The 457,226-nt window shown below is 58.5% G+C and carries 432 protein-coding genes, 7 tRNA genes, 4 pseudogenes and 1 riboswitch (2 of these 444 running past the window's edge); of the genes and pseudogenes, 196 read left to right on the forward strand and 247 right to left on the reverse strand.

Annotated features, from left to right (window positions below; all coding sequences use genetic code 11):
- Together rhtA and HU718_RS20955 are read left to right on the forward strand one after the other, a co-directional pair.
- Positions 1 to 91 carry the 3' end of a threonine/homoserine exporter RhtA gene (gene rhtA / locus HU718_RS20950; protein ID WP_150706396.1) on the forward strand. Its footprint begins 797 nt before the window's first position, so 91 of the gene's 888 nt are visible here — the last part of the coding sequence; its start codon lies off the left edge, out of view; the stop codon is at positions 89 to 91.
- A 168-nt stretch (positions 92 to 259) separates the two neighbouring features.
- Positions 260 to 541, forward strand: coding sequence for a hypothetical protein (locus HU718_RS20955; protein ID WP_095120409.1), 282 nt, complete (start codon positions 260 to 262; stop codon positions 539 to 541).
- Between the two features lies 1 nt (position 542).
- Here the strand turns inward: HU718_RS20955 and HU718_RS20960 are convergent, their stop codons facing one another.
- Positions 543 to 1,106 (reverse strand): TetR/AcrR family transcriptional regulator, encoded by a 564-nt coding sequence (locus tag HU718_RS20960; protein ID WP_110720979.1) that lies wholly within the window; start codon positions 1,104 to 1,106, stop codon positions 543 to 545.
- 93 nt (positions 1,107 to 1,199) lie between these two features.
- Here HU718_RS20960 and HU718_RS20965 point away from each other — a divergent pair, with 93 nt between their 5' ends.
- Positions 1,200 to 1,928, forward strand: coding sequence for an SDR family oxidoreductase (locus tag HU718_RS20965; RefSeq protein ID WP_186613960.1), 729 nt, complete (start codon positions 1,200 to 1,202; stop codon positions 1,926 to 1,928).
- Between the two features lie 36 nt (positions 1,929 to 1,964).
- The gene (locus HU718_RS20970) at positions 1,965 to 2,561 is read left to right on the forward strand and encodes a 2-hydroxychromene-2-carboxylate isomerase (RefSeq protein WP_186613958.1); all 597 of its coding nucleotides are present in this window, start codon (positions 1,965 to 1,967) and stop codon (positions 2,559 to 2,561) included.
- A 43-nt stretch (positions 2,562 to 2,604) separates the two neighbouring features.
- Here the strand turns inward: HU718_RS20970 and HU718_RS20975 are convergent, their stop codons facing one another.
- The 4 genes from HU718_RS20975 to HU718_RS20990 form a co-directional block, all read right to left on the reverse strand.
- Positions 2,605 to 4,413 (reverse strand): aminopeptidase P family protein, encoded by a 1,809-nt coding sequence (locus HU718_RS20975; RefSeq protein ID WP_186613956.1) that lies wholly within the window; start codon positions 4,411 to 4,413, stop codon positions 2,605 to 2,607.
- Positions 4,414 to 4,468: 55 nt separating this feature from the next.
- On the reverse strand, positions 4,469 to 5,635 hold the full coding sequence (locus HU718_RS20980) for an aminotransferase class V-fold PLP-dependent enzyme (protein ID WP_186613954.1): 1,167 nt from the start codon (positions 5,633 to 5,635) through the stop codon (positions 4,469 to 4,471).
- Positions 5,636 to 5,840: 205 nt separating this feature from the next.
- The gene (locus HU718_RS20985; protein WP_110720984.1) at positions 5,841 to 6,455 is read right to left on the reverse strand and encodes a LysE family translocator; all 615 of its coding nucleotides are present in this window, start codon (positions 6,453 to 6,455) and stop codon (positions 5,841 to 5,843) included.
- Positions 6,456 to 6,556: 101 nt separating this feature from the next.
- A complete protein-coding gene (locus HU718_RS20990) occupies positions 6,557 to 6,814 on the reverse strand; it encodes a hypothetical protein (RefSeq protein WP_186613952.1) in 258 nt (85 codons plus the stop codon).
- 389 nt (positions 6,815 to 7,203) lie between these two features.
- Here HU718_RS20990 and msuE point away from each other — a divergent pair, with 389 nt between their 5' ends.
- The 4 genes from msuE (at position 7,204) to HU718_RS21010 (ending at position 11,384) form a co-directional block, all read left to right on the forward strand.
- Entirely contained in the window at positions 7,204 to 7,767 is a 564-nt protein-coding gene (gene msuE / locus HU718_RS20995) for an FMN reductase (protein WP_016985421.1), read from the forward strand.
- A gap of 10 nt (positions 7,768 to 7,777) precedes the next feature.
- Positions 7,778 to 8,923, forward strand: coding sequence for an FMNH2-dependent alkanesulfonate monooxygenase (gene ssuD / locus HU718_RS21000; RefSeq protein WP_186613950.1), 1,146 nt, complete (start codon positions 7,778 to 7,780; stop codon positions 8,921 to 8,923).
- Positions 8,924 to 9,056: 133 nt separating this feature from the next.
- Positions 9,057 to 10,244, forward strand: coding sequence for an acyl-CoA dehydrogenase family protein (locus HU718_RS21005; protein WP_186613948.1), 1,188 nt, complete (start codon positions 9,057 to 9,059; stop codon positions 10,242 to 10,244).
- Between the two features lie 36 nt (positions 10,245 to 10,280).
- Complete coding sequence (locus HU718_RS21010) at positions 10,281 to 11,384, forward strand: sigma-54 interaction domain-containing protein (protein ID WP_186613946.1); 1,104 nt, start codon at positions 10,281 to 10,283, stop codon at positions 11,382 to 11,384.
- Here HU718_RS21010 and HU718_RS21015 read toward each other — a convergent pair.
- The gene (locus tag HU718_RS21015) at positions 11,381 to 11,734 is read right to left on the reverse strand and encodes an antibiotic biosynthesis monooxygenase (protein WP_137217724.1); all 354 of its coding nucleotides are present in this window, start codon (positions 11,732 to 11,734) and stop codon (positions 11,381 to 11,383) included. The two genes, HU718_RS21010 and HU718_RS21015, sit on opposite strands and share 4 nt — an antisense overlap.
- 93 nt (positions 11,735 to 11,827) lie before the next feature.
- Between HU718_RS21015 and soxR the strand changes: the two genes are divergently transcribed.
- The 4 genes from soxR (at position 11,828) to HU718_RS21035 (ending at position 14,942) form a co-directional block, all read left to right on the forward strand.
- The gene (soxR, locus tag HU718_RS21020; RefSeq protein WP_186613944.1) at positions 11,828 to 12,280 is read left to right on the forward strand and encodes a redox-sensitive transcriptional activator SoxR; all 453 of its coding nucleotides are present in this window, start codon (positions 11,828 to 11,830) and stop codon (positions 12,278 to 12,280) included.
- 103 nt (positions 12,281 to 12,383) lie between these two features.
- Complete coding sequence (locus tag HU718_RS21025) at positions 12,384 to 12,842, forward strand: VOC family protein (protein WP_077573872.1); 459 nt, start codon at positions 12,384 to 12,386, stop codon at positions 12,840 to 12,842.
- Positions 12,843 to 13,091: 249 nt separating this feature from the next.
- Positions 13,092 to 13,967, forward strand: coding sequence for an alpha/beta fold hydrolase (locus HU718_RS21030; RefSeq protein ID WP_186613942.1), 876 nt, complete (start codon positions 13,092 to 13,094; stop codon positions 13,965 to 13,967).
- Between the two features lie 24 nt (positions 13,968 to 13,991).
- A complete protein-coding gene (locus HU718_RS21035; protein WP_186613940.1) occupies positions 13,992 to 14,942 on the forward strand; it encodes a LysR substrate-binding domain-containing protein in 951 nt (316 codons plus the stop codon).
- A 126-nt stretch (positions 14,943 to 15,068) separates the two neighbouring features.
- On the opposite strand, the gene leuD is transcribed toward HU718_RS21035, so the two are convergent.
- Both leuD and leuC read right to left on the reverse strand, forming a co-directional pair.
- Positions 15,069 to 15,683, reverse strand: a complete 615-nt coding sequence (leuD, locus tag HU718_RS21040) for a 3-isopropylmalate dehydratase small subunit (protein ID WP_186613938.1) — start codon at positions 15,681 to 15,683, stop codon at positions 15,069 to 15,071.
- The gene (leuC, locus tag HU718_RS21045; RefSeq protein WP_186613936.1) at positions 15,680 to 17,098 is read right to left on the reverse strand and encodes a 3-isopropylmalate dehydratase large subunit; all 1,419 of its coding nucleotides are present in this window, start codon (positions 17,096 to 17,098) and stop codon (positions 15,680 to 15,682) included. Before leuC ends, leuD begins: the two co-directional genes overlap by 4 nt.
- 405 nt (positions 17,099 to 17,503) lie before the next feature.
- Between leuC and HU718_RS21050 the strand changes: the two genes are divergently transcribed.
- The 8 genes from HU718_RS21050 to HU718_RS21085 are packed head-to-tail and all read left to right on the forward strand — an operon-like array spanning position 17,504 to position 23,758.
- Positions 17,504 to 18,703: a PepSY-associated TM helix domain-containing protein gene (locus tag HU718_RS21050; RefSeq protein WP_150706413.1), complete on the forward strand. Its 1,200-nt coding sequence runs from the start codon at positions 17,504 to 17,506 to the stop codon at positions 18,701 to 18,703.
- Positions 18,700 to 19,242 carry a PA2404 family protein gene (locus tag HU718_RS21055; protein ID WP_150792945.1) on the forward strand — a complete coding sequence of 181 codons (543 nt, stop codon included), beginning with the start codon at positions 18,700 to 18,702 and terminating at the stop codon, positions 19,240 to 19,242. The genes HU718_RS21050 and HU718_RS21055 overlap by 4 nt, the downstream gene beginning before the upstream one ends.
- Entirely contained in the window at positions 19,239 to 19,571 is a 333-nt protein-coding gene (locus HU718_RS21060; protein ID WP_102900422.1) for a hypothetical protein, read from the forward strand. Before HU718_RS21055 ends, HU718_RS21060 begins: the two co-directional genes overlap by 4 nt.
- A complete protein-coding gene (locus tag HU718_RS21065; RefSeq protein ID WP_186613934.1) occupies positions 19,568 to 20,143 on the forward strand; it encodes a DUF6162 family protein in 576 nt (191 codons plus the stop codon). The genes HU718_RS21060 and HU718_RS21065 overlap by 4 nt, the downstream gene beginning before the upstream one ends.
- A 35-nt stretch (positions 20,144 to 20,178) precedes the next feature.
- Positions 20,179 to 21,108 carry a metal ABC transporter substrate-binding protein gene (locus HU718_RS21070; protein ID WP_034155183.1) on the forward strand — a complete coding sequence of 310 codons (930 nt, stop codon included), beginning with the start codon at positions 20,179 to 20,181 and terminating at the stop codon, positions 21,106 to 21,108.
- On the forward strand, positions 21,105 to 21,953 hold the full coding sequence (locus HU718_RS21075) for a metal ABC transporter ATP-binding protein (protein WP_225936816.1): 849 nt from the start codon (positions 21,105 to 21,107) through the stop codon (positions 21,951 to 21,953). Before HU718_RS21070 ends, HU718_RS21075 begins: the two co-directional genes overlap by 4 nt.
- Complete coding sequence (locus HU718_RS21080; RefSeq protein ID WP_007917717.1) at positions 21,953 to 22,852, forward strand: metal ABC transporter permease; 900 nt, start codon at positions 21,953 to 21,955, stop codon at positions 22,850 to 22,852. Before HU718_RS21075 ends, HU718_RS21080 begins: the two co-directional genes overlap by 1 nt.
- Positions 22,853 to 23,758, forward strand: coding sequence for a metal ABC transporter substrate-binding protein (locus HU718_RS21085; protein ID WP_186613932.1), 906 nt, complete (start codon positions 22,853 to 22,855; stop codon positions 23,756 to 23,758).
- A 185-nt stretch (positions 23,759 to 23,943) separates the two neighbouring features.
- Here the strand turns inward: HU718_RS21085 and HU718_RS21090 are convergent, their stop codons facing one another.
- The 5 genes from HU718_RS21090 to HU718_RS21110 all read right to left on the reverse strand — a co-directional run bounded on the left by HU718_RS21090 (position 23,944) and on the right by HU718_RS21110 (position 28,503).
- Positions 23,944 to 24,168: an MbtH family protein gene (locus HU718_RS21090; RefSeq protein ID WP_150706419.1), complete on the reverse strand. Its 225-nt coding sequence runs from the start codon at positions 24,166 to 24,168 to the stop codon at positions 23,944 to 23,946.
- Between the two features lie 83 nt (positions 24,169 to 24,251).
- Positions 24,252 to 25,664, reverse strand: coding sequence for an aspartate aminotransferase family protein (locus tag HU718_RS21095; RefSeq protein ID WP_110721002.1), 1,413 nt, complete (start codon positions 25,662 to 25,664; stop codon positions 24,252 to 24,254).
- Positions 25,665 to 25,806: 142 nt separating this feature from the next.
- Positions 25,807 to 26,292, reverse strand: a complete 486-nt coding sequence (locus tag HU718_RS21100) for a GNAT family N-acetyltransferase (RefSeq protein WP_150706420.1) — start codon at positions 26,290 to 26,292, stop codon at positions 25,807 to 25,809.
- A 208-nt stretch (positions 26,293 to 26,500) separates the two neighbouring features.
- Positions 26,501 to 27,823: an ATP-binding protein gene (locus HU718_RS21105; protein WP_150706421.1), complete on the reverse strand. Its 1,323-nt coding sequence runs from the start codon at positions 27,821 to 27,823 to the stop codon at positions 26,501 to 26,503.
- Positions 27,823 to 28,503, reverse strand: a complete 681-nt coding sequence (locus HU718_RS21110) for a response regulator (RefSeq protein WP_150706422.1) — start codon at positions 28,501 to 28,503, stop codon at positions 27,823 to 27,825. The genes HU718_RS21105 and HU718_RS21110 overlap by 1 nt, the downstream gene beginning before the upstream one ends.
- A 238-nt stretch (positions 28,504 to 28,741) precedes the next feature.
- Here HU718_RS21110 and HU718_RS21115 point away from each other — a divergent pair, with 238 nt between their 5' ends.
- The 4 genes from HU718_RS21115 (at position 28,742) to dsbG (ending at position 32,892) form a co-directional block, all read left to right on the forward strand.
- Positions 28,742 to 29,434, forward strand: coding sequence for a hypothetical protein (locus tag HU718_RS21115; protein WP_016985442.1), 693 nt, complete (start codon positions 28,742 to 28,744; stop codon positions 29,432 to 29,434).
- Positions 29,435 to 29,531: 97 nt separating this feature from the next.
- Positions 29,532 to 31,265 (forward strand): protein-disulfide reductase DsbD, encoded by a 1,734-nt coding sequence (dsbD, locus tag HU718_RS21120; protein WP_186613930.1) that lies wholly within the window; start codon positions 29,532 to 29,534, stop codon positions 31,263 to 31,265.
- On the forward strand, positions 31,265 to 32,146 hold the full coding sequence (locus tag HU718_RS21125) for a TlpA disulfide reductase family protein (RefSeq protein WP_186613928.1): 882 nt from the start codon (positions 31,265 to 31,267) through the stop codon (positions 32,144 to 32,146). Before dsbD ends, HU718_RS21125 begins: the two co-directional genes overlap by 1 nt.
- Positions 32,122 to 32,892 (forward strand): thiol:disulfide interchange protein DsbG, encoded by a 771-nt coding sequence (dsbG, locus tag HU718_RS21130; RefSeq protein ID WP_186613926.1) that lies wholly within the window; start codon positions 32,122 to 32,124, stop codon positions 32,890 to 32,892. Before HU718_RS21125 ends, dsbG begins: the two co-directional genes overlap by 25 nt.
- 168 nt (positions 32,893 to 33,060) lie before the next feature.
- Here dsbG and HU718_RS21135 read toward each other — a convergent pair whose 3' ends face one another.
- Entirely contained in the window at positions 33,061 to 33,876 is an 816-nt protein-coding gene (locus HU718_RS21135) for an alpha/beta fold hydrolase (protein WP_186613924.1), read from the reverse strand.
- A 194-nt stretch (positions 33,877 to 34,070) separates the two neighbouring features.
- Positions 34,071 to 47,069, reverse strand: coding sequence for a non-ribosomal peptide synthetase (locus HU718_RS21140; protein ID WP_186613922.1), 12,999 nt, complete (start codon positions 47,067 to 47,069; stop codon positions 34,071 to 34,073).
- A 368-nt stretch (positions 47,070 to 47,437) separates the two neighbouring features.
- Here HU718_RS21140 and HU718_RS21145 point away from each other — a divergent pair, with 368 nt between their 5' ends.
- Complete coding sequence (locus HU718_RS21145; RefSeq protein WP_064120208.1) at positions 47,438 to 47,992, forward strand: RNA polymerase factor sigma-70; 555 nt, start codon at positions 47,438 to 47,440, stop codon at positions 47,990 to 47,992.
- Between the two features lie 136 nt (positions 47,993 to 48,128).
- Here HU718_RS21145 and HU718_RS21150 read toward each other — a convergent pair whose 3' ends face one another.
- From HU718_RS21150 to HU718_RS21160, 3 genes are all read right to left on the reverse strand, one after another.
- Positions 48,129 to 49,142 carry a GNAT family N-acetyltransferase gene (locus tag HU718_RS21150; protein ID WP_150706429.1) on the reverse strand — a complete coding sequence of 338 codons (1,014 nt, stop codon included), beginning with the start codon at positions 49,140 to 49,142 and terminating at the stop codon, positions 48,129 to 48,131.
- Between the two features lie 86 nt (positions 49,143 to 49,228).
- The gene (locus tag HU718_RS21155) at positions 49,229 to 50,026 is read right to left on the reverse strand and encodes a substrate-binding periplasmic protein (protein ID WP_186613920.1); all 798 of its coding nucleotides are present in this window, start codon (positions 50,024 to 50,026) and stop codon (positions 49,229 to 49,231) included.
- A gap of 92 nt (positions 50,027 to 50,118) precedes the next feature.
- Complete coding sequence (locus HU718_RS21160) at positions 50,119 to 50,742, reverse strand: TetR/AcrR family transcriptional regulator (RefSeq protein WP_150729571.1); 624 nt, start codon at positions 50,740 to 50,742, stop codon at positions 50,119 to 50,121.
- A gap of 184 nt (positions 50,743 to 50,926) precedes the next feature.
- Here HU718_RS21160 and HU718_RS21165 point away from each other — a divergent pair, with 184 nt between their 5' ends.
- From HU718_RS21165 to ppnP, 8 genes are all read left to right on the forward strand, one after another.
- Complete coding sequence (locus tag HU718_RS21165) at positions 50,927 to 52,711, forward strand: acyclic terpene utilization AtuA family protein (RefSeq protein WP_186613918.1); 1,785 nt, start codon at positions 50,927 to 50,929, stop codon at positions 52,709 to 52,711.
- Between the two features lie 12 nt (positions 52,712 to 52,723).
- Positions 52,724 to 53,593, forward strand: a complete 870-nt coding sequence (locus HU718_RS21170; RefSeq protein WP_186613916.1) for an SDR family oxidoreductase — start codon at positions 52,724 to 52,726, stop codon at positions 53,591 to 53,593.
- Between the two features lie 3 nt (positions 53,594 to 53,596).
- Complete coding sequence (gene atuC / locus HU718_RS21175; protein WP_150729574.1) at positions 53,597 to 55,213, forward strand: geranyl-CoA carboxylase subunit beta; 1,617 nt, start codon at positions 53,597 to 53,599, stop codon at positions 55,211 to 55,213.
- A 30-nt stretch (positions 55,214 to 55,243) separates the two neighbouring features.
- A complete protein-coding gene (atuD, locus tag HU718_RS21180; protein ID WP_150729575.1) occupies positions 55,244 to 56,401 on the forward strand; it encodes a citronellyl-CoA dehydrogenase in 1,158 nt (385 codons plus the stop codon).
- Complete coding sequence (locus HU718_RS21185) at positions 56,398 to 57,195, forward strand: enoyl-CoA hydratase/isomerase family protein (RefSeq protein WP_150706435.1); 798 nt, start codon at positions 56,398 to 56,400, stop codon at positions 57,193 to 57,195. Before atuD ends, HU718_RS21185 begins: the two co-directional genes overlap by 4 nt.
- Before the next feature lie 117 nt (positions 57,196 to 57,312).
- Positions 57,313 to 59,274 (forward strand): acetyl/propionyl/methylcrotonyl-CoA carboxylase subunit alpha, encoded by a 1,962-nt coding sequence (locus tag HU718_RS21190; protein ID WP_186613914.1) that lies wholly within the window; start codon positions 57,313 to 57,315, stop codon positions 59,272 to 59,274.
- A gap of 70 nt (positions 59,275 to 59,344) precedes the next feature.
- The gene (locus HU718_RS21195; protein WP_150706437.1) at positions 59,345 to 59,887 is read left to right on the forward strand and encodes a 3'-5' exonuclease; all 543 of its coding nucleotides are present in this window, start codon (positions 59,345 to 59,347) and stop codon (positions 59,885 to 59,887) included.
- Positions 59,888 to 59,992: 105 nt separating this feature from the next.
- Entirely contained in the window at positions 59,993 to 60,277 is a 285-nt protein-coding gene (gene ppnP, locus HU718_RS21200; RefSeq protein WP_003226701.1) for a pyrimidine/purine nucleoside phosphorylase, read from the forward strand.
- Positions 60,278 to 60,349: 72 nt separating this feature from the next.
- Here ppnP and HU718_RS21205 read toward each other — a convergent pair whose 3' ends face one another.
- Positions 60,350 to 61,156 (reverse strand): MOSC domain-containing protein, encoded by an 807-nt coding sequence (locus tag HU718_RS21205; RefSeq protein WP_150706438.1) that lies wholly within the window; start codon positions 61,154 to 61,156, stop codon positions 60,350 to 60,352.
- A gap of 189 nt (positions 61,157 to 61,345) precedes the next feature.
- A complete protein-coding gene (locus HU718_RS21210) occupies positions 61,346 to 62,281 on the reverse strand; it encodes a chemotaxis protein CheV (protein WP_102900403.1) in 936 nt (311 codons plus the stop codon).
- Positions 62,282 to 62,735: 454 nt separating this feature from the next.
- Here HU718_RS21210 and HU718_RS21215 point away from each other — a divergent pair, with 454 nt between their 5' ends.
- From HU718_RS21215 to HU718_RS21225, 3 genes are all read left to right on the forward strand, one after another.
- A complete protein-coding gene (locus HU718_RS21215; RefSeq protein WP_150706439.1) occupies positions 62,736 to 63,206 on the forward strand; it encodes a hypothetical protein in 471 nt (156 codons plus the stop codon).
- A gap of 474 nt (positions 63,207 to 63,680) precedes the next feature.
- A complete protein-coding gene (locus HU718_RS21220; protein ID WP_095120450.1) occupies positions 63,681 to 64,574 on the forward strand; it encodes a sensor histidine kinase in 894 nt (297 codons plus the stop codon).
- A complete protein-coding gene (locus HU718_RS21225; RefSeq protein ID WP_016985462.1) occupies positions 64,571 to 65,230 on the forward strand; it encodes a response regulator in 660 nt (219 codons plus the stop codon). The genes HU718_RS21220 and HU718_RS21225 overlap by 4 nt, the downstream gene beginning before the upstream one ends.
- On the opposite strand, the gene yegS is transcribed toward HU718_RS21225, so the two are convergent.
- Positions 65,214 to 66,131, reverse strand: coding sequence for a lipid kinase YegS (yegS, locus tag HU718_RS21230; RefSeq protein WP_095120452.1), 918 nt, complete (start codon positions 66,129 to 66,131; stop codon positions 65,214 to 65,216). The genes HU718_RS21225 and yegS overlap by 17 nt on opposite strands.
- Positions 66,132 to 66,446: 315 nt before the next feature.
- On the opposite strand from yegS, the gene HU718_RS21235 reads away from it, so the two are divergent.
- Positions 66,447 to 66,755 (forward strand): hypothetical protein, encoded by a 309-nt coding sequence (locus HU718_RS21235; protein ID WP_176470082.1) that lies wholly within the window; start codon positions 66,447 to 66,449, stop codon positions 66,753 to 66,755.
- A gap of 59 nt (positions 66,756 to 66,814) precedes the next feature.
- Here HU718_RS21235 and HU718_RS21240 read toward each other — a convergent pair whose 3' ends face one another.
- Together HU718_RS21240 and moaB are read right to left on the reverse strand one after the other, a co-directional pair.
- Positions 66,815 to 68,041 (reverse strand): molybdopterin molybdotransferase MoeA, encoded by a 1,227-nt coding sequence (locus HU718_RS21240; RefSeq protein WP_016985465.1) that lies wholly within the window; start codon positions 68,039 to 68,041, stop codon positions 66,815 to 66,817.
- Positions 68,025 to 68,564: a molybdenum cofactor biosynthesis protein B gene (gene moaB, locus HU718_RS21245; RefSeq protein WP_095120454.1), complete on the reverse strand. Its 540-nt coding sequence runs from the start codon at positions 68,562 to 68,564 to the stop codon at positions 68,025 to 68,027. Before moaB ends, HU718_RS21240 begins: the two co-directional genes overlap by 17 nt.
- Before the next feature lie 81 nt (positions 68,565 to 68,645).
- Here moaB and mobA point away from each other — a divergent pair, with 81 nt between their 5' ends.
- Complete coding sequence (gene mobA, locus HU718_RS21250) at positions 68,646 to 69,248, forward strand: molybdenum cofactor guanylyltransferase MobA (RefSeq protein WP_150706441.1); 603 nt, start codon at positions 68,646 to 68,648, stop codon at positions 69,246 to 69,248.
- A gap of 78 nt (positions 69,249 to 69,326) precedes the next feature.
- Positions 69,327 to 69,548, forward strand: a complete 222-nt coding sequence (locus HU718_RS21255) for a YgdI/YgdR family lipoprotein (protein ID WP_007908660.1) — start codon at positions 69,327 to 69,329, stop codon at positions 69,546 to 69,548.
- A gap of 80 nt (positions 69,549 to 69,628) precedes the next feature.
- Here the strand turns inward: HU718_RS21255 and HU718_RS21260 are convergent, their stop codons facing one another.
- The 3 genes from HU718_RS21260 to HU718_RS21270 all read right to left on the reverse strand — a co-directional run bounded on the left by HU718_RS21260 (position 69,629) and on the right by HU718_RS21270 (position 71,255).
- Positions 69,629 to 70,519 (reverse strand): pseudouridine synthase, encoded by an 891-nt coding sequence (locus HU718_RS21260; RefSeq protein ID WP_102900399.1) that lies wholly within the window; start codon positions 70,517 to 70,519, stop codon positions 69,629 to 69,631.
- Between the two features lie 70 nt (positions 70,520 to 70,589).
- A complete protein-coding gene (locus HU718_RS21265) occupies positions 70,590 to 70,907 on the reverse strand; it encodes a transcriptional regulator (RefSeq protein WP_016985469.1) in 318 nt (105 codons plus the stop codon).
- A gap of 111 nt (positions 70,908 to 71,018) precedes the next feature.
- A complete protein-coding gene (locus HU718_RS21270; protein WP_095120457.1) occupies positions 71,019 to 71,255 on the reverse strand; it encodes a glutaredoxin family protein in 237 nt (78 codons plus the stop codon).
- Between the two features lie 208 nt (positions 71,256 to 71,463).
- On the opposite strand from HU718_RS21270, the gene HU718_RS21275 reads away from it, so the two are divergent.
- The gene (locus HU718_RS21275; protein ID WP_150706442.1) at positions 71,464 to 73,176 is read left to right on the forward strand and encodes a cation:proton antiporter; all 1,713 of its coding nucleotides are present in this window, start codon (positions 71,464 to 71,466) and stop codon (positions 73,174 to 73,176) included.
- Here HU718_RS21275 and HU718_RS21280 read toward each other — a convergent pair.
- Positions 73,173 to 74,381 carry an ammonium transporter gene (locus tag HU718_RS21280; RefSeq protein WP_016985472.1) on the reverse strand — a complete coding sequence of 403 codons (1,209 nt, stop codon included), beginning with the start codon at positions 74,379 to 74,381 and terminating at the stop codon, positions 73,173 to 73,175. The two genes, HU718_RS21275 and HU718_RS21280, sit on opposite strands and share 4 nt — an antisense overlap.
- A gap of 305 nt (positions 74,382 to 74,686) precedes the next feature.
- Here HU718_RS21280 and HU718_RS21285 point away from each other — a divergent pair, with 305 nt between their 5' ends.
- The 6 genes from HU718_RS21285 to HU718_RS21310 all read left to right on the forward strand — a co-directional run bounded on the left by HU718_RS21285 (position 74,687) and on the right by HU718_RS21310 (position 80,323).
- Positions 74,687 to 75,001: an ElaB/YgaM/YqjD family protein gene (locus HU718_RS21285; protein WP_095120459.1), complete on the forward strand. Its 315-nt coding sequence runs from the start codon at positions 74,687 to 74,689 to the stop codon at positions 74,999 to 75,001.
- Between the two features lie 2 nt (positions 75,002 to 75,003).
- The gene (locus tag HU718_RS21290; protein ID WP_016985474.1) at positions 75,004 to 75,390 is read left to right on the forward strand and encodes a phage holin family protein; all 387 of its coding nucleotides are present in this window, start codon (positions 75,004 to 75,006) and stop codon (positions 75,388 to 75,390) included.
- Positions 75,387 to 75,725, forward strand: a complete 339-nt coding sequence (locus HU718_RS21295) for a hypothetical protein (protein WP_016985475.1) — start codon at positions 75,387 to 75,389, stop codon at positions 75,723 to 75,725. The genes HU718_RS21290 and HU718_RS21295 overlap by 4 nt, the downstream gene beginning before the upstream one ends.
- 124 nt (positions 75,726 to 75,849) lie before the next feature.
- Positions 75,850 to 77,013: an EAL domain-containing protein gene (locus HU718_RS21300; protein ID WP_016985476.1), complete on the forward strand. Its 1,164-nt coding sequence runs from the start codon at positions 75,850 to 75,852 to the stop codon at positions 77,011 to 77,013.
- A 117-nt stretch (positions 77,014 to 77,130) separates the two neighbouring features.
- Positions 77,131 to 78,459 (forward strand): deoxyguanosinetriphosphate triphosphohydrolase, encoded by a 1,329-nt coding sequence (locus tag HU718_RS21305; protein ID WP_016985477.1) that lies wholly within the window; start codon positions 77,131 to 77,133, stop codon positions 78,457 to 78,459.
- A 562-nt stretch (positions 78,460 to 79,021) separates the two neighbouring features.
- Positions 79,022 to 80,323 (forward strand): tyrosine-type recombinase/integrase, encoded by a 1,302-nt coding sequence (locus tag HU718_RS21310; RefSeq protein WP_186613912.1) that lies wholly within the window; start codon positions 79,022 to 79,024, stop codon positions 80,321 to 80,323.
- A gap of 464 nt (positions 80,324 to 80,787) precedes the next feature.
- On the opposite strand, the gene HU718_RS21315 is transcribed toward HU718_RS21310, so the two are convergent.
- Positions 80,788 to 81,324, reverse strand: a complete 537-nt coding sequence (locus tag HU718_RS21315) for a recombinase family protein (protein WP_186613910.1) — start codon at positions 81,322 to 81,324, stop codon at positions 80,788 to 80,790.
- 209 nt (positions 81,325 to 81,533) lie between these two features.
- Here HU718_RS21315 and HU718_RS21320 point away from each other — a divergent pair, with 209 nt between their 5' ends.
- The 4 genes from HU718_RS21320 to HU718_RS21335 are packed head-to-tail and all read left to right on the forward strand — an operon-like array spanning position 81,534 to position 86,016.
- A complete protein-coding gene (locus HU718_RS21320; protein ID WP_010791757.1) occupies positions 81,534 to 83,216 on the forward strand; it encodes a TnsB C-terminal domain-containing protein in 1,683 nt (560 codons plus the stop codon).
- 2 nt (positions 83,217 to 83,218) lie between these two features.
- A complete protein-coding gene (locus HU718_RS21325; protein ID WP_000393453.1) occupies positions 83,219 to 84,127 on the forward strand; it encodes a TniB family NTP-binding protein in 909 nt (302 codons plus the stop codon).
- Between the two features lie 20 nt (positions 84,128 to 84,147).
- Positions 84,148 to 85,341, forward strand: coding sequence for a TniQ family protein (locus HU718_RS21330; protein WP_156867124.1), 1,194 nt, complete (start codon positions 84,148 to 84,150; stop codon positions 85,339 to 85,341).
- Between the two features lie 60 nt (positions 85,342 to 85,401).
- Positions 85,402 to 86,016 carry a recombinase family protein gene (locus HU718_RS21335; RefSeq protein WP_010981357.1) on the forward strand — a complete coding sequence of 205 codons (615 nt, stop codon included), beginning with the start codon at positions 85,402 to 85,404 and terminating at the stop codon, positions 86,014 to 86,016.
- Positions 86,017 to 86,054: 38 nt separating this feature from the next.
- Here the strand turns inward: HU718_RS21335 and HU718_RS21340 are convergent, their stop codons facing one another.
- The 5 genes and pseudogenes from HU718_RS21340 to HU718_RS29705 all read right to left on the reverse strand — a co-directional run.
- Positions 86,055 to 86,258: a DUF3330 domain-containing protein gene (locus HU718_RS21340; RefSeq protein WP_005413391.1), complete on the reverse strand. Its 204-nt coding sequence runs from the start codon at positions 86,256 to 86,258 to the stop codon at positions 86,055 to 86,057.
- A gap of 132 nt (positions 86,259 to 86,390) precedes the next feature.
- Entirely contained in the window at positions 86,391 to 86,627 is a 237-nt protein-coding gene (merE, locus tag HU718_RS21345) for a broad-spectrum mercury transporter MerE (protein WP_005413392.1), read from the reverse strand.
- Complete coding sequence (gene merD / locus HU718_RS21350; protein ID WP_000995361.1) at positions 86,624 to 86,989, reverse strand: mercury resistance co-regulator MerD; 366 nt, start codon at positions 86,987 to 86,989, stop codon at positions 86,624 to 86,626. The genes merE and merD (HU718_RS21350) overlap by 4 nt, the downstream gene beginning before the upstream one ends.
- A 111-nt stretch (positions 86,990 to 87,100) precedes the next feature.
- Positions 87,101 to 87,739 (reverse strand): organomercurial lyase MerB, encoded by a 639-nt coding sequence (gene merB, locus HU718_RS21355; RefSeq protein WP_000761850.1) that lies wholly within the window; start codon positions 87,737 to 87,739, stop codon positions 87,101 to 87,103.
- A 14-nt stretch (positions 87,740 to 87,753) separates the two neighbouring features.
- Positions 87,754 to 87,969, reverse strand: a pseudogene (locus HU718_RS29705) (oxidoreductase dimerization domain-containing protein); the annotation flags it as partial.
- A gap of 67 nt (positions 87,970 to 88,036) precedes the next feature.
- On the opposite strand from HU718_RS29705, the gene merR (HU718_RS21365) reads away from it, so the two are divergent.
- Entirely contained in the window at positions 88,037 to 88,471 is a 435-nt protein-coding gene (merR, locus tag HU718_RS21365; protein WP_010981353.1) for a mercury resistance transcriptional regulator MerR, read from the forward strand.
- Positions 88,472 to 88,555: 84 nt separating this feature from the next.
- Positions 88,556 to 89,014 carry a hypothetical protein gene (locus tag HU718_RS29710; protein WP_011405611.1) on the forward strand — a complete coding sequence of 153 codons (459 nt, stop codon included), beginning with the start codon at positions 88,556 to 88,558 and terminating at the stop codon, positions 89,012 to 89,014.
- A 90-nt stretch (positions 89,015 to 89,104) separates the two neighbouring features.
- On the opposite strand, the pseudogene merD (HU718_RS21375) reads toward HU718_RS29710, so the two are convergent.
- From merD (HU718_RS21375) to HU718_RS21400, 6 genes and pseudogenes are all read right to left on the reverse strand, one after another.
- Positions 89,105 to 89,452, reverse strand: a pseudogene (gene merD, locus HU718_RS21375) (mercuric resistance transcriptional repressor MerD).
- Positions 89,449 to 90,087 (reverse strand): organomercurial lyase MerB, encoded by a 639-nt coding sequence (gene merB, locus HU718_RS21380; RefSeq protein ID WP_011405610.1) that lies wholly within the window; start codon positions 90,085 to 90,087, stop codon positions 89,449 to 89,451. The pseudogene merD (HU718_RS21375) and the gene merB (HU718_RS21380) overlap by 4 nt, the downstream one beginning before the upstream one ends.
- 80 nt (positions 90,088 to 90,167) lie before the next feature.
- On the reverse strand, positions 90,168 to 90,821 hold the full coding sequence (gene merG, locus HU718_RS21385) for a phenylmercury resistance protein MerG (RefSeq protein WP_011405609.1): 654 nt from the start codon (positions 90,819 to 90,821) through the stop codon (positions 90,168 to 90,170).
- A gap of 35 nt (positions 90,822 to 90,856) precedes the next feature.
- A complete protein-coding gene (merA, locus tag HU718_RS21390) occupies positions 90,857 to 92,566 on the reverse strand; it encodes a mercury(II) reductase (RefSeq protein WP_011405608.1) in 1,710 nt (569 codons plus the stop codon).
- 187 nt (positions 92,567 to 92,753) lie between these two features.
- Entirely contained in the window at positions 92,754 to 93,029 is a 276-nt protein-coding gene (gene merP / locus HU718_RS21395; protein ID WP_011405607.1) for a mercury resistance system periplasmic binding protein MerP, read from the reverse strand.
- 13 nt (positions 93,030 to 93,042) lie between these two features.
- Complete coding sequence (locus HU718_RS21400; protein WP_001294663.1) at positions 93,043 to 93,393, reverse strand: mercuric transport protein MerT; 351 nt, start codon at positions 93,391 to 93,393, stop codon at positions 93,043 to 93,045.
- A 71-nt stretch (positions 93,394 to 93,464) separates the two neighbouring features.
- On the opposite strand from HU718_RS21400, the gene merR (HU718_RS21405) reads away from it, so the two are divergent.
- The 9 genes from merR (HU718_RS21405) (at position 93,465) to HU718_RS21445 (ending at position 101,589) form a co-directional block, all read left to right on the forward strand.
- Positions 93,465 to 93,899: a mercury resistance transcriptional regulator MerR gene (merR, locus tag HU718_RS21405; RefSeq protein ID WP_032490487.1), complete on the forward strand. Its 435-nt coding sequence runs from the start codon at positions 93,465 to 93,467 to the stop codon at positions 93,897 to 93,899.
- A 630-nt stretch (positions 93,900 to 94,529) separates the two neighbouring features.
- Positions 94,530 to 95,027, forward strand: a complete 498-nt coding sequence (locus HU718_RS21410; protein WP_186613908.1) for a hypothetical protein — start codon at positions 94,530 to 94,532, stop codon at positions 95,025 to 95,027.
- A complete protein-coding gene (locus tag HU718_RS21415; RefSeq protein WP_186613906.1) occupies positions 95,024 to 95,221 on the forward strand; it encodes a hypothetical protein in 198 nt (65 codons plus the stop codon). The genes HU718_RS21410 and HU718_RS21415 overlap by 4 nt, the downstream gene beginning before the upstream one ends.
- Before the next feature lie 44 nt (positions 95,222 to 95,265).
- Entirely contained in the window at positions 95,266 to 96,192 is a 927-nt protein-coding gene (locus tag HU718_RS21420; RefSeq protein WP_186613904.1) for an RAD23 family protein, read from the forward strand.
- Positions 96,193 to 96,195: 3 nt separating this feature from the next.
- On the forward strand, positions 96,196 to 99,546 hold the full coding sequence (locus tag HU718_RS21425) for a hypothetical protein (protein WP_186613902.1): 3,351 nt from the start codon (positions 96,196 to 96,198) through the stop codon (positions 99,544 to 99,546).
- On the forward strand, positions 99,543 to 99,797 hold the full coding sequence (locus HU718_RS21430) for a hypothetical protein (RefSeq protein ID WP_186613900.1): 255 nt from the start codon (positions 99,543 to 99,545) through the stop codon (positions 99,795 to 99,797). Before HU718_RS21425 ends, HU718_RS21430 begins: the two co-directional genes overlap by 4 nt.
- A complete protein-coding gene (locus HU718_RS21435) occupies positions 99,790 to 100,338 on the forward strand; it encodes a hypothetical protein (RefSeq protein WP_186613899.1) in 549 nt (182 codons plus the stop codon). The genes HU718_RS21430 and HU718_RS21435 overlap by 8 nt, the downstream gene beginning before the upstream one ends.
- Positions 100,335 to 101,276, forward strand: a complete 942-nt coding sequence (locus HU718_RS21440; RefSeq protein ID WP_186613897.1) for a hypothetical protein — start codon at positions 100,335 to 100,337, stop codon at positions 101,274 to 101,276. Before HU718_RS21435 ends, HU718_RS21440 begins: the two co-directional genes overlap by 4 nt.
- A 10-nt stretch (positions 101,277 to 101,286) precedes the next feature.
- Positions 101,287 to 101,589 (forward strand): hypothetical protein, encoded by a 303-nt coding sequence (locus tag HU718_RS21445; protein WP_186613895.1) that lies wholly within the window; start codon positions 101,287 to 101,289, stop codon positions 101,587 to 101,589.
- Between the two features lie 157 nt (positions 101,590 to 101,746).
- Here the strand turns inward: HU718_RS21445 and HU718_RS21450 are convergent, their stop codons facing one another.
- The 4 genes from HU718_RS21450 to HU718_RS21465 all read right to left on the reverse strand — a co-directional run bounded on the left by HU718_RS21450 (position 101,747) and on the right by HU718_RS21465 (position 105,628).
- A complete protein-coding gene (locus HU718_RS21450) occupies positions 101,747 to 102,517 on the reverse strand; it encodes a hypothetical protein (protein WP_186613893.1) in 771 nt (256 codons plus the stop codon).
- Between the two features lie 153 nt (positions 102,518 to 102,670).
- Positions 102,671 to 102,889, reverse strand: a complete 219-nt coding sequence (locus HU718_RS21455; RefSeq protein ID WP_186613891.1) for a hypothetical protein — start codon at positions 102,887 to 102,889, stop codon at positions 102,671 to 102,673.
- A 442-nt stretch (positions 102,890 to 103,331) separates the two neighbouring features.
- The gene (locus tag HU718_RS21460) at positions 103,332 to 105,278 is read right to left on the reverse strand and encodes a primase-helicase family protein (RefSeq protein ID WP_186613889.1); all 1,947 of its coding nucleotides are present in this window, start codon (positions 105,276 to 105,278) and stop codon (positions 103,332 to 103,334) included.
- Between the two features lie 65 nt (positions 105,279 to 105,343).
- Entirely contained in the window at positions 105,344 to 105,628 is a 285-nt protein-coding gene (locus HU718_RS21465) for a helix-turn-helix transcriptional regulator (protein ID WP_186613887.1), read from the reverse strand.
- A gap of 104 nt (positions 105,629 to 105,732) precedes the next feature.
- Between HU718_RS21465 and HU718_RS21470 the strand changes: the two genes are divergently transcribed.
- From HU718_RS21470 to HU718_RS21480, 3 genes are read left to right on the forward strand one after another with little or no spacing between them, the layout of a single operon-like run.
- Positions 105,733 to 106,359, forward strand: a complete 627-nt coding sequence (locus tag HU718_RS21470) for a response regulator transcription factor (protein ID WP_095120461.1) — start codon at positions 105,733 to 105,735, stop codon at positions 106,357 to 106,359.
- Between the two features lie 8 nt (positions 106,360 to 106,367).
- Positions 106,368 to 110,012: a transporter substrate-binding domain-containing protein gene (locus HU718_RS21475; RefSeq protein WP_186613885.1), complete on the forward strand. Its 3,645-nt coding sequence runs from the start codon at positions 106,368 to 106,370 to the stop codon at positions 110,010 to 110,012.
- 47 nt (positions 110,013 to 110,059) lie between these two features.
- On the forward strand, positions 110,060 to 113,005 hold the full coding sequence (locus HU718_RS21480) for an HD domain-containing phosphohydrolase (RefSeq protein ID WP_186613883.1): 2,946 nt from the start codon (positions 110,060 to 110,062) through the stop codon (positions 113,003 to 113,005).
- Here the strand turns inward: HU718_RS21480 and HU718_RS21485 are convergent, their stop codons facing one another.
- Together HU718_RS21485 and HU718_RS21490 are read right to left on the reverse strand one after the other, a co-directional pair.
- Positions 113,006 to 113,488 carry a GAF domain-containing protein gene (locus tag HU718_RS21485; RefSeq protein ID WP_150706445.1) on the reverse strand — a complete coding sequence of 161 codons (483 nt, stop codon included), beginning with the start codon at positions 113,486 to 113,488 and terminating at the stop codon, positions 113,006 to 113,008.
- Entirely contained in the window at positions 113,485 to 114,375 is an 891-nt protein-coding gene (locus tag HU718_RS21490; protein WP_007908631.1) for an ATP-binding protein, read from the reverse strand. The genes HU718_RS21485 and HU718_RS21490 overlap by 4 nt, the downstream gene beginning before the upstream one ends.
- Before the next feature lie 166 nt (positions 114,376 to 114,541).
- Here HU718_RS21490 and HU718_RS21495 point away from each other — a divergent pair, with 166 nt between their 5' ends.
- Positions 114,542 to 116,863, forward strand: a complete 2,322-nt coding sequence (locus HU718_RS21495) for a hybrid sensor histidine kinase/response regulator (protein ID WP_186613881.1) — start codon at positions 114,542 to 114,544, stop codon at positions 116,861 to 116,863.
- Here the strand turns inward: HU718_RS21495 and HU718_RS21500 are convergent.
- The 3 genes from HU718_RS21500 to msrB form a co-directional block, all read right to left on the reverse strand.
- Positions 116,847 to 117,308, reverse strand: coding sequence for a MarR family winged helix-turn-helix transcriptional regulator (locus HU718_RS21500; RefSeq protein WP_150706447.1), 462 nt, complete (start codon positions 117,306 to 117,308; stop codon positions 116,847 to 116,849). The two genes, HU718_RS21495 and HU718_RS21500, sit on opposite strands and share 17 nt — an antisense overlap.
- The gene (locus tag HU718_RS21505) at positions 117,305 to 117,790 is read right to left on the reverse strand and encodes a glutathione peroxidase (RefSeq protein ID WP_007908624.1); all 486 of its coding nucleotides are present in this window, start codon (positions 117,788 to 117,790) and stop codon (positions 117,305 to 117,307) included. The genes HU718_RS21500 and HU718_RS21505 overlap by 4 nt, the downstream gene beginning before the upstream one ends.
- 109 nt (positions 117,791 to 117,899) lie before the next feature.
- Positions 117,900 to 118,295, reverse strand: a complete 396-nt coding sequence (gene msrB, locus HU718_RS21510; RefSeq protein ID WP_150729583.1) for a peptide-methionine (R)-S-oxide reductase MsrB — start codon at positions 118,293 to 118,295, stop codon at positions 117,900 to 117,902.
- A 224-nt stretch (positions 118,296 to 118,519) separates the two neighbouring features.
- On the opposite strand from msrB, the gene HU718_RS21515 reads away from it, so the two are divergent.
- Positions 118,520 to 119,731, forward strand: a complete 1,212-nt coding sequence (locus HU718_RS21515) for a pyridoxal phosphate-dependent aminotransferase (protein WP_007908620.1) — start codon at positions 118,520 to 118,522, stop codon at positions 119,729 to 119,731.
- Positions 119,732 to 120,034: 303 nt separating this feature from the next.
- Positions 120,035 to 120,922, forward strand: a complete 888-nt coding sequence (htpX, locus tag HU718_RS21520) for a protease HtpX (protein WP_007908619.1) — start codon at positions 120,035 to 120,037, stop codon at positions 120,920 to 120,922.
- Positions 120,923 to 121,103: 181 nt separating this feature from the next.
- On the opposite strand, the gene HU718_RS21525 is transcribed toward htpX, so the two are convergent.
- Positions 121,104 to 121,751, reverse strand: a complete 648-nt coding sequence (locus tag HU718_RS21525) for a thiopurine S-methyltransferase (RefSeq protein ID WP_186613879.1) — start codon at positions 121,749 to 121,751, stop codon at positions 121,104 to 121,106.
- 103 nt (positions 121,752 to 121,854) lie between these two features.
- Between HU718_RS21525 and HU718_RS21530 the strand changes: the two genes are divergently transcribed.
- Positions 121,855 to 122,622: a DODA-type extradiol aromatic ring-opening family dioxygenase gene (locus tag HU718_RS21530; RefSeq protein WP_186613877.1), complete on the forward strand. Its 768-nt coding sequence runs from the start codon at positions 121,855 to 121,857 to the stop codon at positions 122,620 to 122,622.
- Positions 122,623 to 122,781: 159 nt separating this feature from the next.
- Here HU718_RS21530 and HU718_RS21535 read toward each other — a convergent pair whose 3' ends face one another.
- Positions 122,782 to 124,455 carry a DEAD/DEAH box helicase gene (locus HU718_RS21535; protein ID WP_008088238.1) on the reverse strand — a complete coding sequence of 558 codons (1,674 nt, stop codon included), beginning with the start codon at positions 124,453 to 124,455 and terminating at the stop codon, positions 122,782 to 122,784.
- 422 nt (positions 124,456 to 124,877) lie between these two features.
- On the opposite strand from HU718_RS21535, the gene HU718_RS21540 reads away from it, so the two are divergent.
- Complete coding sequence (locus HU718_RS21540) at positions 124,878 to 125,669, forward strand: crotonase/enoyl-CoA hydratase family protein (RefSeq protein ID WP_102900433.1); 792 nt, start codon at positions 124,878 to 124,880, stop codon at positions 125,667 to 125,669.
- Between the two features lie 106 nt (positions 125,670 to 125,775).
- Here HU718_RS21540 and HU718_RS21545 read toward each other — a convergent pair whose 3' ends face one another.
- Positions 125,776 to 126,531 (reverse strand): spermidine synthase, encoded by a 756-nt coding sequence (locus HU718_RS21545; RefSeq protein ID WP_186613875.1) that lies wholly within the window; start codon positions 126,529 to 126,531, stop codon positions 125,776 to 125,778.
- 153 nt (positions 126,532 to 126,684) lie between these two features.
- On the opposite strand from HU718_RS21545, the gene HU718_RS21550 reads away from it, so the two are divergent.
- Positions 126,685 to 128,031 (forward strand): class II 3-deoxy-7-phosphoheptulonate synthase, encoded by a 1,347-nt coding sequence (locus HU718_RS21550; protein WP_186613873.1) that lies wholly within the window; start codon positions 126,685 to 126,687, stop codon positions 128,029 to 128,031.
- Positions 128,032 to 128,129: 98 nt separating this feature from the next.
- Here HU718_RS21550 and HU718_RS21555 read toward each other — a convergent pair whose 3' ends face one another.
- Positions 128,130 to 129,356, reverse strand: coding sequence for a winged helix-turn-helix domain-containing protein (locus tag HU718_RS21555; RefSeq protein ID WP_186613871.1), 1,227 nt, complete (start codon positions 129,354 to 129,356; stop codon positions 128,130 to 128,132).
- An 80-nt stretch (positions 129,357 to 129,436) separates the two neighbouring features.
- Positions 129,437 to 129,658, reverse strand: a complete 222-nt coding sequence (locus HU718_RS21560) for a DUF1127 domain-containing protein (RefSeq protein ID WP_016985493.1) — start codon at positions 129,656 to 129,658, stop codon at positions 129,437 to 129,439.
- Between the two features lie 96 nt (positions 129,659 to 129,754).
- Between HU718_RS21560 and HU718_RS21565 the strand changes: the two genes are divergently transcribed.
- Positions 129,755 to 130,609: a LysR substrate-binding domain-containing protein gene (locus tag HU718_RS21565; RefSeq protein WP_186613964.1), complete on the forward strand. Its 855-nt coding sequence runs from the start codon at positions 129,755 to 129,757 to the stop codon at positions 130,607 to 130,609.
- Here HU718_RS21565 and HU718_RS21570 read toward each other — a convergent pair.
- Positions 130,599 to 131,348: a sulfite exporter TauE/SafE family protein gene (locus HU718_RS21570; RefSeq protein WP_186613869.1), complete on the reverse strand. Its 750-nt coding sequence runs from the start codon at positions 131,346 to 131,348 to the stop codon at positions 130,599 to 130,601. The two genes, HU718_RS21565 and HU718_RS21570, sit on opposite strands and share 11 nt — an antisense overlap.
- Before the next feature lie 111 nt (positions 131,349 to 131,459).
- Between HU718_RS21570 and HU718_RS21575 the strand changes: the two genes are divergently transcribed.
- From HU718_RS21575 to HU718_RS21590, 4 genes are all read left to right on the forward strand, one after another.
- Positions 131,460 to 132,416 carry a LysR family transcriptional regulator gene (locus tag HU718_RS21575; protein ID WP_150706452.1) on the forward strand — a complete coding sequence of 319 codons (957 nt, stop codon included), beginning with the start codon at positions 131,460 to 131,462 and terminating at the stop codon, positions 132,414 to 132,416.
- A 72-nt stretch (positions 132,417 to 132,488) separates the two neighbouring features.
- Positions 132,489 to 132,944 carry a MarR family winged helix-turn-helix transcriptional regulator gene (locus HU718_RS21580; protein WP_186613867.1) on the forward strand — a complete coding sequence of 152 codons (456 nt, stop codon included), beginning with the start codon at positions 132,489 to 132,491 and terminating at the stop codon, positions 132,942 to 132,944.
- A 328-nt stretch (positions 132,945 to 133,272) separates the two neighbouring features.
- On the forward strand, positions 133,273 to 133,692 hold the full coding sequence (locus HU718_RS21585) for an organic hydroperoxide resistance protein (RefSeq protein ID WP_007908600.1): 420 nt from the start codon (positions 133,273 to 133,275) through the stop codon (positions 133,690 to 133,692).
- A gap of 34 nt (positions 133,693 to 133,726) precedes the next feature.
- Positions 133,727 to 134,737 carry an alpha/beta hydrolase gene (locus tag HU718_RS21590; protein ID WP_186613865.1) on the forward strand — a complete coding sequence of 337 codons (1,011 nt, stop codon included), beginning with the start codon at positions 133,727 to 133,729 and terminating at the stop codon, positions 134,735 to 134,737.
- A gap of 183 nt (positions 134,738 to 134,920) precedes the next feature.
- On the opposite strand, the gene HU718_RS21595 is transcribed toward HU718_RS21590, so the two are convergent.
- The gene (locus tag HU718_RS21595; protein WP_007908599.1) at positions 134,921 to 135,490 is read right to left on the reverse strand and encodes an elongation factor P; all 570 of its coding nucleotides are present in this window, start codon (positions 135,488 to 135,490) and stop codon (positions 134,921 to 134,923) included.
- A gap of 48 nt (positions 135,491 to 135,538) precedes the next feature.
- Positions 135,539 to 136,681 carry an elongation factor P maturation arginine rhamnosyltransferase EarP gene (gene earP, locus HU718_RS21600; RefSeq protein WP_150729590.1) on the reverse strand — a complete coding sequence of 381 codons (1,143 nt, stop codon included), beginning with the start codon at positions 136,679 to 136,681 and terminating at the stop codon, positions 135,539 to 135,541.
- A gap of 124 nt (positions 136,682 to 136,805) precedes the next feature.
- On the opposite strand from earP, the gene HU718_RS21605 reads away from it, so the two are divergent.
- On the forward strand, positions 136,806 to 137,213 hold the full coding sequence (locus HU718_RS21605) for a hypothetical protein (protein ID WP_095120479.1): 408 nt from the start codon (positions 136,806 to 136,808) through the stop codon (positions 137,211 to 137,213).
- A gap of 2 nt (positions 137,214 to 137,215) precedes the next feature.
- Positions 137,216 to 137,698 carry a GreA/GreB family elongation factor gene (locus HU718_RS21610; protein ID WP_095120480.1) on the forward strand — a complete coding sequence of 161 codons (483 nt, stop codon included), beginning with the start codon at positions 137,216 to 137,218 and terminating at the stop codon, positions 137,696 to 137,698.
- Between the two features lie 9 nt (positions 137,699 to 137,707).
- On the opposite strand, the gene cysB is transcribed toward HU718_RS21610, so the two are convergent.
- The 5 genes from cysB to HU718_RS21635 all read right to left on the reverse strand — a co-directional run bounded on the left by cysB (position 137,708) and on the right by HU718_RS21635 (position 141,679).
- Complete coding sequence (gene cysB, locus HU718_RS21615; protein WP_008079948.1) at positions 137,708 to 138,682, reverse strand: HTH-type transcriptional regulator CysB; 975 nt, start codon at positions 138,680 to 138,682, stop codon at positions 137,708 to 137,710.
- Between the two features lie 113 nt (positions 138,683 to 138,795).
- Complete coding sequence (locus HU718_RS21620; protein ID WP_095120481.1) at positions 138,796 to 139,299, reverse strand: universal stress protein; 504 nt, start codon at positions 139,297 to 139,299, stop codon at positions 138,796 to 138,798.
- Positions 139,300 to 139,396: 97 nt separating this feature from the next.
- Positions 139,397 to 140,302 (reverse strand): 5'-nucleotidase, encoded by a 906-nt coding sequence (locus HU718_RS21625; protein ID WP_186613863.1) that lies wholly within the window; start codon positions 140,300 to 140,302, stop codon positions 139,397 to 139,399.
- Positions 140,303 to 140,324: 22 nt separating this feature from the next.
- Positions 140,325 to 141,296, reverse strand: a complete 972-nt coding sequence (locus tag HU718_RS21630) for a putative 2-dehydropantoate 2-reductase (protein WP_186613861.1) — start codon at positions 141,294 to 141,296, stop codon at positions 140,325 to 140,327.
- Positions 141,293 to 141,679 carry a thioredoxin family protein gene (locus HU718_RS21635; protein ID WP_150729592.1) on the reverse strand — a complete coding sequence of 129 codons (387 nt, stop codon included), beginning with the start codon at positions 141,677 to 141,679 and terminating at the stop codon, positions 141,293 to 141,295. The genes HU718_RS21630 and HU718_RS21635 overlap by 4 nt, the downstream gene beginning before the upstream one ends.
- Here HU718_RS21635 and HU718_RS21640 point away from each other — a divergent pair.
- A complete protein-coding gene (locus tag HU718_RS21640) occupies positions 141,678 to 142,121 on the forward strand; it encodes a PilZ domain-containing protein (RefSeq protein WP_186613857.1) in 444 nt (147 codons plus the stop codon). The genes HU718_RS21635 and HU718_RS21640 overlap by 2 nt on opposite strands.
- A 130-nt stretch (positions 142,122 to 142,251) precedes the next feature.
- Positions 142,252 to 143,328, forward strand: coding sequence for a 3-deoxy-7-phosphoheptulonate synthase (locus HU718_RS21645; RefSeq protein ID WP_102900377.1), 1,077 nt, complete (start codon positions 142,252 to 142,254; stop codon positions 143,326 to 143,328).
- A gap of 60 nt (positions 143,329 to 143,388) precedes the next feature.
- Here HU718_RS21645 and HU718_RS21650 read toward each other — a convergent pair whose 3' ends face one another.
- Positions 143,389 to 143,670 carry a GNAT family N-acetyltransferase gene (locus tag HU718_RS21650; RefSeq protein ID WP_102900376.1) on the reverse strand — a complete coding sequence of 94 codons (282 nt, stop codon included), beginning with the start codon at positions 143,668 to 143,670 and terminating at the stop codon, positions 143,389 to 143,391.
- Positions 143,671 to 144,308: 638 nt separating this feature from the next.
- Here HU718_RS21650 and oprI point away from each other — a divergent pair.
- Positions 144,309 to 144,560 carry an outer membrane lipoprotei OprI gene (gene oprI / locus HU718_RS21655; protein ID WP_003199355.1) on the forward strand — a complete coding sequence of 84 codons (252 nt, stop codon included), beginning with the start codon at positions 144,309 to 144,311 and terminating at the stop codon, positions 144,558 to 144,560.
- A gap of 126 nt (positions 144,561 to 144,686) precedes the next feature.
- Here the strand turns inward: oprI and HU718_RS21660 are convergent, their stop codons facing one another.
- The 3 genes from HU718_RS21660 to HU718_RS21670 all read right to left on the reverse strand — a co-directional run bounded on the left by HU718_RS21660 (position 144,687) and on the right by HU718_RS21670 (position 146,796).
- A complete protein-coding gene (locus tag HU718_RS21660; RefSeq protein WP_150706460.1) occupies positions 144,687 to 145,658 on the reverse strand; it encodes a L,D-transpeptidase family protein in 972 nt (323 codons plus the stop codon).
- Positions 145,659 to 145,839: 181 nt separating this feature from the next.
- A complete protein-coding gene (locus HU718_RS21665) occupies positions 145,840 to 146,133 on the reverse strand; it encodes a hypothetical protein (protein WP_007908575.1) in 294 nt (97 codons plus the stop codon).
- A 57-nt stretch (positions 146,134 to 146,190) separates the two neighbouring features.
- On the reverse strand, positions 146,191 to 146,796 hold the full coding sequence (locus HU718_RS21670) for an arylesterase (RefSeq protein ID WP_150706461.1): 606 nt from the start codon (positions 146,794 to 146,796) through the stop codon (positions 146,191 to 146,193).
- A gap of 10 nt (positions 146,797 to 146,806) precedes the next feature.
- Here HU718_RS21670 and HU718_RS21675 point away from each other — a divergent pair, with 10 nt between their 5' ends.
- Genes HU718_RS21675 through greB form a run of 3 tightly spaced genes read left to right on the forward strand, consistent with a single transcriptional unit; the run spans position 146,807 to position 150,526 of the window.
- Positions 146,807 to 147,490: an ABC transporter ATP-binding protein gene (locus tag HU718_RS21675; RefSeq protein ID WP_007908572.1), complete on the forward strand. Its 684-nt coding sequence runs from the start codon at positions 146,807 to 146,809 to the stop codon at positions 147,488 to 147,490.
- Positions 147,490 to 149,994: an ABC transporter permease gene (locus HU718_RS21680; protein ID WP_186613855.1), complete on the forward strand. Its 2,505-nt coding sequence runs from the start codon at positions 147,490 to 147,492 to the stop codon at positions 149,992 to 149,994. Before HU718_RS21675 ends, HU718_RS21680 begins: the two co-directional genes overlap by 1 nt.
- A gap of 34 nt (positions 149,995 to 150,028) precedes the next feature.
- Entirely contained in the window at positions 150,029 to 150,526 is a 498-nt protein-coding gene (gene greB, locus HU718_RS21685) for a transcription elongation factor GreB (protein ID WP_016985509.1), read from the forward strand.
- Between the two features lie 6 nt (positions 150,527 to 150,532).
- Here the strand turns inward: greB and HU718_RS21690 are convergent, their stop codons facing one another.
- The 3 genes from HU718_RS21690 to HU718_RS21700 all read right to left on the reverse strand — a co-directional run bounded on the left by HU718_RS21690 (position 150,533) and on the right by HU718_RS21700 (position 153,058).
- On the reverse strand, positions 150,533 to 150,841 hold the full coding sequence (locus HU718_RS21690) for a hypothetical protein (protein WP_016985510.1): 309 nt from the start codon (positions 150,839 to 150,841) through the stop codon (positions 150,533 to 150,535).
- A gap of 248 nt (positions 150,842 to 151,089) precedes the next feature.
- Positions 151,090 to 151,524 (reverse strand): DoxX family protein, encoded by a 435-nt coding sequence (locus HU718_RS21695; RefSeq protein ID WP_007908568.1) that lies wholly within the window; start codon positions 151,522 to 151,524, stop codon positions 151,090 to 151,092.
- Between the two features lie 112 nt (positions 151,525 to 151,636).
- Positions 151,637 to 153,058: an MltF family protein gene (locus tag HU718_RS21700; protein ID WP_102900372.1), complete on the reverse strand. Its 1,422-nt coding sequence runs from the start codon at positions 153,056 to 153,058 to the stop codon at positions 151,637 to 151,639.
- A 236-nt stretch (positions 153,059 to 153,294) separates the two neighbouring features.
- Between HU718_RS21700 and HU718_RS21705 the strand changes: the two genes are divergently transcribed.
- From HU718_RS21705 to HU718_RS21715, 3 genes are all read left to right on the forward strand, one after another.
- Entirely contained in the window at positions 153,295 to 154,101 is an 807-nt protein-coding gene (locus tag HU718_RS21705; protein WP_110720407.1) for a TatD family hydrolase, read from the forward strand.
- Positions 154,102 to 154,311: 210 nt separating this feature from the next.
- A complete protein-coding gene (locus HU718_RS21710) occupies positions 154,312 to 155,793 on the forward strand; it encodes a methyl-accepting chemotaxis protein (protein ID WP_186613853.1) in 1,482 nt (493 codons plus the stop codon).
- A 187-nt stretch (positions 155,794 to 155,980) separates the two neighbouring features.
- Positions 155,981 to 156,346: a DUF962 domain-containing protein gene (locus tag HU718_RS21715; protein ID WP_034155260.1), complete on the forward strand. Its 366-nt coding sequence runs from the start codon at positions 155,981 to 155,983 to the stop codon at positions 156,344 to 156,346.
- A 1-nt stretch (position 156,347) separates the two neighbouring features.
- Here the strand turns inward: HU718_RS21715 and HU718_RS21720 are convergent, their stop codons facing one another.
- The 3 genes from HU718_RS21720 to HU718_RS21730 form a co-directional block, all read right to left on the reverse strand.
- On the reverse strand, positions 156,348 to 157,142 hold the full coding sequence (locus tag HU718_RS21720) for an acyl-CoA thioesterase (protein ID WP_102900369.1): 795 nt from the start codon (positions 157,140 to 157,142) through the stop codon (positions 156,348 to 156,350).
- Positions 157,143 to 157,380: 238 nt separating this feature from the next.
- Positions 157,381 to 158,136: a CHAD domain-containing protein gene (locus HU718_RS21725; protein ID WP_150706467.1), complete on the reverse strand. Its 756-nt coding sequence runs from the start codon at positions 158,134 to 158,136 to the stop codon at positions 157,381 to 157,383.
- Between the two features lie 96 nt (positions 158,137 to 158,232).
- Positions 158,233 to 158,511 carry a hypothetical protein gene (locus tag HU718_RS21730; protein ID WP_016770894.1) on the reverse strand — a complete coding sequence of 93 codons (279 nt, stop codon included), beginning with the start codon at positions 158,509 to 158,511 and terminating at the stop codon, positions 158,233 to 158,235.
- Between the two features lie 216 nt (positions 158,512 to 158,727).
- On the opposite strand from HU718_RS21730, the gene HU718_RS21735 reads away from it, so the two are divergent.
- Positions 158,728 to 159,765: a patatin-like phospholipase family protein gene (locus HU718_RS21735; protein ID WP_016985518.1), complete on the forward strand. Its 1,038-nt coding sequence runs from the start codon at positions 158,728 to 158,730 to the stop codon at positions 159,763 to 159,765.
- 127 nt (positions 159,766 to 159,892) lie between these two features.
- Here the strand turns inward: HU718_RS21735 and HU718_RS21740 are convergent, their stop codons facing one another.
- From HU718_RS21740 to kdpF, 6 genes are all read right to left on the reverse strand, one after another.
- Positions 159,893 to 160,591, reverse strand: a complete 699-nt coding sequence (locus HU718_RS21740) for a response regulator (protein ID WP_110720402.1) — start codon at positions 160,589 to 160,591, stop codon at positions 159,893 to 159,895.
- 48 nt (positions 160,592 to 160,639) lie between these two features.
- Entirely contained in the window at positions 160,640 to 163,291 is a 2,652-nt protein-coding gene (locus HU718_RS21745; protein ID WP_150729600.1) for a DUF4118 domain-containing protein, read from the reverse strand.
- A 130-nt stretch (positions 163,292 to 163,421) separates the two neighbouring features.
- Positions 163,422 to 163,967, reverse strand: a complete 546-nt coding sequence (gene kdpC, locus HU718_RS21750; protein ID WP_186613851.1) for a potassium-transporting ATPase subunit KdpC — start codon at positions 163,965 to 163,967, stop codon at positions 163,422 to 163,424.
- A gap of 345 nt (positions 163,968 to 164,312) precedes the next feature.
- The gene (kdpB, locus tag HU718_RS21755) at positions 164,313 to 166,376 is read right to left on the reverse strand and encodes a potassium-transporting ATPase subunit KdpB (RefSeq protein ID WP_186613849.1); all 2,064 of its coding nucleotides are present in this window, start codon (positions 166,374 to 166,376) and stop codon (positions 164,313 to 164,315) included.
- Between the two features lie 10 nt (positions 166,377 to 166,386).
- Positions 166,387 to 168,081 (reverse strand): potassium-transporting ATPase subunit KdpA, encoded by a 1,695-nt coding sequence (gene kdpA / locus HU718_RS21760; RefSeq protein ID WP_127929263.1) that lies wholly within the window; start codon positions 168,079 to 168,081, stop codon positions 166,387 to 166,389.
- An 8-nt stretch (positions 168,082 to 168,089) separates the two neighbouring features.
- Positions 168,090 to 168,179 (reverse strand): K(+)-transporting ATPase subunit F, encoded by a 90-nt coding sequence (gene kdpF, locus HU718_RS21765; protein WP_007899818.1) that lies wholly within the window; start codon positions 168,177 to 168,179, stop codon positions 168,090 to 168,092.
- 416 nt (positions 168,180 to 168,595) lie between these two features.
- Here kdpF and eat point away from each other — a divergent pair, with 416 nt between their 5' ends.
- The 3 genes from eat to HU718_RS21780 all read left to right on the forward strand — a co-directional run bounded on the left by eat (position 168,596) and on the right by HU718_RS21780 (position 170,949).
- On the forward strand, positions 168,596 to 169,960 hold the full coding sequence (gene eat, locus HU718_RS21770; RefSeq protein ID WP_150706474.1) for an ethanolamine permease: 1,365 nt from the start codon (positions 168,596 to 168,598) through the stop codon (positions 169,958 to 169,960).
- A 129-nt stretch (positions 169,961 to 170,089) separates the two neighbouring features.
- On the forward strand, positions 170,090 to 170,257 hold the full coding sequence (locus tag HU718_RS21775) for a DUF2897 family protein (protein ID WP_095120497.1): 168 nt from the start codon (positions 170,090 to 170,092) through the stop codon (positions 170,255 to 170,257).
- A 137-nt stretch (positions 170,258 to 170,394) separates the two neighbouring features.
- On the forward strand, positions 170,395 to 170,949 hold the full coding sequence (locus HU718_RS21780; protein WP_150706475.1) for a TetR/AcrR family transcriptional regulator: 555 nt from the start codon (positions 170,395 to 170,397) through the stop codon (positions 170,947 to 170,949).
- Here the strand turns inward: HU718_RS21780 and fabF (HU718_RS21785) are convergent.
- From fabF (HU718_RS21785) to HU718_RS21810, 6 genes are all read right to left on the reverse strand, one after another.
- Positions 170,946 to 172,220, reverse strand: a complete 1,275-nt coding sequence (fabF, locus tag HU718_RS21785; protein ID WP_186613847.1) for a beta-ketoacyl-ACP synthase II — start codon at positions 172,218 to 172,220, stop codon at positions 170,946 to 170,948. The two genes, HU718_RS21780 and fabF (HU718_RS21785), sit on opposite strands and share 4 nt — an antisense overlap.
- A 22-nt stretch (positions 172,221 to 172,242) precedes the next feature.
- Entirely contained in the window at positions 172,243 to 173,046 is an 804-nt protein-coding gene (locus tag HU718_RS21790) for an SDR family NAD(P)-dependent oxidoreductase (RefSeq protein WP_150706477.1), read from the reverse strand.
- A 315-nt stretch (positions 173,047 to 173,361) separates the two neighbouring features.
- On the reverse strand, positions 173,362 to 173,697 hold the full coding sequence (locus HU718_RS21795; RefSeq protein ID WP_102899962.1) for a ComEA family DNA-binding protein: 336 nt from the start codon (positions 173,695 to 173,697) through the stop codon (positions 173,362 to 173,364).
- A gap of 114 nt (positions 173,698 to 173,811) precedes the next feature.
- Positions 173,812 to 175,806, reverse strand: coding sequence for a polysaccharide biosynthesis protein (locus HU718_RS21800; RefSeq protein ID WP_102900048.1), 1,995 nt, complete (start codon positions 175,804 to 175,806; stop codon positions 173,812 to 173,814).
- Positions 175,807 to 175,908: 102 nt separating this feature from the next.
- The gene (locus tag HU718_RS21805; RefSeq protein WP_186613845.1) at positions 175,909 to 176,937 is read right to left on the reverse strand and encodes an MraY family glycosyltransferase; all 1,029 of its coding nucleotides are present in this window, start codon (positions 176,935 to 176,937) and stop codon (positions 175,909 to 175,911) included.
- Positions 176,934 to 177,905 carry a UDP-glucose 4-epimerase family protein gene (locus HU718_RS21810; RefSeq protein WP_186613843.1) on the reverse strand — a complete coding sequence of 324 codons (972 nt, stop codon included), beginning with the start codon at positions 177,903 to 177,905 and terminating at the stop codon, positions 176,934 to 176,936. Before HU718_RS21810 ends, HU718_RS21805 begins: the two co-directional genes overlap by 4 nt.
- A gap of 543 nt (positions 177,906 to 178,448) precedes the next feature.
- Between HU718_RS21810 and HU718_RS21815 the strand changes: the two genes are divergently transcribed.
- From HU718_RS21815 to HU718_RS21880, 14 genes are all read left to right on the forward strand, one after another.
- Positions 178,449 to 179,351: a glycosyltransferase family 2 protein gene (locus HU718_RS21815; protein ID WP_186613841.1), complete on the forward strand. Its 903-nt coding sequence runs from the start codon at positions 178,449 to 178,451 to the stop codon at positions 179,349 to 179,351.
- Between the two features lie 176 nt (positions 179,352 to 179,527).
- A complete protein-coding gene (locus tag HU718_RS21820; RefSeq protein ID WP_412071112.1) occupies positions 179,528 to 180,361 on the forward strand; it encodes an ABC transporter permease in 834 nt (277 codons plus the stop codon).
- Positions 180,351 to 181,691 carry an ABC transporter ATP-binding protein gene (locus HU718_RS21825; RefSeq protein ID WP_186613840.1) on the forward strand — a complete coding sequence of 447 codons (1,341 nt, stop codon included), beginning with the start codon at positions 180,351 to 180,353 and terminating at the stop codon, positions 181,689 to 181,691. Before HU718_RS21820 ends, HU718_RS21825 begins: the two co-directional genes overlap by 11 nt.
- 4 nt (positions 181,692 to 181,695) lie before the next feature.
- Positions 181,696 to 185,325, forward strand: a complete 3,630-nt coding sequence (locus HU718_RS21830; protein ID WP_186613839.1) for a glycosyltransferase — start codon at positions 181,696 to 181,698, stop codon at positions 185,323 to 185,325.
- Entirely contained in the window at positions 185,322 to 186,668 is a 1,347-nt protein-coding gene (locus HU718_RS21835; protein ID WP_186613838.1) for a glycosyltransferase family 4 protein, read from the forward strand. The genes HU718_RS21830 and HU718_RS21835 overlap by 4 nt, the downstream gene beginning before the upstream one ends.
- 170 nt (positions 186,669 to 186,838) lie before the next feature.
- Positions 186,839 to 188,248: a glycosyltransferase gene (locus tag HU718_RS21840; RefSeq protein WP_186613837.1), complete on the forward strand. Its 1,410-nt coding sequence runs from the start codon at positions 186,839 to 186,841 to the stop codon at positions 188,246 to 188,248.
- A 16-nt stretch (positions 188,249 to 188,264) separates the two neighbouring features.
- On the forward strand, positions 188,265 to 189,203 hold the full coding sequence (locus HU718_RS21845; protein WP_186613836.1) for an NAD-dependent epimerase/dehydratase family protein: 939 nt from the start codon (positions 188,265 to 188,267) through the stop codon (positions 189,201 to 189,203).
- Between the two features lie 287 nt (positions 189,204 to 189,490).
- Positions 189,491 to 190,714: an acyltransferase family protein gene (locus HU718_RS21850; protein WP_186613835.1), complete on the forward strand. Its 1,224-nt coding sequence runs from the start codon at positions 189,491 to 189,493 to the stop codon at positions 190,712 to 190,714.
- A gap of 2 nt (positions 190,715 to 190,716) precedes the next feature.
- The gene (locus HU718_RS21855) at positions 190,717 to 191,178 is read left to right on the forward strand and encodes a hypothetical protein (RefSeq protein ID WP_110720387.1); all 462 of its coding nucleotides are present in this window, start codon (positions 190,717 to 190,719) and stop codon (positions 191,176 to 191,178) included.
- A gap of 359 nt (positions 191,179 to 191,537) precedes the next feature.
- Complete coding sequence (locus HU718_RS21860; RefSeq protein ID WP_437180882.1) at positions 191,538 to 192,995, forward strand: UbiA family prenyltransferase; 1,458 nt, start codon at positions 191,538 to 191,540, stop codon at positions 192,993 to 192,995.
- Positions 192,992 to 194,305, forward strand: coding sequence for an FAD-binding oxidoreductase (locus HU718_RS21865; RefSeq protein ID WP_186613833.1), 1,314 nt, complete (start codon positions 192,992 to 192,994; stop codon positions 194,303 to 194,305). Before HU718_RS21860 ends, HU718_RS21865 begins: the two co-directional genes overlap by 4 nt.
- Entirely contained in the window at positions 194,302 to 195,042 is a 741-nt protein-coding gene (locus HU718_RS21870) for an SDR family oxidoreductase (protein ID WP_186613832.1), read from the forward strand. The genes HU718_RS21865 and HU718_RS21870 overlap by 4 nt, the downstream gene beginning before the upstream one ends.
- Positions 195,039 to 196,004, forward strand: a complete 966-nt coding sequence (locus tag HU718_RS21875) for a lysylphosphatidylglycerol synthase transmembrane domain-containing protein (RefSeq protein ID WP_186613830.1) — start codon at positions 195,039 to 195,041, stop codon at positions 196,002 to 196,004. The genes HU718_RS21870 and HU718_RS21875 overlap by 4 nt, the downstream gene beginning before the upstream one ends.
- A 38-nt stretch (positions 196,005 to 196,042) precedes the next feature.
- Positions 196,043 to 198,001 carry a putative hexosyltransferase gene (locus HU718_RS21880; RefSeq protein WP_186613828.1) on the forward strand — a complete coding sequence of 653 codons (1,959 nt, stop codon included), beginning with the start codon at positions 196,043 to 196,045 and terminating at the stop codon, positions 197,999 to 198,001.
- A 452-nt stretch (positions 198,002 to 198,453) separates the two neighbouring features.
- On the opposite strand, the gene HU718_RS21885 is transcribed toward HU718_RS21880, so the two are convergent.
- The 15 genes from HU718_RS21885 to mtnA form a co-directional block, all read right to left on the reverse strand.
- Positions 198,454 to 199,428 (reverse strand): glycosyltransferase, encoded by a 975-nt coding sequence (locus HU718_RS21885; protein ID WP_186613826.1) that lies wholly within the window; start codon positions 199,426 to 199,428, stop codon positions 198,454 to 198,456.
- A gap of 29 nt (positions 199,429 to 199,457) precedes the next feature.
- The gene (gene rfbA, locus HU718_RS21890) at positions 199,458 to 200,348 is read right to left on the reverse strand and encodes a glucose-1-phosphate thymidylyltransferase RfbA (RefSeq protein ID WP_027612427.1); all 891 of its coding nucleotides are present in this window, start codon (positions 200,346 to 200,348) and stop codon (positions 199,458 to 199,460) included.
- Positions 200,345 to 201,238 carry a dTDP-4-dehydrorhamnose reductase gene (rfbD, locus tag HU718_RS21895; protein ID WP_186613824.1) on the reverse strand — a complete coding sequence of 298 codons (894 nt, stop codon included), beginning with the start codon at positions 201,236 to 201,238 and terminating at the stop codon, positions 200,345 to 200,347. The genes rfbA and rfbD overlap by 4 nt, the downstream gene beginning before the upstream one ends.
- Complete coding sequence (gene rfbB / locus HU718_RS21900) at positions 201,235 to 202,311, reverse strand: dTDP-glucose 4,6-dehydratase (RefSeq protein ID WP_102899976.1); 1,077 nt, start codon at positions 202,309 to 202,311, stop codon at positions 201,235 to 201,237. Before rfbB ends, rfbD begins: the two co-directional genes overlap by 4 nt.
- Positions 202,312 to 202,533: 222 nt before the next feature.
- Positions 202,534 to 202,773, reverse strand: coding sequence for a lipopolysaccharide assembly protein LapA domain-containing protein (locus HU718_RS21905; RefSeq protein ID WP_102899977.1), 240 nt, complete (start codon positions 202,771 to 202,773; stop codon positions 202,534 to 202,536).
- Between the two features lie 27 nt (positions 202,774 to 202,800).
- A complete protein-coding gene (gene ihfB / locus HU718_RS21910) occupies positions 202,801 to 203,097 on the reverse strand; it encodes an integration host factor subunit beta (protein ID WP_003189779.1) in 297 nt (98 codons plus the stop codon).
- 152 nt (positions 203,098 to 203,249) lie between these two features.
- Complete coding sequence (locus HU718_RS21915) at positions 203,250 to 203,528, reverse strand: hypothetical protein (protein ID WP_007908433.1); 279 nt, start codon at positions 203,526 to 203,528, stop codon at positions 203,250 to 203,252.
- 204 nt (positions 203,529 to 203,732) lie between these two features.
- Positions 203,733 to 205,415 carry a 30S ribosomal protein S1 gene (gene rpsA / locus HU718_RS21920; RefSeq protein WP_007908431.1) on the reverse strand — a complete coding sequence of 561 codons (1,683 nt, stop codon included), beginning with the start codon at positions 205,413 to 205,415 and terminating at the stop codon, positions 203,733 to 203,735.
- A 119-nt stretch (positions 205,416 to 205,534) separates the two neighbouring features.
- Entirely contained in the window at positions 205,535 to 206,224 is a 690-nt protein-coding gene (gene cmk / locus HU718_RS21925) for a (d)CMP kinase (protein WP_064391442.1), read from the reverse strand.
- Positions 206,221 to 208,428, reverse strand: a complete 2,208-nt coding sequence (locus HU718_RS21930) for a bifunctional prephenate dehydrogenase/3-phosphoshikimate 1-carboxyvinyltransferase (protein ID WP_263596896.1) — start codon at positions 208,426 to 208,428, stop codon at positions 206,221 to 206,223. The genes cmk and HU718_RS21930 overlap by 4 nt, the downstream gene beginning before the upstream one ends.
- Before the next feature lie 28 nt (positions 208,429 to 208,456).
- On the reverse strand, positions 208,457 to 209,569 hold the full coding sequence (hisC, locus tag HU718_RS21935) for a histidinol-phosphate transaminase (protein WP_186613822.1): 1,113 nt from the start codon (positions 209,567 to 209,569) through the stop codon (positions 208,457 to 208,459).
- Positions 209,570 to 209,582: 13 nt separating this feature from the next.
- Positions 209,583 to 210,677 (reverse strand): prephenate dehydratase, encoded by a 1,095-nt coding sequence (gene pheA, locus HU718_RS21940; protein WP_102899981.1) that lies wholly within the window; start codon positions 210,675 to 210,677, stop codon positions 209,583 to 209,585.
- Positions 210,677 to 211,762 (reverse strand): 3-phosphoserine/phosphohydroxythreonine transaminase, encoded by a 1,086-nt coding sequence (gene serC, locus HU718_RS21945; RefSeq protein WP_102899982.1) that lies wholly within the window; start codon positions 211,760 to 211,762, stop codon positions 210,677 to 210,679. Before serC ends, pheA begins: the two co-directional genes overlap by 1 nt.
- Before the next feature lie 231 nt (positions 211,763 to 211,993).
- A complete protein-coding gene (gene gyrA, locus HU718_RS21950; RefSeq protein ID WP_186613818.1) occupies positions 211,994 to 214,768 on the reverse strand; it encodes a DNA gyrase subunit A in 2,775 nt (924 codons plus the stop codon).
- A gap of 423 nt (positions 214,769 to 215,191) precedes the next feature.
- Positions 215,192 to 216,268: an S-methyl-5-thioribose-1-phosphate isomerase gene (mtnA, locus tag HU718_RS21955; protein ID WP_053122467.1), complete on the reverse strand. Its 1,077-nt coding sequence runs from the start codon at positions 216,266 to 216,268 to the stop codon at positions 215,192 to 215,194.
- Between the two features lie 108 nt (positions 216,269 to 216,376).
- Between mtnA and HU718_RS21960 the strand changes: the two genes are divergently transcribed.
- From HU718_RS21960 to HU718_RS21980, 5 genes are all read left to right on the forward strand, one after another.
- Positions 216,377 to 217,711, forward strand: coding sequence for a TRZ/ATZ family hydrolase (locus HU718_RS21960; protein WP_186613816.1), 1,335 nt, complete (start codon positions 216,377 to 216,379; stop codon positions 217,709 to 217,711).
- A gap of 56 nt (positions 217,712 to 217,767) precedes the next feature.
- A complete protein-coding gene (ubiG, locus tag HU718_RS21965) occupies positions 217,768 to 218,466 on the forward strand; it encodes a bifunctional 2-polyprenyl-6-hydroxyphenol methylase/3-demethylubiquinol 3-O-methyltransferase UbiG (protein WP_016986963.1) in 699 nt (232 codons plus the stop codon).
- A gap of 4 nt (positions 218,467 to 218,470) precedes the next feature.
- The gene (mupP, locus tag HU718_RS21970; RefSeq protein WP_038364376.1) at positions 218,471 to 219,142 is read left to right on the forward strand and encodes an N-acetylmuramic acid 6-phosphate phosphatase MupP; all 672 of its coding nucleotides are present in this window, start codon (positions 218,471 to 218,473) and stop codon (positions 219,140 to 219,142) included.
- Between the two features lie 108 nt (positions 219,143 to 219,250).
- On the forward strand, positions 219,251 to 219,991 hold the full coding sequence (locus HU718_RS21975) for a YciK family oxidoreductase (RefSeq protein ID WP_085710824.1): 741 nt from the start codon (positions 219,251 to 219,253) through the stop codon (positions 219,989 to 219,991).
- 361 nt (positions 219,992 to 220,352) lie between these two features.
- On the forward strand, positions 220,353 to 221,279 hold the full coding sequence (locus tag HU718_RS21980) for a GGDEF domain-containing protein (RefSeq protein WP_095120525.1): 927 nt from the start codon (positions 220,353 to 220,355) through the stop codon (positions 221,277 to 221,279).
- A gap of 132 nt (positions 221,280 to 221,411) precedes the next feature.
- Here the strand turns inward: HU718_RS21980 and HU718_RS21985 are convergent, their stop codons facing one another.
- The 7 genes from HU718_RS21985 to HU718_RS22015 all read right to left on the reverse strand — a co-directional run bounded on the left by HU718_RS21985 (position 221,412) and on the right by HU718_RS22015 (position 229,315).
- The gene (locus HU718_RS21985; protein WP_189683916.1) at positions 221,412 to 222,173 is read right to left on the reverse strand and encodes an iron-containing redox enzyme family protein; all 762 of its coding nucleotides are present in this window, start codon (positions 222,171 to 222,173) and stop codon (positions 221,412 to 221,414) included.
- A gap of 79 nt (positions 222,174 to 222,252) precedes the next feature.
- Positions 222,253 to 224,712: an EAL domain-containing protein gene (locus tag HU718_RS21990; RefSeq protein ID WP_186613814.1), complete on the reverse strand. Its 2,460-nt coding sequence runs from the start codon at positions 224,710 to 224,712 to the stop codon at positions 222,253 to 222,255.
- A gap of 201 nt (positions 224,713 to 224,913) precedes the next feature.
- The gene (locus tag HU718_RS21995) at positions 224,914 to 226,740 is read right to left on the reverse strand and encodes an ABC transporter ATP-binding protein (RefSeq protein ID WP_186613812.1); all 1,827 of its coding nucleotides are present in this window, start codon (positions 226,738 to 226,740) and stop codon (positions 224,914 to 224,916) included.
- Positions 226,733 to 227,335 (reverse strand): DsbA family protein, encoded by a 603-nt coding sequence (locus HU718_RS22000; protein WP_186613962.1) that lies wholly within the window; start codon positions 227,333 to 227,335, stop codon positions 226,733 to 226,735. Before HU718_RS22000 ends, HU718_RS21995 begins: the two co-directional genes overlap by 8 nt.
- A gap of 35 nt (positions 227,336 to 227,370) precedes the next feature.
- The gene (gene trhO / locus HU718_RS22005) at positions 227,371 to 228,312 is read right to left on the reverse strand and encodes an oxygen-dependent tRNA uridine(34) hydroxylase TrhO (protein ID WP_150706499.1); all 942 of its coding nucleotides are present in this window, start codon (positions 228,310 to 228,312) and stop codon (positions 227,371 to 227,373) included.
- Between the two features lie 163 nt (positions 228,313 to 228,475).
- Complete coding sequence (locus HU718_RS22010; protein WP_034155304.1) at positions 228,476 to 228,781, reverse strand: BolA family protein; 306 nt, start codon at positions 228,779 to 228,781, stop codon at positions 228,476 to 228,478.
- Between the two features lie 12 nt (positions 228,782 to 228,793).
- A complete protein-coding gene (locus HU718_RS22015) occupies positions 228,794 to 229,315 on the reverse strand; it encodes a DUF2059 domain-containing protein (RefSeq protein ID WP_186613810.1) in 522 nt (173 codons plus the stop codon).
- A 193-nt stretch (positions 229,316 to 229,508) separates the two neighbouring features.
- Here HU718_RS22015 and HU718_RS22020 point away from each other — a divergent pair, with 193 nt between their 5' ends.
- Complete coding sequence (locus HU718_RS22020) at positions 229,509 to 230,903, forward strand: class II fumarate hydratase (protein WP_007908383.1); 1,395 nt, start codon at positions 229,509 to 229,511, stop codon at positions 230,901 to 230,903.
- Positions 230,904 to 231,041: 138 nt separating this feature from the next.
- Here the strand turns inward: HU718_RS22020 and HU718_RS22025 are convergent, their stop codons facing one another.
- Positions 231,042 to 232,001 (reverse strand): DMT family transporter, encoded by a 960-nt coding sequence (locus HU718_RS22025; RefSeq protein ID WP_186613808.1) that lies wholly within the window; start codon positions 231,999 to 232,001, stop codon positions 231,042 to 231,044.
- A gap of 211 nt (positions 232,002 to 232,212) precedes the next feature.
- On the opposite strand from HU718_RS22025, the gene HU718_RS22030 reads away from it, so the two are divergent.
- Entirely contained in the window at positions 232,213 to 232,407 is a 195-nt protein-coding gene (locus tag HU718_RS22030; protein ID WP_150706502.1) for a DUF6316 family protein, read from the forward strand.
- Between the two features lie 139 nt (positions 232,408 to 232,546).
- Here HU718_RS22030 and HU718_RS22035 read toward each other — a convergent pair whose 3' ends face one another.
- Both HU718_RS22035 and pap read right to left on the reverse strand, forming a co-directional pair.
- The gene (locus tag HU718_RS22035) at positions 232,547 to 233,731 is read right to left on the reverse strand and encodes a thiolase family protein (RefSeq protein WP_186613805.1); all 1,185 of its coding nucleotides are present in this window, start codon (positions 233,729 to 233,731) and stop codon (positions 232,547 to 232,549) included.
- A gap of 103 nt (positions 233,732 to 233,834) precedes the next feature.
- Positions 233,835 to 235,349, reverse strand: coding sequence for a polyphosphate:AMP phosphotransferase (gene pap, locus HU718_RS22040; protein WP_186613803.1), 1,515 nt, complete (start codon positions 235,347 to 235,349; stop codon positions 233,835 to 233,837).
- 171 nt (positions 235,350 to 235,520) lie between these two features.
- On the opposite strand from pap, the gene mnmC reads away from it, so the two are divergent.
- On the forward strand, positions 235,521 to 237,500 hold the full coding sequence (gene mnmC / locus HU718_RS22045; protein WP_186613801.1) for a bifunctional tRNA (5-methylaminomethyl-2-thiouridine)(34)-methyltransferase MnmC2/FAD-dependent 5-carboxymethylaminomethyl-2-thiouridine(34) oxidoreductase MnmC1: 1,980 nt from the start codon (positions 235,521 to 235,523) through the stop codon (positions 237,498 to 237,500).
- Between the two features lie 4 nt (positions 237,501 to 237,504).
- Here the strand turns inward: mnmC and HU718_RS22050 are convergent, their stop codons facing one another.
- Complete coding sequence (locus HU718_RS22050; protein WP_186613799.1) at positions 237,505 to 242,340, reverse strand: NEL-type E3 ubiquitin ligase domain-containing protein; 4,836 nt, start codon at positions 242,338 to 242,340, stop codon at positions 237,505 to 237,507.
- A gap of 250 nt (positions 242,341 to 242,590) precedes the next feature.
- On the opposite strand from HU718_RS22050, the gene HU718_RS22055 reads away from it, so the two are divergent.
- From HU718_RS22055 to HU718_RS22075, 5 genes are all read left to right on the forward strand, one after another.
- Positions 242,591 to 243,931 (forward strand): dermonecrotic toxin domain-containing protein, encoded by a 1,341-nt coding sequence (locus tag HU718_RS22055; RefSeq protein WP_186613797.1) that lies wholly within the window; start codon positions 242,591 to 242,593, stop codon positions 243,929 to 243,931.
- Between the two features lie 109 nt (positions 243,932 to 244,040).
- Positions 244,041 to 245,813, forward strand: coding sequence for an N-acetylglutaminylglutamine amidotransferase (locus tag HU718_RS22060; protein ID WP_186613794.1), 1,773 nt, complete (start codon positions 244,041 to 244,043; stop codon positions 245,811 to 245,813).
- 3 nt (positions 245,814 to 245,816) lie between these two features.
- Entirely contained in the window at positions 245,817 to 247,562 is a 1,746-nt protein-coding gene (gene ngg / locus HU718_RS22065) for an N-acetylglutaminylglutamine synthetase (protein ID WP_150706509.1), read from the forward strand.
- A gap of 141 nt (positions 247,563 to 247,703) precedes the next feature.
- Positions 247,704 to 248,894: an osmoprotectant NAGGN system M42 family peptidase gene (locus HU718_RS22070; RefSeq protein ID WP_077574040.1), complete on the forward strand. Its 1,191-nt coding sequence runs from the start codon at positions 247,704 to 247,706 to the stop codon at positions 248,892 to 248,894.
- A gap of 185 nt (positions 248,895 to 249,079) precedes the next feature.
- A complete protein-coding gene (locus HU718_RS22075; RefSeq protein WP_003192759.1) occupies positions 249,080 to 249,307 on the forward strand; it encodes a YheU family protein in 228 nt (75 codons plus the stop codon).
- A 6-nt stretch (positions 249,308 to 249,313) separates the two neighbouring features.
- Here the strand turns inward: HU718_RS22075 and csrA are convergent, their stop codons facing one another.
- From csrA to HU718_RS22090, 3 genes are all read right to left on the reverse strand, one after another.
- Positions 249,314 to 249,499: a carbon storage regulator CsrA gene (gene csrA, locus HU718_RS22080; RefSeq protein WP_095120541.1), complete on the reverse strand. Its 186-nt coding sequence runs from the start codon at positions 249,497 to 249,499 to the stop codon at positions 249,314 to 249,316.
- A 135-nt stretch (positions 249,500 to 249,634) separates the two neighbouring features.
- Entirely contained in the window at positions 249,635 to 249,967 is a 333-nt protein-coding gene (locus HU718_RS22085) for a YnfA family protein (RefSeq protein ID WP_008088571.1), read from the reverse strand.
- Between the two features lie 63 nt (positions 249,968 to 250,030).
- A complete protein-coding gene (locus HU718_RS22090) occupies positions 250,031 to 250,846 on the reverse strand; it encodes an SDR family oxidoreductase (RefSeq protein ID WP_077574042.1) in 816 nt (271 codons plus the stop codon).
- Positions 250,847 to 251,169: 323 nt separating this feature from the next.
- On the opposite strand from HU718_RS22090, the gene HU718_RS22095 reads away from it, so the two are divergent.
- Positions 251,170 to 251,328 (forward strand): DUF3309 family protein, encoded by a 159-nt coding sequence (locus HU718_RS22095; RefSeq protein WP_169432680.1) that lies wholly within the window; start codon positions 251,170 to 251,172, stop codon positions 251,326 to 251,328.
- Between the two features lie 77 nt (positions 251,329 to 251,405).
- Here the strand turns inward: HU718_RS22095 and HU718_RS22100 are convergent, their stop codons facing one another.
- The 10 genes from HU718_RS22100 to HU718_RS22145 all read right to left on the reverse strand — a co-directional run bounded on the left by HU718_RS22100 (position 251,406) and on the right by HU718_RS22145 (position 260,827).
- Positions 251,406 to 253,499 (reverse strand): LTA synthase family protein, encoded by a 2,094-nt coding sequence (locus HU718_RS22100; protein WP_186613792.1) that lies wholly within the window; start codon positions 253,497 to 253,499, stop codon positions 251,406 to 251,408.
- 299 nt (positions 253,500 to 253,798) lie between these two features.
- Positions 253,799 to 254,404, reverse strand: coding sequence for an START domain-containing protein (locus tag HU718_RS22105; protein ID WP_186613790.1), 606 nt, complete (start codon positions 254,402 to 254,404; stop codon positions 253,799 to 253,801).
- Between the two features lie 41 nt (positions 254,405 to 254,445).
- On the reverse strand, positions 254,446 to 254,700 hold the full coding sequence (locus HU718_RS22110; RefSeq protein ID WP_186613788.1) for a YkgJ family cysteine cluster protein: 255 nt from the start codon (positions 254,698 to 254,700) through the stop codon (positions 254,446 to 254,448).
- 166 nt (positions 254,701 to 254,866) lie between these two features.
- Complete coding sequence (locus HU718_RS22115; RefSeq protein ID WP_186613786.1) at positions 254,867 to 255,337, reverse strand: translation initiation factor 2; 471 nt, start codon at positions 255,335 to 255,337, stop codon at positions 254,867 to 254,869.
- A gap of 78 nt (positions 255,338 to 255,415) precedes the next feature.
- The gene (locus HU718_RS22120; RefSeq protein WP_016985994.1) at positions 255,416 to 256,855 is read right to left on the reverse strand and encodes an aminotransferase-like domain-containing protein; all 1,440 of its coding nucleotides are present in this window, start codon (positions 256,853 to 256,855) and stop codon (positions 255,416 to 255,418) included.
- Between the two features lie 202 nt (positions 256,856 to 257,057).
- Complete coding sequence (locus tag HU718_RS22125; protein ID WP_095120547.1) at positions 257,058 to 257,870, reverse strand: OmpA family protein; 813 nt, start codon at positions 257,868 to 257,870, stop codon at positions 257,058 to 257,060.
- Positions 257,867 to 258,223, reverse strand: a complete 357-nt coding sequence (locus HU718_RS22130; protein WP_038364424.1) for a DUF4398 domain-containing protein — start codon at positions 258,221 to 258,223, stop codon at positions 257,867 to 257,869. The genes HU718_RS22125 and HU718_RS22130 overlap by 4 nt, the downstream gene beginning before the upstream one ends.
- A 9-nt stretch (positions 258,224 to 258,232) precedes the next feature.
- Positions 258,233 to 259,066, reverse strand: a complete 834-nt coding sequence (locus tag HU718_RS22135) for a substrate-binding periplasmic protein (protein WP_150729940.1) — start codon at positions 259,064 to 259,066, stop codon at positions 258,233 to 258,235.
- Positions 259,067 to 259,145: 79 nt separating this feature from the next.
- Positions 259,146 to 260,075 carry an electron transfer flavoprotein subunit alpha/FixB family protein gene (locus HU718_RS22140; protein ID WP_007908340.1) on the reverse strand — a complete coding sequence of 310 codons (930 nt, stop codon included), beginning with the start codon at positions 260,073 to 260,075 and terminating at the stop codon, positions 259,146 to 259,148.
- Positions 260,076 to 260,077: 2 nt separating this feature from the next.
- Positions 260,078 to 260,827 carry an electron transfer flavoprotein subunit beta/FixA family protein gene (locus HU718_RS22145; protein WP_007908338.1) on the reverse strand — a complete coding sequence of 250 codons (750 nt, stop codon included), beginning with the start codon at positions 260,825 to 260,827 and terminating at the stop codon, positions 260,078 to 260,080.
- Between the two features lie 551 nt (positions 260,828 to 261,378).
- Here HU718_RS22145 and HU718_RS22150 point away from each other — a divergent pair.
- On the forward strand, positions 261,379 to 263,043 hold the full coding sequence (locus tag HU718_RS22150; RefSeq protein ID WP_008085524.1) for an electron transfer flavoprotein-ubiquinone oxidoreductase: 1,665 nt from the start codon (positions 261,379 to 261,381) through the stop codon (positions 263,041 to 263,043).
- A gap of 184 nt (positions 263,044 to 263,227) precedes the next feature.
- Here HU718_RS22150 and HU718_RS22155 read toward each other — a convergent pair whose 3' ends face one another.
- Entirely contained in the window at positions 263,228 to 264,118 is an 891-nt protein-coding gene (locus HU718_RS22155; RefSeq protein WP_016985999.1) for an AraC family transcriptional regulator, read from the reverse strand.
- Between the two features lie 192 nt (positions 264,119 to 264,310).
- On the opposite strand from HU718_RS22155, the gene HU718_RS22160 reads away from it, so the two are divergent.
- The gene (locus tag HU718_RS22160; RefSeq protein WP_007908332.1) at positions 264,311 to 265,363 is read left to right on the forward strand and encodes an NAD(P)-dependent alcohol dehydrogenase; all 1,053 of its coding nucleotides are present in this window, start codon (positions 264,311 to 264,313) and stop codon (positions 265,361 to 265,363) included.
- Here HU718_RS22160 and HU718_RS22165 read toward each other — a convergent pair.
- From HU718_RS22165 to HU718_RS22225, 13 genes are all read right to left on the reverse strand, one after another.
- Positions 265,360 to 266,163 carry an IclR family transcriptional regulator gene (locus HU718_RS22165; protein WP_034155326.1) on the reverse strand — a complete coding sequence of 268 codons (804 nt, stop codon included), beginning with the start codon at positions 266,161 to 266,163 and terminating at the stop codon, positions 265,360 to 265,362. The genes HU718_RS22160 and HU718_RS22165 overlap by 4 nt on opposite strands.
- A gap of 62 nt (positions 266,164 to 266,225) precedes the next feature.
- Positions 266,226 to 267,536 (reverse strand): MFS transporter, encoded by a 1,311-nt coding sequence (locus HU718_RS22170; RefSeq protein ID WP_095048589.1) that lies wholly within the window; start codon positions 267,534 to 267,536, stop codon positions 266,226 to 266,228.
- 181 nt (positions 267,537 to 267,717) lie between these two features.
- Positions 267,718 to 268,866 (reverse strand): galactonate dehydratase, encoded by a 1,149-nt coding sequence (gene dgoD, locus HU718_RS22175; protein ID WP_007908327.1) that lies wholly within the window; start codon positions 268,864 to 268,866, stop codon positions 267,718 to 267,720.
- 46 nt (positions 268,867 to 268,912) lie between these two features.
- Positions 268,913 to 269,533: a 2-dehydro-3-deoxy-6-phosphogalactonate aldolase gene (locus tag HU718_RS22180; protein ID WP_150706517.1), complete on the reverse strand. Its 621-nt coding sequence runs from the start codon at positions 269,531 to 269,533 to the stop codon at positions 268,913 to 268,915.
- A 19-nt stretch (positions 269,534 to 269,552) separates the two neighbouring features.
- The gene (locus HU718_RS22185) at positions 269,553 to 270,542 is read right to left on the reverse strand and encodes a 2-dehydro-3-deoxygalactonokinase (protein ID WP_186613784.1); all 990 of its coding nucleotides are present in this window, start codon (positions 270,540 to 270,542) and stop codon (positions 269,553 to 269,555) included.
- Positions 270,543 to 271,403: 861 nt separating this feature from the next.
- Positions 271,404 to 272,144 carry an alpha/beta hydrolase gene (locus tag HU718_RS22190; protein ID WP_095120555.1) on the reverse strand — a complete coding sequence of 247 codons (741 nt, stop codon included), beginning with the start codon at positions 272,142 to 272,144 and terminating at the stop codon, positions 271,404 to 271,406.
- A gap of 6 nt (positions 272,145 to 272,150) precedes the next feature.
- Complete coding sequence (locus HU718_RS22195) at positions 272,151 to 272,645, reverse strand: PAAR domain-containing protein (protein WP_095120556.1); 495 nt, start codon at positions 272,643 to 272,645, stop codon at positions 272,151 to 272,153.
- Entirely contained in the window at positions 272,642 to 273,304 is a 663-nt protein-coding gene (locus HU718_RS22200; RefSeq protein WP_095120557.1) for a hypothetical protein, read from the reverse strand. Before HU718_RS22200 ends, HU718_RS22195 begins: the two co-directional genes overlap by 4 nt.
- 317 nt (positions 273,305 to 273,621) lie before the next feature.
- The gene (locus HU718_RS22205) at positions 273,622 to 274,464 is read right to left on the reverse strand and encodes a hypothetical protein (RefSeq protein ID WP_150811739.1); all 843 of its coding nucleotides are present in this window, start codon (positions 274,462 to 274,464) and stop codon (positions 273,622 to 273,624) included.
- A 62-nt stretch (positions 274,465 to 274,526) separates the two neighbouring features.
- On the reverse strand, positions 274,527 to 275,057 hold the full coding sequence (locus HU718_RS22210; protein WP_137217817.1) for a hypothetical protein: 531 nt from the start codon (positions 275,055 to 275,057) through the stop codon (positions 274,527 to 274,529).
- A gap of 58 nt (positions 275,058 to 275,115) precedes the next feature.
- Entirely contained in the window at positions 275,116 to 275,637 is a 522-nt protein-coding gene (locus HU718_RS22215) for a hypothetical protein (RefSeq protein WP_150729944.1), read from the reverse strand.
- A gap of 15 nt (positions 275,638 to 275,652) precedes the next feature.
- A complete protein-coding gene (locus HU718_RS22220; RefSeq protein ID WP_186613782.1) occupies positions 275,653 to 276,165 on the reverse strand; it encodes a hypothetical protein in 513 nt (170 codons plus the stop codon).
- Positions 276,166 to 276,324: 159 nt separating this feature from the next.
- Positions 276,325 to 276,804 (reverse strand): GNAT family N-acetyltransferase, encoded by a 480-nt coding sequence (locus HU718_RS22225; RefSeq protein WP_038364457.1) that lies wholly within the window; start codon positions 276,802 to 276,804, stop codon positions 276,325 to 276,327.
- Between the two features lie 231 nt (positions 276,805 to 277,035).
- Here HU718_RS22225 and HU718_RS22230 point away from each other — a divergent pair, with 231 nt between their 5' ends.
- The 4 genes from HU718_RS22230 (at position 277,036) to HU718_RS22245 (ending at position 279,722) form a co-directional block, all read left to right on the forward strand.
- On the forward strand, positions 277,036 to 277,689 hold the full coding sequence (locus HU718_RS22230; RefSeq protein WP_186613780.1) for an HD domain-containing protein: 654 nt from the start codon (positions 277,036 to 277,038) through the stop codon (positions 277,687 to 277,689).
- A 110-nt stretch (positions 277,690 to 277,799) separates the two neighbouring features.
- Positions 277,800 to 279,053, forward strand: a complete 1,254-nt coding sequence (locus HU718_RS22235; protein WP_186613778.1) for an MFS transporter — start codon at positions 277,800 to 277,802, stop codon at positions 279,051 to 279,053.
- Positions 279,054 to 279,078: 25 nt separating this feature from the next.
- Entirely contained in the window at positions 279,079 to 279,420 is a 342-nt protein-coding gene (locus HU718_RS22240; protein ID WP_008085503.1) for a hypothetical protein, read from the forward strand.
- Positions 279,421 to 279,464: 44 nt separating this feature from the next.
- Positions 279,465 to 279,722, forward strand: a complete 258-nt coding sequence (locus tag HU718_RS22245) for a hypothetical protein (RefSeq protein ID WP_016986009.1) — start codon at positions 279,465 to 279,467, stop codon at positions 279,720 to 279,722.
- Positions 279,723 to 279,878: 156 nt separating this feature from the next.
- Here HU718_RS22245 and HU718_RS22250 read toward each other — a convergent pair whose 3' ends face one another.
- The 27 genes from HU718_RS22250 to HU718_RS22380 form a co-directional block, all read right to left on the reverse strand.
- A complete protein-coding gene (locus tag HU718_RS22250) occupies positions 279,879 to 280,808 on the reverse strand; it encodes a PfkB family carbohydrate kinase (RefSeq protein ID WP_186613776.1) in 930 nt (309 codons plus the stop codon).
- Entirely contained in the window at positions 280,801 to 282,267 is a 1,467-nt protein-coding gene (locus tag HU718_RS22255; RefSeq protein ID WP_127929323.1) for a purine-cytosine permease family protein, read from the reverse strand. Before HU718_RS22255 ends, HU718_RS22250 begins: the two co-directional genes overlap by 8 nt.
- 202 nt (positions 282,268 to 282,469) lie before the next feature.
- Complete coding sequence (locus HU718_RS22260) at positions 282,470 to 283,468, reverse strand: ADP-ribosylglycohydrolase family protein (protein ID WP_186613774.1); 999 nt, start codon at positions 283,466 to 283,468, stop codon at positions 282,470 to 282,472.
- The gene (locus HU718_RS22265) at positions 283,465 to 284,178 is read right to left on the reverse strand and encodes a GntR family transcriptional regulator (protein ID WP_110720351.1); all 714 of its coding nucleotides are present in this window, start codon (positions 284,176 to 284,178) and stop codon (positions 283,465 to 283,467) included. Before HU718_RS22265 ends, HU718_RS22260 begins: the two co-directional genes overlap by 4 nt.
- Positions 284,179 to 284,613: 435 nt before the next feature.
- Positions 284,614 to 285,582: an L-arabinose ABC transporter permease AraH gene (araH, locus tag HU718_RS22270; protein WP_026000669.1), complete on the reverse strand. Its 969-nt coding sequence runs from the start codon at positions 285,580 to 285,582 to the stop codon at positions 284,614 to 284,616.
- A 12-nt stretch (positions 285,583 to 285,594) separates the two neighbouring features.
- Positions 285,595 to 287,139 carry an L-arabinose ABC transporter ATP-binding protein AraG gene (araG, locus tag HU718_RS22275; RefSeq protein ID WP_186613772.1) on the reverse strand — a complete coding sequence of 515 codons (1,545 nt, stop codon included), beginning with the start codon at positions 287,137 to 287,139 and terminating at the stop codon, positions 285,595 to 285,597.
- Between the two features lie 53 nt (positions 287,140 to 287,192).
- Complete coding sequence (locus HU718_RS22280) at positions 287,193 to 288,197, reverse strand: substrate-binding domain-containing protein (RefSeq protein WP_064120360.1); 1,005 nt, start codon at positions 288,195 to 288,197, stop codon at positions 287,193 to 287,195.
- 136 nt (positions 288,198 to 288,333) lie between these two features.
- Complete coding sequence (locus HU718_RS22285; RefSeq protein WP_150750644.1) at positions 288,334 to 289,152, reverse strand: SDR family oxidoreductase; 819 nt, start codon at positions 289,150 to 289,152, stop codon at positions 288,334 to 288,336.
- A gap of 271 nt (positions 289,153 to 289,423) precedes the next feature.
- Positions 289,424 to 290,299: an SMP-30/gluconolactonase/LRE family protein gene (locus HU718_RS22290; RefSeq protein ID WP_127929328.1), complete on the reverse strand. Its 876-nt coding sequence runs from the start codon at positions 290,297 to 290,299 to the stop codon at positions 289,424 to 289,426.
- A gap of 132 nt (positions 290,300 to 290,431) precedes the next feature.
- A complete protein-coding gene (locus tag HU718_RS22295; RefSeq protein WP_150750642.1) occupies positions 290,432 to 291,148 on the reverse strand; it encodes a FadR/GntR family transcriptional regulator in 717 nt (238 codons plus the stop codon).
- A gap of 137 nt (positions 291,149 to 291,285) precedes the next feature.
- Positions 291,286 to 291,846, reverse strand: coding sequence for a DUF1285 domain-containing protein (locus HU718_RS22300; RefSeq protein ID WP_095112887.1), 561 nt, complete (start codon positions 291,844 to 291,846; stop codon positions 291,286 to 291,288).
- A 15-nt stretch (positions 291,847 to 291,861) separates the two neighbouring features.
- A complete protein-coding gene (locus tag HU718_RS22305) occupies positions 291,862 to 292,467 on the reverse strand; it encodes a DUF4823 domain-containing protein (protein WP_007908280.1) in 606 nt (201 codons plus the stop codon).
- Between the two features lie 170 nt (positions 292,468 to 292,637).
- Positions 292,638 to 293,606 carry a GTP 3',8-cyclase MoaA gene (locus HU718_RS22310; protein ID WP_095120573.1) on the reverse strand — a complete coding sequence of 323 codons (969 nt, stop codon included), beginning with the start codon at positions 293,604 to 293,606 and terminating at the stop codon, positions 292,638 to 292,640.
- Positions 293,607 to 293,743: 137 nt separating this feature from the next.
- Positions 293,744 to 294,382 carry a TetR/AcrR family transcriptional regulator gene (locus HU718_RS22315; RefSeq protein ID WP_007908276.1) on the reverse strand — a complete coding sequence of 213 codons (639 nt, stop codon included), beginning with the start codon at positions 294,380 to 294,382 and terminating at the stop codon, positions 293,744 to 293,746.
- A 454-nt stretch (positions 294,383 to 294,836) separates the two neighbouring features.
- Positions 294,837 to 295,628, reverse strand: coding sequence for a TatD family hydrolase (locus HU718_RS22320; RefSeq protein ID WP_186613770.1), 792 nt, complete (start codon positions 295,626 to 295,628; stop codon positions 294,837 to 294,839).
- Between the two features lie 15 nt (positions 295,629 to 295,643).
- Entirely contained in the window at positions 295,644 to 296,000 is a 357-nt protein-coding gene (locus HU718_RS22325; RefSeq protein WP_095120575.1) for a PilZ domain-containing protein, read from the reverse strand.
- A gap of 42 nt (positions 296,001 to 296,042) precedes the next feature.
- A complete protein-coding gene (locus HU718_RS22330; protein ID WP_095120576.1) occupies positions 296,043 to 297,026 on the reverse strand; it encodes a DNA polymerase III subunit delta' in 984 nt (327 codons plus the stop codon).
- Positions 297,019 to 297,651 carry a dTMP kinase gene (tmk, locus tag HU718_RS22335; protein ID WP_110720344.1) on the reverse strand — a complete coding sequence of 211 codons (633 nt, stop codon included), beginning with the start codon at positions 297,649 to 297,651 and terminating at the stop codon, positions 297,019 to 297,021. The genes HU718_RS22330 and tmk overlap by 8 nt, the downstream gene beginning before the upstream one ends.
- 19 nt (positions 297,652 to 297,670) lie before the next feature.
- Positions 297,671 to 298,852: an endolytic transglycosylase MltG gene (gene mltG, locus HU718_RS22340; RefSeq protein ID WP_095120578.1), complete on the reverse strand. Its 1,182-nt coding sequence runs from the start codon at positions 298,850 to 298,852 to the stop codon at positions 297,671 to 297,673.
- 3 nt (positions 298,853 to 298,855) lie between these two features.
- Positions 298,856 to 299,671 carry an aminodeoxychorismate lyase gene (gene pabC, locus HU718_RS22345; RefSeq protein WP_150706535.1) on the reverse strand — a complete coding sequence of 272 codons (816 nt, stop codon included), beginning with the start codon at positions 299,669 to 299,671 and terminating at the stop codon, positions 298,856 to 298,858.
- On the reverse strand, positions 299,671 to 300,915 hold the full coding sequence (fabF, locus tag HU718_RS22350; RefSeq protein ID WP_122604995.1) for a beta-ketoacyl-ACP synthase II: 1,245 nt from the start codon (positions 300,913 to 300,915) through the stop codon (positions 299,671 to 299,673). The genes pabC and fabF (HU718_RS22350) overlap by 1 nt, the downstream gene beginning before the upstream one ends.
- A gap of 111 nt (positions 300,916 to 301,026) precedes the next feature.
- The gene (gene acpP, locus HU718_RS22355) at positions 301,027 to 301,263 is read right to left on the reverse strand and encodes an acyl carrier protein (protein WP_003175607.1); all 237 of its coding nucleotides are present in this window, start codon (positions 301,261 to 301,263) and stop codon (positions 301,027 to 301,029) included.
- Between the two features lie 196 nt (positions 301,264 to 301,459).
- Complete coding sequence (gene fabG, locus HU718_RS22360; protein WP_095120581.1) at positions 301,460 to 302,203, reverse strand: 3-oxoacyl-ACP reductase FabG; 744 nt, start codon at positions 302,201 to 302,203, stop codon at positions 301,460 to 301,462.
- A gap of 16 nt (positions 302,204 to 302,219) precedes the next feature.
- The gene (fabD, locus tag HU718_RS22365; protein ID WP_038364480.1) at positions 302,220 to 303,158 is read right to left on the reverse strand and encodes an ACP S-malonyltransferase; all 939 of its coding nucleotides are present in this window, start codon (positions 303,156 to 303,158) and stop codon (positions 302,220 to 302,222) included.
- Positions 303,159 to 303,282: 124 nt separating this feature from the next.
- Positions 303,283 to 304,293 carry a phosphate acyltransferase PlsX gene (gene plsX / locus HU718_RS22370; protein WP_095120583.1) on the reverse strand — a complete coding sequence of 337 codons (1,011 nt, stop codon included), beginning with the start codon at positions 304,291 to 304,293 and terminating at the stop codon, positions 303,283 to 303,285.
- Positions 304,294 to 304,297: 4 nt separating this feature from the next.
- Entirely contained in the window at positions 304,298 to 304,480 is a 183-nt protein-coding gene (gene rpmF, locus HU718_RS22375; RefSeq protein WP_003179396.1) for a 50S ribosomal protein L32, read from the reverse strand.
- A 13-nt stretch (positions 304,481 to 304,493) separates the two neighbouring features.
- Positions 304,494 to 305,021 carry a YceD family protein gene (locus HU718_RS22380; protein WP_038364482.1) on the reverse strand — a complete coding sequence of 176 codons (528 nt, stop codon included), beginning with the start codon at positions 305,019 to 305,021 and terminating at the stop codon, positions 304,494 to 304,496.
- 105 nt (positions 305,022 to 305,126) lie between these two features.
- On the opposite strand from HU718_RS22380, the gene HU718_RS22385 reads away from it, so the two are divergent.
- Positions 305,127 to 305,705, forward strand: a complete 579-nt coding sequence (locus tag HU718_RS22385) for a Maf family protein (protein WP_186613768.1) — start codon at positions 305,127 to 305,129, stop codon at positions 305,703 to 305,705.
- A 94-nt stretch (positions 305,706 to 305,799) separates the two neighbouring features.
- Here HU718_RS22385 and sppA read toward each other — a convergent pair whose 3' ends face one another.
- From sppA to rluC, 3 genes are read right to left on the reverse strand one after another with little or no spacing between them, the layout of a single operon-like run.
- The gene (sppA, locus tag HU718_RS22390) at positions 305,800 to 306,789 is read right to left on the reverse strand and encodes a signal peptide peptidase SppA (RefSeq protein ID WP_150729958.1); all 990 of its coding nucleotides are present in this window, start codon (positions 306,787 to 306,789) and stop codon (positions 305,800 to 305,802) included.
- A gap of 24 nt (positions 306,790 to 306,813) precedes the next feature.
- Positions 306,814 to 307,476, reverse strand: coding sequence for an HAD-IA family hydrolase (locus tag HU718_RS22395; RefSeq protein WP_095120585.1), 663 nt, complete (start codon positions 307,474 to 307,476; stop codon positions 306,814 to 306,816).
- Positions 307,463 to 308,422 (reverse strand): 23S rRNA pseudouridine(955/2504/2580) synthase RluC, encoded by a 960-nt coding sequence (gene rluC, locus HU718_RS22400; protein ID WP_150706538.1) that lies wholly within the window; start codon positions 308,420 to 308,422, stop codon positions 307,463 to 307,465. The genes HU718_RS22395 and rluC overlap by 14 nt, the downstream gene beginning before the upstream one ends.
- Positions 308,423 to 309,121: 699 nt before the next feature.
- On the opposite strand from rluC, the gene rne reads away from it, so the two are divergent.
- Positions 309,122 to 312,361: a ribonuclease E gene (rne, locus tag HU718_RS22405; RefSeq protein ID WP_186613767.1), complete on the forward strand. Its 3,240-nt coding sequence runs from the start codon at positions 309,122 to 309,124 to the stop codon at positions 312,359 to 312,361.
- Between the two features lie 269 nt (positions 312,362 to 312,630).
- On the opposite strand, the gene HU718_RS22410 is transcribed toward rne, so the two are convergent.
- From HU718_RS22410 to HU718_RS22465, 12 genes are all read right to left on the reverse strand, one after another.
- Positions 312,631 to 313,227 carry a nucleotidyltransferase family protein gene (locus HU718_RS22410; RefSeq protein ID WP_186613765.1) on the reverse strand — a complete coding sequence of 199 codons (597 nt, stop codon included), beginning with the start codon at positions 313,225 to 313,227 and terminating at the stop codon, positions 312,631 to 312,633.
- Entirely contained in the window at positions 313,224 to 314,204 is a 981-nt protein-coding gene (locus HU718_RS22415; RefSeq protein WP_186613763.1) for an XdhC family protein, read from the reverse strand. Before HU718_RS22415 ends, HU718_RS22410 begins: the two co-directional genes overlap by 4 nt.
- Positions 314,204 to 316,525, reverse strand: a complete 2,322-nt coding sequence (locus HU718_RS22420; RefSeq protein ID WP_186613760.1) for a xanthine dehydrogenase family protein molybdopterin-binding subunit — start codon at positions 316,523 to 316,525, stop codon at positions 314,204 to 314,206. Before HU718_RS22420 ends, HU718_RS22415 begins: the two co-directional genes overlap by 1 nt.
- Positions 316,522 to 316,992, reverse strand: coding sequence for a (2Fe-2S)-binding protein (locus tag HU718_RS22425; protein ID WP_186613759.1), 471 nt, complete (start codon positions 316,990 to 316,992; stop codon positions 316,522 to 316,524). Before HU718_RS22425 ends, HU718_RS22420 begins: the two co-directional genes overlap by 4 nt.
- A gap of 312 nt (positions 316,993 to 317,304) precedes the next feature.
- A complete protein-coding gene (murB, locus tag HU718_RS22430; RefSeq protein WP_186613756.1) occupies positions 317,305 to 318,324 on the reverse strand; it encodes a UDP-N-acetylmuramate dehydrogenase in 1,020 nt (339 codons plus the stop codon).
- Positions 318,321 to 318,785 (reverse strand): low molecular weight protein-tyrosine-phosphatase, encoded by a 465-nt coding sequence (locus HU718_RS22435; protein ID WP_186613754.1) that lies wholly within the window; start codon positions 318,783 to 318,785, stop codon positions 318,321 to 318,323. The genes murB and HU718_RS22435 overlap by 4 nt, the downstream gene beginning before the upstream one ends.
- The gene (gene kdsB / locus HU718_RS22440; protein WP_186613752.1) at positions 318,785 to 319,549 is read right to left on the reverse strand and encodes a 3-deoxy-manno-octulosonate cytidylyltransferase; all 765 of its coding nucleotides are present in this window, start codon (positions 319,547 to 319,549) and stop codon (positions 318,785 to 318,787) included. Before kdsB ends, HU718_RS22435 begins: the two co-directional genes overlap by 1 nt.
- Positions 319,546 to 319,731 carry a Trm112 family protein gene (locus tag HU718_RS22445; protein WP_003174668.1) on the reverse strand — a complete coding sequence of 62 codons (186 nt, stop codon included), beginning with the start codon at positions 319,729 to 319,731 and terminating at the stop codon, positions 319,546 to 319,548. Before HU718_RS22445 ends, kdsB begins: the two co-directional genes overlap by 4 nt.
- Before the next feature lie 21 nt (positions 319,732 to 319,752).
- A complete protein-coding gene (gene lpxK / locus HU718_RS22450; protein WP_186613750.1) occupies positions 319,753 to 320,763 on the reverse strand; it encodes a tetraacyldisaccharide 4'-kinase in 1,011 nt (336 codons plus the stop codon).
- Positions 320,763 to 321,191 (reverse strand): ExbD/TolR family protein, encoded by a 429-nt coding sequence (locus HU718_RS22455; protein WP_007908223.1) that lies wholly within the window; start codon positions 321,189 to 321,191, stop codon positions 320,763 to 320,765. The genes lpxK and HU718_RS22455 overlap by 1 nt, the downstream gene beginning before the upstream one ends.
- Positions 321,188 to 321,823 carry a MotA/TolQ/ExbB proton channel family protein gene (locus HU718_RS22460; RefSeq protein WP_038364506.1) on the reverse strand — a complete coding sequence of 212 codons (636 nt, stop codon included), beginning with the start codon at positions 321,821 to 321,823 and terminating at the stop codon, positions 321,188 to 321,190. The genes HU718_RS22455 and HU718_RS22460 overlap by 4 nt, the downstream gene beginning before the upstream one ends.
- A gap of 101 nt (positions 321,824 to 321,924) precedes the next feature.
- Positions 321,925 to 324,159 carry a DNA internalization-related competence protein ComEC/Rec2 gene (locus HU718_RS22465; protein ID WP_186613749.1) on the reverse strand — a complete coding sequence of 745 codons (2,235 nt, stop codon included), beginning with the start codon at positions 324,157 to 324,159 and terminating at the stop codon, positions 321,925 to 321,927.
- Positions 324,160 to 324,295: 136 nt separating this feature from the next.
- Here HU718_RS22465 and HU718_RS22470 point away from each other — a divergent pair, with 136 nt between their 5' ends.
- Positions 324,296 to 324,814: a DUF2062 domain-containing protein gene (locus tag HU718_RS22470; RefSeq protein WP_007908202.1), complete on the forward strand. Its 519-nt coding sequence runs from the start codon at positions 324,296 to 324,298 to the stop codon at positions 324,812 to 324,814.
- Between the two features lie 147 nt (positions 324,815 to 324,961).
- On the opposite strand, the gene HU718_RS22475 is transcribed toward HU718_RS22470, so the two are convergent.
- The 4 genes from HU718_RS22475 to HU718_RS22490 form a co-directional block, all read right to left on the reverse strand.
- The gene (locus tag HU718_RS22475) at positions 324,962 to 325,741 is read right to left on the reverse strand and encodes an ABC transporter permease (protein ID WP_007908200.1); all 780 of its coding nucleotides are present in this window, start codon (positions 325,739 to 325,741) and stop codon (positions 324,962 to 324,964) included.
- The gene (locus tag HU718_RS22480; RefSeq protein WP_150731190.1) at positions 325,738 to 326,670 is read right to left on the reverse strand and encodes an ABC transporter ATP-binding protein; all 933 of its coding nucleotides are present in this window, start codon (positions 326,668 to 326,670) and stop codon (positions 325,738 to 325,740) included. The genes HU718_RS22475 and HU718_RS22480 overlap by 4 nt, the downstream gene beginning before the upstream one ends.
- Before the next feature lie 123 nt (positions 326,671 to 326,793).
- On the reverse strand, positions 326,794 to 327,417 hold the full coding sequence (locus tag HU718_RS22485; RefSeq protein WP_186613747.1) for a glutathione S-transferase family protein: 624 nt from the start codon (positions 327,415 to 327,417) through the stop codon (positions 326,794 to 326,796).
- A gap of 43 nt (positions 327,418 to 327,460) precedes the next feature.
- A complete protein-coding gene (locus HU718_RS22490) occupies positions 327,461 to 328,120 on the reverse strand; it encodes a transglutaminase-like domain-containing protein (protein WP_186613745.1) in 660 nt (219 codons plus the stop codon).
- A 248-nt stretch (positions 328,121 to 328,368) separates the two neighbouring features.
- Here HU718_RS22490 and HU718_RS22495 point away from each other — a divergent pair, with 248 nt between their 5' ends.
- Together HU718_RS22495 and HU718_RS22500 are read left to right on the forward strand one after the other, a co-directional pair.
- The gene (locus HU718_RS22495; RefSeq protein ID WP_186613743.1) at positions 328,369 to 330,816 is read left to right on the forward strand and encodes an acyl-CoA dehydrogenase; all 2,448 of its coding nucleotides are present in this window, start codon (positions 328,369 to 328,371) and stop codon (positions 330,814 to 330,816) included.
- A 74-nt stretch (positions 330,817 to 330,890) separates the two neighbouring features.
- Positions 330,891 to 331,298: a PA2817 family protein gene (locus HU718_RS22500; protein ID WP_039760212.1), complete on the forward strand. Its 408-nt coding sequence runs from the start codon at positions 330,891 to 330,893 to the stop codon at positions 331,296 to 331,298.
- Between the two features lie 110 nt (positions 331,299 to 331,408).
- On the opposite strand, the gene HU718_RS22505 is transcribed toward HU718_RS22500, so the two are convergent.
- On the reverse strand, positions 331,409 to 332,407 hold the full coding sequence (locus tag HU718_RS22505; RefSeq protein WP_186613741.1) for a LysR family transcriptional regulator: 999 nt from the start codon (positions 332,405 to 332,407) through the stop codon (positions 331,409 to 331,411).
- Positions 332,408 to 332,497: 90 nt separating this feature from the next.
- On the opposite strand from HU718_RS22505, the gene HU718_RS22510 reads away from it, so the two are divergent.
- From HU718_RS22510 to HU718_RS22520, 3 genes are all read left to right on the forward strand, one after another.
- Positions 332,498 to 333,124 (forward strand): alanyl-tRNA editing protein, encoded by a 627-nt coding sequence (locus tag HU718_RS22510; RefSeq protein WP_186613739.1) that lies wholly within the window; start codon positions 332,498 to 332,500, stop codon positions 333,122 to 333,124.
- Positions 333,125 to 333,214: 90 nt separating this feature from the next.
- The gene (locus HU718_RS22515) at positions 333,215 to 333,985 is read left to right on the forward strand and encodes a 2OG-Fe(II) oxygenase (RefSeq protein ID WP_095120600.1); all 771 of its coding nucleotides are present in this window, start codon (positions 333,215 to 333,217) and stop codon (positions 333,983 to 333,985) included.
- A gap of 1 nt (position 333,986) precedes the next feature.
- A complete protein-coding gene (locus tag HU718_RS22520) occupies positions 333,987 to 334,625 on the forward strand; it encodes a LysE family translocator (protein WP_186613737.1) in 639 nt (212 codons plus the stop codon).
- Positions 334,626 to 334,753: 128 nt separating this feature from the next.
- On the opposite strand, the gene HU718_RS22525 is transcribed toward HU718_RS22520, so the two are convergent.
- The 6 genes from HU718_RS22525 to HU718_RS22550 form a co-directional block, all read right to left on the reverse strand.
- Positions 334,754 to 334,829 (reverse strand) — tRNA-Gly (locus tag HU718_RS22525).
- Positions 334,830 to 334,831: 2 nt separating this feature from the next.
- A tRNA-Glu gene (locus tag HU718_RS22530) sits at positions 334,832 to 334,907 on the reverse strand.
- A 57-nt stretch (positions 334,908 to 334,964) separates the two neighbouring features.
- Positions 334,965 to 335,040, reverse strand: a tRNA-Gly gene (locus tag HU718_RS22535).
- Positions 335,041 to 335,043: 3 nt separating this feature from the next.
- Positions 335,044 to 335,119 (reverse strand) — tRNA-Glu (locus HU718_RS22540).
- 104 nt (positions 335,120 to 335,223) lie between these two features.
- Positions 335,224 to 335,299: transfer RNA gene (locus tag HU718_RS22545), tRNA-Gly, on the reverse strand.
- A 2-nt stretch (positions 335,300 to 335,301) separates the two neighbouring features.
- Positions 335,302 to 335,377: transfer RNA gene (locus tag HU718_RS22550), tRNA-Glu, on the reverse strand.
- 384 nt (positions 335,378 to 335,761) lie between these two features.
- Here HU718_RS22550 and HU718_RS22555 point away from each other — a divergent pair.
- Complete coding sequence (locus HU718_RS22555) at positions 335,762 to 336,520, forward strand: hypothetical protein (protein ID WP_038364524.1); 759 nt, start codon at positions 335,762 to 335,764, stop codon at positions 336,518 to 336,520.
- Positions 336,521 to 337,341: 821 nt separating this feature from the next.
- Here the strand turns inward: HU718_RS22555 and HU718_RS30035 are convergent.
- The 4 genes and pseudogenes from HU718_RS30035 to HU718_RS22570 all read right to left on the reverse strand — a co-directional run bounded on the left by HU718_RS30035 (position 337,342) and on the right by HU718_RS22570 (position 341,771).
- Complete coding sequence (locus HU718_RS30035; protein ID WP_412071115.1) at positions 337,342 to 338,223, reverse strand: methyl-accepting chemotaxis protein; 882 nt, start codon at positions 338,221 to 338,223, stop codon at positions 337,342 to 337,344.
- Positions 338,203 to 339,360, reverse strand: a pseudogene (locus tag HU718_RS30040) (HAMP domain-containing protein); the annotation flags it as partial. The gene HU718_RS30035 and the pseudogene HU718_RS30040, both read right to left, overlap by 21 nt.
- A gap of 58 nt (positions 339,361 to 339,418) precedes the next feature.
- On the reverse strand, positions 339,419 to 340,819 hold the full coding sequence (locus HU718_RS22565) for an aminotransferase-like domain-containing protein (protein WP_150706551.1): 1,401 nt from the start codon (positions 340,817 to 340,819) through the stop codon (positions 339,419 to 339,421).
- A 190-nt stretch (positions 340,820 to 341,009) separates the two neighbouring features.
- Positions 341,010 to 341,771, reverse strand: coding sequence for an SDR family oxidoreductase (locus HU718_RS22570; protein WP_007917441.1), 762 nt, complete (start codon positions 341,769 to 341,771; stop codon positions 341,010 to 341,012).
- 95 nt (positions 341,772 to 341,866) lie between these two features.
- On the opposite strand from HU718_RS22570, the gene HU718_RS22575 reads away from it, so the two are divergent.
- Together HU718_RS22575 and HU718_RS22580 are read left to right on the forward strand one after the other, a co-directional pair.
- Complete coding sequence (locus tag HU718_RS22575) at positions 341,867 to 342,004, forward strand: hypothetical protein (protein ID WP_163004695.1); 138 nt, start codon at positions 341,867 to 341,869, stop codon at positions 342,002 to 342,004.
- Positions 342,001 to 343,005 carry an NADP-dependent oxidoreductase gene (locus HU718_RS22580; RefSeq protein ID WP_122604964.1) on the forward strand — a complete coding sequence of 335 codons (1,005 nt, stop codon included), beginning with the start codon at positions 342,001 to 342,003 and terminating at the stop codon, positions 343,003 to 343,005. The genes HU718_RS22575 and HU718_RS22580 overlap by 4 nt, the downstream gene beginning before the upstream one ends.
- A gap of 125 nt (positions 343,006 to 343,130) precedes the next feature.
- On the opposite strand, the gene pyrF is transcribed toward HU718_RS22580, so the two are convergent.
- Positions 343,131 to 343,829 carry an orotidine-5'-phosphate decarboxylase gene (gene pyrF, locus HU718_RS22585; protein ID WP_186614699.1) on the reverse strand — a complete coding sequence of 233 codons (699 nt, stop codon included), beginning with the start codon at positions 343,827 to 343,829 and terminating at the stop codon, positions 343,131 to 343,133.
- Between the two features lie 296 nt (positions 343,830 to 344,125).
- On the opposite strand from pyrF, the gene HU718_RS22590 reads away from it, so the two are divergent.
- From HU718_RS22590 to xopAW, 3 genes are all read left to right on the forward strand, one after another.
- Positions 344,126 to 344,875, forward strand: coding sequence for a response regulator (locus HU718_RS22590; protein WP_437180865.1), 750 nt, complete (start codon positions 344,126 to 344,128; stop codon positions 344,873 to 344,875).
- Entirely contained in the window at positions 344,875 to 345,924 is a 1,050-nt protein-coding gene (locus tag HU718_RS22595; protein ID WP_186614695.1) for a sensor histidine kinase, read from the forward strand. The genes HU718_RS22590 and HU718_RS22595 overlap by 1 nt, the downstream gene beginning before the upstream one ends.
- A gap of 235 nt (positions 345,925 to 346,159) precedes the next feature.
- Positions 346,160 to 347,011, forward strand: coding sequence for a XopAW family type III secretion system calcium-binding effector (gene xopAW, locus HU718_RS22600; RefSeq protein WP_186614693.1), 852 nt, complete (start codon positions 346,160 to 346,162; stop codon positions 347,009 to 347,011).
- 1,030 nt (positions 347,012 to 348,041) lie between these two features.
- Here xopAW and HU718_RS22605 read toward each other — a convergent pair.
- The 9 genes from HU718_RS22605 to HU718_RS22645 form a co-directional block, all read right to left on the reverse strand.
- Positions 348,042 to 349,094: an AI-2E family transporter gene (locus tag HU718_RS22605; RefSeq protein ID WP_150811828.1), complete on the reverse strand. Its 1,053-nt coding sequence runs from the start codon at positions 349,092 to 349,094 to the stop codon at positions 348,042 to 348,044.
- Between the two features lie 69 nt (positions 349,095 to 349,163).
- Positions 349,164 to 349,970: a DUF4892 domain-containing protein gene (locus HU718_RS22610; RefSeq protein WP_095120607.1), complete on the reverse strand. Its 807-nt coding sequence runs from the start codon at positions 349,968 to 349,970 to the stop codon at positions 349,164 to 349,166.
- Positions 349,971 to 350,085: 115 nt separating this feature from the next.
- Positions 350,086 to 350,940, reverse strand: a complete 855-nt coding sequence (locus HU718_RS22615) for an alpha/beta hydrolase (RefSeq protein ID WP_186614691.1) — start codon at positions 350,938 to 350,940, stop codon at positions 350,086 to 350,088.
- Positions 350,937 to 351,743, reverse strand: coding sequence for an alpha/beta fold hydrolase (locus HU718_RS22620; protein WP_150706557.1), 807 nt, complete (start codon positions 351,741 to 351,743; stop codon positions 350,937 to 350,939). Before HU718_RS22620 ends, HU718_RS22615 begins: the two co-directional genes overlap by 4 nt.
- A gap of 277 nt (positions 351,744 to 352,020) precedes the next feature.
- Entirely contained in the window at positions 352,021 to 352,464 is a 444-nt protein-coding gene (locus HU718_RS22625) for a hotdog fold thioesterase (RefSeq protein WP_095051070.1), read from the reverse strand.
- A 31-nt stretch (positions 352,465 to 352,495) separates the two neighbouring features.
- On the reverse strand, positions 352,496 to 354,151 hold the full coding sequence (locus HU718_RS22630) for an AMP-binding protein (RefSeq protein WP_150731336.1): 1,656 nt from the start codon (positions 354,149 to 354,151) through the stop codon (positions 352,496 to 352,498).
- Between the two features lie 203 nt (positions 354,152 to 354,354).
- Positions 354,355 to 354,807: a phosphohistidine phosphatase SixA gene (gene sixA, locus HU718_RS22635; protein WP_186614689.1), complete on the reverse strand. Its 453-nt coding sequence runs from the start codon at positions 354,805 to 354,807 to the stop codon at positions 354,355 to 354,357.
- Positions 354,804 to 355,151, reverse strand: coding sequence for a DUF4389 domain-containing protein (locus tag HU718_RS22640; protein ID WP_008087808.1), 348 nt, complete (start codon positions 355,149 to 355,151; stop codon positions 354,804 to 354,806). Before HU718_RS22640 ends, sixA begins: the two co-directional genes overlap by 4 nt.
- Positions 355,152 to 355,172: 21 nt before the next feature.
- Positions 355,173 to 356,198, reverse strand: coding sequence for an NAD(P)H-dependent glycerol-3-phosphate dehydrogenase (locus HU718_RS22645; RefSeq protein WP_077574109.1), 1,026 nt, complete (start codon positions 356,196 to 356,198; stop codon positions 355,173 to 355,175).
- 196 nt (positions 356,199 to 356,394) lie between these two features.
- Here HU718_RS22645 and HU718_RS22650 point away from each other — a divergent pair, with 196 nt between their 5' ends.
- The 6 genes from HU718_RS22650 (at position 356,395) to HU718_RS22675 (ending at position 363,928) form a co-directional block, all read left to right on the forward strand.
- Positions 356,395 to 358,518: a TonB-dependent receptor plug domain-containing protein gene (locus HU718_RS22650; RefSeq protein WP_186614687.1), complete on the forward strand. Its 2,124-nt coding sequence runs from the start codon at positions 356,395 to 356,397 to the stop codon at positions 358,516 to 358,518.
- Between the two features lies 1 nt (position 358,519).
- The gene (locus HU718_RS22655) at positions 358,520 to 359,452 is read left to right on the forward strand and encodes an ABC transporter substrate-binding protein (protein ID WP_186614685.1); all 933 of its coding nucleotides are present in this window, start codon (positions 358,520 to 358,522) and stop codon (positions 359,450 to 359,452) included.
- On the forward strand, positions 359,449 to 361,353 hold the full coding sequence (locus HU718_RS22660) for an ATP-binding protein (protein WP_186614683.1): 1,905 nt from the start codon (positions 359,449 to 359,451) through the stop codon (positions 361,351 to 361,353). Before HU718_RS22655 ends, HU718_RS22660 begins: the two co-directional genes overlap by 4 nt.
- Before the next feature lie 247 nt (positions 361,354 to 361,600).
- The gene (gene fabA, locus HU718_RS22665) at positions 361,601 to 362,116 is read left to right on the forward strand and encodes a 3-hydroxyacyl-[acyl-carrier-protein] dehydratase FabA (RefSeq protein WP_003227150.1); all 516 of its coding nucleotides are present in this window, start codon (positions 361,601 to 361,603) and stop codon (positions 362,114 to 362,116) included.
- 11 nt (positions 362,117 to 362,127) lie between these two features.
- Entirely contained in the window at positions 362,128 to 363,348 is a 1,221-nt protein-coding gene (fabB, locus tag HU718_RS22670; protein WP_034155815.1) for a beta-ketoacyl-ACP synthase I, read from the forward strand.
- Between the two features lie 391 nt (positions 363,349 to 363,739).
- A complete protein-coding gene (locus HU718_RS22675) occupies positions 363,740 to 363,928 on the forward strand; it encodes a hypothetical protein (protein ID WP_007917473.1) in 189 nt (62 codons plus the stop codon).
- A gap of 69 nt (positions 363,929 to 363,997) precedes the next feature.
- Here HU718_RS22675 and HU718_RS22680 read toward each other — a convergent pair whose 3' ends face one another.
- From HU718_RS22680 to HU718_RS22710, 7 genes are all read right to left on the reverse strand, one after another.
- Complete coding sequence (locus HU718_RS22680; RefSeq protein WP_016987455.1) at positions 363,998 to 364,540, reverse strand: DUF2058 domain-containing protein; 543 nt, start codon at positions 364,538 to 364,540, stop codon at positions 363,998 to 364,000.
- Positions 364,541 to 364,565: 25 nt separating this feature from the next.
- Entirely contained in the window at positions 364,566 to 365,399 is an 834-nt protein-coding gene (mazG, locus tag HU718_RS22685; RefSeq protein WP_150706572.1) for a nucleoside triphosphate pyrophosphohydrolase, read from the reverse strand.
- A gap of 127 nt (positions 365,400 to 365,526) precedes the next feature.
- The gene (gene relA / locus HU718_RS22690; protein WP_016987453.1) at positions 365,527 to 367,770 is read right to left on the reverse strand and encodes a GTP diphosphokinase; all 2,244 of its coding nucleotides are present in this window, start codon (positions 367,768 to 367,770) and stop codon (positions 365,527 to 365,529) included.
- 101 nt (positions 367,771 to 367,871) lie between these two features.
- Positions 367,872 to 369,248, reverse strand: coding sequence for a 23S rRNA (uracil(1939)-C(5))-methyltransferase RlmD (gene rlmD, locus HU718_RS22695; protein ID WP_150706564.1), 1,377 nt, complete (start codon positions 369,246 to 369,248; stop codon positions 367,872 to 367,874).
- Positions 369,248 to 370,150 carry a cysteine synthase CysM gene (gene cysM, locus HU718_RS22700; protein WP_163004698.1) on the reverse strand — a complete coding sequence of 301 codons (903 nt, stop codon included), beginning with the start codon at positions 370,148 to 370,150 and terminating at the stop codon, positions 369,248 to 369,250. Before cysM ends, rlmD begins: the two co-directional genes overlap by 1 nt.
- A 213-nt stretch (positions 370,151 to 370,363) precedes the next feature.
- Positions 370,364 to 371,788 carry a sensor histidine kinase gene (locus HU718_RS22705; RefSeq protein WP_186614681.1) on the reverse strand — a complete coding sequence of 475 codons (1,425 nt, stop codon included), beginning with the start codon at positions 371,786 to 371,788 and terminating at the stop codon, positions 370,364 to 370,366.
- Positions 371,775 to 372,497, reverse strand: a complete 723-nt coding sequence (locus HU718_RS22710) for a response regulator transcription factor (protein WP_186614679.1) — start codon at positions 372,495 to 372,497, stop codon at positions 371,775 to 371,777. The genes HU718_RS22705 and HU718_RS22710 overlap by 14 nt, the downstream gene beginning before the upstream one ends.
- 219 nt (positions 372,498 to 372,716) lie before the next feature.
- Between HU718_RS22710 and HU718_RS22715 the strand changes: the two genes are divergently transcribed.
- Both HU718_RS22715 and HU718_RS22720 read left to right on the forward strand, forming a co-directional pair.
- Positions 372,717 to 375,470, forward strand: coding sequence for a response regulator (locus tag HU718_RS22715; RefSeq protein ID WP_186614713.1), 2,754 nt, complete (start codon positions 372,717 to 372,719; stop codon positions 375,468 to 375,470).
- Positions 375,471 to 375,552: 82 nt separating this feature from the next.
- Positions 375,553 to 376,542 carry a 2-hydroxyacid dehydrogenase gene (locus HU718_RS22720; RefSeq protein WP_186614677.1) on the forward strand — a complete coding sequence of 330 codons (990 nt, stop codon included), beginning with the start codon at positions 375,553 to 375,555 and terminating at the stop codon, positions 376,540 to 376,542.
- Positions 376,543 to 376,555: 13 nt separating this feature from the next.
- On the opposite strand, the gene HU718_RS22725 is transcribed toward HU718_RS22720, so the two are convergent.
- Positions 376,556 to 377,008 carry a hypothetical protein gene (locus tag HU718_RS22725; RefSeq protein ID WP_095123034.1) on the reverse strand — a complete coding sequence of 151 codons (453 nt, stop codon included), beginning with the start codon at positions 377,006 to 377,008 and terminating at the stop codon, positions 376,556 to 376,558.
- 133 nt (positions 377,009 to 377,141) lie between these two features.
- Between HU718_RS22725 and HU718_RS22730 the strand changes: the two genes are divergently transcribed.
- Positions 377,142 to 377,576, forward strand: coding sequence for a hypothetical protein (locus tag HU718_RS22730; protein WP_038367468.1), 435 nt, complete (start codon positions 377,142 to 377,144; stop codon positions 377,574 to 377,576).
- A complete protein-coding gene (locus HU718_RS22735) occupies positions 377,576 to 377,980 on the forward strand; it encodes an META domain-containing protein (RefSeq protein WP_095123035.1) in 405 nt (134 codons plus the stop codon). The genes HU718_RS22730 and HU718_RS22735 overlap by 1 nt, the downstream gene beginning before the upstream one ends.
- A 381-nt stretch (positions 377,981 to 378,361) precedes the next feature.
- Here HU718_RS22735 and HU718_RS22740 read toward each other — a convergent pair whose 3' ends face one another.
- Positions 378,362 to 378,829: a TlpA disulfide reductase family protein gene (locus tag HU718_RS22740; protein WP_102901697.1), complete on the reverse strand. Its 468-nt coding sequence runs from the start codon at positions 378,827 to 378,829 to the stop codon at positions 378,362 to 378,364.
- Between the two features lie 113 nt (positions 378,830 to 378,942).
- Here HU718_RS22740 and arsC (HU718_RS22745) point away from each other — a divergent pair, with 113 nt between their 5' ends.
- The 3 genes from arsC (HU718_RS22745) to HU718_RS22755 are packed head-to-tail and all read left to right on the forward strand — an operon-like array spanning position 378,943 to position 380,316.
- Entirely contained in the window at positions 378,943 to 379,296 is a 354-nt protein-coding gene (gene arsC, locus HU718_RS22745) for an arsenate reductase (glutaredoxin) (RefSeq protein WP_150706567.1), read from the forward strand.
- On the forward strand, positions 379,293 to 379,889 hold the full coding sequence (gene wrbA, locus HU718_RS22750; RefSeq protein WP_127929376.1) for an NAD(P)H:quinone oxidoreductase: 597 nt from the start codon (positions 379,293 to 379,295) through the stop codon (positions 379,887 to 379,889). Before arsC (HU718_RS22745) ends, wrbA begins: the two co-directional genes overlap by 4 nt.
- Position 379,890: 1 nt before the next feature.
- Positions 379,891 to 380,316, forward strand: coding sequence for a DUF2069 domain-containing protein (locus HU718_RS22755; RefSeq protein ID WP_150706568.1), 426 nt, complete (start codon positions 379,891 to 379,893; stop codon positions 380,314 to 380,316).
- Positions 380,317 to 380,406: 90 nt separating this feature from the next.
- Here the strand turns inward: HU718_RS22755 and HU718_RS22760 are convergent, their stop codons facing one another.
- Both HU718_RS22760 and ttcA read right to left on the reverse strand, forming a co-directional pair.
- On the reverse strand, positions 380,407 to 381,081 hold the full coding sequence (locus HU718_RS22760; protein WP_034155801.1) for a DNA-3-methyladenine glycosylase I: 675 nt from the start codon (positions 381,079 to 381,081) through the stop codon (positions 380,407 to 380,409).
- Between the two features lie 134 nt (positions 381,082 to 381,215).
- The gene (gene ttcA / locus HU718_RS22765) at positions 381,216 to 382,040 is read right to left on the reverse strand and encodes a tRNA 2-thiocytidine(32) synthetase TtcA (RefSeq protein ID WP_038367448.1); all 825 of its coding nucleotides are present in this window, start codon (positions 382,038 to 382,040) and stop codon (positions 381,216 to 381,218) included.
- Between the two features lie 288 nt (positions 382,041 to 382,328).
- Here ttcA and HU718_RS22770 point away from each other — a divergent pair, with 288 nt between their 5' ends.
- Together HU718_RS22770 and HU718_RS22775 are read left to right on the forward strand one after the other, a co-directional pair.
- The gene (locus HU718_RS22770) at positions 382,329 to 382,931 is read left to right on the forward strand and encodes a Yip1 family protein (protein WP_016773629.1); all 603 of its coding nucleotides are present in this window, start codon (positions 382,329 to 382,331) and stop codon (positions 382,929 to 382,931) included.
- 127 nt (positions 382,932 to 383,058) lie between these two features.
- Complete coding sequence (locus tag HU718_RS22775) at positions 383,059 to 383,553, forward strand: SprT family zinc-dependent metalloprotease (RefSeq protein WP_186614675.1); 495 nt, start codon at positions 383,059 to 383,061, stop codon at positions 383,551 to 383,553.
- A 110-nt stretch (positions 383,554 to 383,663) separates the two neighbouring features.
- Here the strand turns inward: HU718_RS22775 and HU718_RS22780 are convergent, their stop codons facing one another.
- Positions 383,664 to 384,845 (reverse strand): CaiB/BaiF CoA transferase family protein, encoded by a 1,182-nt coding sequence (locus tag HU718_RS22780; RefSeq protein WP_150731641.1) that lies wholly within the window; start codon positions 384,843 to 384,845, stop codon positions 383,664 to 383,666.
- Between the two features lie 145 nt (positions 384,846 to 384,990).
- Positions 384,991 to 386,325 (reverse strand): dicarboxylate/amino acid:cation symporter, encoded by a 1,335-nt coding sequence (locus HU718_RS22785; RefSeq protein ID WP_095123044.1) that lies wholly within the window; start codon positions 386,323 to 386,325, stop codon positions 384,991 to 384,993.
- A 351-nt stretch (positions 386,326 to 386,676) separates the two neighbouring features.
- On the opposite strand from HU718_RS22785, the gene HU718_RS22790 reads away from it, so the two are divergent.
- The gene (locus HU718_RS22790) at positions 386,677 to 387,675 is read left to right on the forward strand and encodes an AraC family transcriptional regulator (protein WP_150795127.1); all 999 of its coding nucleotides are present in this window, start codon (positions 386,677 to 386,679) and stop codon (positions 387,673 to 387,675) included.
- Positions 387,676 to 388,005: 330 nt separating this feature from the next.
- Here HU718_RS22790 and HU718_RS22795 read toward each other — a convergent pair whose 3' ends face one another.
- The 3 genes from HU718_RS22795 to HU718_RS22805 form a co-directional block, all read right to left on the reverse strand.
- Complete coding sequence (locus HU718_RS22795; RefSeq protein ID WP_016987433.1) at positions 388,006 to 389,352, reverse strand: ATP-binding protein; 1,347 nt, start codon at positions 389,350 to 389,352, stop codon at positions 388,006 to 388,008.
- Positions 389,349 to 390,026 carry a response regulator transcription factor gene (locus HU718_RS22800; RefSeq protein ID WP_016987432.1) on the reverse strand — a complete coding sequence of 226 codons (678 nt, stop codon included), beginning with the start codon at positions 390,024 to 390,026 and terminating at the stop codon, positions 389,349 to 389,351. The genes HU718_RS22795 and HU718_RS22800 overlap by 4 nt, the downstream gene beginning before the upstream one ends.
- A 149-nt stretch (positions 390,027 to 390,175) precedes the next feature.
- Positions 390,176 to 390,778 carry a putative outer membrane beta-barrel protein gene (locus HU718_RS22805; protein ID WP_095051104.1) on the reverse strand — a complete coding sequence of 201 codons (603 nt, stop codon included), beginning with the start codon at positions 390,776 to 390,778 and terminating at the stop codon, positions 390,176 to 390,178.
- 143 nt (positions 390,779 to 390,921) lie between these two features.
- Here HU718_RS22805 and HU718_RS22810 point away from each other — a divergent pair, with 143 nt between their 5' ends.
- Together HU718_RS22810 and HU718_RS22815 are read left to right on the forward strand one after the other, a co-directional pair.
- The gene (locus tag HU718_RS22810; protein WP_150707448.1) at positions 390,922 to 391,713 is read left to right on the forward strand and encodes a dienelactone hydrolase family protein; all 792 of its coding nucleotides are present in this window, start codon (positions 390,922 to 390,924) and stop codon (positions 391,711 to 391,713) included.
- Between the two features lie 150 nt (positions 391,714 to 391,863).
- Positions 391,864 to 392,589 (forward strand): 4'-phosphopantetheinyl transferase family protein, encoded by a 726-nt coding sequence (locus HU718_RS22815; protein ID WP_186614673.1) that lies wholly within the window; start codon positions 391,864 to 391,866, stop codon positions 392,587 to 392,589.
- Positions 392,590 to 392,705: 116 nt separating this feature from the next.
- On the opposite strand, the gene HU718_RS22820 is transcribed toward HU718_RS22815, so the two are convergent.
- The gene (locus HU718_RS22820; protein ID WP_186614671.1) at positions 392,706 to 394,316 is read right to left on the reverse strand and encodes an ATP-binding protein; all 1,611 of its coding nucleotides are present in this window, start codon (positions 394,314 to 394,316) and stop codon (positions 392,706 to 392,708) included.
- Positions 394,313 to 395,035: a response regulator gene (locus HU718_RS22825; protein ID WP_186614669.1), complete on the reverse strand. Its 723-nt coding sequence runs from the start codon at positions 395,033 to 395,035 to the stop codon at positions 394,313 to 394,315. The genes HU718_RS22820 and HU718_RS22825 overlap by 4 nt, the downstream gene beginning before the upstream one ends.
- 874 nt (positions 395,036 to 395,909) lie before the next feature.
- Between HU718_RS22825 and HU718_RS22830 the strand changes: the two genes are divergently transcribed.
- The 6 genes from HU718_RS22830 to HU718_RS22855 all read left to right on the forward strand — a co-directional run bounded on the left by HU718_RS22830 (position 395,910) and on the right by HU718_RS22855 (position 404,869).
- Entirely contained in the window at positions 395,910 to 398,804 is a 2,895-nt protein-coding gene (locus HU718_RS22830; protein WP_186614667.1) for a ribonucleoside-diphosphate reductase subunit alpha, read from the forward strand.
- A 190-nt stretch (positions 398,805 to 398,994) separates the two neighbouring features.
- Positions 398,995 to 400,182 (forward strand): tyrosine-type recombinase/integrase, encoded by a 1,188-nt coding sequence (locus HU718_RS22835; RefSeq protein WP_186614665.1) that lies wholly within the window; start codon positions 398,995 to 398,997, stop codon positions 400,180 to 400,182.
- Positions 400,179 to 401,642 (forward strand): site-specific integrase, encoded by a 1,464-nt coding sequence (locus HU718_RS22840; protein WP_186614663.1) that lies wholly within the window; start codon positions 400,179 to 400,181, stop codon positions 401,640 to 401,642. Before HU718_RS22835 ends, HU718_RS22840 begins: the two co-directional genes overlap by 4 nt.
- 1 nt (position 401,643) lies before the next feature.
- On the forward strand, positions 401,644 to 403,761 hold the full coding sequence (locus HU718_RS22845; RefSeq protein WP_186614662.1) for a hypothetical protein: 2,118 nt from the start codon (positions 401,644 to 401,646) through the stop codon (positions 403,759 to 403,761).
- Complete coding sequence (locus HU718_RS22850) at positions 403,761 to 404,168, forward strand: hypothetical protein (RefSeq protein WP_186614661.1); 408 nt, start codon at positions 403,761 to 403,763, stop codon at positions 404,166 to 404,168. The genes HU718_RS22845 and HU718_RS22850 overlap by 1 nt, the downstream gene beginning before the upstream one ends.
- A 149-nt stretch (positions 404,169 to 404,317) precedes the next feature.
- Positions 404,318 to 404,869 carry a hypothetical protein gene (locus HU718_RS22855; RefSeq protein WP_186614660.1) on the forward strand — a complete coding sequence of 184 codons (552 nt, stop codon included), beginning with the start codon at positions 404,318 to 404,320 and terminating at the stop codon, positions 404,867 to 404,869.
- 281 nt (positions 404,870 to 405,150) lie between these two features.
- Here the strand turns inward: HU718_RS22855 and HU718_RS22860 are convergent, their stop codons facing one another.
- From HU718_RS22860 to HU718_RS22870, 3 genes are all read right to left on the reverse strand, one after another.
- The gene (locus HU718_RS22860) at positions 405,151 to 405,615 is read right to left on the reverse strand and encodes a 3'-5' exonuclease family protein (protein ID WP_186614659.1); all 465 of its coding nucleotides are present in this window, start codon (positions 405,613 to 405,615) and stop codon (positions 405,151 to 405,153) included.
- An 83-nt stretch (positions 405,616 to 405,698) separates the two neighbouring features.
- Positions 405,699 to 406,100 (reverse strand): hypothetical protein, encoded by a 402-nt coding sequence (locus HU718_RS22865; RefSeq protein ID WP_186614658.1) that lies wholly within the window; start codon positions 406,098 to 406,100, stop codon positions 405,699 to 405,701.
- Between the two features lie 943 nt (positions 406,101 to 407,043).
- Positions 407,044 to 407,601, reverse strand: a complete 558-nt coding sequence (locus tag HU718_RS22870; RefSeq protein ID WP_186614656.1) for a hypothetical protein — start codon at positions 407,599 to 407,601, stop codon at positions 407,044 to 407,046.
- 299 nt (positions 407,602 to 407,900) lie between these two features.
- Between HU718_RS22870 and HU718_RS22875 the strand changes: the two genes are divergently transcribed.
- The 5 genes and pseudogenes from HU718_RS22875 (at position 407,901) to HU718_RS30045 (ending at position 411,462) form a co-directional block, all read left to right on the forward strand.
- A complete protein-coding gene (locus tag HU718_RS22875; RefSeq protein WP_186614654.1) occupies positions 407,901 to 408,368 on the forward strand; it encodes a helix-turn-helix domain-containing protein in 468 nt (155 codons plus the stop codon).
- Positions 408,369 to 408,535: 167 nt separating this feature from the next.
- Positions 408,536 to 408,856 (forward strand): hypothetical protein, encoded by a 321-nt coding sequence (locus HU718_RS22880; protein WP_032900654.1) that lies wholly within the window; start codon positions 408,536 to 408,538, stop codon positions 408,854 to 408,856.
- Between the two features lie 384 nt (positions 408,857 to 409,240).
- The gene (locus tag HU718_RS22885; protein WP_186614652.1) at positions 409,241 to 410,242 is read left to right on the forward strand and encodes a metallophosphoesterase; all 1,002 of its coding nucleotides are present in this window, start codon (positions 409,241 to 409,243) and stop codon (positions 410,240 to 410,242) included.
- A gap of 68 nt (positions 410,243 to 410,310) precedes the next feature.
- Positions 410,311 to 410,919, forward strand: a pseudogene (locus tag HU718_RS29715) (histidine phosphatase family protein); the annotation flags it as partial.
- A gap of 156 nt (positions 410,920 to 411,075) precedes the next feature.
- On the forward strand, positions 411,076 to 411,462 hold the full coding sequence (locus HU718_RS30045; RefSeq protein WP_437180883.1) for a DUF7693 family protein: 387 nt from the start codon (positions 411,076 to 411,078) through the stop codon (positions 411,460 to 411,462).
- A 61-nt stretch (positions 411,463 to 411,523) separates the two neighbouring features.
- On the opposite strand, the gene HU718_RS22895 is transcribed toward HU718_RS30045, so the two are convergent.
- Positions 411,524 to 412,813, reverse strand: a complete 1,290-nt coding sequence (locus HU718_RS22895; RefSeq protein ID WP_186614648.1) for an RES family NAD+ phosphorylase — start codon at positions 412,811 to 412,813, stop codon at positions 411,524 to 411,526.
- Positions 412,814 to 412,951: 138 nt separating this feature from the next.
- On the opposite strand from HU718_RS22895, the gene HU718_RS22900 reads away from it, so the two are divergent.
- The 4 genes from HU718_RS22900 to HU718_RS22915 all read left to right on the forward strand — a co-directional run bounded on the left by HU718_RS22900 (position 412,952) and on the right by HU718_RS22915 (position 416,791).
- Positions 412,952 to 413,428 (forward strand): hypothetical protein, encoded by a 477-nt coding sequence (locus HU718_RS22900; protein WP_186614645.1) that lies wholly within the window; start codon positions 412,952 to 412,954, stop codon positions 413,426 to 413,428.
- Between the two features lie 127 nt (positions 413,429 to 413,555).
- Positions 413,556 to 414,026 carry an SH3 domain-containing protein gene (locus HU718_RS22905; protein ID WP_150749982.1) on the forward strand — a complete coding sequence of 157 codons (471 nt, stop codon included), beginning with the start codon at positions 413,556 to 413,558 and terminating at the stop codon, positions 414,024 to 414,026.
- A 183-nt stretch (positions 414,027 to 414,209) separates the two neighbouring features.
- Positions 414,210 to 415,772: an ATP-dependent nuclease gene (locus tag HU718_RS22910; protein ID WP_186614643.1), complete on the forward strand. Its 1,563-nt coding sequence runs from the start codon at positions 414,210 to 414,212 to the stop codon at positions 415,770 to 415,772.
- A complete protein-coding gene (locus HU718_RS22915) occupies positions 415,757 to 416,791 on the forward strand; it encodes an AAA family ATPase (protein ID WP_186614641.1) in 1,035 nt (344 codons plus the stop codon). The genes HU718_RS22910 and HU718_RS22915 overlap by 16 nt, the downstream gene beginning before the upstream one ends.
- A 94-nt stretch (positions 416,792 to 416,885) precedes the next feature.
- Here the strand turns inward: HU718_RS22915 and HU718_RS22920 are convergent, their stop codons facing one another.
- A complete protein-coding gene (locus HU718_RS22920) occupies positions 416,886 to 417,512 on the reverse strand; it encodes a hypothetical protein (protein WP_225936818.1) in 627 nt (208 codons plus the stop codon).
- Between the two features lie 253 nt (positions 417,513 to 417,765).
- On the opposite strand from HU718_RS22920, the gene HU718_RS22925 reads away from it, so the two are divergent.
- Entirely contained in the window at positions 417,766 to 418,464 is a 699-nt protein-coding gene (locus tag HU718_RS22925; protein ID WP_186614639.1) for a GIY-YIG nuclease family protein, read from the forward strand.
- Between the two features lie 12 nt (positions 418,465 to 418,476).
- Positions 418,477 to 419,199: a hypothetical protein gene (locus HU718_RS22930; protein WP_186614637.1), complete on the forward strand. Its 723-nt coding sequence runs from the start codon at positions 418,477 to 418,479 to the stop codon at positions 419,197 to 419,199.
- A 6-nt stretch (positions 419,200 to 419,205) separates the two neighbouring features.
- On the opposite strand, the gene HU718_RS29930 is transcribed toward HU718_RS22930, so the two are convergent.
- Positions 419,206 to 419,661: a helix-turn-helix domain-containing protein gene (locus HU718_RS29930; RefSeq protein WP_186614635.1), complete on the reverse strand. Its 456-nt coding sequence runs from the start codon at positions 419,659 to 419,661 to the stop codon at positions 419,206 to 419,208.
- Between the two features lie 157 nt (positions 419,662 to 419,818).
- On the opposite strand from HU718_RS29930, the gene HU718_RS22940 reads away from it, so the two are divergent.
- From HU718_RS22940 to HU718_RS22950, 3 genes are read left to right on the forward strand one after another with little or no spacing between them, the layout of a single operon-like run.
- On the forward strand, positions 419,819 to 420,214 hold the full coding sequence (locus HU718_RS22940; RefSeq protein ID WP_186614633.1) for a DUF6957 family protein: 396 nt from the start codon (positions 419,819 to 419,821) through the stop codon (positions 420,212 to 420,214).
- Positions 420,215 to 420,256: 42 nt separating this feature from the next.
- The gene (locus HU718_RS22945) at positions 420,257 to 420,727 is read left to right on the forward strand and encodes a hypothetical protein (protein ID WP_186614631.1); all 471 of its coding nucleotides are present in this window, start codon (positions 420,257 to 420,259) and stop codon (positions 420,725 to 420,727) included.
- 2 nt (positions 420,728 to 420,729) lie between these two features.
- Complete coding sequence (locus HU718_RS22950) at positions 420,730 to 421,119, forward strand: hypothetical protein (protein ID WP_054090284.1); 390 nt, start codon at positions 420,730 to 420,732, stop codon at positions 421,117 to 421,119.
- 197 nt (positions 421,120 to 421,316) lie between these two features.
- Here the strand turns inward: HU718_RS22950 and HU718_RS22955 are convergent, their stop codons facing one another.
- Together HU718_RS22955 and HU718_RS22960 are read right to left on the reverse strand one after the other, a co-directional pair.
- A complete protein-coding gene (locus tag HU718_RS22955) occupies positions 421,317 to 422,798 on the reverse strand; it encodes a Shedu immune nuclease family protein (RefSeq protein ID WP_186614629.1) in 1,482 nt (493 codons plus the stop codon).
- 158 nt (positions 422,799 to 422,956) lie between these two features.
- Positions 422,957 to 423,397, reverse strand: a complete 441-nt coding sequence (locus tag HU718_RS22960; protein WP_186614627.1) for a 3'-5' exoribonuclease — start codon at positions 423,395 to 423,397, stop codon at positions 422,957 to 422,959.
- A gap of 463 nt (positions 423,398 to 423,860) precedes the next feature.
- On the opposite strand from HU718_RS22960, the gene HU718_RS22965 reads away from it, so the two are divergent.
- The 7 genes from HU718_RS22965 (at position 423,861) to HU718_RS22995 (ending at position 429,514) form a co-directional block, all read left to right on the forward strand.
- Positions 423,861 to 424,196, forward strand: coding sequence for a hypothetical protein (locus HU718_RS22965; RefSeq protein WP_186614625.1), 336 nt, complete (start codon positions 423,861 to 423,863; stop codon positions 424,194 to 424,196).
- Positions 424,197 to 424,340: 144 nt separating this feature from the next.
- Positions 424,341 to 424,402, forward strand: a riboswitch (Fluoride riboswitch).
- A gap of 138 nt (positions 424,403 to 424,540) precedes the next feature.
- Complete coding sequence (crcB, locus tag HU718_RS22970) at positions 424,541 to 424,924, forward strand: fluoride efflux transporter CrcB (RefSeq protein WP_055135309.1); 384 nt, start codon at positions 424,541 to 424,543, stop codon at positions 424,922 to 424,924.
- Between the two features lie 10 nt (positions 424,925 to 424,934).
- The gene (locus HU718_RS22975; RefSeq protein WP_008438039.1) at positions 424,935 to 425,288 is read left to right on the forward strand and encodes a DUF190 domain-containing protein; all 354 of its coding nucleotides are present in this window, start codon (positions 424,935 to 424,937) and stop codon (positions 425,286 to 425,288) included.
- 2 nt (positions 425,289 to 425,290) lie between these two features.
- Positions 425,291 to 425,821, forward strand: coding sequence for an inorganic diphosphatase (gene ppa, locus HU718_RS22980; protein WP_055135310.1), 531 nt, complete (start codon positions 425,291 to 425,293; stop codon positions 425,819 to 425,821).
- A gap of 310 nt (positions 425,822 to 426,131) precedes the next feature.
- Positions 426,132 to 427,334, forward strand: a complete 1,203-nt coding sequence (gene nhaA, locus HU718_RS22985) for a Na+/H+ antiporter NhaA (RefSeq protein ID WP_186614623.1) — start codon at positions 426,132 to 426,134, stop codon at positions 427,332 to 427,334.
- Positions 427,335 to 427,575: 241 nt separating this feature from the next.
- Positions 427,576 to 428,745, forward strand: a complete 1,170-nt coding sequence (gene chrA / locus HU718_RS22990; protein WP_104911078.1) for a chromate efflux transporter — start codon at positions 427,576 to 427,578, stop codon at positions 428,743 to 428,745.
- Between the two features lie 223 nt (positions 428,746 to 428,968).
- On the forward strand, positions 428,969 to 429,514 hold the full coding sequence (locus tag HU718_RS22995) for an arsinothricin resistance N-acetyltransferase ArsN1 family B (RefSeq protein ID WP_055135313.1): 546 nt from the start codon (positions 428,969 to 428,971) through the stop codon (positions 429,512 to 429,514).
- A gap of 33 nt (positions 429,515 to 429,547) precedes the next feature.
- Here HU718_RS22995 and HU718_RS23000 read toward each other — a convergent pair whose 3' ends face one another.
- From HU718_RS23000 to HU718_RS23030, 7 genes are read right to left on the reverse strand one after another with little or no spacing between them, the layout of a single operon-like run.
- Positions 429,548 to 430,621, reverse strand: a complete 1,074-nt coding sequence (locus tag HU718_RS23000) for an ArsO family NAD(P)H-dependent flavin-containing monooxygenase (RefSeq protein WP_186614621.1) — start codon at positions 430,619 to 430,621, stop codon at positions 429,548 to 429,550.
- A 29-nt stretch (positions 430,622 to 430,650) separates the two neighbouring features.
- Complete coding sequence (arsC, locus tag HU718_RS23005; RefSeq protein WP_186614619.1) at positions 430,651 to 431,073, reverse strand: arsenate reductase (glutaredoxin); 423 nt, start codon at positions 431,071 to 431,073, stop codon at positions 430,651 to 430,653.
- A gap of 20 nt (positions 431,074 to 431,093) precedes the next feature.
- Positions 431,094 to 431,807, reverse strand: coding sequence for an arsenical resistance protein ArsH (gene arsH / locus HU718_RS23010; protein WP_055135316.1), 714 nt, complete (start codon positions 431,805 to 431,807; stop codon positions 431,094 to 431,096).
- 47 nt (positions 431,808 to 431,854) lie between these two features.
- Positions 431,855 to 432,325, reverse strand: a complete 471-nt coding sequence (locus HU718_RS23015) for an arsenate reductase ArsC (protein WP_186614617.1) — start codon at positions 432,323 to 432,325, stop codon at positions 431,855 to 431,857.
- Between the two features lie 16 nt (positions 432,326 to 432,341).
- Positions 432,342 to 433,625: an arsenic transporter gene (locus tag HU718_RS23020; protein ID WP_076564219.1), complete on the reverse strand. Its 1,284-nt coding sequence runs from the start codon at positions 433,623 to 433,625 to the stop codon at positions 432,342 to 432,344.
- 24 nt (positions 433,626 to 433,649) lie between these two features.
- Positions 433,650 to 434,006 carry a metalloregulator ArsR/SmtB family transcription factor gene (locus tag HU718_RS23025; RefSeq protein ID WP_186614615.1) on the reverse strand — a complete coding sequence of 119 codons (357 nt, stop codon included), beginning with the start codon at positions 434,004 to 434,006 and terminating at the stop codon, positions 433,650 to 433,652.
- On the reverse strand, positions 434,003 to 434,425 hold the full coding sequence (locus tag HU718_RS23030; protein ID WP_186614613.1) for an arsenate reductase ArsC: 423 nt from the start codon (positions 434,423 to 434,425) through the stop codon (positions 434,003 to 434,005). Before HU718_RS23030 ends, HU718_RS23025 begins: the two co-directional genes overlap by 4 nt.
- Before the next feature lie 129 nt (positions 434,426 to 434,554).
- Between HU718_RS23030 and arsN2 the strand changes: the two genes are divergently transcribed.
- The 7 genes from arsN2 to HU718_RS23065 all read left to right on the forward strand — a co-directional run bounded on the left by arsN2 (position 434,555) and on the right by HU718_RS23065 (position 440,662).
- Complete coding sequence (gene arsN2 / locus HU718_RS23035) at positions 434,555 to 435,019, forward strand: arsenic resistance N-acetyltransferase ArsN2 (RefSeq protein ID WP_177035183.1); 465 nt, start codon at positions 434,555 to 434,557, stop codon at positions 435,017 to 435,019.
- Between the two features lie 72 nt (positions 435,020 to 435,091).
- Entirely contained in the window at positions 435,092 to 435,460 is a 369-nt protein-coding gene (locus HU718_RS23040; protein WP_017337075.1) for a hypothetical protein, read from the forward strand.
- 61 nt (positions 435,461 to 435,521) lie between these two features.
- The gene (locus HU718_RS23045) at positions 435,522 to 436,694 is read left to right on the forward strand and encodes a DUF3800 domain-containing protein (RefSeq protein WP_186614602.1); all 1,173 of its coding nucleotides are present in this window, start codon (positions 435,522 to 435,524) and stop codon (positions 436,692 to 436,694) included.
- A complete protein-coding gene (locus HU718_RS23050; RefSeq protein ID WP_177035185.1) occupies positions 436,687 to 437,223 on the forward strand; it encodes a hypothetical protein in 537 nt (178 codons plus the stop codon). Before HU718_RS23045 ends, HU718_RS23050 begins: the two co-directional genes overlap by 8 nt.
- A 609-nt stretch (positions 437,224 to 437,832) precedes the next feature.
- Positions 437,833 to 438,873 carry a PD-(D/E)XK nuclease domain-containing protein gene (locus HU718_RS23055; protein ID WP_186614600.1) on the forward strand — a complete coding sequence of 347 codons (1,041 nt, stop codon included), beginning with the start codon at positions 437,833 to 437,835 and terminating at the stop codon, positions 438,871 to 438,873.
- A complete protein-coding gene (locus tag HU718_RS23060) occupies positions 438,870 to 439,973 on the forward strand; it encodes a hypothetical protein (protein WP_189683963.1) in 1,104 nt (367 codons plus the stop codon). Before HU718_RS23055 ends, HU718_RS23060 begins: the two co-directional genes overlap by 4 nt.
- Before the next feature lie 50 nt (positions 439,974 to 440,023).
- The gene (locus tag HU718_RS23065; protein ID WP_177035187.1) at positions 440,024 to 440,662 is read left to right on the forward strand and encodes a hypothetical protein; all 639 of its coding nucleotides are present in this window, start codon (positions 440,024 to 440,026) and stop codon (positions 440,660 to 440,662) included.
- A 1,251-nt stretch (positions 440,663 to 441,913) separates the two neighbouring features.
- Here the strand turns inward: HU718_RS23065 and flgE are convergent.
- The 6 genes from flgE to HU718_RS23095 all read right to left on the reverse strand — a co-directional run bounded on the left by flgE (position 441,914) and on the right by HU718_RS23095 (position 447,062).
- Entirely contained in the window at positions 441,914 to 443,260 is a 1,347-nt protein-coding gene (flgE, locus tag HU718_RS23070) for a flagellar hook protein FlgE (RefSeq protein ID WP_186614598.1), read from the reverse strand.
- A gap of 31 nt (positions 443,261 to 443,291) precedes the next feature.
- Positions 443,292 to 444,017, reverse strand: a complete 726-nt coding sequence (gene flgD / locus HU718_RS23075; RefSeq protein ID WP_038369493.1) for a flagellar hook assembly protein FlgD — start codon at positions 444,015 to 444,017, stop codon at positions 443,292 to 443,294.
- A 15-nt stretch (positions 444,018 to 444,032) separates the two neighbouring features.
- Positions 444,033 to 444,476: a flagellar basal body rod protein FlgC gene (gene flgC, locus HU718_RS23080; protein WP_053122816.1), complete on the reverse strand. Its 444-nt coding sequence runs from the start codon at positions 444,474 to 444,476 to the stop codon at positions 444,033 to 444,035.
- 3 nt (positions 444,477 to 444,479) lie between these two features.
- The gene (gene flgB / locus HU718_RS23085; protein WP_007917581.1) at positions 444,480 to 444,887 is read right to left on the reverse strand and encodes a flagellar basal body rod protein FlgB; all 408 of its coding nucleotides are present in this window, start codon (positions 444,885 to 444,887) and stop codon (positions 444,480 to 444,482) included.
- Positions 444,888 to 445,255: 368 nt separating this feature from the next.
- Positions 445,256 to 446,083: a protein-glutamate O-methyltransferase CheR gene (gene cheR, locus HU718_RS23090; protein WP_007917583.1), complete on the reverse strand. Its 828-nt coding sequence runs from the start codon at positions 446,081 to 446,083 to the stop codon at positions 445,256 to 445,258.
- Between the two features lie 46 nt (positions 446,084 to 446,129).
- The gene (locus HU718_RS23095; protein WP_007917585.1) at positions 446,130 to 447,062 is read right to left on the reverse strand and encodes a chemotaxis protein CheV; all 933 of its coding nucleotides are present in this window, start codon (positions 447,060 to 447,062) and stop codon (positions 446,130 to 446,132) included.
- An 82-nt stretch (positions 447,063 to 447,144) separates the two neighbouring features.
- On the opposite strand from HU718_RS23095, the gene flgA reads away from it, so the two are divergent.
- The 4 genes from flgA to HU718_RS23115 all read left to right on the forward strand — a co-directional run bounded on the left by flgA (position 447,145) and on the right by HU718_RS23115 (position 449,732).
- Entirely contained in the window at positions 447,145 to 447,906 is a 762-nt protein-coding gene (gene flgA, locus HU718_RS23100) for a flagellar basal body P-ring formation chaperone FlgA (RefSeq protein WP_095123060.1), read from the forward strand.
- A 148-nt stretch (positions 447,907 to 448,054) separates the two neighbouring features.
- A complete protein-coding gene (gene flgM, locus HU718_RS23105; protein ID WP_007960324.1) occupies positions 448,055 to 448,381 on the forward strand; it encodes a flagellar biosynthesis anti-sigma factor FlgM in 327 nt (108 codons plus the stop codon).
- Positions 448,382 to 448,429: 48 nt separating this feature from the next.
- Positions 448,430 to 448,897 carry a flagella synthesis protein FlgN gene (locus HU718_RS23110; protein ID WP_095123062.1) on the forward strand — a complete coding sequence of 156 codons (468 nt, stop codon included), beginning with the start codon at positions 448,430 to 448,432 and terminating at the stop codon, positions 448,895 to 448,897.
- An 88-nt stretch (positions 448,898 to 448,985) separates the two neighbouring features.
- Positions 448,986 to 449,732, forward strand: coding sequence for a flagellar brake protein (locus HU718_RS23115; protein ID WP_122604922.1), 747 nt, complete (start codon positions 448,986 to 448,988; stop codon positions 449,730 to 449,732).
- Positions 449,733 to 449,804: 72 nt separating this feature from the next.
- Here the strand turns inward: HU718_RS23115 and HU718_RS23120 are convergent, their stop codons facing one another.
- The 4 genes from HU718_RS23120 to HU718_RS23135 form a co-directional block, all read right to left on the reverse strand.
- The gene (locus tag HU718_RS23120) at positions 449,805 to 451,184 is read right to left on the reverse strand and encodes an MFS transporter (protein WP_110718737.1); all 1,380 of its coding nucleotides are present in this window, start codon (positions 451,182 to 451,184) and stop codon (positions 449,805 to 449,807) included.
- Between the two features lie 68 nt (positions 451,185 to 451,252).
- On the reverse strand, positions 451,253 to 452,494 hold the full coding sequence (locus HU718_RS23125) for a glutamine synthetase family protein (protein WP_186614709.1): 1,242 nt from the start codon (positions 452,492 to 452,494) through the stop codon (positions 451,253 to 451,255).
- Between the two features lie 200 nt (positions 452,495 to 452,694).
- A complete protein-coding gene (locus HU718_RS23130; RefSeq protein ID WP_186614596.1) occupies positions 452,695 to 453,387 on the reverse strand; it encodes a sensor histidine kinase in 693 nt (230 codons plus the stop codon).
- On the reverse strand, positions 453,384 to 454,988 hold the full coding sequence (locus HU718_RS23135; protein ID WP_186614593.1) for a tetratricopeptide repeat-containing response regulator: 1,605 nt from the start codon (positions 454,986 to 454,988) through the stop codon (positions 453,384 to 453,386). Before HU718_RS23135 ends, HU718_RS23130 begins: the two co-directional genes overlap by 4 nt.
- 210 nt (positions 454,989 to 455,198) lie before the next feature.
- Between HU718_RS23135 and HU718_RS23140 the strand changes: the two genes are divergently transcribed.
- Positions 455,199 to 456,560: a lysozyme inhibitor LprI family protein gene (locus HU718_RS23140; RefSeq protein ID WP_186614591.1), complete on the forward strand. Its 1,362-nt coding sequence runs from the start codon at positions 455,199 to 455,201 to the stop codon at positions 456,558 to 456,560.
- Between the two features lie 84 nt (positions 456,561 to 456,644).
- Here the strand turns inward: HU718_RS23140 and HU718_RS23145 are convergent.
- Positions 456,645 to 456,721: transfer RNA gene (locus HU718_RS23145), tRNA-Arg, on the reverse strand.
- Positions 456,722 to 457,017: 296 nt separating this feature from the next.
- Here HU718_RS23145 and HU718_RS23150 point away from each other — a divergent pair.
- Positions 457,018 to 457,226 carry the 5' portion of a hypothetical protein gene (locus HU718_RS23150; protein ID WP_095123075.1) on the forward strand. The gene runs 28 nt beyond the window's last position, so 209 of the gene's 237 nt are visible here — the first part of the coding sequence; the start codon lies at positions 457,018 to 457,020; its stop codon lies off the right edge, out of view.

Below are 457,226 nucleotides of genomic sequence, written 5' to 3' on the forward strand. Positions count from 1 at the left end.
ATGGATGGCGATCTTCTGCATTATTCTGGCATCCGTCGGCGCCACCATGACCATGGGTAGTGCTGCGAAACCCGCCATTGCGGCTGATTGAAAGAGGTTTTTACGAAGGTCTGGCAATTGGCGCGCATTTAGGCCATGTTTAGACCCGTAACCCAATGCCAGACATGGATTTTTTCGGACAGGGATTTCAAAACGCTTAAAGCGCAAGCGAACACAGGCAAACCCGAGCGTCAGACTCGTGGCCGCTATAAGGACGGTAATGAAACGAATTTTGATACTGATCGCCATACTGGCTGTTGCGGGTTGTGCGGCGACTTCGGAAACTCAGGTAAAACGCGGGAAAAAAGGGCTGCACATCAACTGCTCCGGGCTATCGTCCTCCTGGGACAAGTGCTACGCCAGTGCCGCCAGTGCCTGCTTGCCGAAAGGCTACAAGGTCATCGCCAAATCCGGTGACGCCGTGGAAGAACCCGGCGACTACCCGTTCGGTCTCAATCCTGCGGGCTACACCAGTCGCAGCATGATCGTTATCTGCAAATAGATCAGCGCTGCCCGGCAATCTGCCGGCCGATCTCTTCATGGCTGGACTTCAGCACAGCTTGCTGAACGTCCGGCGTAGCCAACATGCGCGCTACCACCAATGCCCCGACGCATTGCGACAATACCGACCACGCCAGGGTCTCGCTTTCCAGTATCTGCGCCCAACGCGCCTGAAGCCGACAAATCCACAGCTCGGCCTGTTCGCGCACCTGCACATCCGATCGGGCAATTTCTGCCCCCAGCGCCGGCAACGCGCAACCGGCCTCAGGCTGTTCTACGTGGGCCATGCTCAGATAGTGTTTGAGACAGCGCGCCAGTCGCTCACGATCCTGCGTGCCCTCGCCTCCCAGTCGCTCAAGGCTTTGACCCAACTCGCGCTCGACGATGGCGGTGAACAACGCATCCTTTGACGAAAAGTGACTGTAGAACGCCGCACCACTCAATCCGATAGCCTTCATCAAACCATCGACGCCCACCGTGGAAAACCCCGAGCGCTTTGCTGACAGCGCGCTGCTCTGCAAGAGTTTTTCCCGGGTTTCCAGTTTGTGACTGGCGGAGTAACGCATGTGTTTTTGCCCTCGAATCGACTGCCTTGACGTTGCCTGGATCCTAGCATAACGTTCGTTCACTTAACGATCGTTTAATAAAGGGATTCACCCATGAACAACAAGAAGGTCGTATTGGTTGTCGGCGCTGGCGACGCCACGGGCGGAGCGATTGCCAAACGTTTTGCCAGTGAGGGATTCGTCGCCTGCGTTACCCGGCGCAGCGCCGACAAATTGCAACCGCTGGTGGACGCAATCAAGGCTGAAGGCGGCGAAGCCCATGGTTTTGCCTGCGATGCGCGCAAGGAAGAAGACGTCATCGCCCTGATCGAAGACATCGAAACCCGTCTCGGGCCGATCGAAGCCTTTGTCTTCAATATCGGCGCCAACGTGCCATGCAGCATTCTTGAAGAAACCGCGCGCAAGTATTTCAAGATCTGGGAGATGGCCTGCTTCTCAGGCTTCCTCAATGCTCGTGAAGTAGCCAAACGCATGGTCTCTCGCCAGCGCGGCACGATTCTCTTCACCGGAGCCACCGCCGGACTGCGCGGCGCTTCCGGATTCGCCGCATTCGCCGGCGCCAAGCACGGCATCCGCGCACTGGCGCAAAGCATGGCGCGGGAACTGGGGCCAATGAACATCCACGTCGCCCATGTGGTGGTCGATGGTGCGATCGACACCGATTTCATTCGCAACAGTTTCCCCGAGAAGTACGCCACCAAAGATCAGGATGGCATCCTCAACCCCGAGCACATCGCCGAGAACTACTGGTATCTGCACAGTCAGCCACGGGATGCCTGGACGTTCGAGCTGGATCTGCGCCCCTGGAACGAACGCTGGTAAGACCCCCGCCATAACAATAACGACAGAGACGCGAAAATGACTAAAACCGTGGAGTTCTATTTCGACCTCGGCAGCCCTGCCACCTATCTGGCCTACACCCAGTTACCGAAGATTTGCGCCGAAACCAACAGTGAGCTGATCTACATCCCGATGCTGCTCGGTGGCGTGTTCAAGGCAACCGGCAACGCATCGCCGGCGATGATTCCGGCGAAGGGTCGGTACATGTTTGAGGATCTGGACCGCTACGCGAAACGCTACGGGGTGCCGCTGACATTCAATCCGCATTTCCCGATCAACACACTGATGTTGATGCGTGCGGTCACTGGCATCCAGTTGCGTCAGCCAGAACGCTTTCAGGCGTTTATCGATTGTCTGTTCACGGCGCTATGGGTTGAAGGACGCAGCCTCGACGAGCCAGCGACTGTCGCCGCTGTACTGAGCGAACACGGTTTCGATCCGCTTGAAGTGCTGGCACTGACTAACGACGAGTCCGTCAAAGCCATACTCAAGGACAACACCGAGACCGCGGTTAAACGCGGCGTGTTCGGCGCGCCGAGCATGTTCATCGGCAATCAACTGTTCTTCGGCCAGGATCGGCTCGATTTCGTTGAAGAAGCCTTGCGCCAAGGCTAGGCGATCATTCAGGCGCTGGTAACAGCGCCTGAATTCCACCTGATCAGATGGCGGCAGTGCGGCTGTTCAGCCATTCCAGCGCGGCACCATCAAGTAACGGGCTCAGGCGCTCACGCACTTGCGCGTGATAGTCGTTGAACCACTGCTTCTCTTCCTCAGTCAGCAGCGCCGGCAGCAGGCAACGCGTGTCGATCGGGCACAGCGTCAAGGTTTCGAACTTGAGGAACTCACCGAATTCGCTGCTACCCGCCTCGCGATTCATCGCCAAGTTCTCGATACGTACGCCCCAACGGCCCGGACGATAGGTGCCCGGCTCGATGGAAGTAATCATCCCCGGCTGCATGGCCGTCTGCGGTGCAGGCGCGGCCTGATAGGCGATCACCTGCGGACCTTCATGGACGTTGAGGAAATAGCCAACGCCGTGACCGGTACCGTGACCGTAATCGACGCTTTCGGCCCAGATCGGCGCACGGGCAATGGCATCGAGCAGCGGCGAGAGAATGCCTTTCGGGAACTGTGCTCGCGACAGGGCAATCACGCCCTTCAACACGCGCGTGCAATCGCGCTTCTGCTCTTCGCTCGGCGTACCGACCGGCACCATCCGCGTGATATCCGTGGTGCCGCCCAGGTATTGACCGCCCGAGTCGATCAGCAGCAAGCCATCACCCTCAATTACCGCGTGCTCTTCTTCAGTGGCGTGGTAATGCGGCATGGCGCCGTTGGCGTTGAACGCGGCGATGGTGTTGAAACTCAGCGATACATAATCCGGACGACGTTCGCGGGCAGCGGTGAGCTTTTCGTCGATGGTCAGTTCGGTAATGCGTTCGCGGCCCCAGGCCGATTCCAGCCAGGCGAAGAATTCGCACAGCGCCGCACCGTCCTGCTCCATCGCTTGGCGGATGTGCTGAGCATCGGCTTCACTTTTCTGCGACTTGGCCAACGTGGTCGGGTTCAAGCCTTCGACCAGCTTCACGCCGCTGTCGAGGTTATCCAGCAAACCACTGGTCACTCGCGCCGGATCAACCAACAGGCTCGCGCCACTCGGCACGTCACGCAGGGCATCAGCGACTTCTGTGTAATCACGCAGCGTTACACCATCCGTCTCCAGCACCGCGCGCAAATCTGCGTCGACCTTGCTCAGCGCTACGAACAACGTGGCCTGCTGCTGACCAATCAACGCAAACGAAACAAACACCGGGTTGAACGACACATCGCCGCCGCGCAGATTGAACAGCCAGGCAATGTCGTCAAGGGTAGCGATAAAGTGCCAGTCAGCGCCGCGCGCCTGCAAGGTTTCGCGCAGTTTTGCGAGTTTCTCGCCACGGCTGACGGTCGCTTGCGGTGGCAGATGCTGATAGATCGGTGCATTCGGCAGGCTCGGGCGATCGCTCCAGACTTCCTGCAGCAGATCGATGTCGGTACGCAGACGCGCACCGCGTGCTTCCAGCTTGCTGCTCAGGGTACGCGCCGACGCCACCGCCATCACCGCACCGTCAACCGCGACCACGCCACCTTCCGGTGTCTGCTCGGCGAGCCAGTCCAGCGGGCTCGGTTGACCCGGTTGCAACTTGACCAGCTCGATGCCGCTGCCCTTGAGCTCCTTGGTCGCCTGTTCCCAGTAACGACTGTCGGCCCAGACGCCGGCGAAATCAGCGGTGACAATCAACGTCCCGACCGAACCATGGAAGCCCGACAACCACTGCCGGCCCTGCCAGTAACCCGGCAGGTATTCCGACAAATGCGGGTCGGCGGATGGCACCAACAACGCATGAATGCCTTCGCGGCGCATTAGTTCACGGGTCTGCGCCAGGCGCTGGGGCACCGATCCTTCGGTCGAGGTCTGGGTACTCATCATGTCTCCTGCTAATCACTTCATCGTTATTGTTCGTAGCCGTGAGTCGGCTGGTTTAAAGCCCTGTCGCCCAGAATGCCGGAGCACTGGCGCAGGCGGTCTTGATCAGTTGCACAGCCTTCTCGATATCCTCGGCGGTGGTGAAGCGGCCGAGGCTCAAGCGAATGGTGCGACCGGCCAGATGCGCATCATGCCCCAGCGCCAACAGCACGTGGGATGGCGCGTTACTCGCCGAATTGCAGGCCGAAGTCGCAGAAAATGCGATCGAATGGCTCAACGCTGCGCTGTTGAATTCGCCTTCGCTGAAGGTCAGGCTCAAGGTGTGCGGAATACGTTGAGTGGCGCAGCCGTTCAAGCGTACGCCCGGCAAACTCAGCAGTTGTTCGAGCAAGCGTTCGCGCAGTGCGACGATGGTTTTTTTCTCGGCATCGAACGCCTCGGCGGCCAAGGCAAATGCTGCGCCCATCCCGGCAATCTGGTGCGTCGCCAAGGTTCCGGAGCGCAAACCACCTTCGTGACCGCCGCCGTGAATCTGCGCCTGCAACCGTTGCTGCGCCCGCGGGCCGACATACAGCGCGCCGATGCCTTTGGGGCCGTAAAGTTTGTGCGCGGAAAACGACATCAGATCCACCGGCCATTGCGCCAGATCGATGGCCACCTTGCCGGCGCCTTGCGCCGCATCGACGTGAAACAACGCCTCACGGCTACGCACGACTGCGCCGATCGCTTGAACATCGTTGACCGTGCCCAACTCGTTGTTGACCAGCATCAGCGACACCAGAAAGGTGTCCTCACGCATGGCTTCACTGACCGCTTGCGGCGTGATCAGGCCATCGGCGTCCGGCACCAGATAAGTCACGGCGATGCCGGCGTCCTGCAATTGGCGGGCGGTATCGAGGATGGCTTTGTGTTCGATCTGACTGGTAATGATGTGGCCGCCGGACACCCCGCGCGCCTGCGCCACGCCTTTGAGGGCGAGGTTGTTGGACTCGGTGGCACCGGAGGTCCAGACGATCTGTTCGGCATTGGCGCCGACCAGTTCGGCGACTTGCCGGCGGGCCTGCTCGACCGTCTGCCGGGCCTGTTGGCCGAACGCGTGGGAGCTGGAAGCCGGGTTACCAAAGTTACCGTGAAACCCCAGACACTCGATCATCACCTGGATGACCCGCTCGTCAACCGGGGTGGTGGCGGCGTAATCGAAATACAACGGACGTGTGTTCATAAAAGACTCGCAGAGCGTGTTCCGGGATCAGGAGGCTCGTGTCTGCAAACGGTACGGCGCAGCCTTGTGAGCTGCGCGTCGGTTCGAGAGCGTCATCAATACCTGATCGGATGCCGTTAAAGAAGAACAACTTCATTTAAAAGTGCGTAGGAACGCTCCTGAAGTCGAGCTTAACAGGCATCCGGCCTGCGGTTGAAGCGATGCGTCAGCTAAAGCTTTCGAGAAGTAACGGGTACAGCGAAATCACCAACAGCGCCGCCATGCCCCAGTTGAACACGCGCAACCAGCGCGGATCCTTCAGCACATTGCGCAACAACGTACCGCAGGCCGCCCAGACGCCGACGCTCGGCAGGTTGATGATGGCGAACACCGCAGCAATCACCACGACATTAGTGAAATAACCCTGCATCGGCGTGTAGGTGCTGATGGCCCCGATGGCCATGATCCACGCCTTGGGATTGACCCACTGAAACGCGGCGGCGCCAAGGTAGCTGATCGGCTTTGCCTCGCCTGCAGCGCTGTCACCGACAGGTCCCGAGTGAGCGATTTTCCACGCCAGATACAACAGATATGCCGCGCCGACATAGCGCAGAACCGTATAGAGAATCGGATAGTTCTGGAACACCGCGCCGAGGCCGAAGCCCACCGCGACAACAAGAACGAAGAAGCCACAGGTAATCCCGAGCATATGCGGGATGGTGCGGTTGAAGCCGAAATTCACCCCCGATGCCAGCAACATGGTGTTGTTCGGCCCCGGCGTAATCGAGGTGACAAGGGCAAACAGGGCAAAGCCCAACAGCAGGTCAAGCGAGAGGGTCATGGCAGGCAATCCATCAGGGTCATTCAGGTGTTGACCCTATCCCACACCGCCCGGCAAGCCCACGGACAGTTGGGGAAAACTTCTACCAGTACAGTTTGCTTTCAGCTAGGACGACCGTGCAGCTGTACGGCACGCTCGGCACTCATTTCAGCTTTTTTGTCGAACTGGGTCTGACCGAGCAATTGCGCTTTTTTCGCGTTGTATTCGTCGAAGGACAGGCCGCTGCGATTGAGCGCTTCCATCGCCAATTCGCGGGATTCTTCATCGGTGTAAGGGCGCAGCTCCGGCGAAACATGTCCGGCACAACCGGCGAGTACGGAGACAGCGAGCAACAGGGAAACAGTCAGTAAACGATTCATGGGAGTGTCCTGGCGAGCAATGAGGAGTCGATGGACAAAGGCTACGCCCCGGCACGCCCGCGCAGAAATCAACGCTCTCAATAGTGGCTATCAGAAAATCGACACGCGTCTGCGCATATCTCCTAACGATCTATAAATATCGATTAACGTTCTTTTACGGAATAACAAACAGCCTTTATAACTTCTTCCATGCGCTGACCACTGTTGCTCCAGCAACTGTTGCTCAGCCAACACCGATTCAACAAAGCGCCCCGCTACTCACAGGGGCGACCGCCACGCTAACGCTCAACGCCTTGTAAACCGGGGCTTCCAGGAATTGGTACAGCGCTTGCTCAGATCCGGTGACTCATTCACTGCTCGCTGAGCAACTGTTGAAAAAGGAACTGATCATGTCGCGTCCCCTGAAAGTCGTCGCCCTCTCCGGCGGCACCTGGCGTCCGTCCCGTACTTTGGTGCTGACCCAAGCCTTGCTCGCCGAACTGGCCGGGCACCTGACCATCGAAAGCCATTTGATCGAACTCGGTGATATCGCCCGCCCGCTCGGCGGCGCTCTGTCGCGCCAGGAACTCAGTGCCGAGGTTGAAGCCGAGTTGCAGGCCATTGAACAGGCCGATCTGTTGATCGTTGCCGCGCCGGTTTATCGCGGTTCCTACCCGGGTCTGCTCAAGCATCTGTTCGACCTGATCGACCTCAATGCACTGATCGACACGCCGGTGCTGCTCGCCGCAACCGGCGGTAGCGAACGTCATGCGCTGGTGCTCGATCACCAGTTGCGCCCGCTGTTCAGCTTCTTCCAGGCCATGACCTTGCCAATCGGCGTGTACGCCACCGAAGCCGATTTCGCCGATTACCAGATCACCAGCGAACTGTTGAAGGCGCGCATCCGCCTCGCGGCCGAACGCGCAGCGCCGCTGTTCGCCACCCAAATCAAACCTTTGCTGAAAATCGCCTGAGGAGCCGTTCATGGATGTTTTCTGGTTCCTGCCGACCCACGGTGATGGCCACTATCTGGGCACCACCCAAGGCGCGCGCCCGGTCACGCTCAACTATTTGAAACAAGTGGCGCAGGCCGCCGACAGCCTTGGTTACCACGGCGTGCTGATTCCCACCGGGCGTTCCTGCGAAGACTCGTGGGTGATCGCTTCGGCGCTGGTGCCGCTGACCGAACGCCTGCGGTATCTGGTGGCGATTCGTCCGGGGATTATTTCGCCAACAGTTTCGGCGCGGATGGCGGCGACCCTCGATCGACTGTCCAACGGGCGTTTGCTGATCAACGTGGTGACCGGCGGCGATCCGGACGAGAACCGTGGCGACGGCAGCTTCCTCAGTCACGCCGAGCGCTATGAAGTCACTGATGAATTCCTGAAAATCTGGCGCCGCGTGTTACAGGGCGAGGCCGTGGATTTCGACGGCAAGCATTTGAAGGTGCAGAACGCCAAAGCGCTGTATCCGCCTGTGCAAAAACCCTATCCGCCGCTGTACTTCGGCGGCTCTTCCGATGCCGCGCATGATCTGGCCGCCGAGCAAGTCGATGTCTATCTGACCTGGGGCGAACCACCGGCCGGTGTCGCGGAAAAACTCGCCGATGTGCGCGAACGCGCGGCGCGGCATGGGCGCAAGGTGAAATTCGGCATCCGCCTGCATGTGATCGTGCGCGAGACCGCCGAGGAGGCCTGGAAAGCCGCCGACAAACTGATCGAACACATCAGCGACGAGACCATTGAGGCGGCGCAGAAATCCTTCTCGCGCTTCGACTCCGAAGGTCAACGGCGTATGGCGGCGTTGCACGATGGCCGTCGCGATAACCTCGAAATTGCCCCGAATCTATGGGCCGGCGTCGGTCTGGTGCGCGGCGGCGCCGGGACGGCGCTGGTCGGCGACCCGCAGCAAGTCGCGGCGCGGATCAAGGAATACGCGGATCTGGGCATTGAGAGTTTCATCTTCTCCGGTTACCCGCATCTGGAAGAGGCTTACCGCTTTGCCGAGTTGGTGTTCCCGCTGCTTCCCGAGCCCTACGCGAGTCTGGCCGGGCGTGGCGTGACCAATCTGACCGGGCCATTTGGCGAAATGATTGCCAATGATGTGTTGCCGACAAAAGCCTCGGCATAAACCGGATCTCTTGTGTAGGAGCTGCCGCAGGCTCGGGCCGCGATCGGACGATCTTTTGATCTTAAAAACAACATCAAAAGATCGCAGCCTGCGGCAGCTCCTACATGGGCAGTTTGAATTCAGGAGTGTTGGTGTGACCGCCAAACCGCAAAGTACCTTGTTATCCCCATTGCAAACCGCCCGCCAACTGGCCGCCGAATTTGCCCTGACCGCCGTCGAGCGTGATGAACGTGGCGGCACACCGAAAGTCGAGCGCGATGCCCTGCGCGACAGCGGCCTGCTGGCCTTGAGTATTCCGACCCGCTACGGCGGCCTCGGCGCCAGCTGGAGTGAAACCCTGCAAGTGGTCCGCGAGTTCGCCAAGGTCGACAGTTCGATCGCCCACGTTTTCGGTTTTCATCATCTGATGCTCGCCACCGTGCGCCTGTTCTCGCGGCCGGAACAATGGCAGCCGTGGTTCGAACAGACCGCGCGGCAGAACTGGTTCTGGGGCAACGCACTCAACCCGCTCGACACCCGCACCGTGGTCAAGGATCTCGGTGGCTGGCGCGAATTTTCCGGGAAGAAAAGTTTCTGCTCCGGCGCCAGCGACTCACAGATGCTGATCGCTTCGGCCGTCGATGAAAGCGCCGGCGGCAAGTTGCTGATCGCGGCGATTCCCAGCGGACGCAGTGGCATCACCCTGCACAACGACTGGAACAACATCGGCCAGCGTCAGACCGACAGCGGCAGCGCCACGTTTGAACGGGTGCGGGTCGAAGAGTCGGAACTGCTGCTCGATCCCGGCCCGCTGAGCACGCCGTTCGCCTGCCTGCGGCCATTGATTGCGCAACTGACTTTCACGCATATGTTTCTCGGGATTGCCGAAGGCGCTTTCGAAGAGGCGCGGCAATACACCCTCAGTGAAACTCGGCTCTGGCACAAATCCGCGGCGCGCGATGTGCGTGAAGATCCCTACGTGCTCGCGCATTACGGCGAGTTCTGGGTGGCGCTGGAAGGCATTCGCCTGTTGGTCGAACGCGCGGCGACGTTGCTCGATGAAGCCTGGGCCAAAGGCGCGAACCTCAGCGCCGAAGAGCGCGGTCGTGTCGCCACCGCGATTGCCACCGCGAAAGTCGCCGCCAGCCGCCAGGGTCTGGAGATTTGCAGCCGTTTGTTCGAAGTGACCGGCGCGCGTTCGACCCACGCCTCCCTGCGCCTCGACCGCCACTGGCGCAACCTGCGCACACAAACCCTGCACGACCCGCTGGACTACAAACTCCATGAGTTGGGCGACTGGGCGCTGAATCAGTCGCTGCCGGTGCCGACCTTCTATTCCTGACCTGCCTGCATTTGAACTAAAAAGAAGGACGAGCCCATGCAACTGCTGACCCTACCGCCCTCTCCCGCGCTCGCCACGTCGATCCGCGCCACTGCGCAGGTCTTCGAGGATCCTAAATCCCAGGCCCTGCTCGCGCATTTGCAACAGGTCGCGCCGAGTGAAGCCAGTGTGCTGATCATCGGCGAGACCGGCACCGGCAAAGAATTGGTGGCGCGGCATATTCATAACCTCAGCAATCGCCGTCATCGGCCGTTTATCGCGGTCAATTGCGGGGCGTTTTCCGAATCGCTGGTAGAGGCGGAATTGTTCGGTCATGAAAAAGGCGCGTTCACCGGCGCGCTGAGCGCCAAGGCCGGGTGGTTCGAGGAAGCGGACGGCGGCACGTTGTTTCTCGATGAGATCGGCGATCTGCCGATGGCGATTCAGGTCAAGTTGCTGCGGGTGTTGCAGGAACGCGAAGTGGTGCGGCTTGGCTCGCGCAAAAGCATTCCTATCGATGTGCGGGTGCTGGCGGCGACCAATGTGCAACTGGAGAAAGCCATCAATGCCGGCCATTTCCGCGAGGATCTGTATTACCGCCTCAATGTGGTCAACCTGGAATTGAGTCCGTTGCGTGAGCGTCCCGGCGATATCCTCCCGCTCACGCGCCATTTCATCGAAGCCTACAGCCAACGCCTCGGTTATGGCCGGGTCAGCATCAGCCCCGGTGCCGAGCACAAACTGCGTGCCTACAGTTGGCCGGGCAACATTCGTGAACTGGAAAACGTTATCCACCACACCCTGCTGATCTGCCGCAACGGTGTGATCGAGCGCGATGATTTACGCCTGTCGAACCTGCGTATCGATCGCCCGGACGATCATCACAGCAGTGCCGATGATTCACCGGAGGCGTTGCTGGAACAGGCCTTTCAAAAACTCTTCGCGCAGCAGGCCGGCGCTTTGCACGAAAAAGTCGAAGACGCCTTGCTGCGCGCTGCGTATCGCTTTTGCCATTACAACCAGGTGCACACCGCCGCGCTGCTCGGTCTGAGCCGCAACGTCACCCGCACGCGGCTGATCAAGATCGGCGAACTGGCGGTGAACAAGCGGCGACTCTCGGAAAACCTGCAGGGCGAGCGCTTGATCCAGTTGTCGATCTAGCCAACCAGGTGGCAGTGCAGCGCATCGTCGTGACTGCGGGCGATGCTGCTCAGCACCTGAAATGAATTGAAGGTGACGGTTTTCGCCTGATGGGTGTGAATCAGTTGCCAGAAATCCTGCTCGCCGCTCTCGAAGCTGCGAAATGCCGCCTCCCCCGCCTCGCGGGACTGCCATTGCAGAAAACTCAGCACCCGGCGGCCGTCATCGCTGGCCTGCACACTGGCGCTGACAAAACCGTCGTAGCGCTGAGCCAGACGCTCGGTTTGCCTCGACAGTGCGGTGACCAGCGCAGGTTGTTGGCGTGGTTCGATTTCAAACTCGATCAATTGGGTAAAACTGCGGTTGTTCATGGAATGCCCCCACTCAGCGTAAGACGAGCCTTGCGACTCGAAGACCTGCAGGGTAAAACCTCCAGTTAAGTCAAGGTCAAGAGCTGTCTTCAAATGATCAGCAGAGAAAATGTGCACAAACAGTTAACGGTTGGCGAAGTCGCGGCGCGCAGTGGCGTGGCGGTCACCGCCCTGCACTTTTATGAATCCAAAGGTTTGATCAAGAGCCAGCGCAATGCCGGCAACCAGCGACGCTATCCCCGTGAAGTGCTGCGCCGGGTGGCGTTGATTAAAGTCGCGCAGCGGCTGGGGATTCCATTGGCGGAGATTGGCGAAGCACTGAAAATTCTCCCGGATGATCGTGCGCCCAGCGCGGCGGACTGGAAAATCCTTTCGCAGCAATGGCGCCGGGAACTGGATGAGCGAATCGAGCAACTGACGCTACTGCGCGATCGGCTCAATGGCTGCATCGGTTGCGGGTGTTTGTCGATGGAGGCCTGCCCGCTGCGCAATCAGGGTGATGTGCTGGGTGAACAGGGACCGGGGCCGCACTTTCCCGAAGACTGACGCTCGTCGGGCAAAAATCTGCATGGCGAAGACGGTTCTATAGTGAATCTTCCACAAATCCGGTGGAGCCACATCCCATAGAACAACAATCAGGGAGAACGTCATGAGCGTCAAACCCATTCCCGAGGGGTATCACAGCATTACCCCGTATCTCGGCATCCACAAAGCCGCCGAGGCCATCGATTTCTATAAAAAAGCCTTCGGCGCCACCGAAGTCATGCGCCTGGCCATGCCCGACGGCGGCATCGGCCACGCCGAACTGCGCATTGGCGACAGCGCGATCATGCTCGGTTCGCCGTGCGATCAGGGGCCATTGAGCAATCCGGATCAAGCAGTGTCGGTTGGTTTGCATCTGTATGTGACTGATGTCGACAAATCGTTTCAACGGGCGCTGGATGCCGGCGCGACGACGGTGTCCGAGGTCAAGGATCAGTTTTACGGTGATCGCAGCGGGACGTTGAAGGATCCGTATGGGCATCTGTGGTTTCTGGCCTCGCGCAAGGAGGATCTGACTGAAGAGCAGATCAAGCAGCGGGCGATGGAGATGTTTCAGCAGGGTTGAGCATTGCAGTGTCTGGACTGGCCTCTTCGCGAGCAGGCTCGCTCCCACAGGGTTTCGTTGGGTGGCATCGATTGTGGTCACACCGAAAATTCCTGTGGGAGCGAGCCTGCTCGCGAAGGGGCCGCTACAGACAACGCAGAACCTCATCAACACACTTCATGAACCTGCCCACCACGCTTTGCCCCTTGCCGCGAACGCCGGACAATTTCAGGATGCAGCCAACCAGAACCCTGAAAAAGGATCAGCCCGATGTTTGCCGGATTCCGCAAAGACCAGCGCCACGTCAACGGCGTCGACATCGCCTACCGCCTCGGCGGCAGTGGCCCCGGCCTGTTGCTGTTGCACGGCCACCCGCAGACCCATGTGATCTGGCACAAGATTGCCGAACAACTCGCCGAACACTTCACCGTGGTCGCCGCTGACCTGCGCGGTTACGGTGACAGCAGTCGCCCGGCGGCCGATGAGTTGCACATTAATTACTCGAAACGCGAAATGGCTCGCGACAATGTCGAGTTGATGCAGTCGCTGGGCTTCGAAGAATTTTCGATCCTTGCCCACGACCGCGGCGCACGGGTCGCCCATCGTCTGGCCCTCGACCACCGCGCCGCTGTGCAACGGATGATGCTGCTCGACATCGCGCCGACCCTGTCGATGTATGCGCAAACCAACGAAGCCTTCGCCCGCGCCTACTGGCACTGGTTCTTTCTGATCCGCCCGGCGCCGCTGCCGGAAACCTTGCTCGAAGCCGATCCCGAGAGTTATCTGCGCAGCGTGATGGGCAGCCGCAGCGCCGGGCTCAAGCCGTTTACCGATGCAGCCTTCAGCGAATACCTGCGCTGCCTGCAACAACCGGGCAGCGCGCGCGGCATCTGCGAAGACTATCGCGCCAGCGCCAGAATCGATCTGGAGCACGACCGCGCCGACATCGCTGCCGGTAATTATCTGAATCTGCCACTGCGCGTGTTGTGGGGCGCCGAAGGCACCGTCGGAAGCTGCTTCGAGCCGCTCAAGGAATGGCAGCAAGTGGCGACCAACGTCAGCGGCCAGGCCTTGCCCGCCGGCCATTACATTGCCGAAGAAATCCCCGAACCGTTGCTCGCCGAAGCACTGGCCTTTTTGCGCTGAGCCGAGCCGCTGGATCTCGGTGCTATGCTGGCGGCTTCTGCCGCCAGTGTTCGTTTTGACATGTCCCAGAAGAAAGACACCTTGCCCCTGCCCGAAGACCTGCGCGTGCTGCTCACCGTGATCCGCAAGAACGGCTTTGCCGCCGCCGCGGATGAACTGGGCCTCTCACCGGCCTATGTCAGCAAACGCATCCAGATTCTTGAAACCACCCTTGGCACTCGCCTGTTGCACCGCACCAGCCGTCGCGTCTCTCTGACCGAGGACGGCGAGCGCGTGCAACGCTGGGCGTTGCGCATTCTCGATGACTTTCAGCAACTGCACGACGAACTGTCCGACGCCCACGACAGCCCACGTGGGCGTTTGCACATTTGCAGCAGTTTCGGTTTCGGGCGTAATCATGTGGCGCCGGCGCTGTCATTGCTGGCCGAGCGCTATCCGCAACTGGAGATTCGCCTCGACCTGTTTGACCGGGTGGTGGACATCATCGATGAAGGCTTCGATCTGGAGATTCGAGTTGGCGATGACCTTCCAGGCCAGCACATCGGTCGGCGTCTGGTCAGCAATCGGCGCGTGCTGTGTGCCGCCCCCGGTTATCTGCAACGTCGCGGTACGCCGCAAACCCTGGACGAACTGCAGCAGCACGATTGCCTGGTGATCAAGGAGCGCGACAACGCCTTTGGTATCTGGAATCTGGATCGCGATGGCGGACAAGAGAGCGTGCGGGTCAGCGGGCCGTTGTCGTCAAACAACGGCGAGATTGTTTTGCAATGGGCGCTGGATGGGCGTGGGGTGTTGTTGCGCTCGCTGTGGGATGTGAAGCCGTTGCTGGAACAAGGACGGTTGGTGCAGGTGCTGGACGACTACAGCCAGAGCGCCAATGTCTGGGCGGTGTACCCGACACGGCTGGCGCATTCCGGGAAATTGCGCGCGTGTGTGGAGTTTTTGCAGGAGCATTTCAAAGGGCTTTCCGTTTAGCTGAAACACCCGATATCAAATGTGGGAGCGAGCCTGCTCGCGAATGCGTCCAGTCAGTCAACATTGATCTCGACTGAACGACCGCTTTCGCGAGCAGGCTCGCTCCCGCAGGGGATCAGTGGTGTGTCAGCAAAGCCAAGGGTTGTTGGCCAGGTGTTGGCGTTCGAAGGCTTTGATCTGTTCGCGGCGTTGCAAGGTACTGCCGATAGCGTCCAGACCGAGGAGCAACGCAGTCTTGCGTAGGGTATCGATCTTAAAGTCGATTACGCTGCCATCCGCCAGGCCAATGTGTTGGGCCTCCAGATCAATATTGACCCGCGCCGTTTCAGCCTGACCGACAAGCTGTCCGATGCGCTGCACCTGTGCCTCTTCCAGGGTGATCAGCAACACCCCGTTACGCTGGCAATTGTCGTAGAATATCCCGGCGAAACTGCTGCCGATCAACGCGCGGATGCCCATCTGCTGCAAGCCCCAGACCGCATGTTCACGGCTCGATCCGCAGCCGAAATTCGGCCCGACCACCAGAAAACTTGCGCCCTGCCATGCCGGTTTGTTCAACACGAAATTGGGGTCGGGGCTGCCATCGCGCAGAAACCGCAGATCGAAAAACAAGCCGCGATCGAGTCCCTGCCGGTCAATGCCTTTGAGGAATTGCTTGGGCATGATTACGTCAGTGTCGACATTGGCCGCCAGTAATGGCGCGGCTTGACCGCTGACTTGGGTGAAGGGTTGCAGGCTCATGAGCGTACTCCAAAGTGGCGGATATCGGTGAGTCGACCGCTGATTGCAGCGGCGGCGACCATCGCCGGGCTCATCAGATGAGTGCGCGCACCGGCACCCTGACGGCCTTCGAAATTGCGATTGGTGCTGGACGCGCAGCGGTCGCCGGGGGCGAGTACGTCGTCGTTCATCGCCAGGCACATCGAGCAGCCGGACTGCCGCCATTCGAAACCGGCGTCGATAAAGATCTGCGCCAGCCCTTCGGCCTCGGCCTGCGCGCGGACTTCGCTGGAGCCGGGGACGATCATCGCCCGTACATGCCCGGCCACGTGCTGACCGTTTACGACGCTGGCGGCATCGCGCAAGTCTTCGATTCGCGCATTGGTGCACGAACCGATAAAGGCGTGGCTGATGACGATATCGCTGAGCGCCATGCCCGCTTCCAGGCCCATGTAGTTGAGGGCGCGGCGCATGTCCTGACGCAGGATCGGGTCGCTGATCGCCTGTGGGTCCGGCACCCGTGCACCGATGGCGGCGGCCTGATCGGGACTGGTGCCCCAAGTGACCATCGGCTCCAGAATGCTGGCATCAAGGTGAATCTCACGATCAAACACCGCGCCGGGATCGCTGCGCAGCTCCCGCCATGTCTTCAGGCCTTGTTCCCACAGTGCACCAACGGGCACACGCGGCTTGCCCTTGAGATAGGCAAAGACCTTGTCATCCGGGGCCATGAATGCACCGCGCGCGCCGGCCTCGACCGCCATGTTGCAGATGGTCATGCGCGCTTCAACACTCAAGGCATCGATGGTCGAGCCGCTGAATTCAATGGCGTACCCGCTGGCCCCGGAAGCGCCGATGCGACCGATCAGGGCCATGATCACGTCTTTGGAGGTCAGGCCCGGCGCCAAATCGCCGTCGACAGTCACGCGCATGCTTTTCAGACATTTGTAGACCAGCGTCTGCGAAGCCAGCAAATGCTCGATCTCGGACGTGCCGATGCCGAAACCGAAGGCGCCGAGCGCGCCATAGGTGGTGGTATGACTGTCGCCAGCAGCGATGACCATGCCCGGCAGAATGAAACCCTGCTCCGGCGCGATCACATGTTCGATGCCCTGACGTTTATCGAGAATGTCCAGCAACTCGATGCCGAAATCGCGGCAGTTCTCCGCCAGATACGACACTTGCCGCGCGCCGCCCGCATCAGGCATTGCCGCGACGCGCACTGGCGTGGTCGGGTTGACGTGATCAACCACCGCCAGCGCCGTGCCCGGCCGCCAGACCTCGCGCTTGGCCGCGCGCAAACCGCTGAAGGCCTGCGGGCTGGTGTATTCGTTGATCACCTGGCGATCGATATACAGCAGGACATGGCCCTGATCGTCGAGGCGGCACACCGTGTGCGAATCGATGTGTTTGTCGTAGAGGGTTCTGGGGCTCATTCGGGCGCTCACTCAGGGAAATCAGGTGATTCCCATCATAGGGAGCGCGGACTGGCCATCAATTGCCTGCCAGTGATGGCGTAAACCATGAATCGTGTTTGATCCCTTTACGCAGCAAAACCCTGTGGGAGCGAGCCTGCTCGCGAAAGCGGTGGATCAGGCAACGGATGAAGTGACTGACCCGGCGCTTTCGCGAGCAGGCTTGCTCCCACAAGGGGATTCGTGGTGACCGGGGAATTGGGAAACATTTGCTTTCATATCACCTTTCGGGATTTACCTCGCTCATCCGTCCTATAGAGATGCAGGCCGTTCGCGTAGGCAAAAGCCACGTCCGGTCTTCCGGGGACTCCCGTGCTGCGAAGCCCGTAGCTACGCGCCCTTTCACCGCTATCAAGACGCGCAATCATGTCGAAGAAATCCCGCTCCAAACTGTGGTTCCTCGTTCATAGCTGGCTGGCATTACCGATCTGGTTCTTTGTCCTGATCGTCTGCGTCACCGGCACCCTGGCGGTGGTCAGCCAGGAGATCGTCTGGCTGGCCAACCCGCAGATGCGCGCCAGCCAGCCAGCGGACGATGCGCCGCGACTCGGTTATGAGGAAATCATAACGGCCATCAAAACCGCAGAACCGCTGGCACTGGTGCAACGCATCAGCCGCCCGGACGAATCCCATTTCGCTCTTGATGTCACGCTCAGCTATCCGGACGGGCGTTCGTTGGTGACCTACGTCAACCCGTATACGGGTGTTATTCAGGGTACGGCACCGCAATTCAATTTCCAGGCATTCACCCGCGCCCTGCATGGCTGGTGGCTGGTGCCTTTCACCAACGGTTATAGCTGGGGCTGGTATCTGGTATCGGCTCTGAGCTTTCCGCTGCTGGCATCGCTGATTACCGGGCTGGTGGTCTATAAACGGTTCTGGAAAGGCTTTTTCAGCCCCACGCTGCGTTTTCGTCACGGTGCGCGGATTTTCTGGGGTGATTTCCATCGCCTGAGCGGTATCTGGTCGATCTGGTTCATCGCGGTGATTTCCATCACCAGCACCTGGTTTCTGATTGAAGCGGTGCTGTCCGATAACCACATTTCCATTTCCAGCGAAGCGATCATTCCAGCCATGGCCCGTGACAGCGTGCCATTGACTGCCGATGGTCTGCCACCCGCCCGGATCAACCTGGATCGCGCCATCGAAATCGCCCAGCAAAAAATCCCCGGGCTGGAAGCCAGTGACATCAACATGCCGTTCAATGCCTACAGCCACCTCGATATCCGCGGTCGCGGCTGGTATCCCCTGATGTTCCAGAGTGCAACACTCAATCCCTACAGCGGCGATATGGCGTCTTCTCGAGTGCTGTCCGACCGCTCCTCGCTGGAATTTGTCACCGAATCCATGCGCCCGCTGCACACCGGTGATTTTGGTGGACTGTGGATCAAGCTGATCTGGTTCTTCTTCGGACTGATCCTGAGCATGATGGTGCTCAGTGGCTTGTTGATCTGGACCAAACGCACTGCCCTGGCCACCGCTAACGCGCTCAAGCGCGAGAACAAGAAGCAACGCGCCAATGCGCAACCACTCGTCAACCGTGAACCTTCGGAGGCCAGCCTGTGAGCAAGATCACCACCGCCCCTCAGCCTTCACGACTGAGCCTGTTCTGGCACAAATGGCGCTTTCACATCAACGTTCTGTTGCTGCTGATCCCGCTGGGGTTCATGCCCAAATACTTCTCCGACGCGGCGCTGTTTCGCGGTGACGCCGGCCTGGGCGAGCGCGAAATCGGTGAAATACAGGTCGGGCCGTGGAGCCTGCGCCTGGCCGAGCTGCGCAATGAAGCGCCACGTTCCGACGGTCCCGCCGGTTACCTGAAAGCCTTCAGCGCCGCGCTGTGCACCGCCTGCGTCGAGCCGGTCAAGGCAACTTACCTGCGTATCGGCAAACCGCGCAGCCTGCGCGCCGCCGGGGTGATTTTCTTCGGCACGCCTTACCGCATGGGCACGCAACTGCCGGTCCCGGTAAAAACCCCGGCCGACGCCGAACTGTGGATCACCATGGAAGGCTGGGACGGCAGCATGCATCAGGCTTCGATCCCTCTGAGTCAGGCCTCCCCCGCCACCATTGCCTGGTTGAACCAACAAGGAGCCAAACCATGACCCGCCCTTTCCGCCTGCGGCTGAGCGCCGTGCTGCTGGTGCTCGGCGCCGGCTTCAGTGCCAGTGCGCTGGCCCACAACCCGATGTGCGAATGCAAAGCCATCGACGCCGAGCAGATCAAATGCACGGGTGGTTTCTCTGACGGCAGCGGCGCGCCGGGCGTGACCCTTGATGTGATCGGCTATGACGAAACCATTCTGGTGCCGGGCAAGCTCGGCAGTGATTCGACCCTGACCTTCAAGAAACCCGGCGCCGAGTTCTACGTGCTGTTCGACGCAGGTCCGGGCCACGTGGTGGAAATCGACCAAGCGGATATTGAAGCCCCATGAGTACGCCAACCACACAAATCGTGCGTCCGGCCGGTGCCGGTCATGAAACCCTCAATGTGCTGCTGTTGTGCCTGTTGATTCTGGCAGTCGCCGGCTCGGTCGTCGCGTGGCGCGGGGTTTCCCATGAACCGGAGCCGGTGGCGACAAATCAACTCGACGCGCGCCGCGACCTCAGTGCCTCGGAACAAGGCATCTACGCCGACCTGCGGGTGACCCTCGATGAAATCCGCTTGCTGCGCGAAGAACAGCAAGCCCTGCCGACGCCGCAAACCCTGGCCGACGAAGGGTTTGCTCCGTTTGCCCGCGACGCAAGTTCGGTCAGCCGCGGGGGCCACGCCTGGCAGTTGCTGGGGAATACCGCCTATTTCGGCCATAGCCAAAGCACAGCCGTCGCCGGTTCGTTCGTGATGCTACTGAGCGCCGACGACAAGGCAGCGCCGGACATCTGGCTCAACCGCGATGCCAGCCTGCAAGCGCCCACCGAATTGACCGAAGCCGCGCTGTCCGCCGCCGGCTGGAAACAGATCGTCGCGCAATACGATGCCGGGGTTACCCGCGAACATCGCCATTGATTCCTCGCCCTCATCCGAGAGAAGACCGCTTGCCCATGTCTATTTCATCACCTCGCCGTCCATTGTTGCGTCTGTTCCTGCTCGGCCTCTGCGCCTGCCTCCTCAGTCCACTGGCCAGCGCCGATCAGGCCAAACGCCTGCGCATCGGCATCACCCTGCACCCTTATTACAGCTATGTGGCGAACATCGTTGGCGACAAGGCCGAGGTAGTGCCGCTGATTCCTGCCGGTTTCAACCCGCATGCCTACGAGCCGCGCGCCGAGGACATCAAACGCATCAGCGGGCTGGATGTGATCGTGCTCAACGGTGTCGGTCATGACGACTTCGCCGACCGCATGATCGCCGCCAGCGAAACGCCGAACATCAAGACCATCGAAGCCAACGAAAACGTACCGCTGCTGGCCGCCACCGGGGTTGCCGCACGCGGTGCCGGCAAAGTGGTGAACCCGCACACGTTCCTGTCGATCAGCGCCTCCATCGCTCAGGTCAACAACATCGCCCGCGAACTGGGCAAACTCGATCCGGACAACGCCAAGACCTACACCCAGAACGCCCGCGCCTACGGCAAACGCCTGCGCCAGATGCGCGCCGACGCCCTGGCAAAACTGACTCAAGCGCCGAACGCCGAACTGCGCGTGGCCACCGTGCACGCGGCTTACGACTATCTGCTGCGGGAGTTCGGCCTGGAAGTGACTGCTGTGGTCGAACCGGCGCACGGCATCGAGCCAAGCCCAAGCCAGTTGAAGAAGACCATCGACCAATTGCGTGAACTGGACGTGAAAGTGATCTTCTCGGAGATGGATTTCCCCTCCACTTACGTCGAAACGATTCAGCGTGAGTCCGGGGTGAAGCTCTACCCGCTGTCGCACATTTCCTACGGCGAATACACCGCCGACAAGTACGAAAAGGAAATGACCGGCAACCTCAACACCGTGGTGCGGGCGATTCAGGAGTCGGGCGCATGACTTCCAGAGAAAACCTGATTGCCGACAACACCGAAAACCCTGTGGGAGCGAGCCTGCTCGCGAAGGCGCCGAATCAGCCAACATATGTATTGAATGACACACCGCATTCGCGAGCAGGCTCGCTCCCACAAGGATTGGGACCGACTTTGGATTTTGCGGAAGTCTCTCTGACGCTGGGTCGAACGACAATTCTCGACAAAGTCACCTTCCAGGTGCAGCCCGGCAGCGTACACGCGCTGGTCGGCCCGAACGGTGGCGGCAAGAGTTCGCTGATCAAGACCCTGCTCGGGCAAATGCCGCATCAGGGCCGGCTCAGCCTGCAATGGCCCGGCGAACCCGGCACCATCGGTTACGTGCCGCAGGCGCTGGAGTTCGATCGCGGCCTGCCAATGACCGTCGACGATTTCATGGCCGCCATGTGCCAGCGTCGCCCGGCGTTCCTCGGTTTGAGCAAGCGTTACGCCGGTGCCATCGGTGACGCGCTGGAACGCGTCGGTATGCAGGACAAACGCAAGCGCCGCATGGGCGCGCTGTCCGGCGGGGAACGGCAGCGAGTGCTGCTCGCACAAGGCTTGATTCCGGCGCCGCAACTGCTGGTGCTGGATGAGCCGATGTCGGCCCTTGATGAAGCCGGGATTCAGGTATTTGAACGCCTGCTCAATGACTGGCGCGCGGCGGGCATCACCGCGCTGTGGATCGAGCACGATCTGGAAGCGGTCGGACGCCTGGCCGATCGGGTCACTGGCCTTAACCGTCGTGTGCTGTTCGACGCCACGCCACAACAGGCGCTGACCCCGGAACGTCTGCTGACGCTGTTTTCCACCCATCCTCGGAGCGCTGTCTGATGAGTTACGAAGCCTTTCGTTTGATGGTGCAAGGCTGGGCCTCGTCCGGTTATCTGCCGGAAGCGCTGGCCTACGGTTTCGTGGTCAATGCGTTGCTCGCCGGCCTGTTGATCGGCCCGGTGCTCGGCGGCCTCGGCACGCTGGTGGTGGTCAAGCGCTTCGCGTTTTTCTCCGAAGCGGTGGGCCACGCGGCGCTGACCGGTGTCGCCATCGGCATCCTGCTCGGCGAACCCTACACCGGGCCGTACGGCAGCCTGTTCGGTTACTGCCTGCTGTTCGGCATCCTGCTCAATTACCTGCGCAACCGCACCGGCCTGGCGCCGGACACCTTGATCGGCGTGTTTCTGTCGGTGTCGCTGGCACTCGGCGCGAGTCTGTTGTTGATCCTGGCGGGCAAGATCAATGTGCACATTCTCGAAAACGTGTTGTTCGGCTCAGTGCTGACGGTCAACGGTAACGATCTGGCGGTGCTGGCCATCGTCGGTTCGCTGGTCATGGCGTTGGCCCTGCCGCTGTACAACCGCATCATGCTCGCCAGTTTCAACCCGCAACTGGCGGCCGTGCGCGGGGTGGCAGTGAAAACCCTGGATTATCTGTTCGTGATTCTGGTGACGCTGATCACCGTGGCGGCGGTGAAAGTCATCGGTGCGATTCTGGTTGGCGCACTGCTGGTGATTCCAGCGGCAGCGGCGCGTTTGCTCAGCCAGTCGCTCAAGGGCTTCTTCTGGTGCTCGGTGCTGATCGCCACGGTCAGCACGCTGTGCGGGATTCTCGCGCCGATCGTGTTTGACCTGCCGATTCCATCCGGCGCCGCGATCATTCTGGTTGCCGGTATTGCCTTCGCCCTCGCCGCCATCGCGCGCGGGGTTGTCCCGAGTTTGAAAGGGAATCTTGGATAAATGACTTTTTCACTGCGAAAACTGACCTTGGCCATGACCCTGTGCGGCGTGATCTGCACGCCGTTGATGGCTGCCGAAAAAGCTAAGCCGCTGCAGGTACTGGCCTCATTGCCCATCACCTTTGGCTTGGCAGAAGCGCTGCTCAAGGGCACTGATGTCAACCTTGAACGTGCGGCACCGGCGAACCTGCCAGGCAGCCGTCAGACCGCCTATTTCACCGGTCGCGGCGCCCCGGCACTGAGCAAACTGGCGACTGGCGCCGATGCGGTGATTGGCGTGCGCTCGCTGTGGGCCGACGATCCGCTGTACCCGATCGCTCGCCGCAGCAACATCCGCATCGTTGAAGTCGATGCGGCGCGCCCGGTCGACGGCGCCCTGCCGGGCATTGCCGTGCAACCGGATCTGAAGGTCGACAGCTTGAACAGCCAACCATGGCTGGCCAGCAACAACATGGGACGCATGGCGGATGTGATGGCGGCGGATCTGGTGCGCCTGGCACCTAGCGCAAAGCCTGCGATCGAAGCGAATCTGGCGACGTTGAAGCAGCGTTTGTTGAAGCTCAGCGCCGATAGCGAAGCGCGTCTGGCCAACGCCGACAATCTGAGTGTGATGAGTCTCAGCGATCACTTTGGTTATCTGATCGGCAGCTTGAATCTGGAACTGATTGGCGAGGATCCACGACCTGATGCCGAGTGGACGCCGGAGGATCTGAAAAAACTCACGGCAACGCTCAAGGACAATGATGTCGCGGTGGTGCTGCATCATCGGCAGCCGTCGGAGCCGGTGAAAGCGGCAATTGCCGAGTCGGGTAGTCGTCTGGTGGTGTTGAGCACGGATGCGGCGGATCCGGTGGCAGAGCTGGAAGGCAATGTTGATTTGCTGCTAAAGGGTTTGAGCGGGGCTTAGTTTCAGCCGAAACCGCGCTATCGTTCTTCGCGAGCAGGCTCGCTCCCACAGGGTTTTGTGCACGACACAGATCTCATGTGGGAGCGAGCCTGCTCGCGAAGGGGCCAGCCCGGGCAACACAAATCCAAGGCAAAAAAAACCCGCTGACTGTGACCAGTCCAGCGGGTTTCTTTTTGCCCGGCCGCTTATTGCGCGGCGGCCTGCCCGTCCATCTTCTGACGCAGGCTCAGCGGACGCATGTCAGTCCAGGTTTCTTCAATGTAGGCCAGGCATTCCTTTTTCAGGCCGCTCTTACCCACAGTGCGCCAGCCTTCTGGCACGGCTTTGTAATCCGGCCAGATCGAGTATTGCTCTTCGTGGTTGACCACGACCTGAAAGAGGATGTCCTCGCGGTCGAATACTGACGTCATGCTGGTTCTCCATCGTTGTAAGGGTGGGCTGCACGAGGGGTGCAGCCGGGTATGTAGAAAGAACGTTCGGCGCGGCGAAAAATTTACAACGCCGCGGTGGCAGCGGCCAAAGCGCGACCGAAGATTTCCGCAACACGGTCGATTTCGGCAGCAGTAATCACCAGCGGCGGCAGGAAACGCACCACCGCGCCATGCCGGCCGCCCAGTTCCAGAATCAGCCCACGCTTGAGGCATTCGCGCTGGACCAGCGGCGCCAGTCGCGCAAACGCCGGCGGATGACCGAGCGCATCCAGTGGGCCGTTCGGCTCGACCAGTTCGACGCCGAGCATCAGGCCACGACCGCGAATATCGCCCAGTTGCGGGAAGTCGCGCTGCAGGATGCGCAGGTGCTCGCTGAGGCGCTCGCCCATGGCAGCAGCGTGTTCACAGACCTTGTGCTCAACCAGATAACGCATCACCGCAGAACCTGCCGCCATGGCCATCTGATTGCCACGGAACGTGCCGGCGTGCGCGCCCGGTTGCCAGGTGTCGAGCCAGTCGCGATAGACCACCACGGCCAACGGCAGGCTGCCGCCGATGGCTTTGGACAACACCACCACATCCGGGGTGATGCCGGCGTGTTCGAAGGCAAACATTTTGCCGGTGCGGGCGAAACCGCTCTGGATCTCGTCGACGATCAGCGCCACACCGGCCTTCTCGGTGATCCGGCGCAAGCCGCGCAACCACTCGATGTCCGCCGGAATCACCCCGCCCTCGCCCTGCACCGCTTCGACGATCACCGCTGCGGGCAATTGCACGCCGGCTTCGGGATCGTTGAGCAGGTTTTCCAGGTAACTCAGGTTAGCCTTCACGCCTGCTGCGCCACCGAGGCCGAACGGGCAGCGGTAGTCATACGGGAACGGCATGAACTGCACGCCATTGCTGAGCAAGGCGCCCAACGGTTTTTTCGGCCCCAGGCTGCCCATCAGGCTCAGCGCGCCTTGGCTCATGCCGTGGTAACCGCCGGAAAACGACAGTACGGTGCTGCGCCCGGTCGCCGTGCGCACCAGCTTCAACGCGGCTTCCACGGCATCGGTACCGGTCGGGCCGCAGAACTGGATTTTCGCTTGCGCCGCCAGGGCGGGCGGCAGCAGACCGAACAGATCCTGGACAAACTGATCCTTGACCGGCGTGGTCAGGTCGAGGGTGTGCAGTGGCAATTCATCGGCCAGTACCTGCTGGATCGCTTCGATCACCACCGGGTGGTTATGCCCCAGCGCCAGCGTGCCGGCACCGGCCAGACAGTCGATGAAGGTGCGCCCTTCGACGTCTTCGACGTACAGGCCTTTGGCGCGTTTCAGGGCCAGCGGAATACGTCGTGGATAACTGCGGGCGTTGGATTCCTGTTGAGCCTGACGGGCCAGCAATGGCGATTCACTGAACTGGTACAACGTTTCGGCCGGCGCCGAAGTAACCCGAGCCGACGACTCTTCGATAAGGCTGGTGGCGACTGACATCTCTCGACCCCTCAATTGGCTATGGATAGTGACCAAAACAGCACACCGGACAGGTGCGCATTCCGATCACGGGGCGCACTTGCAGGTTTTCCTGTTCTGGAAACGCTTAAGGGGCCCGAGGATTTAGCCCGTGATCGAGTTGTCAGACCGGCGATGCCAACGGCTTGTGCATGGGCAGGGTCTGCAAGCCTTGGTATTCGAAGGGCGGCGCAGACTCGCGATAACCCAGACGCCGATAAAAAGCACGGCCGGTGCGCGTGCTGTTGAGGTCAGCGTGAAGCACTCCGCGAACCCGCAACCAGCCCTCCAGATCCTGCATCAGCGCCCGCCCGACACCGCGCCGAAAGGATTCCGGCTGCACGTAACACAACGAAATGTCGCCACCGGCCTGGGCCATGCCGACACCGACCGGTTTGTCCGCCAGCAATGCGATACACAGATAGAAGTGCGGGTCGGCGAGCCGGGCACTGATGAAATCGGCGGACTGCTGGCCGATCCAGTCACTGACCAGTGACGGGTGGTTACGGTGATCGAGTGCACAACCGATGCGGATCGAACGTTCGATGATGCGGCTGATGATACCGGCGTCGGCCAGGATGGCCGGACGAATGCAGATGGGTGCTTCCATGGCGCAGTTCCCTCAATCCATTGAGTCAAAGCTGCGTTGACCTTACCCCCAGGCCAAGCGGATAGCGAACGCCGAGAGGTTACATTTGATGTGCCTGGCGCGATTTCCTGTAGGAGCTGCCGAAGGCTGCGATCTTTTGATCTTGATCCTGAAAAACAAAATCAAAAGATCGCAGCCTTCGGCAGCTCCTACACAGGCTGTGCTGGAATCAGACAGGCTGCAACGGCATGGTCAGTTCGACGCGCAGGCCATCCGGGCGGCTGTCGAAATGCAGCGCGCAGTCGCAACGCTGGACGATCGCCTGGACAATCGCCAGGCCAAGGCCGCAACCGGTGCTCTGACCGTTGCGCCAGAAGCGTTGCGTCAGGTGTTGCAGATCATCCGGCGCGATCCCCGGGCCATGGTCGCGCACAACAAACCGTACGCGGTTGCCAATGGTTTCCAGGCTCAGCTCAACCGCACAATCCTCGTCGGTATGACGCAGGGCGTTGTCGAGCAGATTGCGCAGCGCCGCAATCGACAGCACGGCTGGCATCTGTAGCGCTGCAGCGGAAAGCTCGGTCGGCAGTTGCAGTTTGATGCGCAGGCGCTCGCCACCCGTGGCGTCTTGAATCGCCAGGCGTGCCACTTGCTCGGCGCTGCATTGCGAACCGTCATCGAACGACAGACTGCCCTCGACCCGCGCCAGCAACAGTAATTGCTCGAGGGTGCGATGCAAGCGATCGGCACCCTCCTCGGCCCGCGCCAGCGACTGATCGCGGGCATTGCCGTCGGTCATGCGCGCAACTTGCAGGTGGGTCTTGATCGCTGTCAGCGGACTGCGCAGCTCATGCGCCGCGTCACCGGTCAAACGGCGCTCACGCTCAATGGTCTTGCCGATACGCTGGAACAACTGATTCTGCGTTTCGAGCAGCGGCTTCAATTCGCTGGGAAAGGTCTGGATCTGCAACGGCTCGAGCGAGTCGGCGTTGCGCCGCATCAGCGCCTCACGCAGACGGTTGAGCGGCGCCAGCCCCTGGCCGATGCCCAGCCACAACAGGCACAGGCAGCCGAGCAGCGCCACGCCCACCGGCACCGATGCCGCCAGCAGAATCGACATGTTCAGGGCTTCGCGCTCGATCTGCCGATCCGCGGTGGTAATCCGCACATCGCCGCGGGCCAGGGTGAAGCTGCGCCACGGTGCTCCGTCGATCATCTGGTCATGGAAGCCCATCTTCTCGGCTTCCAGCGCCTGTTCGGGATTGTTGTGGCTGCGCGCGAGAATTTCCCCGCGCAACGAACTGACCTGACAGGCCATGCCGCCGGGGATATTCAGTTGCTCGGCACTGAAGTGGGTGCCCTCGCCTTTGCTCGGCAGTGTCGGCAACTGTTCCAGCAGCCCGGCGACCATGCGCGCCGACGCCACCAGACGCTGGTCGAGGGAAAACATCATCTGATTGCGCAGGTCACTGAGCATCCAGGCCGCCGCCAACGCCCAGATCAGCGCAAACGCAGCGCCGAGGGTCAGGCTCAGGCGCAGTCGCAGGCTCATCACTTGTCTTGCTCTCCAGCGTCGGCCGGGCCGAGGCGATAGCCCAGACCGCGCACGGTTTCGACGATGCCTTTGCCCAGTTTGCTGCGCAGGTGATGGATGTGCACGTTCAGCGCGTTGCTTTCCAGTTCATCGTTGAAGCCGTAGACACTGTCCTTCAACTGCTCGGTGGACAGCACCCGGCCACGATTGTGCAGCAGCGCCTGCAACAGCGATTGCTCGCGGCGCGACAGGTCCACCGGTTGCCCGGCCAGCATGGTTTCACGACTGCTCGGGTCGTAGGTCAGCGCGCCGTGCTCGATCAGGTTGACGCTGCGCCCGGCAACCCGGCGCAACAGGGTTTGCAGACGGGCGAACAGTTCACGCAGATCGAACGGCTTGAGCAGGTAATCGTCGGCCCCGGCCTGCAAGCCATCGACACGGTCGGTCACCGAGTCGCGCGCGGTCAGGATCAGCACCGGAATTTCCAGGCCGCTCTGCCGCAATTGTTGCAGCAACTTGAGGCCATCTTCGTCGGGCAGGCCGAGATCGAGCACCATCACGTCGAATTCGGCGACCTTGAGCATCGCCCGCGCTTTCGATGCAGTGTTGACGTGCTCGACGGTCAAACCCTGAGCCGTAAGACCGGCAACGATGCCACTGGCAATCAGCTCATCGTCTTCGCAAACCAGTACGTGCATGGGTGCTCCGTGGATAAAAAAGGCGAGTGAAGCAGGCGAGGATTAAGCGGCAATTATGACCGTCACCGGTGTTTACGCAAAGCCGGGCAAAAACATCGGGGCGCCACCTGACGCTGGGACTCACTCGGCTCTGAAACTTTCCCACTAATAAAGAAACACTTTCTCCCTATGTAGTAACCCTTCGATCATTTAGTTTTCGACCGGTAAACACCAACAACTTTAAAGGGACTTAATAAACATGCCTAACCTAACAAACTTCGTCGCGATCGATTGGCGTTCCGGTCCTGATCGTATTTATTTCTTCTTCAAGGACAGCAACACCTATTCCCGATTCGATATCGGTGACAATAAGGTATCCGCCAACTACCCGGCATTGGTCGGCGGTAACTGGGACAGCTTTGGCCCCCATGCCAAAGACTTGCGTTTCGGACTGACAACCACTTCATTCGGCTGGAACACCTCGTCCGATGAAGATATTGCCTGGTTGTTCTTCTATCAGGGAACCACACCCGTGGTGTGTAAATACAACCAGGACGAGGACAAGGTCGATGCCTTCTATAAAGTTGCCGATTCGATCTGGAAGCCGATACTGCCCTACTTCGACAAGATCATCGCCGGTACCTGGTTCCAACTGACCGGTCAGCCGTTTCTGTTCAGGTTCATCCTGAACGACGGACACTATCTATCGTTTAACTACAAGGCAAAGACCCTGACTTACAAATCCTTCGGAGATTATCAACTTGGGGCTCTGAAACCGTACAAGGACCGCATCATCACGGCAGCGCAAAATGACCGGACTTTCGCCGACAGCTACTGGTACATTTTCCTGACCGACAACCAATACCTGACTTACAACATTCAGTCCGACCGTCTGGTCTCCGGCCCGCAAACCATCAATGACCAGAACTGGCCAGGACTGCTGCGCGGCTGATTGGCCGAAACCGGAGGGCCTTGTAGGATAGGGTTAATTATCGGTTAATCGCCGCCGCCCATTCTGCACCTCACTTGCACAGGGACAAGGCTCCTCCATGCGTCATTTTTTTCTCTTTTTTGCTCTGCTGATTTCCAGCCTGGCCCAGGCCGGGAACAATCCATTTGATACCAAACCGGAGTTTCTGCCGGTCGACAAGGCGTTCGTGCTCACCTCCGAACGTCTGGAATCCGGTGAAACCCAGTTGTTCTGGCAAATCACCGACGGCTATTACCTGTATCAGAAACGCTTGAAATTCGATGGACTGAGCGCGCAGCAGCAGCCCGAGCTGCCTGAAGGCGAGTCCCACAGCGACGAGTTCTTCGGTGAACAACCGGTCTATCGCCAGGGGCTGGAAGTGAAAATTCCGGCAACCGCCACAGGCCAGATCAAGGTCAGCTATCAGGGCTGTGCCGACGCGGGGCTGTGCTATCCGCCGCAAACCCGGGTGATTGACCTGGGCGGCAAGGCCGCGGTGGCCGCAGGTGCAGAAGCACCCGATCAGGCCTTGGCCAGCAGCCTGCAACAACGGGCGCTGGGCTGGAGCCTGCTGGTGTTTTTCGGCCTCGGGCTGTTGCTGGCCTTCACCCCATGCACATTGCCGATGTTGCCGATTCTGGCCGGCATGGTGGTCGGCAGTGGTGCCACCCCGCGTCGCGGTTTCGCGCTGGCCGGTAGTTATGTGATCTGCATGGCGCTGGTGTATGCGGCGATGGGTGTGATTGCGGCGCTACTCGGCGCGAATCTGCAGGCGTGGTTGCAGAATCCGTGGCTGCTCGGCACGTTTGCCGCGATCTTCGTGGTGCTGGCCTTGCCGATGTTCGGTTTCTTTGAACTGCAACTGCCGGTGGCCCTGCGTGATCGCCTGGAACACGCCTCGCGCAGTCGCAGCGGTGGCAGCCTGATCGGCGCCGGGGTGCTCGGTGCCTTGTCCGGTCTGCTGGTCGGCCCATGCATGACCGCGCCGCTGGCCGGTGCATTGCTGTATATCGCGCAGAGCGGCAACGCGCTGCACGGTGGCTTGATCCTGTTCTCGCTGGGCATCGGCATTGGTGTGCCGTTGCTGTTGCTGGTGACCGTGGGCAATCGCTTCCTGCCCAAACCCGGCGCCTGGATGAACCTGCTCAAAGGCGTGTTCGGTTTCCTCTTCCTCGCCACCGCGCTGTTGATGCTGCGTCCAGTGCTGGATGCTTCGTTGTGGCTGGGCCTGTGCGGTGCACTGTTATTGATCGCCGCGTTTTGCGCCTGGAAACAGTCCGAAGGTTTTGGCCGCGTTGCCCAGTTGTTCGGCGCCAGTTCGTTGTTGCTCGGGCTGTGGGGCAGTTTGCTGGTGATTGGTGCGGCAGGCGGCAGCGATGATCCGTATCAGCCTTTGCAGGTTTACAGCGCCGGCCGCGCCAGCGCAGCGCAGCCATTGGCGCATGACGCGTTCACCACGATCAAGGAGCCGGCGGCGCTGCAACGCGAACTCGATGCCGCCAAAGCTCAGGGTCAGTGGGTGCTGCTCGATTACTACGCCGACTGGTGCGTGTCGTGCAAGGTCATGGAGAAGCAGGTGTTCGGCAAGGACAAGGTCATGCAAACGTTGAGTGACGTACGCCTGCTGCGCCTCGATGTCACTGCCGACAATGCCGCCAGCCGTGAATTGCTCAGCCGCTACAAAGTGCCGGGGCCACCGAGCTTCGTCTGGATCGGCACGGATGGCGAAGAACGCCGCAGCCAGCGCATCACCGGCGAAGTCGATGCCGATACATTCCTGCAACGCTGGGCTACCACCCGGGAAGCTAATTAATGCTGACTTTGACCCTCGGCACATTCGCCATCGCCCTCAACCACCTGCTGCTGATCAGTGCCCTGGCGCTGGCGACCTTTGTCGGCTGGCGGGTGGCCAAACGTGGCGGCGATAACCCCGAGTCGGCATTGTTCAGTCTGTTTCTGCTGGGCATGCTCGCGGCGCGGATTGCCTTCGTGGTGCTGTACTGGTCGCACTATCGCAATGACCCGTGGCAGATCATTGATTTGCGTGACGGTGGTTTCCTCGCCTGGCCGGGCGTGATCGTGCTGCTGCTGGTGGCGCTGTATCGCGGCTGGCGCCGACCGGGCTTGCGTCGCCCGCTGGGTTTTGGTGTGGCCAGCGGTGTGGCGTTCTGGCTGTTGGCGACGCTGTCGCTGAATATCTATGAACAAGGCACCCGGCTGCCGGACATCTCCCTGCGCAATGCGGCGGGGGAAACCATCCAGCTCAGCGACTATCAGGGCGGCCCGCTGGTGATCAATCTGTGGGCGACCTGGTGCCCGCCATGCCGGCGCGAAATGCCAGTCCTGGAGAATGCCCAGCAACAACGTCCGGACTTGACCTTCCTGTTCGTCAATCAGGCCGAAAGCATGCAAAGCGTGGCGACATTTCTCGAAACCCAAGGCCTGAGCCTGAACAACGTGCTGTTCGACCGCAGCGGCCGGCTGGGTCAGGCCGTCGGTTCCATGGCCCTGCCGACTACGCTGTTCTACAGCCCTGACGGTAGGCTGCTGAGCAGTCACCTGGGCGAGTTATCCAACGCCAGCCTGGCGCGCGCCCTGGAAAACTTCGACACCCCGACACCGAATTCGAACCCGGCCACTGCTCCGGCCACCTCTGCAAGGAAACTGCCATGCCCCGCCTCCGCCACCTGCTGACGCTGACTCTGGGCAGCGCCCTGCTGCACTTGCCGTCAGTGCAGGCCGCTGAAGAATTGCCTGCGGCGATCAAGCAGATCGAAGCCAAAGGCGCGAAAATCGTCGGCCAGTTCGACGCCCCCGATGGTTTGCGTGGTTATGCGGCGCAGTATCAGAATCGCGGCATGGCGCTGTACCTGACCCCGGATGGCAAACACGTGATTCTCGGCAATATGTACGACGCCGACGGCAAAGACCTGAGCAGCGAGCCGCTGCAAAAAATGGTGTATGCGCCGATGGCCAAGGAAGTCTGGGCCAAGTTCGAGGCGAGCAACTGGATTCAGGACGGCAACAAGGATGCACCGCGCACCGTGTACCTGTTCAGCGATCCGAACTGCCCTTACTGCAACATGTTCTGGGAACAGGCGCGGCCGTGGGTGAAATCCGGCAAGGTGCAACTGCGGCACATCATGGTCGGCATCATTCGTGAAGACAGCCCGGGCAAATCGGCCGCGTTGCTCGCTGCGAAGGATCCGGCCAAGGCCCTGGAAGATCACGAAAAGGCTGGCAAGGGCAGCTCGCTCAAAGCCTTGAAAGAGATTCCGGTGGCCGTGCAGAGCAAACTGGCGGCGAACATGCAGTTGATGGAAGACCTGGAGTTGCAGGCCACACCGGCGATCTTCTACATGGATGACAAGGGTGAGTTGCAACAGCAGCAAGGCGCGCCTTCGCCGGACAAGTTGGTGAAGATTCTCGGGCCTAAGTAGCTTCGGGTTTTAAGTAGCTTCGGGGTTGTTGGCGCCTGAAATGACGCCTTCGCGAGCAGGCTCGCTCCCACAGGGATCGAATGTGTTCACAGTCTCTGTGTTCACTGCGGTCACTGTGGGAGCGAGCTTGTCTCCGGGCGGCGTTCCGACGAAGAACGGTCACCCGGTCTAACGGTTGCGCTCGTTCAGAAAGGCAAACAACGCCTCGGTGACAAACTGCGGATTCTCCAGATTGGAGATATGCCCCGCCTCCGGCACCAGCGCCCACGGGCAGCCAATCAACTCGGCCATTTCCTTTGCCTCTGATGGTGGCCGTGGTTTGTCCTGATCGCCACACATTACCAGCGTGCTCGCCGCATTCAATTCGCTCAGCCGTGGCAACAAATCATCCCGGCCAAAGGTGATACGTCCCATCGGCACAATGCTTTCGCGTAGCCGATCCGAGGAGTACGCCGCGAGTTTCGCGCGGAAATCCTGATACAGCGCCGACTGCGGATCGATACCCGGACGGAAGAAAATCGGCACGACGATGTCCAGTAATTGCTCGGAAATCTCGCCGGTTTCTTCGATCTGCTTGAACAGCGAGAAGTAGTACTGCCGGGTGGGTTCAGGTTCGACGCCGACGTAGGTGTCCATCAGCACCAGACCGTTGATGCACTGCGGTGCCGACAACGCCAGACGTACGCCCCACATGCCACCGACCGATAGGCCAACCAGCGTGACGCGGTCGATGTCCAGATGATCGAGCAAGGCCAGTGCCTGACGGGCTATGTCATCCAGTGATGCAGTGCCTTCAGGCAACCGGCCCGATTCGCCATGGCCCCACAGATCCAGCGCAATCACCCGATAGTGCGGCGACAAAGCGGCAATCTGCGGTGCCCACATGGCCTGATCCCACAGATAGCTGCCGGCCAGCAACACCGCCGGGCCTGAGCCTTGATCAATGTAATGCAGCGCTTGTCCGTCAACCGTGAAAAAAGGCATCGACCACCCCCGCGACAAAAAAAGAGAACCGGCAGACTGAGCTGCCGGTTGCTTGTCGTCAACCCTGCAAATGTAGGCGTTTGTACCGCCGCCATTCGCGAGCAGGCTCGCTCCCACAAGGGATTTTGTGAACGCCAATAATCCAGTGTGGGAGCGAGCCTGCTCGCGAAAGGGCCAGTGCAGCCACTAGAGAATCAAAGCCCCTCCAGCTCCGCCATCAGATCATTCAACCGATCAACCTTCTCCTCAGAGATATCACTCGCCGCCAGTCCATCGATGTACTCAGCCAATTCCTCCACCGTGCTGCACTCGAACATCGCACGCAGCGGCACGTCGCGCTGCAGGGTTTTCTGCACGCGCGAGGCGATCTGCGTGGCCAGCAACGAGTGCCCGCCCAGCTCGAAGAAGTTATCGCGGACACCGACCTGCTCAACCTTCAACACCTCGGCCCAAATGTCCGCCAATGTCTGCTCGAGATCATTGCGCGGCGCCAGATAATCCTGGCTCTGCAACTGACCGATCTCCAGCGCCGGCAAGGCTTTGCGGTCGAGTTTGCCGTTGGCATTCAGCGGCATCTGATCGAGCCACAACCAGTGCAGCGGCACCATGTATTCCGGCAGTTCGGCGCGCAGGCGCTGTTTGATCCGCTCCAGGCGTTCGCTCGGATTGAGCGCTGAATCAGCAGCCACCAGATAACCGACCAAGTGCTTGCCGTTGAGACCTTCCTGCACACCGACCGCGCCATCGCGTACTTCCGGTTGTTCGTGCAGACGCGCTTCGATCTCGCCCAGTTCGATGCGATAACCGCGAATCTTCACTTGATGGTCGACGCGGCCCACGTACTCCAACACTCCGTCGCTGCGACGCCGCGCCAGGTCTCCGGTGCGATACAGACGCTCGCCCGGCGCACCGAACGGGCTCGGCACAAATACCGGCGCAGTGCGCAGCGGATCGCTGACATAACCGCGACCGACGCCCGTCCCCGCCACACACAACTCACCCACCGCACCCAGCGGCACCAGCTCCAGCGCGCCATCGACCAGATAGAGCAAGTTGTTGTCGGTCGGCGTACCGATCGGCAAGTAACTGCCGCGCGTCGACGCAAGGTCGACACGGAAGAACGCCACGTCATCGGAACATTCCGCCGGGCCATAAGCGTTGACCAGACCGATGTCCGGGTAACGCAGTAGCCATTGGTGCGCCAGTTCCGGTGGCATCGCTTCACCGGTCGGCAGCATCCAGCGCAGGCCATCGAGGCTCAGGCGCTCCGAAGCGAGCATGCCCTGAATCAGCGACGGCACGCTCTCCAGCACGGTGATGCCCTGCGCCTGCACATGCACCAGCAACCCTTGCGGATCGTGGGCAATCGTATTCGGCACGATGTCCACGCGCGCGCCGAACAGCGGCGCGGCGAGGAACTGCCAGACCGAAATGTCGAAGCTTTGCGAAGCGGTCTGGGCGATCACGTCGGCGTCGCTCAGGTGCAGATACGGCACCTTGCTCAACTGGTTGTTGAGCATGCCGCGCTGCTCGACCATCACGCCTTTTGGCAGGCCGGTCGAACCTGAGGTGTAGATCACGTAGGCGAGGTTGTCCGGGCCGCTGTAAATGCCCAGGTTCTGCGCCGATGTCGCTGCCGCCTGAATCTCCTCCCACACCAGCAAGCGTGGGCGATTGGCGCAGCTGAATTCATCCAGCAACGTCTGCGCCTGTTCAAAGCAGGCTTTAGAGCAAACCAGCACCGGCGTGCGGCTCAGCTCGATGATGCGTTGCAGACGCTGGCTCGGCAGGCCCGGATCCAGCGGCAGATAACCCGCGCCAGTCTTGAAGCTGCCGATGATCATGCCGAGCAGATCAAGGTTACGTTCGGCGAGCAACGCCACCGGTTGATCCATCTGCACCCCGGCCGCGACCAGTGCATGGCCGAGACGGTTGGCATTCTGGTTCAGCTCGGCGTAGCTCTGTTGCTGATCAAGGCACGTCGCGGCGATGCGCTGCGGATGCGCCGTCACCTGCGCTTCGAACAGCGCCACATAGCTCTGCTCCAGCGGATAATCGTGGGCACTCTGGTTGCAACCGTGCAGCAGGAAGTCCTGTTCCTCGGTACCCAGCAGCGGCAGATCGGCCATGTCGCCATGGAAGCCCTCGACCAGCGCCAGCAGCAGACGCTTGAACTCGCCGAGCATGCGCTCGATGGTCGATTCGTCGAAATAACGCTGGTCATACGACAGGTGCAGACCGAGGTCATCGCCCGGGTAGCACACCGCTGTCAGCGGGAAGTTGGTGTGGGTACGACCGGAGTCCGAGGTCGCATTCAGGCTCTGCGCCCGATCGAGTACCGAGACTTCAACCGGCGCGTTTTCGAAGACAAACAGGCTGTCGAACAGCGGCTGGCCTTTCGGCAATTCGCTTTGTTCCTGGATGTTCACCAGCGGCAGGTATTCGTATTCGCGCAGTTGCATGTTGCTGTCGAGCAAACCACTGAGCCACTGACGCACGCTGCTGCGTTCATCATCAGCCGGCATCTGCACCCGCAGCGCGATACTGTTGATGAACAAACCAACGGTGCGCTGCATCTCCGGCATTTCCACCGGACGCCCCGCCACGGTCACGCCGAACAGCACATCACGATCACCGCTCATACGCCGCAGCACCAAGGCCCACGCTGCTTGAGCAAACGTGTTGATCGTCAGTTGATGGGCCTGCGCCAGTTCACGCAGACGCGCGCCGTCCTCGACATTGAGGCGGGTGTAGCGGTCGCCGACGATCATCCCGCCGCTTTCGCCAGCATGTTCACGCAGGAACGGACGATCGCTCGGGATCGGCGTAGTGCGCTCGAAGCCTTGCAGGTTCTGCTGCCACCACTGCCGCGCTTCGGCCAGACTCTGGCGTTGCAGCCAGCCGATGTAATCGCGATAACGCGGCGGCACGGCGAGTTGCGCTTCACGCCCCTCACCCAGCGCGGTGTAAATCTCGAAGAAATCGTTCATCAGTAGCGAACGGCACCAGGCATCGATGAGGATGTGGTGGTTGCTCATCATGAACCAGTAACGCGCTGCACCGACCTTGATCAGGCGCAGGTGGAACGGCGCCTGATTGAGCAGATCGAAACCGGCCTCGCGCTCATGTTTCAGCAGCGCTTGCAGCTTTGGTTCCTGCTCGGTTTCGGCGATGGCGCTCCAGTCCAGGTACTCGATCGGTGTGCGACCCGGTGTGTGAATCACTTGCAGCATGTCTTCGCCAACGTTCCAGCAGAACGACGCGCGCAACGCTTCGTGACGGGCGATCACCGCTTGCCAGGCCTGGGCGAAACGCTCGGCGTCGAGTTCGCTGTTGATGCGGTAGCGATCCTGCATGTAGTACAGACCGGTGCCCGGCTCGAGCAAGGTGTGCAGCAACATGCCTTCCTGCATCGGCGTCAGCGGATAAACGTCTTCGATGTGCGCGGCCGGCACCGGCAAGGCATCGAGTTGCGCCTGGGTCAGCCTGGCCAACGGGAAGTCCGACGGCGTCAGGCCGCCGGCCTCATCTTGCAGGCAGTGGGCGATCAGGCTCTGCAGCTCGCCGAGGTAGGCGTCGGCCAGATCGTTGATGGTTTGCGCGTCGTAACGCTCGGCGCTGAAAGTCCAGCGCAGCAGCAATTCACCACCGTAAACCTGGCTGTCGATGCTCAGCTCGTTCGGCAATGGCGCCTGCGGATCGTGGGCGGCACCGACCGGCTCATCCAGCGGACGGAACAGCGCATCGCTGCCGAAGCTCTGGTCGAACTGGCCGAGGTAGTTGAAGGTGACCGGCGCCTGCGGCAGCGCGGCCATGCTGCGCTGGCTGAGGTCATCGGCGAGATAACGCAGCACGCCGTAGCCCAGGCCTTTGTGCGGCACGGCGCGCAGTTGTTCCTTGATCGCCTTGATCGAAGCGCCCTGCCCGGCGGCTTCTTCGATGTTGTGCGGGGTCAGGCGCAGCGGGTAGGCGCTGGTGAACCAGCCGACGGTGCGGGTCAGATCGATCTCGTCGAACAGGGTTTCGCGACCGTGGCCTTCCAGTTGAATCAGCGCCGACGGTTGACCGCTCCAGCGGCACAACACGCGGGCCAGTGCGGTCAGCAACAGATCGTTGACCTGCGTACGGTAGGCACTAGGCGCCTGTTGCAGCAGTTGTTGGGTGTGCTCGACATCGAGACGCACACTAACGGTTTGTGCGTGACGATTCTGCTGGCCGCCCTGTGGATTTTCACAAGGCAGATCGGCATTCGGGCCGGCCAGTTGGGTCTGCCACCAGTTGAGTTCTTCGCGCAGGGACTCGCTGCCGGCGTAGGCCTGCAAACGCGCCGCCCAGTCTTTGAAGGCACTGGTTTTCGCCGGCAGTTTCACCGCTTGTTCGGCGTCGAGTTGGCGATACACCGTTTGCAGATCGTCGAGCAGAACGCGCCACGACACGCCGTCGACCACCAAGTGATGGATCGCGATAAACAGGCGTTGCTGACCTTCAGGGCCGTCGACCAGCAAGGCGCGAACCAGCGGACCGTTTTCCAGATCAAGGCTGCGCTGCGCATCAGCGAACAGCGCTTCGCACTTGTCCATCGAGGTCACGCGCACTTGCCACACCACGGCCGCTTCGGAGACGGCTTGGTGCGTCGCTTGCCACGCGCCGTTGACTTCGCTGAAGCGCAGACGCAAGGCGTCATGCTGCTCGATCACCGCCAACAACGCCTGCTCCAGACGATGCGGTTCGAGGGTCACGGTCGGCTCCAGCAACAACGCCTGGTTCCAGTGCTGACGCTCAGGAATTTCCGTGTCGAAGAACCAGTGCTGAATCGGCGTCAGGCGCGATTCACCCGACACCAGACCTTGCTCGGCCGTGACCTGCTCAGTGCGGCTGGCCACAGCGGCCAAAGTCTGCACAGTCTGATGCTGGAACAGATCGCGCGGGCTGAAATGAATGCCCTGCTGACGCGCGCGGCTGACCACTTGGATCGACAGAATCGAGTCGCCGCCGAGTTCAAAGAAGTTGTCGTTGAGGCCGACCTGTTCGACGTTAAGCACCTCGCACCATATCTGCGCCAGGGTCTGCTCCAGTTCGTTGCTCGGCGCGACGTAGTCCTGACGATTCAACTCAGGATCCGGCGCCGGCAACGCGCGGCGATCGAGTTTGCCGTTGGCGGTCAGCGGCATGCTCGCCAGCAGAATCAGATGCGTCGGCACCATGTAATCCGGCAGTTGCGCCTTGAGGTGCGACTTGAGGGCTTCGCGCAGCTCGGCCTGCTTGGCTTCGTTTTGCTCAGCGACATCGGTAACGAGGTAACCGACCAGTTGCTTGCCGCTTGGCGCATCGAGTGCGAGCACCACGGCTTCGCGGATCGAATCATGATCGAGCAGGCGTGTTTCGATTTCGCCGAGTTCGATACGGAATCCACGGATTTTTACCTGATGGTCGATCCGGCCCAGGTATTCCACCAAACCATCGGCGCGCTGGCGCACCAGGTCGCCGGTGCGGTACATGCGCCCGCCATCAGTGGCAAACGGGTCAGCGACAAAACGTTCGGCGGTAATGCCCGGACGGTCGTGATAAGCCTGCGCCAGACCGGCACCGCCGACGAACAACTCACCGGTCGCACCTTGTGGCACCAGCGCCAGATCGGCGTCGAGAATGTACGCGACACGCGCACCGATCACGCTGCCGATCGGCACACTGCCGGCGCCCTCCTCCAACACTTCCGGCGCCAGACTGGCCAGTGGCATGACCACGGTTTCGGTCGGGCCGTAGGCGTTGAAGAACATCGCCGGTTTGAACGCCGCGCGAATCCGTTGCAGGTGTTCACCGGTCAACGCTTCGCCACCGGTGATGATCATCCGCACCGGGAGGATTTCGTTTTGCGTCGAAAGGAACTGCGCCAACTGGCTGCCGTAACTCGGGGTGAAACCGAGCACGTTGATTTTATGCGTGCGGATCAAACCGCAGATTTCTTCCGCGTCCCACTGACCTTGCGCACGCAACACCACTTGCGCGCCGCTGAGCAACGGCACCAACAGACGCTCGGTTGCGGCGTCAAAGTTGATCGAATAGAAGTGCAGTTCGCAGTCGTCCGGGCGCATGCCAAACCGCTCGATCACGGCTTGGCAGTGCATGGCGATTTCGCCGTGGGAGACCACCACGCCTTTCGGTTTGCCGGTCGAGCCCGAGGTGTAAATCAGGTACGCCTGATGCTGCGGCAGGCTGATAAATGGCAGCTCAGTGGCCGGGTAAGCGGCGAGTGCCGCGCTGTCCTCTTCCAGGCACCAGCGCGCCACACTTAGCGGCAGATCGCCGAGGGCTTGGAACATCGCGCGATCACTGAGCAGCAAGCCGATGCGGCTGTCTTCGATCATGTAATGCAGACGGTCGAGCGGGTATTCCGGGTCCAGCGGCACATACGCACCGCCAGCCTTGAGAATCGCCAGCAGGCCGATGACCATTTCCAGCGAACGCTCCAGCGCCAGACCGACCCGCACTTGCGGGCCGACGCCACGCTCACGCAGGGCCCAGGCCAAGCGATTGGCGCGGGCATCGAGATCGGCGTAGCTCAGGGTCTGCCCGGCGAAGGTCAGGGCCGGGGCGTCTTTGCGCGCCAGCGCCTGTTCGGCGAACAGGTGATGAATGCACTGGTCGAGGCGATGCTCGCCCGGCTCGATGCCAAGGCTGTCGAGCAGATGCTGTTGCTCGGGCTGATCGAGCAGGGGCAATTCGCTGAGACGTTGTTGCGGATCGGCGATCAACGCTTCGAGCAGATTGCGCCAATGTTTGGCCATGCGTGCGATGGTCGGTTCGTCGAACAGATCGGTGCTGTAAGTCAGGCAGCAACCGAGGCGATGGTCGAGGTCGGTGACTTCCAGGTTGAGGTCGAACTTGGTCGCCCGCGCGTCGTTGGCCAGATATTCGACGGTCATCCCGGCGAGCATGCGGCTCTGCTGGAATTCCCAGCGCTGCACGTTGCACATCACCTGGAACAACGGGTTGTACGCAGCACTGCGCGGCGGTTGCAAGGCTTCAACCAGATGATCGAACGGCAGATCCTGATGCGACTGGCCTTCGATCACGGTGTGACGCACCTGCTCGAACAGTTCACCGACCGACATCATGCCGTCGAGCTGGCAACGCAGAACCTGAGTGTTGAGGAACGCCCCGATCAGCCCTTCGCTTTCCGGACGGATGCGGTTGGCTACCGGCGCGCCGATGCGCAGATCGGTCTGGCCGCTGTAGCGGTAAAGCAACGTGGCCAGTGCGGCGGTCATGGTCATGAACAGGGTCAGACCGTTTTGCGCATTGAACGCACGAACCCGCGCGGCGAGGTCGTCGCTGAGGTCGAAGCGGAACAGTTCGCCCTGATGGCTTTGCACCGGTGGGCGCGGACGGTCGCCGGGCAATTCCAACAGCGGATGTTCACGACCGAGTTGCGCGGTCCAGTAGTCGAGTTGACGCTGACGCTCGCCGGATTCCAGCCAGTTGCGCTGCCAGACGCTGTAATCGAGGTACTGAACCGGCAACGGTTGCAGCGGCGAATCGCGGTCGTCGACAAACGCTTCGTACAACGCACTGAGTTCGCGGGCGAAGATGTCCATCGCCCAGCCCTCGGTGACGATGTGGTGCAGGGTCAGGACGAAGTAATGCTCGTGCTCGGCAGTCTTCACCAGGCAGGCGCGCAGCAGCGGGCCGGTTTCCAGGTCGAACGGCAGATGCGCTTCGTCATCGGCGAATTGCTGAACCTTTTGCTCGCGCACATCAGCGGCGAACTTGGAGAAATCCTTCCAGCCCATGCGCACGCCGGTCTCGGCATGCACCTGCTGACGGGCGACGCCGTCGACGCTCGGGAACGTGGTGCGCAGGGTTTCGTGACGCAGGATCAACGCTTGCAACGCTGCCTCGAAACGCTCGACATGCAACACGCCACGCAGACGCGCCATGCCGCCGACGTTGTACGCCGGACTGTCCGGCTCCATCTGCCAGAGGAACCACATGCGCTGTTGCGAGTAGGACAGCGGCACCGGTTTGCTGCGATCAACCTTGTCGATGGGCGGCTGCTTGTTGGTGCGGCCGCTGGCCTGGATCAGGCGAATCTGTTCGGCAAAATCGCCGAGTTCGCTGTGTTCGAACAAGGCGCGCAACGGCAGTTCGACGTCACAGGCCTGACGGCTGCGCGAGATGATTTGCGTGGCCAGCAGCGAGTGACCGCCGAGGGCGAAGAAATCGTCGCACAGACCAATTTTCGTCAGGCCGAGCACTTCGCGCCAGATCGCCGCGATTTGCTGTTGCAGTGCAGTCACCGGTTCGACGTGTTCGCGCACTTGCCATTGCGGCTCGGGCAAGGCACGGCGGTCGAGTTTGCCACTCGGGCTTAGCGGCATTTCATCCAGACGCATCAGTTGCGCCGGGACCATGTATTCCGGCAGCTCGGCGGCCAGTGCGGTTTTCAGGCGAGTGATTTGTTCGTCGTGATCTGAGCGGTCATCGATCGCGGTGAAGTAGCCGATCAATTGCGCGCCGGCAGCAGTTTCGCGCACCAGCACCACGGCTTGGGCGACGCCGTCCTGTGCGAGCAAGCGTGCTTCGATTTCTTCCGGTTCGACACGGAAGCCACGCAGCTTGACCTGCTGATCGAGACGACCGAGGTATTCGATCACGCCATCGCAGGTCCAGCGCGCACGGTCGCCGGTACGGTACAAACGTGCGCCCTGCTCGCCCAGCGGATCGACGACAAAACGCTCTGCGGTCAGTGCAGGGCGACCGAGGTAACCGCGAGCCAGACCGATGCCACTGATGCACAACTCACCCGGCACACCGGCCGGCACTGGATTGAGATCGGCATCGAGAATGCGGCAGATCACATTGCCCAGCGGACGGCCAATCGGCGAGCGCTCGCCATCGGCCGCGGTGCAATGCCAATGGGTAACGTTGATTGCGGTTTCGGTCGGGCCGTAACGGTTGTGCAATTGCACTGCGGGCAGTTGCGCCAGCACGCGGTTACGCAGTTCGGCCGGCAGCGCTTCACCGCCGGAGAATACCCGGCGCAGGCTGGTGCATTCGGCGCTCAGCGGCTCGTCGATAAACAGCGAGAGCAGCGGCGGCACAAAGTGCAGCGTGGTCACGCCATATTCTCTAACGAGCTGGGCGATGCGATGCGGATCGCGGTGTTCACCGGGACCGGCGATCAACAGACGCGCACCGGTGATCAACGGCCAGAAGCATTCCCACACCGATACATCGAAACTGATCGGTGCCTTTTGCATCAGCACATCGGTGTCATTTAGCGCGTAAGCGTTCTGCATCCATTGCAGACGTTCGGCCAAAGCAGCGTGGGTGTTGCCGACGCCTTTCGGCTGGCCGGTGGAGCCCGAGGTGTAAATCACATAGGCGAGGTTGTCACCGTGCAGGTGTAGACCCGGTGCCTGGCTCGGCCAGTTTTCCAGGTGCAACGCGTCCATGGCGATCACGCTGACGCCATCGCTGGCCGGCAAACGCTCGAGCAATTCAGTCTGGGTCAGGAGCAATTCGACGCCGCTGTCGCTGAGCATGTAGGCCAGACGATCCGCCGGGTAATCCGGGTCCAGCGGCACGTAGGCGCCACCGGCCTTGATGATCGCCAGCAGGCCAATCAGCAGTTGCGGCGAACGCTCGGCGGCGATGGCCACGCAGACATCCGGGCCGACGCCTTTGTCGCGCAGGTAATGGGCGAGACGGTTGGCTTGTGTGTGCAGTTCAGCGAAGTCGAGGCTGCCGCCCTCCCACACCAGCGCGGTGCGTTCCGGGGTCTGACGCGCCTGTTCGTTGAGCAGTTCCGGCAGCCATTGTTGCGCCGGGGTGCACGGTGCGACGCCCCAGTTTTTTTGCTGATCGTGTTCGCCGCCGGTGAGAAATTGCAGGTCGCCGATGGCTTGCTCCGGACGTTCGCAGACGTCGCGCAACAGGTTGCTGAAATGCTCGGCCAGACGCTCGATAGTCGTGACGTCGAACAGTTCGCTGGCGTAGTCGAACGACAGCGTCAGACGACCGTTACGGTCTTCTTCGCTGTGCAGTTGCAGGTCGAACTTGGCTTCACGGCTGTGCCACGGCAGTTCTTCGGCGAGCACACCCGGCAGACGCTTGAGTGCGCTCAGATCGCGTTGCTGATGGTTGAACATGACCTGGAACAGGCCTTGTTCACGGGCTTGCGGAAACGCTTCGAGGAGTTGTTCGAACGGCAGATCCTGATTGGCTTGTGCACCGAGCGCGGCTTGGCGGGTCTGGGCCAGCAGTTCGATAAACGACAGGCGCGAATCGATCTCTGCACGCAGCACTTGGGTGTTGATGAAAAAGCCGATCAGGCCCTGGGTTTCCAGGCGTGGACGGTTGGCGTTCGGTACGCCGATGCGGATGTCGCGCTGACCGCTGTAGCGATGCAGCAGGCTCTGCAACGCCGAGAGCAGCAGCATGAACGGTGTCGATTGGTGAGCCTGAGCCGTCTGGCGGATCGCATCGCTGAGGCTCGCGCCCAGACGCACGGAATGACGCGCAGCGCTATGCGTTTGCTTGGCGGACCGTGGGTAATCGGTGGCCAATTCCAGCGCTGGATGCTCGTCGCCCAACTGCGCTTTCCAGTACGCCAGTTGCCGCTCGCCTTCACCTTGCGCCAGCCATTGGCGCTGCCAGCTGCCGTAGTCGGCGTACTGGGTTGGCAGTGGCGCAAGGCTGGCCGTCGCGCCTTGCGAAGCGGCGGCGTACAGCCGCGAGAACTCGTCGATCAATACGTTCAGCGACCAGCCGTCGGCGATGATGTGGTGCATGGTCACCAGCAACTGGTGATCTTCGTCGTCGAGACGCACCAGCGTCACCCACAGCAGCGGGCCTTTTTCCAAGTCGAACTGAGTACGCGCTTGGTCTTCGCGGATTTGTTGCGCACGGGCCTCGCGCTCATGGGCCGGCAGGTCGCTGATATCGATCAGTTGCAGGTTGAATTCGTAAGCGGTATCGACTTGCTGCAGGGCTACGCCGTCGCGTTCGAAGAAGCGTGTGCGCAGGGATTCGTGGCGCTCGATCAATTGCTGGAAGCTGGCGCGCAAGGCGTCTTCGTCCAGTTCGCCGCGTAAACGCAGGGCGCCGGGAATGTTGTAGGCGCTGCTCTGTGGGTCGAGTTGCCAGGTGATCCACAAACGGTTTTGTGCCAGCGATTGCGGCATCGGCTCGCTGCGCGACAACGCGGTGATTGCACCTTGGGCGCTGCCGCCGTCCTGCTGTTGTTGGGCCACGGCAGCGGCAAATGCAGACAAGGTCGGGGCTTCGAAGAGCAGGCGCAGGTTCAGCTCAAGAGCGAGTTCTTCGCGAACGCGGGCGATGACTTGCGTGGCGGCGATCGAGTTACCGCCAAGCAGGAAGAAATGATCGTCGGCATTGACCTGTTTGACGTTGAGTTGCTCGGCCCAGATCTTGCCGATCAAGGCTTCAAGTTCCGAGGCGCTGGTGATCGATTCTTGAGTTTCTGAAGCCGTCGACGGGAATACTGCGTAGCTGTCGAGGCTGCCATCGGCCAGACGATTGCGGCACGCCGAGCGCTGCAATTTGCCACTGGAAGTTTTCGGCAAGGCGCCGGGATTAAGCAGCACCACCACGCTCGGCGCTTCCTGATACGCCTCGGCCACGGCTTGGCGAATGGCTTTGATCAAGGCTTCCGGCGGCAGGATTTTCTGCACGCTGCGGCTGATTTCTGCGGCAATACCGATGCCCTCTTCGCCATTCTGGCTGACGGCAAATGCAGCGACGCGGCCCTTGCGCACCACTTCCACTTCGTTCTCGACGGTCTTCTCGATGTCCTGCGGATACAGGTTGTGGCCACGCACGATCAGCATGTCTTTCAGGCGACCGGTGATGAACAGTTCACCATCGCGCGTGAAACCCAAATCACCGGTGCGCAGCCAGGTGCGGCCGGCGTGCTGGACAAAGGTCTTGGCGCTGGCCTCGGGGTTGCGCCAGTAACCGTGAGCGATACTTGGGCCGGCAGCCCAGACTTCGCCGACGGCGTTGTCAGCCAGTTCTGCGAGGGAGTTTGGTTCGACGATCAGCACCGCATGCTCGGGTTGGCTGATGCCGCAACTCATGATCGGGCTGCCTTCGCCCGGCTCCGCGCGATTTTGCGCCAATGCCTGATCGTCCACGCGCAGCGCCGGGATGCCGGTGCCGCGCGGGGTGCCGGCGACGAACAATGTGGCTTCGGCCAGACCGTAGGAGGCCATGAAATTGTCTGCGCTGAAACCGCACGCGGTGAACTTCTCGGCGAAGCGTTCGAGGGTGTCGAGACGGATCGGCTCGGAGCCGGAATAGGCCACGCGCCAGCGGCTCAGATCGAGACGCTCAAGCGCCGATTCGCTGACCCGCTCGCTGCACAAGCGATAGGCGAAGTCCGGCCCGCCGCTGATGGTGCCGCCGTACTCGCTGATCGCTTCCAGCCAGCGCAATGGTCGGCCGAGGAAATACGCCGGTGACATCAGGATGCACGGCACGCCGCTGAAGATCGGCTGCAGCAGGCCACCGATCAAACCCATGTCGTGGTACAGCGGCAGCCAGCTGACGATGACGTCGTCGGGGTTCACGTCAATGCCGAAACCATGACGGATCAGCAGTTCATTGGCGACCAGATTGCCGTGGCTGACCTGCACGCCTTTGGGCAATGCGGTGGAGCCGGAAGTGTATTGCAGGAAGGCGATGTGATCTTGCGGCAGGTTTGGTTCGACCCAGTTTTCGGCTTGAGCGCTGTCGAGCGTGTCGACACACAACAGCGGCGGCGCGCCTTCGATCTGCTGCAAGGCGTCGCGCAGGTCGGCACTGGTCAGCAGCAGACGCGGCTCGGCGTCAGCGATGATCGACAGCAAACGCTCCTGATGGTGACGGCGTGCCGATTCTGGCGGATAGGCCGGCACCGCAATTACACCGGCGTACAGGCAACCAAAAAACGCCGCGACGTAGTCCGGGCCGCTGGGAAACAGCAGCACCGCGCGATCGCCGAATTCCGCTTGGGCCTGCAACGCCGCCGCTATCGTACGCGCGCGCTCATCCAGTTCGCGATAACTGAGTACCACAGCCTGCTCTTCGCTTTCGGCAAGAAAACGCAAAGCCAGTCGATCCGGCGTCAGGGCCGCGCGGCGCTGGAGGGCTTGGACCAGGGTGCTGGGGAGTTCGAACGCGTCGGTCATGAGGTTTCCTGCCTGAATTCGGCTTGCTAATGGAATCGGGTTGCTGCGTCACACCCTTCGAAGGGTATGCAGGGCGCGGTCTGTGCCGACCGCGCAAGGCATCGGAATGCTGTCTGGCCGGGGATGTGCACCCGGAACCATTCACCAATGAGAACGGATGACGTCTTGAAATAATTAGTCGGCGGGCGGGATCGCCAATGGGGCCGGGGTGTGGCGGCGTGTCGCAGTTCTCAGAACGCACCTCTGTAGCGCATTACTTCTCTTTCTCAATTGACAATCATTATCATTCAACATAATTTGTCGCTCGATGTGTAGGACGGCCCCCTCCCCAGGCGTCCCACTAACCTATTGGCAGCAAGGTGATTTCCATGACGGAACAAGTATCCACAAGCAGGTGCGATTCACCGCTACTTCAGGCATTCGTCGACAATCGACTGATTCTGGTCAAGATTGCAGCGCGCATTACCGGCTGCCGGTCGCGCGCCGAAGATGTGGTGCAGGATGCGTTTTTCCGACTGCAGTCGGCGCCACCGATCACGTCGTCGATCAAGGCCCAACTGAGTTATCTGTTCCAGATCGTGCGCAACCTCGCTATCGATCATTACCGCAAACAGGCGCTGGAACAGAAGTACTCCGGCCCTGAAGAGGAAGGGCTGAATGTGGTCATCCAGGGTGCTTCACCGGAAACCTCGCACATCAACTTTTCGACTCTGGAAAACATCGCCGACGCACTGACCGAGCTGCCCAGCCGCACTCGCTATGCGTTCGAGATGTACCGCCTGCACGGCGTGCCGCAAAAGGACATCGCCAAGGAACTCGGCGTTTCGCCAACCCTGGTCAACTTCATGATTCGTGATGCACTGGTGCACTGCCGCAAGGTCTCGGGCAGCCGTCGGGATGCGGTGGCTGTGGGTCGTCGCTAAGATTCAGATTTTGCGTCAAGCCATTCGCGAGCAGGCTCGCTCCCACATGGAATTTGTGAGTGCCACAAAACCCATGTGGGAGCGAGCCTGCTCGCGAAGGCGGCCTCAAGATCACAGAAATCCTGAAGCCAGATCATCACGCCAGCTTGCACCGATCAAAAAACCGCTCACGCCCCAGGATCATCAGCGCCGCACGCTTGTGCGGGAAGTCGAACTCTTTCTCACAGTGAAAGCACTGATTCTGCATATGGCCGATCATCTTCGCGTTGTCGGCCCGAGGCTCAGCGACCACACGCTGAGTGCGCGGATCATCGAGAAACAGGTAATGCACCAGCGCCGATAACCAGCTCGCCACTTTGTGCGGCCCACGGTGATCCTCTTCACCGACCAGCATGTGAATACCGCGATCGTAATTGTCGGCGTCATAAAACGGCGCAATGCGATCTTCCTTGGCCCAGTAGGCTTCGAAATAGGCAAACGGCTGATCATCGAAACAGCCGATCAGCGTCAACGTATGCGGATCGGCATCGAGCTTGCTCAGGTACTCGCGGTGCTTCTCGAGACTGCCCTCTTCCTGCCAGAAACTGGCAACGCGCGGACTGTTCTGCCAGCGATTGAAGCGCGGCAGGTCTTCTTCGATCTCGACCGTGCGCAGGGAAATCCACGCACCAAGACGCGCATCGAAACGCCGATACACTTCACCCCGCGGCTTCACCGGGCGCAGCGGATGACGCTTGCCCTGACTGATGACCATTTGCTGCGGATAGCTGCCCGTCAGCGAAGTGCCGAGCCACGGTTGCGGCAATTGCCAGAACAGCGTGCGTTCGCAGAGGTATTCACCCGCCACTTCGGTGTTCACCAGCAAGCCACTGAGCAAGGCTTCGGTCGGCGGCTGATCCAGTTGCCAGGTCAATTGCTGGCACGCCGGATCCCGGGCGAACAGCCAGTAGCAAGCCGCCCATAGCGCCTGGCCCGCCGGCAGCGCAAAACGTTCATCGAGCTGGATCGGCCCCTTGACCTCCCGATCAAGACGCAGGCGGATCAGCGGTTGTCCGTCCAGGCTAAGGCTCAGACGGCTTTCAGTTGCATCAGCGATCAGTTGACTGCCCGAAGGCAAGGCCAGGGCAGTCAGGTCATTCAGATTGGACATGGGTCGGGCTCACGATAATCGTCGACAGTTCAACGATGTGACGTGAGCCGAAAGGGGAAATTTAGGCTTTGCGGAAAATCAGTGCCTCAGCGATGAGGCACTGGCACCACCGCAATTTTGTAGGGATCGAAAATCTTCAGCATCTCGCCATTGTCGCGCAGGCCTTGCAGCAGTCGGGCAAACGCAGGGCCGGTAATGGGCGCCGTCGCGCGAAGAATGGCGTAATGGTGATAAACCTGATCGATGCGTTGCGACACCAGCAACTCGTCGCGCACCTTCTCGTTGCGCAGCAGGTAATCGCTCAGGTACGAGCGGGTCACCAGGGCAATATCCGCACGCGAGCGCAGCACCATCAGCAGGTTGCTGTCATGGGAATAGGTCAGCGTGGCGTTGAAATTCTGCGCGAGAAACTTTGGATCGGCATTGAAGTTGGCGAATTCGTAGTGATAACCGCTGAACAGCGCCAGACGCTTGCCGGTGAGGCTCGCAAAGTAACTTTGCTGACGACCGTCTTCGCGTTGCGCAACGAAAATCTCCGCATCCTCAAGGCCCATATCGACATCCGTGTGGGGAATTTCCTTCCAGCCCCAATCGGGATTCTCGAAAATCGCCATGTCGATCCGGCCCTGCTTGAAATCCCCGAATCGCCGCGGAATCGAGGTCGGTACCAGGACAAACTGATAGTCGCTTTGCAGGCGATTAAGGGCCTCGACCAGTTGCGGCAAGAGGCCTGTATCGGCACCGTTCTCCGGGCGAATGGTGTAGGGCGGAAAATGCGCCGCGCCCACCCGAACCAGTTGCGCTGCCTGAGCGGGCAATACCCATGATGCAGCCAGCGCTGCGAGCATCAGCCCCGCGGCCGTCCGGATTGGCAAAGACTTCAAAACACCCCACTCCCCGAAAAAATACCGATCAATGCATTCAAGCTAGGCGGTTTCGCCCAGTTAGCCAGTTTCCCGGCCGGATAGAAAGTCGCTCAACGCTCTTCGAGGACCAGAATCAGCGCCTCATCCGCCAACTGATCGAGGCTCAAACTGCCACCTGCACGGAACCAGGTGGTGGTCCAGGACAGTGCACCGGTGAGGAAACGTCGAGTAATAAATACATCACCGCGGATAAATCCGGCGTCCTTCGCTTCACCCAGCACTTGCAGCCATATGTCTTCGTAAACGTCACGCAAAGCGAGAACCTTGGCCTGGCCGTCTTCGGACAACGAACGCCACTCGTAGACCAGCACGGCCATCGCCTCGCCGCTGCCGCCCATGATCGATTGCAATTCGCAACGGATCAGCGCCAACACGCGATCACGCACATTGTTGGCATCGGCCAGTGCGGCGCGCATCAATGCAGTGTTGTAGCGGATGGTTTCTTCCATCACCGCACGGAGAATTTCATCCTTGCTTTTGAAGTGATGAAAAATACTCCCCGACTGGATGCCGACTGCGCCGGCCAGATCGCGCACCGTAGTGCGTTCGTAGCCTTTGTTGCGGAACAGGTGAGCGGCCACTTGCAGCAGTTTGCCGCGGGCGCTGTCCGGGTCGGTCAACTGGCCTTGATCGACCAATTCGCGCATGACCCTCAGGGCTTTTTGCTCGTCCACCCGTTCTCTCCTACAGTCGATCAGTCTGTTGCCCCCTGAAACCGCAGGGTTGCGCGCAATTTAAGCCGCCAACGACGACCAAGCAAGCGCTTGGGCAGAAGATAGTTTCAACTGTTTACAAACCAAGCGCTTGCTTGGTAGCCTCCAGACACTTCTGTCGCAGGTTGCTGAGTCGGAGATAAAAATGCCAACCACCGTTCGCATCGGATGCGCCAGCGCATTCTGGGGTGATACATCGACCGCCGCCGCGCAGTTAGTGGAGGGTGGCAAGCTGGATTACCTGGTGTTCGATTACCTCGCCGAGATCACCATGTCGCTCATGGCCGGCGCACGCATGAAGGATCCGCAGGCGGGGTTTGCCGGCGACTTCATCGAAGTGCTCACGCCCCTGTTGCCGCAGTTGGCCGAGCAGAACATCCGCGTCATCAGCAACGCCGGCGGAGTCAATCCACAAGCCTGCGCTGCCGCCCTGCAAGCGGCATGCGACAAGGCCGGTGTCCCGCTGAAAATTGCCGTGTTACTCGGCGATGACCTGCAACCCCAACTCAAACAACTCAGCGCCATCACCGAGATGTTCAGCGGCGCCCCGCTGCCGCCGATGTGCTTATCGACCAACGCCTACCTCGGTGCGCCGGGCATCGTCGAAGCGCTGCGCCTGGGCGCCGACATTGTCATCACCGGACGGGTGGTCGACAGCGCCGTGGTCAGCGCCGCACTGGTGCACGAATTCGGCTGGTCGTGGCATGACTACGACAAACTCGCTCAGGCCGCGCTGGCCGGGCACATCATCGAATGCGGCGCACAATGCACCGGCGGCAATTTCACCGATTGGCGTGACGTGCCGGATTACGAACACATCGGTTTTCCGATCGTTGAAGTCAGCGCTGACGGCCAGTTCATCGTCAGCAAACCCGAGGGTTCCGGTGGACTGGTCACACCGCTGACCGTCGGCGAGCAGATGTTGTATGAAATCGGCGATCCACAGGCCTATCTGTTGCCCGACGTGGTCTGCGATTTCAGCCAAGTCAAATTGCAGCAGCAAGGCAAAAACGCGGTACATGTGCACGGCGCCAAAGGCCTGCCGCCCAGTGACAAATACAAGGTCAGCGCCACGTACCCGGACGGTTTTCGCTGCACCGCGAGTTGCCTGATCGCCGGTATCGATGCGGTGGACAAGGCGCGGAGGGTCAGTCAGGCAATCATCGCCAAAACGGCGGAAATGTTCAGCCAGCGCGGTTGGCCGCCCTACAGCGAAACCGACATCGAATTGCTCGGCAGCGAAGCCACCTACGGCCCCCATGGCCAGCGCCACGACAGCCGTGAAGTGGTAATCAAACTCGCCGTGCGTCACCCGAATAAACAGGCACTGGTGCTGTTCTCCCGGGAAATCGCCCAGGCCGCCACCGGCATGGCACCAGGCCTGACCGGCATCGTCGGCGGACGGCCAACGGTGTACCCGCTGATTTGCCTGTTTTCATTCCTGATCGATAAAAGTGCCTGCACTTTGCAGATTGATCTGGCCGGCGTTCGCCATCCTTGCGCCCTGCCCTCATTGGCAGCGCTCGACAGTGAAGATTTGCCGATTCCCCAGCAACCGCCGAAACCTCAAGGCCGCGCCGATGCCAGTGTGGCGTTGGTGAAACTGGCCGTGGCGCGCTCCGGTGACAAAGGCAATCACAGCAACATCGGTGTGCTGCCGCGCAAGCCCGAATACCTGCCGTGGATCGCTGAAGCGCTGACCCCGGCCGTCATCGTCGACTGGATGAGTCATGTGCTCGACCCGATCCACGGCCGGGTCGAACGCTGGTATCTGCCCGGCACCCACAGCCTGAATTTTCTCTTGGAAAACGCTCTTGGCGGGGGTGGCGTGGCCAGTCTGCGCATCGACCCGCAAGGCAAAGCCTTCGCCCAACAACTGTTGGAAATCCAGATCCCGGTGCCGCAGAGCATCGCCGAACAGCTCGATTAGAGGATGGTTTGCATGGCTTACGCGTCGATTTTCAACGCCGATCTGTTCAGCGGCCAGACCATCATCGTCACCGGCGGCGGCAGCGGCATCGGCCGTTGCACCGCGCATGAACTGGCAGCGCTCGGTGCCAATGTGCTGCTGGTCGGGCGCAAACCGGAAAAACTGCAAAAGGTCGCTGCCGAAATCGCCGAGGACGGCGGCCGCGCACACTGGAAGGCTTGCGATATCCGCGATGAAGAAGCGGTGAAACAACTGGTCAAGGAGCTGATCACCGAGCACGGGCCGATTCACGGTCTGGTCAACAATGCCGGTGGCCAATACCCGTCGCCCTTGGCCTCGATCAATCAGAAAGGTTTCGAAACCGTACTGCGCACCAATCTGGTCGGCGGATTTCTGATGGCGCGGGAAGTGTTCAACCAGTCGATGAGCAAACACGGCGGCAACATCGTCAATATGCTCGCCGACATGTGGGGCGGCATGCCCGGCATGGGCCACTCCGGCGCGGCGCGCTCGGGCATGGACAACTTCACCAAAACTGCCGCGTTCGAATGGGGTTATGCCGGCGTGCGGGTCAACGCGGTCGCGCCGGGCTGGATCGCGTCGAGCGGCATGGACACTTACGAAGGCGCGTTCAAAGCGGTGATTCCCACCCTGCGTGAACATGTGCCGCTCAAGCGCATCGGCACCGAGTCAGAAGTCAGCGCCGCGATTGTGTTTCTGCTCAGCCCGGCGGCAGCGTTCATCAGCGGCAGCACCTTGAAAATCGATGGCGCAGCCAGCCTTGGCAGCCGTGCATGGCCACTGCACAAGGCCACTCACAGTGAGTCATTCAATGGCTTCCACCGGGCGTACCTTCCAGACGTGTTGAAGGACAAGGAGTAAGCCATGCCGCAGATCCAGTCCCTACTCGACCCGCACGGCGAAGCTTTCGCCCGCAACCGTGCGGCCATGCTCGCGGCCATCGCGCAAGTCCAGCAACTCGAACAGAACCTCCTGAACAAGGCTGCCGAAGCCAAGGCGAAATTCGACAAGCGCGGGCAATTACTGCCGCGCGAACGCCTGAACCTATTGCTCGATCCCGGCGCGCCGTTCCTCGAACTGGCCAGCCTCGCCGGCTACAAGTTGCACGACGACAAGGACGGCAGCTCCGCCGGTGGCGGGCTGATCGCCGGTATCGGTTACGTCTGCGGCATCCGCGCGATGATCGTGGCGAACAACAGCGCGATCAAGGGCGGCACGATCTCGCCCAGCGGCCTGAAAAAATCCCTGCGCCTGCAACAGATCGCTCAGGAAAACAAACTCCCGGTGATCACCCTCGCCGAAAGCGGTGGCGCCAATCTCAATTACGCCGCAGAGATTTTCGTCGAAGGCGCACGCAGTTTTGCCAATCAGGCGCGGATGTCGGCGCTGGGTTTGCCGCAGATCACCGTGGTGCATGGCTCGGCCACAGCGGGCGGCGCTTACCAGCCGGGACTGTCGGATTACGTGGTGGTGGTGCGCGGCAAGGCCAAGCTGTTTCTCGCCGGTCCGCCGTTGCTCAAAGCCGCGACCGGCGAAGTCGCCACCGATGAAGAACTGGGCGGCGCAGAGATGCACGCGCAGGTCGCCGGGACGGCTGAATACCTCGCGGAAAACGATGCCGATGGCGTGCGTCAGGTCCGCGAAATCCTGCGCATGCTGCCTTGGAATGAGCAACTGCCGTGGCTGCCGGAGCCGCAATACAAAGAACCGCTCTACCCGATCGATGAATTGCTCGGGCTGATCCCCGACGATCCGAAAAAGCCTTATGACGTACGCGAAATCATCGCGCGCATCGCCGACGAATCCTGCTTTCTCGAATTCAAGGGCGAGTTCGATCAACAAACCATCTGCGGCCAATTGAAGATTCAGGGCCGCGCCTGCGGATTCATCGGCAACAACGGCCCGATCACCCCGAACGGTGCAAGCAAGGCTGCGCAGTTCATTCAGTTATGCGATCAGAGCCAGACGCCGCTGCTGTTTTTCCACAACACCACCGGTTTCATGGTCGGCACCGAATCGGAGCAGCAAGGCGTGATCAAACACGGTTCGAAACTGATTCAAGCGGTGGCGAATGCGCGGGTGCCTAAACTGACCATCGTCGTCGGCGGCTCTTATGGCGCGGGCAACTATGCGATGTGCGGGCGCGGCCTCGATCCGCGCTTCATCTTCGCCTGGCCGAACAGCCGCACGGCGGTGATGGGCGGCGCGCAGGCCGGCAAAGTCTTGCGCATCGTTACCGAAGCCAAGCAGTTGAAGGACGGCCTGACGCCAGACCCGAAAATGCTCGACATGCTCGAACAGGTCACCGCGCAAAAACTCGACAGCCAGTCCACCGCGCTCTACGGCAGCGCCAATCTGTGGGATGACGGGCTGATCGATCCACGCGACACGCGCACCCTGCTCGGCTACTTGCTGGATATCTGCCACGAGGCCGACATTCGCACGTTGCAACCCAACAGCTTCGGCGTCAGCCGCTTCTGACCGCCACGGATTCTACGGAGAACAAGAACAATGATCTTCACCCCGGAACACGAAGCCCTGCGCCGCACCGTCCGCCAGTTCGTCGAGCACGAGATCAATCCGCACGTCGAAGAATGGGAAAAGGCCGGGCGCTTTCCCATCCACGAGATTTTCCGCAAGGCCGGCGACCTCGGTTTGCTGGGTATTTCCAAACCGGAGAAATTCGGCGGCATGGGTCTGGACTACAGCTATTCGATTGTCGCGGCCGAAGAGTTCGGCACCATTCATTGCGGCGGCATTCCGATGTCGATCGGCGTGCAGACCGACATGTGCACCCCCGCCCTCGCCCGCTTCGGTTCCGATGAATTGCGTGAAGAGTTCCTGCGTCCGGCGATCAGCGGCGAGCAGGTCGGCTGCATCGGTGTCTCCGAAGTCGGTGCCGGCTCGGATGTCGCCGGGCTGAAAACCACCGCGCGCAAGGACGGCGACGACTATGTGATCAACGGCAGCAAGATGTGGATCACCAACTCGCCGAGCGCTGACTTCATTTGTCTGCTGACCAACACCTCGGACGACAAACCGCACATCAACAAGTCGCTGATCATGGTGCCGATGAACACGCCGGGGATCAGCCTCAGTTCGCATCTGGACAAGCTCGGCATGCGCAGCTCGGAAACCGCCCAGGTGTTTTTCGACAACGTGCGCGTGCCGCAGCGCAATCGCATCGGCCACGAAGGCGCCGGGTTCATGATGCAGATGCTGCAGTTTCAGGAAGAACGCCTGTTCGGCGCGGCGAACATGATCAAAGGCCTAGAATATTGCGTCGACAGCACCATCGAGTACTGCAAGGAGCGCAAGACCTTCGGCAATGCGCTGATCGACAATCAGGTCATCCACTTCCGCCTCGCTGAATTGCAGACCGAAATCGAATGCCTGCGCGCGCTGGTCTATCAGGCTACCGAGCAATACGTGAAAGGCCAGGACGTCACGCGGCTGGCGTCAATGGCCAAGCTCAAGGCCGGGCGCCTCGGCCGCGAAGTCAGCGACAGCTGCCTGCAATATTGGGGCGGCATGGGCTTCATGTGGGACAACCCGGTGGCCCGTGCCTATCGTGATGTGCGGCTGGTATCGATTGGCGGCGGCGCCGACGAAATCATGCTGGGGATCATCTGCAAACTGATGGGCATCCTCCCGGGGAAAAAGAAATGAGCGGCCTGCCGGATTGCCAGACGCTGTTGCTGGAGCTGCATGGCGGCGTGCTGCACATCACCCTCCATCGACCGGACAGCCGCAATGCGATGAGCCTGCAGATGGTCAGCGAATTGCGCGCGGTGCTGACGGCTGTGCGCGATGACCGTGCGGTTCGGGCGTTGGTGCTCAGCGGTGCCGGTGGGCATTTCTGTGCCGGCGGCGATATCAAGGACATGGCCAGCGCTCGCGCTCAGGGCTCCGAGGCTTACCGCGATTTGAATCGCGCGTTCGGTGCCTTGCTGGAAGAAGCGCAGCACACGCCGCAAGTGCTGATCACGGTGCTGCAAGGCGCGGTGCTCGGCGGCGGTTTCGGGCTGGCCTGTGTCAGCGATATCGCGATTGCCGATCATCAGGCGCAATTCGGCCTGCCGGAAACCAGCCTCGGCTTGCTGCCGGCGCAGATTGCGCCGTTTGTGGTGCAGCGTATCGGCCTGACCGAAACCCGCCGACTGGCGCTGACCGCTGCGCGCTTTGACGGGCATCAGGCGCGGCGTCTGGGGCTGGTGCATTTTGTCGAGCAGGATGCGCAGGCGCTTGCCGAGCGGCTCGATGAGGTGTTGCAGCATGTGCTGTGTTGCGCGCCGGAGGCGAATGCGATGACCAAGAAATTGTTGTTGGCGAGTGCCGGGCAGCCTTCGAGTGAATTGCTTGATGAGGCCGCGCAGTGGTTCAGCGAAGCGGTGACTGGCGACGAAGGGATCGAGGGCACTATGGCTTTCGTGCAAAAGCGTAAACCGCGGTGGGCCAGCTAAAAGCTTCGCGAGCAGGCTCGTTCCCACAGGTTTTGTGAACGATGCAAACTCCTGTGGGAGCGAGCCTGCTCGCGAAGAGGCCAGCCAACCCACCGCCAAATACTCAGGAAGATCATCATGCCCGCCATCCACAAAATCCTGATCGCCAACCGCGGTGAAATCGCCTGCCGCATCCAGCGCACCGCGCAAGCGCTCGGCTATCGCACCGTCGCCGTCTTCAGCGACGCCGACGCCGAGGCGCTGCACGTACAAATGGCCGATCAAGCCGTACACATTGGCCCCGCCCCCGTGCAGCAGTCGTATCTGAATATCCCGGCGATCCTCGACGCCGCCCGCCGCAGCGGCGCCGACGCCATCCACCCCGGCTACGGTTTCCTCTCGGAAAACGCCGAGTTCGCTCGCGCCTGCGAGCAAGCCGGGATGATCTTCATCGGCCCCAGCGTCGAAGCCATCGAATTGATGGGCAGCAAACGCCGTTCGAAAATCGCCATGCTCGAAGCCGGCGTGCCCTGCATCGCCGGTTATCAAGGTACCGAACAGGACGATGCGACCCTGCTGCGTGAAGCGGAGCGCATTGGCTATCCGCTGATGATCAAGGCCAGTGCCGGCGGTGGCGGGCGCGGTATGCGCCTGCTGCACAGCGGCGCTGATTTGCCGGCGCAATTACGCACCGCGCGCTCCGAAGCACTGAACGGTTTCGGCAGCGACGAATTGATCCTCGAACAGGCCTTGATCGAACCACGGCACGTCGAAGTGCAGTTGTTCGGCGATCAGCACGGCAACCTGATCTATCTCGGCGAACGCGACTGTTCGATCCAGCGTCGCCACCAGAAAGTCATCGAAGAAGCGCCCTGCCCGGTGATGACCGCCGAACTGCGCCAAGCCATGGGTGAAGCGGCATTGAAGGCCGGGCGCACAGTGAACTATGTCGGCGCCGGCACCGTGGAGTTTCTGCTCGACGCGCGTGGGCAGTTCTACTTTCTGGAGATGAACACACGCCTGCAAGTCGAGCATCCGGTGACTGAGTTGATCACCGGGCTGGATCTGGTCGCGTGGCAATTGCTGGTCGCCGAGGGGCAGCCGTTGCCACTGACTCAGGACCAGGTGCAGCTCAACGGACATGCCCTGGAAGTGCGGCTTTACGCCGAAGATCCCGCGCAAGACTTCCTCCCGCAAACCGGTCGAGTAGAAGCCTGGGAGCCGGCGCTGCAGCAGGGTGCGCGAATCGATCATGGCTTGCTGGAAGGACAATCGATCAGCCCGTTCTACGACCCGATGCTGGGCAAACTCATCGCCTTTGGCGCCACTCGCGAAGAAGCCCGGCGCAAACTGTTGCGCGCGGTACAGGACACGGTGTTATTGGGCGTGCAAAGCAATCAACGCTTGCTGGCCAGCCTGTTGCAACATCCGCAGTTCATCAGCGGCGAATTCAGTACCGCGTTCATTGCCCGACACTTCAGCGAACACCCTTGTTTGCACCGTTACATTGCGAATGCCGAGGAACTGGCGATTGCAGCGATGCTTTTCTATCAATCAAGCGCCCTCGCCCACCGCGCGCCGCTCACCGGCTGGCGCAACAATGCCAGTGTGCCGCTGCATTATCGACTCGGGCTTGATGATCAGAACTGGACAGCGCAACTGCTCGCTCACGCGCAAGGCGCCTTCACCGTGCAGGTTGCCGAGCGCACGCTCGAGTTAACACTCATCGATCAGGACGCGCAGTCGCTTACACTGGAAATCGACGGTTTGCGCCAGCGTCACGCGTATCGACTGGTTAACGGGCACCTTTGGCTGTTCACCCACCCCGGCAGTCTGCGCCTGGAGGATCGAACTCACGCGGTAATCGACAGTCAGACCAGCGTCAACTCTGGCACCCTGAAAGCGCCGATGGACGGTGCCATCGTCGACGTTCTCGTCAGCGAAGGCAGCCCGGTCAGCAAAGGTCAGTTGCTGGTGGTACTGGAGGCAATGAAAATGGAGCACCCGCTCAAGGCCGGCATCGACGGCGTGCTCAAGCGGGTGCAGGTCAAGGTCGGCGATCAGGTAAAAAATCGTCAGGTTCTGTTGCAGGTCGAGTAGTCGCCCACACACGCATGCGGGTTTTGACTACGCTCTGAGTTATCAGAACGCGGAAATCAGGAACCCTGCGATGCCCCACTGGCTGGTCATAGATCTGGAAGCCACCACCGATGAGGGTGGCTGGCCGGTCACCGAAATGGAAATTATCGAGATCGGCGCCACCCTGGTCGATCGCGCCGGGCGCGAGCAGGATCACTTCCAGCGCTTCGTCAAACCGACACGACGGCCATTGCTGACGCCATTTTGTCGTGAACTGACGCACATCACCCAAGCCAATATCGACTCGGCGCAACCGTTGAACGAAGTCTGGCCGGCGTTCGAACGCTGGCTCGCGCAACATCAGACGCGCCTCGAAGGCTGGGCCAGTTGGGGCGATTACGACCGCAAGCAATTGCTCCAGGAATGGCAACGCCTGCAAATCGACAGCGCCTTGAGCCATGTGCCGCACATGAACCTCAAACAACGCTTCGCCAAGGCTCGACGCCTGGAGCGGCCCCTGGGTCTCAACGGCGCACTGCAACTGGCTGGCATGCAGTTCAGCGGTCAGCAGCACCGGGCGCTGGAGGATGCGCGCAACACCGCGCGACTGTTGCCACTGGTATTGCCACTCTAGGGTCAATTCGAGAACTCACTGGACAGACGTCGGGCAGGTGACGGCACCAAAAGCCTTGTGCATACTGGCCGCCTCCAATTTTCAGCCCTTTTCGAGGAATCGCCCATGTTTAAAGTCAACGAGTACTTCGACGGCACCGTCAAGTCGATCGCCTTTGGCACCGCTGAAGGTCCGGCGACCATCGGCGTCATGGCCCCGGGCGAATACGAATTCGGCACCGCTCAGCGTGAAATCATGCACGTGGTGTCTGGCGCACTGACCGTCAAACTGCCAGACAGCAGCGACTGGGAAACCTTCGCCGCTGGCAGCCAGTTCAACGTCCCGGCCAACAGCAAGTTCCAGCTGAAGGTTGCGGTCGACACCGCTTACCTGTGCGAATACCGCGGCTAAAGTAACGGTTTCACTGCACCAACAAAAATGCCCGCGTCCAAGGACACGGGCATTTTTCGTTTCAGGGGCGGTTTATTCGAGGATTTCCACCGGCATTCCGACTTCCAGCCGACCATTGCTGTCGTTCACCAGATTCTGGCCGAACATCGCGCCATCGGCTTCGGCACGATATTTCTGCAAGGTTGCCAGCGGCTCGCGATCGGCACTGCGCTCACCGGTTTGCGGGTCGATGGTGGTGAGAATGCAGCGCGAGCACGACTTGACCACGCGGAACTCGACGTCGCCAATGCGAATGCGCTTCCAGCCGTCCTCGGCGTATGCCTCGCTGCCCTCGATCACCAGGTTCGGCCGAAAGCGCAACATTTCCAGCGGGCGTCCAACCTTTTGCGAGAGATCCTGCAAAGAGGCTTCGCCGATCAACAGCAGAGGAAATCCGTCGGCGAACGCGACCTGATCATCTTCGTAGCCATAGCCAGCTTGCGTGGTGCGAGCGCGATCCAGCGGCACCTGCACCAGACGGGTCGGTTTTCCAATGAAATCGCTGACCCACCGGGCAGCCTCATCACCGGCATCCGGCACGCGCAAGGTGTCACGCCAGATCGTCACACCGCGTAGTTCGGCGTCACTGCCCGGCAAGGCGATGTCGATGGGAGAGTGTTCAGGTGCGTTCAAGGTCAGACCGCCTTGCGCATTCCACAGCGCCGACAACTGACTCATCTTCGCTTCGGCGCGCTGGGTCAGGAAACGGCCGCTGGCTTCGTCCACGAGCATCCAGCGTCGGTCGCCATCAAGCCCCAGCTTGTCGAGATCGGCGCTTTTTAGAACGTCGACTTTGCCGGATTTCAACGGGTAACGATAAAGCGCGCTCAGACGCAGCATGGCCAGCTCCCTGGAGAATAAAAACGCCACCCTATACGAGCTTTATCCGCGAATCAAAGGAGTTTGTGCGCTGCAAACCTTGTGGGAGCGAGCTTGCTCGCGAAAGCGGAAATTCATTCAACACATGTGTCGACTGGGAATCCGCCTTCGCGAGCAAGCTCGCTCCCACAGGAGGCTGAAGCGTTAGGATCAAGCCGGAACTTCGTCGAGCATCAGGCGCTGGCGCACCACGTCAACCAGTTTGTCCGGCTGGAACTTGGAGAGGAAGTTGTCGCAGCCGACCTTCTTCACCATCGAGTCGTTGAAACTGCCGGACAGCGAGGTGTGCAGCACCACGTACAGACCACGCAGACGCGGGTCGTTGCGGATTTCGGTGGTCAGGCGATAGCCGTCCATTTCCGGCATTTCCGCATCGGTGAAGATCATCAGCAGCTTATCGGTCATGTTCACGCCGGTATCAGCCCAGCCCTTGAGCATGTTCAACGCCTTCAGGCCATCGCTGGCAATGTGCATTTTCACGCCGAGCTGACCGAGGGTGTCACGCAGTTGCGAAAGTGCCACGTTGGAGTCGTCCACCAACAGCACTTCACGGCCACGGGCGCGCTCAAGCACCGGATCATCGAGCTTTTCACGCGAGACCTTGGCGTTGTACGGGACGATTTCAGCGAGGACTTTCTCGACGTCGATGATTTCCACCAGTTGATCGTCGACCTTGCTGATAGCGGTCAGATAATGCTGACGCCCGGCACTGGTCGGCGGCGGCAGAATGGCTTCCCAGTTCATGTTGACGATGCGATCCACGCCACCAACAAGGAAGGCCTGTACCGAGCGGTTGTACTCGGTGACGATGATCGTGCTGTTCGGACCCGGCACCAATGGACGCATGCCGATCGCCTGCGACAGATCGATCACCGGCAAGGTCTGACCGCGCAGATTGACCACTCCGCACACAAACGGGTGACGCTGCGGCATCAAGGTCAGCTTTGGCAGTTGCAGCACTTCCTGAACCTTGAACACGTTGATCGCGAACAACTGACGCCCGGCCAATCGAAACATGAGAATTTCCAGGCGATTCTCACCCACCAGTTGCGTGCGTTGGTCTACCGTGTCGAGAATGCCGGCCATCAATGACTCCTGGGCTTGTTCTGATGAATTCACTATGTGAGGTTATCGGCGGCAAATGGCGGTTCTTGATTGCCAAGCCAGACCCCGTCAAAAATGCCATGATCGGGCATTGATGTCACATTAACATCATGCTTTACTGGCGCAGTGATTTTCATCTGCTACATTCTCTGCGGCGCGACCTCGGTTTGCACGGTAGGTTCCCGCGCCTAAGGGATTCCCCTAGTAACAATCAGGCCCAACCTGATATTCGCAATATCCAATAGCCATTAATGTGACGCCATTCTCATTGCATGAACGGAGTCAGGCTATTGTGTGCGATCGCAATTCAGCGGAAACAAGCCCTCTGGAACCCCTCAGTCTGTGCACCTGCACGTCTGGGCGCGATCTCCCGACGATCCATGACCGTCGCCACAAATGGCATTCCCCCATCAGACATGACGTTGTGGAGATAAGCATGCCGATCGACCGTAAAGAGTGGGCGCAAAGGTTCCCCGAATTTCTTGTCGAGGCTGAAACGCTCCTGGCCAAGTCCGAAGAATGCCTCAGCCATTTGCAGTTGATCAGCAATGACAAGGACGCCATCGACTGCATGCTCAGCACCCTCCTCAAGCTCGCGAGCAGGGCTGAAGCACTGGCGCTTGAAGCCATTTGCGAGTTCTCCCTGCACATTTACAGCTTGCTCAATCTGGCGCAGGATCACGTCGATCTGCACGAACAAGCCCTGGATGCCTTGAAGGATTGCTTTACGTTGATGGCCTGGCAACTTGAATTGGTCGATCAGAGCACCGGACAGCTGAGCCTTGATGAAAGCGAGCAGATTTCGCTGATTGAAGCGTTCGCCTTCCAAGTCGGCCAGCCGCAATTTCAGCCAGCCCTTTCTCCCAAACGTTTGCATTTGCCCAGCTACGCAGAGCGACAAGCCTGACAGCGCGCCTCCCTGTCCCAGGAACTCGTCGCCTTACACAGCCCTGTCGTTATTGAATAGTTCATACCTGCCAGCGACAAATCGAATTAAATAATCACGCCTGACTCAAGCGGATATTTTTCGCCGGACTCAGGGTTTGCCTGTGTCTGAAGAGCACAACTTCAGGTAACGCCGATATCTTTTAATCGACTTCTCCATTATGGAACTCGCGTCCAACATGGCGTAATTCCTGACCCTTTGGACATATATAGCAAACGCGACCAACGGTATGTTAAGTGGTATTATGCCGCCCACTAGTTGCTTTCAAGTTAATGGCACAGTGACTTCAGAGACAGCCATCCAGCAAAGTTGGCGGCCCAATACATTCACTGAACCGCGTTGAAATCAATAACATAATTGACAGCATTTTCAGACAGAGATCCGCCAGCCACCGGCCGGTCTGCCCGCAGCGAACATCCATTGGCTCCATCCGCTATGTACGCCAGCCTCAAGTCAATCTCCACATGGCCACCCTCCCGGGAAAACGCACGCCGGTTCACGCTCATACTGTGTGTGGCAGCCACACTCGGGAGCCTGTTGACCTATGGTTTTTCCGCGCAACTTTGCCTGGGGCTGCTATTGCTGAACATCGCAGCCACCGCCTGCGTCTGGGTGCAATATCGGCTGTCACGCAAATCGATCAAATTTCAGCCACAGGAACTCGCTGATCGCCTCCTGGAAGTCCAGGAAAACGAACGTCACCGCCTCAGCCGAGAGTTGCACGACGATATAGGCCAACTGCTGACCGCCGCCAAACTGCAGAGTGACTGGCTCAAACGGCGCATGCCGGAAGACTTGCAGGAACAATGCACAGCGCTGTGCGACACGCTCGAAGAAACCCTCAACAAGGTGCGCGACGTTTCGGCCATTCTCAATCCACGCCAGTTGACCAGTCTGGGTCTTGAGGCGAGCCTGCGTGCGCATCTGCTCAAGACAATGGCCAATACCAGCGTGCACTGGAGCCTTGATTGCCAGCAACGCCTCAACGGCATTCCGGAAGAAATGGCCGTCGCCGCCTTTCGCATCACCCAGGAGGCAGTGACCAATATCCTGCGACATGCGCAAGCGAAGAATCTGGTGATACGCGTACAGCGCCTGCCGAAAGGCTTGACGCTGATGATCAGCGATGACGGTCTGGGGTTTGCCCCGGCGGCCAATCCTGGTCGTGAAGGACAGCGGGGCATGGCCGGGATGGCCGAACGGATCGAGCAATTGGGTGGCACCCTGAGCGTCGTCAGCGAGCCGGGCAAAGGCACTCGAATCGAAGCACTTTTCCCCTGGGCGCCCCGTGCACTCGAGCGGGCCAGTACGAATAAGGTTATGCGTTGACTTGCAACTTACTTCTGGTGGATGACCACTCGCTGATCAGGGCCGGCGTGCGTGCTCTGGTTATGGATATTCCCGGTTACGCGGTGATTGGCGAAGCCAATGACGGCTCGCAACTGCTCGAAATGGTCGAGCAACTGAGCCCCGATATCGTGCTCCTGGATATATCCATGAAAGAAACCGGCGGCCTTGAAGCCCTGCAACGGCTCAAGCGTGTGCGGCCGCAAAGCAAGGTGCTGATCCTGTCGATGCACACCGACCCGGCGTTGATCATGCAGGCGCTGGAGTCCGGCGCCTATGGCTACCTGCTGAAGGACACCACAGCCACTGAACTCGAACACGCACTGGAGGCCTTGCGCAACAACGAGCGCTATTTGAGTCCTGCCATCGCCCACACCGTGATCAACCAGGCATTGACCCGCAATCAGAAGCAGCAGCCGGAAACCGCCGACTCGCACAACCTGACCGCGCGACAACTGGAGATCCTGCGCCTGATCGTGCGTGGCAAATCCACCCGGGAAATCGCCAATGGACTGGGCCTGAGCATCAAAACCGTCGAGACCCACCGCTCGCAGATCATGAAGCGTCTGCAAATCTACGACGTGGCAGGCCTGGTGCTGTTCGCCGTACGCGAGCAGATCATCAGTCTTGATGACTGATTGACGATTTAATGGTCAATAGCGGCGAGTCCTTTGGCAGATGGACCTGCAGCGCCGCCGGACGCGCCTCGAAACGCATGCTGTCGCCTTCCAGCGGCTCACCATCAAGATTGATGTAAAGCCCTTCGGACATTTTGATTTCGACCCACGGCAATCGGGTTCGCACGAACATGTTGTCGATGCCGAAACCGTCGCTCAGCAGGTTCTTCAATGTACCGACAAGCTCCTGGGGCGCCGGCAGAATGCTGATATCCAGCAGTCCATCGTCGGCCAGCGCTTGTGGGCACAACACATGCCCGCCTCCGGCCTGACGGCCATTGCCGATGCCCAACGCCAGCAGCTCGCCGCTCCAGTGAAAATCAGGGCCTTGCAACTCGCCGTAAGCGGCATGCAGTTCGCTGAATCGTGACAAACCAGTGAACAGATATGCCGCTCCCCCGAGTACTTTTTTCAGATCCTCTGAAGTATTGGCGGTGACCTGACTGCCGAAACCACCGGTGGCCATGTTGAGGAAGATTTGCCCGCCCACCTGACCCAGATCAATATCACGCGGCGCCACCTCCAGAAGCTCGAGGGCCTCCGCCGGTTCCAGCGGAATGCCCGCGGCACGGGAAAAATCGTTGGCGGTTCCCAAAGGCAAAAGTACCAGGCTGGCTTTGTGCGGATGTGCCGCGAGTGCTTCGGCAATATCGCGCAACGTGCCGTCGCCACCCCCCGCAATAATCTGTGTGTAACCCTCCGCCAGTGCTTGCTCCACCCATCGCTGGGCATCCCCCGCCTCCCAGGTCAGGCGTACAGCCAGGTCCCAGCCTTGTTGGCGCTTGTTCTCGACCGCGGTGCGAACCGCCTCGTTGAGTGCCTGCTTGCCATGCAGGATCAACAGTGCCCGGCGTTCACTCATAGCGTCACTCCCTGAATTGACTTGGTTAGGTCATCTTGACCGCTGAAGCACGCAAAAGAGCCACCTGTGGCCTAATTAATTCAAGCTCGGCAGAGCGGCGTCCTACATAACCGGTATTTTTTCTTACAAAACATGAGGAATCGGCTCAATTGACCATGCATGGCCATTGGTTCACCGTGTGCTGGCGGTATCAATCATCAATCCAACAACACAAGGAAGTGCAGGTAATGAATGGATACGCCCCCAGGGCTCCGGACAATTCGATTCGTATAAACGTCGGCCAGCATGCATTTGAAGCAACCAGTGGATGTTTTTATGCCAAGCCATGAAGCCAGAATTCCAGTGAGCCCGGTCGCCCCTCTCGGCGAAAGTCGCGCGAATCAAAAGCCCAATTTCAAAAACAGCGCCAAGACCACCGGAGAAGTTCATATGGAACCTCGTGTGACCGAACTCGAAACCCATTTGAAATACATTCGACGGGACATGGACGAAGTCCGCAGTGACGTCAGAACAATCAAACACCGCCTGGCCTACTCCGCAGGCGCGACCGCGGTAGTGCTGGGTCTGTTGGGTTGGGTGGCGAATAGCCGATTCGACCAGCTTGTGACACTGGTCAGCAGCTGACCGAATTGCACACGCAGGTGTCGGCTGAGTCGTCCGGCACCTGCACACGCACAACGGGATCAGCCGAGAAGGTCACTCAGCGGAATAAATGCGACCTGGTCTCCTTCGCTCAGCGTGCGGCCCTCCAGGACCTCTACCAGACCGTCCGCCCAGGCTGCGCTGCGTAGCACACCGGAACTCTGATTGCGGTAGACAATCGCCCGCCCTTGCTCGAGACGTCCTCGCAGGTATTCACGGCGATTGCCCGCAACGGGCCAGGCAAAGCCCGCCGGCACCGGGAATTTCAAAGGCTCGACGCCCTGCACACCCTGACGACGCAACAGATAAGGCCGAGCCAGCAGCGCAAAGGTCACCAACGTAGATGCCGGGTTGCCCGGCAAGCCGATGACCGGCACATTGCGAAAATGTCCGAATGTCAGCGGTTTCCCGGGTTTGATGGCCAACTTCCAAAGGGCCAGCTCGCCCTCTTCCCGTAAGGCTATGCCGAGAAAATCAGCTTCACCCACCGATACACCACCAGTGGAAAGTATCAGGTCAACATCCTGCAGATCCGTCAAACGGGCACGGGTCAAGGACAGATCGTCCGGGAGAATTCCGGCATCGATCACTTCACAGCCCAAACGTTGTAACCAGCTGCACAGAACCACGCGATTGCTGTTGTATATCTGCCCAGGTCCCAGCGGCTGACCCGGCTCGACCAATTCGTCGCCGGTGGAAATCACCGCCACTCGAACCTTGCGTACCACCTTCACACCAGCGCAACCCAATGACGCGCAGAGGCCTTGCTCGATAGGACCGAGCCGGGTGCCAGCCGTCAGGATCAACTCGCCTGCGGTTGTTTCCTGGCCTTGCGGGCGAATGTTCTGCCCGACTGTCATCCGTTCGACGAAGCGCACGCAGCCATCGGCCTGAACCTCAGCGTTTTCCTGCATTTCTACACAATCGGCACCCGCTGGAACCGGTGCACCGGTGAAGATCCGCACACAAGTTCCAGGCTGCAAGGGTTCAGGAAATTGTCCGGCAAATACCTTTTGACTGACCGGCAGTGGGGTGCCCGTCCAGTCCGCCAGATTCAGGGCATAACCATCCATGGCGCTATTGGGCCAGGGCGGTAGATCCAGGGTTGAAACCAGATCTTCGGCCAGCACTCGACCCTCGACCCGAGCCAGCGGCAAAAACTCATGCTCGACAATGGGCGAGGCCTCGGCCATTTCCAGCAGGCGCGCCAGCGCTACCTCGACCGGCATCAACGAGCCCGTTTTGCCCGTTTTACCCGCGCGATTCACAAGGTGCCGCCTGTTTCAAATGAGGTACGAAATTGCATGGTCGATGGCGGGCGTCCAGTTGCTCACCCAGAATGCCATCCCACCCTGTACGCACAGCATTGGTCGAACCTGGCAGGCAGCAAACCAGCGTGCCATTGGCCAGACCGGCCAGCGCTCGGGATTGCACGGTCGAGGTACCGATATCAGCCACAGATATCTGCCGGAACAACTCGCCGAAACCATCCACTTGCTTGTCGAGCAGGCACGCCACGGCTTCCGGCGTGCTGTCGCGCCCGGTAAAACCGGTGCCACCGGTGATCAGCACAACTTGCACTACATCGTCGGCGATCCAGTTGGCGACTTGCGCGCGAATTTTATAGAGGTCATCTTTGAGCAGAACCCGCTCTGCCAGATGGTGACCGGCGGCCGCCAGGCGATCGACGAAGACTTGGCCTGAAGTGTCGGTTTCCAGGGTTCGGGTATCGCTGACAGTCAGCACCGCAATATTAAGCGGCACGAAAGGTACATCAGCCTTGGCTTTCATAGGCTCGTCCAGTTGTAGGAGAAACAGCCCGGTGTTATATCACAGCGCCCCATTTCTTTGCCGCCCCTCTGGAGAGCTGCCATGACTGTGAATTCGCAACTGCCGCCCTGCTCCATTCTGCTTCTGGCGGGCGGGCGCGGCCAACGTATGGGCGGTCAGGACAAAGGTCTGCTGCAGTGGCAGGGTGAACCGTTGATCGCGCACTTGCAGCGCCAGACTCGTCAGCTGACCGATGACTTGATCATCTCCTGCAATCGGAATCGCGAGCGTTATGCACCGTTTGCAGATCAATTGGTGGGAGATGACGAAGAAGATTTTCCAGGGCCCTTGGCTGGTATCCGCGCAGGCCTGAAAGCCGCGCGTCACCCCCACCTGCTGGTACTGCCCTGCGATGTCCCGAGGATCGATGCCACGTTGCTGCAGGACATGCGCGAAACCGCCAATCTGAATCATGACAAACCTTTAATGTTGCGCCATGACGGGCACTGGGAACCTCTGCTCTGCGTAATTCCGGTGGCCTTGTTGCCGGCCTTTGAGGCAGCGTGGAGTGCTGGGGAGCGCAGCCCCGGACGGGTAATGCGCAGTCTCGGCGCCACCGCGTTGCAATGTCCCGACAATGACCCGCGACTGGCCAACCTCAACACCCCCGAACTGTTAAATGCGCACAACACTGTGTCAGACTGACACCATTCAAGGAACTCTCACGCCTTGTATACGTCTCAAGCTCAGTAACCAAAAGAATTCCCATTCGGAGACACACCCATGACTCAACGGACCCTCGCCACTTTCATGCTCGCACTGGGCCTTGCCACCCTCGCCGGTTGCTCGTCGCCTACAGTGATCACCTTGAATGACGGTCGCGAAATCCAGGCCGTCGACACCCCGAAATACGATGACGATTCGGGCTTCTACGAGTTCAAACAGCTGGACGGCAAAGAAACTCGCATCAACAAGGATCAGGTTCGTACCGTTAAAGAGCTGTAAGCTCTGGGTCGATACCGGATACAGAAAAGCCCGCATTGATTGCGGGCTTTTTCATGGGCGCTCGAAAAACGGCTTCGACATCACCATTGCAACGTGATCCGGCTCTCGAACTCGCGCTCTGCGCCGGTAACCGGATCAATGAACCGCAACCCCTGCGCCAGCAGTTTCAGCGGATTGGCGTAGTCGTCCTCGACGTCCTTCAACACATCCGGATAAAACGGATCGTTGCAGATGCTCGCGCCCAACGCCGTCATGTGGACACGCAGTTGATGTTTTTTGCCCGTCACCGGAAACAAGCCGTAGCGCCACAGATCGCCATTCTTTTCTCTGACCTCCACCGCCGTTTCGGTATTGCTGGCACCGGCGCCTTCCTGCATGCGGAAAAACGGTTCGCCATCCACCAGGCGGCTCTTGTGCACCAAAGGGAACTTCAGATCAGGCAGCGCCGGGGCGATGGCTTCATAGCGCTTGTCGATCTGCCGCGTCGGGAACAACGACTGATAGGCTGATCGGGTTTGCGGATTGGCCGAGAAAATCACCAGTCCCGCCGTATGCCGGTCGATGCGGTGCAGAGGCACCAGGTGTGGATTGTCCAGGCGACGAATCAGCCTGCGCAACAAGGTTTGCTCAACGTATTCGCCGGCAGGCGTGACCGGCAGAAAATGCGGTTTGTCAGCCACTACCAGATGTTCGTCGGCATACAGGATCGACTCGACCACCGGGATCGGCTTCTCGTCCGGCACTTCACGAAAATAGTGAATCCGCAGACCTTCCTTGTAGGGCAAATCCACCGGGATCGGCTGGCCATGGCCGTCCAGCACACGTCCCCGAGCGATGCGGTCCAGCCACTGCTCACGGTCGATGGCGCTGAAATGCTCGCACAGGCAATCGAGTACGGTCAGCCATTTACCGGGCGGCAGATAAAGTGTGCTCGCCTGATTCTGAGCAGCAGAGAATGTAGATGTGGACATACGGAAATCGAACCCTCAATGCAGGGCGGCATTATCCAGCAGTGAGGGAAACGAACCTAGCGCAGAATGTTCAGGCCGGAATTGTTTTCAGCGCTGCGGCATCGGTGAATTCCTTGAGCCAGCGCAAGACATCGACTGCGTCCCAGCGTCCCGGATCGTATAAGGCGTAAAGCAACCCCTGATAACCGACCACATCCAGTTGCTTGTGGTAACCGGCACGCTGAAACAAGGCCTCGATCTCGGCAAAGCAGGTGTTGAAGTGCAGTTTGTTGAAGGGCGTCTTGCCTTCGGTGACCAACCCGTCCAGGCGCAATTCGAGAACGGCCTCGCGCACCACGTCAACCGACATCCGGTTCACGCTGTTCTTCAACTGTTCGACATTGACCACGGTTCATCCCTCTGACGCATTTACTGTATGAACATACAGTAACCGAACAATCCGCAAAATGCCAAGGAATGGATGGCAGCGGCGACCGGCGGGATGAACCACAAAAGCGGATTAACCCAGAAACGCGACGACTTCATCAGCACTGAATGGCCAGCCCAGTTCAGCCCCGGTGTCGACACGACGCAGCACCGGAATTCTCAGGCTGTATGCCGCATACCAAGACTCATCCTCAGCAATATCGACCAATTCAACCAGCAGGCCATGCTCGACAAGAGGCATCAGTTCGGCCTCGGCGACTTCACACAGATGGCATCCAAGGGTGCCAAACAGCTGACATTCAGGAGGCATGATTGCTCAACCAAAAAATGAGTGGGCCTATTCTAGGCCCCACCTGAAAACCCGTCGAGCCACCGCCGCCCAAAGGCTCCAGCGCCCCGACAAAGGTTCACAGGCAAAACCCTGACGCAAATCAGTCCGCAGAAAAACCTTTTACGCGATCCTCCCGGACTTTTTACCTCTACGCTTGAAAAGCCTGAATCTGACATCGGAGTGTCCAGTGTTTGCCAATCTGTTGATCATCCTCGCCTCGTCCCTTGTGGTGATTGCCCTGTTCCGTCGCCTGCGGTTGCCACCGGTTCTGGGTTATCTGTGCGTAGGATTGCTGGTCGGACCGAGTGCGTTCGACTGGGTCAACGAGAGCGAACACTTGCCCGACGTCGCGGAGTTGGGGGTGGTGTTTCTGTTGTTTTCACTGGGTCTGGAGTTCTCCCTGTCGAAGATGATCGCGCTGCGCCAGGTCGTGTTCCGTCTCGGCAGTCAGCAGGTGCTGGTCAGCACCGCGCTGCTCGGGCTGCTATTGATGCTATTGGGCATGCCGATCACACCGGCGCTGTTGCTCGGCGCCGGGCTTTCGCTGTCATCGACTGCGATTGTGACCAAAGAGTTGGGCAGCCTTGGCGAGGTGTTCAGCAGCCACGGCCAGAATGCCGTTGGTGTTTTACTGTTTCAGGACGTTGTCGCGGTATTGCTGCTGACATTGGTGCCCGTGTTCGCCGGCAGCAGCGAGCAAGCCTGGTACTGGGCGCTGCCGCTGACGCTGGCAAAAACCGTTGTGCTGTTTGTCGGGCTGCTACTGGCCAGTCGCTGGATACTGCCGAGGTTGTTCCATGAAGTGGCGGCGTCACGCTCGGCCGAGTTGTTCGTGCTGCTGGCACTGGTGATTGTGTTGTTGACCGCCTGGCTGACTCACCTGCTGGGCCTGTCCCCCGCCCTCGGTGCATTTCTGGCGGGGATGTTGCTCGGTGAAAGCCACTATCGTCACCAGATCGAGGCCGACATCCGGCCATTTCGCGACATCCTTCTAGGTGTGTTTTTCGTCAGCATCGGCATGCTGATCGACCTGCAACTGTTCGTCAGTCACAGCCTGCTGATTCTCGGACTTACCGTCGGTTTGATGGTGATCAAGGGCATCGTCGTCGCCTTGTTGGTGAAGTGGCGCGGCAGTGACAGCGAAACAGCGTGGCGCAGTGGTCTGGCGTTGGCCCAGGGAGGCGAGTTCTGCTTTGCCCTGATGGCGCAGATGCAACAAAACAGCATGATGCCCGAAGGGCTTGGCAACCTTCTGCTCGCGGCGACGTTCTGCTCGATGCTGCTGACGCCATTGTTGTTGCGCGCAGCACCCCGCGTCGCTGCAGGGCTGCACCGCAAACCCAATCAAGAGGCACAGATCGAAGAGATCAGTGCGCTCAACGCCGACCTCAACCAGCACGTGGTGATTTGCGGCTACGGCCGGGTCGGCCAATCCATCGGTCGTTTCCTGCGCAATGCCAAACAGCCTTATATCGCGCTGGACAATGACCCGGTACGGGTACAGGAAGCCGCCAGTGGGGAAAGTGACGTGCATTACGGCGACTCGTCGCGCGGCGAACTGCTGACTGCCGTTGGCCTGCTGCGCGCACGACTCTGTGTGATTGCCGTGGATCAAACCGACGTCGCCCTGCGCATTCTCAAGGAAGCACGCCGCCTCAATGATCAGGTGCCGATTCTGGTGCGCACCCGCGACGACAGCCAATTGGCGGAGCTCAAAGCCGCAGGCGCCACCGAAGTAGTGCCTGAGCTATTGGAATCCAGCCTCATGCTCGGCTCTCACGCCTTGATCATGCTCGGGTTGCCGGCGCGTCAGGTTCAGGAAAAAGTCGACCAGGTGCGAAGTGACCGTTATCGCCTGCTCCACGGCTTTTACCGTGGAGCCGACGATGAAGAGACCTAATCCTGGCTCACTGCGCCGATCTTGTGCAGCGACAGATCCGCGCCGTAATACTCTTGTTCCTGACTCAGGCGCAGCCCGTGCAACGCCTTGATCACGCCGTACACGACGAAGCCACCGATCAGCGCCACAGCGACACCGAGCGCGGTGCCGATCAACTGGCTGATCAGGCTGACGCCGCCAATACCGCCAAGCGCAGTCTGGCCGAAGATCCCGCAGGCAATCCCGCCCCAAACACCGCACAAGCCGTGCAATGGCCATACGCCCAACACATCATCTATGCGCCATTTCACCTGCGCGGCGGTAAAGCACCAGACGAACAGCGCGCCGGCAATTGCACCGGTCACCAGCGCCCCGACCGGATGCATCAGATCGGAGCCGGCACAGATTGCGACCAACCCGGCCAATGGGCCGTTGTGCAGAAAGCCCGGGTCATTGCGCCCGACGAGCAGCGCCGCCATGGTGCCGCCGACCATCGCCATCAACGAATTGACTGCTACCAGACCACTGACGCCCTGCAGCGTCTGCGCGCTCATCACGTTGAAGCCGAACCAGCCGACAATCAGAATCCACGAGCCCAATGCCAGAAAGGGAATGCTCGACGGTGCGAAGGCCACCAGGCGACCGTCGCGATAACGGCCATTGCGCGGCCCCAGCAACAGCACCGCCGCCAGCGCCAGCCAACCGCCCATGGCATGCACCACCACGGAACCGGCGAAATCATGGAAAGCGGCACCGAACTGCGCCGTCAGCCACGCTTGCAGACCGTAGTTGCCGTTCCAGATCATGCCTTCGAAAAACGGATAGATGAACGCAACGATCAACGCCGTGGCGCACAATTGCGGCACAAAACGCGCGCGCTCGGCGATACCGCCGGAAATGATCGCCGGGATCGCAGCGGCAAAGGTCAGCAGGAAGAAAAACTTCACCAGTCCATAACCGTGATCGGCACTCAACACCGCCGCCGGCTGCATGAAGGTCACACCATAGGAGATCCAATAGCCTATAAAGAAATAGGCCAAGGTCGAGACGGCGAAATCACTGAGAATCTTCGACAGCGCATTGACCTGGTTTTTCTGACGGACCGTACCAACCTCCAGAAAGGCGAAACCGGCGTGCATCGCCAGTACCATCACTGCACCGATCAGAATGAACAGGGTATTGGAGCTGTGAACCAGGGTGTCCACAGCGCTTTGCAGATTTTCCATAAGCAGGCAGACCTAAAGGCGAAAAAGGCACCAAAGCGGTTCATGCGCACATTTCATGCACCAAGTTGCGACCACGCAGTCATGGAACCGGATGTCCGGCGAACTGCTTTGGCGCACAAGGTCGATGTCCTGACACGAACCGGCATTGTTTGGGATAAGGTTTCTCAAGGCGCACGCCCGGCAACAGCGCACAACCGCAGGACGACGCACCACGACACAGCAAAAGTTGTACCAGTCATTTGTACTGAACCTTCGCGCAAGGCTCATACTCGAACGCTTCAGACGTCACTTACGGAGATCCACCCATGGCCAGCATCAAGGCAAAGACTGCTCAAGAAATTCTCATGAACGACTTCCAGACCCTGGTCGCCGACACCGAACGCTTGCTCGAGCACACCGCCACCCTGGCCGGCGATCAGGCTGATGAGCTGCGCGAGCAGATCCACGACAGCCTGCTGCGCGCCCGCGAAACCCTGAAACTGACCGAAGACACCCTGCGTGATCGCGGTCAGGCTGCGGTCACTGCCACTGAAGATTACGTGTCGGCCAACCCTTGGCAGGCCGTCGGCATTGCTGCCGGTGTCGGCTTCCTGATCGGCCTGCTGGCCACTCGGCGCTGATTATGTCGATCGGTGAATCCGGCCCGACTGCGGGCACCGCCTCTTCCACGCGGCGCTTGGGCGCCGCCGTTCTGGGTCTGCTGCACAGCCATGTCGAGTTGTTCGGCATCGAATTGCAGGAGCAGAAATCCCGGACCGTCAGCCTGTTGCTGTTTGCAGGTCTGGCCTTGGTCTTTGCCCTGTTGCTGCTGGTGGGTTTATCGACCTTGGTCATGATCGTGTTCTGGGACACTTATCGCCTGGCCGCGATCATCGGCCTGTGCGTTTTCTATACCTTGGCCTCGATCTTCTGCGGACTGCGCCTCAAGGCTGCAATCTTCGATGAGTCCTCGCCTTTCCACGGCACGCTCGAAGAGCTGGCCAACGACCGGGAGCGCCTGCTGCCATGAGCCTGCCTGAACTGCCACACAACAGCTCTCGCCGGGAAATGCGCAAGGCGCTGATCCGCCTGCGCATGGAAATGCATCGACAGGAAATTCGCCATGAAGCCGGGCAAGTCCTGCAACCACTGCAACGCATGCGCGGCATGACGCAAAACTTGCAGGGCGGTCTGGGGATCAAGCACGCGCCGTTATGGGGTGTGGCGGCTGTGACGCTGCTGGGTTTCATCACCGGCAAAGGTGCCAAAAGCGGCGGCGTGGGTGGTTTGACCCGATTGGTTCGTCTTGGCACAAGTCTTGGCCCGCTGATCAAAATGGTCATGCAAAACTCCGGCAAACGCTGAAGTACCGCATCTGGCCACATTCTTGCAACATTCCCGGGATGGACCTCTTTGACCAAGAGGTTCAATCCTGAACGCCTATCCGGTCGACAGGTTCAACCAGAACAAGAACGACTAAGGAGGCTCCGTGATCGACGGGCAACCGCTCGCCTGCTTTCAACCCTTCATCGATACCGCCACCGGCCGGATTGCCGGCGTCGAAGCACTGGGCCGGCTGCGCCAGGCCGATGGACAACTGGTGTCGGTCGGGCCGCTGTTCGCCGACCCGCGCACTCCCGCCATCGCCTTGCGCCGTCTCGACCGACAGATCCGCGACAATGCCTTGAGCCGCCTGCATGAAGCGCCCTCGGACTGGTTTCTCAGCCTCAACATGTCGCCGCGCTGGATCAGCCGCTTGCGCCCCGAACAAGCGCTGCCAAGTCTCAAGCAAATCGCGCGACACCTTGTCGATCCACAGCGCATCGTTTTCGAGATCACTGAACTGGGCGGCAACGGCCAACGTCTGGCCGAAGTGGTCGCGCGTTATCGCGAGGCCGGGGCACGAATCGCCATTGATGATTTTGGTGCAGGCTATTCACAACTGGATCGGGTACTGGCGCTGCAACCGGACATTCTCAAACTCGACATGCGCCTGTTTCAGGCCGCCGCACTCGGTGGGCCGAGCAGTGATGTGGTCAAGGCGTTGGCGCAGATGGCCGAAAAGACCGGTTGCTGGATTATCGCTGAAGGCGTCGAAACCGAGGCGCAGTTGAATTTCGCTCTGGAGTGCGGATCGCGGTACGTGCAGGGTTTTCTGTTCGCTCGGGCGCAGGAAGCTTTTTACCCCACAGACGCTTTTGTGCAACGCTTCGCCGAACTGCGTCAACGCTATGTCCGGCAGAAACTGGCAGAACGGGCCCGCTTGATGCAAATGCGTCAGCAACTGGGCGAATTGATGACCATTCTGCAGAACTGGGCGCAAGCTCACGCACCGCTGAGCGCATTGCCACAACTGGACGCCTTTCCATGGCTGCTGCGGTTCTATCAATGCGACCGCCACGGCACGCAACTGACACCTAATCTGGAATGGCGGCACAGTGGCTGGATCGCCGACAATCGCTATCTGGGGCACAACTGGTCATGGCGTCCGTACTTCTATCATTTACTCGCTGAAGGCTGGGAGGAGCGGCGCCTGACGCTGTCCAACACCTACCGCGATGCAACCAGCAACCAGTATTGCCTGACGGCCGGGCAGTTCTTCGACAATGGCGAACGTCTGCTGCTGATCGACATTGATGCTGCAGGGCTGTAGTTGCGCTTGCAGGCTCAGAGCCGAACCGGGAAGCTAGGGCGAGCGTTGCCCATTAAGTTTCCACACCACAACGGGGAAACTAATTGGCCCCCAGTCACCTGTCGGAGAGAATCAGCCTTGGATTGGCAAACCCTGCTCAACCGCGAACGTCTCGGAAAGCCCCTGCACAGCCCGCAAGAACTTGGCCGCAGTCCTTTTCACAAAGACCATGACCGCATCATCTTCTCCGGGGCCTTTCGGCGTCTGGGCCGAAAAACCCAAGTGCATCCGGTCACCAGTAACGACCACATTCACACACGCCTGACCCACTCGCTGGAGGTCAGTTGTGTCGGCCGCTCGCTGGGCATGCGCGTCGGCGAAACACTGCGCAGCGCCCTGCCACAATGGTGCGACCCCAGCGATCTGGGCATGGTGGTGCAATCGGCATGTCTGGCCCATGACATCGGCAACCCGCCGTTCGGTCACTCCGGCGAAGATGCCATTCGCCACTGGTTCCAACAGGCAGCCGGGCGTGGCTGGCTGGACGGCATGAGCGAAGCCGAGCGCGGCGACTTCCTCAATTTCGAAGGCAACGCCCAAGGCTTTCGCGTGCTCACTCAGCTTGAATACCATCAATTCGACGGCGGCACCCGCCTGACCTACGCCACCCTCGGCACCTATCTGAAATACCCGTGGACGGCCCGTCACGCCGACTCCCTCGGTTACAAGAAACACAAGTTCGGCTGTTATCAGAGCGAACTGCCGCTGCTGGAGCAAATCGCTCAGAAGCTGGGCCTGCCGCAACTGGAAGAGCAACGCTGGGCGCGCCATCCGCTGGTCTACCTGATGGAGGCGGCGGACGACATCTGCTACGCCTTGATCGACCTGGAAGACGGTCTTGAAATGGAGTTGCTGGAGTACGCTGAGGTCGAATCGCTGTTACTCGGATTGGTGGGCGATGATCTGCCGGAAACCTATCGTCAGCTAGGCCCGCAGGATTCACGACGACGCAAGCTCGCCATCCTGCGTGGCAAGGCCATCGAACATCTGACCAACGCAGCGGCGCGAGCGTTTGTCGAGCAACAGGACGCACTGCTCGCCGGCACGCTGCATGGCGATCTGGTCGAGCACATGCATGGCCCGGCCAAGCGCTGTGTGTTGAACGCCAAAGACATTGCCCGCAAGAAAATCTTTCAGGACAAGCGCAAGACCCTGCACGAAATCGGTGCCTACACGACGCTGGAGATTCTCCTCAACTCCTTCTGCGGCGCCGCGCTGGAGCAACACAACGGTCGCACGCCATCGTTCAAGAGTCGGCGCATCCTCGACTTGCTCGGTAATAACGCACCGGATCCGCAGGGTTCTTTGCATACGTCGTTTTTGCGCATGATCGATTTCATCGCCGGCATGACCGACAGCTACGCCAGCGACATGGCGCTGGAGATGACCGGTCGTTCCAGTCACTGACCCGAACGCATTCAACCTGCCGATAGCGTCGGCCGGTTGAATGCGCAATGATCACTTTCTTGACCGGGAACCTGGATTGACACTTGCCTATTTCGAATAATTCTGTGGCAGGATGCAGCGGCGAAAAATACAAACAACAAGCGACTGTCCCGACCATTTAAACATTGAACAAAAAGCCATTTACAGCCAGCACTTGCAAAACATTCACGACCAACTATAAGCCGATGAACACCCTGCACTTCCTTACGTCATACCTAGTTTGATCGTAGTCCCTTTCCTCATTAGCTGTAGGAACAATCCGATAACACGACTGGAGCCAAGTCAGCTCATGCGAGCGCTCATTCAACTGAGCTAAGGTGCGCGCTTTATTCGTGCTTGTATGGGACTTGATTATGAAGTCCATAGGCCACGCCAGATTTCAGCGACCACCATCATAAACCCCGTAATTGCTGGGATATTTTCGACTTCACGATCTCAAAATACCCCTTTTTTTCATTGTTCGCTAGAAAATTATGGGGTACTTTTGGGGTATCCATCGCCAGACAACCCCGCGGATACCCCAATGCAGAAACCACTTACACCAGTCATCCGGCGTCAGGCCGACAGCGATGAAAACATTGCACTTATAATCAAAGAACTGCAAAAGCCCGGCAAGTATTCCGAAGGAACTATCCGAGGCCTTTACTTGCAAGTTAGTGGCACTTCCCAACTTTGGAGATTCAAGTTTCTGCTGGACGGTAAAGAAGGTCTGTTCGCCATCGGTGCTTACCCGGACATATCGATCGCCAAAGCGCGAGAACTTGCACAGGAAGCGCGCACCGCAGTTGCCAATGGCATCGCACCGAAGCGCGCCCGAGCGATCAAGGAAGAAGCACAACGCATTCAGGAGGGCTGGATCTTTACCAAGATCGCCGAGCAATGGCTCGAATTCAACGCCGGCCTGGCACCGAAGACCCTTTCCGGCCACCGCGGTGTACTGAAGAACCACCTCTACCCCGTTGTAGGCAACATGCCGGTGGCCGACATCGCCGTCAGCCAGGTGAAGACCATCCTGGATCGCCTCGCCCACTCGCCGACCATGGCCCGCCATTCACTGACCTTGCTACGCATGATCCTCGACCACGCCATGAACCACGAACTGGTCGACAAGAACGTGGCCGTGGGGCGAGGCGGGCTGCTGAAGAAGCACAAGACGGTGCACCGCGCCGCTCTTGAATCCCCGGAAGACCTCACCGAGTTCCTGCGCCGGCTGAACAACTTCGTTGCGTACAACGACAGCGTGATTTCAGCGTTGTGGATGCTGGTCCTGCTGCCCGTGCGCCCCGCCGAACTCGCCGCGATGAAGTGGGAACAGATCGACCTCGACAAGGCCGAGTGGCGCTTCGTGGTGCCAAAGACCGGGCAACCCCTTATTGTTCCCTTACCATCGCAGGCTGTCGGGCAATTGCGTGCACTGCAAGAACACAGCCGGGCACTCAACAAGAAAGCAGTGCCCAACTCTTCACCTTTCGGCAATACCGCCGCGAGCGAACAAGTCGACCCGCCGACCTGGGTATTTCCTTCCGCAGCGAAGTTCGGCGTGCCCATCTCCGCCGATACGCTGCTGGTGCGTATGCGCACAGGGCTTGGCTATGAACGCGGCACCATCACCAGCCACGGCTTCCGCTCGACATTCCGCACCCTCGGACACGAGATTTTGAAACTCGACCCGATCGTCCTTGAGCTGTGCCTGGGCCACCGCATGCCCGGAGCACTGGGCGCCACCTATGCACGGGCACAGCTGCTAGATCAGCGACGCGAGGCGATGCAGAAGTGGGCGGACTATATCGAGGAACTATGGGCAGAGGTCACTGGTGTGGCTTGAGTGCCGTAAATGACAGGTACGTGAGGGTGAACGCGGAAAATCTGCCCTTAGAGTCAGGAAAAAAGCATAGCTTAGATCGATCTAAGAAATTAGCTCTTAGGACTTTTTAGCACAAGGGGCGGAATTTTATTACCTGAGGGCCGCCGATTATTAGGCTGCTGGCACAGGTGATAAAAACTTGGGAGGCCTGGAATAGAGGCTCTGGCACAGGGCAGATTATCCCTTTTATTACCTTTATTACTCTTAGTAGTAGTAGAAGTAAAAAGAAGTGAATGTACAGGTTTGTACAGGCTGTATATAGGCCGTAAAAGGCTAAAAGCGCTGGAATGCGTTTCAGGTAATAAAGGTAACAACGACTTTTGTGCTGACATCTCTATTCCGGTGCTTTCAGGCCATTATTAGCTCTGTATTACCCTAATACAGAGCTAATAGACCCTTCAGACTGTAAGAATAGACAGCCGCCGTCATTGCCTCATTGCTCGCTGTACTGTGCTGAGCGACACGCCCAAGCCCTTCGCTGCTTCTCGGTAAGACATTCCGTTCTCGATCGCCGAACGGATCGCACCATCATCTACGGACTTCGCCCTACCTTTGTAGGCGCCGGCTTCCTTGGCCTTGGCGATGCCTTCGCGCTGCCGCTCCCGGATCATGCTCCGCTCGAACTGTGCCACGCTGCCGAGCAAAGAGAGCATGAGCTGCTGCATCGGATTAGCTTCCCCGGCAAAAAGCAGCTGCTCCTTGTGGAACTGCACGGCGACACCCTTGGTGGTCAGCCCCTCGACCAGCGCCAGAAGATCCACCAGAGACCGCGCCAGGCGGTCGATACTGTGAACGTGCAGGGTATCGCCCTCTCGAGCAGATCGCAGCAGGGCCTGCAGCTCTGGCCTGTCCACCGTGCTGCCGCTGACTTTGTCAGTGAACACCTGATCCAGGTGCACACCATCCAGCTGCCTGACTGTGTTCTGGTCCGCCGAACTGACCCGAATGTAACCAATGTCCATCGCATCACCTGTATTCATTAGGTTCTAGACATAATCATTCTGGTGAGCAATGGACCGTAAAGCAAGTGTCATTTTCAGAAGACGACTGCACCAATTGACGGGGCGTAACGCCAGATGTGCAGGCGACTCCTGACAACGCAATATCAGAAGTCATCTGCACCAATCTCGACTATGCTCAATACTCGTGTGCACCAAAGCGAGGTGTGAGCATGGCGTCAGACACATCATTGATTGCCGAGCAAGGCGTGGCCACCCTGCCCGATGCGGCTTGGGCGCAGGCCCGGCAACGGGCGGAAATCATCGGGCCGCTGGCAGCGCTTGATGTGGTCGGGCATGAAGCCGCCGATGCCGCTGCTCACGCGCTTGGCCTGTCCAGGCGGCAGGTGTATGTCCTAATCCGCCGTGCCCGGCAAGGTGCTGGGCTTGTGACGGACCTGGCTCGCAGCCGATCCGGCGGCGGAAAAGGCAAGGGACGCTTGCCGGAATCAGTTGAGCGCATCATCCGCGAGTTGCTGCAAAAGCGCTTCCTGACCAAGCAGAAGCGTAGCCTGGCAGCGTTCCACCGCGAGGTCGCGCAGGCTTGCAAAGCGCAAAAGCTGCGGGCGCCGGCGCGCAACACCGTGGCTCTGCGGATCGCCGGCCTCGATCCGCTCAAGGCCACTCGCCGCCGGGAAGGTCAGGATGCGTCCCGCAGCCTGCAAGGTGTCGGTGGTGAGCCTCCCGCCGTGACCGCGCCACTGGAACAAGTGCAGATTGATCACACGGTCATCGACCTGATCGTGGTGGACGAGCGCGACCGGCAACCGATTGGCCGTCCGTATCTGACCATCGCCATCGACGTGTTTACCCGCTGCGTGCTCGGCATGGTCGTCACGCTGGAAGCGCCGTCATCTGTTTCGGTCGGCCTGTGCCTTGTGCATGTCGCCTGCGACAAGCGTCCCTGGCTGGAGGGTCTGAACATAGAAATGGAGTGGCCGATGAGCGGCAAGCCCAGGCTGCTCTACCTGGACAACGCGGCCGAGTTCAAGAGCGAAGCGCTACGCCGAGGCTGCGAGCAGCATGGCATCCGGCTTGACTATCGCCCGCTCGGGCAGCCGCACTACGGCGGCATCGTGGAACGGATCATCGGCACGGCGATGCAGATGATCCACGACGAATTGCCAGGGACGACCTTCTCCAACCCTGACCAGCGCGGCGACTACGATTCCGAAAACAAGGCCGCCCTGACGCTGCGTGAGCTGGAGCGCTGGCTCACATTGGCGGTCGGCACCTACCACGGCTCCGTGCACAACGGCCTGCTCCAGCCGCCGGCAGCGCGCTGGGCCGAAGCTATCGCGCGGACCGGCGTGCCAACCGTCATCACTCGCACCACGGCTTTTCTGGTCGATTTTCTGCCCATCATCCGCCGCACGCTGACCCGCACCGGCTTCGTCATCGACCACATCCATTACTACGCCGATGCGCTCAAGCCGTGGATAGCTCGGCGCGACCGCTTGCCTGCGTTCCTGATCCGGCGCGACCCGCGCGACATCAGCCGCATTTGGGTGCTGGAGCCGGAGGGGCAGCACTATCTGGAAATTCCATACCGCACCTTGTCGCACCCGGCTGTCACCCTCTGGGAACAACGACAGGCGCTGGCGAAATTGCGGCAGCAAGGGCGCGAACAGGTGGATGAGTCGGCGCTGTTTCGCATGATCGGCCAGATGCGCGAAATCGTGTCCACCGCGCAGAAAGCTACGCGCAAGGCGCGGCGCGACGCGGATCGACGCCAGCATCTCAAGGCAACGGCAGTTCTTTTCAAAACCACGCCACCACCGGACGCGGACATGGCTGACCCGCAGGCAGACAACCAGCCACCTGCCAAACCGTTCGACCAGATTGAGGAGTGGTAGCCGTGGAAGAATATCCCATCATCGACTTGTCCCACCTGATGCCGGTGGCCCAGGGCTTGGCCCGTCTTCCGGCGGACGAACGCATCCATCGCCTTCGCGCTGACCGCTGGATCGGCTATCCGCGAGCAGTCGAGGCGCTGAATCGGCTGGAAGCCCTGTATGCGTGGCCGAACAAACAACGCATGCCCAACCTGCTGTTGGTCGGTCCAACCAACAACGGCAAGTCGATGATCGTCGAGAAATTCCGCCGCACCCACCCGGCCAGCTCCGACGCCGACCAGGAGCACATTCCGGTACTGGTCGTGCAGATGCCATCCGAACCGTCGGTAATCCGCTTCTACGTCGCGCTACTTGCCGCGATGGGCGCGCCATTGCGCCCGCGCCCACGGCTGCCGGAAATGGAGCAATTGGCGCTGGCACTGCTACGCAAGGTCGGCGTGCGCATGCTGGTGATCGACGAATTGCACAACGTCCTGGCCGGCAACAGCGTCAACCGCCGGGAATTCCTCAACCTGCTGCGTTTCCTCGGCAACGAGCTGCGCATCCCGCTGGTCGGGGTCGGCACACGCGATGCCTACTTGGCGATCCGCTCGGACGACCAGTTGGAAAACCGCTTCGAGCCGATGATGCTGCCGGTGTGGGAGGCCAACGACGATTGCTGCTCACTGCTGGCCAGCTTCGCGGCTTCGCTCCCGCTGCGGCGACCCTCGTCGATTGCCACGCTGGATATGGCCCGCTACCTGCTCACGCGCAGCGAGGGCACCATCGGCGAGCTGGCGCACCTGTTGATGGCGGCGGCCGTCGCTGCCGTGGAGAGCGGTGAGGAAGCGATCAACCATCGCACGCTCAGCATGGCCGATTACACCGGTCCCAGCGAGCGGCGGCGGCAATTCGAGCGGGAACTGATGTGAAGCCAGCGCCACACTGGCCACTGCATCCGGCTCCCAGGGAAGGCGAAGCCTTGTCTTCGTGGCTCAACCGCGTGGCCCTTTGCTATCACATGGAGGTGTCCGAGCTGCTGGAGCACGATCTTGGTCACGGCCAGGTTGATGACCTGGACACCGCGCCACCACTGGCGCTGCTGGCGATGCTCTCCCAGCGGAGCGGCATCGAGCCGGACCGGCTGCGTTGCATGAGTTTCGCCGGCTGGGTGCCTTGGCTACTGGACAGCCTTGATGATCAGATTCCAGATGCATTGGAAACCTATGCGTTCCAGCTCTCGGTGCTGCTGCCGAAACTCCGCCGTAGGACGCGATCCATCACGAGCTGGCGTGCCTGGCTGCCCAGCCAGCCGATACATCGCGCCTGCCCGCTCTGTCTGAACGATCCGGAGAACCAAGCCGTACTGCTCGCGTGGAAGCTGCCCCTGATGCTGAGCTGCCCACTGCATGGCTGCTGGCTGGAATCCTATTGGGGCGTGCCAGGGCGGTTTCTCGGCTGGGAGAACGCCGACGCCGAACCGCGCACTGCCAGCGACGCGATTGCGGCGATGGACCAGCGTACCTGGCAGGCACTGACGACCGGCCACGTGGAGTTGCCGCGCCGACGCATCCACGCCGGATTGTGGTTTAGGCTGCTACGCACGCTGCTCGATGAGCTGAACACCCCGCTTTCGACGTGCGGCACCTACGCGGGGTATCTCCGCCAAATCTGGGAATGCTGCGGGCATCCGCTGCGTGCTGGGCAAAGTCTGTGGCGACCGTATGAAACCCTGAACCCGGCAGTACGGTTGCAGATGCTGGAGGCGGCGGCAACGGCAATCAGCTTGATTGAGGTGAGGGATATAAGCCCGCCAGGCGAGCACGCAAAGCTATTCTGGTCCGAGCCCCAAACCGGGTTCACCAGTGGCCTGCCGGCGAAAGCGCCGAAGCCCGAACCCGTCGATCACTGGCAGCGTGCAATCCAGGCCATTGATGAGGCCATCATTGAAGCACGACACAACCCCGAGACGGCACGCTCGCTGTTCGCGTTGGCTTCCTATGGTCGGCGCGACCCCGCTTCCTTGGAACAGTTGCGCGCCACCTTCGCGAAGGAAGGCATCCCCCCGGAATTTCTGTCACATTATGAGCCTAGCCTACCCTTTGCATGCCTTAGACAGAATGACGGGTTAAGTGACAAATTTTGACGTGCAGAGCTTCCCGATGCAAACTGTCACATAATCGAACGTATATGTGACAGGTACAAGATGCTGATTGGCTACATGCGAGTATCGAAGGCGGATGGCTCCCAGGCGACGGACTTGCAGCGCGATGCGCTGGTCGCGGCCGGTGTTGATCCGGCGCATCTCTATGAAGACCAAGCGTCCGGAAAACGCGAGGATCGTCCCGGTCTGGCGAGCTGTCTGAAGGCACTACGGCCAGGCGACACGTTGGTCGTTTGGAAACTGGATCGGCTCGGGCGCGACCTGCGCCATCTGATCAATACCGTCCATGACCTGACCGGACGCGGCATCGGCCTCAAGGTGCTGACCGGGCACGGCGCGGCCATTGACACCACGACCGCCGCCGGCAAGCTGGTCTTCGGTATCTTCGCCGCGCTGGCCGAGTTCGAGCGCGAGTTGATCGCCGAGCGCACCGTGGCGGGCCTGGCCTCAGCACGGGCACGCGGCCGGAAAGGCGGCCGGCCGTTCAAGATGACCGCCGCCAAGCTGCGGCTGGCGATGGCGGCAATGGGGCAGTCAGAGACCAAGGTCGGCGACCTGTGCCAGGAACTTGGCATCACGCGGCAGACCCTGTATCGGCATATTTCACCCAAGGGCGAGCTACGTCCAGATGGCGAGAAGCTACTCAGCCGAATTTGATGCCGACATGAGGCGACGTAGCGAAAGCGTGGTTTGTCTCAATTTGACGGCGGCGAACCGCAAGCGTTCGGTTCGCCGCTCGTTTCGGTCGCAGTGCTGGCCCGCGCCTGGAAACGTTGATAACACTCCAGCCCGCAGAAGTGCTCGACGTACTCCGCGCCTTCCGGTGTGAAGGCGGCATCGAGCGGAATTTCCTTGCAGCACACGCAGCAACTGGTGGCGGTCGGATCATTTGCATTCATGGTGGCACCCCTCCATTGACTGACGAAGACGGCGAATGCCGCCGCCGGCATCGGCTTTGCGAACAGAAAGCCTTGCCCGCGCTCGAACGCTTGGGCCCTCCGCCGTAGTCCATCCATCCGGCCGGGAAGCGCTCATGATCTTTCCCTGAATGCCCGCAACGCCCGCGCCAGTGACAGAAGAAACAGGCCGGTCAAACCGAGCGCCGTGATGACCCAATACTCGACAAGGAATGCACCGGCGGTTGTGCCGGCCAGCACGGCAGCGAGGATGGACAGGTGGCAGGGGCAAGTCAGCACGGCCAGCGTGCCCCACAGGTAGCCGGTGAACGGTTTGTGCGTCTCGGCCGGCATGCGCTCGGGGCTGTTCATGGCAAACTCTCCGCATGCTGTGCCGGCGCGGTCGGCATGGCGGCCAACTGCACTTCCAGATTGGCCAACGCTTCGCGCCGGCGTTCGACGAACTGACGCAGCACAGCAAGCTGCGCGGCAGTTTCATCGCAGTTCGCCGCATCCAGCGCCCGGCACAGCCGCGCCAATGCGCCGAGGCCGATGCCCGCCTCGAAGGCGGCCCGCACGAAGCACAGTCGCTGCAAGGCGGCGTCATCGAACAGGCCGTAGCCACCCGTGGTGCAGGCGACTGGCCGCAGCAATCCGCGCAGCAGGTAGTCGCGCACGATATGCACGCTCACCCCGGCATCAAGGGCCAGCCGGGACACCGTGTAGGCGTTCATCGAACACCTCCTTTTGGTCGGTTCACGGCAATGCATATACCGTTTCGCCGAGTTCAATCCGCGCGCTGCGAATCCGATGCCGGTGCCGTAGAACATTGGGTCGATATCCGATCACGGTGTCCTAGATGACATGGTCTGCAACAGATGTCGATTAAACTCCTGGCCCAAGCCGAAAGCCTCGTGGACACTGACGATCGCCAATCCTTCCAATCCTTGATGCTTGGAGGCCCAGTCTTCCGCCGTCGGGACAGATGCAAAGAAATGTACATGGCAACAGAAGGACTGACGAACGTCGGCTGCTTCCTGCGGCAATACCAAGGACACCGCCATGCCGGCAGGTTCGACAGCCTGTATCTCGCTGGGTGAAACCGTGAGTGAAACGGGTGCTCCGGTTGCAGCGCAATGCGATGAGACGCGAGCTGTACGGCCGATCAGCGCCGGAAATATCAAGGTGTCCAGCGCGCACCAGGCATACAGACGGCGGTCGTCAATTTCAAAGACATACGAAGTCTCGCGCAAGGTGAGGCCGTAGCCGATGATGTTCCCATCTTTGTCATATTCGGTACTGGTGGCCTGTTCGAGTACGGCGGCCACTCGCTCAGCGGGCCAGTCGAGAATCCCGGCAAGTGTCGTTCGTGAAACCGGACGCCCCTTGGCGAGTTCCCGCAGTAGCGGGACCAAGAGATCCGCAGTACCATTGGTACGATTGACCGAAGTGAGACGTTCTAAAATATATGGGGCGAGCTTCATGGTTCCATCTCCTTTCATCCTGCGCAGCAGGACAATTGTTTGACATCCTTGGTGAAGGTCTGCGCCGCGAGCTTCAGCCCCTCGACCATCGTCAGGTAGGGGAACAACTGGTCAGCCAGTTCCTGTACGGTCATGCGGTTACGGATCGCGAGCACCGCCGTCTGGATCAGCTCGCCCGCTTCCGGGGCCACTGCCTGTACCCCAATGAGTCGTCCGCTACCTTCCTCGGCTTGTCCTTTCGAATTTGAATTGGATAGCGTAACCTTACTTCCGTACTCATGTACGGAGTCAAGCGGTATGGAAAATAATTTGGAGAACCTGACCATTGGCGTTTTTGCCAAGGCAGCCGGCGTCAACGTGGAGACCATCCGGTTCTATCAGCGCAAGGGCTTGTTGCCCGAGCCGGACAAGCCCTATGGCAGCATTCGCCGCTATGGCGCGGCGGACGTGACACGGGTGCGATTCGTGAAATCGGCCCAGCGGTTGGGCTTCAGCCTGGATGAAATCGCCGAGTTGCTGCGGCTCGACGATGGCACCCACTGCGAGGAGGCCAGCAGCCTGGCCGAGCACAAGCTCCAAGACGTGCGCGAGAAGATGGCCGATTTGGCGCGCATGGAGGCTGTGCTGTCTGACCTGGTGTGCGCCTGCCATTCGCGGCAGGGGAATGTTTCGTGTCCGCTGATTGCGTCGTTGCAAGGTGGAACGAGCTTGGCAGGGGCTTCCACAGCTTAGCGTGCTTTATTTTCCGTTTTCTGAGGTGCCCCCTACCAGCAACGCACCGCCGAAGACCGGCAGCAGGAGCGCGAGCAATTCCAGATGGTTAACCGGGGCCTGAAAGACCAGATTCAAGACCTGCAAAACCGGCTCATCCAAGCCGAGTCAAGAGCGTCCGAGCTGATAGACACTAATGCGCAATTACAACGACAAACGCATGAGCTCGAACAGGCCAATGCGATGCACAAAAGCACCTTGGATAGGCAAGTGGCCGATATCCAGAACTTGGAGCATCAACTTAACGACGCCTCGGCAAAAAACCGGGAGCGGAAGCATGAAAGCAAACAATTGGCGGATAATATTGCCGCACTCGCAAGCCAGAAAGCAGATGCCGATAAGCAGGTGGCCGTACTATCCCAAGCATTAGAGGTCACCAAAACGGATCTGAAAGCCTCTCAGAATAGAGCGGAAGTTCTGTCCGATGAGAACAAGTTGATTCTTCAGGAAAAAGCGGTGATTCAGGGGCAGTTTAAGCAGCTTCAGGAGTCACTGTCGCGATAAAGGCTTTAGTCAAACATTCATCGAAAAAGCTATATTAATCAATATATTATATACGAAGTGGCTAATTCCAACGCTTTTACCGGCCGGACCTCAAGTAGCTGCACCGGCCGCCATTTCATTCAAAGAGGCCTCGACGACAGTCAAAACTGTTCGACGCACGTCGATCTTCCATCGCACGCGCTCGACGCATCGGTCCAGGCTTTCGCTATCGTCTGCGTCCAATGCTTTGCAAAGTCGCGCCAGTTCGTCGAGCCCAATTCCGGACTCGAAGGCTGCGCGGAGAAACCGCAGCCTTCCGAGTGTTTTGTCATCGAAAATGTTCTAGCCACTTTCGGTTCGCCGAGCAGGGTGCAACAAGCCGCGTATCATGTAGTCGCGCACGACATGCACGCTGACGCAAGCATCATCAGCCAGCTTCGATATCGAGTACGCATTCATACTGGGCTTTCCTCGCAGTCCTCTAGCAGCTTAAGCGCGACATCATGACCAAGGTCGAACGCACTCTCGACAGGCACGACCTCAATCCCTTGGTGGGTCGAAGCCCACGAATTTGCAATAGACGGAGACGCAAAGAAATGCACATGACAGCAAAACGAACAACGAATGTCGGGCGAAGTATCCGGAGTTCGCAGTGAAACCATTGCTTCTGCCGGTTCGACATGAAGCACTGCTTCTGGTGCAACGGTGAGAGTGATCGGCCTACCGGTGGCGGCGCAGCGGGAAGTGACACGGGCAATCTTGCCGGTCAAGGCGGGAAACATCAAGGTGTCCAGCGCACACCATGTGTACAAATGACGGCCATCCACCTCAAAAACGTGAGAGGTTTCACGTAGTGTCAGCCCCAGTCCAATGATATTGGCCTCGTCGTCATATTCCGTACCAGGTGCCTGCTCAAGTACCGTTGCAACTCTCGCTCCAGACCATCCGAGTGCGCCGGCGAGCTTTTCGCGTGATACAGGTCCCCCCATCGCTAGCTGTCGGAGCAGCGCGACAAAGAGCGTTGCGAACTCTTTAGGATGATTGCCAGATGAAAGGCTTTCGGCAATCTTTTTGGAATAAATAGTCTTGTCCATTTTCCACCTGTTATATCGGGCAGCGATCAACCGGGATAAACCTTACTCGGCGGTTACGTCCTGCGCTTAACAAAGACGAATTACTTTGTGCCTTGCCGGCGTTGCCATTCCTCGGCCAGCAGCTGGGCTTGCTGTAACTGTTCGGGCTTCATTTGAGCTGCATAGTCTGCAACGACTTTTGCTGCTGTCGGTTCTCCCGACGCTGCGGCCAGACTCATCCACTGGTATGCCTGCACCTGGTCGGGCGCGATGTCGGTAAGACCCTTTGCAAACAGCTGGGCCAGCCTGACTTGAGCCTGCGTGTGTCCCTGCTCGGCAGCGAGGCGGTACCACTTGAAAGCCTCTGCATCGTTGGCAGGAGCCGCACGCCCATTCTTATACATACCGTCGACTTCACTTCCGTAGAGGCGCCCGAGGTTGAACTGTGCATCGGCTTCACCCTGCTCGGCCGCCCTGCGGAACCACTGGATCGATGCCGCGTGGTTTTGCTTTACGCCCATACCGCATTTGTACGCAAGACCCATGATGTTCTGAGCCATGGCATCGCCAGCCCTGGCCTTCTTTTCCCAATCACTGACGGTCTCTGGCGACAATGTTTCAATCGCGGCGCCGAGCTTAGAAAAATCATAAGCCGCCAACGCTTGGTTTGGCATGCCTAACGTTGCGGTACTTGCCAGTACGATCGTCAAGCACGCGCGTACACGGCGTAATTTAAGTCTGATGTCACAAAACATAAAAACTCCTCTGTCCCTGTTTTGGTGCCCAAGGTTTAGCCGGCACAGCACGATAGCTGTGTCACATCCTTCGAAAAAGTCTGTGCCACCAGTTTGAGACCTTCAACCATGGTGAGGTAAGGGAAAAGCTGGTTAGCCAGATCCTGGACGGTCATGCGGGCCCGGATGGCAATCGCGGCAGTCTGGATGATTTCGCCTGCTTCCGGTGTCACAGCCTGGACTCCGAGAATGCGTCCGGACCCTGCCTCAGCAACAAGCTTGATAAAGCCGCGGGTATCGAAGTTGGCGAGTGCACGCGGCACATTGTCGAGCGTGAGCGTACGGCTTTCGGTTTGCAGACCAATGCGCTGGGCCTCTGCTTCACTGTAGCCTACCGTGGCAACTTGCGGATCGGTGAACACGACTGCCGGCATGGCGTCGAGATCGAGCTTTACGTCGCCGCCGGTCATATTAATGCCAGCCCGGGTACCAGCCGCGGCTGCAACGTAGACGTACTGAGGCTGGTCAGTGCAGTCGCCAGCTGCGTAAATGTTCGAAGCACTCGTGCGCATGCCTTGATCGATCAGGATGCGATGTTGCGAGTCAAACGTCACACCTGCGCGCTCGAGATTCAGGCTTGCGGTATTTGGCGTGCGGCCGGTGGCAACAAGCAATTGATCCACCTTTAACTCGCCCTGCGCGGTCGTCAGGATGAATTGGCGGTCGCAATAGGTCACGGCACTCGCCTGCGTCTGTGTCAGCACCGTGATGCCTTCCGCACGGAAAGCTGCAGTCACGGCCTCGCCAATGGCAGGGTCGTCACTGGCAAACAAGGTGCGCCGGGCCAGGACCGTCACCTCGCTGCCCAAGCGCGCAAACGCTTGTGCCAGTTCCAGTGCTACGACCGAGGCGCCAATTACTGCCAGCCGTTTAGGAATGGCTTCGCTAACCAGGGCTTCGGTGGACGTCCAATATGGCGTTCCTGCAAGACCAGGCAACGGCGGGATGGCAGCGCTTGCACCAGTGGCAATGAGACAGCGATCGAAGGCCACTTCGCGAGTGTCACCTTCTGCCGCTTCCACGATAAGCGTTTGGCCATCCTTGAATCGGGCGCTGCCTCGCACCAGATTGATCGACGGATTGCTTTCGAGGATGCTTTCATATTTAGCATGACGCAGCTCGTCCACACGGGCCTGCTGTTGCGCCAGCAGACGGTCACGCAGGACAACTGGGGGCGTTGCCGACAGTCCCACGTCAAAAGGACTTTCGCGTCGCAGATGAGCGATATGCGCTGCCCGAATCATGATCTTAGAAGGGACGCAGCCCACGTTGACGCAGGTGCCGCCGATAGTTCCCCGCTCGATCAGGGTGACACGGGCACCGTTTTCAGCTGCCTTCAGCGCTGCTGCCACAGCGGCGCCGCCAGTACCGATGATCGCCACATGCAGCTGACCTGCCGGTTTCTCCACCGCGCGCTCGCCGCTCAGCCACTGGGCGGCTTTGCCAAGGAGTCCTGGCTGTTCAACACTGCGCTCTTTGCTTTCAAATTCGTCTGTAGGCGTAGCACCGTAACCAAGGGCGCCCACTGCTGCTACGAGCGCGGACACGTCAAGCCTATTGCCTGTGACTTGCGCCTTGTTCGATGGATAATCGACAGCCGCTCGCGTTACGCCGGGGACCGCCAGCAGCGCGTCCTCAACGTGCCTTGTACAACTTGGGCAAGTCATTCCCGCCACGCTCAAACCAACTTCGTTTAACTCTTGCATTCCGCTCTCTCTTTTATCCGTTGTGCCCAAGCCAACTAGTACGACGCCTCGGTCACTGAATCGGTTGTGCGCTTCAGGGAACAGGCTCCGTGGGTCGTTTACAGGCTGCTCACGCGATGACGACCGGCAGAATCGCCTGAGCGGCATCTCTGCCGTGGTTCTAGCGATGCTGCCGTTATTTGTTGCCTTACTTCTTCAGCTCAGATGGGTAGCCTACATCCGTCGTCGCCTTGCTAAGCGCCTGGACGTTGGTCTTCGCATCGTCAAACGTTACGACGGCAAGCTTGGTTGAGAAGTCGACCTCGGTCTTGCTAACACCGTCGACCTTGCTCAAGGCCTTTTTAATGGTGATAGGACAAGTCGCGCAGGTCATGCCAGGAACGGCCAAGGTGACCGTCTGCGTGGCGGCCCACACCGGGGCAACAGCGGCGGCGAGGGCAAGGGAGGCAAACAGTTTCTTCATGATGAACTCCTGGTTAATAGAAAAATGGAACGACATAGGGAAATCCAAGCGCGACCAGGACCAGCACGGCCACGATCCAGAAAATCAGCTTGTAGGTGGCGCGCACCTGCGGAATCGCGCAGACCTCACCTGGCTTGCATGCCTGCACGGGCCGGTAAATCCGCTTCCAGGCGAAGAACAGCGCCACTAGCGCCGCGCCGATGAACAACGGTCGATAGGGTTCCAGCACCGTCAGGTTGCCGATCCAAGCACCGGAGAAGCCCAGGGCGACCAGTACTAGCGGCCCCAGGCAGCAGGTCGATGCAAGAATGGCGGCCAGCCCGCCGGCGAAGAGCGCACCGCGCCCGTTTTGTGGTTCAGACATACGTTGGCCCTTTTGAATTTGGATTGGATAGCGTAACCTTACTTCCGTACTCATGTACGGAGTCAAGCGATATGGAAAATAATTTGGAAAACCTGACCATTGGCGTTTTTGCCAAGGCGGCCGGGGTCAACGTGGAGACAATCCGCTTCTATCAGCGCAAGGGCCTGTTGCCGGAACCGGACAAGCCTTACGGCAGCATCCGCCGCTATGGGGAGGCGGACGTGGTTCGGGTGAAATTCGTGAAATCGGCACAGCGGCTGGGGTTCAGTCTGGACGAGATTGCCGAGCTGTTGCGGCTCGACGATGGCACCCACTGCGAGGAGGCCAGCAGCCTGGCCGAGCACAAGCTCCAAGACGTGCGCGAGAAGATGGCCGATTTGGCGCGCATGGAGGCTGTGCTGTCTGACCTGGTGTGCGCCTGCCATTCGCGGCAGGGGAATGTTTCGTGTCCGCTGATTGCGTCGTTGCAAGGTGGAACGAGCTTGGCAGGGGCTTCCACAGCTTAGCGTGCTTTATTTTCCGTTTTCTGAGACGACCACAGATCAGAAAAGACTGTGCAGCCGACTCTTGATATTCCGTGCAGTCACCTTCTGAAAATGACAGCAAGGCTGAAAGCCACGTAACTGTATTCATCCGACGCGCGGTCAATAGAGTGTACCCAATTGAATACGTCCCGAGCCTAGGAAATAAGACTGCGCCCAGGAAATCATTGTGCATCACACACAACAACTCGTTCGCTGATTGTCGATGCCGCCAATGCTGGCAGAAGGCACGGTTGCGGGGTGAGTGCCTGGAGGGAGGGACGGGTGAGATATCGAGGGGGCGGGTGTGGGGCGCTATCGTCCTTCTCGCGCCGCTCACTACACATAACAGCGGCTGAGATTTCAGATCTTCTTCCCCAGGATCGAAACCGTGAGAACTGAATTTTCCACCCCGAAAATTCCCCCGGATTTTCATAGGCTTAAGCCACTATTTTACTTCCCCCCAGCACGCCAATCGCAAGATCATTTATCACTCTTTCATAACAACGTCAATATAAATATGCGACCGCTCGTCTAATGACGCTATCGTGCCGCCATCGTCGTCGATAAAATTTAAAACATTGGAAAAAGTTCAACCAATCAGGGGGATTGGGAATGTTTAGCCAGCCGCCAGAAAAATCACAGACAGCAGCGATCACGCTGAGCCAGCTCGCGGCCATCACTGGGCGAGACCCCTCCTACTTCAGTCTCCACAAAGACGAGCTGCCCGAGCCTGTGCCGGTGCACGTGGGTACGCATGGACGGCCGCAGAACGCCTACTCGATCGAACAGCTCGCAGAGCTGGTCATCCAGCGCACCGGGCACCTTTCCGACTCAATCGTAAGGCTGCGCCTGGCTTTGTCCGGCCATCGTCCACCCGTCGAAAGGGATCGTAACGCCATGCTCAATCTGAAGAATCTGAGCCTGTTCAGCTTGTACGAAGTTGGTGATGAGCTGGTCGTTCTACCAAACGATCTCAGCGAGCTGTCGCCAAGCCTACAGACCACAGTCCGCGCCGCCCTCGCTCGAGAGCACGCCGATACCCGAGCACGTCGCACTGCACGCCGCCAACTTCGTACACGTTCCGTCAATACCGAAGGAGTAGAGCCATGACTTTCGCCGAGATGTTCTGCCATTACCCGAACGGTCTGCCTCCTACGGCAGATCCAGAGTTGTCAGCAGCCCTTTCTGCCGACTTGGCTGCTCAGACGCAATTGATCATCGACGCCGAAGATCGCGCTCAGGATCGTGCGTGGATAACAACCTGTGCCGCCCTCGACAAGGCTGCGCGTGAATCACGTAGTTAAAACTGCCGGCCGGTGCCGGGGGAGATACCGAAATGGCGACCATCATGGAAATGCTAAACCAAGGGATCGGCGGGCTGAATACGCCGCTCGGTCAGCTCGGTACGCAACTGCTCGCCCAGTCCGGGCCGCAGCAAGGCAACCCGAGCGGCGGTGCTCGACTCGGTCAGGCATTGGCCGGCATGTCAGAAATGCAGCGCGCTCAAGCCCTGCAGCAATATCGCGACCAAATGATCACGCAGCAACAGCAGGCAATGGCGCTGCGTCAGGTACAAGCCCAGGCGAAGCAGGAAGCGGCCCAGCGCCAACAGCAGGCGTTTGCAGACCCTGCGTTGCAAGCTCAGCTCGGGCCGATGGCCAAGCAGCTGGCATCGCTTGGCATCGATCCTGACACCATCCTGAAAGCGAACAGCAGCGACGCGCTGCAGGCCCATCGGGCGGCGCAGCTCCAGCAGCAGGCCAGCCAGTTTGCCCAGGCGCAAGCCACCCGCAGTGCCGGCGGTGGCAGTCAGTCGGCGGGACCGAAAGTCCCAACGCCGCGCCAGGTCCTCGAAGAGCCGTTAGAAAACGGCATGTTGCAGAAGCACATCTTCGACCCAACGACCAACACCTACAAGCCCTACGGCAAGCCTTACCGGCAGTACGCCCCAGGCAAGGCCGACCCGATGCAGGCACTGCTCGGCGACGTCGCGCCCGATGATAACGCTGGCGCGGGTCCTGCCGTACCTGGGCTGCCGGGTGCGACCGCGTCTGCGGCGCCGCTGCAGGGTGCTGATTTGCTCATGTATGGCAGCGGTTCCAGCCCGATGGCGAAGCCCGCAGCTCCTGCGCAAACCAGTCCTCGGGGCGGTATGAGTGCTGATCTGGCTGCTGCAAAAAGCGCCGTCCAGTCCGGCAAGTCTCGGGAGGCCGTGGTTAACCGCCTGATTCAGGGTGGGTACACCCCTCAGCAGATCCAGGCGGCGGGGATCTAAACCATGGCGCTTTCATTCGATGACCTCCCGGACGAAGCCCCGGCAGCTGTGCCAGCGGCGCAGGCCGGGCCAGTAGCGGGCGGGCTGAGTTTTGACGATCTTCCCGACGCAGCGCCCCGGGCAGATATCTCTGACCGTACTGCCGGCCAGTGGGTAACGGACATCGGCGGCAATGTCGGGCGCGGTGCTTACAACCTATTCGATAGCCTTGCAGGGCTGGGCGACATCGCCACGGGCGGCGAGGTTACACCGTGGCTCGCCCGGCATGGCTTGGACTCCAAGGCTGCACGTCAGGTACTGGATGACGAGATGTCGCCCCAAGCCAAAGCGCAACGTGATGAGGTCGTGAATGCGCAGGGGTTCGGCTCGACCATCGCCGCACTACTGCAAAACCCGGCGTACGCCGCGGGCCAGGTCGTCGAGTCGGTGCCGACAATGGTAGTCGGCGGTGCTGCAGGCAAAGGCGCGGCACTCGGCGCCAAGGCACTCGGAATGAATGCAGGTCGCGCTGCACTGGTCGGCGCTGGTACGGGCGAGGGACTCGCAACGGCGGGTCAGCAGGCTGCCAACACAGTCCAGCAAACCGGCGACCTCACGCTCGGCCAGACGGCTGCAGCACTCGGCGCAGGTGGACTCACGGGCCTGATTGGTGCCGGTTCCGCAGGGTTGGGCAATCGCCTCGGAGCGGCTGATATCGATGCCATGTTGGCAGGCGCATCTGGCCCAGCAGTTGGGCGCAACGTCCTGTCGCGCATGGGTATCGGCGCCGGGATGGAAGCGGGCGAAGAGACACTGCAATCCTCTCAAGAGCAGGCCATGCAGAACGCCGCACTCGGCAACCCGCTGACCCAAGGCATCGGAAACGCCGCCGGCCAAGGCGCGGTGCTGGGCGGGTTCATGGGGGCGGCAGGCGGACTGCGTCGCCCGACCATTGCTGATCCGCAGCCAGCCCCGGTGCCACAGCCCGTGCAACAACAGCAAGGCATGGCGCAACCACAACAAGCCGTCACCCCCACGTCAGAACCTGTCACGGAGGCGCCAAGCCCTGCGGCCGCGCCGACACCGTTCGCCAAATCGCAAGACATCAACCCGCTGATGGATAACCTCGGTGTGCAGGGAGATGCCCGCGCGCAGACGCTGGATCTGTTGCGCCCGGCGGAAGCAGATATTGAAGCCCGTCGACGCGGAGTCGTCACGCTCGAAGAACAGCGCCGGCTCGCTCGACTGATTGGCATTGATGGCTCTGACGGCAAGATCGACAACGTGTTCTCACGCAAGATCGGCAAAGCCTTCAACGCGGAAGAAATCATCGCGATGACGGATCACGTCAGCGACCGACTGAAGTCTGTGCTCGAACAACAAGCGCAGATCACCAGCGGGCAGGCCAACGATATTCAGCGGGCAGAATTCGTGCAGAGCGTGGCGGATCTGCAAAATACATTCGGTGCACTTGCAGGCGCCCGCGCGGAATCTGGCCGAGCGCTTGCGGCTCAGCGCCGTCAGGTATTCGACTATCGCCAGGCGCAACACATCCTCGAAGGCATAGGCGGTGTTCAAGGGGCTGATGATTTAGCGCTTGCCTTGAGCAAAGCCGTTCAGAGCGGCGGGGTCGCCAATGCGTCCAAGCTTATCGCCAACCGCAAGCCGGGGCTGTTCGATTACTACTACCGCGCAGCACTGCTGAGCGGCGTCCGCACCCACGCGGTGAACATCCTCAGTAACACGATGACGCTCGGTAACGAAATGATCGAGCGCGGTATCGCTGCCGGCGTCGGCGGAGCGAAGCGCCTGGCCACGGGCGGCAAGTCCGGTGAGACATTATTTGCGGAACCGCTGGACCTGCTGATCGGTTCGGCCAAAGGAATGAACAAGGCAGGCATCGCCGCATACGACGCTTTCAAGTCCGGTGAGTCGCCTATGCTGGGCGTCGGCAAAGCTGAATCCGGCGTGGGCATCAGGGCTGCGCAAGGCATCGCGGAGAAAGCGTTTTCGCTGCCATACCGTGCGCTGGGAGCCGAGGACGCCTGGTTTGCGACGCTCAACTATGAGGGCGAACTACGGTCACTTGCACGTCACCAAGCAATGGCAGACAGGAAGTCTGGCGCAATTCCTCAGGACACCAAACTCAGCCAACGCATTGAGCAGCTTGTGCAGAACCCTACGCCCGGGATGATCGAAAAAGCGGGAGAGCATGCTCGAACCAACACCTTCAACAACAAAGCCGGTGCGTTCGCCCAAGCGATCATGTCTGCAAAAGCCAAAGCGCCGTGGTTGAACATCATCGTGCCGTTTGTACGCACGCCCGCGAACATCGTGAAGTTCGGCCTGAAGCGTACGCCCCTCGCTCCAGCGTTCGCAGATGTCCGGGCTGACATCAAAGCCGGAGGCGCCAAACAGGAGCGCGCTATCGCTCGGGTACTCTGGGGCACCAGCGTGATGATCGGTGCCGGTGCACTGGCTCAGGCGGGATACATCACCGGTGCTGGCCCTGAAGACAAGCAAGAGAAGGCGGCGCTAATGGCCACAGGCTGGCGCCCGTACAGCATCAAGGTCGACGACACCTACCACGAATATTCCCGACTCGACCCATTTGCACAATGGCTCAGCATGGCTGCCGACTTGGCGACCACTGACTACCAGCACAAGGACGCTGGCGACATCGCCGCAGGTCTGCTCGGAAGCTTCGCGAACGCCACGATCAACAAGACCTACATGCAAGGCCTGTCGAACTTCAGCGAGTTCCTCAGCGACCCGAAACGCAACGGCGGTTGGTATCTCCGGCAGCAAGCCGGCACCCTGGCACAGCCGTTCACACTGCTCAGCAACATCGCCAGCGAAAACGACCCTTACGGCCGTGAAACGAACTCTGTGCTGGATGCGATCAAGTACCGGGTACCGGGCCTACGTCAGGACTTGCCGATCAAGCTTGACCACTTCGGCGCCCCTGTCGCGAACCGCACGTACCCTGGTGGCCCGCTCTCTATTGCCGCACCTATCGCACAGTCGAAAGAGACGGCCGACCCTGTACGCCTGGAAGCCGCCCGAATCGGTTGGGCGCCGGGCAAGACCCAGGACCATTTCACGATCAAGAAACAGCGCTACAACCTCAGCGACGAGCAGATGAGTGAGTTCAACGAGCTGGCCGGGAAACTGACCAGCAAGACGGTGCTGCGCGCCATGCGCTCGAAGGGTTGGGCTGCGTTGGACGACGACGAAAAGCGCGATTTTCTGGATGCCGAACTGAAGAAGGCCCGCACCGCTGTGCGTGTTGCGTTCGTCCCATACCTGGCCAACGGCAACCGCCGCGCCGTCGAAAACTTGCGCCGGCTGACCGGGCAACAGGAGGGTAAATGAGCACCAACCAACAAGCGATCGAGGCCGCTGCGGTCGTGACAAAGGCACGGGCCGACCTCGACGAACTGCTGCGTATCAAGCGACTGCTTGAAACCGAGCTACCCGCCGCCCGCGCTGCGCTTCAGGCAGCAGAAAAGAAGCTGCGCGAGGCCACTCGCCCAGACAAAAAAGCTGAGCGCGAAGCCGAGCTGAATCTGCTGCGCGCCAAGATCGTCAACGCTCGTCAACCCGAGGACTGCACCCATGTTTGACTTGAAACGGCTTGAACAGCTTCGCCACGAGGCAGAACTCAACAACATCGATTTTTCCCGTGGGCACATCCGTGAGTCCCAAGGCGGTGGCTACACGGTGACCTTCGATAAACCTTTGTTCGACTGCTCCCCAGTGCTTGCGCATGACGATGTGCCGACCGAGCGCGACGCACGTACCGCCGGCAATGCCGAAGGTGAGCTGCTGAGCGGACTGCTGCTGATCCAGCGAGCCGAGCGCCAGAAGCTGCGCATCGGCCGCTGCTTCGGACTGAGCGGCGACCAGATCAGCCGTCGGCCACTGACAGCTGCCGAGGTTGACGAGTACCTGGCCGACCTCGCTCACAGGAAGCAAGTCAGCAAGCTACAAAAAGAGCTGGCACAGGTGTTGGAATCCAACGCCGCGAGCGCCGCCAACACTGCCGGTGCCGACAGTTTGAAAGATCGATACGGGCTGTCTGGAAAGGCTGCTCCGAAGTCATCCAAATCATCCCCTAGCGCCAAGCCTCAACGTGCGCCGTCCCGTTCTGGAGTGAAGTCATGAGTGAAGAATTCGATATCAGCCAGACAATGGCCGCAGAACTCACAGGTACGGTAGGTGTGCCAGACGCTGCCGATTCAGGCGACGAACTCCCGGAAGGCCTCGCCAACGCTGTCGCCGAATTCGACCTGCACGCCGTCGAGAAGGATCTGTCGCTGCCGACTGACCTGGACGACACGCGCCAAGGCGAACTTGATCGCGAGGCTGAGCAAGATGCTGGCCGTCAAAGTAAGCGCAAAGTGCCACTTGCTGCGTTGCATGAAGAGCGCAGCAAACGTCAGGCGCTTGAGCTGCAGCTCCAGGCACAGGCGCAGCAGTTGCAGCAGCTTCAAGCTCAGTGGCAGGCCACGCAGCAGGCACAGCAACAAGCTGCCGAACAAGCGGCCATCCCGGACTTTGACGAAGATCCCCGTGGATACATCGAGGCGAAGGAGCGTCAGTTCGCGCAGGCGCTCGACCAACTGCAGAACGGCCCCTCTCAACAGCAGCAGGCAGCTCTGCAGCACCAGCAGGTAACAGCCGCCGTCGTCAATCTTGAACAGCAGTTCATGGCGGCGGTGCCGGACTACGAACAGGCGGTTGACCTGGTACAGCGAAACGCTGACGCACAAATACGGCAGCTGTACCCGCAGGCGACTGAGGAACAATTTCAGATGATCCGCTCGACTGCTCTGGGTGAGTTCGCCCGCCAGTGCTTGGCGAACGGGGCCAACCCGGCTGAAAAAATCTACGCGAAGGCACAAGCGTTAGGGTTCAAGACCTCCGGCCAGACCCCACGACGCGAGCCACCAACCAGCTTGGGCAGCCTCAGCGGCAGTGCACGCGCGCCTGATGAAAAAGGCGCTGTCAGTGCATCCGACATTGCGGGCATGAGCGAAGCCGAGTTCGACAAGTACTGGGCCGGGCTGAAGTCCGGCAGTGCAATCGGGCCGGCGTTCTAGGGGTGGCGCCATGGGCGAATCGAGCGAATACAAGACACGCAAGCGGCCCGTTACCACCGCGACGGCGCTTGAGGCACTGCTGCGTGACTTCCAGGCGGACGCTGAGGAACGTGGTAGCGAAGCCACGAAGCAACGCAGACGGTTGCTGCTGCGTGGATTCCGGGCTGGTTTGTGGGTGATGGCCGACCGGCCAGACCTTAATGAGGTTGCACAGGCACTGCGGGCTGAGTTGTTCGGGCATCGCTTGCCGGCAGTTGCTGACGAAGAAAACGAACTGTGCCAATCCGGCACCGAAGAAGAGGTGGTGAAATGATCGACAAACGCGAGGGTGTGAGCAAAAAACCGGTGAAGACGCAGGAGTACTTCCCGCAGTCGAACCCAGGCAAACCGCCGAAAGGCAAGGCCGAGAAAGGTAAGGGGAAGTGAAAGTAGGGGCAGAGAATGCCCCTACTTTAATACCAAGACGGAATTTAGGATTTGACCTTTACCCATGGATCGGCGGCGCGGATTGAGTAAACGAATTTCTCCTCTCGATCCTTGGCATCAGCGCCTTTGTAATTCAGTGTAATAAAACCCAAAACATCCTCAGACGGGTTTGCGAAGACCAGTGGTATTTTAAACTTTCGACTTTGAGTTATTTGCTCGGACTCGACTGATACTGTGCTTCCTATTGGCGGCTCAAATACAATACGGACGTCATAAGCGTTAGCACCAGAACAACCGATTTCCATACTTGTGTCCACCTTCGAACCCGGTACACCGCCGCCTCCTCGAACTCCGTGACTGAAAACAAAGTTTGCCCGGTTACCACGCTCGATCTCATCCAGCTGCAATTGCAGTGCGGCTCGTTGCGCGTCTATTTGCTGGGTCGCTGCAGCTGCCATAATTGACTGTTGCGCTACTGAATTCTTGAGTTCAAACGCCTGCAGTTTCAGCGCCTCGGTGCCTTGCCGCAGTTCATCGCCCTGCTGGAGGAAGCCGAATACCAGCCACAGAAATGCGACTGGCCCGAACGCACCGGCTAGAAAATCACCGACCTCGTTTAGCGGCATAGTCATGAGGGTATCTGCACGCCCCCAAATTACCACAACGACTATGACCAGGTACGTGAGAGTCAATGCGCCGCCGATCTCCCCTAGATGCTCGCGCAGGTGCCAGCCAGCAGGCTTGATCTTCTTCGCAGTGCACTTCAATGCTGCCGCGAAAGCGAAAGCTGCTACCAGTGCAGCGATGATGGTCACTGACAGCGGCCACCCCTCGTCCGGCACAGCTGGGGACACTCTCCAAAACACGCCGTTCACCGGCTCCCATAGACCCGCCATCACAGCCCCTCTCATGCCCCGCCGCGATCCATTCGTGGCAAATAGCCAGCGATGATAGCGGTGGCGTGCTGATCAGTCACCTCTGTGCTGGAGGACGAGCTTGGCGATGCCTTGTTTGATGTGCCCAGCGTTCTCCCCAATCGCGTAGAGGGCACCACGCACGTTCTCGCCGACCTCGGTATGGCCCTGCTGCTCGATGAGCAAAGTCAGCTCCATGATCGCGGCTTCAAGCGCCAATTGATTGGTGTAGATACGATCGAGGGTGTCGGGTAGGGAGTATTCGGTGGGCATCGATTCGATTCCGTTCGAGAAAACCGAAGCGTAGCACCGTACTTAACGCATTGTGCCGAATACACAGCTACGCTACTTCGGCATGGCGACGAGGCAGGCTATCTTCCATCCTTGGAGTAAGAACGCATGAAACGGACCCTCGTTTTAATAGGCCTGATTATGGTCCTCGGTGGTTGCGCCATCTCTTCTAAGACATACACACCTGACGGCCGCGAGGGGTTCAGCATCGATTGTTCAGGGAGTGCATTGAACTGGGGTAAATGCCTAGAAAAGGCCGGTGACTTATGTGGTGCGCGCGGGTACGAGGTTCTGGAAAGATCTGGCGACACAGGGAGCGTGGTCGGGGGTGGCCAGTACAGCCTGTACGGCGGATCGGTCATAACCAGAACCATGCTCATAGTCTGCAGGTAGGGATTCGGTGGTGTCCTAGCCATGACCCCTATCAACTTTCATCGCCTTCACCCTCGAACGGCGGCATGCCCTCGGGGGCGATGCCGTCTTTGATGTAGTCAGTCCAAACAGTGTCCGGCCGTTGATCCCACCAGTCAGCGTTATCAGAGCACCAGCACTTGCGGTTCGGGTTGGTGGAGGGTCTGCCCTCTTTGTCTGGCTTGAACAGCTGCTTAAACCCCAACTTGGACAGCATGCCTGGGAGCGTTTGGGGGCTGATCCCGTAGGCCTTCATGGTTGATTCGTAGGTGGGGATCGCCGCCAACTGAATGAAGATGCTCTGGCAGCGGACGATCTGTTTGGCGAACGGGCCTTCACGCCCCGCGACGCGCTCTTCAAGCCAGTTGATGCCATGCCCCCGCGCCGCCTTCTGCATGGCCCGCGCCGCTTCTGTCTGCGGCACTGGTGCATACGGGTCCCAATCCTTGGGAAACACCCATGTGGCCAGTACCTGTGCCAGCGCAGGTGCACCGGGGCCGTCAATCCAGTCAATCAGGTCTTTGTAGTACTGGTCGCTTTGGCGCTCGGCGAGGCAGCGCAGTACCGCGATCCGCCCGTCCTTCTCCATCAACGGCAGCGCGTCTGCGTGGTTGGACGTGATGATGTAGTGGGCGATGTTCTTGATTTCTTTCGACGCAACGCCCTTGCCTTCGAACTGCATGGTGGGTTCGGAGATCGTGTTCTTGAATTCCTCTACCGCATCCTTGTCCTTCGGCCCGATCCGTACCTCATTGATGAAGATGATTCGCTTGTGCAGGATGCTGTCGTTGAACTTCGACGTCAGGATCTTGCTGCTGCCGCTGGTCAGTACCAACGGGGCGCCGAACACCTTGGAAATGAGTCGGCCGAGCAGGTTTTTGCCCACCCTCCCCTGTTGCGAATACAGCAGCACAGCGGTCGGCATTTTGATCTCAGGTGTTTGGTACAGCTGCGCCAGCCAGCACAGAAAGAACGTCACGCCAACCACATCGCCGCCGGCCAGGTACATCAGGTGATTCGTCAGGATCGTGACGTCCTCCGCTGTAGCTGCCGGGTTTCGTTCAGCCATGGTGATTTTCAACTGGTGCCAGCGGTTGAACACGTCAGGGCAATCATCGGCATCCTGAAAAGCCGCCTTGCTGGTGGGCTCCATCACGATGCGGCGCACCACACGGCGATCCGGTTCGTTCCACTGCCACCAGACATCCCCTGCAGGCGCTTGCTTCCACGCCATGCTTCCATCCTTGTCGGCAGCCAGTATCTGAATGCTCCCGTAGTGCTTCGCGCAATGCTGACGCATGCCTTCCTTGCAGAACGTATCGCCGCTTTCGATGTGGTAGGCGACAACCTTGCCGCCGGAGGTGAGCAGCACAAAATCTTCGCTGATGTAGCGAAGAATTTCACGGGACTCAAGGTCGATATCTCCCGCCTTGGGTTGCCGATCGGAGGGTTGTGGCGTCACTTGCTGACTCTGGCCAACAGGCGCAACTAATAGGCTGGCGGCATTCGTGCCGAAAGGTGCCTCTACATTCGGCACGGGGCCTTCCTGGACATCATCCTCTGTCTGCTGGAGGCTGTCCTCGCGCGCGGTTCTGGCCTGCTTGGCTGCTGACTGGATCGATTGCACACAAACCTTATCGCCGCGGCGTTGTGCGTCCTCCATGGCCTGCTTGGCGTGTACCGCGAGCGCGTCCTGCTGTTCGCCGTCGTCGGTAGCCAGCGCCAGGTCAAAAGCAGAGAGCCACGCCTCGGCGTCCCACACGACGGCTTCGTTGGCTGCTGGCTGTGGATCCGCTGCGAAGGCAATGGCGGGCGTGGTAGCTGTGGCAGTGATTGATCGCTCGGTCATTGTCAGCACCGAGGGTGCGACGTTTCGCTTGGCCTGGAACTGCGCGGCGAGGTCGAAGATTGACGGCGGCAGTCGAAGACTTGCGGACGCAGTCGAGCTATAATTACTCATCAGGAAATACCCCTTAACCCCTTCGAGTTCGCGCTCCTTGGGGTTTTCTTTTGTCCGTAGAAAATTCAGGCAGGCTGATTGGCACCGTCGAACGCAGCCAGCGGATTGGGCACTGGTCGTGCCGCTGCGCGTGCGAGGATCCAGGCGTCCACCTCGCTCTTCAGCCAGGCCACACGGCCGGCATACCCGCCGGCGCGGGTCATGCCGATTTCCACGGGGGCGGGAAAATGCCCGGCTGCCACCCAGTTGTCCAGTGTGTTGCGACTGACACCGATCGCCCTCATCAGGTCATCCGGGTGCAGAAAGGTGTCGACGGTCTTGGCGATTTCTCTGGCTCTGGCTCTGCTCATGTCGGGGCGCTCCTGCCGGGGTAGCTTTCGGGGTAGATCATCGCGCGACCAGCAGTAGGAGCCTTGTTCTAGAGCGCCTTTTTGCACCTGTGCCGCAGTTGATTATGAACTCCGTTTTTATTGTCGACGATCACCCGGTCATCCGTCTCGCCGTTCGAATGCTGCTGGAACATGAAGGCTACAAGGTCGTCGGCGAAACCGACAACGGGGTCGATGCCATGCAAATGGTGCGCGAGTGCATGCCGGACCTGATCATTCTCGACATCAGCATTCCAAAACTTGATGGCCTGGAGGTACTTGCCCGCTTCAACGCCATGAGTTCGCCGCTCAAAACCCTGGTGCTGACTGCTCAATGTCCGACGTTATTCGGTATTCGTTGCATGCAGTCCGGTGCTTCCGGGTATGTCTGTAAACAGGAAGACTTGAGCGAACTGGTCAGTGCGATAAAAGCGGTGCTGTCCGGTTACAACTATTTCCCCAGTCAGGCGTTGAATCCGGTTCGCAGCGACGATACTCGTTATGCAGAACTGGAACTGTTCAAATCCGTCAATGATCGCGAATTAATGGTTTTGCAGTTATTTGCCCAAGGCCGTACCAACAAGGAAATAGCCAAGGGCATGTTTCTCAGCAATAAAACGGTCAGTACCTATAAAAAACGCTTGATGCAAAAACTCAAAGCCAAATCCCTTGTAGAACTTATCGAGATGGCCAAACGCAACGCACTCGTGTGAGACCCCGCATGCCCAGTCGTTTGAAAGACTATTTAATTGCATTGAGCACAGGTCTGTACCTGAGTGCCAATGTGTTTGCCATGCCCGTTGATTCACCGGACTATGCCTTGCTCAGCCGATCGGCAGGCGAGCCGGTGCCGGTTGTATTGGAACAGTCTCAACGACAGTGGCTGCAAACGCGCGACGAGTTGATACTCGGAACGTCCGCTCCTGACTATCCACCGTTCGACATGACCGTCAGCGGTCACGATTATGAAGGTCTCACCGCCGACTATGTCGGGCTTGTCGCTCAAGCCACCGGTTTGCCGGTCAAGGTCAAACGTTTTGCCTCCCGGGATGCTGCCATTCGCGCTCTGGTCGATGGCCAGATTGACCTGCTCGGGACAGCCAACGGCTATGAATCCGCCAATGCCAACCTTGCGCTGTCCGAACCGTATGCCAACGATCAACCTGTGCTCGTTACCCGCGAAGGCGAAACCCGCAGCCTGAGTAAAGGCCTGGCAGGATTGCGCCTGAGCATGGTCTACCACTATCTGCCTCTGCATGAGGTCAAGGCGCTGTATCCCAAAGCGCTCATCACCTGCTATCCCTCCTACCAGAATGCCATTAACGCCGTGGCCTTCGACCAGGCCGACGTGTTTCTCGGCGACACGATCTCCACCCACTACATGATCAACAAGGGCTACCTCAATAACGTGCGCATGGCCAATTTCGGCAAACAGGAAGCCCAGGGGTTCAGCTTCGCCGTACGTCGAAACAATCCGCAGTTATTGAATATCGTCGACGCCGTGCTTAAAGCGGTGCCGCGTAGCGAGCGCGAGAACATCGCCAAACGCTGGAGCGCCGGCAGCGACCTGCTGCTCACCGACCAGAAACTGCAACTGACCGAACGCGAAGAAACATGGCTGCAGCAGCATCCGGTAGTGAGCGTGGTGGTGAATGAGGCCTATGCGCCGCTGACCTTCTTCGATGACGCAGGCAATTTTCGCGGGATCAGCGCCGATCTTCTCGAACTGATTCGCCTGCGCACCGGCCTGCGCTTCGAGGTCCATCGCAGCCGCAACGACGCCGAGATGATCAAACAGATCGATGACCACCAGGCCGATCTCATCGCGGCCTTGCTGCCAACCGCCGAGCGAGAAAAAACTCTGAGTTTCAGTCGGCCCTATCTGGAAAACTCCTATGTGCTGCTGACGCGCAAGAGTGCCGACAGTCCGACTAACCTGGGTCAGCTCAAAGGCAAGCAACTGGCGATCGCCCAAGGCAATCCCCTGGTCGAGTACCTGCGACGCGAATTTCCACGGATCCAGTTGATCGAAACGGCAGATACCTTCAGCGCCGTCTCGCTGCTCGCCAAAGGCCATGTCGACGGTGCGGTGAATTCACTGGTGATCGCCAACTACTTCATTTCTTCGCGAATCTTCGAGCAGGCGCTGCAGATCACTACCACCATCGGCACCGGTCAGGCCGAGTTTTCTCTGGCAACCGCACGTGACAACACGGAACTGGGCTCGATCATCAACAAAGCGCTTCTGAGCATTTCCCCGGAAGAACTCGGCGTCATCAACGGGCGCTGGCGTGGATATTCCAGCGCCTCGCAAAACATCTGGCGCAATTACCAGCGCCTGTTCTATCAAGTGATCATCGGCGCCTGCCTGCTCCTGTTGCTCCTGCTTGCCTGGAACGCCTACATGCGACACCAGATCAAACAACGCCAGGCGGCTGAGCGGGCCCTGAACGATCAGTTCGAATTCATGCGCTCGCTGGTCAACGGTACGCCGCATCCGATCTACGTACGCGATCGCCAGGGTCTGCTGCAAAGCTGTAATGACAGCTATCTCGAAGTGTTCAATGCCAAGCGTGAGGACGTGATAGGCAAAAGCGTCATGCAGGGCACCCTGAGCAACGCTTTCGAGGCCCAGGCCTTTCATGCCGATTATCAGCGAGTGGTCGCCGAAGGCACTGCGCTGGTGCTCGACCGGCCTCTGCACATCGGCAAACGACGCCTGACGATCTATCACTGGATACTGCCGTACCGGGACTCCAGCGGCGACGTGAAAGGCATCATCGGTGGCTGGATCGACATCAGCGAACGCCGACAGCTGTTTGAGGAACTGCGTGCGGCCAAGGAACAGGCAGATGACGCCAACCGGGCGAAAAGTACATTCCTGGCCACCATGAGCCATGAAATCCGTACGCCCATGAATGCGGTGATCGGCATGCTTGAACTGACGCTCAAACGCATCGATCAACACCATCCGGATCGCTCTTCGATCGACACTGCCTACCACTCGGCCAAGGATCTGTTGGGTTTGATCGGCGACATCCTCGACATCGCACGGATCGAATCCGGACGCCTGAGTCTGTGCCCGGAACGGGTCAATCTGGTGGACACAGTAGCGTCTGTCGCAAGAATCTTCGACGGCCTGGCCCGGCAGAAGAATCTCGCTTTGCAAGTCATCTTCAATCCGCCGGATCTGGCGGTCGATGTATGCCTGGACCCACTGCGTTTCAAGCAAGTGCTATCCAATCTGATCAGCAACGCCATCAAATTCACTGAGCAAGGACACATCAGAATCAGCGTCGACCTCATGACCACTGATGTGCCTGGGCGGGCTCTGATGCAATTGACCGTACAAGACAGCGGTGCGGGTATCAGTGCAGAGGATCAGCAACGATTGTTCGAGCCCTTTGCCCAGGCAGAAAATAGCCCTCAGCAAGCCCGAAGTGGCGCAGGTCTGGGGCTGGTGATCAGTCGCAACCTGTGTGAAATGATGGGCGGCCAGTTGCAATTGAGCAGCCAGCCCGGCATCGGAACACAGGTCTGCGTTTCCCTGCCACTGGACAGCTTGCCGGCACAGGCGAGCGCGGCCAGGGATGAGCCAGCGATCAAGACCTCGCAGACACCGCTGCGCGTTCTGGTGGTGGATGATCATCCGGCCAATCGTTTGTTGATGTGTCAGCAACTGGAATTTCTCGGCCATCACTTCAGCATCGCCGAGAACGGCTGTAGCGGACTCGAACGCTGGAAAGAAGGCGCCTTCGATCTGGTGATTGTCGATTGCAACATGCCTTTGATGAACGGCTATGAACTGACGCGCGCCATTCGCCAGCATGAACTGCAGAACCGCCTCCCACCTTGCTCGGTGTTGGGTTTCACGGCGAATGCGCAACCTGAGGAAATCCAGCGTTGCAAACAGGCAGGCATGAACGATTGCCTGTTCAAGCCACTGAGCCTGAGTCTGCTCAGCCAATGGATCGACGGCATCGCAGCGGCGTCGCCCCCACCGGCATTCAACCTGCGAAGTCTGAACATGTTGACGGGCGGCAGCCCTGCCCAGGCCCGGCGCTTGCTGGTTGAACTGCTCAAGAGCAGCCGCCTCGACCGACAGGAACTGCTCGCGCTGTCGCCGCAGGATGATCGCGGAGCCTTGGCGGTGGTCGCTCACAAGATCAAGGGGGCCGCACGCATCGCTCAGGCATCACGGGTAATCGAATGCTGCGACGCCCTGGAGCTCGCCTGCACGCAAGACTTGGCGACAAACGAGATCGCTCGTCGTTGCGAGGCGATCAACCGGGCGATGCTCGAACTGGAGCAGGCCTTGCAGCAACAATTGGCATTGTCCGATCAAGGCACGATTAGCGTGCCTTAACTATGCTTGGCGCTGAGCAGTGAGTTAAACATCATGGAGAACCTGAAATGCCCAGCCCACTGCGCCCGGAACAGCGCCGGTTCCCGCTGCACGTGCACATCAGTGTCATGTTCACGTTTCTCCTGCTGCTCACCGGCGTGGTGCTGGGGTTGTTCAATTATCGCCAGACCACGCAGATCATCCTGTCGAGCAGCGACAAGCTGTTCAGCCGGATCGAACAGGACGTGCGGCTCGACCTGTCCGCCACCTATCAGCCGATCCGCCATTTATTGAGCCTGTTGGCGGTCAATCCCGCGACACAGGCCTTGGCCCTGGAACAACGATTGCCGCTGCTCAGGCCGTTCAGCCAGGCGCTCAGTGATAACCCGAATCTGGCCTCGCTGTATCTGGGTTACGCCAACGGTGATTTCTTCATGGTGCGCCCGCTTCGCACCTCGGCGATCAAGGCCCTGCTCAAGGCTCCAGAAGCGGCGGCTTATCAGGTGTGGAGCATCGAGCATGACCCGCAAGGGAAAGCGCGCTCGCAATCGCTGTTCTTCGATCAGGCCCTGACCCCGATCGGCCACCAGGAAAATACCGACGACCCTTATGATCCGCGCAACCGCGCCTGGTTCATCAATGCCCGCCAGCAAACCGAACAGATCACCACCGAACCCTATGTGTTTTTTTCAACCCACAATGTCGGCACCACACTGGCCCGGCGCAGTGGTGAAAACGCAGTGATCGGTGCCGACCTGACGCTGGCTGCACTGTCTGCGACCCTGAGCAAACATGTGGTCACGCCCTCCACTGACATTGCCCTGTTCGATGCCGACGGTAACGCCGTGGCATATCCCGACAGCAGCCGTCTGATCGTCGACGACAGCTCCACGCATCTGGCCAAAGCGACCGACCTGAGCCCGAGCCTGCACGCGTTACTGTCCGTAGAGCACACGGGCAAGCGACTGGAAGTCGATGGCCGGCAATGGATAGTCGCTCGCAGCAGCATTGAGGAAGGTGGCCCCAAAGGCTTGCAGTTGGCACTCCTGGTGCCGGAAGACGAATTGCTGGTCGATGCCTATCGCATGCGCTGGCAAGGCGCGTTGATTACCTTGGCCACCTTGCTGTTGTGCCTGCCACTGGGTTGGGTAATCTCGCGGATTCTGGTCAAACCGCTGCATGCGCTGGTCAAGGAAGCGGACGCGATCCGCAGCTTCGATTTCAACTTTCCGCTGACTCGACGCTCGCCGGTACTGGAAGTCGACCAGTTGAGCGTGTCGATGGCGCGGATGAAAGACACGTTGGCGAGTTTCTTCCGCATCACCGACACTTTGGGCGCCGAAACCCGATTCGCCCCATTGCTGCAACGGGTGCTGTTCGAAACGGTACAGATCGCCCAGGCGCAGGCAGGGTTGATCTATCTGCGTGAAAGCGACAGCAGCCGTATGGAGCCTTACGGGTTGGTGATCGATGGCACGCCTCAGGCACTGGAAGCGTTCGACATTCAGGGCCACGACCTGCAACAAAGCACAGGCCCGGTGTGGTTCGAACAATTGGTCAGCGCCAACAATGTCGTCAGCAATTTCGGCGTCGATCAGGCCGCCGATCTGCAGAAAGTCCTGTTGGTGATGCAATCGCCACGGGTTCATCTGATCGGCATCCGCCTGCACAATCGCCACGACGAAACTATCGGCCTGTTGATCCTGCTGGTCAACGACAGCGGCACGGCAGCCGACCTGGAAAAACTGCGCCCTGACCGTATCGCTTTCTTGCAGGCAGTGTCAGGCGCTGCCGCAGTGAGCATCGAGAGCCAGCGCCTGCAAGCCCGCCAGAAGCAGTTGCTCGACGCCTTTATTCAGTTACTTGCCGGCGCCATCGACGCCAAGAGTCCTTATACCGGCGGGCATTGTCAGCGCGTGCCAGAGCTGACGCTGATGCTCGCCCAGGCAGCGGCCGCCAGTCAGGCGCCGGCGTTCAGTGCCTATCAGCCAAGCGAGGATGAATGGGAAGCCTTGCACATTGCCGCATGGCTGCACGATTGCGGCAAGGTAACGACGCCGGAATACGTGGTCGACAAGGCGACCAAACTGGAAACCATCAGCGACCGCATTCATGAGATCCGCACCCGTTTCGAAGTGCTCAAGCGTGATGCCTGGATCAGCTTTTGGCAGGCGCGGGCCTTGGGCGGCGATGAGACAGCACTGGCGCAATTGCGCGACGCCACACTGACGGCGCTGGACGACGATTTTGCGTTCGTCGCGCGTTGTAATCTGGGCAGTGAGGCCATGGCTGAAGCGGATCTGCAACGTCTTGATCAACTGGCGCAACGCACCTGGATGCGCACCCTTGACGACCGACTGGGCGTGTCATGGGAGGAAAACCGGCGTCAGGCGCGCACGCCCCCACCGATCTTGCCGGTCAGTGAAAAACTTCTGGCAGACAAGCCCGAGCACTTGCTCGAACGTGACCCGAACGAGTTGATTCCCGAAGACAATCCATGGGGCTTCAAGCTGGATGTACCGCGCTACAAATACAATCGCGGCGAGCTGTATAACCTGAGCATCAGCCGCGGCACCCTGACCCGCGAAGAGCGCTATGTGATCAATCATCACATGGTGCAGACGATCATGATGCTCAGCCACCTGCCCTTCCCCGGCCACCTTGACAGCATCGCCGAGATCGCCGGCGGTCATCATGAAAAAATGGACGGCACCGGTTACCCGAAACGCCTGAAGCGTGAGGACATGAGCCTGCCGGCGCGAATGATGGCGATTGCCGATATCTTTGAGGCGCTGACCGCAGCCGACCGCCCGTACAAGAAAGCCAAAACCTTGAGTGAGGCGCTGGCCATCATGGCGACCATGTGCCGCGAAGCGCACATCGATGCCCAGCTGTTTGGATTGTTCATCAATGAAGGCGTGTACATGCAGTACGCCGTGCGTTTTCTCGATCCCGCGCAGATCGACAAAGTCGATCCGGCCAGCCTGTTGCACAAGGCTGGCCTCACCGCGTGATCAACAGTCGGTCAGACGCAGGAAAATTGCCGCCAGTTGCTCGATACCGGCCTGATCCTGCTCAGCAAAACGCGCCAGTTTCGGGCTGTCGAGGTCGAGTACACCGATCAGGCGACCGTCCTTGACCAGCGGCACGACCAGTTCACTGTTCGAAGCGCTGTCACAGGCGATATGGCCGGGGAATGCATGCACGTCTTCAACCCGCTGGGTTTGCAGAGTGGCCGCCGCCGCACCGCACACACCACGACCGAACGGAATACGCACACAGGCGATCTGCCCCTGGAACGGGCCGAGCACCAGCTCTTCGTTGCGATTGAGGTAAAAACCCGCCCAGTTCAGGTCATCGAGCTGGTTGAACAGAAACGCCGAAAACTGCGCGGCGTTGGCGATGAAGTCGCGCTCGTCCGCCAGCAGCGATTCCAGTTGTGCGGCCAACATGCCATAGCCTTCGAGGCCCTGGCCGCTTTGTTGCAAATCAATCATGCCTTGTGCTCCAACAATTTCAGTCCCACCCAGTAACGGGCGAATTGGTACGCGCAACGTCCGTTGCGATTACCGCGGCCGGTGGCCCAACGCACGGCGAGGATGTCCAGTTCTTCATCACGCTGCCAGCTCAGACCGGCCTTGGCGGCCAATTGGCCGATCCAGTGCTCGACGACGTTAAGGAAATGTTCTTGGGTAAACGGGTAGAACGACAGCCACAGACCGAAACGGTCCGACAGCGCAATCTTGTCTTCAACGGCCTCGCTGGGGTGCAGTTCGCCGTCGACGCGTTTCCAGTTTTCGTTGTCGCTTTCCTTCTCCGGCACCAGGTGGCGACGGTTGGAAGTGGCGTACAGCAAAACGTTGTCCGGCGCCTGTTCAAGCGAGCCGTCGAGCACGCTTTTGAGCACGCGATAATCACCCTCACCGGATTCGAACGACAAGTCATCGCAGAACAATACGAAACGTTGTGGCAATTTGCCGATCTGCTCGACCACGCGCGGCAGATCCGCCAGATGATCGCGCTCGATCTCGATCAGGCGCAGGCCGGCGGCGGCGTGTTCTGCCAACAACGCCCGCACCAGCGAGGACTTGCCAGTACCGCGCGAACCCCACAGCAGCGCATGGTTGGCCGGCATGCCATCGAGAAATTGCTGGGTGTTGCGCCCCAATTGTTCAAGCTGACGGTCAACACCGATCAGGTCGGACAGGCGCATGTCGAGGCTGACTTCCAGCGGCAACAAGTAGCCGCTGCGCCCGTCGCGCTGCCAGCGCGCCGCCAGACAAGTGCCCCAGTCGATCACCGGCCGAGGTGCCGGCAACAACGGTTCGATCCGCGCCAGAACCGACTCGGCGCGTTCAAGAAAAGCATTCAATCGGGAATCCACGTCTTCTCCTCGGGCACGTTCACAGTGATGATGACGATCCAGCGACGACGCACAGATCAGAATTCACCTACCAAGCCTTGTTACAAGGCGATTCGGGAACCTCGGTATCCATACATGATCGACTATGCTTGAGCAGCGAAGGGAAACGGAAGTGGTTCAACACCCCATGGATATCAAATTCACCCACCGGCTGTCTTACAAGCAAGCCAGGCTTACCGTGCTGGTCGGGTTCATTCTGGGCACGCTGCTCAGCCTGCTGCAAATCGGCATCGATTATGCCAGTGAAGACGCCTCCATCAACCGGGAAATCCTGTCTTTGCTGGAAATCAGCCATAACCCGGCCTCGCGGATCGCCTACAACATCGACGCCGAACTGGCGCAGGAACTGACCCTGGGGCTGTTGCGCTCGCCGGCGATCATTTCTGCGCAACTGATCGACAACAACAGTACGGTGCTGGCCAGCGTCAAACGCCCGGAGCTGCAAAGCGGCTATCGGGTGATCAGCGACTTTTTGTTCGGCGCCAAACGGCAGTTCGAGGATCGTCTGTATCTGGATCATCTGCCCAACGAATCGCTGGGGGTGTTGAGCCTCGAGGTCGACACCTATGCCTTTGGCAGCCGCTTCCTGCGCCGGGCCGAGGTCACCCTGCTCAATGGTTTCGCCCGCAGTCTGATTCTCACCGGCATTCTGTTGGCGCTGTTCTACGTGATGCTGACCAAACCGCTGGTGCGGGTGATCCGCGAACTCAGTGGACGCGACCCGCGCAGCGCCGAGCCGACCACACTGGAGTGCCCGTCCGGCCACGGCAACGATGAAATCGGTGTGCTGGTCAAAGTCGCCAATCAGCAATTCGAGAACATTGCCACCGAGATCCAGCAACGGCGCAACGCCGAAAACCGCCTGACCGACTACCTCGGGCAACTGGAAAACATCGTCTCGGCGCGCACCGCTGAACTCAAGGCGATCAACGCACGGCTGAGCCAGTCCAATCAGGAACTCGAAGTCGCTCGCAGCACCGCGCTGGAAATGGCCGAAGCCCGTTCGGCGTTTCTCGCCAATATGAGCCACGAGATCCGTACACCGCTCAACGGTCTGCTGGGGATGATCGCGCTGTCGCTCGACGGGCCGCTGAACGCCGAGCAGCAGCAACAACTGTCGATCGCCCACGACTCGGGCAAGGTCCTGGTTGAGCTGCTCAACGATATCCTCGACCTGTCCAAGTTCGATGCCGGCCAACTGGAACTCGAACACATTCCGTTCGATCTCGGCTCATTGATCGAAGACACCGCCAATCTGCTGTCGCAGAATGCCGCGCCGAGCGTCGAACTGACCTGCCTGATCGACCCGCACTTCCCGGCACTGGTGCTGGGCGATCCGACCCGCGTGCGGCAGATCGTCAGTAATCTGCTGTCCAACGCGCTGAAATTTACCCGCTTCGGCCGGGTGGATGTGCGCTTGTCGTCCTACAAGGATGGCGTGCGCGTCGAGGTCTGCGACACCGGCATCGGTATCGCCCAGGACGCGCAGCTGAAAATCTTCCAGCCGTTCACGCAGGCAGGCGCCGGCATCACTCGCCAGTATGGCGGCACCGGCCTGGGACTGGCGCTGACCTACAACCTCTGCGAAGCCATGCAGGGGCGCCTGACCATCAGTTCCGAGACCGGGTTTGGCAGTCAGTTCTGTGCCGAGCTACCTCTGCCCTGCCATACCCGCGCGCTGGCACCTGCGCCGCTGCACGGGAAAATCCTTGCCATCACCGCAGCCAGCAGCGGTCTGGCGGAACTGTTGCAGAGCCTGCTGCCAGTCTGGGGACTGGCGTATGAACAGCGCACCATTGATGACTCACTGCTGGGCCTGACCCCTGATGTGGTGATCACCGATTGCCCTGAGTGCCTGTTCGGCCTCCGCCCGACGCTCGTTGCGCCGATTTTGCTGGTGACCGCCTACGGCAGTTTCCTGCCGAGCGAAGAAGCGGCCGCGCTCACACCTCTGCAACAACAGGCTCGACCGTTGGCGCGCAACGCGCTCTACCAGAACCTGCGGCGCACGCTGCAACCGGACGTGGTTGCAATCAACGATGCGCAACTCGAAACCGCTCCCTCGGTGCTGCGCGGGCGGGTGTTGCTGGTCGAAGACAACCCGGTCAATCAACTGGTGGCCAAAGGCATGCTTGGCAAACTGGGCTGCGAAGTCATCGTCGCCGCCCACGGTGCCGAAGCGCTGGATCAGTTGGAGTATCATGAATTCGATCTGGTGCTGATGGACTGCAACATGCCGGTGATGGACGGCTACGAAGCCAGCCGGCAGATCCGCCAGAGCGGGCGCTGGCCAAACCTGCCTATTGTCGCCCTGACTGCCAACGCGATGTCCGAGGAGCGCGAGCGCTGCCGTGCGGCCGGTATGAGCGACTATCTGGCCAAGCCGTTCCGCCGAGAGGAACTGGCGGCACTGCTCGATCAGTGGATCCCGACTACGACAGCGCTTTGATCTGCCCCAACAAGTGATCGAGGCCGTCACGCAAGTCATTGAGGCGCTCCAGATCCACCCCGCTGTCGCACAGCAACCGGGCCTTGAGCGGCCCGACCTGCTCGCGCAAGGCTTGGCCGGCCGGTGTCAGGCTCAGGTGGACTTGCCGTTCATCACGCGTCGAACGCTGGCGCTGCACCCACTGCAACTGCTCCAGACGCTTGAGCAACGGCGTCAGCGTGCCCGAGTCGAGTGCCAGGCGCTCGCCCAAGGCCTTGACGGTCGGTTGCTCCGGCGCAGTTTCCTGCCATTCCCACAACACCAGCATCGCCAGATATTGCGGATACGTCAGGCCGAGCTGATCGAGCATCGGCTTGTAGGCGCGAATCACCGCCCGGGAAGCGGCGTACAACTTGAAGCACAACTGGCTGTCGAGCTTCAGCGAATCGACCGGCAGGCTGTTCATTTGAGCAGGGCTTCGATCTCGCCGCTCAGCTCCTGCGGCTTGGTGGTCGGGGCAAAACGCTTGACCAGTTTTCCGTCCTTGCCAATCAGGAACTTGGTGAAGTTCCACTTGATGCCCTGGGAGCCAAGCAGACCCGGCGCGCGTTTTTTCAGTTGCACGAATAGCGGATGCGCGTCGGCACCGTTAACGTCGATTTTCTTGAACAGAGGGAAGCTGACACCGAAGTTCAGCTCACAGAATTCACTGATCGCCCCTTCGTTACCCGGCTCCTGCTTGCCGAACTGATTGCACGGGAAGCCCAAGACCACCAGGCCCTGATCCTTGTAGGTCTGCCACAGCTCTTCGAGGCCTTTGTACTGTGGGGTGAAACCGCATTTGCTCGCAGTGTTGACCACTAAAACCGCCTTACCGGCGAAATCGGCCAGGGTCTTTTGTTCACCCTTGATGGTGGTGCAAGGGATATTCAGCAGGTTGTCGCTCATGGCATGGGGCTCCGCAGACAGTCGGGAAAGACCAAACATAGCGAGCAATTAAATTGTGTGCAATTTAATTATCGAATAACAAGGCGACCCAAGGGCCGCCTTCGATCGTTTATTCGCGCGGCTCGAGATTCAGGCACACCGAATTTATGCAATAACGCAGGCCGGTCGGCGGCGGGCCGTCGGGGAACACATGGCCCAGATGCGCATCACAGCGCGCGCACTTCACTTCCGTGCGGATCATGCCGTGCGTGGTATCACGGATTTCCGTCATCGCGCTTTCGCCGATCGGCGCATAGAAGCTCGGCCAGCCGCAGCCGGAATCGAATTTGGTCTTGGAATCGAACAGCGCTTCGTTGCAGCAAACGCAGTGGTAGACACCGTCGGTCTTGGTGTCGTTGTATTTGCCGGAGAACGGGCGCTCGGTCGCACTCAGACGACAAACGTTGTATTGCTCGGGGTCGAGCATCGCCCGCCATTCTTCCAGGGTTTTTTCCAACTTTTCCATCATCACACCTCAGCGGCTGAAAAAGCCCGATCTGTACCTTTTCCACGGATCGGGCGGCACGTATGATTGCGCCTCGTCACGCACCAGTCTGGCAGCCAGACCGGGCGCATTCAAACGGATTATGGGAGCCACGGCTCAAGACGTCCGCCTGTGTGAAAACACAGGAATCCCAGCACGGTTGTCCATTCGCCGCCTGGATCGTTCATTTTCGGGATCACATCGCCATGCAGTTCAGCAAATCGAACAAGCTCGCCAACGTCTGCTACGACATTCGCGGCCCGGTGCTCAAGCACGCCAAACGACTGGAAGAGGAAGGCCAGCGCATCCTCAAGCTGAACATCGGCAACCCGGCGCCGTTTGGTTTCGAAGCGCCGGACGAAATTCTTCAGGATGTGATCCGCAACCTGCCGACCGCGCAAGGCTACAGCGACTCCAAAGGCCTGTTCAGCGCGCGCAAAGCGGTGATGCAGTACTACCAGCAAAAGAATGTCGAAGGTGTCGGCATCGAAGACATCTACCTGGGCAACGGCGTGTCCGAGCTGATCGTGATGTCGCTGCAGGCGCTGCTCAACAATGGCGACGAAGTGCTGGTGCCAGCCCCGGACTATCCGCTGTGGACCGCCGCCGTCAGCCTCGCCGGCGGTAATGCCGTGCATTACCTGTGCGACGAAGGTGCCGACTGGTTCCCGGATCTGGCCGACATCAAGGCCAAGATCACCCCGAACACCAAAGCCATGGTGATCATCAATCCGAACAACCCGACCGGCGCGGTGTATTCGAAGGAAGTGTTGTTGGGCATGCTGGAAATCGCCCGTGCGCACAACCTGGTGGTGTTCTCCGACGAGATCTACGACAAGATTCTGTACGACGATGCCGTGCACATCTGCACCGCGTCGCTGGCGCCAGACCTGCTGTGCCTGACCTTCAACGGTTTGTCGAAGTCGTACCGCGTGGCCGGTTTCCGCTCTGGCTGGATCGCCATCTCCGGGCCGAAACACAATGCGCAGAGCTACATCGAAGGCATCGACATGCTGGCCAACATGCGCCTGTGTGCCAACGTGCCGAGCCAGCATGCGATCCAGACCGCATTGGGCGGCTACCAGAGCATCAATGATCTGGTGCTGCCACAGGGTCGCTTGCTGGAACAGCGCAACCGCACCTGGGAGTTGCTCAACGACATTCCGGGCGTGAGTTGCGTCAAGCCGATGGGCGCGCTGTACGCGTTCCCGAAAATCGACCCGAAGGTCTGCCCGATCCACAACGACGAGAAATTCGTCCTCGACCTGCTGCTCTCCGAGAAGCTGCTGGTGGTGCAGGGTACGGCCTTCAACTGGCCGTGGCCGGATCACTTCCGCGTGGTTACCCTGCCTCGCGTCGATGATCTGGAAATGGCCATCGGTCGTATCGGCAACTTCCTCAAGTCCTACCGCCAGTAACTGGCCAGTAGTGCGCAACGGGCAAACGTTGCGCACTGTCTGATTCAGCAACACTTCTGCGTTCCGCCTCTGCGCACGCCTTCTACACTTGCGATTCGTACCGTTTACCTGCGTCCAGCGTAATGGCGACGGGTCGCGGCTGGTCGTCATCCCTATCGGTATCTGTCGTGGGAAATGTGCCTGGCACCAAAGAAATCGCTGTAGGACACAGTTTGAAATAGTCACTCAGTTGAATAGCCCGGTGCAGCACCTTATATACCCCGCAGTACGCTACATCTTTAGCTTGAGGAGATTTCTACAACCATGATGCGCATCCTGCTGTTTTTGGCCACTAACCTGGCGGTCGTGCTGATAGCCAGCATCACCCTGAGCCTGTTCGGCTTCAACGGGTTCATGGCGGCCAACGGGGTTGATCTCGACCTTAGTCAGCTGCTGGTTTTCTGTGCGGTCTTTGGTTTTGCCGGCTCGCTGTTCTCGCTATTCATCTCCAAGTGGATGGCGAAGATGAGCACCGGTACCCAGATCATCAGCCAGCCACGTACCCGGCATGAGCAATGGCTGCTGCAAACCGTCGAGCAACTGTCCCGCGAAGCCGGGATCAAGATGCCCGAAGTCGGTATTTTCCCGGCCTATGAAGCGAACGCGTTCGCCACCGGCTGGAACAAGAACGACGCGCTGGTCGCGGTCAGCCAGGGCTTGCTCGAGCGTTTCTCACCCGATGAAGTGAAAGCCGTACTGGCCCACGAAATCGGTCACGTGGCCAATGGCGACATGGTTACGCTGGCGCTGATCCAGGGCGTGGTGAACACCTTCGTGATGTTCTTTGCGCGGATCATCGGCAACTTCGTCGACAAGGTCATCTTCAAGAACGAAGAAGGTCAGGGCATCGCTTACTACGTGGCGACCATTTTCGCCGAACTGGTACTGGGTATTCTGGCCAGTGCGATCGTCATGTGGTTCTCGCGCAAGCGCGAATTCCGTGCCGACGAAGCCGGCGCACGTCTGGCCGGCACCAGCGCGATGATCGGCGCACTGCAACGCCTGCGCGCCGAACAGGGCCTGCCGGTGCACATGCCGGACACCCTGAACGCCTTTGGCATCAACGGTGGCATCAAACAGGGCTTCGCCCGCATGTTCATGAGCCACCCGCCGCTGGAAGAGCGTATCGACGCGCTGCGTCGTCGCGGTTGATCTGACCGGTGTAAACATGAAGAAGGCCCGCAGTGATGCGGGCCTTTTTTGTTCCTGCCAATAATGGATTGTTGTTGATGGCCTCTTCGCGAGCAGGCTCGCTCCCACACGGGTCCTGCGAACCCCCATCCAATGTGGGAGCGAGCCTGCTCGCGAAGAGGCCGGCACAGTCAGCAAAAAACTATCGGGAAGAAACGCGGTAAACCCGCTCCTCCAGCCGCGTCACGCCAGCCTGCAAGAACTTCCCGCTCTCACTCAGCACATCCTGCTCTTCCAATACCTCCACCTGCCAGACACCCCCCAGCAACCGCTGCACTTCATCATCCCCCACCGCAAACGGCGGCCCGGGCATCTGCGCCTGATTGTAATCCAGCGTAATCAGCAACCCTTGCACACCCTGCGGGAGGATCTGCTGAAGATGTGCCGCATAGCGCTCACGCATTGGCGCCGGCAAGGCAATCAGTGCTGCGCGATCGTACAACGCGGTGCAATCGGCCACATCGCTCGCCGTCAGCGCAAAAAAGTCCCCGCACCACAACTCGAAGGCATCGCTGCGATAGACCTTGAACGCGCCTTTCTCGCTGATCTGCGGCTGCACCTGATGCTCACTGAAAAAGTTCTCGACGGCTTTTTCCGACAGTTCGATCCCGAGCACGCGATGACCGCGCCCGGCCAGCCACGCCAGATCCAGACTTTTCCCACACAAAGGCACAAGCACCCGCGCCGATGCCGGGGCCGCCCAGTGCCGCTGCAGATACGGGTTCACCTCGGGCAGATGAAAACCAATCTGCCCCGAAGCCCACTTCTTGTGCCAAAACTCAGGCTGCATGTATCACTCCCAATAATTCGATCAAAAAGCATCAAAACTTATATTAGATTTAGATCAGTGAACTGACTGAAGATGAGTTCATCTTAACGCTCAGGAACCCATCATGTTTCCCAGCCTGTTTATTTCCCATGGTTCGCCCATGCTGGCGCTGGAGCCCGGCGCCAGTGGCCCGGCGCTGGCGCGTCTGGCCGCCGAATTACCGAAACCCAAAGCCATCGTGATTGTTTCTGCGCATTGGGAAAGCCACGAACTGCTCGTCAGCAGCCATGCGCAACCGGAAACCTGGCACGACTTCGGTGGCTTTCCGCGTGCATTGTTTGAAGTGCAGTACCCGGCGCCGGGTGATCCGCAGTTGGCCGCTGAGGTGGCCGATCTGTTGACTGCCAATAATCTGCCAGCACGCCTCGATCCGCAGCGTCCGTTCGATCACGGTGTCTGGGTACCGTTGTCGCTGATGTACCCGCAAGCAGATATCCCGGTGGTGCAGGTCTCCCTGCCGAGTCGCGCTGGCCCGGCGCTGCAAACCCGGGTCGGCCGCGCGCTGGCGAGTCTGCGTGATCAGGGCATTTTGCTGATCGGCTCCGGCAGCATCACCCACAACCTGCGCGAACTGGACTGGCACGCCGGCCCCGAGAGCGTTGAGCCGTGGGCGCGGGATTTCCGTGACTGGGTGATCGAGAAGCTGGCGGCCGGCGATGAAGCAGCGCTGCATGATTATCGCCAGCAGGCACCAAATGCAGTGCGTAGCCATCCGAGTGATGAGCATTTGTTGCCGCTGTATTTTGCCCGGGGTGCGGGTGGTGAGTTCAGCGTGGAGCATAAAGGCTTCACGATGGGTGCGTTAGGGATGGACATCTATCGCTTTGGTTAAAAGCAAAAGATCGCAGCCTTCGGCAGCTCCTACATTTGGAATGCGTTCCCTCTGTAGGAGCTGCCGAAGGCTGCGATCTTTTTATCTTTCAGGCAGACAAAAAAAATCCCCGAACCAGTCGGGGATTTTTTATGTTCGATCAATCAGCCCAAGGGCGGATCAATCTTCGCGATAGCGACGCAGTTTCAGCTGCTTACCGGCAACGCGAGTGTCCTTCAGTTTGGTCAGGAGTTTGTCCAGACCATCTTCCGGCAGCTCGACGAGGCTGAAGCTGTCACGCACCTGGATGCGACCGATCGCTTCACGGGCCAGACCGCCTTCGTTGAGGATGGCGCCCAGCAGGTTTTTCGCAGCGATACCGTCACGCGCGCCCAGCGCGGTACGGCAACGAGCACGGCCTTCGCCCAGAGGCATTGGCGCGCGACGCTCGCGGTCACCACGATCAGGACGATCACCGGTGCGCTCAGGACGGTCGCCACGCGGTGCGTTGTTCGGCACCAGTGGACGTTCCTTCTCGATCGCCGCCAGGTTCAGCGCTTGACCGTTGGTGGCTTTGCGCAGCAGCGCAGCAGCCAGGGCACGCGGGGTGCAACCGATGTCTGCAGTCAGACGATCGAGCAGCTCACCGTGAGTCGACTCGGCATCAGCAACCAGCGGCGACAGGCTGTTGGTCAGTTTCTTGATGCGCGCATCGAGAACAGCTTGAGCGTCCGGCAGGCGTACTTCAGCAACTTTCTGACCGGTTACACGCTCGATCACTTGCAGCATGCGGCGCTCACGTGGAGTCACCAGCAGCAGTGCACGACCTTCGCGACCAGCACGGCCGGTACGGCCGATACGGTGAACGTAGGACTCTGGGTCGTACGGCATGTCAACGTTGAACACGTGAGTGATGCGCGGAACGTCCAGACCACGAGCGGCAACGTCGGTCGCAACAACGATGTCCAGACGGCCGTCTTTCAGCGAGTCGATGACGCGCTCACGCTGGTTCTGGGCGATGTCACCGTTCAGCGCCGCGGCTTTGTAGCCTTTGGCGTCGAGGGCGCTGGCCAGATCCAGGGTCGCTTGCTTGGTGCGCACGAACATGATCAGAGCGTCGAAGTCTTCCACTTCCAGCAAGCTGAGAACGGCCGAAGTCTTCTGGTCAGCGTGAACCAACAGGTGAGCCTGTTCGATCGCGGTAACGGTCTGGGTCTTGGTCTGGATCTTCACGTGTTGCGGATCGCGCAGATGGCGTTCGGCAATGGCGCGGATCGACTGCGGCAGGGTAGCCGAGAACAAAACGGTCTGACGGGTCGCTGGCAGAGCCTTGAAGATGACTTCCAGGTCATCCATGAAGCCCAGTTTCAACATTTCGTCAGCTTCGTCGAGAACCAGGTGGTTCACGGTCGACAGAACTTTTTCGTCACGACGCAGGTGGTCGCACAGACGGCCCGGAGTGGCGACAACGATCTGTGCGCCATTACGGATTGCTTTCAGCTGTGGGCCCATAGGCGCGCCGCCGTAAACGGCCACAACGGTAACGCCCGGCATTTGCTTGGCGTAGGTTTCGAAAGCGGTTGCTACTTGCAGCGCCAACTCACGAGTTGGCGCCAGGATCAGGGCTTGCGGTTCGCGCTTGGCAGGATCGATGCGGTGCAGGATAGGCAGTGCGAACGCGGCGGTTTTACCGGTACCGGTTTGCGCCTGGCCAATCATGTCCTGGCCGGCCATGATGATCGGGATCGATTGCTGCTGAATCGCCGAAGGCTCTTCGTAGCCGGTCGCTGCGACGGCTGCAAGAATATTCGGGTTAAGATTAAAAGCGGCGAATCCGCCGGTTTCCTGGGTCATGGGTCTGCCTCTAAGTGCATCCGCAAAGACCCATGCTCCAAAGCTGCGCATGCCGTGTTGAGACTCAAGAGTCGCCCTGGCAGCTTTGTCGGCGGGGATTTGCGAAAACGAATGAATGAAAAAAAGAATCGTCCGGGAAGAGCCCGCAATGCGGACGTGCAGCCGAAGCTGACTTCGGGAAATGCGCTACCTAAACGCGGCCCGGTTAAAGGCCGGCGCGCACTATACCGGATTTTGCCCAAAAAGGGAGCTTTTTTTATCGTCAAAATACCTGTGTCACCGCTGTGTAACGGGGTTTTGCGGATAATCGCGCCAAGGTCTATTTTTCAAAGGCCCGGCCCTGCGGGCGATGACGCTTAAACGATTCATCGATGTGCGGCATACCGCCGCTGCACCCGCCCTTCCCGCCTGAGGATTTCGCCATGAATCAGCCCTGCCCCGGCCGCGTCAGCCGTGAACGTCGTGGTCACGTCCATCTGATTGGCCTGGATCGAGCGGCCAAGCGCAATGCTTTCGACCTCGACCTGCTCAATGAACTCAGCCTGGCCTATGGCGAGTTCGAGGCCGACAGTGAAGCGCGGGTCGCGGTGGTGTTCGGCCATGGCGAGCACTTTACCGCTGGTCTGGATCTGGTCAGCGCCAGCGGCGCACTCGCTGAAGGCTGGCAGGTTCCGACCGGCGGATGCGACCCGTGGGGTGTTTTCGTCGGACCACGGGTGAGCAAACCGGTGATTGTCGCCGCGCAAGGTTATTGCCTGACCATTGGTATCGAGTTGATGCTGGCCGCCGACATTAACCTGTGCGCGAGCAATACCCGCTTCGCGCAAATGGAAGTGCAGCGTGGGATTTTTCCTTTTGGTGGCGCGACTTTACGTTTTCAGCAGATCGCCGGTTGGGGCAATGCGATGCGCTGGTTGCTGACCGGCGATGAGTTCGATGCGCACGAGGCGTTGCACTTGGGGTTGGTGCAGGAAGTGATGGCCAGTGAGGATTTGCTGCCACGGGCGATTGAGTTGGCCGAGCGGATTGCCCGGCAGGCGCCATTGGGGGTGCAGGCGACGTTGATGTCGGCGCGGCAGGCTCGGTATGAGGGTGAGACCGCGGCGGCGCAGGCGTTGCCAGCACTGGTGAAAAAGTTGTTGGCCAGTGAGGATGCCAAGGAGGGGGTGCGGTCGCTGGTGGAGCGGCGTCCTGGCATTTTCAAAGGGATCTGAAATTTTCACAGGTTATCGACCCTCTTCGCGAGCAGGCTCGCTCCCACAGGGAAATGCATTCCAATGTGGGAGCGAGCCTGCTCGCGAAGGGGCCATCACAGATGCCTCAGGTGGCCGGGCGAATACTGTTGATCAACGACTGCAACGAATACCCCAACCGCGGCGCCAGCGCTTCGGCCCGGGCAGTCAGCGCCTGCATGTCCAGCACCTGATCGAGATCCGCCGGGACAATCAGAATCACATTGCCCTCCTTCACCGGCAGCTCCCAGTAATGCCGGTGATAGAGCCCACGCAACAACGCCGCGCCCAACGGCTTGCCATCATCGGTGGCCCACTGGTTGATCACCAGCCAGCCACCCGGATTCAGACGTTTCTGGCAATCACCGAGAAAACTCCAGGCAAGATGCCCGACGCCCGGGCCGACATCGGTGTACAGGTCGACGAAAATCAGATCCGCAGGCTCTGCCGTTGGCAGCAATTCAAGCGCATCGCCGACGCGGATATACAACCGTGGATCATCGTCCAGCCCCAAGTACTCGATGGCCAGACGCGGCACGTCCGGGCGCAGTTCGATGGCTTCGACATCTTCCAGCGGCAGGAACTTGAGGCAGGCCTGAGTCAGCGTACCGGCGCCGAGCCCGAGAAACAGCGCACTCTCCGGCTGCTCATGGCACAACGCGCCGATCAGCATCGCCCGGGTGTAATCGTATTCGAGCCAGCTCGGGTCGGCGGTGAACACGCAGCTTTGCTCGATGGCATCGCCGAACTCGAGAAAGCGGTAATCGGCCACTTCCAGCACGCGAATCACGCCGAACTCATCCTGTACTTCGGCGAGCAGATGCTCGACGCGCTCCTCAGTCATTTCGTCTCCTGATGGTCACCGGGCGCGGTGACGCGATGGCACCGCTGTGGTGCCGTGGCAAAGCGGCGATTGTCGGTGATGGGGCGGGAGCAGGTCACGCACTAATTGCTGCTAACATGGGCTTCCCGTGCGTAGAACCAATTAGAGACCGTGATGAGCCAACCGTGGAGCCCTGACAGCTGGCGCGCCCTGCCGATCCAGCAACAACCGCAATACCCCGACGCCGCGCACCTGCGCCAGGTCGAGCAAACCCTGGCCAGTTATCCGCCGCTGGTGTTTGCCGGTGAGGCGCGCGAACTGCGCCGGCAGTTTGCCGAAGTCACCCAGGGCCGGGCATTCCTGCTGCAGGGCGGCGATTGTGCGGAAAGCTTCGCCGAGTTCTCTGCGGCGAAGATTCGCGACACCTTTAAAGTGTTGCTGCAAATGGCGATCGTCATGACCTTCGCCGCCGGTTGCCCGGTGGTCAAGGTCGGGCGCATGGCCGGTCAGTTCGCCAAGCCGCGTTCGGCCAACGACGAAACCATTGATAGCGTGACGCTGCCGGCTTATCGCGGCGACATCGTCAACGGCATCGGTTTCGACGAGAAAAGCCGCGTACCGGATCCAGAGCGTCTGCTGCAGTCCTACCACCAGTCCACCGCCACGCTGAATCTGCTGCGCGCGTTTGCCCAAGGCGGTTTTGCCGACCTGCATCAGGTGCACAAATGGAATCTGGATTTCATCGCCAACTCGGCGCTGGCCGAGAAGTACAGCCACTTGGCCGACCGCATCGATGAAACCCTGGCATTCATGCGCGCCTGCGGCATGGACAGCTCGCCGCAACTGCGCGAAACCAGCTTCTTCACCGCCCACGAAGCGTTGCTGCTGAACTACGAAGAAGCCTTCGTACGCCGCGACAGCCTGACCAACGATTACTACGACTGCTCGGCGCACATGCTGTGGATCGGTGACCGCACCCGTCAGCTCGACGGCGCGCACGTCGAATTCCTCCGTGGCGTGAACAATCCGATCGGCGTGAAAGTCGGCCCGAGCATGAACCCGGATGACCTGATCCGTCTGATCGACGTGCTCAACCCGGACAACGATCCGGGCCGTCTGAACCTGATTGCGCGGATGGGCGCGAACAAGGTCGGCGATCACCTGCCAGCGCTGATCCGCGCGGTGCAGCGTGAAGGCAAGCAAGTGCTGTGGAGCTCTGACCCGATGCACGGCAACACCATCAAGGCCAGCAGCGGCTACAAGACCCGCGACTTTGCGCAGATCCTTGGCGAGGTGAAGCAGTTCTTCCAGGTGCACGAAGCGGAAGGCAGTTATGCCGGCGGCATTCACATCGAGATGACCGGGCAGAATGTCACCGAGTGCATCGGTGGCGCGCGGCCGATTACTGAAGACGGGTTGTCGGATCGCTATCACACCCACTGTGATCCGCGGATGAATGCTGATCAGTCGCTGGAATTGGCGTTTTTGATTGCCGAAACCCTGAAGCAGGTTCGCCGCTAGACCGCGTCGCCTCTTTCGCGAGCAGGCTCGCTCCCACATGGGTTTTGTATACGACACAAATCCAGTGTGGGAGCGAGCCTGCTCGCGAAGGCGTCCGCTCAGACGCCCTCAATTTTCGCCAATGCCACCCGCAACCGCGCTGCACTCTCGCGCTGACAATTCAACTGCACCCGCGCAAGCCCCAACCAGTCCGCCATCTGCCGCAAATTAGCAGCCAGCGCCAACATCCCTTCTTCATCCAGTCCCGGCTCTTCCTCGTGCACCGCATGCACCGCCAACTGCCCCGCCGCCCGCTCGGCGCGCAAATCCACCCGCGCAGCAATCCGCTCGTTGTGCAAGAACGGCAACACGTAATAGCCGTAAACCCGTTTGTCCTGCGGCGTGTAAATCTCCAGCCGATAGCGAAAGTCGAACAAGCGCTCGGTGCGACTGCGCTCCCAGATCAACGAATCGAATGGCGACAACAGCGCACTGGCCGCCACCTTGCGCGGGACTTTCGGCTCCGCCAGGCAATAGGCGATCTGCCGCCAGCCGGCGACCTCGCACCTCTGCAATTGCCCAGCCTCGACCAGCTCCGCCAGACGTGGGCGCGCATCCGCCGGATTCAGACGAAAGTAATCGCGCAGGTCTTTTTCGGTGCCGACGCCCAAGGCCTGCGCCGCGTGCAGCAGCAACCCTCGCTGCGCCTCGGCTTCATCCGGCAACGCCTGTTGCAGGATCGATGACGGGATCACTCGCTCCGGCAAATCATACAAACGCTCGAAACCACGGCGGCCCGCTACCGTGACCTCGCCAGCCGCGAACAACCATTCCAGCGCATGCTTTTCCGCGCTCCAGTCCCACCACGGTCCGGCCTTGTCTTCGCGGGTCGACAAACTGCCGGCACCCAACGCGCCTTGCTCTTCCACCGAACTCAAGACCCGACGCACCACGTCCTGCTGCTCACGACCGAATTTCGCCAGTTGCTGATAGATATCCTCGCCGCGCCTGGCTCGCTGCATCCGCCAAGCCATCAACGGATACATCGACAGCGGCAACAATGACGCTTCATGTCCCCAGTATTCAAACAGCGTACGTCGTCGCCCCGAACTCCAGGCAGCCTGGTCGAGCAAATCGGAGGAATAGGAGCCGAGACGGGAGAACAGCGGCAGGTAATGCGAGCGCACCACCGCGTTGACGGAGTCGATTTGCAACAAACCCAGCCGTTCGATCAGCCGGTTGAGGTGTGGCGCCTTGACAGTCGGCGGCTGGCGCCCGTTGAAGCCTTGGGCCGCCAGCGCCAGACGTCGCGCCTGTTTGAGGGAAAAGGATACTGTTGCGGGCATGAGCATCTCCTTGTCTGCTCGCAACCTACCTCACTCGAAGTTGGTTTGTGTAGCGCTCTGCTGATCATTTATGCAGCGGGTCATTTATGCATCGGGTCATCCCAGAACGGCCGCACGGCTTCGTGTTCAACGTCGGCACGACTGACGCCGATGTCCTTCAACGCTTCGTCGCTCAGACTGGCGAGCAACTCGCGTTCACGGTGCAGTTCGTACCAGCGGCTAAACTTGTGCAGCAAGTCGGAAACGATATGGCCGTGGCCGGAAAATTTTGCTTCGTCTACATACTCTCTTTGACCTTTCATCGTGTTGCCTCCTTTGTGGATGGCTCAAGTCTCACGCCGGCGCTAAGATCAATCCAACGAATGTTTCTGATGGCATGCATCACGGAGATTCATCAATTGTCGGCCTACCCCAGTATCGATACCGATGTCCTGCGCACCTTTGTCGCGATTGCCGATCAGGGCGGCTTCACCCGCGCCGGCGAAATGGTCAACCGCACGCAATCGGCGGTGAGCATGCAGATGAAGCGCCTGGAAGAGGACGTGTTACAGCGGCAGTTGTTCGAGCGTGACGGCCGTCAGGTGCGCCTCACCGCTGAAGGCCAGGTGTTGCTCGGTTACGCGCGGCGCATCCTCAAATTGCACAGTGAAGTGTTCAACACCTTGCGCGAGCCGCACATGGTCGGCACGGTGCGCATCGGCACGCCTGACGATTACGTGATGCGCTTTCTGCCGGGGATTCTGTCGCGGTTCGCGCAGTTCTATCCGTTGATCCAGATCGAAGTGCATTGCGAGTCGACCAAACAACTGCTGCAACGCACCGACCTGGACTTGTCGATTGTCACCCGCGAACCGGGCAACGAGATCGGCCAGTTGTTGCGCAAGGAGCGTTTCGTCTGGGCCGAGGCGCAGAACTTCAGCGCCCACGAACAGACGCCGCTGCCCTTGGCGATGTTCAACAGTGATTGCTTCTGCCGCTTGTGGGCGTGCAATGCGCTGGATGCGATGGGCCGCGATTACCGCATCGCTTACAACAGCACCAGCCTTTCGGCATTGATGGCGGTGGTCAGTGCCGGTATGGCAATCACCGCGCAACTGGAAAGCCTGATCACCCCGGACATGCGCATCCTCGGCGCCGCCGAAGATTTGCCGCTGTTGCCCGAGGCCAGCATCATGCTGATCCGCAACCTGAACAATCCGTCGCCGATCACCGAGTGCCTGGCCGAGCACATCGTCGAAGGCTTCAAACTTTAAACGCGAGCATCACCGCACACAGCACCAGAAAACCGCAGAACAGCCCGCGCAGGAGTTTTTCCGGCATCGCGTGGGCGACTTTCACCCCCCAACTGATGCTCGCTAGGCCGCCGATGGCCAGTGGCAGACCGATCATCCAGTCGACTTCGTGGTGTACCGCGTAAGTCACCAGAGTCACGCCGGTGCTTGGCAACGCCAGCGCCAGCGACAGACCTTGAGCGACGACTTGCGTGGTGCCAAACAGGCTGGTCAGCACCGGCGTTGCCACCACTGCGCCACCGACACCGAACAAACCGCCCATGGTTCCGGACGCCGCGCCGAGTACGCCAAGCCACGGCCAGGAATAGCGCATCTCAGACGTCGCAGCGGGTGGCTTGCCGAACATCTTCAACAGGTTGTACGCCGAGAGCACCACCAGGAACGCGACAAAGCCGATGCGCATGGTTTGCGCATCAATGCCCACCGCCCAGATCGAACCGATCCACGCAAAGCAAAAGCCCATCACCGCCAAGGGCAGCGCGTGCCGCAGTTCGATGCGATTGCGCTGGTGATAACGCCACAGCGCCAGCATCACATTGGGTACAACCATGACCAGCGCCGTGCCTTGGGCGATCTGCTGGTCGAGGCCAAACCACACGCCAAGCAACGGAATGGCGATCAAACCGCCGCCGATGCCGAAAATGCCGCCAAGGGTGCCAAGCGCGGCGCCGAACAGCAGGTACAACAAAAACTCCATCACAGCCGAATTCCTCTTACGTCAGGCGATTCATCCTACGCAGTCGTGGCTGGCGGGGAAACGCACAGCAACGCACAATGGCTATGCCGATTTCGCACAAGCGTGAAGCTGACCATGAATCCCAATCAATTGACCGATCAACTCGGACTGTTTCTCGACGTGCTGGAAAGTGGCAGTTTTTCTGCTGCTTCGCGCCGCCATCCGCTGACTCCTTCGGCCGTCGCCCGACGGATCGACAACCTCGAAAGCGCTATCGGCAGTCAGTTGTTTGTCCGCAGTACGCATGCCGTGCGCGCAACGCCGGCGGGCCTGGCGTTTGCCGAACGCGCGCGACGGATTGTTGCCGAGTTGCAGCTGGCCCGCGCAGAAGCGGTGTCCTTGAGCAGTGCACCCGAGGGCTTGATCCGCATCGACGCCCCGGCGGCTTTCGGTCGGCGACATCTGGCACCGGTGATCGCCGACTTCCTCGTTTTGTACCCGGGACTGGATGTGCAACTGCACCTGATCGACAGCTTCGTCGACATGAGCGGCGCGAATCTGGGCAAAGTCGACCTGGTGCTGCGTGCCGGGCAAATGGCTGATACCCGCCTGGTGGCGACACCGTTGGCGAGCATGGTGCGCATTGCCTGCGCTAGTCCCGACTATCTCAAACGCCGAGGCGTGCCCGTCAATCCAGCCCAACTGAGCGAGCATGATGGCCTGGACTGGGAAGGCCTCGCCCCACCCTTCGCCTGGCGCTTCGAACAGGACGGGCAGATGCAATTGCACCGTCCGGCGCGCATCCGCATGAGCGCCAACAATGCCGAGGCCCTGGTCTGCGGCGCTCTGGCCGGCTTGGGCATCGCGCATCTGCCGACGTGGCTGGCCAGCGAATACCTGTTGCGCGGCGAATTGCTGCCGCTGTTCTGCGAAAACGGCCTGCCGAAACCGGAGTCCACCGGCATCTACGCGCTGCGCATGGAACAACAAACCAACTCGCGCAGCCGCTTGTTGCTTGAATATCTCAAGACCCGCTTCAGTCCGGTGCCGCCTTGGGATCTGGCGTTGCAGCGCGATCTGGGCAGACATTGAATCCGGAGAATTATCTGGCGCATTAAAGATTCGAGCGCTAGATTCATGCCCATCACCGATCAAGGCTTTGACATGACTTCCGAACGCGACACCTGCGACGACCTGCTCCTCGACAATCAGGCGTGCTTCGCCCTGCACTCCACTTCGCTGATGATGACCAAGGTCTACAAGCCGCTGCTGCAAGCCTTGAATCTGACCTACCCGCAGTACCTGGCGATGATGGTGCTGTGGGAGAAGGATGGTTTGACCGTCGGAGAAATCAGCTCGCGGTTGCTGACCGATCCCGGCTCGCTGACTCCGCTGCTCAAACGGCTGGAGGCTGAAGGCCTACTGAGTCGCACGCGCAGCCGTGAGGATGAGCGCGTGGTGATTGTCGAGTTGACCGAGCAAGGCCGCGCGTTGAAAGAAAAAGCCCAGACGGTCCCGCAGTGCATCCTCGGCGCCAGCGGCTTCTCTCTGGAACGCCTGCAACACCTGCAAGCAGAGTTGCAGGCGCTGCGTAGCCATCTACAGAACAGCCTGATCTAAAGCCAATACTGTCCCCCTGTGGGAGCGAGCCTGCTCGCGAATGCGGTCTGTCAGCCAACTTGTTTGTTGAATCAGAGATCCCATTCGCGAGCAGGCTCGCTCCCACATTGATTTCATCGCCAGCAAAATATTTTCCAACACCTGCCTCCCGCGCAATCCGCTCTAAATCAAGCCTTACAGCCCGCCTCCAATAACCATCTCTTCGTCGAAACGCAGATTTCTTAAAAATTTATCTTGCGCACTAAATATTCGCGCGATACATTCATCTCGCACTTACTTAGCGCGCAAACAATTAGCGCACACAAACACACTCAATGAGGCTCACACCATGCAAACTCTCTACACCGCAATCGCAACCTCCACTGGCGGCCGTGATGGTCGTGCGATCTCCAGCGACAACATCCTCGACGTCAAACTCGCCACCCCGAAAGAACTCGGCGGTGCCGGCGGCGCGGCGACCAACCCAGAGCAACTGTTCGCGGCTGGCTACTCGGCCTGCTTCATCGGCGCTCTGAAATTCGTCGCCAGCCAGACCAAACGCAAAATCCCTGACGACGCCTCGATCACCGCCCACGTCGGTATCGGCCAGATCCCTGGCGGCTTCGGTCTGGACATCGATCTGCACATCAGCCTGCCAGGTCTGGAACAGGCCGACGCACAAGCGCTGGTCGACGCTGCTCACCAGGTCTGCCCGTACTCCAACGCCACCCGTGGCAACGTCGATGTGCGTCTGCACGTCACCGTTTAACTGCTGATACCTCAGGCCCGAACAGGAAATGAACATGCACACTTTCAGCAAAGTCTTGACCGGTACCCTTCTCGCCCTGTCTATCCACAGCGCTTTCGCCGGTGATGTCGAACACAACACTCAGGCATTTCTCGATGTGCTGAATGCCGGCACCGGCAAACCGATGGAACAGCTGACGCCCAAAGATGCCCGCGCCGTGCTGGTCGGTGCGCAGTCCGGGGTCAAGTTGACGCTGCCCAAAGCGGACGTCAGCGAGAAGACCATCCAGGTCGATGGCCAACCGTTGAGCCTGACCATCGTCCGGCCGGCCGGGGTCAAGGGCGAGCTGCCAGTGTTCATGTTCTTCCACGGCGGTGGCTGGGTGCTGGGCGATTTCCCGACGCACGAGCGGCTGGTGCGGGATCTGGTGGTGGGTTCGGGAGCGGCGGCGGTGTTCGTCAATTACACGCCTTCCCCGGAGGCGCATTACCCGGTGGCGATCAACCAGGCTTACGCCGCAACGAAGTGGGTCGCCGAGCACGGCAAAGAGATCAATGTCGACGCCAAGCGTCTGGCCGTCGCTGGCAACAGTGTCGGCGGCAACATGGCGGCCGTGGTTGCACTGATGGCCAAAGACAAAGGCACTCCGGCGATCAAATTCCAGGTGCTGCTGTGGCCAGTGACGGACGCCAATTTCGATACCGGCTCCTACAATCAGTACGCCGAAGGGCATTTCCTCACGCGCAACATGATGAAGTGGTTCTGGGACAACTACACCACCGACGCCAAGCAGCGAAACGAGATCTACGCGTCGCCGCTGCGGGCCACCACTGCACAACTGAAGGGCCTGCCGCCAGCACTGGTGCAGACCGCCGGCGCCGATGTGTTGCGTGATGAAGGGGAAGCGTATGCGCGCAAACTCGATGAGGCCGGTGTGGCGGTGACGTCGGTGCGCTACAACGGCATGATTCACGATTACGGTTTGCTTAACGTGGTCAGTCAGGTACCGGCGGTGCGTTCGGCGATGTTGCAGGCTTCGCAGGAGCTGAAAGAACATCTGAAATAACCGCAGTCCCATTGTGGGAGCGAGCCTGCTCGCGAAGGCGTCCTGTCAGACAACACTTCATTGAATGACACACCGCTTTCGCGAGCAGGCTCGCTCCCACAGGGACAGGTGTGAAGCTCAAAACGCAGGCACAAAAAAGCCCGACTCAATGGTCGGGCTTTTTCTTTCCGCAAAAACCGATGCTTATTTAGCACGGCCTTTGTAGGAACCGCCTTCGCGGGTGTCGATTTCGATCTTGTCACCGATTTCGATGAAGTCAGCAACTTGCAGCTCGGTACCGTTAGCCAGCTTGGCTGGCTTCATGACTTTGCCGGAAGTGTCGCCGCGAGCCGAACCTTCGGTGTAGTCAACTACGCGCACGATGGTGGTCGGCAGCTCTACGGAAACCAGACGCTCTTCGAAGAAGATCGCTTCGCAAACATCGGTCATGCCTTCTTCAACGAAAGGCAGAACAGCTTCGATGTCTTCAGCGTTCAGCTCGTACATGGTGTAGTCAGTGGTGTCCATGAACGTGTAAGTGTCGCCGCTGATGAAGGACAGGGTCGCTTCTTTGCGGTCGAGGATTACGTCGTCCAGTTTGTCGTCAGCGCTGTAAACGATCTCGGTCTTGTAACCGGTCAGCAGGTTTTTCAGCTTGGTCTTCATGATCGCGCTGTTACGGCCCGACTTGGTGAATTCAGCTTTCTGAACCAGCCAAGGATCGTTCTCGAGACGGATCACGGTACCGGGTTTCAGTTCTTTACCAGTTTTCATTGCGAATATCCGAATTTGGATGGGATTTACAAAAATCTAGGCCGCGTATCATATCCAATTTAGGTAAAACTGTACCAGCGCTGCGGCAAGATCGGCCTGCAAGCCTTGTTCCAGACACCACGCCTCGGCATTTTCCTGCAGTTCTGGCCAATGATTACGGGCCGCGAGCCAGTGTTCACCGATTGGCCGGCCGGCGCTCCAGGCCTGCCAGAGACCGTTCATCGCCTCGGCAGCGGCCGGTGACAAGCCTTTTGTATAGAGCGCGAGGAAGGCGTCGAGCTTATCCAGATGGATGTCTTCGTCCTGTTGATAGATGTGCCAGAGCATCGGTCGCCCCGCCCATTGCGCGCGGACGAATGAGTCCTCACCGCGCACCGCGTTGAAATCGCAGCACCAGAGCACGTGATCATATTGATCCTGTCGGACGAACGGCAGCACTTGTACGGTGAGCGACTGACGCACATGAATCGCACCGACCGCCAGGGTTTCCACCTCGAGCCAGCGCGCCACATCACCCAGAATCCGCCCTTCCGGCACCAGCAGATGAGTCGGCGCGGTGTCCGCTGCCAACACGTCCAGCCAACTGGCCAGCCCGGCATTCTCGTAGGCAAACAGCGAAATCAGCTGGGCGTCAGGCGCACGATCGATCCCGAGGCCTTGCAGGAATTGGCGCTGAGCCTCGGCATCCTGCTGAAATTGCCGACGCTGCTCGAGCAATCCTCGCTCACGCAACAGCCCGCCAGTACCCGGTTGAAATCCCGGAAAGAAGAAGAACTTCTGCACCGATTTGTATTTGACCGACGGCAACCCGTGACAGCCGATTACCCAGTCTTCGGCACTGAGGTAGTCGAGGTTCATCCACAGCGGCGGCTGTTCACGCCCTGCCATCGCGTCCATGTAATCACTCGGTAACTGACAGGCAAACGCGGCGATCACCACATCCGCCGCATCCGTGTGCTCCCACTCAACCGGCCAATGCCGCACTTCGACGCCTTGTTGCGATTGCTGTGCGGCGTTTATATCGATCGCCGGGCAAATGCGCTCGAATGCGCGCAGATCATCGACCCACAAGCGCACCGCCAAACCATGCTCAGCCACCAATTGCCGAGCCAGACGCCAGGTCACGCCGATGTCGCCAAAGTTGTCGACCACGGTGCAGAAAATATCCCAGCGGGGTTTCAATTCAGGCATTCAAGACTCCCGTTGGCAAAAGCGCCGATTGTCCGCATAAATGACCTCGCGCAGAAGAGCCGACGGCGATTAATCTTCGTGCGACAATCGCCACTTGCCCGCAATCACCCGCCAGGAGGCAGCCATGCCCTACCGTCCCAACCCGCGCCGTCCTTTGCCTGTTCAGCTTAGCGCGCTGCATCTGACCGGCAGTATTGCCCTGGGCATGTGGCTGGGTTTTGTCGCCATTGCGCTGACCTGCTGGCTGCTGTCGCATTTGCTGTTCAAAGAACAACTGGCACCGGTTGCCCAGGCTGTGCAGCAACTGGCCAATCCACCGGCGGTGCAGGTGCAGCCGGATATCCCGCCGCAGAGCCCGCTGTTCCAACAGTACGAAGAAAACCTGCGCAAGAGCGAACAGCAAGTGCGCATGGATCAGGCTCGCAGCAGCATTCGTAATCAGTCGAATCCAAAGTGCCAGTTCTGGTTGCAACAGGATCAGACGGCTCCCAGCGAAAAATCCCGCGCCAACGTTTTGCAATTCTGCGATTGATCATGAACAAGCACATCGTCCACCAACTGATTCTCGACAAACTGCGCATCGACCTCGACATCGCTGAGCGCGCCGCGCAAACCGCTTACGAAACCGCGACCCACGAAGAAAACATCGCCGAGAACAAGTACGACACGCTTGGGCTTGAGGCGTCGTATCTGGCGGCTGGGCAAGCAAAAAGAGTCGAGGAAATCCGTCAATCACTGGCGCTGTGCCAGAACCTGACGCTGCGTGCCTACGATGAAAATCGAGGTATCGAAGTCGGCGCCTTGCTCGGCCTGGAAGACGAAAAGGGTCGCGAGCAGTGGCTGTTTCTGGCGCCCGATGCGGCAGGCCTGAAAGTCGATGTGGTCGGTCAGCCGATTACCGTCATCACCCCGCGCTCACCGCTGGGCAAAAGCCTGCTGGGCAAGTGCGAAGGCGATGAGGTGGAGATTCTGGTGGCGGGCACCCGGCAACAGTTCGCTGTCACCGAGGTGCTCTGAGGCAATTGCTTAGTGGACGGGCAGTTCGACGCCGTCGAACAGCTCTTCCAGTTCCTGCTTGTTGTGGCACTGGATGGCTTTGGCCATGACTTCGCGAGTCAGGTGCGGGGCGAACTTCTCGATGAAGTCGCACATGAAACCACGCAGGAAAGTGCCGCGACGGAAGCCGATCTTGGTGATGCTCGATTCGAACAATTCGCTGGCATCCAGCACCACCAGATCGCTATCGAGTTTGGTGTCGACCGCCATTTTAGCGACGATGCCCACACCCAGGCCCAGACGCACGTAGGTTTTGATCACGTCGGCGTCGGCCGCAGTGAACACCACTTTCGGCGTCAGGCCGCGATGACTGAAAGCTTCGTCGAGTTTCGAACGGCCAGTGAAGCCGAACACGTAAGTCACGATCGGGTATTCGGCCAGTGCTTCCAGCGTCAGCTTCGGCAGCTTGGTCAGCGGATGGCCCTGGGGCACGACCACGCAACGGTTCCAGCGATAGCACGGCATCATCACCAGATCGCCGAACAGCTCCAGCGCTTCGGTGGCAATGGCAAAATCGACGGTGCCGTCGGCAGCCATTTCGGCGATCTGCATCGGCGAACCCTGATGCATGTGCAGCGCCACGTCGGGGTATTGCTTGATGAAATTGCTGATCACCGGTGGCAGCGCATAACGTGCCTGAGTGTGAGTGGTGGCGATCGACAGGGTGCCTTTTTTCTCGTTGGAGAATTCCTGGGCGATCTGTTTGATGCTTTCGACCTTGCGCAGAATCTCACCGGCAGTGGTGATGATGCGCTCGCCGGCCGGGGTCACGCGGGTCAGGTGCTTGCCGCTGCGGGCAAACACTTCGACGCCGAGTTCGTCTTCCAGCAGGCGGATTTGTTTACTGATGCCCGGTTGCGAGGTGTAAAGGCTTTGGGCTGTAGCGGAAACGTTGAGGTCGTGGTGCGCCACTTCCCAGATGTAGCGCAATTGTTGAAGCTTCATATGTATCCCTCAAAGCAGGTAGACGCCACGGGCATCAGCGACGGTATATAACTATATTAATGGTTTGGAGAATAAATCTAGAACTTTTTTATCAAAGCGCCATTATTCCTGCTTCAGCGATCCTCCCGCCGCCGGCGCTCCACTAACGGCACCAGATAAACCGGCACCTTGGCCAATTGCAGGACCCGCGCCGCCGTGCGCCCCAACGGTGTTTCCGCGCCCACCCCATGACTGTGACTGCCTACGATCAGCAAATCGACAGAGAGTTTTTGCACCTGGTCGAGGATCACCTGTGACGGATCGCCCTGCACCACGCGCACCGCGCGAATGCGCTGCAGATCCTGCTCACCTTCATCCCCGAGTTCTTCGCGAAAACTATCCAGCACCCGCTGCTCGATATTGGCGATGACTGTTTTCAGACCCTGGCTGTGAAATTCGTTCAATGCCTGCTCGTCGAGATAACTCTGCAACACCGATTCGGCAAACAGCCCCATCGGCTCCACCGCGTGCACCACATACAAATCGGCATTGAACGTTCGCGCCAACGCCAGGGCATGCTGCATCACTAACGGGGCGTACAGACCGAGGTCAGTGGCATACAGCATCGAACGAATCATATGACCTCCTCGCGTGCCAACATGGCGGAGATTTGATTCAGCTTAGCAGTGCCTTGGCGACTGCGACGGGCGACGCAACGTCTTGAACCAAAGGGCTTTAGATCGACGGTTCGTTGCTGATGCCGTGCGGTACGTGGCCAGTGGCAACGACTTCGCGGGCGAGTTCGCAGTGGCCGGCCTGATCGTCGAAAAACACGTCAGCGGCAAACGCTTCGAGGAATGCCGATTTGGTCAGGCCGCCGAGGAACAGTGATTCGTCGAGGCGAATGTCCCACTCGCGCAAGGTGCGGATCACCCGCTCATGGGCCGGCGCCGAACGTGCAGTGACCAGCGCCGTGCGGATCGGGCAATCGTCATCGGGAAACTCGCGCTGCAACAGATTGAGTGCCGCCAGAAAGCCTTTGAACGGCCCGCCACGCAACGGCTCGCGCGCGGCTTCGCGCTCCTTGGCCTGAAACGCTTCCAGCCCGCCGGACTGATAGACGCGCTCCGATTCATCGGAAAAGATCACCGCATCGCCGTCGAAGGCGATGCGCAATTCATCGCTGGCCGCACGGCTCGCTCCGCCGGAAAGAATCGTCGCAGCGGCGAAACCGGCATCCAGCGCCGCGCGCACATCTTCGGCGTGGGTCGACAGAAACAGGTCACAACCAAAGGCTTTGAGATACGGATACGGACTGCGCCCACCGACAAACGCCGCGCGGGAAATCGCCAGACCGTAATGATGAATCGAGTTGAATACTCGCAGGCCAGTGTCAGCGCTGTTGCGCGAGACCAGAATCACCTCGACCCGTGCGCGGCCGAGGCGACTGTTGAGCGCCAAAAGTTTTTCCACCAGCGGGAAGGCATCGCCGGGTGCCAGAATTTCGTCTTCGTGCTCAATCTGATATTGCCGATAGGCTTCGACGCCGCCCGACAGATAGACCTTGTGGCTCTCGCTCAGGTCGAACAAGGCGCGCGACGAAATCGCCAGCACCAGTTTGTCATCGATGTTCTTGGCCATGCCTTCCCCCAGAGCGACCGGCTTAAACGTTGCGCCGGTCGATAAAACTTAAATTGCGATACAACGCTTCGATGCGCGGCAACTCACAACCCTCGGCTTTCGCTGCCGCCAATGGTCGAGCGTAGATCGCTTGCAGCTCCAGCGGCCGTTTATGTAGAAAGTCGTGGTACATGCTCGGCCAGTAGTCGGGCATTTTCTCGGTCATCATGAACAGATAGTCGGCGTATCCCGGCGGTATATCGTGGCCACAGGCCTTGGCGCCTTGCACCACTTCGGCCATCAACGCCTGGATCAACGCACGGCTGTCGGCATCGGCCATCAACGGCGTGGTGCCTGCACCGAGCAACACCGAGAGTCCGTTGTAGGGAATATTCCACACCAGTTTCTGCCAGCGCGCCTGTTGCAGATTGGGCATTGCCTGGGAATCGATTCCGGCAGCGCGGAACAACCCGCAGCCCTCCTCGACAATCACCATGCGCGCGCCATCATCCATGGCCGGGCCGCTGTGATAGCCAACGTTGACCGCGCCGAGCGCCTGATGGGTGACTTGTCCGGGACCTTCGCGGTGTACACAGATCAGGCACAAACCGCCCAGCAGGTGCAGGGAATCGGGGAGCAGTTCACGCAAACTGTCTTCGACGTCGAGGCCGTTTTGCAGCACCAGCACTTTCGCATCCGGCTTGGCCGCTTGAATGATTGAAGGCGCGAGACCGGCGTTGCTGGTGGTTTTTGCTCCCACCAACAGCCAGTCGCATTTGGGCATGTCTTCGGCCGACGAATAGGCCTGCGCCGGATGCAACGTCAGCGGGCCATGCACCGCGCTGTTGATTTGCAGACCGCGCTCAGCCACCGCCGAAAACTCGCTGCGCAACAGAAAGTGCACATCGAAACCGGCACGCGCCAGCATCAAACCGTAGAACCCACCAATCGCGCCGGTGCCGATAATCCCCACCTTCGGTTTATCAAAGCCTGGTTTGTTCACTGCCCCCATCATGGCAACTCCTCTGCAACTCGGACCAGTGCCTGCGCCAGCGCCGCGTTCAACGTATCGGCCGTCAGGCGCGTGTGCAATGCCCCAAAGAACTCACCGTCGCGCACCACAAACAGCGCCGGCAAATGAAAGACCTGATAGCGCTCGACCAACCCGCCGTTGTCGCCGGCATCGATCCAGCACAACTGATTGATGGCTAGATCAAGTCCCGGCAACACCTCGCGGGCATAACGGCAACTGGCGCAGCCGACACTGGTGAAAATCACCAGCGAAACGCCGCTCATCGCCAATAGCCGTTGATCGGCGTCGAAATCGGTCAGTTCGGATTCGACCACTATACTGGGGGAAACAATGTCAAATGACCGACACAGGGAGTCTGTGCTCATGGGACGTTTCATTCCTCATCCGGACGAGGTGCCGGTTGAATTAACCTTGCTCAAGCCTGAGTGTATTTCCAGGCAACAGCTGCACACTATCAGCCTCGGCGGCATTGCTTGCAATTACCACCGTGCCTGGCGTCATGGCACAGCGCTGCAAGTACGCATGCCGACACTCAACGCCGACATCTGTTATCCGGGCTATGTGGCGTGGTGCCTACGGCGTAAAAAAGGCTATCTGGTGGGCATCGCCTTCACCGATGAGCAGACGCTGTTCAGCGCGCGAATGGGTGAACAAGTGTGTCAGATCGAGCGCTACTGCCGCATGCACGAAACCCACGATGACCTGCAAGAAATTCAGGCGGTGGCCCTGCAATGGGTCGAGCAACATGCCGACGAGTTCTCCCACGACAACGTGCGCAAGGCTTTTGCGCAGCCAGCGCTGGACTAAAGCACCTTTTGCCCATTGTCGAGCAGGCGCTTTACGCGCTAAGGTTCCGCTCCCCGACGCGCTTAAATCTGCTGTGCTCCGCCGCGCGGGGATCGCTGGCGGCCGGCACCCGTGACCTGACGAGTAAACGATGGCTGATTTACCGATCAACGACCTAAACGTCGCCTCTAACGAGACCCTGATCACTCCCGATCAGCTCAAGCGTGATATCCCTCTGAGCGACGCTGCCCTACGCACCGTCACCAAGGGCCGCGAAGTCATTCGCAACATTCTTGATGGCACCGACCACCGTCTGTTCGTAGTGATCGGCCCGTGCTCGATCCACGACATCAAGGCTGCCCACGAATACGCCGATCGCCTCAAGGTGCTGGCGGAGGAAGTCTCCGACACCTTGTATCTGGTCATGCGCGTGTATTTCGAGAAGCCACGGACCACCGTTGGCTGGAAAGGCCTGATCAACGATCCGTACCTGGACGACTCGTTCAAGATCCAGGACGGTCTGCACATCGGTCGTCAGTTGCTGCTGGATCTGGCCGAAAAAGGCCTGCCAACCGCCACCGAAGCCCTAGACCCGATCTCCCCGCAGTATCTGCAGGACCTGATCAGCTGGTCGGCGATCGGTGCACGTACCACCGAATCGCAGACTCACCGGGAAATGGCTTCCGGTCTGTCCTCGGCCGTCGGCTTCAAGAACGGCACCGACGGCGGCCTGACTGTGGCGATCAACGCCTTGCAGTCGGTCTCCAGCCCGCACCGTTTCCTCGGCATCAACCAGGAAGGTGGCGTGTCGATCGTCACCACCAAAGGCAACGCCTACGGTCACGTGGTGCTGCGCGGCGGTAACGGCAAGCCGAATTACGATTCGGTCAGCGTTGCCCTGTGCGAGCAGGCGCTGGACAAGGCGAAGATCAAGCCGAACATCATGGTCGACTGCAGCCACGCCAACTCCAACAAGGATCCGGCCCTGCAACCGCTGGTGATGGAGAACGTCGCCAACCAGATCCTCGAAGGCAACCAGTCGATTATCGGTTTGATGGTCGAGAGTCATCTGAACTGGGGTTGCCAGGCGATTCCAAAAGACCTCGCCGACCTGCAATACGGCGTGTCGATCACCGATGCCTGCATCGACTGGTCCGCCACCGAGAACACCCTGCGCAGCATGCACGCCAAGCTCAAGGATGTTCTGCCGAAACGCCAGCGCAGCTGATCAGCGTTTTACAGGCATAAAAAAACGCCGGGCAATGCCCGGCGTTTTTGTGTGTGCGATTCAGATCTTGGCGGCGCGACGCTGATGGCGCTCCATGTAGCGCTCGACGTAAGAGCAGGACGGGATCACCGTGTAACCCATTTCTTCGGCGTACTGCAGCGCGCGCTCGGTCAGCGCTGCGGCAATGCCACGGCCACGCAGGGCGTTGGGCACGAAGGTGCGATAGATATCCAGGGTCTGTTTCCCCAGATCCATATAGGTCAGGTAGGCACGATGACCGTCCACATTGGTCTCGAACTGATGACCAGCCTGGTCATGGTGGATGGACAACGCCTCGCTCATCACTACTCCTCGCGGGTCTTGAATTCTGACCCCTACCTTACCGATGTTTTTCCGGCGAAGGAACATCTACGCCACCCCGTGCCTGACGGACACCGAGAAGAGCCACACCGATCTCGCGCAACCTGGCACCTGATAAATAGTAGGCACCATTGGCAAAAATGCTCAAGGTACGCTCGTCATCAAGCGAGTTGGCGTGGGTTGCTCCGATGGACGCAGGGTGGGCCTGGAAGAAGATCTTGCCAAACCGGTCACCTGAACATTGCCGGATGTTGAGACTTAAGACGTGCAGCCTTTTTTAAAGTCACCTCAACATGCACAAAGATAAGCGAAGCAGCACGCAAATTCGGAACAAAAGTGTCGACGTATTCATCTAGAAAGACTTTAGCCAAGACTGCAAAAACAGCACGTGGCAACGGGAACTTTTTCGCATTAACTCGCTCAGCTCGGGGCTTGCAGCTGTATATTTTTTAAACAGCGCAGTTAAAAGTTGCTCGAAAAAGAATCAACGCCTACAATTTTTTTTGCTTCTTGCCTTACGTCAGTTTACTTACTACAAGTAATGGGTAGTATGTACGCCGGCTATTTCCTCAATCGTGAGGAGACAGCCACTTAATTGAAAGTCCTTGAAGGGGAACACGATGAACAACGTTCTGAAATTCTCTGCTCTGGCTCTGGCCGCAGTTCTGGCTACCGGTTGCAGCAGCGCATCGAAAGAAACCGAAGCACGTCTGACCGCTACTGAAGACGCAGCTGCTCGCTCCCAGGCTCGTGCAGACGAAGCTTACCGTAAAGCTGATGAAGCTCTGGCTGCTGCTCAAAAAGCACAACAGACTGCTGACGAAGCTAACGAGCGTGCTCTGCGCATGCTGGACAAAGCTAGCCGCAAGTAATAATCCTTCGGGGTTGTTATCGAGCCGACCCGATTTTTCGGGTCGGCTTTTTTATGTCCGATGCTTTTCCCCGGGCAATAAAAAACCCGCCGACGCTGTACGCATCGACGGGCCTTTAACCTCGACTTACTGCTGCAAGTCGATCGGTGTACTCGACACCATCGGGGCCGAGGCACTCGGGGTGCCGATTTCCGTTGGCAGGCCATCTTCGGCCGCGACCACATCACGCACCACATCCCAGTTCACGCGCAGGTTGCTGGTGACGTCTTCACGCTTGAGCATCGCGTTGATCACCGCAGTGTGCTTGTCGACCACCGACGGGTTGCCCTTGTCGTCGATCGGCGTGTGCGCTTCCAGATAAACCTTGCCGCCACTGCTGCCGAACTTGTAGGCATCGTTGAGGATGCGCACCGACGTACCGACCGGGACCATGCCGGCCATTTCCAGCACGTTGTTGTTGAACATGCGGAAGCAGCCGTGACTGGTGCGCATGCCGATACCGAATTTCTTGTTCGAACCGTGGATCAGATAACCCGGGGTGCCCAGGGTGAACTTGAACGGACCCAATGGGTTGTCCGGGCCGGCCGGCACTACGTTCGGCAGCGGATCACCATCTGCGGCGTGCTCAGCCTTGATCGACGCTGGAGGCGTCCAGGTCGGGTTTGGCGTCTTGGCGGTGATCGAGGTGTGGGCGATTGGCGAACCCCAACCTTCACGACCGATACCCAGCGGGAACGTGTAAACCACATTCTTGCCTTTCGGGAAGTAGTAGAGGCGGTATTCGGCAAGGTTGATGACGATGCCTTCACGCGGGCCCGGCGGCAGAATGAAACGGGTCGGCAAAACGATCTCGGTGCCGGCACCCGGCAACCAGGCATCGACGCCCGGGTTGGCCGCGACCATCTCCGAGTAGCCCAGATCGTACTTCGTGCCCAGATCGGCGAAAGTGTCTTCGTACTTGGCTTTGATCACCTGCACCTGACCGATGATGTCTTCACCGGGTGGTGGCAGGGGAAACTCCAATGCAGCAACGGGACCGGCCACACACAGGGCGGCAAGTGACAGGCAGCGGGTGACGGCAGGAAAGCGCGGCAACATCCGGAAAATCCTTCGCATGATCAACAAGGGTATAAGAGCGCGATTGTACACCGCACTTTGAATATTGGGGGAGACAGCCCGATGGACCGCGTCAGGCCTTGAAAAGATCGCAGCCTGCGGCAGCTCCTACAGGTGTACGCCCTTCCTTGTAGGAGCTGCCGCAGGCTGCGATATTTCGACTTTAGAGCTCGAACCGCAATTCCGGCCAGATCGGCGAGGTGCCGCGCTTCTGCGACTCCAGAATCGCCCGGCACAGCGAGCACAGACGCTGATCCTGAAACACCCGGCGATCCACACTCGACCAGCGCGGCTGCGCCGGCAGCAGGCTGCCGCACAGGGTGCGATCGGCCGAGCCGCCGAGTTCGAGTTGCCGCGTCACCAGATGCACCCGCACTTCCTGGCAGGCGAACAGATCCAGCTGCTCGTCAGGCTCGATCAGTTGGTAGGCAAACAGGGACCAGGCAGAACGCGACATCGGGGGCTCCAAATAAGGGGGCGCCACATTAGCCGAAAGCCTGCCCTTAGAAAAGCCTCATAACAGCGGTTTTAGCGTCGGCCAGACATTTTCCAGCAACTTGCCCTGAGCCCCGGCTGCCGGGTGCAGTCCATCGGCCTGCATCAAGTCCGGATGACCACCTACGCCGTCGAGGAAAAACGGTACCAGCGGGATCTTTTTATCGTTGGCGAGTTTGCCGTAGACCTCGGCAAAAGCATCGGTGTAACGCTTTCCATAATTGGGCGGCAGTTGCATGCCGAGCAACAGCACCTTGGCCCCGCTCTGACGCGAGCTGTCGATCATCGAGGCAAGATTTTGTTGCAATTGAGTTGGCGGCATTCCGCGCAAGCCATCGTTGCCACCCAATTCGAGGATCACCAGTTCCGGCTTATGCTCTGCAAGCAGCGCGGGCAGGCGCGCCTGGCCTCCGGCACTGGTGTCGCCGCTGATGGAGGCATTGACCACTTTGTCGTCGAAACCCTCCTGTTTGAGCCGTTGTTCGAGCAACGACACCCACCCCAAGCGGGTATCCAGTCCGAAACCGGCGCTGATACTATCGCCAACGATCAGGACAGTACCCGCCGCTGCGTTCTGGGCCATGCACATCAAGGCCAGGCCAGCACTCAAAAACCACACACGCATCGGATTCTCCATGGGCGCAAGCATTCTCACCGCGAAGAACCTCAGCAAAGTGGTTCCCAGCGCGGAAGGTGAACTGACTATCCTGCACGAACTCAGCCTGGAACTGAACAAGGGCGACAGCCTGGCCATCGTCGGCGCGTCCGGTTCCGGTAAATCCACCCTCCTCGGCCTGCTCGCCGGCCTCGATCTGCCAAGCAGTGGCGAAGTTATCCTCGCCGGCCAGGGCCTGAGCAATCTGGATGAAGACCAGCGCGCACGCATTCGTGCCGAGCATGTCGGTTTCGTCTTCCAGTCGTTCCAGTTGCTCGACAGCCTCAATGCGCTGGAAAACGTCATGCTGCCGCTGGAACTTGATGGCCGCAAAGACGCCCGTGAACGGGCGACGGAGTTGCTCCAGCGCGTCGGCCTTGGCCAGCGTCTGACCCACTCGCCACGTCAACTCTCCGGTGGTGAGCAACAACGTGTGGCGATTGCCCGTGCGTTTGCTGCCGAGCCTGACGTACTGTTCGCCGACGAACCCACCGGCAACCTCGACAGCCACACCGGTGAGCGCATCAGCGATCTGCTTTTCGAATTGAACAAGGAGCGCGGCACCACCCTGGTGCTGGTGACCCACGACGAACGCCTGGCCCATCGCTGCCGGCGCCTGATCCGTCTTGAAGCCGGGCTGTTGGTCGCCCCTCTGGAGCCTTGATGGCACGTTTGCCGCTGTTGCGCCTGTTCAGTCTCGCCATACGCCAACTCATGCGCGATGCCCGCGCCGGTGAATTGCGCGTGTTGTTCTTTGCGCTGGTCGTGGCGGTGGCGGCGAGTACCGCCATCGGTTATTTCGGCGCCCGACTGAATGGCGCGATGATGCTGCGCGCGACTGAATTTCTCGGCGCCGATCTGGTTCTCGAAGGCAGTTCCCCGGCCCGTGAAGAACAGATCAGGAGTGGTACTGAGCTGCGCCTGAATCACGCGCAAGTGGTGGAGTTTTCCAGCGTCATTGCCACCGACAACGGCATCCAGCTGTCGAGCATCAAAGCCGTCGATCGCGCCTACCCGTTGCGTGGTGAACTGAAGAGCGCGCCCGCCCCGTTCGCTGCCGAAGAAACCGGCGGTGAACCGCAACCCGGCGAAGCCTGGGTCGAGGCACGCCTGTTGACCGCACTGGATCTGAAGATCGGCGACAGCATCGATGTCGGCATGAAGACATTGAAACTGGCGCGCGTACTGACGTATGAACCGGATCGCGCCGGCAACTTCTATAGCCTCACGCCCCGAGTGATGATCAACATTGATGACCTCGCCGCCACCGGCGTGGTGCAACCCGGCAGCCGCGTGAGTTACCGCGAACTGTGGCGCGGTGAACCGCAGGCGCTGGAAACCTATCGACAGCTGATCAAACCCGGGCTCGCTGCGAATCAGCGGATTCAGGACGCCCGCGATGGCAACCGACAGATTGGCGGAGCCCTCGGTAAGGCCGAGCGCTATCTGAACATGGCCAGTCTGGTCGCCGTGTTGTTGGCAGGTGTAGCTGTGGCGTTGTCGGCCAACCGTTTCGCCAGTCGCCGTTTCGACGCCAGTGCCTTGCTGCGCTGCCTCGGATTATCGCGCCGGGAAACCATGGTGCTGTTCAGTTTGCAGTTGACCGTGCTCGGCTTGCTCGCCGCGCTCAGCGGAGCGCTGCTCGGCTGGCTGGCACAACTGGGTTTGTTCGCGCTGCTGCATGATTTGTTGCCAAGCGATGTGCCACCGGGCGGTCTGTTTCCAGCCATTGCCGGAATCGGCACCGGGTTGGTGGCGTTGGCCGGTTTCGCCTTGCCGCCGCTGGCTGCGCTGGGCCGCGTGCCGCCGCTGCGTGTGCTGCGCCGGGACATGTTGCCCATCCCGTCGAGTACCTGGATGGTTTACGGCGCAGCCTTGGGTGCGCTCGGCCTGATCATGTGGCGCCTGAGCCTCGATCTGCTGCTGACGTTCGCCTTGCTCGGTGGTGGTGTAGTTGCCGCGTTGGTGTTGGGCGGTCTGCTGTTGTTACTGCTGCAAAGCCTGCGGCGGATGCTCGCCCGTGCTTCGCTGCCGTGGCGGTTAGGTCTGGGCCAGTTGCTGCGCCATCCCTTGGCAGCGGCTGGTCAGTCGCTGGCATTCGGCCTGATTCTGCTGTCGATGGCCTTGATCGCCCTGCTGCGTGGCGAACTGCTCGACACCTGGCAAAACCAGCTACCGAAAAACGCTCCCAACTATTTTGCCCTGAACATTCTGCCAGCAGACAAACAGGCCTTCACCGATCACCTGATCAAAGTGTCCGCGCAAGCGGCGCCACTGTATCCGGTGGTACCGGGACGGCTGATCAGCATCAACGGCGAAGCCGTGCAGCAAATCGTCAGCAAGGATTCGGCCGGCGACCGTGCCGTGCAGCGCGATTTGAGCCTGACCTGGGCGGCGGATTTGCCGGCGGGCAACAAGCTCACCGCCGGTGAGTGGTGGAAAGATCAGCCAACCGACGGCGTTCCCGGCGTATCGGTGGAAGGTAAAGTCGCCGAAAGCCTCAAGCTCAAACTCGGCGATCACATGGTGTTCAGCGTCGGCGGGGTCAATCGTGAAGCGAAGGTCACCAGCCTGCGTGAGATCAACTGGGACAACTTCCAGCCGAACTTCTTCATGATCTTTCAGCCCGGCACGCTGAAGGATCTGCCGGCGACTTACCTGACCAGCTTCTATCTGGCGCCAGGTCATGATCAGCAGATCGTCGAACTATCACGCACCTTCCCGGCGGTGACCATTCTTCAGGTCGAAGCGCTGCTGGAACAACTGCGCAGCATCCTCGCCCAAGTCACCCTGGCCGTGGAATATGTATTGTTGTTTGTCTTGGCGGCTGGAATGGCCGTGCTGTTTTCCGGCTTGCAGGCGACGCTCGATGAACGCATTCGCCAAGGCGCGCTGTTGCGTGCGCTGGGTGCGGAGCGGCAGTTGCTGATCAAGGCACGGCGTATCGAGTTCGGTTTGCTCGGTGCGGTCAGCGGATTGCTCGCGGCGATCGGCTCGGAAGTGGTGAGTCTGGTGTTGTATCGCTACGCGTTCGATCTGCCGTGGCACCCGCATCCATGGTTGTTGGTGCTGCCGTTGATTGGCGCCGCGCTGATTGGGGGGGCCGGCGTGTTCGGTACGCGCCGGGCACTCAACGCAAGTCCACTGACAGTGTTGCGTGAGGGTTGATAGACTCAGTCGGTCTTAATCACAAGAAGTTGCCATGAGCCGTTATCGCCCTCCACGCCCCGCCGGCACCGCGTTGATCACCCCTGAGGGTGAAGCGCGGATGCGCGCCGAATTCCATGAGTTGTGGCATGTGCGCCGCCCGCAAGTCACGCAATCGGTCAGCGAAGCGGCGGCGCAGGGTGATCGCTCGGAGAACGCTGAATACACCTACGGCAAGAAAATGCTGCGCGAGATCGACAGTCGCGTGCGCTTTCTCACCAAGCGCCTGGAAGCATTGAAAGTCGTCAGTGAAAAACCCAGTGACCCGAACAAGGTCTACTTCGGCGCATGGGTGACCATCGAAGACGAAGACGGCAAGCAATCGCGCTACCGCATCGTCGGCCCGGATGAACTGGATCTGAAACTGGGTCTGATCAGCATCGACTCGCCACTCGCCCGCGCCTTGATCGGCAAGGCGCTGGATGCAGAAGTCAGGGTGCAGACACCGACGGGTGAGCAGTTCGTTTACATCGTCGCCATCGACTATCCGTAAAGCCTGTCAGCGGCGAGTGATCAAACCCTGACGCGCAACGCGGACCAGTTGCTTGATCATCTCCGGCGCATCCTCAGCGCTCGGTGCCTGAATCACTGCCAGATCAAAACTGTCGCTGGCAAAACGCGCCAGCGACTCGCCGTCTTCGACGAACTGGATCAGGAACGCGGCAGGACCGCCGCTGCGACGTGGCCAGCCATCGAGATAACGCAACAGCGTCGGCTGATGTTTGCCGCCAAGGAGGATTTTCGGGTTGCGTTGAGTGATATGCGCAGTGATCGGCGCAGGACGTGCTGGAGGGCGTAGTGCATTCATCGTGTCGTGTCTCTGCCTCAAAAGTCTGCATGGCAGGTGAGAGGCAACACCGAACCAGCGCTTTAGCGGTATTTCGAAGCCCTGTTCCGGCTTCTGACGGCAACTGTTGAAGTCACCTGGCGCCCCGCAAGTAGCTGTTTAAATCGGCGCATGGGCAACATCCTAGAGAACGTGACCGATCAGTGTCAAGAATCAGCCGCAACAAAAAAGGCCCGCACAATGCGGGCCTTTTCCTTGAGCCAGAGCGCTTAACCGGCGATGGCGCGGTCCACCGAGAGCTTGCCGGCGCCTTCGATCAGCACGGCGAGGCTGCCACCGAGCAGGGCCAGCGCGAACTCGTAACCGTTGTTGGCCATAAACAGACCGTTACTGATGTGTACGGTGAAGATTGCCACCAGCGACAGGAAGGTCAGACCCAATGCCGCCGGGCGTACCAGCAGGCCGATGATCAAGGCCAGGCCAGCGAAGAACTCAGTACCGCCCGCCAGCGTCGCCATCAGGTAGCCCGGGTGCAGACCAATGCTGTCCATGTACTGCGCGGTGCCCGCCAGACCATAACCACCGAACAGACCGAAAAGTTTTTGCGAACCGTGAGCCGCGAAGATCACGCCGACAGCGATGCGCAGGATGGTCAGACCGTAGCCAGCGCGGGTGAACAGTACTTTGTTGATCAGAGAGCTCATGGGGCATTCCTTGTTTTTGCTAGAAGTTATGTGTGTTGGTTGGCCGCTATATTAATCAGTAAATTTCATGTTAAAAGCGCAAATATTCCGCCATAACAATCAGTTTATTAGATCATTTCCGTGAGACGACTTTTTGCGCCCCGGGCTCCAACGACTCCCGCTCCCGGTCGAACGCCAAGTAATACTTGTTCACGCTATTAACATAGCTGACCGGCCCCATTCCTACCTGCTCCATGGCGATGCGCTCGACCTGGAAGAACCACTGGTTAGGATTCAGCCCCCGGCGTCGGGCCTCAGCGCGCATGCCCTGCACGCGCTCGGGGCCGATGTTGTAGGCCGCCAAGGTAAAGGCCATGCGCTCGCGCTCATTGAGCTTGGGGCTGTTGAAGAACTTGCGGCGGATCATCGCCAGATATTTGGCCCCGGCCTGCACATTCGCATCAAGATTCTGAATGTTGCTCACGCCGACTCGCTGAGCGGCGGACGGGGTGATCTGCATCAGCCCGGTCGGGCCACTGCCGCTGCGGGCATTGGGTTGCAGGCGTGATTCCTTGAACGCCAGTGCGGCCAGATTGAGCCAGTCCATGTTCTGCGCCTGCGCGTGCTTTTGCAGGGTCGGGCGCAGTTTTTCCAGGCGTTGGCGGTCAGCCTTGGCCAATGGATAGTGGACTTGATAGAGACGGCGATAGATGCGCAGAAACGCGGCATCTTCGTTGGACGGTTTCTTGTAACCACCGAGGAAGCGATCAATGCTCGCACGCAACATCGCAGCATCGCGGCGTACAAACCAGTATTCCTCGCCCGGCTCGCTGATCATCAGTTGCCGGTCAAAGCGCAGTTTCGGCAGGATCTTGCCCCAGCGTTCGGCAATCGGCTGCTCAACGATGGTCAGGTGAAAAATCCCGCCCTGAACCATCTCCAGCACATCTTCGACCGCCAGCGTCGGATCAACCCATTCGATCTTGATCGGCGCCAGTTTGTGCAACGCCAGTTTCTGGTTGAGCTGACTGACCGCCTCCCCCGCCGCACTGCCGGTCGGCAACGCCAGGGTTTTGCCGGAAAGCTGCTCGACTTTGGTGTAGCGCCGCTCACCTTTGATCCCGACCAGCACCAGCGGTATGTTGCTGGCGATCGGTTCGCTGCTGGCCACGGCATAACCAGGTTGCAGATCGAGCAATTCACCCGGTGCGACCAGATCACCTTCGCCACGCTGCAAGGCGCCGAGCAGTTGATCCTTGGCTTTGGGAATGATTTTGAGGGTAAGTTGCTGGCCATCGCGGGCGTGGCCGTTGAGGTATTGCTCGAAGGCGCGCAGGCGATGGTATTCGACGCCGATGGCCTGACCCTGAACTTCACCGGAGCTGTTGCGGCTCTGATTGACCAGCACGCGCAACACGCGGCTGCTGCGAATCTCGGACAAGTCCCGCACCTTGGCCGCCGGAACGGCTTGCAGTGGCCCGGGCAGGCGCGCAACCGCCGTCATCGGCAGCAGTAACGATCCACACAACAGCAGCAAAACCGAGGGACGAACCATCCACTCTCCGGAAAGAATAGGGGGCGATTTCATCTTTAAAATGTCGAAATCACCGACGAAAACAGAGCGCCATGAGCGCTGGCAACGTGCGAGAGACTGGCACAGTAATGGCACTTCTACCAAACCGGTCTGCGTCGCGGCATCAACAGACAGCTATAACTTGTTGTAGTTCTTGGCTTTTCTTATGAATCTACAGCTCTGGTATGCTTTCCGGCCTTCGGCCCGAGGTAGCAACCATGCAACTCATCGATATCGGCGTCAACCTGACCAATCCCAGTTTCGCCGACAAACATCAGGCCGTGCTTGATCGCGCCTATGCCGCCGGGGTTTGCCAACTGGTGCTGACCGGCACCAGCGTCGAGGGCAGCGAACAGGCTCTGGAGCTGTGCCAGCAACTGGATGAGAGCGGTCAACGGCTGTTCGCCACCGCCGGTATTCATCCGCATTCGGCCAGTGACTGGAACGCTGACAGCGCCCGTCGTTTGCGAAGCCTGTTGCAAGAAAAAAATGTAGTCGCCGTGGGTGAATGCGGGCTGGATTTCAACCGTGATTTCTCGCCGCGCCCACAGCAGGAAAAAGTCCTCGAAGAACACTTGGCGCTGGCCGTTGAACTGCAATTGCCGGTGTTTCTGCATGAGCGTGATGCCAGCCAGCGTTTGCTGGAAATCCTCAAAGGCTTCCGCGATCAACTGCCCGCCGCGGTGGTGCATTGCTTCACCGGCGAGCAAAAAGCCTTGTTCAGCTATCTCGACCTGGATCTGCACATCGGCATCACAGGCTGGATCTGCGACGAACGCCGTGGCACGCATTTGCATCCGCTGGTGAAAGAGATCAAACGCGGGCGCTTGATGCTGGAAAGCGACGCGCCTTATCTGCTGCCGCGCACCCTGCGACCGAAACCGAAGAACGGCCGCAATGAACCGGCGTATCTGACCGAAGTGCTGCGTGAAGTGGCGTTGCATCGCGGCGAGACCGAGGAAGATCTGGCGGCGCACACCACTGCGTGTGCCCGCGCGTTCTACAACCTCCCCGCCCTCTCCTGACACACCGAAATTCCCCTGTGGGAGCGAGCCTGCTCGCGAAAGCGGTGGTTCAGATGGCAATGATGTTGGCTGACACGCCCTCTTCGCGAGCAGGCTCGCTCCCACAGGGGGCGATGTGTTCTTTTGATATGTATCAAGATCCGCGGATCTGCATAGCGGCACAATAATGGCACCTTGCCAAAACTGTTTCCGCTATCAGAGAAGACCTCCATGGGTGCCTGGCTTAGCAATATCTCGCTGAAATACAAATTCTGGGCGGTCAATGCGGTCGCCTTCGTTACTACCCTGCTGCTGGTGCTGTACGCCGTGCAGCTCGAACAACAGGCGCGCAGTCACGCGTCACAGGCCTCGGCGCAAGCCCAGGCACAACTGCTCAAAGCCTGGCCGGCCGGGCAACCGCTGCCGAAGACCGATCAGGTGCTGACCTTCAAGCGTGGCGAAGCACCGCGCCTGAATGATCAACCCTTGCTGGAAATAACTGAAAGCAACGGCTGGAACGAAATCAATCACCTACCGCTGTTCGGTGACAACCCATTGATGGGCGCCGAAGTGTTCAGCCGCGCCGATGGCCAGCAGGTCGCGGTGATTGCCTACGGCCCGAGCCTGAGTCAGGTGTTCAGCGAGCGTTTCGCCAATTACGCAGTGGCGGTGTTCATCCTGATGTTCGCCATGCTGTGTGCCTCGCAACTGTTGATCCGCTTCCTGCTCAGCCAGCTCAACACCTTGAAAGACGTGATGCTCCACGTCGAAAAAAGCGGTGATCTCTCGGCCCGAGTGCCATTGGCGGGCAAAGATGAAGTCGGGCAGATGGCCAATGCGTTCAACGCGATGCAGGCCGGTTATCAGCGCGTTGTCAGCACCGTGGCCAACACCGCACGGCAACTGGATGTCGGTGCGGCGCGGCTGGCCTCGAGCATGAACGAAGTGCGTAACGGCATGCTCGGCCAGCAGAGCGAAACCGATCAGGCCGCTACCGCGATCAATGAAATGACCGCCACGGTTTATCACATCGCCCAACACGCCGGCGCCACCCGCGACCTGTCGCAGACCGCCGATGGTCTCGCCGGCAGCGGTCAGCAAGTGGTCGCGCGAGTGCAGCACTCGATTGCCGGGCTCTCCAGCGGCGTACAGCAGACCGCCGAGATGATTCAACGGCTGGCCGAAGACAGCCAAAAAATTAATGGCGTGGTCAGCGTGATTCACAGCATTGCCGAGCAGACCAATCTATTGGCGTTGAACGCTGCGATCGAAGCGGCCCGCGCCGGTGAAATGGGCCGAGGGTTTGCCGTGGTCGCCGATGAAGTGCGCAATCTGGCCAAACGAGTACAGACTTCGACTGACGAGATCACCACCATGGTCTCGGCGTTGCAGGCCGGCACCCGCGACGCGGTGGATTTCATGCAGGAGAGTTCGTACAAGGCCGACGATTGCGTGCAGCAAGCACAAGAGGCCGGCGAGGCGCTGGCGGAGATCACCGGAGCGGTGGCGCAGATGCGTGAGAGCAACACGCAGATTGCCGTGGCGGCGGAGCAGCAAAGCCAGGTCGCCGAGGAGATGAACCGGGCGGTGGTAAGTATTCGCGATGTGACCGAGAACACCGTGCAGCAGACGGTGGATTCGGCGACCACGAGTAATGAATTGGCGACGTTGGCTGGGGAACTGAGCAAGGCCATAGGTCAGTTGAAACTCTGAAGATCAAAAGATCGCAGCCTTCGGCAGCTCCTACAGGTGTACGCATTTCAATGTAGGAGCTGCCGAAGGCTGCGATCTTTTTTGTCCATAATCCCTATGATGCCAATAGCCAACCTTGATTCGCCGCCCTCCGCGCCCGGGCCTATTCTTCAACCATGAGTTCAACATGGATCGAGGAGTAGAAAACATGGGTAAACGTCACCCCAACCTTCCCGCGTGGCAATGGCGCGCGTACCCGGGCAATCACCAGCACCCGACCAATCTGGTGTTGCACCTGATCGCCGTGCCGCTGTTCATCGTCGCGTTTCTGCTGATCGTCTCCGGGGTGTTCAGCCTGAGCTTGGCCAGTGTGGCCATCGGCGTGATCGGCATCATCGCGGCGCTGGGTTTGCAGCGTCATGGTCACAGCCTGGAGGCGCAAGCCTCCGAGCCGTTCAGTGATCGTAAAGATGCGGTGTCGCGGTTACTGGTCGAGCAGTTTCTGACTTTTCCGCGCTTCTTTCTCAGTGGCGGCTGGTGGCGCGCCTGGCGTGAGCGCCACCGTCGGCACTGAGTCAGGCGAAGATTGTGACGGTCTGACGACTCATCGCAATCAATTCACCTTCAGCGCTCCACAACTTGGCGGCGACATGGCCGTAGCCGTCGGCGGCGTACTCGATGTCGGCGAGGTATTGGCACCAGTCCAGCGTGCTCAAGTCGCGTAACGGCTGAACGAATTCGATGGTCCAGGTCAGCGTGCTGCCCGGCGCAGGCTTCTTCAGATACGGCAACAGCGCGGGCGGCCATGCGTCCACCAGGGCCAACAGATGCGCCTCATTGACCGGCTCTTCTTTGACATCCCCACGCAAGCGCACCCAGCCGCCCATCAGCCGCGATTGATTGCCGGTGAACGGCATCCCACCGACACTCCAGCGCATCGCCAGATGACGCATGAATTCCGGGGTCACGCCTTTGATGTAAGGCAGCTCCTGGCATTCGTCCCAGTGTTTCATTGCCGGCGCCGGATACGCTTCGACGGCAACCTCCGACGGCCGCGAGGCACCGAAGCTGCCTTGAATGATCGTTACCACCTGACCATTCTGCATCGCCCGGCCCATGACCTGGCTGACGGCTTTGCCTTCACGCAGCACATCCACTTCAAAGCTCACCGGGACTTCAGGCTCGACCGGGCCGACAAAAGTGATCGCCAATGAACGCACCGGGCGATCGGCCGGGACTTTCGCGCGCATGGCTTCGTATTGCAGCGCGGCAACCAGACCACCGAAACTGGCACGGCCCTGACCCCATTCGGCAGGAATCGTCAGTTCCGGTTGGCGGCGGACCGCATCGAGCAGATCGCTAAAGCGCATGGCAACCTCAGAAAACGAGAAAGGAATGCAGGGATCTTAACCAGAGCTGCAGAGCGCCGCAGCGTCTATTCCGGTCAAAGAGACTGACAGAAAGGCCTTACCAGGCTTCCTGACACACACAACACCCTGTGGGAGCGAGCCTGCTCGCGAAGAGGCCGTGTCAGTCGACATATTTGCCGTCTGAACCACCGCTTTCGCGAGCAGGCTCGCTCCCACAGGAATCGTTGTGAATGGAGAGTTATTTGAAACAGGCTGAACTGAGTTTTTCCAGCACGCGATCAGCCTTCGCTTCGGCGTTGATCATGGTCGCCTGCCAAGTGGCGACACAAGGCTGCAGATCCGCCTCCAGCTCAGCCTTCGCCAACCACTGCCAGCAATCGTGCCAGTCACCCAACGCGCCCTGGGCCGATTTCAATCGCGCCAGCGCCGCTTCGGGCAAGCGGTCCAGTTCGGGATAAGCTTCGATGCCGTACCGCACGCGCTTGATCAGCAAGCGCAAGCGATGACGGTCGTGAGCGGGATCGTGCAGTGCTTCGTCGAGTTTCTGCCATTGCTTGCCCAGGCGTTTTTCGATGCGCTTGTCCAAACCTTTGAGCAAGCCCTGACGTTGGGAAGCGCGCAGGAATCGCGGGAAAGCGTCGAGAATCATCAGCAGCGAAGCGACCTCGGCACTCGCCGCCAGCGCCGGATAGGCCTCAGCCATTTGCGCCATGCGCCGCTGCGCGGCTTGAGGCTGATCATGCTGAAGCAAGTACGCCGCCAGCACTTCACGATCACGCCATGGCGTGGTCAATTGGCCGACTGCCGAAGCGGCGTCTTCCAGTTGCTCGACGCCTGGCAAGCCGCGCAATGGCCGCAACAGGCTGCGCAAGCGCCGCACCGTGGTGCGCAGATCGTGCAGCGCCTCGGGGTCGGTGCGTGCCGTCAATCGCGCCTGACAGGCCAACAGACGCACCTCCAGACTCAGGACATGAGCCACCAACCGGTCAATCATGGGTTTACTCCGTAAACAGTTAGAAGCTGCAAGCTGCAAGCTCCAAGTGTGAGCGCCTACTACTTGTAGCTTGTAGCTGAGATCTTGCCGCTGCTTTTATCGGCCGGCGCGGGATTCGCGAATGTAGAAACGCGCTTTCTCGGCTTTCTTGCTGCAGCCTTCGAAACCCTCGAATTGTTGCTGGGTCTTGGCGGCGGTCAGCAGCGACAACGCTTTGGAGTAGCTGACGGTGCCGGCAAAGCCTTCGGCCTTGGCCAGATCCAGTTCATGCCAGGCCGCGTCGAGCTGGCTACCGCAGCTGTCGCGGTAAGCGGTTTTACCGGCGCAACCGGCCAATACCAGAGCCATCAACGGCACACAGATCCAGGCTTTCATCACTCACACCTCAGAATAGGTCAACAGTCGTGCAGGTAAGACGGCTTGGTTGCGAAAAAGTGCCTCGCCGGCGGGTGAAACCGCGCAACTGAGAAGGATAGCGCCGAAGGGTCATGCAGTATCGAAAAAACGACGTCACCGGCGCACTCAACGACCTCGGCGATTGAGCCAGCCCGACGATGGGTGCATTGTGCAACCTTGTCGGGAGGAAGTTTGATGAAAAAGCGTGTCGCACTGGTGCTGGGCTCCGGTGGCGCCCGGGGTTATGCCCATATCGGAGTCATTGAAGAGATCGAACGACGCGGTTACGACATCGCCTGCATTGCCGGGTGTTCGATGGGCGCCGTGGTCGGCGGGATCTACGCCGCCGGCAAGCTCGACGTCTACAAGAACTGGATCGAAAGTCTCGACTATCTGGATGTGCTGCGGCTGGTCGACGTGAGTTTTCGCCTCGGCGCGATTCGCGGCGAAAAGGTCTTCGGGCAGATCCGCAAGATCGTCGGCGAAATCAACATCGAAGACTTGCGCATCCCCTACACCGCCGTCGCCGCGGATCTCACCAATCAACAGGAAATCTGGTTTCAGGAAGGCTGCCTGCATCAGGCCATGCGCGCCTCGGCGGCGATTCCGAGTCTGTTCACGCCGGTGATGCAAGGCAATCGCATGCTGGTCGACGGCGGTATTCTCAACCCGCTGCCGATTGTGCCGGTGGTGTCGAGCCACTGTGATCTGATCATTGCGGTCAACCTCAACTCGACCAACCAGCGTCACTACAAACTGCCGGTGATCCAGCGCCCGGCCGCGTTTCGTTCGCGCTTCGACAGCCTGATCAGTTCGCTGGGGTCGAAGATGCCGTTCCGCCGAACACAGGCCGAGCAACTGTTACGGCTTGAGCAGGAAGCGCTGCGCGCCGAGGCGGCGGATATCAATCCATGGCTTGAAGGCGCCGAGCCGGAGAGCCAGCAACCCGCCGCCGCACCCGAACGTGAAGGCGCACCGAAATCGGCGACCGGTTCGTTCATCATCGATAACGTCGGGCCAGCCTCGCTGCTGGATTTGATCAACCAGAGTTTCGAGGTGATGCAGACCTCGCTGGCGCAGTACAAGATTGCCGGGTATCCGCCGGATATTCTGATTAACGTGCCGAAGCGGGTGTGCCGGTTTTTCGAGTTTTACAAGGCGCCGGAGTTGATCGCATTGGGACGGGAGATTGCGCGGGATACGCTGGATCGGTATGACAGTGAGCAGGGTTGATCGACTGAAAAATCTCGATTGAATGCAATGCCCTCATCGCGAGCAGGCTCACTCCTACAAGGGGAATGCATTCCAAATGTAGGAGTGAGCCTGCTCGCGATGAGGCCAGAAAAGACAACACAACTACCTACAGGCTGTTCTCACTCAACAACCGATAACCAACCCCGGCTTCAGTGACAATAAACCGCGGCCGCGTCGGATCATCCGCCAGCTTCTGCCGCAAATGCCCCACCACAATCCGCAGATAATGGCTGTCTTCGGTATGGGTCGGCCCCCAGATGTCCTTGAGCAATTGCTGCTGGGTAATCACTCGCCCCGGATGCCGCGCCAGTTGCGCCAGCACCGCGTATTCCTTGCGGGTCAGCGCCACTTCGACACCGTCGAGCAACACCCGCCGATAGGCCAGATCCACCGTCAACGGGCCGAAACTCAATGCCGCCTGCTGCGCCTCCCCCGCCGGCGCCTGACGTAACAACGCGCGGACCCGAGCAAGGAATTCCTGAATGCCGAACGGCTTGGTCACGTAGTCATTGGCGCCGCCATCCAGCGCCTGGACTTTCTGCCCTTCGCTGGCGCGCACCGACAGCACCAGCACCGGCGCAGTGGCCCACTCGCGAAACTCGCGCAGCACTTGCTGGCCGTCCATGTCCGGCAGGCCGAGGTCGAGCACCAGCAAGTCCGGTTTGTTCAGCGCGGCCTGCGCCAACCCCTCGGCACCGGTGCCGGCCTCGAGCACTTTGTAGCCCTGGGAAGCGAGGCTGATGCGCAGGAATTTGCGGATCTGCGGTTCGTCGTCGATGACCAAAATGGTCGCGGTCTGGCTCATGAATTCACATCAACACAAATGATTGGCAAGAGAGTAGCGCAGTCGGCTTCAGCCTTCATCGTCCATCCCCGGTTGCGTCTGCAACGGCAAGTGCAAGGTGATGCAAGTGCCGCGTCCGTCGATGCCGTCGGCGACACTGATACGACCGCCGTGCGCACCGACCATGCCCTGACAGATCGCCAGGCCCAGGCCGGTGCCCTGGCCGCCGCGATCACCCCGGGCAGCGGTGTAGAACATGTCGAAAATCTTCGCCCGCTCGTCCTCGGGAATCCCCGGCCCCTCGTCACTGACCGAGAAGAAAATCTCCTCGTCATTCGCTCCCGCGCTGAGTTGCAAACGACCGTGAACGGGTGAAAAGCGCGCGGCGTTTTCCATCACATTGACCAATGCCTGTTCGATCAACGCGGCATGCACGAACAACAGCGGCAACTCGCTCGGCACATCGGTGCTGACCTGCAACGGCGCGAGCACCGCGCGCAGACGATTGAGCGAACTGCCGACGATATCTGCCGGCGATACCCAGTCCCGCGCGAGCTTCAGCGCGCCGTGGCCGAGGCGGGTCATGTCGAGCAGATTCTGGATGTAGCGATCGAGGCGTTCGGCTTCATCGCGGGTGCCTTCGAGCAGTTCACGACGATCCTCCAGCGGGATCGCTTCGCCGAGGGCCAACAGACTGTCGATGCTACCGCGCATGGCGGTCAGCGGCGTGCGCAAGTCATGGGACACGGAGGCCAGCAAGGCACTGCGCAATTGTTCGGTCTCACCGTGCAGGCGCGCAGCTTCCAGATCATCGGCCAATTGCGCGCGCGCCAGCGCTTGGGCGAGCGGCTGACTCAATGCGGTGAGCAAGCGGCGACGCTGGCCACTCAAGGTCTGGCCTTCTTTGGCGCAGACACCGAGCAGCGCCAGCGGTCCGTCCTCGACCGATAACGGCCACCACCACCAGCGCCCGAACGGCAGCGTGCCGGTACCCATGCCCGCCGGTTGATCGTGCTGCCAGGCCCAGTCGGCGGCGGCACGCTCGGACTCGGTAAACTCCAACGGCCCGCCGGTCTCGACTTTCCAGCCGCCCTGGCCGTCGCGATTGAGCAGGCACAGTTGCAGATCGCTCCAGCCATTGAGGTGTTGCGCGGCTGCGCTGACCACCGCTTGGCGATCGGTCGCGGCGGTGAGTTTGCGCGACAGATCGAGCAGTTCGGTGGTTTCTTCCTGGGTGTCGCGCAACGCCTGCAATTGCCGACGCTGACGCGCCGCGAGGTTGCCCGTCAGTGCCGCCATCAACAGGAAAAACAGCAGGGTCAGCACGTCTTCTTCGCGCTGAATGCTGAAAGAAAAATTCGGCGGGATGAACAAAAAATCGTAGGTCAGAAACGACAGCGCCGCACAAGCCAGCGCCGGGCCGAGACTGCTGCGCACCGCCACCAGCAACACGGCCGCGAGAAACACCAGCGAGATATTCGGCAGCGGCAACACACTCGACACCGCCCACGCCAGAGCACTGGCCAACACGGTGGCGACCAGCGCCAGCGCATAGTCGAACCACACCAGTGTCAGCGGGTTTCGCGGGCGTGACTGCGGGTGTTCATGATCATTGTCGAGGACGTTGATTTCCAGCCCATGGGCTTGACGCAAGAGACGCGCCGCCAAGCCACCACCGAACAGTCGACGACGCCAACTCGGCCTGGACTGGCCGACCAGCACCAGACTCGCACGGCGCTCGGCGGCATGCTGGACCAAGGTTTTCGCGACTTCACCGGCGCGCAATAAAACCACTTCACCACCGAGGCGCTCCGCCAATTGCTGAGCGCTTTGCAGACGCAGGCGTGATTGCTCGTCGCGCACCGCACCGTTATCGACATGCACCAGACTCCACGGCAGATGCCGGCGCTGGGCGACGCGACTGGCATGGCGCACGAGGCGTTCGGCTTGCGCATCACCATCAACGCCGACCAGCAAGCGCCCACGTACCGCCGGCGCGGCCTGACCGAGCTGGCGATAGCCTTGGGCGAGATCGTTATCGACCTGCGCCGCGGCGGTTTGCATCGCCAGCTCACGCAACGCGGTGAGGTTGGTCTGGGTGAAAAACGCATCGATCGCCGCGCGCGCCTGCTCCGGCACGTAGACCTTGCCTTCACGCAAGCGCTCGAGCAATTCGCGCGGCGGCAGGTCGATCAGCAGCAGTTCGTAAGCTTCTTGCAGCACCCAGTCCGGCAGGGTTTCGCGCACTTGCACACCGGTGATGCCGCGCACCTGATCGTTGAGACTTTCCAGATGCTGGACGTTGACCGTGGTGAACACGTCGATGCCGGCGGCGAGCAGTTCCTGAATGTCTTGCCAGCGTTTCGCGTGGCGACTGCCGGGGGCATTGCTGTGTGCCAGTTCATCGACCAGCACCAACTTCGGCTTGGCCGCGAGCAGGCCGTCGAGGTCCATTTCTTCGAGCATCACGCCACGGTATTCCGAGCGTACCAACGGTTGCTGCGGCAGGCCGCCGAGCAGCGCTTCGGTTTCAGCGCGGCCGTGGGTTTCGACGACGCCCGCAATAACTTTCACGCCTTGGCGCAGCTGTGTGTGCGCAGCCTGAAGCATGGCGTAAGTCTTGCCGACACCGGGGGCGGCGCCGAGAAAAACCTTGAGCCGGCCACGGCCGTCACGGGGCAGGTCTGCTAACAGCGCGTCGGCGCGGCCGGAGTCGCTCATGCTTGATGTTCTCTCTTGCTGATAGTTATGCAGTGTTCTTTCGGCCCTCTTCGCGAGCAGGCTCGCTCCCACAAGGAGTATGCATTCCACTGTGGGAGCGAGCCTGCTCGCGAATGGCCGCGCCGCGGATTCAGAGCTTTTCCAGTGCCATGTTCAACTCAAGCACATTCACCACCGGCGGCCCCACCAACGGCTGCTCGATGTGCGCGTCGAGCAGTTGTTGCAAGGTCGACACCGGCACATTTCGCGCTGCCGAGACACGCGCCAGTTGATAGGCAATTGCTGCCGGTGGCAAGTGTGGATCGAGGCCACTGCCGGAAGTGGTCAGCAGCGCCAGCGGCACCGGCCCCTGGCCGGGAACCTGCAGTTTGTTGGCGTCGTCGATCACCCGCGTGGCGAGTGCCGGATTGCTCGGCGCCAGATTGCTCGCGCTGCTGGAAACCGTAGCAAACGCACCGGCGGAGGGACGTGGATGGAACCACGCATCGCCGACGAAATCCTGAGCAATCAGCGACGAGCCGCGGACTTTGCCGTCGGCGTCTCGCACCAGGCTGCCATTGGCTTGCGCGGGAAATGCGACTTGCGCAACGCCGGTTACCACCAGTGGATAGGCGACGCCGGTGACCAGGGTCATCAGCACCAGCAGGCTCAGGGCAGGACGTATCATTGTGGACATTGCAAGATCCTCGAATTCGTTGGGCAAACTTTGGTGGGGTGTCAGGGGGATCTTTTCCCCCTCACCCCAGCCCTCTCCCCCAAGGGGGCGAGGGGGAAAGGGAGCCGATCTTTGTGCAGTTCAAACCTGAGTTCGACTCGGGATTTCGGGTCGGTACAGCTTCCGTAAACACCTAGGTCAGTCCCCTCTCCTCCAAAGTCGCCAAGGGGATAGGGAGCCGATTTCTGTGCTTTTCAAAACCTGAGTTCAGCTCGGTATTTCAGCTCGGTGCAGCTCCCGTAATCACCCCGGTCGGTCCCCTCTCCCCCCGGGAGAGGGCTAGGGTGAGGGGCTGCGATATCAGCCTCACACCAGATGCATCGCCGTAAGCAACATGTCGATCGCCTTGATCCCCACGAACGGCACCAGAATCCCGCCCAATCCATAAATCAACAGATTGCGTCGCAACAACGCCGCCGCACTCGCCGCTTGCACGCGCACACCGCGCAGCGCCAGCGGAATCAGCACGACGATGATCAAGGCGTTGAAGACAATCGCCGAGAGAATCGCGCTCTGCGGACTGGTCAGTTGCATGATGTTCAGCACACCCAACTGCGGATAGATCGAAGCGAACAGCGCCGGCAAAATCGCGAAGTATTTGGCCACGTCGTTGGCGATGGAAAACGTCGTCAGCGCACCGCGAGTCACCAGCAATTCCTTGCCGATCTGCACCACGTCGAGCAGCTTGGTCGGATCGCTGTCGAGGTCGACCATGTTCGCCGCTTCGCGGGCAGCCTGGGTGCCGTCGTTCATTGCCATGCCGACGTCAGCCTGGGCCAGCGCCGGGGCATCGTTGGCACCGTCACCGCACATCGCAACCAGACGACCGTCGTTCTGCTCATGACGAATCCGTGCGAGTTTTTTCTCTGGCGTGGCTTCAGCGAGGACGTCATCGACCCCTGCTTCAGCGGCAATGGCGGCAGCGGTCAGCGGGTTGTCGCCGGTGACCATTACGGTGCGAATGCCGAGTTTGCGCAGTTCGGCAAAACGCTCGCGAATCCCCGGTTTGACCACGTCCTTGAGGTGAATCGCGCCGAGCAATTTACCGTCGGCGCAGACCAGCAATGGCGTGCCGCCGCTCTGCGCAATCTTGTCGATTTCCCGCGACAGTGCCGGGGCCAGGTCCGAGCGTTTCTGACCGAGGAAACTCAGCAGCGAATCCACCGCGCCTTTGCGGTAGACACGGCCCTGATAGTCGACACCGGACAGGCGGGTTTCAGCGCTGAACGGCACGGCGGTCAGGGTTTCCAGCGCCGGCTCAGGCTGCGGATGCAGACCGCGCAGGTATTCGACGATGGATTTACCTTCAGCGGTTTCATCGGCAAGCGAAGCAAACAACGCACCTTCAGCCAGCTCGCGACCACTCACACCCGGCGCGTCATACACCGCACTGCAACGACGGTTACCGAAGGTGATGGTGCCGGTCTTGTCCAGCAACAGCACATGCACGTCGCCCGCCGCTTCCACTGCGCGACCAGACTTGGCGATCACGTTGAGGCGAACCAGACGATCCATCCCGGCAATACCGATCGCCGACAGCAAACCGCCAATGGTGGTCGGGATCAGCGTGACCAGCAGCGCCACCAGAAACACCAGCGGCAGGCTGCCGTTGGCGAAGTGGGCGAACGGTTGCAGGGTCACGACCACCAGCAGAAAGATCAGGGTCAGGCCGATCAGCAGGATATCCAGCGCCACTTCGTTCGGGGTCTTCTGGCGTTTGGCGCCTTCGACCAGGGCGATCATGCGATCGAGAGTGGACTCACCGGGGTTGGCGGTGATCTGCACCAGCAGCCAGTCGGACACCAGCCGCGTGTTGCCGGTAACAGCGGAACGGTCACCACCGGACTCACGAATCACCGGCGCCGATTCACCGGTGATCGCCGCTTCGTTGACCGCTGCGATGCCTTCGATGACTTCGCCGTCACCGGGGATCATCTCCCCGGCTTCGACGCGCACCACATCGCCTTTGCGCAGGCTAGCGGCTGGCACCACTTGAAAGCTGCCATTGGCCTGTTTGCGCCGTGCGCTGAGGCCTTCACTGCCAGCCTTGAGGCTGTCGGCGCGGGCCTTGCCGCGACCTTCGGCCAAGGCTTCGGCGAAGTTGGCGAACAGCACGGTGAACCACAGCCACAGGGCGATTTGCGCGGCGACGAAGGTCGGCACGTCGGCATCGGGAATAAAGCACAGCACGGTGGTGAAAATTGCGGTCAGTTCGACCACCAGCATCACCGGCGAACGCTTCAGTTGCCGTGGGTCGAGCTTGACGAAAGCTTGCAGCAGCGCCGGCCGCCACAGGGCCGAGATCGCGGTTTTCGGTGCTTCTGCCGACTTGGTCGGCTCTGCAGGTTTTGCAGGAACGTGCATATTCATGATGGATTCCTTAGAAGCCCATACTTAAATGTTCGGCAATCGGGCCGAGCGCCAGAGTCGGCAGAAAGGTCAGGCCGCCCACCAGCAAAATGGTCACGGTCAACAGCGTCACGAACAGCGGGCCATGGGTCGGGAAGCTGTTCTGGCCGATCGGTGCGGTTTTCTTCATCGCCAGGCTGCCGGCCAAGGCCAGTACCGGAAGGATGTAACCGAAGCGGCCGATCAACATGCCCAGGCCCAGCATCAGGTTATGGAAAGGCGTGTTGGCGCTCAGACCACCGAACGCCGAGCCGTTGTTGGCGCTCGCCGAGGTGTAGGCATAAAGCAACTGGCTGAAACCGTGCGGGCCAGGGTTGCTGATGGTTGCCGCAGCACTGGGAACCGCGGCGGCAATCGCACCGAGCACCAGCACGCCAACCGGCATGACCAGCAAGGTCACCACCAGCAATTGCACTTCCCGCGCCTGGAGTTTCTTGCCGAGGTATTCCGGCGTACGCCCGATCATCAGACCGGCGAGGAACACCGCGATCAGCACGTTGAGCAACATTCCGTAGAGCCCCGCCCCGACGCCGCCGAAGATCACTTCGCCGACCATCATGTTGACCAGCGCAACCATGCCGCTTAGCGGGTTGAGGCTGTCGTGCATGCCGTTGACCGAGCCGTTCGAGGCCGCCGTTGTCGTCACCGACCACAGCACGGTGGCGGTGGTGCCGAAGCGTGCTTCCTTGCCTTCCAGCGGCGCAGTCTGTTCGACGGCAGCGTTGTTCAGGGTCGGGTTCGGCTGATATTCGGCCCACAGCGAGGTCGCGCCGCCGATCAGGAACAGCGCGAGCATGCAGGCGATGATCGCGCGGCTCTGGCGCAGGTCCTTGACGTAGTGACCGAAAGTGAACACCAGCGCCACCGGGATCAGAATGATCGAAGCGACTTCGAACAAGTTGCTCCACGCGGTCGGGTTCTCGAACGGGTGCGCCGAGTTGACGCCGAAGAAACCACCACCGTTGGTGCCCAGTTGCTTGATCGCAATCTGGCTGGCGGCCGGGCCGAGCGGGATCACTTGATCAACGCCCTGCATGGTCACTGCATTCACATACTGCGCGAAGGTTTGCGGCACGCCCTGCCAAACCAGGTACAGCGCCAACAGCAAGCACAATGGCAGCAAGCCGTAGAGGGTGGCGCGGGTCATGTCGACCCAGAAGTTGCCGAGGGTTTTCGTCGATTTGCGGCCGATGCCACGGCACAACGCAACCAGCACGGCGAGGCCAGTGGCGGCGCTGACGAAGTTCTGCACGGTGAGGCCGACCATCTGGCTCAGGTAGCTGAGGGTCGCTTCGCCGCTGTAGGACTGCCAGTTGGTGTTGGTCATGAAACTGACCGCGGTGTTGAACGCCTGGGTCCATTCCTGGCCCGGCAGATTTTGCGGGTTCAGCGGCAAGTGATCCTGAAACAACAGAATCGCGAACAACAGCAGGAAACCGGCAAGGTTGAACGCCAGCAGTGCCAGCGTGTATTTCTGCCAGCTCTGTTCAGCCTCGGGGTCGACCCCGGCGATGCGGTAGCAACCGCGCTCGACCGGGCCGAGAACCGGCGTCAGCCAGGTGCGCTGACCTTCCATCACTTTGTAGTAGAAGCGCCCGAGGAACGGCGCCGGCAACAGAACCACCGCAAAAAACGCGAGGATCAGCCAATAGTCATAACTGTGCATAGCCGCTCCTAGTTCCGATCCGCGCGCAACAGCGCAACCAACAGATAAATGAACAGCCCCACTGCCAATAGCAGTGACACCCCGTCCAGAACGCTCATGGAAGATCTCCGTGTTACGGCGTATTGCCGTGTGTGCAGGCATTGTCGGAAAGGAGGCTGTAAAGGAACGAGAGCGAGGGTGTTGGCTGTGCATAAAGAAAGCGTAAAGAGTGGGTTTATGCCGGCGTTACAGGTGGGTTTGCGCTGTATGGGCGGGCCTCTTCGCGAGCAGGCTCGCTCCCACAGGGGTCGGCGTTGTTCGGGCGAGCGCATTTCAAAAATGTGGGAGCGAGCTTGCTCGCGAAGACGGCATAACCGCCAACATCGCACCCAACTGGCGCACAAAAAGCAGCTATCCCACCGTGAACATCCCCGATACGACAGCTTTCAACTCATTACGACTTGTTTCAGCGTACTGGCACGCCCACTGCAAACGCCCTTCCCCGAGCTTTCCAAACCGTTCAGGGAGCAACCGCATGAACACACAACTCAAACCCACACTGGGCACTTTGCACCTGTGGGGCATCGCCGTAGGGCTGGTGATTTCCGGGGAATACTTCGGCTGGAGTTACGGCTGGGGCGTGGCCGGAACACTGGGTTTCCTGGTGACCTCGTTCATGGTCGCGACCATGTACACCTGCTTCATATTCAGCTTCACCGAACTGACCACCGCGATTCCCCATGCGGGTGGGCCGTTTGCCTACAGCCGTCGCGCCTTCGGTGAAAAAGGTGGATTGGTCGCAGGTCTGGCGACGCTGATCGAATTCGTCTTCGCGCCACCGGCCATTGCTCTGGCGATTGGCGCATACCTCAATGTGCAGTTTCCGGCACTCGATCCGAAACACGCAGCCGTCGGCGCCTACATTGTATTTATGGGACTGAACATTCTGGGCGTGAAACTGGCGGCGACGTTCGAGCTGATCGTCTGCGTGCTGGCCGTTGCCGAACTGCTGGTGTTCATGGGCGTCGTTGCGCCTGCGTTCAGCTTCAGCAACTTCGCTCTCAATGGCTGGGCGGGGTCGGATGTGTTTGGCGCACCGGCAATTGCCGGGATGTTCGCGGCCATTCCGTTTGCGATCTGGTTCTTCCTCGCCATTGAAGGCGCGGCGATGGCCGCCGAAGAAGCCAAGGATCCGAAGCGCACGATTCCCAAGGCCTACATCAGCGGCATCCTGACCCTGGTGTTGCTGGCGATGGGCGTGATGTTCTTTGCCGGCGGTGTCGGCGACTGGCGCACCCTGGCCAACATCAACGACCCGTTGCCGCAAGCGATGAAAACCGTGGTCGGCGACAACTCCGGCTGGTTGCACATGCTGGTGTGGATCGGCCTGTTCGGCCTGGTCGCCAGTTTCCACGGGATCATTCTGGGTTACTCGCGTCAGTTCTTTGCCCTCGCCCGCGCTGGTTATCTGCCGGCCTCGCTGGCGAAACTCTCGCGCTTCCAGACGCCGCATCGCGCCATCATTGTCGGCGGCATCATTGGCATCGCGGCGATTTACAGCGACGGTCTGATCAACCTCGGCGGCATGACCCTCACCGCGGCGATGATCACCATGGCCGTGTTCGGCGCCATCGTGATGTACATCATGAGCATGCTCAGCCTGTTCAAACTGCGTAAATCGGAACCCAATCTCGAGCGTACTTTCCGCGCGCCGTGCTATCCGTTGATTCCGCTGATTGCGTTGGTACTGGCGGTGGTGTGTCTGGTGGCGATGGCGTGGTTCAACGCGTTGATCGGCTTGATCTTCCTCGGCTTCATGGCAGTCGGTTTCGGCTATTTCCTGCTGACTGGGCAACTGCGTGCCAACGCACCGGCCGATGCGATGCTGACGGGCAATTGAGGGATTTCGGGTGTAGCGGGTACAAGCAGCCTAGAATGGAACCACTGCGAGTTCACTTCGCTCAAACGTGGTATGCAGCGTCGCACGGCGAAATCCTCGTCCGTCGATCTGCCATTAAGGAGAGCCGTTATGCCTTGGTATGCCTGGTTGATTCTGGTCGTTGCAATCGGCTCGATCGTCGGCGGATTGATGATGTTGCGCGATACCGCCAACAAGGTCGATCTGACCGATGAAGAACGCAAGCGCGTTGCCCAACGCAATGCCGAAGCTGATGCCAAAGATGCACAAGACCGTTGAACACAACCCCGCCTGATCGGCGGGGTTTGTGCTTTTTATAGCCATTGGACCTATCCGCACGCTTTTAAGAAGTAGAAGTACAGTCACCATCTAATTTTCCTTGGTTAAGATGGGGACATTGTTGCGGAGAGTTCCAGATGCGTTATTCGCAGGACCATAAAGCCCAGACCCATCAGCGCATCATCAAGGAGGCTTCAGCACGCTTTCGCAAGGACGGAATCGGCGCTACCGGTCTGCAACCCCTGATGAAAGCGCTGGGTCTGACCCATGGCGGTTTCTATTCACATTTCAAATCCAAGGACGAGTTGGTTGAGAAGGCCCTGCAAGAGGCCGGCAACCAGGTCGACGGGTTATGTGCCGAGATTTTTTCGCAGGATAATCCGCTTGATGCCTTTATCGAGACGTACCTGTCCGAATGGCATCAAACGTCGCCCCATGAAGGCTGCCCGTTGCTGACCATTTCTTCGGAGCTGGGCCTGCGCGGCCAACCGAGTCCCACCAGTGACGTGGTCCTCAATGCTCGGCTGGAGCAGATCGAGAACAGCCTCGAAGGTGAGAACAGCGCAGACCGCGCCATCGTCATCATGTCGACACTGGTCGGCGCGCTGCTGCTGTCACGCAGCGTCGCGGATGCCGGGTTTGCGCAACGCATTCTCGATGTCACCCGCGATCACCTGAAGAACCGCGACTAAGCCTGCCAGCGCTTGAACAGCACGCTGGCATTGACTCCACCAAACCCGAAACCATTGGACAGTGCATATTCGATCGACATCGGCCGCGCCTGGCCATGGACGACGTCCACCCCTGCGCTTGCCGGATCCGGATTGTCGAAATTCAAAGTCGGCGGTACCACCTGATCACGAATTGCCAAGAGCGTGAAGATCGCTTCAAGCCCGCCAGCGGCGCCGAGCAAATGACCGGTGGCTGACTTGGTCGAGCTCACGGCGATTTTATACTGCGTGCCGAACAACGCTTTGATCGCCGCCAACTCGCCGAGGTCGCCCACCGGGGTCGAGGTCGCATGAGCATTGAGGTGCTGCACCTGATCCGGCGTGATTCCCGCCTGCGCCAATGCCAGCGTCATCGCCCGCCGCGCGCCACTGCCATCTTCAGGCCCGGCCGTCAGGTGATAGGCGTCGGCGCTGGTGCCATAACCGACCAGTTCCGCCAGCGGCGTCGCGCCTCGGGCCAAGGCATGCTCCAGGGATTCGATCACCAGCAGCCCCGCGCCCTCGCCCATCACGAAACCGTCGCGACCGCTGTCGAACGGCCGCGAGGCGCGCTCCGGGGTGTCGTTGTAACCGCTCGAGAGTGCCCGTGCTGCCGCGAAACCGGCCAGACTGACGCGGTCTATGCAGGCTTCCGCGCCGCCACACACGGCAATATCCGCTTCGCCGGCGCGGATCAATCGCGCCGCATCGCCGATCGCTTGAACACCCGCAGCGCACGCCGTCACCGGTGCGCCCAAAGGACCTTTGAGGCCATGCTGAATGGACACGTGGCCTGCCGCGAGATTGACCAGAAACGACGGAATGGTAAATGGCGATAATCGCCGAGGACCGCGGCTGTCGGTCGTGCGAACAGCGTCGGCAATCGCGCCGAAACCGCCGACACCGGAGCCGATGATCGTCGCTGTACGTTCTTGGTGTTTGCTCTCTGACGGATGCCAGCCAGCCTGTTCCAGCGCCTGCCGGGCAGCCTCCATGGCGAACAGAATGAAGCGGTCCATCTTCTTCTGTTCCTTGGGTGGCGTGGCGCGATCCGGATCAAATCCTGCTTCAGCGTCCTCTTCCAGCGTCGGCACCGCGCCGCCGACTCGTGTCGGCAAATCAGCGACCGTTGCCTCAGGCAAGTTACGCAGACCAGAACGCCCGGCCAGCAAGCGCTGCCATACGACTTCAAGATCGCTGCCCAAGGGTGAAACCAGGCCCATGCCCGTGACGACTATTCGACGCGAATCCATACCGTGGTGACCTCTGATCATTTCAATTGCCGGACTTGTAGCGTTGGGCTGCCGCACTGCGGGAAAGGTTCGGCGCCATGACATGGCGAGCCGCTACAAATGCGTGCCATTCGCCTGCGTCAGGCAGCGAAGGAATGGTGATCAACTCGCCCTGATCCAACCCGGCCAGCGCCGCATCGACCATCTCGCCTGCATCCATGACCATTTCTGCCGGAATGCCGCTGGCATCGATACCGGAGCGTTCCCAGATTTCGGTGCGGGTTACACCCGGCAGCACGGCCTGGATCTGCACGCCGGTGCCTTCGAGTTCAGTGTTCAGCGACTGAGTCAGGCTCAGTACGTAAGCTTTGCTGGCGCTGTAGGTCGCATTGAAGCGCTCCGGAAACAACGCCACCACCGAGGCGATATTGATGATCGTGCCACGCCCGGCCTTGGCGAAACCGGCGGCGGCTGCCGACGCCAGGCGCGTGACGGCGGTGATGTTCAACTGAATCAGTTGCTCCAACTGGTCCATATCGGCGTTGGCCAGCAGTCCGTCCGCCGCCACACCGGCGTTATTGACCAGCAAGCTGAGGCTGGAATCGCTGCGCAAGCGTTGTTCGAGTTTGAGCACATCGTCCTTCTGGGTCAGATCTGCCTTGAGCACCTCAACCTGAACGCCATGGGCATCACGCAACTGGCTCGCAGCACTTTCCAGACGCTCCTTGTCACGGGCAACCAGCAACAGATCAAAACCACGTGCCGCCAAACGGTCAGCGTAAATTGCGCCGATACCGGACGATGCGCCAGTGACCAAAGCTGTACCTTGGGAATGGGCAGAATTCATGACGATGCTCCTGATGCGCTTAAAGGGAGATTGATCTTTGAATCGGAGACTCAAGCGAGACGCAAATTATTATAGGCATAATCCAGCAGAAATATGATAGTCGTAATTTTAACTCTTCCGAATGGCGCCCATTGGGCAGCCGTCGCCATGAGCACCGCAGAATATAAAAGGCCAGTCAGTGACCGGCCTCATGGTGTTGAACAGGTAGCTTAGTCGATAGCGCAGCGATCGCTGAGCAGCGAGACGGTTCTGCGCAGGTTCTGACGCCAATGAAAAAGCCGATCGAATGATCGGCTTTCTGAATCGAGAAGGGCCTTAATTGACTTCGAGTTTATCGCGATTCCGATCCAGGATCGCTTTACCGATACCCTTCACTTCCAGCAATTCGTCGACTGAAGCAAAAGGCCCATTGGTCTCACGGTAAACCACAATGGCCTTGGCTTTCGCCTCCCCCACACCCGCCAGTTCACGCTGCAAGGTCGCCACATCCGCGTCGTTCAAATTGACTTTACCATCCTGCGTCTTGGTCGCAACGTCCTGCGTCAGCGAGACATTGGCAGCCTCTGGGCTGGGCGCCGGCGCTGCGATAACCGCAATCGAGGCGCTGGTGAGCAGGGCAAAAACCAGAGAGTAGAAGTAACCAGTACGCATAAGTGACGCTCCATGACATCGATTGATTAGAAGCAGCTTTTCCTAAGCTGCCTCCCAACGTTAGGCGATGTGTGCGAGCTGTCAAAAATGTGTCAGTTACAGAATGTGAGGAGGTTACGGATCGAGCCGGCGCTGCTGATAAATCCAGTCCACGATATCGCCGGAGGGTACGTAACCACTCACGGTTTCTCGCAGCAGCTGACGCACGCGAGCGTAATCATCACACTCGACTGCCGCCAACAACTCGCTCAGACGCCCCTTCAGCACGTCCCACGCAATGTGATCCTCACTGGCCGTCATGATCATCGGATGCGAAGTCGCTGAAACATCGTCACCAATCAGCAACTCTTCGTACAGCTTTTCTCCAGGTCGCAACCCGGTGAACTCTATGGAAATATCACCTTGGGGATTGCGCTCCGAGCGAATGCTCAACCCAGACAGATGGATCATCTTTTCCGCCAGCTCGACGATCTTCACCGGCTCCCCCATGTCGAGGACGAAGACATCACCGCCCTGCCCCATCGACCCCGCCTGAATGACCAACTGCGCCGCTTCGGGAATGGTCATGAAGTAACGGGTGATTTTCGGATGGGTGACTGTAAGGGGGCCACCGGACTTGATCTGGCTATGGAACACCGGGATGACCGAACCCGACGACCCGAGGACATTGCCGAAACGCACCATAGTGAATCGGGTCTTGTTCACCCTCGACACATTGGCCTTGTCGCCGAACAGTACCGGAGCCACCTCACGGCTGAGGGCTTGCAGCGTCAGCTCGGCCAAGCGCTTGGTACTGCCCATTACATTGGTCGGACGTACGGCCTTGTCGGTCGAGATCAAAACGAAATTCGACACCCCTGACTGCAACGCCGCTTGAGCTGTATTAAGCGTGCCGATCACATTATTGAGCACGCCTTCAGCGATATTGTGCTCAACCATCGGTACATGCTTATAGGCTGCCGCATGATAGACCGTGTCTACTTTCCAGGATTTCATGACGTCGAGGAGTTTGTCCGGATGACGAATCGATCCAAGGATCGGCAGCAACCTGACGGATATCGACTTACGACTGCCACGCTGCTCCAGCTCCGACAAAATGCTGTACAGGTTGAACTCGCTATGGTCGAACAAAATCAGGGTAATCGGGCCCAAGGCAAATATTTGCCGACACAGCTCCGAACCGATAGAGCCGCCCGCGCCGGTGACCATGACCGTCTTGCCTTTGATGCAACGCTCGAGCAAATCAGGTTGCGCAGGCACTGAATCTCGCCCTAGCAAATCCGCGATATCCACTTCCTGAATATCTTCGACCTTGACCCGACCGCTGGCCAGATCGGTAAAGTTCGGGACGCTGCGGATATGAAGTGGAAAGCCCTCAAGCAAATTCAGGATCTCCCGGCGCCTGGCACGGGTAGACGATGGCAACGCAAGCAGAATTTCCTTCGCTCCGGTCACGTCGATCATCTGCTGAATATGCTTGGGCTTGTAAACCTGCAGGCCCGAGATGGAGCGATCAGAAATGCCCGGATCATCGTCGATGAACGCGACCGGGCGCATGACGCGCCCCATGCGCAGCGCCGCCACCAGTTGATTCCCGGCAACGCCCGCACCATAGATGGCGACTTTGGTCAGCCCATCATCTCGGTTGGTGAAGGGGACATGCTGTACCGCAGTAAACCAGTCCCCCATAAAATACTGGCGCATCAACAGACGCAGTCCGCCGATGATCACCATGCTCAACCACCAATAGTTGAAGATAATGGAGCGCGGCACAACCGTTTCATGGTTGCTGTACCAGTAAACAATCAACGCGAGGATCAACGATGAAAGACTGACAGCCTTGATAATTGCGACCAATGCGTCATTGCCAAAATAGCGCATGACAGCCCGGTACATGCCGAACCGGATAAACAGGGGAATCGCCACGAGAGGCGCGGAAGCGAACAACCACATATGGACCCGCAACGGGTTGTACATGTCATCGATGCCGAGGCGGACAATAAAGGCCAACCACAGCGCCAGCCAGACCAGTACGATATCGGTGGCGACCTGAATCAACCTTTTGCGACGCCGGGGCAATCCCAGCAGATACGCTCGAACCTTATCCATCATCCCGTCCACTACCTCAGCACGTTCCTTTCAACTGAATTACTGCGCCGAATCCTGTGATGCAGACGACGTTGACAGCACACTAAACAGTAACATTGTTTTTCAAATATTGGAGGTTCGACCTTCCAATTGTCCCGCCTTGTACTTGACTGCCAGCCATACCAGCGGCACATAGGCCAGGATCAGAGCCAGGGTGCCATCCCAATTGTAGAGGACCACTCCCAACGCAATGGGCAGTAGCCAAAGCAGGTTGATCAGACCAACGACAAGCGTGACAGGACGATGGCTGCCTTGCGAACGGGATGCAAACTGATAGGCATGGCTGCGATGCGCTTCGTAGACCTTGTCGCCGCGAAACAGGCGTCTGAACAGCGTGAACGTGGCATCAACAATGAACACGCCCAACAGAATCAGCCACCCCCACAACAAACCGGGTGAGACCCAGGCCGCTTGCAGGGACAGAAGCCCCAGCACGACGCCGAGAAAACCACTGCCTGCATCGCCCATGAAAATTTTTGCCGGCGGAAAATTCCAGCACAAGAATCCCACGACACATGCAGCCAGAAGCACAACGGGCCATGCAAGCTGCAGATTGCCACTGACCCCGTATAGAAGTGCCCCGCCGACGCACACGGTGATCGCTTCAAGGCTGGCAATACCGTCGATACCGTCCATGAAATTGTAGAGATTAAGCATCCACACCAGGTAAACCACAGCCAGAAGGTGCCCGATCCAACCTGCGTCGATGGCAAACCCAAGCACAGTAAACGGCGCCAGCCCGCCCAGCCAATAAGCCCCCCACGCTGCAGCGAAGAAATGCGCAAGCAACCGCCACCGCGCGGCAATATGCCCATGATCATCGAGAAAGCCGATCACAGCCGTGATGCCGCCCGCGCCGAGGAAAGCGATCAACACAGCAGAAGAAATCAGCCCCCAACCGAACAGCGCCACCAGAGCAGCGCTATAACTCAGGACGATTGCCACGCCTCCGCCACGCGGAGTCGGCACGGAGTGAGAACTGCGACCGTTTGGAACATCCAGCAGACTGCGCGCCAGCGCATAGCGTCGCAGACCGGCTGTAAGGGCAAATGAAACAGCCGCCAGCAGCGGAACAATCCAGTAAAGGTTCATGACTTGTGAGATTCCAGATAAGCCCGCACGGTAGCGCTCAGTCCTTGATCAAGACTCATTGGGGGGACCCACCCCAAGAGCCGTCCATTTTTGCTTATATCAACTTGAAGGGAGCCGAAAAGTCGCTGAGCAAGTGCTTCCTTACCCACAAGTCTCGCGCCCAGACGCATAAGCGGCACAGGAAAAGGCATCAACCTTGCGGGTTTGTTAAGCGCATGACCGATTCTGCGCAGTAACTCCGTTGTGGATACATCATCCCCATCACTGGCAAAGAACGTCTGATTGGCTGCTGCCGGATGGGAGAAACACGTCACGATCAGATCAATCAGGTTATCAATTCCCACCAGACTGCGCTTATTGTCGATCGCACCAAATGGCAATGGCACTCCTCGTTCCAGCCAGCGCATCATGCTGAGAAAGTTTGCTTTCACACCCGGACCGTACACCAGCACGGGCCTGACAATGACGACCTCCATCGGTGACGACGAAGAGAGTTGGCGCAATGCTTCTTCAGCCTCGCATTTGGAAATGCCATAGGGATCAGTGGGGGCAAAAGGATCGTCTGCCGTAAATGCTCGACCCGCAACAGTGGACTCGCCATTCACCTTGACCGAGCTGATGTAGATAAACCGTCGCACACCCGCTTTGACGGCCTGCCGTGCCAGATTCAGCGTGCCATCGACATTGATCAGGCGAAACTCGGCCAAGGGGTCCCCGGCCTGCTCGTCCATCACATGGACACGCGCAGCGGCATGCACGACAACGTCGACACCGGCCAAGGCATCCTGCCAATCCGCTGTTGCTGTCAGGTCCGGGACATTGAACTTGAGCACCGACGCTGGCAACGCCACGCTGTCGCGCCTTATGGCCGTGCGCAAGGAGTATTCACCGCGTTCGGCCAATTTCCTTAACAAGGCGCCGCCCAGAAAGCCCGATCCACCTGTTACTAAGAGGGTGCTAGCGCTCATCTATCTCATTCTTCAAAAGCAAAATCATTGTGAACAAGGCATTGGCCTTGTCCCTTAGCGCCTGAAACGCATTTATTGAAATGGCGATGCATCGTACTGGCCAACAAGCCACGTCACAAAATGCGTAATCGCACGGATTTGTTACACGGTTATCCAGAAAATCAAGCACGCATCACCGCGGGGCACCCTGTAAACCCGGGCTGCCGCTCTCAACAGTGAAAACTGATGCATGAACATGTTACCTGATTGAGCTCCGTCCGCCGGTCCATCTCCCTGCGCGCGGGCTGCTAAGCACTACTAGGGCAAAGGTATTTTCGCTACAATGCGCGTTTTGACTTTGGTCATTTAACATTAGTCAGAGGGCGCGTTTCGCAGTAATGCCTTCGACAAGGACTTTTCTGACCATCGAGTCATTTATTCGCAACGGAGTGCTAGGTGCATAGCCCCTCAACAACAGATTCCAAAGTGGATACTCACCAAGCAAATCAACTCGGGCAGACAAACTCCTTTAACCGCTTATCGTCCAGACGTGTCGCGGTACTCATGTGCACGTTCAACGGCCAGCGTTTTCTGTCCGAACAATTAGCTTCCATCGCCGCCCAGACCCACGAAAACTGGGACGTTGTGGTCTCCGACGATGGCTCCACCGATCAGACCCTGGACATTATCGCTACATTTTCCGCAAGCCAGAACAGAGCAGACCGTGTCCGCGTTTTCAATGGCCCGAAACGCGGTTTCGCCACCAATTTTCTGACCCTCACCTGTAACGAGGCTATTCAGGCAGATTTTTATGCCTGGTCTGATCAGGACGATATCTGGCTGAACAGCAAACTCGAGACGGCATTGACCTGGTTGCAAACGGTTCCCGCAGGCGTTCCCGCACTTTATTGCGGTCGAACCCGTGGGATGAATGCTCAGGGAAAACCCATGGAGTGCTCCCCTCTGTTCTCTCGCCCGCCGACGTTTGCCAATGCGCTGGTACAGAGCCTGGCGGGAGGCAATACGATGGTGTTCAACCAGGCGGCGCGTGACTTGATGCTCGATGCAGGCGGCCATCTGGATATCGTATCCCACGACTGGTGGGCCTATCTGCTGGTAACGGGTGCCGGAGGCCAGGTTGCCTACGACTCACAACCGTTCGTTCTGTATCGTCAACATGACGGCAATCTGGTAGGCGCCAACTCCGGATTGAAAGCCCGACTGTCAAGGCTTGGCATGATGTTCAAAGGACGATTTTCCAACTGGAACGACCAGAACATCCGCTGCCTGACCTCGGCACGCCGATTACTGACTGCCGAGAATCAGCAAAAGCTCGACTGCTTTCGACTGGCGCGAAAAAGCCACCTTCCAGGCCGTCTGCTTGGACTGCTGCGCGCCGGCGTTTACCGCCAGACACTGCCAGGCAACATCGGACTTTTCCTGGCTGCCATCGTGAAGGGCATTTGATCGATGACCGCCCATCAAACGTTTCGCAGCGGCGATTACAGTGTCTACGCACAGGCAGACTTCAGCCATGGCGCTGCGTCAACCGGACATTTCCAGTCGCCAGTTTCAGGCGATCCGACAAACGTCGCCCACACCCTCTTTCCACTTACCGAACGGCCGCCATTGGAGCTTTTGCCTTGAACATGCATGATTCATTTCCAACGTCGCCTTTGAGAATGCTGATCAGCGCAATCAAAAACCGTCAGCTGATCATGCAACTGACTAAGCGGGAGATTTCCTCTCGTTATCGCGGTTCCGTTGGAGGCGTAGCATGGTCGTTCATCAATCCATTGCTATTGCTAGCCATTTACACATTTGTTTTCTCGACCGTATTCAATGCACGTTGGGGTGGCGCTGCGGGCACAGGGTCAAAGGTCGACTTTGCATTGATTCTGTTTACCGGCCTGATCATTCATGCGTTTTGCGCCGAGTGCATCAACTCGGCACCGAAATTGATCACCAGTAACGTCAACTTCGTGAAGAAAGTCGTTTTCCCGATCGAAACCCTGGCCCCTACTTCAGTGCTGAACGCCTTGTTCCATCTGTGTGTCAGCCTGTCGGTATTGCTGGCCGCACAACTGGTGTTCAATCATTCAATACCTCTCACCGCGCTGCTATTCCCTTTCGTTCTGCTGCCTTTGATCCTGATGGTGATAGGCCTTTCCTGGATCCTGTCCGCACTCGGCGCCTACATTCGCGACATCGGCCAGGTCACGGGCATGGCAGCCACAGCGCTGCTGTTCCTTTCACCCGTTTTCTATCCAATCAGCGCCTTGCCTGAAGAGTATCGCGGCTGGCTGTATATCAACCCGCTGACCGCCATCATCGAAAACGGTCGTGCGACCATGCTTTTCGGTCAGGCTCCGGATCTGCACACATTGGGCACGAGCTATATCGTCGGCATCGTCATTTGCTGCCTCGGCTTTGCATTCTTTCAAAAAACACGCGCAGGCTTTGCTGATGTCCTCTAAAGATGTTGCCATTCACGTCAATGGCCTCTCTAAGCGTTTCAATATGTACGAGAAAGCACACGACCGCTTGCTCCAGATGATCCTGCCGTCGAAGAAACTTCACCATGAGTTCTGGGCACTCAAGGACATCAACTTTGAAGTGGCACGTGGCGAATCCGTTGGCATCATCGGCAAAAACGGCTCGGGCAAATCCACCCTCCTGCAGATTATCTGCGGCACGCTGACGCCGACCTCCGGCACGGTTAATGTCGATGGGCGCATTGCTGCGCTGCTTGAGCTTGGCTCAGGTTTCAATCCGGAATTCAGCGGGCGGGAAAACGTTTATCTCAACTGTGCGATTCACGGCTTGAGTCGCAGCAAGACCGATGAACTGATGGATGACATCCTGTCTTTTGCGGATATTGGCGAGTTCGTCGACCAACCCGTAAAGACTTATTCCAGCGGTATGTTTGTGAGGCTGGCTTTTTCTGTTCAGGCCAACCTGAAACCAGAAATCCTGATTGTCGACGAAGCCTTGGCGGTCGGCGATGCGCTGTTTCAGAAACGCTGCTACGAACGAATCGAAAAGCTCACCAGCAATGGCACCACCCTGCTGTTCGTCTCCCACGATGAAGAATCGGTGCGGACCCTGACGCAACGGGCGATCTTCCTGTCGAATGGGAAAATTGAAAGCATCGGGTCTTCGGCAGACGTCATCCTCGATTACCGCAGGAACCTGCACGAACAGGAAAGTCTTTACCTGCAACAGTTGACGAAAAACCTTTCCGACAAGGCTGCGCAACATCAGAAGGACGATAACAAGGCTGCCAGGACCGAATCGAAAACTGCCGACCGGTTCTCCTTCGGTAATCAGGATGCCGAGGTTCTGGATGTGCGCGTGTTGAACGCCGAGGGCGAAGAGACCCAGGTTTTCTATGCCACGCAGACGGCTGTCATTCGCGTGTCCTTCCGCTGCAACGTCGATCTTGAGCACCTGAATGTGAGCCTGCGTCTTCGCAACAAGGAAGGCGTCAAGATTTACTCCTGGGGCACGCTGAACCAGGACATGGCCATTGAGGCCAATCTGGCGACGGGCGAGACCTTCTGGACCAAGACATTCACTGCCGGCACCGAGTCATCGGTTGATTTTCAGTTTGAATGCAGTCTGGGCGCCAACCTTTACGAAATTCAGGCTGCCATATCCCAGGAAGGCAAACCTTACTACGCCGAACAACGCATTCTTCACTGGCGAGACGAGGCGGCATTTTTTACGGTGGCGACCAAGCCCCGCGAATACCATTTTGGCGGTGTCCTCGACCTCCGCATGAAAGCAATCGAAATCAAGGGCTGAGCCAATGACTATTTCCACCACAAACATTTGCTCGGCATCACTGACGGCAGGGGAACGCCAACAACTGGTCTCGCAGGTACTTTCAGCCTGTGGTAACGGCAAAGTGCTGCATATCGGCCTGCCTGATACAGAGCTGCTGCGGGCCTTCCTGCTGGCGGGTGTGCAGGCGTACAACGTCTTCCCGGGTGCTGAAACCGAGTGCGGCAATGCACAGCTTCCAGGACGTTTCATCGCATGGGACGGTGCTGACCTGCCATTGGACGACGAGAGTTTTTCGACGGTATTGATCACTCATGCCGACGACGCAGCTCTCTCCCTCAAGCGCTTGGCTGTCGAAGCGCCAAGAGTCTCGAAACGCAACATTTTCCTGTTTCTGGACACCAGTTCCGAACCCGACACGAAAGAAGCCCGCAAGGCATGGGAAATGCTGTTCTTCGAAAACGGCGTACGCAAACACCCTGCCTACTATCGCGTCAACGACTACCAGTCGCTGCAATATGAACAAGGCAAAATTGCCATTCCGCTTGAGAAGCTTCCCAAGGAAGCCGCCACCGTTTATCCATTGGAAGCGCTGAAAGACGAGCGCGACCTGCACATGGACATGACGCGCGAGCCTGGCAGTCGCTCCGATGGCCATATCATTCGCTATCTCCTGGCCAGTCGCTATGTGCGCAACGGCGACCGCATCCTCGACGCAGCCTGCGGACTGGGTTACGGCGCCTATACTTTGTTCAACTGCTCGGACGCCAGCTCGATCCTCGGCGTTGATGGCAGCAACTACGCAGTCAAATACGCTGAAAAAAACTTCTCTGCGGTCAATTCGCAACTCACCTTCAAAGAAGGCTGGCTGCCGGAAGCGCTGAACGATATTCCGGATAACTCGATCGACCTCATTACCTCGTTTGAAACCTTGGAACACGTACCGGATCCGGTTGGATTGCTGGCAGAGTTCTACCGGGTCCTGAGTCCGTCCGGGCGAATCGTACTTTCCGTTCCAAATGACTGGTCAGACGAAACCGGAGAAGATCCGAACGAATTCCACTTTCACGTCTACACGTGGGAGCGCATCGTTAAAGAACTGGAAAAAGACTTCATCGTCGAAGCGGCTTACGCCCAGACAGCGGATCAATACAAACCGAAAATCAACAACGCTTATGAGTGGGCAGTCGGTATTCGCGAGCTGTATGAAGTAGACCCCAAGACATTGATCGAAAAAGATCCGTCTTGTGAATGGTGCCTTCTGGTCGGCATGAAATCGCCGACACTGGGCGCAACCGTGCCTTACCGCGAAACCACCTACGATCTCTATCCGGAAAACCCGGGATGGAAGGTCACGCGTTTTGACGACTATGCCAACCCCTGGCTGGTGAAAGGCCTGGTCACGATCGGTCATCGCATCGAAGACAGTCAGAAGTTGCTCGAACTGTCCCGCGAAGTGGCCGCTCAAGCCTCGGCAACCTCACCGGACCTGGGGGCGGCACTGTGCATTCAGGCTTACCAACTGCTGCAGGCCCCCACACTGACGGTGAATCAGCTGGAAGTGTTTGCAAAAGATGCTGACGCTTACATGGATCAGGCGGATCATTCACCGCAGCAGTTGCGCTGGAAAGTATCGATATCGTTCGTTATGGCCCAACTCTGGCAAGCCGCAGGCGACACTGATCGCGCCATTGATCTGTATAAAACTTGTGTGGCCTATGACTGCACCCAATACAGCCCGACTCTGATTACCAAGCAAATCAGGTCGTACCTGAATCTGGGTTTGATCGAATCCGGCAAAGGCAACAATCAACAAGCTGCGTTGTATTGGCGTACAGGCGTAACCAGCGCAGAAAAGGCCCTCGCCATCGATTGGTGCGCCTCAATGGGCTCGCTCGAAAAACCGACCGACTTCGGTATGTCCGAACTGGGCGCCATTGTCGAACTCGCCTCCTCTTGCGCTTATGCCTTGCGATACGCTTCCAACACCGAGGATCGCACCCCGCAATGGTGGCACCAGCATCTTCGTGACCGCGACTCTCAACTGTCGAGAGTGCCAGGTATCGTGGCGGAAACCGCGCGGCTGAATCGGGTGATCATGCAAAAGGATGCGGCCAGCCAGTCTGCCCAGAGCGATTGGGAGCAGCAATTCAACACCGCTCTTTCCGAGAAAGAGCAAAGCTTGAGTCTGGCCCTTACAGCCGCAGAAGCCGACAAACAAGCCAACGAACAAACCATCGCCTCGCTGTATCGGCAACTGGAACACACTACCGCCTCGTTGAATCAGCAACTGGAACAAAAGAACACTATCGTGCAACTGCTTAATGCAGAAGTCGCACATCGCGAGCAACGACTACAAACCATCGGCCGGAGTCGACTGTTCCGTTTGAGCCAGGCATTTGCTGCACAACCCAGCGACCTGAAGAAATACTTGCGCGTAGCCTACGTACTCGCCTCCCTGGTGACCCCGGCCCCTGTTCGTCGCTTGATGAGCCCAACCGTTTCGGCCTTGAAGAAAAGCCTTAGAGGCCAGCAACCAACGGCGATTGCGTCGAATACCGACGTGCCCGACGACATCAATGAAGATACTTACATCGTCAAGCAACCAGCCAGGCTGAACGCGGTCCGGCCACGGGTGCTGCATGTCATCGCGAACTTCATGACCGGCGGCTCCTCACGCCTGGTGGTGGATATCTATGAATACCTGGGCGACCGGTTCGATCAAAGTATTCTGACCAGTTACGCACCGACACCTGCCGCGTATTCGGGCATCACCATCAAGGAAATCAAACTGTCTGCAGACGAGATGCCTTTTGTCGAGTACTTGCAAGCACTAAAACCAGAAGTCATTCACATGCACTACTGGGGCGATTGTGATGAACCCTGGTATGACCAGACCATGCGTGCCGCGCAACAATTGGGCATTCCTGTCATCCAGAACATCAACACTCCGGTTGCGCCTTACTTGTCGCCCGCCATCAAGCGTTACGTGTACGTCAGTGATTACGTTCGCAACGTTTTTGGACAAGCAGAAGCACCGAATGCAACGGTTTATCCCGGCTCCGACTTCTCGATGTTCAAAGCCGATGCGCCCAATCAGACTGCTACCGACACGATCGGCATGGTTTACCGACTGGAAACGGACAAGCTTAATGCTGACTCCATTACTCCGTTCATCAAAGCCGTACAGAAACGCCCGCAAACCCACGTATTGATTGTCGGTGGCGGAAGTCTGATGGAGACCTTCAAGGAAGCGGTGAACTCGGCAGGCGTATCAAACAACTTTGAGTTCACCGGTTATGTCGCCTACTCGCAACTGCCGGACTTGTACCGCCGCATGAAGCTGTTTGTTGCGCCGGTCTGGAAAGAAAGCTTCGGCCAGGTCAGTCCTTTTGCGATGCGCATGCATGTTCCGGTTGTCGGGTATGACATCGGTGCAATTGGCGAGATTGTCGATGACAGCAGCCTGCTCGCCCCTTACGGCGATGCGGACAAGCTCTCTGACATCATCGTAGATCTGCTGAATGACAGTGCTCGTCGCACCTACATTGCCGACCGTCACAGCGAAAGAGCCGAGGCTCACTTCTCGATCCAGGCGATGATTGAGAACTACGACCAGATCTATGCCGAAACCCTGGCGGAAACCAAACAATGAAGATCGTTTTTTTTGTGCACTGCTTCTTTCCGGATCATTTCTACGGAACAGAAACCTATACGCTGGAACTGGCCAAGAATTACCGCAAGTGGGGCCACGATGTAGTCATTGTCAGCGCCTTGTTTCAGGGCGAACCCGCGGCGGCGGAATTGATCACTCGATATGAGCATGAAGGCTTTGAAGTTGTCCTGGTCGACAAAAACAAAATCCCTCACGTCAATATCAAGGAAACGTACTACCAGGCGGAGATGCGGCCGGTCTTGACCGATATTCTCGCCGACTTGAAACCGGACATCGTTCACGTCACCCATTTGATCAACCACACCAGTGCCTTGCTCGAAGCGACCAAGGCCTTGGGCATTCCGACCTACGCAACCTTCACGGACTTCTTCGGTTTCTGCCTGACCAATAAACTGGAAGCAGCCGACGGTGCACTGTGCGCAGGCCCGTCCAGGACTCGCAGCAACTGCGTGGCCTGCTACTTGAAAGAGACTGCGCGCACGTCGAAAGAGGGCTGGATCAAATACGCGAACAATGGCACGTCAGCCAAGCTCATCGCGAGCGCCGTAACCGCTCTGCGCAAAATGCCGGGCGTGAAAAACAGTGTGTTCGATCAAACGATCGACTACATCGCGGAGCGCCCGGACATTCTTGGGGCTCTTTACAACGGCTCCTACGCCGGTGCCGTCGCGCCAACCACCTTTTTAAGGGAAGCCTATGTCAACAACGACATCAAGGTCCCCATGAAAACCTTGTGGTTCGGCATCGACGTCGACCGCACGCCGAAGCCGCAGCGAGACGCCGAACACATTCCAGTGATCGGTTTCATCGGCCAGATAGCACCGCACAAAGGTACAGATCTGCTGATTGATGCCTTCAATCGCCTGCCAAAAGGCAGTGCAAGATTGCTGATCTATGGTCCGACCGACCAGGATCCGGCGTACATGGAAGAATTGAAAGCCAAAAGCGCCGGCACGCAAATCGAGTTCCGTGGCGTTTTCGAGAGCAAGGATATGGTCAATATCCTGCGCGACATGGACACCCTGGTGATCCCGTCACGCTGGTATGAAAACAGCCCACTGGTGCTGTTGAACGCTCTGGCCACCCACACCCCTGCCCTGGTATCGGATGTGCGCGGCATGACCGAGTTTGTAGAGGCCGGGATAAACGGAGAGATATTTGATCGCGGCAGCGCCGAAGATCTTTATCGCAAGCTGTCGGCCTGGGTTGCCAACCCGCAAGCCCTTTACGATCTCGCGAAAACCACGAACTACGAGAGGACGCCGGAAATCATGGCCCGAGAGACATTTGCCATGTACTCAAAGGCAACTGAATCAGCCTGAGGATTGTCTACGAACGGCGTGGCCAGGGACGGCCACTACCGGATTTATCCCCAATACTGTTTTAGAGTCCACCCTCTCCCCGACTGACAGTTGCTGAACGACTCGAGCGCTCAACGCCCGTCGAATGGAAGTCTGTAAATCGGTCTGCACAATCGGAACCATCAAAATGCATGAAACAATTCATCACCATGCAATCTGATAAGCCATTGGCCATCGGCAAGCGCATCCTCTTATGCGTTCACCAGTTTTTTCCGTTTTTTTCTGCGGGAACAGAAGTCCTGACTCTATCGACCGCTCAAGCGCTAAGAGCACAGGGCCATCAAGTCGAAATCGTCACAGCAAAACTAGACGATATCGAGTCGCTAGAGCGTTCAACATACGTATACAAAGACTTTACTGTGCATCAATTCAACATTCCCTATGCACCGGGAAAGTTCTCCCGCACCCGAATGATCGACGAGTACCACAATGCTTCCATCTACCAGCCATTCAGAGTCCTTCTCGAACAACTCAAGCCGGATCTGGTGCATTTTTTTCATCTGAAGAACCTGACGATCGCAGCACTGAACGCTTGTTTTGACGAGAAAATACCGACGGTCTATACACCGACCGATTACTGGATAAGCTGTCGATCCTGCCAACTAGTAAAGCCATGGGGAAAGGCTGAATGCACAGGCCCGAACTTGCTGGCCGGAAACTGCTTAAAACATGTTGCCATCAACAACAAAAAGGGAACAACTCGTACCCTGCTGGCATTGACACCTCAATTAATGTTTTCATCTATTGCTCTGACCGCCTCAACCCTTATCAACACTCCACTGAAACGACTTGTTTCCCCCTTGGTTGATTTGAGCAATAGAAAAAAAGTTATTACAGAAGCGCTATTAAAAGTCGACAGAATATTGCCGCCGACATTATTTATAGAAAAATTATTGCTCCAGACGGGACTTCCACAAAGCAGAATCCAGCGCCTGAGGTACGGTATTCAACCACCACTGATTCACCCTAAAGAACCGGACCTTGCTACACCGACTAAAACAACTGCAACCTTTGGCTTCATCGGTACGCTGACGGAACATAAGGGCTGCCACATCTTCATGCAGGCGATCAAATCGCTGCCGCACGTCAATGCCCGTTTTTTAGTTTACGGTGACAAACAACAATATCCGGAATACTTCAACACGCTCGAATCCATTATCCAGGAAGATAAGCGCGTCCGATTCATGGGCACTTTCCCCCATGAAAATATTGGCAACATCTTGAGTTCTCTGGACGCGCTGGTCATACCCTCGACATGGAGAGAGAACGCACCGCTTGTGCTATTGAACGCATTGGCTTGCGGCACACCGGTCATTGCCAGTGATGTAACGGGCATAACGGAGTACTTGGGCAAGGACGATAACGTAGCTGTATTTGAGCCCGGTAACGCCCGACAACTGGCACAACGAATAGAGTCTCGTCTTGCAATGGTAAATGACCCGGCCCACAATCAGAGCCAGGGAAGGATGGCAGGTGAATCGCTAGATGCCTATGTGAATGTACTTTCAGGCGTTTATGCCGAACTCATCAAATCCTCATGAATAATTGGAATAAATCATGAAATACGTAATTTTTGGCGGTGGTGGGTTTATCGGTTCTGCGATCGCGGACAAACTGCTGGAAGAAGGGCACAGTCTACGAATTTTCGAACGCCCTCGCGTGCCGCCCTACAGAGCGTTCGAACCCCACGAAAACGTTGAATGGATCTCGGGAGATTTGCAGAGCAAACACGACCTTGAAGAAGCGATCACTGGCGTCGACGGCGTGCTCCATCTCGTTTCCACCACCCTGCCAAAATCTTCCAACGATGATCCCATTTATGACATTCAGACCAATGTCATCGCCACATTAAACATGCTTGACGTTATGGTTGAGCAGAACGTTCAGCAAATTGTTTTTATTTCATCAGGCGGAACCGTATACGGCAAACCTGTACAGTGCCCCTTGACTGAAGAGCACCCGACAGACCCTGAAGTCTCATACGGAATAAGCAAGCTGACCATTGAGAAATATCTCTATCTGTACAGCAAGCTTCATAAGATAAAGCCGGTCATTCTGCGTGTCGCCAACCCGTACGGTGAAAGACAAAGAATCGAAACTGCTCAAGGCGCGATAGCCGCTTTCGTCAGCCGCGCAACCGCCGGCCAATCAATCGATATCTGGGGCGACGGTTCGGTGACTCGCGACTATATATACATAAAAGATATCGCGAATGCATTTTCAAAAGCACTGAAGTATTCAGGGCCAAAAACCGTTTTCAACATTGGTTCTGGCGAAGGTACTGCACTCAGTACTCTAATAGAACTTATCGAAAAAATTACCGACACGCCTGTCGCGAGAAACTTTCTTCCAGCGAGACCATTTGACGTCCCCGTTAATGTGCTGGAATGCTCTCTTGCTGAACGGGAACTGGGCTGGAAAGCAGAGTTTAGCCTTCAGGAAGGCCTGAAGCGCACGATTGCCTGGTATATCGAAAGCAAGCGCTCAACAAAGTAACCGGGTAAATCCGCCTTCCATATCATGGGGGAGCGACAAGCTCATCAGGCTTGTCCTTTCCCAGTCCAAACCGATACGGGCCACTGGCGAAGTCAATGTCAGGGGCACGCTCAGCACAACTATTCAGAACGTGGGCAACGCGTGATGAGCTCATCCACTTGCTCGGCCGCTCCCACCGCGACCGCCAACACCAGTGATTTCTGAATCAGCACCCTCGCCCTGCGATCTTTAAAATGCCATGACATAGCGATACCATACGCCCCCCCTTTTTTATCCTGGTAGGAATTGTGAACGTTAAGCACAAATTGGACGCGCTGACGTCCCTGCGATTTTTCGCTGCTGCGATGATCGTGCTTACCCATGCGCACCCGATATTCGGGTCATTCGGGATTGCCGAGGCTGCTCCTCTGGGTCAGGGCGTTTCATTTTTCTTCGTGCTTAGCGGATTCATTCTGGCGTACAACTACAAAGACTTTTCAAAGGACGGGTCGATCAAGAGGTTTCTGGTTGCCCGGTTTGCCCGGGTCTGGCCGCTCCATTTAGTGACATGCATCATTTGGATAGGCCTGATTTTCCACTTTGACCGGTACACCTACTTTGGTGGCGAGACAGGCATGCTGCGCCTGATTTCAAACCTGACACTGGTCCAATCATGGATTCCACTGAAACTATGGGCCCTGTCATTCAATGGCGTGGCATGGAGCATTTCCAACGAAATGTTCTTCTACCTTCTGTTTCCGCTACTCATCGGGTTGTGGAGCAAACACTGGGCCAAGCTGTTTTTTGCTGCAACCCTGGTTGTCGTGGCATTTATCTGGGCCGGTAACGCCTTGGAGTTGAAGTCTACCGACAATTACAACGGCGTCAGTTTGCTCGGAACCCTCTATTTCAACCCGCTGGTCAGGGTATTTGAATTCATGTTTGGTATTTTCCTGGCCAAGGTTTTCATGACGCCAGCGATTCATGAGTTCAAAGCCAGTCAATTGGGCTGGCTGTATTTAGAGTTGATGGCACTTGGCTTGGTCGTCGCAGGCATGTTGCTGGCTGGCAACCCTACACGTATCGCCGATACATTTGGAACCGCCGCCGGTTACTACTTCCAGCGGGAGGGTATCTGGCTCATTTGGGGAACGTTGATCCTCGTCTTTGCACTGAGCAAAGGGCCGATCGGGGCACTGCTCTCGACCAGACCGCTGGTGTTTCTGGGGGAAATCAGCTTCTCCCTTTACCTCGTTCACGCGATTCTGATCACATTCATTGAGCCATACACCGCAGCGATCAAGCCGTACGGGCTGACTGGGTACGCAATATTCTGGATAGTAGCGCTCACATCATCGGCACTCCTCTATAAAGGCATTGAAGACCCTTGCAGGCATCTGATCATGAATGCCTGGGATCGCCGTCACGCCTCCGTGAAGGACAACCTCAGATCCAGTTATGGTCCAGTTGCGATCAGTTGCGTACTGGTGCTGATTGCCACTGTCGCAGCCTTCCACTTGAACAGGTTCTGAACATGAAAAAGTATTGGTTGCTCCCCGCCATAGCAATAATTGCCATCACCACCAGCATGGTTTACTCCATGGCAAGCATTGAAAAGTCAAAATCGGTCGATGGCAAAGTGATCTTCATCGACGGCACGACGATTTCCAATCTTAGCTATCAACCCACTGACACAGAGGACAAGCATAAGGTTGTATTTTTCAAGCTCGTCCCCGGAACGCAGGCTGGTCTGATTTTCGCCATTCACCTGAATGACTCGAATCAAAAAATACTCATCAACGCGGGTGATTTCCCCCTGGCAAAATATTGCCAGGGCGACAAAGTTCTCGAATGCAGATTCCCTATCCCTGATAAAGCACTTGAACAATCCGAGACGCTGGGCATTGCCGCCTATGCGATTCCCGGCCAATTGATTCAGATTCAGGAAGGCAGGGCGGACTGGGATGACCATCGCGCCATTTTCCCAACTCGCTAAAACAACGCGATGGCGTCCTGCCCATCCGACGCCTCGATCTTGCAAGCACCCGTTCCTGGACGGGTGCGCGCTTGATTAGATCACCGCAGGAGCTCCTGGTCACGCAATCAAGTCGTCCTGAATGGATTCGCGAGGAAGCTTCCCGCAATGGAAAACAGCAGAAAACGCACAAGCATTTACAGATGAGACCGAGCCCCGACGAAGGGCAGAAAAAAATCTGGAGTACCCTTCAACCCATGAAAAAAAGCTCTGTTCGTGCTATGTTCGCGCGCTTAATGAATACCCGCTGGCCTTACTGATTGATTGTCGCCCAGCGGCGCTGTTCTCCTCGACTCACTACGCTGGGACAAGCCTTAATGCTGGCCAGCACTCAGGGAAGAACCCTCGTGACCGGCTCAGCTCCACCCCTTGTCGTTGACCTCGACGGCACTCTGTTGCGCTCCGATCTGTTGCTCGAAACCGGTATGGCCTTCTTGCGCAGTCACCCACTGCAATTGCTCAAGCCATTCAAATGGTTGGCCAACGGCAAAGCCACGCTGAAATCAAGGCTGGCCAATGCGACTCATATCGATGTCAACGTTCTTCCATACAATCGGGAAGTTATCGCGCTGATCGAAACCGCCCGCAGTGCAGGTCGTTCGGTAGTGTTGGCGACTGCAAGCCATCACTCATTGGCCGAGCGCATTGCCGAGCATCTTGATTTGTTCGACAGCGTGCTGGCGTCCGACGAAAAGACCAATCTGTCGTCCCACCGCAAGCGAGATCTGCTGGTCGAGCATTATGGCGTGCAAGGCTTCGACTATATCGGCAACTCCCATGACGATATCTCCGTCTGGGCCGCGGCACGAATGGCCTACGTGGTCGATCCGGAGTCCGGCGTCGAGCGTCGAGCGCGAGCTCAGGGTAATGTCGAACAAGTCATTCGCACCGCACCGTCGGCCATCAAGGACTGGACCAAAGCACTGCGCCTGCATCAATGGATGAAGAACCTGTTGATTCTTGCTCCGATGCTGGCTGCGCATCAGTTGACCAATTTGAACATGCTCTGGCAGAGCCTTATAGCGTTCCTGCTTTTCGGTCTGTGCGCTTCCAGCGTTTACCTGCTCAACGACCTGCTGGACTTGGCGGACGACCGCCATCACCACTCCAAACGTCATCGCCCGTTCGCGTCGGGACGACTGTCCATAAAGTTCGGACTGTTCGCGTTTCCTCTTTTATTGATCACCGCGTTCACAGGTGCGGCGCTATTACTCCCCTGGGAGTTTTGTGGCGTACTGGCGGCCTATTACATACTCACGCTTGCGTACTCATTGTCACTGAAACGGCAAATGGCCATTGACGTCATTGCGCTGGCCTTGCTGTATACAATCCGGATTATTGCCGGCGCCGCGGCCCTGAACCTGGAACTGACCTTCTGGATGCTGGCGTTTTCGATGTTCATGTTCCTGAGCCTCGCGCTGGTCAAGCGTTATGCCGAGTTACGTGAAGCCCGACGCAAGGGGCATACGGAAAAAACCCGCGGCCGCGGTTATTACCCCGACGACCTGGAAATGATTTCATCCCTGGGCGCCGCATCCGGCTACCTCGCTGTGATGGTACTTGCGCTGTATATCCATGATCAGGGTACCGTCGCACTCTATGCCCGGCCCCAACTGATCTGGCTGGCATGCCCATTGTTGCTGTTCTGGATTACCCGGATCTGGATGCTCACCCATCGCGGACAAATGCACGATGACCCTGTTGTATTTGCCGTACGCGACCGAATCAGCCTGGTGGTAGGGGCGCTGTTCTGCCTCGTGTTCTGGGCAGCATCATGAGTTCACCGCTGTTTTCCTGGGGCCTCTATCCTGCGGCCCCACAGACCGCTCACGGCTGCACCTGGAAAAGCGAAGTACCTCAGCAACTGGACTGCCTGAATTCCGAGTTCGGTAGCACCCTGGCATACGGCAATGGCCGTAGCTATGGCGATAGCTGTCTGGCCGACAGCGATCACGTACTGCACATGCGGACCTTGAATCGCTTTATCGAAGTCGATTGGCAACGGGGTGTTGTGACAGCAGAAGCAGGCATCACGCTCGCCGAGATCCTCGCCGTTGCCATCCCGCGGGGCTGGTTTCTGCCAGTAACACCGGGCACTCAGTTCGCTACGCTGGGGGGCGCGATTGCCAATGACGTGCACGGCAAGAACCATCATGTGCGCGGCACCTTCGGCAATCATGTGCGACGTTTGGGTTTGCAACGTCATGATCAGGATCTGCTGACCTGTTCGCCGGTCGAAGCTCCTGAAATGTTCGCTGCCACCATCGCTGGCCTGGGTCTGACAGGGGTGATCATCTGGGCCGAGATCCAATTGATACCGATCAAGTCCTGTCAGATCGACAGCAGCGCGGTACGTTTTGACAATCTGGCGGATTTTTTCGCCTTGTCCACGGAACTGGACCACCAGCACGAGTACAGCGTCGCCTGGATTGACTGTCTGGCCAAAGGTGCGCAAGCCGGTCGTGGCGTATTTTTTGTGGGTGATCATGCGGAATATGGCGCTAAAACCGTCGAAGAGCGCAGCAAGTTGTTCGTGCCGATCACACCTCCGATTTCGTTGATCAACAAACTTTCATTACATACGTTCAATGAAGCGTACTGGCGAGTGCATCCCGCCACACAGACGCGCAAACGGGTGAATTACGAACCCTTCTTTTACCCGCTTGATCGAATTGATCACTGGAACCGGATCTATGGTCGTCGGGGCTTCCAGCAGTACCAATGCGTGATACCTCAGCCAGTGGCAGAGGTCGCCATTCGCGAACTTCTCAGCGCTATCGCACAATCAGGCCAAGGTTCCTTTCTGGCCGTGCTCAAGCGTTGCGGGGAAATCACTTCGCCAGGCTTGCTGTCCTTCCCGATCCCGGGAACCTCGCTCGCCCTGGACTTCCCTCAAAACAAACACTTGGCCGCCCTGTTCGCACGCCTCGATGCCATCGTGCACGAAGCGGGTGGACGACTCTATCCGGCCAAGGATGCGCATATGAGCGGGAAAGATTTTCGTCAAGCCTATCCCGCCTGGGAGCGACTGGAAGCCCTTCGCGATCCCTCCCTGATGTCCCGCTTCTGGAAACGAGTGACAAAATGAAACGAGTTTTGATTGTTGGAGCCACATCGGCCATTGCTACTGCGTGTGCCAGAATCTGGGCAGCCCAGGGCTGCGAGTTTTTCCTGGTCGCGCGCAACGAAGAAAAGCTGGAACAGACCCGTGCAGACCTGAGTGCTCGTGGTGCAAAATCCGTCACTATTCACATCATGGATGCCAACGACTTCAACGCGCATCCTGCGATGATCGACAGCTGCCTTGCTGCGCTGCACCAGATCGACATCTCCCTGATCGCCCATGGCACGCTGCCAGACCAGAAAGTCTGCGAGCAGGATGTCGATGTGGCGCTCAAGGAGTTTGCTAACAACGGCACATCCGTAATCGCTCTTTTGACCCTACTGGCCAATCAGTTTGAACGCCAACGCTGCGGTACGCTGGCTGTCATTTCTTCGGTTGCCGGTGATCGCGGACGTCCGTCCAACTATCTGTACGGTGCGGCCAAGGCTGCGGTCTCGAGTTTTTGCGAAGGCCTCAGAGCGCGCCTGTTCAAAGTTGGCGTACATCTGATCACCATCAAACCCGGCTTTGTGGATACCCCGATGACTCAAGGGTTACCGCTGCCTGCTGCGCTCGTAGCCAAACCCGAACAGGTGGCCAAGAGCATCGTCGCTGGTATCGAACGCAAGACTGCCGTCCTCTACACCCCCGGGTTCTGGGCACTGATCATGCTGATTATCCGATGCGTGCCTCAGGCAGTCTTCAAGAGGCTGAATCTTTGAGCGAGGGCATTTATCTATCAGGCTGGAGATACAGAGCAGTCGTTCTGTCGATCGTCGCATCAGCGCTGGGCTATCTGGGGTTTTCCTTGTGGGGCGGATGGGAGGCAGTCGTCAATGCCGTCGCCCAAGTCGGTTTAATGGGCGTCACCCTGGCGCTGTCGATGTCTTCGCTGAACTACGCCATAAGGTTTCTCAGGTGGCAGATTTACCTCAAGGCGCTCGGCCATCCGGTGCCCTGGCGTCCGAGCCTGAAAATCTACCTGTCCGGCTTTGCCCTGACCACGACCCCCGGGAAAGCGGGTGAAGCCATGCGTGGCGTACTGCTTAAACCTTTGGGCGTGCCCTATGCGAAGAGCTTTGCGGCATTCTTCAGTGAACGGCTCAACGACCTGTTTGCCGTAGTGCTGCTTGCACTGTTCGGCCTGACACTTTACCCACAAGCGCTTCCTTTGATTATCGCGGGGGTCGTACTGGTCGGTGTGGTCTTTACCGGCTTGTCGCAGCGCAAGCTCATTGTGTACATGGCACAAAAGCTGCCTCGCGAAGGCGGCAACCTTAAAGCAATGGCCCGTCACCTGCTCAATGTTCTGCTAGAGGCACAGTTGTGTCACCGACCACTGACGCTGCTGGTCGCCACTCTGCTGACCGTGATGGCCTGGGGCGCAGAAGCGTTTGCCTTCTATTGGATACTCAATGCAATGGGGGCGGAAATACCGCTGACTTTTGCCATATTCGTGTATTCGGTTTCCATGCTTGCCGGAGCCCTCAGCTTCATGCCTGGCGGTCTGGGAGGCGCTGAAGCAGTGATGGTCGCCTTGCTCGTGTGGAAGGGCATGCCCGGCTCCGATGCTGTCGCTGCAACAGTGCTCATTCGGCTAGCCACCTTGTGGTTCGCTGTGGGAGTCGGTGCATTATTCCTGACCACCAGGAATCGGACCGAACTTCCCACCCAAAAAACATAATTTATTAATTCAACGACTTCTTTCAGGAGCGATTCATCATGGGCGGTCAGGGGCAATTAGCGCGCAAAGGCCTTATTAGCGCGATCATAGTCATCGGACTATTGATCGCAATGGCGGTTGCGTACTACTTACGAAATCAGAATTACTCTGTCGATGACTCTTTCATTACCTATCGTTATGCCTTCCACCTGTCACAGGGTGACGGCCTGGCTTTTAACGTTGGGGAAAAGTACTACGGCACCACGGCAGCAGGTTACGCAATCGTTCTGGCTACATTCAACAAACTTGCGTCGACCCTTCATCTGGATTTGTCGACTCAAAACATTTCGGTCGCGATCTCTACCCTGGCGCTGCTCATCACGTCACTGTTCGCTTTTTGTATCTCTGCCAGACGCAGCTCGCCTGCCACGTCAGCACTAATGACGCTGGGGCTGGCAGTCTCCCTGTTCACCGCTTATTCGTTCAATGAGGTCGCAGGCCATGAAACCTATGCGTTCCTCGCGCTTGCTTTTGTAGGCGTTGTCCTCGCCAGCTATGAAAAAATGCTTGCGGCGGGAATCATTGTAGCCATTGCGACTACCTTCAGGCCCGATGCTGTGCTTTTCGCACCGATCATTTGCTGCGCCTACATGCTGTTCAACAATCTTGGCCTACGCCGCGCGCTCACCAACAAACAACTGATTCAGTTTGCGTGTGGCTTTTTCCTGATTGCAATTCCATGGTTGCTGTTCCTTTATAGTTACTACGGGCGCATATCACCGGGAACAATGGATGCAAAAAAAGCGCAAATACTTATTGGCGGTTTCCCGACCTACAACCTTAAAAGCATCCTTGGTTATGTATCCAGCAGTATCAGCTGGATCGCTGGTGTAGCGATTTCAGTAGGTGTTGTTCTTTTCGGAATAAACCTGTTCAGCTCGAAAAAACCGGCCCCAACGGCATTCATCGAGAAACAACATTCCTTTATCGGGACATGCTGGCTGGTATTTCTGGTCATCAGCATCGGTTTTTACATTTCAATCAACGTAACGTTCTGGAGATGGTATGGCATCCCGGCCGTTTTTTCGTTGATGATTATCGCTTTTTGCGGCTTCTGTGCACTGGCCGGCAAGAATAATGAAACCCAGACAACCAACGCCAAACCCGCCCTGTTCATTGCATTGTGCGCGGCAGTCCTGCTGGTGGCCAACATTGCGCATATCAAGTTCTGGCTAACCAGCGAGAACGTGAACCCACACACCAAAGCCTATTACGACATTGCGCAATACCTCAAAAAAGCAGAGCCCGATGGCACGGTTATCGAAATGGCCGAACCGGGCTCCTTTGGCATGCAACTGGGTCCAAAATTCACGGTTGTGGATGAACTTGGGCTTATTAGTCCTGGCGTCGCGACTGCATTGCTGAAAGGCGATAAAACTTATACAAATCGAACATACAATCCGAAATACATCGTATGTAGCTGGGGCAGTTCTTACAGCGCCTGCACCATCCCTGAAATCATCATGAATTATGACTTCGTGGGCGAGTTCGATGCCGATTTCTGGACGAAACTTCTCGGCCGCGGCGCTAAACTCTATCGCAAGAACACCTCGAACCTGCTGCCTATCGGGCAATATGTCAGTGACCCGGTGCTTGGAGACAAATACGGCATCGTCCGCCAAAACACCGAGCGCCAGACATTGTTCGTGCATCCTGGGGACACACCGACCTCCTTTAATCTGGAAGTGTCTAGCCTCATCACCAGCCCCGGCAAAACACTGCCAGTAGTGGTCGCCATCTCCAAAGGCGTTCCCGACAGCGCAGTGGCCAGTGGTGGAGCGACCGCCGGCGTAACGATCTATCTGGATGGCAAAATTTTCAAGGAAAGAAGCGTTATCAAAGTGGGGACTTCGCTGTCTGTCGACCTTCCTTACTCAAAGGGCCGACCTTACAGGTTCTCCGTAGATAACAACGGAATGTCCAACAACAACTGGGTTGATCTGTCGGCCAGCTATTAAAGAGACATCCAGAAATTCTCCGTTTTTTGAAACAGGATCAATTTCGGGTGTGAGTGGAAAAACACGCCATCGAGAGGTTATCAGTTGACCTGATAACCTCCGCTGCCAAAACAACGCTTTAAGGCACTGACAGCACGCTGCAGTGACCTCACTTCCCAAGAATCCTCGATAGGTGGAAATGCATCTATCGAGGATTTTTCATTCTGGGCAACCACAGTGTTTCGGTAGCAACCCACTTATCCTGGAAACGCATCAGGTCTTTCCTCGGCCGGGCACGCAGGCATGAGCCCATCATTGAACTGATGAGGTCGCATGCATTTTTATCGATAAATGAAGAGAAGGAGATAGCGCTTTCAGAGTACCAGGCCACTGATACATCCCAAGGCTTGAAAGACGTCGCTTCGCACCTGACAGACAGGCTCTCACTCACGCGAGAGACGCCTCGTAGAACCTTACTTTTTCGCAGCGGTGATAGTGCTATCAGCACATTGTAGAGGCTGCCACATTGCTGCATTGATCCAGCAAATACAGAAGAATAAAAACTTGTCACGCGCCCGCCGCCGACACTTCAAGGCACTCATTGAAAGCGATAGAAGTTGCAGCCTGCCCAACGCCCGCCATTGCAAAACAAAGGGGTGCACATCCAAACCAACCAGCGATGCGATGAGTTTGACTTGAGAGAACCACCATCCGTTGTTAATGCTTTTGTACCGCGAAACAAGCGACTTTATTCCGGTATTAGCGCCGACCTGATTCCTCTCATGCTGGCGATAACGCAACGTTGAGCGAGAGTCGATAAACCATTTATATCCCGCACTGCGCGCAAAGGCATAGACATACCAATCGTGCAGCGACACAGATTGAAGCCTCTCCCAAGTCTGAAGCATTAATGCCTTCAACGGGTCGGCGACCTTGCGGCTCATCAGATAAGTACAGCCGGGACCAGCGGCCTCAAATAGATAATCCCACTCCACCTGAGACTGCGCCTTGTCCAACAGAAGCGTTTTGCCACTTGGCCAGAATGCGGTGACATTACTGGAATACGCATCAACGCCATGACTCTGCAGCATCCGGACAGAATGCTCGAGCTTGTCTGTATCCCAGATATCATCCTGATCAGAGAACGCAACATAGTCATAACCGTCGAACGCGACGTCACGAATCAGGCGGAAAAAGTTGCGAGCAGCGCCTCCGAACACCTCGGAGACAGGCAGAAGAACTATGTCGGAGTACTTCGCAGCGCTCGCGGCGCACCACTGCTCGGTACCATCAGTGGATGGATCGACACTGATGTAAATCGTCAAATCCACCGCCGTCTGGCGGCGAATTGACTCAATCTGTTCTTCTAGCCAGTGCACACCATTGTAGGCCGCCAGCAAAACAGCGATTCGGGGTTTTACCGGCGTATGATTTTGGCGAGCACTCACGAAACATCCTTTGCATCAAATCGCCATTTTCAGCGATTAGTTGGCTCCAAGAGTTTCTGCAAGTACTGGCCATAACCAGTCTTCTTCAGCGCATCGGCTTGGGCACCGAGTTGCTCAGCAGTGATCCAGCCGTTGTGGTATGCGATCTCTTCCAGGCAAGCCACCTTGAGGCCCTGACGCTGTTCGATGGTGTGTACGAAGTGACTGGCCTCAAGCAGCGAATCGTGCGTGCCTGTATCGAGCCAGGCAAATCCACGACCGAGCATTTCAACACTCAGCGTCTTTCTTTCAAGGTACGCACGGTTGACGTCAGTAATTTCCAACTCACCACGCTCAGATGGCTTGATGCCCTTCGCGATCTCGACGACGTCGTTATCGTAGAAGTACAGCCCGGTCACGGCGTAGTTGGATTTTGGCTTGAGCGGTTTCTCTTCAATACTCAGAGCACGGCCCGTTTCGTCGAATTCGACAACACCGAAACGCTCTGGATCAGACACGTGATAACCGAAGACAGTAGCGCCTGTCTGCTGAGTGCTCGCAGAACGCAAATTGTCCGAGAAGTGCTGCCCGTAAAAGATATTGTCACCAAGAATCAGGCAGCAAGGATCTTTGCCAATGAACTCTTCACCGATGATGAATGCCTGGGCCAGACCGTCGGGACTAGGTTGTTCTGCATAGGTCAGCTTGATCCCGTAAACGCTTCCATCACCTAGCAATTTGCGAAAACAAGGCAAATCTTCCGGCGTGGAGATGATCAGGATTTCGCGCATCCCCGCCAGCATCAACACGGACAGCGGATAGAAGATCATCGGTTTGTCGTAGATCGGCAGCATCTGCTTGGAAACGCCAAGGGTCAGCGGGTGCAGGCGTGTACCCGAACCACCAGCGAGGATGATGCCTTTACGATTTGTCGTGGTCATTTGTTCAGAACTTCCCTAAGCATTCGGTTCACACCACTTTGCCAATCCGGCAAGTGTAGATAAAATTTGGCACGTAACTTCTGGGTATCAAGACGTGAGTTCAGGGGCCGTTGCGCAGGAGTCGGGTAAGCAGTCGTGTCGATTGGATTGACGGCCGTTACTGCAAGTTTTTCCCCATTGGCCTGAGCGAATGCAATGACATGAGCCGCATACCCATGCCAAGACACTTCGCCGCTGGCCGCCAAGTGATAAACACCTGAAAGCTCCGGCTGCTGCAACGCCTGGCGAATGGCCAAAGCGCTTACATCCGCTATCAGATCAGCCCCTGTCGGAGCTCCGATCTGGTCCGCGATAACATTCAGCGTTTCCCGGTCCTTTGCCAGCCGCAACATCGTCTTGGCGAAGTTGTTGCCGCGCGCTGCGTAGACCCAACTGGTCCGGAAGATCAGATGCTTGCAGCCCGACGCAATGATCGCCTGCTCGCCTGCCAGCTTACTCGCACCGTACTGATTCACCGGGCCGACAGCATCCGTCTCCAGCCATGGAACGGAACCAGTACCATTGAAGACATAATCGGTTGAATAATGAACCAGCCAGGCATTCAGAGCAGCTGCCTCTTCGGCCAAGACCTGCATCGCCTGGCCGTTCACAATGAAGGCCAGCTCAGCTTCTGATTCTGCCTTGTCGACTGCGGTGTACGCAGCGGCGTTGACGATGACATCGGGCTTGATCTGTCGGATCGTCGCACGCACGGCGGCCAGATCGGCGAGATCACCACACAGCCCATCGGCAGTCTGGCGATCCAGCGCAATCAACTGACCAAGCGGCTCGAGCGAGCGCTGCAGCTCCCAACCTACCTGACCGTTCTTACCCAGCAGAAGGATTTTCATGCCTTGTTCGAGCGATCCGCATAGTTCTGATCGATCCACTGCTGGTAGCTGCCGCTCTTCACGTGCTCAACCCACTCAGCGTTATTCAGATACCATTCGACAGTCTTGCGAATACCAGTCTCGAAAGTTTCTTCCGGCGTCCAACCCAGCTCACGCTGAATCTTGCTCGCATCGATTGCATAACGCACGTCATGACCTGGACGATCCTGAACATAAGTAACCAGGCTGGCATGAGGGCGGTGGGGCGAATCAGGACGCAACTCATCGAGCAACGCACACAGGGTATGCACCACTTCGATGTTTTGTTTCTCGTTATGACCACCGATATTGTAAGTCTCACCGATGACGCCTTCGGTCACGACTTTGTACAACGCGCGCGCGTGATCTTCGACATACAACCAGTCACGAACCTGATTACCTTTGCCATACACCGGCAGAGGTTTGCCTTCCAGTGCATTGAGAATGATCAGCGGGATCAGCTTCTCAGGGAAATGGCACGGGCCGTAGTTGTTCGAACAGTTGGTTACCAGAGTCGGAAGACCATAGGTACGAGCCCAAGCGCGAACAAGGTGATCAGAGCTGGCCTTGCTGGCCGAGTATGGCGAGCTTGGCTGGTAAGGCGTGGTTTCGGTGAAGAGGTCTTCCGGACCTTCGAGGTCTCCGTAAACTTCGTCAGTCGAAATGTGGTGGAAGCGGAAATTGGCTTTACGCGCATCATCCAGCGCAGCCCAGTAGTGGCGGGCAGCTTCAAGCAGCGTGTACGTGCCGATGATATTGGTCTGGATGAACTCGGACGGACCGGAGATCGAGCGATCAACGTGGGATTCAGCGGCCAGATGCATGATTGCATCTGGCTGGTGCTCGCGCAGGACACGGTCGATCTGATCACGATCACAGATATCGACTCGTTCAAATGCGTAGCGCGAATTCTGGCTGACTTCTGCCAAGGACTCCAGATTGCCGGCGTAAGTCAGTTTATCGACGTTAACGACAGCATCGGACGTGTTGGAAATGATGTGACGGATGACTGCCGAGCCAATAAAGCCGGCGCCGCCGGTAACTAGAATTTTCACGCGAACGATACCCTTGAGCTGCGGACAGCGCTGCCGATGAGCGCTGTCTAATCCATGAATGCAGAAGCCACTCGCAGTTGGCATCTGTCAGAGTCAGTCTGAATCGACATGCAATAAGGCAAGATCGAACAAGGGACGCATTTTACAGCTTAATGATGGTTTTACTAATGGATAAAGACAGGCAGAGGCGCAATTTCGACAGACGCCCCGCCCCTTGCCGCTTCAGACCAGTCGCTTGCGCGCAGCTCTGGACGAGCGTCCCAAAAACCAGCCCAGCACTGGACCAATCAACATGCCAATGAGCAACGCCAATACGACGACCAGCGAAACCGGCAACTGCGGCCCAGACAAACCTAGAAACAATAAAGACACCGATTGCTGATTCTCCAGCACAAACGCCAGAATCGCCAAGACCAGTAAAAGAATGAATACACCAAGAAATATGCGCTTAAGGTTACGCATGAGTAACCCCTTGAGAGATAGCGACTGTCAAACCCCCTCCTCCTCTTCTTCGTTCACGCGATCACGCAACTCCTTGCCCGGCTTGAAGTGCGGAACGAATTTACCGTCCAGACTGACCGATTGACCGGTCTTGGGATTACGACCAACGCGCGGTGCACGGTAGTGCAGAGAGAAACTGCCAAACCCACGGATCTCGATACGATCACCGGTAGCCAGACATTGGGACATTTGTTCAAGCATGGTCTTGATGGCCAACTCCACATCCTTGGATGAGAGCAGCCCTTGATGGGTGACAATTCGTTCGATCAACTCCGACTTCGTCATATTTTTCCCTTCTTTTTCAAGCAGCTAGATCAGCGCTTGAAAGGTTTTAGCACGCCCGGAAGATTTTGAACAGCCCAGGGATTGACATATCTTCCACCGCGTCGAAACGCCCGTTTTCAGGGCATCACAGCAACAAACAGGGCACAGCATGCTTAACGGCATATCACCAGCATGGTTCGCGTCACGTAGCCCGCCGGGTTGAAGCCAAAAGGAAACTCATCTTCATCCTTGGCATCATCTGATCTCGTGATCACTTTGTAGCCCGCGCCCTTGCACTCCTTCGCCGCGCGCTTCTGGCATTTCTCCCAGCCAGAGCCCAACCCGGAGCAGTCGACCTCTATACCACTGACACCACGCACGGCATGGGTCTTGGCACTCGTGGTACAGCCAGCCAGAACCAGTACAGCCATGAGGACAATAAACTTGTTCATCCACTTCCTTATGCCAGGCAACTGCCCGACGACTACACGCTTAAGACCAAGCTTAGACGTGAATAGACGATTGATCCGATTAAAGAAACAGACCGCCCGGAAGCCAGATTGGTTTCACCAAAACCATCATGCAAGCCGCGGACACTAAATCGCAGGCACAAAAAAGGGCGACCGAAGTCGCCCTTTTTCATGATCAAGCAGAACTTAGTTCTGTTTGGCCATTGCCTGGCGCAGCAGTGCCGCCATGGTGGTGTCGCCAGCAGGAGCTTCTTCAGCCTTCAGGCTTTGGATAGCTTCTTTCTCTTCAGCATCGTCTTTCGACTTGATGGAGAGCTGGATCACGCGGCTCTTGCGGTCAACGCTGATGATCTTGGCTTCTACTTCCTGGCCTTCTTTCAGAACGTTGCGCGCGTCTTCAACGCGGTCACGGCTGATTTCGGAGGCTTTCAGAGTCGCTTCGATATCGTCGGCCAGAACGATGATGGCGCCTTTGGCGTCAACTTCTTTCACAGTGCCTTTAACGATGGCGCCTTTGTCATTCTCTTGAACGTACTCGGAGAACGGATCGCTTTCCAGTTGCTTGATACCCAGGGAGATACGCTCGCGCTCTGGGTCAACCGACAGGATAACGGTGTCCAGCTCGTCGCCCTTCTTGAAACGACGTACGGCTTCTTCGCCCACTTCGTTCCAGGAGATGTCGGACAGGTGAACCAGACCGTCGATGCCGCCGTCCAGACCAATGAAGATACCGAAATCGGTGATCGACTTGATGGTGCCGGAGATTTTATCGCCCTTGTTGAACTGGCCAGAGAAATCTTCCCATGGGTTAGATTTGCACTGCTTGATGCCCAGGGAGATACGACGACGCTCTTCGTCGATGTCCAGAACCATAACTTCCACTTCGTCGCCGACTTGTACGACTTTCGAAGGGTGGATGTTCTTGTTGGTCCAGTCCATTTCCGAAACGTGTACCAGACCTTCAACGCCTTCTTCCAGCTCAGCGAAGCAGCCGTAGTCGGTCAGGTTGGTTACACGAGCGGTAACGCGAGTGCTTTCTGGGTAACGGGCTTTGATAGCAACCCATGGATCTTCGCCCAGTTGCTTCAGGCCCAGGGAAACACGGTTGCGTTCGCGATCGTATTTCAGAACCTTAACGTCGATTTCGTCACCAACGTTGACGATCTCGGAAGGATGCTTGATGCGCTTCCAGGCCATGTCGGTGATGTGCAGCAGGCCGTCCACGCCACCCAGATCGACGAATGCGCCGTAATCGGTGAGGTTTTTGACGATACCTTTGACTTGCTGGCCTTCCTGCAGGGATTCCAGCAGAGCTTCACGCTCGGCGGAGTTCTCGGCTTCCAGGACGCTGCGACGGGAAACGACAACGTTGTTGCGCTTCTGGTCCAGCTTGATGACCTTGAATTCCAGCTCTTTGCCTTCCAGGTGCGTGGTGTCGCGCACTGGACGGACGTCAACCAGGGAACCTGGCAGGAACGCACGGATGCCGTTAACGTCGACAGTGAAGCCGCCTTTAACCTTACCGTTGATAACGCCCTTGACCACTTCCTCAGCTGCGAAGGCTGCTTCCAGAACGATCCAGCACTCAGCGCGCTTGGCTTTTTCACGGGACAGCTTGGTTTCACCGAAACCGTCTTCAACCGAGTCCAGAGCAACGTGAACTTCGTCACCGACATTGATAGTCAGATCGCCAGCGTCGTTGTAGAACTGCTCAAGCGGGATGAGTGCTTCAGACTTCAGGCCAGCGTGAACGGTTACCCAGCGAGCCTGGTAATCGATATCAACGATAACACCGGTGATGATGGAGCCTGCCTGAAGGTTCAGGGTTTTTAGGCTTTCTTCAAAGAGTTCCGCAAAGCTTTCGCTCATTTTAATTCCTGTAAATGAGGGCGAAGGATACGCCCATCTCCACACCCCAGACGGTGTGGGTTAGTTTCATATAGAAGAAGCGCCGCAGGACTATGACTGGTCCCCTGCAACCTTCTTGGTCACCCGGCGATATCGCGAATGGCGATCTCGCTCATGATGCGTTCAAGCACCTGATCGATGGACAACTCCGTGGAATCCAGCTGTATGGCGTCAGCCGCCGGCTTAAGCGGGGCTACCGCTCGCTGGGTGTCACGCTCGTCGCGTGCACGGATCTCATCTAGCAGACTCGACAGACTAACACCCTCGACTTTGCCCTTCAACTGCAAATATCGACGGCGCGCCCGCTCCTCGGCACTGGCGGTCAGGAAAATCTTCAGCGGCGCATCAGGAAAAACCACGGTTCCCATGTCGCGACCATCGGCCACCAGCCCCGGCGCTTCCTGAAAAGCACGCTGGCGCTGCAGCAGCGCCTCGCGCACGGCGGGCAATGCAGCCACTTGCGAAGCACCGGAACCGACGCTTTCGGTGCGAATGACATCGCTGACTTCGTCACCTTCCAGGATGATCCGTTGCAGCTGACCTTCGGTCGCGGCAATGAACTGAACATCCAGATGAGCGGCGAGTTTCTTCAGCAGCTCTTCATTGGTCAGGTCGACACCATGATTGTGCGCAGCAAACGCCAGCAGGCGATAAAGCGCACCGGAATCCAGCAGATTCCAGCCCAGACGCTTGGCCAGAATCCCGGCGACCGTGCCCTTGCCCGAGCCGCTTGGCCCATCAATGGTGATGACCGGTGCAATGTTTTTCACGACTGAGCCTCTTGTGCCACACGAATACCGACCTGCCCGCACAGCGCGAGGAAGTTGGGGAACGACGTCGCGACGTTAGCGCAATCATGGATGCGGATCGGTGCAGTGGCGCGCAACGAGGCAACGCTGAACGCCATCGCAATACGGTGATCGCCGTGACCATGCACTTCGCCGCCGCCGATCTGGCCGCCATCGATGATAATGCCGTCTGGGGTTGGCTGGCATTTCACGCCCAGCGCCAACAGACCGTCCGCCATCACCTGGATACGATCCGATTCCTTGACCCGCAGCTCTTCAGCGCCAGTCAGCACGGTACGACCTTCCGCACAGGCAGCCGCCACGAACAGCACCGGGAATTCGTCGATGGCCAGCGGAACCAGCTCTTCGGGAATCTCGATACCTTTGAGTTTAGCTGCCCGCACGCGCAGGTCAGCCACCGGCTCGCCGCCGACTTCACGCTGGTTTTCCAGAGTGATGTCCGCGCCCATCAGACGCAGGATGTCGATCACGCCAGTACGGGTCGGATTGATGCCGACGTGCTCGAGCACCAGCTCCGAACCCTCGGCGATCGACGCTGCCACCAGGAAGAACGCCGACGAGGAGATATCGCCAGGCACTTCAATGTGAGTCGCGGTCAGCTTACCGCCAGACTCAACCGAAGCCGTCGCACCTTCAACGCTGACCGGATAACCGAAACCACGCAGCATGCGCTCGGTATGGTCGCGAGTCGGAGCCGGCTCGGTCACAGTGGTCTTGCCTTCAGCGTACAGACCGGCGAGCAGCAGGCAGGATTTCACCTGAGCACTGGCCATCGGCATGGTGTAGGTCAGGCCTTTGAGCTTGTGACCGCCACGAATGGTCATCGGTGGACGACCTTCAGCAGCAGTTTCAATCACCGCTCCCATTTCACGCAGTGGATTGGCTACGCGATTCATCGGGCGCTTCGAAAGCGACGCATCACCCGTCAAAACACTGTCGAAGTTCTGCGCGGCCAGCAAACCGGACAGCAGACGCATCGAGGTACCGGAGTTGCCCAGATAGATCGGGCCCGGCGCCGGTTTCAGACCGTGCAGGCCGACACCGTGAATGGTCACGCGGCCGTGATGCGGGCCTTCGATAACCACGCCCATGTCGCGGAATGCCTGCAAGGTCGCCAGGGCGTCTTCGCCCTCAAGGAAGCCTTCGACTTCGGTGACGCCTTCGGCAAGCGAGCCGAGCATGATCGAACGGTGGGAAATGGATTTGTCACCCGGTACGCGAATCCGACCGGACAGGCGGCCACCAGGTTGAGCCAGGAAGATCAGATCGTTGGAATTCATAGCGTCCACATAGGCCCTGCGGGCCAGGATTTTACTGAAATGCTCGCGGGCAACCCGGGCGCGCGTGAAAACGCCCAACAATTGGTGCCCATCCCCTGCATCGACCGCGTCGCGCAAGGCGTCGAGGTCGCTGCGAAATGTATCGAGTGTGCGCAGGACAGCCTCGCGGTTGGCGAGGAAGATGTCGTGCCACATCACCGGGTCGCTTCCGGCGATTCTTGTGAAATCGCGGAAACCGCCCGCAGCGTAACGGAAGATCTCAAGATTTTCATTGCGCTTGGCCAACGAATCGACCAGACCGAAGGCCAGCAGGTGCGGTAGATGACTGGTCGCGGCCAGCACCTCATCGTGACGCTCGACCTGCATATGCTCGACGTCAGCGCCCAATTCGCGCCACAGACGATCGACCACGGCCAGCGCCGCCGGATCGGTTTGCTCGAGCGGCGTGAGAATCACCTTGTGACGACGGAACAGCTCGGCATTGGAGGCTTCCACCCCGCTCTGCTCGGAACCGGCAATCGGATGCCCCGGCACGAAACGCGCCGGCATACCACCGAACGCCTCGGTCGCCGCGCGCACCACATTGCCTTTGGCGCTGCCGACATCGGTCAGAATCGCCTGCCCCAGATCCATGCTCGCCAGACGCGCGAGTACTTTTTCCATGGCCAGAATCGGCACCGCCAGCTGAATCACATCAGCGCCTTGGCATGCAGTTGCCAAGTCATCCTCACAACGATCAACCACACCCAACTCGACCGCCAGCTTGCGCGATTGCGGATCGAGATCGACCCCGACCACTTCGCGGCAGATACCGCTTTCACGCAAGCCTTTGGCAAACGAACCACCGATCAACCCCAGACCGACCACCACAAGGCGACCGATCATAGGTGCAGCAGATTGCAGTGCAGTGACATCACCCACGAGCCAGAACCTTGCGCAGCGCTTCAAGGAAGCGGCTGTTTTCCGCCGGCAGACCGATGGTCACCCGCAGGTGGTTCGGCATGCCGTAGTTGGCCACCGGACGCACGATCACGCCTTCGCGCAGCAAGCCCTGAAACACCGGGGCTGCGACTTGAGTGAGGTCGACGCAGATAAAGTTGCCTTTGGATTCGATCCAGCTCAGCCCCAACTCACGGAAACCGGCCTGCAACTGCTGCATGCCCGACTCGTTGAGCTGGCGGCTTTGCGCCAGATATTCCTCATCCTTCAGCGCCGCACAGGCTGCCGCGAGAGCCAGACTGTTAACGTTGAACGGCTGGCGAACACGGTTCAGCACGTCAGCGACAACCGGAGTCGACAGACCGTAGCCGACGCGCAATGCCGCCAGACCATAGGCCTTGGAGAACGTGCGCGACACCAGCAGATTCGGGTAAGCGGCAAGGAAATCCAGACCGTCCGGCAGATCGCTGCCTTCGGCGTACTCGATGTACGCCTCGTCGAGCACCACCAGCACATGCTCCGGAACATCCTGGAGGAATTCGTCCAGCGCTTCTGCGCCGAACCAGGTGCCGGTCGGATTGTTCGGGTTGGCGATAAACACCACGCGGGTGTTGGCATCGATTGCCGCCAGCATCGCAGGCAGGTCATGCCCCCAATCCTTGGCCGGTACCACTTTGGCCTGAGCACCGACCGCTTGAGTAGCAATTGGATACACCGCGAACGCGTGCTCACTGAACACAGCGTTCAGGCCCGGCGCCAGATAGGCGCGCGCGACCAGCTCAAGAATATCGTTGGAACCGTTACCCAGAGTGACCTGGTTCAGTTCGACACGGCATTGCTCCGCCAGCAGGGATTTCAGCGCGAAACCATTGCCGTCCGGGTAACGAGTCAACTCAGCCAGCTCTTCGCGGATCGCCGCCAAGGCTTTCGGGCTGGCACCCAACGGGTTTTCGTTGCTCGCCAGTTTGACGATTTTGGCCGGATCCAGATCCAGCTCGCGCGCCAGTTCGTCCACAGGCTTGCCCGGAACGTACGGCGAAAGTTGTTGCACGCCCGGCTGTGCCAGAGCGAGGAAGTTGCCACTCATTTGCTACCGCCCCTTAGAGAACTGCTTTCGGGTAGGAACCCAGCACTTTGAGTGCTACTGCTTCCTGACTGATCTTTTCCAGCACACCCTTGATCAACGGATCACGGTGGTGGCCGACAAAGTCGATGAAGAACACGTAGGTCCATTTGCCGCTGCGCGACGGACGGGTTTCGATACGGGTCAGGTCGATCCCGTTGTCATGGAACGGCACCAGCAGCTCGTGGAGCGCGCCGGGCTTGTTGCTCATCGACACGATGATCGAAGTCTTGTCGTCGCCGGTCGGCGGCACTTCCTGGTTACCAATCATCAGGAAGCGCGTCGAGTTATCCGGACGGTCTTCGATCTTCTCGGCCAGACGGGTCAGGCCATACAGCCCTGCCGCCATGTCGCCGGCAATCGCCGCCGAATTCCACTCACCTTTGACCCGCTTGGCCGCTTCGGCGTTGCTCGACACCGCCACGCGCTCGACATTCGGGTAATGCGCATCCAGCCACTTGCGGCACTGGGCCAGCGACTGCGCGTGGGAATAGATGCGGCTGATGCTGTCGGTCTTGGTACTTTCACCGACCAACAGGTGATGGTGAATGCGCAGCTCGACTTCGCCACAGATGACCATGTCGTGCTCGAGGAAGCTGTCCAGCGTGTGGTTGACCGCGCCTTCGGTGGAGTTTTCCACCGGGACCACGCCAAAATTCACCGCACCGGCCGCCACTTCACGGAACACTTCGTCGATCGCCGCCATCGGCTTGCTGATCACCGCGTGACCGAAGTGCTTCATTGCCGCCGCCTGGGTGAAGGTGCCTTCAGGGCCGAGGTAAGCCACTTTCAGCGGCTGCTCCAGCGCCAGGCACGACGACATGATTTCGCGGAACAACCGCGCCATCTCTTCGTTGCCCAGCGGCCCCTGATTGCGCTCCATGACACGCTTGAGCACCTGAGCTTCACGCTCAGGACGATAGAACACCGGCACTTCGCCTTCGGCCAGCGAGGCCATCTTTACTCGCGCGACTTCCTGGGCGCAACGCGCACGCTCACTGATCAGCTCCATGACTTTGGTGTCCAGAGCGTCAATGCGAACGCGCAGTGCCTTGAGTTCTTGCTCGGACATCAGCCGTGTTCCTTCTCGAATTCAGCCATGTATGCCACCAGCGCATTAACCGCGGTGATGTCGACGGCGTTGTAGATGGAGGCGCGCATGCCGCCCACGGAGCGGTGGCCCTTCAGATTGAGCAAACCGCGCTCTTCGGCACCGACCAGGAAAGGCTTGTCGAGACGATCATCAGCCAGACGGAACGGCACGTTCATCCACGAGCGGTCCGACTTGTTGATCGGGTTGCTGTAGAGGCCGCTGGCGTCGATGAAGTCATACAGCGTGCGTTGCTTGACGTCATTCAGTTTGGCGATGGCTTCAACGCCACCCTGCTCTTTCAGCCACTGGAACACCAGACCGGACAGGTACCAGGCCAGAGTCGGTGGGGTGTTGTACATCGAGCCGTTATCCGCCGCGACTTTGTAGTCGAGCATGGTCGGGCACAGCGCACGCGCCTTGCCCAGCAGGTCTTCGCGGATGATGTTGACGACGATACCGCTCGGGCCGATGTTTTTCTGCGCGCCGGCGTAGATCATGCCGAAACGCGAGATGTCGACCGGACGCGACAGAATATCCGAAGACATGTCAGCCACCAGCGGCACGTCACCGGTTTCCGGGATCCACTGGAATTCCAGACCGCCGATGGTTTCGTTCGGTGCGTAGTGAACGTAAGCGGCGTCTTTCGACAGGTTCCACTCGTTCTGGCCCGGGATGGCGAAATAGTCGTAAGGCTTGGCGGTAGCGGCAACGTTGACGTGACCGTAGCGCGAGGCTTCTTCGATGGCTTTCTGCGACCAGATACCGGTATCGATGTAGTCGGCCGAGCCGTTTTCCGGCAACAGGTTGAGCGGGATCTGCGCGAATTGCTGGCTGGCGCCACCTTGCAGAAACAGCACTTTATAGTTCGACGGGATATTCAGCAGGTCACGCAGATCCTGCTCGGCCTGGGTGGCGATGGACACGAACTCATCGCTGCGATGGCTCATTTCCATGACCGACAGACCCTTGCCGTGCCAATCAAGGAGTTCACCCTGGGCGCGCTGCAGGACAGCTTCGGGAAGCGCCGCAGGACCGGCGCAGAAGTTATAGGCTCGCTTGCTCACATCCAATCTCGCTCTGATTTGGTGGTATCACGCAATAAATCACACTACCGATCAACACGGCCCTGTGGGAGCGAGCCTGCTCGCGAATGCATCACCGCGGTGCGTCAGAGGTACCGCAGCGCCTGCATTCGCGAGCAGGCTCGCTCCCACAGGGGATCTCCATGATGTCGAAATTTCATACCGGACAAATAACAAGGGGGCGAATTCTCATCCGCCCCCTTATTTGTCCGCTTATTCTTGCGGCTCTTCGTCTGCTGCGGCGTCGAGTTGCTGGTCTTCACCGGCATCGTCGTTTACGACAGTGCCTTCGAATTCCTCGCTCTCTTCACCTTCGAGCTCTTCACCTTCAATTTCCGAAGGCTCCTGAACCCGCTCCAGCCCAACCAGGGTTTCATCCTTGGCCAGCTTGATCAGCGTCACACCTTGAGTGTTACGACCCAGGCTCGACACTTCGTCGACACGGGTACGTACCAGAGTGCCCTGATCGGAGATCAGCATGATTTCTTCGCCATCCTGCACCTGAACCGCGCCGACCAGTCGGCCATTACGCTCGTTGCTGACCATGGCGATTACGCCCTGACCGCCACGCTTGTATTCAGGGAACTCGGTGATCGCCGTGCGCTTGCCGTAGCCGCGCTCGGACGCCGTCAGGATTTCGCTGCCTTCTTCCGGAATCAGCATGGAGATCAACTTCTGCCCTTCCGGCAGACGCATACCACGCACACCGCGGGCGGTACGGCCCATGGCGCGAACTTCGGATTCCTTGAAGCGAGTCACTTTGCCGCCGTCGGAGAACAGCATGATTTCCTTCTCGCCATCGGTGATGGCGGCGGAGATCAGGATGTCGCCTTCGTCCAGCTCCAGCGCGATCAGACCGACGCTGCGCTGACGGCTGAAGGCCACCAGCGGAGTCTTCTTCACGGTACCGTTGGCAGTCGACATGAAGATGAACGGCGCTTTCTTGCGATCGGCAGCCCTGATGCGAGCGCGACGCTCTTCATCGGTTTCGTTGCTGTTTTCGATCTCTTCTACATCAGCCTCGACGCCTTCGGCTTCTTCTTCATCAGCCTGACGCTTCATGGCTTCGAGATCGACCGGCAGCATGGTGGTGATGTATTCGCCTTCGCTCAACGGCAGAAGGTTGACCAGCGGACGACCACGGGCAGCGCGGGACGCTTCCGGGATTTCGTAGGTCTTGAGCCAGTACACCTTGCCCTTGCTGGAGAACAGCAACAGCGTGGTGTGGCTGTTGGCAACCAGCAGGTGAGCGATGTAGTCCTCATCCTTGACGCCGGTGGCCGATTTGCCTTTACCGCCACGACGCTGAGCCTGGTACGCAGCCAATGGCTGGGTCTTGGCGTAGCCACCGTGGGAAATGGTCACGACGCGCTCTTCTTCCGGGATCATGTCACCCAGGGTCAGGTCGAGACGGGCATCGAGAATTTCGGTGCGACGCACGTCGCCGTATTCGGCACGAATCACTTCCAGCTCTTCGCGGATCACTTCCATCAAGCGCACAGCGCTGTTGAGGATGCGGATCAGCTCGCCGATCTGGTTGAGGATCTCTTGATACTCAGCCAGCAGTTTTTCGTGTTCCAGACCGGTCAGACGGTGCAGACGCAGTTCCAGAATGGCTTGCGCCTGTTCTGGCGACAGGAAGTACTTGCCTTCGCGCAGACCGTATTGCGGGTCGAGGTTTTCCGGACGGCACGAATCGGCACCGGCACGTTCAACCATCGCCACCACCGCCGAGGATTCCCACGGCGTGCTGATCAGCGCTTCTTTGGCTTCCGAAGGGGTCGGCGAGGCTTTGATCAGGGCGATGACCGGGTCGATGTTCGACAGGGCAACGGCCTGGCCTTCGAGAATGTGGCCACGCTCACGCGCCTTGCGCAGTTCGAACACGGTGCGACGGGTAACGACTTCGCGACGGTGACGGACGAAGGCTTCCAGCAGATCCTTGAGGTTCAGGATGCGTGGGCGGCCGTCGATCAGCGCAACGATGTTGATACCGAATACCGATTGCAGCTGGGTCTGGGCGTAGAGGTTGTTGAGGATCACCTCAGGCACTTCGCCGCGACGCAGCTCGATCACGACGCGCATACCGTCCTTGTCGGACTCGTCGCGCAGTTCAGTGATGCCTTCCAGCTTCTTCTCTTTGACCAGCTCGGCGATCTTCTCGATCAGACGCGCCTTGTTCAGCTGGTAGGGGAGTTCGGTGATGACGATCTGCTGACGGCCACCGACCTTGTCGATGTCCTCGATGATCGAGCGGGCGCGCATATAAATGCGCCCGCGACCGGTGCGGTAGGCTTCGATGATGCCGGCGCGACCATTGATGATCGCGGCGGTCGGGAAGTCCGGACCGGGGATGTACTGCATCAACTCGTCGACGGTCAGCTCAGGGTTGTCGATGAGTGCCAGGCAACCATCAATCACTTCACCGAGGTTGTGTGGCGGAATGTTGGTCGCCATGCCCACGGCGATACCGCTGGAGCCGTTGACCAGCAGGTTCGGGATACGGGTCGGCATGACCGCCGGGATCATTTCGGTGCCGTCGTAGTTCGGCACCCAGTCCACGGTTTCCTTGTGCAGGTCAGCCAGCAGTTCGTGCGCCAGTTTGGTCATGCGCACTTCGGTGTATCGCATGGCCGCAGCGTTGTCGCCGTCGACCGAACCGAAGTTGCCCTGACCGTCTACCAGCAGGTAGCGCAGGGAGAAAGGCTGAGCCATACGAACGATGGTGTCGTACACGGCAGTGTCACCGTGCGGGTGATACTTACCGATCACGTCGCCGACAACACGGGCAGATTTCTTGTACGGCTTGTTGAAGTCGTTGCCCAGCTCGCTCATCGCAAACAGTACGCGACGGTGCACGGGCTTGAGGCCATCGCGCGCATCCGGCAGTGCACGGCCGACGATCACGCTCATCGCGTAGTCGAGGTAGGACTGTTTCAGCTCGTCTTCGATATTGACCGGGAGGATTTCTTTGGCCAGTTCGCCCATGAGAAGCCTGATTCCTTTTTCTGGTGAAACTTCGTCATATCCATGTGGGAGCAACGAAGCTCGTCGGGGCCGGCCGAGTGCCATGCGCCGACTTACGACAAATCAACATTGGATCGCGGATTTGCGCAGTAAAGACAGCTCCGTGGAGCTGCCTCGGAAAACGCCGGATGTTATCACAAAGGCCGCCACGCACCTATCCCCCTGATGCGCATGGAGCATAGTTAGTTGACCGGTGACAGGCTTAACGGGGACGAGAGAGGCTCAGAGCTTCTTTGAATGCAGATTTGAGCTTCGGTTTAGCGATGTTTATTGACTTTTAGGGCCCTTTCGCGAGCAGGCTCGCTCCCACATTGCTTCGTGGCGATCACAAAACCTGTGGGAGCGAGCCTGCTCGCGAAGAGGACAACGCAGACATCAAGCCAATCAGTGCAGGCGCTTGCGGCACATCAACTGGGCCATTTTCGCGGTATCCGGACGCTCGACGATGCCTTTTTCGGTGACGATCGCGTCGATGAGATCCGCCGGCGTCACGTCAAACACCGGATTGAACGCTTCAACATCCGCACCGACACGCTTGCCGCCGACTTCCAGCAACTCGGCGCCGTCACGCTCTTCAATCGGAATGTCGTCACCGCTAGCCAGGTTCATGTCGATGGTCGAACTCGGCGCCACCACCATGAAACGCACGCCGTGGTGCATGGCGTTGACCGCCAGTTGATAGGTGCCGATCTTGTTCGCCACATCACCGTTGGCCGTGATGCGGTCGGCGCCGACGATCACCCAGGTCACGCCTTTGGTTTTCATGATGTGCGCAGCGGCGGAGTCGGCATTCAGAGTTACCGGAATGCCTTCGTTGGCCAGTTCCCACGCAGTCAGGCGCGAGCCCTGCAGCCATGGACGGGTTTCGTCGGCATAAACGCGCTCGACCATGCCTTCAATAAAGGCTGCACGAATCACTCCCAACGCCGTACCGAAACCACCGGTAGCCAGCGCGCCGGTATTGCAGTGGGTCAGAATCGCCTGGGCGTTGCCCTGATGTTTGCGGATCAGGTCGACGCCGAGCTGCGCCATGGTCAGATTGGCTTCGCGGTCGCTTTCATGGATAGCGATGGCTTCGGCTTCCAGTGCCGCCAGCGGATCGGCATTCTCTTTCAAGCGATCGAGGCGATCATGCATACGGCCGAGCGCCCAGAACAGATTGACCGCCGTCGGACGGGAGTCGGCCAGCAAGGCAAAATCCTCTTCCAGCGCCGCGTACCAATCGCCACCTTCAGCGATCCGCGCACGCGCCGCGAGGACGATGCCATAGGCCGCACTGATGCCGATGGCCGGCGCGCCACGCACCACCATCGAGCGAATCGCCTCGGCCACGCCGGCGGCACTGGTGTAGGCAATCCACGTTTCTTCGAACGGCAAAATACGCTGATCCAGCAGGTGCAGCGCGCCATCTCGCCAATCGATGGCCTTCACTTTCTCCGCAGCCAACAGTCGATCGCGCATCCCACACCCCGCACTCATGAACAAAAGCCGCCGATTATAGCGATCCCCCCGCGAAGACGCTCGGGTATACTTCGCCATCCTTTACAAAAGCACTGGAACCGACCCTCGATGCCGAAACCTGCCATTGCGCTCGACTTATTATTGCTGCCGACCTGGCTGGTACCCGTCGAACCTGCAGGCGTTGTGCTCAAAGAGCACGGCCTGGGCATCCGCGACGGTCGCATCGTGTTTATCGGCCCGCGCGCCGAAGCATTGAAGTGTAACGCCACTGAAGTTCGCGAACTGCCGGATGTGCTGCTCGCCCCCGGCCTGATCAATGCCCACGGCCACGCGGCGATGACATTGTTCCGTGGCCTGGCCGATGATCTGCCGCTGATGACATGGCTGGAAAACCACATCTGGCCGGCCGAAGCGAAATGGGTCAATGAAGATTTCGTCCGTGACGGCACCGATCTGGCCATTGCCGAGCAGATCAAGGGCGGCATCACTTGTTTCTCGGACATGTATTTCTTCCCGAAAGTCGCCAGCGAGCGCGTGCACAACAGCGGCATTCGCGCGCAGATCGCCATTCCGATCCTCGATTTCCCGATCCCGGGCGCCAGCAGCGCCGATGAAGCCATTCGTCAGGGCGTCGAACTGTTCGGCGATCTGAAGCATCACGAACGCATCAAGATCACCTTCGGCCCTCATGCACCGTACACCGTCGGCGACGAGAATCTCGAGAAAATCCGCGTGATTGCCGAGGAGTTGGACGCCTCGATCCACATGCATGTCCATGAAACCGCGTTCGAAGTTCAGCAGTCACTGGAGCAGCGCGGCGAACGTCCGCTGGCCCGCCTCGGTCGTCTTGGCCTGCTCGGCCCGCGCTTCCAGGCCGTGCACATGACCCAGATCAGCGATGACGACCTGGCGTTGCTGGTAGAAAGCAACACCAGCGTGATCCATTGCCCGGAATCCAACTTGAAACTGGCCAGCGGCTTCTGCCCGGTCGAGCGTTTGTGGCAGGCTGGGGTAAATGTCGCGGTCGGCACCGATGGCGCCGCCAGCAATAACGATCTCGATCTGCTCGGCGAAACCCGCACCGCCGCCCTGCTGGCCAAAGCCGTCGCCGGCTCCGCCACCGCGCTGGACGCCCATCGGGCGCTGCGCATGGCCACCCTGAATGGCGCGCGGGCGCTGGGGATCGAAACGCAAGTTGGCTCGCTGGAGATAGGCAAAGCTGCCGACATCGTCGCTTTCGACCTGTCCGGTCTGGCGCAGCAACCGGTGTATGACCCGGTTTCGCAGCTTATATACGCCACCGGCCGCGACTGCGTGAAGCATCTGTGGGTCGCTGGCAAACAACTGCTCGACGACCGTCGCCTGACGCGAATGGACGAAACACAACTGGGCGCCACCGCCCGGGCCTGGGGCCAACGCATCAGCGGCCATAAAGAATCGTAAAAACCCCGGAACACACTCCGGGGCTACAGCCTTTTTCAAGTTTCAGAGGATTTAACATGAGTAACGTCGACCACGCCGAAATCGCCAAATTCGAAGCCCTGGCCCATCGCTGGTGGGATCGTGAAAGCGAGTTCAAACCACTGCACGACATCAATCCGCTGCGGGTCAACTGGATTGACGAGCGGGTCAATCTGGCCGGCAAGAAAGTCCTCGACGTCGGTTGCGGCGGCGGCATTCTCAGCGAAGCCATGGCCCAGCGTGGCGCGACCGTGATGGGCATCGACATGGGCGAAGCGCCACTGGCGGTCGCGCAACTGCATCAGCTGGAATCCGGCGTCAACGTCGAATATCGCCAGATCACTGCCGAAGACCTCGCTGAAGAAATGCCTGAGCAGTTCGACGTAGTGACCTGCCTTGAGATGCTCGAACACGTGCCTGATCCATCGTCGGTGATTCGCGCATGCTTCCGCATGGTCAAACCGGGCGGCCAAGTGTTCTTCTCGACCATCAACCGCAACCCGAAGGCGTATCTGTTCGCCATCATCGGCGCTGAATACATCATGAAGCTGCTGCCGCGCGGCACCCACGACTTCAAGAAATTCATTCGCCCGTCCGAGCTCGGCGCATGGAGCCGCATGGCCGGCCTGACCGTCAAGGACATCATCGGCTTGACCTACAACCCGCTGACCAAGCACTACAAGCTGGCCAACGATGTTGACGTCAACTACATGATCCAGACCCTGCGCGAGGAGTAAGCCGATGGCCATCAGAGCAGTTCTCTTCGACATGGACGGCACCCTGCTCGACACGGCGCCGGACTTCATCGCCATCTGCCAGGCGATGCGCGCCGATCGCGGCTTGCCGCCGATCAACGACAAGCACATCCGCGACGAGATCTCCGGCGGCGCCAAGGCCATGGTTGCGGTGACGTTCTCGATGGACCCCGAGTCGCCGGGCTTCGAAGAACTGCGTCTGGAGTTCCTCGAGCGCTATCTGGTCGGTTGCGCCGTACACAGCAAGCTGTTCGACGGCATGGGTGAACTGCTCGCCGACATCGAGAAGGCCAATTTGATCTGGGGCGTGGTGACCAACAAGCCGTTGCGCTTTGCCGAGCCGATCATGCAGCAACTGGGGCTAGCCGAGCGCTCGGCGCTGCTGATCTGCCCGGATCACGTGAAGAACAGCAAACCGGATCCGGAGCCGTTGATCCTTGCGTGCAAGATGCTTGATCTGGATCCATCGACGGTGCTGTTTGTCGGCGATGATCTGCGCGATATCGAATCCGGCCGCGATGCCGGTACGAAGACGGCAGCGGTGACGTTCGGCTACATCCACCCGGACGACAACCCGCGGCATTGGGGGGCGGACGTGGTGGTGGATCATCCGTCGGAGCTGCGCAAGGTGCTCGATAGCGCGCTTTGCAGTTGCTGATCAAAGTCAAAAGATCGCAGCCTGCGGCAGCTCCTACAGGGCAGTGATTATCTGTAGGAGCTGCCGCAGGCTGCGGTCTTTTAGCTATTAATGGATTGTGAGGTTTTTATGTTTGATTACTCCGCTCGTCCCGAATTGCTCAAGGATCGGGTCATTCTGGTCACCGGTGCCGGTCGTGGCATTGGCGCGGCGGCCGCGAAAACCTACGCCGCTCATGGCGCTACGGTATTGCTGCTGGGCAAAACCGAAGCCAATCTGACCCAGGTCTACGACGAGATCGAAGCCGCCGGCCATCCGCAACCGGCAGTGATTCCGTTCAACCTCGAAACCGCTCTGCCCCATCAGTACGATGAGCTGGCCGCGATGATCGAGAGCGAATTCGGCCACCTCGACGGATTGCTGCACAACGCTTCGATCATCGGCCCGCGCACGCCGATCGAGCAGTTGTCCGGTGAAAACTTCATGCGCGTCATGCAGGTCAACGTCAACGCCATGTTCATGCTGACCAGCACTCTGCTGCCGCTGCTCAAGCTGTCGCAGGATGCATCGGTGGTGTTCACTTCCAGCAGCGTCGGGCGCAAGGGTCGGGCGTACTGGGGCGCCTATGGCGTGTCGAAGTTCGCTACCGAAGGCCTGATGCAAACCCTGGCCGATGAAGTCGACGGTGTGGCGCCAGTACGCTCGAACAGCATCAACCCCGGCGGTACGCGCACCAGCATGCGTGCTCAGGCCTATCCGGGGGAAAACCCGCTGAACAATCCGACGCCGGAAGAAATCATGCCGGTCTACCTGTACCTGATGGGCCCGGACAGCACCGGCATCAACGGCCAGGCATTCAACGCGCAATAACTGCCATACGTCGCATTTGTTGCCGCGGCAGATTCCTGTCGCGGCATGCATTTGCCGCTGATGACTGTCATATTTCAGTCAATTTTCCAGCGCATCCATCCCTCAACACCAGCCAACTCATTGATTCAAAACGGTTTAAATAAAACCGAACCGAATGGCACGACTTTCGCTCTAATTTCTCTCAAAACAAGCCACGTGAAGGCAATGGGGCGAGCCCGATTTCGATAGCTTACTAATCGTCATCCGGCAGACTAGACTTACGCCAAACGTCCTACGGGACTGATGGATCAGTACGACGCGCAGCCCATAGCCGCTCTCACCCAGCCTGTAAGACAGACTTACTGCTAAGGGTTCACGCCATATGAAATCACCCTCCCAGACCAATGCAATTGACTTTGACAGTGCCAAATTGCAACGCCTGGGCTTTGGTCAACTGCCGCCCCTTCTGGAGCGACCGGCCAATCTGGCGCAATTGCGTCAGCAAATGAGCCTGCAGCTGCAAACCAGTCTTGAGCCGCAACGCATCCTCGGCCTGTTTTTCCGCGAAGTTCAGCGCCTTGTACCGCTGGACGCGCTGAGCTACGTGCACCAGGGCAGCGATCTGCGCCTGGAATTCGGTACCCGCGGCCACCATTCGATCAGCTATAGCCTGAGCCACGAAGGCGAGCATATGGGCGAACTGGTGTTCCGTCGCAATCAGCGCTTCAACGAACAGGATCAGGGCAACCTTGAATCGCTGTTGTCGTCGCTGCTGTACCCGATGCGCAATGCCCTGCTCTACCGCGCCGCCACGCAGAGCGCCCTGCGTGATCCGCTGACCGGCGCCGGTAACCGCATCGCCATGGAGCAGACCTTGCAGCGCGAGATCGACATGTCGCGTCGGCATGTGCAGCCGCTCTCGGTGCTGATGCTCGACATCGATCACTTCAAACGGGTCAACGACAGCCATGGTCACAGCGCCGGCGATGACGTACTTAAAGCCATCGCCGCGACCATCAAGGCGCAGCTGCGCAATGTCGACATGGTATTTCGTTACGGTGGCGAAGAGTTTCTGGTGCTGCTGTCCAATACCGGCCGGGATGCGGCCGCAATGGTCGGCGAACGCCTGCGCTATGCGACGCAGGCGGCTGAATACTATGCGGACGGGCAGTTGATCGAATTGACTGTGAGCCTGGGATGTTCGACGTTGTTGCCGGGCGAATCGGCCGACAGCTTGCTGCGCCGCGCTGACAGTGCGCTGTACGTGGCCAAGCGTGAAGGGCGTAATCGCTTGGCCATGGCGGGCTGAGCTGTTCAACCAACACAAAACAGTGTGGGAGCGAGCCTGCTCGCGAATGCAATCTGACATTCAACCATGAGTTGACTGACGGACCGCTTTCGCGAGCAGGCTCGCTCCCACATTAGTTTCATGTAGCCGGAATCAGCTCTCGACTACCGCCCTGCGCTCTCGGTTGACCAACAAGCGTTCCGACGTCTCCAGTTGCATGCAACGCTCCAGAAACAGGTACATGTAGTCGTAGCTCTTGCACACTGCCTGACGCAGTTCTTCCTGCAAAGCCTTGGTCGGGTTCATCCCGGCCAGGGTGCAGATGATTTCCAGCGCCTCCCAAGGGTGAGCATCGTCATACTGGGCATGCATCTTCAGCCACTTCATTGCACGCTTGCGGTCTTCTTCAGGAAACGCCGCCGCGTAAACTCCCGTCGAACAAACCACAGCCGACCACTCCCCGGTCGCGCCCTCGATGGCGTAGTTGGTGGCGGCGATAGCCACGATCAGCGAATCGGCCGAACTGGTGTGCCAGCACCAGTGACTCAGGGCATGCAGTTCCGGTGGCACATGTTGGGCCTGGAGATCTTCAAGACTGACGCCATGGGCACGACTCCAATGCACCCAGTAATCAGCGTGATTGAGTTCAACGCGGATATTGCGCATCAGCCAGCGCCGCGCCATGTCTTCTCCGGGGTGGCGGGCAAACCGGGTTTTGGTGAGATTCTGCGCCATGTACAACGCGAACTGCTCAACCACTGGCCAGCCGCCAATCAGGTACTGACGCATGGTTCTGGCACTGAGCTTGTTATCCCGCATGCGCATATACAACTCATGTTCGACAACCCGGCGCTTGCTCTCGCTGCAATCCTCAATGAGCTGTTGCGCCCAGGCAGGATAACTTGCAGCTTCCATGAGTGGTCCGGTTCGGTTGAATGTGTCGATCACTGTTCGGCTCCTTTTGATTTGTGATTGTAAGGATCGGCGAGAGACTTCAACGGAACGTGCCAGGCGCTTTGAATAACAGCGGCTGCGGTCTGGCGGGCCGACTTTGCAAACTGTCACAGGTAAACAACTGTGGGCGTTCTATAACATAACCCTGAGCGTAGTCCACACCGATTTCAAGCAATGCCTGCTCGATCTGGGTTGTTTCAACAAACTCGGCAATTGTCTGCTTACCCATGACATGCCCGATGTGATTGATCACTTCGACCATTGCGCGGTTAATCGGGTCGTCCAGCATATCCTTTACGAAACTCCCGTCGATCTTCAGGAAGTCTACAGGCAAATGTTTCAGATAAGCGAATGAAGACATTCCGGCACAAAAGTCATCAAGTGAGAAGTAACAACCTAAGCCTTTGAGTTCATTAATAAATCTAATTGCACTCCCCAAGTTTGAAATTGCACTGGTCTCGGTAATTTCAAAACAAATCATTTCAGGCGGTATCGCATAGTTAACAAACTGCTCACGCAGAAAGTGCAAAAATGCGTCATCTCCTATAGTAATGCCTGACAGATTAATCGCACACATCGCTAATGGCCGTTTATGCTCTTGCGCAATACATTGAGCAATAACCTTAAATACGTTCTGAACTACCCAGCGATCCAGTTGACTCATCAAACCATAGCGTTCGGCGGCTGGAATGAAACTGTCCGGCAGAATCATCCGCCCGGCTTCATCATGCAGTCGCAGCAGAATCTCGATGTGCCCACCCTTGTTGTCGCCCGGCTTGAGCGGCGCGATTTCCTGGGCGTACAGACAAAAACGGTTTTCTTCCAGCGCCATGTGCAGACGCTGCACCCACGCCATTTCGCCAAAGCGCAGCGACAGCTCGGAATCGTCGGCGTGGTAGACCTGCACCCGGTTGCGGCCCTTCTCCTTGGCCATGTAACAGGCCATATCGGCCGCGCGCAATGAGGCTTCAAGGGTGGTCGGGGTCTGCGTAACATGCACCAGACCAATGCTCACCGTGGTCAGGAACGGCCGCCCTTTCCAGACAAAATGCAGATTCTGCACCGTCTGGCGCAACGCCTCGGCTATCTTTTCCGCCGCTTCCGGTGCGCAGTTCTCCAGCAAAATGCCGAATTCATCACCGCCAAGGCGCGCCAGCGTATCGCCTTCGCGCAGCCCCGATTGCAACAACGTGCAAATGTGCCGCAACAGCTCATCGCCGGCGGCGTGACCACAGGTGTCGTTGACCAGTTTGAATTGATCGAGGTCGAGGAACATCAGCGCATGCCGCCCGGAATGGCGCGTGAGGTTGTGCAGCGCCTGCTCCAGGCGATATTCAAACTCGCGGCGGTTGGCCAGCCCGGTCAACGCATCATGGGTCGCCTGCCACGACAGATTGGCGATGTATTGCCGCTCCTGAGTCATGTCGTGCAGCACCAGCACCGTGCCGCTGACCTTGCCGGCATTGCGGATCGGCGCGCCGACCAGCGTTACCGACAACGTTGTGCCATCGAGGCGCTGGATCAGTTTCGAATGCTCGCTACCGCCGCTGAGTTTGCCGCTGAGAATGTGTTCGATCAGCGTCAGGCCTTCGGCCTGAGCGTTGTCGTCGAGCAAATTGAACAGCGCGGCCAGCGGCAGGCCGGCCGCCTGCTCGGCCTTCCAGTGAGTCATGGATTCGGCGGCAGGGTTCATGTAATCGATGGCACCGCTGACATCGGTGGTGATGACGCCATCACCGATCGAATGCAAGGTGACGTGCGCCCGATCCTTCTCCAGTTGCAGCGCCTCGGCAAAGGCATGACGCTGCTTGAGCAGTTTGTGTGTGCGCCACAAGGCCAGCACGATCAACCCAAGTGCCGTGGCCAGGTTGGTGAACAGCAGCAGACGCATGATCATCCGCGAGCCTTCGCCCAAAGCATCGCTGAAGGCTTTCGCCGCCGGGGTGACGCCATCATTGATGGCGAAAATCCGCGCCTTCCAGCGCTGGACATCGGCACTGTTGGCGGTGTTCTGCGAGATGCTGCGGTGCATCTCCTGCGCCACATCATCCAGCTCGACCAGATAGGCGTCACCGACGGTCCAGCGATCAATGGCAGTTTCCAGATAACTGAAATGGCGGAAGTTGAGGTACAGCCAGATCAGGCTGGAGACGTCATCCGGGTGGTTGCCGCCCTTGAGAATACCTTCGCGCGCTGCGGCCAGATCCGGCGGTTGATGATCCAGCGCCAGGCGCAACTGATGCCCGCCTTGTGGCACGGCAATCGCGTTGCGGTATTTGAGGAAAATTGCCTCGTCGCGGCTATCGGCATACAGATTGAGGTAGTAGATCGCGTCTTTCTGGCCCTTGGACCAAAGGCTTTCGCCGGCGACGTAACCGCGAACGGCTGACAGCACGTAGAGACTCACGCCCCCCAATAACGCTTGAAACAACACGACGGCAATAAATGGCCAGACGATGCCCAACAACCGTGGCGTTCCGAGAGTCCGCTTTTGCTTCATGAGATCCCTTGCGCAAGCACTGCCAGATGAACACCGGAAAATCCCGCTCCTGACAGCTCAGCCTAGGCTAATTTTCGACAAGTCAAAGGGACAGCTCTGCCGTCCTCTAGGTCGATTGTGCAAATGGCTGGTCTGCTTGAACGTTCCGGTTGAGTTTACTCAATGCAATTCAAGCACTAAGCACAGAAACCGGAACGAAACTCAAGGGCGCTGGATCTGCTGCAGGTGACCATAGAGCTTGGCATACAGGCCACCGTCAGCGATCAACTGCTGATGATCGCCGTCTTCAGCGACCTGACCACCGTCGAACACCAGCACGCGATCAGCCTGCTTCACCGCCGACAGTCGGTGGGCAATGATCAGCGTGGTGCGGCCATTGAGAAAGCGCGCCATGGCCTGATGCAGGTTGTATTCGGTGGCGGCGTCTAGGGCCGAGGTGGCTTCGTCGAGAATGACAACTTTTGGCTCGGCGAGGATCATCCGCGCGATGGCCAGACGTTGCCGTTGCCCGCCGGACAGGCGCACACCGGAACGACCGACAATACTGTCCAGGCCATTGGGCAAGGCGCGGATGGTCGCTTCGAGCTGAGCGATTTCCAGCGCCTGCCAGCACGCTTCGTCACTGCGGGTGCGGCCCATGGTCAGGTTGGCGCGCACGGTATCGTTGAACAGCGCCGGGTGCTGCAGCACCACCGCGACGTTTTCCCGCACCGTGTCCAGGCCGATCTCCTGCTGGGTCGAACCGCCGAAACGGATGCTGCCGGACACTGGCGTATACAGCCCGAGCAGCAATTGCACGAGGGTACTTTTGCCACCGCCACTGGCGCCGACAATCGCGACTTTTTCACCGGGAGCTATCGACAGATTCAGCTGATCCAGCACCAGTTCATCACCGTAACCGAAGCTCAGGCCTTGCACCTGAATGCCGACGGTGTCGCGCCCCTTGAACGGATCGACGCCGCCGGGATATTGCGGCTCATCGGCGCGCGCCAGCAGTTCGTTGATCCGCGCCAGCGCCCCGCCCGCCGCGTAGTAGGCGTATTGCAGGTTGAGCAGTTGTTCGACCGGGCCGATCATGAACCACAGGTAGCTGAACACCGCGAGCATCTGGCCGATCGACAGGTCGGAGAACAACACCGTGAGCATCGCCGCCGCGCGGAAAATGTCGATGCCGAACTGAAACAACAAGCCGCTGGCGCGGTTGGAAGCGTCGGTTTTCCACTGCGAGTTGACCGCGTAGTTGCGCACTTCCTGCGCACGCAGACCGAGTCGCCCAAGGAAGAAGCCCTGACGGTTGCCGGCACGGATCTCCTGAATCGCATCGAGGGTTTCGCTCAGCGCCTGAGTGAAGCGTGAGGTGCTGTCGTTCTCGAGTTTCTTCAGGTGTTTGACGCGCTTGCCCAACTGCACCGTGGCGTAGATCACCAACGGGTTGAACAGCAGAATCAGCAGCGCCAGTTTCCAGTGCATCCACATCAGAATACTCGCGGTGCCAACCAGCGTCAGCATCGCCACCAGAAAACGGCTGAGGGTTTCGCCGACGAATTTGTCGAGGGTATCGAGGTCGGTGACCAGGTGCGTGGTCACGGTGCCGCTACCGAGGCTTTCGTATTCGCCGAGGGAAATGCGTTTGAGGCGTTCGATCAAGCGCACGCGAATGCGGTAAACGATGTCTTTGGCCAAGCGCGCAAACAGGCGCGACTGCAACACGCCAAAGCACAGCGAGCCGCATCGCAGAGTCAAGGTGACCAACAGCATCAGACCGATGTAGCCCGCCGCTTGCTGCCACATCGTCGGCAGCACATGGTTCATGACTTTCAGTGCCGCATCGCCGTGGCCGAGCAGGACTTCGTCCACCAGCAATGGCAGCAGCAATGGGATCGGCACGCTGCACAACGTCGCCAGCACAGCCACGCCGTTGGCGATCCACAGGGATTTTTTGTGTGTAAGTGCCAGTCGCCGGACTTCTGCCCAGCTCAGCCGGTCGACACGCTTTACGGCTGGCGTGTCATCGGCCCGATCAGACACAGGCCGCACGCTCCAGCCAACGGCCGAGCAATGGCGACAGCTCACTGAGCGGTTGATAGCCGTTGGTCAGCAGGGCCAGTTGGCCGTTGCGTTCGGCGAGCAGGGTCGGAAAACCGGCGATGCCGAGATCCTGCACCCAACTGAAATCGGCCTGAGTCGCTTTGTGCTGATCGGCATGATCGAACAACGCAGCGAATTCGATGCGCGGCACGCCGGCCTTTTCTGCCAACTCGACCAGCACGCTGGCCTGGGTGACATCGCGACCTTCAGCGTAAAACGCCTGCTGGATCAGCCCGACCAGGGTCCATGCGCAATCCGGTGCCAGGCTGCGCGCGGTGACGATTGCGCGGCAGGCCGGCTCGGTGTCGTAGACAAACCCGTCAGGCAACGCGCCGTCAAACTTGAACGGCTGGCCGGTGGCCTCGGTGACCGCTTGCCAATGCTCAAGAATGTAACGACGCGTGGTCGGCTCCAGCGCCGAACCGCTGCCGGTGCGCAAACCGCCGACCACCAGATGCAACTCCACCCCGGCTGCTTGCGCCTGCTCGACCAATGCCTTGGCCACCGGAGCAAATCCCCAGCACCACGAACACATCGGATCCATCACATAGAGCAGGCGTGCAGACATGATTAAGCCTCGGTGGATGCTTGCTTGTAGTTGTAGCCGATCGGGTGCGGCATGTTGCGCGCCTTGGCCAGTTCGATCTGCTTCTGCCGATCGATGGCGCTGCGGCGGGTTTTCTCGCTCAGTTTGTCCCAGCAATGCGGGCAACTGATGCCGGCGACGTAATGCTCGGAGGCGCGATCTTCAACACTGACCGGTGTGCGGCAGGCATGACATTGATCGTAGTCGCCTTCGCTGAGGTCGTGACGCACGGTCACGCGGTTGTCGAACACGAAGCAGTCGCCCTGCCACTTGGTTTCTTCCTGAGGCACCTCTTCAAGGTACTTCAGGATGCCGCCCTTGAGGTGGTAAACCTCTTCATAGCCCTCGCCGAGCATGTAGCTCGAGGCTTTCTCGCAGCGAATGCCACCGGTGCAGAACATCGCGACCTTCTTGTGCACGGCCGGATCGAAGTGTTCTTTGATGTAGTCAGGGAATTCACGAAAACTGGTGGTTTTCGGATCGATGGCGCCTTCGAAGGTGCCGATCGATACTTCGTAATCGTTGCGCGTGTCGATCAACAGCACTTCCGGGTCGCTGATCAATGCGTTCCAGTCTTGCGGATCAACGTAGGTGCCGACTTTTTTGTTCGGGTCGACGCCTTCGACACCGAGGGTGACGATCTCTTTCTTCAGTTTGACCTTGGTGCGATAGAACGGCTGCTCGTCGCAGTACGACTCTTTGTGATCGATATCGATCATGCGTGGGTCGTTCTTCAGCCAGGCGAGCAGGCCATCAATGCCTTCGCGGCTGCCGGACACCGTGCCGTTGATACCTTCTTCGGCGATCAGCAGGGTGCCTTTGATCTGGTTGTCGACCATCGCTTGCAGCAGGGGCTCGCGCAGGTTGACGTAATCTTCGAGGGTGACGAACTTATACAGTGCCGCCACGACAATCGGTTGTGTCATGGGTATTTCTCCAGGTGGCTACCCTCGCAAAGGGTGAACCGGATTCAAAAAAAAACGCGCCGGGTGAGCGGCGCGTTGCGGATTCTAGCAAAAAAGCAGCTTCAAGCGGCGAGCTTCAAGCGACAAGCCAAGAACACTCGCCTTTAACTTGCAGCTTGCCGCTTCAAGCTTGCGGCTGCCGTCCTCCGGCACAGGTCGGTGACGCCGGGGCGGCGCCGATCTCTGCCCATTCCTGCGGGGTGTAGGTGTGCAGCGCCAACGCATGGAACTCGCCCATCAGCTCGCCGAGCGTGCCGTAGACTTTCTGGTGGCGCTTGACCCGGTTCAGGCCGTCGAACTGCGCGCTGACCACCACAGCCTTGAAGTGGGTCTGCAACCCGCGACTGTGCATATGGCTTTCATCCAGCACTTGCAGATGCTCAGGCTGAAGCAGGGCCAGCGTCGATTCGATGCGTTGTTGCATGGTCATCACGAACTCCGCTTACTTCTTCTTGGCCGGCGCAGCAGCGCCTTTCGGGTCCAGCTCTTTGGTCATGTCGTCAAGCAGCTTGTTGACGACAGGTACGGCGCTTTCCAGTTTGGCCTGAGTCATCTGGGCCGATTGCTGAGTCAGCTGCGGCATTTTTTCCAGGACTTTCTTGCCCAGTGGCGACTGGTAGAACGCGACCAGGTCTTTCAGCTCGGATTCGCTGAAGTTAGTGGTGTAGAGCTTGACCATGTCAGGCTTGAGCTTGCTCCAGCCGATGGCCTGATCCAGCGCAGCGTTGGCTTTGGCCTGGTAGGTTTCCAGCACGGCTTTCTTGGCTTCCGGGGCTTTGGTCTGCTCAAAACGCTGAGCGAACATTTGCTGCACTTGCATGTACACCGGAGTGCCGAGCTTGTCAGCGTGGGCCAGGGTCAGGAAAGCTTCGGCACTGGCGTTGTGGCTGGCGGTATCGGCAAGCACCTGGCCGCTGGCGCAAACCAGTGCAACCGCGGTGCAGATGGCACGAAGACGAGTCATCGAGTTTCCTTTTAAGCAAAGCGAGGTCAAACCCCAAGGGCGACCATTCTGCGCCTAAAAAACCTCGTGGCTCAACCCCCGGGCCTTGCCGCGCTTGATTGGCCGGGTTTTACCGGTCAACAATCGGCTCGATGGAACCACCTGGGCCCGACCGGGCCTAAACTGCGCAAACAGACCAACAGGAGTGTGCACGATGAGCCGTATCGAAACCGACAGCCTGGGCCAGATCGAAGTCCCGGACGACGCCTACTGGGGTGCTCAGACGCAACGCTCGCTGATCAACTTCGCCATTGGTCAGGAACGCATGCCGCTGCCGGTACTGCACGCCTTGGCCCTGATCAAGAAAGCCGCCGCACGGGTCAACGACCGCAACGGCGACCTGCCCGCCGACATTGCCCGCCTGATCGAACAAGCCGCCGATGAAGTCCTCGACGGTCAGCACGACGACCAGTTTCCGCTGGTGGTCTGGCAGACCGGCAGCGGCACCCAAAGCAACATGAACGTCAACGAAGTCATCGCCGGTCGCGCCAACGAACTGGCCGGCAACCCGCGCGGCGGCAAGACGCCGGTGCACCCGAACGATCACGTCAACCGCTCGCAAAGCTCCAACGACTGCTTCCCCACTGCGATGAGCATCGCCACCGCGCAAGCCGTGCAGGAACAACTGCTGCCGGCGATTGCCGAGTTGTCCGGCGGCCTCGCTGAACTGGCGGCGCGGCACATGAAGCTGGTGAAAACCGGGCGTACGCACATGATGGACGCGACGCCGATCACCTTCGGTCAGGAATTGTCCGGTTTTATCGCGCAGCTGGATTACGCCGAACGCGCGATCCGCGCGGCGCTGCCAGCGGTGTGTGAACTGGCCCAGGGCGGCACCGCGGTCGGTACGGGGCTGAATTCGCCGCACGGCTTCGGTGAGGCGATTGCCGCAGAACTGGCGGCACTGTCCGGTCTGCCATTCGTCACTGCGCCGAACAAGTTTGCCGCCCTCGCCGGCCACGAACCGCTGACCAGCCTCTCCGGCGCGCTGAAAACCCTCGCCGTGGCGCTGATGAAAATCGCCAACGACCTGCGTCTGCTCGGCTCCGGCCCACGCGCCGGGTTTGCCGAAGTACGCCTGCCGGCGAATGAGCCGGGCAGCTCGATCATGCCGGGCAAGGTCAACCCGACGCAGTGCGAAGCGCTGTCGATGCTGGCCTGTCAGGTGCTGGGCAACGATGTGACGATCGGCATTGCCGCGAGTCAGGGTCACTTGCAGTTGAACGTGTTCAAACCGGTGATCATCCACAACCTGCTGCAATCGATTCGCTTGCTTGCCGACGGTTGCAGTAACTTCCAGCAGCACTGCATCGCAGGGCTTGAGCCGGACGCAGAAGTCATGGCCCGACACCTGGAACGTGGGCTGATGCTGGTGACGGCGTTGAATCCGCACATTGGTTATGACAAATCAGCGGAGATTGCCAAGAAGGCTTACAGCGAAGGGCTGACCTTGCGTGAGGCGGCGTTGGCGTTGGGCTATCTGACCGATGAAGAATTTGATGCGTGGGTACGGCCGGAGAATATGATCGAGGCTGGCGCCAAGGGCTGAGATTTGTAGCGCCTGAAAGCCCGTCTTCGCGAGCAGGTCGAATCGTCGCACCGTCGCTCCCACAGTGGACCGCATTCTCGTGTTGGAAATGCGTTCAAATGTGGGAGCGAGCCTGCTCGCGAATGGGAGCGGCGCGGTTCAACTGGCCGCCACCTTCATCCGCCGCGCCTTCAATCCGGCAATCAACGAAGGCCCCAACGCCACCAGGGCCGACCCCAGTACCACCAGCACCGCCCCGCCATAACCCAACCCATTGATCTGCTCGGCATGCACATATTCCGGCCAGATCCCGGCCGCAATCGCCACCGCGCCAAACGTCACCAACGGCGTAATCGCCAACGTCGCACTGACCCGCGACGCCTCCCAATGCGCCAGCGCCTCAGCGAATGCGCCATAGGCAATCAACGTGTTCATGCAGCACGCCAGCAACAGCCAGCCCTGCAGCGGACTCAGATTCAGCGCTTCGAGCGGATGCACCCACGGCGTCAGCAATATTGCGCAGAACAGATAGATCACCATCATCACCTGCAGCGAATTCCACACCGTCAGCAATTGCTTCTGGCCCAGCGCATAGAAGGTCCACACCGTCGACGCCAACAGCACCAGCAACACGCCTTCGGTGTAATCCGACAATGACGTCAACAACTCCGCCAGGCGCTGATTGAAGAACAGCACAAAACCGATCAATAGCACCGCCAAGCCAATGCCCTGACCGATACTGAAGCGTTCCTTGAACACAAACAGACTGGCGATCAGCAACATGATCGGACCCATTTGCACCACCAGTTGCGCGGTGCCGGGGCTGAGCAAATTGAGACCCATCAGGTACAACACATAGTTGCCGACCAGCCCGAGTACCGCCATCAACACCAGCCAGCCACCCTTGGGCCCAAGCACTTTGCGGCTGGGCAGGCGATTTACCGCCGCCAGATAGATGAACAGGCAGCCGCCGGACACCAGCAGACGAAACCAGGTCACCGTGATCGGGTCCATCACCAGCAAGACCTGTTTGAGTTTGATCGGCAGGATGCCCCATAGAAACGCGGTCAGCAGCGCCAGGAACAAGCCGTAAACCCAGCGACCGGATGAAATGTGCATGGAAACCCCAAAGCCTGCTGACAAGTGCGCTCATTCTAGGCGCGCCCTGGATCGGCACACAGGGACAGTTAAGGCCAGGACGCGAATGAAACTGTGCAGGTCGCAGCATTAAATTGACGCGGCGCCGTTGATCGGCTGGGCGGGCGAGCCAAGTGCTTCAGGCATAAGCTCATTGGATCCCCTTTCAGCGCTTCAGCCAAGGAGACCGCTCATGTTAGGAATGCGCGCCCGCGACAACGCCCCCGAAATGCACTTTCGCAGCGAGCGGGTGTGCCGGGTCAATGGCGAACTGTTTTTCAGCACTCGGGAAAATACCCTTGAAGGGCCTTTCGATAGTCATGAAATCGCTGAGCAGCAAATAAAGGCCTACATCGCGCGGATGCATCTGCTGGATTCCAACCGGTAGACCCGGTCGATCCCTTCGCGAGCAGGCTCGCTCCCACACTGGATCTCTGGTGTACCCAAAATAGGTGCTCACTGAAGATCCACTGTGGGAGCGAGCCTGCTCGCGAAAGCGGTAGATCAGACACCAAACAGGTCAGTGCTTAGCGAACGGCCTCAAACAACCCCGTCGCGCCCATTCCCCCGCCCACACACATCGTCACGATCCCATAACGCAAATTACGCCGCTGCAACTCCCGCACCAGATGCCCGACCTGCCGCGATCCGGTCATGCCAAACGGGTGACCAATCGAAATCGAGCCGCCGTTGACGTTGTACTTGTCGTTATCGATCTCCAGTCGATCCCGGCTGTACAGGCACTGCGAAGCAAACGCCTCGTTCAGCTCCCACAAGTCGATATCCGCCACCTGCAAACCTTTCGCCTTGAGCAGTTTCGGCACCGAGAACACCGGGCCGATGCCCATCTCGTCCGGTTCGCAACCGGCCACGGTGAAGCCGCGGAAAAACGCTTTCGGCTTGAGGCCCAGTTGCAGGGCTTTTTCCAGGCTCATCACCAAGGTCATCGAGGCACCGTCGGACAGTTGCGACGAGTTGCCCGCCGTTACCGAACCGTCCTCGGCGAACACCGGCTTCAGCCCGGCGAGGCTTTCATAAGTAGTGTCGGGGCGGTTGCAATCGTCGCGATCCACCACGCCATCGAGAATCTGCACTTCACCGGTGTTTTTGTCCTCGACGCGATACTTGACCGCCATCGGCACGATTTCATCATTGAACAACCCGGCGGCCTGAGCCTGCGCAGTGCGGATCTGGCTCTGCAATGAATAACGATCCTGCGCTTCACGGCTGACGCCATAACGTCGCGCGACCACTTCGGCGGTCTGGCCCATCGTGTAATAGATGCCTGGCGTCTGCTGTTTGAGCAGCGGGTTGATCAGGTGATCGGTGTTGACGCTTTTCATCGTCAGGCTGATCGACTCGACGCCGCCGGCAACGATGATATCGCTGCAACCCGAGGCGATCTGGTTGGCGGCAATCGCAATCGCCTGCAAGCCTGAGGAGCAAAAACGGTTGAGAGTCATGCCGGCAGTGCCGGTGCCCAGACGCGACAGCACCGCGACGTTACGGCCGATGTTGTAGCCCTGCGCGCCCTCGTTGGAGCCTGCACCAACGATGCAATCCTCGACGCTGGCCGGGTCGATGTCGTTGCGCTCAAGCAGGGCGTTGACGCAATGAGCCGCCATGTCATCGGGACGGGTCTGGTTGAACTTGCCGCGAAAGGATTTGGCCAGGCCAGTCCGCACGCTGTCGACGATCACCACTTCACGCATGGCATACCTCATTGTTGTGGTCAGTTGAGAGTGGACCTGAGCATAAGTCCACCGCATCAACCACCGCGACAATCATTCACCCCGCGTATGCGCGTGTATCGGTTCAGTCCTTGTGTTTCTTCGCACGCTTGTCGGATTTCTCGAAAGCGTCTTCGAGTGCGCGGTTGATCGTGCGCAGCACCTTGATCCGCGCCCAGCGCTTGTCATTGGCTTCGACCAGCGTCCATGGCGAGATCTCCGAGCTGGTGCGGTCGACCATATCGCCCACGGCGGCGCGATAGGCGTCCCACTTGTCGCGATTGCGCCAGTCGTCTTCGGTGATCTTGAAGCGCTTGAACGGGATCTCTTCGCGCGCCTGAAAACGCTCCATCTGCGTGTCTTTATCAATGGCCAGCCAGAACTTCACAACGATCACGCCGGCGTCAGCCAATTGCTCTTCGAAATCGTTGATCTCGCCATAGGCGCGCAGCCAGTCGGCCGGCGTGCAGAAGCCTTCGACCCGCTCGACCAAGACCCGGCCGTACCAGGAGCGGTCGAACACGGTGAACTTGCCACGCGCCGGAATGTGCCGCCAAAAACGCCACAAATACGGCTGGGCTCTTTCTTCTTCGGTCGGTGCGGCAATCGGCACGATGTTGTACTGGCGCGGATCGAGCGCCGCCGCGACCCGACGGATCGCCCCGCCCTTGCCTGCCGCGTCGTTGCCTTCGAATACCGCGATCAGTGCGTGGCGACGCATACGTTTGTCGCGCATCAACCCGGACAGGCGCGCCTGCTCGGTGATCAGTTGTTCTTCGTAGTCTTTCTTCTCCAGGCGCTGGGTCAGGTCGAGGCTGTCGAGCAGGTTCAACTGATCGACCGGCGTGCCCAGCGGCGCGGCGCTGACATCGTGGGGATGTACGTCCGGACGCTTCAGCGCATTTTGCAAACCTTCGAGGAGAATCTTGCCGACCGCCAGGCTGCGGTAGTTGGCGTCGGCGCCTTCGATCACATGCCACGGCGCGTAATCACGGCTGGTACGGCGCAGCACGCGCTCGCCGTATTTGACGAACTTGTCGTAGGTCTCCGACTGCTGCCAGTCCAGCGGGCTGATGCGCCAGCTGTGCAGCGGGTCATCGGCCAGCGCTTTGAGCCGGGCCTTCATCTGTTTCTTGGACAGGTGAAACCAGAATTTGAAGAGCAGCGCGCCTTCATCGCAGAGCATCTTTTCCAGACGCTCGGCGCCGGCAATCGCCTGATCCAGACGCGGATCCTTGAACAAGCCGTGCACCCTGCCCTGCAGCATCTGGCTGTACCAGTTGCCGAAGAAAATCCCCATGCGCCCCTTGGCCGGGAGCATCCGCCAATAGCGCCACGCCGGTGGCCGCGACAATTCCTCATCAGTCTGCTGATCGAAGGTGCGCACTTCGATCAGGCGTGGGTCCATCCACTCGTTGAGCAATTTTACCGTCTCGCCCTTGCCCGCACCCTCGATGCCGTTGATCAGAATGATCACCGGAAAACGCTTCTGCTGCTGCAATTCGAACTGGGCTTCGAGCAAGGCTTCACGCAATGCCGGGACGGCCGCCTCATAAGTGTCTTTGTCGATGGCGTGACCGATTTCAGCGGATTCAAACATAGGACGGCTCCTTCCAGGATTCAGCAAGACTAGCGGATTGGGCACAGCAGCGGCGCAGAAATTCCCGCGGGTGGCGGATTGTCCGCCAGTCTCGGCGACAAGCCTTGCCATGGATCAAGCAACGCCTGCGCGATCGGCTAGAATGGCCGCCTTGTCGTTGCCGAGCCTGCCATGAAAGCCGTATTGCCCCACGCCCAACTCGACTGGGATGACCAGGGACGCCCGCGTTCGCGGGTCTTCGATGACGTGTATTTTTCCGACAAATCAGGTCTGGATGAAACCCGTTATGTGTTCCTCGAACAAAACCGTCTGGCCGAGCGCTTTGCGGCGTTGCCGGCAAGCGGTCGGTTGGTTATTGGTGAAACCGGCTTCGGCACCGGGCTGAATTTTCTCTGTGCCTGGCAGTTGTTCGAGCAACACGCCGTCGCCGGTGCTCGGCTGCATTTTGTCAGCGTCGAAAAATACCCGCTGAGCCCGGCAGACTTGCAGCGGGCCTTGGCCTTGTGGCCGGAACTCAAGCCGCTGGCCGATCAGTTGCTGCGCCATTACGTGGCGATCCATGCCGGTTTTCAGCGCATCACTCTGGCCAACGGCCGCGTGACGCTGACGCTGTTGATCGGCGATGCACTGGAGCAACTGCCGCAGCTCGATGCGCAGATCGATGCGTGGTTTCTCGACGGCTTTGCTCCGGCGAAAAATCCCGACATGTGGACCGCCGAACTGTTCGTCGAACTGGCGCGACTGGCGGCACCCGGCTCGACCATCAGCACCTTCACCAGCACCGGTTGGGTGCGCCGCTTGCTCAACGCCGCCGGGTTCAAAATGAAACGCACGCCAGGCATCGGCCACAAGTGGGAAATCCTCCGGGGCGAGTTCCTCGGCTGGCCGGCGGAGGTGACGCCGCCGGCGCCGGAAAAACCCTGGTTCGCTCGGCCTGCACTGATCGCGGCTGAACGTAGAGCGCTGGTGATTGGCGCCGGTCTCGCCGGATGTGCTACGGCGTCCAGTCTGGCGGCTCGCGGCTGGCAGGTCACATTGCTCGAACGCCATGCAGCCGTGGCGCAAGAAGCCTCGGGCAATCCACAGGGCGTGCTGTACCTGAAACTGTCCGCCCATGGCACGGCGCTGTCGCAGCTGATTGTCAGCGGTTTCGGTTACACCCGACGCCTGCTGGAAACCCTGCAACGCGGCACCGACTGGGACGACTGCGGCGTGCTGCAACTGGCATTCAATGCCAAGGAAGCCGAGCGCCACGCGCAATTGGCGCAAGCCTTCCCGGAAGATCTGTTGCAATGGCTTGATCAGCCCGCGGCGCAGGCCCGCGCCGGTGTCGGTCTGGCCCATGGCGGCTTGTTCTACCCCGAAGGTGGCTGGGTGCATCCGCCCGCGCTCTGTCAGGCGCAAGCGGCGCAGCCAAACATCGAACTGCTCAGTCATCGCGAAGTGCTGGAAATACGCAAGGTCGATGATCAGTGGCAAGCCTTCGACGGCGAATGCCTACTCGCCAGTGCCCCCGTAGTCGTGTTGGCCGGTGCTGCCGAGATCAAGCGTTTTGCGCAAAGCGCCGAACTGCCACTCAAGCGCATTCGTGGGCAGATCACCCGTTTGGTGCAGACCGAACAGAGCCAGGGATTGGCTACAGTCGTCTGCGCTGAAGGCTACGTCGCCCCTGCACGATTGGGCGAACACACCCTCGGTGCCAGTTTCGACTTCAATAGTGATGACCTCACCCCGACCACCGCCGAACACCAGGGCAATCTGGCAATGCTTGCTGAGATCTCCGCTGATCTGGTCGCGCGCCTGACCATCAGCGAGCAGGATGTCGACAACCTTGAGGGGCGCGCCGCGTTCCGCTGCACCAGCCCGGACTACCTGCCGATCGTCGGTCCGCTGGCCGACCGCGGCGCTTTCATCCAGGCATACGCGGTATTGAGCAAGGATGCCCGGCAAGTGCCGGACATCGCCTGCCCCTGGCTCGACGGCTTATACGTCAACAGCGGTCATGGCTCGCGCGGTCTGATCACCGCGCCGCTGTCCGGCGAATTGCTCGCCGCCTGGCTGAACGATGAGCCGTTGCCCCTGCCCAGAAGCGTGGCCGAGGCCTGCCACCCCAACCGATTTGCGTTGCGTGAGTTGATACGCGGCCGATAAAACCTTACGCCTCGGGCATCACACAGATGCCCAGATCCATCAGGCGTAACGCGTCCTCGGTCAGGCGCTCGAGCACCGCTTCCTCTGCCTGCTCCCGCTCGAGTCTGATTGCCTCGGCCTGGCTGAGAAAATCGGCCGAGGTCAGGCTCTGCGCTTGTTCGTATGCTGCATTCATCCGATCCGGGAAGACTTCATTGATGCTGGCGAATTGTCGGGGGAACGTGCGCTGGAGGTAATCGCACCAGAACGGTTGACGCAGCATGAATCTCAGCCATTCGGATGACAGCTCAGCGGTGTCGACCATGTTCTTTGCCCGCTCCAGATCCGCCTGGCTCACTTTGGCCAGGACCGAAAACAGCATGTTGCGCGGTTGCCCCGGCAGGTCAAGCTGATCGGCAAGACCGATGCGAAAAGCGAGGTTGACTTCCAGTGGATCGACGGTCGGGTTCTTGCGCACGTGGTCTTGAGCGATCTGGTTCAGCTTGTCCAGCCTGAACAGGCCCCGACCGAGCTGGAGCAAAGGTCTGGCCGTGATAATGCGGCCACCCGCAAGGTTGGTCAGCTTGTCGACTTCCACCGCGACCTCGAGATGGCTGAAGTTGAGCGCCGCCGAATCTGTACAGTTTATCGGGTTGGCCGCCTGGTTCAGCACTTGCTCGCACAGGTCCGCATCGGACTCGGCGGCCTCGAGCACTGCCCACACCCGTCGGTGCATGTCGTGACTGACCTTCTCCGAATCCGCCGTGTTGCCGAGTTCGGACAACAACTGGAACAAACCCTCAGCCTTGGGCTCATCCTTGAAGGCTGTCCAGATGCGATTACGCCGCCCCCACTCGGCGCCGGCGCCTTCCTTGAACCACAGCGCACGCGCCTTCTGTTCGTCGAGACGGGCGATATCATTTTCCAGATAGCCCATACCGATGCCAACGTTGTTTCGATAATCGGCCAGGTGCGTGCTGCTTGCCAGCGACAAGGGATTACCTCGCAAGTTGACGGCGCGGCTGAAACCTCTGGAGGTCTTGAACAACCAGTCCGGCAAATCCCTGATGTTGTTATCACGCAGATCCACCCAGTCCAGAACGGGCAATCGCGCCAGGCCCTTGGGCAATTCGGTAGCCTGTGTCTCGCGCAGGGACAGCGTGCACAGATCCAGCATCTTGCTCACGTCCAGGGTCGCCCCCAACGGATTACCGTTCAGATTCAAGAGGTGCAGCGTGCGCAAGTTGCCCAACTTCGCCAGGGTGTGTTCGGTCAGCTTGATCTGGTTGCCCGCGAGGCTCAACCGGGACAGATGGGGCAGGTGCGACAATACCTCGGGCAAGCGGGTGAGTTTGTTGCTGTCGAGTTCCAGAGACTCGACTTGCTTGAATGACTTGAGGAAATAAACAAGATCGTCATCCTGGTCCATGTTCTTCAGCGACAAATGCTTTACATGGTCGAAGTTCAGCCCTGAAGGCAAAGTCGGCAATTTTCCCACACGCATCCCGTCAAGATTCAGCGCGTAGACGGATTTGCCACTTGCATCGTTCACCGTGAAAAGTCGTCGGAACCCATCCTCTATCTGCTCAGCCGTCGACTTGCGACTTTGCCGTACTTCTCGCAAATCGCCACCGAGCGCCTTCATCGCGACTCGATCCTCACTCCAGACGTCCAGTACGTCGCGCAGTTGCTCGCGTTCACGGCGCAACGCTTTTACCCGGATCGCGCGGGTCAGCGCGTCGGTGCCCAACCCATCGATGAATTCGCTGGCCTGTGCCTCGGAAAAGCGCGGATAGAGTTTTCTCACCTTGTGCAGTAGCGCCCGCGGATGAGCGGTCGCGGTCGATGCATGATCGGCTTGAATACACGCGACTTCGGCGGCCGGCGCCGCAAATTTGCCATCGGTCAATAGCCGGGCACTGGCCTCACGATCATCCAGCGCAACCTCCAGCAGTTGTTTGCGCAGCTGCGCACTGTCAGCGCTGACCGGATCGGCAAAACCGGCAGCGTTACGCTGGCGCGACGGGAGTGCCTTGAGGATGGCGGCATAGAGGTCGTCGGGACCCGCGGCCACGCGACCGAGGGATTTACCGTCGCCGGCGAACACTTCATAACCGCCACCGGACTTGACCAGCGTGCACGTATTCAACGGTGTCGCCGACTCACTGCCGATGGCCTCCAGCACTGGCCCGGTCAGGGTCTTGTCACGCAGCGCAAGACGCAGTCCCGTGTCCCAGCCACTCAATCCCTGTAGTAACCCGATAGTCAGTTTTTCGCTGTCGGCATTGGCGACCTGCGGCATGTGCAGCCCACTCAGCGCACGATCAAGACGCACCTGCGCAGTGGCGTTGCGGACTTTCTGTGCGAGGCGCAAAGGCACCCGCCCGGTCGAGCGCAAATGGATGCGCTCGACACTCGACGCCTGATCGATCAAACGCTGGGCATAGCGCGCAGGGATGTCGGCAAAGACGCTGCGCAACTTCTTCACCTCGTCAGTATCGCTTTGGTCATAACCTTGGTACATCTGCTCGAAAACCGAACGACGATCCGCTTTCAAAGCCGCACCCAGATTTCTCGCCAGCGCCTGCCTTTCGCTGTCGGCATTGGGCCTGGTCCCCAGCAACGTATCGACTTCTTCCTGATAGAGGCCATCGATCACCGTTTGAAGCAATTGACCGCTCTCCAACTGGTCCTGGCTGACAACCACACTGAGGGTGTCATCGGCAATGCGGGTGGCCGGATACCTGGCCGTGACGTTGGCGTCGTCATCGATGACCTCAATATAACGATCAGTCGGCCAGCCCGGCAGTTTCGGCAGACCGTGCAGTTGTTCCTGCAACGGCTGGCCAGAATGCGTTTCACCTTTTTCCAGCTCACGGATAAGTTGGCGCAGCTGGCGTCCGATGCGCAGCCGCTCCACGCTGTCGCGCAGCCGCACCGGCAGCGCCAGATTGTCGCTAAAGGCGCGGTATAACTCATCGTGGGTGACACCACTCAGTCGGCGCACAATGTCGATATCGCTGTCGACGAATTCACTCAGATGCGGGTCCATGCGCTTGAGGGTATAGGCCGCGCTGTTCCACTGTGCAGGATCTTCAGCGGCAAATCGCCAGCCGCCCTCGACATGTCGCTCAAGCTCGGGGACATAGGCTTGCAAGCGCTGGGGATGGGCCAGGCGCCAGCGATGGGTCTGCGTATCGATGGCCCCGGAAACGATTCGATGATCGACGCGGCCGACGATATTGCCGCTGATCTCGTATAACTCTTCGGAGTCAGCGGCCACCGTAAACCCCACAGGCAGCCGATGCTCATAGCTCGCAAGATCAGGCTTCCACAGCCGCGGTTTGCCAAGCGCATTGGTGACAGCACTGAACTGCCCGAAAAACTCCGGATGGCCACGAACCAGTTTGCGTCCAAGCGTCCCCACCACCTTCTGTCCGGCGCCAAAAGCCGCCATCAAGGCAATATTTTCCGCCACGCTCAACAGGTGAGAAAACGCCTGCTGGTGGTCGCCGCGACGCCAGTCCTCGACACCCTCGTATACCTCCGCCAACAGTTGTCCGACCGCGACGCCCATCATCAATTGCCCCACGACTGGCACAAAAAACCCGGCCACCGAGGCAATCGTCACGCCCATCTGAAGAAAATCGAGCAGGCGTTTCTGGCGCACGTCTTCATCGATGTCAGCGGTCGGCACCGCGAGTTTTCGGGCGTCGAGTTGCAGTTTGCCGACGTGGCTCTGCACCATGAATTCGAACAGTGGCACGGTGATCGGCAACTGCCTGATGTGCCCCAGATCCGCCGTATCGGCGAAGGTCTTGAAGAAGTCCGCCTTGTCATCTTCGTCGATGCTGTTGGCGAAATAGTCCTTGTAGCTTTTCACCTTCAATTGCTGCGTGAGGTACTGCTTGAACGCGGTAAAGGTTGGGTATTCATACAGGGGCCTTTCGGGCTCGTTGGCCATGTACACCAGGCACCATTGATCCGGATACAACTCGAACGAGCGAGCAGAAAACACCACCACGCCCCAGATACAGCTGTCGAGTATCTCGATGCCTTGCATGATCAACGGCCGTTGCTGGTATTGCAGGGTTTTCGCTGACACCACGCCATCAGCGGCAATCAGGCTTTGTATCGTCTGCACGCCTGCCGGTGTGATGTGTTGTCTGAGCCCGGCCAGATGCATGTCCAGTTGCAGCAGGTGTTTTTTCATCGTCGCGATGTCGCGGGTCATCGCGCTGGTCGCTACGACCTCGCCGGCACTGTCCTTGAGGCCGAACACTGCCTGGAAATGTTCCTGATAGCGCTTTCCCAGATCCAGTTCCCGACAGAACCTGGCAAACGACGCCGGGGTCAACCCAGGCACGCCTGCGGGCCTACTGGCCACGCGCACCAGGCTGCCGACGGGATAGTCGTCAGCTTCCTCGTCCTCACTGAAGTTCTGCATCGCCGCTTGCAATAACGTCTGGGTGGCATGCGGAACCGTTTCAATCGCCTCGCCATCGGTGGAAGTCGGCGGGCAACCGCAATCGGGGCCCGGCAGACTCAACAGGTCTTTCTCGACGTCGAATAGCGCTGACCACTTGCTGCTCAGCGCACGGGTCAACTCGGTTTTGCAGAACGTGTTCAAAGGCGTGAGCCGCAGCAGGTCCTTGTCGACCTGCAGTTGAGAGACGTGCAAGTCTCGCGCGGTTTGATCGAGCGCGACCAAGGTGGCGGCCGAACTCTTGAGCAGCAAGTCGGGCAGGCTCTTTTGCAATGCCTCGGCGCTGTCCAGATCGCCGGTGGCTTCGAGCAAGGCGCTGAAAATCCCGTTCTGAGTCAGCGCCGGCGCTACGGATTTTTTCTGTGTAGTGATCATCGGCAATAGTCCTTTATTGCAGGATTGAGGTTTAACCCTACCAATACAAAGTCAAATAAAACACTTTTAACTTATATTTTTCGTCCGTATCAAAACCGGCATATTTCGCCGTTGACAGTGCGGTATCCATTTATATCCGGCATTCAAAATACTGCTAAACCCGACCGGCAAACCATTGAATAATGGCGTTATTCCTGAGCAACACTTGCGCCTACCATGGAAGTTCAATTCAAGGAACGAGTTTACTGACATGCTCCCATCAGCAACGGATACACCCGTCAATATCAAACACCTGCACACTGCAAAAACAATTGAACATTACCTGTCGGAAAAACTGGCCAATGCAGATAAAAGGAAAATCACCGAGTATCGAGAAACCCTTGAACAGGCACATCCCTACCAGGTTTTTTTCGACAACTTGTTAGCCCCGCTTAAAACCCCGGAGGACTTCTGCAAGCAACGACTTCAGGAGGCATTGCAAAATAAATACAACAGTCAGCTCAATCCCCAGGACTTGATCAGGCTCCAGCCCCGGCATTCCGTGAGCAAGGCGATGCCTCTCTACACCTTGCTCGACGCTGCAATGTTGAACTTCACCGACATCGAAACAGCAGCGCATTATTTTTCCGACGATAGCGAGACACTCACTGACGCTCAAGACATACCAACCGAGGGCTCCACGAACACCAGGATTGGCGCCCGCCAATTCGCTGCATTGAGCCGCTCGCTAGATCTCGGCATGCAGTATCAAAACTACATATCGCGAACTTTCAACGTGTCTTCAGTCAAATTGAACGCTCAGCGTCTGGCAAAACTCAACATGAAGTTGGCGGCCTATAGCAAATACTTCAGCAATGACATCCATCAATCCCTGTGGTTCATGCTGAAAAACCTGAGCCGCGGATCGGCAGACATTGCCAACGGGGATAGTTTTAACAATTCACCCCTCCAGTTGTATTCGGTACAACTGTTTGGCAAGTATCTTGTAGACGCGGTTTTAATTACCTGTCGCCTGACAGATCAATCAACCCAGGACCGCTACCTGTTATATGTACCTAATGATACGGGCCCCGGTTTTTACCTCAACCCTGACGAAGACAACTGCAGAATCACCCTGGCGGTCAAGCTGCTCGGGCAATCCCCATTGCGCAAACTGTTCGCCTCCCGACTGCCCAAAACAGATCAGAATGGGTTTCTGACAAGTCACTTGTCTTCCATCTCGTTTATTGACGACATTACGTTTCAGCCGTTAAAACAGCGGTTGTTCGAATACATCGCCAGTCGGCATCTGGATACATTTCTCGCCGATGCCAGGCAGTGCGCCGTTCCCGTAGCGGACATCAGCAGCTCAAACCATCAACAGCGGCGAGAGCCCCCTGAGCTTCAACAACGCCGAATGCTCTGCGAATCACTGACTGACGATTTCAGCAAGCGTCTGCGCACCTGCGCAACGGATGCGCTTATAAGCGAAGTGTTTAGTGGCGTAGAAGGCTGGACGTCCGCTGAAAAGTTGCATGCGATCCATCAACTGTTGGATCTCAAGGAAAAGTCATCCTTGGCCGGTGATGTTGAGCCAACAGCAGCCTTATAACTTATCGTTCTAAAACTCCATTTCCCGAGGCGGGTCAGTTTCTGAGTACCCGCCATTTTGGCGAGGTAGCGTTTGACCCCTCCCCAACGGAAAAACCGGTAAGGACTTTATGTGCGGATTAGCTGGCGAGTTACGTTTTGATCAACAACCTGCAGACCTTGCAGCGATCGAGAGAATCACCCATCACCTGGCCCCTCGCGGCCCCGACGCGTGGGGCTTCCATGCCCAAGGGCCGATTGCCCTGGGTCATCGTCGCCTGAAAATCATGGACCTGTCGGATGGCTCGGCGCAGCCGATGATCGACAGCCAACTGGGCCTGTCGCTGGCCTTCAACGGCGCGATCTACAACTTCCCGGAACTGCGTACCGAACTCGAAGCGCTGGGCTACGCGTTCTATTCCGGTGGCGACACCGAGGTGCTGCTCAAGGGCTACCACGCCTGGGGCGAAGCGCTGCTGCCGAAACTCAACGGCATGTTCGCGTTTGCCATTTGGGAACGCGACGCGCAACGTCTGTTCATCGCCCGCGACCGTCTCGGCGTGAAGCCGTTGTACCTGTCGCGCACCGGCCAACGCTTGCGCTTTGCCTCGGCATTGCCAGCACTGCTCAAGGGCGGTGACATCAACCCGATCCTTGATCCGGTGGCGCTCAATCATTACCTGAATTTCCATGCCGTGGTCCCGGCGCCGCGCACCCTGCTGGCCGGCATCGAAAAACTGCCACCGGCGACATGGATGCGCGTTGAAGCCGATGGCACCACCGAGCAGAAAACCTGGTGGACCCTGCCCTACGGCCCGCACGAAGACGAGAAAAACCTGAAGCTGGAAGACTGGGTCGACCGCGTCCTCGACAGCACTCGCGAAGCGGTGGCGATTCGTCAACGTGCGGCGGTGGATGTCGGCGTACTGCTCTCCGGCGGCGTCGATTCGAGCATGCTCGTCGGCCTGTTGCGTGAAGTCGGTGTGGAAAACCTGTCGACCTTTTCCATCGGTTTCCAGGATGCCGGCGGTGAGCGCGGTGACGAGTTTCAGTATTCCGATCTGATCGCCAAACACTACGGCACGCAGCACCATCAGTTGCGCATCGACGAGAAAGAGATCATCGAGCAACTGCCCGCCGCATTCCGTGCGATGAGCGAACCGATGGTCAGCCATGACTGCATCGCTTTCTATCTGCTTTCCCGTGAAGTGGCCAAACACTGCAAGGTTGTGCAGAGCGGCCAGGGCGCTGATGAGCTGTTCGCCGGTTATCACTGGTACCCGCAAGTCGACGGCGCGGCCGATCCTTACGCGGCCTATCGCAACGCGTTTTTCGACCGCAGCTACGACGACTACGCCGCCACCGTGCAGCCGAAATGGCTGACCGCGCATGACGCTGCCGGCGACTTCGTCAAAGAACATTTCGCCCAGCCCGGCGCAGATGCTGCCGTCGACAAAGCTCTGCGTCTGGACAGCACGGTGATGCTGGTCGATGACCCGGTCAAACGTGTCGACAACATGACCATGGCCTGGGGCCTGGAGGCGCGCACGCCGTTTCTCGACTATCGACTGGTTGAACTCTCGGCGCGTGTGCCGGGCCAGTTCAAGCTGCCGGATGGCGGTAAACAAGTGCTCAAAGAAGCTGCACGCCGAGTCATCCCAAGTGAAGTAATCGACCGCAAAAAAGGCTACTTCCCGGTGCCCGGTCTCAAGCACTTGCAGGGCGATACGCTGAACTGGGTGCGCGAACTGCTGCTTGATCCGAGTCAGGATCGCGGTCTGTTCAACCCGGCCATGCTCGACAAATTGCTGACCGACCCGCAAGGCCAACTGACGCCTTTGCGCGGCTCGAAGCTGTGGCAACTGGCAGCTCTGAACCTGTGGCTCAGTGAACAAGGAATCTGATCGATGAAACCCCACGCCACGGCCATCAACCAACGGCTGCTACGCGGTCAGACACCGTCCTATGAACGCTTGCAGGCGCGTCTGGCCGAAGACGGCAGCACGCTGGCCGCCGACCCGATTGCGCTGCATTGCGGCTGGGGCCGCTTGCTCATCGGCCACACGTTTCCCGACCCGGCATCGCTGGCGCAGGAACTGCTCAAAGAGCAGCCCGGCGAACGCGACATCGCCTTGTACGTCGCCGCGCCGCAGCAGATTCTCGGACTTGAGCCGACGCAATTGTTCCTTGACCCATCCGACACCTTGCGCCTGTGGTTCAGCGATTACCGTCAGGCCACACGGGTGTTTCGCGGCTTTCGTATCCGCCGCGCACAGAGTGAAGCGGACTGGCAGGCGATCAATCAGTTGTATCAGGCGCGCGGCATGTTGCCGATCGATGCCACGCGATTGACTCCGCATCATCAGGGCGGCCCGGTGTACTGGCTGGCCGAGGACGAAGACAGCGGCGCGGTGATCGGCAGCGTCATGGGCCTGAACCATCAAAAAGCCTTCAACGACCCGGAAAACGGCAGCAGCCTGTGGTGCCTCGCGGTTGATCCGCAGTGCTCCCGACCGGGTGTCGGTGAGGTATTGGTGCGGCACCTGATCGAGCACTTCATGAGTCGCGGTTTGAGCTATCTGGATCTGTCGGTGTTGCACGACAATCGTCAGGCGAAAAACCTCTACGCCAAGCTCGGTTTTCGCAATCTGTCGACCTTCGCCATCAAACGCAAGAACGGCATCAATCAGCCGCTGTTTCTCGGCCCCGGCCCGGAGGCGCAGTTCAATCCGTATGCGCGGATCATCGTTGAAGAAGCCCATCGGCGCGGGATTGACGTGCAAGTGGATGACGCTGATGCCGGGCTGTTCACCCTCAGCCATGGCGGGCGCCGGGTGCGTTGCCGCGAATCGCTGAGCGACCTGACCAGCGCGATCAGCATGAGTTTGTGTCAGGACAAAAGCCTCACGCACAAAGTGCTGAAAGGTGCCGGGTTGAACCTGCCCTCGCAGCAATTGGCCGGCAATGCCGACGACAACCTGGCCTTTCTTGATGAGCATCAACGGGTGGTGGTCAAGCCGCTCGACGGTGAACAGGGCCAAGGCGTGGCCGTGGATTTGCAAAGCATCGAAGAGGTGCAGCAAGCCATCGAAACGGCGAAGCAATTTGATAGCCGCGTGCTGCTCGAAAGTTTCCATGAAGGGCTTGATCTGCGGATTCTGGTGATCGGTTTTGAAGTGGTGGCAGCGGCGATTCGCAAGCCGGCGGAAGTGGTTGGCGATGGTCAGCATTCGATCGGCGCATTGATCGAGGCGCAGAGCCGTCGGCGGCAAGCGGCCACCAGCGGCGAAAGCAAGATCCCGCTGGACCACGAGACCCAGCGCACCCTGCATGCGGCGGGTTATGACTACAGCAGCATCCTGCCGGCCGGTGAACATTTGTTTGTGCGGCGCACGGCGAATCTGCACACCGGCGGCACTCTGGAAGATGTCACGGCGATTCTGCATCCGACGCTGGTCGATGCCGCGGTGCGGGCGGCGCGGGCGCTGGATATTCCGATGGTTGGCCTCGACTTGATGGTGCCAGCGGCGGATCAGCCTGAGTACGTGTTTATCGAGGCCAACGAACGTGCCGGGTTGGCCAATCATGAACCGCAGCCGACGGCGGAGCGGTTTGTCGACTTGTTGTTTCCGCACAGTCAGCCGGCGATTTAACCCTTTCCTGATCGTTCCCACGCTCTGCGTGGGAACGCCTCACCGGACGCTCCGCGTCCACTCTTGGGACGCAGAGCGTCCCCGGCTGCATTCCCACGCAGAGCGTGGGAACGATCAGTGCTCAACCCATCAGGAGTTTCCATGACCACGCAAATCCCCGAACCGGATCTCAACTACCTGCAAAAAGTCCTGCTGGAAATGCTCGCCATTCCCAGCCCCACCGGCTTCACCGACACCATCGTGCGTTACGTCGCCGAGCGTCTGGAAGAACTTGGCATTCCCTTCGAAATGACCCGGCGCGGGACCATTCGCGCCACGCTCAAAGGCAAGAAAAACAGCCCCGACCGCGCCGTTTCCGCGCACCTGGACACGATCGGCGCCGCCGTTCGTGCGATCAAGGACAACGGGCGCCTGACCCTCGCCCCGGTCGGCTGCTGGTCGAGCCGTTTTGCCGAGGGCAGCCGCGTCAGCCTGTTTACCGACAACGGTGTGATTCGCGGCAGTGTCTTGCCGCTGATGGCCTCCGGGCACGCGTTCAACACTGCCGTCGATGAAATGCCGATCAGTTGGGACCACGTCGAACTGCGCCTGGACGCCTATTGCGCGACCAAGGCCGATTGCGATTCCCTGGGTATCAGCATCGGCGACGTGGTCGCGTTCGATCCGCTGCCGGAGTTCACCGAAAGCGGCCACATCAGCGCCCGTCACCTCGATGACAAGGCCGGGGTTGCGGCACTGCTCGCGGCACTTAAAGCCATCGTCGACAGCGGTCAGGAACTGATGATCGACTGCCATCCGCTGTTCACCATCACCGAGGAAACCGGCAGCGGCGCGGCGGCGGCATTGCCTTGGGACGTCAGTGAATTTGTCGGCATCGACATCGCGCCGGTCGCACCGGGGCAGCATTCCAGCGAACACGCGGTGAGTGTGGCGATGCAGGATTCCGGCGGCCCGTATGACTATCACCTGTCGCGACATTTGCTGCGTCTGGCCGGTGAAAACGAACTGCCGGTGCGCCGTGACCTGTTCCGCTATTACTTCAGCGATGCGCATTCAGCGGTGACGGCGGGCCACGATATCCGCACGGCCCTGCTGGCTTTTGGTTGTGATGCGACCCATGGTTATGAGCGTACGCACATCGACAGCCTGGCGGCACTCAGTCGCTTGCTCGGCGCTTATATTCTGAGCCCGCCGGTGTTTGCCAGCGATGCGGCGCCGGCCAATGCTTCGCTGGATCGCTTCAGTCATCAGATTGAACATGACACGCAGATGGAGAGCGATACGCGGGTGCCGTCGGTGGACAGTCTGGTGGGGCAGCGTTCCGACAGTTAAATCTTTGTTGGCAGAACCATCGCCTTCGCGAGCAGGTCGAATCGTCGCACCGTCGCTCCCACATTTGGAATGCGTTCCCCTGTAGGAGTGAGCCTGCTCGCGATGGCGTCAGTACAGGCAACACAAAACTGGCAGCCAACCAGCAATCGCCGTAGCATCCCGCCATTGATTCAGCCGAGGTGCCCATGCTCATTCCCTACGACGCTCTTGAAGTCGACACCCTCACCCGCCTCATCGAAGATTTCGTCACCCGCGACGGCACTGACAATGGCGATGACACGCCGCTGGAAACCCGTGTGCTGCGCGTACGTCAGGCACTGACCAAAGGCCAGGCGCTGATCGTCTTCGACCCGGAAAGCGAGCAGTGCCAGTTGATGCTCAAGCACGATGTGCCCAAGCATCTGTTCGACTGAAAATCCTCAGCGGAGCTTTTCGGTGGCCTGCTTGCGCTTGATCCGGTCATAGACCTCTGCGCGATGCACATTGACCTTCTGTGGCGCCTCGACGCCAAAACGCACGCTAGAACCGTTCACTGACAGAACGCGCAAGGTGATGTCGTCACCGATTGAAATCAACTCACCAACGACACGGCTGAGTACAAGCATGAGATTCGTCCTTCAGGGTTAGCGAACCCTGAAGATGCGCGGCTTACGGCAGCTCTACAATGCACGGCGAACAAATCAGTTTTGCCTTACACCCATACTCGCATCGAGCCGTCAGACGTTTCCGACAAATAGCCGTCAGGCCGCCGAAAAGCGCGGCCCGAACAGAATCACGCTGGCGCCGATTACGCACAACGCCACGCCGATCCAGTCAGATCCCAATGGGCGTACCCGCTCGACTACCATCAGCCAGCCAATCGACGCAACGATGTAGATCCCGCCATAAGCGGCGTAGGCACGACCGGCATAGTTGGCTTCAACACGGGTCAACAACAGTGCGAACAGGGTCAGGCTGAGCAGTGCAGGAATCACCCACAACGCACTTTTACCCTGACGCAGCCACATGAAGAAGGCGAAACAACCGGCGATTTCAAACAGCGCCGCGAGGAAAAACCACAAGTAATTGAGCATTGACGCGTCTCGACAGGGTGACCATTGCGGCCACCCTAACGACGCCGCCGACAACGGGCAAGGTCAGCCGTTGTTCTGTTTGGCTTTGGCGCGCATTTTTTCCGCCATGGAAGTCATTTCGTTGTAGAGCAGTTGCGGGTTCTTCTGCTTGATTGCCCAGGCCATGCGCCCTTGTTCGTGGGGCAGGATCATGAATTCGCCGGCCGCTACTTGCTGATAGATGTAGTCGGCGATATCCGCCGCGGTGATCGGCGAACTTTCCAGCAACTTGCCGACCTGCGCTTTCATCGCCGGCGTCGGGCCACGGAAAGAGTCGAGCAGATTGGTCTGGAAGAATGACGGACAAACCACATGCACGCCGACTTCCTGTTGTGCCAGTTCAATCAACAGACTTTCCGAAAGCGCCACCACGCCAGCCTTGGCCACGTTGTAATTACTCATCGCCGGGCCCTGCATCAGCGCGGCCATGGAGGCGATGTTGATGATCTTGCCTTTGCTTTGTTCAAGCAACGGCAGGAACGCCTTGCAACCCTTGACCACGCCCATCAGGTTGATCGCGATCTGCCAGTCCCAGTCTTCCAGCGACAGCTCGCTGAAGAAACCGCCCGACGCAACACCGGCGTTGTTGACGATGATGTCGATGCCACCGAGCTTCTCTTCGCAGGCTTGGGCGAATGCGGTGAGCTGGCTGTAATCACGCACATCGCAGCGCTGAACAAAACCGTCACCGCCCGCCTCGCGGACCATTTTCAAGGTTTCCTGCAGGCCGGGTTCGCTGACATCGGACAAGGCCAGTTGCCAGCCTTCACGCGCCCAGCGCAGCGCGATTTCGCGACCCAGGCCCGAGCCCGCACCAGTGATCATCATGCGATTTTGCATAGCACACAGCCTTGTTGTTCCGGGGAAGATGCGCCGAGTGTAGCGAAGGATCGGCGCGCGCCCACGCTCCATCAAGTTGCTGAATGCAAGATCAAAAGATCGCAGCCTTCGGCGGCTCCTACTTGGATTCGTGTAGGAGCTGTCGAGTGAAACGAGGCTGCGATGTTTTCGCTGCAAAGGAAATAATCGAGCAATCCAAATACATTAAAAAAACATTGAATTTTCTTTCACGCGCACCGGTCGGAATTTGTAAGCCGTCTGGAATTACTTAGTCTCCAGTCGCCCTTGAATACCAAGACTTCTCGAACACTATCAACAAGGAAATCGACATGGGCACAATTCTAATCATTATCCTGATCCTGTTGCTGATCGGTGGTCTGCCGGTCTTCCCGCACTCCAGAAGTTGGGGTTACGGTCCATCGGGCATTATCGGCGTGGTGTTGGTGGTGCTGTTGGTCCTGCTGTTACTCGGTCGGATATAACGCTTCAAGCGTAAAAAGAAAGAGGCCCTGTTCAGGGGCCTCTTTTTTATTGCGCGGATTTTATTGTCGGCAAGCGATCAATCCGGCTTGCCGTGAATCACGCCAGCGGTGTTATCCATCAGGCTTTTGGTCGCCGTTTGCAGGAACGCTTCCAGCTTGAGTTTCAACTCGGCGGTACGCGGTGCATTCGGCACCACTTCGGCGTGCGGATTGGCGCCCAACTGGTACTGCCAGATCTTCGGCCCCATGTCTTTGTCTCTCGGCAACACCAGAATCTGGTCGGCCGTGACGATAGCGGTGGTCTGCTCACTGCCCGACGGCTTGATCACACCGAAACCGGTGTCGCCTTCCGGCAGGTTGAGCAAGTCGCGACCCCAGCACTGATGACGCACTTCGCCACCGAGACGGCCCATGATGGTCGGCACAATGTCGATCTGCGTGCCGACAGTGTGGTCACGGGTACCGAATTTCTCCTGGATGCCCGGCGCAATCATCAGCATCGGCACGTTGAAGCGGCCCAGGTCCATTTCGGTAATCTGGCGCTCGTTGCCGAAACCGTGGTCGCCGACGATGACGAACAGGGTTTCCTTGAAGTACGGCTCTTTGCGCGCCTTCTCGAAGAACTGACCCAGCGCCCAGTCCGAGTAACGCATGGCGGTCAGGTGCTCGTTGAGCGAGCCACGATCGGTTACGCGCTCGACCGGCAACGGCGTTGGCAAGGCATACGGTGTGTGGTTGGACAGGGTTTGCAGCAGCGCGTAGAACGGCTTGCCGTTTTCCCGCGCCTTCAACTCCTGCAAACCACGGTCGAACATGTCCTGGTCGGACACGCCCCACGTCGGATCGGAGAACACCGGGTTGACGAAGTCGTTACGGCCAACGAAGTTGGTCATGCCCTGGTTGCTGAAGAAGCCCGACTGGTTGTCCCAGGCGAAGTCGCCGTTGTAGACGTACACGTCGTCGTAATCACGAGCGCTGAGCACCTGCGGCAGGCCGGACAGCTTGTGGCTGCCTTCCGGGGTCTGCATCAGGTATTCGAAACCTGGCAGATTGGGGAAGCAGGCCATGGTCGCGAACATGCCCTGGTGGGTGTGCGTACCGTTGGAGAAGAAGCGGTCGAACAACAGGCCTTCCTTGGACAGTTTGTCCAGGTACGGTGTGATGTTGCCCGGCGCGCCCAACGCACCGACCGAGTGACCGGCCATGCTTTCCATCAGGATCACCACGACGTTCTTGATCGGCAGGGTCTTGTCGGCCGGCGGCGTGTAATCACGGCGCACGGCGGCAATATCGGCATCGACCAGTTTGTCGTCAGGCATCAGCAGCATGTCACGCACGACTTTCTGCGCTTGCTCCTGCGGCAACGTCGCTTTCCAGATGTTGTCGCGATCTTCGCCCATGCGCGACTTGGCGGCCTCGATCAGCGACAGCGTGGCGTTGAGGCCGAGTTGGTTGGCGAAGTTGGAATCAGTGGTGTAGACGTCACCCCAACGCATTGGCGGGCCCTGACGCAGAGTGCCGCGAGCGGCGACCACGCAGATCAACAGGCAGACCACGAATACAGCCAGGCGGGTGTACCACGGCGCGACCTGGCGGCTGCTGACGCTGCCACCGCTGAAAGGCCCGCGCGGACGGGTGGCACGGTCGGCGCCTTTGAACGCCAGCGTCAGGATGACGGTGCCAATGGCCCACGCCAGCAAGTAGCGGACCACCGGAAAACCGTACCAGAGCATGCTCATCACGGTTTTCGGGTCTTCTTTCACGTACTGGAACACCAGACCATTGAGGCGCTGGTGGAACTCACGGTAGAAGTCCATCTCCATCAGGCCGAGGAACAGCGCAATGCTCGACGCGACCGTCAGCCACAGACGGAAGAAACCGCGCGCAGCCATGGCGCGCGCACTGAACAGTGCCAGCACCAACGGAATGCACAGGTAAACCACCAGGCGCAGGTCGAAACGCAGGCCGTTGGCGAAGGCTTCGAGGAAGGTCGAAGCCGGGGTGTCGAGGATCATCTCGCGGTTGTAGACCAGCAGCGCGAGGCGCAGCACGGAAAACATCACCATCATGACCAGTGCACACAGCAGCGTGTAGGCCAGATGCGATTTGACGGTCGGTTGCAGCAGGCGAGCGGAAGATCGCTGCTGATTCAGGGCGTCCGGGTTTGCCATGTCGTTTTAGGACCCATTGGAAGTTGAAGTTGCAAAAATACAGCGGCGCCAGGCCCTCTATTGGTCATTCCAGACCCCGGGGCTTGCGCAGTGCGCAAATGTTGCACGATCACCCGCACCATTGCCATTGATTACTGCCCCGCCGCCAGACACTTTCATTTGCAGCAGCGGGCAAACAGCGCGGGCGAATTGTCGGGAACACTTTGTGAAAATTTCGTGCAACGCATATCTGGAAACACAATATAGATACAAAACAAAACGCCCCGAATCGATCGGGGCGTTTGCCTGTACACGCGACTTTACTTCTCGGCGCGTTCTTTCAGAGCTTTCAAGGTATTGAACGGCGCATCGACGACAAACTTGTTGGCAACCATCGCCGGCACGCTGCCGCCTGGCTCGGTGTGCACTTGATAGGTCACTTCAACCTGGTCGCCCTTCGGTACGAACTTCCAGAAGCCTTTGACCTGCTGCACGCGGACAAAGCCTTTTTCTTCAGGAACGTACGTCGGCAGCCCCTTGAGGTTGCGGGTCAGGCTGCCGTCGGCGCCTTCGACGGTGGTGACTTCGATCACCGAGTCACGCGGAGTTACCGGCCAAGGCGTATTGAACTGGCTATAGGTCCAGCTCTTGTCGCCTTCGTGCTTGAGCAGTTTCTGGGTCTTGCACTCGTGAATCCAGGCGCACGCGCCGGAGACGTCTTCCTGCAGTGCGCGCAGTTTGGCAACGGTGGTTTTCATCAGCGCAACGCCCTGGTAGGACTTGTAGTCCGAACCCGGCACTTCACTGAGGGAAACCTTGATGCCGTCCTCGTTCTTGGCGACTTTCCAGTCTTCAGCATGAGCGACGGACGTGGCCAGCACAGCGGTCAAACCACACAACACAGCGATACGATGCAGCGAACCCATAGTCTTATTCCTTATTGTTGAAGTTCCGTTCGTTTGACACATCACGCCGCCGTCATCTGCTCCCACCAGCCGATCAGTTTGATCGCTTCTTCCGAGCTGCTACCACAGACTTCGACATCCGCCGCGAAGCCGGAACAGACCGGCGGGCGCTCCGGGCGGCCGAAAATGCTGCAGAGGTTTTCGACCGAGAGTTGCACGCAACGTTCGCCAGCAGGTTTGCCATCAGGCATGCCGGGAATCGGCGAACTGATGGAAGGGGCAATGCAGCAAGCGCCACAGCCTTCACGGCATTTCATGACGAACGTTTCCTCGCGACGGGCGATGTGTAAAAGGGACGCGGAACAGAGTAACCGCTAAAACGGCTGTTTTAAATTCCCTGAACCGGGGTTTTTGGCGATAACTGAATATGACTGACCAGTCTCCGACAAAGCGTCTGGTCTGCGGGTCACAGATGACCTGAATTTACTGCTTGAATTCGAAATCCAGCGCCGCACCTTCGACTTCGCGACGCTCTTCGTTGCGCAGTTGCAACTGCATTTCGTTGCTGAGCAAGCGGCCGTTGAGCTGGAATCCGTTGTTTTTCTCGCCAAACATCTGCGGCAGGATCGGCTCGCGCTTGGGCATTTCAACCGTGCCTTGGGGTTTCAATTCCTCGACCATGTCCTTGGGCAGGCTCAAATCGAGTTTGGCCGACGGCAACTTGGTTTTTACCACTTCACTGGCGGGTTTCGATTTCGAGGCAACTGGCTTGCGCTTCTTGATGACTTTTTGCTGAGGTTTCTTCGCGGGAGCTGCCTTCTGCGCAGCCGTGCCTTTTTTAGCGGGACTCGTCGCAGCCGGTTTTTCCTGAACTGCAGCGGCCACGACGCCAGGCGCATGACCGATCATCAGCAAACCCAGCAACACCCAAGCAGCAGGAAAAATCGCTTTCATGAACCCAACGACGCTAACGGCAGAGGGCCATATGCTCGCTTGTTGAACGCCACAAGACAAGCATCACCCACCGCTCGTTCAGAATCCGCCAGCGGTTTCCTGACACAGTTGCGTCGCCAACAGACCCAGAGTCATCAACGCCCGCTCCGCCTCGCGGTTCCACGGAATCCCGCAGTTCAGGCGGATACAGTGGTTGAACTGCTCGGTATTACTGAAGATCAGCCCCGGGGCAATGCTGATGCCCTGCTGCAACGCACGCACATGCAATTCTTGTGTATTGACCCTGCCCGGCAGACTCACCCAAAGGATGAAACCGCCCGTGGGCCGGGTCATTTGCGTGCCTTCGGGGAAGTACTGCTGCACCGCCAACTGGAAGGCGCTGAGGTTTTTCCGGTATTCCTGGCGGATGTACCGTAAATGCCGGTCATAACCACCGTTTTCCAGATAAGCGGCAATCGCCATCTGCGTCACGCTGCACGCCGAGTGGGTACTGAAGGTCTGCAAGCGCTGGATTTCCTGCTGATACTTGCCCGCGATCATCCAGCCGATGCGTACGCCGGGTGACAAGGTTTTGGAGAAGCTCGAACAGTAGATCACCCGATCCAGCCGGTCATAAGCCTTGAGCGCTTTGGTTTTGCCTTGCTCGAACATCAGTTCGCCATAGATATCATCTTCGACGATCTGGATATCGAAGTCCGAGGCCAGGCGCAGCAACTGTTTCTGCCGTTCTTCGGGCATGGTGCCGCCCAGCGGATTGCTCAGCCGCGTGGTCAGCACCAGCGCTTTGATCGACCATTGGTTGGCCGCCAGTTGCAGGGCTTCGAGGCTCATGCCGGTGGCGGGATCGCTGGGGATCTCGATGACTTTCAGGCCGAGCAGGTCAGCCAGTTGCAGCAGACCGTAATACGTCGGCGACTCAGCGGCGATCAGATCGCCCGGCCGGGTCAGCACACGCAACGACATCTGCAGGGCATCGACGCAACCGTGGGTGATCACCACTTCTGACGGATCGACCACCACACCAGCATCGCGCATACGGATCGCTACCTGCCGGCGCAGCGGTTCAAAGCCGGGGCTGAACATGTAGCTGAAGGCGCGTGGGCTATGGAAACGGGTGACCTTGGCCAGTTGCTGATGCAGTGCGCGCACCGGCAAGTAGTCGACACTGGGCACTGCGGCACCGAGCGGGAACACGCCTTCGCGGCGCGACTCGACCAGCACTTGCTGAATGATGCTGCTGCGAGTGACCAGACCGGGACGCTCGACCCGGGCAATGTCCGGCGTCGGCGCAGTCAGCGCAGGTGTCTGGTGCACGTAATAACCGGATTGCGGGCGCGCCCGAATCAAGCCCTGATCTTCGAGATTGGCGTAAGCCTGCAAGACCGTCGCATGGCTGACATTGAGCTGCGAACTCATCTTGCGCACCGAAGGCACGCGCTCCCCCGGTTGATAGACACCACGGCGGATGTCTTCGGCCAGTTGCTGAGCAATACGTTGGTAGAGCAAGAGATTGGTCATGACGCAGCACTCGATTTCACGGGCATTTTATTCTTGTGTGAAACAATACCGGAACAGTTTAGAAGTGTACTGGGACAGTTGCCACATTACTCGACCATACAGTGCGGTGTCTGCCCCTGACTGTACTGATTTGTGGGCCATTCGACAGACGTAAAAAAGCCCGGCACTGCATGACAGCCCGGGCTTTCCAGAGACGCAACCCTTAACGGGCGGCGCCGAGCTGGCCTTTTTCGTCGGAGAAGACGATTTCAACCCGACGGTTCTGTGCGCGCCCACGCTCGGAAGCGTTGGCGTCCACCGGGTATTCGTCGCCGTAGCCTTCGACCTGAATGCGTTTGTCGTCGATGCCCAGGTCCATCAGCACGTCCGCCACCGATTGTGCGCGATCGCGAGACAGTTTGAGGTTTTCCTGTTTGCCGCCGGTGCTGTCGGTGTAGCCCTCGATGCGCACCACGCGTTTCGGGTTCAGTTGCAGGAACTGCACAATCTTCAGCACCACGCGGTTGGCCGAGTTTTTCAGCTCTGCTTCACCGGTGTCGAACAGCACGTCGCCGAGGGTCATCACCAGACCACGGTCGGTCTGCGTGGTGGCCAGTGCGACGATCTGCTCTTCGAGCCATTTACCCTGCTGCTGCACGCTCAGCAATTTCGATTCACGCAGGGCCAGTTGCAGGCGCTGACGTTCCAGTTCGAGCTTGGCCGCGCGCTCTTCATTGAGCACTTGATTGGTGTGCTCGCGGGCGATTTCGCTGTAGCGCTGACTCAGGTAGGCGTAATGCACCACATCCGAACCGCTGCCCCAATAGGTCGACAGACGATCAGCGCGGGCCAGCGACTCACCGGCACGGATCACGTCTTTCGGCGCGATGCGCAGCACGTTGGAGTCTTCCTTGACCTTCTGGAAGTCGGCGCTGGCTTCTTGTAGAGCGGATTCGCTGTGCTGACCGGCGCAACCGTACAGGCTGGCACAACCGGCGAGAATCAAACCGCCGAGAACTTTCGACTTGAAGCTCATTGGGCATCTCCCAGTTGCTTGCGCAGTCGGACGATGCGGGTATTGAGCACATTCACCTGCTCTTCACTTTTTTGCGTCAGCACTTTGGCTTCGGCCAGACGTGCATCCAGTTCCGCCTGCTCGGAACGCATGCGCGCATTCCGGTAGGACTCGTCAGCCATGTTGCCTTTGGCGCGGTTGTATTTGGTTTCGGCCAGTTTCATTTCCGGCACTTCGTCGGCAGTAGCGCCAACAGCCTTGGCCTGGGTGATGGCTTGCTCGGTCAGGCGCATTTGTTCGATGGGTGCCGGATCGGTTGCGCAACCGGCCAGAGCCAGAACGGCCACAGCCGCGAAAAGAGGTCGAATACTCACTAAGAATCCCTACTGTTTTGGGGCACTGACAGGTGGTTGCGGCTGTTGCTGCTGCGCCTTCCAGCGCTCGATATTGCGTTGCAGCGCGGCTTCCGTCAGTCCGGACGCGGGCAATTCTGTCATCTTTTTGGCTAGCTGTCCGCGCAACCACGGATCGTTGCACGCCGAGTTATGCGAAACCGCGAGGAACAGCCCCGGGCGATCGATGGGTTGCTCGAACGCCAGCAAGTCATTGGCCATGCCCAACGCCTGCGCGGCGGCCATGCCCGAGTAGCGACCGGCAAGTACATATTCCACTTCACCGAGGAGCAGTTTCTGTAGCGCCTGGGTGAGGTTGGCTGTCTTGATCAGGGTCAGATTCTGCTCGGCGAAAACGCCGAATGCCTGGGTGATTCGAGACTTTTCCGACAGCGCACCTGCGTGGCCGTGCAGGTCTTTGGCTTCGCCGTAGACCAGGGTCGAGCCTTTGCGCGTCCACACCAGGTAGTCGTTTTCCAGCAGCGGTGGATAGATGTAGTCGAGGTTTTCCAGTTCGGTGAAAGTCAGCGGCGCGTCGGCGAGCATGTCCATGCGCCCGCTGCGCACTTCGTCGAGGGCTTGCGAGCGTTTGCCGGCGTAGAGCAATTCGACCTTGATGCCGAGATCCTTGGCCACTTGTTGCAACAGGTCGGCGCTGGCACCGATCAACTGCTTGGGATTCTGCGGGTCCTGCCACAGATACGGCGGTGCATCCGGGCTACCGGTGACGACGAGGCGCTCGCATTTGCCAGCGGCCATGGCCAAACCTGGCAGCAGGGCCAATCCCAGCAATACCGAGTAACGCAATCCGCAGCGCAGATCCATGGCAACACGCTCCCACTCAAATCCGAGACAAAAAAAGCCCGACCAAAAGGTCGGGCTCTTTATAAGTGAAGCCGCTGGATTAGACCAGCTTCTCCAGCTCAGGGACGGCTTCGAACAGATCCGCCACGAGACCGTAATCGGCCACCTGGAAGATCGGCGCTTCTTCGTCCTTGTTGATCGCAACGATCACTTTGGAGTCTTTCATACCGGCCAGGTGCTGGATCGCGCCGGAGATACCGACGGCGATGTATAGCTGTGGCGCAACGATCTTGCCGGTCTGACCGACCTGCATGTCGTTCGGTACGAAACCTGCGTCGACCGCGGCGCGCGAAGCACCGACGGCAGCGCCCAGCTTGTCGGCCAGGGCGTACAGGTGTTTGAAGTTGTCGCCGTTCTGCATGCCGCGGCCGCCGGAAACGACGATCTTGGCAGCGGTCAGCTCTGGACGGTCAGACTTGGCCAGCTCTTCGCCAACGAAGCTCGAAGTGCCCGCGTCGTGTGCAGCGCCGACTGCTTCAACAGCAGCCGAACCACCTTCAGCGGCAACCGGGTCGAAACCGGTAGCACGCACGGTGATCACTTTGATTGCAGCGGTCGACTGCACGGTAGCGATGGCGTTACCGGCGTAGATCGGACGCTTGAAGGTATCAGCGCTTTCAACCGAGATGATCTCGGAGATCTGGTCAACGTCCAGCTGCGCAGCAACGCGCGGCAGGATGTTTTTGCCGTTGGAGGTAGCGGCAGCCAGGATGTGGCTGTAGCCAGCGCCCAGCTCAGCTACCAGCGGAGCAACGTTTTCCGGCAGCTGATGCGCGTAAGCGGCGTTGTCAGCGTTGAGGACTTTGCTCACACCAGCGATTTTCGCAGCGGCTTCAGCCACGGCGCCAGCGCCTTGGCCGGCAACCAGAACGTGGATGTCGCCGCCGATTTTGGCAGCAGCAGCCACGGTGTTCAGTGTGGCCGGGGCCAGCACTTTATTGTCGTGTTCAGCGATTACCAAGATAGTCATGATCAGATTACCTTCGCTTCGTTTTTCAGTTTCTCGACCAGTTCAGCCACCGACTTGACCTTGATGCCTGCGCTGCGTGCAGCCGGCGCTTCGACTTTCAGGGTCTTGTTGGTGGAGGCGGTGGAAACGCCCAAAGCGTCCGGAGTCAGCACTTCGAGAGGCTTCTTCTTGGCTTTCATGATGTTTGGCAGGGACGCGTAGCGCGGCTCGTTCAAACGCAGGTCGGTGGTGACGATTGCCGGCAGTTTCAGGGAAACCGTCTGCGCGCCGCCGTCGATTTCGCGGGTCACGGCAACGCTGTCGCCCGAGACTTCGACTTTCGATGCGAACGTGCCCTGACCGTAGCCGCTCAATGCAGCGAGCATCTGGCCGGTCTGGTTGTTGTCGCTGTCGATGGCTTGTTTGCCAAGGATCACCAGCTGTGGCTGTTCCTTGTCGACAACAGCTTTCAGCAGCTTGGCAACGGCCAGGGAAGTCAGATCTTCGGCGGATTCGACGAGGATGGCACGGTCGGCACCCAGAGCCAGTGCGGTACGCAGCTGCTCCTGAGCGGTGGTCGGGCCGATGGAGACGACGACGATTTCAGTCGCAACGCCTTTCTCTTTCAGGCGTACGGCTTCTTCCACTGCGATTTCGCAGAACGGGTTCATCGACATCTTGACGTTGGCGAGATCGACGCCGGAATTGTCCGCCTTGACGCGAACCTTGACGTTGTAATCCACAACGCGTTTGACAGCTACAAGAACCTTCATGGATTCCTCGTTACTCTCCGGTGAAAAGAAAGTCGCCTAGGCGAACCTGGCGGTTGATGCTCATCAGGCTAAAAGGGCACCTCTAAAAACGCCGACCGGGGTGCGAAGTGATTCCACGATGTGAAGGGGGTGCGACCGTTCGTCAGTGGTGACCGACAAGTCATTGATCCTCACGCTGTGTAAACTGCGCGCCAGACTGCGCTGCGCATCACTCTCAACCGCCTGTGCCCTGTCTTTAGACGTGCTCTTGAAACCGCCAGTCTGCCTACGACGAGCGCAAAACCGCCCGTATCTTGACCGGAACGCCTATTCCGGTCAATACAGCAAAATGACCATTCATAAGCCGCGCTTCTTTGATTTCTCTGGGCTGGAGCCGATTCAAACAAACGTTTGTATTGGACGCTCGGAGTGGTGTAGATATAATGCGCCGCCTAGAGAGAAAGGTCTGTTCTCCAATATTCCCCTTGACGTTAACGTAAAGGAATAGCGGATGCGACATCAAACCTCCAAATTAGAAAAAAAACTGTTGAGCCTTGAGTAGGAGATAGCCTGTGGAACGCGAATACATGGAATTCGACGTGGTCATCGTCGGTGCCGGCCCCGCTGGCCTGTCCGCCGCCTGCCGTCTGAAGCAGAAGGCCGCCGAAGCCGGTAAGGAAATCAGCGTCTGCGTGGTCGAAAAAGGCTCCGAAGTCGGCGCACACATCCTCTCTGGTGCCGTGTTCGAACCACGCGCTCTGAACGAACTGTTCCCGGACTGGAAGGAACTCGGCGCCCCGCTGAACACGCCCGTCACCCGCGACGATATTTTCGTGCTGAAAAACGCCGAAAGCGCGCAAAAAATTCCAGACCTCTTTGTGCCCAAGACCATGCACAACGAAGGCAACTACATCATTTCCCTCGGCAACCTGTGCCGCTGGCTAGCCCAGCAGGCCGAAAACCTCGGCGTAGAAATCTACCCGGGCTTCGCCGCTCAGGAAGCGCTGATCGACGAGCAAGGCGTAGTGCGCGGGATCATCACCGGCGATCTGGGCGTCGACCGCGAAGGCAATCCGAAAGAAGGCCTGTACACACCGGGCATGGAACTGCGTGGCAAATACACGCTGTTCGCCGAAGGCTGCCGCGGCCACATCGGCAAGCAACTGATCAAACGCTACAACCTGGACAGCGATGCCGACGCCCAGCACTACGGCATAGGCCTGAAAGAAATCTGGGAAATCGACCCGGCCAAACACCAGCCAGGTCTGGTGGTGCACACCGCCGGCTGGCCGCTGGACATCATGGGCACCGAAAACACCGGCGGCTCGTTCCTCTATCACCTGGAAAACAACCAGGTGGTGGTCGGTCTGATCGTTGACCTGTCCTACAGCAACACTTACCTGTCGCCGTTCGACGAGTTCCAGCGCCTCAAGCATCACCCGGTGCTGGCGCAGTACCTGGAAGGCGGCAAGCGCATCAGCTACGGCGCCCGCGCGATCTGCAAAGGTGGCCTGAACTCGCTGCCGAAAATGGTCTTCAAGGGCGGCGCGCTGATCGGTTGCGACCTCGGCACCCTGAACTTCGCCAAGATCAAAGGCAGCCACACCGCGATGAAGTCCGGCATGCTCGCCGCTGAATCGGTGGCTGACGCGCTGTTCGCTGAAAAGGACGGCACTGAAGAACTGACCACTTATGTGGACGCGTTCAAGAAGAGCTGGCTCTACGACGAGCTGTTTGCCAGCCGTAACTTCGGCCCGGCGATTCACAAGTTCGGCGCTATCGTCGGCGGCGGTTTCAACTGGCTGGATCAGAACATCTTCGGCGGCAAACTGCCGTTCACTCTGCACGACACCAAGCCGGATTACGCTTGCCTCAAGCTCGCGGCCGACTGCAAGAAGATCGACTACCCGAAACCGGACGGCAAACTCAGCTTCGACAAGCTCAGCTCGGTGTTCATCTCCGGTACCAACCACGAAGAAGAACAACCTTGCCACTTGAAGTTGAAAGACCCGAGCATCCCAATCAGCAAGAACCTGCCGCTGTACGACGAACCGGCGCAGCGCTACTGCCCGGCAGGCGTATACGAAGTGATCACCAAGGAAGACGGCGAGAAGCGCTTCCAGATCAACGCCCAGAACTGCGTGCACTGCAAGACCTGTGACATCAAGGACCCCTCGCAGAACATCACCTGGGTCACGCCGGAAGGCGCTGGCGGCCCGACTTATCCGAACATGTAAGTCGAACCGCTGAACAACAAGGCTCCCGATTTGGGGGCCTTTTTGTTGCCCACAATTCCTGCAACACCACCGAACCAATGTAGGAGTGAGCCTGCTCGCGATAGCGGTGTGTCAGTTGACGATGATGCTGACTGACACACCGCTATCGCGAGCAGGCTCGCTCCCACAGGAGATTTTTGTCGGCTCAGGCAGCGCGCTCGTCACCCGGGCTGCGCTCGAAATAGCGTTTGTACTCACGACTGAACTGCGACGTACTCTGATACCCCACCCGATGCGCCACCTGCGCCACACCCAAGCCTTCGGCGACCAACAACGTCTGCGCCTTCAACAAGCGCAAACGCTTCAGATACTGCACCGGCGACAACAACGTGCTGCGCTTGAAATGCTCATGAAAGGTCGACACGCTCATGTTCGCGCAACCGGCCAGCGTCTCCACGTTCAATGGCTCGGTGTAATGCGCATGCAGATGACTGATCGACGCCGCCACCCGCGCGAATTGCCCCTGCTGCTCGACCAGCGCCCGCAACACATCGGCCTGCGGCCCGCGCAACGCGGTGAACAACAATTCACGCACCCGCGCCGGCCCGAGAATCTGGCATTCCAGCGGATCGTGCAGGCAACTCAGCAAGCGCTCGACACAGCCACGCATGTCATCGTCGAGCACCACCGAGGTCATCGACTCCGGCGTCTGCGCCGGAATATGCCGGCCCGGCGCCAGCCCCATGGCCAGCACCAGTTCACCGAGCAACACCCGATCAATCGCCACCGACACGCCGAGCAACGGCGCATCCGGCAAGGCGAAGGTCTCACATTCGAACGGCACCGGCAGCGCCTGAATCAGATAATGCCCGGCGCCGTATTCCATAGTGCGTGGCCCGAGAAACGCCAGTTTGCTGCCCTGGGCGATGATCATCAGGCTCGGTTCATAAATGTGCGGGCCACGGGCGACGTCGCAACTGGCGCGCAATACTTGCACACCGGGCAATCCGGTCGGCGAATAACCATCGCGAAGCGCCAGCGGTTCGATCAGCGAAACCAGCCGCGCATTGGCATCAAGATGACGGGTCAATTGCATCGAATTGTTCTTCACGAAAAATCACGAAAATAGGGGATGAAAGCATCATCGCAGATCCTTTTGCCAATGCGACCGATCAAACCCGTATGCCGGAGGATTAGGCATGAGACCCGGAGGAATCGTCATGGCCGACCGGTCAGTCGATGCCCAAAATGCGCCGCCTCACTTGTTCCAGCTTTTGCGAGGTTTCACATGTACACCGCTATCGGTTATGCCGCCCAATCGGCCACCACCCCCCTCGCCCCGATGAAGTTCGAACGTCGCAGCCCGCGCGCCGACGACGTTGCCATCGAGATTCTCTACTGTGGCGTCTGCCACTCCGATATCCACCAGGCGCGCAACGAATGGGGCATCGCCGTTTACCCGTTGATGCCGGGCCATGAGATCGTCGGAAAAGTCACCGCGATTGGTGCGAATGTCACCCAGCACAAAGTAGGCGATCTGGTCGGCGTCGGCTGCATGGTCGACTCGTGCCGCACTTGCGAAGCCTGCCAGTCGAACCTTGAGCAATATTGCCTCGAAGGTCCGACCATGACCTACGCGACTCCGGATCGGGTCGACGGCAGCAACACCATGGGCGGTTATTCCGACAGCATCGTCGTCAGCGAACACTTCGTCGTGCGCATCCCGGAAAAACTCGCACTGGCCAGCGCCGCACCGATTCTCTGTGCCGGCATCACCACCTACTCGCCGCTCAAGCACTACGGCGTCAAAGCTGGCGACAAGGTCGGGATTCTCGGCATGGGCGGTCTGGGCCACATGGGCATCAAGTTCGCCAAAGCCATGGGCGCCGAAGTCACGCTGTTCACCCGCTCGGCGAGCAAGGCAGAAGAAGGTCGTCGTCAGGGTGCCGATCACGTGATCGTGTCCACCGACGCCGAACAGATGAAAGCCGCGGCCGGTTACTTCGACTTCCTGCTCGACACCATTCCGGTGCAGCACGATCTCAACCCGTACCTCGACACCCTGCGCTTCGACGGCGTGCACATTCTGGTCGGTCTGATCGAGCCGATTGATCCACCGGTACACGCCGGCAAACTGGTGATGAGCCGTCGCGTATTGGCCGGTTCGTTGATCGGTGGCGTCGCTGAAACCCAGGAAGTGCTGGATTTCTGCGCCGAACACAACATCACTTGCGACATCGAAATGCTCGACATCCGCCAGATCAACGAAGCTTACGCGCGCATGATCGCCGGCGACGTTAAGTACCGTTTCGTGATCGACATGGCGACGCTCAAGGTTTAAACCTTCAGGCCTAGCTCTGCCGAGAGCCGGGCTGTGACCCCTTTGATCAGGGGAATCAGCTCGGCCATTTTTTCCAGCGGCATGTACGGCACGGTGCTGGCGATACTGATCGCCGCGACAATGCCCTTGCTCGCATCGCGAATCGGCGCCGCCACGCAGCGGATCGACGGTTCGTTGTCCTCCAGATCGAAGGCGTAGCCACCGGCAACGTATTCGGTCATGCGCTGCTCAAGCTGTTCCCACGACTGCTGGGGATGCTGCGGCCAGAACTGACTTTTCCCACCTGCGGGCAGACTGATGTCGTACAGACGTTGCCAATCTTTCGGCGAGTCATCGAGCATCAATGCCTTGCCAATCCCGGTGCGCGCCAGCGGCATGCGATGGCCGACCCGCGAACGCATTTCCGGGCCATTGCGTCCCGGATTCTTCAGCAGATACAGCACCTCGTCACCTTCACGAATGCCCAAATGCACGGTGTCGCCGGTCAGCGCCGACAACTCGTCCAGATACGGCCCGGCCAAGGTCACCAGCGGCAACTCTTCGCGGGCCTGAAAACCCAGTTCGATCAGCTTCGGCCCGAGCAGGTAACCGACTTGCGGCACCACGCGCAGGTAGCGCTCGTCGACCAGGCAACTGGCCAGACGATGGGTGGTGCTGCGCGTGGTGCCGATCAGCCGGGCAATCTCCTTGAGATCGCGGGCGCCACTGGCCACCGCTTGCACCACACCCAAGCCACGCAACAGCGTCTGCGTGCCGGTGGGCGCGGCGTCCTTGGTTTTTTCCGGGGCGTCTTCCTGCATATCCAGCCTTTTACCGTTTGAGCGAGGGAACGGGCGGCATTATGGTCGCCCGACGCAGACCACTACAACTCGATACGCTCGACCTTGCCGACCAGCAACACGTAGGACAAGGCACCGATCAATGCGAGAACCGCGATATAGGTGATTGCTGGCGCGAACGAATCGCCGCTGGCGAGGAAGCCGATGACGATCGGCGTGGCAATCGCCGACAGGTTGCCGATGAAGTTGAACACCCCGCCGGTCAGCCCCAACAACCGCGCTGGCGCTAACGTCGACACCAGCGACCAGGTGATCGAGGCCAGCCCGTTGCCGAAAAATGCCAGCGCCAGAAAGGCAATCACCAGCGGTGTCGACTCAACGAAGTTGGCGCCGATGATCGAGGTGGAAATAAGCAGACCGCCGATGATCGGCAACTTGCGCGCGAACCCGACGGTGTAGCCGCGACGAATCAAGAAGTCGGAAAAGAACCCCGAGCACAGCACGCCAATGAACGCGGCGAGAAACGGCAGCGACGCCAACAGGCCGGACTTGATGAAGTCCATGCCGCGATACTTCACCAGATAAGTCGGGAACCAGGTGAGGAAAAACCACAGCGTCGAGTTCAGGCAGAACTGGCCGAGGTAGATGCCCCACAACTTGCGCTTGGTGAGGACGATGCCCAGATCGGTCCAACTGAACTTGGCTTTGACCTTGGCCGACTCTTGCTGGATATCGACCAGACCACCGCCCTCGCGGATCAGGTCGATTTCCGCCTCGTTGGCACCTTTGAAATCCCGTGGCTCGCGATACACCGCGTACCAGATCGCCGCCCAAATGATGCCCACCGCGCCGGTCGCGACGAAGACCATGTGCCAGCCGAATTCGTGCTGCAGCCAGGCTAGAACCGGGGTCAGAAATGCCAGACCGACGAACTGCCCAGACGTGTAAAAACCAATTGCCGTCGCGCGTTCACGCTCGGGGAACCAAGTGGTCACCACACGGCTGTTGATCGGATAGGCCGGCGCTTCCAGCGCACCGACCGCCATGCGCAGCACGAACAGCGCAATGAAACTGGCCGCGAAACCGAGCATCACCGTAGCCACAGACCACAACAACAAAGCGACGCTGTAAAGAATGCGCGGCGGCACGCGATCGACCAGCCAGCCGCCGGGGATCTGCATGGCCGCGTAGGTCCAGCCGAACGCAGAGAAAATCAGGCCGACGTGAATCGGGTCGATGCCCAGCTCACTGGTCAGCGCCGGCGCGGCAATCGACAGGTTGCTGCGGTCGAGGTAGTTGATGACCACGGTGATAAACAGCAACACCATGATGAAAAACCGCTTGCGGCTGGGCGTGACTAAAGACGCCTGCCCGGTGAGGGTTTGCGGTTGCATGGGGAGAGCCTCTTTTTATGTTTATTGAGGTCGGCCTGAGGCCTTGCATCTGATCGTTCCCACGCTCCGCGTGGGAATGCTGCCCGGGACGCTCCGCGTCCCAAAAGCGAACGCAGAGCGTCCATTGAGGCATTCCCACGCAGAGCGTGGGAACGATCTCATCGGGTGTGTCAGGCAGTAATCACCACTCGGCAAAACTGCCATCGGCATGGCGCCAGATCGGGTTGCGCCAGCGATGCCCGACGGCCGCGCGCTCTATCACATATTCTTCGTTGATCTCGATGCCCAGGCCCGGGCCGTTGGGGATCTTCACGAAGCCTTTGTCATAATCGAAGACGCGTGGATCCTTCACGTAGTCGAGCAAGTCATTGCTCTCGTTGTAATGAATGCCCAGGCTCTGCTCCTGGATAAACGCGTTGTAACAAGCCGCGTCCAGTTGCAAACACGCCGCCAGCGCAATCGGCCCCAGCGGGCAGTGCAGCGCCAGCGCGACGTCGTAGGCCTCGGCCATGTTGGCGATCTTGCGGGTTTCGGTGATTCCGCCGGCATGGGAAGCATCCGGCTGGATGATGTCGACATAGCCTTCGCTCAACACGCGTTTAAAGTCCCAACGCGAGAACAGCCGCTCGCCGAGGGCAATCGGCGTGCTGGTCAGCGGCGCCAGCTCTTTCAGCGCTTCGTAGTTTTCGCTGAGCACCGGCTCTTCGATAAACATCAGTTTGTACGGATCGAGTTCCTTCATCAGCACCTTGGCCATCGGCTTGTGCACGCGGCCATGGAAGTCGACGCCGATGCCGACGTTCGGCCCGACCGCGTCACGCACGGCGGCGACGTTGGCCAGCGCCAGATCGACTTTCTCGAAGGTATCGAGGAATTGCAGTTCTTCGGTGCCGTTCATTTTCACCGCAGTAAAACCACGGCTCACCGCCTCTTTCGCCGCACGCGCGGTATCGGCCGGTCGGTCGCCGCCGATCCACGAATACACGCGAATCTTGTCGCGCACCTGGCCGCCGAGCAGATCACTCACCGACACCCCGAGGGCCTTGCCCTTGATGTCCCACAGTGCCTGATCGATACCGGCCAGCGCACTCATGTGAATCGCGCCGCCGCGGTAGAAGCCGCCGCGATACAGGACGGTCCAGATGTCTTCGATATTGCGTGGGTCTTTGCCGATCAAGTAGTCGGACAATTCTTCGACGGCAGCGGCAACGGTGTGTGCGCGGCCTTCGACCACAGGCTCGCCCCAACCGGTCACGCCCTCGTCGGTTTCGACCTTGAGAAAGCACCAGCGCGGCGGGACGATGAAGGTGGTGAGTTTGGTGATTTTCATCTTTTTGTCTCTCTTATAGATGCAGCGCACGCAGCGCCAAAAAGTCTTAGCGAAGGGCCTTCCACGCGGCCACGTAGGCCTTGGCATTCACCGCCACTTGCTCCGCCGTCATGCCCGGTTTGAACAGGCCGGAACCGAGACCGAAACCTTTCACGCCAGCGTCGATAAACGCCTGCATGTTGTCCGGGGTGATGCCGCCGACCGGCGCCAGCACCGTTCCCGCCGGCAACACCGCAAGCCAGGCTTTGACGACGGCCGGGCCCATCTGCTCGGCCGGGAAAAGCTTGAGAATGTCCGCGCCCTCCTCCAGCGCCGCGAAGGCTTCGGTGGGCGTGGCGACACCCGGCGACAGAAACAGCCCCGCCGCTTTTGCCGCGCGCAAGACCTTGGCGTCGCTGTGCGGCATGACGATCACTTGGCCGCCGGCCTCTTTCACCAACGCGACCTGTTCCGGGGTCAACACCGTGCCGGCACCGATCAGGCAATCGGCGGGCAAGGTCGTGCGCAGGATGCGGATACTTTCGTACGGCGAAGGGGAATTGAGCGGTACTTCGATGACGCGAAATCCGGCTGCATACAGGACTTCTCCGACAGCGGCAGCTTCCTGCGGATGCAGGCCACGCAGAATCGCGATCAGACCGTTTTGCGCCAATGCTTGCTTGAGCATGTCAGGCCTCCAGTCAGGGTTAACGGGATGAGGAATCGATCAGTCCGGCGGCCAGCGCCAGTTGCCACAGACCACGCTCGGTGGCCTGCTCGGCCAGCGTCACGTTGGCGAAGCCACAGGCGTCGAGGGCGCGGCTGTAACGCGCACAAAGTTGCGCGTTGCCGATGAGGATGATCGAAGGAAGATTCGGGGTGTTGCGGCGACGCCGCTGAACGATGGCGAGCGCGGCCGATTCATGGCCGATCATCAGGCCGGACAGATAATCCGCCTGCGCGGTCGGGCTGAGTTCGCCGGTCAGTCCCAAGGTACGGGCGCTGAATAAGGTCGACAGCACGCCAAGCTCACCGTCCGTCGACTGCGCAACCTGCACACCGCGGTCAAACGCCAGAGCATCGAACGTCGCGCCGTGCTTCAGGGTTCGGCCAAGAATGCTGTGTTCGCTGAGCACGGCGAACACTTCGCCGGTCATGAACGTGTCGAAATGCGTGATGCAGCCACCGACCACATCGACCCATTTCGAGTGACTGCCCGGCAGCCCGATCAACAGATCAGCACCCGCCTCAATCGGCAGATTCTGTAGCACGCCGAGCACTTGGGTTTCTTCGCCGCGCATCACGTTCGGCAAACGCGAACGCTGAATCACGCCCGGCACGATATGCACTCGCGTGCCGCGCAGACTGACAACTGTTTGTAGGGAGTTTCCGAGATTGGCGACGTTCGCCGGCGTCTCGCAGTAGGCCGCTTCACGCCAGCCCTGCGCACTGCCAACCATGCCGCAGGCAATCACCGGCAGATGAGGCTGCGCATCGAGCCAGTCGCCGCACGCCTCGTCGAACGCCAGTTCAAAACCATCGGCGCATTCGCGACCGTTGATGACTCGCGGAGTTTTCGGCAGTTGCATGATCCCGGACGACAGCGCGCGCTGCTCCAGCACCACACCACCCGCCGCGAGTTTGTAAGCACGTAATGAGGTCGTCCCCCAATCGAGCGCGATCAATTGCGCCAGCATCGCTTCACCTGTTTTGTTTTTGGCAGTGAGTGCGATGGACTATAGACCTCTCAGACGGTAAATCTCAATATGTAATTTTGCATCCCATATTTTGGGATAAGGCAGGTTAAAAATTCTTCCTCTGCAAACCGGAGGTTATGCATATTCGAGTCGGAGAAGCAGTGATGATCGTTATTTACCGAACAGATCAAAAAAATATCGTGGTGCGAGCTGCACTTCTTGAAGAAACTCGAAACCAATTTATTAAAAATACTGCGAGCCGTCTTATTATTACCCAATGGTCGTAAACCCATAATATGGGCACGAACAGGTCATGGTGGAAACGGCCTTCAAATTAGGCAAGGCCGATGAAATATGCGGCTATTCTGCAGTTCCTGGATTCATCAAATCGACACTCGGGACTTGCATGATCTTCGAGAAATACGTTTTGTAAGTAGTCGAATGAACTCTAAACACACAAGAAATGGAATCTCTGGATTTCAAAAACGGGACTAATGAATCTCCTTTGAGACGTCTTTCCTCACCCTTATCATCTACCTGTTCATCGAAAAGAACATCTGCCCTATAGAGCAGTGAATCAGTTGACACTCTTTCAATGAAACCGAAACCGGATTGCTTTATACGGTGCGCCTGTGAAAAATCTTGATCGTTCGTTAACGAACACACAAGCCCCTGACCAATAGACGACTTGAACAACTGAAGCAATTCTACATCTGACGAAAAATAAATTTTATAAATCCCGGTACTGCGAAGCCGATCAGTCTTTGAGTATTGTAAATTAGCGATAGGCCGACCATGATTCAAAGAACACGCAGAGACCATCAGAATCATAACTGCCAACGTTATAAATCTCACAAAACGTTACTCCTTGGTCCATTTCAAAATTGATTCCCTTACAATCTGTCGAGCTGACTTGCCACCAGGCAAAGGTCGCGCGTACATAAAGTTAGCATCCGCGTGATTGATGTCCAGCCGCCCCATTACATTCGGTCCAGCGGAAATTTCCCATTGTTCACCAAAATCTGCAACGACGTCCGATAAATTCCAATCAACTGCAGCAGCTCTGATATTTACCCAATATTCCGCTTTTGGCTGAGGAACCTGCCTATATATCTTTGAAATACCGTAGACAATTTTTCCGTGGCCTACAGGATCTAGGGTGACCAGCATCTTGACTTTAAATCCACGATCGGACAAAACAGCCGATAGGTGCGCGCCATTCCACCCACCCAGGCTATGACCGATAATGTAAACAGCGGTATTACAGTTTGAAATCTTACCAATTACATTCTTTTCCAGATCCTCTTCACTCATGAACGCGTTATAACCAAGAGGCAAGGTAGTGCAGTACTTCTTTATTTCTAGAGCTTCTATATCTGCATCAACCATTTCTCGAACGTAATCGACGTTGTGGTTAGGGCCATCAACATAATATCTTTCCTGATCGCCCGCTCCGCCAACAAGAAATACCATTACATCGCGCAATTTTACCGATGCTTGCTTAACAGACTGATCAGTCTTACAAGTGAGCGTATGGGTAACTGGATTCCTTCTAGCTACCGGCACTTCTGGAGTGTCTGCTGTCGCACTTCCTTCTGCCATTTATCATCACTCCACAAACAAATTTATAGTTTCAGCCAAATGCGAGCTGACGGTATGGGTGAATCCCAACGCATCCGTAATTCCCGGCTCCTCACTGCCATCGCCGCGCTGAATCGTGTAGGGGTGATAGGGCACCGGCTCTCCGGTGTCCTCATTCACCACTTGCAACCTGTCCGTAAAATGCACCGGCATCGGCAACAACCCGCTAAACGCCGCCCCACCGCCGCTCTGGCCAATAATCACCGTCCCTGAAGCACCGACCACGACATTGCCATGGCCTCCGGTGCTGTCGAGCGTGGCGGCATTCAGGCCGTTGATGAACACGGTGCCGGAAACGGCGCCGGTGATCGGGCTACCGCACGCCGATTTATCGGTCATGCGCGCAGCGGCGAGGCCGTCGAAGAAGACGTCGGGCGAGCCGGAAACAATCGGGTTGGTGCCATGCCCTGGCATTGGGCAGGCGGTCGGGTCGGTGACGCGTGCAGCGGGTTTACCACTCAATTCAAAGCTCCTTGCTTCAGGGGTTCCGGGTGCGGCTGATGAATATCGATGTCGGTCGCGGCGAAGCGCCAGCGGTTGTCGACGGGGTCGAACAGGGCGTGGCAATGCTCTCGGCTGTCGGGTGATGCGGTGGTTTGCAGGTGCCGCCAGGCTTCGTCGGTTTGCCAGGCCAGTTCGGCCGGCGTCGCATCGTCGAGTTCGTTGAGCCAGGCGTTGTAGTTGCGCAGGTGATTACGCTCGTAAGTCGATTGCAGCAGTTCGGCCATTTGTGCGCCGAAGTCGAGATGATGCTGGGCCGTCCACTGGCCGATCTCGGAATAGACGTACCAGCCCATCGGCATCAACCCGCCGTCCTTGAGCAGCGAATGCCCGGCAGGGGCGACAAAACCGCAACAGACATGCAGTGTCAGCCAGCCTTGATGGGCGTCGATAAACGCCGTCGGATCGAAAGTGCGCAGCGGTATCACGCGGTAATCGGCGAGCCCGGCACTGCGCGTCATCAACTCAGCATCGAGGCGTGACACGAACGCGCGAATGGCGCTGCCGCCCGTACGATTTGTCATGCACAGAATGTCGACCGGTTGGCGCTGGGGGTTGTCGCTCGAGCCTGAGTTTTTCACCAGGCCATACAGACGCATTGTCGCCCGTAGTCCGCTCATCGCCGGTCACTAATTGACGCAGCGAAGGCTCCACGGGCGTGGAGAAGTTGTGCCAGAGGCATTGCAGGTATCGTCCGTGAGCGCGCAAAAATGGCGCGTAGAATGCCGGACTAGAGTGCCGGAGACAATCGAAATAGCACTGGATTGCCATCATCGACTTCAGTCCTCGGCAAACTCGCGCAGGACCTTGCTATCCATGGGATAGCGCACTCATCCCTTTTCCGAGATTGCGCACTGCCGACCATGCCGAAGTAAACACCGGGAAAATCCTGCTGCGAATAGAGTCAGTCGCCGTCATATCAAGGGGCGACATCAATTCATTTCGTCGACCGATCAACGCTGGTCACGCCCTCTTCAGCTAAAACCTTCACGACTTCATAATCTCCTGCGCCGAGGTGATGAGTATGGCCATGTTCGTCAGAAATACCCGGTTCCTGGCGGCCATCCCCGCGCACTATGACGTATGCCGTCAGCGGTTTTGGCGTCAGATCCGACGAGGACACGATGCTCAGAGCCAATCGATACGGCGCAAACGAGGCAAGTAATCCTACGTAGGGCAGCTCATCGCAACGGCCAAGGCGATCGATTTCGTCATATGGCGTTGCGGCAACATGTCGCCACCGCGTGATGCAAATCGGGACCTGTGGCAACAACGTACGCATGCGATCCTCGGGCAGCAGCGAAACCCGTGGCGGTGCTACCCGTGGACTGCGCACTTGATCAATAAATCGTGAGGTCGGCAGGTACATGACTTTCGAGTAATACGCCACGAACGGAAACGCCGTGATCACCACCTTGCACGGTATGTATTGTTGCGGTTTGAGCATCCGCACCAGTTCAATCGGCCTGATGTCATTAAAACCTTCATTGATGCCGTGATTCTCAACCCTAATGTGCGCGAACATTTCATACCGCCGATCACCCTCGATCAGACGCATGGCGCTGACGCGTCCCGACGCCTCCATCTTGATTCGATGTTCGATGGAAAAATCCACATAACCATTCAGCGAACAATGAATCGTCGTACTGATCTGGCCTTGCCTACCGTAATCCTCATACAGATTGATAAGATTTCGATCAGAGGTGAAGCGCAGGTCGTAATAGGAAGAGTTGGCGCGCTCGATTGAAACAAACTCAAGTCTGGCGGGAGGAACGTTCAAGTGCATGCACGCCGTGCAGGATAGAAAACTGCCAATCAACGGCCATCTGAATAAACGCAGATTCAACGGTTGCCCCTCTGCTCTATCACGCGGACAAATTCGGAACTCGGGATACCGATAGGGTTGGACTCGTAGGGTCCGTAAAAATAGTCGGAGGCATGAAACCGGCAGGCCAGGGCATTGCGCGCTTTTAACAAGACCAGCAATTCTTGCGCATTGGGAAACGTATTCGAGCCGTACTCATGATCGGTGTACACCGCGATCAGACGCGTGAAATATTGATATTTGCCACGCGAACCCGGGCGATCCAGTTCCTCTACGGTACCGATCAGATAGTTCGACTCGCCGTGTCGCTCAGACAAATTTATTCGCGCGTCCAGATAACACGTAAAACCGTCACTGGCTTGATCCTTGCCCAAGTTACTCTGGAACATTCGCATCAAATCCGTATCGGAGGAAAACCGAACCTCAAACTGGCCATACCCGGGTACATCCGTCATGGATAGATATTCGATATCGGATGGAGCAAGCACCGGGCGCTTGGCGCAGGCACTGCATAAAACAACCAGACAAATCCCTATCAACTTTCTCACTAAAACATCCTGTCAATTAACAACAACCCGATCTTCGTGCACACAGCAGTCCAAACAATCAGCGTTCACCAACGGCTACAATCGCACCTTCTATCGCCCGAAATATATCCGCGACAGGAACGTACATCACGTTGGAAAAATAGGTTTCCATCATTGTTGCGCTGGCAAAGAACTTACAGGGCACCTGAGTTTTCCGGGCCAACATTTGCTTTATCTCCGCAGGTGTCAAATCTCGTTCAGTACTTCCATTCACTACTCTCTCGCTGAAGAGCATTGCGGCAATGAAGCCATATTTCGCCCCGGCGGGGTTTCGCTTGACACTGCCGGCCATCAGTCGCTTCATCGCGTATCGCTCCCTGAAGTCGGCATGATCCTCCAAGGCACAGACGAAACCGACGCCAATTAATGACCGATAAGGCCCCCAGATATCGATATCTGAAGAAAAATACACGTCATACATAACGGTTTGCCCTACCCGCTCTATCTTGGTGAACTGAAGATTGGCGGTAGTTTTGTTTTGCCGCAGTGAACACCCGGACATGACCAGCACGCACAAAACAAAAATCGCTCTCGATAACATGCTATTGCTCTACGCTCACGTGCCGAGCGCCCGTATAAAATCCATGGAAGGAATAGGCATAAAATCTGAAAAATAGGTTTCGTATTTCGTTGTATGCACTCTAAAAGCGCACACAACCACGTCGTTTACCTTTAAAGCCCTGCGCAATTCATCTCCCGCGAGAATACGTTCCTTACCCCGCACCGCTCCGGTCTCTCGAAAAATGACCCGGGCGATATAATTTCCTTTCGAAGAGTTGTCGCTTAACTCAACGATGCCGCTGCCGTAGCCTCGCTGGTAATGGCCAATCGAAAAATCCGCATCGCCTTCCAACGCACAGACCAGCTCTTCGCCGATCCTGGATTGGAACAAGGTCAAGAGATCCGTATCACTTGAAAATCGTACGAAAAACGAACTTGCGCTCGGCGTAATTGAAATACTTTCAAAATCAAGCTTCGCTATTGGCCTGCCGTGATTCGAAGCACATGAACAGCAAAGCAAAAAGGCGAGCGCCATATACCGGCGCATTGTCGCCCGTAGTCCGCTCATCGCCGGTCACTCATTGACGCAGCGAAGGCTCCACGGGCGTGGAGAAGTTGTGCCAGAGGCATTGCAGGTATCGTCCGTGAGCGCGCAAAAATGGCGCGTAGCATGCCGGACTAGAGCGCTGGCGACAATCGAATTACTGCCGGATTGCCATCATCGTGTTCAACCCTCGGCAAACTCACGCAGAACCTGGCCATCCATGCGGTAGCGCACCCACTCCTCCTGAGGTTGCGCGCCGAGGGATTTGTAGAATTCGATCGCCGGCGTGTTCCAGTCGAGGACGCTCCATTCGAAGCGGCCGCAGTCGTTGTCGCAGGCGATTTTTGCCAGGTGACGCAACAGGGTTTTGCCGGCACCGCCGCCGCGTTGCTCCGGGGTGATGTAGAGGTCTTCAAGGTACAGGCAATTGCTGCCGAGCCAGGTCGAATAGCTGAAGAAAAACACCGCGAAACCGATCGGCAGGCCATCGCGCAGGCAGATCAGACCGTGGGCGGTGGCGCCTTCGCCGAACAGGCTGCGTTCGATGTCGGCGACGCTGGCGATGACTTCGTGACGGGCCTTTTCGAAATCGGCGAGTTCAGTGATGAAGGCGAGAATTTGCGGAGCATCGCTGGGGGTCGCCGGGCGGATGTCGATCGTCATGGACGGGCCTTGTCGGAAAAAGGAAAACGCCATACTAAGGCGGTGAGCGGCGCTCGTCACATGGCAAAACACACACTACCCTGCGCACTGTTACAAACATTGCAGTTCCCTGTGGGAGCGAGCCTGCTCGCGAAGGCGTCCTTTCAGTCACCTGCATTGTTGATTGACAGACAGCATTCGCGAGCAGGCTCGCTCCCACACAGGGGACTTCGACAATCTGAAAGGATGCTTATGAACCGTGAGTTTTTTACACCCGTGGCGGCACTGGCAGCAGAGTTGCTGCCGCACGCATTGGAGCCGTCCGACGACGGCGCCCACGACCTCGCCCACTTGCAGCGCGTCTGGCACAACGTGCGTACGTTGCATGAAGAAGAAGGTGGATATCTTGAGGTGCTGTTGGCCGCCGTGCTCTTGCACGACTGTGTGGCCGTCGAGAAGAATTCGCCACTGCGCGCGCAGGCATCGCGATTAGCAGCGGACAAAGCGTCGGCAGTGCTCGCGGAGATGAACTGGCCCGAAGAAAAAATCACCGCCGTCGCCCACGCCATCGAAGCCCACAGCTTCTCCGCCAACATCACTCCGCGCAGCCTTGAAGCGAAAATCGTCCAGGACGCCGACCGCCTCGACTCACTCGGCATGCTCGGCGTCGCCCGTACCTTCTACATTGCCGGGCGCATGGGTTCAGCGCTGTACGACCCACAGGATCCCGAAGCGAAACAGCGCGACTACGACGACAAACGTTTTTGCCTCGATCACTTCCAGACCAAACTGCTGCACCTCGCCGACGGTTTCCAGACTGCCGCCGGCCAGCGTCTGGCGCAGATCCGCCATCAGCGTCTGAAGGGTTTCATGGAACAGTTCAAGGAAGAGATCGGCATCGCCTGATGCGTTACTCCGGCGCACAGCAATCCTGACTTCGCTAACCTCAGACCTAAGCCGCCTGCCTGACGTGTTAAACAGACGACGCTGAATTTTTCCGTTCAAGGAACCGCGTCATGTCGCCAGCAACACCCAAGGTTTCAGGCAAGCTGTTCGGCCTGTTCTGTCTCGCCAGTTATCTGCTGTCGCTGTCCTACGGCTCGACGTTTTTGCTGTCGCTGTTGATCGGTTCTCGCGGCGGCAATGAGCACGATGCCGGCAGTGTGATTTCGGCGGCGATGCTCAGTACATTTGTCGCGGTGCTGATGTCCGGGCATCTGTCGGACTGGCTCGGCGCGGCGCGCTCGATTGCAGTGTTCGGGCTGTTGCTGGTGGTGGCGAGTCTGGGTTTTGCGATGACGCCGGGGTTTGGGCATCTGCTGCTGTTTTTCGGTTTGCTGTTGGGATTGGGCTGGGGCGTTTTTTACACCTTGGGGCCGATTATCGTTGCCAGCCTGGTGACGCCGGCACAACGAGCGAAATACTTCGCGCTGTTGTCGGGCAGCATGATGACCGGGATCGGCAGCGGCCCGTTGCTCGGGCGTGCGGCGAGTGCAGTGGGTTTGCCAGTGACCTCGGCGTTTTATCTGGCGGCACTGGCGAGCCTGGTTGGCGTGCTGTTGTTCTGGCAAATCGGGGCTCGATTGAAAAGCACGCAAGTAACCTCGGCCGCGAGAATCACTTGGCGAGCGACCACCCAAGTGCTCGGCTCACGCGCGCTGTTCCCGATCATCATGGTCGGTCTCGGCGGTTGCGTGTTTGGTGGCTTGTCCAGCTTCCAGACCAGTTATGCCGAAGCCCGCGCTCTGGATTACTCGCTGTTCTTTCTCGGTTTCATGAGTGCGGCAATCAGCAGTCGGATGCTGATCGCAGGCTATGTGGTCAAGCGTGATCCGCTGCGCGCTTCTTGCCTGTTGTCGGGGCTAATGCTCGGCTCGATCGTGCTGTTCGCCTTCGGCGTACACAGTGGATTCACCTATTTGCTGGCGGCGTTGATGCTCGGCGTCGGGTATGGGCTGACGTATTCGGTGATCAACGGGCTTGCGGCTAACGAAGCGCCGACCGGCACCACGTCACAGGCATTGCTTCTGTTCAGCCTTGCCTACTTTATCGGCGTATTCGGTTTCCCCTTGCTGGCCGGGACAATCATCGTTGAAAAGGGCATGGCGACGCTGCTGCTCACGGTATTGGCTGTGGCACTTGTGAACTGGCTGATCACCGTGGGTCGTCTGCTCTGGCGTCGACTCAAGCTCAAACCGGCAACGGCGATGCAGACCGTTCGTCGTTCATCAGGCACCAATCCGATCACAGGGCAGACCAACGACAGGTAAGGATTCCAATCACTGGAGACGCCCTATGATCCCGTCAAGGTTGACCGCTTTCGTATTCAGCGCCCTGCTCTGCCCTGCGGTTTTCGCCGCATCCGCCACCGCAGCGGGCACTGGCCCTACCGACCCGACTCCGCCACGCGCCCCCGCCATCAACAGTGCCCCCGGCATGAATACCGATGGCTCCGGCGTGCCTTTGATCAATCAGCCTCCTGCGACCGGTACCGATCCGCGCACTCAGGGCAGTGATCCGGGCCGTCAGGGCGGCATGAACACCCCCGATGCCCCCGCCACGCCAGACAATGCTGGCCCTGGCATCGGCTCGAAAACCACCACCGGTGGCTCCGGTTCCGAAGGCTCCGGTCAGTAGTTCGCCGACGCGAGCGTCCTATTCAATCCAATGAAGAGGTAACCATGAACGTCGATAAAAACCTGGAAAAAGAAGTCCTCACCCGCCTGCTGCACGCCCACCCGAGTGGTCTGGGCAAGGAGGTGCTGGACAATTACCGGGGCGAGAAAGTCGTGGCCAGCGCCCTCGCCGCTTTGCAGGATCGTGGACTGATTCATCACGGGCATGTGACCTGCAACGAGGCTGGCGAACATTCGTTGAACCTGCCGATCAAGCTCAGTGCTGCTGGCGTTGAAGCAGCGCGCAAGCTGGATCTGCAGTAGTCCTGCGGCCGCTCGCTGCCGACGCGGCGAGCGGTATCCAACATTGAATTTTGTGATGAAGCTAATTGCCCTTTCGCGAGCAAGCTCGCTCCCACACTGAATTGATGTCGTTCACACATCCCCTGTGGGAGCGAGCCTGCTCGCGAAAGCGGTAGATCAGGCACCGCCGGAATCAAGGAAAAACGCATCCACCTCTGCCGCCCCCGGCGAGGTCGCCGGTCCCCAGCGCGTCACCGCAATAGCCGCTGCCGCATTCGCCCGCCGCGCCGCTTCATAGGCAGACAAGCCCTGCGCCAACCCGGCAACAAACACCCCGGCATGGGCGTCACCGGCACCATTGCTGTCTACCGCTTTCACCGCAAACCCGGGCACATGCCGACGCTCATCGCGCTGATGAATCCAGCAGCCTTGCGGCCCGTCACGCACAACCATCAGCACGTCGTTGGGCAGATGCTCAGCGAGACGATCAAGCGCCACCGCAATCTCTTCAGCCCCGGTAAACCGCAGCGCTTCAACACTGTTGCTGGTCCACACATCGATGCGCGGCAGCAGCGCTTGCATCATCGGTGAACCCGGCGACTCCACCAGTGGCCCCGGATCGAACACCACGTTGATCGTTGCCGGCAACGCCAGCGTCCAATCGAGCAATGCCTTTGCCTTGCCTTCGTGGAGCAGGCTGTAGCCGCTCAGATAAACGTAATCGCCCGCTTCAGCCGCGACGCTGTTCAGATCTTCTTCGGTCACCTCACCTTCAGCGCCGATATAGGAAATGAAACTGCGCTCGGCCGACGCATCGGTCAGCGCCACACATAAACCGGTGTCCTTCTGCGCAGGTTCGGTGATGCCGATGTGAATCCCCTCGGCGTTCATCGCCTGACGCGCCAGATCGCCGAAACGCCCACTGCCATGCCGACCGAGATACACCACCGGCAGGCCGTTACGCACCGCCGCCGCCATCACGTTGAAACCGCCGCCCGCTTCGAAACCGGCCGACTGCGCCAGCACGTCACCGCCAATCTGCGGCAGTTTATCCACGGCCATGACCAGGTCGATGATGACCTGGCCGGTGTGCAACATCTTAGGCATGAGCATTCTCGGTTTGCGCGGCGCGGCGATCTTTCGCCCCGCCCAGTACAAAGTAAATCCCACCAGCGACGACGAAGGTCACGATCCAGCCGAGGCCGTTGTGGCCCAGCCACGAGTCGGACAGGAAGCCCTTGAACCAGACGTTCTCGGCAGTGGTGCCGATGGTGGTGAAACTGAAGCCGAGGACAATGGCAATCGACCATGCACCAAACGCACGCCACTCGATACCGCCGCGATACCAGTAAGCACTGCTCGGGCTGACGTCGAGAAGGTCCTTCGGGCTGTAGTAGTGACGATGAATCAGGTCGACGACGAAGATCCCGACCCATGCGGTGATCGGCACGGCAAGCAGGGAAATGAAGGTAATGAACGGACCGTAGAAGCTGTCGGCGATCAGCATGAAGTAGATCGAGCCGGCGAAGATAGCGACGATATCGACCACCACCGCGTAGACGCGCTTGACCTTGAGGCCGAGGGTCAGCGTGGTCAAACCAGCGGAATACACCGACAGGTTGTTCGACAGCAGCAAGCCACCGAATGCGGTGATCAGGTACGGCACCGCCATCCAGGTTGGCAGCATGTCGCGAATTGCCACGATCGGGTCAGTCGCCGAGGCCAGGTCGTTGTTGCCCACCGACAGCAGACCGCCAAGAGTGATCAGCAGTACCAGCGGAATACCCGCACCAAACGCGGCAGACGCGACCAGACGCACAGCCTTGACGCTGCGATGCTGATAGCGCGACATGTCGGCGCCAGCGTTGGCCCAGCCGATGCCGGTGCCGGCGGCCATGGTGCCGATACCGATGATCATTGCGCTCATCGGCGCCGGTGTCGCGTTGAACACTGCGCTCCAGTCGATGGTCGCGCAGAGGAAGCCGCCAACGAGAATGTTCAGCGCGCCGAACACGTAGGTCGCCCACTTCTGGATGACCAACAACGTCGCGTGACCGAGGCCGGATACTGACAAGGTCAGCAGAACGAAAATCGCGATGAAGATCAGCGTCAATACCGGTGCGCTTTTCGCTTCGACCGGGGAGCCGAACAGGATCGAGCACAGCGACAGCAGCACGAATGCAGCGGTGGTGGTGTTGACCGTTTCCCAACCGAGACGCGACATCAGCGAGACCAGCGTCGGGCCGATATTGCCGCGCACGCCGAAGATCGCTCGTGACAAGGTCAGGCTCGGCGCACGACCACGTCGACCGGCAATCGAGATGATTCCGACCACCGCAAACGAACCGGCAGCGCCGATGATCGCGACGATGATCGCCTGCCAGATCGCCAGCCCGCGAAACGCCACCAGCGTGGCGCCCAGCGGCAAACCGAGGATGGAAATGTTGGCAGCGAACCAGACCCAGAACAGTTGCAGCGGATGACCGTTGCACTCGGCTTCCGGCACCGGTTCGATGCCGCGGGTTTCCAGTTGCCCGGCGCTTTGCCCGGCGTTTGATGAACTCATGAAGGTGCTCCTGTTTGCCTTTTTTGTGGTTGTGGCAATGATGCAAAACGACAAGACATCGCGGCCATCCTCGGCCTGTCTGCGCGATCCATTGCGGGTTAAATATTCGAATATGCGGTGCGGCCATCGCGAGCAGGCTCGCTCCCACAAGTACCGTGTAATCCATGTGGGAGCGAGCCTGCTCGCGAAGACGTCAGCCCAATCAGCGCAAAGCCAACAGCCCCTGCACCAACGGCTCAAGCTCCAGATGATTGACCGCTTTGACCGTGTCGATCATCGGCACCGGCCAGCTTTCAAGGCCCAGGCAGGCCCCCAACATCGCGCCGAGAATCGCCGCAATGGTGTCCGTGTCACCACCAAGGCTGGCGGCCATGCACAGCGCATCAAACGCGCTCATCTCACCGACCGCCACTTGCTGTGCCAGTGCAAACGACACCACCACCGATTCCTGTGACGCCACCGAAGTGCCGATCACGTCGTAGAGCAGATCCGCCAGTAAAGCCTTGTCGCTATCGACACTGATGGTGCGCGCCCAACTGATGCGCGAGGCAATACGCCCACCGGCGACCCAGTGCCCGTGCGCCTCGGCTTGCTGAGCGATTTGCTGACCAAGGTTCAACGCCTCGCCCAGGTCCATGCCGTTGATGCCGGCAGACACCACCGCCGCCACTGCTGCCGCACTGGAAATCCCCAGCGTGGTGTTGTGGGTGACCTGGCAGGCCTGGACCACCGCCACAATAAACCGTTCAGGGTCGACAACATCCGCCGCAATCCCCACCGGCGTAATGCGCATCGCTGCGCCGTTGGTAGTGCCGTAGCGCCCGGCTTCCTCCGGGGAATGGCCGGCGAGGATCATCTCGATTGCGCGTTTGGTCGACGGCCCAAGCAAATCCTGCGAGCCCTTGGCCTGCATCTCGGCTTCCCACTCGATCAAGCGTTGCGCGAGGATCGCCGGTTCGATGCGGCCCTTGCCTTCGACCAGCAACTCGCCGACCAGAATCGCCTGTTCGGTGTCGTCGGTGATCGAGCCTTTGGGCATGTTCGCGGCGATCGGCTGCAACGGACCTGCGTCCTGCAGATCGGTGATCTGGCCGAAGCGGGTCTTGATCGTTTCGCGGTTCAGCGATTGCGTCGGCATGCCCAGCGCATCACCGAGGGCCAGGCCATAGAAAGCGCCGAGGGCACGGTTGAGCGCGGTCATTTCGACTCTCCAAATTGCAGGTGCAGACGGAAATGCACCGGGTCGAGCAGGCTTTCGACCAGCTCCATGAAACGGTTCTGCCGGTCGTAGGTGGTGCGCAGCGCTTTGAGGAATACCGTGCCTACCGGGCGGCCGAGCAGTTCGGCGTCTTCGGCATTCAACGGTTCGGCGCCGATCCATTGATCGCCGCGTTCGCCGATGTAGCCGTAGGCGGCCAGAGTGATGGTCAGAGAGTTGTCGATCAGACCGACGCGCGGCAGGCTTTCCAGGCCGCCGGTGGCCGGCATCAAAGAGCGTTCGAGGGACACCAGCGTGCCTTCGCTGGAACGGCGACGACGGTCGAGGGTGATGAATTGGTCAGTGCCGAATCGCGACAGCAGGTCTGGCCGGGTCACGGCTTCCAGACGCAACACTTCGGTATTGATCATCGCCCCGCTGTCGGCCAAGGCCTGCGCCCAGCCGCTGCGTTGGTCGAGGGCGACACCGTCGAAAGTGACGATGGAGCCGACGCCGCTTTGCGTGGCGATGTAGTTACGCCGTTTCAGTTCGGCCAGCGCTTCGCGCAGCGTGCCCCGGCTGACTTGGAATTCTTGAGCCAACTGATGCTCGCCGGGCAACAGAAAGCCGTCCTCCATGAGGCCGCTTTCGATGCGTCGGACGAGTTCGTCGACCACCCGTTGTTTCTTGTCAAATCGTACCTGTCTAATCATGTACAAATTGATACCCGAAACTAGCGTGGGCGGGCAAGGGATATTTAGCGAGAGTGACGAAAGGCGGGAGAATCAAAAGCCCCTCACCCTAGCCCTCTCCCGAAGGGAGAGGGGACTGAATGGGGGATATTTGGGAGATACATCGACCTGAAAGTGCTTCACCGAATCCACAATCGACGACCCCTTTCAGGTCGACGGATCACCTCGGTCGGCCCTTCCCCTCACCCTAGCCCTCTCCCGAAGGGAGAGGGGACTGAATGGGGGATGCTCAGGAGGTTCGCCGACCTGAAAGTGCTTCGCCGAATCCACAATCCACCCGAAAGTGCTGTTCCGAATCCATAGTCAACGAGAGCTTTCAGGTCGACGGATTACGCAAGACACCTCGGTCGGCCCCCTCTCCCTCTGGGAGAGGGCTGGGGTGAGGGGCTCTTGATTCTAGCGTTGTTTCAGTCGGTCAATGACCACAGCCAGCAGCAGGATCGACCCACGAATCACATACTGATAAAACGTGTCGATATTCTTCAAATTCATCGCATTCTCGATGATCGCCAGAATCAACACCCCGGCAATCACATGCCGAATCATGCCAATCCCGCCACTCAACGACACCCCACCCAGCACGCAAGCCGAGATCACCGTCAGCTCGAAACCCTGGCCAATCATCGGCTGCCCCGAGGTCATCCGCGACGCCAGAATCACCCCCGCCAACGCACCGATCACCCCATGCACGGCAAAGATAATGATCTTGGTCCGGTCAACGTTCACCCCCGCGAGCAACGCCGCTTCCTGGTTGCCACCGATGGCCATGGTGTTGCGCCCGTAGGTGGTGTAATTCAGCAACCAGCCAAAAAACAGAAAGCAGACGATGGTGATCAGAATCGGCACCGGCACGCCGAACAGCTGGCCATTGCCGAAGACGAAGAACGATTCCTGCGACACACCCACCGCCTTGCCGTTGGCAAAGATGTAAGCCAGACCGCGAACAATCTGCATGGTCGCCAACGTCGTGATCAAGGCATTGACGCGCAACTTGGCAATCACAATCCCGTTGATCAACCCGACAATCAGGCCCATGACCAACGCCGCACTGACACCGAGAAATACGCTATTGGTGTCACGCATCACCACTGCCGCGACCACGCCGGCGCAGGCAATCACCGAGCCCACCGACAAGTCGAAATGCCCCGACGCCAGGCAGTACAACATCGTGCACGCGGCAATCCCGGTGGTAGAAATCGCCAGGCCCAGACCGCGCATGTTCAGCGGCGAAAGGAAGTTGTCGATCAGCAAGGTGCAGGCGACAAAAATGCCCACAGCCGCCAGCAACATGACCCAGTCGTCGAGGAAGCGGCGCATGTCCAGAGGTTTGCGCTCTTTGGGCAGGGTTTCGTTTTGGGTTGTCATCATAGTCACCTCTCAGTTCGCCACGCCGTCAGCGCGGTGGCGCGGCAAAGCCAGTTGCAGCAGGTTGGATTCATTGGCCTGGTCGCGGCTGATTTCGCCGCGCAGGGCGCCTTCGCAGAGCACCAGAATGCGGTCGGAAATACCCATCACTTCCATCAGGTCGCTGGACACCACGATCACCGAAATGCCGTCGGCGGCGAGGTTATGGATGATCTGGTAGATCTCCGCTTTCGCACCGATGTCGATGCCGCGTGTCGGCTCATCGAGCAGCAAAACTTTCATCGGCATCGACAGCCAGCGACCGAGAATGGCCTTCTGCTGATTGCCGCCGGAGAGGAATTTGATCTGCTGACCGGCGTGCGGGGTTTTCACTTTCAGCGCTTTGATCTGTTTGTCGGCATTGCCCTTTTCCCACAGACCGCGAATCAGGCAGCCGAGCCCTGAATGGGCACCACGTGCACTGATATTGATGTTCTCGGCGACGCTGGCCAGCGGGATGATGCCTTCCTTTTTGCGATCCTCCGGGCAGAGCAAAATCCCGGCGGCAATCGCGTCGCGCGGTGAGCGCAGTTTCAATTCATGACCGCGCAATTCGAGACGCCCGGCCGTGTGACGTTCGAGCCCGCTGAGTAAACGAAACAGCTCGGTGCGCCCTGCCCCGACCAGTCCGAACAGGCCAAGAATTTCACCTTTGTGCGCCTCGAAACTGATCGGCTCGCGCAGACCCGGACCGAGCAGGCCGGCGACCTTCAGCGCGACGGCGCCGCGTGGACGATGGCGATAATCGTAGATGTCCTGAATGTCGCGCCCGACCATGCAGGTCACCAGTTGATCGTGGTTCAACTGGCTCATGTCCTCGAAAGTGCGCACGTAGCGACCGTCCTTGAACACCGTCACCGCGTCGCAAATGCGGAACACTTCTTCCATGCGATGGGAAACATAGAGCACGACTTTGCCTTCGTCGCGCAGGCGGCCGATGATCGTCATCAAGCGGTCGATTTCGCGGGCCGAAAGGCTGCTGGTCGGTTCGTCGAAAGCGATGACGTGGGCACCACGCGACAGCGCCTTGGCGATTTCCACCAGTTGTCGCTGGCCGAGGGACAGGCGTCCGACTTTGGTCTGCGGGTCGATTTCATCGGCCAGGCCTTTGAGGCAATTCAACGCTTGCTGGCGTAACACACCGCGGTTGATCAAACCGAAACTGGCCGGCAGATGGCCGAGAAACAGGTTCTCGGCGACGGTCATTTCCGGCACCAGATGCAGCTCCTGGTGAATCACCGCGACGCCGCTGCCGATGCTGTCAGCCGTCGACTTGAACGCCATGGTCTGCTCGCCGATCTGCAACTCGCCGCTGCTCGGGATGTAAGCGCCGCCGAGGATTTTCAGCAGAGTCGATTTGCCGGCGCCGTTCTCGCCCATCAAGGCATGAACCTGCCCCGGATGCGCGACGAAGCTGATAGCGTCCAGCGCCTTCACCCCGGGAAAGGTTTTGCCGATCCCGTTGAAGCGCAGGCTGCCGCTGGCGCTGTGTTGTTGTGTTTGTACTTGCGCGTGCATAAAGCCACCTCTTCACACCAAAAAACGGCCCGGCTGCCCGGGCCGTCGCGGCATCAGTTCCACAGGCCGATTTTTTCCAGCTCTTGTTTGAAGTTCTCGCGGGTGATCAGGGTGACGTCGTCCATCGCGGTGTACTTCGGCGGCTCTTTGCCGGTGGTGACCCACTCGTACATCATCTCTGCAGTCTTGTAGCCTTCGATGTGCGGGCTAGGCAGCATCGAGCCGAAGAAACCGCTGTTAGGCTTTTTCAATTCGCCGATGGCGTCGGTGCCGTTGATGCCGATACCGATCACGTTGGCCGCGGCAAAACCGGCAGCTTCGGTGGCGCGCACGCCGCCAAGCACGGTGTTGTCGTTCATGCCGCCGATGATCAGGTTTTTCGCCGCGCTTGGCAGCTTCACCAACGCCGAGTTGGTGGCGTCCATGCTGCCCGGTACGTCGAGGGTTTTCAGCGCGGCAAACAGAATGTGATCCTTCGGCATACCGGCGTCTTCGAGGGATTTCACCGAGCCGTCGGTGCGTTTCTTGCCGGTGTCGAGTTCGTTGTAGGTGTTGACCACCGCGTAGGTGTCTTTCCAGTCCCAGTTGCGTTTTTTCGCCTCGGCGACCATGGCGTTACCCTGCTTCTGGCCGACTTCGAACGCGGCCATGCCGAGGTACGGCACGTCTTCCATGAATTTGCCGTTGGCGTCGACGAAGCGGTCGTCGACGGCAATCACCTTAAGGTCGTTGAGTTTGGCTTTGGCCATGATCGCCGGGCCGAGCGAGACATCCGGCGGGCAGATCACAAAGCCCTTGGCGCCATTGGCGGCGAGGCTGTCGATGGCCGAGAGGGTTTTCTCGCCGTCCGGCACGGCGATCTTGATCAGTTCGAAGCCCTTGTCCTTGGCGGCTTTCTCGGCGAAAGCCCACTCGGTCTGGAACCACGGCTCTTCCGCCTGCTTGACCAGGAAACCGATTTTCACGGTGTCGGCAGCGAGCAGCGCACTGCTCAGGCTGAACGCGGTGACCGCCAGGGCGGTACTGCACAGGGTACGAATCCCGAAACGACGTTTCATAAGCTGACTCCTTGTTATTTTTTTTGAGCAATGTTTGAAAAGCGTTAAAGCAATTTCCTGCAAAGCCTGTTGAAAATAGTCATATCGTATGATGATTGGATTTCAAACGGACCTGTCCGTGTGAAAAGCCCTTCGCTCAGTCGTGGTACATCACCGAGCGCCCACCATCGATGGTGATGCATGAAGCATTGATGAACGGCGCCTCATCACTGGCCAGAAATACCGCGGTCATCGCCACTTCAAGCGGCTGACCGATGCGCTTCGGCGGGTGCAGATCAAAAGCGCGCTGACGCTCGGCGTGCGGGTCGGCGAAACCGTTCCAGTAGTCGACGTTCAGTTGCGTTTCAATGTAGCCCGGTGCGATGGCGTTCACTCGAATGCCTTTCGCCGCGTATTCGATGCCGAGTGCGCGAGTCAGACCGAGCAAACCGTGTTTGGCCACCGGGTATGGGAAGCAGCCGGGAATGATGTGGCTGGAATGGGTCGAGGCGATGTTGATGATGCTGCCGACGCCCTGCTCGATCATCTGCGGCAACACCGCTTTGCAGCCGAACCACGCACCGTCCAGATCGATGGCGAAGCAGCGATGCCAGTCTTCTTCCGTCATTTGCAAAGGATCGCAGAACACGTTGACCCCGGCGCAATTGACCAGCACGTCGATGCGCCCGTGCAGCTCAACGGCGCGTTTGGCCATGGCGTGCAGATCGTGCTGACGCGAGACATCTGCCTTCAGCGCCTGCACATCAAAGCCCTGTTCACGCCAGTGCGCAGCAACCTGTTCGACCTTCTCGGCCTGGATATCACTGATGACCAGTTTCGCTTGCTGTGAGGCGAACGCCGCAACAATGGCTTCCCCGATGCCTTGCGCAGCACCGGTCAGCAGCACGACCTTGTTTTTCAGACGCTCGCCCTTCGGCGGCGCGGGCACCGGCGGCAGGGAAAGGGGTTCAGCCATGGATCAGGACTCCTGTTTCGCAGGCACAAAAAAACCGGGCATCTACCGATGTCCGGTCTGGAAGGCGATTTGAACGAAACAGGCAGGCGCGGCCGACGGCTTCGGGCCGTTGCGAGACGCGGACTCCACACGGGAGTGCGATAGACATTCGCTGCATCACTTCACCTGTTTTGTTCTTTTTAAGTGTGAGTGCGTGTTACTGCTGCAGCCGACTATAAACCCGACCGCCAAATAATCTCAATATATAATTTTGCATCCCATATTTTGGGATTTAATCCGCAAAGCGCGTACAGAGTTTTCCTGCAACCTCCACACGCATCGACAGCACCGCGCCATCCAGCGGGTGGTTGTGCGGGCTTTTGGCGCTGGTGATGAACAGGGTTTTCAGGTCTTCCCCACCGAACACACAACTGGTCGGGCGACTGACAGGCAGATCAATTTTGCGATCGACGTTGCCTTCAGGCGTTAATCGCAGCAGGCAACTGCCGTCCCAACGGGCATTCCAGATGTAGCCTTCGGCGTCCATTGCCGAGCCGTCCGGGCCACCCTGCTGATCGGGGCCGTACCAGACTTGTGCAACATCGAGATTGCCGTCGGTGTGGATGAAATAGCGATGGAGCGTGCTGTCGAGACTGTCGCCGAACAGCAGTGTGGTGCCGTCATCGCTCCACAGCAGCGTGTTGGGAATTCCCAGATTACGCAGTAAGGGGGTGACGCGTTTATCCGGATCGATCCGAAACAGGCCACCGGAACGACGGGTGATCGGCAGGTCTTCGCCCTGCTCGCCGATGTTGTTTTGCATAGTGCCGAGCCACAAACGACCCTGGCCATCGCAGCGCGCTTCGTTGGGGCGATTGCCGGGTTGCGGATCGGCGACGCAGAATAGCGTCAGGCGCGGTTCGAGACCGGGCGAGTCGAGATCGAGGCGATAGACGCCGCTGCTCAGGGTCACCAGTGCATCGCCGCTGGCGCAGGGGATGAACGCGGAGACATGCTCGGGCATTTGCCAGATCTGCACGTTCTGGCCGATCAGGCGCAGGGCCTGCTTGCCGGCAATGTCTACCCAGTACAGCGCCTGGGTCGGCGCGTCCCAGAACGGGCCTTCACCGAGTTGGGCGCGGTGTTGGGTCAGGGCGGTCCACGGCATATCAACTCCTCGGATCTTGTTGTTATTTAATGTGGGAGCGAGCCTGCTCGCGAAAGCGTCGTGTCAGTCGATGCATGAGTTGCCTGATACACCGCCTTCGCGAGCAGGCTCGCTCCCAAAGGGAAATTTGTATTAACCGGCTTTTTTTTCGGCCATGACTTTTGGGTAGAAACGTTTGATCGCCAGGTCGGCGTTATCGATCAGGGTCATGCACGCCCACACGCCGCGCGCAGAATCCCGGGCGGCGATGGCGTCGGCCATGTCCTTGTGAATCGGCAAAGTGCGGCGCAGTTCATCCGGGTCGGCCGCAGAAACTTCAAATGACACCGCGAGCAACGCACCGAGCGCCGGGACCATTTGTTCGATGAATTGATTGTGGCTGGCGGCGAGGATGCATTCGTGGAAGACCTGATCGGCGCGGTTGTAATCGGTGCCGCTGTCGACCGCACGCTCAAGGGCGTTGTAGGCCAGTTGCACCGCTTCAATCTGTTCCAGGGTCGCGCGCTCACAGGCCCAGCGCACCGCCATCGGTTCGATGGTGCGGCGCAGGTCGAGCAAGTCATCGACGAAATTTTCCGGCAGCCCGTTGCGCGACAGCCAACCGACCACTTGCGGATCGAACAGGTTCCAGCGCCGTACCGGCAGCACGCGGGTGCCGACCTTCGGCCCGACTTCGAGCATGCCTTTGGCGACGAGGGTTTTGATTGCCTCGCGGATGACCGTGCGGCTGACGCCGAGCTGTTCGCCCAGATCGGCCTCGACCTTGATGGTCTGCCCCGGTTTGACCTGGCCAGCGGCGATCCAGCTGCCCAGCCAGTCGACCGTGGATGCGTGAAAGCTGCTGGACATGAACACCTCAAAGCGGATCGCGATGGGTGATCAAGCTAATCATCATATGATTAAGTGTCAACGACAAAAAAAGATCGCAGCCTTCGGCAGCTCCTACAGGTGTACACCATGTAGGAGCTGCCGAAGGCTGCGATCTTTTAAGGTTCGAGGCCGATGCGGAAGAACTCGCCGCCGCTCCATACACCGAGCCAACGCTGCCCGTCGATTTCACGGCTCACCGCCAGTTCAACCAGTTGATAGAACACATTGCGATGAATCAGCGCTTCAAGGTTGGTGCGCACATGCACGTAAGGCGCGGGCTCTTGCGTCGTCGGATCAATCTCGACGCGGATCGGATGCTCCGGCCCGGCCTCGGCGGTTTCCTCGACGTTGGTGGTGAAGCGCAACAGCTGCGCCTCCCCCTCGCCTTCAACCTCGACGGCAATCGCCACGAACGGCGCATCGTCGACCTTGATCCCGACCTTCTCGACCGGAGTGATCAGGAAATAATCATCGCCATCGCGGCGCATGATCGTGGAGAACAATTTGACCATCGGCTTGCGCCCGATCGGCGTGCCCAGGTAATACCAGGTGCCGTCACGGGCGATGCGCATGTCGATGTCGCCGCAGAAGTCCGGGTTCCACAAGTGCACCGGCGGCAAGCCTTTGGTTTTCGGGATCTGTCCCAACAGGTCATTGGCTTTTTGCGGGCCACTCATGGCGTTCTCCTTGAATTATTGGTCGCCGACTCCCAACAGGCTGCGCGCGTACTGGGCCAGCGGCGGGCCGATCAGGTCTTCGGGCTTGCTGTCGTGGAACGTCAGTAAACCGCCACGACTCTTGATCCGTGCAGTATCAATCAAATACTGGGTGCTGGTCTCGATCAACATGATCTGAATCACGCCACCGTCGATGCCGAGGCGATCAACCGCTTCTTCATCGAGCCATTCGTCGGAGTTGCCAATGCGGTCATCAGCCTTGGCGAAACGGGTGTACAGCAGATAGTGCGCACCGGCATCGCGAGCTTCGCCCATCGCCTGATCGAGGCCTTCCGGCGCGCGGGCACGGCGGACCATCGGGAAGTATTCGACGAAGCCCTTGAAGGCCTCTTCAGCCACTACGTTCGGGCGCGGGTAGGAACCACCCGGCGGCGCAAAGGCGCCTTGGGCGATGTAGATAAATGAGTCCGGCTGAATGCGGAAGTTGTTCACGCGGCGGCTGTCGCTGTGATCGAGCAGGCCCGCGTCGCTCATCTGATAGCGAGTGCCTTCGGCCATATCGCTGACAGTCATACAGCCGCCAAGCGCCAAAACGGCCAGCAGCAAAACCAGGCTACGCATCCTATTCCTCCAGAGGCCGGTGACGGAAAACCGGCGAATGGCCGTTGGATGCAGCTTTTGCGCCAGCTCAAGAAATTTGTTGATGGTTAAATCGTATTCGCGAGCAGGCTCGCTCCCACAGGGGGAATACATTCCAAGGTGGGAGCGAGCCTGCTCGCGAAAGCGGTTGATCAGCCGCCGATAATTTTCATCACTGTCGCGCCACCGGAGAACGCCACTTCCTGCTTGTCGCCCAACGCTTTGACCAGCAAACGCTGGAGCGCCGGCAGTGCCTGATGGCGCGGCTTGTCGAGCAGATCGCCGACATAGTGACGGTTGCTCGACGACAGGCAGCCATGCAGCCAACCGGTCGACGACAAGCGCAACCGCGAGCACGTCCGGCAGAACGGCACGCTTTCGTTGGCGATCACACCAAAGTTGCCCAGACCGGGAATTGCGTAACGCACGGCGGTGGCGTCTACGGGCGCATCGGTTTGCGCGTATTCATAACGCTCGCCAATCAGCGCCAGCAGCTGTTGCAGGCTGACGAACTGTTGCAGGAACGCATTGTTGTCCTTGGCCAAGTGGCCCATGCGCATCAGCTCGATGAAGCGCAGTTCGTATCCGCGTTCCAGGCAGTAGTCGAGCAGCGGCATCACTTGATCAAGATTCTGCCCACGCAACGGCACCATGTTGACCTTGATCTTCATCCCCGCCGCTTTCGCCTGATCCATGCCATCGAGCACGGTGGCCAGATCGCCGCCACGGGCGATGCTGCGAAAAGCGCTGGCGTCGAGAGTATCAAGGGATACGTTGATCCGGCGCAGACCGGCTTCCACCAGCAGTGGCAGTTTTTTCGCGAGGAGTTGACCGTTGGTGGTCAGACTGATGTCGTCCAGGCCCATCTTGCCGACGGCGGTCATGAACGATTCGAGTTTGGGGCTGACCAGCGGCTCACCGCCAGTAATGCGCAAGCGCTCGATACCGGCGGCTTCGATCAAATACGCCACGCCGCGGGCCATGGCTTCGGCCGACAGTTCATCCTGCGCAGCCACCAACCGCTTGCCGTTGGGCACGCAGTAGGTACACGCGTAATTGCAGGCTGAAGTCAGACTGATCCGCAAATTGCGAAAACGCCTGCCTTGACGGTCAACGATCATGATCACTCCGGCGAAAGAATTTCGAGCCGCTAAAACTTGACTCACAAATCAAGTTTTAGCAAGCCCTATGCCTGAGTATATTCCTGCGGTACTGCGACATGTAGCGAAATCATGGCGCAATAAGGCAGCTGAATGGCTCAGCTGCTTGGCGTTTCCGGATCGCGCTTGCGCTTGTTGCCCATGCGCACGCCGATGTCCATCAGGAACTGGAAGAAACCTTCCTGATCTTCCAGCACATTGCTCCAGAACGGCGAGTGATACAGCGCCACAGCGCCGTGCACCAGCGCCCAGGACGCGCAGTAGTGGAAGTACGGCGGCACGTCTTCAAGCTTGCCTTCGCTGATGCGGCCCTTGATCAACAAGGTCAGGCGTTCGAAGTTCGAGGCACGGATCTTGTGCAGCTCCTCGACCATCTCCGGCACCTGATTGCCCTTGACCACCTTCTCTTCGAGGCGGTCGAACAGGCGATAACGCTGCGGGTCGCGCATGCGGAATTCGAAGTAGGCGCGAGACAGCGCTTCCTTGTCCTTGTCGACATCGGCCGAATGCAGCAGCTCGTTCAAATCGCGCTCGTAATCGAGCATCAGGCGCAGATAGATCTCGGCCTTGGATTTGAAGTGTTTGTAGATCGTGCCTTTGCCGATACCCACGGCATCAGCAATCATCTCGACGGTGACACTGTCTTCACCTTGGTCGAGGAACAGCTTGAGCGCGGTATCGAGAATTTCTTGCTCGCGGCGACGAAACTCACGGACCTTACGAGGTTCTTTGTGCATAAGAAAAGGTCTGAAGGGTCAAAATTCGAAGCCGCGTATTATGCCTAACTTGCGCAAAATTGCACGGATCATCCGACCATATCTGTGTTTCATGTTCGTTTTGAGAACGTTTTGGGCGCAATGAGAACTCAACTGAAGCAAACGTATTCCAAATTTGTTTAAAAACCCCGACCGGCTAACTGGACTGCACGCCAGACTGATCAATACTTGAACTGTCGGGCGACATCTCCCCCAAGTGTCGCGCCGGTAAAGGTACCAAGGGACCGCGTGCCTTTGTTTTACTCCTAATGGTCTTAACCCGGATTCACCCCCCAGAACCCGGGTTTTTTTTGCCTGCGATTTAACGCTTGGCCCAGCTACCTGCACATCACTACTGTAGGAGCTGCCGCAGGCTGCGATCTTTTGCCTTTGCCTGTCAAAATCAAGATCAAAAGATCGCAGCCTTCGGCAGCTCCTACACGGCAGATTTAACGGAGGCCAGCGGGAACAGCCGCTTGAAGTTCTCGGTGGTCTGTTCGGCAAAACGTTCGTAGTTCTCACCGCGCAGCATCGCCAGGAATTCCGCCACTTCGCGCACATACTGCGGCAGGTTGGGCTTGCCGCGATAAGGGATCGGTGCCAGATACGGTGAATCGGTTTCCACCAGCAGGCGATCCGCCGGGACTTTGCTCGCCACATCACGCAGAGCATCGGCATTACGAAAGGTGACGATGCCCGACAGGGAAATGTAATAACCCATGTCCAGCGCCGCTTTGGCCATGTCCCAGTCTTCGGTGAAACAATGCAGCACACCGGCCTGCGGCAAGGCAGCGTCGCGCAGCAACTCAAGGGTATCGGCACGGGCGCCACGGGTGTGGATGATCACCGGTTTGCCAGTCTGCTGCGCCGCCTGCAGGTGCAAGCGGAACGATTCCTGCTGCAGTTCGGCAGCTTCAGGCTCGTAGTGATAGTCGAGACCGGTTTCACCGATCGCCACCACTTTCGGATGGTTGAGTTCGTGTAACAGCCAGTCCAGCGCAGGTGCCGCGCCGGGTTGCACATCGAGCGGATGCACGCCGACCGAACAGTCGACATCGTCATAACGTTCAGCCAGAGCTTTGACGTCGGCGGCGTTGTCAGCACTCACGCCGATGCATAGAAAGTGCCCTACTCCGCGCTCACGGGCCGCATCGAGTGCAGCATCCAGCGAGCCGTCGTGGGCGGCGAGGTCGAGGCGATCAAGGTGACAATGGGAATCTACGAGCATAAAAAAGACGGCTACTTACATCGTATGAGTGGGACGGTCGGATTTAAGCGCTCCGGCCAGATGGGTTTCGATGCGACTGCGCGCCGTGTTGTCGCCCTCGTTGAACTGGACGCCGACACCGGCAGCGCGATTGCCTTGCGCCCCTTTCGGGGTGATCCAGGCAACCTTTCCAGCTACCGGGATCTTTTCGGCCTCGTCCATCAGGTTGAGCAGCATGAACACCTCATCGCCCAACCGGTAACTCTTGTTGGTCGGGATGAACAAGCCACCGTTCTTGATGAACGGCATGTAGGCGGCGTAGAGCACCGACTTGTCCTTGATGGTCAGGGACAAAATGCCGTTGCGCGGGCCAGGGCTGACGGATTCATTCATGTTGACCTCCACTGCTGATGCTCAGAGTCTAGGTACACATTGTTATCTTTGACCAGGCAATCCCGCCCATTGCACCAACAATGCTTCCAGCAGCAGGGCCGGATTGAGGTTGGCCTTGCTCATGACCTTCTGCCGCTGGGCGAGAATCCAGTCCTGAATCTCGAGGACTTTGCCTTGCGCACTTTTCTGCGCCAGGTACTGCACGACTTTGCGCATGTCGGTCAGGCCGAGACCTGCTTCATCCTGAGTCAATTGATAACGCAGGATCAGGCTCGACCAATCGCAGAACCAGTCAAACAGCCGCAGCATGGGAATGCTTTTCCACTCCTCGGCCAACTGCGTCGGCGATTGCTGCTGCTTGAGCAACTTCTTCACGCCTTCGACCACTTGCGCACGCTGCTCGCGCACGCCCTGAGACTGCAGACTGACTGCCATCAACGGCGAGCCAGCCGCCAACGTCAGCAATTCAACACGTTCGTCTTCGGAGCAATCGGGCAACGCTTGCGCCAGCCATTGCAGGCTCATTGCCTCGCCCGGCAGCGGACAGGCCTGCTGCACGCAACGGCTCTTGATCGTCGGCAACAAACGACTGGTCTGATGGCTGACCAACAGCAAAATCGTATCGCCGGAGGGTTCTTCAAGACTCTTGAGCAAGGCGTTGGCAGCGTTGATATTCATCGACTCGACCGGCTCGATCAGCACCACTTTGCGTCCGCCCATCTGCGCGGTCTGCACCACGAAACTGACGAGGTCGCGCACCTGATCGACCTTGATTGCCTTGTCGGCTTCTTCCGGTTCGAGAATGTAATTATCCGGGTGACTACCGGCCTTGAGCAGCAGGCAGGATTTGCACTCGCCACAAGCTTCCGGCGTCGGCCGCTGGCACAACAGACTGGCCATCAAACGCTCGGCCAGTGCGCGCTTGCCGATCCCGGCCGGGCCATGCAGCAGATAGGCGTGAGCGTGTTGCTTACGCCCGGCCAGTTGCTGCCAGAGGCTGTCTTGCCATGGATAGGCCTCAGCCACGAGCCAGCTCCAGCAGGTTCGGAATCAAGGTATCCAGCGATTGTTGAACCTTGGCCAGTGGCTGACCGGCATCGATGCGCACATAGCGCGCGGGATCGGCTTCGGCGCGCTTGAGGAACGCGCTGCGCACCGCCTCGAAAAACGCTCGCCCCTCCAGTTCGAAACGATCCAGACGCCCACGGGCACTGGCGCGGGCGAGACCGATTTCTACTGGCAGATCGAAAATCAACGTCAGATCCGGGCGCAGATCGCCCTGCACGAACGTTTCCAGGGTGGCAATACGCTCCAGCGACAGACCGCGCCCGCCACCCTGATAGGCGTAAGTGGAATCGGTGAAGCGATCGCACAACACCACAGCACCACGGCTCAGCGCCGGACGGATCACTTCAGCCAAATGCTGAGCACGCGCGGCGAATACCAGTAACAGCTCGGCGTCCGGGTTCATGACCTCGTCGGCGGGCGCCAGCAGCACATCGCGAATCCGTTCGGCCAATGGCGTACCACCCGGCTCGCGGGTCAGCACCACTTCGATACCGGCGGCGCGCAGGCGCTCGGCGAGGTATTCGCGGTTGGTGCTTTTACCGGCGCCTTCGGGGCCTTCCAGAGTAATAAACAAGCCAGTCACAGGCAGTCCTTAATCAAAGTCATTGCGTGTTTTGTGGGGCGGCGGCTTCCGGTGCCGGGTTCGGTGCCGGCTCCTGCGGTGCAACCTGCGGCAACGCTTGCGGCACAGTATCCGGTGATGCGCCTGGAATCGCTTGTTCCGCAGCCGGAGCCGCTTCAGGCGCTACCGCCGGCGCAGGGCTGGAACGGTAATCCGCACGGCGCTTGAGCTGGTACTCACGCACCGCATTGTTATGCGCATCGAGATCATCAGAGAAGACATGGCTACCATCGCCACGCGCGACGAAGTACAGGCTGGTGCCTTCCACCGGGTTCAACGCCGCATGAATCGCTTCACGCCCGACCATCGCAATCGGTGTCGGTGGCAGCCCGGGAATCACATAGGTGTTGTACGGCGTCGGTTCTTTCAAATGCGCGCGAGTCAGTTTGCCGTTGTAACGATCACCCAAACCGTAAATCACCGTCGGATCGGTCTGCAGTTGCATGCCCAAGGCCATGCGGCGCACGAAGACACCGGCAATCTGCCCGCGCTCTTGCGGCACACCGGTTTCCTTCTCGACCAGCGAAGCCATGATCAGCGCTTGATACGGTTCGGTATAAGGCACATCGGCAGCGCGACTCTGCCACTCTTTGGCCAATACTTCGTCGAGACGATCAAAGGCCTTTTTCAGCAGTTCAGCATCGGACATGCCGCGCACGAAGCGGTAGGTATCGGGGAAAAACCGTCCTTCCGGAAACAGTCCTTTATGGCCAATTTTCGCCATCACGTCGCTGTCGCTCAAACCGTTCAAGGTCTGCTCGACCTTGTCATCCTTGGCCAACGCCGCACGCACCTGATGGAAATTCCAGCCCTCGACCAGCGTCAGGCTGTACTGCACCACTTCGCCACGCTTCCACGAATCGATCAGACCATTGACGGTCATGCCCGGTTGCATGCGGTATTCACCGCTGTGGATCGGTGTGCCGGCGAGATTGAAACGCCAGTAAACCCGCAACCAGAACGCGTCCTTGATGACACCATCGGTTTCGAGTGAAAGGAAAGTACGGGTCGGCGTTGAGCCTTTCGGCACATCCAGCAGCTCTTCCTGCGTGATGTTCAGGGGCTGTTCCAGCGCGGAATGAATCTTCCAGGCGCTGGCGCCCATCAGCAGCCCTGCCAGAACCAGTCCGGTTTCCAGCAGCAGCAAAAGTTTACGTCTCACAAATCAGGCATCCAGTAGGGCGCGGGCAATGGTTTGCAGTTTACGGGTGAGCGGGCCAACCGGCCAGCTCAGAGCAGCACAGGCGCGTACCGGCCAGACGCCATACACGCTGTTGCAGACAAACACTTCATCGGCCCATTGCAGCTGTTCGAGGCTGATATCGGCGATTTGTGTGGGGATGGCCAATGACTCGGCCTGAAACAATATTTCGGCGCGCATCACACCGGCGACACCGCAACGCTTGAGGTCCGGCGTTATCAGCACACCGTCGCGCACAATGAAAAGGTTGCTGAACACCCCTTCAATGACGCGACCGGCCTGATCCAGCATCAAACCTTCGGCATGCTCGCTGTCCTGCCACTCGGCACGGGCGAGAACCTGCTCCAATCGATTGAGATGTTTGAGCCCCGCGAGAAGCGGCTGTTTCGACAGTCGCGTGTTGCATGGAAACAGGCGAACGCCTTGTTCAGCATGCACAGCAGGATAAGCCGCCGCAGGATTGCCTTGCAGAATACGTCGACCCGGTGCCGCCGGATCGGGAGCATAACCGCGCAAACCGTCGCCACGGGTGAGGATGAGCTTGAGCACGCCCTCGCGCATCGCTGCCGCATAGCTCAGCAGCTCATCGCGGATCAGCTCGATATCGGCCGCGATGGCCAGACGCGCACAGCCATCGGCCAGACGCGCCAGGTGCCGATCCAGCAGGATCGGCTGGCCACTACGCACGGCGATCGTCTCGAACAGACCATCACCGTAAGCCAGGCCGCGATCTTTCAGCGACAGACTGTCAGCCGGTTGACCGTCGACCCAGCAGTCCATCAGCCTGCAAACCGGCGGAATGCCAGGGTGCCGTTGGTGCCGCCAAAACCGAAGGAGTTGGACAGCACGACATCGATGTCCATGTTGCGCGCAGTGTGCGGCACGAAATCGAGATCGCAGCCTTCGTCCGGCTCATCGAGGTTGATGGTCGGCGGCGCTACCTGGCTGTTGATCGCCAGCACGCTGAAGATAGCTTCAACCGCGCCCGCCGCACCCAGCAGGTGACCGGTCATCGACTTGGTCGAGCTGACGGCGAGTTTGTAGGCGTGATCACCGAACACGGTCTTGATCGCATTGGCTTCGGCGAGGTCACCAGCCGGAGTCGAGGTACCGTGGGCGTTGATGTACTGCACTTGATCGACATTGATTTTCGCATCGCGCAGCGCGTTGGTGATGCAGCGTGCAGCACCAGCACCGTCGGCAGGAGGCGAGGTCATGTGGAACGCATCACCGCTGGTGCCGAAGCCGATCAGCTCAGCGTAGATAGTCGCGCCGCGCGCCTTGGCGTGCTCCAGTTCTTCAAGAACCAGTGCACCGGCACCGTCGGACAGCACGAAACCATCACGGCCCTTGTCCCACGGACGGCTGGCGCGAGTCGGCTCATCGTTGCGCGTCGACAGCGCACGGGACGCGCCGAAGCCGCCCATGCCCAGACCGCATGCAGCCATTTCGGCACCGCCGGCAATCATCACGTCGGCTTCGTCGTACATGATGTTGCGCGCCGCCATGCCAATGCAGTGCGTACCGGTGGTACATGCGGTGGCGATAGCGTAGTTAGGTCCCTGTGCACCCAGGTGGATGGACAGAAAACCGGAAATCATATTGATGATCGAGCCTGGCACGAAGAATGGCGAGATTCGACGCGGGCCCGTCTCATGCAGGGTACGGCTGGTTTCTTCGATGTTGGTCAGACCGCCGATACCCGAACCCATGGCCACGCCAATGCGTTCACGGTTGGCGTCGGTGACTTCCAGACCGGCATTGCGCACGGCTTGAAAGCCTGCAGCGAGACCGTACTGAATGAACAGGTCGAGCTTGCGCGCTTCCTTGACCGACAGGTATTCCTCGACATTGAAGCCCTTTACCGAGCCGCCAAAGCGGGTGGAATAGGCAGAAAGGTCGGTGTGTTCGATCAGACCAATGCCACTGCGGCCAGCCAGAATGCCCTGCCAACTGCTCGGCACATCCGTGCCCAGTGGCGACAACATACCCATACCGGTGACTACGACGCGTCTACGCGACACAGCACTCTCCTTTTTCAAATGACGACGACTTTGCATCAGGCCTAAAGAAAAAACCGCACGCCATGATGGCAGTGCGGTTTTTCCATGACAGCAAACAACGATTACAAACTATTACGCCTGGTGGCTAGTAACGTAGTCGATTGCAGCTTGTACAGTAGTGATCTTCTCAGCTTCTTCGTCAGGGATTTCGGTCTCGAATTCCTCTTCCAGAGCCATCACCAGCTCAACGGTGTCAAGGGAGTCGGCACCCAGGTCTTCTACGAAGGAAGCGGTGTTGACCACTTCTTCTTCTTTAACACCCAGTTGCTCGGCAACGATTTTCTTGACGCGCTCTTCGATGGTGCTCATACCTTGTTTTCACTCCTAATGGACAAATTCAGGCAGCTGGCCAGTGGGTAAGTGTATAGAAAGACTTTTCAGTTTTTCAACTGAAAGCTTCACTCCTCAAACCCTGCGACCCTCTGCCTATAAATAGATTGCAGCTTTATAACGGATTTTAGACAGCTCGTATGACATTTTTTTGAAGCAATCCGTCACATTTTACTTACATGTACATCCCACCGTTCACCGGGATTGTAGCCCCAGTGACGTATGCCGCACCGTCGGATGCAAGAAAAGCGACCACGGACGCGATCTCTTGAGCTTGTCCCAGACGACCCAGCGGAATCTGCGTCTGCAAGGCTTCACGCTGTGCTTCAGGCAGTTCGCGCGTCATGTCGGTGTCGATAAACCCTGGGGTTACCGAGTTCACCGTAATCGAACGCGAACCGACTTCACGCGCCATTGCACGGCTGAAACCTTCCAGACCGGCCTTGGCGGCTGCATAGTTTACTTGGCCAGCGTTGCCCATGGCACCCACCACCGAGCCAATACTGATAATTCGACCCCAACGCGCCTTGGTCATGCCGCGCAGAACGCCCTTGGACAGGCGGAACAGACTGTTCAGGTTGGTATCGATCACGTCGTACCACTCGTCGTCTTTCATGCGCATCATCAGGTTATCGCGGGTGATGCCGGCATTATTGACCAGGATCGCCACTGGCGCACCAAACTGCTCCTGAATGCTTGCCAGCACCGCGCTGACCGATTCGTCGCTGGTGACGTTGAGTTCGAAACCTGTGCCCTGAATACCATTTTCCTTCAGGGTCGCGGCAATGCGCTCAGCACCTGAAGCGGAAGTCGCGGTGCCAATGACGATGGCGCCCTGACGACCCAGTTCCAGCGCGATAGCCTGACCAATGCCACGGCTTGCACCGGTGACCAGTGCAACTTTACCTTGCAGACTCATGCAAGTTTCTCCTGATTCAGGCTTGCGCTGCGCGAGCGGCAGCGAAAGCGTCTGGGGTATTGAGGTTGGAAGTCGCCACGCCTTCAGCGCAGCGCTTGTTCAAGCCGGCCAGGACTTTGCCCGGGCCGCATTCGACCAGATTGGTCGCGCCCTTGGCGGCCAGAGTCTGTACCGACTCGACCCAGCGCACAGGCTTGTACAATTGTTCGAGCAGATCACGCTTGAGGGTTTCCAGATCGGCCGGCACTTGCGCGCTGACGTTCTGTACAACCGGGATCTGCGGCGCCTGCCAGTCGATGGCGGCGATGGATTCGGCAAAGCGCTCGGCCGCCGGACGCATCAGCTCGCAGTGCGACGGCACGCTCACCGGCAGCGGCATGGCGCGCTTGGCACCACGCGCCTTGCAACCTTCGATGGCGCGCTCGACAGCAGCCTTGGCACCGGCAATAACTACTTGGCCCGGCGAGTTGAAGTTAACAGCGCTGACCACTTCACCTTGCGCAGCTTCAGCGCAGGCTGCCAGCACGTCGGCATCCTCGAGACCGAGAATGGCAGCCATGCCGCCCTGCCCGGCCGGAACCGCTTCCTGCATCAGTTGACCACGGCGCTCAACGAGCTTGACCGCGTCAGCCAGCGTCAGGCTGCCAGCAGCAACCAGCGCGCTGTATTCGCCCAGGCTGTGACCGGCAACAAAGGCCGGACGCGCGCCACCTTCAGCCAGCCACAGACGCCACAGGGCGATCGAAGCGGTCAGAATGGCCGGTTGGGTTTTATCGGTTTGATTGAGCTGCTCTTCCGGGCCCTGCTGGGTCAGTGCCCACAGGTCATAACCCAGAGCCTCAGAGGCTTCTTTGAAAGTTTCGAGGATCAACGGATATTCCGCGCCCAGCTCGGCCAGCATGCCGAGGGACTGCGAACCTTGTCCTGGAAAGACGAATGCGAGGGAAGCAGACATGTAACAAGCCCCTAATGATCTTGTCGTCGGAAAATGACGCCCCACTGAGGGACGCAAGAAACTGACAGTTTGGATGGCCCTTTGAACCGGGCGGTCACATTTAAGCATTGTCCGACGAAAACGCCTAAGACAACAAATCCTCCAGACGACCGTGGAGGCGTTCGGGCAAGTTCTCCTGAATCTCGATCAGCGCGCGCTGAATAGCACTCTGAAAGCCCTGAACCCCGGCCGAACCGTGACTTTTCACGACGATGCCCTGCAAACCGAGAAAGCTTGCGCCGTTATGTCGCGCCGGCGCCAGATCGGCCTGCAAGCGCTTCATCAGCGGCAACGCCAAAGCCCCCACGGCACGGGAGGCGAGATTTCTTTTGAACAACGCTTCGATGCGCGCAGCAATCATCGTCGCCAGGCCTTCGCTGGACTTGAGCAGGATATTGCCGACGAAACCGTCACACACCACGACATCGGCCTCGCCACGGTACAAACCGTCGCCTTCGATAAAGCCGATGTAGTTGATACCACGGGCAGCCTGCAACAACGTTGCGGCCAGTTTGACCTGCTGATTGCCTTTGATGTCTTCGGTGCCGATGTTGAGCAGTGCGACGCGCGGACGATGGATGCCCAGCGTCTGCGCCGCCACCGACCCCATCACCGCAAACTGCAGCAGATGCTCGGCGCTGCAATCGACATTGGCACCCAGATCGAGCAACTGACAATAGCCGTTCTGCGTAGGAATCGCCGCCACCATTGCCGGGCGATCGATGCCCGGCAACGTCTTCAGCACGAATCGCGAGAGTGCCATCAACGCACCGGTATTGCCGGCACTGACACAGGCTTGAGCCTTGCCGTCACGCACCAGTTCCAGGGCGACACGCATCGACGAGTCCGGCTTGCCACGCAAGGCCTGGGTCGGTTTTTCGTCCATGGTGATGACTTCGCTGGCCGCAACAATTGTCAGGCGCGCGCGATCGGCAGCCGATTGGCCGTTGATCAATTCTTCAAGAAGGGAGGGTTGACCGACGAGGGTCAGGTGCAGCGAGGGCGTAGCAGAAAGGCAAGCAAGGCTGGCCTGAACAATGCTGCGGGGACCGAAGTCCCCGCCCATTGCGTCAATCGCGATGACTTGAGCGGACAAGTGATTACTCGTCAGCGCCCTTGTCGATCACTTTACGGCCACGGTATACGCCTTCTGGCGATACGTGGTGACGCAGGTGAACTTCACCAGTGGTTTTTTCTACAGACAGGGTGCTAGCCTCGAGAGCGTCGTGCGAACGGCGCATGTCACGGGCAGAGCGGGATTTTTTGTTCTGCTGAACAGCCATAATTGATTAACTCCTAAACGTTTGGGTCACGCTTTAACTGCGCCAATACACTGAACGGGTTGGACCGCGTTACCTCGTCCTCGCTCGGTTCGGGCTCATCTGCTCCCGCCGGCTGCTGGCATTCTTCCGGATGATGAGCAGGCACAATAGGCAAAGCGAGCAAAAGCTCTTCTTCGACCAGTGACTGCAGATCCAATGGATCTTCGCCCAGTTCCAGCACGTCATAACCTTTCGGTAACGACTGGGTATTCGCACCCTCCTTCACTACAGCGTAACTGCATTCGCTGTGGATCGGCAGGGTGACCAGCTCAAGACAACGCTGGCAAACCATTTTGACCTCGGTGTCGATAAAGCTGTGGATCACCACAGATTTACGTTCATCTCGTTCAAAAACGAATTTCGCCTGCACCGTACCGACATCGTCGGAAAGCGGGTCGCAGAGTCTCTTCAAATCGGCCAGCAGCAGTTCACCTTGAAGGGTGGTGCCACGGTCAGCCAATTTGCGCGGGTCAACGTGAGGTGGAATCGGGTCATTCAACATAGGCGCAGCATTATAGGGATGCACCCACCCATGTCAAAGGAAATTGTGCCCTGTCCGTCACTTGCGTGCCTCCGCTAGAATTCACATCTGCCTCAGGAGACGCGAATGCTGCCTTTATTACTCGCTTCAAGCTCGACCTATCGTCGCGAATTGCTCGCCCGCCTGCACCTGCCGTTCGTCTGCAGCTCGCCGGATATCGATGAAAGTCATCGCCCGGGCGAGTCAGCCAGCGAACTGGTCAAGCGCCTCGCCGAGCAAAAAGCCCGAGCACTGGCTGACAGCCACCCCGCTCATCTGATTATCGGCTCGGACCAGGTTGCCGTGCTCGGCGAGCAGATTATCGGTAAGCCGCACACCTTCGAGAAGGCTCGCGAACAATTGATGGCCGCGAGCGGCGCCAGCGTAACCTTTCTGACTGGCCTGGCACTGCTCAACAGCCAGACAGGCCAATGCCAGGTTGACTGCGTGCCGTTCACCGTACACATGCGCCAGCTCGATCAGGCGCGCATCGAGCGTTACCTGCGCATCGAGCAACCATATGACTGCGCAGGCAGCTTCAAGGCTGAAGGGCTGGGTGTGAGCCTGTTTCAATCCACCGAAGGCCCTGACGCCACCAGTCTGATAGGCCTGCCGCTGATTCGCCTGATCGACATGCTGCTGACTGAAGGCGTGCAGATCCCATAAAGCAAAAGATCGCAGCCTGCGGCAGCTCCTACAGGGGAATGTAAAACCCCGTAGGAGCTGCCGCAGGCTGCGATCTTTTGATCTTTACAACGAATCAGCGCAACGAAGGCCCGTGGAAACCCATCCACATCGCCAATTGCTCAGCCACGCTGGCACCCAGCTTCTTCGAGAAGCGATCGAACGGTGACTCCTGCACAGTGAAGTCGACCAGTTCTTTCTCGCCAATCACATCACGCGCGACCGAACTGGCATTGCCCAGACCATCGATCAAGCCCAGCGGCAACGCCTGCTCGCCCGACCAGACCAATCCAGAGAACAGTTCCGGATGATCCTTGTCTTTCAGACGATCACCACGCCCCTGCTTGACGCTATTGATGAACTGCTTGTGCGTGGTATCGAGCACGCTCTGCCAGAACGCCGTTTCTTCAGGCTTCTGCGGCTGGAACGGATCAAGGAACGATTTATGCTCACCCGAGGTGTACGTACGACGCTCGACACCCAGCTTTTCCATGGTACCGACAAAACCGTAACCGGCCGCCGTCACACCAATCGAACCAACCAGACTCGCCTTGTCGGCGTAAATCTGATCCGCCGCACTGGCGATGTAATAGGCACCGGACGCACCGAGGTCGGAAATGACCGCATACACCTTGATCTCCGGATGCAGGCCGCGCAGGCGCTTGATCTCGTCGTAGACGTAACCCGACTGCACCGGACTGCCGCCAGGGCTGTTGATGCGCAGAATGACGCCCTTGACCTTCTTGTCCTCGAACGCCGCCCGCAAGCTACCAACAATGTTGTCGGCGCTGGCCGGCTCTTTGTCGGCGATCATGCCGGTGACGTCGATCAGCGCGGTGTAGTTCGGACCGCGCGTGGCGCTCTTTTCCATGTCCATCAGCGGCGTAAACAGGATCAATGCCACGAACAGATAAACAAAGGTCAAGAGCTTGAAGAAAATCCCCCAACGCCGCGAACGACGCTGCTCTTGGACGCCCGCGAGGAGGGTCTTTTCCAATAGCTTCCAGCTTTTCTCGTCACCGCCCTCGGCACTTGCCTTGGCCGGTGCTTTCCATTCGTCGGTCATGCCATCCACCCCAGCAAAAACGTATTAAGCCTGCTTCTCCAGCCAGGCATGCAATTCGGAAAAACGGTCGATCGACAGGCGCGGCTCGAACTGCTGCAGCGATTCGATCGATTGCGCGCCATAACTGACCGCCACCGAGTCCATCCCCGCGTTACGCGCCATCAGCAGATCAAAGGACGAATCGCCGACCATCAGCGCCTGCTCCGCACGCACACCACAATGCGCAAGGATCTGCTCCAGCATCAGAGGGTGCGGCTTGCTGGCAGTTTCATCGGCAGCACGGGTGATATCGAAATAATCTTCCCAGCCATTGGCCTTGAGCACCCGATCAAGCCCGCGGCGATTCTTGCCGGTAGCGACGGCCAGGTGATAACCCTGCTCACGAAACGACGCCATCGACTCGACTACGCCTTCGAACAACGGCGAAGGCACTGCTTCTGCGGCGATGTAGTGATCGGCGTAATACTCGCGAAACAAGGTCATTTCGGCGTCGCTGATTTCGGGATACAGCGTGCGAATCGCCTCGGGCAGGCCCAAGCCGATGATGCCTTTGACAGCGAAATCATCACGCAACTCGAAACCGGAACGCCCGGACGCCGAGTGCATCGCCTCGACGATCCGATGGATGGAGTCGGCCAGGGTGCCGTCCCAATCGAAAATCAGCAGCTTGTAATCAGATGGGCGCACTCAATCGCTCCACGGTCTTGGCCCACATTTCATCGACCGGCGCCTGCAAGGTCAACTTGCCGCCATCAGGCAGCGGCACGGTCAGCATGTAAGCGTGCAGGAACAGGCGCTTGCCGCCCAGATCGCGGATTTCCTTGGTGAAATCCTCGTCGCCATACTTGCTGTCGCCAGCAATGCAATGGCCAGCATGCAAGGTATGCACGCGAATCTGGTGGGTGCGACCGGTCACCGGTTTAGCCTCGACCATGGTGGCAAAATCGCCGAAGCGGCGCAGCACTTTGAACAGGGTCAAGGCTTCTTTGCCTTCTTCGTTGACTTCAACCATGCGCTCGCCGGAACGCAGATTGCTCTTGAGCAATGGCGCGCTGACTTTCTTGATCGAAGTCGCCCAGTTGCCGCGCACCAGCGCCATGTAGCGCTTGTCGACGCCGTCGCCACGCAGTTGCTCGTGCAAGTGGCGCAACATGCTGCGTTTTTTGGCGATCATCAGCAGGCCGGAGGTGTCACGGTCGAGACGGTGCACCAGTTCCAGCTCCTTGGCATCGGGACGCAACTGACGAAAGGCTTCGATCACGCCGAAATTCAAGCCACTGCCACCGTGAACCGCAATGCCGGCGGGCTTATTGATCACGATCAGGGCTTTGTCTTCGAAGACAATCGAGGCTTCCAGACGCTGCAATAAACCCTGGGCCAATGGCACCGGCTCGTCGCGCTCAGGCACGCGAACGGGCGGCACGCGCACGATATCACCGGCCTGCAGCTTGTATTCTGGCTTGATCCGACCTTTGTTCACGCGCACTTCGCCTTTACGCAAAATGCGGTAAATCAAGGTCTTGGGCACGCCTTTGAGCCGGGCGAGGAGAAAATTGTCGATTCGTTGGCCGGCATACTCCGGCGAGACTTCAAGCAATTGAACGCCTGGAGTCGAAGGGGCAGTAGTTGTCATGCCGCGGATGATAACAATTTTTATGGAATTGAAGCACTTAATCATTGCTGCTATAGTCGCGAACGCCGCCAAAAGCGGCCTGGACAGAGGAACCACGGTCAAAAACCGGCCCTGACCAACGCAATTCACCAGGACGCGAGGCCGTCCTACGGGGCTTTCGCTACGTAACGGTGGAGTTTTCAGTTGTAACGAGCGCAGGTGACATGAGGCCTGAATTACGCCGCCGAGCAGAGTTTTAACTCGCCTGGCAGGCACACATTCAAGGCCAGTTCACAAAGTGCAGTCAGCTGCAGATGACCCCGAGCGAATGCTTCGGAAACAACGCCTGAATTAGCCATGATGCGTGACCTCCCCTTTCGGAGCTCACGGTAAATGCCAACCCGCTGCGGATTCTGCGCGCGGCAGCACCCGAATTATCAGGGATACGTGTAGGGTGGAGATGCACAACCGCTGGACTGTGTAGCAATAGGCTTTATCAAGACGCTTCATCTCGTCCACAGCCGCCGGTTGATTCCTCCTCCTGACTGAGTGCTTAAGTAGCCACAGCAAGCAGGACGCGTACGTCGCTGTATCGGCCCAATTGGCCGCATATCGCTGGACACGGGAATGGCCAACCACTCCCGACGCACCTGACACCGACCGTGAGAAGTCGTGTGTGCCGAACGCCGTTTCCGGCAGCCCGGAAACCGACGGTACTACATGAAAAGAATGCTGATTAACGCAACTCAACCCGAAGAGTTGCGTGTTGCACTGGTAGATGGCCAACGCCTCTACGACCTGGACATCGAATCCGGTGCACGCGAGCAGAAGAAGGCCAACATCTATAAAGGCCGCATCACTCGCATCGAACCAAGCCTTGAGGCTGCCTTTGTCGATTTCGGCTCCGAGCGCCACGGCTTCCTGCCCCTCAAAGAAATCTCCCGCGAATACTTCAAGAAAGCCCCTGAAGGCCGCGTCAACATCAAGGACGTTCTGAGCGAAGGCCAGGAAGTCATCGTTCAGGTCGAAAAAGAAGAACGTGGCAACAAGGGCGCAGCCCTGACCACCTTCATCAGCCTGGCCGGTCGTTACCTCGTGCTGATGCCGAACAACCCGCGTGCCGGCGGCATTTCCCGTCGCATCGAAGGCGAAGAGCGCAACGAACTGCGTGAAGCGCTGAACGGCCTGGTTGCACCGGCCGACATGGGTCTGATCGTGCGCACTGCCGGCCTTGGCCGCAGCAGCGAAGAAATGCAGTGGGACCTCGATTACCTGCTGCAACTGTGGACCGCCATCAAAGAAGCCTCGCTGGATCGCTCCGCGCCGTTCCTGATCTATCAGGAAAGCAACGTGATCATCCGCGCCATCCGCGATTACCTGCGCCAGGACATCGGCGAAGTGCTGATCGACAGCGTTGAAGCCCAGGACGAAGCCCTGACCTTCATCCGCCAGGTAATGCCGCAGTACGCCAGCAAGATCAAGCTGTACGAAGACAGCGTGCCGCTGTTCAACCGTTTCCAGATCGAAAGCCAGATCGAGACCGCTTTCCAGCGCGTCGTTGAACTGCCTTCCGGCGGCTCCATCGTCATCGATCCGACCGAAGCCCTGGTGTCCATCGACATCAACTCGGCGCGCGCCACCAAAGGCAGCGACATCGAAGAAACCGCTCTGCAGACCAACCTTGAAGCCGCCGAAGAAATCGCCCGTCAGTTGCGCCTGCGCGACATCGGCGGCCTGATCGTCATCGACTTCATCGACATGACCCCTGCCAAGAACCAGCGCGCCGTGGAAGAGAAAGTCCGCGAATGCCTGGAAGCCGACCGCGCCCGCGTGCAGATCGGCCGCATCTCGCGCTTCGGCCTGCTGGAAATGTCCCGTCAGCGCCTGCGTCCATCCCTGGGCGAAAGCAGCGGCATCGTCTGCCCGCGTTGCAACGGCACCGGCATCATCCGTGACGTTGAATCGCTGTCGCTGGCGATCCTGCGCCTGATCGAAGAAGAAGCCCTGAAAGACCGCACCGCAGAAGTCCGCGCCCAAGTGCCGATTCCGGTCGCAGCCTTCCTGCTCAACGAAAAACGCAACTCGATCACCAAGATCGAACTGCGCACCCGTGCCCGCATCATCATTCTGCCGAACGATCACCTCGAAACGCCGCACTTCGAAGTTCAGCGTCTGCGTGATGACAGCCCGGAAGCCGCGACCAACCAGTCCAGCTACGAAATCGCTGCTGCCGCTGCCGAAGTCGAAGAAGTCCAGCCAGCCGCCGCGACCCGCACCCTGGTTCGCCAGGAAGCCGCGGTCAAGACTGCTCCGGCCCGTGCCAACGCTCCGGTTCCGACCGAAGTCGCCGCACCTGCCGCTCCGGCACCGGCTCCAGTTGCTGCACCAGAGCCAAGCCTGTTCAAAGGCCTGGTGAAATCGCTGGTCAGCCTGTTCGCCACCAAAGAAGAGCCAGCCGCTCCGGTTGTGGTTGAAAAACCAGCCAGCGAACGTCCGGCCCGTAATGAAGAGCGTCGCAACGGTCGTCAGCAGAGCCGTAACCGTAACGGTCGCCGCGATGAAGAACGCAAGCCGCGCGAAGAACGTGCGCCACGTGAAGAACGCGCCCCGCGTGAGCCGCGTGAAGAGCGTGCTCCACGTGAAGCCCGTGAAGTTCGCGAGCCTCGTGAAGCCCGTACCGAAGCTGCACCGGCCGCTCGTGAAGAACGCGCGCCACGTGCACCGCGTGAAGAACGTGCACCGCGTGCTCCGCGTGAAGATCGCAAGCCACGTGGCGAGCGTGAAGAGCGTGTACGTGAACTGCGCGAGCCACTGGACGCCGCTCCAGTGACTGCAGACACCGCAGCCGTTACCGCTGAAGAGCGTCCGGCCCGTCAGCCACGTGAAGAGCGCGCACCGCGTCCGCCGCGTGAAGAGCGTCAACCGCGCGCCGAACAGGCCGCTGCTGCCGTCGCTGAAGAAGAAGTGAACAGCAACGAAGAGCAACTGCCGGAAGACGGTTCGGAGAACGCCGAAGGCGATCGTCCACGTCGTCGTTCGCGCGGTCAGCGTCGTCGCAGCAACCGTCGTGAGCGTCAGCGTGATGCCAACGGCAACGTGATCGAAGGTTCGGAAGAATCCGAAGCCGGCGAAAACGCTGAAGAGCCAAGCACTGCCGATCTGGCTGCTGGCCTGGCTGTCACCGCCGCTGTTGCCAGCAGCGTGATCAGCGCTCCGGCCGAAGCTCAAGCCCACGAGCAAGCAGAACGCGCAACCGCTGCTGTGCAGGAAACTGCGGCAGTGGAAGCGCCGGTTGTTGAAGCCACTACGCCAGTTGAAGTAGTTGCTGCTCCGGAAGTCGAGGTGGCTCCGGTTCAGGAAACGCTGCCTCAGGTTGAGCCTGCACCAGCCGTGGTTGCCGAGCCGGCTGTTGAAACCGTCGCTGAAACCGTGACCGAAACCGTGCGTGAAGTTCGCGAAGAGCAGACCGCTTTCAACTGGGTTGCCGAGCCGGCTGTTGCTGAAACACCAGCGCCAGTGGTTGAAGCACCGGTTGTTGAAAAGCCAGTGGTCGAAGCGCCTGCGGTAGAAGCTCCTGTGGTTGAAGAGAGCAAAGTTGCCGAGCCAGTGGTCGTTGCTGAACCAGCACCGGTTGTCGAAGCACCTGTCGTTGCCGAAGCGCCAGCTCCAGTGGTTGAAGCACCGGCTCCAGTCAGCGCCCTGACGCCAAGCGGCCGCGCGCCAAACGACCCGCGTGAAGTGCGTCGTCGCAAGCGTGAAGAAGAGCGTCTGCAGAAGGAAGCCGAACTGGCCGCCGCTGCTGCTCCTGTTGCTGAAGTGGTCGAGGCAGCGCCTGCCCCGGTCGCTGAAGAAGCGGTTGTCGAAGCGGTGATTGCTGAAGCACCACGCTCCGTTCAGGACGCGGTCGAGCAACACCAGGAGGCCGAGGAAAAAGAGCACGAGCCTAAACCACTCGTGTAATTTCCAAAGCCGTTAAAAAGCCCCGCCCGGTGAAAGCCTGGCGGGGCTTTTTTATGCATCGAATTTTTGTGGTGGATTCTAGATCCAACCCCCTCACCCCAGCCCTCTCCCCACGGGGCGAGGGGGAAAGGGAGCCGATCTCCGTGTGCTTCAAGGCCGGAGTTCGACTCGAAGTTTCAGGTCGGTGTACCTTGAAAGAACACCTCGGTCAGTCCCCTCTCCCTCTGGGAGAGGGTTAGGGTGAGGGCTTCTAAGGATTCACACAGATCTCAAGACGAGGCAAAAACCAAAGCCTCAGGCACATCGATATCCCACAGCACACCTGGGTCATCGACGGCAATCTCCACCACCCTACCCTGCTTGAACAAAGGCCGAGCCCCACGATCGCCGCTCAACCCCTGCAACCCCAAACCAAACGACCGCCCAAACCCCACCGGATGGCCAAACTCGCCATCCTGCACCGGCACGCTCACCGCATCATCTGCAATGGCCGCGACCACCCGCTCAATCGTCGACGACAGGATAAACGGCATGTCTCCAAGCACAATCAACCAGCCATCGGCGTCCGTACAAGCGGCGACACCAGCGGCAATGCTGTCACCCATCCCGGTCGACTCGATCGAGACCACGTCACAGCCATAAGCCTGCGCCATGCGCATCGCCTGTGGCCGCGCCTCAGTCGCCACCAACAGACGCTTATCAAGATCGGCCGGCAGATTCACCAACACCTGCTCGATCACCGAACGCACCGCGCCATCACGCCCGGTGCAGTCCGCCAGCAACTTGTCTTTGTCGGCACCTGCCACCTGGCGAAAGCGGCTGCCCTCGCCTGCAGCCAGCACAATTACCGCAATGGATCGACTCATGCGTCCTCCAGTGTTTTCTTCTGCTTCAGCTCGACACCGTTCTTGATCGCGACGATCTCTGCCAGCAAGGACAAGGCAATTTCCGCCGGCGAATGACTGCCAATGTGCAAACCGATCGGACCATGCAGCCGACCGATCGCCTGTACCGACAAGCCTAGCTGAGCGAGATTTTCCCGGCGCTTCTGGCTGTTGACTCGAGAGCCGAGAGCGCCGACATAGAAGGCCGGAGAATCAAGCGCCGTGAGCAGCGCCATGTCATCCAGACGCGGATCGTGAGTCAACGCGACAATTGCTGTGCGCTCATCGGTCTGGATGCTCAACACCGCGTCATCCGGCATGCCCGGGACGAAGCGACCGTGATGCTCTTCCCAGCCGTAGACAAACTCGGTACGCGGGTCGCAGATCAGCACTTCGAAATCCAGCAGTCGCGCCATGTCCGCGACGTAGCGCGACAACTGGCCTGCGCCGATCAACAGCAGACGCCAGCGCGGACCGTAAATGGCGCGCAGGGTTTTGCCATCGAATTCCAGCGCATCGCTTTTGCTCGCTGGTGACAGAAGCACTTCACCGGTGTCGATGTTCAATTCGCGAGCGACAATCTCGTGGGCCTCGCAACGGGCCAGCAATTCAGCGACCCACGCCGGATCGCCAACGCGCTCTTCGGTCAGGCGCAACGTACCGCCGCAAGGCAAGCCAAAGCGCGCCGCCTCCTCTCGCGTGACGCCATAAGTAATCAACTGCACCGGCGGCCCGTCGGTGGCGATGCGGCCGTCGTGCAGACGGGCGATCAAGTCATCCTCGACACACCCGCCCGACACCGAACCAATCACCACGCCATCCTCGCGCAACGCCAACATGGCGCCAGGCGCACGCGGCGCCGTGCCCCAGGTCTGCACCACGCTGAACAGCACCACCCGCTGTCCGGCGCGGCGCCACTCGAGGACACTGCGCAGGACGTTGAGGTCGACGCTGTCCATCAGGCCTCCGCCTTCTGCCAGCCCTGCAACTGATAGCGCACCGGCAGGTTGCGAATACGCTTGCCGGTGGCGGCGAAGATCGCGTTACACAAGGCCGGAGCAATCGGTGGCACGCCCGGTTCGCCGACACCGCCCAAGGGCACGTCGCCCGGTGGCGTCACCAGATGCACGGCGACTTCCTTCGGTGCCAGCGACATGCGCGCCACTTCGTACATGTGGAAATTGTCCTGCTGCACTTTGCCGTCCTTGAAGCTGATTTCCCCCAGCACGGCATTGCCCAGGCCCATCACACAAGCGCCTTCGAACTGCGAGCGAATGCGCTCGGGGTTGATCTGCGGCCCGCAATCGACGGCAATATCAGCCTTGTGGACGATCAGCGTGCCGTCGTCTTTGACCTCGACTTCAATCACCGCTGCCACATAGGTGACGAAGCTGTAGTGCACCGCCAGGCCAAGACCCCGACCCTTAGGCAGTTTGCGCCCCCAACCGGCAGCCTTGGCGGCAGTTTCCAGCACGGTGCGCATGCGTCCGGTGTCGATCGGGTACCGCTCGGGAGATTCACCGTAGTTCCACTCTTCGCTCAAGGTACGCGGGTCGATCTGCCGGTCCGCGCCGAGCAGTTTGATCTGGTACTTGAGCGGATCTTCGCCGGCCTTGTGTGCCAGCTCATCGACGAAACTCTGGATCGCGAAACCGTGGGGAATGTTCGACACCGAGCGATACCAGCCAACCCGCGTGTGCACGGACGCCTCGGGGTTTTCCAGGCGCACATTGGGAATCGCGTAGGCCATGTTGGTGAAACCCATGCCCAGCTCGAATGCTGCTTCATGGTTCATGCCCGGCGCGAACAACGCAGTGATGCTCGGTGCCACGGTCCGATGCAACCAGCCGGACGGCATGCCGTCCTTGCCGACGCCAGCCTTCAAATACTCGGCGGACACGGTGTGGAAATACGAGTTGTGGATGTCATCCTCACGCGTCCACTGCACCCGCACGGCTTTGCCGGGAAACTCTTTGGCGAGAATCGCTGCTTCAACGACGAAGTCCGGTTTCGATTTGCGGCCGAAACCACCGCCAAGCAAGGTGACGTTGAAGGTGACATTGTCGAACGGCAGCCCAAGACGCTCGGCAATGCGCTCGCGGGTGACTTGCGGCGCCTGACTCGGCGCCCACGCTTCGCAAACGCCGTCCTTGTAACGGGCGATGGCGACCATTGGCTCCATCGGCGACTGTGCCAGATGCGGCAGATAGTACGACGCTTCGAGCGTACTCGCGGCGCCGCTCAGGGCCTTGTCGATATCGCCGGTGTTGCGCACCACTTTGCCGGGTTTCAGCGAGGCGGCTTCCAGTTCCTTGCGATAAGCAATCGAGTCGTAACTGGCGTTCGGGCCGTCATCCCATTCGATTTTCAGCGCTTCGCGGCCCTTGATCGCCGCCCAGGTATTGCTGGCGACGACTGCCACGCCACCCAACGGCTGAAACTCCGAAGGCAGCGGCCGACTTTCGATCTGCAGCACTTTGAGCACGCCGGGGACTTTCAGTGCGGCGCTGTCATCCACTGATTTGACCTTGCCGCCGTAAACCGCCGGACGGGCGATGGTCGCGTACAACATGCCATCGAAATGCACATCGGCGCCAAACACCGCACGACCGTTGACGATGTCGGCGCCGTCGATGGCTTTGCTGCCTTCCTTGCCGATGTAGCGAAACTCCGACGGCTGCTTGAGGCGCAGACTGTCACGCGCTGGTACTGGCAACGCACTGGCTGCGGCGGCGAGTTCGCCATAGCCGAGCTCACGACCGGACGGTTTATGGATGACTTTGTGCAACTGCGCGTGGCATTCGCCGACCGGCACTTTCCACTGCGCGGCCGCCGCTTGTTCGAGCATCGTCCGCGCCGCCGCGCCGCAACGCCGCATCGGCTCGTACCAGTGACGCATGCTGCGCGAGCCGTCGGTATCCTGATTGCCGAAGCGAACTTCATCACCCGGCGCCTGCTGCACTTTGACCTGGGCCCAGTCGGCTTCCAGCTCATCGGCAACGACCATGGTCAGACTGGTGCGCACGCCCTGGCCCATCTCGGAACGGTTGCACACCACGGTGACCGTGCCGTCGGCGGCGATGCTGACGTAGACCTTCGGATCATCAATCCAGCCGTTGGGCATGCCGTCGGCGCCGAACTGTTTCGGTTTTTCTTCGGCCAACGCATCCTGCCAGCCCCAACTCGCCGCCAGCACCAGCGCACCGGTGGCGCCGACGCCCTTGAGGAAACCGCGACGACTCAAATTGCCAAGGGCGAAATCATTCGGAAGTCGGCTCATGCTTTCGCCTCCTTCAGATGCGTGGACGCCTGACGGATAGCGGTTTTGATCCGGTTATAGGTGCCGCAGCGGCAAATGTTGCCGACCATGGCTTCTTCGATCTGCTCGTCGCTCGGATTCGGATTGGTCTTGAGCAATGCAGTGGCCGACATGATTTGCCCGCCCTGACAGAAACCGCATTGCGCTACAGCCGTGTCGAGCCAGGCTTGCTGGACCACCTGGCCGACCGGGTCAGCGTGCAGGTTGTCGATGGTGGTGACGTTCTGGCCGACCACCGAACCGATCGGCGTGATGCAACTGCGCGCCGGCAAGCCATCGATATGAATGGTGCACGCGCCGCACAGACCCATGCCGCAGCCGAATTTGGTGCCGTTGTAACCGGCGACATCACGAATCGCCCACAACAGCGGCATGTCTTCAGTGACATCGAGGGGATGGTTTTGACCGTTGAGTTTCAGGGTAATCATGGGCACGCCCGCATATTTTTAGTGGTTATGGGGTCGAGCAATCTGCCGCCATTGAATCGGCGGTGGTTCACGCAGATCGACTCAGGCTAATCAGGCTCTCTTGTGCCGACGCGAACGTCTGCACCGGGCCTTTGGTGGAGCAAATAACGGTTATCGTTAGCTCGCTAAGTTAACCCAGCATTAACGAAAAAGCCCTGCTGAGACAGGGCTTTTCAGTTATGAGCTTTTAGCTACAAGCTGCAAGTAAATGCAGTAGCTGGCTCACCATCAAGATTGTAGCTTGCTGCTAGAAGCTTGAAGCTCGCCGCTGCTTCAATACCGATTGGGCTCCATTTCCAGCTCGACATTGAAACGTTCGGCAATGTCTTTCTGGATGCGTTGCGCCAGATCGAGCAATTGCAGACCGGTCGCGGCGCCGTAGTTGACCAACACCAGCGCCTGCAATTTATGCACGCCGGCATCGGCCTCACGGAAACCTTTCCAGCCGGCGCGCTCGATCAACCAGCCAGCAGCCAGTTTCATCTGCCCGTCCGGTTGCGCGTATGCCACCACGTCCGGGTGCTGCGTTTTGATTTGCGCGACGACGGCCGCCGATACCAGCGGATTCTTGAAGAAGCTGCCGGCATTGCCGAGCACCGTCGGGTCCGGCAGTTTTTCACTGCGGATGCTGCAAATCGCGCGACTGACATCGGTCGGCGTCGGCTGCTCGATGCCCTGCTCGGTCAGGCGCTGGCGCACCGGGCCGTATTCCAGATGCAGGTGCGCGACGCGATCCAGTTTGAAGCGCACGCGCAGAATCAACCAACGCCCAGGCTGCTGCTTGAACAGGCTGTCGCGGTAGGCGAAGTTGCATTCTTCGAGTGTAAAGTCGCGTAGTTCGCCGGTCTGGCGATCCAGCGCGGTGAGCCCGGCAAATACATCCTTGATCTCGACACCGTAGGCACCGATGTTCTGCATTGGCGCAGCGCCGACGGTGCCGGGAATCAGGCTGAGGTTTTCCAGTCCGGAAAAACCCTGCGCCAGCGTGTATTGCACAAACGGATGCCAAGGCTCGCCGGCTTCAGCTTCGATCACCACACGGTCGCCGTCATCGCTGATCACGCGGATGCCACGGGTGGCCATGCGCAGCACCAACGCCGCAATGTCGGCAGTCAGCAGCAAATTGCTGCCACCACCGATCACCAGCAACGGCACGTCGTGCTCGGTGGCATACGCCAGCGCTTCACGGACATCGGCATCGCTGTGAGCTTCGGCGAACAGTTGCGCGCGCACATCCACGCCAAAACTGTTGAACGGTTTCAGGGAAACCTGCGGTTGCACCTGCAAACTCATAACCGGCCCTTCACTTCGATCAACAATTGGTCGCAAGCCGCTTCGATCAGATCCAGCACCTGCTCGAAACCCTGATCGCCGTCGTAATACGGATCCGGCACTTCATCGACCAGCCCGGCATAGCGGCGCAGAAACAGGTCCAGCTCGGCTTTACCGGTGGACGGCTGCAACGCCTTGAGGTTGCGCAGGTTACTGTTGTCCATCGCCAAAATCAGGTCATAACTGGCGAAATCGGCACGGCTGACCTGCTGCGCGCGTTGCGCCGACAGGTCATAGCCGCGAACTCTGGCGGCGGCCTGGCTGCGTTTGTCCGGCGGGTTGCCGACATGCCAGTCACCGGTGCCGGCGGAGGCCACTTCGACCTGATCGGCCAGCCCCGCTTCACGCAGTTTGTGCCGCAACACGCCTTCAGCGGTGGGCGAACGGCAAATGTTGCCCAGGCACACAAACAGAACGCGCATCAGGCCCCCAGCAGGCGACGAACGCGCTCGAGGTCTTCGACGGTGTCGACGCCGGTTGGCGGTGCGATCAGCGCATCGGCGACATGAATCCGCACGCCATGCCACAGGGCACGCAGTTGTTCGAGCGATTCAGTGTTTTCCAGCCAGCACGGGCCCCAGCTGACGAAGTCCTGGAGGAAACCGGCGCGGTAGGCATAAATGCCGATGTGACGACGGTACGGCACACCTTCGGGCAATTGCTCACGGCTCTTGGCAAAGGCATCGCGCGCCCACGGCAAAGTGGCACGGCTGAAGGTCAGCGCCAGACCGTGGAGGTCGCTAACGACCTTGACCACGTTCGGGTTGAACAGGGTTTCCACGTCCTCAATCGGCTCGGCCAGCGTGGCCATGCGCGCTTCGGTGTGGGCGGCCAGATTGGCGGCAACCTGATCGATCACGCTCGGTGGGATCAGTGGCTCGTCGCCCTGCACGTTGACCACGATCGCGTCGGGCTCAAGACCCAATTTCGCCGCGACTTCGGCCAGACGATCGGTGCCGGAATTGTGGTCTTCACGGGTCAGCACCACTTCGGCGCCAAAGGCCTGGCAGGCCTCGACGATGCGCGCATCGTCAGTGGCAACCACCACACGAGTGGCGCTGCTTTTGCTCGCCTGTTCCCAGACGTGCTGGATCATCGGCTTGCCGGCGATATCCAGCAGCGGTTTGCCCGGCAAGCGGGTCGAGGCGTAACGCGACGGGATGACAACGGTGAAGGCAGTGGTCATTTATCCAGGCGCTCGTCGGTGGTCAGGGTGCGGGCTTCGCTTTCGAGCATCACCGGGATGCCGTCGCGGATCGGGTACGCCAGACCGGCGCCCTTGCTGATCAGTTCGGTCTTGTCGGCGCTGAGCTTGAGCGGGCCTTTGCAGATCGGGCACGCGAGGATGTCGAGCAATTTGGTGTCCATGAACTTTCCCTGATAAATGAGTTAAGGCAAAAGCCGATCGGGCAACAGGCGCATCAGCTGTGTGTCGAACCAGGCCACGAAGGCCGGCGACGGCACGGCATCGACCGCCAGATACCACCAGTCGGCAGCAGCGAAGGCACGGCACTTCACCGCGTCCTTTTCGGTCATCACCAATGGCAATGACGGTGTGAAATTCAAGGCCTGCATGCTGTATTCAGCGTGGTCGGCAAACGCATGGGGGACTGCGCGCCAGTCTAGCGCTTCGAGGGTATTGAAGAAACGTTGCGGATTGCCGATCCCGGCGACGGCGTGGACGCTCTGACCCGGCGGAAAATGCTCGAGCGATTTGCGCTCGCCACTGCGCAGATTGACCAGCGCGGTGGGTTGCAGACGAAAAGCGAAACCGTCGTCGCGATCTTCGGTGGCACCGTTGAACAGCACGCCGTCGACGCTTTGCAGGCGTTCGATCGGCTCGCGCAAAGGCCCGGCGGGCAGGCAACGCTTGTTGCCGAGGCCGCGAGCGGCGTCGATCAACACCAGCTCCAGATCCCGCGCCAGACGATAGTGCTGCATGCCGTCATCGGAGAGGATCAGATCCAGCGGTTCGCTGGCGAGCAAGGCTTTGACGGCGGCGCTGCGATCGGGGTCGATCATCAGCGGCACGCCGGTGCGCTGGACGATCAGCAGCGGTTCGTCGCCGGCGATATCGGCGGTTTGATCGGCCTCAACACGCCACGGCAGCTGTGGTGGTTTGGCACCGTAGCCACGGCTGACCACGCCGACACGCAAACCGCTGCGTCGGCAATGTTCGATCAACCAGAGAATCATCGGCGTCTTGCCGGTGCCTCCCACAGTGATATTGCCAACCACGATCAACGGCACCGGCGACTGATAAATCTCGCCTTCGCCATCGAGAAAGCGCTGGCGTTTACCCACCACCACGCGGCGATACAACATTTCCAGCGGCCGCAGCAGCGTCAGGGCCGGGTGCCCCTGATACCACGCGGCGAGCAAACGATCGGACAGGCTCATCAGGATTTGGGCGCCGCCTCGACCGTGGTCATGCGCAGATGGCTGAAACCGAGCTTGCCGGCCGCGTCCATGGCGGTGATCACGGATTGATGCTGCGTCTTGCCGTCAGCACTGATCGACAACGGCATGTTGGTATCGCCGTTGGACTCTTTCTGCATGGCTTCCATCAATGTCGCCAGATCGTTCTTCGGCAGAATCTTGTTGTTCACCGAAAACACGCCTTCGGCGCTGATGGCCACGTCGATCTGCTTGAGCTGCTGGTCTTCGGCCGGGGAGCCGCTGACCGCCTCCGGCAGGTCAACGCGCAACTGGGTTTCGCGAGTGAACGTGGTGGTCACGACAAAAAACAGCAGCAAAATGAACACCACGTCGATCAGCGACGCGAGGTTGATGTCGATGGTTTCCCGAGGCTTGCGACGGAATTTCACACCCGGCCCTCGGCCAGATCGACGTCACGGTCGCCCTGCACCACTTCAACCAGTTTGATCGCTTCCTGCTCCATGCCCACCACCAGTTCATCAATGCGGCGTTGCAGGAACCGGTGGAAGAACACTGCCGGGATACCGACCATCAGGCCTGCAGCGGTGGTGATCAGCGCTTTGGAAATACCACCGGCCAATACCGAGGCATTGGTGGTCATGCCGGAACCGGTGAAGGCGCTGAAAATGTCGATCATGCCTAACACGGTGCCCAGCAGACCGAGCAACGGCGACATGGCGGCAATCGTGCCCAGCGCGTTAACGTAGCGCTCGAGCTCGTGAATAACGCGGGCGGCGGCCTCTTCGATGCACTCTTTCATGATCTCGCGACCATGTTTGGAGTTGGCCAGGCCCGCCGCGAGGATTTCCCCCAGCGGCGAATTGGCGCGCAATTCCTTGAGTTTTTCTTTATTGAGCTGCTTGTCCTTGATCCAGACCCAGACCTGACCCAACAGATGCTCGGGGGTGACGCGACTGGCGCGCAGGGTCCACAGGCGCTCGGCGACGATCGCCATGGCCGCGATGGAGCTCAGAATAATCGGCAACATCATCCAGCCGCCGGATTTGACCAATTCCCACACAGTGACAGTCCCCTCGAAAAAGTGCGCCACTTTACCATACCGATCCGCGATTAAGACCCGCCGCCCCGACGACCGTGATGTGGCATCCATGCTGGCACCGATCAACGGGCGAGTGCCGGCGGATCGCGCCAGAAACGCCGCTGTTGACGCATCGTCCACGGCGGTTTGAAGCGGCCCAGTTGCAGATGAATGGCGCCCTGCTCGGCGCTGTCGTAAATGTGCAGGCCCAGTTTGCGGTAACGCGCCAGCACGGTTGGGTGGGGATGGCCAAAGGAGTTGCCATGGCCTCGCGAGATCAGCACAGACTCCGGCTTCAAGACTTTGAGCAGCGCCATCGACGATGAACTGCGGCTGCCATGATGAGGCGCTTGCAGCCATTGCGTCGGCACGGCCAGTGAACCGTCGAGCAGCACGCGTTCGGCATGGCTGTCGATGTCGCCGGTCAGCAGCAGTCGCTCACCATTGGCCTCGATCTGCAATACGCAGGAACGCTGATTGCTGTCGTGAGCGTCCGCCCACTGCCAGAGTTGAAAACGCACGCCGTCCCATTGCCATTGCTGCCCACTAGCGCAGGCTTCGGCACCCAACTGCGCAGGCAGTCCCGCCGGGTCACCGCTGATCACTTGATCGACGGTCAAACCACGAGTGATCGCCAAAGCGCCGCCAGCGTGATCGGCGTCCGCATGGCTGAGCAGCATCAAATCGAGTTTTTCCACATTGAGTTTGCGCAATGCGGGCAGCACCACCCGCTCGCCGAGATCGAAATCGCCAAAACGCGGCCCGGCGTCATACAGCAGCGCGTAATGACGGGTGCGGATCAGGATGGCCAGGCCTTGACCAACATCGAGTTGCCAGATATCGGCCACCCCTTCATCCAGGCGCTCGCGTGGCGGCACAACCAATAGCAACAGCAATGGCCAGCCCAGCGCACGCATCGGCACGCCGCGCGGCAACAGCAACAACACGGCACCGAGGCTGCCGAGCAACCAGACCCAGCCCGGCACGGCGGCGGCTGTCCATGCCGGCCACTGCCCGGCAATCACCGCCAAAGCGCGAAACAGCGCGTCGATCAAACCGCCGGCCAGCCACAAAAGACCTTCCCCGACATGCGGCACCGGTAACATCAGCGTGCCGAGCAGTGCCGGCGGCAACACCACGAGGCTGACCCAAGGCACCGCCAACAGATTTGCCAATGGCCCGCTCAGGCTGATCGGCAGATTCAGTGCCAGCAACACCGGGCACAGACCGATGGCTATCAACCATTGCGCCCGCGTCCAGGTTTGCCACCAACGCCACCCACCCAAGCGGCCACCAAAGGTAAAAATCAACACTGCTACGGCCGTAAAGGACAACCAGAAGCCGGGGCGCAGGCTGGCCAGGGGATCGAGCAAAAGCACCGCATTGAACGCCAGCAGCAACGGCCACCACGCACCGAGATGGCGAAAGCGCAGGCGCCACAACAGCACCAGCCCGACCATCACGCAGGCGCGCTGTACCGGTACGTCGAAACCGGCAAGGAGGCCATAACCGAGCGCAGCCGCTAATGCCAGGCCGCAGGCCCACGGCAGCCAGGGCCAGCGCAGCGGCCACAGGCCAAAGCGGGCCAAGCCGGCGACCAGCATGTACATCAACGCCGCCAGCAAGCCGATGTGCTGGCCGGAAATCACCAACAAGTGCACGGTGCCGGTGTCCTGCAGAATCTGCCAGTCCTCGCGACTGAGCCCCGAGCCATCGCCCAGCACCAGCGCCGCCAATGCCCCGGCCCGCCCCTGTGCGTCCACCTCGAGCAAACGCTGCCGAATACTGTCGCGCCAGGCCCAGCGTGCCTCGCTCAGGCGTTGGCCGTCCTTGATCGTGCCGGTCGCACCGATGCGTTGCGCCAGTAGCCACGCCTCGTAATCGAAAGCGTCTGGATTGAGCAAACCACCCGCACGCTTGAGCTTGACCGCCAGACGCCAGCGCTCGCCGCTGTTGACCGGCGGCCCGCCGTACCAGGCCAGGCGCATCAGCGGTGGCAGTTTTTCGTGACGGGAGAGCGCATCAGCCAATTCGAAACGCACCACGCCGTCGCTATTCTGCGGCAAGCCGATCACCCGCCCTTCAACCCACCGGGTTTCGCCATCCAGCCCGGCCGGCAAGCGATCATTCAACGCCCACTGCGCACCGACACTGGCCCACGTGAAGCCAAACAGCAAAAACGCCAACGGATAGCTGCGAAACGGCAGCAACATCAAAGCCACGACCGGCAATAACAGCATCAACCAGACCGGCGGTAATGCCGACATAAAAACCGGGGCCAGCAGACCGACTGCGAGCGCCATCATCCCTGTGCGCATAAGCCCGTCCTTGAGAGTCCTACGCTTAGGCATAGCGGGTGTCGGGCACGGGCGTCGTCAACAATTGTCACAAAGTCTGAATGGGCGCTTCGTAGAATCCAGACATACTTGCCGCCTTAACCGACCGAGAAGCCTTATGCCCCGGCGCTTATTCAAACGTTACATGCCCGACCCGACGAGCATCAGGGAACACAAATCCTTACGCTTTCTCGGCAAGTTGCTGCATGACCCGAACCTCTGGCACCTCAATCGTCACTCGGTCGCACGGGCGATGGCGGTCGGCCTGTTCGCCGCATTCCTGCCGATTCCGGCGCAGATGCTGGTGGCCGCCGCACTCGCCGTCATGGTGCGGGGGAACATGCCGATTGCAGTCAGCCTGGTGTGGCTGACCAATCCAATCACCATGCCGGCGGTGTTTTTCTGCACTTATCAGGCCGGGGCGTTTTTGATGGACGTGCCCGCCCGGCATCTTCCGGATGAGCTGACCTGGGAATGGATCAGCGGCGAATTGTCGACGTTGTGGCAGCCGTTTCTGCTCGGCTCGGTGGTGGTAGGGCTGGTGCTTGGCGCCCTCGCCTACTGTCTGGTGATGATGTATTGGCGCTGGTGGGTCGCGCGGCAATGGGCGCGGCGCAAGAAAAGCCGCATGCGCTGAATGCAAAACGGCCTCCGCAGTGGGAGGCCGTTTTGATTTGTGGCGTCTGTATTCGCGAGCAGGCTCGCTCCCACATTGGATCTTTGTTGTACCGAAGATCCCTTGTGGGAGCGAGCCTGCTCGCGAAGAAGTCGATGCGGTTCTGGATCAGGTACGCATCCCGCGCCCACTCACCAGCAACCGCGCACAACCGAGATACAACACCACCGTCGCCACCAGCATAAAGGTGATCGCGATGCCGATGCGGATATCCGAAACACCCAGAATGCCGTAACGGAAAGCGTTGACCATGTGCAGTACCGGGTTGGCCAGCGACACGGTCTGCCAGAACGGCGGCAGCAGCGTGATCGAGTAGAACACCCCGCCCAGGTACGTCAGCGGCGTCAGCACAAAAGTCGGGATGATCGAAATATCATCGAAGTTGCGCGCAAACACGGCGTTGATAAAGCCCAGCAGCGAGAAGATCGTCGCCGTCAGTACTACCACGAGGATGGTCACGCCGAGGTGATGCACCTGCAAATGGGTGAAGAACAGCGACAGAATCGTCACGATCACGCCGACCATCAGACCCCGCAACACGCCGCCAATGGTGAAGCCGATCAGAATCGTGTGCGGCGACACCGGCGAGACCATCAGCTCTTCGATGGAGCGCTGGAACTTGCTGCCGAAGAAACTCGAGACCACGTTGCCATAGGAGTTGGTGATCACCGACATCATGATCAGCCCCGGCACGATGTACTCCATGTAAGTGAAGCCACCCATGTCGCCTATCTGGCGACCGATCAGATTGCCGAAAATCACGAAGTACAGAACCATGGTGATCGCCGGCGGCAGCAGCGTTTGCGGCCAGATCCGCGTGAAGCGTTTGACCTCGCGGTAAACAATGGTCTGCAGGGCGACGAGGTTGGGACGGAATTCGGAACTCATACCGCCACCTTCGACAGATTTTTCTCGACCAGGGACACGAACAGCTCCTCGAGGCGATTGGTTTTGTTACGCAGGCTCAATACTTCGATGTTCTGCTGCGCCAACTGGGTGAACAACGCCGTGATGCCCATGGATTTGTCGACCTGGACTTCGAGAGTGTGCCCGTCGATCAACCGGGCCGGATAGCCGAGCAATTGCGGCGCGGCGTTCAAGTCGTTTTTCAGGTCCAGCAGGAAGGTTTCCACGTGCAACTGGCCCAGCAATTGTTTCATGCTGGTGTTCTCGACGATGGTGCCGTGGTCGATGATGCCGATGTTGCGGCACAACTGCTCAGCCTCCTCCAGATAGTGCGTGGTGAGGATGATGGTGATGCCTTTCTGGTTCAGCTCGGTGAGGAACGTCCACATCGAGCGGCGCAGCTCGATGTCGACGCCTGCGGTCGGTTCATCGAGGATCAAAAGACGCGGTTCATGCACCAGCGCACGGGCAATCATCAGACGCCGCTTCATACCACCGGACAACGAACGCGACGGCACATCGCGTTTGTCCCACAGGCCCAATTGCGTCAGGTACTGCTCGGCGCGTTCCTTGGCGATCTTCGCCGGAATGCCGTAGTAACCGGCCTGAGTGACGACGATGTCGAAGGTCTTTTCAAACTGGTTGAAGTTGAATTCCTGCGGCACCACGCCGATCGAGCGCTTGAGCTGCGCAGGATTCTTGTCCAGGTCATGACCGAAGATATTCACCGTGCCGCTGGTCTTGTTCACCAGGGTCGAGAGAATGCCGATGGTCGTGGATTTGCCGGCACCGTTGGGGCCGAGCAAGGCGAAAAAGTCACCTTCGGCGACGTCCAGATCGATACCACTCAAGGCCTGGAACCCGTTGCCGTAGGTTTTGGTTAGCTGCCGGATGGACAGAGCGGAACTCATATCTGATTTACGCACCATTGAAGGGAAAAAGGAGACGGCGGCGAAGGATCGAACCGCAGCGCAAGTGCGCAATGGTGCTTGCCGCCGCCGTACAAGTACAGTCAAGTGTGTCGATAGTAGGTATTAAGTCAACGCGGTCATGACGGCTTTCTGGTAGGCCGGACGCTGCTTCAGGCGCTCGTACCAGGCTTGCAGATGCGCTTGCGGGGCGCGTTCGATGGGCATCTCGAACCAGGCATAAATGAAACTGCCCAGTGGAATGTCGCCCATGCCGATTTCTTCACCAGACAGGTAAGGTTGGCTGGCGAGCGCCTGATCGGCCATGTTGAGCAGCTCGCTGCATTCCTTGATCGCTGCGTTGATGGCCGTCCAGTCCTGCTTGTCCGCCGGCGTGCGCAGGACACCCCAGAACACTGTGCGGAAGGGGCCGGCAAAACTCGACGTGGTCCAGTCCATCCATTTGTCGGCGATGGCGCGAGCTCGTGGATCGGCCGAATACCAGTTGCTGTCGGGCGCATGCCTGGCCAGCAGATAGCGAACGATGGCGTTGGATTCCCACAGCATAAAACCGTCGTCCTCGATCACCGGCACCCGGCCGTTCGGGTTCATCGCCCGGTACTCGGGTGTGTCGACGACGCCGAATGCGCCACCGGCATCAATCGCCTCGTAAGCCAGACCGAGTTCCTCGGCGGCCCACAATGGCTTCCTGACATTCGATGAGTTTTTCCGTCCCCAGATCTTCAGCATGACCGCCTCTTTTCAAATGAGTGGGCAGGCAGCATACGCCGGATCAGGTACGGCTCAAATCACTCTGCATATCGCCGAGCAATGCCGGCTGCAGATCAGTGAACAGATGCGGATAGCACTTTTGCAGATGCTCGAAGAAGAACGTTTCCGGCACATCGGCGAATTGACCGTGATCGACCAGATACTCCATCAACTGCGCCCCGTCACGGTTGAACGGATGAAAAACGCTGTCGTTGATGCCATCGAATTCCAACGGAGCGACGTTGAACAACTCACACAGTTGCTGATTGAACGCCGGTGTTGCCTTGACCCAGCGATCATTGAGGAACAGCTCGGTGTAACCGTGCATGGCGAACATGTCGCTCTTCAGCAGTTCAAGCAGGCGCGGGGTCGACAGGTGATTGCGCACATCGGCCAGACCGATCCGCGCCGGGATCCCGCAATGCCGCGCGCAGCCCGCCAGCAGCGTGGCTTTCGGTACGCAATAACTCTCCCCCGTCGCCAACGCATAGCTGCCGCGCAAGGTCTGCGGATCGCGGCTGAAGGTGTACGGGTTGTAACGCACCGCCTCACGCACGGCGTAATAAAGACTGATCGCCTGCTCGAGCGGATCGCGGCTAGCACCCCGATGTTGTTCGGCGAACTCCACCACCGCCGGGTGGTCACTATCGATGAAGCGGCCGGGACTCAGATACTCGTGCATGACGACAACCTCCTGGGTGAGCCCCGAGTCTAGCGACAGCTTCAGCACAGAGATAACGACGTTTCGGCCAAACTTGGACGCAAAGACGCGGGATCGGCGAACGATTTCCCACGCGTGTTGCCCACCGAACCTACGAAAACCATCCGGGGTTTCCCACGATTTCAATCACCTTGGTCTGACCACCCGCTTTTACAGATGCCGTCTAAGCTCTGGAGGGTCGATTTGCCTTGGTTCACGGAGGACTGAATATGCTGTTGTTGTGGATACTGGTTTTGATCGTCGGCGTGGCGTATCTCGCCCACCGGCGCATCGCCCCGCTGCCAGCGCTGGGCATCGTTGCCGTCTACCTGCTGGCGATGGGTATTTTCAGTCATGCGCCGGGCTGGTTATTGGCGGTGTTGTGGATCTTGCTGGCGGTGGTCGCCGCACCGTTGGTGCTGCCTGACCTGCGCCGCAAACATTTCACTGCGCCGCTGTTCAACTGGTTCCAGAAAACCCTGCCGCCGATGTCGCAGACCGAACGCGACGCGATCGATGCCGGTACCGTCTGGTGGGATGGCGAGCTGTTCAGCGGCCGTCCGGACTGGGACAAACTGCTGGCCTATCCGAAGGTGCAACTGAGCGAAGAAGAACAAGCGTTCATCGACGGCCCGACCGAAGAGCTTTGCGCAATGGTCACTGACTGGCAGATCGGCCAGTCGATGGACCTTCCCCCGGAAGCCTGGACGCACATCAAGGAACACGGTTTTTTTGCCCTGATCATTCCGAAAGAATTCGGCGGCAAAGGCTTTTCTGCTTACGCGCACTCGCAAGTGGCAATGAAACTGGCCACCCGCAGCGGTGACCTCGCCTCCACTGTCATGGTGCCGAACTCACTCGGCCCGGCCGAACTGCTGCTGCATTACGGCACCGACGAACAACGCAATCACTACCTGCCGCGTCTGGCCCGGGGCGATGACATTCCGTGCTTTGCCCTCACCGGCCCGCTCGCGGGTTCCGATGCCGGGGCGATGCCCGACACCGGGATCATCTGCAAAGGTCAGTGGGAAGGTCAGGAAGTCATCGGCCTGCGCCTGAACTGGGAAAAACGCTACATCACCCTCGGCCCGGTCGCTACCCTCCTCGGCCTGGCTTTCAAGGCCTACGACCCGGAACATCTGCTGGGCGACAAGGAAGACCTCGGCATCAGCCTGGCACTGATCCCGACCGATACCGCCGGTGTGGAAATCGGTCGTCGCCACCTGCCATTGGGCGCGGCATTCATGAACGGCCCGAATTCCGGCAAGGATGTGTTCATCCCGCTGGACTTCCTTATTGGCGGTCAGGAAATGCTCGGCAAGGGCTGGATGATGCTGATGAACTGCCTGTCGGTCGGCCGTTCGATTTCGTTGCCAGCCGTCGGTACCGGCGCGGCGAAATTCACCAGTCTGGTCACTGGCCAGTACGCGCAGATTCGTGAGCAATTCAACGTGCCGCTGTCGGCGTTCGAAGGTATTCAGGAGGCCATGGCGCGCATCGGCGGCAACGCGTGGATGATGGACGCGGCGCGGATGCTCACGGCTAACGCGGTGGATCTCGGCGAGAAACCCTCGGTGCTGTCGGCGATCCTCAAATACCACCTCACCGAACGCGGCCGTGAGTGCATCAGCCACGCCATGGATGTGCACGGCGGCAAGGCGATCATCATGGGCCCGAACAACTACCTCGGGCGCAGCTGGAACGGTGCGCCGATCTTCATCACCGTGGAGGGCGCGAACATCCTCTCGCGCAACCTGATGATCTTCGGTCAGGGCGCGATTCGCTGCCATCCATTTGTGCTCAAGGAAATGGCGCTGGCGGGGCGTGAGGACAAGGATCAGGCGCTGAAAGAGTTCGATGGCCTGCTGCTCAAACACATCGGTTTCGCCGTAAGCAACGCGGCCAGCACGCTGGTGCTGAACCTCGGTTTCGGTCACTTCGAACACGCGCCGGGCGACAAGATCAGTCAGGGATACTTCCGTGCACTCAATCGTCAGGCGGCGGCGTTCGCCATGCTCGCCGACTTCAGCATGATGCTGCTCGGCGGCGAACTGAAACGTCGTGAACGTCTGTCGGCACGTTTGGGTGATGTGTTGAGCAACCTGTATCTGGCCTCTGCCGCGCTCAAGCGTTATCACGATCTGGATTCGCCGGCCTACATGGAACCGCTATTCCGTTGGGCGATGGAAGAAAGCCTCGGCCAATCGGAGCGGGCACTGGATGAGTTGCTGCGCAACTTCCCGAACAAAGTGTTCGGTTGTCTGTTGCGAGCCATCGTCTTCCCGTTCGGTCGTCGTCACAAAGGCCCGTCGGACAAACTCGGCGCCGAAGTGGCTGGCATCATTGGTCGCGCCAAGGGTGATCCGGCGCTGGAAGAACTGCTTGCCGGTTGTTATCGCCCGCAGTCGGCAGACGATGCCGTCGGCGCGCTGCAACACGCCAGCGATCTGCTGAATGCCGCGCAGCCGTTGCACAAAAAACTGCACACCTCGCTGAAAAGCGGTCAGGTCAAACCGGTCGCGGGCGAACACGCCATCGATGCCGCGCTTGAAGCTGGAGTATTGCAACCGGTGGAAGCGCAGAGTCTGCGCGATGCCGAAGCGGCGCGACGCAAGGTGATCGATGTCGATGATTTCGACAAAGAGGAGTTGATGCTGGCAGAGGGCAAAGTCCGCTGATCCTGACAAGCATGTCCAAGAGGGCGCAGGAGCTTTATACTCCCGCGCCCGTTTTGCTCTTGAGGACTTATCTCGTGTCCAACGTCGTTGCCGATCATCTTGTTTTGCTCGACCACCTGCGCAGCATCCTGGTCGCCGTAGGTGAGGCCGAACAGGTTCCCGAAGAAAGCCATGCCCTGTTCCTGGAGCGCTTCGACGAACTGCTCGCATCGCTGCCGATCGATCCGATCGAAAGCCAGTACCTGGGCCAGGACATCCTGACTCAAGTGATTAGCCGTTACCCGCAGATCGCCCACCTGATCCCGCGCGATCTGCTGTGGTTCTTCGCCGGTGACTGCCTGCACTACCTGTCCGATGAAGAGATCGACCTGTATCAGGCCCTGGAAGAGCGCCGTTACGAAGCTGAACAGAACGACGAACCGTTCGACTGGAATCAGGAAAAACAGCTGCTGGCGATGTCCGCTCAGGACAGCAAGCACTGATTTAACTGTTTGGTTGAAAATCAAAAGATCGCAGCCTTCGGCAGCTCCTACAGTGGACTCACGCAATCCCCTGTAGGAGCTGCCGAAGGCTGCGATCTTTTGCTTCTGCGTTACAGCAATCCCTCGCTTTCCGGTAATTCATACGCCATGGCTGCGTTACTCGCACCACCTGACTTGCCCGGCTTGCTCAAGGTCGGCTCTTTCTGCAGACACTCCACCAGATAGTCGATAAACACGCGCAACTTGGGTGGCAGATAGCGCGTCGGCGAATGCAGCAACCACAGTCCGCCATGGTAGGACGCCAGAAAGGTCCAGTCCGGCAGCACCTGCACAATCAACTTCTGCTCAAGTGCGTAACGGGCAGTGAAATACGGCAGGCTGCCAATGCCGATGTGCTGCAACACCGCACCCAATCGCACACCGGTGTGATTGGCGGCATAGCGACCGCGCACACCCACCGTTACCGCTTTGCTGCCTTTCTTGAATTTCCAGCGTGCATCGCTGGGGGTTTCACCCAGATAAATACAGCTGTGATTGAGCAAATCATGAGGGTGAGTCGGGGTGCCGTACTCGGCCAGGTACTGCGGCGTGGCACAGAGCAAATGATCGATGGTCAGCAATTGCCGCCCGACCAACCCGGCCGGTGGTCGATCCGTAATACGAATGGCCAGATCGACATGGTCGTCGATCAAATCAACCTGGCGATCCTCCAGTAGCAACTCGACATCAACCTTGGGATAACGCCGCAGAAACTCTGGCATGTGCGGATGAATCACAAACCGCCCGACTGCTTTTGGCACGCTGACCCGCACCAGCCCTTCCGCGTCATGGGTGAACTGGCCACTGATTTCCATCACTGACTTGGCCGCGCTTACCATCTCCTGACAACGCTTGAATACCTCTTCGCCGCCATCACTCAAACGCAGCTTGCGCGTAGTGCGCTGCAACAGTCGCGTGGCCAAGGCTTTTTCCAGCCGCGAAATACTGCGACTGACCGCCGACGGCGATGAACCCAGTTGCCGAGCCGCTTCAGAAAAGCTGCCGGTTTCCACGACCTTGACGAAGATTGCCATCTCACCGAGCAGCGGGAGCGGAAGATTTATGCTCACAGCGCACAAGTCCTTTGATGTTTTAACGGATTATCACGTTATTACACGATTCATATAATAAAAATAGAAATTTAAATAAGGGCATGGAATATGACGCTTCGCCTCTTTTTCCATAGTGATGACCTCAAGGCTAATGTAGAAGTCCTCGACTGCACGCCCCACGAGAACGAATTTGCGGTGGTGCTGCGCGCCACCCTGTTCCATCCGCAAGGGGGTGGCCAGCCCTGCGATACCGGCTGGATCGATGAGAGCCAGGTATTACGCGTCGTACAGGAACCGGACCGGATCGTTCATTACGTCGACCGCCCCGTAAAGCTTGGCATGACCTGTATCCATGTCGATGGAGAACGCCGCAGCTTCAACACCCGTATGCATTCGGCCGGCCATCTGATCGGACATTTCGTTCAGGCCATGGGCTGGATGCCGATCAAGGCACACCACTGGCCGGATGAAGGTCGAGTGCAATTCAAACCCGGCGAAGCTGCGCAGGAAGTCGATACCGAGACCGTTCAAACCGGGATCGACCACTGGATCGAGCACGACCTGCCCCGCCTGACCTCGCTACGCGAAGGTGCGCGGGAAATCGGTTTTGGTGAACTGCCCGCCTATGGCTGCGGCGGCACCCATGTACGTAGCCTGAAGGATCTGGGCACAGTCACGATCGCGTCCCTTTCGCAGAAGAAAGGCACGTTGTCCGTCCACTACAGCGTGGATTGAGCATTTCGGGCGCTGCCTCACGCAGCGTCCGACGCCGGGGGAACCGCATTCGCCGGTTCCGTTGACTATCGATAGATGGACCTAAAAACAATGATGCTAGACGTCGAGCGTCTCGATGAGACGTGCATAAAAAAACTGGCCAACGAAGAAGTCCTCGCCATCCGCGTCAAAGGTTTTCTGCCTGAGCCGCTGGCCATTCAGATTGGCAACAAAATTCTTGCTCCAGGTTTTGAGGGTTACATCAACGCACCGAGCATCGGCCGCATCGGCATGGCTTTTTATGAGGCGGAAAACCAGCCGTTACTGATCGAAGACTACTTCGAACGCGCCACCAGCAACATCGCGGAATTGCGCAATCGCTGCGCCCCCTATTCGTCACCGATCGATACCTTGCGCTGCATGCTCGACGAATCCTGGCCGGCCGGCGCACACCTGGAAAATCTCTACGGCCGGAAAATGTATGTCGGCCTGTCGCGAGTAGTGAAACCCGGCGTGTGCTTCCTGGCCCATCACGACATCTTCGCCAAGGACGCCCCGGACAGTTTCCAGGCCCGCAGCCTGGAGGCGCAGTTCGCCTGCAACGTCTATCTGAACATGCCGACCGAGGGCGGTGCGCTGCAGATGTGGGACGACGACATCACCCCGGATCAGTTCGACGAGATGCGTGGCGACAGTTACGGCATCGAACCGGCGCTGCTCGGCCCACCCGCGCTGGAAGTCCGACCGCAACCCGGCGATTTCATCATGTTCAATTCGCGTCGCATGCACTCGGTGACCCCGGGCGTGGCAGATCCGCGCTTGAGCCTTTCCTTTTTTGTCGGCTATCGCGGCAATGCTTCACCCCTGACCTACTGGAGCTGAGATGTATTCGAATTATCTGGGCGAGTTTCTGGCGCTGGCTACTATTCACTTCCTGGCTGTGGTTGCTCCCGGCCCGGACTTCGCGGTGACTATTCGCCAAAGCGTACGCTTCGGCCGACTGGTGGGGATCTGCACGGCGCTGGGTATTGGCGCGGGGATTTCCGTACACGTGCTGTACACGCTACTGGGCGTGGGGGCATTGATGCACACGACCCCTTGGTTGTCGACCGTCGCCAAACTGATCGGCGGCGCTTACATCCTGTATTTGGGTATCAGTCTGCTGCGCAGTAAACCCAAATCGGCCCTTGAAGGTGAGAAAAACAGTGAGGAGCCGGTGGTTGCACAAACCTTGTTCAAAGCCTTCAGCACCGGTTTTCTGACCAACGCAACCAACCCCAAGGCCACGCTATTTTTCCTGGCCATCTTCACCACAATCATCAGCGCTGAAACACCTCTGCAAATCCAGGCGTTCTATGGTTTGTGGATGTGTTTTGTAAACGCGCTGTGGTTCGTGATCGTGGCGCTGTTTTTCTCGAGCAGCAAAGTACGCCTGCTGTTCATGCGCATGGGACATTGGTTCGAACGCACCATGGGCGTAGTGCTGATTCTGTTTGCCGGCCGCCTGATGCTGTCCTGGTAGGCAGACGCAAAACGCAAAAAGGCCCGCCGAATCGCTTCGACGGGCCTTTTTCTGCATGACCTGATGGCACAACCACAAATCCCGCGCATACAAAAACGCCGCTCTATTGAGCGGCGTTTTTGTGAATATGGAGCGGGAAACGAGACTCGAACTCGCGACCCCGACCTTGGCAAGGTCGTGCTCTACCAACTGAGCTATTCCCGCAATGGCGTCCCCTAGGGGACTCGAACCCCTGTTACCGCCGTGAAAGGGCGGTGTCCTAGGCCACTAGACGAAGGGGACACAGGCTACAACTTTCACTAATAAAAACGCCGCTCACGGAGCGGCGTTTCTAGAATTTGGAGCGGGAAACGAGACTCGAACTCGCGACCCCGACCTTGGCAAGGTCGTGCTCTACCAACTGAGCTATTCCCGCAAATGGCGTCCCCTAGGGGACTCGAACCCCTGTTACCGCCGTGAAAGGGCGGTGTCCTAGGCCACTAGACGAAGGGGACACGCTACCCGGAACACATGGTGTGTGTTTCGGTGTCCAGATCCGCATCCGAAGACTTGGTTCTGGTTTCACTCAGCACCGCCCGAAGGCACTGCTGTTTAAAATTGGAGCGGGAAACGAGACTCGAACTCGCGACCCCGACCTTGGCAAGGTCGTGCTCTACCAACTGAGCTATTCCCGCATTGGCGTCCCCTAGGGGACTCGAACCCCTGTTACCGCCGTGAAAGGGCGGTGTCCTAGGCCACTAGACGAAGGGGACACACTACAACATTCACTCCCTGCCGCGCTTCGCTGTGTGCTTTACGCTGCAAGTGGCGCGCATTCTATGGATGGATTGAGAGGTCGTCAACCCCTTGATATAAATTTATTTAAATCAATGACTTCGACCTGCTTTACGGCAGCAACCGGGCTTTTCCGTCGCCCGACGATTGACGCCTATATTCCGCCACTCGCCAAGACGTTATAGTCCACCGCACAGTGATGGCAATCTGCACCCGCAGCGCCAGCATTCATATAAGCAGCGTGCGGCCGATACAGATTGAACCTGCCGATCCAACCAGTCGAGCGGCGCTAGGCGGTTAAATGCCCAGCCACTACACTCGCATGCGAACCCTATAAAGAGGTCTTACCGGTGACACCACTCATGATCACCCTGCTAGTCATAGCCGGGATCGCAATTCTGATCGCCATTGGCTACATGAACCATGTGGTGGAAAACAACAAACTGGAGAAGGCCCGTACCAAGGTCGAACTCAACGACCGCCTGCGCCGCTGCGGCGAACTGACCGAGACCTTCCCGGGCCAGTTCATGACCCCCGCACTCAAGCTGCTGCTGACCCGTCTGGAACTGAACGTCTGTCAACGTCTGTTGAACCTGGAAAAAACCAGCGCCACCACCAAAGCGCGCATCACCGAACTGAGCGCACTGGTTGCCCAAGGCGAATCGATCCCGGTCAACAACCCTCCGGCGCCAATCCTGACCGAAGCCAAAGCCAAAGACGTACGCTTCCTGCTCGAAGCCCTTCACGGCCAAATCACCCGCGCCGCGCACGATGGCTTCCTGCCACCGAACGAAGCCAAACACTGGATCCGCGAAGTCCGCCACATCCTGGTGCTGCTGCATATCGAATTCTTCAACAACCTCGGCCAACAGTCCCTGCAACAAAACCAGCCCGGCCAGGCCCGCCTCGCCTTCGAACGCGGCGTGCAATACCTGCGCAAACAGCAGGATCCACAGGTGTATGCAGAACAACTGCAATACCTGGAAAAACTGCTGGCCCGCGCCAACGCCCAGGTCATGGACAAGATTGCACCGGTTGAGGGTGAAGAGAACCAACTGACCGCCGGCCTCAAAGATGCCGAGGCCGATGCCGACTGGAAGAAGAAAGTGATTTACGACTGATTGCAAATGTTGAAAAAGAAGCCACCGAGAGGTGGCTTTTTTGTAGGTTTGCGGGAGTGAACCTGATAGAAAACCGGTGAATGTGAGGCCGCTTTCGCGAGCAGGCTCGCTCCCACATGGTTTGAGTACATTCGGCAGAGATGGGTTGGCTGCCAGACCGCTTTCGCGAGCAGCCTCACTCCTACAAGGGGGCTGAGCACATCTGACAGAGATGGGTCGCCTGTCAGGCCGCTTTCGCGAGCAGGCTCGCTCCTACTAGGGGGCTGAGTACATCTGACAGAGGTTGGTCAACTATCCGGCCGCCATCGCGAGCAGGCTCACGCCTACATTGGGACTGAGTACATCCAATAGAGGATTGGTCGGCTGTCAGGCCGCCTTCGCGAGCAAGCTCACTCCCACAGAAAAGCAAAAGCAGCCCACCTCGCAACCGCATCAGCTCCTCACCACTCAACAGGATGAGCGTTAGCTCGGCTGAAGCTCTTGATCTTGATCTTGATCCACGGGCGACGTCGGAAGGCTGAGTGGAGGGATTGATCCGGGCGTGGGAGCGCAGCGACCGTTTGGCGCAGCCAAACACAGCGAGAGGAGGTGCAGCGAAGCAAACCGTAGGCGCTGCGCCCGGATCGATCCCGGAGCGAAGGAACCCCGAGCCCCAGCGAGCGGGCCGCACGTAGGAGCAAGCCTTTTTGGTTACTTTTTCGGCGTCTGGAAAAAGTGACCCGCCGTAAGGGCGGAACCCTAATCAGCAACACCCGCAGCAACGGATATTCCCCCAAAACCCCAAGAGCCTGGCCGGCCCAAAGGCCGCCAAGCCCAAAGCGTCAAAGCCGAAAATGCCCAACCATCCCACGCAACTCACTCCCCAACTGCGCCAGTTCAACACTCGAAGCCGCATTCCCGCGCATCGCGATCGACGACTGATCCGCACTCGCGCGAATACTCGTCACACTGCGATTGATCTCCTCCGCCACCGAACTCTGCTCCTCGGCCGCCGCCGCAATCTGCTGATTCATCTGCTGAATCAACGACACCGCCACCGCAATACTCCCCAGCGCACTCTCGGTCTGCAACGCATCACTCACCGCCAGCTTCACCAACTCCCCGCTGCTCTGAATCTGCTGCACCGACGAATGCGCCGCCGAGCGCAATGCACTCACCAGCCGTTCAATTTCCTCAGTCGATTGCTGCGTGCGCCGAGCCAGTGCGCGCACCTCATCGGCCACCACCGCAAAGCCCCTGCCCTGCTCCCCGGCCCGAGCCGCCTCGATCGCGGCATTCAGCGCCAGTAGATTGGTCTGCTCAGCGACGCTTTTGATCACCCCCAGCACCGTCCCGATATTCTGGATTTCCGCACTGAGGCTTTCGATGCTGGAACTGGCCGACGTCGCCGAATCAGCCAATTGCTCAATGCGCGCCATGCTCTGGCGCACCACCTGCTGACCACTCTCGACCTTGTCATCCGCCGTCTGCGCAGCCAACGCCGCCTCTTCGGCATTGCGCGCAACGTCATGCACGGTGGCGGTCATCTGGTTCATTGCCGTGGCCACCTGCTCGGTTTCTTCCTTCTGGCTGCTGACCTCAAGGTTGGTCTGCTCGGTGACCGCCGACAGCGATTGCGCCGAACTGGCCAGTTGCTCGATACCTGCCTGCAACCCGCTGACAATCGCACTCAGTCCCGCGCCCATCTGCTGCATCGCCAACATCAACTGGCCGATCTCGTCACGCCGGGTCACCTCCACGGTCGCACTCAAGTCACCGGCGGCAATCTGCTGGGCGACCTGAATCACGCTGCGCAATGGTGCGACGATCAGTCGAGTGATCAGCCACGCAGCCAACAATCCGACCAACAGCGCCAGCGCCGATGAACCAATGATCAGCAACGAGTTTTTCTTCAGTTCCGCCTGCATCGCGCCGTCTTCAGCGACATAAGCCTGATTCACCCGCTCGACCACTTGGTCGGCACGCTGGTGCAATTGCTCGTAGACGGTTTTTTCCTGCGCGAGCAATCCGGTGTACTCGGCCAGTTTGTCGTTGAAACCGGCGATATGCCCGGACACTTCATTGAGAACGGTCAGGTAACCCTCGTCCTTGACCGTGGTTTTCAGTTCTTCGGCTTGCGCCTGAGCCTGCGCGGCCTGTTCGATATTGCCCTTGCCGGCACTGTCGGCATCGCCCTTGCGGCTTTGATCGAGGCGAATCCGCGCTTCGTTCATCGCTTGCAGCATCAACCGCGACACCTGACTGACCTGGTTGGCCTGCTCAATGAACTGCGCTCCGTCCTTGCCCTCGGTGTCCTTCAAGGTATACGCACCGTCGTCGGCAAGTCCGGCCTGCAACACATCGAGGTTATTGGCCACACTGGACACCGACCAACTGGCCATTTCCAGTGCGAGGTCCTTGGCCTGGGTCAACGAAACAAACTCATCAAACGCTTTGCGATAAGCGCCGAGCGACTGCTGCACATCGTTCATGACCGGCACATTGGCCGCCGACTGCGCCTTCAACTGATCAGCCAGAGCAACCAGTTCGTCGACGCCCTTACGCAAGGCATCGGCGGTTTTCGGATCGCCGCGCAAGGCATATTCCTGCTCGAGCAGGCGCACCTTGAGCAAACTGCTGTTGAGCGAGGACATCTGTTTCAGCCCGTCGAAACGCTGACTGATGGTTTGCAGGGACCAGACGCCAATGGCTGCCACCAGCGCGGTCAGCAGCAAGACCAGCACAAACCCGATACCCAGTTTTTTTGCCATACCGAGGTTGGCAAAACGTCCTTGCATGGCCGAAATCATTGCGCGTAGTCCCCTGCCATTGTCAGTAGAGCGAAGAGTCGCAACGGCCATCCACCCGCACAAGTCTCTGGTGTCGGAATAATGGCAAAAAGCTACGCCCGCGTCGTTTTCAGAACGCTTGAGGTCGATCCGAACCGGTGTTGCGAAAAAACTGCCGAGCGCGTGGATCGCAGGCGTATGCGACGTTGATGCGCAACCAGTCGCCCGATTCGCCACAGGGACTGAACGCATCAGGCGCTGACAGCAACACGCCGCAATACTGCGCCTGCCGGCGTACCCGAACATGATCGGTCATGCGCGAGCGCGCCCAGATGAACAACCCACCCGCAGGCTTGCCGAAAACCTCCCAATCGGCGTCCTCCAGCGCCTGCAGCGCGGCGGCACGATCGGCATTCAAGCGTTGGCGCTGGCGCTGCACCAGTTTGCGGTAAGCGCCGCTGACCATCAGACTGGCCAGCACCGCCTCGGTAAACCTCGACGCCCCCAAGCCGCTGATCATCTTGACCTGAGCCAGTCGCCTGACCATTTCGGTTTCGGCGAAGACGAACCCGACCCGCAACGAACTGCTCAGTGTCTTGGAAAAACTGCCCACATAGATGACCCGCCCCTCATCATCCAGCGCCGCCAGTCGCGTACCGTTGCCCGTATGCAAATCCGCGTAGACATCGTCTTCGATCACGCGCAAATCATAGGCCTTGCTCAGTTGCAGGATGCGTTGGGCCACGCTAGCCGACAGGCAACTTCCGGTGGGATTGTGATGATGGCTGTTGATGAACAATGCGCCAGGCCGAAACTGTTGCAGCAAAGCCTCCAGCGCTTCGATATCCGGCCCGTTCGGGGTACGACGCACCTCGAGCATCCGCACGCCGTGCAGGCGCAGGAGATCGAACAGCGGCGCATACCCTGGTGTCTCGACCACCACGCAGTCTCCGGCCTTGAACAAGCTGCGCACGATCAGATCCAGCGCGTGGCTGGCGCCGCAGGTACTCAGCAACTGCGAACTGCGAGCCTCGATACCGAACAGCTTCAGACGTTTGACGATCTGCTCGCGCAACGCAGGAAGTCCCAAAGGCGTGCTGTAGTTGAACAGGCTGGCCATATCGGTGCGCGCCACCTCGCGCAGCGCATAGCTGAGGTCGTCAGGCTCGCGCCAGCTTTGCGGCAGACCACCGGCCCCCAGCTTCAACCCCCCGGCTGCCTCGCACACTGCATCACACCAGGCATAGCGGCCCTCGAATGGCGCCAATTCATCATCGGCGCCCAGTGTCGATGGCGAGGCGGCGACAATGAACCCGGAGCCTTGGCGGGCGCTAAGAACGCCCTGCGATACCAGCCGTTCACACGCCTCGACAACACACGACTGACTGAGCAGGTTATCCCGGGCGATTTGCCGCACGGAGGGCAAACGGGTGGCCGGCACTACGCCACTTTGCAGGATCCACTCGGTCAGTCCGTCAACAATCTGCTGCACGACCGGCACCATTGCCTGTCGATCAATTCTCAATTCCATGAGCAAGCAAACTCCTGTCCGTTTTGCTGGCGGCAGTAAATCACAGCCGCGCCGGACAGGCTGTGCGACAACGCCGCCAAAAGCGACCGTTCTAACCATTTGATACACATTGTTTAAGGAGCTTCACGGAACTGACCGTGATCCATAAAAAAGCCCGCAACGAATGCGGGCTGTTTTTATTGCGCGTTGTTCAGAATGCGGTGACGCCGCCGTCGACTGCCAGCGAGTGGCCGGTGGTGAAAGCCGCACCGTCGCTGCACAGATACAACACGGCACTGGCAATTTCCTCGACTTTACCGATGCGCCCGACCGGGTGCATGGCATTGGCGAATTCGCCCTTCTTCGGATCGGCCTCATAGGCGCGACGGAACATGTCGGTATCGATCACCGCCGGACACACAGCGTTGACGCGGATTTTCTTCTTGGCGTATTCGATGGCTGCCGATTTGGTCAAACCGATCACCGCATGCTTCGACGCCGCATAGATGCTCATCTTCGGTGCCGCGCCCAGCCCCGCGACTGAGGCGGTATTGACGATCGCCCCGCCGCCCTGAGCCAGCAATAGCGGCAGTTGATACTTCATGCACAGCCAGACGCCCTTGACGTTGACGCCCATGATCGCGTCGAACTCATCCATCGAGCCTTCGGCCAGTTTGCCTTTTTCGATTTCGATGCCGGCATTGTTGAAGGCATAGTCGAGACGGCCGTAGGTATTGATCACCTCGTCCATCAGATTTTTCACTTCGCTTTCGACGGTCACGTTGCAGCGCACGAAGGTCGCTTCGCCGCCGGCTGTACGAATAAGCGCTACCGTACCCTCGCCCCCTGCCGCATCCAGATCGGCCACCACCACTTTCAAACCTTCGGCGGCGAATGCCTGGGCGGTCGCCCGGCCGATGCCGTTGGCCGCGCCGGTGACTACGGCAACTTGACCGGAAAACGTCATGCTCATTGTTATGTCCTCAAAGGGATAGCTGCAGGTGATTTGCAGCATAGTCATTGAGGTATGCCGAGCGTCAGCACTATCCAATGGCTGTTTAGGTGCCCATGCGTCGCAGTGATAAAACCGTCCCGGTGATCATCACTGCACTGGATCGGCGTGCATTCGCCGCATCAGCCAACCTTGCGCCAATGCAGCCAAGCGTCTATCAACAAGACTTCATTCCGTTCGAGTGCCTGCCATGACCAACCAGACCAATCGCCAGTTCCTGCTCGCCAAGCGCCCGGTGGGTGCGGCCAACCGCGAGACCTTCACCTATCAGGAAGTGCCGGTCGGCGAACCGGCGGCGGGCCAGATTCTGGTCAAGAACGAATACCTGTCCCTCGACCCGGCCATGCGTGGCTGGATGAACGAAGGCAAGTCCTACATCCCGCCGGTGGGTATCGGTGAAGTCATGCGCGCGCTGGGCGTCGGCAAAGTCATCGCCTCGAACAACCCGGGCTTTGCGGTCGGGGACTACGTCAACGGCGCCATTGGCGTGCAGGATTATTTCCTCGGTGAGCCAAGAGGTTTCTACAAAGTCGATCCGAAACTGGCGCCGCTGCCGGTGTACCTGTCAGCGCTGGGCATGACCGGCATGACCGCCTACTTCGCCCTGCTGGATGTCGGCGCACCGAAGGCCGGTGACACCGTAGTGTTGTCCGGTGCAGCGGGCGCAGTGGGCAGCATTGCCGGACAGATTGCCAAGATCAAAGGCTGCCGCGTGGTCGGCATTGCCGGCGGTGCTGACAAATGCAAGTTCCTTATCGATGAGTTGGGCTTTGACGGCGCCATCGACTACAAGTCCGAAGATGTCGTGGCCGGGCTTAAACGCGAATGCCCGAAAGGCGTCGACGTGTATTTCGACAACGTCGGCGGCGACATCCTCGATGCGGTGTTGAGCCGCTTGAACATGAAGGCGCGGGTGGTGATCTGCGGCGCGATAAGCCAGTACAACAACAAGGAAGCGGTCAAAGGTCCGGCCAACTACCTGTCGCTGCTGGTCAACCGCGCGCGGATGGAAGGTTTTGTGGTGATGGATTACGCGGCGCAGTACGCCAGTGCCGCGCAGGAAATGGCCGGCTGGATGGCCAAGGGGCAGCTCAAGAGCAAGGAAGACATCGTCGAAGGTCTGGAGACCTTTCCTGAGACGCTGATGAAATTGTTCAGCGGTGAGAACTTTGGCAAGTTGGTGTTGAAGGTTTAAGCCCACCACAAAACAAATGTAGGAGTGAGCCTGCTCGCGATAGCGGTGTGTCAGTCAACATTAACGTTGTTTGACATACCGCTATCGCGAGCAGGCTCACTCCTACAGGTTTTTGCAGTGTTTGCTTAGGCGATTTCAGCTACAACCGACGCCAGCGCCTGTGCCGGATCCGCCGCCTGGCTGATCGGACGGCCAATCACCAGATAATCGGAACCGGCATCCAGCGCCTGACGCGGTGTCAGAATGCGGCGCTGATCGTCCTGCGCGCTGCCCGCCGGACGAATCCCCGGGGTCACCAGTTGCAGCGACGGATGCGCGGTTTTCAGTGCCGTGGCTTCCAGCGCAGAGCACACCAGACCGTCCATGCCAGCCTTCTCGGCCAGCGCGGCCAGACGCAGAACCTGCTCTTGCGGCTCGATATCCAGACCGATACCAGCGAGGTCTTCACGCTCCATGCTGGTCAGCACGGTCACGCCGATCAGCAGCGGTTGCGGCCCGCTACGCTTGTCCAGCTCTTCACGGCAGGCCGCCATCATGCGCATGCCACCGGAGCAATGCACGTTGACCATCCACACGCCCATCTCGGCGGCGGCTTTCACGGCCATCGCGGTGGTGTTGGGAATGTCGTGGAATTTCAGGTCGAGGAATACTTCAAAACCCTTGTCACGCAGGGTACCGACAATTTCTGCGGCGCAACTGGTGAACAGTTCCTTGCCCACTTTGACCCGGCACAGTTTCGGGTCCAACTGGTCGGCCAGCTTCAGTGCGGCGTCACGGGTGGGGAAATCCAGGGCGACGATGATAGGAGTCTGGCAGACGGACATGAATGGGCTCTCAGGCAGGTCGAAATCGGCGCGCATTGTAGCGGAACCGGCGGCGGCGCGGCACCCGATGATCGGTAAATCGTCGCGCCGACCGTGATCAGCATAGCGCTCGCTGCTATTGTGTCGACTCCGATACACAACCGACATGCCAGCAACAAGCACCCGCGCTAGCCTCGCCAGCCGCAACACGTCCTTACATCAGCACTTCCCGCCTCACGGCCGGACGCCTATGCTGAAACCACAACCTCGCAGCCTATCTTTTGTGGTTGGCGGCCTACTGGCAGATGAACAGCCTCATGCACAACACCCAAATGACCGCGACGGATGAGTCTAAAGACGACAAGCGCTGGAGCATTCGTGCGCTGATCGTCGACGATGACGTGCCGATCCGTGAGCTGATGATCGATTACCTCGCCCGTTTCAATATCCACGCCAGCGGCGTGACCGACGGTGCGGCGATGCGTCAAGCGCTGCTCGCCGAGCATTTTGACGTTGTCGTGCTGGACCTGATGCTGCCCGGCGAAGACGGCTTGTCGCTGTGCCGCTGGCTGCGCGCCGAATCGGACATCCCGATCCTGATGCTCACCGCCCGTTGCGAACCGACTGACCGCATCATCGGCCTGGAACTCGGCGCCGATGACTACATGGCCAAGCCGTTTGAACCGCGTGAACTGGTCGCGCGCATTCAGACCATCCTGCGCCGGGTGCGCGATGACCGTACCGAACAACGGGCCAACATTCGTTTCGACAACTGGCGCCTGAACAGCGTGCTGCGTCAGTTGATCGCTGACGATGGCTTGGTGGTGCCGCTGTCCAACGCCGAATTCCGCCTGCTGTGGGTTTTCATCGAGCGTCCGCGCCGGGTGCTCAGCCGCGAGCAATTGCTCGACGCGGCCCGGGGTCGTTCGATCGAAGCGTTCGACCGCAGCATTGATTTGCTGGTATCGCGCCTGCGGCAGAAACTCGGTGACGACCCGAAAGCTCCACAGTTGATCAAAACCGTGCGCGGTGAGGGTTACCTGTTCGACGCGCGGGACATCGGCTGATGCGGGCGCGCTTCGACACGCTGTTCGGCCGCCTGTTTGGCGTGCTGTTCGTGGCGATCGTCCTCGCGCACCTGCTGGCGTTCACCTGGTTCCGCCTCTACGGCCCGCCTCCGCCGCCGCCGCCGCCGGAATTCTCCCAAGGCGCCAACGGCCAACCAATGGCGCAAGACCCACGCTATCCGCCACGGCCACCGCGTCCGTGGTTCGGTGGCCCGATAGTACCGCTGACCTTTCAATTCATCACGCTGATGATCGCGGCATGGTACGGCGCCAAACTGCTCAGTCGCCCGATCCAGCGCCTGAGCGACGCCGCCGAACGCCTCAGCGAAGACCTCGACAGCCCGCCGCTCGACGAGTCCGGCCCGCGCGAAGCACGACAAGCGGCGCACACCTTCAACCTGATGCAACGGCGCATTCGCGAACAGGTGCAGCAGCGCGCGCGGATGCTCGGTGCCGTGTCCCATGATTTGCGCACACCGTTGTCACGCCTGAAACTGCGTCTGGAAAACATCAGCGATGAAAAGCTGCAAGGCCAGATGCGTCAGGATCTCGACGACATGATCGGCATGCTCGACGCCACCCTCACCTACCTGCACGAACAGCGCACCAGCGAAGCCTTGCAATTGATGGACGTGCAGGCGCTGGTCGAATCACTGTGCGAAAACGCTCAGGACCAAGGCGCCGACGTGCAGGTCAGCGGCCATTGCGCACCGTTGCCGGTGCAGCCGATGGCGCTGCGTTCGTGCATCAACAACCTCATGGACAATGCTCTGCGTTACGCCGGGCAGGCGCGGATTGAATTGCAGGATCAGCGCGAGCAACTGCTGATCCGCGTGATCGACCACGGCCCGGGGATTGCCGAGGACATGCGTGAAGCGGTGTTTGAACCGTTCTATCGCCTGGAAGGCTCGCGCAATCGCAACTCTGGCGGTGTGGGGTTGGGGATGACCATTGCCCGCGAGGCAGCGCAACGTCTGGGCGGACAACTCAACCTCGAAGAAACCCCCGGCGGTGGCCTCACTGCCGTCATTCGCCTGCCGCGCCCCTGAGAACACCACCGCCCCCTGTGGGAGCGAGCCTGCTCGCGAAGGCGTCAACTGATCCAAAATCTCTTTTGAATGTACCGCCCTCTTCGCGAGCAGGCTCGCTCCCACAGGGGTTCGGCGGTGTTCATTCTGCCGTGTGTACCGTCCGGTACAAATCCCACATACCCCGGACAACTTGCGCCCTGACGCTGCATAAGCCGGTACACCCACCGGTTTTCCATTCCAGGGAGTGAGTCCGATGATCGGTAGTGTCAGCAATTACACGAGCTATACCAGCACCAGCAGCACCTCCACGCAAAACGCCCGCAGCCAGCAACTGCAAAAAGAACTGTTCGCCAAACTCGACAGCAACGGCGACGGCGCGGTGGATCAGGACGAACTGAAAAGCGCCCTGTCGCAGAAGTCCGACGACGGCCTGCTGGTCAACCTGAGCAAACAGTTCGGCGATCTGGACAGCGACGCCAGCGGCAGCCTCAGCGCCGAAGAAATGACCGCCATGGCGCCCCCTCCGCCACCGCCACACGATCAAGCACCAGACACCGACCTCGCCGACGCCCTGATCAGCGCCCTCGACAGCGATGGCGACGGCGCCATCAGCAGCGACGAACTGAGCAGCGGCCTGACCAGCGCCGGCAGCACCGCCGACAGCAACGAACTCTTCTCCGCCCTCGACAAGAACAAGGACGGCACCGTCAGCCAGGACGAACTCACCGCCAGCCTGACCCCTCCGCCGCCTCCGCCACCAGCAATCAACAGCGACGAACTGTTCAGCCAGCTCGACGCCGATGGCGACGGCAGCGTGACCGCGACAGAACTCAGCAGCGCACTACAGACCAGCGACAGCGCGACTTCAACCACTGACACCAGTGCCGCGCTGCTAAAGGTTCTCGATAGCGACAGCAGTGGTGGCGTGAGCAGCGATGAGCTGAAAGCGGCGCTACAGGCTGGGAGAGAACGACCGGAGGAAGAGCAGACCGCTTCGACCCAGAGCACCACTGAAGCCCTGAACCGCATGATTGCCAATCTGAGCAAACAGTACTCGCTGGAGAAAACGGCGTCGGTGGGCAAGTATTTGAATGTGGCGACTTGAGTCGACGCCATTATTTGCCGCGGACAATCAAAAGCCCCTCACCCTAACCCTCTCCCAGAGGGAGAGGGGACTGATCGAGGTGTTTGGGAGAGCTACACCGACGTGAAATGCCGAGTCGAACTCAGATTCTGAAACAGATCAAAAGCCCCTCACCCTAGCCCTCTCCCAGAGGGAGAGGGGACTGACCGACGTGTTTGGGAGAGCTACACCGACGTGAAATACCGAGTTGAACTCAGATTCTGAAACAGATCAAAAGCCCCTCACCCTAGCCCTCTCCCAGAGGGAGAGGGGACTGATCGGGGTGTTTGGGAGAGCTACACCGACGTGAAATACCGAGTTGAACTCAGATTTTGAAACAGATCAAAAGCTCCTCACCCTAGCCCTCTCCCGGAGGGAGAGGGGACTGATCGAGGTGTTTGGACGAGTTACGCCGACGTGAAATACCGAGTTGAACTCAGATTCTGAAACAGATCAAAAGCCCCTCACCCTAGCCCTCTCCCGGGGAGAGAGGGGACTGATCGAGGTGTTTGGACGAGTTACACCGACGTGAAATACCGAGTTGAACTCAGATTCTGAAACAGATCAAAAGCCCTTTACCCTATCCCACAGGGAGAGGGAACTGATCGAGGTGTTTGGAAGAGGTACGCCGACATGCGACACCGCGTTGAACGCAAATCAAACGCCGAACACCCCACGCTCTTCACCACTCAATAGGCCGAGTGTCAGCTCGCCTGCTCTTGATCTTGATCCACGGGCGACGTCGGAAGGCTGAGTGGAGGGATTGATCCGGGCGTGGGAGCGCAGCGACCGTTTGGCGCAGCCAAACACAGCGAGAGGAGGTGCAGCGAAGCAAACCGTAGGCGCTGCGCCCGGATCGATCCCGCAGCGAAGGAACCCCGAGCCCCAGCGAGCGGGCCGCACGTAGGAGCAAGCCTTTTTGGTTACTTTTTCGGCGCCTGGAAAAAGTGACCCGCCGTAAGGGCGGAACCCTAAGCCGCCGTTACCGCAGCAACGGATATACCCACAAAAATCAGCGTCGCTCCTCAACCCGCCCCTGACTCTTACTCCAATCCGTCAACAAACTATAAGCCACCGCCAACAACGTCGGCCCGATAAACAACCCGATAAACCCAAACGCAATCAACCCGCCAAACACCCCAAGCAACACAATCACCAACGGCAAATTCCCCCCGCGACTGATCAGATACGGCTTGAGCACGTTGTCCACGCCACTGATGATGAACGTCCCCCAGATCCCGAGAAACACCGCCATCCCATACTCACCCTTCCAGGCCAGCCAGGCCGTGGCCGGCACCCACACCAACGGCGGCCCCATCGGAATCAGACTCAGCAGAAAGGTGACAATCCCGAGCACCAACGCCCCCGGCACCCCGGCAATCAAAAACCCGATCAACGCCAGAACCGCCTGCGCCGCGGCAGTGCCGATCACCCCGTTGACCACCCGCTGCACCGTGCCAGCGACCAATTCGATGTAATACCCGGCGCGATCACCGATCAAACGCTCCAGCAAACTGTGCACAAACGCCGCCAGCCGTGGCCCGTCACGATAGAAAAAGAACACAAAGACAATGCTCAACGTCAGCTCGAGAATCCCGCCGCCAATCTGCGCACTGCGCGCCAACAACCAGTTACCGACCTGCCCCAGATACGGTTTGACCGAGACCATCAGCGCCGCACCTTGCTGATCGATGCTGTTCCAGAGTCCGACCAGCCGCTCACCGACCAGCGGCAGCGTGCCCAGCCAGGCCGGCGCTTCCGGCAGACCGTCGACCTGCACATCCTTGATAAACGCCGTGGCATCGCGCACATGATCCGCCAGGTTAAACCCCAGCCACACCAGCGGCGCCGCCACCAGCAGCATCCAGCCCAACGTCAGAATCGCCGCAGCCAGCGATTCCCGGCCATCGAGCCAACGGGTCAACAGGCGCATCAGCGGCCAACTGGCAAACGCCAGCACCGCGCCCCAGAAAAGTGCCGACCAGAACGGCGCCATCACCCACAGGCTGGCCCCAAACAACACCAGCAGCAGGATCTGCACCAGCAGGCGATCGTTATTGAGCATGTAAGGTCTCGAAAAAGTCAGTCAGGCAAAGAGTAGGCGAACACGCGATTCGTGCTCGCCTGAAACAGCTTAACGCAACAGATCGATGCGCAGGCCAGAGCCTTCGACACTGCCGGTTTCCATGCGCGCCGCGCGCACGCCCTGATTGATCAGCGCCTCGCGCCAGGCTTCGGCCTTGGGCCCGGACACCGTGACCCGCAACGTCGTGTCGAGGTTCAGGCCACGGGAAATCAGCCGTAGCCAGGTATCATCCGGCTCATTCACGCGATCAGGGAAATCCAGCTCTCCGGTGCTTTTGAGCTGACGCAACAGCGTCGCCGAGGTCGGCAGCAGCTCACCCAACGGTGCCACTGCTTCGAACTGTTCGACATGCAGATAGGCTTTGCGATTGCCGCGAGTAATGCTGTAAAGCGCTACCAGCGTGTTGTCACGCGGTGCGGCCAGCCTCAACAGCAGATAGGCCTGTTGCTCGTCGGCGCCATACAGTTTGGCGTTACCGAACACTTCGTTGGCCCACAGACTGCTTTCGCCGCAATCACGCGCCTGACACCAGAACAGCAATTCAGCGTCCTGCTTTTGCAAGGCTTCGCGGGCGGCGGTGAAGGCTTCGGTGGCGGAATGTTCGGGTGGCAACTCGTAGGTCACCGAAGTGGTTTGGCCACGCGCGGTGACCTGGCCATCGAAACGCAGCTGGCCACTGATCTTGCGGATTGAACCCAGCGGATAGATCCGCTCAAGCTCCACGGGCGGGCGATAGTCGACGATTTGCGCGTCGGCCAGACGCGGCACGATCTGCAAGTCCTGACTGCCCGGCACATCGGCGGCGAACGAAACGGTACTGAAACAGCACAGTGCCAACAGACTGAGTGACCGCATAGTCAGCCTCATCGGATCGGCATGACTGGGTAATTCGAGGTCGCAGCGGTGTAGAAATCCATCGTGGTTGTCTCCCATTTCAACCCGACCAGCCTCGACAGTTGCCCGCAGCAAGTCAAGGAATGGCGAAGAACCGATTGAAACAGTCTGCGACAAGGTCGGCCCCGGCCTCATCGTTCAGGTGCAAATGGTGCCCGCCCGCCAACTGTTCCCGGCTAAAGGGTAGACGCTCCAGCAGCTCGGGATGTTTGGCCAGCATGCCGTCAGCCGCGACCACCAGATGCGCGGGGCAACTGACTCGAAGCGCGAACGACATTGCTTGTTCCTGAGTCAGGCGCAGCGGCGATGGCAAGGTCAGGCGATTGTCGGTGCGCCAGGTGTAGCCGCCGGGCACCGGCATCAGCCCGCGCTGAGCCAACAATTCAGCCGCCTCACGACTGACGGCGACCAGCCCCTTCATCCGCGCTTCGATAGCACGGTCGAGGGTGTTGTAGACAGGTTTGCGCTTCTCGCGCAGATCCAGTTGCGCTTGCAGAGCCATGCCCATGCGCTCGGCGGCGTTTTCGCCTTTGTCTGTAGGAGGAATGACGCCGTCGATCAGCGCCAGATGGCTAATGCGTTCCGGCAACGACCCCGCCAGCACCATCGAGACAATGGCGCCCATCGAATGCCCGAGCAGGCCGAAACGCTTCCAGCCCAATTGCTCGGCAACCTGCAGCACGTCATGGGCATAATCCCACAGCGCATAGCCGGCGCCATTCGGTCGGTGCCCGGAATGCCCGTGCCCGACCATGTCCAAAGCGATGATGCGCAAGCCTTTGAGCTTGGGCGCCAAACGGGCAAAGCTGTTGGCATTGTCGAGCCAGCCATGCAGTGCGATCACCGGCAAACCGTCCTCGGGGCCGAACAAATGCGCAGCCAACTCGATATGCGGCAGGCTCAGGCGCACTTCTTCGAAGGTCGGGCTCATGCGCAATCCTTGTCCTGGCGGTTTTCCCAGCGGGTGAACAGATTCTTCAACAACCGCGCTGTATCCTGCGGACGCTCAAGCGGAAACATGTGGCCACCGGGCATGCTCAGTGCCTCACCCTGGGCCAGACGCGAAACGAAACGGGTGTGATGGCGCATGACCACGCGGCTCTTGTGCCCGCGCACCACCGCCAGCGGCACCTGCAATTGCCGGGTACGGCCAGGGCTGGTGTGCGGCACGCCGCGATAGATGCTGATTTCGGTGGCGGGGTCGAAACGCAGGCGCAATTTGTCGCCGACCTGATGCAAACCGTACTGCAAGTAGGCATCGAAACATTCCGGATCGAAACCACGGAACAGTGTCTTGCCAGCAAAATAGCTGCGCGCACTGGCGAGATCGGCGAACTCTTCGCGCCGCCCCAACGTGCGCCCGGCCGGGGTCAGTTTGTCGATGAAGCCAAAACGTTTAGCGGCACGGATCACCCACTGATCAGTGCGGGTCAGCACGGGTGAATCAAGCATCACCACGCCGCGATACAGCTCAGGGCAACGCAGCGCCGCGTGCAAATGCAGTACACCGCCGAACGAATGGCCGACGCCCCACACCGGCTGATCCTGCTGCTGCAAATGGTGGATTAACTCGTCGACGAGGTTGTACCAGTTGTCGTCCGCCGGAAAACGCGGGTCATGGGCGTGCTGCTCCAGATGCGCAACCCGATACTCGGGCGCCAGCGCCGCGAACAACTTGCCATAGGTACCCGAAGGGAAGCCGTTGGCGTGGGCGAAAAAGATCGGTTGCGGCATGCTGGCAAATCCATGAGCGGGAAACGTGGCGTTGATTGTCCGTAAGACCGCGCCTTACAGCAATGACCGTAACTGCCAGGAATGATGACAGTCCGGTCAGGGCTATGGTGAGTCAGTCGGATCGCTACCCCCTCACCCCAGCCCTCTCCCCCAAGGGGGGCGAGGGGGAAAGGGAGCAGATCTGCATGAGTTTCAAAACCTGAGTTCGGCTCGATAACTCAGGTCGGCGCAACTCGAACATCCAGCCCGGTCAGTCCCCTCTCCCTCGGGGAGAGGGTTAGGGTGAGGGCGGCTGCTCACCCAACGGCACAACCGCCATGGTCAGCCGCGATACACAACTGGCCTTGCCTTCATCGCTAGTCAAACGGATATCCCACACATGAGTGGTGCGACCAATATGAATCGGCTTGGCCACCGCCGTCACCCGGCCACTGCGCAAGCCGCGCAGATGGTTGGCGTTGATCTCAAGCCCCACGCAATAAAACTTGCTGGCATCGATGCACAGGTAACTGGCCATCGAGCCGACGGTTTCCGCCAGCACCACCGACGCGCCGCCGTGCAGCAAACCGTACGGCTGATGGGTGCGATGGTCGATGACCATGCTCGCGGTCAGCGATTCTTCGTCGAACGCTTCGAAGCGGATGTCCAACACTTCGCCGATGGTGTTCTTCTGGATTGCGTTCAACTGCTCGATGTTCGGAGTGGTACGCCACAAGCTCATCGCAGACTTCCTTTGTTGTTTTAGTCGTCGCTCAATCCTGCCACAGCACCGCCTCGCTGCGCTCGCTCCATTCTTCGAAACGCGCGCCATAGGTGTCTTCGATGACATTGCGCTTGATCTTCAGCGTCGGCGTGAGAAAGCCGTTTTCCACCGCCCAACTGTCCTTGACCACCACCAATCGGCGCAGGCGCTCATGCTTGTCGAGCACGGCATTGACCTCCTCCAGGAGTTTTTCCAGGCTCGAATGCAGACTCGCCCGGCCCTCCTCCTGATTGACCGTCGACAGCACACACAACCCCAGCGGTGCACTCAAACCGTCACCGACCACGCAGACCTGTTCGATGCGCGAATGCACGGCCAGACGATTTTCGATCGGCGCCGGAGCGACGTATTTGCCCTTACTGGTCTTGAAGATTTCCTTGAGTCGGCCGGTCAGGCGCAGGCGCCCTTCAGCATCCTGCTCGCCCTTGTCGCCGGTGCGCAGAAAGCCGTCCTCGGTCAGGGTATCGGCGGTTTTCTGCGGTTCCTTGAAGTAACCGAGCATGTTCGCCTGACTGCGTACCTGCACCTCGCCCGACTCGTCGATACGCACTTCGACATCGGGGCACGGTTTGCCGATCCAGCCCTGCTTGTATTGCCCCGGCAGGCAGATATGCGAGTAGCCGCAGCTCTCGGTCATGCCGTAGACCTCCAATACATCGAGGCCGAGTTTCTGATACCAGGCGAGCAAGGTCTGCGGCACCGGCGCTGCACCGGACAGCGCCACGCGCAAGGCATCCAGCCCCAAGCCTGCCAATACTTTGTGCCCGACCCGCTTGCCAATGAATGGCAGACCGAGGAGAAAATCCAGCCGCTGCGCCGGGATCTTGCTGTACACGCCCATCTGAAATTTGGTCCAGATGCGCGGCACGCCGAACATTGCGGTCGGCCGCGCTCGCTGCAAGTCGATGATAAAGGTTTCCAGGCTCTCGGCGAAGAACACGGTCTGCCCGGTGTAGATCGACGCCAGTTCAACGAACATACGCTCGGCGACATGGCACAGCGGCAGGTACGACAGCAGTCGGTCGTTCTCGTTGAGGCCGAACAGTTGCGTGCCACGGGTCGTGGCAAAACCGAGATTGGCAAAACTGTGCATCACGCCTTTGGGCAGGCCGGTGGTGCCGGAGGTGTAGATGATCGTTGCCAGTTGTTCGGCCGCCGGGCGTGGATCGTCCTGAATCGGTGAAGTGCGCTGCAGGTCGGCCCAGGTGAAATCGAAATCCCCGGGCGGGTGCAGTGGCAGGCTGATGGTCGGCAGATCCGCTGGCACGCCTTTGGCCATGCCCGGCCAGTCGTCGAGCTTGCCGATGAAGGCCAGGACGCTTTCCGAGTGATTGAGTACTTGCGCGACGGAGTCGGCGGTGAGGTTGGGATACAGCGGAACGGAAACGTGCCCGGCCATCCAGATCGCCAGGTCGGCGATGATCCAGTGCGCGCAGTTTTTCGAGATCAGGGCGATGTGACTGCCTTGCGGCAACTCGCGGGCGCGCAACCAGTGCGCAGCGCAGCGAGCCTGATGGCCAACGTCAGCCCAGCTCAGCGTCTCGACCTGGCCGCCGCCAATGGGCTGCACCAGAAAGCGCTGGCGCGGGTGCCGCGCTTCACGTTCGTAAAACACGTCCAGCGGCAAACGGAATGCGGCAGACATGCGACTCGCTCCTGTTTTTCGGGTCTGGAGCAAGCGTAGTCAACCAAGCAAGTGCTTGGTTGGAAAATTCACACAAATAATTTCATGGGTTGGCAGAAACCAATGTGGGAGCGAGCCTGCTCGCGAATGCAGTGTGTCAGACACATAAAGGGTGAATGACACGCCGCTTTCGCGAGCAGGCTCGCTCCCACAAGGGATCAGCGTTACGGATGTTTGAGGCTGTTGAGGGTCATCGAGCCGATGAGCAACTCTGGGCTTTCCAGCTCGGCCAGGCCGGCCGTGCTGACCTTCTCCGGCGGATACCCGGCACCATGCTGCAAATAACTCAGCAGATTGCCCACCAACGGGTTGTGGCTGACCAGCAGCACATTGCTCACAGACACCAACTGATCGGTGACCTTGTCCGGATCAACCTCCGGCGTCAGCCACTCGACCGTGCGAATTTCCGGCTCGAACCCCAGCGACTCGCGAACAATCTGCGCGGTTTGCTGCGCACGCAGATAAGGGCTGGCGTAGATCGCCGTCAGCGGCTGGCCGATCAAACGCGCGGCGCTGCTCAAGGCTTCTTTGCGACCTACATCGGTCAGTTCCCGTTCGGAATCGGGGCACGAGCCATAAGGCACGGCTTCACCGTGACGCAATACCCAGAGTTTCATAGCTTGGGTTCCTCATCTCGAACCGGATGTGGCGCCGGGGCAACGGCGTGCGGTGCTTCACCTTCCGGGGTACGCGGCGTTGGCCAGTCGGCGAACGGCCAGGGTTTCTGGTCGCTGTGGAAGCTGCCGAAGCGGCCGATCTGCGCCAGAAACTGGCTCAGGCTGTCGCCAAAATTCATCAGGCTGGCGCTCGGTGCGCCATAGATCAAACGATAGATCAATTGCACCAGCACCACCGCACCGAGGATGAACTGCGCCACTTGCCAGACCAGCACGTAGACGATCATCCACAACACACGCAGGAGGATGGATTCGTACTTGGCTTCGGTTTTCGGATCGTTCATGGCTTGCTACTCCCGGCTCACTCAGTTGAAACCGCTTGTGGAAATAAAGTCGACGTCGGTTTTCGGCTCGGCTCGCATCAGTAGACCGATCACCTGCTCCAGCGTGCGTCCTTCGAACAGGATCGCGTGCAGCCCGGCGACCAGCGGCATGTACACGCCGACTTCCTGGGACTTGGCCTTGAGCACCTTCAAGGTGTTGACCCCTTCAGCGACTTCACCGAGGCGCGACACCGCTTCGTCGAGACTCAAACCCTGACCCAGCGCGAAACCGACTTGATAGTTGCGACTTTTTGGCGATGAGCAGGTCACGATCAGATCGCCAACACCGGCCAGACCAAGGAAGGTCATCGGGTTCGCGCCCTGATTCACCGCAAAGCGAGTCATCTCCGCCAATGCGCGAGTGATCAGCATGCTCTTGGTGTTCTCGCCCATCTCCAGCGCCACCGCCATGCCGGCGATGATCGCGTAGACGTTCTTCAACGCCCCGCCCAGCTCAACGCCGAAACGGTCGGCGCTGGCATACACGCGAAAGGTGCGACCGTGCAGCGCGGCTTGCACGGCTTTGCACAGTTCTTCGTCTTCACTGGCGACCACGGTGGCGGTCAGCGCGTGCTCGGCGATCTCGCGCGCCAGGTTCGGCCCGGACAACACGCCGATGCGCGCATTCGGGGCGATCTCTTCGAGAATCTGGCTCATCAGTTTGAAAGTCTGGGCTTCGATGCCTTTGGTCAGGCTGACCAGCATCTTGCCGCTCAACCGCTCGGCGTGGGCGGCGAGCACCGTGCGCAATGCGCTGGACGGCAGTGCGACGAAGCACAAATCACAGGCGTCGAGGGTTTCCTGCAGATCGGTGACGGCGGTCACCCCCGGCAGAATCTTGATGCCTTTGAGGTAACGCGGGTTTTCGCGATTGACCCGGATGGCCTCGGCCTGCTCGGGGTCACGCATCCACTGCCGGACTTGATGGCCGTTCTCGGCCAGTAGATTGGCCACGGCGGTACCAAAACTTCCGCCTCCCAGGACCGCAATCGGGCGCTGTTCAGTCATATGCAATCCGTTAATCCATACCAGTGGCGATGGCGGCATTATACGGGGCGCCCCGGTCGCGGCCAGCCCCCGCAACAATTACCGACACTTGTAGGAAGAAGACCAATAAAACCTAGGAAAATGCCTGCAACGTGACTGGAAAAGTCGCTGCCCTCGGTTAACATGCGCGCCAATTCTTCGCTATCAAGGTTGTGTCGTGTCTTTTGGCTCTGCGTCCCCGCGTTCGTCCGTCTTACTGGCGCTGCTGTTCAGCCCGCTAGTGCTGGCCGACGACCTGTTCATGGACAACGAAGCACTGCCGCAGGTGCTGACCGCCACGCGCCTGAAACAGACGCCAGCGGAAGTGCCGGGGAGCATGACCGTACTCGACAGCGAACTGATCAACGCCAGCGGTGCCCGCGACATCAGCGAACTGCTGCGCCTGGTGCCGGGGATGATGGTCGGCAACATCAGCGGCAATCAGGCGGCAGTCAATTACCACGGCACCAACGCCAGCGAAGCGCGGCGCATGCAAGTGCTGATCGACGGCCGTTCGGTGTACCGCGCCGGATTGTCCACGGTGGACTGGAGCGATATTCCGGTGGCCATGGAAGACATCGAACGCATCGAGGTTTTTCGCGGCCCGAACACCGTCAGTTATGGCGCCAACGCGCTGATGGCGGTGGTCAACATCATCACCCGCCACCCGGCGGACAGCCACGGCACGCGGTTGAAGTACACCCGTGGCCAGCGTGGCATCAATGATTTTTACGCCAGCCAAGGCACCGGCTGGAATGGCGGTGATCTGCGCCTGTCGTTATCCGGCCAGGAAGACGATGGCTTCGACAGCGATCGCAGCGGCGCCGATTACCGCGACAGCCGTCGCTTGAATCGCTTCAGTCTCGCGGTCAGCCACACCCTCAGCGATAACCAGAGCCTCGACTGGCAGGTCAACGCCAAGGATGGGACCAACCAGCGACCGTACACCTACCGCCCGGTGTTCTCCGGGATTACCGCCGCCGGGAACAATTCCGACGTGGTGGCCAAGGATTACGCCGGTTCGGTGCGCTGGAACCTCGACATCAATCCCGAACACAGCCTTTATATACAAGGTTCGGCGCAACACTGGGATCGCCAGCAAACCTGGCGCGCCTGCGATGCCGAGGTGTCATTCAGCCCCGAACTGACGCAACTGTGGCAACTCAACCCGAATTACACCGAACGCCTGGCGCGCAACATCACGCAGTTCACCGGCCCTGGCGCGGCGCCCGGCACGCCGCAGGAAATGGCCTTGGCCAATCAGGTGCTCGATCAGTGGCGCAACGGCGCCAGCCGAACCCTGTGCGGCGACATCGACCAGAGTGCCCGCGAATCGCGCTACGACCTCGAACTGCAGGACACCCTCAGCCTGTCCGACAGCCTGCGTCTGGTCAGCGGTATGAACTATCGTTACGACCGCGCCGACTCCGAGACCTACTTCAATGGCACGCTGGACGACACCACGTGGCGCGCGTTCGGCCAACTGGAATGGCGTGCCACTGAACACTGGCTGTTGCAGGGCGGTGCGATGTTTGAAAACACGCAACTGATCGGCAGTTCGCTGACCCCGCGATTTGCCGTCAATTACCTGATCAACCCGCGTCACGGCTTGCGCGCGGTGTACTCGGAGGCGATCCGCTCGCCGGACATGTTCGAGAACAATGTCAACTGGAGCTATCAGGTCAGCAACCTGCACCCTTCCGCATACGGCCAGTCTTCGGCGCGCTACTTCGTCAAGACCCGCGGCCCGGGCGACCTCGACCAGGAACACATGCGCTCGCGCGAGCTGGGCTACAACGGCTATTTCGCCGAGCTCGGTCTGGCCCTCGACGTGAAGCTGTTCTACGACGAAATCACCGGGATGATCAGCGAGCCGCTGCGCAACAACCAATACATTGCGAGCAACGCCAACAGCTCACGCTTTCGTGGCACCGAAACCCAGCTCGACTGGCGCGTGAGCCTCGCCGACCGCTTGCGTTTCACCTACGCGTTCGTCGATGCCGAAGCGAGTAATCCGCTGGATAAGCAATTCACCTCGCGTAACAGCGGTTCGGCCGGCTGGCTGCGCGATTGGGGCCATGGCTGGAACAGCGCCCTCTTCTATTACGGCGACAACGCGCTCAATGGCTACCGTTTCGAACGGGTCGATACGCGTATCGCCAAACGCATTGCGCTGGGTAAAGCCCAGCTGCAACTGGCCGGCGTGCTGCAACAGCGCCTCGACCATGAGCCGACCACCTTCGTCGACAACAATTACGACGAGCGTCGGGTGATGTATTTCAGCGCCGAGCTGGAGTTCTAGAATGCGCTACGGGCCGTCACGGAAGCTGCCAACCTTTGGCCACTGGCTGGCCGGGGTGTGTCTGTTTCTGACCGCATGGCTGCATGGCGTGGCGGTGCAGGCCGCCGATATTCTGTTGACCGGTGCCGAGGAAAGTCCCGGCGTCCAAGCGTTTGTGCAGGCACTCAGCGAACTGCGCCCGACCGACAACGTGCGTTTCCAGCCGCTGGCCAGTCTGCCGGCACCGGGCAAACTGCCCGCCAGTCTACGGCTGATTCTGCTCGATCTGCCGAGCCTCGACTGGCGTCTGCAAGAATCCCAAGGCCCGGCAACGCTGGTGCTGCGTATCAGCCGCCTGCAAGCCCGCCAGCGTCTCGGCAGCACGCAACCGGCACACCTGAGTTTGCTCTGGAGTGATCCGCCGCTGAGCCGCCAGTTGCAGTTGATCCGGCGCATTCTGCCTCAGGCACGGCGGATCGGCGTGCTGTTCGATGAACACAGCGAATTCCTCCTCAAGGAGCTGAATCTCGCCGCCGCGCCGCTGAATCTGCAAATCGTCAGTGAGCGTTGGGACAACACCCATGACAGCCGTCCTCTGCAAACCGTACTGAAGAACAGCGATGTGCTGCTGGGGCTCGACGACCCCGATCTGTATAACCCGAAAACCGCAAAAAACCTGCTGCTCAGCAGCTACTCACGGCAAGTCGCACTGGTCGGCCCCAACGTTGCGTTCGTCCGCGCTGGCAGCCTGGCCAGCAGTTACAGCGACCAGAACGACTGGCTGGCAATCCTCGATCAATTGCTCGACCAACCGCCGGCCAATTGGCCGCGGACCCTCTACCCCGCACGTTTTAAAGTCTCAAGTAATGCGCAGGTCGCTCGTTCACTCGGTATCGAACCGCTGAACGACGCATCTGTTGCCAGCGCACTGGCTGAAGGAGAACGCCGCCCATGAGTTTCCGTCGCCGTTGGGACATCAACACCCGCACGCAGTTGATCAGCCTGGGTCCGGCGCTGTTGCTGACCTTGCTATTGATCAGCTTCTTCACCTTCGTGCGCATTCAGGATTTGCGTCAGGAGCTGAACCACACCGGCCAATTGATCGCCAACCAACTGGCGCCCGCCACCGAATACGGGGTGATTTCCGGCAACAACGAAGTGCTGGAAAGCCTGCTCAAAGCCACACTGGCCACGCCCAACGTGCGTTTTCTTGAGGTGCAGGACAGCGCCAACCGGATTCTGGTGTACGTCGAACAACCCGCCGCTGCGCACAGCCGGCCACATCAGGTCGAGGTGTTCCAGGCACCGGTACGCTTGCAACGCATCGCCCTGCACAATGATTTCTTTCAGGACGGCAAAGTCAGCAATGGTGGGGCCAGTGAAGACTATCTGGGGCGGGTGATCGTCGGTCTGTCCAACGACGCGTTCAGCCAGCGCCAGCAGGAGATTCTGCTCAAGGCCGGGATTCTCGCGCTGTTCGCCCTGCTCTTTACCTTTGTTCTGGCGCGGCGCCTGGCCGGCAGCCTGTCGCAGCCGATTCGCGATATCGGCGACGCGGTCAAAGCCATTCAGGACGGCGACTATAAAACCCCGCTGCCGATCGTCGATGACACCGAACTGGGCGCGCTGTCGCAGCACATCAACAACCTCGCCCAGGCGCTGGAACAGGCCAGCCGCGAGCAGCACCAAGCCATGGCGCAACTGATCCAGACCCGCGAAGAGGCGGAAAAGGCCAACAACGCCAAATCCGACTTTCTGGCGATGATGAGCCATGAACTGCGCACGCCCATGAACGGCGTGCTGGGCATGCTGCAATTGCTGGAAACCACCGAGATGACCGAGGAACAGGTCGAATACGCCGCCCTCGCCTCGGAGTCCACCGAACACCTGCTGAAAGTCATCAACGACATTCTCGACTTCTCGCGCATCGAGCGTTCCGAACTGGAACTGGAGCACATCCCGTTCAACCTCGCCGAGCTGATCGGCGCCTGCGCCCAGTCGTTCCAGCACAGCGCGGTGCAGCGAGGGCTGGCGCTGAATCTGCGCATCCCGGACGACATGCGCGGTTTGCAGGTGCAGGGCGATCCGACGCGGATCCGGCAGATTCTGGTCAATCTGGTTGGCAACGCGCTGAAGTTCACCGAACAGGGTCGGGTCAGCATCGAGGCGCAGTGGCAGTCGTTGGATCACGAACTGCTGTGGTTCACCTGTTCGGTTCGCGACAGCGGCATCGGTATTTCGTCAGAAAGTCTGGAGTTGATGTTCAACGCTTTCCAGCAGGCCGACAGTTCGATCTCACGGCGCTACGGCGGCACCGGCCTCGGTCTGCCGATCGCCCGTACGCTGGCCGAACGTATGGGCGGCACCTTGCGTGCGCAAAGTGAGGAAGGTCGCGGCTCGGTGTTCACTCTCGAAATCCCGCTGGCACTCTATAAACAGACGCTGCCGCCATTGGCCGCGCCGCGTGCACTGAACGGCAAAGAGCATGGTGAAGGGCGCAATGTCTTGCTGGTCGAAGACAATCCAGTGAACCAGACAGTTATTGAAGCGATGCTGCGCAGTCTGGGCTTTACTGTCAGTGTCGCCACCGATGGCGCACAAGCGGTACGCAGTGCCGAGGGCAGCGACTTTGAAGTGATTCTGATGGATTGCCGGTTGCCGATTATCGATGGCTATGAGGCCACCCGGCAGATCCGTTGCCTGCCCGGACGCAGCGACGTGCCGATCATCGCGCTGACCGCCAACGCGTTGCAGGGTGACCGCGAAACCTGTCTGTCGGCGGGTATGAACGATTATCTGGCGAAGCCGTTCAAACGTAATGATCTGCAGCAGATTCTGCAGCGCTGGGTGTCGTAGTGTGGGCCTTTCGACCATCTGCGACTGGCGTGAAAAGCGAAAGTGCGGCAGTCTTAGGCACCCGAACGAGCCTCAAAAGGGGCTTGAATAAAAATTTCAGTGCACAAGTGTACATTCATGTCCTTGGTGCTGTGACTTTCACCACAACGCAATAGTCTATGAGTAGGCTGCCGGTTCGAGGCATGAACGCTTCGAACGGTCGGGAAGATTTGCCCCACCTGCCGCATGGGATTATTGAGGAGCTCGCATGACCAAACAAAACGCCTTTACTCGGGAAGATCTGCTGCGCTGCAGTCGCGGTGAGCTGTTCGGCCCAGGTAACGCGCAACTGCCCGCCCCGAACATGCTGATGGTCGATCGCATCACCCTGATCAGCGAAGAAGGTGGCAAGTACGGCAAAGGTGAATTGGTCGCCGAACTGGATATCAACCCTGACCTGTGGTTCTTCGCGTGCCACTTCGAAGGTGATCCGGTGATGCCGGGCTGCCTCGGTCTGGATGCCATGTGGCAACTGGTCGGTTTCTTCCTGGGCTGGCAAGGCCTGCCGGGCCGCGGCCGTGCGCTGGGTTCGGGCGAAGTGAAGTTCTTCGGTCAGGTCCTGCCGACCGCCAAGAAAGTCACCTACAACATTCATATCAAACGCGTCCTCAAGGGCAAGCTGAACCTGGCCATTGCCGATGGTTCGGTGACTGTCGACGGTCGCGAAATCTACACCGCCGAAGGCCTTCGCGTCGGCGTTTTCACCTCCACTGACAACTTCTAAGGGTTATTCGCATGCGCCGCGTCGTTATCACTGGTCTGGGCATCGTTTCGTGCCTGGGCAATGACAAAGAGACCGTCTCCGCTAACCTGCGTGCAAGCCGCCCTGGCATCCGGTTCAACCCGGAATATGCCGAAATGGGTCTGCGTAGCCAGGTTTCCGGCTCCATCGACCTCAACCTTGAAGAGCTGATCGATCGCAAGATCTATCGCTTCGTCGGCCACGCAGCGGCTTACGCCTACCTGGCCATGAAAGACGCCATCGCTGACTCCGGCCTGACCGAAGAGCAAGTGTCCAACCCGCGTACCGGCCTGGTCGCCGGTTCCGGTGGTGCTTCCACGCTGAACCAGATGGAAGCGCTGGACATCCTGCGCGAGAAAGGCGTGAAGCGCGTAGGCCCATACCGCGTAACGCGGACCATGAGCAGCACCGTTTCCGCTTGCCTGGCCACGCCATTCAAGATCAAGGGCCTGAACTACTCCATCGCTTCTGCCTGCGCCACCAGTGCTCACTGCATCGGTACCGCCATGGAACAGATCCAGATGGGCAAGCAGGACATCGTTTTCGCCGGTGGCGGCGAAGAAGAGCACTGGAGCCAGTCGTTCCTGTTCGACGCGATGGGCGCGCTGTCCAGCAAGCGTAACGACACCCCGGAACAAGCTTCCCGTGCCTACGACGCCGACCGTGACGGTTTCGTCATCGCTGGCGGTGGCGGCATGGTCGTGGTTGAAGAGCTGGAACACGCTCTGGCCCGTGGCGCCAAGATCTACGCGGAAATCGTTGGCTACGGCGCAACGTCCGACGGCTACGACATGGTTGCCCCGAGTGGCGAAGGCGCGATCCGCTGCATGCAGATGGCGATGTCCACCGTTGATACGCCGATCGACTACCTGAACACCCACGGCACTTCGACTCCGGTCGGTGACGTTGCGGAAATGAAAGGTGTGCGTGAAGTGTTCGGCGACAAGGCACCTGCGATCAGCTCGACCAAGAGCCTGTCCGGTCACTCCCTGGGCGCCGCCGGCGTTCACGAAGCGATCTACTGCATGCTGATGATGGAAGGCAACTTCATTGCCGGTTCCGCCAACATCGACGAGCTGGACCCAGAAGTGGCCGATCTGCCGGTGCTGACCAAGACCCGCGAAAACGCCACCATCAACACCGTGATGAGCAACAGCTTCGGCTTCGGCGGCACCAACGCCACGCTGGTACTGAAGCGCTGGGAAGGCAAGTAATTCCCCCCGCTTGAGCCACACATGAAAACGCCCCGACTGGTTCGGGGCGTTTTTTTTCGTCTGCAGAAAATAGCAGGTACACCGCAAAACCCTGTGGGAGCGAGCCTGCTCGCGAATGCGATATTCCAGTCACCCTATCGTCGTCTGACCCACCGAATTCGCGAGCAGGCTCGCTCCCACAATGGGTTTCGACGCTTGTGAAAATGAAACTTCTGTCATGAAACTTACCAGCCTGCGACCGAATGTCGCGGATTACGCGGGCTGCAGCACTGTTGCAAAAAACGCAATAACACCTTGCACAAATCAGCCGTTTACTTAGCAGGCTAACAAATTCTATAACAGAGTCCTGCACACGCCTTGCTGCAGATAACTTGAGATTTGGAGCTAGCAGATGACTGTAAAAGTAACTGAACGCGACGATTCACACATGTCCCACGAAGGCGTAGCCGCCGGTATCCGCATCTGGGATGTGCATCAACAAGACTTGCTGGTCGGCATGTTCCACAACGAGATCGACGCCCACAACTACAAGGCCGAACTGGAAGTGCAAGAACAGCAGCGGGATCTGAAATCCGCCTGATTCACCACAGCATTGAAAACGACAAACCCCGCCATGAGCGGGGTTTGTCGTTGTTACAGCTTTATCGATTTACCACATCAGATCATCTGGGATCTGATACGCCGCGTACGGATCGTCCTCGGTGCTGACCTCTTCGGTCTGCACGTTGAGCTGGACGATGCGCTGCGGGTCGCGCTCCTGGATCTTCAGGGCCGCTTCACGCGGGATCACTTCGTAGCCGCCGGCATGGTGGACGATCGCCAGCGAACCGCTGCTGAGCTTATTGCGCATCAGCGTGTTGACCGAGATGCGCTTGACCTTCTTGTCGTCGACGAAGTTGTAGTAGTCCTCGGTGGTCAGCTTGGGCAGACGCGAGACTTCGATCAACTGCTTGACCTGCGCTGCACGCGCCTTGGCCTCGGCTTTCTCTTTCTGCTGACGGTTCAGTTCCTGGTCGCGTTTGACCTTCTCGGCCATGGCTTCCTGAGCTGCACGTTGCTGCGAGTCATCCAGCTCGATCTGGCCTTTGTGCGCCAGACGCTGCTGCTTCTGCTTGTCCTTGCTGACCTGCTTGGCCTGCTTTTGGTTGACCAGGCCTGCTTTGAGCAACTGGTCGCGAAGGGAAATACTCATGGGACTTACTCACTTGGGCAGTTGCTCAGCCGCAGCCGGGCACATTCTTTTCCTGACGTTTGGCTTCACCCCACAGGGCGTCCAACTCTTCGAGGGTGCAATCTTCTATGGGACGGTGGGTGTCGCGCAATGCCTGTTCGATAAATCGGAAACGTCTTTCGAACTTGCCGTTGGCGCCACGCAGCGCGGTTTCCGGGTCGACCTTCAGATGCCGGGCCAGATTGACCACGGAAAACAGCAGATCGCCGATCTCGTCAGCCACGGCGACGGGATCGTTTTCCGACATAGCTTCGAGGACTTCATCGAGTTCTTCGCGCACCTTGTCGAGCACCGGCAAGGCATCCGGCCAGTCGAAACCGACCTGCCCTGCGCGCTTCTGCAACTTTGCCGAACGCGACAATGCCGGCAACGTCGCCGGCACGTCATCGAGCAGTGACAGTTGCTCGGGCGCGGCGGATTTCTCGGCGCGCTCTTCGGCCTTGATCTCTTCCCAGCGCTGCTTGACCTGTTCTTCGCTCAAGCGCGGCACATCCAGCGGTGCGTAGAGATCACCGGTGGGGAACACATGGGGATGACGACGGATCAGCTTGCGGGTAATGCTGTCGATCACCCCGGCGAATTCGAAGCGCCCTTCTTCCTTGGCCAACTGGCTGTAATACACCACCTGGAACAGCAGATCGCCCAACTCGCCCTGCAAATGATCGAAGTCGCCACGTTCGATGGCGTCGGCCACTTCGTAGGCTTCTTCGAGGGTGTGCGGAACGATGGTTGCGTAGGTTTGCTTGATGTCCCACGGGCAACCGAACTGCGGATCGCGCAGACGGTTCATCAGGTGGAGCAGGTCTTCAAGGCTGTAAATCATTTAGCTGTCTCACCACAAAACCACTGTGGGAGCGAGCCTGCTCGCGAAAGCGGTGTGTCTGCAACTATGTTGTCGACTGACACGCCCTCTTCGCGAGCAGGCTCGCTCCCACAGAGAAGCCACATCACGGCGTACGGTTACGCCGCGTTTCGATGATGTTCGGCAACTGCGAAATCCGCCCCAGCAACCGGCCCAACGCATCCAGCCCCGGGATCTCGATAGTCAGCGACATCAGCGCGGTGTTGTCTTCCTTGTTCGAGCGGGTGTTGACCGCCAGCACGTTGATACGCTCGTTGAGCAATACCTGCGAGACGTCACGCAGCAGCCCGGAACGGTCGTAGGCACGGATGACAATGTCCACCGGGTAGGTGAGCACCGGCACCGGGCCCCAACTGACCTGGATGATCCGCTCTGGCTCGCGCCCGCCCAGTTGCAGCACCGAGGCGCAGTCCTGACGGTGAATGCTCACGCCACGGCCCTGGGTGATGTAACCGACGATCGCATCGCCCGGCAGCGGCTGGCAGCAACCGGCCATCTGCGTCATCAAGTTGCCGACGCCCTGAATCTGAATGTCGCCGCGCTTGCCCGGTTTGTAACCGGTGGCTTTGCGTGGAATCAGTTCCAGTTGTTCGTTGCCGCGTTCCGGCTCGACCAGTTGCTGCGCGAGGTTGACCAGTTGCGCCAGACGCAGATCGCCGGCACCGAGGGCGGCGAACATGTCCTCGGCGGTTTTCATGTTGGCCTTGTCGGCCAGCTTGTCGAAATCCACCGCGGGCAGGCCGAGGCGTGTCAGTTCGCGTTCGATCAGGGTTTTACCGGCGGCGACGTTCTGGTCGCGCGCCTGCAATTTGAACCAGTGGACGATCTTCGCTCGCGCCCGCGAGGTGGTGACGTAACCGAGGTTGGAGTTCAGCCAGTCGCGGCTCGGCGTGCCGTGTTTGCTGGTGATGATCTCGACCTGCTCACCGGTCTGCAGGCTGTAGTTGAGCGGCACGATGCGCCCGTTGATCTTCGCGCCACGGCAGTTGTGACCGATTTCGGTGTGCACGCGGTAAGCGAAGTCCAGCGGCGTCGCGCCTTTCGGCAAGTCGATGGCGTGACCGTCGGGGGTGAAGATGTAGACCCGATCCGGCTCGATATCGACACGCAGCTGTTCCGCCAGACCACCGATGTCGCCCAGTTCTTCGTGCCACTCGAGCACCTGACGCAGCCAGGAAATTTTCTCTTCGTAGTGGTTCGAACCGGATTTGACGTCAGTGCCCTTGTAGCGCCAGTGCGCGCAGACGCCGAGTTCGGCTTCTTCGTGCATCGAATGCGTACGGATCTGCACTTCCAGCACTTTACCCTCAGGGCCGATCACCGCGGTGTGCAGCGAGCGGTAGCCGTTCTCTTTCGGGTTGGCGATGTAGTCGTCGAATTCTTTCGGGATGTGCCGCCACAAGGTGTGCACGATACCCAGCGCGGTGTAGCAGTCGCGCATTTCCGGGACCAGCACGCGTACGGCGCGCACGTCGTAGATCTGGCTGAATTCCAGACCCTTGCGCTGCATTTTGCGCCAGATCGAATAGATGTGTTTGGCCCGGCCGCTGATGTCGGCGTCGACGCCGGTGGCCTGCAATTCGTCCTTGAGCTGGGTCATCACGTCGGCGATGAAACGCTCGCGATCAAGCCGTCGCTCGTGGAGCAACTTGGCGATCTGTTTGTATTGATCCGGCTCGAGATAACGGAAGGACAAGTCCTCCAGTTCCCATTTGATATGACCGATGCCGAGGCGGTGCGCGAGCGGCGCATAAATGTCGAAGACTTCGCGGGCGACGCGGTTACGCTTTTCGTCGTCAGCGGTTTTCACCGCACGAATGGCGCAGGTACGTTCGGCCAGTTTGATCAGCGCGACGCGAACGTCGTCGACCATCGCCACGAGCATCTTGCGCAGGTTTTCCACCTGCCCTTGTGTGCCCATGACCATCGACTGACGCGGACTGAGACTGGCACTAATGGCCGCCATGCGCTGCACGCCGTCGATCAGCTTGGCCACCACCGGGCCAAAGCGCTGGCCGATGGCCGCGAGTTCGATCTGGCCTTCGCGCACGCCGCGATACAGGACCGCCGCGACCAGCGAATCCTGATCGAGCTTGAGGTCGGCGAGAATCTCGGCGATTTCCAGGCCCGTACTGAAACTGCCGGAGCCTTCGGCCCACAGATTCTTCTTGGCATTGGACTGTTGTTCGGCCTCGCGAGCGAACTCGCAGGCTTCTTTCAAGGCTTCGCGATCCAGTGCCAGATCGACACTGACCGCGTGATCGAGCCAAGCCTCGAGATTGATACTGCCGTCAGTGTTGATCGGCTGGTGTGCTCTCACCTGTACCATCTTGCTTTACCTTCCCTACGACGCAGATTCAATGCGTCAAATCGCTGATCCTTGTTGCCCGTTTGCGCTCGCGGGGCTGATGCGAGCGCTGCGCGGACAGATCAGACGGATTCAGACGAGCCATCCTGGCTCGCTTCAAATAACGCCATGGCCTCGACATGTGCCGTCTGAGGAAACATATCGAGAATCCCGGCACGTTTTAACCGGTAGCCCTGCTTGATCAATTCGACCGTGTCGCGCGCCAGAGTTGCAGGGTTGCACGACACATACACCAACCGTTTGGCACCCAGGGTCGCCAGCTTGCGAACCACCTCGAAAGCACCGTCACGCGGTGGGTCCAAGAGTACCGCAGAAAAGCCGTTTCCGATCCACTGGGCATCGGTCAAAGGCTGGGATAAATCGGCTTGAAAAAACTTTGTGTTATGCAAATTGTTACTGGCGGCGTTCGCTTCAGCGCGATCGACCATGGTTTGCACACCCTCGACCGCGACGACTTCGCGCACGGCTTTGGCCAGCGGCAAGGCGAAGTTGCCCAAGCCGCAGAACAGATCGAGCACGCGCTCGTCGCTGCCGGGTTTCAGCCATTCCAGCGCTTGCGCGACCATGGCTTCGTTGACGCCGGCATTGACCTGAATGAAGTCACCCGGTCGGTACGCCAGATCCAGATCCCACTGCTCCAGGCGATAACCCAGCGACTGGGTCGCATCGACCGGTTGCGGCTCACCTTCGCCATGCAACCACAATTGCGCTTCATGGAACTGGCAGAAGTCCTTGAGGATGGTCAGATCCGCTTCGGACAACGGCGCCATGTGCCGCAGCAACACCGCCAGAGACGAGCCGCTGAACAACTCGACATGGCCCAGCGCCTGCGGTTTGCTCAAACGACGGAGCATCTCCGGCAAACGGGTCATGATCGGTTGCAAGGGCTGTACCAGCACCGGGCATTCGCTGATCGCGACGATGTCCTGACTGCCAGCGGCACGAAAACCGACTTCGAGTTTCTTCGCCTTCATGTCCCAGCGCACGGCGATGCGGGCGCGACGGCGATAGCCGAATTCGGGACCGGTCAATGGCGCTGCCCACTCTTGCGGTTCGACACCGGCCACACGCGACAATTGCTCGGCGAGCATGCGCTGTTTCAGGGCAAGCTGTTCGCTGTGGGGCAAATGCTGCACGCTGCAACCGCCGCAACGGCCGGCGTGTTGACACGGTGCCGGGCGGCGCAGTTCGCTGGCCTTGAACACGCGCTCGGTGCGCGCTTCGACCACTTTGCCGTGGGCGCCAAGCACCCGCGCTTCGACCTCTTCACCGGCGAGGGCGCCGAGGACAAACCAGGTTTTGCCTTCGAAAAACGCGATACCGCGACCGTCATTGGCCAGGCGCTCGATGTTCAAGCGCTGCTTTTTACCGGTCGGAATTTGCGCGGCCTTGCTGCCGCCGGTGGGCTGGAAGCGCAGGCCTCTCTCGTGCTTGGCCATCAGTTGGGCGCGTCGAAAATGCCGGTCGACAGATAACGGTCGCCACGGTCGCAGATGATCGCGACGATCACCGCGTTTTCAACTTCTTTGGACAGGCGCAGCATCGCTGCCACCGCACCGCCCGAGGACACGCCGCAGAAGATGCCTTCTTCGCGGGCCAGACGCCGGGTGACGTCCTCGGCTTCGCTTTGCGCCATGTCGACGATGCGATCGACGCGATCCGCCTGATAAATCTTCGGCAGGTATTCCTGCGGCCAGCGGCGGATGCCCGGAATGGCCGAGCCTTCCATCGGCTGCAAACCGACGATCTGCACGCTGTCGCTCTGCTCTTTCAAATAGCGCGACACGCCCATGATGGTACCGGTGGTGCCCATCGAACTGACGAAATGGGTGATGGAGCCCTGGGTCTGACGCCAGATTTCCGGGCCGGTGGTGGTGTAGTGCGCTTCAGGGTTGTCGCCGTTGGCGAACTGATCGAGCACCTTGCCACGGCCCTCGGCTTCCATACGCTGGGCGAGATCGCGGGCGCCTTCCATGCCCTCTTCCTGGCTGACCAGAATCAGCTCGGCACCGTACGCGGTCATCGCCGCTTTACGCTCGGCGCTGGAGTTGTCCGGCATGATCAGGATCATCTTGTAACCCTTGATCGCAGCCGCCATGGCCAGCGCGATCCCGGTGTTACCCGAGGTCGCTTCGATCAGCGTATCGCCGGCGTGGATCTGCCCGCGCAACTCGGCGCGAGTGATCATCGACAACGCCGGACGGTCCTTGACCGAACCCGCCGGGTTATTCCCTTCGAGCTTGAGCAATAGGGTGTTGCTGGTAGCACCGGGCAGGCGCTGCAAACGCACCAGCGGCGTGTTGCCGACGCAATCGGCGATGGTTGGGTACTGCAGGGTCATGGCGTATTCGCAATCCAGACGTGCGGGGGCGCCTATCATACCGGCAAACCCGCGCAGGCCATATCACGCAAAGTGCGGTGCTTATGGTTTATGGGAATAAGGGATTGAAAGTCGCACCAGTGGTGCGACTTTTGCGGTGGGTCATCTTAATTGGCGGTGATGCGTATGGCCTCTTCGCGAGCAGGCTCGCTCCCACAGGGGAAACAGTGTTGTTCACACAATCTGCGGCGAACCGAGTTCCAATGTGAGAGCGAGCCTGCTCGCGAAGGCGTCAGTCGGCGCAACATCACCCTCAGCCAGCAACCTCAAATTCAACCGCAACCCCGCCCCGGCATTCTCCGCCCAAATACTCCCGCCCTGACGCTGCACGGCATTGCGCGCGATGCTCAGCCCCAAGCCAAATCCACCGTCTCCGGGCCGCGAGCCGTCGAGTCGGGTGAACGGCGAAAAGATCCGTTCCAGATCCCCTTCCGCTACGCCGCCACCCTGATCTTCCAGCCACAGGTGCCAATAATCGCCATCGCGCCGTCCATCGAGACGCACAATCCCGCCCTCGGGCGAATGCCGAATGGCGTTGCGCAAAATGTTCTCCAACGCCTGCGCCAGGGTATTCAAGTTGCCACGCACCCAGCACGACGCCTCGACCGAACACTGCAATTGCAGACTTGGCCAGCCGCTTTCATAACAGGCATTGTCGGTGAGCATTTCCCACAGGGCCTCAACCTGGATCGCCTCTTCGGGAAGTGGCGAGCGGTCAGTGTCGAGCCAGGCCAGTTGCAGGGTTTCCTCGACCAGTCGCTGCATACCGTCGACTTCGCGACCAATGCGCTCGCGCAGTTGCGGCAGGCCTTGCTCACTTTCGCTGGCCACGCGCAAGCGACTCAGCGGCGTGCGCAATTCATGGGACAAGTCGCGGAGCAACTGCTGTTGCAGGGCAACCATGGATTGCAGGCGCTCGGACATCGAGTCGAACGCCCGCGCCAGCTCACCCAGTTCATCCGGGCGCTGGGTAATCCCGCTCGACAGGCGCACATTCAATTGATCGGCGCGCCAGGCGTTGGCCTGTTCGCGCAGGTTGTTCAGGGGCACGACCAACAAACGGTACAGACCGACGCACAGCAATAACGTGAACAGACCGGGAATCACGCCGTTGGTGATGACGCGCCAGAACACCCGGTACTTGCCCGGAACAAATCGTTCGGGCAACTCGATCACCAGGCTGCCCGCAGACGGCTCTTTGGGGAAAGGAATGCGCAACCACGGCCGGCCTTTCTTGTGGATCGGCCAGTCGAGGCCGCGCAAGAAGGTCAGGTGCTGGATTTCCTGATCATTGAGCGGATCACTGCTCAGCGACTGCAGGTTGCCGCCGATGACGCCAACCCAACTGGCTTCGCGCAACTCCATGCTTTGCAGCCAGTCATCGACACCGCTGCGCCCGCCGTGTTGCCACGCCTGTTCCGCTTGCGCGGCATAACGGCTGAGGGTGCCGCGCGCTTCGTCGGAGAGGAACTGGTTGCGCTCCTCCATGTAACGGCCCCATGACCAGCTCAACCAGATCATCAGCAGACAAAATGCGACCAGTAGAAACGCCAGTTTCCAGAACAGCGAATGCCGCCCCGGCAGTTCAGAGCGTTTCATCGGCGGCGCTCAAAACGTAACCCTTGCCCCACACGGTGCGCACTTCACGCTCGGTGTAACCGATGGCTTTGAGTTTGCGGCGGATCTGGCTGATGTGCATGTCGAGGCTGCGGTCGTGCGCCGCGTAGCCGCGTTGCAAAACGTGCTGATAAAGGAAGGCTTTGCTCAGCACTTCTTCGTCATTGCGATTGAGGGTTTCCAGCAAACGGAATTCGCTGCGGGTCAGCCCGGCGGCTTGCTCGCGAAAAAACACATCGCATTGTTCATCGTCAAAACGCAGCGTGCCGGCCGCCACTGGCGCCGCCAGCGATGCCGGGCGCCGATCCAGCGCCACCCGACGCAGGATCGCTTCGATGCGCACATGCAACTCGGCCATGCTGAACGGCTTGGGCAAATAGTCGTCGGCGCCCAGACGAAAACCGCTGATGCGATCCGCCTCGGCGCCGAGGGCCGACATCAGCAGCACCGGCGTCGAATGGCTCTGGCGCAATTGCGTCAACACATTCAAACCGTCCATGCCCGGCAGCAGGATATCCATCAGCACCACGTCGAACGGCTGGCGCGTGGCGATGCTCAGGCCTTCCTGGCCATTCTGGCACCAGGTCACCTGAAAGCCGCTGCGGCCCAGATGTTCGTGAACATAGGCGCCGAGAACCGGATCGTCTTCGATGGAAAGAATGCGTGGCTGGCCAGCGGAAACAGGAGTCATGAGTATCTGCAAGTAATTCTCAGTTGAGAGCGATTATTCAAGATTGTCGGACAGCGGGCAACTCAAGGTTGACCCACCTGACCAACGAGCACCCGCGCCCTGCCCCATCGCGACAGCATTTTTCCGAAGATTGCCTGCGAGCAAATCGCTACACTGCGCCCATGTCGCGTGCCGGATGCACGCATGAGTCAACAGATCAGCGGGATGCAGGAGATAGGCGTGCTCAAGAAACTGGGAATCAAAGGTCGCGTGTTGTTGCTGACCTTGTTGCCGACCAGCCTGATGGCGCTGGTGCTGGGTGGTTATTTCACCTGGACGCAGCAGTCCGACTTGCAGAGCCAATTGATGCAACGCGGTGAAATGATCGCCGAGCAACTGGCGCCGCTGGTGGCCCCCGCCATGGGGCACGGCAACAGCGATCTGCTGGAACGCATCGCCACTCAGTCCCTTGAACAACCGGACGTGCGCGCGGTGACCTTCCTCGCCCCGGACCGCTCACCGCTGGCCCACGCCGGCCCGACCATGCTCAATCAGGCGCCGAGCGGCGACAGCGCGCATTTGCAACGGCGCAGCGGCAATGACGCGACGCGTTACCTGATGCCGGTGTTTGGCAAGCATCGCAACCTCGCTGGCGAACTGATCCCGCAAGAATCCGACCGTTTGCTCGGTTGGGTCGAACTGGAGCTATCGCACAACGGCATGCTGCTGCGCGGTTATCGCAGTCTGTTTGCCAGTCTGCTGCTGATTGCCGCCGGTCTGGCGGGCGCGGCGCTGCTGGCCTTGCGCATGGGCCGCACCATCAACCGTCCGCTGAGCCAGATCAAACAAGCCGTCGCGCAGCTCAAGGACGGTCATCTGGAAACGCGTCTGCCGCCGCTCGGCAGTCAGGAACTGGATGAATTGGCCTCCGGCATCAACCGCATGGCCGGTACCCTGCAAAACGCTCGCGAAGAACTGCAACACAGTGTCGATCAGGCCACCGAAGACGTCCGGCAGAACCTGGAAACCATCGAAATCCAGAACATCGAACTGGATCTGGCGCGCAAAGAGGCGCTGGAGGCCAGCCGGATCAAATCCGAATTTCTCGCCAACATGAGCCACGAGATCCGCACGCCGCTCAACGGCATTCTCGGCTTCACCCATCTGTTGCAAAAAAGCGAACTGACCCCGCGCCAGCTCGACTATCTGGGCACCATCGAAAAATCCGCCGACAGCCTGCTGGGGATCATCAACGAGATCCTCGACTTCTCGAAAATCGAGGCCGGCAAACTGGTGCTCGACCACATTCCGTTCAATCTGCGCGATCTGTTGCAGGACACCCTGACCATCCTCGCCCCCGCCGCGCACGCCAAGCAGCTGGAACTGGTCAGTCTGGTCTATCGCGACACGCCGCTGTCGCTGGTCGGTGACCCGCTGCGTCTGAAACAGATCCTCACCAATCTGGTCAGCAACGCCATCAAGTTCACCCGCGAAGGCACCATCGTCGCTAGAGCGATGCTGGAAGAAGAACACGAAGACAGTGTGCAACTGCGTATCAGCATTCAGGACACTGGCATTGGCTTGTCCACTCAGGACGTGCGTGCCCTGTTCCAGGCATTCAGTCAGGCGGACAACTCGCTGTCGCGCCAGCCGGGTGGCACCGGTCTGGGGCTGGTGATTTCCAAACGCCTGATCGAACAGATGGGCGGTGAAATCGGCGTCGACAGCACACCGGGCGAAGGCTCGGAGTTCTGGATCAGCCTGAGCCTGCCCAAGACCCGTGACGATGCCGAAGACTTGCCCTCGGCGCCGCTGCTCGGACGCCGGGTGGCAGTTCTGGAAAACCATGAACTGGCGCGTCAGGCCTTGCAGCATCAATTGGAAGACTGCGGCCTCATTGTCACGCCGTTCAATACCCTGGAAAGCCTGACCAATGGCGTTACTGGCGCGCATCAGACCGATCAGGCGATTGATCTGGCGGTGATCGGCATCACCAGCAACGACATGCTGCCCGAGCGCTTGAATCAGCATATCTGGGACCTCGAACACCTCGGCTGCAAAGTGCTGGTGCTGTGCCCGACCACCGAACAGACGCTGTTTCATCTGTCGGTGCCCAACCCGCACAGTCAGCTGCAAGCCAAACCGGCCTGTACGCGCAAATTGCGTCGGGCGTTATCCGATCTGGCCAATCCCCGCCAACCACGCAACGAGCCGGGCGAACCGTTGTCGAGCCGCGCGCCGAAAGTGCTGTGCGTCGACGACAACCCGGCCAACCTGCTGCTGGTGCAGACCCTGCTCGAAGACATGGGTGCCAAGGTGCTCGCAGTGGAAAGTGGTTACGCGGCGGTCAAAGCGGTGCAGAACGAATCCTTCGATCTGGTGTTGATGGACGTACAGATGCCGGGCATGGACGGTCGCCAGAGCACCGAAACCATTCGCCAATGGGAAAGCGAGCGACACTGCACGCCGCTGCCGATTGTCGCCCTCACCGCCCACGCCATGGCCAACGAAAAACGCGCGCTGCTGCAAAGCGGCATGGACGACTATCTGACCAAACCGATCAGCGAGCGGCAACTGGCGCAGGTGGTGCTGAAATGGACCGGTCTGGCCTTGCGCAATCAAGGGCCGGAGCGGACCAGCGAAAATTCCGCTGGCAACAATGAACTGCCGGTGCTCGATCACGAGGAAGGTTTGCGTCTGGCCGCCGGCAAGGCTGATCTCGCTGCGGACATGCTGGCCATGCTGCTCGCCTCACTGGAAGCCGACCGCGAAGCCATTCGTACGGCGTGCGAAAACCGCGACCAGAACGCCTTGATCGAGCGCGTCCATCGCCTCCACGGTGCCACCCGTTATTGCGGCGTACCGCAATTGCGCGCGGCCTGCCAGCGCAGCGAAACCCTGCTCAAGCAGGGCGACCCGAAGGCCGTGGCAGCGCTGGAAGAACTGGAGCGGGCGATCAACGGGCTCGCGGCGCAAGCGAAGATCAGCGCCTGATCCACGGCAATACCGGCCAACACCGGCAGCGCTAAAGTGGGGTCAGGTGATTCAATCCGTGTCGATGTTCCAGGAGGATTTCATGCGCACGCTCGTTTTCAGTAGCCAGACCTATGACCGCGACAGCTTCCTCGCCGCCGATTGCCCGGCGGGTATCGAGTTGCACTTTCAACCGGCCCGGCTCAGTCTCGATACGGCGGCGCTGGCCAACGAACATGAAGTGGTCTGCGCGTTTATCAATGACGACCTCAGCGCTGCGGTACTGGAGCGCCTGGCTGCGGGCGGCACGCGCCTGATTGCCCTGCGCTCGGCCGGTTACAACCATGTCGACCTGGCTGCGGCGAAACGCCTGGGACTGGCCGTGGTGCGAGTACCGGCCTACTCGCCACATGCGGTGGCCGAACACGCCGTGGCGCTGATCCTCGCCCTCAACCGTCGTCTGCACCGCGCCTATAACCGTACCCGTGAGGGCGACTTCAGCCTGCACGGTCTGACCGGTTTCGATCTGGTCGGCAAAACCGTGGGCATTGTCGGCACCGGGCAGATCGGCGCGACCTTCGCGAAAATCATGCGCGGTTTCGGTTGTGAGCTGCTCGCCTACGACCCCTTTCCCAACCCGGATGTTCTGGCATTGGGTGCGCGCTATCTGAGCCTGCCGGAACTGCTCGCGCAGTCGCGGATCATCAGCCTGCACTGCCCGCTCAACGAGCACAGCAAACACCTGATCAACCGCGATTCACTGGCGCACATGCAGGCGGGCGCGATGCTCATCAATACCGGTCGCGGCGGCCTGGTCGACACCCCGGCGCTGATTGACGCCTTGAAGGACGGCCAGCTCGGCTATCTCGGCCTGGATGTCTATGAAGAAGAGGCGCAACTGTTTTTCGAGGATCGCTCCGACCTGCCCTTGCAGGACGATGTGCTGGCGCGGTTGCTGACTTTTCCGAACGTGATCATCACCGCGCATCAGGCCTTTTTGACGCGTGAAGCATTGGGCGCAATTGCCGCGACGACCTTGCACAACATCGCGACCTGGGCGGCGGGAACGCCACAGAACCAGGTCGAGGGCTGAGATTTCTTTCAGCTTATTTCGGTGAAAGCGAAGACGCCAGAATCAGCAACGCCAGCCAGCCGAAGCCAAAAAAGCGCTGTTTCATCGAGTGGCCGTAGCGCAGCAGGAACCAGACGAAAACCATCGGCAGCAGGAAGATCATGATCTTCAGCCAGCCTTCCACCGGACGACTGCCGTCGGCATTGGCCTGCTCGGCAACAGGTTGCTCGGTTGGCTGCTGGCGCCGACGCCGCGCGGCGGCCGGCATGACTTTCGGTAAAGGTTGCGGTTCAGGCGCTGGCGCACTGACTTCGGGCACTGCCTTGTTACGCGGCAGACTGCCGAACGAAATTGTTGCAGCCTGTATGGGCGCGGCTGCGGTCTGCGCGTGTACTGCTTGCTCCGCCATTGGAGCCCCGCAATGAATGCACGCGTTGGCTTCGGAGCTGATGCTCTTCTTGCATTCATAACATTCGATCAGCGCCATGTTCCGTTCCTTCAGAGTCGAGGCCGGCAGTTTGCCATGAGCGTCGCTTCATTTGAACCGGATCGAAGGTCGCACGCGCGCATCATTCTGCAATCAAGCCCGTGCTAGCATGTCGCGCATATTTGGAGGACCCATGGTCGAACACGATTTCCGCTACACCCTGATGAACCCGCAACATACCCTCACCGAATGCCGCGCCCTCGTTCCAGGCCGCTATCAGGTCACCGGCAACGGTGGCTCGATCCGCATCGGTGACGCCCTGCTGGTCACCCTCAAAGGCAGCAAGGACTTGTCCATGCGCCTGACCGTTGAAACCGTCCGCCACCTGATCAACCCACCGGGCCAATGGACCGCGATGACCACGGGCCCAGTGTTCGGTGAACTGGCGATCCACACCTGGCAGGTCAACTGCGACAGCTGTGCCAAAGAGCTGAGCTTCGAATTCGCTGTAGACGCCAAACTCGGCAAAACCGCTGAGAAACCGGCTGCCACCGCACGTATCGCCGAGCTCGGCTGGAAAGCGGTCGGCGATAAACACCTGTGCCCGAAATGCCAGGAGCCTGCGTGATGAAACGCCTTGCCCTGACCGCGCTGGTGGGTGCCGGCCTGGTGGGTTGCGCCGCCGAACCCGTGCAACTGCAACAGAACCGCAGCTACATTCTGGAGTGGATCGGCGAGCGGCCGTTGATGGATTACAGCCATTTGACCGTGACCCTCGGCGATGATGGTCGCGCCTACGGCAACGGTGGCTGCAACCATTGGTTCGCGCCGTACACGCTGGAAGGTGACAAGCTGACCTTCGGCAAGATCGGCAAGACCCGCAAACTGTGCGCCCCGGCGCTGATGGAGCAGGAACAACGCTTTCTGCAGGCGCTGGAGCATGTCCAGCGCTGGGACATCTCGCCGATCGAGCAGATGCGCTTCTGGCCGGCTGAAGGCAAGCCGTTGCGCTGGTGGCTGGAAGAAGGCTAAAAAGCCCTCACCCTGACCCTCTCCCAGAGGGAGAGGGGACTGATTGGGGGATATTGGAGAGCTACGCCGACCTGAACGGCCTATGCAGAATCCATAATCGACTGGATCTTTTAGGTCGGTGAGTCTGCCAAAGCCCTCACCCTAGCCCTCTCCCAAAGGGAGAGGGGACTGATTGGGGGATATTGGGGAGCTACGCCGACCTGAACGGCCATCGCCGAATCCATAATCGATCGAATCCCGCTCTGGCGACTGCCTAATCGAGCGGATCTGGTTTTGGTGAATTCACAATCGACTCAATCTCTCAGGTCGATGTAACCCGTCAGACACCTCGGTCGGCCCCCTCTCCCTCCGGGAGAGGGCTGGGGTGAGGGGCTTTTGACGTTACTGGGTCGCCTGCAACGCCTCAAGCTTCGCCATCACCCCCGCCGCCGTCTGCTCCCCCATCAACTGCTCACGCACCTTGCCCTTGTTGTCGATGATGTACGTCACCGGCAGTGCCTCACTGCGCGGCAACTCGAACAACTCCGCCGGATCCTGCGCCAGCACGGTGAACTTGATGCCCAGCTTCTCGCTGGCGTCTTTCAGCTCCACACCCTGCACGTTGTCGAAGTTGACCCCGAAGACGCCAACGTTCTTGCTCTTCAATTCATCAGCCAGATGATTGAGTTCCGGAATTTCGGTCCGGCACGGGCCACACCATTCAGCCCAGTAGTTGAGCACTACCCACTGTTTGTCCAAGCGCTCGGACGCTACTTTCTGACCATTCTGGTCGATACCGTAATCATTGCCGCAGCCCCCCAGCATCAACGCCCCGATTATCGTCAATGCCGCTGCCAATCGCCGTGTCATGTCGTGTTCCTTGTGAAAATTTGAAGGCGCCTGCGACCCATTGCCTCCGAAGGTTCTGGATTGCGCGCTGCACAGTTAGAATAGCCGCCACTTTACGCCAGAAGCGACCCGCCATGACCGATCTGACGCTTTATCACAATCCGCGCTGCTCGAAATCCCGCGGCGCGCTGGAACTTCTTGAAGCCCGCGGCCTGACCCCGAACGTCGTGCGTTACCTCGAAACCCCTTTGAGCGCGGCGCAAATCAAGGCCCTGCTCAGCAAGCTCGGGATCAGCGCACGCCAATTGCTGCGCAGCGGGGAAGATGAATACAAAATGCTTCAGCTGGCGGACGAAAGCCTCAGCGAAGCGCAATTGATCGACGCAATCGCCCAGCATCCAAAACTGATGGAACGGCCGATTCTCGAAGCCGGCGACAAAGCCGTCATCGGTCGTCCACCGGAAAATATCCTGGAGTTGTTGCCGTGAGCGCGCCGTACATTCTGGTGCTGTATTACAGCCGCAACGGCTCGACCAACGAGATGGCCCGGCAGATTGCCCGTGGTGTCGAGCAGGCCGGTCTCGAAGCGCGTTTGCGCACCGTGCCGGCAATCTCTACCGAGTGCGAAGCCGTGGCCCCGGCCATACCGGACGAAGGCGCGCTGTATGCCACGCTCGATGACCTGAAGAACTGCGCCGGCCTGGCCCTCGGCAGCCCGACGCGTTTCGGCAACATGGCCGCGCCGCTGAAGTACTTTCTCGACGGCACCAGCAACCTGTGGCTGACCGGCGCGCTCGTCGGTAAACCGGCCGGCGTGTTCACCTCCACCGCCAGCCTGCACGGCGGTCAGGAAACCACGCTGCTGTCGATGATGCTGCCGCTGTTGCACCACGGCATGCTCATCACCGGTCTGCCGTACAGCGAGTCGGCGTTGCTGGAAACCCAGGGCGGCGGTACGCCTTACGGTGCCAGCCATCACGCCGGGGCTGACGGCAAAAGTGGTCTCGATCAGCATGAAGTGGCGCTGTGTCGCGCGCTGGGTCTGCGGCTGGCGAAAACCGCTCAGAAACTGGTGGGCTGAGATGGCGAAGAAGCCGAAGATTCTGCCGAGTGTCGAGTGGCTTGAGCCGCGCGTGAAAGCGATGCGGGTTGTCAGCCTGCTGAGCTTTTTCGCTTTGGCCGGATTGCTCGCTGCGTACTATCTGGTCTTCGCCGACCTGCATGGTGCACGGCCGTGGGTGATTCTGCTGGTCGAGTTGATCCCGTGGATTGTCCTTGCGCCGGCGATGATCATGGGCAGCGCCCGTGGGCATTCATGGATGTGTTTTGTGGTGAATCTGTATTTCATCAAGGGCGCACTGGCGGCGTATGACCCGAACCGGCAGTGGTTTGGCGTGCTGGAGATGGTTGCGAGCCTGGCGGTGTTCTGCTCGGCGCTGCTGTATGTGCGGTGGCGGTATCAGCTGAATCGCAAGTTGGCAGGTGAAGGCGAGATCTCCGTCGCCTAAACGGACGCCTTCGCGAGCAGGCTCGCTCCCACAGGGGAAAGCATTCCAAACTGTGGGAACGAGCCTGCTCGCGAATGGGGCGACGCGGTGTTAATGGTTAACGGTGTAAGCGAGCATCATCGAAATCTGGCTCATCGCCCGCCCGCCACTCTGTTCGTGCCACTGGTTGAACACATCCTGCACGATCGCCAGATCGCGCAGACTGGTCGGCACCTTGTCGACAATCTTCTGTGCATTCAGCGCCGCGACCACGTCGTAGCTCGGCACGAACGTGTCCTTGCCAACCATGCGCAAAAACCGCGGTGCCGACAGCCCGCCCAGTTGATGGCCGTGCTTTTTCAGGTACGTCCATAAACCGACGATATCGGTCACCGGCCAGTCGGCAATCAGCGCACCGAAACTGCCCTTCTCCTTCTCCACATCGAGAATGAACTGCGCATTGCGCGGCACGCTTTTCAGTTTGCCGAGATGGCGAATGATCCGCGCGTCCTGCATCAGACGCTCAAGGTGTTCGGCGCTCATCAGCACGACTTTTTCCGGGTCGAACTTGAAGAACACTTCTTCGAAGGCCGGCCACTTGGCGTCGACCAGGCTGTGCTTGAGGCCGGCACGGAACACGCGCAGGGCCATGGTCGAGAGGTAGCGGTCGTCGCTGATCTTGCGCAGTTGCGCCGGGGTTTTGGGAACGGGCAGATGGGCTTCCAGTTCAGCCGCCGAACCGAAGCGGTTCAGACAGTATTCGTGCAGCCACTTGTAATCGCGCATGCCCTCTCCTATTGAATGAAGCGAAGAAACCAACGTGGGAGCGAGCCTGCTCGCGAAGTGGGAGTCTCAGTCAACAAATCAGTTGAATGACACACCGCTTTCGCGAGCAGGCTCGCTCCCACATTTGAAGTTGTTTACAGGTTGACGACGTTAACGAAGCGCGAAGCCGCGGTCTCGTCGATCTTCAGGCTGGTGAAGTCGAACAGGTTGCGATCGGCCAGTTGCGACGGGATCACGTTCTGCAGACTGCGGAAGATGCTTTCAGTTCGACCGGGGGTCTTGCGCTCCCAGTCCAGAAGCATTTCCTTGACCACCTGACGTTGCAGGTTTTCCTGCGAACCGCAGAGGTTGCACGGGATGATCGGGAACTCCTTCAAATCCGAGTACGCCTGAATGTCTTTCTCGTTGCAGTACGCCAGTGGACGAATCACCACGTTGCGGCCGTCATCGGCGCGCAGCTTCGGCGGCATGGCTTTAAGCGAACCGTTGAAGAACATGTTGAGGAAGAACGTCTCGACGATGTCGTCGCGGTGATGACCGAGGGCCATTTTCGTCGCACCGATTTCATCGGCAAAGGTGTACAGCGTGCCGCGACGCAGGCGCGAACACAGCGAGCAGGTGGTCTTGCCTTCCGGGATCAGTTCCTTGACCACCGAATAGGTGTCTTTCTCGACGATGTGGTACTCGACGCCCAGCTCTTTCAGATAGGCCGGCAGCACATGCTCTGGGAACCCCGGCTGCTTCTGGTCCATGTTCACCGCGACGATCTCGAACTTGATCGGGGCAACCTTCTGCAGGTGCAGGAGCACGTCGAGCATGGTGTAGCTGTCCTTGCCCCCGGACAGGCAGACCATGACCTTGTCGCCGTCTTCAATCATGTTGAAGTCAGCAACCGCTTCGCCGGCCAGGCGGCGCAGGCGCTTTTGCAGTTTGTTCTGGTTGACCGTAAGAGTGCCCATGACGCGAAATCCGTGAGGTGTGACGAAAGGCCGGCATTTTACGCAAAAACCCCGGCGTTGTGGGCACAGGTTGTCGCGGTCAGCCGACAACGGGTTAACAGACCCCGAGGCGATTACCCGCCCTGTTTACAGCGCGATTTGCTCTAAGCCCCTAATACCTGTGCGGGTAAGACCTTTCTATACTGCGACATAAGGTCGCACACATCTGAAGACCTGTATTTGCTCGGCCACCTTGGCCCGTAGGCGCTCCGCTGGGGGGCGATGGCAATAACAAGAGGAGTGACTGGCATGATCCATCACGTAGTGGGACTTTTTACCCACCCCGATCAGGAATGGAAGGAAATCCGTGGCGACCAAGAGGAAAGCATCAGCCACATGTACCTCACCCACACGTTGATTCTGGCGGCGATCCCCGCTGTCTCGGCGTTTATCGGCACTACTCAGGTCGGCTGGGTGATCGGTAACCGCGCGCCGGTGATGCTGACCTTTGAAAGCGCACTGTGGATGACGATCATGTCGTACCTGGCCATGCTCGGCGGCGTCGCGGTCATGGGTGCCTTCGTGCACTGGATGGCGCGTACCTATGACGCCAACCCGAGTCTGGCCCGTTGTGTCGCATTTGCCACTTATACCGCGACACCGTTGTTCGTCGGCGGTCTGGCGGCGCTGTATCCGCATATGTGGCTGGGGATGATCGTCGGCACAGCGGCCATCTGCTACACGGTTTATCTGTTGTACGTTGGGCTGCCGACGTTCATGAATATTCCGTCGGACGAGGGCTTCCTGTTTTCCAGTTCGGTGCTGGCGGTGGGTCTGGTGGTGCTGGTCGCCATCATGGCATTCACCGTGATTGTCTGGGGGCTGGGCGTCGGGCCTGTGTATACGAACTGACTCGACAGGCTGATCACAGGCCGCCGCAAGGCGGCCTTGTCGTTTCAAGGATGACCATTCGGCAGCTCGGCGATTCGCAAGTCCACAGGGTTGCGGCATACTCGACGCCTCTGGAGATCCATCAAGCATGCCCGAGCAACTCAATACCCGCGTCGAAGACTGTTACCAACTCGCTGAATCCTTTTTCAAACGTTCTTTCCCACGCCCTGTCGTCAGCCTCAAGCTGCGCGGGCAAAAAGCCGGTGTCGCGCATCTGCACGAGAATCTGCTGCGCTTCAATCCGCAGCTGTACCGGGAAAACACCGAACACTTCCTCAAGCAGACCGTGGCCCACGAAGTCGCGCACCTGATCGCCCATCAGCTGTTCGGCGACCGTATCCAGCCGCATGGCGAGGAATGGCAATTGATCATGCGCGGCGTTTACGAACTGCCGCCGGATCGCTGCCACACCTATGCAATCAAACGCCGCAGCGTGACCCGCTATATCTACAAATGCCCGTGCGCGGACAGCGATTTTCCGTTTTCGGCGCAGCGCCATAGTCTGGTGCGGCAGGGGCGGCGGTATTTGTGTCGGCGCTGCCGGAATACCTTGGTGTTCAGTGGTGAGATGCGCGTCGAATAGCCCGGATTTGCGGTGCCTGTGCCGGCCCCTTCGCGAGCAGGCTCGCTCCCACATTTGGAATGCGGCCCACTGTGGGAGCGAGCCTGCTCGCGAAGGAGCCGGTACAGGCACTAGAGAATCACTTTGGAAGCACGCAATTCGGCAATCCGCTCAGCACTAAGCCCCAACTCCGCCAACACCTGATCCGTATGCTGCCCCAACACCGCGCCAACATGCCGCGGCGCCGGCAACGCTTTGGAAAACTTCAACGGACAGGCCATTTGCGCCTGCGTCGTGCCATCCCCGCGCGGCACCTGCGTCACCAGTTTCCGAGCCTGCAACTGCGGATGGCGCACCGCCTCACCCAGACTCAACACCGGCTCGACACACGCATCGATCCCGGCAAACATTTCGCACAGTTCGGCAAAGTCATGCTTTTCGAACTCCACCGTCAGCGCGTATTTCAACGCCCGCTGCTGCTCAGGCTTGGGCGACAAACCCTGCGCCGCCAAATCCGGCCGCCCCAGCGCCGTACACAGTTGCTGCATGAACCCCGGCTCCAGACTGCCTACCGACATCCAGCGGCCATCACGGGATCGGTAATAATCGTAAAAACTACCGCCATTGAGCATCTGATCCTCCCACGCTGGTTCTTCGCCGCAAGCCAGATAGCCGGAACCGGCCATGGCATTCAGGCTGAATGCGCAATCGGTCATGCTCACATCCAGATGCGTGCCCTGCCCGCTCTGCTGCCGCGCAATCACCGCCGCCAACAAGCCGATCACCCCATGCAGCGAACCACCGGCGACATCCGCCACTTGCATGCCCAGCGGCAACGGGCCGCTGTCGGCGCGCCCGGTGTAACTGGAAAGCCCGGCCAGCGCCAGATAGTTGATGTCATGCCCGGCGCGATCCTTGTACGGCCCGGTCTGGCCGTAACCGGTGATCGACACGTAGATCAGCTTCGGATTGATCGCCTTCAGCGCGTCATAACCCAGACCCAGACGTTCCATCACACCGGGGCGAAACTGTTCCAACACGATGTCGTAATCGCCCAGCAACTGCTTGACCACTTCCAGAGCTTCGGGCTGCTTCAAATCCAGCGCCAGGCTGCGCTTGTTGCGATTGAGGTAGGCGTGACTGGCCGAGACTCCGCCATCATGCGGCGGCAATACCCGCAGCAGGTCCATGCGCGTCGGCGATTCGATGCGCAGCACTTCAGCGCCCATGTCCGCCAGCAACAGCGAGGCGAATGGCCCGGGTAGCAATGTTGAGAAATCGAGGATTTTCAGTGAGGCCAGCGGTGCGGACATGGGCGAACTCCTTGGGCGATGCACTCAGCCTAGGCAGCGATACCGCCTACGGCAATCACCGGAAATGTCAGCGGGTGTGACCGTTACGCTCAAATCGCAGGCAAGAAAAAACCCGCCGAAGCGGGTTTTTCCAGGCAAGCAGTGCTTACTTCACATTGCTTGGGGTTGGGCCTTCAGCCACACCCAGATCATCTTCCGGACGGGTATCAGCGATACCGCGGCCGCCCGAGGCCAGCTCGGTTTGCAGCTGATCGGTATCCAGTTCCTTGACCCACTTGGCAACCACGATGGTGGCTACCGCGTTACCGACCAGGTTGGTCAGTGCGCGGGCTTCGGACATAAAGCGGTCGATACCGAGGATCAGCGCCAGACCGGCCACCGGCAGGTGACCTACCGCCGACAGGGTCGCGGCCAGCACGATGAAGCCCGAACCGGTCACGCCAGCCGCGCCTTTGGAGGACAGCAGCAATACCAGCAGCAGAGTGATCTGGTGGGTGATGTCCATGTGGGTGTCGGTCGCCTGAGCGATGAACACGGCCGCCATGGTCAGGTAGATCGAAGTACCGTCGAGGTTGAACGAGTAACCGGTCGGGATCACCAGACCCACGACGGATTTCTTCGCGCCCAGACGCTCCATCTTGATCAGCATGCGTGGCAGTGCCGATTCCGAGGAGGACGTGCCCAGTACGATCAACAGCTCTTCACGGATGTAACGCACCAGTTTAAACACGCTGAAACCGTGAGCACGGCAGATCGCACCCAGCACCACCACCACGAACAGGATGCAGGTGATGTAGAAGCAGATCATCAACTGGCCCAGTTGCACCAGCGAGCCGACGCCGTAGGCACCGATGGTGAAGGCCATCGCGCCGAAAGCACCCAGCGGCGCCAGTTTCATGATCATGTTGATGATGTTGAACATCACGTGGGCGAAGCGATCGATCATGTCCAGCAGCGGACGACCGTACGAACCCAAGCGATGCAGGGCGTAGCCGAAGATCACCGAGAACATCAGCACTTGCAGGATGTCACCGGTGGCGAACGCGCCGACGATGGTGTTCGGGATTACATTGAGGAGGAAACCGACAATGCTCTGGTCTTTACTGGCCGTCACATAAGTGGCGATTTTCGAGGCGTCCAGGGTGGTGACGTCGATGTGCATGCCGGCGCCCGGTTGCACAACGTTGACCACGATCAGACCGATCAGCAGGGCAATGGTGGAAACAATTTCGAAGTACAGCAGCGCGTAGCCGCCAGTCTTGCCCACGGATTTCATGTTCTGCATGCCGGCGATGCCGCTGACAACGGTACAGAAGATGATCGGGGCGATGACCATTTTGATCAGTTTGATGAACCCGTCACCCAGCGGCTTGAGGGCCACACCGGTCTGAGGGTAGAAGTGACCAAGCAGGATGCCGATGGCGATGGCAACGATCACCTGGAAATACAGGGATTTGTACAGTGGCTGACGAGTCGTCATTGCAGGTTTCCTCAAGCGTCCCGCGTGGCAACATCCATCTGTTGGCCGCGAAACCTTAATTGCGAACCCTCCTGCACTGGAGGGATTTGTTGTTGGAGCAGCGTTTTCCATCAGGGCCAAACGCACGCTTCTGTGGCTTGTATCGCAAACGTCGTGCCACTTTGGTGCGATTGCCTGCAAGCCTTTTGATATCAGGGATTACAGCTGCATGGATGTCACCATTCGGTGACTCAAGTGTGGCGGATTTCCGCCAACTCGCCGCTTCTCGTCCTACAATTTGGCGGAAATCCGCCTTGTAGGCGTGTCCAGCCGCCGGCTACCATCCGGCGCCTGAGGAAGGATCTGCCGTTTATGCGCGAACGCACCATTGCCAGTCATTTCGCCCGTGCCGCCCTCGGTGGCGCACGCCGCCAAGGGTTCGATTACTCCGGCCTGCTGTTGCAACTGGGCATCAGCCCGGAGCTGCTCGATGAGCCACGCGCGCGCATTGCCCCGGAACAATTCACCCGGTTGATTCAGGGCCTGTGGCTGGCGCTGGACGACGAATACCTGGGTTTTGGCAACGCACCAAGCAAACCCGGCAGTTTCGCCATGATGTGCCATGCCTCGATTCACTGCCGCAATCTGGAAAAAGCCCTGCAACGCGGCTTATTGTTTTATAGCCTATTCCCCGAAGCCCCGCGCCTGAGCCTGACGCGCGAAGACGAATGGGTGCGCCTGAGCCTCGACGATTCACAATTGTGGGATCCCGATCACTTTCTCACTGAGAGCCTGCTGGTGATCTGGCATCGCCTCGGCAGTTGGCTGATCGGCCAGCGGATTCGCCTCGAACAGGCGAGCTTCAGCTATCCGCGCCCCGAGCATGGTGCCGAATACGATCTGCTGTTTCCCTGCCCGCTGACCTTCGGCACCGAGCAAAGCAGCCTTTTATTCCACAGCCGCTATCTGTCTATGCCGCTGCTGCAGGACGAACGCACGCTCAAACACTTCCTCGAACGCTCCCCCGCCGACCTGCTCTCACGTCCGGACGACGGCGACAGTCTGAGCAGCCGTCTGCGCCGCTTGCTCAGCCGTGACACTGCAAATTGGCCGGATCTGGACGCGGTGGCGGCACACTTGCACATCAGCCCGCAGACCTTGCGCCGGCACTTGCGTGAGGAAGGCACGAGTTTTCAGGAGTTGAAGGATCAGTTGCGGCGGGATATCGCCATTTATCATTTGAGCCGGGCTGATCTGTCGTTGCAGCAGATTGCCGAGCAGCTCGGGTTTTCCGAGCCGTCGGCGTTTCACCGGGCGTTCAAGAAGTGGACGGGGCTGACGCCGGGGGCTTATCGGGCGCAGGAGCAATGAGGCTATAAATCAAAAGCCCCTCACCCTAACCCTCTCCCGGAGGGAGAGGGGACTGATTGGGGGATGTTCAAGATGTACGCCGACCTGAACGCTCTCTACTGAATCCAAAATCGACTGGCTATTTCAAGTCAATGTAAAACGCCAGACACCCTCAGGGAGAGGGGGCTAATTGAGGGATGCTCAAGAAGTACGCCGACCTGAAACATCGCTACTGAATCCATAATCGACTGGCTATTTCAGGTCGATGTATAACGCCAGACACCTCGGTCGACCCCCTCTCCCTCTGGGCGGTCCGACGCTTCGGGAGGGCTGGGGTGAGGGCACTCGCGATCACACCGCCGGAAAATGAATCCTGAACGCCGCCCCACCCATCGGCGAATCGCCCAAGGCCAACTTGGCGTTGTAGCTTTCGATAATGTCCTTGACCACCGCCAAGCCGATCCCCTGCCCCGGATGCTGGGCATCCAGTCGTTCACCACGTTCCAGAATCCGCGCCCGCTGATCCGGTGGTACGCCCGGGCCGTCATCTTCGACGCACAGTTCAATCCCGGCCAGAGTCTCACGCACGCTGATACGCACTTCGCCCAGACACAGGCGATAAGCGTTTTCCAGCAAGTTGCCCATCATCTCCAGCAAGGCACCCTGCTCGATCGGCACATAGCAGTGCTCAGGCAGATCAAAGGCCACGCGCACATGCTTGTCGCGGTACACCTTGTCGAGAGTGTCGCACAGGCTTTTGAGCACCGGTTGCAAGCGCACCTGGTGTCGCACCAGTCCGCTTTTGCGCAAACTGGCCCGTTGCAGTTGATAGCTGATCTGCTGGCTCATGCGTTCGATCTGGCTTTGCAGCACCCAGGCCTGATCGCGTTCTTCGGGACGTTGAGCCATGTCCTCGCTGACGCCTTGCAACACCGCCAACGGGGTTTTCAGGCTGTGCGCCAAGTCATCGAGAGAGTCGCGATAACGACTGCGCTGCTGACGCTCGCTGTGCAGCAAGCGGTTGAGCGAGCCGGTCAGACGCAGCAACTCGCGCGGATGTTGTTCAGTGAGACTTTCCCGGGTGCCGCCCTCGATTTCGTCGAGCTCCTGACTGAGCCGGCGCAGCGCTTTGAGACCCCAGGTCAGGCCGATCCATAGCAGTGCCAGCAGCACCAGCAACGCTGCACCGAAGCCCAGATAGAGATTTTCGCGCAGGCCTTCGAGAGTGGTTTCGTACTCGCGCACCGGTTGCAGGGCAACGATGCTGAACGCCGCGCTTTTGCCGCCGAGCAGTTTGACTTCGACGTCGTAGACAAAGAATTCCTGGCCGTTGGTTTCACGAATCCGCGCGAACTCATTGCCGAGGCCGTCATAACGCGGCTTGTAGTTGATCTGCTCTTCCTGGGTGGCTTTCGAGCGCCAGACCAGATGCCCTTCGCGATCGTAGATGTAGCCGAGCAAACGGAAATCGGTGAGATTGAAGCGCTCATCCGGCAACTGATTGGGCATCACTAGCCGACCGTTTTCGATGCGTGCGGCAGAGATCAGCGTGGTGACGTCCGAGGCCAGGCGTTGTTCGATCGAATCCTGCAACGCCAGGCTGAACGCGCCTTGCATGGCCGGGAGCAAGGCGAGCATGAACAACACCGCCAACGTGGTGGCGGCGAGCATCAAGCGAACGCGAAGAGAACGAATCAAGTGCAGCGCTCATTGAACAGGTAACCGAGGCCGCGCACGGTGTCGATCGGCTTGAACCCGGCCGGGCCTTCAAGTTTGCGGCGCAAGCGCCCGACCAGCACTTCGATGACATTCGGATCGCGCTCGTCGTCATCCGGATAGAGCTGCTCCATCAAGCGATCCTTGGGCACCACTTGCTGGTGATGACGCATCAGATATTCAAGGATGCGGTACTCGTAGGCGGTCAGTGCCAGCGGTTGCTCGTCGAGGGTCGCCTGTTTGCGATTGAGGTCGAGCAACAGCGGCCCGGCGACGATGGTCGACTGGGTGAAACCGCTGGAACGGCGCAGCAAGGCATTCAGGCGTGCGTCGAGTTCTTCGAACTGGAACGGCTTGACCACGTAATCGTCGGCACCGGCGGCGAGGCCTTCGACCTTGTCCTGCCAGTTGCCGCGCGCGGTGAGGATCAGGATCGGGAAGGTCTTGCCGCCCGCGCGCAACTGGCGAATCAGGTCGAGACCACCCATGCCCGGCAGGCCGAGATCGATCACCGCCAGGTCAAAGTTGAACTGTCCGGTCTGGTACAGCGCCTCTTCGGCATTGGCCACGGACTCGACCACGTGACCGCTCTCCGTCAGGCGGGTTTGCAGGTGATGGCGCAACAGCGCTTCATCTTCGACGACCAACAGTTTCATAACGCTCTCCCGGGTAAATCAGAATCTCCAGTCACACACCTGTGGGAGCGAGCCTGCTCGCGAAGGCGATGGTTCAGTCGACATCTCATCGACTGAACCGGCGCTTTCGCGAGCAGGCTCGCTCCCACATTGAACCTGCTGGCAACTCCTTAGAAATTGTAGTTAGCCGACAGGTAAGTCTGCGCGCTGCTGGTCAAATCCAGCGAGCCCTGCTTGCTGCCACCGCGCTCGCTCATCTCGGTGCTGGCGTTGCTGCGCAGGTAACGGTAACCGAGTTCGACCGAAGTGTTTTGCGATACTTGTTGCAACACACCCAACTGACCACCGACGGCATAACCGATATCACTGTCGCGGCTAAAGCCTGGCGACTCCTGAGTCAGTTTGGTCAGACCGGCCGTTGCACCGCCGAACAACTTGGTGCTGCCGCCCACTGGGTAGAACAGATCGTAGCTGCCCAACAGGTTTTCCTGACGCAGTTTAATGCCATTGTGCGAGCCCGACACGTTGTCGTAGGTGGCGTAGTAGCGACCCTGGCTGTTTTGCTGACCGAGGCGTACGCCGTAGGTGTTGTTGCCGTCGATCGCGCCAGTGGCGTTCGGGTGGTCGAGGTTGTTGTTCAGTGCGTGGGACTTGTCGATCTTGTCGCTGGTCTGGCCGAAGGACAGGCCGGCGAAGTTGGAAGTGGTGTCGGCCTGGGCCGCGATACTGGCGCTCATTACGGTCAATGCCAGCAACAGTTTGTTAAAAGTCATGGGTATTTCCTCTTTCACAGTGCTGTTTGGGTATGGCGCAAGGTTACTGACCTCCCCCTGTACCGCCCCTGAACCGTCTCTGAACCTGACCTGAACCAAATGAACTAGGCTGATCTGACCTTTTATTGTCAGGAGATCCGACCATGCGCCTGTTCCTTGCCCTCACCTTGCTGGCCGTCAGCAGCCTTACTCAGGCTGCGATCAAGACCGAGGAAATTCCCTACCAAAGTGCCGATGGCACAAAGTTGATCGGCTACTACGCCTATGACGACGCCATCAAAGGCAAGCGTCCGGGTGTCGTCGTGGTGCATGAATGGTGGGGCCTGAACGATTACGCCAAGCGCCGCGCGCGGAATTTGGCCGAACTCGGCTACAGCGCCCTGGCCATTGATATGTACGGCGAAGGCAAGAACACTGAGCACCCGAAAGACGCGATGGCGTTCATGCAGGCCGCGAGCCAGGATGCGGCGGCTTCCAGCAAGCGCTTCGAGGCCGGGCTGGATTTGTTGAAGAAGCAGCCGCAGACCGACGTGAATAAAATTGCCGCCATCGGTTACTGCTTCGGCGGTGCGGTGGTGCTGAACGCGGCGCGCCAAGGAGAGCCGCTGGCGGGCGTGGTGAGTTTCCACGGTGCGCTGGCAACCAAAACCCCGGCGACGCCCGGCAGTGTGAAAGCGAAGATTCTGGTCGAGCATGGCGCGCTGGACAGCATGGTTACGGCGGATAACGTCACGGCGTTCAAGGCGGAAATGGACAAGGCCGGGGCTGACTATAAATTTGTCAGCCTTGACGGTGCCAAGCATGGCTTCACCAATCCGGATGCCGATCGCTTGAGCCATGGCGAGCACGGTGGTCCGGACATCGGGTACAACAAGGCAGCGGATGAAAAATCCTGGGCGGACATGAAAGCGTTCTTGCAGAAAATCTTCAGCTGATCAGAGACACCGCGGCGCGGCCTTTGCGAGCAGGCTCGCTCCCACAGGGGATCTACTGGGCGGCATAGATCCAGTGTGGGAGCGAGCCTGCTCGCGAAAGCCGCACCACCGATCTCGACCTTGCCGCGACTAACCGGCAAAATGCCCGCCATGAATCTCACCCCCGCCCTCCCCGCCTGCTGCACCGCGCTCGACAGCCATTGGCCGTTGCCGACGGTGTTGCCTGATACCGTGCTGCTCAGTACTCACTTCGATCCGGCTCAATTGCTTGGCGATGACTTTCGCCGTAGTGCCATCGAGCCGCCGCCGAGCATTCAGCGTTCGGTGGCCAAGCGTCAGGCCGAGTTTCTCGCCGGGCGGATTTGTGCCCGTGCGGCGTTGCAGCAATTGGAAGGCAGCAGCGTGGTGCCGGCGATTGGCGAAGACCGCGCGCCGATATGGCCTGCGCATATCTGCGGCTCGATCACCCACAGCACCGGTCGTGCGGCGGCGATTGTTGCCAACAAGCAGCACTGGCGCGGTTTGGGCATGGATCTGGAAAACCTGCTCGACACTGAACGCGCCGAGCGACTTGCAGGTGAAATCCTTACGCCGGCAGAAATGCAGCGCATGACGGCCGCATCGCGGGATCAGCTGGCGTTGTGGGTGACGCTGACGTTTTCGGTGAAAGAGAGCCTGTTCAAGGCGCTGTATCCGATTGTGCAGCAGCGCTTTTATTTCGAGCATGCTGAAGTGCTGGAGTGGACTGAGGCGGGTGAGGTGCGCTTGCGGCTGCTGACGGATTTGTCGGCCGAGTGGCACAACGGCACTGAACTGGACGCGCAGTTCGGGGTGCAGGATGGGCAGTTGTTGAGTCTGGTCAGCATTCAGGCCTGAAGATTTGTGGTGCGGGCACTGACCCTATCGCGAGCAGGCTCACTCCTACATTTGGAATGCGTTCCCCTGTAGGAGTGAGCCTGCTCGCGATGAGGCCTGCCGAGCCAACACAATACTCAGCGGCGCTCCTGATTCCTCGGCCAACTCAGGCTGAAACAAGCCCCCCCCAGACTCTTGCTCTTGCCAATGATCGCCCGGCCGTCATGCCAGTGAATGATCCGCCGCACAATCGACAAGCCCAGACCATGCCCGCCCGATGCTCTTGTACGGCTGTCATCCAGGCGCAGAAACGGCGTGAAAATCCGCTCCCACGCGACCTCCGGTACACCCGGGCCGTCATCCTCGACGTCGACGCGACAGCGCAATTGCCCGACCTGATAACTCACCGTCACGCTAGAACGCGCATGACGCATGGCGTTGCTCACCAGATTCTGCAGCGCTCGATGCAGATAACGCGGCTCGGCTTCCACCCAGGCATCATCGTTATCAGCAGCAGACAAGCACAATCCCCGCTGCACGGTGACCTCGGCGCGCAACGGCGCCAGCTCCTCGATCACTTGATTGACCAAGGCATCCAGGTCGATGCGCTGGAAGGTCAGCGCCGGCGAACCTTGCTCCAGTCGCGCATAGGTGAGCATCTCGTCGACCAGCTTATCGAGGTCTTCGATGTCGTGATCCATGCCCTCGCGGTACTTTTCCAACGCTTGCGGCGTGGTCGCCGAGCCGATCATTTCCAGACCGAAACGCAGGCGCGCCACCGGCGTGCGCAATTCGTGGGACACCGCGCGCACCAGTTCGCGCTGGATCGCCAGCAACTGTTGCAAGTGCTCGGCCATACCGTTGAACGCCGACGCCAGACGTCCGACCGAATCGGCACCGCGCGCCGGCACACGGGTTTCCAGGCTGCCCTTGGCAATCCGCGTGGCCGCTGCTTCAAGGCCACGCAAACGCCGCTCGAGCTGACGCACCAACAGATAAACGATGAGGCCGATCAGGGTCAGGCCGAGCGCCGCAATCAGCACCAGCCATTCCGGCGGATACGGGTTCATCTGATACAACGGCCCGATTTCCAGTACCCATGGCGTGCCGACCATGCCGGCAAATACGCGGATCGAGTCGCCGCCCTTGCCCAATGCCATCACCGTGTCGCCTTCGGCCACGCGGCGACTCTGGTCTTCGTCCATGTCAGCGTCGTTCACCGTGACCAGGCGCAGATCGAAACCGAAGCCCTTCTCTTCCTTTATCTGTGCAAGGCGCTTGGGCTGCTCGCCGACCGGTACGCGCACCAGCTCATCGGCCAGCAGGTAAATGGTCGCGCGCGCCAGTTGCTCGCTGATCTGTTGTACTTCCCCAACCAGCACGAGCTGCTCTTTGTCGCTGACCATCCGGTAAACCTTCGCCGCGTGCGGTCCGGTCTGCTCGACCAGCGCCTGACCACGCTGCACGCGGGTGCGCTGGGACAGATCGAGATCGGTTTCGGCAAACTTCTTCAGCGCCAGCGGAATCCCCAGCAACCGCTCCCACACCAGCAACGCCCGATGCCGTTCGGTTTCGTTCATCGGTTGCAGGTTGCCGGCCATCAGCGAGAACGTGCCGTGGGCCAGACGTTCGCGGTACTGCTCGCTGCGCACCTGGTTGAGCAGGTTCAACGCGAGCACGCCGAGCACCGCCACCAGAATGATCGCTGCGCACATGCCGCCGTAGATGCGCAGGAAGATCGAGTTCACAGCGGCAGGTCTACGCAGGCTTCCGGGACGAACAGGTAGCCTTTGCTGCGGATGGTCTTGATCAGGCGTGGATGGTCGGGGTCGTCGCCGATTTTCGGGCGGATGCGCGAAATGCGCACATCGATCGAACGGTCCTGACCGTCGTAACCAATGCCGCGTAGTGCGGTGAAGATTTCTTCGCGGGACAGAATGCGCCCGGCGTTGGACACCAGCAGCCAGAGCAGATCGAATTCGGCGCTGGTCAGCTCGATGCCGTTGTCGCTCAGCCATGCCTCGCGCAAGGCGTCGTCGACCACCAACGGACCGAACTGCAGGCGACGGGATTTCTCTGCCACCGGTTCAGGTGTGTCGCTACGTCGCAGCAAGGCTTGAATGCGCGCCAGCAACAGACGTGGGCGCACCGGTTTGCACACGTAATCGTCGGCACCGAGGTCGAGGCCTTGGATCTGATCGGCATCGTCGGTGCGCGCGGTGAGCATCAGGATCGGCCCGTCGTATTGATTGCGCACCTTGCGGCAGATGCTCAAGCCGTCTTCACCGGGCAGCATCAGGTCGAGGATCACCAGGTCCGGCTGCTCGCCGATGATCCGCGCCGCTGCCAGCGCACCGTTGCCTTCGATGTCCACGCGCAGTCCATTGGCTTGCAAGTAGTCGCGCGTCAGTTCGGCCAGTCGCTGGTCATCCTCGACGATCAATACCTGAAAGGCTTGTTGCTCCACCGGTGACCTCTGCTTTCTATTGTTATTAATAAAAGGAAGGCGATTGCCCGGACACACAATCCCCTGTAGGAGCTGTCGAGTGAAACGAGGCTGCGATCTTTTGATCTTGCTTTTCAAGATCAGGATCAAAAGATCGCAGCCTTCGGCAGCTCCTACAGGGGTATGCGATATTTAGCGTGATCCTCCCGTCCTTTTGTCATGTTTCTGGAGGATAACAATGCCTGCACATGGGCCGATTGTATAAACGGCGTACAGCCAGAACACAAGTCGGTAAATGCGTTCGGACGAGGCGGTTTTTTGTGATAGGGTTCGCGCCCTTAAAAATCCGCTAAAGCGTTTTTCGCGGTGAAAAAACAGTGACAGACGGTCTAGCTCAGCAGGTTCGCGGCCTACACGCGAATTCCGGATTTCTTACACAATTTACGCACAGGTTTATCCACAGCTAGTACGTTGCAAGCACCCTTGAAACGCATTATCTTGTAGCACGGCGCAAGGAGAGACCCTACATATAGGGTTTTCCGCTCAAACGCCCAACCACATTTAGGGCCTGAAACTCAAGTGCTTTATTGCCAGTTTCCGGTTGAACCAAGCAAGTTTTTCAAAGCCCAAACCGCACTTGCGGATGGCACCGTTTTTTAGGCCGGAAACGACCGGAACGGTACGGGTGTTGCAGTCATTACTGTCACCCTGGAAGGAGTTTGGCTCGAGCCTTGGTTCGGCGCCAAAGACTTCGGCAAGGATGCGGCGTTACAAGCCTTTTTCCTACTGTTCCGAAGTTGTTACGCCGACGCTTGTCGGTTGCAGTGCTTCGGTACAGAACGGTGAGCACCATGACGGTGCCAAACAAACATAGAGAATGTGGAGACCACCCCCCATGCAAACCGACACAACTCGCGAGAACCCGCAGGGCACCTTGCCGCAGGCCGCTGATTCGAATTCGGATCTGGCAGCCACCGCGCCTGGTCAACTGCGCGTGATCAAGCGCAATGGCACTGTCGTTCCTTACACCGATGACAAGATCACCGTCGCTATCACCAAAGCGTTCCTCGCAGTTGAAGGCGGCACCGCTGCCGCTTCGTCGCGAATCCATGACACCGTTGCGCGTCTGACCGAACAGGTCACCGCAACCTTCAAGCGTCGCATGCCGTCGGGTGGCACCATCCACATCGAAGAAATCCAGGACCAGGTCGAACTGGCCCTGATGCGTGCCGGTGAGCAGAAAGTTGCTCGCGACTACGTGATCTACCGTGACGGTCGTTCGAAAGAACGCGCTGCCCACGCACCGGCCGAAGAAGCGGTCAACGCGCACCCGTCGATCCGCATCACCCGTGCCGACGGTAGCCTGGCGCCGCTGGACATGGGTCGTCTGAACACCATCGTCACCGAAGCGTGCGAAGGTCTGGAAGAAGTCGACGGCGACCTGATCCAGCGCGAAACCCTGAAAAACCTCTACGACGGCGTGGCCCTGACCGACGTCAACACCGCGCTGGTAATGACCGCGCGTACCCTGGTTGAGCGTGAGCCGAACTACTCGTTCGTGACCGCCCGCCTGCTGATGGACACCCTGCGTGCCGAAGGCCTGGGCTTCCTCGGTGTGGCCGAAAGCGCCACTCACCACGAAATGGCTGACCTGTACGCCAAGGCACTGCCGGCTTACATCGCCAAAGGTATCGAGTTCGAACTGCTGAACCCTGTGCTGGCCTCCTTCGACCTGGAAAAACTGGGCAAGGCGATCAACCACGAGCGTGATCAGCAATTCACCTACCTGGGCCTGCAAACCCTGTACGACCGTTACTTCATCCACAAGGATGGTATTCGTTTCGAACTGCCACAGATCTTCTTCATGCGCGTGGCCATGGGCCTGGCGATCGAAGAGAAGCAGAAAGAAGACCGTGCGATCGAGTTCTACAACCTGCTGTCGTCCTTCGACTACATGTCGTCGACCCCGACCCTGTTCAACGCCGGTACCCTGCGTCCACAACTGTCGAGCTGCTACCTGACTACCGTGCCGGATGACCTCTCGGGCATCTACCACGCGATCCACGACAACGCCATGTTGTCGAAATTCGCTGGCGGCCTGGGCAACGACTGGACGCCGGTGCGTGCACTGGGTTCGTACATCAAGGGCACCAACGGCAAGTCGCAAGGCGTGGTTCCGTTCCTCAAAGTAGTGAACGACACCGCCGTAGCCGTTAACCAGGGTGGCAAGCGCAAAGGCGCTGTGTGTGCCTACCTGGAAACCTGGCACATGGACATCGAAGAGTTCATCGAACTCCGCAAGAACACCGGTGATGATCGTCGTCGTACCCACGACATGAACACCGCCAACTGGATCCCTGACCTGTTCATGAAGCGTGTCTTCGATGACGGCAAGTGGACCCTGTTCTCGCCATCCGAAGTGCCGGACCTGCACGACCTGACCGGTAAAGCCTTCGAAGAGCGCTACGAGTACTACGAAGCCCTGACCGAATACCCAGGCAAGGTCAAACTGTTCAAGACCATCCAGGCCAAAGACCTGTGGCGCAAAATGCTCTCCATGCTGTTTGAAACCGGCCACCCATGGCTGACCTTCAAAGACCCGTGCAACCTGCGCAGCCCGCAGCAGCACGTCGGCGTGGTTCACAGCTCGAACCTGTGCACCGAGATCACCTTGAACACCAACAAGGACGAGATCGCCGTTTGCAACCTGGGTTCGATCAACCTGCCGAACCACATCGTGGATGGCAAGCTGGACACCGCCAAGCTGCAACGCACCGTGAACACCGCCGTGCGCATGCTCGATAACGTGATCGACATCAACTACTACTCGGTGCCGCAAGCGAAGAACTCCAACGTCAAGCACCGTCCGGTCGGTCTGGGCATCATGGGCTTCCAGGACGCTTTGTACCTGCAGCACATCCCTTACGGTTCCGACGCTGCCGTCGAGTTCGCCGACAAGTCGATGGAAGCGGTCAGCTACTACGCGATCCAGGCCTCCTGCGACCTGGCTGACGAGCGTGGCGCTTACGAGACGTTCCAGGGTTCGCTGTGGTCCAAAGGCATCCTGCCGCTGGATTCGCAACAGATCCTGATCGAGCAACGTGGCCAGAAGTACATCGATGTCGACCTGAACGAAACCCTCGACTGGGCACCGGTTCGCGCCCGTGTACAGAAAGGCATTCGTAACTCGAACATCATGGCCATCGCACCGACCGCGACCATCGCCAACATCACTGGCGTCTCGCAGTCGATCGAACCGACCTACCAGAACCTCTATGTGAAATCGAACCTGTCGGGCGAATTCACCGTGATCAACCCGTACCTGGTTCGCGACCTGAAAGCTCGCGGTCTGTGGGACTCGGTCATGATCAACGACCTGAAGTACTACGACGGTTCGGTTCAGCAGATCGAGCGCATCCCGCAAGAGCTCAAAGAGCTCTACGCGACCGCGTTCGAAGTGGACACCAAGTGGATCGTTGACGCGGCCAGCCGTCGTCAGAAGTGGATCGACCAGGCCCAGTCGCTGAACCTGTACATCGCCGGCGCATCGGGCAAGAAGCTCGACGTGACCTACCGCATGGCCTGGTACCGTGGTCTGAAAACCACTTACTACCTCCGTGCCCTGGCTGCGACCAGCACCGAGAAGTCGACCATCAGCACCAGCAAGCTGAACGCTGTTTCCAGCGGCGGCAACCACGGCGACGATTCGGTTCTGGCGGCTCCTGCCGGTCCTGCTCCAGTGCCAAAGGCTTGCGCGATCGACGAGCCGGATTGCGAAGCTTGCCAATGACAGCCAGGTACAAATAAACGTATACATTCATCTAGAACTATCCATCAACCCCCTGATTCTCAGGGGGTTTTTTTGTTTACAGAAAAATTTGCTCTCCCTATACTCCAAAGCCTGAAATCACAGGTTATGGAAAACGTATACATTGAAAGCTTTCCGACTAAGATCATTCACTGCTACAGATGGCCTGCCTATGGCTGTCTTGGTAGATGAGGATGGCTCTCCTCTCTTCCTTCCAAATGTGTACGCAACCATCAAATACCGTGATAGGGGTGCTGCTCTAACTACCACCGGAAAGGTATTGCGCACTATTGGTATGGCCTACCTATGGGCACGCGCCAGATCGATAGATCTTCACGCAGCGATGCTTTCAGAGACATTCCTCTCCCTCGAACAGTGCGAAGACTTGGCTAACTTCCTGAGGATGAGTCGGCAGGGGCAGGATTCTGAGGTACAAGTAGCGAACTCGGTAAAACCGCAGAAGATCACTCGATTGGAGAAGGTGCGTGGAAGGATGGCTGATACTAAGTCAAACACTCATGCATCGGCAGAGGACGGCGGCTATCGAATTCAAACGATTGCCAGATTCTTTGATCACTATCACGAGCGTTTGTGTAACCAAGCACTACCTAGCGGTCAGATCAATCTTAAACAAGCTCGTGAACAGGCGATCAAGAGGTTTCGAGCTCTAGCCCCTCGAACAGGGACTACGCCTCAAGGAGACCCCGTTGAGGGCTTGCCTGAAACGGTGATGATCAAGGTCGATGGTGCCTTCACTCCTGGCACAGCTGAGAACCCATTCAAGAAAGGGTTTATCCAGACGAGAAATTACCTGATGTACCGAATTTTCTCGGACAACGGAATGCGCCGTAACGAGCTGAGATATGTGCGCGTAGAAGACGTAGATTATGCCCGCAAGAGAGTGATGGTTCGGGTTTCAAAAACGCGTCCACGAAGCCTCGTCATTTCGCAGAAAACGGCTGATGTCTATCGTACCTTTGTGAAAGACCACTGGAGCAAAATCCCTGTCAGCAAGCGCTCTCACGGCTACTTGTTTATCACACGTACCGGAAATCAAATTTCCGAGTCTGCCATAAACCTGATGTTCCAAGTAGCCAGAGAAAGCTCCGCCGCAATACCAGACTACCTTGCACCTCATTCCATGCGTAGAACATGGAACGACAGGCTGAGCAGGAAAATCGACGCGATGCCGCCTGAGAAGCGTATTTCTGCCGAAGAGGAAAAGAAAATTCGTATTCACAACAATGGATGGTCGAATGAGTCCCAACTGGCCTCAAGGTATGCAGCGCGGTCGATTCGCGAGAAGGCAAACAAAATCGCTGAAGAGCTAGCGAACGAAATTGCAGGTAAGGCGACATGAGAACTATCACAACCGCTTTACCCCCGGAGAGCGGCTGCAGCACTGAAACCATCTATAACAAACGGATCGTATTACTTGACGGACGCACGGTGGAAGTATCATTGGGTGTAAAGCTCACTATCCATGATAGAGACAGGAAGTCATGCCCTATCCACTTTGACATTTTAAATTCGCGCAATGCTTTACACGTTAGCCTCTTTGCATGTTTATCAACAATTCTTTCAACACATAGCCTTAGCTACGTATCAACAACCAGCCAAGCATTGCGTGTTTGGCTGTCTCACGAAGAAAATTCAAGTTGCACTACCGTAACTCTGAAAGAAATCAGCAGCATCCTGAGTATCAAACCATCGTATAGGGCTTTTATTATTCCAACCCTTCGCCGAGTCAAAGAATACTCTTTGCTTGGGCTATCGGATGAAGTTGCCAACTTTTTAGAAAACGAGCATAAGTGGGAGCAGAAAGGTGGCGGTTCATACTACACACTGATTACGAACGATCCTGAAAAGGGCGCGCTGACCAATCAGGAGCTCCACAACATTCACCTCTGCCTAAATGAAGGTTACGCACGCAAAAAGGTCTCTGTATATGAATACACTGTCTGCTGGTTTTTCATTGGCACAGGTGTAAGGCCGGTACAGGCCGCACGGATGACCCGTGGGGACGTAATAATTCACGATAGAGCAGGAATGGAGGTCACTCTTCGAATACCGCTGGCCAAAGGAGAGGGGCTCATTTCCAGCGAATACTGGATCAGAAAGGCTCCCACAGTTTTGGCTGAGTGCTTGATCAGGTATTTGGATATCTATGCCAACTCTCAATCCACCGATACTGATCCGCTATTCGGCGGCACGCCAAACGAGTTGGGCATACTCGCTACCAGAACTCTCGCGATGCTTCCGACATATTCGGAGCGTCTTGAAGGCCCGATCCACATTACGGCCTACAGATTCCGTTATACCATGGCCACTCGCGCTTTGGCACAAGGTGCATCCGATGCGGAAGTAGCTAGGCTGCTCACTCACCGGAGCACCTCATGCATCAAGTTCTACAGAGCTTCAATGCCGCAACTTCAGAAGCCAATCAGGCAGGCGGTCGGTAAAGAGATGGATTACTTCGCCAGCGCCTTCCAGGGGCGTCTGATTGAGCATCTCGATGAGGCTAGCCGTGCAGGAGATGGCGAATGCGTTATTGCTGACTATCTACGGTTGACTGGCGAGACGCTGGGCGCTTGCGGAACTCGCGCTGAATGCCACCAGCACGCCCCTATCGCCTGCCTGTCATGCCCATATTTTGAACCCTTGATTAATGCTCCTTGGGAAACCCTGATGGTCACGTTGATTGAGGATCAAAAAGTTGAAACCGAGCCACGTATCCAGCAGATCAATCACAATGCTATGGCAGCTATTCAGCAAATTATTACAGTGCGGGATAGCAGGATGACTGAGGCAGTGTCTTGACATGGGCGAGCTAGTACATTTCGCAGGCAAGTCCGAATTGGCGGCAAGCGCCAACCTTGAAAACTTTATTCTTCATGCCAAAGCTAATATTCCGTTCACCAATGTGATTTGGGATGAAAATAGCTGGGATATTACCAGCTTCAATATTGGTAAAAACCAAGGACGAAGGAAAGATATCGCTCATTTTAAATGCATGAGAGACCCTTCAAAAAACAAGTCGATTGTCGAAATACCATTTGAGCGCCCATTTCTAGAGTTCGCAAAATCGGCTTTCAGTGAAATCATGCGACGCTTTCGGCTTAAAGAATTTAAGCGTTATCTCTACGCAATGCAGGCGATAGAGCAGGCCCTATTGAATGCTGGCAGGAATGCATGCATAACTGCGCTAGATGCGACTGTATTAGACGATGCGGCACAGTTGCTACGTGAGCGCTTCAAAGATGCTTGGAGTGTCGGGCGCTGCCTGGAGCGCCTGCTAACCCAAATCATTGCACCCGCCAAGCTAACACCAACGTTTATTGAGTGGGTTTCTCCGATACCTTACAAACAGCAAATCCGGACGGATCGTGTTGCTCCGAAAAATAACGATCAGGTTGTTGGTCGCCTGCCTAGCGTACAAACCATTCTCGATCTCGCAGATATTCACCATACGAGTGAGCATATCCCGGATCGAGTCGTGACAGCGTTTGTTACACTAGCAATGTTCGCCCCCAGCCGGGGATCTGAGATCCTGTCGCTCCCATTGAACTGCATACGTCATGTTCAGAGCGACGAAGGCACGATGATGGGACTGGCGTGGGATCCGGCGAAGAACGGGGTGCCGCTTACTAAGTTCGCGGCATCGGAGCAATTCGAAAGGCTGGCGACAGAAACTGTCGATTTCTTACTTGAGCTGGGAATACCCGCCAGAAAGGCTGCATTGTGGTACGCACAGAACCCTGGAAGGCTGTACCTACCACCCGAACTTGAAAACCTAAGGGGGAAGCCTATTACCCTTTACGAAGCGTCCAAAATCTTAGGCAAAAAAACTGAGATCCATTCCAGCCACGCTGTTAGGTACGGTTTGGTGAGGACGGGGGGAAAAACAAGCGACCCTTTACGTGTAAGCGATCTAAAGGCCCGTGGCGCTGCACTTTTCGAATTTTCGTCACTCGAAAGCTTTGTGCTCAAAAAACTTCCTGAGATCTTTCCCATCCTAGATGGATCGACTGGATTGAAATGGCAGGACGCGCTATTCGTACTACCAGAGAACGTGCTGAATCCTACCGCAGAGTCGCTTTTCAATGTTCCCGCAGTCTTCAGTATTAATCAGATAAACAACCAACTTGGCTCCAACCCAAACGGCGTTACCATTTTTTCTAGGAACGGGAAAACGAACCGTGACGGGAGTCCAATGACTATCACGACTCACGGTTTCCGACACCTACTGAACACCCTTGCGCAGAGCAAGCACCTAAGCCAATCGTTGATTGCCTTTTGGTCGGGACGCAGGGATGTCCGGCAGAATGCGTGGTACGACCATTTACCTCAAGAGGCATTCATCGAAGCCTATCTCAAACTCGGTGACAACGTCGGAGGCTTATCCTCAGGAGAAGCACTGGGCGATAAACTGCACGCTCTGATTGCCAGCCATGGGCTGACAGAACGGGAAGCGATGGGCATTGAGCTAGGCGCAATCAGCATGACGCGCTATGGCCTCTGTAAACATGACTATGCCTTGACTCCATGCCCTCTAGATAAAGACTGCGTAAATTGTTCCGAGCATGTATTCGTGAAGGGTGACAGTCGCCATAAGGCAGAGGCTGAGTTTCAATTCAAAATGCACAAAAACGCTGTCGCTGCTGCCTCAGCAGCGCTAGCAAACGGCGAACCGGGGGCCTCACGCTGGCTCAAGCAGAACCAACCAAGAATGGAGCGTTGGGCTTTGGTACTTGAGAAAATGAATGATCCGACTATCCCTGATGGAACCATGATCACGCTCCCTCCACCAGAGAATACCCAATCCAAAACCGGCCTGGCTCATGCCGTTCGAATGATCACAACAGACAGTAAACAGCAGCAGGAGCCTTATTCCGCCGACGAAGCTGAGGCCGCTCTGCTGTCTTTGGAGTTCTTTTAATGGGCGCGCCGAAGATGACCGATGCGATAATCAATCAATCGGTAAATATACTAGATGGATGGGCAGGAAAGCTCACTTGGGATTTATACTTAGAGACTTTGGCCGTAGATGTAGGTCATCGATACACCAAGGCAGCAATGCTGAGACATGATCGAATTAAAGACGCTTGGGATCATGCGAAAGAGCGGTGCAGGAGTTCAGATGAGGGTTCATCCAAGTCTCCCGAAATAGCACTCATGGAAACTCGGAACAAAGAACTGGAAGAACGCGTACAACGCCTCACGCGCGAAAACAACAGGCTGCTTGAGCAATTTGTACGCTGGGCTCATAACGCCACTCGACGGGGAATGAGCTTTGAGGATTTAGAGCGACCTTTGCCGTACGTCAAAACCAAAGATCTATCCTGAATACAGGTCTTCTGCGAGGAAAGCGTAGGCCACCGAAGACAGCTGTCTGCGTTTTTGGATGCCTCGATTCGCTAGCATTCGAGTTGGAAAGCTTTGAGTCAAATGCTCGGGAGATACTTCGGACATTACCGTACTGCTGGAGACACGAATTGAAGCTAATCTCGATTTTTTGGAATCTCATCAGCCCCGACCGTTGCCCCAGCCATGAGAAAGCTCGTGAGCGCGAGTTCATCAGGGCAGCGAACAGCCTCAAAACCCTCAGGGTGACACCGGAGGGCGGTATGTCCATAGATCCTGAAGAGCTTCGCGAACAGATCGTCGCGTCACGTGAGCAGCTGAAGCAGCTTGTCCACAGACCAGACGCGCCTAGCAAATCATTCAGCGCGGCGGAAGATGCCGAGGTGGAAGCGTTAGTGAGTCCCACCGTAGAGGCTCCGGTGAGCGCCATGGACTGTATCGAGGTGGTGGCTTGGCGTCGGTTGCAGACTGGCGCTGCTGTGCGCTACGTGTGCCTCCAGTGTACAGGTACGGGGCGATTCACTGTGGCGACAGCCAGTCTGTTCACAAGAGCCATAGAGAGCCTCCCGACTTGGGTCGACGGAAATACCAACAGACAAATCGCGAATGCTCTACAGCTCGGTGAGCTCGAGTGGTACGCGACTGTTAGCGAGGCTATGGATGCATGGGATGCGGAGCTCTGAGGGCTACACCAGGCCTGGTCTTGGTCTTATATTCCTACGACCTAATGTTGGGCCGTGCCCCTTTGGGGATGGGCTGTCGTAAACCGAGCTATGGCGCAAGCGCCAGCGTCTCGGCCCTTCGGGCTTCCATCCCACACGCCTGCGCGCTCCGCTTGCCATGCCTACCAGGCACGTGATCACCTGACTTCGGTTCGAGCGGTCGCACAAGCTGTGCTACATCCATACCTCAATGGACTCACCGCTTTCGCATAGCTGAGGGTAGGTATCCACCCCTCTGTAATTCAAGCTTCGAAAAAAGCACGGCAGGCGTTCATTAAAGCAATTGCGTCATTTGAAGCTCGGTGGTGCCTGGTTGTCGGCAGTAGGCGATAAATATCGCTGGCAGCCTGCCGACCCACGAACACCTCCAAAGGCTTCAACTCGAAGGTAGGTCTCAGATCTGCTGCCTCATAAAGGACGTCGAACCAAAACACGTCTTGAGGTGAGTCGCTGCAAAGCACCTGCCCTGAAAACAGCTGATTCATTCGTTCTGCCACGCTGTGGGGGGGATCACCTTCCTGAAGCAAATGATCCTGAGTGAGACCATGCATGTCTTGCGCGTCAAACGACCAGTGCGTCCAGTAACGTGCTGGCCTTATCAACGAACTGAACGAGGTCTCACTCGACACGACGGCGACCTCAATGGGATAGCTATCAGGAGCTATTCCAGAAGCTTCAAAATCAACAAAAAACGAAGCCCGTTCCACCTTGCTGCTCCTGTTTTACGGTGGATTTTCAGCGGCTACACCGACTGCTTGTGTGGTTGCGCCGCCATCGCTCGCCAGCCGTTCTAGCTGTTAGTAGCCTGTGCAACTCGGTGATTTTGCAGATGCTGCATCTCACGCTCCCATTCAACCAAAAATTTATCCCAGTCTGTGGCGTAGGGCCCATCAGGAACGCGGGTCGACCCGATGCTTGCCTGATGGAACCGCTCCCTCCACGGCTGCGGGATAGTCTGCTCCAAAATGATGCCAATTCCGGATTTATGGCGCATCACCGAGACAGAGTTACGAACCTCAGTGAGCTCGAGTAGCCTATCGCTATAGGGGGTGTCGTTTCGCTCTTGGTCGGAGAGATCATCGAGGATGGCCAGGAGGTCGGATGCGTTGGGATCACCAGGGTGGAAGGTGGCAAGCGCCCACAGAGCCCTTCGCCTAGTTCTCTCACGCTCGCGGAGTAAATCGCAGGTCATTTAAGCCTCCTTTTCACAAAACAGGGCGGTGGTTATGGCGTGCCGCCTTCGGCGGATGGCTGGCGTGAACCGAGCCGTGGCAAGCCACGTCTCGGCCCTCCGGGCTTTCATCCAACACGCCTGCGCGCTCCGCTTGCCCACAGGCCAAGATCCTTAGACTCGGGCCATAGTCATCCCTTTACTTTAGACAGCCAGTATCTCAACGATGAAAAAGCAAAGATGCCATATTTGGTCTGCCGAGCATTGAAACCTACAATTGCCGCGATCAATGGGCTTGAGTCTGTTCCTCCCCCTTGCATTCTGCCAGCGAGCGCATGCTTCCCTTCTGTATGCGACTAAGCTCCCAACAACCTTGTTGTCAGCGATCAATCGTGGAACGTGGCAACGATCTTCGAACCCAGCGCCCATCAATCCATGCGATCAGACAGCGTAGATCTGAGACATGTCTCCATTAGCCCAGTCTAGGAGAGCTAGCCAAAGTCCATGGGGAATAGTCGTGCGACTCTCATGTCGATTGCGATATGAGAGTATCCGCAGCAGCTCAGGAGCTCGCTCAATAATGACTTCGCATACGGAGCGTAGCGCCTCAAACGAGGCGGCGCTCATGCCAATGACCGAGCTGTGCTGCAGTTTACGTACAGATAGATAGGACTCCTCGATCTTGATCGGGTATTCGTGAGCGATCTGCAATGCCAGAACACAGAAGCGGTCGGCACCAAGCGTCGAGGCGAGGCGCTCGATGGCTTCGAGCTCATGCAGGTTGTGCCTCGTTAAGGCTATCAGATTCCGCACTCTTCCCCCGGTAGCTCCCACCACTGTTCACTAATTCGCTCTCCCACGGCCCACGACTCCATCTGCTAGTCATGCGGCATTGCCCAGCGAACCTGGATCTTGCCGCGCTGTGAAGCAAGTGGAGCAAGTACCCCACCCACCGACAGACGTGTTACTTATAAAACTTACTGAAGCGGCTCGAAAGAGTTGCTGGCTCAATGGTTTCCCAGCTTTCTGGATCCGCCGTAACGCTGAACATTAGCCAGGCCCGCCACAGGAAAAAAGCAGCGACCATACTCGCTTCAATTGTCGCAAATACAGTAGTGTTATACATGTAATTCGGATCATCTTTGCCAAAGAGCATCAGCACTGGAAGTATCGATGCAAACCACCCTGCAACGAATGTCAGGCAAAAAGCTATAGCTGCCGTAAATGCCATAAAAATAGGAACTTGATATCTATAGTGAGTTGCGAACATTTTTTCGCCGCTCTCTTTCTCAAGTCCATATATAAAGCCGTCGTTTTCTTCTTTTTTGCTTTTATTCTTAAAAACGCCATACAACGTCACATTTTCGCCAGCTTCCAGTTCTTCGTAAAACTTATTCGTCAGCTGTAATTTCGGTATCACGGCCCCATCAATACTGACATTAGCCTTATACCCTCCACTTATACGATCCGTATGTCGAACGTAATCGACTTTCCCAGAAAACTTCACGCAATCAAATTTCATTACTACCTATCCCTGCCTTCGCTTAAAAAAACGCATTCGGTTCATGCCAGGAAGCCTTCAATGATGGTTGCACGTAGGCACGCGGAGGCCATTCAATGCACGCTCTATGGAGTGGCTCGCGTCAATGCCACCGAGCCATGTCCCACCAGCCCGCTTTCCTGATCAAACCATCGCCCCTGACGCCGTGACGCCTTGATCGACCACCGCCTGACGAACCTAGTGCCACGATAATATCACTATGATCTGTTTATCGAAACATGCTCCCCGTGGCTCTATCCTCGCTTTTGGGGATCCGACTCATGAATCTGAAGGAAGCGCTGGCGGGAGCATTACGCGGAGCCCGTGCACACCAAGGGTTGAGTTACGAGGATCTGGCGGGTGCAACGCATAGAACGAATGTAGGGAAGCTTGAGCAGGCCAGGACGACGCCGACGCTGGAGAAACTGGATGAGATCGCTGACTACCTAGGCCTCGACCTTTTGACGATAGTGACTCTCGCCATTGCTGCGCAAGGTGACGAACTTCCATCCGAGGCTTTGCAACGTACTGTCTTGCGAATCAGGGAATTCGAGATGACTGGAGGGTGGCAGTTGGTAGAGGAGCAATTCAGTGACGGAAAGCTCATCAAGCGCTCCCAAGGCAAGCCAAAGCGGCCCGTTAATGCGAATTACATTCGAGCCCTGAAAGCGCAAGGTTTCGACAGGAAAACAATCGCCGAAAAGCTCGGCGTTGCGCGAAGCACTGTCCAAAAATATTGGAATACCTGAGCCGGCAGAACATCAGCGATCCTTGACTCACCCTGGCGTAACCATCCCACTCGACCAACCGTTTCTCCTGCATTCGCTCATGCAGTTTCTGACGCGGTTTTGAGTGGTTGCTCTAACTTCGCAGAGGTAAGGTCTGCCCTCAACTAAAGAAGAGAGCAGGTGTTTTGATGAAAAAAGTCTTAGGCGTAGCTTTGCTGCTAATTGTGGCGGATGCGCAGGCACAGACTGTGGAAGCGGAGATGACAAAGCTGAAGCAGCTTGCCGAAAGCTGTATCGCTTCACTTTCTACTCAGAGCTGCGGCGCAACCACTTCCTGTAATGTGTTCAAGAGCTACAGCAGAGAATTGATGCCGGATGGCCCTGCTGGCTATTACGAGTTGCATGGCCCGGATAAGTCAATGAACCCTCAAAATGGAAAGCTGGTTAGCGAGGCAGTGAAAGCCGCTTCCAAGGCAAATAAGGCCGGAGAAAAGTGCAATCCGACGTAGCTGCTTTTGGATCTGCAGGGCGCATTCCTATGCGATTCAGGTGGCCGATAGCAGTCTAGCGCCAGGCAGCTATCAGCCAGTTCCGTCCGTTTACGTAAAGCCCAGACGCTCGAGCGACTGCTGAAGACAATCTGAGCAAATCGCGGTTTATGGCGCGCCCTATCGGGTCGGCTGTCGTAAACCATGCTATGGCTGACGCCAAGTCATGGCCCTTTGGGCTTCCATCCTCGCGCCTCCGGCCTACTGGCCTGCGCGCTCCGCTTGCCCCAAAGCAATGGAGCGTAGTCATCTGCTTGGTCATATTTCTGTTGGAAGGTGCAGTTGTCGGGGGGACAATATGGTTTTGGTAGCCTGGTAGGTGGCCATTGAGGAAGGAACCCCCGCATGAGTCAGAAAGTCCTGAGGCTCCCCCGGAACGATGTCGGTCGCGATTTCGTCGTTGGTGACATTCACTTCAAGACGATTGATCTCCACAAAGGATTGTTGAAGCTAGGTTTCGACAAAGCTATCGACCGAGTCATCGGGGTGGGTGACCTCATAGATCGCGGGCCAGGAGTCCTCGACGGCCTTAAGCTTCTTGGTGAGCCGTGGTTCTTCACCGTCCAAGGTAACCATGAGCAGATGCTTATCAATGCTTACAGGGATAACCCCAGCGCTCGTTACGTAGCTCATGGCGCAAGCTGGTGGTCGACCATAGCTGACGAATCGAAAGAAATGATAATTGGAAAGCTTGAGAGCCTTCCATCCGTCATAGAAATCGAGTCGCCTCGCGGATTGGTTGGCGTTGTTCACGCGGACATACCTGCCGGAATGTCATGGGTCGAGTTCACTCGCGACATATCAATCCCTGCTGTCAAAGAAATCGCGCTGTGGGGGCGCGAGCGGATCAAAAAGCACCATCGAGAGGGTGTCAAAGGAGCTTGGCGCGTATGTACCGGGCACACTTGGATTCCAGCGCCTGTTCGACTAGGAAACGTTCTGGCACTCGATTGCACGGGAGGGGGTGAAGGGCCACTCGCTATTTATTGTGTTCAGGAGGATACGATTTATGTAGAGGGGCGCCGCGTGTCTCTTGACCAGTCGGATGTCGTTACCGAGCTGCTGGACGAACTTGAACGGACGGCGGGCCGTCTGAACGCAGCCGCCCATTCCAATAAGCTAATTGAGTCGCAAAGCTTGAGCCAAGAGGCCGACGAGTTGGCTCGTCGATTGAACACTACCTGGCTGACCTTACGTTCGGAAATTGGCGAGTCTCAGAAGTTACTTAACACGCTGCACGGACTCAGCCTGCTCACGGGCGAACGAAGGGCAGCTAAGCTCGAAGAGCTGAAATTCAAGCATGCAGGCACCCAGATAGAGGGATTGCTTTCGAGACTTCTTGATTGAAGGATGAGTAGCAGTAATCTTGGGGATCTAAGAGAAATGATGGCCGAATCTGTGCAAGTAGTTCGTAAATGAAGCATGTGAGACTAATACGACATGGAGAGAGCGCTGCGAACGCGGGCCAAGCCACTTTAGATCACTCGACCATTCCTCTGACTCCGAAAGGATTTGAGCAAGCGCACCTGGTGGCTCTGTCGTTCAACCATCCTCCGGCTCTGATCGTTGCCTCGCCTTTCACCCGAGCGCACTCAGCCGCTATGGCGACCGTAGCGGTGTTTCCTCATATCCCTTTTGAAACTTGGCCCATCCAAGAATTCACTTACCTTGAACCCGCGCGGTGCACTAGCACAACCGTCGCTGATCGGCGCGAATGGGTAGAGGCGTATTGGGCCAAGGCAGATCCTGGTTTCACGGATGGTGAAGGCGCTGAGTCATTTCTAGATTTCATAGCTAGAGCTCAGTCTTTCTTGGAGCGTCTTGCTGAACATCCCGCCCAAGGAATCGTTGCGTACTCTCATGGCCAGTTCATTAACGCTGTAGCCTGGCTGATTGAGCGCAAACCGCTCGGCATTGATAGCGGAGCTATGGTGGACTGGCGCGAGTATGAAATCGCGAACCACGTGCCCAACTGCGGTGAGTGCCTGCTTTCGAAAAAACCCGCCGAAGCCGATTGGAGAGTAAGCCGGTCAGCCCCTGAGGAGCCACGAACGGATAACACTTGGCGCGTGCCGGGCAGAGCCTACCAAAAGGTTCGCGATCCCGAGCGCCTACTCATTGAAGAACGCGCCGAAGCTCTATCCGCTGCCGGCTACCCGCTGCCAGCTGATGACCCGGCTATGTACGCTGAGCAAAGGCTGAAAGAGGCCAGAGCGGCAGCGCGTTCATCCCACGTAGGTAGCGTTAGCGAAAACACTGCGGCTGAGCTCTCCGCAAGAGAAGTATCCCAGGTACTAAGGGAGGCGATTTTCGGTCGAAGCGTCATGAATAAGGTTGGTCATGAATCATGGGGCGAGATTTATGCCGGCCACTTCCAGATCAATGTAGATGATTGGCAGATATCGATTTATAACGACTGCGATCAGTTGGATTACTGCGAAAAATGTATCAGCCCGGATGGGCGACACTGGTCGTTTGACTCCGGAGATCGCTTTGGCACAGACCCCATTGCACTGCTATCTGTATGGGAGCATCAGATGCTTGAGAACCTGCTGAAGGCTCTCTAGCGGTCGACTTTTAGTCGGCAACGACGACTGCCGCAACCGCGCATCTTCTAAAACATTGCCTTTAGTAATCATCCCAGTCGTCGTAATGCTCGTCGGACTCTGGCTGACCATCATCGCGCTGCAGGTCTTCAGTTATGAATTTGACACGACAAACCTTATGCCTTACCAGCGTGTCAGGCACGTACTCAATCGCAGGCGTCTGCGATGACGGGCTGCTAAGCAAATCATCCAAGTTCGTGAAAGCAGTTCTAGGCTCGAGTGAAGCCACCACGGCATGATTAAAAAGGGTCAGGTTTGTACCTTTCCGCACTTGAGCGGATTCGAACAGCACACCGTCGAGCGGCGGGTCGAATTGTGTCGCTAGGTACTCCGCCATGACTTGTGTAGCTAGGTATTCGTGTTCCTGATTCGGAAGCACCGGGACGGTAATTTTTGCGTGGAGTGTTTTCAAGAAGATGCGCCTACCCATTTGCTCTTCGTAGCTGGCTTCAAACGCAATCAACGGCCTCGCTTCGTAGGCTTCATCCAATGCAATGAAATCCAGGACGCGAACGGGTCTTGTGAGTTTGAATTCGCCGCTGACGACTCGTCCTCCAACTGGTGGGCGAAGCTCGGCAACACAGGTTTTTCGGTCAAAAGCTCCGTAAAAAGCGGCCAATCCTTTAGGGTTCATTCGGCCAGCCCCTGCGACCTCCTTGGGTGGCGGGCCAAGTTCTGCAGCAGGGTTGCTAATGATCGAGTCGTATTCTGAAGCGGAATCACAGCGCCTGGCACGAAAGATCTGATCGTCGACAAGCTCTTTGACAACGGACATTGATCCATTAGGGCTTTTGAAGGTTGAAAGCCCTCGAAACAGCCAGTCCAGAAAATCCTTGGCATGCTGACTAAAAAATCGATTTCCATGCTTCATTTCGTTCTGAAAATTCAGCCATCGAGCTTCTGCTTCTCTCGGTCGAATCACTCTCCACTCATAGTTTTCATCATCACTGTACCTCGCTTCACCTCCTTGCATGATGTCGTAATGGGAGCTTTCGTTGAGGTCGCAGAGAACACGCTCGGCGACCGGGTCGTCCTCATCTAAACCAAGTAATTCTGCGACATAGAAGATAAGGGGGTCGCCAGTCTGCTCTGTTTCAGAGCGCTTTCCATTGTCATCGTACTGGTCATATATCGCTCCAGGATGGCAATACTTCTGGAGGACATCGTCGACCATGCTGATCAGGTCTTCGAATGGGATAGCCTTACGCCTTTTTAAGCAGAACGAGCACTCCGCAGTCACGCCTGTTCGCCTGATCAACCCAATGAGATAGGCTTCGTTCAAGCATTGGTGGCAGATCAGGTCTTTGTCCATGGGGCTGTGCCTAGCAAAGTTCAGATGGCGGTGATTCTAAGTCACCTTAGACGCTGAGCCCGATGGAAACTTGCTGGGTCTTAGTCTTCAGGGCGTGTCCTGGCAATCAGGTAGCGCAGGTGCACAGAGGCATGTCACATGAAGCAACCGCTCTTCGATTTTGACCTCAAACGCGTTTCTCGCCGGCACTACATAACTGGTAAGGCCGCAATCAATTTCCCGCGCCTGGGGTGCAGCACCGGTGGCTGGCACTTCCTTTCGTACTTTGACCGAGAGGCAGGGGTCGTCAAAGTATCGCTTGCAGGGATTCACTACCCGGATACCGATGCGTTCTTCGGTGACACTGGCGTCACTGATGTGACCGAGCAGCTAGGGGAGCGTGGATGGCCCGTAGAGGACAGAAAGTTCTTCATGGCTGATCACTACAGAGCTGCAGCAGACATGATTGTGAAATGGGCGTTGAGCGATTCAAAACACTGCAACGTTGAAGTTGCCGAATGGTTCCCTTCCCCTGGGGCGAGAAGTCGGCTGCTTTGGGTACTGGATCTTGGCAAGCCCACGCTTTTGGTACTGAACAGGCTGCAAAAAGTGGAAGCTTGGCTAAGCTCGCAATAGGTGATGATGTCAGGTTGGTCAGGAGGACAGCCGTTGTCATACGTGACGAATGAGAGCAATGGATATGCGCAAGAAGTCCCAGTCATGGTTTGTCCCGCTCCTGATCCTTTTTGCCGTCCTGTGGGCAATGGGGAAGAAAGACACGCCTCCAGCCCCGGTACAGCCACATGCTCTTAGCACGCCGAATACGCTTGCGTCGATTTCCCCGGCCTCACCGCTAGCCCCGGCTCCTGATTCCGCAACTGAGCACTTCGTGAGTGCCGATAATCTCAATGTCAGGGATCAACCTGGTGGAAAGGTCATCTCCAAACTGAAGCGCGGGGAAAAGGTTCAGGTCTTCGAGACGAGGAATGAATGGGCGCGCATCAGCATTGATGGTCAATCTTCGAAATGGCTTTCGTCCAAGAGTCTATGCAGTGGGCCTGGCTGCTACGTTGTGCCGAAGCCCAGACCGTCGGCCCAGCTTCCACTGCCCGCTCGCCAACAGACTCCAGCTTACGGTTCCTCGTGCCCCTGTTCCTCTGGAAACGTGTGTATAGGGCCTAGGGGTGGTCGATACTGCATTACCTCTGGCGGTAACAAACGGTACGGCGTTTGAGCGATTATCTGATGGCGTCTTGCGGGGGATTACACTCTCGTAGGCGCTTTAGCCGGTAAACGAGCCGATCTCTTGACGAGGTTTCGTTGCAGATGGATATGTATTGGCTATGAATCCGTAACCACCTGACTCAACAACCATGTGGTTCAACTTCATTTTTGATTTTCCAGCTCAGGGCTAAACATGCACACCATACGGAAAGTGGTAATTCAGAATTTCAAAAAATTCAAAACGCTCACGCTCGATTTTGAGTCTGGGAAGAATGTGCTGATTGGCAACAATGAGGCAGGAAAAAGCAGCATTTTGCTCGCGCTAGACCTCGCGCTCGGCGGGAGTCGCAACCGCATTGAAGCTCTGGGTGCAGAAGCTCTGCTCAACAAGGATTCGGTTGACACTTTCCTCGCTGGGGAGAAGAGCCTGGAGAAACTACCTGAGCTGATAGTCGACGTTTTCCTAGAGGAAGGTGACGACGAAAGTCTCTATGGAACCAACAATGCCCACCAGCGCCCGACTGACGGCGTGCGCATGATCCTTGCGGTGATGGCCGAATATGGCGAAGCGGTGCAAGCCATCTTGGCTGATGATCAACCGAACTTCCCATTCGAGTATTACGCGGTGCGGTTTGAAACGTTCGCCGGCAGGCCCTATGCAGCTTTCAACCGCCCCATTAAGCACATGATGCTAGACGGTTCACGTATTGATGGCGATCACGCGTCTCGTGAATACACCCGAGCCGTTTACGCTTTCAACGCCCCCGTTGAAGACCGCTATAAACTTGAAAACCTGTACCGCCAAGGCAAGCAGGCTTTTACAGGACAACATCTCGCAGCGCTCAACGCTGACCTACCCGCGTATCAGTTTGGCGTACGGAGTAGCGTCCGGTCGAACCTGGAAACTGACCTAATCATCACGGAAGACAATATTCCGCTTGAGAACCACGGCAAAGGAAGGCAGTGCTTCATCAAGACAGAATTTGCGCTGAGCAAGCACAAGCAAGGCGGCTTGGATGTAATGCTCTTGGAGGAGCCTGAGAACCACCTCAGCCATTCCTCCATGAAAGCACTTGTCGCCAAGCTAGCGGAGAACGAGAGCACCCAGCTTTTCATTGCAACCCACAGCAGCCATATCTGCTCAAGGCTTGATCTTCGGCATGCCCTTTTGATCGGCCCGAATGCAGCTGCTGGCTCACTTAAAGCCCTATCACCTGACACCGCAGAATTCTTCATGAAGGCCCCGGACAACAACGTCCTGGAGTTCGCGCTCTCGAAGAAGGTGATATTGGTTGAAGGTGATGCTGAATTCATCCTGGTGGAAGAGTTCTATAAGCAATGTACAAATGGGCGTCTACCGCATGTCGATGACGTTCACATAATCTCTATTGGGGGCACCAGCTTCAAAAGGTACATGGAGCTAGCTAACCTGCTCGGAATTCGAGTCGCAGCCATACGAGACAATGACAAGGATTATCAGAAAAACTGCGTAGAAAACTACGTCGACTTCGCTTCGGATAATGCCAAAGTCTTTGCCGACAAAGACAATGACCGTTCAACCTTCGAAATAGGGTTGCACAACGACAACGAGGAAACCTGCAAGACCGTCTTCGGCCCAGGACGAAAAACCCTCTCCCCCTTGGAATACATGCTGGCAAACAAGGCAGAAGCCGCGTTTGAGCTGCTCAAGGGAAAGCCAGGCGAGCTCACCGTTCCTGCCTACATCGCGGAGGCAATCCAATGGATAAACGAGTGATGTTCGCCGTGGCAGGGTCAGGGAAGACCACCCTGCTAGTGAAGCGTCTGAGCCTAGAAAAGCGCGCACTAATAATCACCTACACGGAGAACAACTATCGCCATTTGCGCGATAGCATCATCAAACGGTTTGGCCATGTCCCAAAAAACATCAACCTGCTGAGTTATTTCACGTTCCTTTATAGCTTCTGCTATCGCCCTCTGCTGCAAGTGCATATGCAGACGCGGGGAATCAGCTTTCGAGCTCCGCACGCCCGTACGTTAAAGCTCAAACGGGACAATATGGCGTATTACGCCACAACAAGCGGCAGCGTTTACCACAACCGCCTCGCAAAGCTCCTAGAGACCGTTGATGCAATTCCTGACTTGATGGCTCGAATGGAGCGCTTTTACGATGAGTTTTATGTCGACGAAGTTCAAGACCTAGCAGGCCATGATTTCAACCTGCTAATGGCATTAGCGAAAGCCAAGGTTGAGATGCTGTTTGTAGGTGACTTCTACCAGCATACGTTCGACACCAGTCGTGATGGAAACGTGAACAGCTCGCTACACGCTGACATTGGGAAATATGAAAAACTCTTTCAAAAGGCGGGTGTGACTGTCGACAAGGAAACACTGAGCCGAAGCTGGAGGTGTGGCGTCACCGTATGTGATTTTATCCGTACACATCTCCAGATTGACATGCAGTCACAGCATACGTATGAAACCGAAATCATTCCTCTGTCCAATCAAGTGGATGCTAACGCCGTGCACGCGGATGGCAACGTGGTGAAGCTGTTCTACCAGGAGCATTACAAATACGGGTGTCTGTCTAACAACTGGGGCGCTAGTAAGGGTTTGGATCACTACAACGATGTGTGCGTAGTGCTGGGTACTACTCACTGGAAGATCTACCAGACATCCTCGCTTGCCGCGCTCCCTCCACAGACAAAAAACAAACTCTATGTTGCCTTCTCACGGACTCGCGGAAGGCTGTACCTAGCGCCCGAAAAACTTTTCAAACCATTTAAAACGGACTAGGTCGTAGCCATGGGTGGTGATGTCTGGCGTAAGACCTTGTCCAGAAAGTATGCTCAGTATGAAGGGGAACCGCTGGGCATGACACCTAGCGTGATCAGTCGAAAGACTGGCCCTGCTCCATCTCCCCAATCCAGCTGTATGTGCCGTTTAGCCAAACGAAGACGCTGTTGAGCACCTCGCGCAAGTGCCGGATGTTGATATGCGTAACGTCTGGGAGATGGTCTTTACCACTGTTGGTCGTCGCATACCGAAACGCCATCGAGTCTGGGTCGACGTTGTCCAACTGGCGAATGAATTCGTGAACAGCAGTAGCGTTGACGTCAGAGCGCTCTAGCCCCAAGTCCTTGAGCAGATGCCGCAACTCCGACCACAGAGGCATCAACGGATGCTTATCGTAGTTCTTGGGCTCTTTGCCTGTCAGAGCGCGAGCACTCTTTAGCATCAGCTTGAACTGCAGCTCCAAGGAATGGCGGTACAGAAAAAGCAAAGGATAAATGCCGCTGTCCAATGGCACCTGACGATTCGCCATGGCCTCCACAAGACCGTCGGCGGCATCTTTGTATGCAAAAGCATAGAGGTCGGCACGAAAGTGAGACCAGTTCAGCATCGCGTTGTACTGCCAATCCTCACCCTGGATAAACAGCTGCTGGCCGGAGAAGTCTGCCGGCCACTGGATGGCCTCAAGCTCCGGGTCGAGCATCGGTAGCGATTCCTCATCCATATCGTCTCCTCACGTTGGCCAGTCCATGGTGTAGAACTTTACGAGTCTGGGTGGACTATCGGCAACCAGTAGGTGGTTTTCTGGCTTGGGCTACTGTGCGAGAAAGCGTGATCTCAGGTTGAGGTCACAGTGTCCTTTTTGCGGGGACATCGAAAAATGGCTCTGATCTATGCTGGGCACGGTTTCGGCGCTTAATTGAGCTTCAGAGGGTACGTTATCGCGGCAGCCCAGTAGTCATTGCAAGGAAGCGTGTATGAAATTTTATCGGTTTGATCCCCAGAAACTTGTTATGCCCGTGAAGCACGACCTGCAAGTTGATTCCGATTTGGCCGGCCTGATTCTCCAGGTGCGTCCCAAGGACTGCATTGTGCTGGCCGGTTGGGACGCGAGGGCCCAGGTTGGTAAGGTGAGCGCATTCGGGATCATCATGACCGTTGATCGAGAGTCAGACCGTGCAAAAAACCTGTGGCGCGAGGCTGATGTCACGCTTCGGCCCAGCTCGAATGGACGACGTTACTGGGTGCAAGCCAAACACTGGTTTGCTTTTGCTCCTGACGTGGTCAACCGGTACGGTCTTCCAGATCTACATGCCGAATATTTTCCAGACATCGCTGGATTCGACATCCCTGCACCACCACCGTCCGTGAAAGGTGTGAGTCGTCCCTCGAATTCGCCGACAGGTGGGTACGTCTATGTCATTCGATCTAAGCTGGGTTTCAAGATCGGCAAAACAATTCACCTGAAAGCTCGCACTCGGCTCTTTGAGGTCAAGCTCCCCTTTCCCATAAGCCTTGAACATTACGCCTGGTTTGACGATTACAGTCATGCAGAGCGAAGCTTCCACATCACTTATCAAGCAAAGCGCCTTGAGGGTGAGTGGTTCGATCTCGACGCCTCCGATCTTGAGCAGATCAAAACTTTTGGTAAGTCTGTGCCGGTGGCTGGGCTGTGAATAGGTACTCAAATGGAAGTGATTAGCTATTTGCGAGTCGAGTCGATAGAGACTTGCCTTGAAATGTTGATGAAGGCTTTGGTCACAATACCGACCCAGATCATTGAAGGTGATTCTGTCTCTACAGGCTCTTCTGCAGTCGCCATGCTAGATCGCGAAGCCTTCATCAAAGCCTGCGAGAGCCTCAAGCCTGCTGTGGTATTCATTTATCGCGAGCATAGCCTTTTGGAGGAACAACTCGCCGATCTGGTTTCCGAAATCACAGACGTCCAGGCTGAGGCGGATAAGCTCCGACAGGAGTTCTTGTCTAGGGAAGCGGAGGTCGTGGCTAGGGCTCGAAAATCCTGTCCTGATTACTCTCACCTTCAGTGTTTCTTTACCAGCGGGGCGTTATTAGTCGCTATGGCCTGTGAGGTAGGTGACTACCAGGACTTCACAGAGGCACTCGATAGATTTGAGCAGGCTGCGGATGAGGCTGAGGAAATGGCGTCATCTCTAGACCAGGCAAGACTGAATAGTGAGATGAAAAAGGTCGCGGAGACGGTTTCCAAGGATCAAGGATTCATTTCCCTTCGTGGCAAGCGAAAGCGGGCGATGTACGTCCTAAAGCATTATCGACAGGGGATTCCTGAGTCTCCATATCTTGAGCGACCCGATCAGGGATCAGAACCTATTGATCGGAACGTCGTTCTCGTTGCAAGGCAGGCCGCTGATATTCTTGAGTTTGAGACCTGAGCACGGTCAACCGCCGACGTACCACAGCCGGTTAACTGTGCTCTTGGGCAGTTCTAATTGCCGGCAAACCTCCGCTTGAGAAAGGCCTGCCGCCTTAAGATCGCGCACCGCTTTGAGTCTTTCTGCGGCAGCGATTCTCTGGGGTGTAGTGAGCTTTTGGGGTTCGGCAGGTAGCTTTTCATCTAGAACTCCAAGCTGCATGAGTTCTTTCATTGTGTCATCCAAAACTGAGCGCGCGGTCTTGCCCTCATCGGCAGCGGCCACGAGCGTGAGAAAGGACAGTGGCATTAAGCCTAGCGCTTTAGCGATGTCGGCACTGAGGTCGACGCTTACTGACGTTGTCGATGCCTCCAGCCGGCTTATGTGACCTTGGTCAGTCTGATGCTGGAGGTCTGCTTGCGATAAGCCACGTCGAACCCTCAGCCACTGTAGTGTTGCCGCGTATGCCTTCCGCAAAGACATCCAGCGCACCTCTCCACAAAAGGAGACGGTATGCCCCGTTTGATGAGTTCCACACAAATGTATATAGTCATTGCGATGGAACGAAAGATGCGCCACCTTTGCGATCTGTACGTGCGCAGAGCCCTATTTTCTTTGTCGCCAAGAGGATCATCAATTTATGACTAATTCTTCTGCGCACGCGCTGCTGCGGGAGGGGGAAATCTCCTCTGCTGGCACGTCGCTGTCTCATGCAGAAGTGGAAGTATTGGTCGCGGGGCGCTTCGGTCGTAAGCCTTTTTGCACCGTCGAGGACTGGGTCATCTTCCACGTCGACGAGTCCCCAGAGTCGCTCGCGAAAGTACGAGCTACTGGTCTGGAACCGATGTTCATGTATGCCCACTGCGTCGTCCATGACGGTCATGGCCGGTTTCCGCCAGGGGGCTGGGTGCGCTCGACCCTGTGTAAATCGTTCGACGGTGTTTGCCTGTTCGAGACGCGAAACACGGTGTACGTGCTCGTGGGAAAAGGGCGCGAGATGACTGCCTCGCTGAAGACAATATTTGGCTTATGTTAATCGCAGGCGCACTTCGCGGGCCTGCTCAACAAGAGATACACGATGTTCAGGATTAGCATGCAAGACCAGGCCGGCCCGGTGGGTATGTTCGGGGATGGTCTCGCTCACTTTCACGCCATGTCGCGATCCTTGGTTACCCATTGGTATCACGTGAGCCTCAAGCGCCGGCATGAGGGGCGATTCGTAGCTTATGAAGAGATGCTGAACGATGAGCCTCGCTTGGTGGAGCTGCTGGTCTCCCAAGACGAGAGCATGGTCATTCAAGATGTCCAGGTCGTTACCCCGGCATGGATGAACAAAGGGTCAGGCTGGAAGATGGAAAAGCTGAAATCGCTTTCCATGGGGTTCAACCAGGCAGAAGTGCCAATCTGTGTTCTGCAGGTCGAGAGTGGTGATGTGTACGTCAATACCCATCAGCGCGACCTCGATGTCGATACCTTGGTTGGGGTCAGGGAGCTATATCGGCGCAGTGCTGCAACCACCGGCGTAGCCTCAGCGTCGGAGGCTCTGTAGCTATGGACGACATCAATACCGTCGCAGTCGATTTACATGAAAAGCGCTACTCGGACTTCGACCTTCTTCGCATCGCCAAAGCAGTGAATCAAGACTACGACGGGCTGGTCACGGCCTACCTGGTGAATGTCCATATTCATGCGTGCAGTGCTGTTGGTGTGGTGTTCGGTCACATTTGCCCTGGGCCGTACCAACGATTTGCAGATGGTCGGCTGATTCGGACATCCGACATTCAGTCCGTAACGAAGGAAGACAGGTTTTGGGTGATCAATACGGTCAACTCGAAGTACGTCATTGCGACGTTCAGGCGGGACGTCGGACGGCGTAGCTTGCGTGAGTTCATGCGCATAGCGGGAGACAGGTATCTGCCAACGCCGGATCGCCTCCAGTAGTCGTTGATCGTTTTGGGCTTGCCCCTCTTCAGGGACTGGTGTCGTGAACCAACCCCGGAAAAGCCGGGTTTCTGCCTTGGCGGGGTTGCTTTCCACCCCTGATCAGTCTGGACACTATAGATCAGCAGCCCGACCTCTTTGGGCGACCCAAAACGGCTGTAAAGCCTCAGCCGCACCTATATCCAGTGACGGACATTTTAAAAGGGTAAGTCTTCATCACTGAGGGGCAAGTGCGCTATTGGCGGTTTTGGCGTCAAAGCTTTATGAATGCCCTCAAGCCGACCTAGCATCTCGTCGAAGGTAATTACCAAGACATCCTTGAGGCTGTTCCGGTACTGCTCGAAGGCTCGCTGCTCACCAATCTTTGATGGGGTACGGCCAATGATGACAATGGCCGCCACGGCATGTGCGTGGACACGGTCATCGAGATCCTCGCTCAGACCGAGAATGTTCTTCTGCAGAACGCTTCGCTGGCTAATGACCTGGGCCACGGATCCACCGAGTTCGTAAGATGGTACGTAGGTCTTGCGGTAGGCTTTTCCGAGTAGGTCGTGCTGAGGGTGTTTGATCTCGATCAGAGCAAGGTTTCCGGTGGCCTTCGCAGCCATCAGGAAGTCGGAATACTGGCCCCCTTGACCTCTGATGTCCTTACCGCCTACATAGGGCTGTTCTGCAATCATCTTGACGGGATAACCGAACGCCATGTCGAGTACGAAAGAGTGCTCACGCAAGAAGCGTTGCCACTTGTTCTCGGCGGCGTTGCTTTCCAGCATTTTCCGATACACCTCAATGAGTTCGCCGAGCGTTATGAGCTCGATCTCAGACTTCAGCTGATAAAGGGCTTTTGGTGCAGATTTCGCCAGCGCGGAGACGCTTTGCTGGGCAAGCATGACTGCCTGCTTTTGATCTTTGGGTGATAGACGAGGTGCCACTGACCCCAGCGCTACAAGATTTTCAAGCAGATCTGGCGGGAGCTTGCGTTCACGTGGAGGATAGAGCTCGGGGGCCGCTTTGTGCAGGAGCCCCGTGTAGCAAACAAGTTTTTTGTCGGCAGCGGTTTCTCGCTGATGCCGCTGAGTTAGCCGATCAAGGCTTCGCTCCATTTTCTCAAGCTGAGCAACGCCTAAACAGAATTGATTGCCCTCGATTTTCGCATCAAAATTCCCTGGCCCACCATGCAGAAACAGTGTGTCGATCCCCTCCAGATCATTTAAAGCCTGGATTATATATCGGTACTCGTAGTGGAAGCCGAGACCGTAGCGCCAGTCTTTGGTGAGCCCTACAGGGAGAAGTCCTAGTAAATCCTCAAGCTCATCCTGATTGTTAGGATGTGGATACTCTTGGAAGACAGGGCGAGTAACCACTATCGACAGGATGTTGTTGTACTTGGGCTTACCGTACTCAGAGTGTTCCGAGCGGGCGTTGATCGGATAAATGGTCAAATACTCGGAGGTGACCATCAATAGGAGATGCCAGCCTGACCCGTTGTCCGGCAGGGGTACATCGCTGTAGAAAACGAGTGTGGGGCCATAGTAGTCATTTTCGTCGTATTCGCCCGACTCCAGTGCTTCGAGTTCTCCCTCGCTCAACCCTCTCGCTTCACCATTGTCGAAACGAAGGAATGGGCCGCCATCCGCGCGCTGTTGCATGGCGTACTGTGAGGGGCGCATGGATGGCATGTGCTTTCGTCCTTGATCGAGTTATGGTTTCTACTTGCCCACGCACTGGCGGGCCGAGTGCGAGTCTAGCGAGCCGCTAGTGTTTTGGAGAAGGGATTGATGAGAGCTTGTCTGGAGAGAGCGGTATAACACTGGGAAGGCTGCAAGTCGTTTATATTTTAACTGAACATGCCAGCGATAATCCTGGCGTCGAGTAAGGCGTGGTGAGGCAACTCTTCACCCTCGCTGGTTGGAGCAAGCGTCGTCGCATCGGTAGGAAAATTGCGAACGATTCTGGGCCATCGTCCGTCCTCATATACCAGGTTGCAAAAAAGCTCCCAATCGTACTGAGGGGCATCCGTGACGATCTCGACCTCATTTTTGAACAACGTCAGAAACTTGAGCAGAGACAACCTGGCTTCAGCTGTGGGTAGCGAGTAGCTCCCTCCCCACAGCTGCGGAAGGACGACTTGTACGACGAAATCGCTACAGTCTTCTTCTCGCCATGTGTCGAGCAATTCCACGTAGAATTCGCGCCCATCCTCAGCCACCAATGCGAGTGAGATCAGCTTCGCTTCTGCTGATAGCCGGGTAAACTCGCAATCAAGAAAGAGCCTCATGTTAGAACTCCGCAATGGCTAGGGCTCGCCTGGATATGGCGCAGGAAGGTCAGCTATGGGAAATGGCCCTCGAGCATCTTGGCTCAGACGGACTCCTCCAAGCGGTCATCGAAATGTGGAGCCGCGCCGCGCCTCCGCCCAGACCATTGGTTGAGCACCTGTCCATCAATCAGGTGAGTCAGGACGTCTTGAGCATACTGAAAATTGCCCAGCAGCGGGTAGGTGCCATCGTGCCAGGTCGAACGCCTGATGCAGGCACAGTCACGCTGTACGCTCGTCACGCTAGCAACTTAGTTGATGGGCTCATTACACTGTTGCCAAAGGTGAAGCTTTCGCAAGCCTTACGAGGCTCTTGTCTTGAAATCGAATTGGGGATTTGACGTCCGCACAGGCTCCACGAATACCAGTCAGCAACAATCCTATTAAAACTTGCCCAGCGAAATGCGTCCTTTTGAGATGTTCTATGAGCTCTGAATTAACTGAAGAAGAAATGCGTCGTGCCCTATTCGGTACGCCTCAGCCCGAAGAGCAGGTGCCTGCCCCTCAAGTACAGGAGCATGTGCCAGAGGTGGTACCTACAAAGCCAGCAGAAGCTCCCCAAGTGAAGAAGAAAGTGTCGAAAGCATTTACGCCCAGACTGAGGGTCACGCTACGTGTTGGAAACGAGTTTGAGGGGAAAATGATCGAGTTGATTCACAAGGCCGATACGTTGAGCTCATTGCTTGCTGAGCAGGAGGCTGTGAAGGCTGCTAGGAAGAAGTACAAGTACGTGGAAGTGGTATCGGTTAAATCCATGTAAATGCGCCAAATGACCTAATCGTGCAAAGGGTCGGCCCGTACATGGATCATTGATCAAACATCTTGCATGGCTAAAGGGCCTTCAGATCGCTTACATGCAACTGCTCTTGATGCCTCTTGATGCCATTGGCGCTGATGCTATAGGATCAGATCAGGAGATGGCATTCCTCCTTTAACCGCCTTCGTGCTGATGATGCCTACGTGAACCCTGGACAGGGTGCGTAGGTGTGCCTCCCTGTCCTCCAATTTAGGACAGGATATGATCTTACCCTTCGAGTTTCCCTTTCTTCTCTGCGCCTGCCTTCTGCCTGTTACTCCATTCAGGTCTGATGAGGTGGGCTCACCATGCTGAAGTCATTAATCGTCATTGCAGTGGGTGCTTCACTTGGAGCTTGGTTACGTTGGCTCTTGGGGATGAAGCTGAATGCTCTGTTCCCGACGATTCCTCCAGGTACTGTGGTTGCGAACATGGTTGGGGGTTACATCATTGGCCTGGCCATCGCATTCTTGGCCGCATCTCCGACCCTAAGCCCTGAGTGGCGTCTCCTAATCATCACGGGTTTCTGTGGTGGCCTTACTACCTTCTCTACATTTTCAGCCGAAACGGTTGCCTTGATTCAGGAAGGCAGACTGCTCTGGGCGCTCGGCTCAATTTCGTTGCACGTCGTAGGTTCGTTAGCGATGACCGCTGCCGGGCTTCTGTCCTACCAAATGATTGGTACTCGCTGAGGAGATTGAAATGAAAGGCTTTATGGTCGTTTTCTTTACTCAACAAAACCGTCGCTATCAGGGAAAGATGCTAGGCGAATGGATCGTCGACGTGGCTAAAGAAATGGGTTTGCGAGGCGCCACGCTCTGCACTGGAATCGAAGGGTTTGGGCACACCGGAAAACTGCATTCATCGCACTTTTTTGAGCTGGCGGATCAACCCACGGAGATTCGCTTGGCAATCACGGAAGATGAGGCAGAACGGTTGTTCACACGACTGGACTCCGAGGAGATATCGGTGTTTTTCACTAAGACGCCAATCGAGATGGGCACCCTTGGAAAAACGCCTTCCAGCGCAGCCCCCTCCACAACTTCGGAGCTATGAACATGAGCTACGCGGACATCCCAGCTGGCAAAGCCATCCCCGATGACTTTTTCACCGTTATCGAGATTCCTGCAAACCACACTCCGATCAAGTACGAAGTGGACAAGCCAAGTGGGCAGATCTTCGTTGACCGCTTCCTCAGCACACCGATGTTCTATCCGGCCAACTACGGGTTTATCCCGAACACGCTGAGCGACGATGGTGATCCGCTGGACGTCCTGGTGGTTTGCCCTTATCCCGTCTCACCTGGCGTTGTCATCCGCAGTCGCCCGGTGGGTGTGATGTACATGACGGACGAAGCTGGTGCGGATGCCAAGGTGATCGCAGTGCCTCATGAAAAACTCAGCTCAATGTACAGCGATGTAAAGGAGTGCTCAGACCTCCCTGCGTTACTCCTCGCACAGATCCAGCATTTTTTCGAAAACTACAAGGCACTGGAGCCGGGTAAGTGGGTGAAGATGGGGCGTTGGGGGAGCGCGGATGAAGCGCGGGAAGAAATTCGCAAGTCGGTAGCAGCGTATATCCCCAAATAGGCTTACTCCAGATTGAAATGCCACAGTCGGAGGATCGCGCTGAGGTGCGGGCATTTATGGTGGGTTTCAGTTGCTTCAATCATCAAATATCCGGGGAACCACACGCCTGTAAGGAATGATCAATGTTCGCTCGCCTATTGAGGATATGCGCTTGGAGCGTGCTCCTGAGTTTCGTGAGCGAGCCTCTGCCGGGGAACAGGCTGGAGGCTGATTAGGGCTTGGTGTAAATCGTTACAGGCTATGTGCCCTGCCGCGTTGGTAAACCTCGGATGTTAAAATAATCGCTTTGGATAAAAGCGTAAGGACACTGATGACTCACAGCAGAACTCCCGCAGAAACCCCTAGAGCAGCCGCGATCCTGGCTCGCTTCCTATCGTCGGAATCCGCTGGCGGTCTCGTACTGATGGGCGCAGCACTCGCGGCCTTAATTGTGGCTAACTCGCCTCTCTCGCAAGGTTATTTTGCCGCCTTGCACAGTGTCTGGCTGGGCATGTCTGTGGAGCATTGGGTCAATGATGGCCTGATGGCTATCTTCTTCCTGATGGTCGGCCTTGAGATCAAAAGGGAGGTTCTGGCAGGCGGGCTCTCCACTTGGGGCCAGCGTGCCTTGCCGGGATTTGGTGCTATAGGCGGCATGGTGGTGCCTGCGCTGATCTACATCGCAATCAACTGGGGGAATTCTGAGACCTTGAAGGGGTGGGCTATCCCTGCCGCTACCGACATCGCGTTCGCCCTGGGCGTCTTGTCGCTCCTAGGTAAGCGAGTCCCTACGTCGCTGAAGGTCTTCCTCGCCGCCTTGGCGATCATTGACGACCTGGGTGCTGTAGTCATCATCGCCTTTTTCTACACCACCGGTCTTTCCATGCCGATGTTGCTGGCATCGCTCGTAACCCTGGTCATTCTGATCGCAATGAATCGATTGGGCGTCAGACGATTATTCCCTTATTTGCTGGTCGGCGGTGTGCTGTGGTTCTTCGTGCTGCAGTCGGGAGTGCATGCCACCCTTGCGGGTGTCGCTGTAGCTCTGTGCGTCCCAATGGGCAAGCCTGAAGAGGAAGCCCGGTCTCCACTGCTATTCCTGGAGGAAAAGCTGCACATGTGGGTTGCGTTCGCTGTGGTGCCGATTTTCGGCTTCGCCAATGCGGGCGTTTCACTGGCAGGTATTTCCATGGAGAACCTAGTCGATCCGGTTCCTCTGGGTGTTGCGCTGGGCTTGTTGGTGGGCAAGCAGATTGGCATCTTCCTATTGGCTGCTCTTGCCATTCGTATGGGCCTGGCCAAACTACCAGAAGGCAGCAATTGGGCACAGCTTTACGGCGTTGCGCTCCTGTGTGGCATCGGCTTCACCATGAGCCTGTTCATTGGCAACTTGGCGTTTGCTGGATCAGCTCACCTGATTGACGAGGTAAAAGTCGGCGTGTTGATCGGTTCGACCTTGGCTGCAATCGGTGGAGTCCTGATTTTGCGTCGCAACGCTGCGCCTGCCGTTGCCACAGCCACTCTATCGAGGTGATTAGAAAATGAGCTGACAGCAGAATTTCTCTCCATCAGAATTTCTGCTGTAGGAGCACCGTCTAACGAAGTGCCATCATTTTGTCGTTAGGATCACGATACAGTGTGCGACGGCATATCGAAGCCGAGATATGCCGGTGAGGGAGGCCGTCGTATTTGGTGTTCTATAGCAGTCATGTGGGGAGTAACGAATCTTGTCAGCCGAGGGACGTTCAAAGGGTGTTACGACTGAGTCCCCATGGATGGTATTTCTGGTATTCCTGCGCCTAGGTCTCACTTCTTTCGGAGGCCCGATTGCACATCTAGCTTACTTTCGCGAAGAATTCGTTGCCCGACGCCAATGGCTGAGCGAGCGCAGTTATGGGGATTTGATTGCCCTGTGCCAATTCTTGCCGGGGCCCGCCAGTAGCCAGGTTGGCATAGGTATAGGACTTTCTCGTGCCGGATTTCCAGGAGCAGTCGCTGCGTGGGCAGGTTTCACATTGCCTTCGGCAATAATCTTGGTTTTATTCGCTCAGGGTATGTCCGCGTGGGGAGGCGCGTTTCCGAGCGGTCTTTTGCACGGTCTTAAAATTGTCGCGGTGGCTGTCGTTGCTCAAGCCGTCTGGGGAATGGGCCGTAGTCTTTGCACTGATGCCCCTCGAATAACCGTCGCCGTGTTTGCGGCTTATGCTGCAATGCTTTGGCCACATGCTTGGGGGCAGATCGGCGTGATTTTCTTCGGTGCCGTCATAGGACTAATGCTCTTCAAAACCGATCAAAGCCAGACTACTGAGTCTTTGCCGATACCGGTGAGCAGGAAAGTCGGTGTGGTGTCGTTGCTGCTGTTCTTCGGCCTGTTAGCTGGCCTGCCATTGCTGGTTCAGTTGTGGCCCTCACAAGCGTTAGCTGTGGTAAACGCCTTTTTCCGCGCCGGGTCATTAGTTTTCGGAGGTGGGCATGTTGTGCTGCCGTTGCTTCAGTCGGCGACCGTGCCGAACGGATGGGTAGCCAATGACACGTTTCTTGCCGGATATGGCTTAGCACAGGCCGTACCAGGCCCACTTTTTACCTTCGCAGCATTTCTTGGCGCGTCCATGAATGCCCAACCTTCTGGTTGGCTCGGGGCTACCGCGTGCGTCGTTGCAATTTTTGCTCCTTCGTTCTTGCTCGTAATCGGCGTGTTGCCATTTTGGGAGCAACTGCGGAAAAGCTTACGCACCCAAGCCGCACTTTCAGGCGTAAACGCAGCAGTTGTAGGCCTTCTCCTGGCAGCCTTGTATAACCCAGTCTGGACGAGCGCCATATTGATTCCTACAGATTTTGGCTTGGCGCTGATAGCGCTTGTGGCTTTGATGTTCTGGAAGGTTCCTCCATGGTTGGTCGTCCTGGCGGGAGGTCTTATCGGATGGTTACTCAGCATTTTATTTTGAGGTCGGCTAAGCGATGCCGTCAGGACGGGTCGCTTAGCGCACGCTTACAGTGTTCTGCGTTGTTGATGCAGCCGATGAATTTGATGAGCCGAAGGTGCAGAACTGAGAACATGCATTGCGACCTGAATTTTAGATTTCACACAGCTCATTTTTTTCAAATGGGCTAATGGCGAAACTGATCCGGGAAAGGTAATTTTCAAACTTTTATTCAGGGACGACTCACATGCCTGTCAGAATTCGAGCTGCAGTGGTTACAGATGCACAGGCAATCCAGCGCATTTATGCTCCCATAGTTTCGAACACGGCGATCTCATTCGAAGAGACCCCGCCAAGCGGTGAGGAGATTGCTCAGCGGATAGCGACGACACTTCAGACGTATCCCTACCTAGTGGCCGAAGAAGGTGGGGAGATCGAGGGCTACGCCTATGCCAGCCAGCACCGCGCACGTCCAGCCTACCGGTGGGCGGTGGACGTGACGGTGTACGTAGCTGAATCGGCTCGCCGTCAGGGCGTTGGCCGTGAGCTCTATGAGACTTTGCTTCCGATCCTTGAAAAACAGTGCTTTCGTGCAGCTTACGCCGGAATTGCTCAGCCCAATGAAGGCAGTGTGGGTCTGCACGAGTCGCTGGGATTCGTCCACATCGGTACATATCCGGAGGTTGGCTTCAAGCTTGGGAAATGGCACGACGTCGGCTACTGGCGGCTCGGACTGTGCCAGGCAACTCCGCCACTGGAGCCTATTCTCTTCCCCGATCTTGAAGTCGTATAAACAGTAGGCGCACTCGATTTGCTTCGCGAGCCATCAGGCTTCGCTTGTGAGATAGCTTTGGACTTGGTTGACTACATCTCGAGCGGTACGGGTCACTCCGATCAATGTAGCGGAAGCAAGCCCCGTCCAATCGCCGTAGCCCACCAGCCACAGATTAGGTGAAGCAACACTCCGGTTTTCATTCACGGTGACTTTACCGTCATCGTCAACGATACCCAGGTTGCCCAGGTGGTTGAGCGCTGGAGAAAATCCAGTACACCAGATGACAGTATCAATTTTCGTCTCGGCTCCCGATGGCCACACAACACCTGTTGAGGTGAAGTGCGTGAATGGCCGTACCGCGTTCAACACGCCGCGTTCGCGAGCTTCCTTTACCGGTGGCACCATCACGATGTCTCCCAGCCCTCCAACGGGCTGTTGAGGCTCCATCCCTTCTTGTTGCGCCTTCAATCTAGCAGTGGCCCGCTCGAACAGGACGCGGCCATCGACCTCATCTGGAAGATACTTTGGCGCTTGCTGAGTCACCCAAGTTGCGTGAGCCACTTTCGAAACTTCGGCGTAAATCTGGGCACCCGAGTTACCACCGCCGACGACCAGCACTGTTTTTCCCTCGAACTCACTCGGCCCAACGTAATGAGCGGAATGGATCTGTTGCCCCTCGAAAAGCTCCTGTCGTGGATAGGTTGGAATAACCGGACTGCTCCACGTGCCTGTTGCACTGATGACCGCTTTGGCATCCCAGTAAGTATCCCCGGAAAAAACGCGCAACCCGCCTTCGATGTTCTCGACATGGGTCACCCGCGTGGAACGGATGATGGGGAAGTCATATCGGCGCTCGTACTGAGTTAGATAGTCGACAACATCGTCCCGCCCAGGAGTCCCCTCGGATACTGCTGACATGGGCCAGCCGGCAATTGAGCTCCAAGCAGACGGCGAGAATAGTCTCAGAGAATCCCACCCATGCCGCCAGGCCCCTCCCGGTGCCGACTCGGCGTCGAGTAATACGTAGGAAAGGCCTGTACGTCTCAAAAAATAGGCTACGGTGAGCGCGGATTGGCCACCTCCAATGACCACTACATCAAATTTCGAGTTTTGATTCACCAGCATCTCTCCAGGCCCATCTGCTTTACATCGGTTTAAACCCTACGGCCATTCTCATCAATGACGACTTGTCCGTCTTCTTTGACGAAGCTGCCGCGCTGCTCCTGCGGCAGAAGGTCGAGGACTGCCTCTGACGGACGACACAAGCGTGTGCCCAAAGGCGTCACAACGATGGGGCGATTGATCAGGATGGGATGAGCCATCATGGCATCGATGAGCTGGTCATCAGTAAGTGACGTATCGTCCAGTCCCAGCTCCTCGTAAGGAGTGCCTTTGATACGAAGGAGGGCCCGCACCTCGATACCCATATCCTTGATCAACCTGACAAGCGCGGTGCGGTCAGGTGGTGTCTTTAGGTACTCGATAACAGTCGGCTCTTCTCCGCTGTTGCGGATCAGTTCCAAAGTATTGCGAGAGGTTCCACATTGCGGGTTGTGGTAGATCGTGATCTGGCTCATATCGCTTCCTCGTACTGACGTTAGATGGAGCGCTGGTTGACGCGTTTGGAAAGCTCTTCGGCGGACTCTTTACGCTCGGAGTACCGATCAACCAAATAATCCTGGCGATCCCGCAACAGCAGGGTGAACTTCATCAGCTCTTCCATCACGTCCACCAGTCGGTCGTAGTACGAGGACGGCTTCATACGACCTGTCTCGTCGAACTCGGTAAATGCTTTGGCCACCGAAGATTGGTTTGGGATGGTGAACATCCGCATCCATCGGCCCAGTACGCGCAGCTGATTAACCACGTTGAAAGATTGCGAGCCACCGCAGACCTGCATCACAGCTAGGGTTTTGCCCTGCGTAGGTCGTACAGCACCTATCGCCAGCGGAACCCAGTCAATTTGGGCTTTGAATACTGCGCTCATGGAGCCGTGACGCTCAGGGGAGCACCACACCTGTCCCTCAGACCATTGCATCAGCTCGCGCAGCTCAGCGACCTTGGGATGTGTATCGGGAGCGTCATCCGGCAGCGGCAGACCCGATGGGTCAAAGATCTTGGTTTCAGCACCAAACTCATTCAGCAGGCGTGCCGCCTCTTGCGTGACTAACCGGCTGAATGAGCGCTCTCGCGTTGATCCATACAGCAGAAGAATGCGAGGTTTATGGAGCGAAGGCGTACGAGGCGACAGTTGCTCCAGCGAAGGAATGTCGATCAGGTCGGCGTGTACGTTCGGCAATGTGTCTTGCATAAAAACTCCTACGGCGGCGCCAGGTTGGACACCGCCTCGGTTGATCTTTAAAGCGAACCGATGCGATCCAGTTCAGCTTTCAACTGTTCAGCGCTGATGATCTTCAGTGGCAGCGCAAGAAATGCGCTCACGCGCTCGTGAATTTTGGCCAGTGTGGCTTCAAACGCTGCGGTGATCTCGGCTTCCGACCCGCTAGCCTCAGACGGGTCGGCCAGCCCCCAATGCGCTTTCAAAGCGGGCCCGAAGAAGATTGGGCATGCCTCACCCGCAGCCCGGTCACAGACAGTGATCACGATGTCTGGAGGCGAGCCTTCAAAAGCATCCGAAGCCTTGCTGCTCAAGCCCGCAGTGGAGATACCCGCCGCCTCCAGCGTTTGCAATGCCCGTTGATTCACTCGGCCACTGGGAAAGCTTCCTGAGCTGACGGCTTCTACAGCCTGGGGCGCCAAGTGGTTGAAAAGCGCCTCGGACAGAATGCTGCGGCAGCTGTTGTGGGTGCACATGAACAAGACTTTCATCAGACGATTCCTTGATTCAGAAACTGAGGCGCAGTGCCAGGGCGGACAATGTGGCGACGAGGATGGGCACGGTCAGCACGATCCCGGTCTTGAAGTAATAACCCCAGCTGATCGTTATGTTTTTCCGGGCGAGCACGTGCAGCCACAATAGAGTTGCCAAGCTCCCAATTGGAGTGATCTTCGGGCCCAAGTCGCAGCCGATGATGTTGGCGTAAATCATCGCTTGCTGGACTACACCATCCACTTCGGCGGCATGAATGGATAAGGCGCCTACCAGAACGGTGGGCATGTTGTTCATGATCGAAGACAGCAACGCTGTTAGCAGCCCTGTACCAAGGGACGCGCCCCAAACGCCATAACCGGCGAACACGTTCAGGATCTGCGCGATGTGGTCGGTCAGGCCGGCGTTCTTCAGGCCATAAACAACCAGATACATACCCAAAGAAAAAATCACCACCTGCCATGGCGCCTCTTTGAGCACCTTGCTTGTGTTGATGGCGTGACCACGAGCCGCGATGACGTAAAGAATGAATGCACAGACCGCTGCAATGGCGCTGATTGGCACCCCCAGTGGCTCAATGACAAAGAAGCCGATCAGGAGTAGTGCCAACACCCACCAGCCAGCTACGAAAGTGGCCCGGTCGTGGATTGCCTCGTCCGGATTGTCCAGTTGGTTGAGGTCATACGTCTTTGGTAAATCCTTGCGGAAAAACCACAACAGCATGGCTAATGTCGCTGCCACGCTGACGATGTTTACCGGCACCATGATCGAAGCATATTCGTTGAAGCCGATATCGAAGTAGTCGGCAGAGACGATGTTGACCAAGTTGGAAACCACCAGCGGTAAGCTCGCCGTATCGGCGATAAAACCAGCTGCCATCACGAATGCCAAAGTGGCCGCAGGAGAAAAACGCAACGCCAGCAACATCGCGATCACAATGGGTGTGAGGATCAATGCTGCTCCGTCATTGGCGAACAGGGCCGACACCGCTGCGCCCAGCAGGACGATAAATGCGAACAGCTTGCGGGTGCTCCCGCCTCCCCATCGGGCCACATGCAGCGCAGCCCACTTGAAAAAACCTGCCTCATCAAGCAGCAGACTAATGATGATGACCGCGATGAAAGTCCCAGTGGCATTCCAGACAATGCGCCAAACCTCTGGTATGTCGGCAAGGGTAACGACACCTGCCAGCAACGCCACGATGGCACCGAACATCGCACTCCAGCCAACCCCAAGCCCCTTGGGCTGCCAGATGACAAGGACGATGGTGGCGATAAAGATCAATACGGCAATCAGCATTTCATTAATCCGGTTGGGCGTGAATCAGCTACACACGGCTTGGTTGATCGGACGGTCGTTCATGCCGCAGAGGCGCTTAGCTTCGGTTTCCAGCCATTGCTGATTGGCGTCTACCACTTCCTTCAAAACTGCAGTCACCCACGCGGGTAAATCAGGATTCAGGCGGTAATACACCCACTGGCCTTGGCGACGATCCAAAAGCAAACCGGCAGAGCGCAGCAGGGCCAAATGACGAGAAATCTTCGGCTGGTTCAGATCGAGTGCCGCCGTCAGCTCGCAGACACACAACTCACCTTCACTCACGACAAGCAGCGAAATTTTTGCTCGTGTGTCATCTGCCAGGCACTTGAAAAGAGTGGTTGGGGTCATCGGTTCTGTCATAGATCCTCCTGGTGTTTGGTCTTGACCAAAACGAAGAGCTTGATGCGCTCGTGGATGTCGTGGAGCGTGTGGCGAAATGCGCCAGGATCAACGCTAGTAACTGGGTCAGGAAAATCCCAAGCAATGACTTCACCTGCGCTGGGCATTGGTAGGCACTCGCTTGCGGATTTATCACAAAGAGTGATTACGTAATCGAATCGATCAGCTTGAAACTCGCTGATGGACTTGCTGCGCAGGCCCGTTGCATCGACTCCAACCGCCTCCAATGCTTGAGTCGTGCGAGGATCAACCTCAGACGGTTCAGACCCTGCGCTAAAGGCCTCGAAGCGCTGATCGGTGTGACGCAGCAATGCCTCTCCAAGCAGGGATCGGGCTGAGTTGGCAACGCACACGAATAGCACTTTGATAGCAGGGCTCATGGTTAAACTCGACGCATATGGAAAATCGAATATACGCTTTGGCGAATATTCGGTAAAGCGAATATGATGGCTGCTGCTTAGGCTTGAGCCGTGACAGTTCCTACAAAGCGGCACAAAGGAGATAAGGGGATGGGCAAGGAAATGATGATCCAGGCAACGGAAATAGCCGGAGGGCAATGGCAGCTCTTTCGCGATGCACTGAAATCTGCTGACCTTCCTGCAGACGATATTGATCTTCCGGGCCGAACATTTTTTGAGTTCACACTGGACAGCGAGACGGTCGCATGGGGAGGATTCGAAACGCATGGTACGGACGGGTTGCTGCGTTCCCTGGTCGTAGTCTCGACACACAGATCGAAGGGGGTCGGTGTCACGGTGCTTCGGGTCATTGAAGCGAAAGCCGCCGAGCTGGGAATCGCTCGACTTCATTTGCTGACAACAACTGCGTCAGGCTTTTTTGAACAGCAGGGCTATGCAGCAAACCAACGAGGCTCTGCGCCGCCTCTGATTTCTCAGACGGAGCAGTTCATGGGGCTTTGCCCTGGCTCGGCTTGCTACATGTGCAAGGCATTATCTGCGAATGCACGAAAGTAGCTGATCACCTTGGTGATGGCTTTTAGCCTCGATGCCAGCTAGATTTGGAACTTTCTACGATCAAGGATGGATATGAAAAAGCTCATCGCAGTAATGGGGATCTGTGTCGCACTTGGCGGTTGCGCTACGTCCCACTACACCGCAGGGCGAGACTTTCCGTCGGCCAGTGTAGCGAGCATCACCAAAGGCAAAACGACGACTACTGAGTTGAAGTCCCTGTTTGGTGAGCCCTATGCCAAGAGTGCTGTCAGCGAGACTGACGAAAAGTGGATCTACACCTACACCAATGGCTCAGCCCATGCCCAAAGCTACGTGGTCACCATGAAGGTGACGACTACGGGCACCCAGAAAACTCTCGACGTCTTGATCCGAAATGACGTGGTCATCAACTACACGTTCAGCGAAGGCCCCGCTCCAGGCAGTACCACTGCGACGAACTAAGTTCGCCACCTTGCCATTGGGCGACCCACCGCCCTCAGTACGTTGTTGATGGAGCAAGCTCATGGACAGAACGTATGCATTCGTGGATGAGTCCGGGAATTCCGACCTTGATACGTCAAAGGGAGGAAGCTCGGGATTCTTCATCGTGTGCTCCATTCTGGTGGCAGAGAAAGATCTGGAAGCTGCTTATGCCCAAGCTGAAGCACTCCGCATGCGTCATTTTCAAACAGGCGAGATCAAATCTAGCAATCTGAAGCCCAAAGATTCAGATCGCCGTGCCCGAATCCTCAACGAGCTAGCTGAGCTGCCATTCAAGCTCTATTTCACCGTCGTTGATAAGTCTCGAATTCACAAAGACGGCGGCCTCCGTATCAAGACCTCGTTCATAAAATACGTGAACGGGTTGCTCTATGAACGTTTGTTCCGCGCATACCCTGACCTCCAGATGGTCGTAGACGAACATGGTGGCCAGGAATTTCAGGAGAGCCTCAAAAGCTACGTTGCAGAACGATTCGTGGACGACCTATTTGGCGATAAGGATGCCTTCCAGACGATGGCCAGTAAGGACAACGTTTTGGTTCAGGTTGCGGATTTCTTCGCTGGCTCAGTCGCTCAGATCTACGAAGAGAAAGCATCGGAAGAAGCAGTTCTTGCCTACAAAAAGATCCTACGCAGCCTGACTCTTGGAATGCTTGAGTGGCCATCCAAGTACCAGTCTCTTCTGCCACCACCGACGGATGAATCTGGGTATGCAGACTACCAGGTACACCAAGAAGCTCTCCGCCAAGCTGATCGTTTTAGCGAGCGGGCTGGTGAACACCCTGATGAGGATGAGCGCCTGCAATTGAGTATCCTGCGGTTCTTAAGATTTCAAAGCGAATTCGTCACCAAGGATTACGTGCTGACTACGGAGATCATGGCCCATCTAAAAGACAGCGGACTGGGAGAGGTCAACGGCCAGAGAATTCGTTCCAGTGGCATTGCCAAGCTTCGGGATGCCGACGTAATCATCACAAGCGCGGCCAAAGGCTACAAGATCCCTCAAACACGGGCAGACATTAACGAATTTCTTGAAAGAGCGTCAGGCATTGTTGTTCCTCTACTGGAACGGGTCAAAAAGGCTCGAGAGGTATATCGGCTGAGTAGTCGAGGAGAATATGACATCGTGACGGCGGCCAACCTGGCTGAGCTAGCCAAGCTGCTCGCTGCGCTCGAGGCATTTGCAGATGACTGAACTCAGTTATGGCCAGGAACCTCACCAGGCTGCATTAATCCAGGATGAAATCCTAGAGATTTTGAAAGAGGCCAAGGTGCTCGCGCGTAGATTCTATCGCCTGACCGGCAAGCCGCTGGGCGTGACCGGCGAGGTCGCAGAGTACGAAGCTGCTGCTAGGCTCGGCCTGTCACTACATCCTGCAAGGCAGGCAGGTTACGACGCTACAGAGGCGCTGGAAGATGGAGTCGCGAGAATCCAGATAAAGGGCCGTTGCATCCTGAACCCACGAAAGATTACGGGCCGAATGGGGGCAATTGATCTTCGCCAACCCTTCGATACTGTGCTCTTGGTACTGCTTGATTCTGAGTTCAACGCATTTGCGATGTACGAAGCGAGTCGTGCCATGGTCGAGGCAGCTCTAACCTTGCCAGGTTCCAAAGCCAGAAATGAACGTGGCGCGCTGGCAATTAGGCAATTCATGTCGATAGCCAATTTGCGCTGGACTCGTCATGAAACTGGCGAATCGAAGAATAAATTCCCGCCTTAAAGCCGAGCGATGAGGATATGTCTCTAATGGGGCGCGAGAGTTAATGTCCCCTAAACGGGACATTAACCACCATTTTTAGGCTTAATGCTCCCATTTTGGCTCATTACGATGGGCCATGGATCGCGGATGATATGGCAATGGCGTCACTGCTGATTTTCGATATCAAGGCAGGCCTCCACATTACGACGCGATGGAAATCCGACGAATAAGGATTACAGCCTAACATCTTGAAGCTATTATTGAGCCATCACCAAGGTTCATTAGGTGCAATTGAATGGATTCGCATATGAACGGCTTGACCCACACGCGATATGCGTGCAGCGGCTCATTCAAATTAGGAGATACTTTCCAGGGAAGCCTAAGCATTGGAGTAACGGTGGCTGTTCTTCTGAGCGGAGCTCTCATGAATTACAAAATAGCTGCCATGAAAGATCGAGACTATTCTCATCATTACAGCTCCCTTGCACTTTCTCGCACAGCGCATGAGATGCTTCTAATCGGGTTGTTCATCTGGCAATCATAGGAGTGATTGACTCTCTCGCGTCTTCATGACTCGATAGCGATCATAAATTTATCTGGTTATTTAAAACTATAAGAGGCTGAGGGGATATGTCGGGTGGGGAATTAGTTAATATTGGAAGGATAGCAGAGAAGATTTCGGATGATCTTTTTTCGTTCTTCAAGTGGGAGATTGTCGGGCCTTCGAACCTGAACTATCTCTGCGTTCAAAAAGAAATCCATGCTAAAGGAAAGTCGGGAGACCACCACCACCCTACCGATGTTGTATTCCGGTATTTTGATCCGTATGCCAATAAAACTGTGTATATGCATACAGACTTGAAAAGCTATGCTAAGGGCAGTATCGGTACCACAGAGATCAGAAAAGCACTGGTCAGCTTGGCGAAATCAATAGACTGTGCCTATATCAGCCCGGACTGGCGAGATCGCTATCTTCTTATTCGTGGCGAGAAAAAAATAATCAGCGGAATGCTTTTCGTATTCAATCATGACGATCAATATGATCGAGATTTCTATGATCATTTTAAGGATTTGAAATCGGACAACCTCCATATCAAAGAGGGGCAGCAACTTCACATCGTCGAGCCAGCCCTAATTAACTATATAGCGACTCTTAGGCAGGATATAAACAGCTTGGTAGCAAATGGTACCTTCCCACGAAGGAAATATACTTTTTTGTATCCGGAAATGACCTTGCACAAGGCAGCAGGCGACTACTGGGCCAGGCCAGCAACGATGGAAATGATAGCATCTCCTTATCTGATCATTCATCATGGAGAAGTCCACGAATTAGATGACGATGGACATAAGGTAAAAACGTCTGGTGAAGGCTATATTATCTACTATCGACGCAGTGGTGCGAGCGAATATGAGTTCATGTACTTGTTTGACGCACTCTCCAGATTTCAGATATTGAATGGCGACAAAGAAAAGAAAATTAGAATTCGGATAATTTGCAAAGATTCCAGCGACAAATTAATAAGCAACTATCGGTCAGCCATCGCAAACTATGTTCGGGAATGGAACGAAGATGAACATCGCCGAAACATACTAGAAAGGATTGACCTGCAGGTAGTTACGATGGCAGTGCACAATTACAAAGCCGAACACATCGGATGGGATCGACCATGAAAATTGGTAGTCTTTATTATGCTTCAGACAAAGCCATGTTTGATGCTTTAACCCAACGAAAAGTGACCATTGCTCACTTGCGAGAGCTATTCTTATCGCGAGGTATTATAATTTCACCCGACACAAATAAAGAATTTCTGGCTAGACAATTCAGTAGTTTTTTTCATGATTATGCTGACTTTCAAAAACTCTCTATACTCATTGGTGCTCACAGTGCTAGAGAGCGGACAACAAATATCAATCTTAAGGTCGTTCTGAGCAAACAGAAGCTACTTGAATCTCTTGAGTCTACAAAAGAGATGCTAGAGGATAAGCATCAAGATAGTGTTGATTACTGGGTTGAAGGTGACGCAATCCTGTGCACAGTGCGATATACAAAAACGGATTACGGGCAGTCAGAGTTTAGGCAGGTAGTACAGAAGGATGCGCAGATAAAGTTTGAACCTACGACTGATGGATGGAAGGTCACGGGGCCCATGAACGATAAGTTCAAGGTTGTTTCAGCAGCACTACAAAGCCAGATAGAGACTCTTACCGATGAAAAGGTTAGCGTGGTGGATATTTCTCTAGCATCCTTCCCGGACTCAAGCTTGAGGAGTAAATTTTTCCGGCAAATGATATATGCCCTGCCCAAAATGAAAGTTCTCGATGTAATTGATGTTGCTACATATAACCCAGTCAAAGATATCGATGACGATATGCTGGAGGATGAATTTGACTCCTCAGACGTCGATGAGCCTGAGATCAAAGAAACCAAGGCAATCACTCGAATATCGAAAGCTCAATTACGTGGTCAAGGGGTGCTTGAGTCGGAACAACTTCTCAGCCTTGAGGCGAATGGGTTCTATATTTGGAAGATATTGTGGCATGCAGTGGACGAAAACCAGTTTGATTCTGATGTTTACGTCTTAGAATCACAGTTCGGCAAACAATCTGAGTGCGCGGACTTCTCCTACATCGTCAAAGGTGTAATGCGCTACCAATCGGTAGGCGAATATGGAGCAAGGATCAAAGCCAACCCAGTGGACGAGGAACGTATTAAAAAGCTTATTGTAAAGGCAGCGGAGTCTACACTGGCAGCAATAACCAAAGGTAAATAAAGATGCGAACTATAAGGTTCAAGGTTTTTTTACTGCATATAAATTCGACAATGGACGAGCTGAACAGCCTGATGTCGGCAGCGCCGTTTGACCCCGACTATGGCTCTGGCGTGGAGCTAATAGCTCCCGTCCAAAAAATGCTCAGCGCTAAATATCATGAGCAAAACACTTTGATCAGCGATTTGACGGATGTATATGGGAATTCCCTTCAGAACACCGTTATTCAATATCTCAGCTTCAGGTTTTATATTCGCGAAAAAGGGCTGAATCTCTATGAGGTGATAGCCGAGTCGCCTCCGCAAAGCATGAAAGGCTTTACGACGACTCTCAGACGCGTACTCCCCAAGTCCTTCGCTTTCGAAGGCGCTAAGCTCGATGTCTACGACTGGTTTAAAAAGCTTGATAAGTTAGAGCGAATTACAACTCTGAAGCCAGTAAAAACTCAGACTGCACTCGTAAACCTTGATGGTGATTCAGCATTCAAAGTTGCAGTTGAATCCAGATCTGATGCGGTGGCCAAGACAGAAAAACTGGTAGGTGATCAGAAGCTGGTATTGGATAAGGTCAAGGTCTCCTTATATTATGAGGCATCTGAACGAACATTAGAGGTAACTCGAACTTATGGAGCCGCCCTCACCGGTTTTTCTGATCCATACGAAGCAATTGAGTTCTTGGCATATGTAATCTGAGGTAGTAGGAAATGACCAATCTGTTACCCGAATTCAATTTAACTGAGGGGCTTGAGAATTCAGCAACCGGTAATTTTTTCTATATCTCTATTATGCTTGGCGAGTCATTATAGCTTTCCAGAACTCTATATTCGGGCAAACCACTATGTCAGCGGGACGTGCGTCATTAAAGCTAATTTCAAAGTTCTGGAATTTCATCAGTTCCGACCGACGCCTCGATTGCAAAAAGACGCGTGAGCAAAATTTCATCACGGCTTCTAACAAGGTTAAGACTATTTCATTAAACGCCGGTGGTGTAATTTCTATAGATCCAGAAGAGATCCGTGATCAAATAATTACGTCGCGTGAGCAACTCAAACATCTTGTCCACAAGCCGGGAACTCACAGTTGGCCATCCGCTACTCATGGGGTACGATTCTGGCTCTACTGGAGAAACTCCAGTAAATGTCTTGGACTGCAATTGTTGCTTAGCGTCGGCTCGCCAGCGGAGAGGCAGTAAAGGTACGCATGCCTTAAATCTATAAAAACCGGTGAGTACACCGTCATAACAGCCAGCCCATTTTTGGGCGATGTGGATAGTCTTCCGCCGTGGTTTGACGCCGATACAAATCGGCAAATTGCTACGGCCTTGTGGGGTTATAGCTTGAGTGGTTCTACACTCTCATCGGGGCGATGGACGCTTGGAATGCGGAGTTGTGACGGCCTACCGCAAAGCCCAATGACAGCCCAGGGCCAAAATCTAAGGGAGATGAACCGATGCTCGGAGCTGAAGGGCTTCCCGATGTCTGGGAAACGGCCATAGACTCAAAACGTGAAAAATAATGCCACGCCCCCCAGATCGATTTTCGTATACTTTCGAGCCTAGAAACGCCAAAAAACGCTCTAAAGTATACGAAAACAAACGCCATACAAGCGACTAAATCGCTGCAGGCCACGACTTTAGGCGGACTCAGGAAAGTATACACTTCCTAGCTGGCTACTATGCCAATAAGCTGAGCGCGTTCAGGTGTTGCAAGACACCTGAATGAGAAACCCCCGACAGACCTCTGGTGTGTCGGGGGTTTTCTTTTGCCCGAGAGAAAAAGCCCTTCCCCCTCACGCCCGCCGTATCTGAGAACTCTGGGTGTCCAGGTGAACGGAGGCAGAGTGAATACTTCCGGCACAACTGTTCCGCAGAACTTCCACCCCCTTATCACGCCCACAAAAAAGCCCCTCGAAACGAGGGGCTCCTGGGTACGACTCAAACCAGAATCAGGTCATCTGAATGATGGTCTGCATGATGGTGCTCTGGGTCGAAATGGTCTTCGCGTTCGCCTGATAGTTGCTCTGGCCCTTGATCAGGTCCACCAGCTCATTGGTCAGGTTCACGTTCGACTCTTCCAGCGAGTTCGACTGGATGGAACCCAGTGTGCCGGTTTCCGGAGCGTCATAACCCGGGATACCCGAAGCGAAGGTTTCCTTCCAGCTGGTGCCGCCCACTGCTTGCAGACCTTGTTCGTTGGTGAAGCTGGCCAGTGCAACCTGGCCGATCGCCTTGTTCTGGTTGTTGCTGAAGTTGGCGAACAGCGTACCGGTGCCGTCGATGGTCAGGTTGGTGATCTGGCCAGTGGCGTAACCATCCTGAGTCGGGATGGTACGCGAGGTGTCAGCGTTGTACTGAGTGGTCTTGGCCAGGGAAACAGTCACGCCATTCGGGTTGGCAGCCGCGCCGTTAGGCGTGAAGTTGCCATTGGTCACGGTGCCCGGCACCCAGTTTTTCAGTGTCAGATCGCTGCTGATGATCGGGTTCGGAGCCGGCGCCGGCAGAGTGCTCGGTGTGCTGACCTGAAGCAGCTTGCCGGAACTGTCGAACGTCAAAGTCGATGCAATCGGCGGAGTGGCAGCTTTGCTTGGATCACTGCCGGTCGCGTCCGGGTTGCGCCCGTCCACCAGCGTGTACACCTTCCAGGTGTTTTCGCCCGTCTTCACGACGTACTGATCCATGTTGTGCTTGTTGCCCTGCGTGTCATAGATCGGGGTGCTGAACGACTCGGTGTAAGTCTCGACCTTGGACGGATCGAACTTGACAGCGGTGGCGCCGGTATCAACGATCACGGGAGCCGACGAGTTCAGGTTGATGCTCGACCCCACGGCCGAAGTCGACTTCGGTGCCAGGTTCGAGGTGTCGATCTTCAGGTCGGTCAACACGCCCTTGATGATCTTGCCGCTGGAATCCACAGCGTAACCTTGCAGGCGCGAGGTGTAGTCGGTGTTGGTGATGAAACCGGCGTCGTCGACTTTGAAAGTACCGGCACGGGTGTAGGAAATCGAACCGTTGTTGCTCATGGTGAAGAAGCCGGAACCGTTGATACCCATGTCCAACACGTTACCGGTGTTGTTGATGTCACCCTGAGTGAACTGCTGGGAAACGTTGGCCAGGCGCACACCGTTGCCGATGACTTTGCTGCCGGTGCCCAGGCGGGTCGCCGAGTAAACGTCTTCGAATTCTGCACGGGACGATTTGAAACCGGCGGTCGCGACGTTGGCGATGTTGTTGCCGGTCACGTCCAGTTGTTTGTTGGCTGCATAGAGACCGCTAAGGCCGATATTGAAAGACATATTCCACTCCTTTGTTGCCGGTTAGTCGGCTCTATATACCAATGGTTTGTACTTTGGACAGGGCAACGGAGCCCTTGCCAGCCAGGTTGAGCATCAGCTCGCCACCGGTCTGGCTGATCGTCACGCTGTTGACCGTTGCCGGCAGGTAAGTGGCCAGATCGGTCGCGGTGCCGTTGATCGGTGCGCTCGCCTTGAAGGTGTAGGTACCGGTCGGCACGAGGGTGCCGGACGTGTCCTTGCCGTCCCAAGTGAAGCTGGCACTGCCAGCGGCGCGACTGCCCAGATCGATGGTGCGAACCGTCTTGCCGCTGCTGTCGGTGATGGTCACGGTGCCCTCAGCAATGGACGTCGACAGGTTCACCGAACCGGTCAGGCCTTTGCTCGGGTCGTCGAGTTGCGCGGTGTTGGTCTGCACAATGACGTTGCGACCGACCAGCGACGACGCCTGCAGCGCCTGCGACGAGTTGTAGTTGCCGGCCAGGCCGCTCACGGTGCTGTTGAGCGTGGTGATGCCTTCGAGGCTGCTGAACTGCGCCAACTGCGCAACGAATGCGCTGTTGTCCTGCGGATCGAGCGGGTTCTGGTTTTTCAGCTGGGTAACCAGCAGTTGCAGGAACGCGTCCTTGCCCAGCGCTTGCCCGCCGGTGGCACTGTTGGTCGCCGAAGCGATGCCGCCCGTTGTGGTGCTGCTGGTCTTCGACGAGTTGGCCAGTACGTCTTTCAGACTAGGGGTGCTGGTGGTATCGGTAACACTCATGGCAGTCGCCCCTTATTACTGACCGAGGGTCAGTACCTTCTGCATCATGGTTTTGGCGGTGTTCATCATTTCGGCGTTGGTCTGGAACGAACGACTCGCGGAAATCATGTCAGCCATTTCTTCCACCACGTTGACGTTCGGGTAGTAGACGTAGCCTTTGGCGTCAGCCGCCGGATGATTCGGCTCGTAGCGCGCTTCGAGGTTGCTCTGGTCTTCGACCACACCGAGCACCTGTACGCCCTGACCGGCCGCGTCCTGACTCTGGAACAGCGAGTTGCTGCCAGCGTTTTGGCCGCCCTGGAACATGGTGGCGAATACCGGGTGACGGGCGCGATAGGTCTGGTCGATGCTCGACGAGACGGTCTCGGCGTTGGCGATGTTCGAGGCCACGGTGTTCAGACGCGTGGTTTGTGCGCTCATGCCGCTGCCGGCAATGTTGAAAACGCTGGACAGGGACATGAGTTACTCTCCGCGCAGGGCTGATACCAGCCCTTTGAATTTGCTGTTGAGCAGGGTGAAGCTGGCCTGGAAGCCGACGGCGTTTTCCGCGTAGTTCGACTGTTCCAGTTGGGCGTCCACGGTGTTCTGGTCGATCGAAGGTTGCATCGGCGTGCGATACATCAGCGATTCGTCGCCGTTGCCCAGGCCTTCAGCTTCGATGTGACGGCTGTTGGTCATGTTCAACGCGATGGTGCCGTTGGCGTTCTTCTGGGTCTGTGCTTCAAGCACTTTGGAGAAGTCCAGATCCCGCGCCTTGTAGTTCGGGGTATCGGCGTTGGCGATGTTGTTGGCCAGCACTTCGGCACGCTGGGCGCGGAAGCCCAATGCCTTTTCGTGAATGCCGAGCGCTTTATCGAAGCTGATGCTCATGTCGGGAACCTTCAGGTGACCGGTTTTTCGTAACTGAGCTTTAGCAAGCACCGTGCCAAACCATAATCCCCCTATAAACCGGGGCTTTGCCGGGAGTCGGCAAAGCGGCAATGCCAGAAAAGCGGCAACCGGTTTCCGCCGGATGCCGCTTTTCTGCCGCTTGCCGTCCTTGCAGGTCAACGCAGATCCCTGTGGGAGAGAGCCTGCTCGCGAAGGCGGCGTGTCAGTCGCCAACTGTTTTACTGACAGACTGCTTTCGCGAGCAGGCTCGCTCCCACAGGGGGGTTGTGGTGTTCGTGGGAAATAATTGGGGCATAAAAAAACGGCAGGCCTTTGCGGGCCTGCCGTTTTTTGTGTTGCCGATGCAATCACTTCGCCTGGTAAATGATCCCCGGGCTGCACTGCACCATCTGGTAATGGTCCGGCAAACCATTCAGCGCCTCGGAAGCGCCAAGGAACAGATAACCGCCCGGCTTCAACGTGCTGTGAATGCGCAACAGGATGTCTTTCTTCACTTCGGCAGAGAAGTAGATCAACACGTTGCGGCAGAACACGATGTCGAACTTGCCCAGCGCGGCATAGCTGTCGAGCAGGTTGAACGAGCGGAACTCCACGCGATTCTTGATCGGCGCCTTGATCACCCAGCGCCCCGGCCCTTTCGGGTCGAAGTAACGCTGCAGACGTTCCGGCGACAAACCGCGACCGATTGCCAGGCTGTCGTACTCGCCCGTCTTGCAGTTGGTCAGCATCAGGCCGGACAAATCAGTGGCAACGATCTGCACACCCATCTTCAACTGGCCGAGGTTGCTGCGCTCGAATTCGTCGATCGACATCGACAGCGAGTACGGTTCCTGGCCCGACGAGCACGCCGCCGACCAGATCCGCAGACGCTGGTTGGGGCTGGCCTTGATCGCTTCAGGCAGCACCTTGTTCTTCAAGACTTCAAACGGATAGGTATCCCGAAACCACAAGGTTTCGTTGGTCGTCATGGCATCGACCACCTGCTCGCGCAAACCGCTGCGCGGCTGGGTCTGGATGCGCTGAACCAGCTCACCCAGGGATTTGATGCCTTGCTGCTCCATCAGTTTGTTGAGACGGCTCGAGACCAGGTACTGCTTGTTTTCACCGAGCAAAATGCCACAGGCTTTTTCCAGGAAGACCCGGAACTGTTCGAAATCCAAATTACCCGTAGACAATGATGCCGCCTCTTAAATCGTGTTGACCGCCAGGAGCAAAACGCTCCTAGCTGATATCTGCTGCTTTGATCCGGTCGACTACCCGGGATGCCAGGTCATCAGGGCGGAACTTGGCCAGGAAGTCATCGGCACCGACTTTCTTGACCATCGCCTGATTGAATACCCCGGACAACGAAGTATGCAGGATGATGTGAAGCTTTTGCATGCGTGCGTCGCCGCGGATTTCCGCCGTCAGGGTGTACCCGTCCATCTCCGGCATCTCGATGTCGGAAATCATCATCAGGAACTCTTCTTCCGGCTTCTTGCCCTCGTCGACCAGCTTGCGCAGGTAATCCAGCGCCTGCTTGCCATCGTTCAGCGCCACCACTTCGACACCGATCGTCTGCAGGCAACGCGTGACCTGCTTGCGCGCCACCGACGAGTCATCGACCGTCAAGACACGCAACGACAATGCCTTGGTCTGGGTCTCGACATCGACCACGCCCACCGAAATCGCTTCCGGTGTCGGCGCAACTTCGGCCAGCACTTTCTCGACGTCGATGATTTCGACTAACTGATTGTCCACCCGAGTCACAGCGGTCAGGTAATGATCGCGACCCGTGCCCTTGGGCGGTGGATGAATCTCTTCCCAGTTCATGTTGACGATGCGCTCCACCGAGCGGACCAGGAAACCCTGGGTCTTGGTGTTGTACTCCGTGATGATCACGAACGGGTTGTTCTTGTCCTTCAACGCTCCGGAACCGGTGGCCATTGCCAGATCAAGGATCGGAATGGTCGCCCCCCGGATATTTGCCACCCCGCACACGACAGGACTGGACTTGGGCATCAACGTCAGCGACGGGCACTGCAACACTTCCCGCACCTTGAACACGTTGATTCCATAGAGCTGCTGACCGTCAAGACGGAACAACAACAGCTCCAGGCGATTCTGCCCCACCAGTTGCGTGCGCTGGTTCACCGAATCCATTACACCAGCCATGCCCAGACTCCTACACCAACGCCAAGTGTTGTTGCGACGCACATTCATTGCTAAACGGCACGGCGCTTGCTTTTTAACTCGTATGAACGCTCAAACGACATTTTTTCGACGCCTGACATCACCCCTTCGCAGAGGGCTTTGTGCTGCGGGCGCTATTTGCTGCTTTTTCGCTGGCAGCCCTGCCATTGCTGATGCGGTTACCTTGCCTGACATGCTTATCGGCGTCACTCAGGGCTTTCTTGAGTTCACCGTAGAAGACTATCTGGCTACCAGTCAAACGGAAGGCCGCTACGAAATCGAAGTCAACCAGCTCGACCCGCGTATGCGCATGCCTATGTGCGACAAGGAATTGACAGCTACTTTGGAGAGTCCGGCACGTCCGCTGGGCCGGGTTACCGTGAAGGTTCGCTGCGAAGGCGCCTCGCCCTGGACTGTGTTCGTGCCCGCTCAAGTCCGCCTGTTTCGCGAGATTGTGACAACCACCCGACCGCTGAAACGTGCCGGGATTATCGAACCACAGGACGTGACTCTGCGTGAGCGCGACGTGAGCACGATCAACCAAGGCTTTCTGACCTCGGTAGACGAAGCGATCGGGCAGAAATTGACCCGACCAACGGTAGCCGATCAGGTCATTACCCTGGTTCATCTGGAACAGGCGGAAGTCATTCGCAAGGGCGATCAAGTGGTCATCACCGCCCGCAGCGGCACGCTCGCCGTGCGCATGCCCGGCGAAGCGCTGGCCAATGGCGGTTTGAAAGAGCAGATCCGCGTAAAAAACCTCAACTCGCAACGGGTCATCAAGGCGCAAGTCACCGCGCCGGGCCAAGTGGAAGTGGCGATGTAGAAAACTGGCGCTGACCCCGGCTGTTCCCTAAACTGTGCCGCAGCAGGACAAGCGCCGGCGCATGCAAGGCTCATTGTAAATGTGCCTAAAGTTTTCCAGGGGATGGCCGAAAACATGGCAAGCGTCCAAATTCCCAGAGGTTTTTATCATGGTCATCGATTTCAGCCGTTTGAACAGCTCCTCGTCACTTACGGGCAGTACACGTACCAGCAACGCCAAGGAAACCGCCGAAACCGGCACCTCCGCGCCGCTGAATACCCCGGCCGAACAGGCCAGTACCGCAAAAAGCGGGGAATCGGTACACCTCAGCAATGAGGCTCAACAGTTGCAGAAGGTCACTGACAAGCTGCGCGATCAACCTGCTGTCGACAAAGCCCGTGTGGCCGAGTTGAAAGCCGCGATTGCCGATGGCAGCTATAAAGTCGACAGCAACCGTGTAGCCAGCAAACTGCTCAACTTCGAAGCCCAGCGCTAGGCCTTTGCCTGCGCCAGGCTTTTGGACGCTTAAAACCCAAGGCCAGCCATGCACGACACTAATTTATTGCAATTGATCAACGACGACTTTGCTCCAGCTCAACAATTGCTGGAGTTGTTGCAAACCGAATCCCTCGCGTTGCACGGTCGCGACATGCCACTGCTGGAAGAAATTCTGGCGCACAAACAGGCGTTGATCATTCTGCTTGAACAGCATGGCCGCAAACGCAGCGAAATCCTCGCCAGCCTCAATCTGCCGACTGATCGTACAGGTCTTGAGCAATTGGCTGGCCAGTCGAGCATTGGCGAGCAGTTGTTGACGCAAGGCGACGCATTGACCGATCTGATCGCGCAATGCCAGGCCGCCAACCTCAAGAATGGTCAGTCGATCCAGATCCAGCAGGCCGCCACGGCCAATCAGTTGAAGATCCTCACCGGTGGTGAAGCGCCGGCGCTGTATAACGCCAGCGGTACTTTTGCCAAACCCGCCACACCGCGTCCGCTCAGCCAGGCATGAGCCGTTGATGCGCCAGCTCTATCAACCCGCGGAACATGCTGGCAAAATGCTGGCTAGTCGTCATATTTTGTCTGGAGATTGATAAACCGTGTCCAACGCCCTCAGCGCGGATGATGCTCCGCAGCCCCCTAAGGTGCTCACCACGCCACTGGAAATCTCCAGCAACCTGCGCCAGCTGCAAGAAAGCCACGATCCGCTGATCATCACCTTTCATGAGCGCAGCCAGCGCTTCCAGAGCTACCTGATCAAAGTCGACCGCGACAGCGCTTCGATCGCACTGGACGAGATGATCCCGCGTGATGGCGAACGCTTTCTGCTGGCCGGCGAGCCGTTCAAGGTCGAGGGTTTTCATGACGGTGTGCGCATTGCCTGGGAATGCACCGGCACGCTGAACATTGAAGAATCCGACGGCGACCGTTTCTACACCGGCGAGCTACCGACCGAAGTGGTTTACCACCAGCGCCGCAATGCTTTCCGCGCCGCGCTGAAACTGACTGATCTGGTCAGCGTTGAACTGGGCGGCGAAAAGCTCAAGGCGCCGATCAACGGCAAACTGCTGGATATCTCCGCGACTGGCTGCAAGCTGCGCTTCGAAGGCGATATCACTGACCGCCTGCAACTGGGCCAGGTCTATGACCGCTTGATCGCCCCGCCGCTGTTCGGCAACCAGCCGACCTCCGTCGAACTGCGCTATCTGCACTTCGAAGAAAAACTCAACATCACCTTCGCCGGCCTGCGTTTCCACAACATCAGTGGTCAGGCCGCACGTAACGTCGAGCGTTTCGTGTATCAGTTGCAACGTGAAGCACGCCGTTTCGACAAAGACGATATGTGATTCGCAGCGACCAACAAAAAGGGCAGTCCCTGGTGGGACTGCCCTTTTTTATGCACGGTGTTTTTGTTCAGTTCAGGGTCTGCCGCCGCTGAGATCAGGCGCAGGATTATCGGTATCCGGTTCGCCTTCTGCCCCAGGCTCTGACGGCGTAGCAGGTTCAGGCTCGGGGTTTGCCGGGGTCTGCACCGGGTCCTGCACCATCTGCTCCTGAACCACTTGCTCGTCGACCCGAGGATCGAGGGCTGCCACCAGCGGCGAACTGGACATGCTGTCCGGCATGGCCACGTGATGCAGCGGCGCGTCGTCGACCTGATGCAGATTGGTCACGGCTTTCGGCCGGATCCGCCACACCAGTACCAGCGCGAAGAAGCTGAAGAACGCATACAGGCTCTGACTGCCGAACAACTTCATCAGCACACCCGCGAGCAACGGCCCGATGCTCGCGCCGACCCCGTAGGTCACCAACAACATTGCTGTCAGCGACACCCGGCGATCCCCTTCCACGTGGTCATTGGAAAACGCTACCGCCAACGGATACAGACAGAACTGCACCAGCGAACAGAGAAAGCCAACCCCGAACAACACCTCAAGCGGCACCTGCGGCAGCACCGCCAACGGCAACGCCGCCACCGCCAGGAACCCGGCAAAGCAGCGAATCAGCAGCGCCCGGTCGTAACGATCGGACAACCAGCCCAACGGCCACTGCACCAGCAAACCGGCAAAGATGCAGCTACCCATGAACAGACCGACCTGCTCGGTCGACAGCCCTTGTTGCGAGGCATACAACGGTGCCAGACCGTAGAACGAACCGATGATCAAACCGGCACCAAGCACCGTACTCAGCGACTGCGGGACCCGTTTGATAAAGAAGCGCGGCTCCATCGGCGCCGGATGCAGGGGCGCCGGGTGAATCCGCCGAGTCAACGTCACAGGCACCAGACACAGCGCAAAGCACAGCGCGACCAGCATCAGCAGTTCCAGACCCAGCCCGGGGTGCATGACCAGAATCAGTTGGCCCAACACCAGGCCAAGGTACGAAGCGATCATGTAACCGCTGAACACCAGACCACGCTGGTTGGCATCCGCCTGCTCGTTGAGCCAGCTCTCGATCACCATGTACTGACACATCATGCCCAGACCGACGATGGTCCGCAGCACCAGCCAGGCCGGCAACCAATCGACCAGACCGTGGCCAAGCACTGCCGCCCCGACGATCCCGGCACACGCTGAATAAGCACGGATATGCCCGACCCGCGCGATCAACCGGTGACCGATCTTGCCGCCCAGCACCAGGCCGAAATAGTTGGCCGCCATCAGCGCACCGACCCAGAGGCCGTCGACGTTGTCAGCGGCCAGCCGCAAGGCCAGATAAGTGGATAGCAGGCCCGAGCCGATCAACATCATCAGCGAGGCGAAATACAGCGCTCGAAAGGATTTCCAGATTTGGCGCATCGGCGTTCCGAGCGGCTCCTTGCAGTAAATACCGGGCTATCAAACGATAGCCCGATGGCGACAGTTCGTCAGGCCTGGGCTGCTAGAACACGCCGTTCCCAGGGAGTGATTTCATCAAAGAAGCTGGTCAACTCCATGGTCTTCGAAGCGATGTAGCCTTCGATGAACTCCTGTCCGAACAGTTCCCTCGCCAATTGGCTACGTTTCAGACGCTCGAGCGCGGCGTGCAAGGTACACGGCAGCGAAAGATTGTCCGGCACGTCGAACTCACCCTGAATGGCTTCTGTCGGCTCCAACTCATGCTCGATACCATGCAAGCCCGCAGCCAGACTGGCCGCAATCGCCAGATACGGATTGGCATCGGCGCCCGGCAAACGATTTTCCACGCGACGAGCGACCGGCGAACTGGCGGGAATACGCAAACCGGCGGCGCGATTGTCATGGGACCAGCAGGCATTATTCGGCGACGCATAGGGGTGGCACAGGCGCTGATAGGAGTTCACATTCGGTGCAAACAACGCGGTGAAATCGGCCATGCCCGCCTGCTGCCCAGCGATGAAGTGGCGGAACATCGCGGTTGGCTGACCGCTTTCGTCGCTGAAGACATTCTTGCCACTGCCGATCTCGACGATGCTCTGATGAATATGCATTGAACTGCCCGGCGTGTGCGCCAGTGGCTTGGCCATGCACACCACGCTCAGGCCATGCTTTAGGGCGACTTCCTTGAGCAGGTGCTTGAACAGGAATGTCTGGTCGGCGAGCAACAGCGGATCGCCGTGCAGCAGATTGATCTCGAACTGGCTGACGCCCATCTCATGCATGAAGGTATCGCGCGGCAGGCCGAGGGCCGCCATGCATTTATAGACTTCATTGAAGAACGGCCGCAGACCGTTATTGGAACTGACGCTGAACGCTGACTGCCCCTCCTCGCGGCGCCCATCGAGGCCAACCGGTGGACGGAACGGCTGAGTCGGATCGCTGTTCGGCGCGAACACGAAGAACTCCAGTTCGGTGGCCACCACCGGCGCCAGACCGCGTGCCGCATACCGAGCGATGACCGCTTTGAGTTGCCCCCGGGTCGACAGGTTGGAGCTTTCGCCGGTCAGTTCATCGGCGTCGCAAATGGCCAGGGCACGCGGCTCGTCACTCCATGGCAAACGATGGATCTGGGTCGGTTCGGCAATCAGCGCGAGATCGCCGTCATCGCTGCCGTAAAACCGCGCCGCTGGATATCCGCCCATGATGCATTGCAGCAGCACGCCACGCGCCAGCTGCAAACGCCGCCCTTCGAGGAAACCCTCGGCGGTCATCACCTTGCCCCGTGGTACGCCGTTCAAATCCGGCGTGACACATTCAATCTCATCAATGCCCGTCAGTCGCTGCGCGAGTGAACGCTGGCCATCGCTTGTCATGACGCAATCCTTGTTATTGTGCGAGCCGCGAACGGCGACCCGTACAAAATAGGCTCCGGCTGTTCGGAATATCAAGCAGCGTCAAACAAAAACCCGTGTCACGGCAGATAAAGGCTGAACACCCCGCCGCCGAGCGGTCCGCCGTTGCTGATTTCGGTGCGACCTTCGACACCATTGCGCTGATGCAGCGCGGCGATGCGATTAGCGAAATACAGGCCAAGCCCGGTGCTGCCGCTGCTGTGATTGATGCCCTGCACGTAATCGGCCTGACGCTCGAGCATCTCGACCGGATAACCGTCGCCGTCATCATTGATGCTCAGCACCAATTGCCCGGCTTCGTCGCTGACGGTGATGAGCAACGATTCACGCGCATAACGAATCGCATTGTTGATGCAGTTGCCCAGCACCGACGCAATCAGTTCTCGGTCAAAGAAGCCCAGCGGGCTCAGCGGATCGACTTCATAGGTGGCGACGATGCCGCGACTGGCGAACACCTCTTGATGCGCCGCCAGTTGCGCTTCGATGAAATCGTCGAGCTCGTGATAGGCCGGTTGCAGTGGCATCTGGTTAACGCCGAGCTTATACAGCCCGAGCAGTTGCACCAACATGCCGTTGAGGTGGGCGAACTCGAAGTCGATCACGCCCTGCTCCGTGCCTTGGCGCTGGGCCTCTGGCAACCGCGCCAGCCACTGGCTGTGGGCCTGCATGAGCATGGCCAGCGAGTTCTTCATGTCGTGGACGGTGGAGGCGATCACCGTGGAAAAATCCAGAGCCTGCTCGTCTTGGTTCATTCGCCAAACGCCTTGCTTTTCAGCTTCTGATAACGCGCAAAACGCGCGTCGGTGTCGGGCATCAGGCCGACCATTTTCAGGCAGGCCCGACATTCTTCCAGCTCCGCCGACGGCACACTGGTGTCGGTACCGTGGAGCAGCGACTGGGCCATGTTCAGCGCGATACTGATGTTCTTCGGTTGCATCTTCAGCGCCTTGCGGAAGACCTCGCGGGCCTCCACCAGGTTGCCGGTCTTGTACACGCGCACGCCCTGACGGTTGAGGTCGGCGGCGGCATTGCTGGAACTGAGGATCGTCGGATCATCGGTGAGCTTGGCGATGTCTTTCATCACCGCCGGGTCGTCGCCGTAGATTTCCGCACAGCTCTTGAGCATCGAGGTGCCCGCTTCGGCCTGACCGAGCATCTGCAACTGCTTGGCGACCAACAACGCCGCTTCCGGGCTCATGAACTGCTCCATGCCGTCGAGGCGCATCATGGCTTGCTCGGTGAGCTTGTCGGCAGTCTCGGCATCGTTGAGCAGCAGGCTGGTGGCCTTCATCAGGCGTGCACGAATCTGCAGGCCCGGATCCGTCGGGTTCTCTTTGGCCACGGCGCTGAGGGTGGTGTTGATCTCCAGCCGCGTGCGCGTGTCGAGCCCGCGATCACTGCCCTTGCTGATCAGCGCATGGGCAAGACCCAAGTTGCTTTCCGGATCCTTGAAGCGCGACTGCGCACCCTGCGCCACAGCCTGACGGTACGCCCGCGAGGCCGTGTCAAAATCTTCGTTAGTCATCGCCAGTTTGCCGAGCAACGCCTGCCGACGCACCGCCAGCGGCGACAAGCGAATCGCCTCTTCAAGCACCCGTTGCGCGCCCTTGGTATCACCCTCAGCCACCAGCACATCGGCCATGCCGTCATACAGCGACGGCATCATCGGAAACACCTTCAGGGCTTTTTCGTAAACGCCTTTGGCCTGCGCAATCTGCCCGCGTTTGAACAACAACTTGCCCAACCCGGCAAACGCCCACGGCAATGGTCGATCAGCAATGATGCCGTCATAGAGACGCTCCAGCGCCTCGTTCTGATTGAGATCACGCAACGCATCGGCACGGTAACGCAGGCACAACGGCGAGTAGCGGATGTCCTGCTTGCACAACGCGATGCAGGCGTTAAGTACCTCAACCGGTTTGCCACGGTCGAGCGCTTGCAGAATCGGTTTGAGCAAGGTCTTGCGCTGCTCCAGACGCTCCAGGCGCTGGGCCAGGCCGGAACGGTTGAAGGGCTTGGTCAGGTACGCATCCGGTTCGTGCTCCAGAGCACTGAGCACCATCGCCTGACTGGTCTCGGCAGTGACCATGACAAACACCGCTTCATGGCTGATCAGCTTTTCCAGCATCAGGTCTTCAAGCACCTGCTGGCCGTTCTTCTTGCCGTCGCCGAGATGGAAATCCTGCAGGATGAAATCGTAGGTCTTCTGCGCACACATCTTCAGCGCCTGCTCACCGGTGTCGGCGGTGTCGACGTCCTTGACCCCAAGCTCACGCAGCATCGAACGGACGGAACTGCGGAAATCCGAGAAATCATCGACGATCAGAAAACTCTTTTGGTGATACGACAGCATCGAAGATTTCCAGGCAATTGAAGTGAGGGCAATTTCAGGCGCGCAGATGATAGCTGCCGGCCAAATGCTATCAAGCTAATTCACGCGACTTTTAAGTCACCGAGTGGGTTATCGGCCACAAGTGGCGTTCCCTGAAGCCGGCGCTTCAAGATTCCTCGTACTGCGATTACTCTGCGCGGCTTCTTACCTTTCCACTACAAGGTTTACCTCGTGTACATCAAAGGACGTTGCATCGTGTCCGCCTGTGCGCTGCTGTTTTTCCAGCAGGCGATGGCGGCCGGAATGGATTGTGCGAAAGCGGTGAGTGCGGTTGAGAACGCTGTTTGTGCGGATAAAGGGTTGTATGCGCTGGATACGCAGATGGGCGCTACCTACAGCAAACTCATGAGGTCCATGCCAGATGAAAAGGCCGAGCTGAAAAGCACTCAACGCCTTTGGCTAAAGGACCGCAACCAATGTGCTGAGGATGTCAGCTGCCTGAACCAGCGTTATCGCGAACGCCTGGAATCGCTGCAAGCGCAATGGATCGATACGCTGGCGTACTTGCCCGATGAGATAGACAAACAAGTGATGGCGCAACTGCAGCAGCGTATTGAGGCAGCGCGCAAGGTTGATCCCGAGTTTGCACTGGAGAAGACCCTTGACGCATTCACGGTAAACCTCGATACAACGTCTTTTGCCGGCATCCCCGATGACGATGAGCAAACGCACTTTCCCGAGACGATTCCGAATGGGGTGAGTCAGGATGAATGGAAGGCATTGACTGCGTCCAACATCACGGGGGCCGCCGACACAGGCCAGACAACTTATATCCTCACCGATCTGGATGGCGATGGGCTGCGCGACCTGATCGTTGAAACGTATTCCGGCGGTACAGGGTTGTTCTCATATACAGAAACCTGGCGCGGTACGGGCACCAGGTTCACCAGACGTGGCGCCAAAGCGGCTCCCGAAGCCAACGCCGAGACAACCCTTTTCTACACCAATGATCGCGGCGCCAACCAAGCGGTCAACTGGATCAAAGTGCATGGAAGAATCTACGCCGCCTACCGAGACAGCGCCTACGGTGTTGATAAGGTCTATCTGCTCAATCCCCTGCAGATCAACCGTCAGGTCCCGACGATAACGGTGCAGTATCGTTATCAACTGAACGTGCCTCGCACGCAGGCGAATCAGGACAATCCGACAGCCTATGAACTTGAACCTGCGGTGCAAAAGGCGCTCATGCAAAGCTTGGCCAAAATAGGCAATAACCAAACAACGAACTCCAAACCGATCTGCCCAATCCCTGCGTCAGGCCCCGGGGACGACGACTATTACAGTTACGGTGCAAGTTACTACGCGATTGAACCGGTCGCTGACGTTCCGGTGATCCTTGGCGATGACTGCTTTATCGCCAGACTGATCAATTGGTATGGCACCTACGATGAAAAAGACGGGCTGTTCGCTCAACTGACCCTGCGTAAACCGGGGTCTGAAGAACAGGCACAAAGTTACACGGTCAATGGCCGCCGCCACATCACCCAAGTCAGCACTTCGATAGGCAAGGCTGAGGGTGGCGCGGCGAACTAGGCAGCGCTGAATGAAATGAAAAAGCCCCGGTAGATCGCTCTGCGCGGGGCTTTTTTTGCGAGCATTTTGCAATGCTCTGAATGATGGTGTCCCAGGGCAGGTTCGAACTGCCAACCTTCCCCTTAGGAGGGGGATGCTCTATCCAATTGAGCTACTGAGACACTGAGTTTGTCGCGGCCAGAGACGGTGCGACGGACGGCGTGCATGTTAACGGCCGGGCCCTGATTTGTCATGTCATCCGTAGGGCTTTTTAAGTGTAGGCAGGCGCCCTGCAATGCTGCGGGAAGATTTACCGTGCATTTTGCACTCCCCCAAAAAGCCATCATTGCAGATTGCAACCCGACGCCTTGGAAAAACCCTCCCAAATGCTTGTTTTTAAAGGACTTAACAGCGGTTAGACTGTTGGCACGACAGCTGCTTTGCCTGTTCCATAGAAGAACAATCGGAGCAGCGCCCCATGAACAGCACCCTCTTGCTCGCAAACGCAGCCGCATTGGCGGTTCTGCTGGGTTTTCACTTTGTCCCACAGGGTGCTGCGCCGGAATCGGTGGCGCAGCGCATGCCGCATTACTTGCAGGTGCAGAAGGCGCCGCAGTTGGCGGTGCTGAATGATCAGGGCGGCGTCGCCCGTAAAACCGTCAGTGAACCTGGGCAGGCACTGCCGGC

The organism is Pseudomonas tensinigenes (genome assembly GCF_014268445.2).
Taxonomy (GTDB): Bacteria; Pseudomonadota; Gammaproteobacteria; order Pseudomonadales; family Pseudomonadaceae; genus Aquipseudomonas; species Aquipseudomonas tensinigenes.

Excerpts from the sequence above, each read along its gene's own strand:
- HU718_RS22865 (WP_186614658.1), bottom strand. The coding sequence starts at position 406,100 with ATGACCTGCGATTTACTCCGCGAGCGTGAGAGAACTAGGCGAAGGGCT.
- HU718_RS22480 (WP_150731190.1), bottom strand. The coding sequence starts at position 326,670 with ATGAGTTCCGCTCTGTCCATCCGGCAGCTAACCAAAACCTACGGCAAC.
- ngg (WP_150706509.1), top strand. The coding sequence starts at position 245,817 with ATGAAACCCCACGCCACGGCCATCAACCAACGGCTGCTACGCGGTCAG.
- HU718_RS22245 (WP_016986009.1), top strand. The coding sequence starts at position 279,465 with ATGAACGTCGATAAAAACCTGGAAAAAGAAGTCCTCACCCGCCTGCTG.
- HU718_RS21485 (WP_150706445.1), bottom strand. The coding sequence starts at position 113,488 with ATGATTGATTTGCAACAAAGCGGCCAGGGCCTCGAAGGCTATGGCATG.
- atuC (WP_150729574.1), top strand. The coding sequence starts at position 53,597 with ATGCCGCAGATCCAGTCCCTACTCGACCCGCACGGCGAAGCTTTCGCC.
- HU718_RS22615 (WP_186614691.1), bottom strand. The coding sequence starts at position 350,940 with ATGAGCCCGACCTTCGAAGAAGTGCGCCTGAGCCTGCCGCATATCGAG.
- HU718_RS22085 (WP_008088571.1), bottom strand. The coding sequence starts at position 249,967 with ATGCTCAATTACTTGTGGTTTTTCCTCGCGGCGCTGTTTGAAATCGCC.
- ttcA (WP_038367448.1), bottom strand. The coding sequence starts at position 382,040 with ATGGGCACTCTTACGGTCAACCAGAACAAACTGCAAAAGCGCCTGCGC.
- HU718_RS22190 (WP_095120555.1), bottom strand. The coding sequence starts at position 272,144 with ATGGCAGAAGGAAGTGCGACAGCAGACACTCCAGAAGTGCCGGTAGCT.
- HU718_RS22310 (WP_095120573.1), bottom strand. The coding sequence starts at position 293,606 with ATGATCGTTGACCGTCAAGGCAGGCGTTTTCGCAATTTGCGGATCAGT.
- HU718_RS23050 (WP_177035185.1), top strand. The coding sequence starts at position 436,687 with ATGACTGAACTCAGTTATGGCCAGGAACCTCACCAGGCTGCATTAATC.
- HU718_RS21425 (WP_186613902.1), top strand. The coding sequence starts at position 96,196 with ATGGCGCTTTCATTCGATGACCTCCCGGACGAAGCCCCGGCAGCTGTG.
- HU718_RS21025 (WP_077573872.1), top strand. The coding sequence starts at position 12,384 with ATGAGCGTCAAACCCATTCCCGAGGGGTATCACAGCATTACCCCGTAT.
- HU718_RS22295 (WP_150750642.1), bottom strand. The coding sequence starts at position 291,148 with ATGTCCAGCAGCTTTCACGCATCCACGGTCGACTGGCTGGGCAGCTGG.
- ppa (WP_055135310.1), top strand. The coding sequence starts at position 425,291 with ATGAGCTACGCGGACATCCCAGCTGGCAAAGCCATCCCCGATGACTTT.
- HU718_RS22590 (WP_437180865.1), top strand. The coding sequence starts at position 344,126 with ATGCACAACACCCAAATGACCGCGACGGATGAGTCTAAAGACGACAAG.
- HU718_RS22580 (WP_122604964.1), top strand. The coding sequence starts at position 342,001 with ATGACCAACCAGACCAATCGCCAGTTCCTGCTCGCCAAGCGCCCGGTG.
- HU718_RS22050 (WP_186613799.1), bottom strand. The coding sequence starts at position 242,340 with ATGATCACTACACAGAAAAAATCCGTAGCGCCGGCGCTGACTCAGAAC.
- HU718_RS23015 (WP_186614617.1), bottom strand. The coding sequence starts at position 432,325 with ATGAAAGTCTTGTTCATGTGCACCCACAACAGCTGCCGCAGCATTCTG.
- HU718_RS21720 (WP_102900369.1), bottom strand. The coding sequence starts at position 157,142 with ATGCGCTTTAGCGATCTGCTCGATGCGGTCCGCCGCCAACCGGAACTG.
- HU718_RS21990 (WP_186613814.1), bottom strand. The coding sequence starts at position 224,712 with ATGAAGCAAAAGCGGACTCTCGGAACGCCACGGTTGTTGGGCATCGTC.
- HU718_RS21665 (WP_007908575.1), bottom strand. The coding sequence starts at position 146,133 with ATGTCGCGTTCTGCCTGGTCCCTGTTTGCCTACCAACTGATCGAGCCT.
- HU718_RS22735 (WP_095123035.1), top strand. The coding sequence starts at position 377,576 with ATGAAACGCCTTGCCCTGACCGCGCTGGTGGGTGCCGGCCTGGTGGGT.
- HU718_RS21985 (WP_189683916.1), bottom strand. The coding sequence starts at position 222,173 with ATGGAAGCTGCAAGTTATCCTGCCTGGGCGCAACAGCTCATTGAGGAT.
- HU718_RS22020 (WP_007908383.1), top strand. The coding sequence starts at position 229,509 with ATGAGCCGTATCGAAACCGACAGCCTGGGCCAGATCGAAGTCCCGGAC.
- HU718_RS22920 (WP_225936818.1), bottom strand. The coding sequence starts at position 417,512 with ATGGATGAGGAATCGCTACCGATGCTCGACCCGGAGCTTGAGGCCATC.
- HU718_RS21235 (WP_176470082.1), top strand. The coding sequence starts at position 66,447 with ATGCCAAGCCATGAAGCCAGAATTCCAGTGAGCCCGGTCGCCCCTCTC.
- HU718_RS21660 (WP_150706460.1), bottom strand. The coding sequence starts at position 145,658 with ATGTTGCCGCGCTTTCCTGCCGTCACCCGCTGCCTGTCACTTGCCGCC.
- HU718_RS21115 (WP_016985442.1), top strand. The coding sequence starts at position 28,742 with ATGCCTAACCTAACAAACTTCGTCGCGATCGATTGGCGTTCCGGTCCT.
- HU718_RS23040 (WP_017337075.1), top strand. The coding sequence starts at position 435,092 with ATGAAAAAGCTCATCGCAGTAATGGGGATCTGTGTCGCACTTGGCGGT.
- crcB (WP_055135309.1), top strand. The coding sequence starts at position 424,541 with ATGCTGAAGTCATTAATCGTCATTGCAGTGGGTGCTTCACTTGGAGCT.
- HU718_RS21810 (WP_186613843.1), bottom strand. The coding sequence starts at position 177,905 with ATGAGCGCTAGCACCCTCTTAGTAACAGGTGGATCGGGCTTTCTGGGC.
- mtnA (WP_053122467.1), bottom strand. The coding sequence starts at position 216,268 with ATGCGCGATCGACTGTTGGCTGCGGAGAAAGTGAAGGCCATCGATTGG.
- HU718_RS22090 (WP_077574042.1), bottom strand. The coding sequence starts at position 250,846 with ATGCAAAATCGCATGATGATCACTGGTGCGGGCTCGGGCCTGGGTCGC.
- HU718_RS21540 (WP_102900433.1), top strand. The coding sequence starts at position 124,878 with ATGAATCAGCCCTGCCCCGGCCGCGTCAGCCGTGAACGTCGTGGTCAC.
- HU718_RS22060 (WP_186613794.1), top strand. The coding sequence starts at position 244,041 with ATGTGCGGATTAGCTGGCGAGTTACGTTTTGATCAACAACCTGCAGAC.
- HU718_RS21635 (WP_150729592.1), bottom strand. The coding sequence starts at position 141,679 with ATGAGCACAGACTCCCTGTGTCGGTCATTTGACATTGTTTCCCCCAGT.
- xopAW (WP_186614693.1), top strand. The coding sequence starts at position 346,160 with ATGATCGGTAGTGTCAGCAATTACACGAGCTATACCAGCACCAGCAGC.
- msuE (WP_016985421.1), top strand. The coding sequence starts at position 7,204 with ATGTCGCGTCCCCTGAAAGTCGTCGCCCTCTCCGGCGGCACCTGGCGT.
- HU718_RS22610 (WP_095120607.1), bottom strand. The coding sequence starts at position 349,970 with ATGCGGTCACTCAGTCTGTTGGCACTGTGCTGTTTCAGTACCGTTTCG.
- earP (WP_150729590.1), bottom strand. The coding sequence starts at position 136,681 with ATGCCTGAATTGAAACCCCGCTGGGATATTTTCTGCACCGTGGTCGAC.
- rlmD (WP_150706564.1), bottom strand. The coding sequence starts at position 369,248 with ATGGCCAAGCACGAGAGAGGCCTGCGCTTCCAGCCCACCGGCGGCAGC.
- HU718_RS21445 (WP_186613895.1), top strand. The coding sequence starts at position 101,287 with ATGGGCGAATCGAGCGAATACAAGACACGCAAGCGGCCCGTTACCACC.
- HU718_RS22030 (WP_150706502.1), top strand. The coding sequence starts at position 232,213 with ATGTTAGGAATGCGCGCCCGCGACAACGCCCCCGAAATGCACTTTCGC.
- htpX (WP_007908619.1), top strand. The coding sequence starts at position 120,035 with ATGATGCGCATCCTGCTGTTTTTGGCCACTAACCTGGCGGTCGTGCTG.
- ssuD (WP_186613950.1), top strand. The coding sequence starts at position 7,778 with ATGGATGTTTTCTGGTTCCTGCCGACCCACGGTGATGGCCACTATCTG.
- HU718_RS21340 (WP_005413391.1), bottom strand. The coding sequence starts at position 86,258 with ATGAATGCAAATGATCCGACCGCCACCAGTTGCTGCGTGTGCTGCAAG.
- HU718_RS21830 (WP_186613839.1), top strand. The coding sequence starts at position 181,696 with ATGACTATTTCCACCACAAACATTTGCTCGGCATCACTGACGGCAGGG.
- HU718_RS22760 (WP_034155801.1), bottom strand. The coding sequence starts at position 381,081 with ATGCGCGATTACAAGTGGCTGCACGAATACTGTCTGAACCGCTTCGGT.
- HU718_RS22165 (WP_034155326.1), bottom strand. The coding sequence starts at position 266,163 with ATGCAGGAAGACGCCCCGGAAAAAACCAAGGACGCCGCGCCCACCGGC.
- HU718_RS20985 (WP_110720984.1), bottom strand. The coding sequence starts at position 6,455 with ATGACCCTCTCGCTTGACCTGCTGTTGGGCTTTGCCCTGTTTGCCCTT.
- murB (WP_186613756.1), bottom strand. The coding sequence starts at position 318,324 with ATGAGTTTGCAGGTGCAACCGCAGGTTTCCCTGAAACCGTTCAACAGT.
- HU718_RS21460 (WP_186613889.1), bottom strand. The coding sequence starts at position 105,278 with ATGAGTAATTATAGCTCGACTGCGTCCGCAAGTCTTCGACTGCCGCCG.
- HU718_RS22155 (WP_016985999.1), bottom strand. The coding sequence starts at position 264,118 with ATGCAATTGACCCGTCATCTTGATGCCAATGCGCGGCTGGTTTCGCTG.
- HU718_RS21195 (WP_150706437.1), top strand. The coding sequence starts at position 59,345 with ATGCCCCACTGGCTGGTCATAGATCTGGAAGCCACCACCGATGAGGGT.
- leuD (WP_186613938.1), bottom strand. The coding sequence starts at position 15,683 with ATGAGCCTGCAACCCTTCACCCAAGTCAGCGGTCAAGCCGCGCCATTA.
- HU718_RS21430 (WP_186613900.1), top strand. The coding sequence starts at position 99,543 with ATGAGCACCAACCAACAAGCGATCGAGGCCGCTGCGGTCGTGACAAAG.
- HU718_RS22595 (WP_186614695.1), top strand. The coding sequence starts at position 344,875 with ATGCGGGCGCGCTTCGACACGCTGTTCGGCCGCCTGTTTGGCGTGCTG.
- HU718_RS22225 (WP_038364457.1), bottom strand. The coding sequence starts at position 276,804 with ATGACGATCGACATCCGCCCGGCGACCCCCAGCGATGCTCCGCAAATT.
- HU718_RS22495 (WP_186613743.1), top strand. The coding sequence starts at position 328,369 with ATGCTGTTGTTGTGGATACTGGTTTTGATCGTCGGCGTGGCGTATCTC.
- HU718_RS22630 (WP_150731336.1), bottom strand. The coding sequence starts at position 354,151 with ATGTCTGCCGCATTCCGTTTGCCGCTGGACGTGTTTTACGAACGTGAA.
- HU718_RS21400 (WP_001294663.1), bottom strand. The coding sequence starts at position 93,393 with ATGTCTGAACCACAAAACGGGCGCGGTGCGCTCTTCGCCGGCGGGCTG.
- HU718_RS22265 (WP_110720351.1), bottom strand. The coding sequence starts at position 284,178 with ATGATTAGACAGGTACGATTTGACAAGAAACAACGGGTGGTCGACGAA.
- fabB (WP_034155815.1), top strand. The coding sequence starts at position 362,128 with ATGCGCCGCGTCGTTATCACTGGTCTGGGCATCGTTTCGTGCCTGGGC.
- HU718_RS20970 (WP_186613958.1), top strand. The coding sequence starts at position 1,965 with ATGACTAAAACCGTGGAGTTCTATTTCGACCTCGGCAGCCCTGCCACC.
- acpP (WP_003175607.1), bottom strand. The coding sequence starts at position 301,263 with ATGAGCACCATCGAAGAGCGCGTCAAGAAAATCGTTGCCGAGCAACTG.
- mnmC (WP_186613801.1), top strand. The coding sequence starts at position 235,521 with ATGAAAGCCGTATTGCCCCACGCCCAACTCGACTGGGATGACCAGGGA.
- HU718_RS21105 (WP_150706421.1), bottom strand. The coding sequence starts at position 27,823 with ATGAGCCTGCGACTGCGCCTGAGCCTGACCCTCGGCGCTGCGTTTGCG.
- HU718_RS22875 (WP_186614654.1), top strand. The coding sequence starts at position 407,901 with ATGAATCTGAAGGAAGCGCTGGCGGGAGCATTACGCGGAGCCCGTGCA.
- gyrA (WP_186613818.1), bottom strand. The coding sequence starts at position 214,768 with ATGGGCGAACTGGCCAAAGAAATCCTCCCGGTCAATATCGAAGACGAG.
- HU718_RS22570 (WP_007917441.1), bottom strand. The coding sequence starts at position 341,771 with ATGAGCATGACGTTTTCCGGTCAAGTTGCCGTAGTCACCGGCGCGGCC.
- HU718_RS22830 (WP_186614667.1), top strand. The coding sequence starts at position 395,910 with ATGCAAACCGACACAACTCGCGAGAACCCGCAGGGCACCTTGCCGCAG.
- HU718_RS21310 (WP_186613912.1), top strand. The coding sequence starts at position 79,022 with ATGCAGAAACCACTTACACCAGTCATCCGGCGTCAGGCCGACAGCGAT.
- HU718_RS21780 (WP_150706475.1), top strand. The coding sequence starts at position 170,395 with ATGCGTTATTCGCAGGACCATAAAGCCCAGACCCATCAGCGCATCATC.
- HU718_RS21410 (WP_186613908.1), top strand. The coding sequence starts at position 94,530 with ATGTTTAGCCAGCCGCCAGAAAAATCACAGACAGCAGCGATCACGCTG.
- dgoD (WP_007908327.1), bottom strand. The coding sequence starts at position 268,866 with ATGAAAATCACCAAACTCACCACCTTCATCGTCCCGCCGCGCTGGTGC.
- flgC (WP_053122816.1), bottom strand. The coding sequence starts at position 444,476 with ATGTCCCTGTCCAGCGTTTTCAACATTGCCGGCAGCGGCATGAGCGCA.
- HU718_RS29710 (WP_011405611.1), top strand. The coding sequence starts at position 88,556 with ATGGTTAACCGGGGCCTGAAAGACCAGATTCAAGACCTGCAAAACCGG.
- HU718_RS22465 (WP_186613749.1), bottom strand. The coding sequence starts at position 324,159 with ATGCGCACAGGGATGATGGCGCTCGCAGTCGGTCTGCTGGCCCCGGTT.
- HU718_RS22725 (WP_095123034.1), bottom strand. The coding sequence starts at position 377,008 with ATGGCGCTGATCGAATGTTATGAATGCAAGAAGAGCATCAGCTCCGAA.
- HU718_RS22805 (WP_095051104.1), bottom strand. The coding sequence starts at position 390,778 with ATGACTTTTAACAAACTGTTGCTGGCATTGACCGTAATGAGCGCCAGT.
- lpxK (WP_186613750.1), bottom strand. The coding sequence starts at position 320,763 with ATGAGCCTGTCCGATCGTTTGCTCGCCGCGTGGTATCAGGGGCACCCG.
- HU718_RS21880 (WP_186613828.1), top strand. The coding sequence starts at position 196,043 with ATGGGCGGTCAGGGGCAATTAGCGCGCAAAGGCCTTATTAGCGCGATC.
- HU718_RS21560 (WP_016985493.1), bottom strand. The coding sequence starts at position 129,658 with ATGAAAGGTCAAAGAGAGTATGTAGACGAAGCAAAATTTTCCGGCCAC.
- HU718_RS21270 (WP_095120457.1), bottom strand. The coding sequence starts at position 71,255 with ATGCCTCCTGAATGTCAGCTGTTTGGCACCCTTGGATGCCATCTGTGT.
- HU718_RS21470 (WP_095120461.1), top strand. The coding sequence starts at position 105,733 with ATGAACTCCGTTTTTATTGTCGACGATCACCCGGTCATCCGTCTCGCC.
- HU718_RS22680 (WP_016987455.1), bottom strand. The coding sequence starts at position 364,540 with ATGAGTATTTCCCTTCGCGACCAGTTGCTCAAAGCAGGCCTGGTCAAC.
- HU718_RS22185 (WP_186613784.1), bottom strand. The coding sequence starts at position 270,542 with ATGCTGGCGCAATTGATCGCGCTCGATTGGGGGACGACCTCATTACGT.
- HU718_RS21035 (WP_186613940.1), top strand. The coding sequence starts at position 13,992 with ATGCTGGCGGCTTCTGCCGCCAGTGTTCGTTTTGACATGTCCCAGAAG.
- HU718_RS22170 (WP_095048589.1), bottom strand. The coding sequence starts at position 267,536 with ATGCAACCGCAAACCCTCACCGGGCAGGCGTCTTTAGTCACGCCCAGC.
- HU718_RS22655 (WP_186614685.1), top strand. The coding sequence starts at position 358,520 with ATGCGCTACGGGCCGTCACGGAAGCTGCCAACCTTTGGCCACTGGCTG.
- HU718_RS21930 (WP_263596896.1), bottom strand. The coding sequence starts at position 208,428 with ATGATCGGTCGCCTTGTGGTGGTCGGTCTGGGGTTGATCGGTGGTTCG.
- HU718_RS21840 (WP_186613837.1), top strand. The coding sequence starts at position 186,839 with ATGAAACAATTCATCACCATGCAATCTGATAAGCCATTGGCCATCGGC.
- HU718_RS21530 (WP_186613877.1), top strand. The coding sequence starts at position 121,855 with ATGTTTCCCAGCCTGTTTATTTCCCATGGTTCGCCCATGCTGGCGCTG.
- merA (WP_011405608.1), bottom strand. The coding sequence starts at position 92,566 with ATGCAAGAGTTAAACGAAGTTGGTTTGAGCGTGGCGGGAATGACTTGC.
- HU718_RS22435 (WP_186613754.1), bottom strand. The coding sequence starts at position 318,785 with ATGCGCGTTCTGTTTGTGTGCCTGGGCAACATTTGCCGTTCGCCCACC.
- HU718_RS23020 (WP_076564219.1), bottom strand. The coding sequence starts at position 433,625 with ATGCTGATTGCCGTATTGATCTTTATCGCCACCATCGTCCTTGTCATC.
- HU718_RS21825 (WP_186613840.1), top strand. The coding sequence starts at position 180,351 with ATGTCCTCTAAAGATGTTGCCATTCACGTCAATGGCCTCTCTAAGCGT.
- HU718_RS21260 (WP_102900399.1), bottom strand. The coding sequence starts at position 70,519 with ATGTCCACATCTACATTCTCTGCTGCTCAGAATCAGGCGAGCACACTT.
- HU718_RS22240 (WP_008085503.1), top strand. The coding sequence starts at position 279,079 with ATGATCCCGTCAAGGTTGACCGCTTTCGTATTCAGCGCCCTGCTCTGC.
- oprI (WP_003199355.1), top strand. The coding sequence starts at position 144,309 with ATGAACAACGTTCTGAAATTCTCTGCTCTGGCTCTGGCCGCAGTTCTG.
- HU718_RS22960 (WP_186614627.1), bottom strand. The coding sequence starts at position 423,397 with ATGAGGCTCTTTCTTGATTGCGAGTTTACCCGGCTATCAGCAGAAGCG.
- HU718_RS22385 (WP_186613768.1), top strand. The coding sequence starts at position 305,127 with ATGCTGCCTTTATTACTCGCTTCAAGCTCGACCTATCGTCGCGAATTG.
- HU718_RS22070 (WP_077574040.1), top strand. The coding sequence starts at position 247,704 with ATGACCACGCAAATCCCCGAACCGGATCTCAACTACCTGCAAAAAGTC.
- sppA (WP_150729958.1), bottom strand. The coding sequence starts at position 306,789 with ATGACCGACGAATGGAAAGCACCGGCCAAGGCAAGTGCCGAGGGCGGT.
- HU718_RS21650 (WP_102900376.1), bottom strand. The coding sequence starts at position 143,670 with ATGAGCGAGGCGTTGTCCATCCACCATGACCAGGCTGGTCATCAGTTC.
- HU718_RS21220 (WP_095120450.1), top strand. The coding sequence starts at position 63,681 with ATGTACGCCAGCCTCAAGTCAATCTCCACATGGCCACCCTCCCGGGAA.
- HU718_RS22850 (WP_186614661.1), top strand. The coding sequence starts at position 403,761 with ATGGGCGCGCCGAAGATGACCGATGCGATAATCAATCAATCGGTAAAT.
- HU718_RS22675 (WP_007917473.1), top strand. The coding sequence starts at position 363,740 with ATGACTGTAAAAGTAACTGAACGCGACGATTCACACATGTCCCACGAA.
- HU718_RS21745 (WP_150729600.1), bottom strand. The coding sequence starts at position 163,291 with ATGAGCGACTCCGGCCGCGCCGACGCGCTGTTAGCAGACCTGCCCCGT.
- HU718_RS21455 (WP_186613891.1), bottom strand. The coding sequence starts at position 102,889 with ATGCCCACCGAATACTCCCTACCCGACACCCTCGATCGTATCTACACC.
- HU718_RS20980 (WP_186613954.1), bottom strand. The coding sequence starts at position 5,635 with ATGAACACACGTCCGTTGTATTTCGATTACGCCGCCACCACCCCGGTT.
- HU718_RS23135 (WP_186614593.1), bottom strand. The coding sequence starts at position 454,988 with ATGCTGTCGTATCACCAAAAGAGTTTTCTGATCGTCGATGATTTCTCG.
- HU718_RS21680 (WP_186613855.1), top strand. The coding sequence starts at position 147,490 with ATGGCACGTTTGCCGCTGTTGCGCCTGTTCAGTCTCGCCATACGCCAA.
- HU718_RS21790 (WP_150706477.1), bottom strand. The coding sequence starts at position 173,046 with ATGAATTCTGCCCATTCCCAAGGTACAGCTTTGGTCACTGGCGCATCG.
- merB (WP_000761850.1), bottom strand. The coding sequence starts at position 87,739 with ATGAAGCTCGCCCCATATATTTTAGAACGTCTCACTTCGGTCAATCGT.
- HU718_RS22380 (WP_038364482.1), bottom strand. The coding sequence starts at position 305,021 with ATGTTGAATGACCCGATTCCACCTCACGTTGACCCGCGCAAATTGGCT.
- rpmF (WP_003179396.1), bottom strand. The coding sequence starts at position 304,480 with ATGGCTGTTCAGCAGAACAAAAAATCCCGCTCTGCCCGTGACATGCGC.
- HU718_RS21440 (WP_186613897.1), top strand. The coding sequence starts at position 100,335 with ATGAGTGAAGAATTCGATATCAGCCAGACAATGGCCGCAGAACTCACA.
- HU718_RS21735 (WP_016985518.1), top strand. The coding sequence starts at position 158,728 with ATGAAAAAGCGTGTCGCACTGGTGCTGGGCTCCGGTGGCGCCCGGGGT.
- HU718_RS22105 (WP_186613790.1), bottom strand. The coding sequence starts at position 254,404 with ATGGGTTCGCTGCATCGTATCGCTGTGTTGTGTGGTTTGACCGCTGTG.
- HU718_RS21525 (WP_186613879.1), bottom strand. The coding sequence starts at position 121,751 with ATGCAGCCTGAGTTTTGGCACAAGAAGTGGGCTTCGGGGCAGATTGGT.
- HU718_RS21795 (WP_102899962.1), bottom strand. The coding sequence starts at position 173,697 with ATGCGTACTGGTTACTTCTACTCTCTGGTTTTTGCCCTGCTCACCAGC.
- eat (WP_150706474.1), top strand. The coding sequence starts at position 168,596 with ATGAACACACAACTCAAACCCACACTGGGCACTTTGCACCTGTGGGGC.
- HU718_RS21705 (WP_110720407.1), top strand. The coding sequence starts at position 153,295 with ATGCAACTCATCGATATCGGCGTCAACCTGACCAATCCCAGTTTCGCC.
- HU718_RS20965 (WP_186613960.1), top strand. The coding sequence starts at position 1,200 with ATGAACAACAAGAAGGTCGTATTGGTTGTCGGCGCTGGCGACGCCACG.
- HU718_RS21150 (WP_150706429.1), bottom strand. The coding sequence starts at position 49,142 with ATGTCCAATCTGAATGACCTGACTGCCCTGGCCTTGCCTTCGGGCAGT.
- yegS (WP_095120452.1), bottom strand. The coding sequence starts at position 66,131 with ATGAGTGAACGCCGGGCACTGTTGATCCTGCATGGCAAGCAGGCACTC.
- HU718_RS21645 (WP_102900377.1), top strand. The coding sequence starts at position 142,252 with ATGGCTGATTTACCGATCAACGACCTAAACGTCGCCTCTAACGAGACC.
- HU718_RS21415 (WP_186613906.1), top strand. The coding sequence starts at position 95,024 with ATGACTTTCGCCGAGATGTTCTGCCATTACCCGAACGGTCTGCCTCCT.
- HU718_RS22515 (WP_095120600.1), top strand. The coding sequence starts at position 333,215 with ATGATGCTAGACGTCGAGCGTCTCGATGAGACGTGCATAAAAAAACTG.
- HU718_RS21535 (WP_008088238.1), bottom strand. The coding sequence starts at position 124,455 with ATGACCCAGGAAACCGGCGGATTCGCCGCTTTTAATCTTAACCCGAAT.
- HU718_RS22250 (WP_186613776.1), bottom strand. The coding sequence starts at position 280,808 with ATGCCTAAGATGTTGCACACCGGCCAGGTCATCATCGACCTGGTCATG.
- HU718_RS21085 (WP_186613932.1), top strand. The coding sequence starts at position 22,853 with ATGACTTTTTCACTGCGAAAACTGACCTTGGCCATGACCCTGTGCGGC.
- HU718_RS22115 (WP_186613786.1), bottom strand. The coding sequence starts at position 255,337 with ATGAAAGCGATTTTTCCTGCTGCTTGGGTGTTGCTGGGTTTGCTGATG.
- merP (WP_011405607.1), bottom strand. The coding sequence starts at position 93,029 with ATGAAGAAACTGTTTGCCTCCCTTGCCCTCGCCGCCGCTGTTGCCCCG.
- HU718_RS22055 (WP_186613797.1), top strand. The coding sequence starts at position 242,591 with ATGCTCCCATCAGCAACGGATACACCCGTCAATATCAAACACCTGCAC.
- HU718_RS23025 (WP_186614615.1), bottom strand. The coding sequence starts at position 434,006 with ATGACAGAACCGATGACCCCAACCACTCTTTTCAAGTGCCTGGCAGAT.
- HU718_RS22305 (WP_007908280.1), bottom strand. The coding sequence starts at position 292,467 with ATGCGTAGCCTGGTTTTGCTGCTGGCCGTTTTGGCGCTTGGCGGCTGT.
- HU718_RS21975 (WP_085710824.1), top strand. The coding sequence starts at position 219,251 with ATGTTTGATTACTCCGCTCGTCCCGAATTGCTCAAGGATCGGGTCATT.
- HU718_RS22845 (WP_186614662.1), top strand. The coding sequence starts at position 401,644 with ATGGGCGAGCTAGTACATTTCGCAGGCAAGTCCGAATTGGCGGCAAGC.
- HU718_RS22995 (WP_055135313.1), top strand. The coding sequence starts at position 428,969 with ATGCCTGTCAGAATTCGAGCTGCAGTGGTTACAGATGCACAGGCAATC.
- kdpF (WP_007899818.1), bottom strand. The coding sequence starts at position 168,179 with ATGAGCGTTCTGGACGGGGTGTCACTGCTATTGGCAGTGGGGCTGTTC.
- HU718_RS21010 (WP_186613946.1), top strand. The coding sequence starts at position 10,281 with ATGCAACTGCTGACCCTACCGCCCTCTCCCGCGCTCGCCACGTCGATC.
- HU718_RS22300 (WP_095112887.1), bottom strand. The coding sequence starts at position 291,846 with ATGAGTGGCCCGCAAAAAGCCAATGACCTGTTGGGACAGATCCCGAAA.
- HU718_RS23110 (WP_095123062.1), top strand. The coding sequence starts at position 448,430 with ATGCACGACACTAATTTATTGCAATTGATCAACGACGACTTTGCTCCA.
- rfbA (WP_027612427.1), bottom strand. The coding sequence starts at position 200,348 with ATGACCACGACAAATCGTAAAGGCATCATCCTCGCTGGTGGTTCGGGT.
- HU718_RS22075 (WP_003192759.1), top strand. The coding sequence starts at position 249,080 with ATGCTCATTCCCTACGACGCTCTTGAAGTCGACACCCTCACCCGCCTC.
- HU718_RS21075 (WP_225936816.1), top strand. The coding sequence starts at position 21,105 with ATGACTTCCAGAGAAAACCTGATTGCCGACAACACCGAAAACCCTGTG.
- HU718_RS23065 (WP_177035187.1), top strand. The coding sequence starts at position 440,024 with ATGGACGAGCTGAACAGCCTGATGTCGGCAGCGCCGTTTGACCCCGAC.
- HU718_RS21700 (WP_102900372.1), bottom strand. The coding sequence starts at position 153,058 with ATGGTTCGTCCCTCGGTTTTGCTGCTGTTGTGTGGATCGTTACTGCTG.
- HU718_RS21030 (WP_186613942.1), top strand. The coding sequence starts at position 13,092 with ATGTTTGCCGGATTCCGCAAAGACCAGCGCCACGTCAACGGCGTCGAC.
- pap (WP_186613803.1), bottom strand. The coding sequence starts at position 235,349 with ATGTTTGAATCCGCTGAAATCGGTCACGCCATCGACAAAGACACTTAT.
- HU718_RS23130 (WP_186614596.1), bottom strand. The coding sequence starts at position 453,387 with ATGAACCAAGACGAGCAGGCTCTGGATTTTTCCACGGTGATCGCCTCC.
- HU718_RS22255 (WP_127929323.1), bottom strand. The coding sequence starts at position 282,267 with ATGAGTTCATCAAACGCCGGGCAAAGCGCCGGGCAACTGGAAACCCGC.
- HU718_RS22740 (WP_102901697.1), bottom strand. The coding sequence starts at position 378,829 with ATGACACGGCGATTGGCAGCGGCATTGACGATAATCGGGGCGTTGATG.
- arsN2 (WP_177035183.1), top strand. The coding sequence starts at position 434,555 with ATGGGCAAGGAAATGATGATCCAGGCAACGGAAATAGCCGGAGGGCAA.
- HU718_RS21080 (WP_007917717.1), top strand. The coding sequence starts at position 21,953 with ATGAGTTACGAAGCCTTTCGTTTGATGGTGCAAGGCTGGGCCTCGTCC.
- HU718_RS21315 (WP_186613910.1), bottom strand. The coding sequence starts at position 81,324 with ATGGACATTGGTTACATTCGGGTCAGTTCGGCGGACCAGAACACAGTC.
- flgM (WP_007960324.1), top strand. The coding sequence starts at position 448,055 with ATGGTCATCGATTTCAGCCGTTTGAACAGCTCCTCGTCACTTACGGGC.
- HU718_RS21165 (WP_186613918.1), top strand. The coding sequence starts at position 50,927 with ATGCCAACCACCGTTCGCATCGGATGCGCCAGCGCATTCTGGGGTGAT.
- HU718_RS20990 (WP_186613952.1), bottom strand. The coding sequence starts at position 6,814 with ATGAATCGTTTACTGACTGTTTCCCTGTTGCTCGCTGTCTCCGTACTC.
- HU718_RS22645 (WP_077574109.1), bottom strand. The coding sequence starts at position 356,198 with ATGACTGAACAGCGCCCGATTGCGGTCCTGGGAGGCGGAAGTTTTGGT.
- merG (WP_011405609.1), bottom strand. The coding sequence starts at position 90,821 with ATGTTTTGTGACATCAGACTTAAATTACGCCGTGTACGCGCGTGCTTG.
- hisC (WP_186613822.1), bottom strand. The coding sequence starts at position 209,569 with ATGAGTGGCAACTTCCTCGCTCTGGCACAGCCGGGCGTGCAACAACTT.
- HU718_RS21065 (WP_186613934.1), top strand. The coding sequence starts at position 19,568 with ATGAGTACGCCAACCACACAAATCGTGCGTCCGGCCGGTGCCGGTCAT.
- HU718_RS22640 (WP_008087808.1), bottom strand. The coding sequence starts at position 355,151 with ATGAACGATCCGAAAACCGAAGCCAAGTACGAATCCATCCTCCTGCGT.
- HU718_RS21640 (WP_186613857.1), top strand. The coding sequence starts at position 141,678 with ATGGGACGTTTCATTCCTCATCCGGACGAGGTGCCGGTTGAATTAACC.
- HU718_RS22200 (WP_095120557.1), bottom strand. The coding sequence starts at position 273,304 with ATGAGCGGACTACGGGCGACAATGCGTCTGTATGGCCTGGTGAAAAAC.
- HU718_RS21290 (WP_016985474.1), top strand. The coding sequence starts at position 75,004 with ATGTCGATCGGTGAATCCGGCCCGACTGCGGGCACCGCCTCTTCCACG.
- merD (WP_000995361.1), bottom strand. The coding sequence starts at position 86,989 with ATGAACGCCTACACGGTGTCCCGGCTGGCCCTTGATGCCGGGGTGAGC.
- HU718_RS22010 (WP_034155304.1), bottom strand. The coding sequence starts at position 228,781 with ATGACCATGCAACAACGCATCGAATCGACGCTGGCCCTGCTTCAGCCT.
- HU718_RS21295 (WP_016985475.1), top strand. The coding sequence starts at position 75,387 with ATGAGCCTGCCTGAACTGCCACACAACAGCTCTCGCCGGGAAATGCGC.
- ppnP (WP_003226701.1), top strand. The coding sequence starts at position 59,993 with ATGTTTAAAGTCAACGAGTACTTCGACGGCACCGTCAAGTCGATCGCC.
- HU718_RS21805 (WP_186613845.1), bottom strand. The coding sequence starts at position 176,937 with ATGAACCTTTACTGGATTGTTCCGCTGCTGGCGGCTGTTTCATTTGCC.
- HU718_RS22605 (WP_150811828.1), bottom strand. The coding sequence starts at position 349,094 with ATGCTCAATAACGATCGCCTGCTGGTGCAGATCCTGCTGCTGGTGTTG.
- kdpB (WP_186613849.1), bottom strand. The coding sequence starts at position 166,376 with ATGAATATGCACGTTCCTGCAAAACCTGCAGAGCCGACCAAGTCGGCA.
- HU718_RS21845 (WP_186613836.1), top strand. The coding sequence starts at position 188,265 with ATGAAATACGTAATTTTTGGCGGTGGTGGGTTTATCGGTTCTGCGATC.
- HU718_RS21435 (WP_186613899.1), top strand. The coding sequence starts at position 99,790 with ATGTTTGACTTGAAACGGCTTGAACAGCTTCGCCACGAGGCAGAACTC.
- HU718_RS22015 (WP_186613810.1), bottom strand. The coding sequence starts at position 229,315 with ATGACTCGTCTTCGTGCCATCTGCACCGCGGTTGCACTGGTTTGCGCC.
- flgD (WP_038369493.1), bottom strand. The coding sequence starts at position 444,017 with ATGAGTGTTACCGATACCACCAGCACCCCTAGTCTGAAAGACGTACTG.
- csrA (WP_095120541.1), bottom strand. The coding sequence starts at position 249,499 with ATGCTTGTACTCAGCCGTGTCGTTGGTGAGTTGATTTCAATCGGTGAC.
- merE (WP_005413392.1), bottom strand. The coding sequence starts at position 86,627 with ATGAACAGCCCCGAGCGCATGCCGGCCGAGACGCACAAACCGTTCACC.
- merR (WP_010981353.1), top strand. The coding sequence starts at position 88,037 with ATGGAAAATAATTTGGAGAACCTGACCATTGGCGTTTTTGCCAAGGCA.
- HU718_RS22705 (WP_186614681.1), bottom strand. The coding sequence starts at position 371,788 with ATGAAACGCTCTGAACTGCCGGGGCGGCATTCGCTGTTCTGGAAACTG.
- fabA (WP_003227150.1), top strand. The coding sequence starts at position 361,601 with ATGACCAAACAAAACGCCTTTACTCGGGAAGATCTGCTGCGCTGCAGT.
- HU718_RS23000 (WP_186614621.1), bottom strand. The coding sequence starts at position 430,621 with ATGCTGGTGAATCAAAACTCGAAATTTGATGTAGTGGTCATTGGAGGT.
- cysM (WP_163004698.1), bottom strand. The coding sequence starts at position 370,150 with ATGACCCTGCAGTACCCAACCATCGCCGATTGCGTCGGCAACACGCCG.
- merR (WP_032490487.1), top strand. The coding sequence starts at position 93,465 with ATGGAAAATAATTTGGAAAACCTGACCATTGGCGTTTTTGCCAAGGCG.
- HU718_RS21515 (WP_007908620.1), top strand. The coding sequence starts at position 118,520 with ATGCAGTTCAGCAAATCGAACAAGCTCGCCAACGTCTGCTACGACATT.
- HU718_RS30045 (WP_437180883.1), top strand. The coding sequence starts at position 411,076 with ATGTACGCTGAGCAAAGGCTGAAAGAGGCCAGAGCGGCAGCGCGTTCA.
- HU718_RS21495 (WP_186613881.1), top strand. The coding sequence starts at position 114,542 with ATGGATATCAAATTCACCCACCGGCTGTCTTACAAGCAAGCCAGGCTT.
- HU718_RS21100 (WP_150706420.1), bottom strand. The coding sequence starts at position 26,292 with ATGGAAGCACCCATCTGCATTCGTCCGGCCATCCTGGCCGACGCCGGT.
- HU718_RS21090 (WP_150706419.1), bottom strand. The coding sequence starts at position 24,168 with ATGACGTCAGTATTCGACCGCGAGGACATCCTCTTTCAGGTCGTGGTC.
- HU718_RS23060 (WP_189683963.1), top strand. The coding sequence starts at position 438,870 with ATGAAAATTGGTAGTCTTTATTATGCTTCAGACAAAGCCATGTTTGAT.
- HU718_RS21015 (WP_137217724.1), bottom strand. The coding sequence starts at position 11,734 with ATGAACAACCGCAGTTTTACCCAATTGATCGAGTTTGAAATCGAACCA.
- HU718_RS22565 (WP_150706551.1), bottom strand. The coding sequence starts at position 340,819 with ATGGAATTGAGAATTGATCGACAGGCAATGGTGCCGGTCGTGCAGCAG.
- HU718_RS22710 (WP_186614679.1), bottom strand. The coding sequence starts at position 372,497 with ATGACTCCTGTTTCCGCTGGCCAGCCACGCATTCTTTCCATCGAAGAC.
- flgB (WP_007917581.1), bottom strand. The coding sequence starts at position 444,887 with ATGAGCATCAGCTTCGATAAAGCGCTCGGCATTCACGAAAAGGCATTG.
- HU718_RS22870 (WP_186614656.1), bottom strand. The coding sequence starts at position 407,601 with ATGAAATTTGATTGCGTGAAGTTTTCTGGGAAAGTCGATTACGTTCGA.
- HU718_RS21590 (WP_186613865.1), top strand. The coding sequence starts at position 133,727 with ATGCACACTTTCAGCAAAGTCTTGACCGGTACCCTTCTCGCCCTGTCT.
- HU718_RS21710 (WP_186613853.1), top strand. The coding sequence starts at position 154,312 with ATGGGTGCCTGGCTTAGCAATATCTCGCTGAAATACAAATTCTGGGCG.
- HU718_RS22475 (WP_007908200.1), bottom strand. The coding sequence starts at position 325,741 with ATGAGTTCCGAATTCCGTCCCAACCTCGTCGCCCTGCAGACCATTGTT.
- HU718_RS22000 (WP_186613962.1), bottom strand. The coding sequence starts at position 227,335 with ATGTGTTCGTGGTGCTGGGGATTTGCTCCGGTGGCCAAGGCATTGGTC.
- merB (WP_011405610.1), bottom strand. The coding sequence starts at position 90,087 with ATGGACAAGACTATTTATTCCAAAAAGATTGCCGAAAGCCTTTCATCT.
- HU718_RS22285 (WP_150750644.1), bottom strand. The coding sequence starts at position 289,152 with ATGGCTGAACCCCTTTCCCTGCCGCCGGTGCCCGCGCCGCCGAAGGGC.
- sixA (WP_186614689.1), bottom strand. The coding sequence starts at position 354,807 with ATGAAACTCTGGGTATTGCGTCACGGTGAAGCCGTGCCTTATGGCTCG.
- HU718_RS22780 (WP_150731641.1), bottom strand. The coding sequence starts at position 384,845 with ATGTCCGCACCGCTGGCCTCACTGAAAATCCTCGATTTCTCAACATTG.
- rfbD (WP_186613824.1), bottom strand. The coding sequence starts at position 201,238 with ATGAAAATCCTTCTGCTGGGTAAGAACGGTCAGGTAGGTTGGGAGCTG.
- HU718_RS22770 (WP_016773629.1), top strand. The coding sequence starts at position 382,329 with ATGATCCATCACGTAGTGGGACTTTTTACCCACCCCGATCAGGAATGG.
- HU718_RS22575 (WP_163004695.1), top strand. The coding sequence starts at position 341,867 with ATGCGTCGCAGTGATAAAACCGTCCCGGTGATCATCACTGCACTGGAT.
- arsC (WP_150706567.1), top strand. The coding sequence starts at position 378,943 with ATGACCGATCTGACGCTTTATCACAATCCGCGCTGCTCGAAATCCCGC.
- HU718_RS21775 (WP_095120497.1), top strand. The coding sequence starts at position 170,090 with ATGCCTTGGTATGCCTGGTTGATTCTGGTCGTTGCAATCGGCTCGATC.
- HU718_RS20960 (WP_110720979.1), bottom strand. The coding sequence starts at position 1,106 with ATGCGTTACTCCGCCAGTCACAAACTGGAAACCCGGGAAAAACTCTTG.
- HU718_RS22220 (WP_186613782.1), bottom strand. The coding sequence starts at position 276,165 with ATGAGCGGACTACGGGCGACAATGCGCCGGTATATGGCGCTCGCCTTT.
- HU718_RS22110 (WP_186613788.1), bottom strand. The coding sequence starts at position 254,700 with ATGAAATGCCGTGAAGGCTGTGGCGCTTGCTGCATTGCCCCTTCCATC.
- HU718_RS21050 (WP_150706413.1), top strand. The coding sequence starts at position 17,504 with ATGTCGAAGAAATCCCGCTCCAAACTGTGGTTCCTCGTTCATAGCTGG.
- HU718_RS21475 (WP_186613885.1), top strand. The coding sequence starts at position 106,368 with ATGCCCAGTCGTTTGAAAGACTATTTAATTGCATTGAGCACAGGTCTG.
- HU718_RS22730 (WP_038367468.1), top strand. The coding sequence starts at position 377,142 with ATGGTCGAACACGATTTCCGCTACACCCTGATGAACCCGCAACATACC.
- rpsA (WP_007908431.1), bottom strand. The coding sequence starts at position 205,415 with ATGAGCGAAAGCTTTGCGGAACTCTTTGAAGAAAGCCTAAAAACCCTG.
- HU718_RS21550 (WP_186613873.1), top strand. The coding sequence starts at position 126,685 with ATGAGCCAACCGTGGAGCCCTGACAGCTGGCGCGCCCTGCCGATCCAG.
- HU718_RS21285 (WP_095120459.1), top strand. The coding sequence starts at position 74,687 with ATGGCCAGCATCAAGGCAAAGACTGCTCAAGAAATTCTCATGAACGAC.
- HU718_RS21585 (WP_007908600.1), top strand. The coding sequence starts at position 133,273 with ATGCAAACTCTCTACACCGCAATCGCAACCTCCACTGGCGGCCGTGAT.
- HU718_RS23055 (WP_186614600.1), top strand. The coding sequence starts at position 437,833 with ATGTCGGGTGGGGAATTAGTTAATATTGGAAGGATAGCAGAGAAGATT.
- soxR (WP_186613944.1), top strand. The coding sequence starts at position 11,828 with ATGATCAGCAGAGAAAATGTGCACAAACAGTTAACGGTTGGCGAAGTC.
- HU718_RS22035 (WP_186613805.1), bottom strand. The coding sequence starts at position 233,731 with ATGCGTGAAGTGGTGATCGTCGACAGCGTGCGGACTGGCCTGGCCAAA.
- HU718_RS22520 (WP_186613737.1), top strand. The coding sequence starts at position 333,987 with ATGTATTCGAATTATCTGGGCGAGTTTCTGGCGCTGGCTACTATTCAC.
- HU718_RS21870 (WP_186613832.1), top strand. The coding sequence starts at position 194,302 with ATGAAACGAGTTTTGATTGTTGGAGCCACATCGGCCATTGCTACTGCG.
- HU718_RS22160 (WP_007908332.1), top strand. The coding sequence starts at position 264,311 with ATGTACACCGCTATCGGTTATGCCGCCCAATCGGCCACCACCCCCCTC.
- HU718_RS22420 (WP_186613760.1), bottom strand. The coding sequence starts at position 316,525 with ATGAGCCGACTTCCGAATGATTTCGCCCTTGGCAATTTGAGTCGTCGC.
- HU718_RS23045 (WP_186614602.1), top strand. The coding sequence starts at position 435,522 with ATGGACAGAACGTATGCATTCGTGGATGAGTCCGGGAATTCCGACCTT.
- HU718_RS22470 (WP_007908202.1), top strand. The coding sequence starts at position 324,296 with ATGCCCCGGCGCTTATTCAAACGTTACATGCCCGACCCGACGAGCATC.
- HU718_RS22485 (WP_186613747.1), bottom strand. The coding sequence starts at position 327,417 with ATGCTGAAGATCTGGGGACGGAAAAACTCATCGAATGTCAGGAAGCCA.
- HU718_RS22510 (WP_186613739.1), top strand. The coding sequence starts at position 332,498 with ATGACGCTTCGCCTCTTTTTCCATAGTGATGACCTCAAGGCTAATGTA.
- HU718_RS23095 (WP_007917585.1), bottom strand. The coding sequence starts at position 447,062 with ATGGCTGGTGTAATGGATTCGGTGAACCAGCGCACGCAACTGGTGGGG.
- dsbD (WP_186613930.1), top strand. The coding sequence starts at position 29,532 with ATGCGTCATTTTTTTCTCTTTTTTGCTCTGCTGATTTCCAGCCTGGCC.
- HU718_RS21670 (WP_150706461.1), bottom strand. The coding sequence starts at position 146,796 with ATGCGTGTGTGGTTTTTGAGTGCTGGCCTGGCCTTGATGTGCATGGCC.
- HU718_RS21480 (WP_186613883.1), top strand. The coding sequence starts at position 110,060 with ATGCCCAGCCCACTGCGCCCGGAACAGCGCCGGTTCCCGCTGCACGTG.
- HU718_RS21835 (WP_186613838.1), top strand. The coding sequence starts at position 185,322 with ATGAAGATCGTTTTTTTTGTGCACTGCTTCTTTCCGGATCATTTCTAC.
- HU718_RS22555 (WP_038364524.1), top strand. The coding sequence starts at position 335,762 with ATGATCACCCTGCTAGTCATAGCCGGGATCGCAATTCTGATCGCCATT.
- HU718_RS22945 (WP_186614631.1), top strand. The coding sequence starts at position 420,257 with ATGTTCAGGATTAGCATGCAAGACCAGGCCGGCCCGGTGGGTATGTTC.
- msrB (WP_150729583.1), bottom strand. The coding sequence starts at position 118,295 with ATGGAAAAGTTGGAAAAAACCCTGGAAGAATGGCGGGCGATGCTCGAC.
- HU718_RS22840 (WP_186614663.1), top strand. The coding sequence starts at position 400,179 with ATGAGAACTATCACAACCGCTTTACCCCCGGAGAGCGGCTGCAGCACT.
- HU718_RS22895 (WP_186614648.1), bottom strand. The coding sequence starts at position 412,813 with ATGGACAAAGACCTGATCTGCCACCAATGCTTGAACGAAGCCTATCTC.
- HU718_RS21110 (WP_150706422.1), bottom strand. The coding sequence starts at position 28,503 with ATGCACGTACTGGTTTGCGAAGACGATGAGCTGATTGCCAGTGGCATC.
- HU718_RS22325 (WP_095120575.1), bottom strand. The coding sequence starts at position 296,000 with ATGAATGAATCCGTCAGCCCTGGCCCGCGCAACGGCATTTTGTCCCTG.
- HU718_RS22975 (WP_008438039.1), top strand. The coding sequence starts at position 424,935 with ATGAAAGGCTTTATGGTCGTTTTCTTTACTCAACAAAACCGTCGCTAT.
- HU718_RS22910 (WP_186614643.1), top strand. The coding sequence starts at position 414,210 with ATGCACACCATACGGAAAGTGGTAATTCAGAATTTCAAAAAATTCAAA.
- HU718_RS22950 (WP_054090284.1), top strand. The coding sequence starts at position 420,730 with ATGGACGACATCAATACCGTCGCAGTCGATTTACATGAAAAGCGCTAC.
- HU718_RS22660 (WP_186614683.1), top strand. The coding sequence starts at position 359,449 with ATGAGTTTCCGTCGCCGTTGGGACATCAACACCCGCACGCAGTTGATC.
- rne (WP_186613767.1), top strand. The coding sequence starts at position 309,122 with ATGAAAAGAATGCTGATTAACGCAACTCAACCCGAAGAGTTGCGTGTT.
- HU718_RS21185 (WP_150706435.1), top strand. The coding sequence starts at position 56,398 with ATGAGCGGCCTGCCGGATTGCCAGACGCTGTTGCTGGAGCTGCATGGC.
- chrA (WP_104911078.1), top strand. The coding sequence starts at position 427,576 with ATGGTATTTCTGGTATTCCTGCGCCTAGGTCTCACTTCTTTCGGAGGC.
- ihfB (WP_003189779.1), bottom strand. The coding sequence starts at position 203,097 with ATGACGAAGTCGGAGTTGATCGAACGAATTGTCACCCATCAAGGGCTG.
- HU718_RS22145 (WP_007908338.1), bottom strand. The coding sequence starts at position 260,827 with ATGAAGGTTCTTGTAGCTGTCAAACGCGTTGTGGATTACAACGTCAAG.
- flgE (WP_186614598.1), bottom strand. The coding sequence starts at position 443,260 with ATGTCTTTCAATATCGGCCTTAGCGGTCTCTATGCAGCCAACAAACAA.
- atuD (WP_150729575.1), top strand. The coding sequence starts at position 55,244 with ATGATCTTCACCCCGGAACACGAAGCCCTGCGCCGCACCGTCCGCCAG.
- HU718_RS22180 (WP_150706517.1), bottom strand. The coding sequence starts at position 269,533 with ATGCTCAAGCAAGCATTGGCGCAAAACGGTCTGATCGCGATTCTGCGT.
- HU718_RS21815 (WP_186613841.1), top strand. The coding sequence starts at position 178,449 with ATGTGCACGTTCAACGGCCAGCGTTTTCTGTCCGAACAATTAGCTTCC.
- HU718_RS21335 (WP_010981357.1), top strand. The coding sequence starts at position 85,402 with ATGCTGATTGGCTACATGCGAGTATCGAAGGCGGATGGCTCCCAGGCG.
- HU718_RS22755 (WP_150706568.1), top strand. The coding sequence starts at position 379,891 with ATGGCGAAGAAGCCGAAGATTCTGCCGAGTGTCGAGTGGCTTGAGCCG.
- HU718_RS22315 (WP_007908276.1), bottom strand. The coding sequence starts at position 294,382 with ATGCACAAAGAACCTCGTAAGGTCCGTGAGTTTCGTCGCCGCGAGCAA.
- rluC (WP_150706538.1), bottom strand. The coding sequence starts at position 308,422 with ATGACAACTACTGCCCCTTCGACTCCAGGCGTTCAATTGCTTGAAGTC.
- HU718_RS21800 (WP_102900048.1), bottom strand. The coding sequence starts at position 175,806 with ATGGATAAGGTTCGAGCGTATCTGCTGGGATTGCCCCGGCGTCGCAAA.
- HU718_RS22125 (WP_095120547.1), bottom strand. The coding sequence starts at position 257,870 with ATGAGCTTCAAGTCGAAAGTTCTCGGCGGTTTGATTCTCGCCGGTTGT.
- HU718_RS22905 (WP_150749982.1), top strand. The coding sequence starts at position 413,556 with ATGGGGAAGAAAGACACGCCTCCAGCCCCGGTACAGCCACATGCTCTT.
- HU718_RS22425 (WP_186613759.1), bottom strand. The coding sequence starts at position 316,992 with ATGATTACCCTGAAACTCAACGGTCAAAACCATCCCCTCGATGTCACT.
- kdsB (WP_186613752.1), bottom strand. The coding sequence starts at position 319,549 with ATGACCACTGCCTTCACCGTTGTCATCCCGTCGCGTTACGCCTCGACC.
- moaB (WP_095120454.1), bottom strand. The coding sequence starts at position 68,564 with ATGAAAGCCAAGGCTGATGTACCTTTCGTGCCGCTTAATATTGCGGTG.
- arsC (WP_186614619.1), bottom strand. The coding sequence starts at position 431,073 with ATGAGCCAGATCACGATCTACCACAACCCGCAATGTGGAACCTCTCGC.
- HU718_RS21740 (WP_110720402.1), bottom strand. The coding sequence starts at position 160,591 with ATGAGCCAGACCGCGACCATTTTGGTCATCGACGACGAACCGCAGATC.
- HU718_RS22880 (WP_032900654.1), top strand. The coding sequence starts at position 408,536 with ATGAAAAAAGTCTTAGGCGTAGCTTTGCTGCTAATTGTGGCGGATGCG.
- HU718_RS23030 (WP_186614613.1), bottom strand. The coding sequence starts at position 434,425 with ATGAGCCCTGCTATCAAAGTGCTATTCGTGTGCGTTGCCAACTCAGCC.
- HU718_RS21960 (WP_186613816.1), top strand. The coding sequence starts at position 216,377 with ATGCCGAAACCTGCCATTGCGCTCGACTTATTATTGCTGCCGACCTGG.
- HU718_RS30035 (WP_412071115.1), bottom strand. The coding sequence starts at position 338,223 with ATGTTGGCGATGCAGCAGATGGGCGCGGGACTGAGTGCGATTGTCAGC.
- HU718_RS21690 (WP_016985510.1), bottom strand. The coding sequence starts at position 150,841 with ATGAATGCACTACGCCCTCCAGCACGTCCTGCGCCGATCACTGCGCAT.
- pheA (WP_102899981.1), bottom strand. The coding sequence starts at position 210,677 with ATGTCCGAGCAAGAACTCAAGGCACTGCGCGTTCGCATTGACGCTCTG.
- HU718_RS21630 (WP_186613861.1), bottom strand. The coding sequence starts at position 141,296 with ATGATGGGGGCAGTGAACAAACCAGGCTTTGATAAACCGAAGGTGGGG.
- HU718_RS21695 (WP_007908568.1), bottom strand. The coding sequence starts at position 151,524 with ATGAGCTCTCTGATCAACAAAGTACTGTTCACCCGCGCTGGCTACGGT.
- HU718_RS20955 (WP_095120409.1), top strand. The coding sequence starts at position 260 with ATGAAACGAATTTTGATACTGATCGCCATACTGGCTGTTGCGGGTTGT.
- HU718_RS21555 (WP_186613871.1), bottom strand. The coding sequence starts at position 129,356 with ATGCCCGCAACAGTATCCTTTTCCCTCAAACAGGCGCGACGTCTGGCG.
- fabF (WP_186613847.1), bottom strand. The coding sequence starts at position 172,220 with ATGGATTCGCGTCGAATAGTCGTCACGGGCATGGGCCTGGTTTCACCC.
- HU718_RS22290 (WP_127929328.1), bottom strand. The coding sequence starts at position 290,299 with ATGCCGTGGACCGCCCTGACCCAACACCGCGCCCAACTCGGTGAAGGC.
- HU718_RS22790 (WP_150795127.1), top strand. The coding sequence starts at position 386,677 with ATGCGCGAACGCACCATTGCCAGTCATTTCGCCCGTGCCGCCCTCGGT.
- HU718_RS22775 (WP_186614675.1), top strand. The coding sequence starts at position 383,059 with ATGCCCGAGCAACTCAATACCCGCGTCGAAGACTGTTACCAACTCGCT.
- HU718_RS21855 (WP_110720387.1), top strand. The coding sequence starts at position 190,717 with ATGAAAAAGTATTGGTTGCTCCCCGCCATAGCAATAATTGCCATCACC.
- HU718_RS21095 (WP_110721002.1), bottom strand. The coding sequence starts at position 25,664 with ATGTCAGTCGCCACCAGCCTTATCGAAGAGTCGTCGGCTCGGGTTACT.
- HU718_RS21145 (WP_064120208.1), top strand. The coding sequence starts at position 47,438 with ATGACGGAACAAGTATCCACAAGCAGGTGCGATTCACCGCTACTTCAG.
- HU718_RS21915 (WP_007908433.1), bottom strand. The coding sequence starts at position 203,528 with ATGAACAAGTTTATTGTCCTCATGGCTGTACTGGTTCTGGCTGGCTGT.
- fabD (WP_038364480.1), bottom strand. The coding sequence starts at position 303,158 with ATGTCTGCTTCCCTCGCATTCGTCTTTCCAGGACAAGGTTCGCAGTCC.
- HU718_RS21980 (WP_095120525.1), top strand. The coding sequence starts at position 220,353 with ATGAAATCACCCTCCCAGACCAATGCAATTGACTTTGACAGTGCCAAA.
- HU718_RS21320 (WP_010791757.1), top strand. The coding sequence starts at position 81,534 with ATGGCGTCAGACACATCATTGATTGCCGAGCAAGGCGTGGCCACCCTG.
- HU718_RS22885 (WP_186614652.1), top strand. The coding sequence starts at position 409,241 with ATGAGTCAGAAAGTCCTGAGGCTCCCCCGGAACGATGTCGGTCGCGAT.
- HU718_RS22410 (WP_186613765.1), bottom strand. The coding sequence starts at position 313,227 with ATGAGTCGATCCATTGCGGTAATTGTGCTGGCTGCAGGCGAGGGCAGC.
- greB (WP_016985509.1), top strand. The coding sequence starts at position 150,029 with ATGAGCCGTTATCGCCCTCCACGCCCCGCCGGCACCGCGTTGATCACC.
- HU718_RS22815 (WP_186614673.1), top strand. The coding sequence starts at position 391,864 with ATGAATCTCACCCCCGCCCTCCCCGCCTGCTGCACCGCGCTCGACAGC.
- HU718_RS22930 (WP_186614637.1), top strand. The coding sequence starts at position 418,477 with ATGGAAGTGATTAGCTATTTGCGAGTCGAGTCGATAGAGACTTGCCTT.
- HU718_RS21505 (WP_007908624.1), bottom strand. The coding sequence starts at position 117,790 with ATGAGCGACAACCTGCTGAATATCCCTTGCACCACCATCAAGGGTGAA.
- HU718_RS21135 (WP_186613924.1), bottom strand. The coding sequence starts at position 33,876 with ATGCCTTTTTTCACGGTTGACGGACAAGCGCTGCATTACATTGATCAA.
- kdpC (WP_186613851.1), bottom strand. The coding sequence starts at position 163,967 with ATGTCCACAATGATACGTCCTGCCCTGAGCCTGCTGGTGCTGATGACC.
- HU718_RS22490 (WP_186613745.1), bottom strand. The coding sequence starts at position 328,120 with ATGCACGAGTATCTGAGTCCCGGCCGCTTCATCGATAGTGACCACCCG.
- HU718_RS21070 (WP_034155183.1), top strand. The coding sequence starts at position 20,179 with ATGTCTATTTCATCACCTCGCCGTCCATTGTTGCGTCTGTTCCTGCTC.
- HU718_RS21140 (WP_186613922.1), bottom strand. The coding sequence starts at position 47,069 with ATGACCGACGCGTTCGAACTCCCCAGCACCCTGGTCCAAGCCCTCCAG.
- HU718_RS22120 (WP_016985994.1), bottom strand. The coding sequence starts at position 256,855 with ATGACCAATCTCTTGCTCTACCAACGTATTGCTCAGCAACTGGCCGAA.
- HU718_RS21420 (WP_186613904.1), top strand. The coding sequence starts at position 95,266 with ATGGAAATGCTAAACCAAGGGATCGGCGGGCTGAATACGCCGCTCGGT.
- HU718_RS23125 (WP_186614709.1), bottom strand. The coding sequence starts at position 452,494 with ATGACCGCCGAGGGTTTCCTCGAAGGGCGGCGTTTGCAGCTGGCGCGT.
- HU718_RS21465 (WP_186613887.1), bottom strand. The coding sequence starts at position 105,628 with ATGAGCAGAGCCAGAGCCAGAGAAATCGCCAAGACCGTCGACACCTTT.
- HU718_RS22235 (WP_186613778.1), top strand. The coding sequence starts at position 277,800 with ATGTCGCCAGCAACACCCAAGGTTTCAGGCAAGCTGTTCGGCCTGTTC.
- mupP (WP_038364376.1), top strand. The coding sequence starts at position 218,471 with ATGGCCATCAGAGCAGTTCTCTTCGACATGGACGGCACCCTGCTCGAC.
- HU718_RS21575 (WP_150706452.1), top strand. The coding sequence starts at position 131,460 with ATGAATCCCAATCAATTGACCGATCAACTCGGACTGTTTCTCGACGTG.
- HU718_RS22810 (WP_150707448.1), top strand. The coding sequence starts at position 390,922 with ATGCGCCTGTTCCTTGCCCTCACCTTGCTGGCCGTCAGCAGCCTTACT.
- HU718_RS22900 (WP_186614645.1), top strand. The coding sequence starts at position 412,952 with ATGAAGCAACCGCTCTTCGATTTTGACCTCAAACGCGTTTCTCGCCGG.
- HU718_RS21625 (WP_186613863.1), bottom strand. The coding sequence starts at position 140,302 with ATGGCCAAGAACATCGATGACAAACTGGTGCTGGCGATTTCGTCGCGC.
- HU718_RS20975 (WP_186613956.1), bottom strand. The coding sequence starts at position 4,413 with ATGAGTACCCAGACCTCGACCGAAGGATCGGTGCCCCAGCGCCTGGCG.
- HU718_RS22965 (WP_186614625.1), top strand. The coding sequence starts at position 423,861 with ATGAGCTCTGAATTAACTGAAGAAGAAATGCGTCGTGCCCTATTCGGT.
- cysB (WP_008079948.1), bottom strand. The coding sequence starts at position 138,682 with ATGAAGCTTCAACAATTGCGCTACATCTGGGAAGTGGCGCACCACGAC.
- HU718_RS22230 (WP_186613780.1), top strand. The coding sequence starts at position 277,036 with ATGAACCGTGAGTTTTTTACACCCGTGGCGGCACTGGCAGCAGAGTTG.
- HU718_RS21500 (WP_150706447.1), bottom strand. The coding sequence starts at position 117,308 with ATGAACAGCCTGCCGGTCGATTCGCTGAAGCTCGACAGCCAGTTGTGC.
- HU718_RS22135 (WP_150729940.1), bottom strand. The coding sequence starts at position 259,066 with ATGGATCTGCGCTGCGGATTGCGTTACTCGGTATTGCTGGGATTGGCC.
- mobA (WP_150706441.1), top strand. The coding sequence starts at position 68,646 with ATGACTGTGAATTCGCAACTGCCGCCCTGCTCCATTCTGCTTCTGGCG.
- HU718_RS21675 (WP_007908572.1), top strand. The coding sequence starts at position 146,807 with ATGGGCGCAAGCATTCTCACCGCGAAGAACCTCAGCAAAGTGGTTCCC.
- HU718_RS21610 (WP_095120480.1), top strand. The coding sequence starts at position 137,216 with ATGAACAAGCACATCGTCCACCAACTGATTCTCGACAAACTGCGCATC.
- HU718_RS21580 (WP_186613867.1), top strand. The coding sequence starts at position 132,489 with ATGACTTCCGAACGCGACACCTGCGACGACCTGCTCCTCGACAATCAG.
- relA (WP_016987453.1), bottom strand. The coding sequence starts at position 367,770 with ATGGTACAGGTGAGAGCACACCAGCCGATCAACACTGACGGCAGTATC.
- flgA (WP_095123060.1), top strand. The coding sequence starts at position 447,145 with ATGAACGCTCAAACGACATTTTTTCGACGCCTGACATCACCCCTTCGC.
- HU718_RS22260 (WP_186613774.1), bottom strand. The coding sequence starts at position 283,468 with ATGACCGCGCTCAACCGTGCCCTCGGCGCTTTCTATGGCCTGGCCCTC.
- ubiG (WP_016986963.1), top strand. The coding sequence starts at position 217,768 with ATGAGTAACGTCGACCACGCCGAAATCGCCAAATTCGAAGCCCTGGCC.
- HU718_RS21595 (WP_007908599.1), bottom strand. The coding sequence starts at position 135,490 with ATGAAAACTGGTAAAGAACTGAAACCCGGTACCGTGATCCGTCTCGAG.
- HU718_RS21170 (WP_186613916.1), top strand. The coding sequence starts at position 52,724 with ATGGCTTACGCGTCGATTTTCAACGCCGATCTGTTCAGCGGCCAGACC.
- HU718_RS22940 (WP_186614633.1), top strand. The coding sequence starts at position 419,819 with ATGACTAATTCTTCTGCGCACGCGCTGCTGCGGGAGGGGGAAATCTCC.
- HU718_RS22955 (WP_186614629.1), bottom strand. The coding sequence starts at position 422,798 with ATGCCATCCATGCGCCCCTCACAGTACGCCATGCAACAGCGCGCGGAT.
- HU718_RS22025 (WP_186613808.1), bottom strand. The coding sequence starts at position 232,001 with ATGCACATTTCATCCGGTCGCTGGGTTTACGGCTTGTTCCTGGCGCTG.
- araG (WP_186613772.1), bottom strand. The coding sequence starts at position 287,139 with ATGCACGCGCAAGTACAAACACAACAACACAGCGCCAGCGGCAGCCTG.
- HU718_RS22445 (WP_003174668.1), bottom strand. The coding sequence starts at position 319,731 with ATGGACACCAAATTGCTCGACATCCTCGCGTGCCCGATCTGCAAAGGC.
- HU718_RS21545 (WP_186613875.1), bottom strand. The coding sequence starts at position 126,531 with ATGACTGAGGAGCGCGTCGAGCATCTGCTCGCCGAAGTACAGGATGAG.
- nhaA (WP_186614623.1), top strand. The coding sequence starts at position 426,132 with ATGACTCACAGCAGAACTCCCGCAGAAACCCCTAGAGCAGCCGCGATC.
- HU718_RS22620 (WP_150706557.1), bottom strand. The coding sequence starts at position 351,743 with ATGCCGCAACCGATCTTTTTCGCCCACGCCAACGGCTTCCCTTCGGGT.
- HU718_RS22785 (WP_095123044.1), bottom strand. The coding sequence starts at position 386,325 with ATGACGACTCGTCAGCCACTGTACAAATCCCTGTATTTCCAGGTGATC.
- HU718_RS21190 (WP_186613914.1), top strand. The coding sequence starts at position 57,313 with ATGCCCGCCATCCACAAAATCCTGATCGCCAACCGCGGTGAAATCGCC.
- HU718_RS22280 (WP_064120360.1), bottom strand. The coding sequence starts at position 288,197 with ATGAAACGTCGTTTCGGGATTCGTACCCTGTGCAGTACCGCCCTGGCG.
- HU718_RS21620 (WP_095120481.1), bottom strand. The coding sequence starts at position 139,299 with ATGATTCGTTCGATGCTGTATGCCACTGACCTCGGTCTGTACGCCCCG.
- HU718_RS22215 (WP_150729944.1), bottom strand. The coding sequence starts at position 275,637 with ATGTTATCGAGAGCGATTTTTGTTTTGTGCGTGCTGGTCATGTCCGGG.
- HU718_RS21725 (WP_150706467.1), bottom strand. The coding sequence starts at position 158,136 with ATGATTGACCGGTTGGTGGCTCATGTCCTGAGTCTGGAGGTGCGTCTG.
- HU718_RS21715 (WP_034155260.1), top strand. The coding sequence starts at position 155,981 with ATGGGTAAACGTCACCCCAACCTTCCCGCGTGGCAATGGCGCGCGTAC.
- HU718_RS29930 (WP_186614635.1), bottom strand. The coding sequence starts at position 419,661 with ATGTCTTTGCGGAAGGCATACGCGGCAACACTACAGTGGCTGAGGGTT.
- dsbG (WP_186613926.1), top strand. The coding sequence starts at position 32,122 with ATGCCCCGCCTCCGCCACCTGCTGACGCTGACTCTGGGCAGCGCCCTG.
- kdpA (WP_127929263.1), bottom strand. The coding sequence starts at position 168,081 with ATGCACAGTTATGACTATTGGCTGATCCTCGCGTTTTTTGCGGTGGTT.
- HU718_RS22800 (WP_016987432.1), bottom strand. The coding sequence starts at position 390,026 with ATGAAACTGTTGGTCGTCGAAGATGAAGCGCTGTTGCGCCATCACCTG.
- trhO (WP_150706499.1), bottom strand. The coding sequence starts at position 228,312 with ATGACACAACCGATTGTCGTGGCGGCACTGTATAAGTTCGTCACCCTC.
- HU718_RS21605 (WP_095120479.1), top strand. The coding sequence starts at position 136,806 with ATGCCCTACCGTCCCAACCCGCGCCGTCCTTTGCCTGTTCAGCTTAGC.
- HU718_RS21865 (WP_186613833.1), top strand. The coding sequence starts at position 192,992 with ATGAGTTCACCGCTGTTTTCCTGGGGCCTCTATCCTGCGGCCCCACAG.
- pyrF (WP_186614699.1), bottom strand. The coding sequence starts at position 343,829 with ATGTCCGTCTGCCAGACTCCTATCATCGTCGCCCTGGATTTCCCCACC.
- HU718_RS22625 (WP_095051070.1), bottom strand. The coding sequence starts at position 352,464 with ATGAGCTTGTGGCGTACCACTCCGAACATCGAGCAGTTGAACGCAATC.
- HU718_RS21280 (WP_016985472.1), bottom strand. The coding sequence starts at position 74,381 with ATGGAAAATCTGCAAAGCGCTGTGGACACCCTGGTTCACAGCTCCAAT.
- HU718_RS21255 (WP_007908660.1), top strand. The coding sequence starts at position 69,327 with ATGACTCAACGGACCCTCGCCACTTTCATGCTCGCACTGGGCCTTGCC.
- fabG (WP_095120581.1), bottom strand. The coding sequence starts at position 302,203 with ATGAGTCTGCAAGGTAAAGTTGCACTGGTCACCGGTGCAAGCCGTGGC.
- leuC (WP_186613936.1), bottom strand. The coding sequence starts at position 17,098 with ATGAGCCCCAGAACCCTCTACGACAAACACATCGATTCGCACACGGTG.
- HU718_RS21205 (WP_150706438.1), bottom strand. The coding sequence starts at position 61,156 with ATGCTGCGTCTGAGCGCGCTTTATCGTTACCCGTTGAAATCCGGCAAA.
- HU718_RS22915 (WP_186614641.1), top strand. The coding sequence starts at position 415,757 with ATGGATAAACGAGTGATGTTCGCCGTGGCAGGGTCAGGGAAGACCACC.
- HU718_RS22140 (WP_007908340.1), bottom strand. The coding sequence starts at position 260,075 with ATGACTATCTTGGTAATCGCTGAACACGACAATAAAGTGCTGGCCCCG.
- HU718_RS22720 (WP_186614677.1), top strand. The coding sequence starts at position 375,553 with ATGCGCACGCTCGTTTTCAGTAGCCAGACCTATGACCGCGACAGCTTC.
- HU718_RS21125 (WP_186613928.1), top strand. The coding sequence starts at position 31,265 with ATGCTGACTTTGACCCTCGGCACATTCGCCATCGCCCTCAACCACCTG.
- HU718_RS21210 (WP_102900403.1), bottom strand. The coding sequence starts at position 62,281 with ATGGCCGGCATTCTCGACACGGTAGACCAACGCACGCAACTGGTGGGT.
- HU718_RS22415 (WP_186613763.1), bottom strand. The coding sequence starts at position 314,204 with ATGGACAGCGTCGACCTCAACGTCCTGCGCAGTGTCCTCGAGTGGCGC.
- arsH (WP_055135316.1), bottom strand. The coding sequence starts at position 431,807 with ATGCAAGACACATTGCCGAACGTACACGCCGACCTGATCGACATTCCT.
- HU718_RS21730 (WP_016770894.1), bottom strand. The coding sequence starts at position 158,511 with ATGAAAGCCTGGATCTGTGTGCCGTTGATGGCTCTGGTATTGGCCGGT.
- pabC (WP_150706535.1), bottom strand. The coding sequence starts at position 299,671 with ATGGACTGCTGGGTCGACGGTCAACCGGCTGACAGTCTGTCGCTGAAA.
- HU718_RS21215 (WP_150706439.1), top strand. The coding sequence starts at position 62,736 with ATGCCGATCGACCGTAAAGAGTGGGCGCAAAGGTTCCCCGAATTTCTT.
- HU718_RS22100 (WP_186613792.1), bottom strand. The coding sequence starts at position 253,499 with ATGGCAAACCCGGACGCCCTGAATCAGCAGCGATCTTCCGCTCGCCTG.
- HU718_RS23120 (WP_110718737.1), bottom strand. The coding sequence starts at position 451,184 with ATGCGCCAAATCTGGAAATCCTTTCGAGCGCTGTATTTCGCCTCGCTG.
- HU718_RS21060 (WP_102900422.1), top strand. The coding sequence starts at position 19,239 with ATGACCCGCCCTTTCCGCCTGCGGCTGAGCGCCGTGCTGCTGGTGCTC.
- HU718_RS22320 (WP_186613770.1), bottom strand. The coding sequence starts at position 295,628 with ATGCTCGTAGATTCCCATTGTCACCTTGATCGCCTCGACCTCGCCGCC.
- HU718_RS21905 (WP_102899977.1), bottom strand. The coding sequence starts at position 202,773 with ATGCGTAACCTTAAGCGCATATTTCTTGGTGTATTCATTCTTTTACTG.
- araH (WP_026000669.1), bottom strand. The coding sequence starts at position 285,582 with ATGACAACCCAAAACGAAACCCTGCCCAAAGAGCGCAAACCTCTGGAC.
- HU718_RS22835 (WP_186614665.1), top strand. The coding sequence starts at position 398,995 with ATGGCTGTCTTGGTAGATGAGGATGGCTCTCCTCTCTTCCTTCCAAAT.
- HU718_RS22925 (WP_186614639.1), top strand. The coding sequence starts at position 417,766 with ATGAAATTTTATCGGTTTGATCCCCAGAAACTTGTTATGCCCGTGAAG.